The organism is Pseudomonas sp. PDM05, assembly GCF_014851685.1.
GTDB lineage: Bacteria > Pseudomonadota > Gammaproteobacteria > Pseudomonadales > Pseudomonadaceae > Aquipseudomonas.
The window spans coordinates 112,874-571,201 of record NZ_JACVAC010000002.1 but is presented as its reverse complement, the minus strand read 5'-3'; the positions used below and the strand labels follow the sequence as shown (position 1 = coordinate 571,201).

At 61.4% G+C, this 458,328-nt stretch carries 413 protein-coding genes, 7 tRNA genes, 1 other RNA gene, 5 pseudogenes and 1 riboswitch (1 of these 427 running past the window's edge); of the genes and pseudogenes, 232 read left to right on the top strand and 194 right to left on the bottom strand.

The window, feature by feature from the left end:
• Window positions 1–40 precede the first annotated feature (40 nt).
• Together acpA and IB241_RS07525 are read right to left on the bottom strand one after the other, a co-directional pair.
• Window positions 41–1,741: an acid phosphatase gene (acpA, locus tag IB241_RS07530; RefSeq protein WP_192297825.1), complete on the bottom strand. Its 1,701-nt coding sequence runs from the start codon at window positions 1,739–1,741 to the stop codon at window positions 41–43.
• Window positions 1,742–1,836: 95 nt separating this feature from the next.
• Complete coding sequence (locus IB241_RS07525; protein ID WP_192297824.1) at window positions 1,837–2,157, bottom strand: hypothetical protein; 321 nt, start codon at window positions 2,155–2,157, stop codon at window positions 1,837–1,839.
• 313 nt (window positions 2,158–2,470) lie between these two features.
• Here IB241_RS07525 and IB241_RS07520 point away from each other — a divergent pair, with 313 nt between their 5' ends.
• Entirely contained in the window at window positions 2,471–3,760 is a 1,290-nt protein-coding gene (locus tag IB241_RS07520; protein WP_192297823.1) for an MFS transporter, read from the top strand.
• A gap of 3 nt (window positions 3,761–3,763) precedes the next feature.
• On the opposite strand, the pseudogene IB241_RS07515 reads toward IB241_RS07520, so the two are convergent.
• A pseudogene (locus tag IB241_RS07515) lies at window positions 3,764–4,276 on the bottom strand (gluconate transporter); the annotation flags it as partial.
• Between the two features lie 94 nt (window positions 4,277–4,370).
• Between IB241_RS07515 and IB241_RS07510 the strand changes: the two are divergent.
• Genes IB241_RS07510 through IB241_RS07500 form a run of 3 tightly spaced genes read left to right on the top strand, consistent with a single transcriptional unit; the run spans window position 4,371 to window position 9,854 of the window.
• Window positions 4,371–5,582 (top strand): TolC family protein, encoded by a 1,212-nt coding sequence (locus IB241_RS07510; RefSeq protein WP_192297822.1) that lies wholly within the window; start codon window positions 4,371–4,373, stop codon window positions 5,580–5,582.
• 18 nt (window positions 5,583–5,600) lie between these two features.
• A complete protein-coding gene (locus tag IB241_RS07505) occupies window positions 5,601–6,707 on the top strand; it encodes an efflux RND transporter periplasmic adaptor subunit (RefSeq protein WP_192297821.1) in 1,107 nt (368 codons plus the stop codon).
• Between the two features lie 18 nt (window positions 6,708–6,725).
• Window positions 6,726–9,854, top strand: a complete 3,129-nt coding sequence (locus tag IB241_RS07500; protein WP_192297820.1) for a CusA/CzcA family heavy metal efflux RND transporter — start codon at window positions 6,726–6,728, stop codon at window positions 9,852–9,854.
• Between the two features lie 131 nt (window positions 9,855–9,985).
• Here the strand turns inward: IB241_RS07500 and IB241_RS07495 are convergent, their stop codons facing one another.
• The 3 genes from IB241_RS07495 to IB241_RS07485 all read right to left on the bottom strand — a co-directional run bounded on the left by IB241_RS07495 (window position 9,986) and on the right by IB241_RS07485 (window position 13,717).
• Entirely contained in the window at window positions 9,986–11,386 is a 1,401-nt protein-coding gene (locus IB241_RS07495; RefSeq protein WP_192297819.1) for a heavy metal sensor histidine kinase, read from the bottom strand.
• Window positions 11,383–12,057: a heavy metal response regulator transcription factor gene (locus IB241_RS07490; protein WP_192297818.1), complete on the bottom strand. Its 675-nt coding sequence runs from the start codon at window positions 12,055–12,057 to the stop codon at window positions 11,383–11,385. Before IB241_RS07490 ends, IB241_RS07495 begins: the two co-directional genes overlap by 4 nt.
• Before the next feature lie 340 nt (window positions 12,058–12,397).
• Window positions 12,398–13,717 (bottom strand): OprD family porin, encoded by a 1,320-nt coding sequence (locus IB241_RS07485; protein ID WP_192297817.1) that lies wholly within the window; start codon window positions 13,715–13,717, stop codon window positions 12,398–12,400.
• 224 nt (window positions 13,718–13,941) lie between these two features.
• On the opposite strand from IB241_RS07485, the gene IB241_RS07480 reads away from it, so the two are divergent.
• From IB241_RS07480 to IB241_RS07470, 4 genes and pseudogenes are all read left to right on the top strand, one after another.
• On the top strand, window positions 13,942–14,274 hold the full coding sequence (locus tag IB241_RS07480; protein ID WP_192297816.1) for a DUF2790 domain-containing protein: 333 nt from the start codon (window positions 13,942–13,944) through the stop codon (window positions 14,272–14,274).
• 63 nt (window positions 14,275–14,337) lie between these two features.
• A pseudogene (locus IB241_RS27910) lies at window positions 14,338–15,156 on the top strand (PAS domain-containing protein); the annotation flags it as partial.
• Between the two features lie 108 nt (window positions 15,157–15,264).
• Window positions 15,265–15,696, top strand: a complete 432-nt coding sequence (locus IB241_RS27905; protein ID WP_412547865.1) for a methyl-accepting chemotaxis protein — start codon at window positions 15,265–15,267, stop codon at window positions 15,694–15,696.
• A 60-nt stretch (window positions 15,697–15,756) separates the two neighbouring features.
• Window positions 15,757–16,332, top strand: a complete 576-nt coding sequence (locus tag IB241_RS07470; RefSeq protein WP_192297814.1) for a flavin reductase family protein — start codon at window positions 15,757–15,759, stop codon at window positions 16,330–16,332.
• A 3-nt stretch (window positions 16,333–16,335) separates the two neighbouring features.
• Here the strand turns inward: IB241_RS07470 and IB241_RS07465 are convergent, their stop codons facing one another.
• On the bottom strand, window positions 16,336–17,148 hold the full coding sequence (locus tag IB241_RS07465) for an AraC family transcriptional regulator (protein ID WP_192297813.1): 813 nt from the start codon (window positions 17,146–17,148) through the stop codon (window positions 16,336–16,338).
• 139 nt (window positions 17,149–17,287) lie between these two features.
• Here IB241_RS07465 and IB241_RS07460 point away from each other — a divergent pair, with 139 nt between their 5' ends.
• Together IB241_RS07460 and ddlA are read left to right on the top strand one after the other, a co-directional pair.
• Window positions 17,288–17,926, top strand: coding sequence for a LysE family transporter (locus IB241_RS07460; RefSeq protein WP_192297812.1), 639 nt, complete (start codon window positions 17,288–17,290; stop codon window positions 17,924–17,926).
• A gap of 44 nt (window positions 17,927–17,970) precedes the next feature.
• Window positions 17,971–19,065: a D-alanine--D-alanine ligase gene (gene ddlA, locus IB241_RS07455; RefSeq protein WP_192297811.1), complete on the top strand. Its 1,095-nt coding sequence runs from the start codon at window positions 17,971–17,973 to the stop codon at window positions 19,063–19,065.
• Here ddlA and IB241_RS07450 read toward each other — a convergent pair.
• From IB241_RS07450 to IB241_RS07430, 5 genes are all read right to left on the bottom strand, one after another.
• Window positions 19,055–19,786 carry a polyphenol oxidase family protein gene (locus IB241_RS07450; RefSeq protein WP_192297810.1) on the bottom strand — a complete coding sequence of 244 codons (732 nt, stop codon included), beginning with the start codon at window positions 19,784–19,786 and terminating at the stop codon, window positions 19,055–19,057. The two genes, ddlA and IB241_RS07450, sit on opposite strands and share 11 nt — an antisense overlap.
• A 25-nt stretch (window positions 19,787–19,811) precedes the next feature.
• Complete coding sequence (locus IB241_RS07445) at window positions 19,812–21,623, bottom strand: gamma-glutamyltransferase family protein (protein WP_412547862.1); 1,812 nt, start codon at window positions 21,621–21,623, stop codon at window positions 19,812–19,814.
• Window positions 21,624–21,677: 54 nt separating this feature from the next.
• Window positions 21,678–22,457, bottom strand: a complete 780-nt coding sequence (locus IB241_RS07440) for a PhzF family phenazine biosynthesis protein (protein ID WP_192297808.1) — start codon at window positions 22,455–22,457, stop codon at window positions 21,678–21,680.
• A gap of 153 nt (window positions 22,458–22,610) precedes the next feature.
• Window positions 22,611–22,687: transfer RNA gene (locus IB241_RS07435), tRNA-Met, on the bottom strand.
• 207 nt (window positions 22,688–22,894) lie between these two features.
• On the bottom strand, window positions 22,895–23,446 hold the full coding sequence (locus IB241_RS07430; RefSeq protein WP_192297807.1) for an RNA polymerase sigma factor: 552 nt from the start codon (window positions 23,444–23,446) through the stop codon (window positions 22,895–22,897).
• Between the two features lie 264 nt (window positions 23,447–23,710).
• Here IB241_RS07430 and sctW point away from each other — a divergent pair, with 264 nt between their 5' ends.
• From sctW to sctU, 11 genes are read left to right on the top strand one after another with little or no spacing between them, the layout of a single operon-like run.
• A complete protein-coding gene (gene sctW / locus IB241_RS07425) occupies window positions 23,711–24,763 on the top strand; it encodes a type III secretion system gatekeeper subunit SctW (RefSeq protein WP_192297844.1) in 1,053 nt (350 codons plus the stop codon).
• Window positions 24,760–26,853 carry a type III secretion system export apparatus subunit SctV gene (sctV, locus tag IB241_RS07420; RefSeq protein ID WP_192297806.1) on the top strand — a complete coding sequence of 698 codons (2,094 nt, stop codon included), beginning with the start codon at window positions 24,760–24,762 and terminating at the stop codon, window positions 26,851–26,853. The genes sctW and sctV overlap by 4 nt, the downstream gene beginning before the upstream one ends.
• A gap of 37 nt (window positions 26,854–26,890) precedes the next feature.
• Complete coding sequence (locus IB241_RS07415) at window positions 26,891–27,793, top strand: FHA domain-containing protein (RefSeq protein ID WP_192297805.1); 903 nt, start codon at window positions 26,891–26,893, stop codon at window positions 27,791–27,793.
• Window positions 27,790–29,148 (top strand): FliI/YscN family ATPase, encoded by a 1,359-nt coding sequence (locus IB241_RS07410; protein ID WP_192297804.1) that lies wholly within the window; start codon window positions 27,790–27,792, stop codon window positions 29,146–29,148. Before IB241_RS07415 ends, IB241_RS07410 begins: the two co-directional genes overlap by 4 nt.
• Window positions 29,135–29,563 (top strand): type III secretion system stalk subunit SctO, encoded by a 429-nt coding sequence (gene sctO, locus IB241_RS07405; RefSeq protein WP_192297803.1) that lies wholly within the window; start codon window positions 29,135–29,137, stop codon window positions 29,561–29,563. Before IB241_RS07410 ends, sctO begins: the two co-directional genes overlap by 14 nt.
• Entirely contained in the window at window positions 29,560–30,018 is a 459-nt protein-coding gene (locus IB241_RS07400; protein WP_192297802.1) for a type III secretion system HrpP C-terminal domain-containing protein, read from the top strand. The genes sctO and IB241_RS07400 overlap by 4 nt, the downstream gene beginning before the upstream one ends.
• Window positions 30,018–31,028 (top strand): FliM/FliN family flagellar motor switch protein, encoded by a 1,011-nt coding sequence (locus IB241_RS07395; protein ID WP_225595298.1) that lies wholly within the window; start codon window positions 30,018–30,020, stop codon window positions 31,026–31,028. The genes IB241_RS07400 and IB241_RS07395 overlap by 1 nt, the downstream gene beginning before the upstream one ends.
• Window positions 31,025–31,678: a type III secretion system export apparatus subunit SctR gene (gene sctR / locus IB241_RS07390; protein ID WP_192297800.1), complete on the top strand. Its 654-nt coding sequence runs from the start codon at window positions 31,025–31,027 to the stop codon at window positions 31,676–31,678. Before IB241_RS07395 ends, sctR begins: the two co-directional genes overlap by 4 nt.
• A 7-nt stretch (window positions 31,679–31,685) precedes the next feature.
• Window positions 31,686–31,949 carry a type III secretion system export apparatus subunit SctS gene (gene sctS / locus IB241_RS07385; RefSeq protein ID WP_192297799.1) on the top strand — a complete coding sequence of 88 codons (264 nt, stop codon included), beginning with the start codon at window positions 31,686–31,688 and terminating at the stop codon, window positions 31,947–31,949.
• A gap of 10 nt (window positions 31,950–31,959) precedes the next feature.
• Window positions 31,960–32,748 (top strand): type III secretion system export apparatus subunit SctT, encoded by a 789-nt coding sequence (gene sctT / locus IB241_RS07380; protein WP_192297798.1) that lies wholly within the window; start codon window positions 31,960–31,962, stop codon window positions 32,746–32,748.
• Window positions 32,745–33,842: a type III secretion system export apparatus subunit SctU gene (gene sctU, locus IB241_RS07375; protein WP_192297797.1), complete on the top strand. Its 1,098-nt coding sequence runs from the start codon at window positions 32,745–32,747 to the stop codon at window positions 33,840–33,842. Before sctT ends, sctU begins: the two co-directional genes overlap by 4 nt.
• 22 nt (window positions 33,843–33,864) lie before the next feature.
• On the opposite strand, the gene hrpT is transcribed toward sctU, so the two are convergent.
• From hrpT to IB241_RS07290, 17 genes are all read right to left on the bottom strand, one after another.
• On the bottom strand, window positions 33,865–34,068 hold the full coding sequence (gene hrpT, locus IB241_RS07370) for an HrpT family type III secretion system protein (RefSeq protein ID WP_192297796.1): 204 nt from the start codon (window positions 34,066–34,068) through the stop codon (window positions 33,865–33,867).
• The gene (gene sctC, locus IB241_RS07365; RefSeq protein ID WP_192297795.1) at window positions 34,065–36,200 is read right to left on the bottom strand and encodes a type III secretion system outer membrane ring subunit SctC; all 2,136 of its coding nucleotides are present in this window, start codon (window positions 36,198–36,200) and stop codon (window positions 34,065–34,067) included. The genes hrpT and sctC overlap by 4 nt, the downstream gene beginning before the upstream one ends.
• Window positions 36,201–36,312: 112 nt before the next feature.
• Window positions 36,313–36,549, bottom strand: a complete 237-nt coding sequence (locus IB241_RS07360) for a hypothetical protein (RefSeq protein WP_192297794.1) — start codon at window positions 36,547–36,549, stop codon at window positions 36,313–36,315.
• A 103-nt stretch (window positions 36,550–36,652) separates the two neighbouring features.
• Window positions 36,653–37,216, bottom strand: a complete 564-nt coding sequence (sctL, locus tag IB241_RS07355) for a type III secretion system stator protein SctL (protein WP_192297793.1) — start codon at window positions 37,214–37,216, stop codon at window positions 36,653–36,655.
• A 4-nt stretch (window positions 37,217–37,220) separates the two neighbouring features.
• A complete protein-coding gene (locus IB241_RS07350; protein ID WP_225595295.1) occupies window positions 37,221–37,817 on the bottom strand; it encodes a type III secretion protein in 597 nt (198 codons plus the stop codon).
• Complete coding sequence (gene sctJ, locus IB241_RS07345; RefSeq protein ID WP_192297792.1) at window positions 37,786–38,580, bottom strand: type III secretion system inner membrane ring lipoprotein SctJ; 795 nt, start codon at window positions 38,578–38,580, stop codon at window positions 37,786–37,788. The genes IB241_RS07350 and sctJ overlap by 32 nt, the downstream gene beginning before the upstream one ends.
• 7 nt (window positions 38,581–38,587) lie before the next feature.
• Complete coding sequence (locus tag IB241_RS07340; protein WP_192297791.1) at window positions 38,588–38,893, bottom strand: hypothetical protein; 306 nt, start codon at window positions 38,891–38,893, stop codon at window positions 38,588–38,590.
• A 129-nt stretch (window positions 38,894–39,022) separates the two neighbouring features.
• Complete coding sequence (locus IB241_RS07335; RefSeq protein ID WP_192297790.1) at window positions 39,023–39,256, bottom strand: hypothetical protein; 234 nt, start codon at window positions 39,254–39,256, stop codon at window positions 39,023–39,025.
• A 181-nt stretch (window positions 39,257–39,437) separates the two neighbouring features.
• The gene (locus IB241_RS07330; protein WP_192297789.1) at window positions 39,438–40,352 is read right to left on the bottom strand and encodes a sigma 54-interacting transcriptional regulator; all 915 of its coding nucleotides are present in this window, start codon (window positions 40,350–40,352) and stop codon (window positions 39,438–39,440) included.
• 271 nt (window positions 40,353–40,623) lie between these two features.
• Window positions 40,624–41,724: a redox-regulated ATPase YchF gene (gene ychF / locus IB241_RS07325; protein ID WP_192297788.1), complete on the bottom strand. Its 1,101-nt coding sequence runs from the start codon at window positions 41,722–41,724 to the stop codon at window positions 40,624–40,626.
• 23 nt (window positions 41,725–41,747) lie between these two features.
• Window positions 41,748–42,332, bottom strand: a complete 585-nt coding sequence (gene pth / locus IB241_RS07320) for an aminoacyl-tRNA hydrolase (RefSeq protein ID WP_017735148.1) — start codon at window positions 42,330–42,332, stop codon at window positions 41,748–41,750.
• A gap of 167 nt (window positions 42,333–42,499) precedes the next feature.
• Window positions 42,500–43,090 (bottom strand): 50S ribosomal protein L25/general stress protein Ctc, encoded by a 591-nt coding sequence (locus IB241_RS07315; RefSeq protein WP_192297787.1) that lies wholly within the window; start codon window positions 43,088–43,090, stop codon window positions 42,500–42,502.
• A 137-nt stretch (window positions 43,091–43,227) separates the two neighbouring features.
• Window positions 43,228–44,169: a ribose-phosphate pyrophosphokinase gene (locus IB241_RS07310; protein ID WP_003208392.1), complete on the bottom strand. Its 942-nt coding sequence runs from the start codon at window positions 44,167–44,169 to the stop codon at window positions 43,228–43,230.
• 46 nt (window positions 44,170–44,215) lie between these two features.
• Window positions 44,216–44,290, bottom strand: a tRNA-Gln gene (locus IB241_RS07305).
• 37 nt (window positions 44,291–44,327) lie between these two features.
• Window positions 44,328–45,131, bottom strand: a complete 804-nt coding sequence (gene ispE, locus IB241_RS07300) for a 4-(cytidine 5'-diphospho)-2-C-methyl-D-erythritol kinase (RefSeq protein ID WP_230412803.1) — start codon at window positions 45,129–45,131, stop codon at window positions 44,328–44,330.
• 49 nt (window positions 45,132–45,180) lie between these two features.
• Window positions 45,181–45,798, bottom strand: a complete 618-nt coding sequence (gene lolB / locus IB241_RS07295; RefSeq protein ID WP_192297785.1) for a lipoprotein insertase outer membrane protein LolB — start codon at window positions 45,796–45,798, stop codon at window positions 45,181–45,183.
• A gap of 4 nt (window positions 45,799–45,802) precedes the next feature.
• Window positions 45,803–47,527 (bottom strand): tetratricopeptide repeat protein, encoded by a 1,725-nt coding sequence (locus IB241_RS07290; protein ID WP_192297784.1) that lies wholly within the window; start codon window positions 47,525–47,527, stop codon window positions 45,803–45,805.
• 182 nt (window positions 47,528–47,709) lie between these two features.
• Between IB241_RS07290 and hemA the strand changes: the two genes are divergently transcribed.
• From hemA to IB241_RS07260, 6 genes are all read left to right on the top strand, one after another.
• Complete coding sequence (gene hemA / locus IB241_RS07285) at window positions 47,710–48,999, top strand: glutamyl-tRNA reductase (protein ID WP_192297783.1); 1,290 nt, start codon at window positions 47,710–47,712, stop codon at window positions 48,997–48,999.
• A complete protein-coding gene (prfA, locus tag IB241_RS07280) occupies window positions 48,996–50,078 on the top strand; it encodes a peptide chain release factor 1 (protein WP_192297782.1) in 1,083 nt (360 codons plus the stop codon). The genes hemA and prfA overlap by 4 nt, the downstream gene beginning before the upstream one ends.
• Window positions 50,079–50,909 carry a peptide chain release factor N(5)-glutamine methyltransferase gene (prmC, locus tag IB241_RS07275; RefSeq protein ID WP_192297781.1) on the top strand — a complete coding sequence of 277 codons (831 nt, stop codon included), beginning with the start codon at window positions 50,079–50,081 and terminating at the stop codon, window positions 50,907–50,909.
• Window positions 50,903–51,658, top strand: coding sequence for a molybdopterin-synthase adenylyltransferase MoeB (locus IB241_RS07270; protein ID WP_192297780.1), 756 nt, complete (start codon window positions 50,903–50,905; stop codon window positions 51,656–51,658). The genes prmC and IB241_RS07270 overlap by 7 nt, the downstream gene beginning before the upstream one ends.
• Window positions 51,651–52,445, top strand: a complete 795-nt coding sequence (gene murI, locus IB241_RS07265) for a glutamate racemase (RefSeq protein WP_192297779.1) — start codon at window positions 51,651–51,653, stop codon at window positions 52,443–52,445. Before IB241_RS07270 ends, murI begins: the two co-directional genes overlap by 8 nt.
• Window positions 52,446–52,557: 112 nt before the next feature.
• Window positions 52,558–53,076: an acyloxyacyl hydrolase gene (locus IB241_RS07260; RefSeq protein WP_192297778.1), complete on the top strand. Its 519-nt coding sequence runs from the start codon at window positions 52,558–52,560 to the stop codon at window positions 53,074–53,076.
• A gap of 147 nt (window positions 53,077–53,223) precedes the next feature.
• Here IB241_RS07260 and IB241_RS07255 read toward each other — a convergent pair whose 3' ends face one another.
• From IB241_RS07255 to IB241_RS07200, 12 genes are all read right to left on the bottom strand, one after another.
• A complete protein-coding gene (locus tag IB241_RS07255; protein ID WP_056859129.1) occupies window positions 53,224–53,529 on the bottom strand; it encodes a YkgJ family cysteine cluster protein in 306 nt (101 codons plus the stop codon).
• 54 nt (window positions 53,530–53,583) lie between these two features.
• A complete protein-coding gene (locus IB241_RS07250; RefSeq protein WP_192297777.1) occupies window positions 53,584–54,075 on the bottom strand; it encodes a DUF2878 domain-containing protein in 492 nt (163 codons plus the stop codon).
• Entirely contained in the window at window positions 54,068–55,339 is a 1,272-nt protein-coding gene (locus IB241_RS07245) for an SAM-dependent methyltransferase (protein WP_192297776.1), read from the bottom strand. The genes IB241_RS07250 and IB241_RS07245 overlap by 8 nt, the downstream gene beginning before the upstream one ends.
• Window positions 55,326–56,135, bottom strand: coding sequence for a DUF1365 domain-containing protein (locus IB241_RS07240; RefSeq protein WP_192297775.1), 810 nt, complete (start codon window positions 56,133–56,135; stop codon window positions 55,326–55,328). The genes IB241_RS07245 and IB241_RS07240 overlap by 14 nt, the downstream gene beginning before the upstream one ends.
• A complete protein-coding gene (locus tag IB241_RS07235) occupies window positions 56,132–57,379 on the bottom strand; it encodes an NAD(P)/FAD-dependent oxidoreductase (RefSeq protein WP_192297774.1) in 1,248 nt (415 codons plus the stop codon). Before IB241_RS07235 ends, IB241_RS07240 begins: the two co-directional genes overlap by 4 nt.
• A complete protein-coding gene (locus IB241_RS07230) occupies window positions 57,376–58,158 on the bottom strand; it encodes an SDR family NAD(P)-dependent oxidoreductase (protein WP_192297773.1) in 783 nt (260 codons plus the stop codon). The genes IB241_RS07235 and IB241_RS07230 overlap by 4 nt, the downstream gene beginning before the upstream one ends.
• Complete coding sequence (locus IB241_RS07225; protein ID WP_192297772.1) at window positions 58,155–58,580, bottom strand: nuclear transport factor 2 family protein; 426 nt, start codon at window positions 58,578–58,580, stop codon at window positions 58,155–58,157. The genes IB241_RS07230 and IB241_RS07225 overlap by 4 nt, the downstream gene beginning before the upstream one ends.
• Window positions 58,573–60,018: a deoxyribodipyrimidine photo-lyase gene (phrB, locus tag IB241_RS07220; RefSeq protein ID WP_192297771.1), complete on the bottom strand. Its 1,446-nt coding sequence runs from the start codon at window positions 60,016–60,018 to the stop codon at window positions 58,573–58,575. The genes IB241_RS07225 and phrB overlap by 8 nt, the downstream gene beginning before the upstream one ends.
• Window positions 60,019–60,936 (bottom strand): MerR family transcriptional regulator, encoded by a 918-nt coding sequence (locus tag IB241_RS07215; protein WP_192297770.1) that lies wholly within the window; start codon window positions 60,934–60,936, stop codon window positions 60,019–60,021.
• A gap of 3 nt (window positions 60,937–60,939) precedes the next feature.
• Window positions 60,940–61,899, bottom strand: a complete 960-nt coding sequence (locus tag IB241_RS07210) for a YbgA family protein (protein ID WP_192297769.1) — start codon at window positions 61,897–61,899, stop codon at window positions 60,940–60,942.
• Window positions 61,900–61,997: 98 nt separating this feature from the next.
• Window positions 61,998–62,213, bottom strand: a complete 216-nt coding sequence (locus tag IB241_RS07205; protein WP_192297768.1) for a TIGR02450 family Trp-rich protein — start codon at window positions 62,211–62,213, stop codon at window positions 61,998–62,000.
• Window positions 62,210–63,196 carry an NAD(P)/FAD-dependent oxidoreductase gene (locus IB241_RS07200; RefSeq protein WP_192297767.1) on the bottom strand — a complete coding sequence of 329 codons (987 nt, stop codon included), beginning with the start codon at window positions 63,194–63,196 and terminating at the stop codon, window positions 62,210–62,212. The genes IB241_RS07205 and IB241_RS07200 overlap by 4 nt, the downstream gene beginning before the upstream one ends.
• 199 nt (window positions 63,197–63,395) lie before the next feature.
• Here IB241_RS07200 and IB241_RS07195 point away from each other — a divergent pair, with 199 nt between their 5' ends.
• Both IB241_RS07195 and hemH read left to right on the top strand, forming a co-directional pair.
• Window positions 63,396–64,295, top strand: a complete 900-nt coding sequence (locus IB241_RS07195) for a TIGR01777 family oxidoreductase (RefSeq protein WP_192297766.1) — start codon at window positions 63,396–63,398, stop codon at window positions 64,293–64,295.
• Window positions 64,296–64,309: 14 nt separating this feature from the next.
• Window positions 64,310–65,335 (top strand): ferrochelatase, encoded by a 1,026-nt coding sequence (gene hemH, locus IB241_RS07190; RefSeq protein WP_192297765.1) that lies wholly within the window; start codon window positions 64,310–64,312, stop codon window positions 65,333–65,335.
• Between the two features lie 122 nt (window positions 65,336–65,457).
• Here the strand turns inward: hemH and IB241_RS07185 are convergent, their stop codons facing one another.
• Window positions 65,458–67,554 carry a TonB-dependent siderophore receptor gene (locus IB241_RS07185; protein ID WP_192297764.1) on the bottom strand — a complete coding sequence of 699 codons (2,097 nt, stop codon included), beginning with the start codon at window positions 67,552–67,554 and terminating at the stop codon, window positions 65,458–65,460.
• 112 nt (window positions 67,555–67,666) lie between these two features.
• Window positions 67,667–68,821, bottom strand: a complete 1,155-nt coding sequence (gene algW / locus IB241_RS07180; RefSeq protein WP_192297763.1) for a Do family serine endopeptidase AlgW — start codon at window positions 68,819–68,821, stop codon at window positions 67,667–67,669.
• Window positions 68,822–68,923: 102 nt separating this feature from the next.
• On the opposite strand from algW, the gene IB241_RS07175 reads away from it, so the two are divergent.
• The 3 genes from IB241_RS07175 to cysN all read left to right on the top strand — a co-directional run bounded on the left by IB241_RS07175 (window position 68,924) and on the right by cysN (window position 72,777).
• Window positions 68,924–69,682, top strand: a complete 759-nt coding sequence (locus tag IB241_RS07175; protein ID WP_192297762.1) for a Nif3-like dinuclear metal center hexameric protein — start codon at window positions 68,924–68,926, stop codon at window positions 69,680–69,682.
• Between the two features lie 265 nt (window positions 69,683–69,947).
• Window positions 69,948–70,865 carry a sulfate adenylyltransferase subunit CysD gene (gene cysD, locus IB241_RS07170; protein ID WP_017735179.1) on the top strand — a complete coding sequence of 306 codons (918 nt, stop codon included), beginning with the start codon at window positions 69,948–69,950 and terminating at the stop codon, window positions 70,863–70,865.
• A gap of 13 nt (window positions 70,866–70,878) precedes the next feature.
• The gene (gene cysN, locus IB241_RS07165; RefSeq protein WP_192297761.1) at window positions 70,879–72,777 is read left to right on the top strand and encodes a sulfate adenylyltransferase subunit CysN; all 1,899 of its coding nucleotides are present in this window, start codon (window positions 70,879–70,881) and stop codon (window positions 72,775–72,777) included.
• Window positions 72,778–72,953: 176 nt separating this feature from the next.
• Here cysN and IB241_RS07160 read toward each other — a convergent pair whose 3' ends face one another.
• The 3 genes from IB241_RS07160 to IB241_RS07150 form a co-directional block, all read right to left on the bottom strand.
• Window positions 72,954–73,853, bottom strand: coding sequence for an acyltransferase (locus tag IB241_RS07160; protein WP_192297760.1), 900 nt, complete (start codon window positions 73,851–73,853; stop codon window positions 72,954–72,956).
• The gene (gene pta, locus IB241_RS07155) at window positions 73,854–75,953 is read right to left on the bottom strand and encodes a phosphate acetyltransferase (RefSeq protein WP_192297759.1); all 2,100 of its coding nucleotides are present in this window, start codon (window positions 75,951–75,953) and stop codon (window positions 73,854–73,856) included. It abuts the gene before it with no gap.
• Between the two features lie 79 nt (window positions 75,954–76,032).
• Window positions 76,033–76,323: a DUF3565 domain-containing protein gene (locus IB241_RS07150; RefSeq protein ID WP_192297842.1), complete on the bottom strand. Its 291-nt coding sequence runs from the start codon at window positions 76,321–76,323 to the stop codon at window positions 76,033–76,035.
• Between IB241_RS07150 and IB241_RS07145 the strand changes: the two genes are divergently transcribed.
• Window positions 76,322–76,807, top strand: coding sequence for an FKBP-type peptidyl-prolyl cis-trans isomerase (locus IB241_RS07145; RefSeq protein WP_017737905.1), 486 nt, complete (start codon window positions 76,322–76,324; stop codon window positions 76,805–76,807). The genes IB241_RS07150 and IB241_RS07145 overlap by 2 nt on opposite strands.
• 315 nt (window positions 76,808–77,122) lie before the next feature.
• Here the strand turns inward: IB241_RS07145 and rpsT are convergent, their stop codons facing one another.
• Window positions 77,123–77,401, bottom strand: a complete 279-nt coding sequence (rpsT, locus tag IB241_RS07140; RefSeq protein WP_003171647.1) for a 30S ribosomal protein S20 — start codon at window positions 77,399–77,401, stop codon at window positions 77,123–77,125.
• 256 nt (window positions 77,402–77,657) lie between these two features.
• Here rpsT and murJ point away from each other — a divergent pair, with 256 nt between their 5' ends.
• From murJ to ispH, 6 genes are all read left to right on the top strand, one after another.
• Complete coding sequence (gene murJ, locus IB241_RS07135) at window positions 77,658–79,196, top strand: murein biosynthesis integral membrane protein MurJ (RefSeq protein WP_192297758.1); 1,539 nt, start codon at window positions 77,658–77,660, stop codon at window positions 79,194–79,196.
• Between the two features lie 119 nt (window positions 79,197–79,315).
• Entirely contained in the window at window positions 79,316–80,254 is a 939-nt protein-coding gene (ribF, locus tag IB241_RS07130; RefSeq protein WP_192297757.1) for a bifunctional riboflavin kinase/FAD synthetase, read from the top strand.
• Window positions 80,255–80,268: 14 nt separating this feature from the next.
• Window positions 80,269–83,100: an isoleucine--tRNA ligase gene (gene ileS / locus IB241_RS07125; RefSeq protein ID WP_192297756.1), complete on the top strand. Its 2,832-nt coding sequence runs from the start codon at window positions 80,269–80,271 to the stop codon at window positions 83,098–83,100.
• Window positions 83,093–83,602: a signal peptidase II gene (gene lspA, locus IB241_RS07120; RefSeq protein ID WP_192297755.1), complete on the top strand. Its 510-nt coding sequence runs from the start codon at window positions 83,093–83,095 to the stop codon at window positions 83,600–83,602. Before ileS ends, lspA begins: the two co-directional genes overlap by 8 nt.
• A 7-nt stretch (window positions 83,603–83,609) precedes the next feature.
• The gene (locus IB241_RS07115; protein ID WP_177325344.1) at window positions 83,610–84,047 is read left to right on the top strand and encodes an FKBP-type peptidyl-prolyl cis-trans isomerase; all 438 of its coding nucleotides are present in this window, start codon (window positions 83,610–83,612) and stop codon (window positions 84,045–84,047) included.
• Between the two features lie 179 nt (window positions 84,048–84,226).
• Window positions 84,227–85,174, top strand: coding sequence for a 4-hydroxy-3-methylbut-2-enyl diphosphate reductase (ispH, locus tag IB241_RS07110; RefSeq protein ID WP_192297754.1), 948 nt, complete (start codon window positions 84,227–84,229; stop codon window positions 85,172–85,174).
• On the opposite strand, the gene IB241_RS07105 is transcribed toward ispH, so the two are convergent.
• Window positions 85,128–85,709 carry a GspH/FimT family pseudopilin gene (locus tag IB241_RS07105; protein WP_192297753.1) on the bottom strand — a complete coding sequence of 194 codons (582 nt, stop codon included), beginning with the start codon at window positions 85,707–85,709 and terminating at the stop codon, window positions 85,128–85,130. The genes ispH and IB241_RS07105 overlap by 47 nt on opposite strands.
• Before the next feature lie 192 nt (window positions 85,710–85,901).
• Between IB241_RS07105 and pilV the strand changes: the two genes are divergently transcribed.
• The 5 genes from pilV (at window position 85,902) to thiO (ending at window position 89,198) form a co-directional block, all read left to right on the top strand.
• A complete protein-coding gene (gene pilV, locus IB241_RS07100; RefSeq protein WP_192297841.1) occupies window positions 85,902–86,375 on the top strand; it encodes a type IV pilus modification protein PilV in 474 nt (157 codons plus the stop codon).
• Window positions 86,372–87,073 (top strand): prepilin-type N-terminal cleavage/methylation domain-containing protein, encoded by a 702-nt coding sequence (locus tag IB241_RS07095; RefSeq protein ID WP_192297752.1) that lies wholly within the window; start codon window positions 86,372–86,374, stop codon window positions 87,071–87,073. The genes pilV and IB241_RS07095 overlap by 4 nt, the downstream gene beginning before the upstream one ends.
• Before the next feature lie 9 nt (window positions 87,074–87,082).
• Window positions 87,083–87,613 (top strand): PilX N-terminal domain-containing pilus assembly protein, encoded by a 531-nt coding sequence (locus IB241_RS07090; protein ID WP_192297751.1) that lies wholly within the window; start codon window positions 87,083–87,085, stop codon window positions 87,611–87,613.
• An 11-nt stretch (window positions 87,614–87,624) separates the two neighbouring features.
• Window positions 87,625–88,026, top strand: coding sequence for a type IV pilin protein (locus IB241_RS07085; protein WP_192297750.1), 402 nt, complete (start codon window positions 87,625–87,627; stop codon window positions 88,024–88,026).
• A 62-nt stretch (window positions 88,027–88,088) separates the two neighbouring features.
• Window positions 88,089–89,198, top strand: coding sequence for a glycine oxidase ThiO (gene thiO, locus IB241_RS07080; protein WP_192297749.1), 1,110 nt, complete (start codon window positions 88,089–88,091; stop codon window positions 89,196–89,198).
• Here the strand turns inward: thiO and IB241_RS07075 are convergent.
• Complete coding sequence (locus tag IB241_RS07075; RefSeq protein ID WP_192297748.1) at window positions 89,185–89,418, bottom strand: PP0621 family protein; 234 nt, start codon at window positions 89,416–89,418, stop codon at window positions 89,185–89,187. The genes thiO and IB241_RS07075 overlap by 14 nt on opposite strands.
• Before the next feature lie 126 nt (window positions 89,419–89,544).
• On the bottom strand, window positions 89,545–90,570 hold the full coding sequence (locus IB241_RS07070) for an outer membrane protein assembly factor BamD (protein ID WP_192297747.1): 1,026 nt from the start codon (window positions 90,568–90,570) through the stop codon (window positions 89,545–89,547).
• A 149-nt stretch (window positions 90,571–90,719) separates the two neighbouring features.
• On the opposite strand from IB241_RS07070, the gene rluD reads away from it, so the two are divergent.
• The 7 genes from rluD to IB241_RS07035 all read left to right on the top strand — a co-directional run bounded on the left by rluD (window position 90,720) and on the right by IB241_RS07035 (window position 95,816).
• Window positions 90,720–91,682, top strand: a complete 963-nt coding sequence (gene rluD, locus IB241_RS07065; RefSeq protein WP_005784662.1) for a 23S rRNA pseudouridine(1911/1915/1917) synthase RluD — start codon at window positions 90,720–90,722, stop codon at window positions 91,680–91,682.
• Window positions 91,679–92,404 (top strand): peptidoglycan editing factor PgeF, encoded by a 726-nt coding sequence (gene pgeF, locus IB241_RS07060; protein ID WP_192297746.1) that lies wholly within the window; start codon window positions 91,679–91,681, stop codon window positions 92,402–92,404. Before rluD ends, pgeF begins: the two co-directional genes overlap by 4 nt.
• A 130-nt stretch (window positions 92,405–92,534) precedes the next feature.
• On the top strand, window positions 92,535–95,099 hold the full coding sequence (clpB, locus tag IB241_RS07055; RefSeq protein WP_192297745.1) for an ATP-dependent chaperone ClpB: 2,565 nt from the start codon (window positions 92,535–92,537) through the stop codon (window positions 95,097–95,099).
• A 303-nt stretch (window positions 95,100–95,402) separates the two neighbouring features.
• Window positions 95,403–95,478 (top strand) — tRNA-Asn (locus IB241_RS07050).
• Between the two features lie 9 nt (window positions 95,479–95,487).
• Window positions 95,488–95,564: transfer RNA gene (locus IB241_RS07045), tRNA-Pro, on the top strand.
• Window positions 95,565–95,569: 5 nt separating this feature from the next.
• Window positions 95,570–95,645, top strand: a tRNA-Lys gene (locus IB241_RS07040).
• Window positions 95,646–95,739: 94 nt separating this feature from the next.
• Window positions 95,740–95,816 (top strand) — tRNA-Pro (locus tag IB241_RS07035).
• 192 nt (window positions 95,817–96,008) lie between these two features.
• Here IB241_RS07035 and IB241_RS07030 read toward each other — a convergent pair.
• The 3 genes from IB241_RS07030 to IB241_RS07020 are packed head-to-tail and all read right to left on the bottom strand — an operon-like array spanning window position 96,009 to window position 98,225.
• Window positions 96,009–97,307, bottom strand: a complete 1,299-nt coding sequence (locus IB241_RS07030) for an NAD(P)/FAD-dependent oxidoreductase (RefSeq protein ID WP_192297744.1) — start codon at window positions 97,305–97,307, stop codon at window positions 96,009–96,011.
• A gap of 60 nt (window positions 97,308–97,367) precedes the next feature.
• Window positions 97,368–97,541 (bottom strand): DUF3094 family protein, encoded by a 174-nt coding sequence (locus tag IB241_RS07025; RefSeq protein ID WP_064450648.1) that lies wholly within the window; start codon window positions 97,539–97,541, stop codon window positions 97,368–97,370.
• A gap of 54 nt (window positions 97,542–97,595) precedes the next feature.
• Window positions 97,596–98,225 carry a DUF1780 domain-containing protein gene (locus IB241_RS07020; RefSeq protein ID WP_003188431.1) on the bottom strand — a complete coding sequence of 210 codons (630 nt, stop codon included), beginning with the start codon at window positions 98,223–98,225 and terminating at the stop codon, window positions 97,596–97,598.
• Between the two features lie 99 nt (window positions 98,226–98,324).
• Between IB241_RS07020 and IB241_RS07015 the strand changes: the two genes are divergently transcribed.
• Window positions 98,325–99,014, top strand: coding sequence for an energy-coupling factor ABC transporter permease (locus IB241_RS07015; protein WP_192297840.1), 690 nt, complete (start codon window positions 98,325–98,327; stop codon window positions 99,012–99,014).
• A 65-nt stretch (window positions 99,015–99,079) separates the two neighbouring features.
• Complete coding sequence (locus IB241_RS07010; RefSeq protein WP_003171680.1) at window positions 99,080–99,295, top strand: hypothetical protein; 216 nt, start codon at window positions 99,080–99,082, stop codon at window positions 99,293–99,295.
• Here IB241_RS07010 and yacG read toward each other — a convergent pair.
• The 4 genes from yacG to IB241_RS06990 are packed head-to-tail and all read right to left on the bottom strand — an operon-like array spanning window position 99,292 to window position 102,180.
• Complete coding sequence (gene yacG / locus IB241_RS07005) at window positions 99,292–99,492, bottom strand: DNA gyrase inhibitor YacG (RefSeq protein WP_017737928.1); 201 nt, start codon at window positions 99,490–99,492, stop codon at window positions 99,292–99,294. The two genes, IB241_RS07010 and yacG, sit on opposite strands and share 4 nt — an antisense overlap.
• On the bottom strand, window positions 99,489–100,112 hold the full coding sequence (coaE, locus tag IB241_RS07000) for a dephospho-CoA kinase (RefSeq protein WP_192297743.1): 624 nt from the start codon (window positions 100,110–100,112) through the stop codon (window positions 99,489–99,491). The genes yacG and coaE overlap by 4 nt, the downstream gene beginning before the upstream one ends.
• Complete coding sequence (locus tag IB241_RS06995; RefSeq protein WP_192297742.1) at window positions 100,109–100,975, bottom strand: prepilin peptidase; 867 nt, start codon at window positions 100,973–100,975, stop codon at window positions 100,109–100,111. The genes coaE and IB241_RS06995 overlap by 4 nt, the downstream gene beginning before the upstream one ends.
• On the bottom strand, window positions 100,972–102,180 hold the full coding sequence (locus IB241_RS06990) for a type II secretion system F family protein (RefSeq protein ID WP_192297741.1): 1,209 nt from the start codon (window positions 102,178–102,180) through the stop codon (window positions 100,972–100,974). Before IB241_RS06990 ends, IB241_RS06995 begins: the two co-directional genes overlap by 4 nt.
• Before the next feature lie 202 nt (window positions 102,181–102,382).
• On the opposite strand from IB241_RS06990, the gene IB241_RS06985 reads away from it, so the two are divergent.
• The 4 genes from IB241_RS06985 (at window position 102,383) to IB241_RS06970 (ending at window position 104,790) form a co-directional block, all read left to right on the top strand.
• Window positions 102,383–102,796, top strand: a complete 414-nt coding sequence (locus IB241_RS06985; RefSeq protein WP_192297839.1) for a pilin — start codon at window positions 102,383–102,385, stop codon at window positions 102,794–102,796.
• Window positions 102,797–102,831: 35 nt separating this feature from the next.
• Window positions 102,832–104,235 (top strand): O-antigen ligase family protein, encoded by a 1,404-nt coding sequence (locus IB241_RS06980; protein ID WP_192297740.1) that lies wholly within the window; start codon window positions 102,832–102,834, stop codon window positions 104,233–104,235.
• 39 nt (window positions 104,236–104,274) lie between these two features.
• Window positions 104,275–104,347, top strand: a tRNA-Thr gene (locus tag IB241_RS06975).
• A 137-nt stretch (window positions 104,348–104,484) separates the two neighbouring features.
• Entirely contained in the window at window positions 104,485–104,790 is a 306-nt protein-coding gene (locus IB241_RS06970; protein ID WP_192297739.1) for a DUF6388 family protein, read from the top strand.
• A gap of 62 nt (window positions 104,791–104,852) precedes the next feature.
• Here IB241_RS06970 and nadC read toward each other — a convergent pair whose 3' ends face one another.
• The gene (gene nadC / locus IB241_RS06965; protein ID WP_192297738.1) at window positions 104,853–105,701 is read right to left on the bottom strand and encodes a carboxylating nicotinate-nucleotide diphosphorylase; all 849 of its coding nucleotides are present in this window, start codon (window positions 105,699–105,701) and stop codon (window positions 104,853–104,855) included.
• A gap of 234 nt (window positions 105,702–105,935) precedes the next feature.
• On the opposite strand from nadC, the gene IB241_RS06960 reads away from it, so the two are divergent.
• From IB241_RS06960 to IB241_RS06940, 6 genes and pseudogenes are all read left to right on the top strand, one after another.
• Window positions 105,936–108,098, top strand: a complete 2,163-nt coding sequence (locus IB241_RS06960; protein ID WP_192297737.1) for a DUF1631 domain-containing protein — start codon at window positions 105,936–105,938, stop codon at window positions 108,096–108,098.
• A 49-nt stretch (window positions 108,099–108,147) separates the two neighbouring features.
• Window positions 108,148–108,711, top strand: coding sequence for a 1,6-anhydro-N-acetylmuramyl-L-alanine amidase AmpD (ampD, locus tag IB241_RS06955; RefSeq protein WP_192297736.1), 564 nt, complete (start codon window positions 108,148–108,150; stop codon window positions 108,709–108,711).
• Window positions 108,708–109,544 carry a regulatory signaling modulator protein AmpE gene (gene ampE, locus IB241_RS06950; protein WP_192297735.1) on the top strand — a complete coding sequence of 279 codons (837 nt, stop codon included), beginning with the start codon at window positions 108,708–108,710 and terminating at the stop codon, window positions 109,542–109,544. Before ampD ends, ampE begins: the two co-directional genes overlap by 4 nt.
• Window positions 109,545–109,735: 191 nt before the next feature.
• A pseudogene (locus tag IB241_RS27900) lies at window positions 109,736–110,827 on the top strand (methyl-accepting chemotaxis protein); the annotation flags it as partial.
• On the top strand, window positions 110,804–111,733 hold the full coding sequence (locus tag IB241_RS27895; RefSeq protein WP_412547864.1) for a methyl-accepting chemotaxis protein: 930 nt from the start codon (window positions 110,804–110,806) through the stop codon (window positions 111,731–111,733). The pseudogene IB241_RS27900 and the gene IB241_RS27895, both read left to right, overlap by 24 nt.
• Before the next feature lie 127 nt (window positions 111,734–111,860).
• On the top strand, window positions 111,861–112,292 hold the full coding sequence (locus IB241_RS06940; protein WP_192297733.1) for a hypothetical protein: 432 nt from the start codon (window positions 111,861–111,863) through the stop codon (window positions 112,290–112,292).
• Here the strand turns inward: IB241_RS06940 and IB241_RS06935 are convergent.
• Together IB241_RS06935 and cra are read right to left on the bottom strand one after the other, a co-directional pair.
• On the bottom strand, window positions 112,239–113,015 hold the full coding sequence (locus tag IB241_RS06935) for a TatD family hydrolase (RefSeq protein ID WP_192297732.1): 777 nt from the start codon (window positions 113,013–113,015) through the stop codon (window positions 112,239–112,241). The genes IB241_RS06940 and IB241_RS06935 overlap by 54 nt on opposite strands.
• Window positions 113,016–113,017: 2 nt before the next feature.
• Window positions 113,018–114,013, bottom strand: a complete 996-nt coding sequence (gene cra / locus IB241_RS06930; protein WP_192297731.1) for a catabolite repressor/activator — start codon at window positions 114,011–114,013, stop codon at window positions 113,018–113,020.
• A 293-nt stretch (window positions 114,014–114,306) separates the two neighbouring features.
• Here cra and ptsP point away from each other — a divergent pair, with 293 nt between their 5' ends.
• The 4 genes from ptsP (at window position 114,307) to IB241_RS06910 (ending at window position 121,545) form a co-directional block, all read left to right on the top strand.
• Window positions 114,307–117,165, top strand: coding sequence for a phosphoenolpyruvate--protein phosphotransferase (ptsP, locus tag IB241_RS06925; protein WP_192297730.1), 2,859 nt, complete (start codon window positions 114,307–114,309; stop codon window positions 117,163–117,165).
• Entirely contained in the window at window positions 117,166–118,086 is a 921-nt protein-coding gene (pfkB, locus tag IB241_RS06920; protein ID WP_192297729.1) for a 1-phosphofructokinase, read from the top strand.
• Between the two features lie 11 nt (window positions 118,087–118,097).
• Window positions 118,098–119,810 (top strand): PTS fructose-like transporter subunit IIB, encoded by a 1,713-nt coding sequence (locus tag IB241_RS06915; protein ID WP_192297728.1) that lies wholly within the window; start codon window positions 118,098–118,100, stop codon window positions 119,808–119,810.
• Between the two features lie 193 nt (window positions 119,811–120,003).
• Window positions 120,004–121,545, top strand: coding sequence for an alkaline phosphatase D family protein (locus IB241_RS06910; protein WP_192297727.1), 1,542 nt, complete (start codon window positions 120,004–120,006; stop codon window positions 121,543–121,545).
• Window positions 121,546–121,680: 135 nt separating this feature from the next.
• On the opposite strand, the gene IB241_RS06905 is transcribed toward IB241_RS06910, so the two are convergent.
• Both IB241_RS06905 and IB241_RS06900 read right to left on the bottom strand, forming a co-directional pair.
• Window positions 121,681–124,206, bottom strand: coding sequence for a PepSY domain-containing protein (locus IB241_RS06905; RefSeq protein WP_192297726.1), 2,526 nt, complete (start codon window positions 124,204–124,206; stop codon window positions 121,681–121,683).
• 136 nt (window positions 124,207–124,342) lie between these two features.
• Window positions 124,343–126,643, bottom strand: a complete 2,301-nt coding sequence (locus IB241_RS06900; protein WP_192297725.1) for a TonB-dependent receptor — start codon at window positions 126,641–126,643, stop codon at window positions 124,343–124,345.
• Between the two features lie 205 nt (window positions 126,644–126,848).
• Here IB241_RS06900 and IB241_RS06895 point away from each other — a divergent pair, with 205 nt between their 5' ends.
• The 4 genes from IB241_RS06895 (at window position 126,849) to IB241_RS06880 (ending at window position 129,112) form a co-directional block, all read left to right on the top strand.
• A complete protein-coding gene (locus IB241_RS06895) occupies window positions 126,849–127,529 on the top strand; it encodes a Fe2+-dependent dioxygenase (protein ID WP_192297724.1) in 681 nt (226 codons plus the stop codon).
• A gap of 1 nt (window position 127,530) precedes the next feature.
• A complete protein-coding gene (locus IB241_RS06890) occupies window positions 127,531–128,283 on the top strand; it encodes a tetratricopeptide repeat protein (RefSeq protein ID WP_192297723.1) in 753 nt (250 codons plus the stop codon).
• 189 nt (window positions 128,284–128,472) lie between these two features.
• On the top strand, window positions 128,473–128,655 hold the full coding sequence (locus tag IB241_RS06885; RefSeq protein WP_192297838.1) for a type II toxin-antitoxin system HicA family toxin: 183 nt from the start codon (window positions 128,473–128,475) through the stop codon (window positions 128,653–128,655).
• 55 nt (window positions 128,656–128,710) lie between these two features.
• Window positions 128,711–129,112, top strand: a complete 402-nt coding sequence (locus IB241_RS06880; RefSeq protein WP_192297722.1) for a type II toxin-antitoxin system HicB family antitoxin — start codon at window positions 128,711–128,713, stop codon at window positions 129,110–129,112.
• A gap of 73 nt (window positions 129,113–129,185) precedes the next feature.
• On the opposite strand, the gene IB241_RS06875 is transcribed toward IB241_RS06880, so the two are convergent.
• From IB241_RS06875 to IB241_RS06855, 5 genes are all read right to left on the bottom strand, one after another.
• The gene (locus tag IB241_RS06875) at window positions 129,186–130,349 is read right to left on the bottom strand and encodes a type III PLP-dependent enzyme (RefSeq protein ID WP_016986476.1); all 1,164 of its coding nucleotides are present in this window, start codon (window positions 130,347–130,349) and stop codon (window positions 129,186–129,188) included.
• A gap of 490 nt (window positions 130,350–130,839) precedes the next feature.
• On the bottom strand, window positions 130,840–131,997 hold the full coding sequence (locus IB241_RS06870) for a betaine/proline/choline family ABC transporter ATP-binding protein (protein WP_192297721.1): 1,158 nt from the start codon (window positions 131,995–131,997) through the stop codon (window positions 130,840–130,842).
• Entirely contained in the window at window positions 131,994–132,647 is a 654-nt protein-coding gene (locus IB241_RS06865) for an ABC transporter permease (RefSeq protein WP_192297720.1), read from the bottom strand. Before IB241_RS06865 ends, IB241_RS06870 begins: the two co-directional genes overlap by 4 nt.
• 12 nt (window positions 132,648–132,659) lie before the next feature.
• Entirely contained in the window at window positions 132,660–133,553 is an 894-nt protein-coding gene (locus IB241_RS06860) for a glycine betaine ABC transporter substrate-binding protein (protein WP_192297719.1), read from the bottom strand.
• A gap of 20 nt (window positions 133,554–133,573) precedes the next feature.
• Window positions 133,574–134,290, bottom strand: a complete 717-nt coding sequence (locus IB241_RS06855) for an ABC transporter permease (protein ID WP_192297718.1) — start codon at window positions 134,288–134,290, stop codon at window positions 133,574–133,576.
• A 331-nt stretch (window positions 134,291–134,621) separates the two neighbouring features.
• Here IB241_RS06855 and IB241_RS06850 point away from each other — a divergent pair, with 331 nt between their 5' ends.
• From IB241_RS06850 to IB241_RS06840, 3 genes are all read left to right on the top strand, one after another.
• Window positions 134,622–136,205, top strand: a complete 1,584-nt coding sequence (locus tag IB241_RS06850) for a peptide chain release factor 3 (RefSeq protein WP_192297717.1) — start codon at window positions 134,622–134,624, stop codon at window positions 136,203–136,205.
• Between the two features lie 258 nt (window positions 136,206–136,463).
• Window positions 136,464–136,709, top strand: a complete 246-nt coding sequence (locus tag IB241_RS06845; RefSeq protein WP_192297716.1) for a hypothetical protein — start codon at window positions 136,464–136,466, stop codon at window positions 136,707–136,709.
• A 97-nt stretch (window positions 136,710–136,806) separates the two neighbouring features.
• Entirely contained in the window at window positions 136,807–137,052 is a 246-nt protein-coding gene (locus IB241_RS06840) for a hypothetical protein (protein ID WP_192297715.1), read from the top strand.
• A 114-nt stretch (window positions 137,053–137,166) separates the two neighbouring features.
• On the opposite strand, the gene IB241_RS06835 is transcribed toward IB241_RS06840, so the two are convergent.
• The 11 genes from IB241_RS06835 to IB241_RS06785 all read right to left on the bottom strand — a co-directional run bounded on the left by IB241_RS06835 (window position 137,167) and on the right by IB241_RS06785 (window position 154,116).
• Window positions 137,167–138,138: a peptide ABC transporter ATP-binding protein gene (locus IB241_RS06835; RefSeq protein WP_017138288.1), complete on the bottom strand. Its 972-nt coding sequence runs from the start codon at window positions 138,136–138,138 to the stop codon at window positions 137,167–137,169.
• On the bottom strand, window positions 138,138–139,106 hold the full coding sequence (locus IB241_RS06830; RefSeq protein WP_192297714.1) for an ABC transporter ATP-binding protein: 969 nt from the start codon (window positions 139,104–139,106) through the stop codon (window positions 138,138–138,140). Before IB241_RS06830 ends, IB241_RS06835 begins: the two co-directional genes overlap by 1 nt.
• A 10-nt stretch (window positions 139,107–139,116) precedes the next feature.
• Window positions 139,117–140,028: an ABC transporter permease subunit gene (locus tag IB241_RS06825; RefSeq protein WP_105520930.1), complete on the bottom strand. Its 912-nt coding sequence runs from the start codon at window positions 140,026–140,028 to the stop codon at window positions 139,117–139,119.
• 10 nt (window positions 140,029–140,038) lie between these two features.
• Entirely contained in the window at window positions 140,039–141,049 is a 1,011-nt protein-coding gene (locus IB241_RS06820) for an ABC transporter permease subunit (protein WP_003171721.1), read from the bottom strand.
• Window positions 141,050–141,125: 76 nt separating this feature from the next.
• A complete protein-coding gene (locus IB241_RS06815) occupies window positions 141,126–142,724 on the bottom strand; it encodes an ABC transporter substrate-binding protein (RefSeq protein ID WP_192297713.1) in 1,599 nt (532 codons plus the stop codon).
• A gap of 80 nt (window positions 142,725–142,804) precedes the next feature.
• Window positions 142,805–144,202 (bottom strand): OprD family outer membrane porin, encoded by a 1,398-nt coding sequence (locus IB241_RS06810; RefSeq protein ID WP_092240692.1) that lies wholly within the window; start codon window positions 144,200–144,202, stop codon window positions 142,805–142,807.
• Window positions 144,203–144,370: 168 nt separating this feature from the next.
• Window positions 144,371–145,915: an ABC transporter substrate-binding protein gene (locus tag IB241_RS06805; RefSeq protein ID WP_370694907.1), complete on the bottom strand. Its 1,545-nt coding sequence runs from the start codon at window positions 145,913–145,915 to the stop codon at window positions 144,371–144,373.
• A 363-nt stretch (window positions 145,916–146,278) separates the two neighbouring features.
• Entirely contained in the window at window positions 146,279–147,907 is a 1,629-nt protein-coding gene (locus tag IB241_RS06800; protein WP_192297711.1) for an ABC transporter substrate-binding protein, read from the bottom strand.
• A 258-nt stretch (window positions 147,908–148,165) separates the two neighbouring features.
• Window positions 148,166–149,767 carry an ABC transporter substrate-binding protein gene (locus tag IB241_RS06795; RefSeq protein ID WP_192297710.1) on the bottom strand — a complete coding sequence of 534 codons (1,602 nt, stop codon included), beginning with the start codon at window positions 149,765–149,767 and terminating at the stop codon, window positions 148,166–148,168.
• A 101-nt stretch (window positions 149,768–149,868) separates the two neighbouring features.
• A complete protein-coding gene (locus IB241_RS06790) occupies window positions 149,869–153,225 on the bottom strand; it encodes a dermonecrotic toxin domain-containing protein (protein WP_192297709.1) in 3,357 nt (1,118 codons plus the stop codon).
• Between the two features lie 180 nt (window positions 153,226–153,405).
• Entirely contained in the window at window positions 153,406–154,116 is a 711-nt protein-coding gene (locus IB241_RS06785; RefSeq protein WP_192297708.1) for an SIMPL domain-containing protein, read from the bottom strand.
• A gap of 204 nt (window positions 154,117–154,320) precedes the next feature.
• On the opposite strand from IB241_RS06785, the gene IB241_RS06780 reads away from it, so the two are divergent.
• The 3 genes from IB241_RS06780 (at window position 154,321) to IB241_RS06770 (ending at window position 157,960) form a co-directional block, all read left to right on the top strand.
• Window positions 154,321–155,583: an ATP-binding protein gene (locus tag IB241_RS06780; RefSeq protein ID WP_192297707.1), complete on the top strand. Its 1,263-nt coding sequence runs from the start codon at window positions 154,321–154,323 to the stop codon at window positions 155,581–155,583.
• The gene (locus IB241_RS06775) at window positions 155,576–156,136 is read left to right on the top strand and encodes a response regulator transcription factor (protein WP_003171731.1); all 561 of its coding nucleotides are present in this window, start codon (window positions 155,576–155,578) and stop codon (window positions 156,134–156,136) included. The genes IB241_RS06780 and IB241_RS06775 overlap by 8 nt, the downstream gene beginning before the upstream one ends.
• A 99-nt stretch (window positions 156,137–156,235) precedes the next feature.
• Window positions 156,236–157,960, top strand: coding sequence for an ABC transporter ATP-binding protein/permease (locus IB241_RS06770; RefSeq protein ID WP_192297706.1), 1,725 nt, complete (start codon window positions 156,236–156,238; stop codon window positions 157,958–157,960).
• Window positions 157,961–158,156: 196 nt separating this feature from the next.
• Here the strand turns inward: IB241_RS06770 and IB241_RS06765 are convergent, their stop codons facing one another.
• Window positions 158,157–158,594 (bottom strand): YhcB family protein, encoded by a 438-nt coding sequence (locus IB241_RS06765; RefSeq protein ID WP_032886236.1) that lies wholly within the window; start codon window positions 158,592–158,594, stop codon window positions 158,157–158,159.
• Between the two features lie 147 nt (window positions 158,595–158,741).
• Here IB241_RS06765 and IB241_RS06760 point away from each other — a divergent pair, with 147 nt between their 5' ends.
• From IB241_RS06760 to zapE, 3 genes are all read left to right on the top strand, one after another.
• Window positions 158,742–159,371 carry an alpha/beta hydrolase gene (locus tag IB241_RS06760; RefSeq protein WP_192297705.1) on the top strand — a complete coding sequence of 210 codons (630 nt, stop codon included), beginning with the start codon at window positions 158,742–158,744 and terminating at the stop codon, window positions 159,369–159,371.
• Window positions 159,372–159,395: 24 nt separating this feature from the next.
• Window positions 159,396–160,763, top strand: coding sequence for a tryptophan--tRNA ligase (locus tag IB241_RS06755; RefSeq protein WP_192297704.1), 1,368 nt, complete (start codon window positions 159,396–159,398; stop codon window positions 160,761–160,763).
• A 70-nt stretch (window positions 160,764–160,833) separates the two neighbouring features.
• Entirely contained in the window at window positions 160,834–161,928 is a 1,095-nt protein-coding gene (zapE, locus tag IB241_RS06750) for a cell division protein ZapE (protein WP_192297703.1), read from the top strand.
• A 130-nt stretch (window positions 161,929–162,058) separates the two neighbouring features.
• Here zapE and IB241_RS06745 read toward each other — a convergent pair whose 3' ends face one another.
• On the bottom strand, window positions 162,059–162,979 hold the full coding sequence (locus IB241_RS06745; protein WP_192297837.1) for a GlxA family transcriptional regulator: 921 nt from the start codon (window positions 162,977–162,979) through the stop codon (window positions 162,059–162,061).
• Between the two features lie 220 nt (window positions 162,980–163,199).
• Here IB241_RS06745 and IB241_RS06740 point away from each other — a divergent pair, with 220 nt between their 5' ends.
• Window positions 163,200–164,336, top strand: a complete 1,137-nt coding sequence (locus IB241_RS06740; RefSeq protein WP_192297702.1) for an acyl-CoA dehydrogenase family protein — start codon at window positions 163,200–163,202, stop codon at window positions 164,334–164,336.
• Window positions 164,337–164,446: 110 nt separating this feature from the next.
• Here IB241_RS06740 and IB241_RS06735 read toward each other — a convergent pair whose 3' ends face one another.
• Window positions 164,447–165,487 carry an NADP(H)-dependent aldo-keto reductase gene (locus IB241_RS06735; protein ID WP_192297701.1) on the bottom strand — a complete coding sequence of 347 codons (1,041 nt, stop codon included), beginning with the start codon at window positions 165,485–165,487 and terminating at the stop codon, window positions 164,447–164,449.
• Window positions 165,488–165,736: 249 nt separating this feature from the next.
• Here IB241_RS06735 and rplM point away from each other — a divergent pair, with 249 nt between their 5' ends.
• The 8 genes from rplM (at window position 165,737) to IB241_RS06695 (ending at window position 171,535) form a co-directional block, all read left to right on the top strand.
• Complete coding sequence (rplM, locus tag IB241_RS06730; protein WP_192297700.1) at window positions 165,737–166,165, top strand: 50S ribosomal protein L13; 429 nt, start codon at window positions 165,737–165,739, stop codon at window positions 166,163–166,165.
• Between the two features lie 14 nt (window positions 166,166–166,179).
• Window positions 166,180–166,572, top strand: coding sequence for a 30S ribosomal protein S9 (rpsI, locus tag IB241_RS06725; protein ID WP_002555064.1), 393 nt, complete (start codon window positions 166,180–166,182; stop codon window positions 166,570–166,572).
• 266 nt (window positions 166,573–166,838) lie between these two features.
• On the top strand, window positions 166,839–167,432 hold the full coding sequence (gene petA / locus IB241_RS06720) for a ubiquinol-cytochrome c reductase iron-sulfur subunit (protein ID WP_027604843.1): 594 nt from the start codon (window positions 166,839–166,841) through the stop codon (window positions 167,430–167,432).
• A complete protein-coding gene (locus tag IB241_RS06715; RefSeq protein WP_003171746.1) occupies window positions 167,432–168,643 on the top strand; it encodes a cytochrome b in 1,212 nt (403 codons plus the stop codon). The genes petA and IB241_RS06715 overlap by 1 nt, the downstream gene beginning before the upstream one ends.
• Window positions 168,643–169,425 (top strand): cytochrome c1, encoded by a 783-nt coding sequence (locus tag IB241_RS06710; protein ID WP_192297699.1) that lies wholly within the window; start codon window positions 168,643–168,645, stop codon window positions 169,423–169,425. Before IB241_RS06715 ends, IB241_RS06710 begins: the two co-directional genes overlap by 1 nt.
• A gap of 149 nt (window positions 169,426–169,574) precedes the next feature.
• Complete coding sequence (locus IB241_RS06705; RefSeq protein WP_192297698.1) at window positions 169,575–170,192, top strand: glutathione S-transferase N-terminal domain-containing protein; 618 nt, start codon at window positions 169,575–169,577, stop codon at window positions 170,190–170,192.
• A gap of 17 nt (window positions 170,193–170,209) precedes the next feature.
• A complete protein-coding gene (locus IB241_RS06700) occupies window positions 170,210–170,626 on the top strand; it encodes a ClpXP protease specificity-enhancing factor (RefSeq protein WP_192297697.1) in 417 nt (138 codons plus the stop codon).
• A gap of 159 nt (window positions 170,627–170,785) precedes the next feature.
• Window positions 170,786–171,535, top strand: a complete 750-nt coding sequence (locus tag IB241_RS06695) for a FadR/GntR family transcriptional regulator (protein ID WP_192297696.1) — start codon at window positions 170,786–170,788, stop codon at window positions 171,533–171,535.
• 164 nt (window positions 171,536–171,699) lie between these two features.
• On the opposite strand, the gene IB241_RS06690 is transcribed toward IB241_RS06695, so the two are convergent.
• Window positions 171,700–172,857, bottom strand: coding sequence for a phospholipase (locus IB241_RS06690; RefSeq protein ID WP_192297695.1), 1,158 nt, complete (start codon window positions 172,855–172,857; stop codon window positions 171,700–171,702).
• A 235-nt stretch (window positions 172,858–173,092) separates the two neighbouring features.
• Between IB241_RS06690 and kdgD the strand changes: the two genes are divergently transcribed.
• The 5 genes from kdgD (at window position 173,093) to IB241_RS06665 (ending at window position 179,684) form a co-directional block, all read left to right on the top strand.
• Complete coding sequence (kdgD, locus tag IB241_RS06685; protein WP_192297694.1) at window positions 173,093–174,004, top strand: 5-dehydro-4-deoxyglucarate dehydratase; 912 nt, start codon at window positions 173,093–173,095, stop codon at window positions 174,002–174,004.
• Window positions 174,005–174,058: 54 nt separating this feature from the next.
• Window positions 174,059–175,504 carry an aldehyde dehydrogenase family protein gene (locus IB241_RS06680; RefSeq protein WP_192297693.1) on the top strand — a complete coding sequence of 482 codons (1,446 nt, stop codon included), beginning with the start codon at window positions 174,059–174,061 and terminating at the stop codon, window positions 175,502–175,504.
• A gap of 183 nt (window positions 175,505–175,687) precedes the next feature.
• Window positions 175,688–177,052: an MFS transporter gene (locus IB241_RS06675; protein WP_192297692.1), complete on the top strand. Its 1,365-nt coding sequence runs from the start codon at window positions 175,688–175,690 to the stop codon at window positions 177,050–177,052.
• Between the two features lie 11 nt (window positions 177,053–177,063).
• Window positions 177,064–178,617, top strand: coding sequence for a galactarate dehydratase (garD, locus tag IB241_RS06670; protein ID WP_192297691.1), 1,554 nt, complete (start codon window positions 177,064–177,066; stop codon window positions 178,615–178,617).
• Window positions 178,618–178,742: 125 nt separating this feature from the next.
• Entirely contained in the window at window positions 178,743–179,684 is a 942-nt protein-coding gene (locus tag IB241_RS06665; protein ID WP_192297690.1) for an AEC family transporter, read from the top strand.
• Between the two features lie 105 nt (window positions 179,685–179,789).
• Here IB241_RS06665 and IB241_RS06660 read toward each other — a convergent pair whose 3' ends face one another.
• The 6 genes from IB241_RS06660 to gatC all read right to left on the bottom strand — a co-directional run bounded on the left by IB241_RS06660 (window position 179,790) and on the right by gatC (window position 185,017).
• On the bottom strand, window positions 179,790–180,173 hold the full coding sequence (locus tag IB241_RS06660) for a carboxymuconolactone decarboxylase family protein (RefSeq protein WP_124527480.1): 384 nt from the start codon (window positions 180,171–180,173) through the stop codon (window positions 179,790–179,792).
• Window positions 180,170–181,249 carry a calcium/sodium antiporter gene (locus IB241_RS06655; protein WP_192297836.1) on the bottom strand — a complete coding sequence of 360 codons (1,080 nt, stop codon included), beginning with the start codon at window positions 181,247–181,249 and terminating at the stop codon, window positions 180,170–180,172. Before IB241_RS06655 ends, IB241_RS06660 begins: the two co-directional genes overlap by 4 nt.
• 24 nt (window positions 181,250–181,273) lie before the next feature.
• The gene (locus IB241_RS06650) at window positions 181,274–181,645 is read right to left on the bottom strand and encodes a septal ring lytic transglycosylase RlpA family protein (protein ID WP_192297689.1); all 372 of its coding nucleotides are present in this window, start codon (window positions 181,643–181,645) and stop codon (window positions 181,274–181,276) included.
• A 160-nt stretch (window positions 181,646–181,805) separates the two neighbouring features.
• Complete coding sequence (gene gatB / locus IB241_RS06645) at window positions 181,806–183,251, bottom strand: Asp-tRNA(Asn)/Glu-tRNA(Gln) amidotransferase subunit GatB (protein WP_192297688.1); 1,446 nt, start codon at window positions 183,249–183,251, stop codon at window positions 181,806–181,808.
• 10 nt (window positions 183,252–183,261) lie between these two features.
• On the bottom strand, window positions 183,262–184,713 hold the full coding sequence (gene gatA / locus IB241_RS06640) for an Asp-tRNA(Asn)/Glu-tRNA(Gln) amidotransferase subunit GatA (protein ID WP_192297687.1): 1,452 nt from the start codon (window positions 184,711–184,713) through the stop codon (window positions 183,262–183,264).
• 16 nt (window positions 184,714–184,729) lie between these two features.
• On the bottom strand, window positions 184,730–185,017 hold the full coding sequence (gene gatC / locus IB241_RS06635; RefSeq protein WP_192297686.1) for an Asp-tRNA(Asn)/Glu-tRNA(Gln) amidotransferase subunit GatC: 288 nt from the start codon (window positions 185,015–185,017) through the stop codon (window positions 184,730–184,732).
• A 199-nt stretch (window positions 185,018–185,216) separates the two neighbouring features.
• On the opposite strand from gatC, the gene mreB reads away from it, so the two are divergent.
• The 8 genes from mreB (at window position 185,217) to tldD (ending at window position 196,419) form a co-directional block, all read left to right on the top strand.
• Window positions 185,217–186,254, top strand: coding sequence for a rod shape-determining protein MreB (gene mreB, locus IB241_RS06630; protein ID WP_002555108.1), 1,038 nt, complete (start codon window positions 185,217–185,219; stop codon window positions 186,252–186,254).
• 139 nt (window positions 186,255–186,393) lie between these two features.
• On the top strand, window positions 186,394–187,542 hold the full coding sequence (gene mreC / locus IB241_RS06625) for a rod shape-determining protein MreC (protein ID WP_192297835.1): 1,149 nt from the start codon (window positions 186,394–186,396) through the stop codon (window positions 187,540–187,542).
• Window positions 187,542–188,030, top strand: coding sequence for a rod shape-determining protein MreD (mreD, locus tag IB241_RS06620; RefSeq protein WP_192297685.1), 489 nt, complete (start codon window positions 187,542–187,544; stop codon window positions 188,028–188,030). The genes mreC and mreD overlap by 1 nt, the downstream gene beginning before the upstream one ends.
• 50 nt (window positions 188,031–188,080) lie before the next feature.
• On the top strand, window positions 188,081–188,677 hold the full coding sequence (locus IB241_RS06615) for a Maf family protein (protein ID WP_192297684.1): 597 nt from the start codon (window positions 188,081–188,083) through the stop codon (window positions 188,675–188,677).
• A gap of 70 nt (window positions 188,678–188,747) precedes the next feature.
• Window positions 188,748–190,205 (top strand): ribonuclease G, encoded by a 1,458-nt coding sequence (gene rng, locus IB241_RS06610; RefSeq protein ID WP_010213134.1) that lies wholly within the window; start codon window positions 188,748–188,750, stop codon window positions 190,203–190,205.
• 42 nt (window positions 190,206–190,247) lie between these two features.
• Window positions 190,248–194,063: a YhdP family protein gene (locus IB241_RS06605; protein ID WP_192297683.1), complete on the top strand. Its 3,816-nt coding sequence runs from the start codon at window positions 190,248–190,250 to the stop codon at window positions 194,061–194,063.
• Window positions 194,064–194,111: 48 nt separating this feature from the next.
• Entirely contained in the window at window positions 194,112–194,960 is an 849-nt protein-coding gene (locus IB241_RS06600) for a carbon-nitrogen hydrolase family protein (protein ID WP_192297682.1), read from the top strand.
• A gap of 16 nt (window positions 194,961–194,976) precedes the next feature.
• The gene (tldD, locus tag IB241_RS06595; protein WP_053131569.1) at window positions 194,977–196,419 is read left to right on the top strand and encodes a metalloprotease TldD; all 1,443 of its coding nucleotides are present in this window, start codon (window positions 194,977–194,979) and stop codon (window positions 196,417–196,419) included.
• Between the two features lie 47 nt (window positions 196,420–196,466).
• On the opposite strand, the gene yjgA is transcribed toward tldD, so the two are convergent.
• Window positions 196,467–196,988: a ribosome biogenesis factor YjgA gene (gene yjgA, locus IB241_RS06590; RefSeq protein WP_025856302.1), complete on the bottom strand. Its 522-nt coding sequence runs from the start codon at window positions 196,986–196,988 to the stop codon at window positions 196,467–196,469.
• Between the two features lie 108 nt (window positions 196,989–197,096).
• Here yjgA and pmbA point away from each other — a divergent pair, with 108 nt between their 5' ends.
• From pmbA to IB241_RS06560, 6 genes are all read left to right on the top strand, one after another.
• Window positions 197,097–198,443 carry a metalloprotease PmbA gene (pmbA, locus tag IB241_RS06585; protein WP_192297681.1) on the top strand — a complete coding sequence of 449 codons (1,347 nt, stop codon included), beginning with the start codon at window positions 197,097–197,099 and terminating at the stop codon, window positions 198,441–198,443.
• A 150-nt stretch (window positions 198,444–198,593) separates the two neighbouring features.
• On the top strand, window positions 198,594–198,989 hold the full coding sequence (locus tag IB241_RS06580) for a FagA protein (protein ID WP_192297680.1): 396 nt from the start codon (window positions 198,594–198,596) through the stop codon (window positions 198,987–198,989).
• Window positions 198,982–200,358 carry a class II fumarate hydratase gene (locus IB241_RS06575; protein WP_192297679.1) on the top strand — a complete coding sequence of 459 codons (1,377 nt, stop codon included), beginning with the start codon at window positions 198,982–198,984 and terminating at the stop codon, window positions 200,356–200,358. The genes IB241_RS06580 and IB241_RS06575 overlap by 8 nt, the downstream gene beginning before the upstream one ends.
• Before the next feature lie 27 nt (window positions 200,359–200,385).
• Window positions 200,386–200,829: a hypothetical protein gene (locus IB241_RS06570; protein WP_192297678.1), complete on the top strand. Its 444-nt coding sequence runs from the start codon at window positions 200,386–200,388 to the stop codon at window positions 200,827–200,829.
• Between the two features lies 1 nt (window position 200,830).
• A complete protein-coding gene (locus IB241_RS06565; RefSeq protein ID WP_192297677.1) occupies window positions 200,831–201,442 on the top strand; it encodes a superoxide dismutase in 612 nt (203 codons plus the stop codon).
• A 33-nt stretch (window positions 201,443–201,475) separates the two neighbouring features.
• On the top strand, window positions 201,476–202,369 hold the full coding sequence (locus IB241_RS06560) for a ZIP family metal transporter (RefSeq protein ID WP_192297676.1): 894 nt from the start codon (window positions 201,476–201,478) through the stop codon (window positions 202,367–202,369).
• A gap of 34 nt (window positions 202,370–202,403) precedes the next feature.
• On the opposite strand, the gene IB241_RS06555 is transcribed toward IB241_RS06560, so the two are convergent.
• The 10 genes from IB241_RS06555 to IB241_RS06510 all read right to left on the bottom strand — a co-directional run bounded on the left by IB241_RS06555 (window position 202,404) and on the right by IB241_RS06510 (window position 209,414).
• Window positions 202,404–202,676, bottom strand: a complete 273-nt coding sequence (locus IB241_RS06555) for an HPr family phosphocarrier protein (RefSeq protein WP_017738759.1) — start codon at window positions 202,674–202,676, stop codon at window positions 202,404–202,406.
• Window positions 202,677–202,692: 16 nt separating this feature from the next.
• Window positions 202,693–203,550, bottom strand: a complete 858-nt coding sequence (gene rapZ / locus IB241_RS06550) for an RNase adapter RapZ (RefSeq protein WP_192297675.1) — start codon at window positions 203,548–203,550, stop codon at window positions 202,693–202,695.
• Between the two features lie 2 nt (window positions 203,551–203,552).
• Entirely contained in the window at window positions 203,553–204,017 is a 465-nt protein-coding gene (gene ptsN / locus IB241_RS06545; protein ID WP_192297674.1) for a PTS IIA-like nitrogen regulatory protein PtsN, read from the bottom strand.
• A 12-nt stretch (window positions 204,018–204,029) separates the two neighbouring features.
• On the bottom strand, window positions 204,030–204,335 hold the full coding sequence (gene hpf, locus IB241_RS06540; protein WP_010170586.1) for a ribosome hibernation-promoting factor, HPF/YfiA family: 306 nt from the start codon (window positions 204,333–204,335) through the stop codon (window positions 204,030–204,032).
• 75 nt (window positions 204,336–204,410) lie between these two features.
• Window positions 204,411–205,904, bottom strand: a complete 1,494-nt coding sequence (locus tag IB241_RS06535) for an RNA polymerase factor sigma-54 (RefSeq protein ID WP_192297673.1) — start codon at window positions 205,902–205,904, stop codon at window positions 204,411–204,413.
• Between the two features lie 184 nt (window positions 205,905–206,088).
• The gene (gene lptB / locus IB241_RS06530) at window positions 206,089–206,814 is read right to left on the bottom strand and encodes an LPS export ABC transporter ATP-binding protein (RefSeq protein WP_192297672.1); all 726 of its coding nucleotides are present in this window, start codon (window positions 206,812–206,814) and stop codon (window positions 206,089–206,091) included.
• Window positions 206,814–207,347, bottom strand: coding sequence for a lipopolysaccharide transport periplasmic protein LptA (lptA, locus tag IB241_RS06525; RefSeq protein ID WP_192297671.1), 534 nt, complete (start codon window positions 207,345–207,347; stop codon window positions 206,814–206,816). Before lptA ends, lptB begins: the two co-directional genes overlap by 1 nt.
• On the bottom strand, window positions 207,334–207,906 hold the full coding sequence (gene lptC / locus IB241_RS06520; protein WP_192297670.1) for an LPS export ABC transporter periplasmic protein LptC: 573 nt from the start codon (window positions 207,904–207,906) through the stop codon (window positions 207,334–207,336). Before lptC ends, lptA begins: the two co-directional genes overlap by 14 nt.
• Window positions 207,907–207,914: 8 nt before the next feature.
• Window positions 207,915–208,439 carry a KdsC family phosphatase gene (locus IB241_RS06515; RefSeq protein ID WP_178922703.1) on the bottom strand — a complete coding sequence of 175 codons (525 nt, stop codon included), beginning with the start codon at window positions 208,437–208,439 and terminating at the stop codon, window positions 207,915–207,917.
• Complete coding sequence (locus tag IB241_RS06510; RefSeq protein ID WP_192297669.1) at window positions 208,440–209,414, bottom strand: KpsF/GutQ family sugar-phosphate isomerase; 975 nt, start codon at window positions 209,412–209,414, stop codon at window positions 208,440–208,442. It abuts the gene before it with no gap.
• A 298-nt stretch (window positions 209,415–209,712) separates the two neighbouring features.
• On the opposite strand from IB241_RS06510, the gene IB241_RS06505 reads away from it, so the two are divergent.
• From IB241_RS06505 to hisC, 10 genes are all read left to right on the top strand, one after another.
• Complete coding sequence (locus IB241_RS06505) at window positions 209,713–210,522, top strand: ATP-binding cassette domain-containing protein (RefSeq protein WP_017738751.1); 810 nt, start codon at window positions 209,713–209,715, stop codon at window positions 210,520–210,522.
• On the top strand, window positions 210,522–211,319 hold the full coding sequence (mlaE, locus tag IB241_RS06500) for a lipid asymmetry maintenance ABC transporter permease subunit MlaE (RefSeq protein WP_017738750.1): 798 nt from the start codon (window positions 210,522–210,524) through the stop codon (window positions 211,317–211,319). The genes IB241_RS06505 and mlaE overlap by 1 nt, the downstream gene beginning before the upstream one ends.
• Window positions 211,319–211,786 carry an outer membrane lipid asymmetry maintenance protein MlaD gene (gene mlaD, locus IB241_RS06495; RefSeq protein ID WP_017845975.1) on the top strand — a complete coding sequence of 156 codons (468 nt, stop codon included), beginning with the start codon at window positions 211,319–211,321 and terminating at the stop codon, window positions 211,784–211,786. Before mlaE ends, mlaD begins: the two co-directional genes overlap by 1 nt.
• 11 nt (window positions 211,787–211,797) lie before the next feature.
• Window positions 211,798–212,448: a phospholipid-binding protein MlaC gene (locus IB241_RS06490; RefSeq protein WP_192297668.1), complete on the top strand. Its 651-nt coding sequence runs from the start codon at window positions 211,798–211,800 to the stop codon at window positions 212,446–212,448.
• A complete protein-coding gene (locus IB241_RS06485) occupies window positions 212,445–212,750 on the top strand; it encodes a lipid asymmetry maintenance protein MlaB (RefSeq protein WP_192297667.1) in 306 nt (101 codons plus the stop codon). Before IB241_RS06490 ends, IB241_RS06485 begins: the two co-directional genes overlap by 4 nt.
• A gap of 114 nt (window positions 212,751–212,864) precedes the next feature.
• Window positions 212,865–213,104, top strand: coding sequence for a BolA family protein (locus IB241_RS06480; protein WP_003188597.1), 240 nt, complete (start codon window positions 212,865–212,867; stop codon window positions 213,102–213,104).
• Between the two features lie 23 nt (window positions 213,105–213,127).
• Window positions 213,128–214,393 carry a UDP-N-acetylglucosamine 1-carboxyvinyltransferase gene (murA, locus tag IB241_RS06475; RefSeq protein WP_192297666.1) on the top strand — a complete coding sequence of 422 codons (1,266 nt, stop codon included), beginning with the start codon at window positions 213,128–213,130 and terminating at the stop codon, window positions 214,391–214,393.
• A gap of 218 nt (window positions 214,394–214,611) precedes the next feature.
• Complete coding sequence (gene hisG / locus IB241_RS06470) at window positions 214,612–215,247, top strand: ATP phosphoribosyltransferase (RefSeq protein WP_010213102.1); 636 nt, start codon at window positions 214,612–214,614, stop codon at window positions 215,245–215,247.
• Between the two features lie 128 nt (window positions 215,248–215,375).
• Window positions 215,376–216,692, top strand: a complete 1,317-nt coding sequence (hisD, locus tag IB241_RS06465) for a histidinol dehydrogenase (RefSeq protein WP_192297665.1) — start codon at window positions 215,376–215,378, stop codon at window positions 216,690–216,692.
• A gap of 3 nt (window positions 216,693–216,695) precedes the next feature.
• Window positions 216,696–217,748: a histidinol-phosphate transaminase gene (gene hisC, locus IB241_RS06460; RefSeq protein WP_192297664.1), complete on the top strand. Its 1,053-nt coding sequence runs from the start codon at window positions 216,696–216,698 to the stop codon at window positions 217,746–217,748.
• Window positions 217,749–217,860: 112 nt separating this feature from the next.
• Here hisC and IB241_RS06455 read toward each other — a convergent pair whose 3' ends face one another.
• Together IB241_RS06455 and upp are read right to left on the bottom strand one after the other, a co-directional pair.
• On the bottom strand, window positions 217,861–219,135 hold the full coding sequence (locus IB241_RS06455; RefSeq protein WP_192297663.1) for a uracil-xanthine permease family protein: 1,275 nt from the start codon (window positions 219,133–219,135) through the stop codon (window positions 217,861–217,863).
• Window positions 219,136–219,137: 2 nt separating this feature from the next.
• Window positions 219,138–219,776, bottom strand: coding sequence for a uracil phosphoribosyltransferase (gene upp / locus IB241_RS06450; RefSeq protein ID WP_192297662.1), 639 nt, complete (start codon window positions 219,774–219,776; stop codon window positions 219,138–219,140).
• Window positions 219,777–219,940: 164 nt separating this feature from the next.
• On the opposite strand from upp, the gene IB241_RS06445 reads away from it, so the two are divergent.
• From IB241_RS06445 to IB241_RS06435, 3 genes are all read left to right on the top strand, one after another.
• A complete protein-coding gene (locus IB241_RS06445) occupies window positions 219,941–220,498 on the top strand; it encodes a hypoxanthine-guanine phosphoribosyltransferase (RefSeq protein WP_017738742.1) in 558 nt (185 codons plus the stop codon).
• Between the two features lie 63 nt (window positions 220,499–220,561).
• Window positions 220,562–221,047, top strand: coding sequence for a hypothetical protein (locus IB241_RS06440; protein WP_192297661.1), 486 nt, complete (start codon window positions 220,562–220,564; stop codon window positions 221,045–221,047).
• 193 nt (window positions 221,048–221,240) lie between these two features.
• A complete protein-coding gene (locus IB241_RS06435) occupies window positions 221,241–221,528 on the top strand; it encodes a PA4642 family protein (RefSeq protein WP_192297660.1) in 288 nt (95 codons plus the stop codon).
• A gap of 69 nt (window positions 221,529–221,597) precedes the next feature.
• On the opposite strand, the gene mqo is transcribed toward IB241_RS06435, so the two are convergent.
• From mqo to IB241_RS06420, 3 genes are all read right to left on the bottom strand, one after another.
• Entirely contained in the window at window positions 221,598–223,106 is a 1,509-nt protein-coding gene (gene mqo / locus IB241_RS06430) for a malate dehydrogenase (quinone) (protein ID WP_192297659.1), read from the bottom strand.
• On the bottom strand, window positions 223,107–223,283 hold the full coding sequence (locus IB241_RS06425) for a hypothetical protein (protein ID WP_192297847.1): 177 nt from the start codon (window positions 223,281–223,283) through the stop codon (window positions 223,107–223,109).
• A gap of 552 nt (window positions 223,284–223,835) precedes the next feature.
• The gene (locus IB241_RS06420; protein WP_192297658.1) at window positions 223,836–224,069 is read right to left on the bottom strand and encodes a hypothetical protein; all 234 of its coding nucleotides are present in this window, start codon (window positions 224,067–224,069) and stop codon (window positions 223,836–223,838) included.
• A 194-nt stretch (window positions 224,070–224,263) separates the two neighbouring features.
• Between IB241_RS06420 and IB241_RS06415 the strand changes: the two genes are divergently transcribed.
• Window positions 224,264–224,851 (top strand): YajG family lipoprotein, encoded by a 588-nt coding sequence (locus IB241_RS06415; RefSeq protein WP_192297657.1) that lies wholly within the window; start codon window positions 224,264–224,266, stop codon window positions 224,849–224,851.
• Window positions 224,852–224,905: 54 nt separating this feature from the next.
• Here IB241_RS06415 and IB241_RS06410 read toward each other — a convergent pair whose 3' ends face one another.
• Window positions 224,906–225,115 carry a hypothetical protein gene (locus IB241_RS06410; protein ID WP_192297656.1) on the bottom strand — a complete coding sequence of 70 codons (210 nt, stop codon included), beginning with the start codon at window positions 225,113–225,115 and terminating at the stop codon, window positions 224,906–224,908.
• A gap of 184 nt (window positions 225,116–225,299) precedes the next feature.
• Between IB241_RS06410 and IB241_RS06405 the strand changes: the two genes are divergently transcribed.
• The gene (locus tag IB241_RS06405) at window positions 225,300–225,557 is read left to right on the top strand and encodes a hypothetical protein (RefSeq protein ID WP_192297655.1); all 258 of its coding nucleotides are present in this window, start codon (window positions 225,300–225,302) and stop codon (window positions 225,555–225,557) included.
• Window positions 225,558–225,687: 130 nt separating this feature from the next.
• Here IB241_RS06405 and IB241_RS06400 read toward each other — a convergent pair whose 3' ends face one another.
• Window positions 225,688–226,851, bottom strand: a complete 1,164-nt coding sequence (locus tag IB241_RS06400) for a 1-acyl-sn-glycerol-3-phosphate acyltransferase (RefSeq protein WP_192297654.1) — start codon at window positions 226,849–226,851, stop codon at window positions 225,688–225,690.
• A 132-nt stretch (window positions 226,852–226,983) separates the two neighbouring features.
• On the opposite strand from IB241_RS06400, the gene IB241_RS06395 reads away from it, so the two are divergent.
• The 4 genes from IB241_RS06395 to IB241_RS06380 all read left to right on the top strand — a co-directional run bounded on the left by IB241_RS06395 (window position 226,984) and on the right by IB241_RS06380 (window position 229,018).
• Complete coding sequence (locus IB241_RS06395; protein WP_192297653.1) at window positions 226,984–227,163, top strand: CPXCG motif-containing cysteine-rich protein; 180 nt, start codon at window positions 226,984–226,986, stop codon at window positions 227,161–227,163.
• Window positions 227,164–227,174: 11 nt separating this feature from the next.
• Window positions 227,175–227,435, top strand: a complete 261-nt coding sequence (locus tag IB241_RS06390) for a putative signal transducing protein (RefSeq protein WP_192297652.1) — start codon at window positions 227,175–227,177, stop codon at window positions 227,433–227,435.
• Window positions 227,436–227,471: 36 nt separating this feature from the next.
• A complete protein-coding gene (locus IB241_RS06385; RefSeq protein ID WP_192297651.1) occupies window positions 227,472–228,092 on the top strand; it encodes an SOS response-associated peptidase in 621 nt (206 codons plus the stop codon).
• Between the two features lie 107 nt (window positions 228,093–228,199).
• Window positions 228,200–229,018 carry a M48 family metallopeptidase gene (locus IB241_RS06380; RefSeq protein WP_192297650.1) on the top strand — a complete coding sequence of 273 codons (819 nt, stop codon included), beginning with the start codon at window positions 228,200–228,202 and terminating at the stop codon, window positions 229,016–229,018.
• A gap of 154 nt (window positions 229,019–229,172) precedes the next feature.
• Here the strand turns inward: IB241_RS06380 and IB241_RS06375 are convergent, their stop codons facing one another.
• The 4 genes from IB241_RS06375 to IB241_RS06360 form a co-directional block, all read right to left on the bottom strand.
• A complete protein-coding gene (locus tag IB241_RS06375; RefSeq protein WP_192297649.1) occupies window positions 229,173–230,897 on the bottom strand; it encodes a M91 family zinc metallopeptidase in 1,725 nt (574 codons plus the stop codon).
• A 250-nt stretch (window positions 230,898–231,147) separates the two neighbouring features.
• Window positions 231,148–231,732 (bottom strand): TMEM165/GDT1 family protein, encoded by a 585-nt coding sequence (locus tag IB241_RS06370; RefSeq protein ID WP_016974259.1) that lies wholly within the window; start codon window positions 231,730–231,732, stop codon window positions 231,148–231,150.
• Window positions 231,733–231,821: 89 nt separating this feature from the next.
• Window positions 231,822–231,941, bottom strand: a riboswitch (yybP-ykoY riboswitch).
• Between the two features lie 51 nt (window positions 231,942–231,992).
• Window positions 231,993–232,991, bottom strand: coding sequence for a class I SAM-dependent methyltransferase (locus IB241_RS06365; protein WP_192297648.1), 999 nt, complete (start codon window positions 232,989–232,991; stop codon window positions 231,993–231,995).
• Window positions 232,992–233,021: 30 nt separating this feature from the next.
• Complete coding sequence (locus IB241_RS06360; protein WP_192297646.1) at window positions 233,022–233,987, bottom strand: 2-hydroxyacid dehydrogenase; 966 nt, start codon at window positions 233,985–233,987, stop codon at window positions 233,022–233,024.
• Window positions 233,988–234,073: 86 nt separating this feature from the next.
• Between IB241_RS06360 and IB241_RS06355 the strand changes: the two genes are divergently transcribed.
• From IB241_RS06355 to IB241_RS06325, 7 genes are all read left to right on the top strand, one after another.
• Window positions 234,074–234,706 carry a LysE family translocator gene (locus IB241_RS06355; RefSeq protein ID WP_192297644.1) on the top strand — a complete coding sequence of 211 codons (633 nt, stop codon included), beginning with the start codon at window positions 234,074–234,076 and terminating at the stop codon, window positions 234,704–234,706.
• 258 nt (window positions 234,707–234,964) lie between these two features.
• The gene (locus IB241_RS06350; protein ID WP_192297642.1) at window positions 234,965–236,647 is read left to right on the top strand and encodes a fatty acid--CoA ligase; all 1,683 of its coding nucleotides are present in this window, start codon (window positions 234,965–234,967) and stop codon (window positions 236,645–236,647) included.
• Between the two features lie 331 nt (window positions 236,648–236,978).
• Window positions 236,979–238,919, top strand: a complete 1,941-nt coding sequence (locus tag IB241_RS06345) for a DUF1302 domain-containing protein (protein ID WP_192297640.1) — start codon at window positions 236,979–236,981, stop codon at window positions 238,917–238,919.
• Window positions 238,920–238,947: 28 nt separating this feature from the next.
• Complete coding sequence (locus IB241_RS06340; protein ID WP_192297638.1) at window positions 238,948–240,312, top strand: DUF1329 domain-containing protein; 1,365 nt, start codon at window positions 238,948–238,950, stop codon at window positions 240,310–240,312.
• Between the two features lie 224 nt (window positions 240,313–240,536).
• On the top strand, window positions 240,537–243,266 hold the full coding sequence (locus tag IB241_RS06335; protein WP_192297636.1) for a LuxR C-terminal-related transcriptional regulator: 2,730 nt from the start codon (window positions 240,537–240,539) through the stop codon (window positions 243,264–243,266).
• 88 nt (window positions 243,267–243,354) lie between these two features.
• Entirely contained in the window at window positions 243,355–243,999 is a 645-nt protein-coding gene (locus tag IB241_RS06330) for an MBL fold metallo-hydrolase (protein ID WP_192297635.1), read from the top strand.
• 221 nt (window positions 244,000–244,220) lie between these two features.
• Entirely contained in the window at window positions 244,221–244,994 is a 774-nt protein-coding gene (locus tag IB241_RS06325) for an OmpA family protein (protein ID WP_192297633.1), read from the top strand.
• Window positions 244,995–245,064: 70 nt separating this feature from the next.
• On the opposite strand, the gene IB241_RS06320 is transcribed toward IB241_RS06325, so the two are convergent.
• From IB241_RS06320 to IB241_RS06305, 4 genes are all read right to left on the bottom strand, one after another.
• Window positions 245,065–245,646 (bottom strand): BON domain-containing protein, encoded by a 582-nt coding sequence (locus IB241_RS06320; protein WP_192297631.1) that lies wholly within the window; start codon window positions 245,644–245,646, stop codon window positions 245,065–245,067.
• The gene (locus tag IB241_RS06315) at window positions 245,643–246,236 is read right to left on the bottom strand and encodes a phosphoheptose isomerase (RefSeq protein WP_007904374.1); all 594 of its coding nucleotides are present in this window, start codon (window positions 246,234–246,236) and stop codon (window positions 245,643–245,645) included. Before IB241_RS06315 ends, IB241_RS06320 begins: the two co-directional genes overlap by 4 nt.
• Before the next feature lie 92 nt (window positions 246,237–246,328).
• Window positions 246,329–246,700, bottom strand: a complete 372-nt coding sequence (locus tag IB241_RS06310) for a YraN family protein (RefSeq protein ID WP_192297629.1) — start codon at window positions 246,698–246,700, stop codon at window positions 246,329–246,331.
• Complete coding sequence (locus tag IB241_RS06305; RefSeq protein WP_192297628.1) at window positions 246,700–248,511, bottom strand: penicillin-binding protein activator; 1,812 nt, start codon at window positions 248,509–248,511, stop codon at window positions 246,700–246,702. Before IB241_RS06305 ends, IB241_RS06310 begins: the two co-directional genes overlap by 1 nt.
• Window positions 248,512–248,687: 176 nt before the next feature.
• Here IB241_RS06305 and rsmI point away from each other — a divergent pair, with 176 nt between their 5' ends.
• The 18 genes from rsmI (at window position 248,688) to lpxC (ending at window position 268,198) form a co-directional block, all read left to right on the top strand.
• Complete coding sequence (gene rsmI, locus IB241_RS06300) at window positions 248,688–249,593, top strand: 16S rRNA (cytidine(1402)-2'-O)-methyltransferase (RefSeq protein ID WP_192297626.1); 906 nt, start codon at window positions 248,688–248,690, stop codon at window positions 249,591–249,593.
• Window positions 249,594–249,689: 96 nt separating this feature from the next.
• An RNA gene (gene rnpB, locus IB241_RS06295) (RNase P RNA component class A) lies at window positions 249,690–250,043 on the top strand.
• Between the two features lie 354 nt (window positions 250,044–250,397).
• On the top strand, window positions 250,398–250,853 hold the full coding sequence (gene mraZ, locus IB241_RS06290; RefSeq protein WP_003171868.1) for a division/cell wall cluster transcriptional repressor MraZ: 456 nt from the start codon (window positions 250,398–250,400) through the stop codon (window positions 250,851–250,853).
• Window positions 250,850–251,797 carry a 16S rRNA (cytosine(1402)-N(4))-methyltransferase RsmH gene (rsmH, locus tag IB241_RS06285; protein WP_370694884.1) on the top strand — a complete coding sequence of 316 codons (948 nt, stop codon included), beginning with the start codon at window positions 250,850–250,852 and terminating at the stop codon, window positions 251,795–251,797. The genes mraZ and rsmH overlap by 4 nt, the downstream gene beginning before the upstream one ends.
• Window positions 251,794–252,087 (top strand): cell division protein FtsL, encoded by a 294-nt coding sequence (gene ftsL / locus IB241_RS06280; protein WP_105520838.1) that lies wholly within the window; start codon window positions 251,794–251,796, stop codon window positions 252,085–252,087. Before rsmH ends, ftsL begins: the two co-directional genes overlap by 4 nt.
• Window positions 252,087–253,829, top strand: coding sequence for a peptidoglycan D,D-transpeptidase FtsI family protein (locus tag IB241_RS06275; protein ID WP_192297833.1), 1,743 nt, complete (start codon window positions 252,087–252,089; stop codon window positions 253,827–253,829). The genes ftsL and IB241_RS06275 overlap by 1 nt, the downstream gene beginning before the upstream one ends.
• The gene (locus IB241_RS06270; protein WP_192297624.1) at window positions 253,829–255,292 is read left to right on the top strand and encodes a UDP-N-acetylmuramoyl-L-alanyl-D-glutamate--2,6-diaminopimelate ligase; all 1,464 of its coding nucleotides are present in this window, start codon (window positions 253,829–253,831) and stop codon (window positions 255,290–255,292) included. The genes IB241_RS06275 and IB241_RS06270 overlap by 1 nt, the downstream gene beginning before the upstream one ends.
• Window positions 255,285–256,655 (top strand): UDP-N-acetylmuramoyl-tripeptide--D-alanyl-D-alanine ligase, encoded by a 1,371-nt coding sequence (locus tag IB241_RS06265; RefSeq protein WP_192297622.1) that lies wholly within the window; start codon window positions 255,285–255,287, stop codon window positions 256,653–256,655. The genes IB241_RS06270 and IB241_RS06265 overlap by 8 nt, the downstream gene beginning before the upstream one ends.
• A complete protein-coding gene (gene mraY, locus IB241_RS06260; protein WP_017738698.1) occupies window positions 256,655–257,737 on the top strand; it encodes a phospho-N-acetylmuramoyl-pentapeptide-transferase in 1,083 nt (360 codons plus the stop codon). The genes IB241_RS06265 and mraY overlap by 1 nt, the downstream gene beginning before the upstream one ends.
• A gap of 6 nt (window positions 257,738–257,743) precedes the next feature.
• Complete coding sequence (gene murD, locus IB241_RS06255; protein WP_192297620.1) at window positions 257,744–259,090, top strand: UDP-N-acetylmuramoyl-L-alanine--D-glutamate ligase; 1,347 nt, start codon at window positions 257,744–257,746, stop codon at window positions 259,088–259,090.
• Window positions 259,087–260,310, top strand: a complete 1,224-nt coding sequence (gene ftsW / locus IB241_RS06250; protein WP_370694885.1) for a putative lipid II flippase FtsW — start codon at window positions 259,087–259,089, stop codon at window positions 260,308–260,310. Before murD ends, ftsW begins: the two co-directional genes overlap by 4 nt.
• Window positions 260,300–261,370, top strand: coding sequence for an undecaprenyldiphospho-muramoylpentapeptide beta-N-acetylglucosaminyltransferase (gene murG, locus IB241_RS06245; RefSeq protein WP_192297618.1), 1,071 nt, complete (start codon window positions 260,300–260,302; stop codon window positions 261,368–261,370). Before ftsW ends, murG begins: the two co-directional genes overlap by 11 nt.
• Window positions 261,363–262,808, top strand: a complete 1,446-nt coding sequence (gene murC / locus IB241_RS06240; protein WP_192297616.1) for a UDP-N-acetylmuramate--L-alanine ligase — start codon at window positions 261,363–261,365, stop codon at window positions 262,806–262,808. The genes murG and murC overlap by 8 nt, the downstream gene beginning before the upstream one ends.
• A complete protein-coding gene (locus IB241_RS06235) occupies window positions 262,805–263,761 on the top strand; it encodes a D-alanine--D-alanine ligase (RefSeq protein WP_192297614.1) in 957 nt (318 codons plus the stop codon). The genes murC and IB241_RS06235 overlap by 4 nt, the downstream gene beginning before the upstream one ends.
• A 3-nt stretch (window positions 263,762–263,764) precedes the next feature.
• Window positions 263,765–264,634: a cell division protein FtsQ/DivIB gene (locus tag IB241_RS06230; protein WP_192297612.1), complete on the top strand. Its 870-nt coding sequence runs from the start codon at window positions 263,765–263,767 to the stop codon at window positions 264,632–264,634.
• A 15-nt stretch (window positions 264,635–264,649) separates the two neighbouring features.
• On the top strand, window positions 264,650–265,912 hold the full coding sequence (gene ftsA / locus IB241_RS06225) for a cell division protein FtsA (protein ID WP_110623104.1): 1,263 nt from the start codon (window positions 264,650–264,652) through the stop codon (window positions 265,910–265,912).
• Between the two features lie 65 nt (window positions 265,913–265,977).
• Window positions 265,978–267,174 (top strand): cell division protein FtsZ, encoded by a 1,197-nt coding sequence (gene ftsZ / locus IB241_RS06220; RefSeq protein ID WP_017738690.1) that lies wholly within the window; start codon window positions 265,978–265,980, stop codon window positions 267,172–267,174.
• A gap of 112 nt (window positions 267,175–267,286) precedes the next feature.
• Entirely contained in the window at window positions 267,287–268,198 is a 912-nt protein-coding gene (gene lpxC, locus IB241_RS06215) for a UDP-3-O-acyl-N-acetylglucosamine deacetylase (protein WP_016974965.1), read from the top strand.
• 185 nt (window positions 268,199–268,383) lie between these two features.
• On the opposite strand, the gene IB241_RS06210 is transcribed toward lpxC, so the two are convergent.
• The 6 genes from IB241_RS06210 to IB241_RS06185 form a co-directional block, all read right to left on the bottom strand.
• On the bottom strand, window positions 268,384–269,877 hold the full coding sequence (locus tag IB241_RS06210) for a sensor domain-containing diguanylate cyclase (protein WP_192297610.1): 1,494 nt from the start codon (window positions 269,875–269,877) through the stop codon (window positions 268,384–268,386).
• 86 nt (window positions 269,878–269,963) lie between these two features.
• Window positions 269,964–271,286: an OprD family porin gene (locus tag IB241_RS06205; RefSeq protein ID WP_192297608.1), complete on the bottom strand. Its 1,323-nt coding sequence runs from the start codon at window positions 271,284–271,286 to the stop codon at window positions 269,964–269,966.
• Window positions 271,287–271,675: 389 nt separating this feature from the next.
• Entirely contained in the window at window positions 271,676–273,040 is a 1,365-nt protein-coding gene (locus tag IB241_RS06200; RefSeq protein ID WP_192297606.1) for a heavy metal sensor histidine kinase, read from the bottom strand.
• Complete coding sequence (locus tag IB241_RS06195; RefSeq protein WP_192297604.1) at window positions 273,030–273,707, bottom strand: heavy metal response regulator transcription factor; 678 nt, start codon at window positions 273,705–273,707, stop codon at window positions 273,030–273,032. The genes IB241_RS06200 and IB241_RS06195 overlap by 11 nt, the downstream gene beginning before the upstream one ends.
• Before the next feature lie 31 nt (window positions 273,708–273,738).
• Window positions 273,739–276,834 (bottom strand): multidrug efflux RND transporter permease subunit, encoded by a 3,096-nt coding sequence (locus tag IB241_RS06190; RefSeq protein ID WP_192297603.1) that lies wholly within the window; start codon window positions 276,832–276,834, stop codon window positions 273,739–273,741.
• A complete protein-coding gene (locus tag IB241_RS06185; protein WP_192297601.1) occupies window positions 276,831–277,997 on the bottom strand; it encodes an efflux RND transporter periplasmic adaptor subunit in 1,167 nt (388 codons plus the stop codon). Before IB241_RS06185 ends, IB241_RS06190 begins: the two co-directional genes overlap by 4 nt.
• 213 nt (window positions 277,998–278,210) lie before the next feature.
• Between IB241_RS06185 and IB241_RS06180 the strand changes: the two genes are divergently transcribed.
• The 4 genes and pseudogenes from IB241_RS06180 (at window position 278,211) to IB241_RS06170 (ending at window position 281,078) form a co-directional block, all read left to right on the top strand.
• Window positions 278,211–278,444, top strand: coding sequence for a hypothetical protein (locus IB241_RS06180; protein WP_192297600.1), 234 nt, complete (start codon window positions 278,211–278,213; stop codon window positions 278,442–278,444).
• A gap of 162 nt (window positions 278,445–278,606) precedes the next feature.
• Complete coding sequence (locus tag IB241_RS06175; protein WP_318652587.1) at window positions 278,607–279,407, top strand: transporter substrate-binding domain-containing protein; 801 nt, start codon at window positions 278,607–278,609, stop codon at window positions 279,405–279,407.
• 96 nt (window positions 279,408–279,503) lie between these two features.
• Window positions 279,504–279,785 (top strand): annotated as a pseudogene (locus IB241_RS27890) (PAS domain-containing protein); the annotation flags it as partial.
• Window positions 279,786–280,004: 219 nt separating this feature from the next.
• Window positions 280,005–281,078 carry a methyl-accepting chemotaxis protein gene (locus tag IB241_RS06170; RefSeq protein ID WP_412547863.1) on the top strand — a complete coding sequence of 358 codons (1,074 nt, stop codon included), beginning with the start codon at window positions 280,005–280,007 and terminating at the stop codon, window positions 281,076–281,078.
• A 650-nt stretch (window positions 281,079–281,728) separates the two neighbouring features.
• On the opposite strand, the gene IB241_RS06165 is transcribed toward IB241_RS06170, so the two are convergent.
• The 6 genes from IB241_RS06165 to IB241_RS06140 form a co-directional block, all read right to left on the bottom strand.
• Entirely contained in the window at window positions 281,729–282,472 is a 744-nt protein-coding gene (locus IB241_RS06165) for a YkgJ family cysteine cluster protein (RefSeq protein WP_192297594.1), read from the bottom strand.
• 107 nt (window positions 282,473–282,579) lie between these two features.
• The gene (locus IB241_RS06160) at window positions 282,580–283,062 is read right to left on the bottom strand and encodes a GNAT family N-acetyltransferase (RefSeq protein ID WP_192297592.1); all 483 of its coding nucleotides are present in this window, start codon (window positions 283,060–283,062) and stop codon (window positions 282,580–282,582) included.
• Between the two features lie 3 nt (window positions 283,063–283,065).
• On the bottom strand, window positions 283,066–283,968 hold the full coding sequence (locus IB241_RS06155; protein ID WP_192297590.1) for a chemotaxis protein CheV: 903 nt from the start codon (window positions 283,966–283,968) through the stop codon (window positions 283,066–283,068).
• A gap of 149 nt (window positions 283,969–284,117) precedes the next feature.
• Window positions 284,118–285,092, bottom strand: a complete 975-nt coding sequence (locus tag IB241_RS06150) for a 2-hydroxyacid dehydrogenase (protein WP_192297587.1) — start codon at window positions 285,090–285,092, stop codon at window positions 284,118–284,120.
• 451 nt (window positions 285,093–285,543) lie between these two features.
• Window positions 285,544–286,512, bottom strand: a complete 969-nt coding sequence (locus tag IB241_RS06145; protein WP_192297585.1) for a LysR family transcriptional regulator — start codon at window positions 286,510–286,512, stop codon at window positions 285,544–285,546.
• Window positions 286,513–286,596: 84 nt separating this feature from the next.
• The gene (locus IB241_RS06140; protein ID WP_192297583.1) at window positions 286,597–288,678 is read right to left on the bottom strand and encodes a hypothetical protein; all 2,082 of its coding nucleotides are present in this window, start codon (window positions 288,676–288,678) and stop codon (window positions 286,597–286,599) included.
• Window positions 288,679–288,866: 188 nt separating this feature from the next.
• Between IB241_RS06140 and IB241_RS06135 the strand changes: the two genes are divergently transcribed.
• From IB241_RS06135 to IB241_RS06120, 4 genes are read left to right on the top strand one after another with little or no spacing between them, the layout of a single operon-like run.
• On the top strand, window positions 288,867–290,402 hold the full coding sequence (locus IB241_RS06135; RefSeq protein ID WP_192297581.1) for an efflux transporter outer membrane subunit: 1,536 nt from the start codon (window positions 288,867–288,869) through the stop codon (window positions 290,400–290,402).
• 10 nt (window positions 290,403–290,412) lie between these two features.
• Entirely contained in the window at window positions 290,413–292,590 is a 2,178-nt protein-coding gene (locus tag IB241_RS06130; RefSeq protein WP_192297579.1) for an FUSC family protein, read from the top strand.
• Window positions 292,580–292,780, top strand: a complete 201-nt coding sequence (locus IB241_RS06125) for a DUF1656 domain-containing protein (protein WP_017738673.1) — start codon at window positions 292,580–292,582, stop codon at window positions 292,778–292,780. Before IB241_RS06130 ends, IB241_RS06125 begins: the two co-directional genes overlap by 11 nt.
• A 10-nt stretch (window positions 292,781–292,790) precedes the next feature.
• On the top strand, window positions 292,791–293,651 hold the full coding sequence (locus IB241_RS06120) for an HlyD family secretion protein (protein WP_192297577.1): 861 nt from the start codon (window positions 292,791–292,793) through the stop codon (window positions 293,649–293,651).
• 490 nt (window positions 293,652–294,141) lie between these two features.
• Here IB241_RS06120 and IB241_RS06115 read toward each other — a convergent pair whose 3' ends face one another.
• The 3 genes from IB241_RS06115 to IB241_RS06105 form a co-directional block, all read right to left on the bottom strand.
• Window positions 294,142–294,489 (bottom strand): hypothetical protein, encoded by a 348-nt coding sequence (locus IB241_RS06115; protein WP_225595287.1) that lies wholly within the window; start codon window positions 294,487–294,489, stop codon window positions 294,142–294,144.
• Window positions 294,490–294,621: 132 nt separating this feature from the next.
• Window positions 294,622–295,023 (bottom strand): DUF4440 domain-containing protein, encoded by a 402-nt coding sequence (locus IB241_RS06110; RefSeq protein WP_192297575.1) that lies wholly within the window; start codon window positions 295,021–295,023, stop codon window positions 294,622–294,624.
• On the bottom strand, window positions 295,020–296,204 hold the full coding sequence (locus IB241_RS06105) for an MFS transporter (RefSeq protein ID WP_192297574.1): 1,185 nt from the start codon (window positions 296,202–296,204) through the stop codon (window positions 295,020–295,022). The genes IB241_RS06110 and IB241_RS06105 overlap by 4 nt, the downstream gene beginning before the upstream one ends.
• A gap of 110 nt (window positions 296,205–296,314) precedes the next feature.
• Between IB241_RS06105 and IB241_RS06100 the strand changes: the two genes are divergently transcribed.
• The gene (locus IB241_RS06100; RefSeq protein WP_192297572.1) at window positions 296,315–297,172 is read left to right on the top strand and encodes a LysR family transcriptional regulator; all 858 of its coding nucleotides are present in this window, start codon (window positions 296,315–296,317) and stop codon (window positions 297,170–297,172) included.
• Here IB241_RS06100 and IB241_RS06095 read toward each other — a convergent pair.
• The 15 genes from IB241_RS06095 to yaaA form a co-directional block, all read right to left on the bottom strand.
• Window positions 297,169–297,981, bottom strand: coding sequence for an SDR family oxidoreductase (locus tag IB241_RS06095; protein WP_192297570.1), 813 nt, complete (start codon window positions 297,979–297,981; stop codon window positions 297,169–297,171). The genes IB241_RS06100 and IB241_RS06095 overlap by 4 nt on opposite strands.
• A gap of 14 nt (window positions 297,982–297,995) precedes the next feature.
• Complete coding sequence (locus IB241_RS06090; protein WP_124527405.1) at window positions 297,996–298,460, bottom strand: multidrug transporter; 465 nt, start codon at window positions 298,458–298,460, stop codon at window positions 297,996–297,998.
• Window positions 298,461–298,737: 277 nt separating this feature from the next.
• Window positions 298,738–300,189, bottom strand: a complete 1,452-nt coding sequence (locus tag IB241_RS06085) for a mannose-1-phosphate guanylyltransferase/mannose-6-phosphate isomerase (RefSeq protein ID WP_192297569.1) — start codon at window positions 300,187–300,189, stop codon at window positions 298,738–298,740.
• 102 nt (window positions 300,190–300,291) lie between these two features.
• Window positions 300,292–300,945: an alginate O-acetyltransferase AlgF gene (locus IB241_RS06080; protein WP_192297567.1), complete on the bottom strand. Its 654-nt coding sequence runs from the start codon at window positions 300,943–300,945 to the stop codon at window positions 300,292–300,294.
• Between the two features lie 16 nt (window positions 300,946–300,961).
• Complete coding sequence (locus tag IB241_RS06075) at window positions 300,962–302,137, bottom strand: alginate O-acetyltransferase (RefSeq protein WP_192297565.1); 1,176 nt, start codon at window positions 302,135–302,137, stop codon at window positions 300,962–300,964.
• 10 nt (window positions 302,138–302,147) lie between these two features.
• Window positions 302,148–303,572, bottom strand: coding sequence for an MBOAT family O-acyltransferase (locus tag IB241_RS06070; RefSeq protein WP_192297563.1), 1,425 nt, complete (start codon window positions 303,570–303,572; stop codon window positions 302,148–302,150).
• 228 nt (window positions 303,573–303,800) lie between these two features.
• Window positions 303,801–304,910, bottom strand: coding sequence for a mannuronate-specific alginate lyase (locus IB241_RS06065; protein ID WP_192297561.1), 1,110 nt, complete (start codon window positions 304,908–304,910; stop codon window positions 303,801–303,803).
• A gap of 8 nt (window positions 304,911–304,918) precedes the next feature.
• On the bottom strand, window positions 304,919–306,367 hold the full coding sequence (locus IB241_RS06060) for an alginate O-acetyltransferase (RefSeq protein ID WP_192297559.1): 1,449 nt from the start codon (window positions 306,365–306,367) through the stop codon (window positions 304,919–304,921).
• Window positions 306,368–306,378: 11 nt separating this feature from the next.
• Window positions 306,379–307,953, bottom strand: a complete 1,575-nt coding sequence (gene algG, locus IB241_RS06055) for a mannuronan 5-epimerase AlgG (RefSeq protein ID WP_192297558.1) — start codon at window positions 307,951–307,953, stop codon at window positions 306,379–306,381.
• The gene (locus IB241_RS06050; RefSeq protein ID WP_192297556.1) at window positions 307,953–309,437 is read right to left on the bottom strand and encodes an alginate export family protein; all 1,485 of its coding nucleotides are present in this window, start codon (window positions 309,435–309,437) and stop codon (window positions 307,953–307,955) included. The genes algG and IB241_RS06050 overlap by 1 nt, the downstream gene beginning before the upstream one ends.
• The gene (gene algK, locus IB241_RS06045; RefSeq protein WP_225595286.1) at window positions 309,434–310,813 is read right to left on the bottom strand and encodes an alginate biosynthesis TPR repeat lipoprotein AlgK; all 1,380 of its coding nucleotides are present in this window, start codon (window positions 310,811–310,813) and stop codon (window positions 309,434–309,436) included. Before algK ends, IB241_RS06050 begins: the two co-directional genes overlap by 4 nt.
• A gap of 135 nt (window positions 310,814–310,948) precedes the next feature.
• Complete coding sequence (locus IB241_RS06040; protein WP_192297552.1) at window positions 310,949–312,115, bottom strand: alginate biosynthesis protein Alg44; 1,167 nt, start codon at window positions 312,113–312,115, stop codon at window positions 310,949–310,951.
• Between the two features lie 38 nt (window positions 312,116–312,153).
• Window positions 312,154–313,635, bottom strand: coding sequence for a mannuronan synthase (gene alg8 / locus IB241_RS06035; RefSeq protein ID WP_162232016.1), 1,482 nt, complete (start codon window positions 313,633–313,635; stop codon window positions 312,154–312,156).
• An 83-nt stretch (window positions 313,636–313,718) separates the two neighbouring features.
• Entirely contained in the window at window positions 313,719–315,035 is a 1,317-nt protein-coding gene (locus IB241_RS06030; RefSeq protein ID WP_192297551.1) for a nucleotide sugar dehydrogenase, read from the bottom strand.
• An 886-nt stretch (window positions 315,036–315,921) separates the two neighbouring features.
• Window positions 315,922–316,701, bottom strand: a complete 780-nt coding sequence (yaaA, locus tag IB241_RS06025; protein WP_192297549.1) for a peroxide stress protein YaaA — start codon at window positions 316,699–316,701, stop codon at window positions 315,922–315,924.
• A 119-nt stretch (window positions 316,702–316,820) separates the two neighbouring features.
• Between yaaA and IB241_RS06020 the strand changes: the two genes are divergently transcribed.
• The 5 genes from IB241_RS06020 to moaE all read left to right on the top strand — a co-directional run bounded on the left by IB241_RS06020 (window position 316,821) and on the right by moaE (window position 321,013).
• Window positions 316,821–317,945 (top strand): polysaccharide deacetylase family protein, encoded by a 1,125-nt coding sequence (locus IB241_RS06020; protein WP_192297547.1) that lies wholly within the window; start codon window positions 316,821–316,823, stop codon window positions 317,943–317,945.
• A gap of 339 nt (window positions 317,946–318,284) precedes the next feature.
• Entirely contained in the window at window positions 318,285–319,679 is a 1,395-nt protein-coding gene (locus tag IB241_RS06015; RefSeq protein WP_192297545.1) for a PhoH family protein, read from the top strand.
• Window positions 319,680–319,848: 169 nt separating this feature from the next.
• Window positions 319,849–320,322: a cyclic pyranopterin monophosphate synthase MoaC gene (moaC, locus tag IB241_RS06010; protein ID WP_192297543.1), complete on the top strand. Its 474-nt coding sequence runs from the start codon at window positions 319,849–319,851 to the stop codon at window positions 320,320–320,322.
• On the top strand, window positions 320,319–320,561 hold the full coding sequence (locus tag IB241_RS06005) for a MoaD/ThiS family protein (protein ID WP_192297542.1): 243 nt from the start codon (window positions 320,319–320,321) through the stop codon (window positions 320,559–320,561). The genes moaC and IB241_RS06005 overlap by 4 nt, the downstream gene beginning before the upstream one ends.
• A gap of 2 nt (window positions 320,562–320,563) precedes the next feature.
• Window positions 320,564–321,013, top strand: a complete 450-nt coding sequence (moaE, locus tag IB241_RS06000; RefSeq protein ID WP_192297540.1) for a molybdopterin synthase catalytic subunit MoaE — start codon at window positions 320,564–320,566, stop codon at window positions 321,011–321,013.
• Between the two features lie 131 nt (window positions 321,014–321,144).
• On the opposite strand, the gene rhlB is transcribed toward moaE, so the two are convergent.
• Complete coding sequence (rhlB, locus tag IB241_RS05995) at window positions 321,145–322,596, bottom strand: ATP-dependent RNA helicase RhlB (RefSeq protein WP_192297538.1); 1,452 nt, start codon at window positions 322,594–322,596, stop codon at window positions 321,145–321,147.
• A gap of 102 nt (window positions 322,597–322,698) precedes the next feature.
• Window positions 322,699–323,355, bottom strand: a complete 657-nt coding sequence (locus tag IB241_RS05990; protein WP_192297536.1) for an alpha/beta hydrolase — start codon at window positions 323,353–323,355, stop codon at window positions 322,699–322,701.
• A 345-nt stretch (window positions 323,356–323,700) separates the two neighbouring features.
• On the opposite strand from IB241_RS05990, the gene IB241_RS05985 reads away from it, so the two are divergent.
• The 5 genes from IB241_RS05985 (at window position 323,701) to IB241_RS05965 (ending at window position 329,333) form a co-directional block, all read left to right on the top strand.
• Window positions 323,701–324,732, top strand: coding sequence for an amino acid ABC transporter substrate-binding protein (locus IB241_RS05985; RefSeq protein WP_004371891.1), 1,032 nt, complete (start codon window positions 323,701–323,703; stop codon window positions 324,730–324,732).
• 72 nt (window positions 324,733–324,804) lie between these two features.
• A complete protein-coding gene (locus IB241_RS05980; RefSeq protein ID WP_192297534.1) occupies window positions 324,805–325,986 on the top strand; it encodes an amino acid ABC transporter permease in 1,182 nt (393 codons plus the stop codon).
• Window positions 325,987–325,996: 10 nt separating this feature from the next.
• Window positions 325,997–327,094 carry an amino acid ABC transporter permease gene (locus tag IB241_RS05975; protein ID WP_192297532.1) on the top strand — a complete coding sequence of 366 codons (1,098 nt, stop codon included), beginning with the start codon at window positions 325,997–325,999 and terminating at the stop codon, window positions 327,092–327,094.
• Window positions 327,095–327,105: 11 nt separating this feature from the next.
• On the top strand, window positions 327,106–327,870 hold the full coding sequence (locus tag IB241_RS05970; RefSeq protein WP_003171943.1) for an amino acid ABC transporter ATP-binding protein: 765 nt from the start codon (window positions 327,106–327,108) through the stop codon (window positions 327,868–327,870).
• 209 nt (window positions 327,871–328,079) lie between these two features.
• Window positions 328,080–329,333 (top strand): CynX/NimT family MFS transporter, encoded by a 1,254-nt coding sequence (locus tag IB241_RS05965; protein WP_192297530.1) that lies wholly within the window; start codon window positions 328,080–328,082, stop codon window positions 329,331–329,333.
• Here IB241_RS05965 and IB241_RS05960 read toward each other — a convergent pair whose 3' ends face one another.
• The 10 genes from IB241_RS05960 to IB241_RS05915 form a co-directional block, all read right to left on the bottom strand.
• Entirely contained in the window at window positions 329,334–329,984 is a 651-nt protein-coding gene (locus IB241_RS05960; protein WP_192297528.1) for a DUF1120 domain-containing protein, read from the bottom strand. It lies immediately after the preceding gene.
• Window positions 329,985–329,994: 10 nt separating this feature from the next.
• Entirely contained in the window at window positions 329,995–330,618 is a 624-nt protein-coding gene (locus tag IB241_RS05955; protein ID WP_192297526.1) for a DUF1120 domain-containing protein, read from the bottom strand.
• A gap of 9 nt (window positions 330,619–330,627) precedes the next feature.
• Entirely contained in the window at window positions 330,628–331,758 is a 1,131-nt protein-coding gene (locus IB241_RS05950; RefSeq protein ID WP_192297525.1) for a DUF1120 domain-containing protein, read from the bottom strand.
• 11 nt (window positions 331,759–331,769) lie between these two features.
• Complete coding sequence (locus tag IB241_RS05945) at window positions 331,770–334,217, bottom strand: fimbria/pilus outer membrane usher protein (RefSeq protein WP_192297523.1); 2,448 nt, start codon at window positions 334,215–334,217, stop codon at window positions 331,770–331,772.
• 93 nt (window positions 334,218–334,310) lie between these two features.
• Complete coding sequence (locus IB241_RS05940; protein ID WP_192297521.1) at window positions 334,311–335,048, bottom strand: fimbria/pilus chaperone family protein; 738 nt, start codon at window positions 335,046–335,048, stop codon at window positions 334,311–334,313.
• A gap of 2 nt (window positions 335,049–335,050) precedes the next feature.
• The gene (locus IB241_RS05935) at window positions 335,051–335,680 is read right to left on the bottom strand and encodes a DUF1120 domain-containing protein (protein WP_192297520.1); all 630 of its coding nucleotides are present in this window, start codon (window positions 335,678–335,680) and stop codon (window positions 335,051–335,053) included.
• Between the two features lie 88 nt (window positions 335,681–335,768).
• Complete coding sequence (locus tag IB241_RS05930; protein ID WP_192297518.1) at window positions 335,769–336,392, bottom strand: DUF1120 domain-containing protein; 624 nt, start codon at window positions 336,390–336,392, stop codon at window positions 335,769–335,771.
• A 38-nt stretch (window positions 336,393–336,430) separates the two neighbouring features.
• Window positions 336,431–337,054: a DUF1120 domain-containing protein gene (locus tag IB241_RS05925; protein WP_192297516.1), complete on the bottom strand. Its 624-nt coding sequence runs from the start codon at window positions 337,052–337,054 to the stop codon at window positions 336,431–336,433.
• Between the two features lie 39 nt (window positions 337,055–337,093).
• On the bottom strand, window positions 337,094–337,735 hold the full coding sequence (locus tag IB241_RS05920) for a DUF1120 domain-containing protein (RefSeq protein WP_192297514.1): 642 nt from the start codon (window positions 337,733–337,735) through the stop codon (window positions 337,094–337,096).
• 183 nt (window positions 337,736–337,918) lie between these two features.
• On the bottom strand, window positions 337,919–338,551 hold the full coding sequence (locus IB241_RS05915; protein ID WP_192297512.1) for a DUF1120 domain-containing protein: 633 nt from the start codon (window positions 338,549–338,551) through the stop codon (window positions 337,919–337,921).
• Between the two features lie 365 nt (window positions 338,552–338,916).
• Between IB241_RS05915 and IB241_RS05910 the strand changes: the two genes are divergently transcribed.
• The 7 genes from IB241_RS05910 (at window position 338,917) to dacB (ending at window position 346,728) form a co-directional block, all read left to right on the top strand.
• On the top strand, window positions 338,917–339,768 hold the full coding sequence (locus IB241_RS05910; protein WP_192297510.1) for a response regulator: 852 nt from the start codon (window positions 338,917–338,919) through the stop codon (window positions 339,766–339,768).
• Between the two features lie 197 nt (window positions 339,769–339,965).
• Window positions 339,966–340,601 carry a response regulator transcription factor gene (locus tag IB241_RS05905; RefSeq protein ID WP_192297508.1) on the top strand — a complete coding sequence of 212 codons (636 nt, stop codon included), beginning with the start codon at window positions 339,966–339,968 and terminating at the stop codon, window positions 340,599–340,601.
• Between the two features lie 212 nt (window positions 340,602–340,813).
• Window positions 340,814–341,284: a nuclear transport factor 2 family protein gene (locus tag IB241_RS05900; RefSeq protein WP_192297506.1), complete on the top strand. Its 471-nt coding sequence runs from the start codon at window positions 340,814–340,816 to the stop codon at window positions 341,282–341,284.
• Between the two features lie 37 nt (window positions 341,285–341,321).
• Window positions 341,322–341,597, top strand: coding sequence for a GIY-YIG nuclease family protein (locus IB241_RS05895; protein ID WP_192297505.1), 276 nt, complete (start codon window positions 341,322–341,324; stop codon window positions 341,595–341,597).
• A gap of 75 nt (window positions 341,598–341,672) precedes the next feature.
• The gene (locus IB241_RS05890; RefSeq protein WP_192297503.1) at window positions 341,673–342,608 is read left to right on the top strand and encodes a glutathione S-transferase family protein; all 936 of its coding nucleotides are present in this window, start codon (window positions 341,673–341,675) and stop codon (window positions 342,606–342,608) included.
• A 109-nt stretch (window positions 342,609–342,717) separates the two neighbouring features.
• Window positions 342,718–345,138: a TonB-dependent siderophore receptor gene (locus IB241_RS05885; protein WP_192297502.1), complete on the top strand. Its 2,421-nt coding sequence runs from the start codon at window positions 342,718–342,720 to the stop codon at window positions 345,136–345,138.
• Between the two features lie 159 nt (window positions 345,139–345,297).
• On the top strand, window positions 345,298–346,728 hold the full coding sequence (gene dacB / locus IB241_RS05880) for a D-alanyl-D-alanine carboxypeptidase/D-alanyl-D-alanine-endopeptidase (protein WP_192297500.1): 1,431 nt from the start codon (window positions 345,298–345,300) through the stop codon (window positions 346,726–346,728).
• Window position 346,729: 1 nt separating this feature from the next.
• Here the strand turns inward: dacB and IB241_RS05875 are convergent, their stop codons facing one another.
• A complete protein-coding gene (locus IB241_RS05875) occupies window positions 346,730–347,509 on the bottom strand; it encodes an IclR family transcriptional regulator (protein WP_192297498.1) in 780 nt (259 codons plus the stop codon).
• 120 nt (window positions 347,510–347,629) lie between these two features.
• On the opposite strand from IB241_RS05875, the gene hmgA reads away from it, so the two are divergent.
• The 4 genes from hmgA (at window position 347,630) to IB241_RS05855 (ending at window position 352,361) form a co-directional block, all read left to right on the top strand.
• Complete coding sequence (gene hmgA, locus IB241_RS05870; protein ID WP_192297497.1) at window positions 347,630–348,913, top strand: homogentisate 1,2-dioxygenase; 1,284 nt, start codon at window positions 347,630–347,632, stop codon at window positions 348,911–348,913.
• 3 nt (window positions 348,914–348,916) lie between these two features.
• Window positions 348,917–350,203, top strand: coding sequence for a fumarylacetoacetase (fahA, locus tag IB241_RS05865; RefSeq protein WP_192297495.1), 1,287 nt, complete (start codon window positions 348,917–348,919; stop codon window positions 350,201–350,203).
• 12 nt (window positions 350,204–350,215) lie between these two features.
• Window positions 350,216–350,851: a maleylacetoacetate isomerase gene (gene maiA / locus IB241_RS05860; RefSeq protein ID WP_192297493.1), complete on the top strand. Its 636-nt coding sequence runs from the start codon at window positions 350,216–350,218 to the stop codon at window positions 350,849–350,851.
• 139 nt (window positions 350,852–350,990) lie between these two features.
• Complete coding sequence (locus IB241_RS05855; RefSeq protein ID WP_192297491.1) at window positions 350,991–352,361, top strand: MFS transporter; 1,371 nt, start codon at window positions 350,991–350,993, stop codon at window positions 352,359–352,361.
• Window positions 352,362–352,388: 27 nt separating this feature from the next.
• Here IB241_RS05855 and IB241_RS05850 read toward each other — a convergent pair whose 3' ends face one another.
• Window positions 352,389–353,192, bottom strand: a complete 804-nt coding sequence (locus tag IB241_RS05850) for a SirB1 family protein (protein ID WP_192297489.1) — start codon at window positions 353,190–353,192, stop codon at window positions 352,389–352,391.
• Between the two features lie 187 nt (window positions 353,193–353,379).
• Here IB241_RS05850 and IB241_RS05845 point away from each other — a divergent pair, with 187 nt between their 5' ends.
• Window positions 353,380–354,399: a Glu/Leu/Phe/Val dehydrogenase family protein gene (locus IB241_RS05845; RefSeq protein ID WP_192297487.1), complete on the top strand. Its 1,020-nt coding sequence runs from the start codon at window positions 353,380–353,382 to the stop codon at window positions 354,397–354,399.
• Window positions 354,400–354,453: 54 nt separating this feature from the next.
• Here the strand turns inward: IB241_RS05845 and IB241_RS05840 are convergent, their stop codons facing one another.
• Entirely contained in the window at window positions 354,454–354,714 is a 261-nt protein-coding gene (locus IB241_RS05840; RefSeq protein WP_003188807.1) for a YebG family protein, read from the bottom strand.
• Between the two features lie 248 nt (window positions 354,715–354,962).
• On the opposite strand from IB241_RS05840, the gene IB241_RS05835 reads away from it, so the two are divergent.
• Window positions 354,963–355,451, top strand: coding sequence for a phosphate-starvation-inducible protein PsiE (locus tag IB241_RS05835; RefSeq protein ID WP_192297485.1), 489 nt, complete (start codon window positions 354,963–354,965; stop codon window positions 355,449–355,451).
• Here the strand turns inward: IB241_RS05835 and IB241_RS05830 are convergent.
• The 3 genes from IB241_RS05830 to IB241_RS05820 form a co-directional block, all read right to left on the bottom strand.
• Window positions 355,448–355,762 carry a DUF3509 domain-containing protein gene (locus IB241_RS05830; protein ID WP_192297484.1) on the bottom strand — a complete coding sequence of 105 codons (315 nt, stop codon included), beginning with the start codon at window positions 355,760–355,762 and terminating at the stop codon, window positions 355,448–355,450. The two genes, IB241_RS05835 and IB241_RS05830, sit on opposite strands and share 4 nt — an antisense overlap.
• A gap of 270 nt (window positions 355,763–356,032) precedes the next feature.
• Window positions 356,033–357,319 (bottom strand): serine/threonine transporter, encoded by a 1,287-nt coding sequence (locus IB241_RS05825; protein WP_192297482.1) that lies wholly within the window; start codon window positions 357,317–357,319, stop codon window positions 356,033–356,035.
• Between the two features lie 60 nt (window positions 357,320–357,379).
• Window positions 357,380–358,756: an L-serine ammonia-lyase gene (locus IB241_RS05820; protein WP_192297480.1), complete on the bottom strand. Its 1,377-nt coding sequence runs from the start codon at window positions 358,754–358,756 to the stop codon at window positions 357,380–357,382.
• Between the two features lie 136 nt (window positions 358,757–358,892).
• On the opposite strand from IB241_RS05820, the gene IB241_RS05815 reads away from it, so the two are divergent.
• Window positions 358,893–359,840, top strand: coding sequence for a LysR substrate-binding domain-containing protein (locus IB241_RS05815; protein WP_192297479.1), 948 nt, complete (start codon window positions 358,893–358,895; stop codon window positions 359,838–359,840).
• Between the two features lie 212 nt (window positions 359,841–360,052).
• Window positions 360,053–360,463: an HPF/RaiA family ribosome-associated protein gene (locus tag IB241_RS05810; RefSeq protein ID WP_012722380.1), complete on the top strand. Its 411-nt coding sequence runs from the start codon at window positions 360,053–360,055 to the stop codon at window positions 360,461–360,463.
• Window positions 360,464–360,524: 61 nt separating this feature from the next.
• On the opposite strand, the gene IB241_RS05805 is transcribed toward IB241_RS05810, so the two are convergent.
• The gene (locus IB241_RS05805) at window positions 360,525–362,036 is read right to left on the bottom strand and encodes an MFS transporter (protein ID WP_192297477.1); all 1,512 of its coding nucleotides are present in this window, start codon (window positions 362,034–362,036) and stop codon (window positions 360,525–360,527) included.
• A 106-nt stretch (window positions 362,037–362,142) separates the two neighbouring features.
• Between IB241_RS05805 and IB241_RS05800 the strand changes: the two genes are divergently transcribed.
• A complete protein-coding gene (locus IB241_RS05800) occupies window positions 362,143–363,015 on the top strand; it encodes a LysR family transcriptional regulator (protein WP_192297475.1) in 873 nt (290 codons plus the stop codon).
• Between the two features lie 11 nt (window positions 363,016–363,026).
• On the opposite strand, the gene fecA is transcribed toward IB241_RS05800, so the two are convergent.
• From fecA to IB241_RS05785, 3 genes are all read right to left on the bottom strand, one after another.
• On the bottom strand, window positions 363,027–365,363 hold the full coding sequence (gene fecA / locus IB241_RS05795; RefSeq protein ID WP_192297473.1) for a TonB-dependent Fe(3+) dicitrate receptor FecA: 2,337 nt from the start codon (window positions 365,361–365,363) through the stop codon (window positions 363,027–363,029).
• Between the two features lie 91 nt (window positions 365,364–365,454).
• On the bottom strand, window positions 365,455–366,396 hold the full coding sequence (locus tag IB241_RS05790; RefSeq protein ID WP_192297471.1) for a FecR domain-containing protein: 942 nt from the start codon (window positions 366,394–366,396) through the stop codon (window positions 365,455–365,457).
• The gene (locus IB241_RS05785; RefSeq protein ID WP_192297469.1) at window positions 366,393–366,881 is read right to left on the bottom strand and encodes a sigma-70 family RNA polymerase sigma factor; all 489 of its coding nucleotides are present in this window, start codon (window positions 366,879–366,881) and stop codon (window positions 366,393–366,395) included. The genes IB241_RS05790 and IB241_RS05785 overlap by 4 nt, the downstream gene beginning before the upstream one ends.
• 184 nt (window positions 366,882–367,065) lie before the next feature.
• Between IB241_RS05785 and IB241_RS05780 the strand changes: the two genes are divergently transcribed.
• Genes IB241_RS05780 through IB241_RS05760 form a run of 5 tightly spaced genes read left to right on the top strand, consistent with a single transcriptional unit; the run spans window position 367,066 to window position 370,828 of the window.
• Window positions 367,066–367,368, top strand: coding sequence for a DUF3649 domain-containing protein (locus tag IB241_RS05780; protein ID WP_192297467.1), 303 nt, complete (start codon window positions 367,066–367,068; stop codon window positions 367,366–367,368).
• Complete coding sequence (locus IB241_RS05775) at window positions 367,365–368,939, top strand: PepSY-associated TM helix domain-containing protein (protein ID WP_192297465.1); 1,575 nt, start codon at window positions 367,365–367,367, stop codon at window positions 368,937–368,939. The genes IB241_RS05780 and IB241_RS05775 overlap by 4 nt, the downstream gene beginning before the upstream one ends.
• On the top strand, window positions 368,940–369,266 hold the full coding sequence (locus IB241_RS05770) for a DUF3325 domain-containing protein (RefSeq protein WP_192297463.1): 327 nt from the start codon (window positions 368,940–368,942) through the stop codon (window positions 369,264–369,266). It begins immediately after the preceding gene.
• Between the two features lie 9 nt (window positions 369,267–369,275).
• The gene (locus tag IB241_RS05765; protein ID WP_192297461.1) at window positions 369,276–369,854 is read left to right on the top strand and encodes an RNA polymerase sigma factor; all 579 of its coding nucleotides are present in this window, start codon (window positions 369,276–369,278) and stop codon (window positions 369,852–369,854) included.
• Window positions 369,851–370,828: a FecR family protein gene (locus tag IB241_RS05760; RefSeq protein ID WP_192297459.1), complete on the top strand. Its 978-nt coding sequence runs from the start codon at window positions 369,851–369,853 to the stop codon at window positions 370,826–370,828. The genes IB241_RS05765 and IB241_RS05760 overlap by 4 nt, the downstream gene beginning before the upstream one ends.
• On the opposite strand, the gene IB241_RS05755 is transcribed toward IB241_RS05760, so the two are convergent.
• Together IB241_RS05755 and yejK are read right to left on the bottom strand one after the other, a co-directional pair.
• The gene (locus IB241_RS05755; RefSeq protein WP_192297457.1) at window positions 370,829–371,179 is read right to left on the bottom strand and encodes a glutaredoxin family protein; all 351 of its coding nucleotides are present in this window, start codon (window positions 371,177–371,179) and stop codon (window positions 370,829–370,831) included. It lies immediately after the preceding gene.
• A complete protein-coding gene (gene yejK / locus IB241_RS05750; protein ID WP_003171997.1) occupies window positions 371,179–372,183 on the bottom strand; it encodes a nucleoid-associated protein YejK in 1,005 nt (334 codons plus the stop codon). Before yejK ends, IB241_RS05755 begins: the two co-directional genes overlap by 1 nt.
• Before the next feature lie 395 nt (window positions 372,184–372,578).
• Here yejK and IB241_RS05745 point away from each other — a divergent pair, with 395 nt between their 5' ends.
• Window positions 372,579–372,860, top strand: a complete 282-nt coding sequence (locus tag IB241_RS05745; RefSeq protein WP_003188840.1) for an HU family DNA-binding protein — start codon at window positions 372,579–372,581, stop codon at window positions 372,858–372,860.
• A gap of 210 nt (window positions 372,861–373,070) precedes the next feature.
• Here the strand turns inward: IB241_RS05745 and rlmF are convergent, their stop codons facing one another.
• The 5 genes from rlmF to IB241_RS05720 form a co-directional block, all read right to left on the bottom strand.
• On the bottom strand, window positions 373,071–374,090 hold the full coding sequence (gene rlmF / locus IB241_RS05740) for a 23S rRNA (adenine(1618)-N(6))-methyltransferase RlmF (RefSeq protein ID WP_192297455.1): 1,020 nt from the start codon (window positions 374,088–374,090) through the stop codon (window positions 373,071–373,073).
• A 218-nt stretch (window positions 374,091–374,308) separates the two neighbouring features.
• The gene (locus IB241_RS05735; RefSeq protein ID WP_192297452.1) at window positions 374,309–377,155 is read right to left on the bottom strand and encodes a valine--tRNA ligase; all 2,847 of its coding nucleotides are present in this window, start codon (window positions 377,153–377,155) and stop codon (window positions 374,309–374,311) included.
• Between the two features lie 123 nt (window positions 377,156–377,278).
• The gene (locus tag IB241_RS05730; RefSeq protein WP_192297450.1) at window positions 377,279–377,659 is read right to left on the bottom strand and encodes a DNA polymerase III subunit chi; all 381 of its coding nucleotides are present in this window, start codon (window positions 377,657–377,659) and stop codon (window positions 377,279–377,281) included.
• Between the two features lie 7 nt (window positions 377,660–377,666).
• The gene (locus IB241_RS05725) at window positions 377,667–378,095 is read right to left on the bottom strand and encodes a DNA polymerase III subunit chi (protein WP_192297448.1); all 429 of its coding nucleotides are present in this window, start codon (window positions 378,093–378,095) and stop codon (window positions 377,667–377,669) included.
• A gap of 55 nt (window positions 378,096–378,150) precedes the next feature.
• Window positions 378,151–379,641, bottom strand: a complete 1,491-nt coding sequence (locus IB241_RS05720) for a leucyl aminopeptidase (protein WP_192297446.1) — start codon at window positions 379,639–379,641, stop codon at window positions 378,151–378,153.
• 282 nt (window positions 379,642–379,923) lie between these two features.
• Here IB241_RS05720 and lptF point away from each other — a divergent pair, with 282 nt between their 5' ends.
• The 10 genes from lptF (at window position 379,924) to tadA (ending at window position 390,458) form a co-directional block, all read left to right on the top strand.
• Complete coding sequence (gene lptF, locus IB241_RS05715; protein WP_192297445.1) at window positions 379,924–381,042, top strand: LPS export ABC transporter permease LptF; 1,119 nt, start codon at window positions 379,924–379,926, stop codon at window positions 381,040–381,042.
• Window positions 381,035–382,114 (top strand): LPS export ABC transporter permease LptG, encoded by a 1,080-nt coding sequence (gene lptG, locus IB241_RS05710; protein ID WP_192297443.1) that lies wholly within the window; start codon window positions 381,035–381,037, stop codon window positions 382,112–382,114. The genes lptF and lptG overlap by 8 nt, the downstream gene beginning before the upstream one ends.
• Before the next feature lie 151 nt (window positions 382,115–382,265).
• On the top strand, window positions 382,266–384,065 hold the full coding sequence (gene lepA / locus IB241_RS05705) for a translation elongation factor 4 (RefSeq protein ID WP_003210439.1): 1,800 nt from the start codon (window positions 382,266–382,268) through the stop codon (window positions 384,063–384,065).
• A 5-nt stretch (window positions 384,066–384,070) separates the two neighbouring features.
• The gene (gene lepB / locus IB241_RS05700; RefSeq protein WP_192297441.1) at window positions 384,071–384,922 is read left to right on the top strand and encodes a signal peptidase I; all 852 of its coding nucleotides are present in this window, start codon (window positions 384,071–384,073) and stop codon (window positions 384,920–384,922) included.
• Between the two features lie 148 nt (window positions 384,923–385,070).
• Window positions 385,071–385,760 (top strand): ribonuclease III, encoded by a 690-nt coding sequence (gene rnc / locus IB241_RS05695; protein WP_012722401.1) that lies wholly within the window; start codon window positions 385,071–385,073, stop codon window positions 385,758–385,760.
• A complete protein-coding gene (gene era / locus IB241_RS05690; protein WP_038851274.1) occupies window positions 385,753–386,655 on the top strand; it encodes a GTPase Era in 903 nt (300 codons plus the stop codon). The genes rnc and era overlap by 8 nt, the downstream gene beginning before the upstream one ends.
• A gap of 155 nt (window positions 386,656–386,810) precedes the next feature.
• Window positions 386,811–387,494 (top strand): DNA repair protein RecO, encoded by a 684-nt coding sequence (gene recO / locus IB241_RS05685; RefSeq protein WP_135287579.1) that lies wholly within the window; start codon window positions 386,811–386,813, stop codon window positions 387,492–387,494.
• A gap of 51 nt (window positions 387,495–387,545) precedes the next feature.
• Window positions 387,546–388,289, top strand: coding sequence for a pyridoxine 5'-phosphate synthase (pdxJ, locus tag IB241_RS05680; RefSeq protein ID WP_135287580.1), 744 nt, complete (start codon window positions 387,546–387,548; stop codon window positions 388,287–388,289).
• 295 nt (window positions 388,290–388,584) lie between these two features.
• Window positions 388,585–389,961, top strand: coding sequence for a multicopper oxidase family protein (locus IB241_RS05675; RefSeq protein ID WP_192297439.1), 1,377 nt, complete (start codon window positions 388,585–388,587; stop codon window positions 389,959–389,961).
• Entirely contained in the window at window positions 389,961–390,458 is a 498-nt protein-coding gene (tadA, locus tag IB241_RS05670; RefSeq protein WP_192297437.1) for a tRNA adenosine(34) deaminase TadA, read from the top strand. The genes IB241_RS05675 and tadA overlap by 1 nt, the downstream gene beginning before the upstream one ends.
• 141 nt (window positions 390,459–390,599) lie before the next feature.
• Here the strand turns inward: tadA and cmoB are convergent, their stop codons facing one another.
• Window positions 390,600–391,556: a tRNA 5-methoxyuridine(34)/uridine 5-oxyacetic acid(34) synthase CmoB gene (gene cmoB / locus IB241_RS05665; RefSeq protein WP_192297435.1), complete on the bottom strand. Its 957-nt coding sequence runs from the start codon at window positions 391,554–391,556 to the stop codon at window positions 390,600–390,602.
• On the bottom strand, window positions 391,553–392,296 hold the full coding sequence (cmoA, locus tag IB241_RS05660) for a carboxy-S-adenosyl-L-methionine synthase CmoA (RefSeq protein ID WP_192297433.1): 744 nt from the start codon (window positions 392,294–392,296) through the stop codon (window positions 391,553–391,555). Before cmoA ends, cmoB begins: the two co-directional genes overlap by 4 nt.
• A 176-nt stretch (window positions 392,297–392,472) precedes the next feature.
• Between cmoA and IB241_RS05655 the strand changes: the two genes are divergently transcribed.
• Window positions 392,473–392,838, top strand: a complete 366-nt coding sequence (locus IB241_RS05655; RefSeq protein ID WP_192297432.1) for a hypothetical protein — start codon at window positions 392,473–392,475, stop codon at window positions 392,836–392,838.
• On the opposite strand, the gene IB241_RS05650 is transcribed toward IB241_RS05655, so the two are convergent.
• From IB241_RS05650 to IB241_RS05635, 4 genes are all read right to left on the bottom strand, one after another.
• On the bottom strand, window positions 392,811–393,467 hold the full coding sequence (locus IB241_RS05650) for a lysoplasmalogenase (RefSeq protein ID WP_192297430.1): 657 nt from the start codon (window positions 393,465–393,467) through the stop codon (window positions 392,811–392,813). The two genes, IB241_RS05655 and IB241_RS05650, sit on opposite strands and share 28 nt — an antisense overlap.
• Window position 393,468: 1 nt before the next feature.
• On the bottom strand, window positions 393,469–393,858 hold the full coding sequence (locus tag IB241_RS05645; protein WP_192297429.1) for a protease inhibitor I42 family protein: 390 nt from the start codon (window positions 393,856–393,858) through the stop codon (window positions 393,469–393,471).
• 220 nt (window positions 393,859–394,078) lie between these two features.
• Entirely contained in the window at window positions 394,079–396,502 is a 2,424-nt protein-coding gene (gene lon / locus IB241_RS05640) for an endopeptidase La (RefSeq protein WP_192297427.1), read from the bottom strand.
• A 146-nt stretch (window positions 396,503–396,648) separates the two neighbouring features.
• The gene (locus tag IB241_RS05635; RefSeq protein WP_192297425.1) at window positions 396,649–397,638 is read right to left on the bottom strand and encodes a GntR family transcriptional regulator; all 990 of its coding nucleotides are present in this window, start codon (window positions 397,636–397,638) and stop codon (window positions 396,649–396,651) included.
• A 336-nt stretch (window positions 397,639–397,974) separates the two neighbouring features.
• Here IB241_RS05635 and IB241_RS05630 point away from each other — a divergent pair, with 336 nt between their 5' ends.
• From IB241_RS05630 to IB241_RS05570, 13 genes are all read left to right on the top strand, one after another.
• The gene (locus tag IB241_RS05630; protein WP_192297423.1) at window positions 397,975–399,297 is read left to right on the top strand and encodes an amidase; all 1,323 of its coding nucleotides are present in this window, start codon (window positions 397,975–397,977) and stop codon (window positions 399,295–399,297) included.
• A gap of 11 nt (window positions 399,298–399,308) precedes the next feature.
• Window positions 399,309–400,187, top strand: coding sequence for a polysaccharide deacetylase family protein (locus tag IB241_RS05625; RefSeq protein ID WP_003234086.1), 879 nt, complete (start codon window positions 399,309–399,311; stop codon window positions 400,185–400,187).
• An 18-nt stretch (window positions 400,188–400,205) separates the two neighbouring features.
• On the top strand, window positions 400,206–401,546 hold the full coding sequence (locus IB241_RS05620; RefSeq protein ID WP_192297421.1) for an MFS transporter: 1,341 nt from the start codon (window positions 400,206–400,208) through the stop codon (window positions 401,544–401,546).
• 10 nt (window positions 401,547–401,556) lie between these two features.
• Window positions 401,557–402,318, top strand: coding sequence for an SDR family NAD(P)-dependent oxidoreductase (locus tag IB241_RS05615; RefSeq protein ID WP_192297419.1), 762 nt, complete (start codon window positions 401,557–401,559; stop codon window positions 402,316–402,318).
• A gap of 137 nt (window positions 402,319–402,455) precedes the next feature.
• Entirely contained in the window at window positions 402,456–403,205 is a 750-nt protein-coding gene (locus IB241_RS05610; protein WP_192297417.1) for an SDR family NAD(P)-dependent oxidoreductase, read from the top strand.
• A gap of 13 nt (window positions 403,206–403,218) precedes the next feature.
• A complete protein-coding gene (locus IB241_RS05605) occupies window positions 403,219–403,512 on the top strand; it encodes a hypothetical protein (protein WP_192297415.1) in 294 nt (97 codons plus the stop codon).
• 29 nt (window positions 403,513–403,541) lie between these two features.
• Window positions 403,542–404,516 (top strand): CobW family GTP-binding protein, encoded by a 975-nt coding sequence (locus IB241_RS05600; RefSeq protein WP_192297413.1) that lies wholly within the window; start codon window positions 403,542–403,544, stop codon window positions 404,514–404,516.
• Window positions 404,513–405,688: an ABC transporter substrate-binding protein gene (locus IB241_RS05595; RefSeq protein WP_192297411.1), complete on the top strand. Its 1,176-nt coding sequence runs from the start codon at window positions 404,513–404,515 to the stop codon at window positions 405,686–405,688. Before IB241_RS05600 ends, IB241_RS05595 begins: the two co-directional genes overlap by 4 nt.
• Before the next feature lie 581 nt (window positions 405,689–406,269).
• Window positions 406,270–408,606, top strand: coding sequence for a putative bifunctional diguanylate cyclase/phosphodiesterase (locus tag IB241_RS05590; protein ID WP_192297409.1), 2,337 nt, complete (start codon window positions 406,270–406,272; stop codon window positions 408,604–408,606).
• A gap of 209 nt (window positions 408,607–408,815) precedes the next feature.
• Complete coding sequence (locus tag IB241_RS05585) at window positions 408,816–409,499, top strand: methylamine utilization protein (protein WP_192297407.1); 684 nt, start codon at window positions 408,816–408,818, stop codon at window positions 409,497–409,499.
• Complete coding sequence (locus IB241_RS05580) at window positions 409,483–411,831, top strand: EAL domain-containing protein (protein ID WP_192297405.1); 2,349 nt, start codon at window positions 409,483–409,485, stop codon at window positions 411,829–411,831. Before IB241_RS05585 ends, IB241_RS05580 begins: the two co-directional genes overlap by 17 nt.
• 5 nt (window positions 411,832–411,836) lie before the next feature.
• Window positions 411,837–412,700, top strand: coding sequence for a DUF3034 family protein (locus tag IB241_RS05575; protein WP_192297404.1), 864 nt, complete (start codon window positions 411,837–411,839; stop codon window positions 412,698–412,700).
• On the top strand, window positions 412,700–413,119 hold the full coding sequence (locus tag IB241_RS05570; RefSeq protein WP_192297402.1) for a group I truncated hemoglobin: 420 nt from the start codon (window positions 412,700–412,702) through the stop codon (window positions 413,117–413,119). The genes IB241_RS05575 and IB241_RS05570 overlap by 1 nt, the downstream gene beginning before the upstream one ends.
• 102 nt (window positions 413,120–413,221) lie before the next feature.
• Here the strand turns inward: IB241_RS05570 and IB241_RS05565 are convergent, their stop codons facing one another.
• Window positions 413,222–415,636, bottom strand: a complete 2,415-nt coding sequence (locus IB241_RS05565; protein ID WP_192297400.1) for a glucose/quinate/shikimate family membrane-bound PQQ-dependent dehydrogenase — start codon at window positions 415,634–415,636, stop codon at window positions 413,222–413,224.
• 438 nt (window positions 415,637–416,074) lie between these two features.
• Complete coding sequence (locus IB241_RS05560; RefSeq protein WP_192297398.1) at window positions 416,075–418,093, bottom strand: TonB-dependent receptor; 2,019 nt, start codon at window positions 418,091–418,093, stop codon at window positions 416,075–416,077.
• 149 nt (window positions 418,094–418,242) lie between these two features.
• On the opposite strand from IB241_RS05560, the gene IB241_RS05555 reads away from it, so the two are divergent.
• On the top strand, window positions 418,243–418,476 hold the full coding sequence (locus IB241_RS05555; protein WP_003188882.1) for a VF530 family DNA-binding protein: 234 nt from the start codon (window positions 418,243–418,245) through the stop codon (window positions 418,474–418,476).
• Window positions 418,477–418,480: 4 nt separating this feature from the next.
• Window positions 418,481–419,107, top strand: a complete 627-nt coding sequence (locus IB241_RS05550) for a Pr6Pr family membrane protein (protein ID WP_192297396.1) — start codon at window positions 418,481–418,483, stop codon at window positions 419,105–419,107.
• Window positions 419,108–419,151: 44 nt separating this feature from the next.
• On the opposite strand, the gene IB241_RS05545 is transcribed toward IB241_RS05550, so the two are convergent.
• From IB241_RS05545 to IB241_RS05535, 3 genes and pseudogenes are all read right to left on the bottom strand, one after another.
• Window positions 419,152–419,919, bottom strand: a complete 768-nt coding sequence (locus tag IB241_RS05545; RefSeq protein ID WP_192297394.1) for a siderophore-interacting protein — start codon at window positions 419,917–419,919, stop codon at window positions 419,152–419,154.
• Window positions 419,916–420,125: pseudogene (locus IB241_RS05540) on the bottom strand (PadR family transcriptional regulator); the annotation flags it as partial. The pseudogene IB241_RS05540 and the gene IB241_RS05545, both read right to left, overlap by 4 nt.
• Window positions 420,126–420,176: 51 nt before the next feature.
• Window positions 420,177–421,055 carry a LysR family transcriptional regulator gene (locus tag IB241_RS05535; protein ID WP_192297392.1) on the bottom strand — a complete coding sequence of 293 codons (879 nt, stop codon included), beginning with the start codon at window positions 421,053–421,055 and terminating at the stop codon, window positions 420,177–420,179.
• 131 nt (window positions 421,056–421,186) lie between these two features.
• On the opposite strand from IB241_RS05535, the gene IB241_RS05530 reads away from it, so the two are divergent.
• The 10 genes from IB241_RS05530 to IB241_RS05485 all read left to right on the top strand — a co-directional run bounded on the left by IB241_RS05530 (window position 421,187) and on the right by IB241_RS05485 (window position 437,561).
• Window positions 421,187–422,053 carry an alpha/beta hydrolase gene (locus IB241_RS05530; RefSeq protein WP_192297390.1) on the top strand — a complete coding sequence of 289 codons (867 nt, stop codon included), beginning with the start codon at window positions 421,187–421,189 and terminating at the stop codon, window positions 422,051–422,053.
• Between the two features lie 125 nt (window positions 422,054–422,178).
• A complete protein-coding gene (locus IB241_RS05525) occupies window positions 422,179–423,747 on the top strand; it encodes an ABC transporter substrate-binding protein (protein WP_192297388.1) in 1,569 nt (522 codons plus the stop codon).
• A gap of 11 nt (window positions 423,748–423,758) precedes the next feature.
• On the top strand, window positions 423,759–424,700 hold the full coding sequence (locus IB241_RS05520) for an ABC transporter permease (RefSeq protein ID WP_192297386.1): 942 nt from the start codon (window positions 423,759–423,761) through the stop codon (window positions 424,698–424,700).
• Complete coding sequence (locus IB241_RS05515) at window positions 424,697–425,566, top strand: ABC transporter permease (protein ID WP_192297384.1); 870 nt, start codon at window positions 424,697–424,699, stop codon at window positions 425,564–425,566. Before IB241_RS05520 ends, IB241_RS05515 begins: the two co-directional genes overlap by 4 nt.
• Before the next feature lie 2 nt (window positions 425,567–425,568).
• A complete protein-coding gene (locus IB241_RS05510) occupies window positions 425,569–427,200 on the top strand; it encodes an ABC transporter ATP-binding protein (RefSeq protein WP_192297383.1) in 1,632 nt (543 codons plus the stop codon).
• A 130-nt stretch (window positions 427,201–427,330) separates the two neighbouring features.
• Window positions 427,331–428,611 carry an OprD family porin gene (locus IB241_RS05505; RefSeq protein WP_192297381.1) on the top strand — a complete coding sequence of 427 codons (1,281 nt, stop codon included), beginning with the start codon at window positions 427,331–427,333 and terminating at the stop codon, window positions 428,609–428,611.
• Window positions 428,612–428,678: 67 nt separating this feature from the next.
• A complete protein-coding gene (locus IB241_RS05500; protein WP_192297379.1) occupies window positions 428,679–430,196 on the top strand; it encodes a serine hydrolase domain-containing protein in 1,518 nt (505 codons plus the stop codon).
• Complete coding sequence (locus IB241_RS05495; RefSeq protein ID WP_192297377.1) at window positions 430,193–431,518, top strand: aminotransferase class III-fold pyridoxal phosphate-dependent enzyme; 1,326 nt, start codon at window positions 430,193–430,195, stop codon at window positions 431,516–431,518. Before IB241_RS05500 ends, IB241_RS05495 begins: the two co-directional genes overlap by 4 nt.
• Window positions 431,519–431,532: 14 nt before the next feature.
• Complete coding sequence (locus IB241_RS05490; RefSeq protein WP_192297375.1) at window positions 431,533–432,951, top strand: aldehyde dehydrogenase family protein; 1,419 nt, start codon at window positions 431,533–431,535, stop codon at window positions 432,949–432,951.
• A 98-nt stretch (window positions 432,952–433,049) separates the two neighbouring features.
• The gene (locus IB241_RS05485; RefSeq protein ID WP_192297373.1) at window positions 433,050–437,561 is read left to right on the top strand and encodes a hypothetical protein; all 4,512 of its coding nucleotides are present in this window, start codon (window positions 433,050–433,052) and stop codon (window positions 437,559–437,561) included.
• Here the strand turns inward: IB241_RS05485 and IB241_RS05480 are convergent.
• A complete protein-coding gene (locus IB241_RS05480; RefSeq protein ID WP_192297371.1) occupies window positions 437,523–440,636 on the bottom strand; it encodes a transglycosylase domain-containing protein in 3,114 nt (1,037 codons plus the stop codon). The two genes, IB241_RS05485 and IB241_RS05480, sit on opposite strands and share 39 nt — an antisense overlap.
• A 290-nt stretch (window positions 440,637–440,926) precedes the next feature.
• On the opposite strand from IB241_RS05480, the gene IB241_RS05475 reads away from it, so the two are divergent.
• Window positions 440,927–442,345, top strand: coding sequence for an amino acid permease (locus tag IB241_RS05475; protein WP_192297369.1), 1,419 nt, complete (start codon window positions 440,927–440,929; stop codon window positions 442,343–442,345).
• A gap of 3 nt (window positions 442,346–442,348) precedes the next feature.
• Here IB241_RS05475 and IB241_RS05470 read toward each other — a convergent pair whose 3' ends face one another.
• From IB241_RS05470 to IB241_RS05450, 5 genes are all read right to left on the bottom strand, one after another.
• Complete coding sequence (locus IB241_RS05470; protein ID WP_192297367.1) at window positions 442,349–448,855, bottom strand: NEL-type E3 ubiquitin ligase domain-containing protein; 6,507 nt, start codon at window positions 448,853–448,855, stop codon at window positions 442,349–442,351.
• Window positions 448,856–448,920: 65 nt separating this feature from the next.
• On the bottom strand, window positions 448,921–450,045 hold the full coding sequence (locus IB241_RS05465) for an OpgC family protein (protein ID WP_192297365.1): 1,125 nt from the start codon (window positions 450,043–450,045) through the stop codon (window positions 448,921–448,923).
• A gap of 227 nt (window positions 450,046–450,272) precedes the next feature.
• Window positions 450,273–450,569: a cupin domain-containing protein gene (locus IB241_RS05460; RefSeq protein ID WP_192297363.1), complete on the bottom strand. Its 297-nt coding sequence runs from the start codon at window positions 450,567–450,569 to the stop codon at window positions 450,273–450,275.
• Between the two features lie 62 nt (window positions 450,570–450,631).
• Window positions 450,632–450,916 carry a putative quinol monooxygenase gene (locus tag IB241_RS05455; protein ID WP_192297362.1) on the bottom strand — a complete coding sequence of 95 codons (285 nt, stop codon included), beginning with the start codon at window positions 450,914–450,916 and terminating at the stop codon, window positions 450,632–450,634.
• 11 nt (window positions 450,917–450,927) lie between these two features.
• A complete protein-coding gene (locus tag IB241_RS05450) occupies window positions 450,928–452,547 on the bottom strand; it encodes an FMN-binding glutamate synthase family protein (protein ID WP_192297361.1) in 1,620 nt (539 codons plus the stop codon).
• Window positions 452,548–452,736: 189 nt separating this feature from the next.
• On the opposite strand from IB241_RS05450, the gene IB241_RS05445 reads away from it, so the two are divergent.
• A complete protein-coding gene (locus tag IB241_RS05445; RefSeq protein WP_192297359.1) occupies window positions 452,737–453,009 on the top strand; it encodes a type B 50S ribosomal protein L31 in 273 nt (90 codons plus the stop codon).
• A gap of 160 nt (window positions 453,010–453,169) precedes the next feature.
• Window positions 453,170–453,475 (top strand): HigA family addiction module antitoxin, encoded by a 306-nt coding sequence (locus IB241_RS05440; RefSeq protein ID WP_192297357.1) that lies wholly within the window; start codon window positions 453,170–453,172, stop codon window positions 453,473–453,475.
• Between the two features lie 51 nt (window positions 453,476–453,526).
• Here the strand turns inward: IB241_RS05440 and IB241_RS05435 are convergent, their stop codons facing one another.
• The 4 genes in view from IB241_RS05435 to IB241_RS05420 are tightly spaced (at most 56 nt apart) and all read right to left on the bottom strand, a layout consistent with a single transcriptional unit that may run on beyond the window.
• Entirely contained in the window at window positions 453,527–454,906 is a 1,380-nt protein-coding gene (locus IB241_RS05435) for an ATP-binding protein (protein ID WP_192297356.1), read from the bottom strand.
• Window positions 454,903–456,717 carry a DAHL domain-containing protein gene (locus IB241_RS05430; protein ID WP_192297354.1) on the bottom strand — a complete coding sequence of 605 codons (1,815 nt, stop codon included), beginning with the start codon at window positions 456,715–456,717 and terminating at the stop codon, window positions 454,903–454,905. The genes IB241_RS05435 and IB241_RS05430 overlap by 4 nt, the downstream gene beginning before the upstream one ends.
• The gene (locus IB241_RS05425; protein ID WP_225595308.1) at window positions 456,714–457,643 is read right to left on the bottom strand and encodes a cytochrome-c peroxidase; all 930 of its coding nucleotides are present in this window, start codon (window positions 457,641–457,643) and stop codon (window positions 456,714–456,716) included. The genes IB241_RS05430 and IB241_RS05425 overlap by 4 nt, the downstream gene beginning before the upstream one ends.
• 56 nt (window positions 457,644–457,699) lie before the next feature.
• On the bottom strand, window positions 457,700–458,328 hold the final stretch of the coding sequence (locus tag IB241_RS05420) for a putative bifunctional diguanylate cyclase/phosphodiesterase (protein WP_192297350.1). 1,246 nt of this gene lie beyond the right edge of the window; the window shows 629 of its 1,875 coding nt (coding positions 1,247–1,875); its start codon lies beyond the right edge, outside the window; the stop codon is at window positions 457,700–457,702.

Genomic DNA, 458,328 nt, shown 5'->3' with positions numbered 1-458,328 from the left:
GTGCTAAATCGCCGGGCATGTCGTTATTGGATAAGAAAACCTACAGGTTGAACTGCAAGGCGTTGCTCAAGTCACCCATGGGCTTCTGGCCGCGGGCGATCATGGCGTCATCACGCTGCTTGAGGCCATCGAGGGTTTCCAGCTGGAACACCCGGGTGATCAGGCGCAGGATCGACGCCGTGTCGTACACCGTGTGATCCACCGTGCCCTTGCGTGCAAACGGCGACACCACCAACGCCGGAATCCGCGTGCCAGGGCCCCAGCGGTCACCCTTGGGCGGCGCGACGTGGTCCCACCAGCCGCCGTTTTCATCGACGGTGACGACCACTACCATGTTTTTCCACTGCGGGCTCTCTTGCAGCACCTTCAAGGCGCGGGCGATATGGCGGTCGCCGGAGGCTATGTCGGCGTAACCGGCGTGCATGTTCAGGTTGCCCTGGGGTTTGTAGAAGGTCACGGCAGGCAGCTTGCCGGCCTGGGCGTCGGCGAAAAACCTGTTGGTGCTCGACTCATCGCCCAAACCGCCATCACGCAGGCGCTTGTCCCGTTCGGCACGGTTTTGCGGCCCTTGTTGCTTGAAGTAGTTGAACGGCTGGTGGTGATACTGGAAGTTCGGGATCTTGGGGATACCCCCCGAGTCCTTGAACTGGTCCAGCGTCGCCTGCCATGCACCGGCATACCAGGCCCAGTCGACGTTCTTTTTCGACAGCTTGTCGCCGATGTGTTCGTGGGTTTGCGGCACCAGCACGTTGGGCAGGTCGGCCTTGGCGTAGTCCGGGTTTTGCGGGTCGCGAATCCAGGTCGGCCAGTAGGGCGGGGCGAGGGTGTTGACCCCATAACCGTCCGGGGTCAGTGCGCTGGGGCCGAACTGCGGCGCGCCGGTCATGGCGCTGGCCGGGGACTTGTCCAGGGGCTTGAGGCGTGTGTCGGTGGGGTCATCGCTTTGCAGGGTGGCGATCTGTGCCTTGGCCACCGACTGCGCGGCGTTCGGGTAAAACGGCGCGGTGGCGCTGATCAGGTACTGGTGGTTGAGGAACGAGCCACCAAACGCGCCCTGGAAGAAGTTATCGCAGAGCACAAACTCCTTGGCCACGTCCCACAGGCGCAGGGAATAACGGCTCTGGGCGTAATACCCCATCACCAGCCCGCCGGAATCGCCCCAGGCGACAAAGTTGTCGTTCTTGCCGCCATTGATCTGCATCTGGTTCTGGTAGAACACGTGCCACAAGTCGCGGGTCACCAGGCCCAAGGGCAGGTCTTCAGCGTTCGGGCCCTTGAGGGCGAACGGCGCATTGGGCAGGCCCTGCTGGAATTGCACTTCGCTGGGGTACGTCACCCCGTCGACGCTTTGCGGGCCGACTTGCAACACGCCGCCCCAGACCGCAGGCAGGGTGGTCAGCAGGCTGCCGTCGCGGTCGCGTTGCTGCGCGTCGGCAGGCTTGAGCGCCGACAGCGGTTTCTCAACGCCGGGGAAATCTGCAAACAGGTTGTTGAAGCTGCGGTTCTCGGCGTAGATCACCACCACGGTTTTCACCTGGTCGTGCAAGGCCTTGTCCAGCTCCTGCGGTGTAAGTGGTCGCGCCGTCGGCTTGCCCGGGGCCTCGCTGGGATTGCCGCAGGCACTCAAGGTCGCGCCAACCCCCAGCACCGCCGCGCCCCCCAGGAAGCGCCGACGGCTGCTGTCTACTGGCGCTTGGGCGGTGGAATCGGGGGAGGGGCGGTCTTCGTGCTCATCACTCATTGCGGGAGTCCTTGCTGGCGAGATGTTGCAAGATATTTCGCAGGACGGTAGCAATGCAATGTGACGGAACGAAGACAGGGGGTTACGTCAGAAGGTCACAGCAGGCGCAGTGCCAGTTGGCTGCCGGCGCGCAAATACTCCACCTGGGCCGTCAGTGCATCCTTGACGATTGCCTCGCCGGTGTCGGTCAGCTTGGCTTTTTTGGCGTCGATGACACTGGTCTGCAATAGCTGCATCGTCACGTCCATCGCTTTCTGGAAGGCCGTCACGTTGTTGTGCAGGCCAAACTCCTTGATAACGGCCGCCATGCGGCGATCAGCATCGTCGCGCAGGGCCCTGTACTCGACGAACGAAACGTTGTCGTCCTTGTAAATATCGTTGATCAACTCTTCCAGTGATTTGGACAGGGGCGTCATCGGATTTTCCTTGGTGGTTCGTGAGAGGGAAGCCGAGTCAGGTTAATCAAAGGTGCTGGCGAAAGGAGTCAGGGGAGGGCATCGTCTGAAGTAGGACAACCCCACGCGTCTAATCAGAAAGGTGTTGCGTCACGCCGCAAGCCAGAAGCCCGCCATTTGAAGTGCGCTGCCAACCTTGCGACTGCGCCCATCGGCAAGGGAATGCAGTTATCTCCATCGATCCATGGGGAAAACAAATACATCTTGCGCGATTGCCATCATCCCGCCCAGCTCATAACCTGCACGCCATTTTGTTTGTCTGCCGAGCCTCACCATGACTGCCATCCTTTCCTCCCAGGCGCAGCGTTTTTCCCGCTCCGACTACAAAACCCTGGGCCTGGCCGCCCTGGGCGGCGCCTTGGAGATCTACGATTTCATCATCTTCGTATTCTTCGCGCTGACCCTCAGCCAACTGTTTTTCCCGCCAGAAATGCCCGAATGGCTGCGCCTGCTGCAAAGTTTCGGAATTTTCGTCACCGGCTACCTGGCGCGTCCGCTGGGCGGCATCTTGATGGCACATTTCGCCGACCACCTGGGACGCAAGCGCGTATTCAGCTTGAGCATCCTGATGATGGCGCTGCCGTGCCTGCTGATCGGGATCATGCCGACTTACGCGCAAATCGGTTATTTCGCACCGCTGATCCTGCTGTTTCTACGGGTGCTCCAAGGTGCCGCCGTGGGCGGCGAAGTGCCCAGTGCCTGGACCTTCGTCGCGGAACACGCGCCGCCCCATCACCGTGGCTACGCGTTGGGTTTCCTGCAAGCCGGGCTGACTTTCGGCTACCTGCTTGGGGCGCTGACCGCCACACTGCTGGCGCAAATATTCACGCCTGCCGAGATCCTCGACTACGCCTGGCGTTTCCCCTTCCTGCTCGGCGGCGTGTTCGGCGTGATCGGGGTGTGGCTGCGCCGCTGGCTCAGCGAAACCCCGGTGTTCCTCGAAATGCAGGCCCGCCGCCATGCCGCCGCCGAACTGCCGCTGCGTACCGTGCTGCGTGACCATCGCGCCGTGCTGCTGCCGGCGATGATCCTCACCTGCGTGCTCACCTCCGCCGTGGTCGTCCTCGTCGTCATCACCCCGACCATGATGCAGAAAACCTTCGGCATGAGTCCCAGCCATACCTTTGCATTGAGCGCGCTGGGCATCGTCTTCCTCAACATCGGCTGCGTCCTCGCCGGTCTGCTGGTGGACCGCATCGGTGCCTGGCGCGCAGTGCTGGTCTACAGCCTGCTGCTGCCAGTGGGCATTGCCGTGCTGTATGCCAGCCTGATCAACGGCGGCATCTGGCTCGGCGCGGCGTACGCCGTGGCGGGCTTGAGTTGCGGGGTGGTCGGCGCGGTGCCGTCGGTGATGGTCGGCTTGTTTCCGGCGCCGGTGCGGGTCTCGGGGATCTCCTTTACCTACAACATTGCCTACGCGCTGTGGGCAAGCACCACGCCGCTGCTGTTGATTGCACTGATGCCGACGAGCCCGTGGATTTGCGTGGGCTATTGCGTGGTGATGGGTGCGGTGGGCGTGGGGAGTGTGGCGCTGTTCGGTAAGCGCCACACCTTGGCGAGCTGAGGATCAGGTCAGAAAGTGCCAGAGCAGTAGCGTACCGATCAAACCGACAACGGACACAATCGTCTGCAACACCGACCACACCCAAATCGTCTGTTTCAACTGCAACCCGAAATACTCGCGCACCATCCAGAACCCGGCGTCGTTCACATGGCAAAAGAACACCGAGCCCGCGCCAATCGCCAGCGCTACCAGTGAGCTCTGTGTCGCCGCCAACCCCGCCATCATCGGCGCGAGAATGCCCGCCGTGGTGGTCGTGGCAACCGTCGCCGAGCCGGTGGCCTGACGCAACGCCACGGCGATCAGCCAGGCCAGCAGCAGGTACGGCATGTGCGCACCTTCGGCGACCTTGCTGATGGTCTGGCTCACGCCCGCATCCAGCAGGGTTTGCTTGAGGCCGCCGCCGGCGCCGATGGTCAGCAGCAATACGGCGATGGGCGCGAGGGCTTTGCGCAGGGTGTTCATGTGCCGTTTTGGTGCGACCTGCGACCCCCGCCCAAAGTGCCAGCCCAGAGCCATTGCTGTCGGATTTGTAATCTTGTCTCCACCGCCCTGATAAGTCGCGAGCGCTACATTCCAGCCGCTTGTACTTCATGGGCGTGGAACTCTCGTTATGCCAATTTCCGTTAAACATCTGCTGGGGGCGACGTTGTTGTGGGTGGCTGCCAATACGGCCCAAGCGCAAACCCTCACCCTCGATAGCGCCTTGCAGAATGCCTTCGCCAACCACCCTGACCTCGCCGCTGCTCAGTGGGACATCAACATCGCCGAGGGCGGCCGCCAGCAGGCCGCGCTGATACCCAACCCCGTGCTTTCCGTGGATGCCGAAGACACCCGCCGTGACACGCGCACCACCAGCGTCAAACTCAGCCAGACCCTGGAGTTGGGCGGCAAGCGCGGCGCGCGTATCGATGTGGCCACTCGCGCTCAGGACGCCACCGCACTGACCCTGGAACAGCGCCGCAACACCCTGCGCGCCGACGTGATCGACAGCTACTACGGCGCCCTGCGCGCCCAGGAGCGCCTTGACCTCGCGCAGCGCTCCCTGAAGCTGGCCGAACGTGGCCTGGTGGTCGCCAACGGTCGCGTGACGGCGGGCAAAACCTCGCCGGTGGAAGCCACCCGCGCCCAGGTGCAAGTGTCGCAAATCCGCCTTGAATTCAACCGTGCACAGATGGGCCTCAACGATGCCTATCGCCGCCTGGCCGCCAGCACTGGCAGCGCCGTCGTCGATTTCCAGGGCGTCGCCACGCAAAAACTGCCGTTGCCTCCCGCCGCCCAGTTGCTGGCGCGCCTTGAACAGACGGCCGAACTGCGCCTGGCCGAATTGCAGATCCTGCACAGCGAAGCCAGCGTCGGCCTGGAAAAAGCCCAGCGCATCCCCGACCTCGACGTGTCCATCGGCAGCCAATACGACGCTGGCGCGCGTGAGCGGGTCAACCTGGTCGGCCTGTCGATGCCGCTCCCGCTGTTCAACCGCAACCAGGGCAACGTGCTCGCCGCCAGTCGTCGCGCCGACCAGGCCCGCGACCTGCGCAACGCCACCGAACTGCGCCTGCGTACCGAAACCCGCCAGGCCCTGGACCTGTGGCAAACCGCCGATAGCGAAGTGCGCACGTTCAACCAGCAGATCCTGCCCGCCGCCCAAAGCGCGGTGGACAGCGCCACCCGTGGTTTCGAGATGGGCAAGTTCAACTTCCTCGATGTCCTCGACGCCCAGCGCACGCTGATTGCCGCTCGCACCCAATACCTCGCCGCCACCGCCCAGGCCACGGAGGCCTGGGTGCGCATCGAACGGATCTACGGCGACCTCACCCGTCTTTGATTTTTCCTGGAGCTTTCTATGAACCACAAACATGGCGTAGCGCTCGCCGTCGCCTTGAGCCTGCTGCTGTGCAGTGTTGCCAAGGCCGCTGAAGAAGAAGGCGAACTTGAACTCACCGAGCAGCAGATCCAGGCCGCCGGCATTCAACTGGCCCAGGCCCAACCGCGCTCGCTCAGCACGCTGCTGACCGTGCCGGCAGAGGTGCGTTTCGACGAGGACCGCACCTCGCACATCGTCCCGCGTACGGCGGGCGTGGTGGAGTCGGTGCAGGTCAACCTCGGCCAGTCGGTAAAAAAGGGTGAGCTGTTGGCAGTGATCGCCAGCCAGCAGATTTCCGACCTGCGCAGTGAACTGGCCGCCAGCCAACGCCGGGTCGAACTGGCCCGCACCACCTTTCAGCGTGAGCGTCAGTTGTGGCAGGACAAAATCTCTGCCGAACAGGACTACCTGCTGGCACGCCAAACCCTACAGGAAGCCGAAATCGCCCTGAACAACGCCCGTCAGAAGATGAGCGCCCTGAGTGGCAGCGCCGTACTCGTCGGAGGAAATCGCTACGAATTGCGCGCGCCATTTGCCGGTGTGGTGGTGGAAAAACACCTCGGCGTCGGCGAGGTGGTCAGCGAAACCAGCAACGCCTTCACCCTGTCGGACCTGTCCCAGGTGTGGGTCACCTTTGGTGTGTTTCCCAAAGACCTGAACAAGGTCCGCGTCGGCAAACCCGTCAAGGTCAGCTCCAGCGAAATGGGCACCGAAGTCCGTGGCACAGTGGCCTACGTCGGTAATCTGCTCGGCGAACAGACGCGCACCGCCACCGTTCGCGTCAGCGTGCCGAACCCCGACGATGCCTGGCGCCCCGGCTTGTTTGTCAGCGTGCAACTGGCCACCGAGAGCTTCCAGGCGCCGGTCAGCGTGCCCGAGGCGGCGATCCAGACCGTCGAGGACAAACCCTCGGTGTTCGAGCGCACCGAACACGGGTTCGTCACCCGCCATCTTGAACTAGGTGTCAGCGAAAACGGCTACGTCGAAGTGCGAAAAGGCCTGGAAGCCGGTGCGCAAGTGGCGACGGTTGGCAGCTTCATCCTCAAGTCCGAGCTGGGCAAGGGCTCCGCCGAGCACGCCCATTGATCCTGCGAGTGATTCCCCATGTTTGAGCGCCTTATCCAATTCGCCATCGAGCAGCGCATCATCGTGCTGTTGGCGGTGCTGTTGATGGCCGGTGTCGGTATCGCCAGCTATCAGAAGCTACCCATCGACGCAGTGCCTGACATCACCAACGTGCAGGTGCAGATCAATTCGGCGGCGGCGGGTTTCTCGCCGCTGGAGACCGAACAGCGCGTTACCTTTCCCATCGAAACCGCCATGGCCGGCCTGCCGGGGTTGCAGCAGACCCGTTCACTGTCGCGCTCCGGGTTGTCCCAGGTAACGGTGATTTTCAAGGACGGCACCGACTTGTTCTTCGCCCGCCAACTGGTCAACGAGCGCCTGCAAGTCGCCCGAGAACAATTGCCGGTTGGCATCGAGACTGCAATGGGGCCGATTTCCACAGGCCTTGGGGAAATTTTCCTATGGACCGTGGAGGCCAAGGACGGCGCACTCAAGGACGACGGCACGCCCTACACGCCAACCGACTTGCGCGTGATCCAGGACTGGATCATCAAGCCACAACTGCGCAACGTGCCGGGCGTGGCCGAGATCAACACCATCGGCGGCTTTGCCAAGGAATACCAGATCGCCCCCGACCCCAAGCGCCTGGCCGCCTACAGCTTGACCTTGAACGACCTGGTCACTGCGCTTGAGCGCAACAACGCCAACGTCGGCGCCGGTTACATCGAGCGCAGCGGCGAGCAACTGCTTATCCGCGCACCGGGGCAGGTGGCGTCGATCGACGACATTGCCAACATCGTCATCACCACGTCGGACGGTACGCCGATTCGTGTGCGAAACGTCGCTGAGGTCGACATCGGCCGTGAGATGCGTACCGGCGCCGCCACCGAAAATGGCCGTGAAGTGGTGTTGGGCACGGTGTTCATGTTGATTGGTGAAAACAGCCGCAGCGTGTCCCAGGCCGTGGCGGAAAAACTCGCACAGATCAACCGATCACTGCCCGAAGGCGTGGTGGCGGTCACGGTGTATGACCGCACCAACCTGGTCGAAAAAGCCATTGCCACCGTCAAGAAAAACCTCTTCGAAGGCGCGCTGCTGGTGGTCGCGGTGTTGTTCCTGTTTCTCGGCAATATCCGTGCGGCGCTGATCACCGCGATGGTGATCCCGCTGGCGATGCTGTTCACCTTTACCGGCATGTTCACCAACAAAGTCAGCGCCAACCTGATGAGCCTCGGTGCGCTGGACTTCGGCATCATCGTCGACGGCGCGGTGGTGATCGTCGAGAACGCGATCCGTCGCCTGGCCCATGCGCAGCAGCGTCACGGCCGCTTGTTGACCCGCAGCGAGCGCCTGCACGAAGTGTTCGCCGCCGCCAGGGAAGCACGGCGGGCGCTGATTTTCGGGCAACTGATCATCATGGTGGTGTACCTGCCGATCTTCGCCCTCACCGGCGTGGCTGGGAAAATGTTCCATCCCATGGCCTTCACCGTGGTGATCGCCTTGCTTGGCGCGATGATCCTGTCGGTGACGTTCGTGCCGGCGGCCATTGCGCTGTTTGTCACCGGCAAGGTCAAGGAAGAAGAAAACCTGGTGATGCGCACTGCACGTCGGGCCTATGCGCCGGTGTTGGAGGGGGTGATGGCGCGGCGGCCGCTGGTATTCGGCCTGGCGCTGCTGAGCATCCTCGGCTCCGGGGTGCTGGCCAGCCGCATGGGCAGCGAATTTATCCCCAGCCTCAGCGAAGGTGATTTTGCCCAGCAGGCCTTGCGCGTGCCCGGCACCAGCCTGACGCAATCGGTGCACATGCAGCAGCAACTGGAAACCACCTTGATGGCCCAGGTGCCGGAAATCGAGCGGGTGTTTGCCCGCACCGGCACCGCGGAAATTGCTTCCGACCCGATGCCGCCGAATATTTCCGACAGTTACGTGATGCTCAAGCCGAAGGACCAATGGCCAGACCCGAGCAAATCCCGTGAAACCCTGATTGCCGACATCCAGCGCGCCAGTGCGATTGTGCCGGGCAGCGCGTACGAACTTTCGCAACCGATCCAGCTGCGCTTCAACGAGCTGATTTCCGGAGTGCGCAGTGATGTGGCGGTGAAGGTGTTTGGGGATGATATGACGGTGCTCAACCAGACCGCCGACGCCATCGCCGATACGCTCAAGGGCCTTGATGGCGCTTCGGAAGTGAAGGTGGAACAGACCTCTGGCCTGCCGGTGCTGACCATCAATATCGACCGCGACAAGGCCGCACGTTTTGGCCTGAATGTCGGTGATGTCCAGGACACCATCGCTGTGGCCGTCGGAGGACGCCAGGCCGGAACCTTGTACGAAGGCGACCGGCGTTTCGCCATGGTCGTACGTTTGTCCGACGCGCTGCGCACTGATATTGACGGCTTGTCGCGACTGTTGATCCCGGTGCCCGCAAACGCATCCGGCCAGTTGGGCTTTATCGCCTTGTCCCAGGTGGCCAGCCTGGATCTGGTGCTCGGCCCCAACCAGATCAGTCGCGAAAACGGCAAGCGCCTGGTGATCGTCAGCGCCAACGTACGCGGGCGTGACATTGGCTCGTTCGTGGCCGCGGCCGAAGCGGCAATCTATGCCAAGGTCAAGGTGCCGGCGGGTTACTGGACCACCTGGGGCGGCCAGTTCGAGCAGTTGAAGGAAGCCTCCGAACGCTTGCGTATCGTGGTGCCGGTGGCGCTGCTGTTGGTGTTCGGGCTGTTGTTCATGATGTTCAACAACCTCAAGGACGGGCTGCTGGTGTTTACCGGGATTCCGTTCGCGCTGACGGGTGGGATCATGGCGCTATGGCTGCGGGATATTCCGCTGTCGATCTCGGCGGGGGTGGGCTTTATCGCGTTGTCCGGGGTGGCGGTGCTCAACGGGCTGGTGATGATTGCGTTCATCCGCAACCTGCGCGAGGAAGGGCGCTCGCTGTCGGTGGCGATCAACGAAGGTGCGTTGACCCGTTTGCGCCCGGTGTTGATGACGGCGCTGGTGGCGTCCCTCGGGTTTATCCCCATGGCGCTTGCCACTGGCACCGGCGCCGAAGTGCAACGGCCGCTGGCGACCGTGGTGATCGGCGGGATTATTTCCTCGACGTTGCTGACCTTGCTGGTGCTGCCGGCGTTGTACCAATGGGCACACCACAAAGAACAAGACTGACGTGTAGTGAGCGGGCTTGCCCCGCGCCGGGCGGCGAGGCCGCCCCAACTCCAGGCACCTCGGTCTCCCTGAAACATCGCGGCGGTCTTATTGGGGCGGCTTCGCCGCCCGGCGCGGGGCAAGCCCGCTCACTACTTAGGCTGGTCGCAGGGGAGGGGGAATATCAGGCGGAACGAGGTGATGCCACCCGGTGGGCTGCGTACTTCGGCCTGGCCCTGGTGCAGGGTCATGATCGAGCGCACGATGGCCAACCCCAGGCCGGTGCCGCCTTCGGTGCGGGCGCGGCTGTTGTCGGCGCGGTAGAAACGCTCGAACAGGTGCGGCAAATGCCGGGCGTCAATGCCCGCACCGGGGTTGCTGACGGACACGGACACCTGTTGCGCATACGTTTCCACCAGCAGGGCAATGTGCCCACCGCGTGGGCTGTGGCGGATCGCGTTGGACAGCAGGTTGGAGAGGGCGCGCTGGATCATCAGGCGATCACCCTGTACCTGGGCATCGCCGCTGAGGGTCAGGTTGAGCTGTTTGTCTTCGGCGCTCAGGGCAAACAATTCCATGACCCGACGGGCTTCATCGGTCAACGACACCGGCACAAACGAGGCACGCGCCGCCGGGTGGCTGACCTGGGCCAGGAACAGCATGTCGGACACGATGCGTGACAAACGCTCCAGCTCCTCGGTGCCGGATTCCAGCGCGGCCTTGTATTCCTCCGACGGCCGTTGGCGTGACAGTGTGACCTGGGCTTTGCCCATCAGGTTGGTCAGGGGCGCGCGCAGTTCGTGGGCCAGGTCGTCGGAGAATTGCGACAGTTGCTGCACGCCCGCGTCCAGGCGGTCGAGCATCACGTTGAAGCCCTGGGCCAGCTCGCGCAGTTCCTGGGGCAGGTTGTCCAGGGCCAGGCGATGGGTCAGGTCCTGGGTGGTGACTTGGGCGGCGACGTGGCTGAACTGCTTCAACGGTGCCAACCCGCGCTGCACCAGCCACCAGGCGCCCATGCCGATCAATAGCAACAGCAAGGGCAATGCCACCACCGTGGCGCGCAGGTAGGCGCTGAGCAGGGCCTGGTCGTCCATGCGGTCCAGGGACAGCAGCACGCGCACGCGTTCGCCACTGGCCAGGCGCATCAGGCTGGATGCGCTGAGCACCTGGTTGCCGTCGCTGTCTTCCCAGTTGAGGTAGCCGAGGGTTTCCCGGTGCGGGTAGTCGGTGAGCAGCGGCACCTGGGGCTTGGCACCGACGCTGAGCAGCACACGCTCGTCGGGCGCGGTGCCGACGATGCTCAGGTAGAAGTTATCGTGGCCGACGACCAAGTCCAACAGCGAGTGCGGGCGCGCGCGGATGTCGCGAGCGTCCAGGCCCTGGGCGAGGCTGTGCTGGATCTGTTCCATCTTGCTTTCCAGACCCTTGCGCGCTAGTTTTTCCAGCTCATGGGTCAGGGCCAGGTAAGCCAGGCTGGCCAGCAGCAGCACCAGGCCGGCACCCATCAGGCTGACCGTCAGGCCGAGGCGCATCGACAGGCTGCCGGTCTTCATGGGCGCGCTTCCAGCACGTAGCCGACGCCACGAATGGTGTGGATCAACTTGACCTCGCTCTGGTCATCCACCTTGGCGCGCAGGCGGCTGATGGAGACTTCCACCACATTGGTGTCGCAGTCGAAATTCATGTCCCACACCAGGGAAATAATCTGCGTGCGGGTCATCACTTCGCCGGTCTGGCGCATCAGTACCTGGAGCAGGGCGAACTCTTTGGTGGTCAGGTCGATCCTGCGGTTGCCGCGATAGGCGCGATGGCGGCGCGGGTCGAGTTCCAGGTCCGACACGCAGAACACTTCCGGCTGTGGGATATGTTCACTGCGTCGCAATAACGTACGCACCCGCGCGAGCAATTCGGGAAACTCGAAGGGTTTGACCAGGTAATCATCGGCCCCCATGTCCAGGCCCTTGATCTTGTCATCCAGGCGCCCACGGGCGGTGAGCATCATCACGCGCTGGCTGCCGTCGCGGCGCAGTTGTTCGAGTACTTCCCAGCCATCCTTGCCTGGCAGGTTGACGTCGAGAATCACCAGTTCATAGGCATGCTGCCGGGCCAGGTGCAGGCCGTCGATACCGTTGGCGGCGCAATCGACCACGTAGCCACTTTCAGTCAGGCCTTGCTGCAAATAAGCGGCGGTTTTTTGCTCGTCCTCAACCACAAGGATACGCATGGGGATTTACCTTTTTCGAAAAGAGAAGGGAGTCCATTTCCTTATGGAGGCTGTTGTTGGGGGAGTAGGAAAATTCTGAACCGTGAAGTGACTTCAGGGTCAACTGCGACGTTCTGTCGCAACTAAGTGAGCACGCAAAAAAAACGCCCCAATGGGGCGTTAAAAATCCATCTCTTTCCAAAGGAGCTACACAAAAGCTTCAGAGATGAATGTGCTCGGTGTTGCAAGTTGAAGCCAGTCTATAAAGTTCAACTTAACGAGAAGGTGAGGCCAATATTACAGTTTTGATAACTGGCTAGTTGTGAACAGATGTTAGTCAAGCGCGAACGAATGTAATGATTCAGAGAATCGCCAGCGGGTATTCGGCAATCAAGCGCACTTCTTCCAGGTCCGACTCGAATGCACTGGAACGCACCGTGGCTTGGCGCAAGCGCAGCGACAGGTCTTTCAAGTTGCCACTTTGCACCACATATTTGGCTTCGATGTCGCGCTCCCAGCGGCGCTGATCGGTCAGCGGGTCGCCTGCTGCATCGCGGCGCATGTACACCGTGTTGGCGTTGCTGTAGTCGGCGCCGGTGCCTTTGCCGTAGCGGGTCATGAACGACAGGCCGGGAATGCCGAACGGCTGCATGTCCAGGTCGTAGCGCACCATCCACGAACGCTCCTTGGGGGAGTTGAAGTCGCTGTATTGGATCGAGTTGTTGAGGAAGATCGAGTCCGACTGGCGCAGGTAATCGAAGTCGTCATCACCGTTGTTGCGCTGGTGCGACACGGCCACGCTGTGGGCGCCCATCTTCACGCCGAGCCTGGCGCTCCAGATGGTGTTGTCGAACTCACCCAGCCGTTTCTTGCCCTCATCCACCGCCTTGTAATAGTTGAAGTCGCCGAACAGCGAAACCTCATCGTTCAGCGGGTAGTTGGCGGCGCTGCCGAAGTAGTACTGGTCCCAGGCGTCCTTCAAGCGGCTGCTGTACAGGCTCAGGCTCAGGTGTTTGTTGAGTTGGTAATCACCGCCGAAATAGCCGATCCACGGTGAGTCGACCTTGCCCGCATAGAACGTCGCAAAGCCTTTGTCCATGCCGCTCTCGGTGGGTTGGCTCATACCGCTCAAACGTCCGCCTTGCAGGCTCAGGCCCTCCAGGCTGGTGTTTTGCGCGGTCACGCCACGAAAGCTTTCCGGCAACAGCCGCGAGTCGCCGTATGCCACCACCGGCGTGAGCGGGAACACGTCACCGGCCTTGATCACGGTGTCCAGCACGCGCAATTTTGCGGCGCCGCCGAATTTGCTGTAGTCGGACTCTGGATGGTTGCCGCTGTCCACCGGCAGCACGCCAAACGAGCCCTTGCCGCCGCTGCGGCCGGTGCCCGAGTCGAGCTTGAGGCCGTACATGGCAAACGCGTCCAGGCCAAAACCGAGCGTGCCCTGGGTAAAGCCGGATTCGAACTTGCCAATGAACCCCTGCGCCCAGGCTTCGGAGTAGCCATTGCCGGTAGGGCTGGACTGGCCCTTGCGGTCATCGCGGTTGAAGTAGAAATTGCGTGCCAGCACGTTCACGCTGCTGCCTTCGATAAAACCTTCGGGCTTGTCTTCCACGGCCACGGCGGCCAGGGGCAGCGCCGCAATCAATGAAAAGGGAAGGGTGTAGTAAGCACTGTGCATGTTGCGCTCCTCGGTATTGGCAGTGATCAGCTTCTTATAGAGGTGGGCGTTCTTATTGATTTGGCCCGGGCTGATAGTTGCAAATCACAGATAACAGCGAAGTGGCACGCACATTACAATTTTGGAATCTCACGGTTACCTAACAAATAAGTAATGTTCTGGTGAACGTCGCGTCAGGGTTCGCTCGTTACTCTGGGCACTCAACTTTGAACGAGGAACTTGTGATGAACTTTTATAAACTTGGCCTGGGTGTATTGGCGGCAGTCTTGTCGTTCGGTGCTTTGGCCGAAGGCGGCGGCGACCGGACCTTTGCCTTGATGATGGAGCGCAATGAAAAGGCCATGGCCGATTACGCCGCGCGCAATGGCAAGCCCGCGCCCGAGGTGCAGGTGTATCGCTACGGCATGCCACTGGATATTGCCAAGGTGGTCAGCGTGACGCCGCCGATCAGCGGCTGCCGCCCGGTGCCGTCGCGCATGACCTATGAAGACTCCAGCGGCAAGCTGACGACGCTTGAGTATCAAGTGATGGGCGCGTGCCGCAGCAATGGCGGCTGAGGGGAGCAAAAATATAGTTGGGCCCGGGGCTAAAGGCCTATTAAGAAAACGCCGGCAGGGCCGATGCAGGTCAGATCTTTCTCTCCCATTGACCATCGGTGCCCCATGTTCAACACCCGCCTGAAGCAGGAGCTGTCCGCTCTTCGCGAAGAACTGTCCAGCTTGGAGCAGGTCAAGGAGAGCCTGGAAAGCGAGATGCTGTGCCTGACGCTGGACGCCGAAGGCCGTATTGAATGGGCCAATAGCAACTTCCTGCAAGAGTTGGGTTACCAGAGCACGCAGTTGTTGGGGCGCCCTGTTGAAGAGCTGGTGCCGGCCCATGTGCGCCGGGACGAGTTCCAGCAGCGCTTCAACAACGCCCTGACGCGTGGCGAACACTACGCCGGCACCGTGCGCTTGATGCGCGGCAGTGGCGAGGAAGCCTGGCTGCGCTCGATCGTGCAACCGGTGCGCGGTTCGGACGGGCGCATCAAGCATTTTTCGATTTATTCCAGCGACCTCACGCGCACCATCGAGGCGTCGCGCGAGCATGAAAACCTGATTGCCGCGTTGGTGCGTTCCACGGCGGTGATCGAGTTCGACCTCAGTGGCCATGTGCTCACCGCGAATGATCGCTTCCTGGGCGGCATGGGTTACAGCCTGGCGCAGATCAAGGGCAAGCATCACCGCATGTTCTGCGAACCGGAGGAATACAACAGTGCCGAGTACCAGAACTTCTGGAAGCGCCTGAACAACGGTGAGTTTGTGGCAGCGCGCTTCAAGCGGATCGACAGCCATGGCCGCGTGGTGTGGCTGGAGGCGACCTACAACCCGGTGATGGACGCCACCGATCGCTTGTACAAAGTGGTCAAGTTCGCCACGGTGATCACCGATCAGGTCAACCGTGAGCAAGCGGTGTCCGACGCGGCCAACATCGCCTATGGCACCTCGCTGCATACCGATGAAAGCGCACAGCGTGGTACCAGGGTCGTGACCCAGGCAGTGGACGTGATGCGTGACCTGGCCACGCACATGCAACAGGCCGGCGAAGGCATCGAGGCGCTGAATGCCCAGTCCCAAGTGATCGGCAGTATCGTCAAGACCATCAGTGGCATTGCCGAGCAGACCAACCTGCTGGCGCTCAACGCGGCCATCGAAGCTGCGCGCGCCGGTGAGCAAGGCCGTGGGTTTGCGGTGGTGGCCGATGAAGTGCGGCAATTGGCGTCACGCACCAGCAAGGCCACCGAGGAAATCGTCGGGGTGGTCCGTCAGAACCAGGACATGGCCCGCGACGCGGTGGCGCTGATGACCGACGGTCGCCTGCAAGCCGAGCAAGGCCTGGCCCTGGCGGCTGAAGCGGGCACGGTGATCGTCGAGATCCAGGACGGCGCGCAGAAGGTCGTCAGTGCGGTAGGCCAGTTCGCCAACCAGCTGACCAACTGACCCGTCGGGTTCATGCTTGAGGTATCGTAGGTTTTTTCTCGTTTGAAGAGCCGACCTTTCATGAGCCCGACCCACCGTCGCCCCGTTCCGCTGTCCAAGGCCTACCGCTTGCTCAACCACGGGCCGACCGTGCTGGTCAGCGCGGCGCATAACGGCCAGCGCAACATCATGGCTGCCGCCTGGGCGATGCCGCTGGATTTCGAACCGCCGAAAGTCGCCGTGGTACTGGATAAGTCCACCTGGACCCGCCAGTTGCTGGAGGCCAGTGGCACCTTCGTGCTGCAAGTACCGTGCGTGGCCCAGGCCGATCTCGTACAGACCGTTGGTAACACGACTGGCACCGAGACAGACAAATTCGCCACCTACGGCCTACAGGTGTTCAGCGGTGAACATACCGAGGCGCCGTTGCTGGAAGGTTGTGTCGCCTGGCTGGAATGCCGCCTGCTGCCTGAACCGCACAACCAGGACACCTACGATTTGTTCCTTGGCGAAGTGGTTGCGGCGTATGCCGATACGCGGGTGTTCAGCGACGGCCACTGGCACTTCGACGGCCAGGATTCGTTGCGTACCTTGCATCACATTGCCGGCGGCAACTTCCTGAGCATCGGCGAACCGATTATCGGGCGCCAGCTTTAAGCCCTACCAGCGCCCGAGCATCTTCACCCAGCGCGACGGCGGCATGCCGTAGGTGCTGCGAAATTGCCGGGTCATATGGCTTTGGTCGGTGAACCCGGCAGTCATCGCCGCATTCACCAGCGATTGCCCCTGTGCCAGCAGGCTGCGTACCAGGTCCAGGCGGCGCATGGTCAGGTAACGGTAGGGGCTGGTGCCGAACAACAAGCGAAAATCTCGCGACAACGCCCAGCGGTCACGCCCGGCGTGCTCGGCCATTTCATCCAGGGTGATGCTGCGGCCCAGGGCGCTGTGGATGAATTCCCGCGCGCGTTCGGCGGCGACGTAGTCGAAGCTCTTGCGGCTGGTGATCACCCCGGACGCCTCGCTCAGGGCTTGCGCCAGGTCATACATCGCGTCCTGTTCCTGCAGTGGATCAATCGGGCAGTCCAGGCTTTGCAGCAGGACTTCGCTGGCGCGGAACAGGCGCGGGTCGGTGGTATGGCCAAAGGGAATGAATGGCAACGGCTTGCCGCCGAGGATCTGCTGGATCAGCGCCGGCTCCACGTAAATCATCCGGTACTTGAAGCCCTCCTCGCTGCTGGCGCGGCCGTCGTGGGTTTCGTCAGGATGAATCACCATGGTTGTGCCGGGCAGGCTGTGGGTCATGCAGCCGCGATAGTGAAAGCTCTGCACGCCGAACAACGTACGGCCGATGGCGTAAGTGTCATGGCGATGCGGGTCGAACGCGAAGCCGGCAAAGTACGCCTCGATACGGTCCATGCCGCTGGCGTGAGGGGCGCGGTGCATCCAGTCGAGAGGGGAAGTTGGATTGCCCATGGTGGCTTGTCACAAATTGAGGTGGAAACACGTTAACCGAGTCTGCGTTCCCTGTCTGCCGAGGTCTTGTACGATTGTGCAGGGTGACGGCGAGGTCTATGATCGCCGTTCGTACCCTGCGCTGATGGAGTTGCCTCCCATGGACGTTTTCAACCCCGCCTATGCGGCACCGCTGGTCTCACTGGCGCTGTTGTGGACCGTGGCCGTGGTGACACCAGGCCCCAACTTCTTCAATGCCGCGCAGTTGGCCGCCAGTTGCTCGCGCCGCCATGGCGTGGTGGCATCGGCCGGTGTGGCCACGGGCACCATCATGTGGGGGCTGGCTGGTGGCCTGGGGATCAAGTCGCTGTTTACCGCCGCACCGATGCTGTACCTGGCCTTCAAGATTATCGGCGGTTGCTACCTCATCTACCTTGGGCTGAAACTGTTCAAGCGCTCGGCGCCGACCATGGCGCAGAGCTTGCTGGCGGATGAGCCGCGGCGCTCGTTGTTCTGCGCGTGGCGCCTGGGTTTGCTGGGTAACCTGTCCAATCCCAAGGCCGCGCTGTTTGTCGCCACCATTTTCGCTTCCACCATGCCACCTTCGCCGTCGCCGATGCTGTTGACCCTGGCGGTGATGACCATGGCCACCTTGTCCTTCAGTTGGTATTCCTGCGTCGCTCTGGTGTTTTCCAGCCAGCGTATGGCCAACCTGTACAGCCGTTCGCGCAAGTGGCTGGACCGTTTTGCCGGCAGTTGCTACCTGTTGTTCGGCGCGCATCTGGTAGCGAATCGCTGACGGCCCGTGGTAAGAAGCCTTACTTTCAACCGTGAGGCCGAGTCATGAGCAAGCTGCGTGTAGGAATTATTTTTGGTGGGCGTTCGGCCGAGCACGAGGTCTCGCTGCAGTCGGCGCGCAATATCGTCGATGCCCTCGACCGCACGCGCTTCGAGCCGGTGCTGATCGGCATCGACAAGGCCGGTCACTGGCACCTCAACGACACCTCGAACTTCCTGATCAACGGGGAAGACCCAGCGCTGATCGCGCTCAACCAGTCCAACCGCGAGCTGGCGGTGGTGCCAGGCAAAGCCAGCCAACAACTGGTGGAAACCTCCGGCGGCGATCTGCTGGCTCATGTCGATGTGATATTCCCGATTGTCCACGGCAGCCTGGGTGAAGACGGCTGCCTGCAAGGCTTGCTGCGTATGGCCGACCTGCCTTTCGTCGGCTCCGACGTGCTCGGCTCGGCGGTGTGCATGGACAAGGACATCAGCAAACGCCTGCTGCGCGATGCCGGGATTGCCGTCACACCGTTCATCACCCTGACCCGGCGCAACGCGGCCCGCACAAGCTTTGACGCGGTCGTGAGCAAGCTCGGCCTGCCGATGTTCGTCAAGCCGGCCAACCAGGGCTCGTCGATCGGCGTGAGCAAAGTCGCTGACGAAGCCGAGTACCACGCCGCCGTTGAGCTGGCGTTGGGTTTTGATGAAAAAGTGTTGGTGGAGTCTGCGGTGCGGGGGCGCGAAATCGAATGCGCCGTGCTGGGCAACGACGATCCCATCGCCAGCGGTTGCGGTGAAATCGTGGTGAGCAGTGGTTTCTATTCCTACGACAGCAAATACATCGACGCCCAGGCCGCTCAGGTCGTAGTGCCGGCGGCGATCAGCGCCGAGGCCAGCGAACGCATTCGCCGCCTGGCCCTGGAGGCATTTGAAGTCTTGGGCTGCTCCGGCCTGGCGCGCGTCGACGTGTTCCTGACTGACGACGGCGAAGTGCTGATCAACGAAATCAACTCACTGCCCGGCTTCACCCGCATCAGCATGTACCCCAAGCTGTGGCAGGCGACGGGGATGAGTTACAGCGAGTTGGTGAGCCGGTTGATTGAGTTGGCGTTGGAGCGGCATGTGGGGCGCAGGGGGTTGAAGATCAGTCGCTGATCGCTCTACGAGCAATCCACGAATACAGTAGGGTCTTGGGCTCGTCCGGGTGGTGCGTCCTGCGCCGATAGCTGGCAAACGCTGGCGAGGTGCAGTAGGTGCACACCGCGCTGACTTCGATCTGCTCGCGCCGAATGCCCGCTGCTTGCAACAGCATCACGCCGTACCCGCTGAGGTCGAACCAGGCGCTGCCCGTTTGTTGCGCCTGGGGCGGCGCAATTTGCGCTGGCAGCAGCGGCGCAGGTTGCACAACGCTCCACGGCGCCGGAGCGTCCGACCACAGGTGTCCCTGATCAGCCTGGAGCTGCCCGATAAACCCTTCGCTCACTTCATAGCAGCACGGTTTGATCGACGGCCCGATTGCCACCAGCAACTGCTCGGCGGCAATCCCTTCCTCGGCAAAGCGCTGCACGGCATTGGCGATGATTCCCGCTTGCAGCCCCTTCCAGCCGCCATGTACCGCCGCCACTCTTGCGGCGTTTTTTGCGGCGATGAGAATCGGCAGGCAGTCGGCGGTGATCACCGCGATCGGTTGCCGCTCGCCGGTGAACACCCCGTCGGCCGGAACCGTGTTGCTCTGCTGATCCGCCTCCCACTCAATCACCGTTGCACTGTGCACCTGCTTGCAGATGAACACGTCATCCGGGCGCAGTGGGTCGTTGATCGTACAAAAACCGTGATCGACGCCGGGCAGGGCGCCGAGATTGTCTGCTTGCTGCATGGGGTGCTCTCCGTCGATTGAATGTTCAGTCGCCCAGGGCTTGGCCTTCACGCCGCGGGTCGGCGCCGCCGCTCAATGACACCTTGCCCTGGGCATCCCGCGTGCGCACGATGGCCTGGATGCCGCTGGTCATGTCGATTTCATTCAGCGTGTGATCTTTGTCCTTCAACGCCTGTTTCAACGCCGGGCTGAACAAGCCAGCTTCCAACTCGGTGGCGCCGTTGCGACTGCCGAAGTTGGGCAGGTTGATGGCGGCTTGTGGGTCGAGTTTCCAGTCGAGCATGGCCACCAGGGACTTGCTCACGTACTCGATGATCTGCGAGCCGCCCGGTGAACCCACCGCGGCCAGCAACTCGCCGCTGTTGCGGTCGAACACCAACGTCGGGGCCATCGCCGAGCGCGGGCGTTTGCCTGGTTCGACGCGGTTGGCGACTGGCTGGCCGTGTTCTTCGGGGATGAACGAGAAATCGGTCATCTGGTTGTTGAGCAAAAAACCCTGGACCATCAGGTGCGAACCGAATGCCGCCTCGACGGTGGTGGTCATCGACACGGCGCCGCCGCGGTCATCCACCGCCACCACTTGCGACGTGGAAATGCGCAATGGCGAGCGGTCCGGTGCGTACGCCACCTGGATGCCCGCAGGCTGGCCCGGCTTGGCGATGCCCATGCTGCGCTCACCGATCAGCGCGGCGCGCCTGGCCAGGTAGTCCGGGGCGACGAGACCGGCGACCGGCACGGGGACGAAATCCGCATCGGCCACGTACAGCCCGCGATCGGCGAAGGCCAGGCGGCCCGCTTCGGCGAGCAGGTGCACGGCTTCAGGCACAGGTTCCAGGCCAGCGGGGGAAGTGCTCTTCAGCGGTTTCATCGATGCGATTGCCAGTGGCGGGTCGCGGCTTTCCAGGGCTTGCAGCGTGCCCAGGATTTGCGCGATGGCAATCCCGCCCGACGACGGTGGCGGCATGCCGCAGACTCTCCACTGTTTGTAGTCGGTACACAGTGGCGTACGTTCCTTGGCGGAGTAGCCCTTGAGGTCAGCCTGGGACAGGCTTCCCGCGTTGCGATGGCCTTGCACCTTGCGGGCAATTTCAGCGGCAATCGGCCCGTGATACAACGCGTCTGGCCCTTCGTTGGCGATGCGTTTGAATACGGCGGCCAGCGCCGGATTTTTCAAGCGTGTGCCGGTGGCCTTTGGCGTGCCATCGGCATTCAAGAAGTAAGCCGCCATGTCGGGGGACTGGGGGATATAACGGTCGGCGGCAATCAGCGCGTGCAGGCGCGGGGAAATCGCGAAACCCTCTTCCGACAGGCGGATCGCCGGTTCGAACAGCGTGGCCCAGGGCAAATGCCCGCTGTCTTTGTGTGCCCGTTCCAGCGCACGCAGCACCCCCGGCGTGCCGACCGAACGCCCGCCGATCTGCGCCTCGGCAAACCCCATCGGCGTACCGTCGGGGCGCAGGAACAAACGCTCCCTCGCCCCGGCCGGTGCGGTTTCGCGGCCGTCGTAGGCGCGCACGTTCTTGCCATCCCGCAGCATGATGAACGCACCGCCGCCGATGCCCGACGACTGCGGTTCCACCAAGGTCAACACGGCTTGCATCGCAATCGCCGCATCAATTGCCGAACCGCCCTGGCGCAACATCTGGCGCCCGGCTTCGGCGGCCAGTGGGTTGGCGGCCGCTGCCATATGGCGCTCGGCATGGCGGGTGGCGAGGTCGGTACGGTAGCCCGAGCCCAGCTCCGGTGCCGGTGGTTGATCGGTGGCCGGGGTATGGCAGGCCGCCAGTGCGAGGCCTGCCACCATGACCGACAACTGCCGGCGGGAAATCGAAAGCACGCGTTGAACTCCGTTCATTTTGAGAATGATCTATTGTCCTTGGGGGAGTGCTTTTTACAGGTAAATCGTGCCTTGCAGGTAAAGCACTGCGCTGCCGGAGATGATCACGCGCTCGCCCTTGAGCTCGCAGCGCAACTGGCCACGGCGTGTGCCGCCTTGCTCGGCGGTCAACACCGACTTGCCCAGGCGTTCGGCCCAGAACGGCGTCAGCGATGTATGGGCGGAGCCGGTGACCGGGTCTTCATTGACGCCCACGTTCGGTCCGAACCAGCGCGAGATAAAGTCGAACCGTGCGCTTTTGGCGGTCACCGCGATGCCGCGTTTGGGCAAGCCCTTGAGGCTGGCGAAATCCGGGGTCAGTGCGGCGACCTGGGCTTCATCGTCCACCAGCACGATGTAGTCATCGGTGCTGAACACCTCGGCGTGTTCGATGCCTAGCGCGCTCAACATCCCTGCTGGAGGCTCGCACGGCTGGGGCTGCTTGGCCGGAAAGTCCATCGCCAGCTCGTCGCCGTTGCGCGTCACGCGAAGCTCGCCGCTGCGCGTGGCAAAGCGCAGCACCTCAGGTGCACTGGCCAGTTTGTGGATCAACACCCAGGCGGCGGCCAACGTGGCATGGCCGCACAGGTCCACTTCGACTTGCGGGGTAAACCAGCGCAACTCATAGACCTCGCCGCGCGGTACAAAAAACGCGGTCTCCGAGAGGTTGTTCTCGGCGGCGATGTTATGCAGTTGTTCGTTGGGCAGCCATTCGGTCAGTGGGCAGACCGCTGCGGGATTACCGCCGAAGACGTGGGAGCTGAACGCGTCGACTTGGTAGATATCCAGTTTCATCGGGGAGGCACTCCGTGTGGGGAGGTTGGACACTAGCAGTGGGCCAGGGGAGCGTCGCCGTACAGATGGTGGTTTTTTTTGTGCGCATGTGCGCTGCACTTTCTTGCAGGCATAAAAAAACGGCCTACCTTTCGGTAAGCCGTTTTTAGTACTTGGTGGCTACACAGGGACTTGAACCCCGGACCCCAGCATTATGAATGCTATGCTCTAACCAACTGAGCTATGTAGCCAAGTGGCGCGCATTATTCGCTCAGAACGCTAATGCGTCAAGTATTTATTTTGAATTTTTATCTGCGCTTTCAACTGTTTAAGCAAAATCGGCTGAAACGGCGACGAGTGGCGTGCCACTGTCGGTGTTCCCCCATGGGCTTTGCGTCGATTTTCCGGTGTGCGACTCGGTTGGGCAGATATCCCTGCTGCCCAACGCGGGGTCTGGCTTACCGGGGCATCGGGCTGTGGGTGACACGCTTGAGTTGTTCGCGGGCGCGCGACAGGCGTGAGCGTACTGTGCCGATCGGAATATCCAGCACGTCGGCGGTGTCCTGGTAGCTGCCGTCGGTTTCCAGTGACGCGTACAGCGTCTTGCGCATCTCGGCCGGCAGGTGGTCGATGGCGCTCAAGGTTTTCTCCAGGCGACGGTTGATCTCAAATTCCCAATCCAGGTTGTGATTGTCTTCGTGTCCATGCCAGAGCGCCTCGTCAAACTCGCAATGCACGGGCTTGGCGTACAGGCGCCTGAAGTGATTGCGGATCAGGTTTTGCGCAATGCCGCACATCCAGGTACTGAGGGTGGCGTTGCCGCTGAAACGCTCGCGGTTGCGCCAGGCTTCCAGGTAGGTCAGTTGCAGAATGTCGTCTGCATCTTCCGGGTTGAGCACACGCTTGTGAATGAAGCGCCGAAGTTTCTTTTGCTGGTCGTCTGTCAGTTGGAGCATGAATTGAGGCGAGCTGCCAACGAGGTGAGCCAGAGCTTCAATTGGGATATTCATGTTGTTTTTCCTCAGGGTAGACGCTGCCGAAATGGTTTCGACGAGAACCCCTTTAGCACTGGCTGTGCCAAACTAAAAAACTACATAAATATATGATTTATAAGGATATATATCTTTGTGCGAGGTGTGTTTGCGCAAGAGTTTGCAAATATCCTTGATGGTGTTGTGCAGGCTTTTTCAAAAAGCCTGCGTCGATGATTTTGATGGAACTGTTTGGAGACGGTTTGCCACATAGGGAAACACTCTTCCAATCCTGATCTGTTTATGAAAGTTGAATCGCCCAGCGATGTACAAAAAGTCCTGCAACAGGATCCGCCCAACGTCGATGCCGCCCAGGTGCAGACGAGGAGTCCGGGTGTCGATGAGCTTGCCTTCAATCAGGACCTGATGTTTAACAACGTGCCGAAGCGGCAGGCGGTGGGTGAGAGCGTTATGCCTATCGAGCAACTGGCGCAGCTTTACGACCAGTTGGGCCACCCGGCTCAGGCGAAGCTTGCCGCGATCACCCGCATGGTGCGGCACTATCTGATGCGCGAGCCAAGTATCGACACACTGCTGGAAATCACCGGCAACGATCCAGCGCGAACGTTTGTGGTGCTCCACCAGGTAATGGCCCAGGCGCAGGCCGCAAGGGACAAAGACGAGGCAAGGTTGGCCCAGGATGCCCTTGCCAGGCTCAATATTCGCTTTAAACGGGAAATCCAGGCCGGCCTGAACATCGCCATGACCTTGCAGGCCGCGGGTGCCGACCCGCAAGAACGCCAGGCGGTGCGCGACCTCTATTACGCCAGCGTGGTCACTCGTCAGTCCCTGGCGACGATGATGAAAGAGCTGTTGCGCGTGTACGGTGCCGAACGGTTTTCGCAAGGCCTGAAGGTCATGCGGGGCGCCTTGTCGGACGACATCGCGGCTCACGTGCCGTCGGTGCCTACCGCTTTGTTGCGCTCGTTGCTGCGGGGGCTGCAAAGCTGCTCACAGCTGAGCGGCGTGTTGTCCAACTGCGAGTCGTTGATCCGGCGCCTGAACCTTGAGCAGGATGCGGTGAGCCTGTTGCAGCGCCTGCTGGGCTATGCCGGTACGGGCGTTGCGGCCTCTGAAGTGCAGCGCCTGGCGGATGATCTGTTGGCCCCTGGCCGGCCTAGCCCGCTGGTCTCCCTCAATGCGCTGTACCCAGTGATTCAACAGATACCCCTGGGTATTTGGCTGGACGGCCAGACGCGCCGAGACGCGCTGCACAACTTTTTGTTGGTGATGGATGAGTGTGTCCGGGTCGAGCGGGGGCCTGGGGGGCCGGTTGCTCAGAGGAGGGGCCTGTGACTGCGCTGTCGAGCATCAATGGGCTGCTGCTCAAGGTTGCGCAGCGCGCCGAAGTGCTGGGCGCCGTGGTGGTCATGGCCATTGTGTTTATCTTTATCGTGCCACTGCCCACTTGGCTGGTGGACATCCTCATTGCGGTGAATATCTGCATCTCGTGCCTGTTGATCGTACTGGCCCTGTACCTGCCGGGGCCGTTGGCGTTTTCGTCGTTTCCGTCGATTTTGTTGCTGACCACCATGTTCCGCCTGGCGCTGTCGATTGCCACCACGCGCCTGATCCTGCTGGAACAGGATGCCGGTGAAATCGTCGAGGCCTTCGGTAATTTCGTGGTTGGGGGCAACCTGGCGGTGGGCATGGTGATCTTCCTGATCCTGACGCTGGTGAACTTTCTGGTAATTACCAAGGGCTCCGAGCGTGTGGCCGAGGTGTCGGCACGTTTCAGCCTGGACGCAATGCCCGGCAAGCAGATGTCCATCGACAGTGACCTGCGTGCCGGGCTGATCGACGGTACGCAGGCGCGGGACAAGCGCGAGCAGCTGTCTCGCGAAAGCCAATTGTTCGGCGCGATGGATGGCGCCATGAAATTCGTCAAAGGCGATGCCATTGCAGGCCTGATCATCGTAGTGGTCAACCTGCTGGGTGGTTTCTCGACCGGCATGTTCCAGCACGGCTTGAGCGCGGCAGAGTCCATCTCGCTGTACTCCGTGCTGACCATCGGTGACGGCCTGATTGCGCAGATCCCCGCGCTGCTGATTTCGCTCACGGCCGGCATGATCATCACCCGCGTAGCGCCGGATGGCCGCAAAGGGGTCAGTAACATGGGCGCCGAAATTGCCCGGCAAATGACCAGCGAGCCCAAGAGTTGGGTGATTGCCTCGGTTGGCATGCTTGCATTTGCGATCGTGCCTGGCATGCCGACCCTGGTCTTTATCCTGATCGCGCTAAAGACCGGCGGCCTGGGTTATTACCTGATGCGCCAGCGTCAGCGCGAGCAGGCGCCGCGAACCGAACCGCAGCAGCCGGTTCGCCCGGAAGAGAACGGCGATGAGGACGTGCGCGGCTTCGACCCGTCGCGGCCGTACTTGCTGCAGTTCAATCCGGTATTTTACGACACGCCTGAGATCCTGGACATCGTCAGGAAAGTCCGCCAGGCCAGGAATGCGCTGGTGGCCAATATCGGTCTGACATTGCCACCGTTCGACGCCGAGTTCAGCGACACGTTGGCAGTCGATGAGATGCGTTTTTGCGTGCATGAAGTTCCGGTGATGGTGGCGACCCTGAGCGACCGCATCGCTGTCGAGTATGCGGCGTTTGCACAGCCCCCTGAGCAGGGTGAGCGCGGACGCATCGAGCGCGACGAGCAGGATTGGCTGTGGCTCGCGCCGGATGACCCTTTGCTGGAAGATCCCGACCTCGAACGGTTCACTGCCCAGCAATTGATCGTCGAGCGCATGACGCGCGCGATGATGCTCAGCGGGCCGCGGTTCCTGGGCATTCAGGAGAGCAAGTCGATTCTCAGTTGGCTGGAGCAGAACCAGCCAGAACTGGTGCAGGAACTGCAACGCATCATGCCGCTTTCGCGGTTTTCGTCGGTACTGCAGCGCCTGGCCAGCGAAGGCGTTCCGCTGCGTGCCGTGCGGCTGATCGTCGAGTCATTGATCGATTACGGGCAGCATGAGCGTGAACCCGAGGCTTTGGCCGATTACGCGCGTATCGCCCTCAAATCGCAGATCTTTCACCAGTACAGCGAGGCCGATGGCCTGCATGCCTGGCTGCTGTCGCCGCAGACGGAAAATATCCTGCGCGAAGCGCTGCGCCAGACCCAGAGCGGTGTGTTCTTCGCCCTTGAAAACGATCACAGCACGGCGCTGGTCAACCTGCTCAACCAGGCATTCAGCGTACGCGCCAAAACCCGCAGCGTGATGCTGGTGGCTCAAGACCTGCGCAGTCCGCTGCGGACCTTGCTGATCGATGAATTCAACCATGTGCCGGTGCTGTCCTTTGCCGAGCTTGGCAGCACCTCCAAAGTCAAAGTGCTGGGGCGCTTTGACCTTGGGCAGGAAGAGTTGATGCGCGGAGCCGTGGCATGAACAGGCTGTTGCTACGGGCAGAGAGAGGCGCTCGATGATGTTCGAACTGCGTGTCCTGGACGGTTTGCATCAAGGGGCGGCACTGCCGTTGTTTGGTGAACAATGGAGCATCGGTGCTCACGCGGACGCCGATCTGGTACTCGATGACCCGGGGGTTGCCGAGCACCACGCACGGTTGCGGCTGACCGGTCAGAACTGGTCGGTGCAGGCCGAGGCGGGGTTGCTGCACGGGCACGATGGGCAGGTGCTGGCGCAGATCACGAGCCTTGCGCTGGGAGTGCCGTTTTCGGTGGGCTCCACTCGATTGTGTGTCAGCCTGGCTGATCAGCCCTGGCCTGGCGCGTCCTCTGCGGTGCCGGTTGAACCTGCGCCACTGCCGGTTGAACCGGCGCGGGGGCTGAAGTTATCCGCCATCTCAAACGTGCAGCAAAAGCGCTTGATCAGCCTGGCGCTGGTGGGGGCAGTCATCATTATGCTCGTGGGCCTGGTCTCCACGGGAGAGAAAGACGCTCAAGCCTCCTTGATGCCGCCCGCGGTGCAGAAGGACGAACTCGCTTCGCCGTTCGACGTGCGCAAGCAGTTGCTGAAGATGCTCAACGAGCGCGAACTGGGCCAGCGGGTCACCGTGCAAGTGATCAATGACCAGGTCGCGCTCAGCGGGGATGTGTCACAGGAGGACATGGACCTGGTGACGCGCATGCTCGATCGCTACGGCGAGATGTTCGACAGCAGCGTGCCCGTGATCAGCCGCGTGCGCCTGCACGATAACTCGTTGCCATTCAAGATTGTGCAGATCGTCGGCGGGTCGAACGGTCATGTGGTGCTGGAGGAGGGTAGCCGGCTGTTTGTCGGTGATGAAGTGGAAGGCCTGCGCCTGGTCTTGATCGATAACAACAAGGTGGTGTTCGATGGCGCGCAGCGTTACGAGGTGCGTTGGTGAGTGCGGATCTGCAAGCGCGGCTGGACGCCTGGCAGCAGCGCCAGGCACAAGCGCTGGCCGGCTTTGCGCCGGTGACGATGCGGGGTCGTATTCAACGCGTCAATGGCATGTTGCTGCAATGCCGGTTGCCCCATTCATGCATCGGCGACCTGTGCCAGGTGGAAAAAAAGGCCGGCGATTACATGCTGGCCGAAATCATCGGTTTCGATCAGCAGGATGCGGTGCTCAGTGCATTGGGCAACCTGGAAGGCGTGCGCGTGGGCGCCAGCGTGGAGCGCCTCGGGGTGTCGCATCGGGTGCAGGTCAGCGAGGCGTTGCTGGGCCAGGTGCTGGACGGCTTCGGACGCCCGATCGCAGGGGAAGGGCCGAGTGCTTTTGTCGAGTCCGATAGCCCGGACACCAGCGCCGTATTGTGCGAGGCACCGCTACCTACGGAGCGGCCGCGCATCAACCGGGCGCTGGCCACCGGCGTGCGCTCCATCGATGGCCTGTTGACCCTGGGCGAGGGGCAGCGCGTCGGCTTGTTCGCCGGGGCCGGTTGCGGCAAGACCACGCTGCTGGCCGAGATCGCGCGGAACGTGGAGTGCGATGTGATTGTGTTCGGCCTGATCGGCGAGCGGGGCCGGGAACTGCGCGAGTTCCTCGATCATGAACTGGATGAGCAGTTGCGCGCCAAGGCGGTGCTGGTGTGTGCCACTTCGGACCGCTCCAGCATGGAACGTGCCCGTGCGGCATTCACGGCGACGGCATTGGCCGAAGGTTTCCGCAGCAAGGGCCAGCGGGTGCTGTTGCTGATCGACTCGCTGACGCGTTTTGCCAGGGCCCAGCGTGAAATCGGCCTGGCCGCCGGCGAGCCGTTGGGCCGCGGCGGCTTGCCGCCTTCGGTCTACAGCCTGTTGCCGCGCCTGGTCGAGCGCGCCGGGCTGACAAACGAGGGCGTGATTACCGCGATCTATACGGTGCTGATCGAACAGGACTCGATGAGTGATCCGGTGGCAGACGAGGTTCGCTCGCTGCTTGATGGCCACATCGTGCTGTCGCGCAAACTCGCTGAGCGCGGGCACTACCCGGCGGTGGATGTGCTGGCCAGCCTTTCACGGATCTTGAGCAACGTCGCCGACCCCGAGGATATTCGCGCCGGCACGGCGTTGCGGCGCCTGTTGTCGGCGTATCAGCAGATCGAGTTGATGCTCAAGCTGGGAGAGTACCAGGCCGGCAGCGACATTCTCACCGACCTGGCGGTGGACAGTCGCCAGGCGGTCGACAGTTTTCTGCGCCAGGATCTGCGCGAACCCACACCGATGATGACCACGCTGGAACAACTTAAGGAGCTGACCGGCCATGTCCCTTTCTAACGGATTGCTGGGTGAGATCGAGACCCTGCGTCGCCTGCGTCGGCACCGGGCAGACCGTGCCGAGCGTGCCCTGAGTGAGGCAAAACGTGCCCAGCAGACTCTGCTTGTGCATATCCGCCAGGCCGAGGAACGTCTCGAGCAGACCCGGCAGGAGGAGGCTCAGCGAAGTGCCGAGCTGCTCGGCCGGCATCAGGGCCAGGTGCTGAGTTTTCAGGCGCTGAAATCCTGGGCCGTACAAGAGCAGGCCCTGAGCGCCAGCACCCGTCACGAGCAGGGGCAACTGTACGCGTTGCAGGGACAGCAGGAAGAAAAACAAATCCACGTCAGTGCCGCCCAGAAGCAGGTCACCGCGTGCCTGCGCCAGGTGGAAAAACTTCAGGAATTATCCAATTTGTTGGCTCAGGAGCCGATATGACCCAGGTTTCAAGCAAGCCATACGAACGTCCACGGCCGCGTGAATCGCGCGAGGACCGCGACCAGGCAATGGCTGGTGTGGTGCCTTGGGAGCAAGGACGGTTATTTGCCCAGTTGTTTGGTGATGACGCTGCGCACACAGGGTATGGCGCTGCCCGGTCGGGCACGGGGATGCCGGCCGCTGTCGCAATGATCGACGCGCTTGCCGAGCAACTGGCACCCCAGGTGTTGGGTGCGGCGCAATGGCCGTTGCAGGCGACGTTGTACATGCCGCGCCTGGGGCGGATCAACGCCAGCGTGCGGCGAGAGCAGAACGTCTGGGGCATTGAATTGGAGGCAGAGCATGAGGCGACGTCGCGCTGGCTCTGCGGCGTGCGGCAACAGTGCCAGGAGCGTATGGCGGGGGCACTGGGCTCGCCGGTCAGCCTGCATTTGCCTGATGCTCGCCCGGCGTGATGCTCTCGCGTCTGGTGCTGCCGCAGATCCCGGGGGACACCGTTGCCGCGCGACGCCGACTGGGGCGTGGCTTGAGCTTGCCATTCGAGGTGGCCGGAGCCCGTGGTGAGCTGCGGATGGAGCCTGGGCCTGCGCCCGTCAGTGCCCCATCGCTGTGTTTTGAAACGGTTTGCGGGGTACTGGCATTCGCCCAGCCGGGGCCGGTACTCAGCCTGCTGGGCGAGTGCCCGGTGACGTTGGCCCCGTCCGGCAATGACCCGGATTCGTGGTTCTGGGCCTTGTTCCAACATCACTTGAGCCCGCAGATCAGCAGGCTGCTGGGCGACGTTCGCTTGAGCGAGTCCGCCCGCCCTGAGGGCTTTGGCTGTCGTCTGGTGGTGACATTGGGAGCCTCCCGTGTGGATGCCTATATGTGGCTGACGCCACAGAGTTTCCTCTCGTTGTGCGCGGCCGGCCCCTGGCGGGGCATTGCGGCACCGCTGCCGGCAGCGTTTCAACTGGCGATCGCCGTGACCGTCGGACGTGTGCAACTGCCCTTTGCACAGGTGCGCGGCCTGCAGGCCGGCGATGTGCTGGTGTTCGAACAAGCATTTTTTCAAGCGCAGGGGCCCGGCCATCTGCAGGTCGGCAGGCAGCAACTGCGCGGTTGCATTGACGATGACGCCGGGCCGTTGCGGCTTACTGTTACTTCTATCGAGGACGTGGGTGTGGATGAGGACTTTGCAGTACCTGGCGTGGCCGGGCCTGAAGCGGATGAACCCGTGGTGGATGTATTTGGCCACGAGCCATTCGATGAGTTGAGCATGGCGTTGAATGTGCGTTGTGGAACGCTGAATCTCACCCTCGGCGAACTGCGCAACCTTGCGCCAGGTTCGGTGCTGGGCATCAGTGGTTTTGCACCGGGCATGGCCGGTCTCTACTACGGTGACAGAGCCATTGGCCTCGGGCAGTTGGTGGAGGTGGACGGGCGCCTCGGGTTGCAGATGTCTCGTGTGAATTTTTCCCGATGAGCTTGCAAGGAATCGATCCTCTCGTTCTGGCGCTGTTTCTGGGCGCGTTGTCATTGATGCCCATGCTGCTGATCGTGTGCACGGCGTTTCTCAAGATCGTGATCGTGCTGATGATTACCCGCAACGCCATCGGCGTGCAGCAGGTGCCGCCGAGCATGGCCATCAACGGCATCGCACTGGCGGCGACGCTGTTTATCATGGCGCCTGTCGGCTACCAGATAGCGGAGGTGGTCAAGGTTTCGCCGCTGGACCTCAGCAGTGTGCAAAGCATGCAGCAGACCGGCCGGGAGGCCATCCAACCGCTGCGTACATTCATGCTGCGCAATGTTAACCCGGATGTGCTGACCCATCTGCTGGAAAATACGGCGCGCCTGTGGCCTGCCGAAATGGCCCGGGAGGTCCAGCGTGAGGACCTGATCCTGCTGGTCCCGGCGTTTGTGTTGTCGCAGTTGCAGGCCGGGTTCGAGATCGGCTTTCTGATCTACATCCCGTTTATCGTGATCGACCTGATCGTCTCCAACCTGCTCTTGGCGCTGGGCATGCAGATGGTCTCGCCGATGACCATCTCCCTACCGCTCAAATTGCTCCTGTTCGTGCTGGTCTCCGGCTGGTCACGGTTGCTCGACAGCCTGTTCCTTTCCTATCTCTGAGTCGCTTATGGAACCTATCGTGCTGTTCAAGCAGGGCATGTTGCTGGTGGTGGTGTTGTCGGCGCCGCCGTTGATCGTGGCCGTGGTGGTAGGGGTGATGACCTCGCTGGTGCAGGCGCTGATGCAGGTTCAGGATCAGACGCTGCCCTTTGGCATCAAGCTGGTGGCGGTGGGGATCACGCTGATCCTTACCGGCCGCTGGATCGGTGTTGAGTTGATCCAGTTGATCAACCTGACCTTTGAAATGATCGGCCGTTCGGCCCTGAACTGAGGCCTGGCCTGTGCTGCCGTATGTGGAGTATCTACCGAGCCTGATCATCGCCATGGCGCGGATCTATCCGTGCGCCATATTGGTGGCGGCATTCTGTTTTCAACATATTCGCGGTATGCCCCGGCATGCCATCGTGATGGTGCTGGCCTTGCTGCCGGCACCGGGCATCCATGCGCTGTTGGCGGGTCAGGACTATTCGATGCTGATGCTTGGCGGGTTGGTCCTCAAGGAGGTCATCCTCGGGCTTGTGCTGGGGGTGTTGCTGTCGATGCCGTTCTGGATGTTCGAGTCGGTGGGGGCGTTGCTGGACAACCAGCGCGGCGCCCTGGCCGGTGGCCAGCTCAACCCGTCGCTGGGGCCGGACGCGACACCCTGCGGGCACATGTTCAAGCAACTGGCGATATTTCTGTTGATGGTCAGCGTCGGCTTGGGGGCACTGACCCAGGTGATCTGGGACAGTTACCGGATATGGCCGCCCACGGTCTGGTTCCCGTTGCCGTCGGCCAACGGGATGGGGGTGTTTGTGGATCTGCTCGGCGACACCTTCATGCACATGATGCTCTACGCCGCGCCCTTCATTGCGGTGCTGTTGTTGCTGGAATTCGGTATTGCGTTGCTGGGGGTTTACAGTCAGCAGTTGCAGGTGAGCACGCTGGCGCCGCCGCTCAAATGCCTCGCGGGGCTCGGCATTCTGCTGTTGTATTTTGCGTTGTTACAGGACTTGATTGTCGGTCGCATGGGCCTGCTCGGTGATCTCAAGCATTCACTGGCGCTGCTGTTCAAGGTCGGTTCAGCATGAGTGACTCAGGCGAAAAGAAGCACCCCGCGTCGGCCAAAAAACTGCGGGACCAGCGTAAGAAAGGCCAGGTCTCCCAAAGCCAGGATGTGGGCAAGTTGCTGGTGTTGACGGCCATCAGCGAGATCGCGCTGATGACGGCCGAGACCAGCATGCAACGTTTCCAGCAGTTGATAGTGCTGCCGATATCGCGCATGAACCAACCCTTTATGCGAGCACTGGAAGAAGTGTTGTTCGAGGGGCTGGCGCTGTTTTTTTCGTTCGCCCTGTTGATGGCCGGGGTGGCGATTGCGATGAAGCTGATCAGCAGTTGGATGCAAATCGGATTACTGTTTGCACCAGAGGTCCTGAAACTCGATTTCAAGCGCCTCAATCCGCTCAATCAACTCAAGCAGATGTTCTCCGCACAGTCGTTGATCAACCTGTTGTTGAGTATCGCCAAAGCGTTGCTGCTGGGCCTGGTGTTGTACGTGGTGATCATGCCGTCGCTGGGTGCATTGATTAACCTGGCCAATAGCGACCTGCAAAGTTACCTCCTCGCATTGATCACGTTGTTCCGCCACTTGCTGCACGCTTGTCTGGGGTTGCTGCTGGTGTTGGCGCTGATCGATTTTTCCATGCAAAAACACTTTTTTGCCAAGCGCATGCGCATGACCCAGGTGGAGGTACTCAAGGAATACAAGGACATGGAAGGCGACCCCCACGTGAAAGGGCAACGGCGCTCGCTCGCCTTCCAGTTGGCCCAGGAGGAGCCCAAGGTCAAGCTGCCCAAGCTGGAGGAGGCCGACATGCTGGTGGTCAACCCGACACACTTTGCCGTGGCCTTGTATTACCGCCCTGGAAAAACCCCGCTGCCTCTATTGGTGGACAAAGGCACGGACGCCGATGCTCGCCAGTTGATCGCGCGGGCGAAGGCCGCAGAGGTTCCGGTGATTCAGTGTGTCTGGCTGGCCCGCACCCTCTACCCCCAACAGCTGGGGGCCAGCATCCCTCGGGAAACCTTGCAGGCCGTAGCCATCATCTATCGCACGTTGCGTGAGCTGGATGATGAAGCCAAGCGTGAAACCCTCGAGCTGCCTGAGCTTGAACAGCGTTGAGCAGCAGGCAGCTCGGGGGCAGTCATCGCTCCAGCGACACCGTTTGATAGTCCGCACGTTCTCCCGCCGGGCCGGGTTCGGCGCGCATCTGCGGTGGCCACCAGATGATCAGCTTGTTCGGAGACGATTGCGGGCGAGAGCAGGAGTCGCCCTTGCAGGTTGGGGTGCAACCGGCGACAAGCAACACCGCGCCGATCAGGGAGGCGTATAACATTTTGTGCTTCATGGTTTGGCCTTCTGGGCTGGGCTGATCAATGAGGGGCGAGGTACACCGAGATGTTCATCCTTGACCACCGGGCGCATGGCGATAAACACCTCGGCTTCTTCACCCGGCTTGAGCCACGCACGTGGCCAGACGCTGACGGCCAGGGTGTGCGAATTGCTGCACTCCTTCTCATCGATGCGCACATTGCGGTTGAACGTGTTGCGCAGCACCACGACGGCCACGTTGTATTCCGGGCCGGCATACCACTGGCTGCGTTCGGTGTTTAGCTCAAGTAATTTTCGGGTATCGCACAAGGTGTTCAGGCTCAGTGGCATGGGGGCCGCCTTGAACGTCTTGGGCACTTCGCCACTGACCAGGCGCGCCATGGTGTTGATAATGTCGCTGCGCTTGATCACCGGCGCGTGAGGGGCCGTGCGCCTGGCCAGCGGCGCAAGGGCGGTCTGCAGTTCTGCCTGGTCGGCCTGCGGCAGGTAGCGCGACGGGTCGGACTGGTCGCCGATCACCCGTGGGGTCAGGATGAACAGGCGTTCACGCCGGTTGTTCTGCCGTTCGGTTGAGGAGAACAGCGCCTTGCCCAGCAGTGGAATATCCCCCAGCAGCGGGACCTTGTTTTGCTTGTCTGTGCTTTCGGTGACATGGAAGCCACCGACCACCAAGGAGCGTTTTTCCGCCATGACCGCCTGGGTGCTGACCTTGCCCTGGCTGGTATTGGGGTTGCCGTTCACGGGATTGGGCGCACCGAAATTACCGTCCTCGATATCGATCGCCAAATGCACTTGATGGCTGCCGCGGCTGGTGATGACCCGCGGTATGACACGAAAGCTGGTGCCAACGACGATCGGCATGATCGTTACGTTGTCGCGGCCGGGCGTGAGGTACTGGGTGCGGTTGAAGTCGATGACCGCAGGCTGGTTTTCCAGAGTCAGTACAGAAGGGTTGGAGACCATGGTTGCCAGCCCCTTGGCCTCCAGCGCGCGGATGTCGGCGTAGAAGCGATCGCGGTTTTCAATTGATAGCTGGGAAGTGGTGCCGGGTGCGAAATTCGTGAAGCCCGCGCTGAAGCGGCTGTTCTGGAAGCCCCAGTTGACCCCGAACTCACGCAGTTGCGTGCGCTCGATGTCGAGGATAATGGCATCGATTTCCACCAGCTTGCGTGCGACGTCGAGTTGGGTGATCAACTCGCGGTACATGACCTGGCGCTCGGGTAAGTCGTAGATCAGCACAGCGTTGTTGCGCACATCGGCTTCGACGCGGATGCGGCTGCTGCTCGCAGGAGCGCGTGGGGTCAGTGTCGCGCCCGTTTCCAGTTGCCCGGTGTTGGTGCCGAGCATCTGGCCTAGCAGCGGGTTTCCCAGGCGCGGAACATTCGGCACCAAAGGGGAGGGCTGGGTAGCCGCGGGACGTGAGTTCATGTCTGAGATAGCCGACGAGGGACGTGGCTCCAGCAGCCCTCGCAAAATGCTGGCCACCCCGGGGATTTTCAGCTTCTCTCCACGATAATCCACCAAACGATCCGCCGCGTTAGCGAACTTCAACGGGTAGCTCAACACATTTTGCTTCTCGTCCGGCGAGCGACGCTGGCTGCTGAATTGCTTGATCTGCTCGATGTACCGCCGCGGGCCGGAAACCAGTACGACGCCTTCCTCGGGCAACTCGCCCCAACCGAACCGGCTGTCGAGCAAGCCTATATCAGTCAGTGCCTGCTTGAGATCGGCGATGGTCTCGGAGGAAACCTCCAGTCGCGTCGACTCTTGCTGGTCCAAGGTGCTGATATAGAGCGTGTTGTTGTACAGATACCACTGGAAGCGGTGTTCCACGCCCAGCCTGTCGAGCATCGATTGTGGGGTGTTTGCGCGTATCTTGCCGTTGACGATGCCTTCCAGCAGGCCTTCGACTTGCAGTTGGGTACCAAAGGTCTGTGCGAAGTCTTCGAGTACCTCGCGCAGCGGTTTGTGCTCGGCCTCGTAGGCGTAGGCCGTGTTTTTCCATTCGGGAGGGATGGCAGCGAAGCTGCTGTGTGAAGCGCTCAGCAGCCAAGGCAGTACGATCAGACCGGGCCAACAGCGACGTTTTTGCGTGTGATTGGGCGAAACGTTGCGCAAGCAGTCAGGCTTGTCAGTCTTGTTATTCATGGGAAGTCTCTGAATTTGGCGGAAGCGGAGGTTGCGGGGAGGACGAGGACTGCAGCGTGTTGGTAGGGGGGGCCTCGATTCGCGAGTGCCCACGTCCTGTACTCAACCATACTCAGGGAATACCATCGAAGACGATTTTTCCCTGATCGGCCCGGTAGTTGGTCAGGGCCTGAGTGGTAGTCAGAAGCTGGTTCGCACTCATCTTTGTGTCCAGCGTCTGATTCAACAACGCCGCGAATGTTTCGCTATCCAGTTCCTCGTAGGGCGTTTTTCTCATCTGATCCATTTGTTTTGTGACGGTGTCCAGCTTTCGGTACTGCTGTTGGTGCTGCCGGTAATCAAAGTTCATAGGGGCATCCTCCAGTGACGTGCCCCTGTGTGTGGTTCAAATTTGGTAACGGTTCCAGGCGCCGATCATGCAGTGGCAATGTCCGGGCATTTCTGGATATTTCCTACTTGCGCGGCGGCTGCGGGTCCAGCAGAAACAAGCTCTCGACGGCGCGCTGCCATTCAACGTGGAAACTGCCTTCTTCAGTTTCCAGGATGAGTGTCTGGGGCGGGAGGGCGTCGTCCAGACGCAGGCTCCAGCGCACCTCGGTGTTGATATGCAGCCACTGCTCCACGTGTGCTTGATCGGCGGGATGGCAGGCCAGCGCGGCGTTGGGGCGGGGGATCAGTGGGTCCAGCAACTTGTTGAGCAAGGCACTGATGCGCTCAGCGGGAGGGGTCATCTCCAGCAAGCTGCTTAGCGCCTGTTGGGTGATGGTAGTGGCGAATCTTTCACACTGGTCGCCGATTGTCTGTCGTTCGGCTTCCCACCGCTGCAGTTGGTGGTTGGCACGCTGCCAGAACTCTTCGTGCGCCTGCTTGAGTATTTGCGCGCTCTGCTCTTGCGCCTGCTGCAGCAGCGTCTCGGCCTGCGCCTGGGCGTTGTCGAGCACATGTTCTGCGCGCTGGTTGTCGGCGAGCAGTTCCCTTGAGATCACGGGCTGTGACAGGCTGGCAGAAGACGTCAATAATTCAATCTTGCGTCGGCAGAGCATGATTGAGGTTCTCCGCGGGTAGGGTGACATTGTTGGCCAGGGCGCTGGCACGCCAGATCACGGCTTGCCAGACAGTGTCGAGCTTGCTGGCGGCTGGTATCTGAAGTGCGCTCTCGAGTAGTTGCACCCGCTGGCGGGAGAAGCTGAGCCGCAGGCGCTGCCAGATGGCAGGGTCAACCCAGCTACGCAGGTAATACAGAGGGTCGACGCTGGGTTTGTGGGACGCGGGGGGGAGCGCCATGGACAGACGCGCGCACCATTCGCGTTGATCCGTGCTCAAGGCGCTGTCGTGCTGTGGATGGTAAATGCCCTCGACCAGCGCCAGCATCAGTTCCCGTTGCGCGGTCGGTGCCAGCACCAAGTGCAACAGGGCTGGGGAGGGGTGAATCGGCAGGCACGGGGTAATGCCCAGTGCGACACCTATGCGTTCATGCCGGCTTCGGCACAGTGTCTTGGCGGCAGGTGAGTCCAAGTCGAAGGGCCACCAGTCCTGTTGCGAATGGCTCCAGGGAGATGTCCACCAGCGTGCCCATTGGTACAGCTCATTCATGGAGTGCGGTGCTTGGTGGGTCATTGACCTGTGCCATTTGCGGGCTTAGTTTTTTCCGAAGCCAGAATGCCAACCCTGCGGCCGATAGCGCCAACGCAATCAGCAGTGCTGCCAGCGCTGTCTGCCAAAACGTCAGATCTTTCTCGGGTACCAAGAAAGCCCCGAAATAGGTCAGGCGTTCCTGTTCGACATAGGCGGTTGCAGGTACGAAGGTGACGGTGAGCTTTTCTGGGTTGTCCACCGTGGTCGTCATGCCTGGGATGCTGCTGGCGACCATTCTGCGCACACGTGGTCTGATGTTGTCGGGGTCCAGGCGCGGGTCATGCTTGATAAAGACCGAGGCCGATGCAGGTTGAACGGGTTCGCCCGGGGCCACGCGTTCGGGTAACACGACATGCACCCTCGCGACGATGACCCCGTCGATGTTGGATAACGTGGCCTCCAGTTCCTGTGATAACGCGTAGATGTAACGGGCCCGTTCCTCCAGGGGGGTGGAGATGACACCCTCCTTGCGGAAAATCTCTCCCAGCGTGGAACGCGCGGTTCTGGGCAGCCCCGCGGCCTCCAGCGTGCGCACCGCGCGGGCGATGTCGCTGGTTTTCACCCGAACGACCACACCGTCCTTTTCCAATGTCTTTTGGGCGCGGATTTGTTTATCCGCCAGCTCGGCAATGACATCGTTGGCTTCCTGCTCGGACAGTTGGCGGTGAAGTTCGATGCGTTCACCACAGCCGGCAAGGAGGAGTGCCAGTGTTAACAGTAAACAAGTGATGAGACGGCTGCGCATAGGTTTCCTATTGCAGATTGGTGGTTTTTTCCACCATTGCAATACTGTGTTTGATGACTTTCACTGAAACTGACAGGAGTTCCTTGCTTTCAACCAACGCCAGGGGCACTTGCATTGCCTTTAGGGAGTGCTTGCCGCTGGCGAAGTCTTTCAACCCTCTGGATACCAGGTCTGACTTGCTCTTGAGGGCAGTGGATTGCTCCGCCAGATAGTGAGCGCCAATGGCCGGAGCCGAGGGCTTTGGACTGCTATCGCTCATCAACGCGGAGGCAAAAAAATGGCTGTCGAGCGTGGAGTCGGCAGGCGTTGTCATGTCGTTTCTTTGTACAAGCGTTTGAGGCTGTGAGACCCACTCGGTTTTCGAAAGCATTTGACACTCCAAGTGTATCGGTGGGGACTTGCCTCCTCCATCAATGAACTGAGGAGACAAGTCGTTTGATGCTTAACCCTTTGATTGGCCAATCTGCTGCATAAGTTTGTTGTTGAAGTCGACCTTCATGCCTTCTACGGTTTGGTAGTGGTTCTGCCCATTTTTCCGGCGCTGATTTTGTAGTTGAAGCGCCGTGAAGGTGTCGTTGTCTATCTCGCCGAATGCGCCGGTGATATCGTTTCCGCTTCCGTATCCGTTTGTGTAAATATTATTACTGTTGTATCCGGTAATAGTGTCAATAGCCATATTAATCACCTGATTTCAATATAGTCAGTGCCTAAATAATAGACATATAGCATGCCTAAAATCTTCAGAGCCTAGGCTCGTCAATTGAGTGGCAGAAGAGGTAGAAAACGTTCCAGAATTATATTTCTAAAGTATTTCTGAAGTGTTTCTAAAGATGTTTTCGTCGAGTTTAGGTGGATGCCTAGGTCAATATGTTCAAATGCTTCAAACGGTAATACAGCGTTCGCTTGGCAACGCCCAGTTCTGCGGCGACACGCTCCACGCAGTCCGCATGACGTTTCAACGACTCCTCGATCAATGACTTTTCGATTTGCTGCAGGCGCTCTTTCAACGGCATGAACCGAGCATCTTTTACCGGCGAATCGAGGGGCCGCATGCCCAACACAAAGCGTTTGGCTGCCGAACGTAATTCGCGGACATTACCCAGCCAGCGGTGGCAGAGCAATTGTTGGAGTAACGTATCGGTTGGTGTAGGCGCGGGGCAGTCGAAGTATTGCGCTTCTTGTCGCACCATATCCATAAACAGCGGAATGATTTGCTCTTGCCGGTTACGCAGTGGCACAAGGTTGATGCTCACGACATTCAGGCGAAAGTAAAGATCACGTCGAAAGGTGCCTTGTTCGACCATGTCATGCAGCGATTGCTGAGCGGACGCGATGACGCGCATGTCCACTGGGATGAACCGGGTCGACCCCAAGCGCTCGACACCGCGCGACTCCAAGACTCGAAGCAGTTTGGCCTGCAGGGGCAGCGGCATGCTGTCGATTTCATCCAGGTACAACGTACCCAGGTGTGCGGCTTCGATAAAGCCTGCCCTCGACTGCACTGCACCGGTATAGGCGCCACTATTGACCCCGAATAATTGGCCTTCGGCGAGAGTTTCCGGGATGGCTGCACAGTTAACGGCGACCAGGTTTCCACGGCGGCCAGACAAACGATGTACCCGTTGCGCCAAGGTATCTTTGCCGGTGCCGGTTTCTCCTAGTAATAGGATGTCTATATTAAGTGTTGCGGTCGTATTGAGGGTGCTTTCAATTTCCGAGCCTGCAATAAAGAGGGGATCTACTTCATTGTGCTTGTGAATAAAGACCGACATCGTAAAGAGGCTCCGCCAACGCTATTGCTTTATGGCTGGGCGAACGACCTGTTAGCCTCGCCAGCAGGTCGAAACTTATCAGGGTGGGAGGTAGGGTTGAAAGGGGTAAGCAGCTAAAGTGTTGTAGGATAAACGGAGGGCCTATGGTGGTTGTGTGGTTTTGATGCGAACTGTATATGTAAGATTAATCTTAAATTTGTTTATCTATGACAATCAGGTAGGTACAAAAAAGCCGATGCATTGCATCGGCTTTTTATCTGCAGCGTGAAACTTATACGTTGAAACGGAAGTGCATCACATCGCCATCTTTCACGATGTATTCCTTGCCTTCCAGGCGCCACTTACCCGCTTCCTTGGCGCCGGCCTCACCCTTGAACTGGATAAAGTCGTTGTAGGCGATTACTTCGGCACGGATAAAGCCTTTCTCGAAGTCGGTGTGGATCACGCCGGCGGCCTGTGGCGCGGTGGCGCCGACCTTGACGGTCCATGCACGGACTTCTTCGACACCGGCGGTGAAGTAGGTCTGCAGGTTGAGCATTTCGTAACCGGCGCGGATCACGCGGTTCAGGCCAGGCTCTTCCAGGCCCAGGGCCTCGAGGAACATGTCCTTCTCTTCGCCGTCATCCAGCTCGGCGATTTCGGCTTCGATCTTGTTGCACACCGGCACCACGATCGCGCCTTCTTCGTCGGCGATGGCCTTGACCACGTCGAGCAGCGGGTTGTTCTCGAAACCGTCTTCGGCGACGTTGGCGATGTACATCACCGGCTTGGTGGTCAGCAGGTGGAAGCCTTTGATCACGGCCTTCTCGTCGGCGCCCATGTTCTTCATCAGGCTGCGTGCCGGCTTGCCTTCGGTGAAGTGTGCGATCAGCTGTTCCAGCAGCGCTTTTTGAACCACGGCGTCTTTGTCGCCGCCCTTGGCGTTACGCGCGACCTTCTGCAATTGCTTCTCGCAGCTGTCGAGGTCGGCGAAGATCAGTTCCAGGTCGATGATCTCGATGTCGCGTTTCGGGTCGACGCTGTTGGAGACGTGAATCACGTTTTCGTCTTCAAAGCAGCGGACCACGTGGGCGATGGCATCGGTTTCACGGATGTTGGCCAGGAACTTGTTACCCAGGCCTTCACCTTTCGACGCGCCAGCCACCAGGCCCGCGATGTCGACGAATTCCATGGTGGTCGGCAGGATGCGCTTTGGATTGACGATGGCCGCGAGGGCGTCCAGGCGTGGGTCCGGCATCGGCACGATACCGCTGTTGGGTTCGATGGTGCAGAAGGGGAAGTTCTCCGCCGCAATACCGGACTTGGTCAGGGCGTTGAACAAGGTGGATTTGCCGACGTTGGGCAGGCCGACGATGCCGCAATTGAATCCCATGGTGTTTCCCCTCGGATAAAGAGTCAGGCCTTCTGGCTGTGCAGGTTTTTCATCGCGCGGTTCCATTCACCGGCGAAGATATCCGGCAGCACGCCGAGGGCAAAGTCGATGCTGGCATCGAGTTTTTCCTGTTCGGCGCGTGGCGCACGACCCAGGACGAAATTTGAAACCATACTGGCAACGCCTGGGTGGCCAATGCCGAGCCGCAGACGGTAGAAATTATTCTGATTGCCCAGCTGCGCGATGATGTCGCGCAGGCCATTGTGCCCGCCATGCCCACCGCCGAGCTTGAGCTTGGCAACACCGGGTGGCAGGTCCAGTTCGTCATGGGCCACCAGGATTTCTTCGGGTTTGATCCGGAAGAAGTTCGCAAGCGCCGCCACGGCTTGGCCGCTACGGTTCATGTAGGTGGTGGGAATCAGCAGACGAACATCCTGACCCTGGTGCGAGAAGCGCCCGGTCAGGCCAAAATACTTGCGATCGGCCACAAGGTTCACACCTTGCGCGTGGGCGATGCGCTCAACAAAAAGGGCCCCCGCGTTATGCCGGGTCTGTTCGTATTCGGCGCCTGGATTTCCCAGGCCAACGATCAGTTTAATGGCAGTCACGACAGGGGCCCTTCCTTTGGAGTTGTGGATAACATCGCCAAACCAAGGTGCGGCGAAAGTGGACAACAGTAGCTCATTTACTCAAGAGTAAACGTCGCGTTATCGCCCGCTTTCTCGCTACGTTTCGGTCCGCGATGTTTCCTCAAGCTCCGACGTTACAGAGTGATTTACTCTGCAGCGTCTGCTTCTGGAGCAACGCGTGGAGCGTGTACGTTTGCAACAGCTTTGTCATCACCGTGAGCCAGTGCAACAAACTCAACGCCTTTAGGGGCCTTGAGGTCGGACAGGTGGATGATGGCGCCAACTTCAGCGGTCGACAGGTCGACTTCGATGAACTCAGGCAGGTCTTTCGGCAGGCAGGTCACTTCGATTTCGTTCACAACGTGAGAAATCTCGCCGCCTTTCTTGACCGGAGCTTCTTCGCCGACGAAGTGCACAGGCACGACAGCGGTCAGTTTCTGGCCAGCTACGACGCGAACGAAGTCAGCGTGCATGATGAACTGCTTGGACGGGTGACGCTGCATCGCTTTAACGATGACGTTCTGCTTGGCGCCGTCGACGTTCAGCTCGATAACGTGGCTGTAGGCAGCTTCGTTTTCGAACAGCTTGGCGATTTCCTTGGCCAGGATGGTCACGGATTCAGCAGGCTTGTTACCACCGTATACAACGGCTGGGACGTTGGCGGCGTGACGCAGGCGGCGGCTCGCACCTTTCCCCAGGTCAGTACGCGCTTGAGCGTTCAGAGTAAAGTCAGTCATTTTGTATCTCCAAAATAGCCATCATCGAGTGGCGTTTGCGACCAGCGCCGTTCTCGATATGGGCAAAAAAGCCCCGCCCCGACAGAATGCCGGGGCGGGGCGCTTTTCGTCAGTGAAATGATCCGAAGGTATGACCCTTAACGGAACATCGCGCTGATCGATTCTTCATTGCTGATGCGGCGAACCGCTTCGGCAACTACCGGTGCAATATCCAGTTGGCGGATACGCGAACAGGCTTGAGCTGCAGCGGACAACGGGATGGTGTTGGTCACCACCAGTTCGTCCAGCATGGAGTTCTCGATGTTCTCGATCGCTCGGCCCGACAGCACAGGGTGTGTGCAGTAGGCGAAGACTTTTGCGGCACCGTGCTCTTTCAAGGCTTTCGCCGCGTGGCACAGGGTGCCGGCGGTGTCGACCATGTCATCAACCAGAATACAGGTACGCCCTTCGACATCACCGATGATATGCATCACTTCAGAGTGATTGGCTTTTTCACGGCGTTTGTCGATGATCCCGAGGTCCACGCCCAAGGATTTGGCAACAGCCCGTGCACGCACGACGCCACCAATGTCCGGGGATACGATCATCAGGTTTTCAAAGCGCTGGTCTTCGATGTCATCCACCAGGACTGGGGAGCCGTAGATGTTATCTACCGGAATATCGAAGAACCCCTGGATTTGGTCAGCGTGCAGGTCAACCGTGAGAACACGGTCGATACCTACCACGGTCAGCATGTCAGCGACGACTTTCGCGCTGATGGCCACACGTGCGGAGCGCGGACGGCGATCCTGACGGGCATAACCAAAGTAAGGGATTACAGCTGTGATTCGAGTCGCTGAGGAGCGGCGGAAGGCATCAGCCATCACGACGAGTTCCATCAGGTTATCGTTGGTCGGAGCGCAAGTCGGCTGAATAATGAAGACGTCTTTACCGCGGACGTTTTCATTGATCTCGGCTGTAATTTCACCGTCGGAGAACTTACCGACAGAGATGTCACCGAGAGGGATATGCAGCTGACGTACGACACGTCGAGCCAGATCGGGGTTGGCGTTCCCCGTAAAGACCATCATCTTGGACACGCGCAGTACCTAGAGGCTGAGGGTAACCTGGATGAGTATTAGAAAATGGCAGGGGCGGCTGGATTCGAACCAACGCATGGCAGGATCAAAACCTGCTGCCTTACCGCTTGGCGACGCCCCTGTATCTGTTGCAACGAGTGCCTAACACTCGGTTCCTTTTAGAGCAGACTTTGCAGCTTGCGATGCAACATCGAAACGTTGCTTCCTTTTGCTACAAACCCTGTAAGGGTCTCTGTAAGAAGGGCCGAGACTTTATCAGCTTCAGCTTTGTTTGGGAAGCCCCCAAACACACAACTTCCAGTTCCGGTTAATTTTGCTTCGGTAAAATTACCTAACAAATTCAAAGCGTTACGTACCTCTGGATAACGCCTTGCTACAACCGGTAAGCAGTCATTTCGACTGTTTCCCTTGGGAACGGGGCGCACTTTAATGGGAGAAGAGTTACGTGTCAACAACGGATCTGAAAAAATTTCTGCTGTACTTACAGATACTTGCGGCACAAGTACGACATACCACGGTTCTTCGGGCTCTACAGGGGTGAGTTTTTCCCCGACACCCTCAGCAAATGCGGCGTGTCCACGCACGAAAACCGGGACGTCCGCGCCCAGTGTAAGGCCCAGCGCCGCCAGGCGATCGTGGTCCCAGCCGAGTTGCCACAAGTGATTCAGACCCAGCAGTGTGGTGGCCGCATTCGAACTGCCGCCGCCGATACCACCGCCCATGGGCAAGATTTTATCGATCCAGATGTCGATGCCGAGCGAGCAGCCAGATTGTTCCTGAAGTTTTTTTGCGGCCTTCACGATCAGGTTGCTGTCGTGGGGCACGCCTTCGAATTCGGTATGCAGCTGGATCACGCCATCGTCGCGTACGGCGAACGTCATCTCATCGCCGTAGTCGAGAAATTGAAACAGCGTCTGCAACTCGTGGTAGCCGTCTTCACGACGACCCAGGATGTGCAGCATCAAATTGAGTTTTGCAGGGGAGGGCAGGGTCAAGCGTTCTACGGTCACGTTATTGTCCCAGTTTGCGTGGTTGCCAGTCCTTGATCACCAGCGTGACGTCAAGGTTGGTGCCATGCAGCTTGATTCGTTCAGGCAGCCAGTAACCGCTTTGCTGCACGTAGCTCAAATATTCGACTTGCCAGCCATCCTGCTCCAGGGTGGCCAGGCGGCTGTCACTGTTAAGGCTCAAGCGGCTTTTGCTCTCAGGCGCGGGCAAGCCGCGTACCCACCACACCAGATGCGACACTGGCAGCTTCCAGCCGATCTGTTCTTCCAGCAATGTTTCCGGCGATGTCGCTTCATAGCGGCCCTGATTGGCCACTTCCAGGCTGACTTGCCCCGGTCGGCCGGTCAGGCGTGCCGCGCCACGGCCCAATGGGCCGGACAGGCGGATGTCGTAGTAATCCTGGCGTTGCAGCCAGAACAACGTACCGCTCCCGGAATCTTTCGGCGCACGAACACCGACTTTCCCTTCGATCTGCCAGCCATCGATGCTGGCGAGCTGATCCTTGTGCTGTTGCCATTGCGCCGGGTTGCCCTGGCCCTCAACGGATTCGCGGGTGCCGACGCCCGCGCAACCGGCGAGCAGGGCGATAAGACTGAAGACTGCAACGTGGCGCAAGAACATAAGCTTAAAGGGTCTCGGATCCGGTCAGGCGTTTGATGGTGCCGCGCAGGATGGGGCTTTCGGGTTGTTCCTTGAGGAATTTTTCCCAGATCTGGCGCGCTTCGCGTTGTTTGCCATTGGCCCACAGGACTTCACCCAGGTGGGCGGCGACTTCCTGGTCGGGGAAGCGCTCCAGTGCCTGGCGCAGCAAGCGTTCGGCTTCATCCAGGTTGCCCAGGCGGTAATTCACCCATCCCAGGCTATCGAGCACGGCCGGGTCTTCCGGGTTGAGCTTGTGCGCTTGTTCGATCAGCGCCTTGGCTTCGTCGTAGCGCGTGGTCCGGTCGGACAAGGTGTAGCCCAGGGCGTTGAGGGCCATGGCGTTGTCCGGATCACGCTTGATGATCAGGCGCAGGTCTTTTTCCATCTGCGCCAGGTCGTTGCGCTTTTCCGCCTGCATGGCGCGGGTGTACAGCAGGTTCAGGTCGTCAGGGTATTGCAGCAACGCTTGTTGCAGCAGTTTCCAGGCGCGCTCGCCCTGGTTATTGGCCGACAGGGTTTCGGCCTGGATCAGGTACAGCTGGATCGCGTAGTCAGGCTCGGCATCACGCGCAGCCGCCAGGCGTTTTTCCGCCTCGTCGGTGCGACCGTTGCTCATCAATATGTCGGCCTGGCGCAGTTGCGCCGGCAGGTAATCGTTGCCAGGGCCGACCTGGGCATACTCAAGCAGGGCGGCCTGTGGGTCATTGTGCTCCTCGGCGATGCGGCCCAGGTTCAGGTGCGCCGAATCCACGTGGCTTTCGCGTTCGATCAGCTCTTGCAGGTAACCCTTGGCCTCATCCCAGGCCTTGGCTTCCAGGCACACCAGTGCGAGGGAATAGCGCAGTTCGTCGTCGTCCGGGTATTGCTGGACCAGGTTGGCGAACTGCACTTTGGCGTCTTCCATGCGGTCCTGTTCCACCAGCATGCGCGCGTAGGTCAGGCGCAGGCGCTTGTCGTCCGGGTACTTCTTGATGCTTTTTTCCAGCAGCGGAATCGCTTCCTTGCCGCGATTGAGGTTTTGCAGCAGGCGCGCACGCAGCAGGATCGGCGCGATCTCACCCTCTTCCGGTGGGTTCTGCTCCAGCAGTTTCAGCGCCGCATCGGCCTCGTCGTCTTGCTGCAACAGCAAGGCCTTGCCGAAAATCAGCTGACTGTTCTTGGGATGTTTTTGCAGCAGGCGGTCGAAGCTCTTCATCAGACCATTGCGCGTGTCCTGGTCGGTGTCGGCAGCCGACAGCGCAAGAAAGTCGAAATGGGTGTCGCCCTTGCCCTGCAAGACCTTCTCCATATAGACCATGGAGTCGTCGTAGCGCCCCGCACGCGCCAGTTGCACCGCCGCGGCGCGCTGCGCCTCGAGGTCGTCCGGCGCGTTTTTCGCCCAGATCAGCGAGGTATCCAGCGCAGCCTGATCGGCGCCCAGGTACTCGGCGATACGAAACGCCCGCTCGGAAATCCCCGGGTCCTGCGTATTGATGGCCTGCGTCACGTAGTTATCCAACGCAATGTCGAAACGATTGCGCTGGCCAGCCAGCTCCGCGCTCAGCAGGCTGAACACCGTTTCTTCACTGAATGAAGAATAAACCTTGGGCTTTTCAGGGGCGGGGGTGCTGTCTTCCACCGGCGGCGTACCGTCCGGCGACACGGGGGCCAAGGCCTGGCAGCCGCTGAGGAAGACAAAAGCAAGGAGCAACGCGGAGGATCTATTCATATAGGAAGAGGACGACTAACCTGCGGTCGGATCATCATGACACAAGCCTTCGGCCAAACATAACCGAGACTCAGTTGGCGTATTTATAGGTACAAGGTATAGGGACAATAGACGACGGTGGTTGTTCTGAATCTTTCGAAGTAGGACAATTGTCGGCTTCCCGACATCATCAGCGATATTGAATGGCCTTCCTCGCACTCGGTATTAACCACAAGACTGCCTCCGTAGACGTGCGCGAGCGCGTAGCGTTTACGCCAGAGCAGTTGGTTGAGGCCTTGCAACAGCTCTGCCGGCTCACCGACAGCCGCGAAGCTGCAATCCTTTCAACCTGCAATCGCAGCGAGCTTTATATAGAGCAGGAACATCTTTCCGCGGATGTGGTACTGCGCTGGCTGGCCGATTACCACCATTTAAGCCTCGATGAGCTGCGCGCGTGTGCTTATGTGCACGAAGAGGATGCGGCAGTTCGTCACATGATGCGTGTGGCGGCCGGTCTCGATTCGCTGGTGTTGGGCGAGCCGCAGATCCTTGGCCAGATGAAATCCGCCTACGCCGTGGCGCGTGAGGCTGGTACGGTGGGGCCGCTGTTGGGCCGCCTGTTCCAGGCCACGTTCAACTCGGCCAAGCAGGTGCGGACCGACACCGCCATCGGCGAAAACCCGGTGTCCGTGGCGTTTGCTGCCGTCAGTCTGGCCAAACAGATTTTCAGCGACTTGCAGCGCAGCCAGGCCCTGCTGATCGGCGCTGGCGAGACCATCACCCTGGTCGCCCGCCACCTGCACGACCTGGGCGTGAAACGCATTGTCGTCGCCAACCGCACCCTTGAGCGTGCGAGCATCCTCGCCGAGCAGTTCGGCGCCCATGCGGTGTTGCTGTCGGACATCCCGGCCGAGTTGGTGCGCAGCGATATTGTCATCAGCTCCACCGCCAGCCAGTTGCCGATCCTCGGCAAAGGCGCGGTCGAAAGCGCGCTGAAGCTGCGCAAGCACAAGCCGATCTTTATGGTGGACATCGCCGTTCCCCGGGACATCGAACCCGAAGTCGGCGAGTTGGACGACGTTTACCTCTATAGCGTCGACGATCTGCACGAAGTGGTCGCCGAGAACCTCAAGAGTCGCCAGGGTGCAGCCCAGGCGGCCGAAGAGATGGTCAGCGACGGCGCCGAAGATTTCATGGTGCGCTTGCGTGAACTGGCGGCAGTGGACGTGCTCAAGGCGTATCGTCAGCAGGGCGAACGCCTGCGCGACGAGGAACTGAGCAAGGCCCAGCGTTTGCTGGCCAACGGCAGCAACGCCGAAGAGGTGCTGATGCAACTGGCCCGTGGCCTGACCAACAAGCTGCTCCACGCCCCCAGCGTGCAGCTTAAAAAGTTGACTGCCGAAGGCCGCCTCGATGCGCTGGCCATGGCCCAAGAACTCTTTGCCCTCGGTGAGGGCGCGTCAGATAGCTCTTCGGATAAAAAACCGCAATGAAAGCGTCACTGCTCAATAAACTGGACGTGCTCCAGGACCGTTTCGAAGAACTGACCGCCTTGCTCGGCGATGGCGAAGTCATCTCCGATCAGACCAAGTTCCGTACCTATTCCAAGGAATACGCGGAAGTTGAGCCGATTGTGACCACCTATGGCCAGTGGCTGAAAACCCAGGCCGACCTCGAAGGCGCCCAGGCGCTGCTCAAGGACAGCGACCCGGACATGCGCGAAATGGCCGTGGAAGAAGTCCGCGAAGCCAAGGAAAAACTGGTCGCGCTCGAAGGCGATCTGCAACGCATGCTGCTGCCCAAAGACCCCAACGACGGGCGCAACGTGTTCCTCGAAATCCGTGCCGGCACCGGCGGCGACGAGGCGGCGATCTTCTCCGGCGACCTGTTCCGCATGTATTCGCGGTATGCCGAGCGACGCGGCTGGCGAGTCGAGATCCTCTCGGAGAATGAGGGGGAGCACGGCGGCTATAAAGAAGTCATCGCACGGGTTGAAGGCGATAACGTCTACGGCAAGCTCAAGTTCGAGTCTGGCGCACACCGGGTACAACGCGTGCCGGCCACCGAGTCCCAGGGCCGCATCCACACCTCGGCCTGCACCGTGGCCGTGTTGCCCGAGCCGGACGAGCAGGAAGCCATCGAGATCAACCCGGCCGACCTGCGCGTCGACACCTACCGCTCGTCGGGCGCCGGCGGCCAGCACGTCAACAAGACCGACTCGGCGATCCGCATTACCCACTTGCCGTCCGGCATTGTGGTGGAGTGTCAGGAAGAACGTTCCCAGCACAAGAACCGGGCGCGGGCCATGTCCTGGCTGTCGGCCAAGCTCAACGACCAGCAGACCAGCGCCGCTGCCAATGCGATTGCCAGCGAGCGCAAGTTGCTGGTGGGCTCGGGCGACCGCTCCGAACGCATCCGCACCTACAACTTTGCCCAGGGCCGGGTCACCGACCACCGGGTCAACCTCACGCTCTACTCCCTCGACGAGATCCTCGCCGGTGGCGTCGATGCGGTGATCGAGCCGTTGCTCGCCGAATACCAGGCCGACCAACTTGCAGCGATAGGTGACTAAATGACCATTATCGCCAGCCTGCTGCGCGCTGCCGACCTGCCCGACTCGCCCACCGCGCGCCTGGACGCCGAGTTATTGCTCGCCGCGGCCCTGGGCAAGTCGCGCAGCTACCTGCACACCTGGCCGGAGAAAATCGTCAGCAGCGAAGATGCGCTGACCTTTGCCGGCTACCTGCAACGCCGCCGCGGCGGTGAGCCGGTGGCCTACATCCTCGGCCAGCAAGGCTTCTGGAAGCTGGACCTGGAGGTCGCGCCCCACACGCTGATCCCGCGTCCGGACACCGAGTTACTGGTGGAAACCGCCCTGGAATTGTTGCCGGCCACGCCGACCCAGGTTCTCGACCTCGGCACCGGCAGCGGCGCGATTGCCCTGGCCCTGGCCAGCGAGCGCCCGGCCTGGACCGTCACCGCCGTCGACCGCGTGCTCGAAGCGGTGGCCCTGGCCGAGCGCAATCGCCAGCGCCTGCACCTGAATAACGTCACCGTGCTGAACAGCCACTGGTTCAGCGCCCTGCAAGGCCACACCTACGATCTGATCATCAGCAACCCGCCGTACATTGCCGACAACGACCCGCACCTGGTCGCCGGTGACGTGCGCTTCGAACCGGCCAGTGCGCTGGTGGCGGGCCGCGATGGCCTGGACGACTTGCGCCACATCATCAAGCAGGCACCCCAGCACCTGAATGCCGCTGGCTGGCTGCTGCTCGAACACGGTTACGACCAGGCTGGCGCCGTGCGTGACCTATTGCTGGGCGAAGGTTTTGACAACGTGCACAGCCGCATCGACCTTGGCGGCCACGAGCGCATTACCCTGGGACGCCGGCCGTGCTGACCGACCAGGAACTGCTGCGCTACAGCCGACAGATTCTGTTGCAGCATGTCGACATCGACGGCCAGTTGCGCCTGAAACACAGCCGCGCCCTGATCATCGGCCTGGGCGGGCTGGGCGCGCCGGTTGCGTTGTACCTGGCTGCTGCGGGGGTCGGTGAGTTGCACGTGGCGGACTTCGACAGCGTCGACCTGACCAACCTGCAACGCCAGATCATCCACGACACCGCCAGCGTCGGGCAGACCAAGGTCGATTCGGCCCTGCGTCGCCTGGGCGCGATCAATCCTGAAATCACGCTGGTCGCCCATCGCAGCGCGCTGGACGCCGATTCACTCGCCGCGGCGGTCGCGGCGGTGGATGTGGTCCTCGATTGCAGCGACAACTTCTCCACCCGCGAAGCGGTCAACGCCGCCTGCGTCGCCGCGACCAAGCCGTTGATCAGCGGCGCGGCGATTCGCCTGGAAGGGCAACTGTCGGTATTCGACCCGCGTCGCGCCGACAGCCCGTGCTACCACTGTTTATACGGGCACGGCAGCGACACCGAACTGACCTGCAGCGAAGCCGGCGTGGTCGGGCCGCTGGTGGGCCTGGTCGGCAGCCTGCAAGCGCTGGAAGCCTTGAAGCTGCTGGCCGGTTTCGGCGAGCCGCTGGTGGGCCGCTTGTTGCTGATCGATGCATTGAGCAGCCGTTTCCGCGAGTTGCGCGTCAAGCGCGACCCCGGTTGCAGCGTGTGCGGGACTCACCATGGTTAAGGACGCGCCGATCGGTGTGTTCGATTCCGGCGTCGGCGGGCTGTCGGTGCTGGAGGAAATCCAGCAACTGCTGCCCCACGAATCGCTGCTGTACGTGGCCGACTGCGGGCATATCCCTTACGGCGAGAAAAGCCCGGCCTTTATTCTTGAGCGCTCGCGGCAGGTTGCCGGGTTTCTGCGCGAGAAGGGGGCCAAGGCGTTTGTGATTGCCTGCAACACCGCGACCGTTGCGGCCGTTGCCGATTTACGCAAGGACTTCCCGGATTGGCCGTTGGTGGGCATGGAACCTGCCGTCAAGCCTGCGGCCGCCGCGACCCGCAGCGGTGTGGTCGGCGTGCTCGCCACCACGGGCACCCTGCAAAGCGCCAAGTTCGCGGCACTGCTTGATCGCTTCGCCACCGATGTCCGCGTGATTACTCAGCCGTGCCCGGGCCTGGTGGAACTGATCGAAACCGGCGACCTGAGCAGCCCGGCACTGCGCCAGTTGTTGCAGGGGTATATCGACCCGCTGCTCGGCGCCGGCTGCGACACCATCATCCTCGGCTGCACCCACTATCCCTTCCTCAAGCCGCTGCTGGCGCAGATGCTGCCCCCCAGCATCATCCTCATCGACACCGGCGCCGCCGTGGCCCGCCAGCTCAAGCGCTTGCTCGGCGAGCGCAACCTGCTGGCCGACGGCAAACCCGCGCCAGCGCAGTTCTGGACCAGCGGCGATGTGTCTCATCTAAGAAATATCCTACCAACACTATGGAAATATCCGGGCGTTGTGCGAAGCTTCGGTGCGTGAAAAATTCGTGAAATGCCCGCGTTAAAAGCTGGAACTTCCGTCTATTTGCCAGCTTCTATAGCGAGATAGCTTGTACAAAACCAAATAACTTCGTCGGGAAAGGATGTTTCTTATGAAGCGCTTGTTCTGTTTGGCCGCGATTGCGGCCGTCGTTGTAGGGCACACCGTTTCAGCCCAGGCCGCTGGCCTGGAATTGGGGGTGGGGAGCACCAGTGATTCGACACTGACCTATCGGCTGGGGCTGACGTCGCAGTGGGACAAAAGCTGGTGGCAGACCGATACCGGGCGCTTGACCGGCTACTGGAGCGGTGCCTACACCTACTGGGATGGTGACAAGCACGCCAGCGTCAGCAGCCTGTCGCTCTCGCCAGTGTTTGTGTATGAGTTTGCCGGTGAGAAGGTCAAGCCGTACATCGAGGCGGGGGTGGGCGTGGCGCTGTTCTCGCGCACACGGGTCGAGGACAACAATATTGGCCAGGCTTTTCAGTTCGAAGATCGGCTGGGATTCGGCCTGCGCTTTGCCGGTGGGCATGAGGTGGGGATTCGCGCCACGCACTATTCCAATGCCGGGCTGAGCAGCAACAACGATGGGGTCGAGAGCTATTCGTTGCACTACACCCTGCCGTTGTAGTTCTTCCAAACAGCGCAAATCAATGTGGGAGCGGGCTTGCTCGCGAATGCGGTGGATCACCGATACATGCATTGGCTGACCCACCGCATTCGCGAGCAAGCCCGCTCCCACACGAGGCCGCTCCCACATTTGGATCTCCATTCAGGTTCAGCGATAGGCCGTCGCAATCCCCTGCCGCTCTTCCAGGCACTCCGGCGCGCCCATCTCGAACTCCCGGCAGATCAAGGGCCGGCGCTCGTAGATCGTGCACATCATCGTGTCCCGGTCCAGCGCTGCGCACCAGCCGTCGTCGAGGCGCAGCATCACTTCGCCGCCCCAATCGTCCGTATCGATGTAGCGCTCCGGCACGCCGGTATCGGTGATCAGCATCACTTCCAACTGGCAGCAGCAGGCCGCGCACGTCGAGCAGGTGACGGCGGGTTCGGTGATTTGGGTGTGGGGGATGTTGGTCATAGGCGCGCAGTGTAAGGCAAGCCGATCAAGAGCGTGTGAATGCTCTGACAGACGTCAGTGTCCCAGCTCTCGGGCGACCCAATGCAAGACGGGGAACAATAGTCCCCAGAGCAGCGCCAGGCCAATCACGGTCGGTGCCGTGCCGTAGCCGAAACTCACCCCGGCCAATTGGCTGCCTGCGTAATAGGACAGCGGCCCACCCACGGCTCCCAGCAGGCTGGCCCGCCACCAGGGGCGTGCGCTCCAGGCCAGGCAATGGCGCAAGGTCGTCCCCAGCAGCGCCCACAACACCATCAGCCACAGCGGAATCAGCGGCCCCGGCAGGCTGAAATGAAACACGCCAAAGGAGCGCAACGAGGTGTCGATCAGCGTGCCGAGCAAGGTCACGGCGAGAATCACCTGGCCCTCGCGCGACCACGAACTTATCCACAGCAGGTGCACGGCCAGCGCCGCCACCGCCACCAGTAGCCACCGATTGTCGCCGCCCAGCACGCAGGCAAACCAGCCGCACTGGAACAGCACGGCATTCACCAGCGGTTTAAGCATCGAAGCGCCCGAGCAACGGCGGGTTGATCGCAGCGGGCTTGGCCAGCAGCAGTTGTGCGGTGCCGATCGTGCGCTCCATGAACCCCCCTTCGCAGTAGCACAAGTAGAATTCCCACAGCCGCAGGAAGTACTCATCGTAGCCCAGCTCCGCGAGGCGGCCATGGGCGCGGCGAAAGTTCTCATGCCACAGGCGCAGGGTTCGCGCGTAGTGCAGGCCGAAATCCTCCATGTGCATCAGGTTCAAGTCGGTATCGCGGCTGACGATCTCCAGCATCTTCTGTACACAGGGCAGGGCGCCGCCGGGGAAGATGTAACGCTGGATAAAGTCGACGCTGCGCTTGGCCTGTTCGTAGCGTTGGTCGCGGATGGTGATGGCTTGCAGCAACATCAGGCCGTCGCTCTTGAGCAGTTGCGCGCACTGTTTGAAGTAGGTCGGCAGGAAGCGATGGCCCACCGCTTCGATCATTTCAATGGAGACCAGCTTGTCGTACGCGCCGGTCAGGTCGCGGTAGTCCTGCAACAGCAGTGTCACCCGATCACCCAGGCCCAGTGCGGCGATGCGTTTTTCGGTGTAGGCAAACTGCTCTTTGGACAAGGTGGTGGTGGTGACCTTGCAGCCATAATGCTGCGCGGCATACAGCGCCATGCTGCCCCAGCCGGTGCCGATTTCCAGCAGGTGGTCGGTGGCCTTGAGCGCGAGTTTCTGGCAGATGCGCTCCAGCTTGTTCAATTGCGCCTGTTCCAGGCTGTCGTCGGGGCTCAGGAATTGCGCCGACGAGTACATCATGGTCGGGTCGAGGAATTCTTCGAACAGGTCATTGCCCAGGTCGTAGTGGGCGGCAATGTTTTTCTGCGAGCCCTTGCGTGTGTTGCGGTTGAGCCAGTGCAAGCCCTGGGTCAGTGGACGCGCCAGGCGTGCGAGGCCGCCTTCCATCGCATCGAGCACATCGAGGTTGCTGACCATCACGCGCACCACGGCAGTCAGGTCCGGGCTGCTCCAGTAACCATGGATAAATGCCTCACCCGCGCCGATGGAACCACTGGCCGCCACCAGGCCCCACACCGCCGGATCGAGGATGTGGATCTCCCCCAGCAGGTGCGCTTCCCGTGCGCCGAACACCTGGCGTTCGCCGTCCTCGATCACCACCAACTGGCCGTGGCGCAGTTGGCTCAATTGACGCAGCACGGCCTTGCGCAGCAGTGCGCTGGTCATGCCGTTGACGTTCAGACGGTGGGACTTGACCGATAAACTAGGGGTTTTCATGGCGGCGATCCTTGGTATACCCGACTGCAGTGCGAGAGGTGCCTTCGGCAGCCCTGTGGGAAAAAATCGGTGTGCGTTTGAGTAACAAGCGCAGGGCCTGCCAGTAAATCGCGAGGCAGGTCTTGGCGGTCATCCAGGGGAAGCGCCATAGGTAGCGATGCAGGCTGGCGCGGTTCAGTGCATGTTTTTCCAGGCTCAAGGTGGCGTCGAAGACTTTTTGCGTGCCCTGCCAATCGGCCATGTGCACGCCAAGCCTGGCGGCGGGCGGGCTGAAGCTCATGCGGTATTCCAGGTCGCGGGGCAGGAACGGCGACACATGAAACGCCTTGGCCACGGCGAAATGCTGATGTTCATCCGCGTCCAGCGCCTGGGCCGGCAGCACGTAGTGGTAACGCTCGCGCCAGGGCGTGTTGGTCACTTCACACAGGATCGCGGCCAATTGTCCGTCAGCCTCGAAGCAGTAGAAGAAACTCACCGGGTTAAAAGCCAGGCCCCAACTGCGGGCCTGGGTCAGTAGGCAGATAACGCCCTGGGGTGTACGCCCCAGAGCCTTGCCGACTTCATGGCGCACGGCATCGCTCAAGCTCATGCCGGTGCGCGTGAACTCACGCAGGTAGTCCTGCTGGCGAAAACCGAACGCGGCAAAACGGCTGCGCCCGGCCAAGGGCGAGAGCCCGAGCACCGTGTGTTCTTCGCTCAAATCCAGGTACAGCAAGCCGATGCGGTAGCGAAAGGCGTGGGCCTTGGGGGCAAACCGGCGATGGGCGATCCAGCCGCTGTACAGGGCGCTGTTCACAGGCTTTCCCCAAAGGCCTTGGCCACGCGCAGCGCGCTGACCACGCCATCTTCGTGAAAGCCGTTGGCCCAGTAGGCGCCGCAATAATAGGTGTTGCGCATGCCGAACAACTCTTGCCAGCGCGCTTGGGCGGCCACCGCCGCGAGGCTGTATTGCGGGTGCGCGTAGGTGTAGCGGGCGAGGATCTTCAGCGGGTTGATCATGGCCGTCTGGTTCAGGCTGACGCAAAAGGTGGTGGCGCTGTCGATGCCTTGCAGGATGTTCATGTCGTAGGTGACGGCGGCCTGGGTCTGCGCATCGCCGCTGAGCCGGTAGTTCCAGCTGGCCCAGGCGAGTTTGCGATCCGGCAGCAGACGGGTGTCGGTGTGCAGCACCACGTCGTTGTCGGCGTAGGGCAGGGCGCCGAGGATGTCGTGTTCGGCCTGGCTTGGGTCGGCCAGCAGCGCCAAGGCCTGGTCGCTGTGGCAGGCGAATACCACGCGGTCAAACGTCTCGCGGCCGGCGGCGCTGTGGATAACCACCCCGTCGGCGGTGCGCTCAACGTTATGCACAGGGCAGTCGAGGCGGATCTGTTCGCGAAAGCTGCGGGTCAGCGGTTCGATATAGCTGCTCGAACCACCCTCGATCACGCACCACTGCGGGCGATTGCTCACCGACAGCAAGCCGTGGTTCTTGAAGAAGCGCACAAAGAACTGCAACGGAAACCCGAGCATGTCCGCCAGGGACATCGACCAGATCGCCGCGCCCATCGGCACGATGTAGTGTCGGATAAACCGCTCGCCATAACCGCCGGCCTTGAGGTACTCACCCAGGGTCATCTCGGCGCTGATGCGCTGTTCTTGCAGGTCCAGCGGGGCCTCGCGGTTGAAGCGCAGGATGTCGCGCAACATGCCCCAGAACCCCGGCGACAAGATATTGCGCCGCTGGGCAAACAGGCTGTTGAGGTTGTTGCCGTTGTACTCGAAGCGCTGGCTCTCGTCGTGTACCGAAAAGCTCATCTCGGTGGGTTTGAACGTGACGCCGATCTGCCCCAGCAGTTGGATGAAATTGGGGTAGGTCCAGTCGTTGAACACGATGAAACCGGTGTCCACCGCATGGCTTTCACCGGCGACGCTGACGTTGACCGTATGGGTATGCCCGCCGATGCGGTCGCCCGCTTCGAACAGCGTGATGTCGTGGCGGCGGCTGAGCAGGTAGGCGCTGGTCAGCCCGGCGATGCCGCTGCCGATGATGGCGATTTTCACAGGCGATCCTTCTGCGGTAGCGGGCTGCGCAACATGCGCCTGCCGATGAACAACTGCACGCGCGCCGGCAGCTTCGACAGCGGCCAGAGGGTGGCGATAAACAGTGCCGGGAAGGCGATTTCCAGCGGACGTTTCGCAAGCTTTACGAAGATATGGCGCGCGGCCTTGCCGGCCGGCCAGCTCAGGGGCATGGGGAAATCATTGCGTTCGGTCAGCGGCGTGTCGACAAAGCCCGGGCTGATCACCGTGACGTCGATGTGTTCCGGCGACAGGCCGATGCGCAAGGATTCCAACAGGTAGCGCAAGCCGGCCTTGGACGCGCCATAGGCTTCGGCGCGCGGCATCGGCAGGTACGTCACGGCGCTCGCGACGCCCACCAGGTGCGGGCGGATTCCGGCGCGCAACAGCGGCAACGCGGCCTCGATGCAATAACTGCTGGCCAGCAGGTTGGTGCGTACCACCTGTTCGACAATCGCGGCGTCGAAGTGCTGGGCATCGATGTATTCACAGGTGCCGGCGTTGAGGATCACCGTGTCCAGCGCGCCCCAGGCAGCGCTGATCTGTGCGCCGATCTCACGCACGGCCTGGCTGTCGGTCAAGTCGCCGGGCACCAGCAGCACTTGCCCCGGATAGCGTTCGGCCAGGGTTTGCAGCGGGGCTGTGGTGCGCGAACTGAGCGCGACCTGGGCGCCGCTTTCCAACAGCTCGATCGCCAGCGCTGCGCCGATGCCACTGCTGGCGCCGGTCAGCCAGTAACGGCGGGGGGGTGTCTGGCTCATGCGATTCTCCTTTTCAGCCAGCGGACCACGCGGCCCAGCACGGGCAGGTGCTCGTAAAGCAGGGCGCCGGCGTCGAAATAGTCGCGATGGCGATACACCTTGCCGTCGCGCCACTGCAGGTGCGAGCAGCCTTCCACGCGGATCACCTTGCCGTTGGCCAGGCGCGGGTGGCAGAAGCTCATTTTCCAGCGCAGGTAGCCTTCGCCTTCAGCCACCTCGTCGAAGCTGTGAAAGTCGAAGCGCAACTGGCGCACGTTGCCGTACAGCTCGGCGAAGTAACGCCGTAGCGCGGGCAGGCCGTGGACTTCATGCAGCGGGTCGGCAAAGGCGATGTCCTGGCTGTAGAGGCTGTCGAGCAGGTGCAGGTTGTGCTTATCCAGCGTGGCAAAGGCCTGGGCGAAGCGGCGCAGGAAGTCACTCATGCTCGCCCCCGATCGCCGCGCGTGACGGCAGGCTGCGGAAGGCCGCCAGGGCGCGTTCGCGGGATTTTTTCAGGTCGACGATGGCCCTTGGGTAATCCGCCACGCCGAATAGGCCGCCGACCGCCTCGGGGTTATGCACTTCCTTTTTATTCAGCGCGGCCAACTCGGGCAGCCAGCGCTTGATGAACACGCCGTCGCCGTCGAATTTTTCCGACTGGCTCAGCGGGCTGAAGATGCGGAAATACGGCGCCGAGTCGGTGCCGGTCGACGAACTCCACTGCCAGCCGCCGTTGTTGGCGGCGAGGTCGCCGTCGATCAGGTGGCGCATAAAGAAGCGCTCGCCTTCACGCCAGTCGATCAGCAGGTTCTTGGTCAGGAACATCGCCACCACCATGCGCAGGCGGTTGTGCATCCAGCCGGTTTCGAGCAGTTGGCGCATGGCCGCGTCGATGATCGGCAGGCCGGTGCGCGCTTCTTGCCACGCCGCCAGGTCCTTGGGCGCATCGCGCCAGGCCACGGCTTCGGTCTCGGGACGGAACGCACGGTGACGGGACACCCGTGGGTAGCCGACGAGGATGTGTTTGTAGAACTCGCGCCAGAGCAGTTCGTTGATCCAGGTGATGGCGCCGATGTCGCCACTTTCGAATTCGCCCCGGTTGGTTTGCAGCGCGGCGTGCAGGCATTGGCGCGGTGACACCACGCCCGCCGCGAGGTACGCCGAAAGCTGGCTGGTACCGGGCTTGGCGGGGAAGTCGCGCTCGTCCTTGTAGTAGCTGATCTGTTGCTCGGCGAAGGCGTCCAGGCGCCGACGGGCTTCGTCTTCACCGGCGGGCCAGAGCGCGCGCAGGCTGTCGCTGGGGGGCTCGAAGCCGTCGACGGCCTGGGGGATCGGATCGCGTTTGATGGCGATTGGCGCCTGGGCTTTGGCTGTCGGCACCAGGCGCGGCAGGGCGCTGTGCAGGCGCGTATAGCAGACCTTGCGGAACTGGCTGAACACCTGGAAATACGTGCCGCTCTTGGTCAGCACACTGCCGGGTTGGAAGAACAGTTGGTCGAGGTAGCTGTGGAACGTCACGCCGTCGGCGTCCAGCGCCGTGGCCACGGCAGCGTCGCGGCGGCTCTCGTGGATGCCGTATTCCTCGTTGACGTGCACAGACGTCACCGACAGTTCGCGGCACAGTTCACTCAAGACGCCTGGCGCCTGGTCCCAGGTGGCGGCGTGGCGGATCAACAGGGGAATGTTCAGCTCCCCAAGGGCGTTGCTCAGTTCGCGCAGGTTGCGCAGCCAGAAATCCACCTTGCACGGTGCGTCATCGTGGGCCTGCCACTGCTCGGCGGTTATCAGGTACACGGCGGCGACCGGGCCACGCTGGCTCGCGGCGGCCAGGGCGGTGTTGTCGTGCAGGCGCAGGTCGGTGCGCAACCAGATCAAATGCATTTAAACGATTCCACGCTGGATCAGTAGCTGGTGGGCCGACAACGGGTCTTCGGCCACGCACAGTTGGGGGGTGTCAGTGCTTAATACGGCCAACTCGGCTTGGTGGATGCATACCGTTGGTCCGGCAATCAGCGTTGGGCAATCGACACCGCCCAGCAGTTTGCCGAGGGCCGGCACATGCAGCGCTTTACTCGAATACAGCAGCACGGCGCGCGGTTTCAGATGTTCCACCGCCAGCGCGAGTTCGCCGGCCGGCAGCGGCCAGTCGAAGACTTCCACCGGGCAGTCGGCGCTGCTGGCCAGCCAGGCGCTGAGCCATAAGTGCGGTTCCAGCGGCAGGTCCGAGTGGTTGACCAGCAGCAGCGGCGCGCCCTGGAGCTGACGGTTGTTGTGGTAGATGCGTGCGCCAAACTTGCTGCGCAGCCACGACAGGAAAAACACCCGCTCCATCTGCGCGCCGAACTGGCCTTGCCAGCGCAACTCCAGATCCTTGAGCAGGGGCAGCAAGAGTTGCTCGCACAGGGTGCGCGGCGGGTACAGCGCCATGGCCTGGTTGAAGGCATCGTCGACCCGACGCTCGGCCAATTCGCTGATCGCTTGCACCAGCGTCTGGCGCAAGGTGTGCCATTCATTTTCAACGACGTCGATGGCGGGTTGGGCGGAGTCGATCAAGGCTTTCACCTGGCCGACCGGCACGCCACGGTTGAGCCAGGTGAGGATGGTATGGATGCGTTGCACGTGTTCGGCGCTGAACAGTCGGTGGCCCTTGGGTGTGCGCTGGGGCACGATCAGCCCGTAGCGGCGTTCCCAGGCGCGCAGGGTCACGGCGTTGACTCCGGTCTGGCGCGCCACTTCGCGGATCGGCAGCCAGCCGTCTTCGACGGCTTGGGCGAGGTCTTCGGGTGGGGCAGCTTTCATGGGTTAGATCGCATTACGCAGGCTGAGGTTTTCCGGGTGCGGCTGCAGGTAGGCCTGCTGTGCGATGTAGCGGTCCGGATGTTGGCGAAAGTGATGCTTGAGCAGGGTCAGCGGCACTACCAGCGGCACGATGCCGTGGCGGTATTGGCCGATGACGGTTTGCATTTCCTGTTTGTCGTCGGCGCTGATCGCCTGCTTCAGATGCCCGCTGATGTGTTGCAGCACGTTGCTGTGGGTGCCACGGGTGGCGCACTGGCTCAGGCCGGTCATCAGGTCGCTGAAATAGCAGGCGGACAATTCTTCCAGTTGCGTGCTTTTGCCCATGCTGCCGAGCAAGTGGCCGAGGCGTTTGTAGTGCGCCGGGCTATGGGCCATCAGCAGGTATTTGTAGCGCGAGTGAAAGGCCAGCAGGCGGTGGCGGGTCAGGCCGTCGGCCAGCAGCTGTTGCCAGCTGGCGTAGACGAACACGCGGGTCAGGAAGTTTTCCCGCAGCACCGGGTCATTCAGCCGACCGTCTTCTTCCACTGGCAGGTTGGGATGGCGTGAGCAGAACGCCTGGGCGTAGATGCCGCGCCCACCGCCGTCCACCGGGGTGCCGTTGGCGCGGTAGACCTTGACCCGCTCCAGGCCGCACGACGGGGATTTCTGCATGAAGATGTAACCGCACAGGTCGGTGTGTTCCAGCGCCATCTGTTGGCCGTAGTCGTTCAGCGGCTGGGTGACGTTGAGTTCGCGGTGCACCGTGCCGACGGCTTGCGGATGGGCCGGGTCGCCCACCAGGCGGATCGGTTCACGGGGGATGCCCAGGCCGATGGCGACTTCGGGACACAGTGGCACGAAGTCGAAGTAGTCGGCGAGGGTCTGGCTGCACAGCAGGGATTGTTTATGCCCGCCGTTGAAGCGCACGTTTTCGCCGAGCAGACAGGCGCTGATGGCGATCTTGGGTTTGGTGGTGCTGGACATACGCGAACCCCGGCAAGATTCCTGTACAAGATAATATTCTTGTACAACTAAATCTCATCATAGGTTCGATGCTGTACAAGTCAAACTTTTTGTACAAGTTATTTCCAGCCGATCTTCCAGTCCTCGGCGTTTTGCAGGGTTTGCCACGCCAGGCGCTCGGCTCGGCGGGTCAGCACGGCTTGCAGTTCGATTTCCAGCACGGTGCCTTCCTCGTCGCGAAACAGCTCGGTGACGAGGAAGTGTTTTTCTTTGTGGCGAGGCTGGGCTGCTGTCCACTTCGACAGCAGCAACTTGGCGGGGTTGATGCGGTTCATTGCAGGTGCTCGATCAAGCGTCGCGCCGCTTCCTGGCCGCTGAGCCAGGCGCCTTCCACGCGGCCGGACAAGCACCAGTCACCGCACACATACAGGCCCAGGTCGGCGTCGGCCAGCACGCCGAACTCGTGGCTGCTCGACGGTCGTGCGTAGAGCCAGCGGTGCGCCAGGCTGAACGACGGCGCAGGCATGGCGCTGTGCAGCAGTTCGGCGAAGGCGCCGTGCAGGTGTTCGATCACCGCTTCCTTGGCCAGGTCCAGGTGCGCCCGGCTCCATGCGCTGGTGGCGTGCAGCACCCAGGTGTCCTGGCTGGCGTCACACCCTGGTTTGCTGCGGTTGCGCGCCAGCCAGTCAAGGGGGCTGTCTTGGACGAAGCAGCCTTCCATCGGTGTATCCAGGGGTTTGTCGAAAGCCAGGGCGATGGCCCAGGTCGGGTCCATCTTCACTCCGGCGGCGGCGCTGGCCAGTTTCGGCGCGGCGGCGAGCAGGGCGGTGGCCTGGGGCGCGGGTGTGGCGATGACCACGTGGCTGAACGGGCCGTGGCTGCCGCCGTCGGCATCCAGCAGGTTCCAGTGCTGTGTGCCCTGGAACACTTCGGTGATGCGGCAACCGAATTGCACCGGCAAGTCGTCGAGCAAGGCGCGGGTGATCGCGCTCATGCGCGGCGTGCCGACCCAGCGCACCTGTTCATCGGGGGAGGGTGTGAGTTGGCCGGACTTGAAGTTGTACAGCTGGGGTTTCCACTGCTCGGCCCAACCGTTGCTTTGCCAGCGTTGCACTTCGTTGACGAAGCGCCGGTCGCGGGCGGTGAAGTACTGCGCGCCCATGTCCAGTGAGCCGGCATCGCTGCGCTTGCTGGACATGCGGCCACCACTGCCGCGGCTTTTATCGAAGAGTTGTACAACGTGCCCCGCGTCTCGTAACGCTTGGGCGGCGGAGAGACCGGCAATGCCGGTGCCGATGATCGCGATGGGAACAGTCATGGGAGGCCTCGTTTTACCTTTGGGTACAGACTACGCCGACACCAATAGCTGTACAATATTGTTTTTTGGTATAAGTTTTGGCGTGCCTGTTCTTACGGCGTGGCCTATGGTTAACGTTGAGGCTACGCCCGATAGCAAATGATCCCTGCCTATAAAATAGACCAGTGATCGGCGGCGAACGTTACATGAGGAGTGTCCCATGCATATTTTGCTGACCGGCGGTACGGGTTTGATCGGCCGCCAACTCTGCCAACACTGGCTTGCCCAGGGCCATCGCCTGACCGTGTGGAGCCGTCACCCGGAACAGGTTGCCAAGGTCTGCGGCGCTCAGGTGTCGGGAGTCGGCCGCCTACAACAGGTTATCGGCCCGGTGGACGCGGTCATTAACCTCGCCGGTGCGCCCATCGCGGATCGCCCTTGGACCCACAAGCGCAAGACGTTGTTGTGGAACAGCCGGGTCGGCCTGACCGAAACCCTGCTGGCGTGGCTCGATGAGCTGACGCAAAAACCGGCGGTGCTGATCTCCGGTTCCGCCGTGGGCTGGTACGGCGACGGCGGCGAGCGTGAGTTGAGCGAAGCCAGCGGCCCGGTGCAGGACGATTTCCCCAGCCAACTGTGCATCGCCTGGGAAGAAACCGCGCAGCGCGCCGAAGCCCTGGGCATACGCGTGGTGTTGGTGCGCACGGGCCTGGTGCTGGCGGCCGAGGGCGGCTTTTTGTCGCGCCTGTTGCTGCCGTTCAAGCTGGCGCTGGGCGGGCCGATCGGCAATGGTCGGCAGTGGATGCCGTGGGTGCATATCAAGGATCAAATCGGCCTGATTGATTTTCTTCTGCACAACGCCGACGCCAGCGGTCCTTATAATGCGTGCGCGCCACACCCGGTGCGTAACCGCGAGTTCGCCAAGACCCTGGGCCAGGTGCTGCATCGCCCGGCGTTCATGCCGATGCCGGCTTTTGCGTTGAAGGTCGGTTTGGGCGAGTTGTCCGGGTTGCTGTTGGGCGGGCAGAAGGCCGTTCCGGAGCGGTTGCTGGCGGCCGGTTTCACTTTTCAGTTCACTGAGTTGCGCGCGGCCCTGGATGACTTGTCCAGCCGCCTCTAAAGATAGGATGTTGCATGACGGATCACGCGTTGTTACTGGTCAACCTGGGTTCACCGGCGTCCACCTCGGTGGCCGATGTGCGCAGCTACCTCAATCAGTTTTTGATGGATCCCTACGTGATCGACCTGCCGTGGCCGGTGCGGCGCTTGTTGGTGTCGCTGATCCTGATCAAGCGCCCCGAGCAGTCGGCCCACGCCTACGCTTCGATCTGGTGGGACGAAGGCTCGCCGCTGGTGGTGCTCAGCCGCCGCCTGCAACAACAAATGACTGCGCAATGGAGCCAAGGCCCGGTGGAATTGGCGATGCGCTACGGCGAGCCGTCGATTGAAAGCGTGCTGACCCGCCTCGCCGGCCAGGGCATCCGCAAGGTCACGCTGGCGCCGTTGTATCCGCAGTTTGCCGACAGCACCGTGACCACGGTAATCGAGGAAGCCAGGCGTGTGGTGCGCGACCACAAACTCGACGTGCAATTCTCGATTCTGCAACCGTTTTACGACCAGCCCGAATATCTCGACGCTCTGGTCGCCAGCGCGCGGCCGTACGTGGAGCAGGATTACGACCACCTGCTGCTGAGTTTCCATGGCTTGCCTGAGCGCCACCTGACCAAGCTCGACCCTACCGGCCAGCATTGCTTCAAGGATGCCGACTGTTGCAAGAACGCGTCGGCCGAGGTGCTCAAGACCTGCTATCGCGCGCAGTGCTTCAGCGTTGCCCGTGACTTTGCCGCACGCATGGGGTTGCCCGAAGACAAGTGGTCGGTGGCGTTCCAATCGCGCCTGGGCCGCGCCAAGTGGATCGAACCCTATACCGAAGCCCGCCTGGAAAGCCTGGCCCGGCAAGGCGTGAAGAAGCTGCTGGTGATGTGCCCGGCGTTCGTGGCCGACTGCATTGAGACGCTGGAGGAGATTGGTGATCGCGGCTCGGAGCAATTCCGCGAGGCTGGGGGCGAGGAGTTGGTGCTGGTGCCGTGCCTGAATGATGATCCGCAGTGGGCGAAGGCGTTGAATACCTTGTGTGAAAAAGCACCCGTTGAGCTGTAACTGAACCTGGCGCAGTCTAAATGTGGGAGCGGGCTTGCTCGCGAATGCGGTGGATCAGTCAAATAATAAGTGACTGACATACCGCATTCGCGAGCAAGCCCGCTCCCACAGTTTTTACCGCGTTACAGATTGAGGGTCAGGCTGACCGTGAGATTGCGCGGTTCACCCGGGTTGACCCAATAGTTGCTGTAAGACCGCTCGTAGTACTTCTCATCAAACAGGTTATTGAGGTTCAGTCCTACGGTGACATTCTCTGTGGCCTTGTAATGCGCCAACACATCCACCGTGTGATACGCCGGTAGCTCAAAGCCCGTGCCCGCCTCACCGGAACGATCCCCCACATAAGTAAACGCCGCCCCCAGGTCTGATCCACGCAAGGCGCCGTCCTGGAATTCATACACGCCCAACAGGCTGGCGCTGCGCTTGGCCACGCCAAGGATCCGGCTGCCGGCGGGAATGGCTGTGTCGCCTTTGGTGACTTGGGCATCGATGTAGGCAAAGGCCCCGATTACCCGTACGGCGTCCGTCACTTGCCCGGTCAGTTGCAGGTCAAAACCCTGGCTGCGCGCCTTTCCCATGGCGCGGTTGAGGTTGGTGGCCGGGTCGAGGGTGAGCACGTTTTCCTTCTCGATATGGAAGGCGGCGAGGGTGGTGCTGAGGCGGTCGTCGAACAGCTCGCTCTTGATCCCCACTTCGTAGCCCACGCCTTCTTCCGGCTTGAAGCCTTTGTTGTTGGCGTCCAGGCCGCTGTTGGGTTTGAACGAGGTGGAGGCGTTGGCGAACACGCCGACTTCTGGCGTGAGTTGGTAGAGCAGGCCGGCGCGCTGGGTAAGGGCGTCGTGGGTCTGCTTGCCCGGCGGCGCGTTGAGGGTGAAATCGTCAATGCGTTGCTCGAAATGCTCGAAACGTGCGCCGACCATGCCGCGCAGGCGCTCGGTGAAGACGATCTGGTCTTGCAGGTTCAGGGCGTGGCTTTTGGTCTGTTCGAAGAAGTCGGTGCCGCTGCGTGTGCCGTTGGGTTTTGTCTGGCCGTAGACCGGGTTGTAGAGGTCGATGGCGTAGGGGCTGCCGGCGATGGCGGTGACCCGTTCGTTCTTGCGGTAGTCCTCGTATTCGGTACCGACCAGCAGTTCGTGTTGCCAACTGCCGATGTCGAACAGGCCGCGCAGTTCCAGTTGGGTGATGCTGTCGTGCCAGCCCATGGAGCGTTCGCGGTAGCGGCGGTTGAGGGTGTGGCCATCGGCATTCAGTGCGCGGTTTTCCGAGGCGTCGCCCCACAGGCTGCCCTGTTTGTAATGGCTGGCCAGGCGCAGGCTCCAGGCGTCGTTGAGGTGATGTTCGAGGGCGGCCTGGATGCGATTGTTGTGGTTGTCGATGTCGCCGTCGTTGGGTTCGCCGAGGAAGGTTGAGCGAGATACGCCGGGGGCGACGACGATGCCGCGGTCGAAGGTGGAGCTGTGGCGCACGAATTCGCTTTCGACGAGCAGCGTGGTATCCGGGTCCAATTGCCAACTGAACGAAGGGGCGACGAATACGCGCTTGCTCTGCACGTGATCGCGGAAGCTGTGGTTGTCCTCCACCGCCAGGTTGACCCGTGACAGCACGTGGCCTTCGCTGTCCAGCGGCGTGTTGACGTCGAGGGCGGTGCGGTAGCGGTCCCAGCTGCCGGCGCTGGTTTGCAGGGTGGTGAAGGCTTCAGGCTGGGGCTTTTTGGTGACGATATTCACGGTGCCGCCGGGATCGCCGCGCCCGTACAGGCTGGCGGCGGGGCCCTTGAGCACTTCGATGCGTTCGATATTGGCCGTGTCCGGGGTGCTCGGGTAGCCACGGTTGGCGCTGAAGCCGTCCTGGTAGAACTCGGACGTGGTGAAGCCGCGCACGCTGTATTCGTAGAGCGTCAGGCCGCCGAAGTTGTTCTGCTTGGACACGCCGCCGGCAAATTCCAGGGCGCGCTCGACGTTGGTGCTGCCCAGGTCCTTGAGCACCGTGGCCGGAATCACGCTGATGGATTGTGGGATGTCGCGAAGGGCGGTGTCGGTTTTGGTCGCGCTGGCCGAACGGGTCGCTCGGTAGCCGTTGACCGGGCCTGTGGCGGACTCGTAAGCGTCGGTGGTGACGCTGATGGCATCGAGTTCCAGGGTGTTGTCTTCGGCGAAGGCGGGATCAAGCAATAGACCCAAGGCCAGGCCAGCCAGGGGGGCAATTCTTCGAGACGGCATGATAGAGCGTTCCAATGTCGATATTGAAACAATATAACATGCCTAATGAGAATGAATCGCTATGAATTATGGGCTTGCAGGTGCCCGCGAACAGGCACCTCGCCGAGGGCGTTTATTCCTCTTCTTTCACCGGCGCCGGTGGTGGACGCAGGCCGATTTCCGCTGAGAGCTTGATCTCCTTGCCGTTGCGCATCACCAGGATCGTCACCTTGTCGGTCGGTTTGATCCGCGCCACTTGGTTCATCGACTTGCGGCCATCGCCGGCCGGTTCGCCGTCGATGCTGAGGATCACGTCGCCCAGTTGCAGGCCGGCTTTCTGTGCCGGGCCGTCACGGAAGATCCCGGCGACCACGATGCCCGGCCGCCCGGTCAGGCCAAACGATTCGGCCAGGTCCTTGGTCAGCGGCTGTACTTCAATGCCCAGCCAGCCGCGGATCACCTGGCCGTGCTCGATGATCGACTTCATTACTTCCGTCGCCAGCTTCACCGGGATCGCAAAGCCGATGCCCTGGGAGCCGCCGGACTTGGAGAAAATCGCCGTGTTGATACCGGTCAGATTGCCATTGGCATCCACCAGCGCACCGCCGGAGTTGCCCGGGTTGATCGCCGCGTCGGTCTGGATGAAGTCCTCGTAGCTGTTCAGGCCCAACTGATTGCGCCCGGTGGCACTGATGATGCCCATGGTCACCGTTTGACCCACGCCGAACGGGTTGCCGATGGCCAGCGCTACGTCACCTACACGCAGGCCGTCGGAGCGGCCCAGGGTGATGGAGGGCAGGTTCTTGAGGTCGATCTTCAACACGGCGAGGTCGGTTTCCGGGTCGCTGCCGACCACGCGGGCCAGGGTTTCACGGCCGTCGCGCAGGGCCACCACGATCTGGTCGGCGCCGGTGGTCACATGGTTGTTGGTGAGGATGTAGCCCTCCGGGCTCATGATCACGCCGGAACCCAGGCTGGATTCCATGCGGCGTTGCTTGGGCCCGTTGTCGCCGAAATAGCGGCGAAACTGCGGGTCTTCAAACAACGGGTGCGACGGTTTGTTGATGACCTTGGTGGTGTACAGGTTGACCACCGCCGGCGCGGCGATGACGACCGCGTCCGCATAGGTCACCGGGCCTTGCACCACCGCGCTGGTTTGCGGTGCCTGTTGCATGTTCACATCCAGGCTGGGCAGGCCCACCCATTGGGGATAACGCTGAATGATCAGCATCGCGATCAGCACGCCAGCCAACAATGGCCATCCAAAAAAACGCAGTGCCTTGAGCATCAAGTAAGTCCTGACAGGTTGCAGGGGGCGGGAGAGCGCCCATAATGGCGCGCATTATACGAGGCTGTGAGTGCCTTCGAACGGGATATTTAGGAGTCTTTTATGGCCGTTGCCCTGAGCACATTAGTCGACGAAGCTGACCGCTACCTGAACAGCTCCAAAATTGCCGATTATTGCCCCAATGGCCTGCAAGTCGAGGGGCGCCCGCAGGTGATGCGCATCGTCAGCGGTGTGACCGCCAGCCAGGCCCTGCTGGACGCGGCCGTCGAGGCCGGGGCCGACCTGGTGCTGGTGCACCACGGTTATTTCTGGAAAGGCGAGAACCCCTGCATTACCGGCATGAAGCAGCGGCGCCTGAAAACCCTGCTCAAGCACGATATCAGTCTGCTGGCCTATCACCTGCCGCTGGACCTGCATCCCGATGTCGGCAACAACGTGCAACTTGCCCGGCAATTGGACATCACCGTCGAAGGCCCGCTGGACCCAAGCGACGCCAAGGTCGTCGGCCTGGTCGGCTCCCTCGCCGAACCGCTGTCGCCCCGCGACTTTGCCCGCCGCGTGCAGGAAGTCATGGGCCGTGAGCCGCTGCTGATCGAAGGCAGCGAAATGATCCGTCGCGTCGGTTGGTGCACGGGGGGTGGCCAGGGTTACATCGACCATGGGATTGCGGCCGGCGTGGACCTGTTCCTCAGTGGCGAAGCCTCCGAGCAGACCTTCCACAGTGCGCGGGAAAACGACATCAGCTTCATCGCCGCCGGCCATCACGCCACCGAGCGTTACGGTGTGCAGGCGTTGGGGGATTACCTGGCGCGTCGCTTTGCGCTGGAGCACCTGTTTATCGATTGCCCGAACCCGATCTGACAAATACCGCCGAACAAATGTGAGAGCTGGCTTGCCTGCGAAAGCATCACCGAGGTGCAACTGATACACCGAGGTGTCTGCATCGCAGGCAAGCCAGCTCCCACCTGTCCCGTGTTCGCAGTGGGTGATGAGCCAAACCTGGGGGCATATTCATATACCGTTTCGATCTAGCCGGCGCCCTGAATAGAAGAAGGTGCTGTGCTAGCATGCCCCGCTCGAACACGGCCCGCTGGCCGTCCACAAGATCGTTTTTCCGTGAGTAACCATGGTCGACAAACTGACGCATCTGAAACAGCTGGAGGCGGAAAGCATCCACATCATCCGCGAGGTCGCCGCCGAGTTCGATAACCCGGTGATGCTCTACTCGATCGGTAAAGACTCCGCCGTGATGCTGCATCTGGCACGCAAGGCATTCTTCCCGGGCAAGCTGCCGTTCCCGGTGATGCACGTCGACACCCAGTGGAAATTCCAGGAGATGTACAAGTTCCGCGACAAGATGGTCGAGGAGCTGGGCCTGGAGTTGATCACCCACGTCAACCCGGACGGCGTGGCGCAGGGCATCAACCCGTTCACCCACGGTAGCGCCAAGCACACCGACATCATGAAGACCGAGGGCCTCAAGCAAGCCCTGGACAAGCATGGTTTCGACGCCGCGTTCGGCGGTGCCCGTCGCGATGAAGAGAAATCCCGTGCCAAAGAGCGCGTGTACTCGTTCCGCGACAGCAAGCACCGCTGGGACCCGAAGAACCAGCGCCCCGAGCTGTGGAACGTCTACAACGGCAACGTCAACAAGGGTGAGTCGATCCGTGTGTTCCCGCTGTCCAACTGGACCGAGCTGGACATCTGGCAGTACATCTACCTGGAAGGCATCCCGATCGTGCCGCTGTACTTCGCCGCCGAGCGTGAAGTGATCGAGAAGAACGGTACGTTGATCATGATCGACGACGACCGCATCCTCGAGCACTTGTCCGACGAAGACAAAGCCCGAATCGTCAAAAAGAAAGTACGTTTCCGTACCCTTGGCTGCTACCCGTTGACGGGCGCGGTGGAGTCCGAAGCCGAGACGCTGACAGACATCATTCAGGAAATGCTCCTGACGCGAACTTCCGAGCGCCAGGGCCGTGTCATCGACCACGATGGCGCAGGCTCGATGGAAGACAAAAAACGTCAGGGTTATTTCTAAGGGGTTGTCACCAATGTCGCATCAATCTGATTTGATCAGCGAGGACATCCTCGCCTACCTGGGCCAGCACGAGCGCAAGGAAATGTTGCGCTTCCTGACCTGCGGCAACGTCGATGACGGCAAGAGCACCCTGATCGGGCGCCTGCTGCACGACTCCAAGATGATCTACGAAGATCACCTGGAAGCCATCACCCGCGATTCGAAGAAAGTCGGCACCACCGGCGACGACATCGACCTGGCGTTGCTGGTCGACGGCCTGCAGGCCGAGCGTGAGCAGGGCATCACCATCGATGTGGCCTACCGCTACTTCTCCACCGCCAAGCGCAAATTCATCATTGCCGACACCCCTGGCCATGAGCAGTACACCCGCAACATGGCCACTGGCGCGTCCACCTGTGACCTGGCGATCATCCTGATCGACGCCCGCTACGGCGTGCAGACCCAGACCCGTCGCCACAGCTATATCGCCTCGCTGCTGGGCATCAAGCACATCGTGATTGCCGTCAACAAGATGGACATCAATGGCTTTGACCAAAGCGTGTTCGAGTCGATCAAGGCCGATTACCTGAAGTTCGCCGAAGGTATCGCGTTCAAGCCGAGCACCATGGCGTTCGTGCCGATGTCGGCGCTCAAGGGCGACAACGTGGTGAACAAGAGCGAGCGTTCGCCTTGGTACACCGGGCAGTCGCTGATGGAGATCCTCGAGACCGTCGAGATCGCCAACGACCGCAACTACACCGACCTGCGTTTCCCGGTGCAGTACGTCAACCGTCCGAACCTGAATTTCCGCGGTTTCGCCGGCACCCTGGCCAGCGGCATCGTGCACAAGGGCGACGAAGTCGTGGTGCTGCCGTCGGGCAAGAGCAGCCGCGTCAAATCCATCGTCACCTTTGAAGGTGAACTGGAACACGCAGGCCCAGGCCAGGCCGTGACCCTGACCATGGAAGACGAGATCGACATCTCCCGTGGCGACCTGCTGGTGCATGCCGACAACGTGCCGCAAGTGACCGACGCCTTCGACGCCATGCTGGTGTGGATGGCCGAAGAACCGATGCTGCCGGGCAAGAAATACGACATCAAGCGCGCCACCAGCTACGTGCCGGGTTCCATCACCAGCATCGTGCACCGCGTGGACGTGAACACCCTGGCCGAAGGTCCGGCGAGTTCGCTGCAACTGAACGAGATTGGCCGGGTCAAGGTCAGCCTCGATGCCGCCATCGCCCTGGACGGTTACGACAGCAACCGCACCACCGGTGCGTTCATCGTCATCGACCGCCTGACCAACGGCACTGTGGCCGCGGGCATGATCATCGCGCCGCCAGTGAGCCACGGCAGTTCGGCGCAGCACGGCAAGCTGGCCCATGTAGCCACTGAAGAGCGCGCCCAGCGCTTTGGCCAGCAACCGGCGACCGTGCTGTTCAGCGGCCTGTCGGGTGCGGGCAAGAGCACCCTGGCCTATGCGGTTGAGCGCAAGCTGTTCGACATGGGCCGTGCAGTGTTTGTACTGGATGGCCAGAACCTGCGCCACGACCTGAACAAGGGGTTGCCGCAGGACCGTGCCGGTCGCACCGAGAACTGGCGTCGTGCCGCTCACGTGGCGCGTCAGTTCAACGAAGCCGGCCTGTTGACCCTGGCTGCGTTCGTTGCGCCGGATGCCGAAGGGCGTGAGGCGGCCAAGGCGTTGATCGGCGCCGACCGTTTGTTGACCGTCTATGTGCAAGCGTCGCCGCTGGCGTGCGCCGAGCGTGATCCGCAAGGCCTGTACGCTGCCGGTGGGGATAACATCCCGGGCGAATCTTTCCCGTACGACGTGCCGTTGAATGCCGATCTGGTGATCGACACCCAGGCGTTGTCGGTGGATGAGAGCGTCAAGCAAGTGCTGGAGTTGTTGCGTCAGCGCGGCGCGATCTAAAGATCGTCGCTACAAAAAAGCCCGCCACCGAGTCATCGGTGGCGGGCTTTTTGTGGAGGGCTTGAAAACAACTCGGTCAAATGTGGGAGCGGGCTTGCTCGCGAAAGCGGTGTGTCAGCCAGCACATCTGTTTCTGATACACCGCTTTCGCGAGCAAGCCCGCTCCCACATTTTGATCAGTGCTTGCCTGGGAATTGTGTGTGCAGTTTTTTTAGCAGTTGGTCTTTTTCTTCCCATAGCTGGTTGATCCAGCCCTGGAAGGCCGTCCGGTACTCCCCGTCCTGCTCATAATTCTTGCCAATGAACTCGGCCGGGATCTGCACCTCTTCAAACTGCACCACAACGTCCTGCACATTCCCGCACAGCAAATCCCAATAACCAGGGCGCCCGGCCGGGTAGTGAATGGTCACATTGACCAATGACTTCAACTGCTCCCCCATCGCATCCAGCACAAACGCAATGCCGCCGGCCTTGGGCTTGAGCAGATAGCGGAACGGCGATTTCTGCTGCGCATGCTTGCCCGGGGTAAACCGCGTGCCTTCAGCAAAGTTGAAAATACCCACCGGGTTGTCGCGAAACTTCGCACAGGTCTTGCGGGTGGTTTCCAGGTCCTTGCCTTTCTTTTCCGGGTGCTTCTCCAGGTATGCCTTGCTGTAGCGCTTCATGAACGGAAAGCCCAAGGCCCACCACGCCAGACCGATCACCGGGACCCAGATCAGCTCCTGCTTGAGGAAGAACTTCAGTGGGCGAATGCGCCGATTGAGCACGTACTGCAACACCATGATGTCGACCCAGCTCTGGTGATTGCTGGTCACCAAATACGAGTGCTGGTAGTCCAGGCCTTCCAGGCCGCTCAGGTGCCAGCGTGTGCGACGAACCAGATTCATCCAGCCTTTGTTGTTGGTGACCCAGGCTTCGTGGGTGTGGTTCATCAGCCATTCGCTGAAGCGCTTGGCGAACGGCAGCGCCTTGAACAGGGCCACGATAAACAGGAACGAACACAACAGAATGGTGTTCAGCGCCAACAACAGCGACGCGATCACCCCGCGCACGGCGGCAGGTAGGAAAGCCAGCATTTAAATATCCATAGGTCGGTTGGCGGCTTGGATCGCAGTCAGTGCGATGGTGTACACGATGTCGTCCACCTGGGCGCCACGTGGCAGGTCGTTGACCGGTTTGCGCAGGCCCTGGAGCATCGGCCCCAGGCTCACGCAGTCGGCGCTGCGTTGCACGGCCTTGTGGGTGGTGTTGCCGGTGTTGAGATCAGGGAACACGAACACCGTGGCCTTGCCGGCGACCTGGCTGTTGGGCGCCAATTGCCGCGCAACGTTTTCGTTGGCGGCGGCGTCGTACTGCAGCGGGCCGTCGATCAGCAGCGAGCTTTGCTGCTCGTGGGCGAGCAGGGTGGCTTCGCGGACTTTTTCGACTTCTTCACCGCTGGCCGAATCACCGCTGGAATAGCTGATCATCGCCACGCGCGGCGTAATCCCGAACGCGGCGGCCGAGTCGGCACTTTGCAGGGCGATTTCCGCCAGTTCCGCCGCACTCGGGTGCGGGTTCATCACGCAGTCGCCGTACACCAGCACCTGCTCGGGGAACAGCATGAAGAACACCGACGACACCAGGGTGCAGCCCGGCGCGGTCTTGATCAGTTGCAGGGCAGGGCGGATGGTGTTGGCGGTGGAGTGGATGACGCCGGAGACCAGGCCATCCACTTCATCCAGCGCGAGCATCATGGTGGCGATCACCACGGTGTCTTCCAGTTGCTGCTCGGCCATCGGCGCATTGAGGCTCTTGCTCTTGCGCAGGGCCACCATGGGTTCGACGTAGCGTTGGCGGATCAGGTCCGGGTCGAGGATCTCCAGGCCCTCGGGCAATTCGATGCCCTGGGCGCGGGCGACGGCTTCCACGTCCGCCGGTTTGGCCAGCAGCACGCAGCGCGCAATCCCGCGGGCCTGGCAAATCGCGGCGGCCTGCACGGTCAGCGGTTCGCTGCCTTCGGGCAGCACGATGCGCTTGTTGGCCGCCTGGGCGCGCTGGATCAGTTGGTAGCGGAACACCGCCGGCGACAGGCGCATCTCCCGTGGCGTGCCGCAGCGTTGGTGCAGCCAGCGCGCATCAAGGTGGCTGGCGACGAAATCGGTGATGATCTCCGCGCGTTCGCGGTCATCGATGGGGATTTCTTTGTTGAGGCTATTGAGCTGGTTGGCGGTGTCGTAGGAACCGGTGCTCACCGACAACACTGGCAGCCCGGCCTGGAATGCGCCACGGCACAGATCCATGATGCGCGGGTCGGGCAGGGTGTCGCTGGTCAGCAGCAGGCCGGCCAGGGGCACGCCGTTGATCGCGGCCAGGCTGACGGCGAGGATGATGTCGTCGCGGTCGCCGGGAGTCACCACCAGCACGCCGGGCTTGAGCAGTTCTACGGTGTTACGCATGGTGCGCGCGCAGATGATGATCTTGGTCATGCGCCGGCTTTCGTAGTCGCCGGCGTTGAGGATCTGTGCGCCCATCAGGTCGGCCACGTCGCGGGTGCGCGGGGCGTTGAGTTCCGGTTGGTAGGGAATGCAGCCGAGCAGGCGGAAGTCGCCGCTGCGCAGTAACGGTGAGTGTTCTTTCAGGCGGGCGGAGAAGGCTTCCATGCTTTCGTCGGTGCGCACCTTGTTGAGGATCACGCCGAGGACTTTCGGGTCTTTCGGGCCGCCGAACAGTTGGGCCTGCAATTCCACGCGGCCGGAAAGTTCGGTGAGCACTTCGTTTTCCGGGGCCGAGACCAGGATCACTTCGGCATCCAGGCTCTTGGCCAGGTGCAGGTTGACCCGCGCCGCATAGCTGGCGCTGCGGGTCGGCACCATGCCTTCGACGATCAGTACGTCCTTGCCGACTGCGGCCTGCTGGTAGAGGGTGATGATTTCTTCGAGCAACTCGTCGAGTTGGCCGTCGCCGAGCATGCGCTCGACATGGGCCAGGCCCAAGGGTTGTGGCGGTTTGAGGCCGTGGGTGCGTGCCACCAGTTCGGTGGAGCGCTCGGGGCCGGTGTCGCCGGGGTGCGGCTGGGCAATCGGCTTGAAGAACCCGACTTTCAGCCCGGCCCGCTCAAGGGTACGCACCAGCCCAAGGCTGATGGAGGTCAGACCCACACCAAAATCGGTGGGCGCGATAAAAAAAGTCTGCATGCGGATTCTCTGGAGGTGCATGGCTTGGGTGGCGCTCTATGGCTGAGCGTCTACCGCGAATCAGGTGCCAAGGTTATCGTTATTCGCGTGCTTGCGCACACCAGCCGCAGGCAAAGGGCTGGCCTATTTTTTCCAGGCGTTGCGCGGGGTCCAGGACCCAGGCGCGGGTTTGCCAGGGCGGCTGGTGGCGCAGGTGTTGGGTGTGGCCGCAGGAGAGCTCGGCGACCCAGTGTTGGTCGTCGTCCAGATGAAAACCGATGACCGTCGAGTCGCGTGTGCGACCCCGTCTGTCCGGGTTGTGTTCGCTTTCGGGCAAATCCTTGTTTAGACTTGTCCGTTCTTCATTCTTATGCAAAAGGTCTCGCCCCATGACGATCGCCGCTAACAAGGCTGTCTCCATCGACTATACCCTGACCAACGACGCTGGTGAGGTCATCGACAGCTCCGCCGGCGGCGCGCCGCTGGTCTACCTGCAAGGCGCAGGTAACATCATCCCAGGCCTGGAAAAGGCTCTGGAAGGCAAGAGCGTCGGTGACGAACTGACCGTTGCCGTAGAACCTGAAGATGCTTATGGCGAGTACTCGGCCGAACTGGTCAGCACCCTGAGCCGCAGCATGTTCGAAGGCGTTGACGAGCTGGAAGTGGGCATGCAGTTCCACGCTTCCGCGCCGGACGGCCAAATGCAGATCGTGACCATCCGTGATCTGGACGGCGACGACGTTACCGTTGACGGCAACCACCCGCTGGCTGGCCAGCGCCTGAACTTCCAAGTGAAGATCGTTGCCATCCGCGACGCTTCCCAGGAAGAAGTGGCTCACGGCCACGTCCACGGTGAAGGCGGTCACCAGCACTGATCGATGTATTGATCAGCTGCTAGCAAAACGCCCCGACCTGTTCGGGGCGTTTTTTTTGTGCCCGTATTTTGTGGCGGCCGGGCTTTTGTAGTGAGCGGGCTTGCCCCGCGCTGGGTGGCGAAGCCGCCCCAAATCCAATCACCTCGGTCTCTCTGAAACACCGCGGCGGACCGTTTGGGGCGGCTTCGCCACCCAGCGCGGGCAAGCCCGCTCACTACAAGTATTTTCAGGTGCAAACAAAAATGCCCCGGACCTTTCGGTACGGGGCATTTCTTAACTGTTGCGTAACCTGGGTTACGCGGCAGTTGTTACCACTTAGGCTGCTGCAGCGACGTTCAGAGCCTTGATGTGGCCATTCAGACGGCTCTTATGACGAGCGGCCTTGTTCTTGTGGATGATGCCTTTATCGGCCATACGGTCGATAACTGGCACAGCCAGAACGTAAGCTGCTTGAGCTTTTTCAGCGTCTTTGGTGTCGATGGCTTTAACTACATTCTTGATGTAGGTACGAACCATGGAACGCAGGCTGGCGTTGTGGCTGCGACGCTTCTCAGCCTGTTTTGCACGTTTTTTGGCGGAAGGTGTGTTGGCCACCGTCGAGCTCCTCGAAAGACTTTTTAGGAAATAGCAAACAAAATAGGCCGCGAATCATGCCGATGAGTTGATTGGTTGTCAAGGGCGGTTGATGCGAACTGCTGAGTGGTCGATCTGAAGAGGCGGGTGATTTATTTCCGGCGCTTGACCTGTAAACTCGCGAGCTTTGGCTCTGTGCTGTTTTGCAGGCGCGCAGTATCGCATAAGTAGGCGCGTTGTTCGCCTGCTGTTTATCTAATAGGCGCAAACTCTTTCAATGAACCTCCTCAAATCGTTGGCCGCCGTCAGCTCCATCACCATGATTTCCCGGGTTCTGGGCTTTGTGCGTGACACTCTGCTGGCCCGCATTTTTGGCGCAAGCATGGCCACGGATGCCTTCTTTATTGCCTTCAAACTGCCCAACCTGCTGCGGCGGATCTTCGCCGAGGGCGCATTTTCCCAGGCGTTCGTGCCGATCCTGGCCGAATACAAGACCCAACAAGGCGAGGAGGCGACCCGCACCTTCATTGCCTACGTCTCCGGTCTGCTGACCCTGGTGCTGATGCTGGTGACCATCCTTGGCATGCTCGCCGCGCCCTGGGTGATCTGGGCCACGGCCCCCGGTTTTGCCAACACCCCGGAAAAATTCACGCTGACCACCGACCTGTTGCGGGTGACCTTTCCTTATATATTGCTGATTTCCCTGTCATCGCTGGCCGGGGCAATCCTCAACACCTGGAACCGCTTCTCGGTGCCGGCGTTCGTGCCGACCCTGCTGAACGTCAGCATGATCATCTTCGCGCTGTTCCTGACGCCGTACTTCGATCCGCCGGTCATGGCCCTGGGCTGGGCCGTACTGGCCGGTGGCCTGGCGCAATTGCTCTACCAACTGCCGCACCTGAAAAAGATCGGCATGCTCGTACTGCCGCGTCTCAACCTCAAGGACACCGGCGTCTGGCGTGTGATGCGCAATATGTTGCCGGCGATCCTCGGCGTATCGGTCAGCCAGATTTCCCTGATCATCAACACCGCATTTGCTTCGCTGCTGGTCTCGGGGTCGGTGTCGTGGATGTACTACGCCGACCGTCTGATGGAATTGCCGTCCGGCGTGCTCGGCGTGGCCTTGGGCACTATCTTGCTGCCGACGCTGGCGCGCACCTATGCCAGCAAGGATCGTCAGGAATATTCACGTATCCTCGATTGGGGGCTGCGCCTGTGCTTTGTGCTGGTGCTGCCATGCTCCCTGGCGCTGGGCATCCTGGCCGAGCCGCTGACGGTGTCGCTGTTCCAGTACGGGCAGTTCGATGCCCATGACGCCCTGATGACCCAGCATGCGTTGATCGCCTACTCCGTCGGCCTGCTTGGCATCATCGTGATCAAGGTGCTGGCACCGGGCTTCTATGCCCAGCAGAACATTCGCACGCCGGTGAAGATCGCGATCTTCACGCTGATCGTCACGCAACTGCTCAACCTGGTGTTTATCGGCCCGTTGGCCCACGCCGGGCTGGCCCTGGCCATCAGTGCGGGGGCATGCATCAACGCCGGCCTGCTGTTTTATCAACTGCGCAAGCAGCAGATGTTCCAGCCGCAGCCGGGCTGGGGCATGTTTGCCCTGAAACTGCTGGTGGCGGTCGCGGCGATGTCGGCGGTATTGCTGGGCCTGATGCACTTCATGCCCGCCTGGGACCAGGGCCACATGCTGGAGCGCTTCATGCGCCTGGGTGTGCTGGTGGTCGCGGGGGTGGTGGTGTACTTCGGGATGTTGCTGTTGCAAGGCTTCCGCCTGCGGGATTTCAATCGCAAGTCGATCAGTTAGAGCGTTTGCGGCGATAAAACCATTGTTTTATCGATTCGATCCATTTGGCCTGTTCTGTTGCCTGTCGTCCGGGGCCGGGTGTGGTTATAATCGACCACTTTATGAGCAAGAAGCGCGTTATGCAGCTGGTTCGAGGTCTCCACAACCTGCGCCCCCGGCATCGGGGCTGCGTCGCCACTATTGGCAACTTTGACGGTGTTCACCGTGGCCACCAGGCTATCCTGGCCAGGCTGCGCGAGCGTGCGGTCGAGTTGGGCGTGCCCAGCTGCGTGGTGATTTTTGAGCCACAGCCGCGGGAATACTTTACTCCCGAGACCGCTCCGGCGCGTCTGGCGCGCCTGCGCGACAAACTGCAACTGCTGGCCGAAGAAGGCGTGGACCGCGTCCTCTGCCTGGCCTTCAACCAGCGTTTGCAGAGCCTCAGCGCCGCCGAGTTCGTCGACCGTATCCTGGTCGATGGCCTGGGCGTACAGCACCTGGAGGTCGGCGACGACTTCCGTTTTGGTTGCGACCGCGTCGGTGATTTCGATTTCCTGCAACACGCTGGCGTCAACCAGGGGTTTACCGTCGAAGCCGCGCAAACCGTCGAACTCGATGGCCTGCGCGTGAGCAGCACCCAGGTGCGTAACGCCCTGGCCGCTGCCGACTTCGCATTGGCCGAGCGTCTGCTCGGTCGCCCGTTCCGCATTGCCGGGCGGGTACTGCACGGCCAGAAGCTGGCGCGCCAACTGGGCACGCCAACTGCCAACGTGCAACTCAAGCGCCGTCGTGTGCCGCTCACCGGGGTATACCTGGTCAGTGTCGACATCGACGGCCAACCGTGGCCGGGAGTCGCCAACATAGGCGTCAGGCCCACGGTTGCAGGTGATGGCAAGGCCCACCTGGAAGTTCATCTTTTGGATTTTGCCGGTGATCTGTATGACCGGCGTTTGACGGTGGTTTTCCACCAGAAGCTGCGTGAAGAGCAGCGTTTCGCCTCCCTTGAGGCGTTGAAAACGGCGATCAATGCGGATGTCGCCGCCGCCCGTGCACTAGCCGCACCTAGCGCCCATCGCTAACCGAAGAGCCTTAAATGACCGACTATAAAGCCACGCTAAACCTTCCGGACACCGCCTTCCCAATGAAGGCCGGCCTGCCACAGCGCGAACCGCAGATCCTGCAGCGCTGGGACAGTATTGGCCTGTACGGAAAGTTGCGCGAGATTGGCAAGGATCGTCCGAAATTCGTCCTGCACGACGGCCCTCCTTATGCCAACGGCACGATTCACATCGGTCATGCGCTGAACAAGATTCTCAAGGACATGATCCTGCGCTCGAAAACCCTGTCGGGCTTCGACGCGCCGTACGTGCCGGGTTGGGACTGCCACGGCCTGCCGATCGAACACAAGGTCGAAGTGACCCACGGCAAGAACCTGGGCGCGGATAAAACCCGCGAACTGTGCCGTGCCTACGCCACCGAGCAGATCGAAGGGCAGAAGTCCGAATTCATCCGCCTGGGCGTGCTGGGCGAGTGGGACAACCCCTACAAGACCATGAACTTCAAGAACGAGGCCGGTGAAATCCGCGCCTTGGCCGAAATCGTCAAAGGCGGTTTCGTGTTCAAGGGCCTCAAGCCCGTGAACTGGTGCTTCGACTGCGGTTCGGCCCTGGCCGAAGCGGAAGTCGAGTACGAAGACAAGAAGTCCTCGACCATCGACGTGGCCTTCCCGATTGCCGACGACGCCAAGCTGGCCGAGGCCTTTGGCCTGGCATCGCTGGCCAAACCCGCCGCCATCGTGATCTGGACCACCACCCCGTGGACCATCCCTGCCAACCAGGCGTTGAACGTGCACCCGGAATTCACCTACGCCCTGGTGGACGTCGGTGATCGCCTGCTGGTACTGGCCGAGGAAATGGTTGAGGCCTGCCTGGCCCGTTACGAACTGCAGGGTTCGGTCATCGCGACCACCACCGGCACAGCGCTGGAACTGATCAATTTCCGTCACCCGTTCTACGACCGTCTGTCGCCGGTTTACCTGGCCGACTATGTTGAGCTGGGTTCGGGCACGGGCGTGGTTCACTGCTCGCCAGCCTACGGCGTAGACGACTTTGTGATCTGCAAGAAGTACGGCCTGGTCAACGATGACATCATCAACCCCGTGCAAAGCAACGGCGTCTACGCGACTTCGCTGGAGTTTTTCGGCGGCCAGTTCATCTTCAAGGCCGACCAGCCGATCATCGAGAAGCTGCGTGAAGTCGGTGCGCTGATGCAAACCGCGACCATCCAGCACAGCTACATGCACTGCTGGCGCCACAAGACCCCGCTGATCTACCGCGCCACCGCGCAGTGGTTCATCGGCATGGACAAAGAGCCGGCCAGCGGTGACACCCTGCGCAACCGCGCAATCAAAGCCATCGAAGACACCAAGTTTGTCCCGGCCTGGGGCCAGGCGCGCCTGCACTCGATGATCGCCAACCGCCCGGACTGGTGCATCTCCCGCCAGCGTAACTGGGGCGTGCCGATCCCGTTCTTCCTGAACAAGGAAAGCGGCGAACTGCACCCACGCACCGTCGAGCTGATGGAAATCGTTGCCCAGCGTGTTGAACAGGAAGGTATCGAAGCCTGGTTCAAGATGGACGCGGCCGAGCTGTTGGGCGACGAAGCGCCGCAGTACGACAAGATCAGTGACACCCTCGACGTGTGGTTCGACTCGGGTACCACTCACTGGCACGTCCTGCGCGGCTCGCACCCGATGGGTCACGAGACCGGCCCGCGTGCCGACCTGTACCTGGAAGGCTCGGACCAGCACCGTGGCTGGTTCCACTCGTCCCTGCTGACCGGTTGCGCCATCGACGACCACGCCCCGTACCGCGAACTGCTGACCCACGGCTTCACCGTCGACGAGACGGGTCGCAAGATGTCCAAGTCGCTGAAAAACGTGATCGAGCCGAAAAAGATCAATGACACCCTGGGCGCCGACATCATGCGTCTTTGGGTAGCGTCGACCGACTATTCGGGCGAAATCGCCGTGTCGGACCAGATCCTGGCCCGTAGCGCCGATGCCTACCGTCGCATCCGTAATACCGCACGCTTCCTGCTGTCGAACCTGACCGGCTTCAACCCGGCCACCGACATCCTGCCGGCCGAGGACATGCTCGCCCTGGACCGTTGGGCCGTGGACCGTACCCTGTTGCTGCAGCGCGAGTTGCAGGAAAGCTACGGTGAATACCGCTTCTGGAACGTGTACTCGAAGATCCACAACTTCTGCGTGCAGGAGCTGGGTGGTTTCTACCTCGACATCATCAAGGACCGCCAGTACACCACCGGCGCCAACAGCAAGGCGCGCCGCTCGGCGCAGACCGCGCTGTACCACATCAGCGAAGCACTGGTGCGCTGGATCGCGCCGATCCTGGCCTTCACCGCCGACGAACTGTGGGAATACCTGCCGGGCGAGCGTAACGAGTCCGTGATGCTCAACACCTGGTACGAAGGCCTGACCGAACTGCCGGCCGACTTCGAACTGGGCCGCGAGTACTGGGAAGGCGTGATGGCCGTCAAGGTCGCGGTGAACAAGGAGCTGGAAGTGCAGCGTGCGGCCAAGGCCGTCGGTGGCAACCTGCAAGCCGAAGTCACCCTGTTCGCCGAGGAAGGCTTGAGCGCCGACCTGGCCAAGCTGAGCAACGAACTGCGTTTCGTGCTGATCACCTCCACTGCGAGCCTGGCACCCTTCGCCCAGGCTCCAACGGATGCGGTCGCTACCGAAGTTCCAGGCCTGAAGCTCAAAGTGGTCAAGTCGGCCTTCGCCAAGTGCGCCCGTTGCTGGCACTGCCGTGAAGACGTCGGCGTGAACCCTGAGCATCCGGAGATCTGTGGTCGTTGCGTCGACAACATCTCGGGCGCTGGCGAGGTTCGCCACTATGCCTAACGCCAGTCGTTTCGGACGTCTGGGTTGGCTCGTACTGAGCGTGCTGGTCCTGGTCATCGACCAGGTCAGCAAGGCTCATTTCGAAGGCTCCTTGCAGATGTTCCAGCAGATCGTGGTCATCCCGGATTACTTCAGCTGGACCCTGGCCTACAACACCGGTGCTGCTTTCAGCTTCCTGGCTGATGGTGGCGGCTGGCAGCGCTGGCTGTTCGCCCTGATCGCCGTTGTGGTCAGTGCGGTGCTGGTGGTGTGGCTCAAGCGCCTGGGCCGCGATGACACCTGGCTGGCTGTCGCCCTGGCTCTGGTGCTGGGCGGCGCGCTGGGCAATCTTTACGACCGCATTGCCCTGGGCCATGTGATCGACTTCATTCTGGTGCATTGGCAGAACCGCTGGTATTTCCCGGCGTTCAACTTTGCCGACAGCGCCATCACCGTCGGTGCAATCATGCTGGCGTTGGACATGTTCAAAAGTAAGAAAACCGGAGAGACCGTCAATGACTGATCAGGTATTGGCTGAGCAACGCATCGGCCAGAACACGGAAGTCACCTTGCATTTCGCACTGCGCCTGGAGAATGGCGACACGGTCGACAGCACGTTCGACAAAGCCCCGGCCACCTTCAAGGTCGGCGACGGCAACCTGCTGCCGGGTTTCGAAGCGGCCCTGTTCGGCTTCAAGGCTGGCGACAAGCGCAACCTGCAGATCCTGCCGGAAAACGCCTTTGGCCAGCCCAACCCGCAAAACGTACAGATCATCCCGCGTTCGCAGTTCGAAGGCATGGACCTTTCGGAAGGCTTGCTGGTGATCTTCAATGACGCGGCGAACACCGAATTGCCTGGCGTGGTGAAAACCTTCGATGACACGCAAGTAACCATCGACTTCAACCACCCGTTGGCCGGTAAAACCTTGACCTTTGACGTTGAAATCATCGACGTTAAAGCGCTCTGATCAACGACACGGTTAAAAATGTGGGAGCGGGCTTGCTCGCGAATGCTGAGTGTCAGTCAACAGATGTATTTACTGACCCACCGCATTCGCGAGCAAGCCCGCTCCCACCTTTGATCTCTACTGTCAGGTGGGTTGGCGTCTAGCTTGAACCCAAGTGGCTGCAAGACACGAGGCACAGCATGCAAATCAAACTCGCCAACCCCCGTGGCTTCTGCGCCGGCGTGGACCGTGCGATCGAAATCGTCAACCGCGCCCTGGAAGTCTTCGGGCCGCCGATTTACGTGCGCCATGAAGTTGTCCACAACAAGTTCGTGGTCGAAGACCTGCGCGCACGCGGCGCCATCTTTGTCGAAGAGCTGGATCAGGTGCCGGACGACGTGATCGTCATCTTCAGCGCCCACGGTGTTTCCCAGGCAGTGCGTACCGAAGCGGCAGGCCGTGGCCTGAAAGTCTTCGATGCCACCTGCCCGCTGGTGACCAAGGTGCATATCGAAGTGGCGCGCTATAGCCGTGACGGCCGTGAGTGCATCCTGATCGGCCACGCCGGGCACCCGGAAGTCGAAGGCACCATGGGCCAGTACGATGCCAGCAATGGCGGCACCATCTACCTGGTGGAGGACGAAAAAGACGTCGCCAACCTGCAGGTGCGCAACCCCGAGCGCCTGGCATTCGTGACCCAGACGACCTTGTCCATGGACGACACCAGCCGGGTGATCGACGCCCTGCGCAGCCGCTTCCCGGCCATCGGTGGCCCGCGTAAAGATGACATCTGCTACGCCACGCAAAACCGCCAGGACGCGGTCAAGCAACTGGCCGACGAGTGCGATGTGGTCCTGGTGGTCGGCAGCCCCAACAGCTCCAACTCCAACCGCCTGCGGGAGTTGGCCGAACGCATGGCCACGCCGGCGTACCTGATCGACGGCGCAGAAGACATGCAGCGCAGCTGGTTCGATGGTGTCGAGCGTATCGGCATCACCGCCGGTGCCTCGGCTCCGGAAGTATTGGTGCGTGGTGTGATCCAGCAACTGCACGCATGGGGTGCCACTGGCGCCGATGAGTTGGCTGGTCGTGAAGAAAACATCACTTTCTCCATGCCCAAGGAGCTGCGGGTTCGCTCGCTGCTCTGAGCGCCAGGCTGCCGGAGTAGCTCCGGCACAGCGCCTGCTCGGCCCTGTCGCTGCGCAGGCTGATGCGCCCGCTGGGCGCCAGCACCACTTGGTAAAGGCTCTCCGCCTGGTCCGTGGTACATACGTGTACCGTCCCTGCCCGAAACCCTCCGCCTGAAAAGACCGGTTCGCCCAGCCCGCTGAAGCGGACTTGGTTCTTCACTGGCCCATTGCCGACCATCGGCACCTGTCCGCTGTCCTGGTGCTCCAGCAGCACCGGGTTGTCCTCGTCCAGGTGGCCGCGCCCGCTCAGATCCAATATCACCCGCCAGCCCCGGCTCCAATCATCGCCCAGCGCGTGAATCACCACCGCCCGGTTGTGTGCAATGGCCTCGGTGCGGGCAAAGCGCAGCCCTCCCACTAGCGACTGTGCTGCGCTGTGTCGTTGTTGCGATTGCAGAAGATGCTTGAAGCTGGGGACCGCCAGGTGCGCCAGGATGCCGCTCACGATCAGCGCGAGCAGCAATTCAATCAAGGTGAAACCTCGCTGTTTCATCGGTCATCCCTCCATGGATTTGGGTGCAGTGATAGGTATAGCGCCCAGTCCGTGGCGCTGGATGATGGCCTTTTTGTCCAAAGTATTTCCCTTTGTTCCGGCAGCGGCACGCGGTAAAAACCGCCGCTAGTCTTGGTTCGCACAGCAGAATTTGCCTGCTTTTTTTGGCCCTCGACACGGATGACGATGGTGATGCCCGCCTGCCCCAACAATGTTTTTTCCCATGCTTCACGTCGATGCCAAACCGGCACGACACTGATCGAAGTGCTGGTTGCGCTGTCGATCCTCACGATCGGTCTGCTGGGGGCGGCGCTTATCCAGCTCAATGCGCTCAAGTACACCGACAGCTCGAGGATGGCCAGCCAGGCGAGTTTTATCGCGTACGACATGCTTGACCGGATCCGCGCCAATTCCACCGCTGACTACACCTGGGGACGCGCCGAGCGCGCCCCGCTCAGCAGCCCTTCCTCCAGCGTGCGTGACCTGGACCTGCATGATTTCGAAGCCAATATCCGCGGCTTTGCCGGAGAGAGCGCCAAAGGCTCGGTGGTGGTCAGCGATGATCAAGTCACCGTCAGCATCACTTGGGACGACAGTCGGGGCACCCATACCCCGGGCGCCCGTGAAACATTCACGCTGACCAGCCGTATGGCGGGCGCGCAATGAAGCGTCATGTGCGAGGTTTTAGTCTGGTGGAACTGCTGCTGGCACTGGCCGTTGGTCTGGTGCTGGTGCTCGGGGCCAGCCAAGTCGCGGTCAGCGCTCGCATGACACACGCCAGCCAGCAGGCAGCCATGCTGCTGCAGGACGATGCGCGGTTTGTCCTGGGCAAGATGGTTCAGGATATTCGCCAGGCCGGCATGTTCGGCTGCCTGGCCACGGCGTTTATCGACAACGCCCCGCCGGCCTTTGATCGGCCAGTGGGCTGGAGCGCCGGTAGCGGGTCAACGGCGCTGATGTTGGTGACGGCTGATGTCGCTGGTGGCACGCCGGACTGGACGGTGCTTTCAGACTGCACCGCAAGCGCCCAGGCTTACGCTGCGCACGGACCGGCGCCTGCTCCCGGGCAGATTCGTTTTGCGATACGCCAACTCACCTACACATTCGAGGCGGGCCAGTTGAAGGTCAGTACGCCCACCGCACCGGCCAAGGCCGTGCTGGTGGATAACGTGCGCAATTTCGAGATCAGTTTTGGTTTGGCCGCCAAGCCGGAGTCGCCTGGTGTGGTGCGTTACGACACCAGCCCCGGGGACGAGTCGTTGATCCGCAGTGTGCGCATCCGGATGACGCTGCAAGACCCTTCCGGGCGGGTAAAGGATCAAACCTACAGCGTCGTCGCCGCGCTACGAAACCGTCTGGGGTAGGGCGCGAGCATGGAAATGACTCAACGTATTGGTGTACGGCAGGCGGGGATGGTCCTGCTGATCAGCCTGGTGTTTCTGCTGCTGTTGTCGCTGATCGGCCTGTCTTCGATGCAAGGCGCGGTGTCCCAGCAAAAGATGGCAGCCAGCCTCTGGCATCGCAATCAGTCGCTGCAAAGTGCCGAGAGTGGCCTGAGGTTGGGGGAGTCCAACGTGCAACGGGCGTTTGCCGCCTTGCCGGTGTGCCAGTCGGTTGCCACCTGTGCGCCCCCGGGTGAAGCGCTTCTATTGATTGGCGCTGGGGCGAACCCGGTTTCTGGCGTTGACTGGATCGCGCTCAAGGGCGGTTTCTACGGCATTCAGTCCCTTGGGGAAGCGGTGGGGCTGGCGCATTTGCCCCCGCAGGCTGTGGCCAATGTGTATCGGGTGACGGCTGTCGGGCTCAGCGGCCAATCACGCACGGTGCTGGAGAGCGTGTATGCGCGGCTTATGGAGGAGGGCGGCCCACGGTTTCGGCGGGTAGCGTGGCGGCAGGTTCAATAAGGAGTGGTGTGATGGGCAGGGATAGCCAGGGTTTTACGCTGATCGAATTACTGATCGCCGTGGCGATCATCGGGTTGCTGGCCGGGATCGTTTACCCCAGCTACACCGGCCATATAAAAAAGGTTTATCGCGCAGAAATCGTCGCCCTGCTGAACGAGCAGGCCCAGCATCTGGAACGTTTTTATACGAGCAACGGTACTTTTATTGACGCCAGCGGCATCAGTGCGGGCAATGATCGCTATAGAATCACCGCTGCATTGAACCCTCAGGATTTCCGCCTGGTGGCTACGCCAGCCGTCGACTCGGTGATGGCCGGCGACCCTTGCGGCGACTTCAGCCTGACCAGCACCGGCGCCCGGGCCAACCCTGGCGCAGCGCCGGACATGTCGCGCAAGCTGTGCTGGGGGCAGTGATGAGAGTGCTGGAAGATTGGGCGCCGGGTGCGCTTGTCCCTATTTATCGGCTGGATCAAATGATGGCTAAGCAACAGCAGGTGGTGGTTGTCGGTGGTGGCGTAATCGGCTTGTTGACGGCGTTCAACCTGGCCTCTCAGGGGCAGGCGGTGGTGCTGCTGGAGCGTGCGGGCGTGGGGCAGGAGTCGTCCTGGGCCGGCGGCGGTATTGTTTCGCCGTTGTACCCGTGGCGCTACAGCCCGGCGGTCACCGCGCTGGCCCATTGGTCGCAGGATTTTTATCCACAGTTGGCGCAGCGCCTGTTTGCTACGACTGGTGTTGACCCGGAGGTGCATACCACCGGCTTGTACTGGCTCGACCTGGATGATGAGGCCGAAGCGCTTGCCTGGGCTGCACGCGAAGGTCGTCCTTTGAGCAAGGTGGATGTCTGCGCCGCCCATGACGCGGTGCCGGTGCTGGGCAGCGGATATTCCCAGGCGGTGTTCATGGCCAACGTGGCCAACGTGCGCAATCCGCGGCTGGTCAAGTCGCTCAAGGCGGCGCTGTTGGCGCTGCCGGGCGTGACGCTCCATGAGCAGTGCGAAGTGAGCGGGTTTATTCGGGAGGGTGAGCGTGTGATCGGCGTGAACACACCGAGTGGCCCGGTCCTGGGTGATCAGGTGGTGCTGGCGGCGGGGGCGTGGAGCGGTGAGTTGCTCGGCACCCTGGGGCTGTCGCTGCCGGTAGAGCCGGTCAAGGGGCAGATGATTCTGTACAAATGCGCGTCGGACTTTTTGTCGTGCATGGTCCTGGCCAAGGGGCGTTATGCGATCCCTCGGCGTGATGGACATATCTTGATTGGCAGCACATTAGAGCATGAAGGTTTCGACAAGACGCCAACCGAAGCGGCACTGGAAAGCCTCAAGGCTTCAGCGGTGGAGTTGATCCCCGCGTTGGCCGACGCCGAGGTGGTGGGGCATTGGGCCGGCTTGCGTCCGGGGTCGCCGGAAGGCATTCCATATATTGGCCAGGTGCCGGGTTTCAACGGTTTGTGGCTCAACTGCGGGCATTATCGCAACGGCCTGGTGCTCGCTCCGGCGTCCTGCCAGTTGTTTGTGGATCTGCTGCTGGGACGTGCGCCGATCATCGACCCGGCGCCGTACGCTCCCGACGGTCGGATCAACGCTGGATAGACTTCGGCCCTTGCTCCAGATGCGCCTGGGTGCAGTACCACTCCTGGCGTGAGTTCAATGCGCGATCCTGCGGCAGGTGCACGCCGCAGTGGGCGCAGCGCACCATCAATGCCGCGTCGGGCTCGGCGGAGCGCTGCTGTTTGGCAGCCGGGCTTTTGAATTTACGCCAGAACCATACTGCGGCGGCAATGACGGCAATCCAGAACAGTAGACGAACCATGATGGGCAGCTTCTCGACAAGGAATGCGCCAGTTTAGCCAAGGACATGGCAGGCGCACAGCGCAATAATGCTTGCCCACAAAAAAGGGAGCCCCCAAGGGCTCCCTTTTTGCGTTGCGTCAACAGATCAGTCGAACACACCGAAGGTCATGTAGCTGAACCACGAGCGGTCCTGATTGTTGCCCAGGGCTTGCGGGGCTTCTTCTTCGATCACGTCGCCGTTCTCGTCGTGGGGCTTGAGCTCCGAAGGAATCGCTTCCTTGGCATCCTGGAACTGCTTCATCACGTCCTGGTTGGCGCGGGTTTCGCCCGGCGGCAGCGGTGGACGGGACTCGATCAGGCCCAGGGTGTACTTGCTCAGCCACGAGCGGTTGTCCGCTTCGGCGACCTGGGGTACGAACTGGCCGTCCTTCAGGCTTGGGTGATCCGGGTAGTTGAGCTTCAGGGTTTCCAGGCTGGTGGTGGCCAGAGCGTCCAGGTGCAGGCGCTGGTAAGCCTCGGTCATCACGGCCAGGCCGTCACCGACGGACGGGGTTTCCTGGAAGTTCTCCACGACATAGCGACCACGGTTGGCGGCAGCGACATAGGCCTGACGGGTCAGGTAGTAGTGGGCCACGTGGATCTCGTAGGACGCCAGCAGGTTGCGCAGGTAGATCATGCGCTGCTTGGCGTCCGGCGCGTAGCGGCTGTTCGGGTAGCGGCTGGTCAGCTGGGCGAACTCGTTGTAGGAGTCGCGGGCAGCGCCTGGGTCACGCTTGGTCATGTCCAGCGGCAGGAAGCGCGCCAGCAGGCCGACGTCCTGGTCAAACGAGGTCAAGCCCTTGAGGTAGTAGGCGTAGTCAACGTTCGGGTGCTGTGGGTGCAGGCGGATAAAACGCTCGGCGGCGGACTTGGCGGCTTCCGGCTCGGCGTTCTTGTAGTTGGCGTAGATCAACTCAAGCTGGGCCTGGTCGGCGTAGCGCCCGAACGGATAGCGCGACTCCAGTGCCTTCAGCTTCGCTGTGGCGCTGGTGTAGCTATTATTGTCCAAGTCTTTCTGAGCCAGTTGGTACAACTCGACTTCGCTCAGGTTTTCGTCGACGACTTCCTTTGTTGACGAGCAAGCAGCAGTCATGGCGAGGATGGCGATCAGCAGCAGGTGTTTCACTTGCATGGCGGCTTGCGTCCCTATGACGGCCGCTGTCTTGGGCGGGGCCGTCCTGTTATGATGAGCGCCCCGTTGAAAGCCTCGGGGCAAAAGACGCCGTATTTAACCACAAGCGCGCAGCCGAAACCAAAGGCTGTGCCACGCCTAGTCTGAGCATGTCCGATAAAATTGAACTTCGCGCAGAGGTGCCGTCCGAATTGGGCGGCCAACGCCTCGATCAAGTCGCCGCACAATTATTCGCTGAGCACTCGCGCTCGCGCCTTTCCGCCTGGATCAAAGACGGCCGCCTGACTGTGGATGGAGCGGTTATCCGCCCGCGAGACATAGTCCATGGCGGTGCGATTCTTGAGCTGACTGCCGAGCAGGAAGCCCAGGGAGAATGGGTCGCCCAGGACATCGAGCTGGACATCGTCTATGAAGACGACGACATCCTGGTCATCAACAAACCCGCAGGCCTGGTGGTTCACCCGGCAGCCGGGCACGCTGATGGCACTTTGCTCAATGCCCTGTTGCACCACGTGCCGGACATCATCAATGTCCCGCGCTGCGGCATCGTGCACCGTTTGGACAAAGACACCACCGGCTTGATGGTGGTGGCCAAGACCATTCAGGCGCAGACGCAGCTGGTCACACAACTGCAGAGCCGCAGCGTCAGCCGGATCTACGAGTGCATCGTGATCGGCGTCGTGGTGGCCGGTGGCAAGATCAACGCGCCGATCGGTCGTCACGGCCAGCAGCGCCAGCGTATGGCGGTGATGGAAGGCGGCAAGCAAGCCGTCAGCCACTACCGTGTGCTGGAGCGTTTCCGTTCCCACACCCACGTGCGGGTCAAGCTGGAAACCGGTCGTACCCACCAGATTCGTGTGCACATGGCCCACATCAACTTCCCGTTGGTCGGGGATCCGGCCTACGGCGGTCGCTTCCGCATTCCGCCAGCGGCGAGTCAGACCATGGTTGAGTCGCTGAAGTCGTTCCCGCGCCAGGCGCTGCATGCACGCTTCCTGGAACTGGATCATCCGACGAGCGGTAAGCGGATGAGCTGGGAATCGCCTCTACCAGACGATCTGGTCTGGTTGTTGTCGTTGCTCAAGCAGGATCGCGAGGCGTTTATCGGATGAGTGACTGGCTGATTCCTGACTGGCCCGCGCCGGCTCGGGTAAAGGCCTGCGTCACCACCCGTGCGGGCGGCGTCAGTCTGGCGCCGTTCGACAGCCTCAACCTGGGCGATCACGTCGAGGACAGCCTGGAGGCCGTCCTCGAGAATCGCCGCCGTCTGAGCGATGCGTTCGATGTCCGGCCGGCCTGGCTGCGTCAGGTTCATGGTGTGACCGTGGTCGAAGCCGACCCAGGCCGCACCGCTGAAGCCGATGGCAGTTGGACCAGCACCCCAGGTATCGCCTGCACGTCCATGACTGCCGATTGCCTGCCCGCGTTGTTCTGCAACCGTGCCGGTACTCGCGTCGCCGCAGCCCATGCCGGTTGGCGTGGCCTCGCGGCTGGCGTGCTGGAAGCCGCTTTTGAAAGCCTGGATGCCGAACCCGGCGAGGTTCTGGTCTGGCTCGGCCCGGCCATTGGTCCGCAAGCGTTTGAAGTCGGCCCGGAAGTGCGGGAAGCCTTCATGCAGCAATTGCCGGTCACCGCCGAAGCTTTCGTGCCCAGTCGCAACCCCGGCAAGTTCATGGCCGACATCTATAAGCTCGCGCGCCTGCGCCTTGCCGCACGCGGTGTAACTGCTGTTTATGGTGGCGGTTTCTGCACCGTGACCGATCCGCGCTTCTTTTCTTACCGCCGCAGTCCTCGCACTGGTCGGTTTGCCTCCCTTATCTGGCTTGCACGCTAGACTCTTCTGACCCAGGTCAACTGTCCGACGCTTGAAACTCCCAGAATCCACCCCATCTATAAGGGTATCTGGCAGGTTTCTTCATTCAGGATGTTTTATAGCTCCGGCCTGCTCAAAAGGAAGGTGACTAATGCGTATTGATCGTTTAACCAGCAAATTACAGTTGGCATTATCTGACTCTCAATCCCTGGCGGTGGGCCTCGACCATCCGGCCATTGAGCCTGCGCACTTGATGCAGGCGCTCCTGGAGCAGCAAGGTGGTTCTATCAAGCCCTTGCTGATGCAGGTGGGCTTCGACGTCAACAGCCTGCGCAAGGAGTTGAGCAAAGAGCTCGACCAATTGCCGAAAATCCAAAATCCGACCGGCGACGTGAATATGTCCCAGGACTTGGCGCGCCTGCTTAACCAAGCGGACCGCCTGGCCCAGCAAAAGGGCGACCAGTTCATCTCCAGCGAACTGGTGCTGCTCGCCGCCATGGACGAAAACAGCAAACTCGGCAAGTTGTTGCTGGGCCAGGGCGTGAGCAAGAAAGCCCTGGAAAACGCCATCAACAACCTGCGTGGCGGCGACGCGGTGAACGACCCCAATCATGAGGAGTCGCGCCAGGCCCTGGACAAATACACCGTCGACCTGACCAAGCGCGCCGAAGACGGCAAGCTTGACCCGGTGATCGGGCGTGACGATGAAATCCGTCGCACCATCCAGGTCCTGCAACGTCGCACCAAGAACAACCCGGTGCTGATCGGTGAGCCTGGCGTGGGTAAAACCGCGATTGCCGAAGGTCTGGCCCAGCGCATCATCAATGGTGAAGTGCCGGACGGCCTTAAAGGCAAGCGCCTGCTGTCCCTGGACATGGGGGCGTTGATCGCTGGCGCCAAGTTCCGTGGTGAGTTCGAAGAGCGCCTCAAATCCCTGCTGAATGAACTGTCGAAGCAGGAAGGGCAGATCATTCTGTTTATCGACGAACTGCACACCATGGTCGGCGCTGGTAAAGGCGAGGGCTCGATGGATGCGGGCAACATGCTCAAGCCAGCGTTGGCGCGGGGTGAGTTGCATTGTGTCGGTGCCACTACGCTCAACGAGTATCGCCAGTACATTGAAAAGGACGCGGCCCTTGAACGTCGCTTCCAGAAAGTGCTGGTGGAAGAGCCGAGCGAAGAAGACACCATCGCGATCCTGCGTGGCCTGAAAGAGCGTTATGAGGTCCACCACAAAGTGGCCATCACTGACGGCGCGATCATTGCGGCGGCGAAATTGAGCCATCGCTATATCACCGACCGGCAGTTGCCCGACAAGGCCATCGACTTGATCGACGAAGCGGCCAGCCGCATTCGCATGGAGATTGACTCCAAGCCGGAAGTGCTCGACCGTCTGGATCGGCGTCTGATTCAACTTAAAGTTGAATCCCAGGCCCTGAAGAAAGAAGAGGACGACGCGGCGAAGAAACGCCTGGAAAAACTCCAGGAAGAAATCGTCCGTCTGGAACGCGAGTATTCGGACCTGGAAGAAATCTGGACTTCGGAAAAAGCCGAAGTGCAGGGCTCTGCGCAGATCCAGCAGAAAATCGAGCAGTCCCGCCAGGAGCTGGAAGCAGCGCGCCGTAAAGGCGACCTGAACCGCATGGCCGAGTTGCAGTACGGGGTGATCCCGGACCTGGAACGCAGCCTGCAAATGGTCGACCAGCATGGCCACAGCGAGAACCAGTTGCTGCGCAGCAAGGTGACCGAGGAAGAAATTGCCGAAGTCGTCTCGAAGTGGACCGGCATTCCAGTGTCGAAAATGCTCGAAGGCGAGCGCGACAAGCTGCTGAAGATGGAAAGCCTGTTGCACCAGCGTGTGATTGGCCAGGAAGAAGCCGTGGTGGCTGTGTCCAACGCGGTACGGCGTTCGCGGGCCGGGTTGTCCGACCCGAACCGTCCGAGCGGCTCGTTCATGTTCCTCGGCCCAACCGGCGTGGGTAAGACCGAGTTGTGCAAGGCCTTGGCCGAGTTCCTCTTTGATACTGAAGAGGCCATGGTGCGGATCGATATGTCCGAATTCATGGAGAAACACTCGGTGGCTCGCTTGATCGGTGCGCCACCAGGCTATGTGGGCTACGAGGAAGGTGGCTACCTGACCGAAGCCGTGCGGCGTAAGCCTTACTCGGTGATCCTGCTGGACGAGGTCGAGAAGGCCCACCCGGACGTGTTCAACGTGTTGCTGCAGGTGTTGGAAGATGGCCGGCTGACGGACAGCCACGGACGTACCGTGGACTTCCGCAACACGGTGATCGTGATGACCTCCAACCTGGGCTCTGCGCAGATCCAGGAGTTGGTCGGAGATCGTGAAGGCCAGCGTGCTGCGGTGATGGATGCGCTGACCAGTCACTTCCGCCCGGAATTTATCAACCGGGTCGATGAAGTGGTGATCTTCGAGCCTCTGGCGCGGGATCAGATCGCTGGTATCACGGAGATCCAGCTGGGTCGTCTGCGCAGCCGCCTCGCCGAGCGCGAGCTGGACCTGGTGCTGAGCAGCGAGGCGTTGGACAAGTTGATCGCGGTTGGTTACGACCCGGTGTATGGCGCACGGCCTCTGAAACGTGCGATCCAGCGCTGGATCGAGAACCCGCTGGCGCAGCTGATCCTGTCGGGCAGCTTCATGCCTGGCACCAGCGTCGAAGCGACCGTGGAAAACGACGAAATCGTCTTCCACTAAGCCTCTACACTGGCGTAATAAAAGAAGGCCCCGCATCGCGGGGCCTTTTTTTTTCGATAGGGCGTTGAACTGTAAGGAAAAGGCTTGTAAAGTGCGCCCCGCAGCAACGTCAGCCCACGGGTTTCTTCTCCCCAAGAAGAAATCAGAAACAAGCGCAAATCATTGTCTTAAAAGCAATTTAAAGGGTTGACAGGGGTTTTTAAGATTGTAGAATAGCGCGCCTCAGACACGACAACGTAGCGATACGGAAGCGTCGAAGAGAAGGTTACACCGCAGTAGAAGTTGTACGTTGAAATATGTTGTTCCGTGATAGCTCAGTCGGTAGAGCAAATGACTGTTAATCATTGGGTCCCAGGTTCGAGTCCTGGTCACGGAGCCAATTTCAAATCGGGGTATAGCGCAGTCCGGTAGCGCGCCTGCTTTGGGAGCAGGATGTCGGGAGTTCGAATCCCCCTACCCCGACCATTTTTGGGTCGTTAGCTCAGTTGGTAGAGCAGTTGGCTTTTAACCAATTGGTCGTAGGTTCGAATCCCACACGACCCACCATTTTTGAAACCAGTTAACGCTGGAATCGAATCTTAAGATCAGAGGCCAAAAGCGCTGATCGAAGAAGGCGACTGAAAGGTCGCCTTTTTATTACCGGGGTATAGCGCAGTCCGGTAGCGCGCCTGCTTTGGGAGCAGGATGTCGGGAGTTCGAATCCCCCTACCCCGACCATATTAAAAATCCTCGTATCGAAAGATACGGGGATTTTTTTTGCCTGCAAAAACCTGAATTCACCGCAAAGCAAATGTGGGAGTGGGCTTGCTCGCGAAAGCGGTGTGTCAGTCAGTACATCTGGAACTGAACCACCGCATTCGCGAGCAAGCCCGCTCCCACATTTATCAGGTCACATTCCAGACCCGGTTGTTAATGCAATTTGAGGCGTGGCTCAGTCCCGCGGCCAATCCTGCTACCCAGCATCAACATCGCCGTGCGAAAGAAGCCATACAGCGCCATCTGGTGCATGCGGTACAGCGACACATAGAACATCCGCGCCAACCAGCCCTCCAGCATCACGCTGCCAGTGAGGTTGCCCATCAAGTTACCCACAGCGGAAAAACGCGACAGCGAAATCAGCGAGCCGTAGTCGGTGTACTTGTAGCTCGGCAGGGCCTTGCCTTCGATGCGCAATTTCAGCGACTTGGCCAGCAATGAAGCCTGCTGGTGAGCCGCCTGGGCCCGTGGCGGTACGTTGCGGTCGGTGCCCGGCTGCGGGCAGGCGGCGCAATCGCCAAAGGCGAAGATGTTCTCGTCACGGGTGGTTTGCAGCGTCGGCAGCACTTGCAGCTGGTTGATGCGGTTGGTTTCCAGGCCATCGATGTCCTTGAGGAAACCCGGTGCGCGAATCCCGGCGGCCCAGACTTTCAGGCTGGCAGGAATCACCTGGCCGCTGCTGGTAATCAGCGCGTCGGCGGTTACTTCGCTGACCGCCGAGTTTGTCAGCACGGTCACGCCGAGCTTCTCCAGGGTTTTATGCACAGGTCCACCGATGCGTTCCGGCAGGGCAGGCAACACCCGTGGGCCGGCTTCGATCAGGGTGATGTGCATATTTTCCGGCTTGATCCGGTCCAGGCCATAGGCCGCCAGTTCATGGGCTGCGTTATGCAGTTCGGCCGCCAGCTCGACGCCTGTGGCGCCGGCACCGACGATAGCCACGCTGATCTGCTCGACAGCATCAGTCTGCCCGGCATGCGCGCGCAGATAGTGGTTGAGCAATTGCTGGTGGAAACGCTCGGCCTGCTTGCGTGTGTCGAGGAACAGGCAGTGCTGCGCTGCGCCTTCGGTGCCGAAGTCGTTGGTGGTGCTGCCGACGGCGATTACCAGGCTGTCATAGTCCAGTACGCGCGCGGGCACCAGTTCGCGGCCTTCTTCATCGAGGGTGGCGGCCAGCTGGATTTTCTTCTGTTCACGATCAAGCCCGCTCATGCGGCCCAGCTGGAACTCGAAGTGGTTCCATTTGGCTTGGGCGACATAATTGAGTTCGTCCTCCGAAGAGTTCAGCGAGCCGGCGGCCACTTCGTGCAGCAGGGGCTTCCAGATGTGGGTCAGGTTGGTGTCCACCAGCGTGATGCTGGCGGTGCCGCGCTTGCCCAGAGTCTTACCCAGGCGGGTAGCCAACTCCAGGCCGCCGGCGCCGCCGCCGACGATAATAATACGATGGGTCATGGGGGTATCTCGCAAGGCTAAAAGAAATCGGAGCAGTTACCCCCGCGAGCGCCAGGCAGCTCATAGCGTCAGGTAACTCAAAAGGCGGCTCAACAGACCGAGGCCGATCACTGCAACCAGCACCACGCCGAGGAGCAGCCACGGCCGGAAAGGCTTGCGCTCGACTCGGTTCTGGGAAAGTTGCAGGTACTCTTCGACATGCTGTTGGTCATCGGGGTTCAGGCGGCTGGTCATAAAGGCCTCGTCAGGTAGACGTTGCAAAAGGGCGCCACGTTACAGTCCGGGGGCTCAGAGGCTGATGCCCACGTCGAACACTATGCTGCGGCCCAGGTTGTTGCGCAAGAAATCCGGCGCGTCGGGGTGAGCGAACAGCACCCGTGCAAACGTTGGCCCCACCAGCGACAGCGAGCGCCAGCCCTGGCGCAGGTATTCCGTCGGTGGTGGGAAGTGGCTGTTGAGGTCGAGCACTTCGCGCTTGAGGCTGGTGAAGGCGATGAGATCCAGCTCGCCCAGGTCCATGCCGCGTTCTTTATAGTTGTGCGCCTTTTTGCGCAGCGTCGGCGCCAGGCGCAACAGGAATTCATGGGCCGGGATCCGCCGCGGCTTGGCTTCACGGCGCACCAGTTGGCTGAGGGAGAACGCGCTGCGTCGGCGCAGCAACTCGTCGCGCCATTCGTCGTTCAGGCGCCGGCCTTCATCCAGTACAAAAAATACTTCGAAGCTGGCGTCGCGAAACAGCACGTCCGGCGGCTCTTGCCCGGCGGCGTGGAACTCTTCAACGCGGTAGGGCACATTCAAGCCTTGCAGCAGGCGCTGGCAGACCCAACGCTCACGCTCCCATTTGCGGGCATTGGACAAAAACGCGTTGGCTTGTTCGGCCGCTACCGTGAGCAGGCGCAAGTAATCTGAGTCATCCATGCTTGCAGCTTAGCGTTCAAATGATGACCGCAGGAAGTCCCGTTGCATAAGCTCGGTGTAGACTGCCTACTCGACCGTTATTCAAGCATGGGGGCCGCCGTGATCAGTGCTGCAGTGCTCGCACCACAAACCCTTGGCCTTGGCTGGCTGCTATTTGTGCCTGTGGTGGTGTGGGCGATTTTGCGTTCGCCGTGGGTCGAGCTGTTCGCCGACCGACGGCGCCAGCATTTGCTGTTCGGCACGGTGTTCGCACTGTTCATGCTCTGGTTGGTACGCAGGGATTTCGATACCGGCGTGTCTTACCATTTCATCGGCATGACCGCCGTGACCCTGCTGCTGGATTGGCCCCTGGCCATTGTCGGTGGCTTTGCCGCCCAGCTCGGCTTGATGCTGCTGGGGCGCCAGGATCTGGCCGCGCTTGGCGTCAACGGCCTGCTGCTGATCGTGTTGCCGGTGCTGGTCACTGAAGGCTGCGCGCTGCTGGTGGAGCGCGCACAGCCTCGCAACCCCTTTGTGTATATCTTCTGCTCCGGTTTTTTCGCCGCCGCCCTGTCAGCCTTGCTCTGTCTGCTGCTCGGGCTGGGCTTGCTGTGGTTCGACGGACGTTTTGCCATGCCGGAATGGCTGGAAGACTTTGTCGGTTACCTATGGCTGATCATCTTTCCCGAAGCCTTTATCAACGGCATGGTCATCAGCGCCCTGGTAGTGTTTTGCCCTGAATGGCTGGAGACCTTCAACCGTACCCGCTACCTCTCGGCGCCCTGGAATGACGACGATTCGCGGCGTTGACCCAGATCAAATCCTATCGGCACGCGCAGGCCCATGCTCTGCGAAATTTTCCAGGAGCACGAATCATGAGTGTGTATGAGTGGGCACGGCAGGAGTTGCGCAGAAGCCAGGACGCAGCGCAGGAAATCGGTTTTGACCCCGGCTTGACCCTGCGCGCCATGCTCAGCGCGGTGGTGCAGCAGAGCAAGGGCGTGCGCAGTTTTGAAGACCTGGCCGACGAGCTGCAATACCTTGCAGAAAACCTCGACGACCAGCAGGAATACGCCTTTATGCGGCCTTAGTGGCGCGGCGTCAGGTCTTCGGAAAACAGCTCGTCCTCGGCATCCGGCGCCACGGGAATCTTGTGTTCCTCAGCTGCCCAGGCGCCCAGGTCGATGAGTTTGCAACGGTCCGAGCAGAACGGCCGGTTGAGGTTGGTCGCTGTCCATTCCACGGGTGCGCCGCAGGTTGGGCAGTCGACGGTCAAGGGTTGGCTCATGATCGGCCTCCACGCAAAGTAAGGTAAAAGTGGTGCAGTCGCTCGACCTCGCTGTGCAGCCAGGCGAGGTCCTTGTCGTTGACCAGCACGTCATCGGCATGGCTCAGGCGCTCTTCGCGGCTCGATTGGGCCTTGAGGATCGCCTGCACCTGCTGCTCGCTGATGCCATCGCGCTGCAGGGTACGCTGAATCTGCAGCGATTGCGGCACGTCGATCACCAGGATGCGCTGGGTCATGCTGTGCTGGCCGGACTCGATCAGCAGCGGTGACACCAGGATCGCGTAAGGCGACTGCGCGTGCGCCAGGTGGCTGCGAATCTCTTCGCCAATCAACGGGTGCAGCAAGCCTTCCAGCCAGCGGCGCTCTTCGGGGATTTCAAAGATCAGCTTGCGTAACGCCGCGCGGTCCAGTTGGCCGTCAGGCTGCAGCACGCTTGCGCCAAAATGCTCGGCGATGCGTGCCAGTGCCGGCCGGCCAGGCTCGACGACCCAGCGGGCGGCGTGGTCGGCGTCCACCAGGTCGACACCCAGGTCGATAAAGTGTTGCGCCGCCGCGCTTTTGCCGCTGCCGATGCCGCCAGTGAGGCCAAGAATCCAGGGTGTTGCAACAGAAGTGGTCATCTGAAACCGACAGACTGCAAATAGAAGTCGGTTATTTGACCACCCCAGAGCAATGCAATCCAGCCGGCAATTGCCAGATAAGGACCGAACGGCATCGGAGTCGACGCTTCGGTCTTGCGCAGGCGCATCAGGATCAGCCCGACAAACACCCCCAGCAATGAAGACATCAGCAGGGTCATCGGCAGGATCTGCCAGCCGCCCCAGGCACCCAGCAGCGCCAGTAACTTGAAGTCTCCATGACCCATACCGTCCTTGCCGGTGGCGAGTTTGAACAGCCAGAACACTGTCCATAGGCTCATATAGCCGATCACTGCACCCCACAGCGCATCGGGCAGTGTCACCAGCAACTCGAAACTGTTGAGGACCAGCCCCAACCACATCAGCGGCAGTACCAGCACATCCGGCAGTAGTTGGTGGTCCGCATCGATCAGGCTCATGGCCAGCAGGCCCCAGGTCAGCAGCATCACCGCTGCCGCTGGCCAGCCAAAACCGAAGTGCCAGACAACCACGGCCGAAAGCAGCGCGCAGGTCAGTTCGGTGCAGGGGTAGCGTGCACTGATCGGCTCACGGCAATGAGCGCAGCGCCCCCTGAGGAGCAGGAAGCTCAACAGCGGGATATTTTCCCAGGGGCGAATCGGCTGACTGCAATGCGGGCAGCAGGAGTTGGGGTGCATCAGGTTGTAGGTCGGGCCGGGTGGCTCGGTCGGCAGGCCGAGGACTTCCTGGGCCTGGGCGCGCCATTCGCGTTCGAGCATTTTCGGCAGGCGCCACACCAGCACGTTGAGAAAGCTGCCGACGATCAGGCCCAGCACCAGCGCCATGCCGATAAAGGCCCAAGGGTGTTCGCTCAGCAGCAAGCTCAAAATGCCGACCCCAACTGGAAGACTGGCAGGTACATTGCGATCACCAGCGCACCGACAATCCCTCCCAGTATGACCATGATCAGCGGTTCCATCAGGCTGGTGAGGTGGTCGACCAGTGTGTCCACGTCAGCCTCATAGTGGTTTGCCACCTTTTCCAGCATGCGGTCCAACGTGCCGGACTCTTCGCCGATAACGGTCATCTGGATCGCCATGGCTGGAAACAGGCCGCTGGTGGTCATGGATTGATTCAACTGAATACCTGTGGATACATCGTCGCGCAGGCGCTCGATGGCTTGTCTGAATGGCCCATTGCCGACGGCGCAGGCGACCGAGTCCAATGCCTGCACCAGGGGGACGCCTGCACTGAACGTAGTCGAGAGTGTGCGAGCGTAGCGGGCGACGGCGGACTTTTTCAACAGTGTGCCTGCCAGGGGCGCTTTCAACAAACCGGCTTGCAGCCGGTGGCGAAACCCTGGGGATACACGATAGGCCCGGCGCAGCCCGGCCACTGCCGTGCCCAGGCCGAGTGCGAGCAGCCACCAGGCGTTGCGCAGGAATTCCGACAGGGCAATGACCACTTGGGTAAAACCGGGCAATTTGCCGCCGCTGCCGGCGAACAGGGTCTGGAACTGTGGCACGACGTGCACCAGCAGCAACGTGCTGACTACGCCGGCGACCACCAGCACAGCCACAGGGTAGGTCATGGCTTTTTTGATCCGCGCCTTGAGCTGCTGGGTTTTTTCCAGGTGCAGCGCCACGCGTTCCAACAGGGTTTCCAGGGCGCCTGCCTGCTCGCCCGCGGCAATCAGGTTGCAGTACAACGCATCGAAATGGCGCGGCTGTTTACGCAGTGCCGTGGCCAGGTTGCTGCCGCCGGCGATCTCCTGTTTCAAGCTTTTGACCAGCGCCTGCATGCGCCGGTTTTCGCAGCCCTCTGCGAGGATGTCGAGGGCTTGCAGCAGCGCAATTCCGGCTTTCAGCAGCGTCGCCAACTGTCGGGTGAAGAGGGCGATGTCGGCGGATTTGATCGGTGGGGCGAGGTCTGGAAAAACACGGGAGCGCTGGCGCACACGCTCGGGGCAGATGCCTTGTTGGCGCAGTTGCGCCTTGATCAGCGCAGGGTTGTGGCCGACGGTTTGCCCGGACACCCTGCGCCCTTTGCGGTTGATGCCTTCCCAGGCGTAGATCGTTGACGCGTTGTCCATGTCACTGTTCCGCATGCCGGTGGTGGAGAATTTATAGCGTAGTCAGGTGACGGATTCGGGCACGCGGGTGGTGCACGATAAAATGTCAGAATGTGCGTCTTGGATACGATTGGCCGCTCGCGGGTGAGTACACTGGCGCGGCTGCACACTACGGGGCGCAGGATGCGCCTTGTCATAGGTTCTATTCTGGAGAGTGAATGTGATGCGTCAGAAAGGCTTTACCCTGATCGAGTTGTTGATCGTCGTGGCAATCATTGGCATTTTGGCCACCATCGGCCTGCCGATGTACACCACGCACCAGGCCAAGGCCAAGTTCACGGCGGGGCTGGCGGAAATCACCGCGTTGAAAGCCGGTTACGAGGACATCTTCAATCAAGGCACCGTGCCGACCGTCCCCCTGATCGGTGGGACTAGCCCGACCGCCCACTGCAAGATCGATGTGGCGGGGGATGTGGCCACGGGCACTGGTTCCATCAGTTGCGAAATCCTCGACGCCCCGGCGCCGGTGCTGGGCAAGACCATCACGTTGACCCGTGATGCGACCAAGGGCTGGAAGTGTGTTACCAGCGCTGAAGCAAAATACGTTGCCAAGGGCTGTGGCGCCGACGGCGCCTAACGACCCAACCATCCACACGGACGTAGAGGTGGACGATGGCCTTTTCCATACGGCAGCGCGGTAACGTTTTCCTGGTGCTGGCGGTGTGCCTGCTGGTGCTGGGGATCTGTGTGCCGTTCGGCGGTCATGATCTTCAGCGCACGCTCCAGATTGCCCTGGCGCTGCTCGCGCTGCTGTATGGGTTGTCGGTCAACCACGGGCCGTGGCTGGATCGGCCCGCCGCCATAGGCCTGGCGCTGGTGATCGCGCTGGGGATGATTTCCTCGGGGCTGGCGCACCAACCGCTCTGGGCGTTCACCGAGGTGGCACTGTTTATCAGTTGCGGCCTGATTGCCGTGGCGTTTGCCGCGGTGCGCCGCGAGGGGGGGGAGCGCCTGGATCGTGTGCTGATCCTGATCGTGGTGCTGCTGTGCCTGGTCAAGTCGGCCCAGTACCTGTATGCCGGCATGCTGGCGTTTACCAGTGGCCAGCGCCTGCTGGACCCGGATCTGCTGCTGTCAGGCTTCTCCAACAAACGTTTCTACGGTCAATTTCAGACCTTCACGCTGCCGTTGCTGGCGCTTCCCTTGCTGTTGCCCACGCTCTCTCGCCCAGTGCGCGCTGCGGTGTTGGCGTTGCTGTGCGTATGGTGGTTGATCGCAATCAGCGGCGGTACGCGCGGTACTTGGCTGGGCCTGGGCACGGCAGGGGTGCTGCTGGCGGCGCTGGGGCCAGGAGGGCGGCGCTGGGTGGCCTGGCAACTGGCGGCGGCGGGCGGCGGGTTGCTGCTGTACTGGCTGCTGTTCACGGGGCTGGCGGGCTACTTGGGGATCGAGTTGTCCAGCGGTGCCGGCGATCGTCTCACCACGTCGCTGTCTGGGCGTGGGCCGATCTGGTGGCAGGCCTGGCATATGATCGTCGAGCGGCCTTGGCTGGGGTTCGGGCCGATGCAGTTTGCCGATATTCCCAACGTGATTGCGGCCCATCCCCATCAGGCGATTCTGCAATGGGCCAGCGAATGGGGTGTGCCATCAACCCTGGTTGTCATTGCGCTGGCCTGGCGTGGCGGTTGGGCCACGCTTGGCGTACTGCGTGAACGTGGGTTGTCGACCCAGCGTGTGGATTTGTTGCGTCTGTGCCTGTTCGCGGCCTTGGTCGCTGCGCTGGTGCAGTCGATGGTCGATGGGGTAATCGTGATGCCCATCTCGCAACTGTGGCTGGCACTGGTGGTGGGTTGGCTGCTGGCGCTGCATCCGCGAGTGCCGGGCGGTGCCGCGCTGCCGATGGTCGCGGGTGTATGGACGGTGCTGAGTGTCGTGGCCGTTGGTCTGCTGATATTTGTTGCTGCACGTGATGTACCGCACATCACGCAGGCGCAGCAGCGCTACATTGATGCGACCCATAACCACCTGCAGCCACGCTTCTGGGCCCAGGGGGTAATCGCGCTGCCACGTCCGTGAGTTGCCGGACACCCGATGCGGTGCTAGCTTTAGCCCACCGCCCGTGTAGCTCAGTTGGTAGAGCAGCGCACTCGTAACGCGAAGGTCGCAGGTTCGATTCCTGTCTCGGGCAAAAAGGCAGCACTGTTTTCAGATGATCCCAAGAATGGTTCTGAAGGCCAGACGAGCCGGTATTCACGCCCGCTCTTTTGTATCTGCGAGACCTTGATGACCCAGATGCATCCCCATTCCTCGATCTAAGAGAACGACATGACCACAACTGAAATGACCCAGGAAGTTCGGCACGCCAAAGCCCTCGACAAATACATCGAGGAGTCGCCGCAGCTTAAAGAAGAGATCAAGGATTTGAGCGCTGATGACCGGCGTGATCAGATCCAGTGGGCATTCGAGGATGAGGCCGAGAGCCAGGGCCTGCAGCCTTGGGAATTGACCCTCAAGTACACCTCGACACCGGAAGAGTTCGAAGAGGCACGCTTGGCATTGCACAAGGAGGCGGCCGAAGTGTTGGGCGTCGAATGGGAAGAATACTGCGAGATGAATAATCTGGTGGTCTGAGCCGAGCGTGTTGTGGCGAGGCGGCAAGCCTCCTCGCCACAACAGCAGGCTGGTGCCTGGCCTCAGATACTGAGGCGCATCGATAGATCCACCGCCTTCACGTCCTTGGTCATCGCGCCGATGGAGATGTAGTCCACACCGGTTTGCGCGATAGGCAGCAACGTACTTTCATTGATCCCGCCACTGGCCTCCAGCTTGGCCTTGCCGGCATTCAGACGAACGGCTTCACGCATATCGTCCAGGCTCAGTTCGTCGAGCATGATGATGTCGGCGCCTGCCGCCAGCGCTTCACGCAACTCTTCCAGGCTTTCCACTTCGATTTCCACCGGTTTGCCCGGGGCGATCTTGTGCGCGGCAGTAATGGCCTGGGCGATGCCACCACAGGCGGCGATATGGTTTTCCTTGATCAGGAACGCGTCATACAAACCGATGCGGTGGTTGTGGCAGCCGCCACAGGTGACTGCGTATTTCTGCGCCAGGCGCAGGCCAGGCAGGGTCTTGCGGGTGTCCAGCAGCTTGACCTGGGTGCTCGCGACAAAATCCGCCAGGAACCGGGCACGCGTCGCCACGCCTGACAGCAGTTGCAAGAAATTCAGTGCGCTGCGTTCGCCGCTGAGCAGCGAGCGTGCGGGGCCTTCGAGGTGGAACAGCGTCTGGTTGGGGCTGACACGCTCACCGTCGGCCACCTGCCAGTGCACCGCAACCCGTGGGTCCAGCTGGCGGAACACGGCATCTACCCAGGCTGTGCCGGCAATCACCGCCGCATCACGGGTAATGATGGTGGCCTTGGCCAGCCGCTCGGCCGGGATCAACTGCGCGGTGATGTCGCCGCTGCCGATGTCTTCGAGCAGCGCGCGGCGCACGTTGGCTTCGATTTCGGCGGTGAGGTCGGCAAGACGGAGATTCGGCATAACAGGCTCCACAAACAAAGTGTCCCGATTATAGGGGCAGTGTGCGCCCGAACCCAGAACCCACCGCTCAATTGCTGCCAAATGACAGAGTTCGCTGGCGCAACTGCCCCTCTTTGCAAGATAATCTCGCGCCTTGCAATTGGCGTCATAGCTTTGACGTCTTGGTGATGACTGGAATCGCGCAGCGCCCGCCCCATCATTCCCCAACAGACACCGCCGTATCAGGAGGCCAGGATGCACTATGACGGAAAGGTGGTGCCCATTAGCAAAGCACACACCACGCCATCGCCGCTCGCGCGCTTGCCGGTGGTGTTGCTGCAGGTTCGCGACAAGGCGGCGCAGCAGTTGCAGCAGGGCTTGCAGGAGTTGTTCGATAACGCCGACGACACCCTGTTCGAGATGGCCGACAAGGCGCGCAACAACCTCGATCACCACATTTTCTTTGAAGCCATGCGCGACCTGCGCCTCAAGCGCAAGAATTTCGAGCGTGTGTTCATGGAGCAGCTGTTCGCTGCCTTCGCCAACCTGGGCCTGGCCGGGCAGGGGGAGCGGCAGTTGGTGCCGGTGGTGTCCTACGACGCAGTGCCGGGCACGTCCAGCGATGAGTTGGAAAAAGCCGTGGCACTGGAGGCCATGCTGGGGCGGGTGCGACACCGCGACGGCCTGGCCCTGGGCCAACTGACGGCGCGCTTGAGCGCCTTGCTGGACAAGTGCCTGGATGAGCGCGAAAACCCGCTGGGGCCTGCGCTGTTATGTGAGTTCTTCCTGCGTGCGGGGCGCAGCCTTGGGGTGGAGATCCGCGTCAAGCTGATCATGCTCAAGCTGTTTGAAAAATACGTGCTCAGCGACGCCGACCAACTGTACGGCGAAGCCAACCGATTGCTGGTTGCCACCGGCGTATTGCCTGAGCTCAAGGCCGCACCGTCGCGGCGTCCCGGCGGGCGAACGGCCCGTGAGGGCTTGCGTGAAGACAGCGCACCGAACGCTGATCCGCCGCTCGATGAGAACGGCCAGCAAGCGTTTGCCGCCCTACAGGCATTGCTCAAGGCCGTGCGTGGCGGCGTGGCGCCCACCCTGGAAGCCAGCGCCGAACCACAACCGATCGCCACCCGCGACCTGTTGCGGCTGCTGTCCCATTTGCAGCAATACGTGCCTGCGTCAGAAACCGAAGATGATGTCGACCTGCGCAACCAGCTTGGGCAACTGCTGACCCGGGTCAGCGTCAAGAGTGGCAAGTCCCGGGTGGTGGAAGTTGCGGACGAAGACGTGATCAACCTGATCGCCATGTTGTTCGAGTTCATTCGCAAGGACTGCAATCTGCCGGACCCCTTCAAGGCGTTGATCGCGCGATTGCAGATCCCGCTGCTGAAAGTCGCGGTGCTGGATAAAAGCTTTTTCAGCCGCGCCAGCCATCCGGCGCGGCGGCTGCTCAATGAAATCGCCGCTGTTGCCCTGGGCTGGAGCCCTCGCGAAGATTATTCGCGGGACTACCTCTACCTGCGTATCGAGCAGGTAGTGCAGCGTCTGCTGAATGATTTTGTGGAAGACCCGGCGATTTTTTCCCAACTGCTCGTAGAGTTCACGGCGTTTACCGCCGATGAGCAACGTCGCAGCGAACTGGTCGAGCAACACACCCGCGATGCCGAAGACACGCGCGTACGCACCGACGCCGCCCGCCAGCGGGTGGCCGATGTGCTTAATCGTCGGCTGCTGGGCAAGACCTTGCCGCAAGCCGTGGTGCAATTCCTGCAACAGGCCTGGAGCCAGGTGCTGTTGCTGGCCAGCCTCAAGCATGGCGAGCAGTCGGTGCAGTGGCTGGCAGCGTTGCGCACCATGGACGATTTGATCTGGAGCGTGGGCCTGCAGGACGACACCGAGGCCGGGCGGCATCTGCTGGCGCGGCTGCCGGGATTGCTCAAGGCTCTGCGCGACGGCCTGACCAGCGCGGCGTTCGACCCGTTCAGCACCCGTGAATTCTTCATCCGCCTCCAAGCGTTGCACGTGCAGCCACTGGACGGCGTCGAAACCTTGAGCGTTGTGCGCGAGCCCTTTGTATTTAGTGCCGCGTTGCCCGACGCCGCCGAGGATTTGCCGAGTGACGATCCCGACCTGATCAACGCCTACCAGACGCGCATCGGTGACTGGATCGAGTTCCAGGACGGCGCGGACACCGTGCAGCGTTGCAAGCTGACGACGATCGTCGCGCCGGCCAATCGCTACGTGTTCATCAACCGCACCGGGCTCAAGGTGCTGGAGCAGCGTGTGGGGCAATTGGCGCTTGGATTCAAGCGTGGCACCTTGCGCAGGCTTGACGACGGGTTGCTGTTCGACCGGGCGCTGGCCTCGGTGCTGGGCCACCTGCGTCAACTCAATCGCGCCAAGGCATCGCAACCATAGGCTTGAACGCGGCATACTGGTCACACTTTGTCACGCTCAAGGACCCTGTATGCAGTTGGACCCCCTCAGCGGTTGGTGCAAGGGCATCCGTCATTGCCCTTCGCCCAACTTCAACGAGCGCCCTGCCGGCGAAATCTCGCTGTTGGTGGTGCATAACATCAGCCTGCCACCTGCGCAGTTTGCCACCGGCAAGGTGCAAGAGTTTTTCCAGAATCGCCTGGATGTCACGGAACATCCCTACTTTGAAGGGATTGCCGACCTACGGGTATCTGCGCATTTTCTGATTGAGCGCGACGGCGCGGTGACGCAGTTTGTCGCGTGCGTCGACCGGGCCTGGCATGCCGGTGTCTCGTCGTTCGAAGGGCGTGAGACGTGCAATGACTTTTCCCTTGGCATCGAGTTGGAGGGCACGGATGACTTGCCGTACACCGACGCCCAATATGCGTCGCTGATCGACCTGACCCGCCAATTGCTGGCAGCGTATCCAGGTATCACCCGCCAACGTATTTGTGGTCATAGCGATATAGCGCCGGGGCGCAAGACCGATCCCGGCCCGGCTTTTGATTGGACGCGCTTTCGCAGCGCCTTGCAGGATGGAGGACACGCACAATGAGTTTCCTGGTATTGGTGCTGGCGGTGTGGATCGAGAAGTTCTCGGCCCTTCGCCAACGATTGCAGCGTGATGGCGGCTGGCTGCGCGAGCTGGCCAGGCTGGAATCGAGCCCGCGCATGGGCAAACGGCCGTGGCTGATCCTGGCCGCGTTGGTGCTGTTGCCGGTGGCCTTGCTGGCATTGTTGCTGCTGGTGCTGGAACCAGTGGCCTACGGCCTGTTGGCGCTGCCGGTGCACTTGCTGGTGGTGATTTACAGCCTGGGGCGAGGCGATCTGTTGGCCGGGCTCGGGCCGTTTCGTGATGCCTGGCGGCGCGGTGATCTGCAAGCCGCCGAACACGTGGCCGAACGTGACCTGCAACTGGGCGCCGACAGTGGCGAGCAACTGCTTGAACGCGTGCAGGGCCACCTGCTGTGGCAGGCCTATCAGAGCTTTTTTGCGGTGATTTTCTGGTATTTCCTGCTGGGCCCGGTCGCCGCGTTGGCCTACCGCCTGTTGGCATTGGCCAACGAACACAGCAAGAACCCGCTGGTGGCCGAGCGCGCCGGGCAACTGCGTCATGCTTTTGACTGGTTGCCGGTGCGCTTGCTCGCGGCCAGCTTTGCCCTGGTGGGCAACTTCGTTGCCGTCAGCCGCGTGATGCTCCACGAACTACTGAGCTGGGACATCAGTGCCGCGCAACTGGTGGAAAAAGTCGGCCTGGTGGCCGCTGAGATCCCACCGCCGGTGGTGGGGGCCGACGGCATCAACAGCCTGGACCGCTTGTGGGAACTGCTGCTGCGCGCGGCGGTGCTGTGGTATGCCGGCTTCGCGATCTGGACCGTATTGCCATAAACCCTTGTGGGAGCCGGCTTGCTCCCACATTTGTTTTTGCCGCGCCAAACGCTCGTTAACCTTACGTTACAAAACTCCCTTTCAAATTGAGCTATACAGATGCTGGCGTTCTGCCGTCGCCCTGACCTCAATAAAAATAAAAGAAAGGGAGTTCACCCGTGAAGAGCTTGCTCTATCCCGCCGTTGCGCTGATGAATCGCTTGAGCTTCGGCATGAAGTTCAGCCTGATCAGCGTGCTGTTCCTGCTGCCTATGTTGGCCACCAACTATTATCTGGTGCGCGATTCCTGGCGCGAATTCCAGGGCACCCGCATCGAACTGCAAAGCCTGGATCTGCTCGGCAGCAGCCTGGCCCTGCGCCGCGACCTGGAAACCCTGAACAATCAGGTGCAAATCAACGCGACCCTTGGCCAATCCGGCAAGGCCGGTGACCTGGAGGGCAAGATCAGCGCGTTGGAGCAGAGTGTGCTGAGCCGCCTGCAAAGCCTCAACGCAATGACCACCGATCCCGAACAAATCGCCGCGTTTGACGGCAAGCGCGACGAGCTGATCGCGGCCTTCAAGGCCCAGCAACAGGAAACCTCGCTGCTGAGCAAAAGCGCGCTGATCGGCAAACTGCCCAACAAAGCGCAGATGCTCAGCCAGATCATCGCCAGCCAATCCGGCTTGAGCCGCGACCCCCAGGGCGATCTGCGCCAACTCAGCGAGCTGATCACCAGTGTCACCCCACAGGTCACCCAGACCCTGGGTGAAGGTCGGGCGATGGGGGCCTACTCCCTCGGCCAGGGCTTTCTCAATTCATCCTCGAGCACGCGCTTCGACGAACTGCTACAGCAGTTGGAAAAACTCCATGGCGAATACGCCTTGAAGCTGCAAGATGCCCTGGGCTCCAGCAAGGCCGCCCACGCCGCGCTCGACAGCCTGGCCACGGCCAGCAACGCCAGCCTCAAGCACGCCAGCGAGTTGTTTGAAGAACAGGTGGTGATGGCCGAAACCCTCGACGCGCCGTGGCAGGGCTTCTATGACAGCGTCAGCCAGTTGATGGCCCAGACCTACGAGCTGGATGAGGCGACCCTGACGTTCCTCGGGCACCAATTGGAGCAACGCCTGGCGCAAAACCGCACGCATATGGTGGTGCTGGTCGCGGCGCTGACGGCGGTGTTTTTACTGATCTTCTATTTATATGCGGGCTTCTACGCCTCCACCCGCACCACCCTGCGACGCCTCGGCGCGATGATGGACAAGGTGGCGGCTGGTGACATGACCGTCACCTTCGTTGCCCACAGCCGCGACGAACTCGGTGACCTCGGCCAGGTGTTCAACGCCACCGTGGCAAAAATCCATGACCTGATCGAGCGCGTCGGGCACACCGTCAGCCAGGTGGAGCACCAGGCCGGGCAAGTGGAAACGGTATCGGCCCAGAGCAACCAGGCGGTATCCGGCCAGCGTAGCCAGATCGAACAGGTGGCGACGGCGATGAACCAGATGTCGTCCACCGCCCAGGAAGTGGCGCGCAGTGCGGCGGCGGCGGTCAGCAGTGCCCATAGTGTCAACGATGAAACCGTCAGCGGCCGTGGCCTGGTGCAGTCCCAGCAGGGCAGCATCGCGCGCCTGGCCTCGGAGATCGACCAGTCGGTGCGGGTGATCAACCAACTGGCCACCGACAGCCAATCCATCAGCAGCGTGCTGGAAGTGATCAAAAGCATCGCCGAACAAACCAATCTGCTGGCGCTCAATGCCGCCATCGAGGCGGCGCGGGCCGGTGAACAGGGGCGCGGTTTTGCGGTGGTGGCCGATGAGGTACGCACCCTGGCGCGGCGCACCCAGCATTCCACCGAAGAAATCGAGCAGATGATCAGCCGCTTGCACAGCGGTGTCGCCGCTGCGGTGAAAGCCATGGGCAGCAGCCATGAAATGGCGAATGGCACCGTGGAGCAGTCGGAAAAAGTCCAGCAGGCGCTGGAAAATATCCTAGGCGCCGTAGGAATGATCGTTGATCAGAACCAGCAGATTGCCGCCGCCGTGGAGCAACAGACCGCCGTCGCCCATGACATCGACCAGAACATCGTCGAAATCAATCGCGCCGGTGAACACGCGGCCCAGGGCGCTTATCAGACCGAAACCGCGAGCCGGCAACTGTCGATGCAGGTGATCGAGCTGAAGCAGCTGATCGGGGCGTTTCGTGTGTAAGGTCTTGGTGTAGGGTTTTTCTTTTGGGCGTGTGGTGTATGTCCTAATTTGCCTGAGGCTCTTTCCGTGGTGTGTGAATGGGCGAAACTTCACCTCTCTCACATTCAGGTTTTGGGGACGCACGGCGATGACCACTGCAGTCGGCATCAAAGGGCACTGCGCCCATTGTGACATCACGTTTGAACTCAAGCCTTGGCAGTTGAATGCCATCGCCATCAAGGAACCCTTCGACTGTCCGTATTGCCAGCGGGTCTTGCACCTGAGCTGCCCACGGCAGTTGCGCAAGCTCAGGACGCTGGACCATTGGGCGCTGGTCCACCCGGGCATGATGGTGCTGACCTGCATGGTGCTGATCGTGGCACTGGTGGCGGAGTGGGTCGGGCTGGTCAGCGTGATCGGGCAGCTCAATGTTTCGCTGGTGGTGGTGTTGGTGCATGGCCTGGCATTGCGTTATGCGCGCTACCGGCAGCGGTTGACCCTTAGCCTGGAAGCGGTCAGCCCGGTGCTACCAATGGAACAACTCGCACGCATTGCGTGTGCTCGCCTCAGCCAGCAATAAGGGGCTGATGCCCATCCGCTCGGCCAGGGCGTGGCAAATCTGGGGTAGATGCTCCGGGCTGTTGCGCTGGCCCGGATACATCACGGGCGCCATGTCCGGGGCATCGGTCTCCAGCACCACGCTGTCCAGCGGCAACTGTGCCAGTACCTTATGCATGCGCAGCGCCTGGGGCCAGGTGGCCGCGCCGCCCAGGCCCAGTTTGAAGCCCAGCTTGATGTACTCGCGGGCTTCCTCCCGGCTGCCGGCGAAGGCATGGATGATGCCGCCCCGTGGCAGGCGGATGCGCTTGAGGGTGGCGATCACCGCGGCATGGCTGCGACGTACGTGCAAAAGCGCCGGCAGCTGGAAGTCCACCGCCAGCTTGAGCTGGGCTTCAAACAGGCTTTGCTGGCGCTCGCGATCCAGTTGTTCGAGGAAGTAATCCAGGCCGATCTCGCCCACCGCACACAGTTGCCGATGGCCGTGCAGGCGCGTGAGCCAATCGCCCAGTTCGGTCAGGTCGGCGGGGCGGTGGTCATCGAGATACACCGGATGCAGGCCAAAGGCTGCGAACAGGCCTTCATCCTCCAGCACCAGATCCCACAACCGCTGCCAATTCTGCTGATACACCCCCAGCACCACCATGCGCCGCACGCCAAGTGCACGGCTGTGGGCGAGGACGGCGCGGCGATCGTTGTCGAACTCCGCGAAGTCCAGGTGGGTGTGGGTGTCGATCAGCTCCACGCTCAAGCCTCGCGGATACGCTGCTTGAACGTACGGCCGATGGCGTGCACGCCCGGTTGGTACTGCTGCTCTTCAATCGCCGCCAGGGCCAGTTTCAGCGCGGTATCGGCGATCAATGGGTGTTGCTGGGCCATGGCGTTGACCGGCAGCGGCAGGAAGTCCAGCAGTTGCGTATCGCCAAAGGTGCCCAGGCGCAGCGGGCGCGACTTCAGCGGGAAGTCATGCAGCGCGTCAAACACACCTTGCAGCAGCACGTAGGAGGTTGTTACCAGCGCGTCAGGCAAATGCCCCAGGCGTTGCAGTAATTGCTCCATCAGTTGTCGGCCACAGTCACGACTGAACGACTCGCCGTGCTCGACGATCACCTCGCCGCTGAAACCCTGCAGCGCTTCACGGAAGCCGGCGGCCCGCTCCTGGCTGATGCTCAGTTCGGGCCGCGCACCGATCAATGCGATCTGCTTGGGCAGCGGTTGCAGCAGGCTGCCGGTCAGGTGCTGGCAGGCCCGGCGGTCGTCGCTGACTACCGAGCAGAACTGCGCAGTGTCCATCACCCGGTCGATGGCGATCACGGGTAGGCCCTTGGCTTGCAGTTCGCGGTAGCTGTCGTCGCCGGCTGGCAGGCAACTGGCGACAAACAGCGCATCGCAACGGCGGGCGCGAAACAGTTGCAGCAACTGGCGTTCGCTGTCGGCATCATCGTCGGAGCTGGCGATCAACAGTTGATAGCCACGCGCCCGTGCGCCTTGCTCCAGCAGCTTGGCGATGCGTGCGTAACTGGGGTTTTCCAGGTCGGGCAGGATAAAACCCAAGGTGCGCGTATGCCGACTGCGCAACCCGGCAGCCTGGGGGTTGGGCGTAAAGCCATGGGCGTCAACCACGGCCCGCACACGCTCGACGGTGGCGTTGCTGATCCGTTGTTGTTCGGCCTTGCCATTGATGACGTAGCTGGCGGTGGTCACGGACACACCGGCGAGACGTGCAATATCACTGAGTTTCAAACCGGGATTTCCTTGTTTTTTGGAGCGTGCCCCGACATTTTGTCCAATCGTAACCGATTACTGCACGCGACCAATGTCCAAGCTCAAGTGCCGAGTGGTTCTTCAAGGATGTTCAATTAACGCGTAATCTGCCATAAATTCTAGATTAAACGTTTCAGCAAGCGTATTTTTACGATCTTCGCTACTGAGTGGCTACTGCCAATTGACTACTCAGTCAGCTATTTTGAAGCGCTATTACCCTGTTTATTCAAAACAATACCTAGTGCGTCCATCGCACTAACTAGGAGAACGGCATGCTTGAGCTCACCCACGAGCAGATTTCCATGGGCCAGGTGGCTGTGGATAAATCTGCAGCCTTGCACCTGCTCGCTGAAAAACTGGTGGCCGACGGTCTGGTCGCCGAGGGTTATCTCAGTGGCTTGCAAGCCCGTGAAGCCCAAGGCTCGACCTTTCTCGGCCAAGGTATTGCGATCCCCCACGGCACCCCCGAAACCCGCGACCAGGTGTTCGCCACCGGCGTGCGCCTGCTGCAGTTCCCCGAAGGGGTGGATTGGGGCGACGGCCAGATCGTCTACCTGGCGATTGGCATCGCGGCCAAATCCGATGAACACCTGCGCCTGTTGCAACTGCTGACCCGGGCCCTCGGTGAGACCGACCTCGGCCAGGCACTGCGCCGTGCCGGTACGGCGCAAGCCTTGCTCAAACTGCTGCAAGGCGCGCCCCAGGAACTGGCGCTGGACGCCCAGATGATCAGCCTGGGCGTGTCCGCCGACGATTTTGAAGAGCTGGTATGGCGCGGTGCACGCCTGTTGCGCCAGGCCGATTGTGTGAGCAACGGTTTCGCCGCGGTGTTGCAGCAGGTCGATGCGCTGCCCCTGGGCGACGGCCTGTGGTGGCTGCACAGCGAGCAGACGGTCAAGCGTCCGGGCCTGGCGTTTGTCACCCCGGACAAACCGATGCGCTACCTCGGCCAGCCGCTCAACGGCCTGTTCTGCCTGGCCAGCCTCGGCGAAGCCCACCAAGCCTTGCTCGAGCGCCTGTGCGCCTTGCTGATCGAAGGTCGCGGCCAGGAGCTGGGCCGTGCCACCAGCAGCCGCGCCGTCCTCGAAGTCCTCGGCGGTGAACTGCCGCCAGACTGGCCCAACGCCCGCATCACCCTGGCCAACGCCCATGGCCTGCATGCCCGCCCGGCAAAGATCCTCGCGCAACTGGCGAAAAGTTTTGAAGGCGACATCCGCGTGCGCATCGTTGATGGCCCCGTCGGCGCGGTGTCGGTCAAAAGCCTGAGCAAACTGCTGAGCCTCGGTGCTCGTCGCGGCCAGGTGCTGGAATTTGTTGCCGAGCCGACGATTGCCGGCGATGCGCTGCCGGCGTTGCTGGCGGCGGTCGAAGCGGGCCTCGGCGAAGAGGTTGAGCCGCTGCCGACCGTGCGCGCGCCACTGGCTGCTGTCGAGGTCGAACCGGTGCTCAGTGCGCCGTCCAGCGGCAGTCAGATCCAGGCCATCGCCGCCGCGCCGGGCATTGCCATCGGCCCGGCGCATATCCAGGTTCAGCAGGTGTTCGACTACCCGCTGCGCGGCGAATCTTCGGCCATCGAGCGCCAGCGCCTGCAAGATGCCCTGGCCGATGTGCGTCGCGACATTCAAGGCTTGATCGAGCGCAGCCAATCCAAGGCCATCCGCGAGATTTTCATCACCCACCAGGAAATGCTCGACGACCCGGAACTCACCGATGAAGTCGACACCCGCCTCAAGCAGGGCGAAAGCGCCGAAGCGGCGTGGATGAGCGTGATCGAAGCCGCCGCCAAACAGCAGGAGTCGCTGCAGGACGCCTTGCTCGCCGAGCGCGCCGCCGACCTGCGTGACATCGGCCGCCGTGTGCTGGCGCAACTGTGCGGCGTCGAAACCGCCAGGGAGCCGAACGAGCCCTACATTCTGGTGATGGACGAAGTCGGCCCCTCCGACGTGGCGCGGCTTGATCCGGCGCGCGTCGCCGGCATCCTCACTGCCCGTGGCGGCGCGACCGCCCACAGCGCCATCGTCGCCCGCGCCCTGGGGATTCCGGCGCTGGTCGGCGCCGGTGCCGGCGTGTTGCTGCTGGCCGCCGGCACGCCGCTGCTGTTGGATGGCCAGCGTGGTCGCCTGCATGTGGACGCCGACGCCGCCACCCTGCAACGTGCCACCGTCGAGCGCGACACCCGCGAACAACGCCTGCAAGCCGCCGCCGCCCAGCGCCATGAACCGGCACTGACCCGCGACGGCCACGCCGTGGAAGTGTTCGCCAACATCGGCGAAAGCGCCGGTGTGGCCAGCGCGGTGGAGCAGGGCGCCGAAGGCATTGGCCTGCTGCGCACCGAATTGATCTTCATGGCTCACCCGCAAGCACCGGACGAAGCCACCCAGGAAGCCGAATACCGCCGCGTACTCGACGGCCTCGGCGGGCGTCCGCTGGTGGTACGCACCCTTGATGTGGGCGGCGACAAACCGTTGCCGTACTGGCCGATTGCCGAAGAAGAAAACCCTTTCCTCGGCGTGCGCGGCATTCGCCTGACCTTGCAACGTCCGCAGATCATGGAAGCGCAACTCCGGGCACTGTTGCGTTCGGCCGACAACCGTCCACTGCGCATCATGTTCCCCATGGTCGGCAGCGTCGACGAATGGCGCGCCGCCCGCGACATGACCGAGCGCCTGCGCCTGGAAATCCCGGTGGCCGACCTGCAACTGGGGATCATGATCGAAGTGCCGTCCGCCGCCTTGCTCGCGCCGGTGCTGGCCAAGGAAGTCGACTTCTTCAGCGTCGGCACCAATGACCTGACCCAATACACCCTGGCCATCGATCGCGGCCACCCGACCCTGTCGGCCCAGGCCGATGGCCTGCACCCGGCGGTGCTGCAACTGATCGACATCACCGTGCGTGCGGCCCATGCCCATGGCAAATGGGTCGGCGTGTGCGGCGAGCTGGCGGCGGACCCGTTGGCGGTGCCAGTGCTGATCGGCCTGGGGGTGGATGAGTTGAGCGTTTCGGCGCGCAGCATTGCCGAAGTGAAGGCGCGGGTGCGTGAATTCAGTCTGAGCGAGGCCCAGGGCCTGGCGCAAAAAGCGCTTGCGGTGGGTTCGCCCGCCGAAGTGCGTGCCCTTGTGGAGGCCGTGTAAATGGCAAGGATTCTGACCCTGACGCTGAACCCGGCGTTGGACCTGACGGTGCGCCTGGCGCGCCTGGAACCGGGCGAAGTCAATCGCAGTGACAACGTGCTGACCCACGCCGCTGGCAAGGGCGTGAATGTGGCGCAGGTGTTGGCCGACCTGGGGCATTCGGTGAGCGTGGGCGGTTTCCTCGGCGAGGCAAATCCCCAGGCATTCAACGCCCTGATCGCCCGCCGTGGTTTTAGTGATGCGTTTATCCGCGTGGCGGGTGAAACCCGCAGCAATATCAAGATCGCCGAACAGGACGGCCGGATCACTGACATCAACGCACCGGGGCCGTTTGTGGATGAGCGGGCGCAAAAGGAACTGCTCAAGATGGTCGAGATTATCGGCCCTGAATTCGATGCGGTGGTGGTCGCTGGCAGTTTGCCGCGCGGTGTCAGCCCACAGTGGTTTCACGGTTTGCTGGTAACCCTGAAAAACCTCGGTTTGAAAGTTGCCCTCGACACCAGCGGCGAAGCGTTGCGCGCCGGTTTGCAGGCGGGCCCGTGGTTGGTCAAACCCAACACCGAGGAACTGGCCGAGGCGCTGGGCAACGCCAGCGATGCCATCAGCCAATTGCATCGATTGGGCGTGGAACACGTGGTGGTGTCCGATGGTGCGGCCGGTGTGAACTGGTACCGCCCTGGCACCGCGCTGCATGCCACGCCGCCCAAGGTCACTGTCGCCAGTACCGTGGGCGCGGGCGACTCGCTGCTCGCCGGGATGCTCCACGGTTTGCTCAGTGGCGACACACCCGAGCAGACCCTGCGCCGCGCCACGGCGATTGCCGCGATGGCGGTGACACAGATCGGTTTTGGCATCAGCGATGACGCGCAGCTGGCGCGTCTCGAAAGCGGCGTCGATGTACGCGCGCTGACAGAACAATAAGAGGGTTTGTCATGAAGTTAGCCATTGTTACTGCCTGCCCCAACGGCATGGTCACCAGTGTGCTGTGCGCCCGCTTGTTGGACGCCGCCGCGCAACGCCAGGGCTGGAGCACCAGCGTCGAAGTGGTCGACGTGCAGCGCCCGGAACGCCAGTTGTCCCAGGCGATCATCGACGATGCCGAGTGGGTGCTGCTGGTCAGCAGCGCGCCGGTGGACATGCAACGGTTCGTCGGCAAGCGTGTGTTCCAGAGCACGCCGGCCCAGGCGCTGGCGGATGTCGAGGCGGTGTTGCGCCGGGGTGCCGAAGAAGCGGTGGTGTATGTCGCCGCCGAACAGGCCACGCCGAATGCGCCGCGCATCGTCGCGGTCACCGCGTGCCCAACCGGCGTGGCCCACACGTTCATGGCCGCCGAGGCCTTGCAGCAAACCGCCAAGCGCCTGGGTTATGACCTGCAGGTCGAGACCCAAGGCTCGGTGGGCGCCCGCACGCCGTTGAGCCCGGAGGCCATCGCCAATGCCGATGTGGTGTTGTTGGCCGCCGACATCGAAGTCGCCACCGAGCGCTTCGCCGGCAAGAAGATCTACCGTTGCGGCACCGGCATTGCCCTCAAGCAGTCCGAGTCGATTCTGAACAAGGCCCTGGCCGAAGGCGTGGTGGAAAGCAGCGCCAGCGCGACGGTTGCCAAGTCGGAAAAGACCGGGGTGTACAAGCACCTGCTCACCGGCGTGTCGTTCATGTTGCCGATGGTGGTGGCGGGCGGGTTGTTGATCGCGTTGTCGTTTGTGTTCGGTATCCACGCGTTTGAACAGGAAGGCACGCTGGCTGCCGCGCTGAAAACCGTCGGCGACCGCGCCTTCATGCTGATGGTGCCGTTGCTCGCGGGCTACATCGCCTACTCGATTGCCGACCGTCCCGGCATCGCCCCCGGCATGATCGGCGGCCTGCTGGCAGGCACCTTGGGCGCCGGTTTTATCGGCGGGATTTTCGCCGGTTTCCTCGCGGGGTATTGCGTCAAGCTGATCACCCGTGCGGTGAAATTGCCCCAGAGCCTGGAGGCGCTCAAGCCGATCCTGATCATCCCGCTGCTGGCGAGCCTGTTCACCGGCCTGGCGATGATCTACCTGGTCGGCCCACCCGTGGCGCGCATGCTGGTGGGCCTGACCGATTTTCTCAGCACCATGGGCACTACCAATGCGGTGCTGCTGGGCATCCTGCTCGGCGGCATGATGTGTGTCGACTTGGGGGGGCCGATCAACAAGGCGGCGTATGCGTTTTCCGTCGGCCTGCTGGCCGCCCACAGCGGTGCACCGATGGCCGCGACCATGGCTGCCGGCATGGTGCCGCCGATTGGCATGGGCATCGCTACGTTCCTGGCGCGGCGCAAGTTTGCCCAGACCGAACGCGAGGCAGGCAAGGCGGCGATGATCCTGGGCATGTGCTTTATCTCTGAAGGCGCGATCCCGTTTGCCGCCAAGGACCCGCTGCGCGTGATCCCGGCGAGCATGGCCGGTGGCGCGTTGACCGGCGCGTTGTCGATGTATTTCGGCTGCGTACTGGCGGCGCCCCACGGTGGGTTGTTTGTGTTGATCATCCCGAATGCGATGAACCATGCGTTGCTGTATTTGCTGGCGATTGTGGCGGGGAGTGTGTTGACTGGGTTGGTGTATGCGGTGATCAAGCGGCCGGAAGTGGTCGAGTTGTCGGTCGCACCTGTTAAAGCCTGACGCAGTCTAAAACGGTGGGAGCGGGCTTGCTCGCGAAGGCGGTGGGTCAGTCAAAGATGTTCTAACTGACCCACCGCCTTCGCGAGCAAGCCCGCTCCCACCGTTTGATCTTCATTGATCGCAAGGCCTGTGTCATATCCGCTTCATCCCTGCATGTTTAAGTTGTCCTTTTGATATTCAAGAGGGCACCTGCATGAGCCACTTCGATCTCGGCCGTCGCCGCGTGATGCAAGCCGTCGGCGCCGGGTTGTTGCTGCCGGGCCTGGCGCCGGCGGTGATCGCTTCGGTCAAGGACCGCCCGCAACTCACCGATGGCGTGCAGTCCGGCGACCTGCTTGGCGACCGGGCGATGATCTGGAGCCGCAGCGACCGCCCGGCACGGATGGTGGTGGAGTGGGACACCCGCAGCACGTTCGGCAACCCGCGCAAATCCATCTCGCCCCTGGCCGACCATCGCAGCGACTTTACCGCCCGCGTCGAACTCACCGGGCTGCCCGCCGACCAGGCGATCTTCTACCGCGTGCACTTCGAAGACGCCCAGACCGGTGTCGCCAGCGAACCCTGGTTCGGCCACCTGCGCAGCGTGCCGCAACAGCGGCGCGACATCCGTTTTGTATGGAGCGGCGATACCGTTGGCCAAGGCTTCGGCATCAACCCGGACATCGGCGGCATGCGCATCTATGAAGCCATGCGCCTGCGCCTGCCGGACTTCTTTATCCACAGCGGCGACACCATCTACGCCGACGGCCCGGTGCCCGCGCAGCTCGCGGTGGAGGGCGGACGCGTGTGGCGCAACATCACCAGCGAAGCCAAGAGCAAAGTCGCCGAGACCCTCGATGACTATCGCGGCAATTACCGCTACAACCTGCTGGATGAAAACGTGCGCCGCTTCAATGCCGAGGTGCCGCAGATCTGGCAGTGGGACGACCATGAGGTGGTGAACAACTGGTCGCCGAGCAAGCAGCTCGATGAGCGCTACCAGACCAAGGACATCAACACCTTGGTGAGCCGTGCCCGCCAGGCCTGGCTGGAATATTCGCCGATGCGCCGGCAGAGCGCCGACGGCGGCGGGCGGATTTATCGCAAGCTCGGCTACGGGCCGTTGCTGGATGTATTTGTGCTGGACATGCGCAGCTATCGCGGGCCCAACGATGACAACCTGGGCAGCGAAAAAGCCTTCATGGGCCGTGAGCAACTGGACTGGCTCAAGCGCGAACTCAAGGCGTCCACGGCGCAGTGGAAAGTCATCGCCGCCGACATGCCGATTGGCCTGGGCGTGCCGGATGGTGAGGTCAGCCCGGGCGTGCCGCGCTGGGAGGCGATCGCCAACAATGACCCCGGCGCACCGCAAGGGCGTGAGCTGGAGATCGCCGAGTTACTCGGTTTTTTAAGGGCGCAGAAGGTGCGCAACCATGTGTGGCTGACCGCCGATGTGCACTACTGCGCGGCGCATCACTACCACCCGGACCGGGCGGCGTTCCAGGATTTCGAACCGTTCTGGGAGTTTGTTGCGGGGCCGCTGAATGCTGGCAGCTTTGGGCCCAATCCGTTGGATAAAACCTTTGGGCCAGAAGTGGTGTTCGAGAAAGCACCACCGGCGCAGAACACCTCGCCGTTTGCGGGATTCCAGTTTTTTGGCGAGGTGCAGATTGATGGGCAGACGTCGGAGTTGACGGTGGTTTTGCGTGACTTGGATGGCGTGTCGGTATTCCAGCAAAAACTCCAACCTGTCTGACTTGGAATGCAGTCAAAACCTGTGGGAGCTGGCTTGCCTGCGATAGCGGTCTATCAGTAGCAGATATGCAAGCTGACTCACCGCTATCGCAGGCAAGCCAGCTCCCACATTTTGATCTTTAGTGTCTGGCAGAGGTCAGTACACGTCGCGACGGTAACGGCCCTGTTCGATCAACCGCTCCACGGCGTCACTGCCCAGAATATCCGCCAGCGCCTGATCCACCCCGGCCGCCATGCCCTGCAAACTGCCGCACACATAAATCGCCGCACCCTCGGCCAGCCACTTGCGCAGCACATCCGCCGATTCGCGCAGGCGGTCCTGCACGTAGATCTTTTCCGCTTGATCGCGGGAAAACGCCAGGTCCAGCAGCGCCAGATCCCCACTCGCCAGCCAGCCTTGCAGCTCGTCCTGGCAGAAGTAGTCGTGGGCGATGTTGCGCTCGCCGAACAGCAGCCAGTTGCGCTGCTGGCCGTCGGCAATGCGTGCCTTGAGCAGGCTGCGCAGGCCGGCGAGGCCGGTGCCGTTACCCAGCAGGATCAGCGGCACCGGCGCGTCGGGCAGGTGGAAGCCGCTGTTGCGGCGCAGGCGCAGGCTGATGGCTGAGCCGAGGGCGGCGTGTTCGGTGAGCCAGCCACTCGCCAAACCGAGGCTGCCGTCGGGGTGGCGTTCCTGGCGCACGATCAGCTCCAGCACGCCATCGCTGGCAATCGAAGCAATGGAGTATTCGCGCATGCCCAGGGGCACCAGCGCGTTGACCAGTGCCTGGGCGTGCAGGCCGACCAGATGGGCGCGATGGGTCGGCAGTTGGCGGGTGGCCAGGGCCTGATCGAGGGTGTGCGCGAGGTCGTCGATCAACACGCCGTCGCTGCCGCTCAGGCCGAGGCCTTCGAGGAAGTGTTCGATGGCCCACGGGCAATTGCGCGGCAGCACTTCCACCAGATCGCCTGCCTGCCAGGTCTGCGGCGATGGCGGGGTGAGGCCCAGCAGGTAGACGCTGGCGCCGATGCTGTCGCGGTTGAGCAGGGTGCGTTGGCTCAGGGTCCAGTTTTCGTACTGCGCCGTTGGCCAGGCGGTGGTGTGGGCGTGGCCGGTCAGTTCGCCGAGTTGCTGGTGCCAGTGGCGCAGGGCGGCGGTGTCGCCGCTGTCGACTTCAACCGGGGCGAACAGCGCGTTGCCGCCCTGATTGGTCAGCCAGAAATGCAGGCGCCGGGCGAACCCGCAGAAGTGTTCGTATTGCCGATCACCCAGGGCCAGCACCGAGTAGTTCAGGCCCTTGAGAGACAGGTCCTGGCCGAGCACGCTGCGCTCGAAACCACGGGCGCTGTCGGGCGCTTCACCGTCGCCGAAGGTGCTGACCACGAACAGCGCGTTTTCGGACTGACGCAGGTCGTCCTGGCTGACGCTGCCCAGGGGCTGCACCTTCACTGGCAGCCCGGCGGCCTGCAATTGGCCGGCGGTCTGCCAGGCCAGTTGCTCGGCGAACCCGCTCTGGCTGGCAAAGCCGATCAGCCATGCCGGGGCCTCGCTGCTGTTGGCGCCGAGGTCTTTGCGCGCATCACGCACCTGGCGTTTTTTGCGGCGACGGTCGAGGTACAGCAGCCAGCCGGTGATAAAGAACAACGGCATCAGCAGCGAGCTGACGGTGAGAATAATCCGCCCTGCCAGGCCGAAATAGCTGCCGGTATGCAGGGCGTAAACGCTGGTCAGCAGTTGGGAACCGAGGGTCTTGCTGGCGTAGCGGTCGTGGGATTTGACCTCGCCGCTGGCCGGGTCCAGGTTGATCTGGTTCAGCGCGCGGTCGTGGGGCGAGTCCTGCAGCAGGTAGTAGACAGTGGCCGGTTGCCCGGCAACGGCTGGCATGCGGATGTTGTAGGCGCTCAAGCCAGGACCGGCGCGACTGTAGATGCTGCTCCACAGCGCGTCGTAGTTGGCGATTGGCGCCGGGCCAGCGGGTGGTGGGCCGCGCTTGCGCATGCGTTCGTTCTGCGGCGCGTCGGAGAGCAGTTTGGTCAGGCCCTGGTTGTACCAGTCGTAGGACCAATACAGGCCGGTCAGCGCCGCCAGCAGGTAGGCCAGCAGGCACCACGTGCCAAATACCGAGTGCAGGTCCCAGTTGAAGCTGCGGCCCTTTTTGCGCCAGTCCAGCGTCAGCCATACCCGCCAGTTCGCCACTTGGCGCGGCCAGCGCAGGTACAGCCCGGACAGGCAGAAGAACACCAGGATCAGCGTGCACGCGCCGGTGATGTTGCGCCCGGTGTCGCCCATCACGAGGAAACGGTGAAATTGCAGCAGGAAGCCGAACACGTCCTGGCCGACGGCGTCGCCCATGTAGGCGCCGGTGTACGGATCGAAATAGCGCATCTGCCCGCGGCGCTCGCCCGGTGGCGGGGTGAAGAACACGCGTGCGGCATTGCCGCTATCGTTTTCCACCCAAAGCATGGAGACGGTCTTGCCTTCGGTGGCTTCGAGTTTGCGCACGAGTTCGGCGGGCGGCAGCACACCGGCTTCGCGTTTTTCCACGCTCAGTACCGTGGGGTTGAGCGCGCGCAGGATTTCATCCTGGAACGACACTGCAGCCCCGGTGATCCCCATCAAGGCCAGCACCAGCCCGGCGCTGATGCCGAAGAACCAGTGCAACTGGAACAGGGTTTTCTTCAACACGTCTGACCGCCTCGTCTATCTGGGTATGTAGGACACGGCGCGCATTATGCCGTGGCTTGTCGAGAAACATTCTGTTCAACACGCAAAAGCCCCACGCATCCGATGCGTGGGGCTTTGTGCTGCGTGAGGCTGTTGCTTAGAAGTGGAAGTTGGTGGACAGCAACGCCGTGCGCCCCGCCGCCTGGTTGGCGAAGTGCGAACCGTAGGCCTTGTCGTAGTAGGTCTTGTCGGTCAGGTTTTGCACGTTCAGTTGCAGGTCGACGTTCTTGGTCAGCTTGTAGCTGGCCATGGCGTCGTAGCGGGTGTAGGACGGTACGTAAACCGTGTTGCCCGCGTCGCCGTAAACATCGTCGACATAGAACGCACCGCCGCCGACGGTCAGTTTTGGGGTGATGGCGTAGGTGGTCCACAGGCTGAACGAGTTTTCCGGGGTGTTCGGCATCTGGTTGCCTTTGTTCGAACCCGCGGTGACGACGCCCTGACGGTTGCCGTTCTTGCCAGGATCAACCAGCTCGGCTTTCAGGTAGCTGTAGCCGGCGAACACTTGCCATTGCTCGGTGATCTTGCCGCTGGCTGTCAGCTCCAGGCCGTCGACGCGAGACTCACCGGCGGTTTGGTAGGTGTTGGAGTCCACCAGGATGCGGGTGTTTTTCTTCTCGGTACGGAACACCGCCGCCGACAGGGACAGGCGGTTGTGGAACAGGTCCCACTTGGTGCCCAGTTCGTAGTTGACGGTTTCTTCCGGCTTCATGTCGCTGGTGTTGATGCCGGTCGGAATCGCGTTGCTGTCGACGCCTTCACCGACCAGGCCGCCGGCCGGCGATGCCGAGGTGGCGTAGGAGGTGTAGATGCTGCCGTTTTCCAGCGGTTTCCAGACCAGGCCGGCCTGCCAGTTGAAGAATTGGCTGTCGTCCTTGACCTTGGTACGCCCGGTGGTGGCATTGGTGTTGGCTTCGGTGTCGAAGGTGTCGTAGCGCAGGCCAACGTTCAGCAGCCATTTCGGGTCTAGCTCGATGGTGTCGAACACGTAGGCGGCGCGGCTGGTGGCCTTGGTGTTGGTGCCCATGTAGTTGCGAGCGGTGGCGCCGGTCCAGGCGTCGTCCGGGTTCGGGTTGCCCAGGGAGGTGCAACTGCCGCCGCTGTTGCCGACCATGCCAGGCGTGCAACCGTTGGGCGTCGGGTTGGCGTTCGGCGTCACGGTGTAACCGCTGACGCGGGTTTCTTCACCCGTGAACTCCAGGCCGGTGGAGTAGCTGTGCTTGAAGCCCAGGGCCTGGAAGTTGCCGAACAGGTCGGTCTGGTTGGTGGTGGTCGTGGTGGTGGAGACGCGGGTGTTGGCACGACGCCATACGGTGCCGTATTTGTTGACGTTGAGCTTGCTGTCGTCCGGCTGGGTGAGGATGTAGTCCTGGCCGGTGCTGCCATGACGCAGGGTGTTTTTCAGCGTCATGCTGTCGCTCAGATCGTGCTCGATGGAGATCGTGCTGATGTCGGCGCGGGTCTTGCGGAAGTCGCGATCCTTGAGGCCATAGAAGTTGCTGCTGTCGCCGCCGTCGGTGGGTTTGTCATGGCCATGGGTGGTGGCGCTTGCCGAGCCATAACCGTACGGAATGCCCGAATCCGGCAGGTCGTTGCTTTCCATGTGGTAGTAGCTGAGGTTGACGCGGGTCGGGGTGCCCAGGCCAAAGGTCAGCGACGGGGCCACGCCCCAACGGTCGTAGTTGACCGCGTCGCGGCCGGCGACGTTTTGTTCGTGGCTCATCAGGTTCAGGCGGAACGCGGCGCTGTCGTCGAGGAACTGGCGGTTGACGTCAAGCACATAGCGGCGGGTCTGGTCGGAGCCGTAGGTGAAGCCGCCGTTGGTGAAGTCCCGCGCTTGTGGGGTCTTGCTGACCAGATTGAGGCTGCCACCGGCCGAACCGCGACCGCCGAACGAGGAGTTCGGGCCTTTGCTGACTTCAATCGACTCAATGTCGAAGATCTCACGGCTCTGGCCGCCGGTGTCGCGCACGCCGTCGAGGTAGGTGTCGCCCTGGGCGTCGAAGCCACGGATGAATGGACGGTCGCCCTGGGGGTTGCCGCCTTCACCCGCGCCGAAGGTGATGCCCGGTACGGTGCGCAAGGCATCTTGCAGCGAGGTGGCGCCGGTGTCCTTGAGGACTTGCTGTGGCACTACGGTGACCGAACGCGGGGTGTCTACCAGCGGCGCGGTGTACTTCTGCGACGAGGCTTTTTCGACCTGGTAGGAGGTTTGGTCCTGTTCTTCGCCGGTGATGCTGGTGGCGCCCAGGGAGATGGTGTTGCGCTCGCCTTTTTGTTCAGTGTCTTCGGCCGCTTGCGCCAATTGGGCGGCAGAGCTGGCGGTAAGCGCGACGCCGATGGCCGAAGCCAGCAGGCGCGGTGAACTGGCAGGTGTTTTTATTGAAGTGCGCGACATGACGTGTCCTTTCCCCAAGGATGTGAGGCGGCGGAATATAGGGTGAACACGACTTTCTATCAATTGCGATACATTGCTAATTGCACTGAATTTACATTCTTTACACTTTTTGCTTACGGTTTTTACGATCTCATCCGTCCACGGCGTTTTACAGGCTTGATAAGAATCAATACCATTGGCGCCTCTCTGCATTCAGGTACTGCCCATGTTGCTGCACATCCCCGGCCTGTTCTCTCGCGAGGAAGTGCAGCGCATTCGCCAAGCCCTGGAAAGCACCGATTGGGCCGACGGTAAAATCACCGCCGGGCACCAGTCCGCCAAGGCCAAGCACAACCTGCAATTGCCCGAAGGCCACCCGCTGGCCAAGGAAATCGGCGCGGCGATGCTTGAGCGCTTGTGGAAAAACCCGCTATTTATGTCAGCGGCGTTACCGCACAAGGTCTTCCCGCCGCTGTTCAACTGCTACACCGCCGGCGGCAGTTTCGATTTCCATATCGACAACGCCGTGCGCCAGGCCCGGGGGAGTTTTGAACGGGTGCGTACCGATTTGTCGTCCACCTTGTTCTTCAGCGACCCGGAGGAATACGACGGCGGCGAGCTGGAGATCCAGGACACCTTCGGCCTGCAACGGGTAAAACTGCCGGCCGGCGACATGGTGCTGTACCCCGGTTCCAGCCTGCACAAAGTCAACGCCGTGACCCGTGGCGCGCGCTACGCCTCGTTTTTCTGGACCCAAAGCCTGGTGCGCGAAGACAGCCAGCGCACCCTGCTGTTTGAAATGGACGGCGCGATCCAGCAATTGACCGCCGATGTGCCCGACCATCCGGCGCTGATCCAGCTCACCGGCACTTATCACAACCTGTTGCGCCGCTGGGTCGAGGTCTGACATGGGCTTCTTGCTGCGTCGCGAAGAAGTGCTCAACGTCGAACAACTGCAATCGATGCTCGACGATTCCCCGGTACGCGCCGCCCAGGCGATCCTGATGGCGGCGAAAGAAGGCGTGGTGGATGCCCAGGCGCTGCTCGGGCAAATCCTGCTGGAAGGCCGTGGCATTGCGCGGGATGAAGCGCTGGCGCTGTGTTGGTTCCGGATCGCGGCCCAGGGCGGGCACCTGATGGCGCGCAATATGGCCGGGCGGTGTCTGGAACATGGTTGGGGCTGCGCGGTGGATGAAGCGGCAGCTGCGCGGGAATACCGCAAGGGCGCCGAGGCCGGGCTGGATTGGGCCCAATACAACTACGCCAATCTGCTGGCGACCGGGCGCGGTGTTGCAGAGGATCAATCGCAAGCGCTGAGTTTTTATCGCCGGGCAGCTGAGCAAGGCCACGCCAAGTCGATGAACCTGCTGGGGCGTTATCTGGAAGACGGCCGCTTCTGCGCACAGGATCTGGAGGCTGCCGTGGATTGGTATCGCCGTTCAGCCGAAGGCGGAGATTTTCGCGGGCAGTTCAGCTACGCGGCGGTGCTGGCGGACAGCGGCCAGGTCGATGCGGCGCTGGAGTGGTTGCGCAAGGCATTGGCGGGGGGCAATTTGAAGTTTTTACGCACGGCGTGCAAGGCATTGGCTGCGGCGGATGATGCGCAGATTCGCGCAATGGCCGATGCATACGAGGCGCGTGCTACACAGCTGACTCTGTAAACACCGGCTGTGACGAGGCAGGCATAAAAACTGACATTAGTTTTCTGGTGAAAACGGTTCGCCCCTCGTCATCATCGCGTCACACAAGCCCGCTTGAAGGTTAAGCGGGCTTTTTCATTGGTGTGTTTCGTGTGTATAAAACCCATTGCCATCCAGTAGTGTGTAATGTACACACTGAAAGGGTGGGCGATGAAAAGTCGAGAGGTAATAGAACTGCTTGTTGCGGATGGTTGGTTTGAGGTGGCAGTCAAGGGCAGCCATCACCAGTTCAAGCATCCGGTGAAGCGGGGGCGAGTGACCGTTCCTCATCCCAAATCAGAGATTGCCAAAGGCACGCTGCACAGTATTTTTAAATCAGCAGGTATCAAGTGATGGCCTCGCTTGATGAATTGGATGGAGTCCCAGGGGCTCGTCCAAAGGAGGAACAATGAAGTTTCCAGTGGTGGTACATAAAGATGCCGACTCGGATTACAGCGTGACTGTCCCTGATGTGCCGGGGTGTTTCTCGGCCGGTGGGACCTTTTCCGAAGCGCTGGACAATGTCCGTGAGGCACTGGCGTTGCATCTTGAAGGGCTGGTCGCAGACCAGGAACCGTTGCCCCAAGCGCTGGAGGTGGACGCCCATTTGGATAACCCGGATTTTGCTGGTGGGGTTTGGGCGATAGTCGATTTTGATCTCACGCCTTATCTGGGCAAGTCCGTGCGTTTCAACGCGTCGTTACCGGAACACCTGTTACAACGCATCGATGAGCGTGTGCAAAAGGACCATCGCTACGCCTCGCGATCAGGCTTTTTGGCGACGGCGGCGTTGCGTGAGCTATCGGCTTAGCGGAAACAAAAAAGCCCATGACACGTCATGGGCTTTTTTCTTGCAGCTTGCGGCTAAAAACTAACCGCTGCTCTTAAACGTAGAAGGATTTCAGTGGCGGGAAGCCATTGAACTCAACCGCGCTGTAGCTGGTGGTGTACGCACCGGTCGACAACCAGTACAAACGATCACCGATCGCCAGGTTCAGCGGCAGGCCGTACTTGTAGTTTTCGTACATGATGTCGGCGCTGTCGCAGGTAGGACCGGCGATGACCACTTCTTCCATCTCGCCTTTCTTCTCGGTCCAGATCGGGAACTTGATGGCTTCGTCCATGGTTTCGATCAGGCCGGAGAACTTGCCCACATCCGTGTACACCCAACGCTCGACGGCGGTACGGGATTTACGTGCAACCAGGACCACTTCGCTGACCAGGATACCGGCGTTGGCGATCAGCGAACGGCCCGGCTCCAGGATGATTTCCGGCAGGTCGTCGCCGAAATCTTCCTTGAGGAAGCGGATGATTTCTTCGGCGTAGGTTTCCAGGCTGTTGGTGCGGGTGATGTAGTTGGCCGGGAAGCCGCCGCCCATGTTGATCAGCTTGAGGTGAATGCCGTCTTCTTCTTTCAGGCGCTCGAAGATCACTTTGACCTTGGCGATCGCGGCGTCCCACACGCTGATGTCGCGCTGTTGCGAGCCGACGTGGAACGAGATGCCGTAAGGCACCAGGCCCAGGTCACGGGCGAGGATCAGCAGGTCCATGGCCATGTCGGTCTGGCAGCCGAATTTGCGCGACAGAGGCCAGTCAGCCGTGGTCGAGCCTTCGGTGAGGATACGCACATACACTTTCGAGCCCGGCGCGGCCTTGGCGATGTTGCGCAGGTCGGCTTCGGAGTCGGTGGAGAACAGGCGCACGCCCTTCTCGTAGAAGTAGCGGATGTCCTTGGATTTCTTGATGGTGTTGCCGTAGCTGATACGGTCGGCGCTGACGCCACGGTCCATCACTTTATCCAGCTCGTAGATCGAGGCGATGTCGAAGCTCGAACCTTTCTCTTTGAGCAGGTCGATGATTTCGACGGCCGGGTTGGCCTTGACCGCGTAATAGACTTTGGCGAATTCGAAACCGGCGCGCAGGTCGTCGTAGGCCTGGCTGATCATTGCGGTGTCGATCACCACGAACGGGGTTTCTTGCTTGTCGGCGAACGCCTTCATTTTGTCAAATGTGGCGCGCGCGAAATAATCTTCGACCTGGATCGACATGCTGGGAACTCCTAAGGGCAAACTAGATTGATCAATGGGTGCAAATGAACGTCCTCCGTATCCCCACTTTGGTTCGCCTACTTCCCAAGGCATGTCGCCGAAAGCAAAAAGGCCATGGGATCTACCGCTTCCCTTGGCCTTGCTGTCTCGTCGTCAGTACTTGAGCCGGATGGATCGTTTCCAGCATGGACGTTCGGCGCGAACTTTAGGGCGTGAGGGGCTTGAGATCAACTAAAAATGTCGCGTTTTTGCACGCGTTCGTCGCGAGGACCCGTGCAGCTACTTATGTAACCGACAGGTGTGACGGAATGATGTTCCCCGGATGGGGCAAATTGGGGTGTTTCAGACCCAATAGAGATCCAATGTGGGAGCGGGCTTGCTCGCGAAAGCGGACTGTCAGTCGATAGATGTTTGACTGATACGCCGCTTTCGCGAGCAAGCCCGCTCCCACACAAGCCCGCTCCCACAGTTTTGACCGAGTGGTGTCAGGTCAAGCCAGTGCGGTTTCGGCAGGCGAAACGATACTGGTCTTGCCACCCCGGGACTTACCGGAACTCAAGTACTCGGCAATCGACTCCTGGGTCACTTCCCCAAGGAACACCCGCTCCGCATCCATCACCGGCAACCACGAGCGATTGAACTCGTACATGCGTGACAACAGGATGCGCAAATGTTCGTCATACGCCGCCGTGGCGTTGAACTCGCGCAGGTATTGGCCGCAAGTACCGCTCTGGCGGTGCAGGTCGCGACGTCGTACATACCCCAGTGCCTTGTTCTCGGCACAGGTCACCACCACGTAGCGGCGGTCGTGTTCGTCCATCAGCTCCAGCGCGTCGGCCACTGGGGTTTCCGGGCTCACCGACGGGGCGTTGTCCGCCGCGTCCTCGGCTTTGACCAGCAGCAGGCGCTTGAGAGTGCTGTCCTGGCCTACGAAGTTGCTGACAAATTCGTCGGCCGGGTGGGCGAGCAGGGTGTCCGGGTGGTCGATCTGCAACAGCTTGCCGGCGCGGAAGATGGCGATCTTGTCGCCCAGCTTGATGGCTTCGTCGATGTCGTGGCTGACCATGATCACGGTCTTGTTCAGCGCGCGCTGCATCTCGAAAAACTCGTTCTGGATCATCTCGCGGTTGATCGGGTCGACTGCGCCGAACGGCTCATCCATCAACAGCAACGGCGCATCGGCCGCCAGCGCACGGATCACGCCGATCCGCTGTTGCTGGCCGCCCGACAGTTCACGCGGGTAGCGGTGCAGGTACTGCTTGGGCTCCAGCTTGATCATGCTCATCAATTCGCGGGCGCGGTCGTGGCATTTCTGTTTGTCCCAGCCGAGCAGTTTCGGCACGACCACGATGTTTTCCTCGATGGTCATGTTGGGGAACAGGCCGATCTGCTGGATCACATAGCCGATGTTGCGACGCAGGGTCACTTCGTCGAGGTCGGTGGTGTCTTCGCCGTTGATCAGGATCTTGCCCGAGGTCGGCTTGATCAGGCGGTTGATCATTTTCAGCGTGGTGCTCTTGCCGCAACCCGAGGGGCCGAGGAATACGCAAATTTCGCCTTCGTTGACGGTCAGGCTTACATCGTTCACGGCGGTGACAGTCTTGCCGTTGCTTTGGAAGGTCTTGGACAGGTTTTGAAGTTCGATCATTTGAGCAATCCTTTTGGAGTCAGCGAGCGTTGCAGCCATTGCAGAAGCAGGTCGGCGAAGATGGCCAGGAGACTGACCAGCACGGCGCCGACGATCAGCATCGACATGTCGCTGCGGCTGATGGAAGCCAGAATAAGTACACCCAGGCCACCGGCGCCGATGGTGGCGGCGATGGTCATGACACCGATGTTCATCACCACGGCGGTGCGCACACCGGCGAGGATCACCGGCACGGCAATGGGCAACTCGACCATGCGCAGGCGCTGGCCGAAGGTCATGCCGATGCCTTTGGCGGCCTCGCGAATGCCCGGTTCCACGCCCGTCAGGGCCAGGTAGGTGTTACGCATGATCGGCAGCAGGGAATAGAGGAACACGGCGGTGATCGCCGGCATTGGCCCCAGGCCCTGGCCGAATTTGGAGTAGAACGGCAGCAGCAGGCCGAACAGGGCGATGGACGGCACGGTCAGCAGCACCGTGGCGCTGGCTTGCAAGGGGCCTGCGAGGCTCGGAAAGCGCGTCATCAGGATGCCCAGGGGCACACCGATCAGGATCGCGAGGATCACGGCGACGCCGACCAGGGTGATGTGCTGCCAGGTCAGATGCAGGACTTGGGCCCAATCAAGATGGGAAAAGGCGTTCAGGAATTCCATGTCTTCTCCTCTTTAGTTGAGCGGATGCTGGCGCAGGAAATCGGCGGCAACAGTGGACGGGCTTTCGTGGTCGACATCGACCCGCGCATTCAACTGGCGCATGGTTTCATCGTCGAACAGTGCAGCGAGCGGTTTGAGGTCGGCGGCCAGTTGCGGGTGGGCGTCGAGATAAACCTGACGTACCACGGGCGCTGCGGTGTAGTCCGGGAAGTAGTGCTTGTCGTCCTCCAGCAGCTTCAATTTGAACGCGTTGAGGCGACCGTCGGTGGTGTAGACCAAACCGGCAAACACCTGGCCGTTACGCAGCGCGGTGTAGACCAGGCCGGCGTCCATTTGCCGGGTGTTCTTGCGGGTCAGGTTCATGTCGTACAGCTTGACCATGCCGGCCAGGCCGTCGGAGCGGTTGGCGAACTCGGTGTCCAGGGCCACCAGGCGATGGGCCTGGTCGTCGGCCGCCACGGCTTGGGTGAGGTCGCTGATGCTGTTGATCTCGGGATGCTCGGCGGCCACTTTTTCTGGCAGTGCCAGGGCGTAGGTGTTGCTGAAGCGCGATGGGGAGAGCCAGACCAGGCCTTTTTTCGCGTCGAGCTCTTTCACTCGGGCGTAGGACTGTTCGCTGTCGAGCTTCTCGTCCACGTGGTTGTAGGCCACCAGCGACACGCCGGTGTATTCCCAGATCAGGTCCAGTTGCCCGCTTTCCTGGGCACTGCGCGCCAGGTTGCTGCCCAGGCCGCCGGTCACGCGGGTGTCGTAACCCTTGGTGCGCAGGTACTGGGAGGTGATTTCGGCAAGCAGGGTCTGTTCGGTGAACACCCGGGCGCCGATGCGGATGACCGGTTTTTCAGCGGCTTGCGCAATGCCGGCGAGCAGCAGGACGCAGCCTAATATCAAGCTAAGTTTTTTCATGTCGATTCCTTTGCCAAGCCTTAAGACGGACGCAAACCGCGTTCCAGCCAGAGGCGGCTGGCCATGGTCACCAGACCGTCAAGCAGCAATGCCAGCAACGCGGTGCACGCGGCGCCAAGCAGCAATTGCGGCTGATTGTTCAGGGCGATGCCAGGGAAGATCAGGCTGCCCAGGCTGTTGGCGCCAATCAGGAACGCCAGCGGTGCGGTACCGACGTTGATCGCCAGGGCCACGCGCACGCCGCCGATGATGATGGACACGGCGTTGGGCAACTCCACGCGAAACAGCACCTGGCGCGGGGTCATGCCGATGCCCGTGGCAGCTTCTTTCAGGGAACCCTGGACGTTTTTCAGGCCTTCGTAGGTGTTGCGCACGATGGGCAGGAGGGAGGCGAGGAACAGCGCGAAGATCGCCGGGCCGCTGCCGATACCGAGGACGCCGAGGGCGATCGCCAGGACGGCCAGGGGCGGGACGGTGTTGCCGATGTTGAAGATCTGCATGAAGCGTTCTGCGCGCCCGACCATGTTCGGTCGGCTGAGCAGGATGCCGGCGGGGATGCCCACAACAAGGGCGGCCAGCATGGAGACTAGAACGAGGATCAGGTGTGCTTGCAGGTAAAACAACAAATCGTCGCGGTACAGTTCGATCGTGTTGATGCCGATCCAGTGGACCAGCAGGGCCAGGAGCGCGACGACAACCGCACCTCCTATCAGCCCTTTGCCATAGCGAATAGCCACAGGCGGACTCCTTTTTTTCTTCTGTCGGCGAGCACATTCCTTCGTGGCATGCCATTCCTGGCTGTCGGCGAATGTGGTCGCGAAAAGCAGCTCGTCTATACCGGCAACGCGGTATCAATCCGAGCCATGAGCGCAGCCTCGTCAGGCTAACTTGCTGATTTATCAGCCCCTGTTCCGAGTGCGGTAGCAGGGGAGTGGACGTCTCGACCTTTTAAAAGGTTCCATACTTGGCAGCATTTAGCCACCCCCAATCGGGTGAACGGTGGTCCGGTGGCTGGGGTTTGCGCTATACTCGCCGCCCTTTTTTGACTCACCTGCCAGGCGATTTCCCATGACCCACCAGGCCGCCGAAGTCGCGAAACGCCGCACTTTCGCCATTATTTCCCACCCCGATGCCGGTAAAACCACCATCACCGAGAAGCTCTTGCTGATGGGCAAGGCAATCGCGGTGGCCGGCACGGTGAAATCCCGCAAATCCGACCGCCATGCCACCTCCGACTGGATGGAAATGGAAAAACAACGGGGTATTTCCATTACCACGTCGGTCATGCAGTTCCCGTATCGCGAGCACATGGTCAACCTGCTCGACACCCCGGGCCACGAAGACTTCTCCGAAGACACCTACCGCACCCTGACCGCCGTGGACTCGGCGCTGATGGTCCTCGACGGCGGTAAAGGCGTCGAGCCGCGCACCATCGCACTGATGGACGTGTGCCGTCTGCGTGACACGCCGATCGTGAGCTTCATCAACAAACTCGACCGCGACATCCGCGACCCGATCGAGCTGTTGGATGAAATCGAAGCCGTCCTGAAGATCAAGGCCGCGCCGATCACCTGGCCGATTGGCTGCTACCGCGACTTCAAGGGTGTGTACCACCTGGCCGACGACTACATCATTGTCTACACCGCCGGCCACGGTCACGAGCGCACCGAAACCAAGATCATCGAGAAACTCGACTCGGACGAAGCCCGCGCCCATCTGGGTGACGAGTACGACCGTTTTGTCGACCAGTTGGAGCTGGTGCAGGGCGCTTGCCACGAGTTCAACCAGCAGGAATTCCTCGACGGCCAGCTGACCCCGGTGTTCTTCGGTACGGCCCTGGGCAACTTCGGTGTCGACCACGTACTCGACGCGGTCGTCGACTGGGCACCGAAGCCGTTGGCCCGTGTGGCCAACGAGCGCACCGTGGAGCCTGTGGAAGAGAAGTTCACCGGCTTTGTGTTCAAGATCCAGGCGAACATGGACCCCAAGCACCGCGACCGCATCGCCTTTATGCGCATCTGCTCCGGCAAATACGAAAAAGGCATGAAAATGCGCCACGTGCGTACCGGCAAGGACGTGCGCATCGGCGACGCCCTGACGTTCTTCTCCTCCGAGCGTGAACAGCTCGAAGAAGCCTACGCCGGCGACATCATCGGCCTGCACAACCACGGCACCATCCAGATCGGCGACACCTTCACCGAAGGCGAAGCGCTGGGCTTCACCGGTATCCCGCACTTCGCCCCGGAACTGTTCCGTCGCGTACGCCTGCGCGACCCGCTCAAATCCAAGCAACTGCGCCAGGGCCTGCAGCAGCTCGCGGAAGAGGGCGCCACCCAGGTGTTCTTCCCGGAGCGCAGCAACGACATCATCCTTGGCGCCGTCGGTGTGCTGCAGTTCGATGTAGTGGCCAGCCGCTTGAAAGAGGAATACAAGGTTGAGTGCTCGTATGAGCCGATCACCGTGTACTCCGCGCGCTGGATCGATTGCAGCGATAAGAAGAAGTTGGAAGAGTTCTCCAACAAGGCCGTGGAAAACCTCGCGGTGGACGGCGGTGGGCACCTGACCTACCTGGCCCCGACCCGGGTCAACCTGGCGCTGATGGAAGAGCGCTGGCCGGATGTGAAATTCAGGGCGACGCGCGAGCACCATTAAGGGCTGAGCGGTAAAAAAAGGGTGAAGCTGTGATGGCTTCACCCTTTTTCATGCCCACACAAAACCAACGGTGGGAATGGGCTTGTGTGGGAGCGGGCTTGCTCGCGAATGCGGTGTGCCATTCACAGAATATGCTGGCTGATCCACCGTCTTCGCGAGCAAGCCCGCTCCCACAGTTTTGATCTTCACAAGGCTTGGGATTGGCGAGAACCGTACATCGGGTCTAGTTTCTACCCAACGATTGAGAAGGTGACCCCTGTGCCTAGTGTTAAACACGCCATCCCTCTGATATTGCTCGCCGGCCTGGCGCTACCCACCGCACACGCCCAGGCCGACGCCGGAACGCCCCAGTGGAAAGACACCGGCCCCGTCACCAAGCGCAAGCAACAAGAGGTCAACTCCGGCAGCTGGCAGCCCCAGGCCCAGCCCGCGCCCAAGGAAGACGCCGAAAACCCCTATAACGAAGGGGAAGACAGCGAAACCTACGATGACGGCGATACCTGACAGGCGATTGGCGTAAACCTCGGATCGCAACTAGCTTGAATCACAGCGCCAGTTGAACGCTGGCGCACGTGACTCACTGACTGGACGGAAATCGACCATGACTACCTTTCAACGTTTAGTGCTGCTGCTGAAAGTGCTGGTGCTGTTAACGCTGGGTACCACCACCGCATGGGCCAATACCGCGGTGCAAAGCCAGGCGCCCGGGTTTGTGGCGGCGAAGCACTTGCAGCTGGCCCAGAGCGAGTCGGAAGCCGGTGACAAAGGCCAAGGCGGCTCCGAGGATGATGACGACCAACAAGCCCCACCGGATGACGATGACAGCGAAGGCGACAGCGATACCTGAGTCGAGACGAAAAAAAGCCCCACCTGCCGGACTGATGCGCAATCCGACGGGTGGGGCGGTAGAACTCCTGTCATGCCCTGGGCTTAATCAGCCCAGGGCATTTTTGTTGCGATCTCACGCCACGAATTGCTCCGCGTAGTGGCAGGCCACCTGGCGGTTATCCAAGGCCCGTAGTTGCGGCTCCTCGCTGCTGCAGCGTGCGGTCGCGTACGGGCAACGCTTGTGGAACGCGCAGCCCGGCGGCGGGTTCAGCGGGTTGGGCAGTTCGCCGACGATCTTGATCTTCGGCTTGTTCGGGTCCGGGTGGATGGTCGGGGTGGCCGACAGCAGCGCTTGGGTGTAGGGGTGCAAGGGGCGCGCGTAGATGTCTTCCTTGGGGCCGACTTCCACCGGGCGGCCGAGGTACATCACCATCACGTCATCGGCAACGTGCTGCACCACCGCGAGGTTGTGGGAAATGAACACGTAGGCGGTGTTGAATTCCTGCTGCAGATCCATGAACAGGTTGAGCACCTGGGCCTGGATCGACACGTCCAGTGCGGAAGTCGGTTCATCCGCCACCAACACCTTCGGTTGCAGCATCATCGCCCGGGCCAGGGCGATGCGCTGGCGCTGGCCGCCAGAGAACATGTGCGGGTAGCGCTGATAGTGCTCAGGGCGCAGGCCCACTTGCTTCATCATCGCCTGCACTTTTTCGCGGCGTTCGGCGGCGGACAGGTTGGTGTTGATCAGCAGCGGCTCGCCCAGTTGATCGCCGACTTTCTGCCGTGGGTTCAACGACGCGTACGGGCTCTGGAATACCATCTGCACGTCTTTGCGCAATTGCTTGCGCTGGGCCTTGTCGGCGCCGGCGACTTCCTGGCCGGCGATTTTCAGCGAGCCTGAAGACGGTTCCTCAATCAGTGTGAGTGCACGGGCCAGGGTGGATTTGCCGCAACCCGACTCGCCCACCACGGCGAGGGTCTTGCCGGCTTCCAGCTCGAAGGACACGCCATTGAGTGCGCGCACCAACGCGTGGCCCTTGAACAGGCCACGGGACACTTCGTAGTGACGGGTAAGGTCGCGGGCGGTAAGAACGACGGCCATTACGCCACCTCCTGGTTCAAGGGGTAGAAGCAGCGCGCAAGGCTGTTGGTTTTCGGGTCCAGCCCAGGTCGCTGGGCCCGGCAGGCGTCCTGCACATACGGGCAGCGCGGCGACAGCAGGCAGCCCTGCGGACGGTCATAACGACCGGGCACGATACCCGGCAGCGTGGCCAGGCGCGTGGCACCGAGGCTGTGCTCGGGGATCGCCTTGAGCAGCGCTTCGCTGTACGGGTGCGCCGGGATGTCGAACAACTGCGGCACTTGGCCGACCTCTACAGCCTGGCCGGCGTACATCACGCACACGCGCTGGGCGGTTTCAGCCACCACCGCGAGGTCGTGGGTGATCAGCACCAGGCCCATGTTCTGCTCTTTCTGCAGGGCCAGTAGCAGCTCCATGATCTGTGCCTGGATCGTTACGTCCAGCGCCGTGGTCGGTTCGTCCGCGATCAGCAGTTTCGGCTCGCCGGCAATTGCCATGGCGATAGCCACACGCTGGCTCATACCGCCGGACAGTTGGTGCGGGTAGGCATCCATACGGCTGGCAGCGCCCGGGATTTCAACCTTTTCCAACAGCTCGATGGCACGCTTGCGCGCTTGCTTGCCGGACATTTTCAGGTGCAGGCGCAGCACTTCTTCGATCTGGAAACCCACGGTGTAGCTGGGGTTCAGCGCGGTCATCGGGTCCTGGAACACCATCGCCAGATCTTTGCCGACGATCTGGCGGCGTTGGCGGTTGCTCAGCTTGAGCATGTCCTTGCCGTCAAAGTTCAGGGCGTCGGCGGTGACGATGCCGGGGTGCTCGATCAGGCCCATCAGCGCCATCATGGTCACGGATTTACCCGAACCCGACTCGCCAACGATGGCCAGTACCTCGCCTTTATCGACGGAAATGTCGAGGCCATCGACCACCGGCACGGCGGTCTTGTCGCCGAAGCGCACATTGAGATTCTTGATTTCTAACAGTGACATGGGAATCTCCTCAGGCGGCGTTCTTGAGTTTCGGGTCCAGCGCATCGCGCAGGCCGTCGCCCATCAAGTTGATTGCCAGCACGCTGAGCAAAATGGTCAGGCCCGGCAGGCTTACCACCCACCAAGCGCGTTCGATGTAGTCACGGGCCGAAGCCAGCATGGTGCCCCACTCCGGGGTTGGCGGTTGTACGCCAAGGCCAAGGAAGCCCAGCGCCGCAGCGTCCAGGATCGCCGACGAGAAGCTCAAGGTGGCCTGCACGATCAGCGGCGCCATGCAGTTGGGCAGCACGGTGATGAACATCAGGCGTGGCAGCCCGGCGCCAGCGAGGCGCGCAGCGGTCACGTAGTCACGGTTGAGTTCGCCCATCACCGCGGCGCGGGTCAGACGCACATAGGACGGCAGCGAGACGATGGCGATGGCAATCACGGTGTTGATCAGGCCAGGGCCGAGGATCGCGACGATGGCCACGGCCAGCAGCAGCGACGGCAGGGCCAGCATGATGTCCATCAAGCGCATGATGGTCGGGCCGAGCAAGCGCGGGAAGAACCCGGCGAACAGGCCCAGCAGGATGCCCGGGATCAGCGACATCACCACCGACGACAGACCGATCAGCAACGACAGGCGTGAGCCCTGGATCAGGCGCGAGAGCAGGTCACGGCCGAGTTCGTCGGTGCCGAGCAGGAACTGGATCTGCCCGCCTTCCAGCCACGCCGGCGGGGTCAGCAGGAAGTCGCGGTATTGCTCGCTCGGGTTATGCGGCGCGACCCAGGGGGCAAAGATCGCGCAGAACACGATCAGCAACATGAACGCCAGGCCGGCAACCGCGCCTTTGTTCTTGGAAAAGGCTTGCCAGAATTCTTTGTACGGGGACGGATACAGCAGGCTTTGATCGACTGCTGACACGGGAGTAGGTGTGGTCATGGTCTTGATCTCAGCGCTGGTGACGGATGCGTGGGTTGGCGAAGCCGTAGAGGATGTCCACCACGAAGTTCACCAGGATCACCAGGCAGGCGATCAGCAGGATGCCGTTTTGCACCACCGGGTAGTCCCGTGCGCCAATGGCTTCGATCAGCCATTTGCCGATGCCGGGCCACGAGAAGATGGTTTCGGTCAGGACCGCACCGGCCAGCAGCGTGCCGACTTGCAGGCCGACCACGGTCAGTACCGGGATCAGCGCGTTGCGCAAGCCGTGGACGAATACCACGCGCGCCGGCGACAGGCCCTTGGCCTTGGCGGTGCGGATGTAGTCTTCACGCAGCACTTCGAGCATCGACGAACGGGTCATCCGCGCAATCACCGCCAGCGGAATGGTGCCAAGCACGATGGCTGGCAGGATCAGGTGGTGCAGCGCGTCCCAGAAAGCGTCCGGCTCGTCAGCCAGCAGGGTGTCGATCAGCATGAAGCCGGTGCGCGGCTCGATGTCGTAGAGCAGGTCGATCCGCCCGGACACCGGGGTCCAGCCCAGGCTCACCGAGAAGAACATGATCAGGATCAGGCCCCACCAGAAGATCGGCATCGAATAGCCCGCGAGGGAGATGCCCATCACCCCGTGGTCGAACAGCGATCCTCGCTTCAAGGCCGCGATCACCCCGGCCAACAGGCCCAGGATACCGGCGAACAGCAGGGCGGCCATGGACAGTTCCAGGGTCGCCGGGAAGAGGGCGGTGAATTCAGTCCACACGCTGGTGCGGGTCCGCAGGGATTCGCCGAGGTCGCCCTGGGCGAGCTTGCCAACGTAATCCAGGTATTGCGCATACAGCGGCTTGTTAAGGCCGAGGCGTTCCATTGCCTGTGCGTGCATCTCGGGGTCGACGCGCCGCTCGCCCATCATGACTTCGACGGGGTCGCCAGGGATCATGCGAATCAACGCAAACGTGAGCAACGTTATGCCGAAAAACGTGGGGATCAATAACCCCAGTCGGCGGGCAATAAAACTAAACATCTTGTCGTGTACCTCAATCAGCCGGTTAGGCAGGTCCGGCGCCGTCAATAGCGACGGCGCCGAGCGTTTTTCTTATTTACTTCACCTGGGTGGTGGCGAAGTTATTGGTCCCCAGAGGGCTTTGGGTGAAGCCTTCTACGTTCTTGCGCATGGCGGTGAACAGTTTCGGGTAAGCCATGGGAAGCCATGGTTGGTCCTTCTCGAAAACGTCCTGCGCTTGTTCATAGAGTGCAGCGCGCTGGCCGGGTTCAGCGGTGGCGCGGGCCTTGTCGATCAAGTCTTGAAATTCTTTGTTACACCAGCGTGCGTAGTTTTCGCCGTTTTTCGCAGCGTCGCAACTCAGGTTGGGTGTCAGGAAGTTGTCCGGGTCGCCGTTATCACCGACCCAGCCAGCCGAAACCATGTCGTGCTCGCCGTTTTTAGCACGCTTGAGCATTTCGCCCCATTCCATAACTTTGATATTCACTTTCAGGCCGATCTGCGCGAGATCTGCCTGCATGCGCTGGGCGCCGAGCATCGGGTTAGGGTTGGTCGGGCCACCGCCGTTTCGGGTGAACAGGGTGAATTCGGTGCCTTCCGGTACGCCGGCTTCCTTGAGCAGGGCGCGGGCCTTGTCCAGATCGCGGGGCGGGTTCTTCAGTTTTTCGCTGAAACCCAGCAAGGTCGGCGGATAGGGGCCGGTGCCTACCACCGCATTGCCTTTGCCGAACAGGGCTTCGGTATAGCCGGCCTTGTCGAACGCGATGTTGATCGCATGACGCACCCGCGCGTCGCTCATGTACTTGTGGGTGGTGTTCAGCGCGGTGTAACTGGTGGTCATCGCCGCCAGTTCATCGACTTTCAGGTTCGGGTCTTTCTTGATGCTTGGAATGTCATCCGGCTTGGGAAACAACGCGATCTGGCATTCGTTGGCCTTGAGTTTCTGCAGGCGCACGTTGTTGTCGGTGGTGACTGCCAGGATCAGCGGGTCTACCGCCGGTTTGCCTCGGAAGTAGTCGGGATTGGCCTTGAATCGAGCCTGGGCATCTTTCTGATAACGGTTGAAGACGAACGGGCCTGTGCCGATAGGCTTGGCGTTGAGGTCTTCAGTCTTGCCGGACTTGAGCAACTGGTCGGCGTATTCCTTCGAGTGGATCGAAGAGAATGCCATGCCCAGGTCGGCCAAAAACGGTGCTTCAGGACGGGTCAGGGTGAAGACAACGGTGTGATCGTCGAGCTTCTCGACACTCTTGAGCAGTTCCTTGAAGCCCATGCTTTCGAAATACGGGTAGCCCACGAGGGACTTTTTATGCCACGGATGATTCGGGTCCAGCTGGCGCTGGAAGCTCCAAAGCACGTCGTCGGCGTTCATGTTGCGCGTGGGTTTGAAGTAGTCGGTGGTGTGGAACTTGATGTCGTCACGCAGATGAAAGGTGTAGGTCAGGCCATCGGCGCTGATCTCGGGCAGGGCCTTGGCCAGCGCGGGGATCACTTCGGTGGTGCCGGGCTTGAAGTCCACCAGGCGGTTGAACATGGTTTCGGCGGCGGCGTCAGCGGTCACGGCCGTGGTGTACAGGACCGGGTCGAAACCTTCCGGGCTGGCTTCGGTGCAGACCACCAGCGGTTTGGCCGAAATGCCGACGGCCACGCTCAACAACGCGGCAGCCATGGCGGCTTGGAGTGGGAGCATTTTCATTCAGAGCCCTCTGCAATCGGTGGGACCAGACAAGCGTAGACGGCAGGCTCGTCCTGAGCCTGCCGTCTACCTGGCGCTATTTAAAGAATGTTGAACGGGATGGTGGTGACCAGGCGGAACTCTTTGATGTTGCCGTCAGCTTGTTGGGCGCTGGCTCGGTGAGTCACGTAGGTGCCACGGATCGTAGTGGCCTTGAGCGGGCCGCTCTGAATTGCGTAGGAAGTACCAACGCCGTATTCCTGGTGTTTCTCGCCGTCCATCAGGCGCAGGTCGCTACGCGATGCGCCGGCTTCGCCGTAGGCGGTGCCGTTGTAGTGAGTACCGTCGATGCCCCAGCCGCGAGCCGAGTACACGTTGAACTTCAGGCCTGGCACGCCGTATTCGGCCATGTTGATGGCATAGGCGATCTGGAAAGACTTCTCGTTCGGGCTGTTGAAGTCCGAAGTCAGGGAGTTTGCCAGGTAGATGCCGTTGGTTTCGTGCAGGTAGTCGAAGTACTCGTCACCGTTCACTTCCTGGTACGAGAAGGTCAGGCTGTGGGCCTGGTGGGTCAAGCCCAGGGACAACGAGTAAGTGTCGTTGTCGATGTTGCCCATCTTCTTGCTGCCGGTGTCGGTGGTCTTGTAGTAGTTCAGGCCGGTGGTCAGTGCCAGGGTTTGAGCATCACCCAGTTCGTGGGTTGCGCCGAAGTAGTACTGGTTCCAGAAGTCTTCGACGTTGGCGGCGAACACGCTGGTTTTCAGGCTCTTGAACGGCTGGTAGTTGAAGCCCAGGGTCTTGACCTTGTCGGTTTCCTGGCCATTGCCGTATTCGGAGCGGAATTTCGACAGGCTCTGCTCGGTACGCGGCGAAACGCGGTCGAAGATGCCGCCCTGGAACGACAGGTTGCTGAACTCTTCGCTGTTGAAGCTCACACCTTCAAAGCTCGAAGGCAGCGCACGGTTGCCGATGGTGTCGACGATACCGGTGCTGAAGTTCTGGCGACCGGCGGTCAAGGTGGTGTTGGAAACACGGAACTTGACGTTGGCCAGGCCCAGTTTGCTCCACTGACCTACAGCGTCGCCGCCGGAATCCGCCAGGGTACGGTTGGAACCGCCGGCGATATCTTTGCGGTCGCGGTCGAGGGCGATGAAGTTGTAGGCAGCGACTTCAGTGCTGACCCCGACAGTGCCTTGGGTGAAGCCCGAGGTGTAGTTGAGGATGGTGCCCTGGGCCCAGTTGATACGGCGCGAGATCGGCGTCTTCACGCCGTCTTTGCGATAGCTGAAGCGGTCGTTGCGAAACTTCATTTCGTTCGCATACCAGTTGCGAGTGGTACCGCCCAGGCTTTGACCATCGATAAAGCCTTTGGCCTCGCTTTGGGCGCTGGTGCCGGCCAGTGTGGTCGGCACGAAATCCTGGCTGGCGGGTTCCGCGTAGGCGGTCGCCGTGATGCTGCTGATGGCCAGGGCCAGAAGCGCTTTGCTGCTCAGTTTCATGTGTGAAGCTCCTTTGGTTCTCTTTTTTATGCCGGCCTTATCAGGTGAACCGGCTATTGGGTGTAACTCGTTCAAGCTGTTGCAAACGTTTGCCGTAGGAAATTTCCTGAAAATTGGCTGCACGTTTGCTGGAGAGCCAGTTTGGCTCTCCATCATCCGGTTATGTTTTTATGGGGTAATGCTGACGCCCGAGAACACGTTGCGGCCGAAGGGGCTCACTTGGAAACCTTCGACTTTGGCGCTTAATGGCTGGTTGACCGTCGAGTGGGCGACCGGCGTGATCGGCACCTGCGCTTTAAGCAGTTGCTGCGCCTGTTTGTACAGAACAGTCCGTTGTTCGCGGTCGGTCACGACCTTGGCTTGCTTGATCAGCTTGTCGTACGCCGGGTCACACCACATGGAGTAGTTGTTCCCGCCGATGGCGTCGCAGCTGTACAGGGTGCCCAGCCAGTTGTCCGGGTCACCGTTGTCGCCGGTCCAGCCGATCAGGCTCACATCGTGCTCACCGTTCTTGGTGCGCTTGATGTATTCGCCCCACTCGTAGCTGACGATCTTCACTTTCAGGCCGATCTTGGCCCAATCGTTCTGCAGCATTTCCGCCATCAGCTTGGCGTTGGGGTTGTAGGGGCGTTGCACCGGCATCGCCCACAGGGTGATTTCGGTGCCTTCCTTCACGCCGGCAGCCTTGAGCAGTTCCTTGGCTTTTTCCGGGTTGTAGGCGGCGTCCTTGATGCTGTCGTCGTAGGACCATTGCGTCGGCGGCATGGCGTTGACCGCCAGTTGCCCCGCGCCCTGGTACACGGCGTTCAGGATGCTCTGCTTGTTCACCGCCATGTCCAGCGCCTGGCGGACTTCGAGCTGGTCGAACGGCTTGTGGCGCACGTTATAGGCGATGTAGCCGAGGTTGAAGCCGGGCTTGGTGAGCAATTGCAGGTTCGGGTCGGCCTTGAGGGCGTCGACGTCGGCCGGGCGTGGGTGCAGGGTTACCTGGCATTCGCCGGCCTTGAGCTTTTGTACACGTACCGAGGCGTCAGTGTTGATGGCGAAAATCAGCTGGTCGAGCTTGACTTTGCTCGGGTCCCAGTACTGTTTGTTGGCCACATAGCGAATCTGCGAATCTTTCTGGTAACGCTGGAACACGAAGGGGCCGGTGCCGATCGGCTTCTGGTTGATGTCGCTGGGCTTGCCGGACTTGAGCAATTGTTCGGCATATTCGGCCGACAGGATCGCGGCGAAGCTCATGGCGATGTTCTGGATAAACGCGGCGTCGACCGTGTTCAGCGTCATCACCACGGTGTGCGGGCCGGTTTTCTCGACCTTGGCGATGTTCTTGTTCAGGCTCATCCCGTTGAAGTACGGAAACTCGGTGGGGTAGGCCTTGCGGAACGGTTGGTCGGGGTCAAGCATGCGGTTGAAGGTGAACAGCACGTCGTCGGCGTTGAAGTCGCGCGTCGGCTTGAACTCCTTGTTGCTGTGGAATTTCACCCCTTCACGCAGATGGAAGGTGTAGGTCAAACCGTCTTCGGAAATATCCCACTTGGTTGCCAGGCCCGGTACCACGTTGGTCGCGCCTTTTTCAAATTCGACCAGGCGGTTGTACAGCGGCTCGGCCGCGTCGTTGTCGGTGGCGGTGGTGTATTGCGCGGTGTCAAAGCCTGCGGGGCTGCCTTCAGAGCAGAACACCAGGCTCTTTTTCTCGGCGGCTTGGCCCATCGTGGCCACAGCCAGCAGGCTGGTGGCAAACAGTGCGGATAGAACGGTGGTATGGCGCATGACGATCCCGATCCTTGTTTGTAGTTGTCGTCAGCGTGCAATCACCCGGCCATTTACCGGCCGGGATGCATGGCTGACCCCACGCAGCAAGTGCCCATCAGATTGCAGCCTCTGCTGTCCTACGACGTTATGGGCCGTGGACTTCGCAGTAAATGCGCAAAATCTGACTGACTTCGTAGGTAACGTAGACAGGGATCGCAGTTTATTGCTGTAGGACGGCAACGAATGCGACTGTGGTCTGTTTCCTACTGTCATGGCGGATGCAATAACGGCGACGTTATGAAACGTCGCCGTTATTGATTTTTACTTGCCGCTTACGCTCACGCCGTAGAAGGAGTTCAAGCCAAACGGGCTGATCTTGAAGTCCTGCACGGTGTTGCGCATGGGTTGATACACCGTCGAGTGTGCGATAGGTGTCATCGGGACAGCATCTTTGAGGATGTGTTGCGCCTGCTTGTACAGCTCGGTGCGTTTGGCGACATCGGACGTAGCCTTGGCTTCTTTTACGATGCCGTCGAATTTCTTGTCGCACCATTTGGAGAAGTTGTTGCCGGACAGCGAATCGCAGCCGAACAGCACGTTCAGCCAGTTGTCCGGGTCACCATTGTCGCCGCTCCAGCCAATGATCATGGCCTGGTTCTCGCCGCCTTTGGAGCGCTTGATGTACTCGCCCCACTCGTAGCTGACGATGTTGACGTTCAGGCCGATTTTCTTCCAATCGTTCTGCAGCATCTCGGCCATCAGCTTGGCGTTCGGGTTGTACGGGCGCTGGACCGGCATGGCCCACAGGGTGATCTTGGTGCCGTCCTTGACGCCGGCTTCCTTGAGCAATTCCTTGGCTTTGTCAGGATCGTACTTCGCATCCTTGATCGTCGTGTCGTAGGACCACTGGGTTGGCGGCATGGCGTTGACAGCCAGTTGGCCGGCGCCCTGGTACACGGAGTCGATGATCTGTTGTTTGTTCACCGACATGTCCAGTGCCTGGCGTACACGCAGGTCGGACAGCGGGTTGGCGTCGGTCTGGCCCTTGAGCACCGGCATCACGTTGTAGGCGATGTAGCCCAGGTTGAAGCCAGCCTGGTGCGGCAGTTTCAGGTCCTTGTCTTCGCCCAGCGCCTTGAGGTCGGCCGGACGTGGGAACAGGGTGACCTGGCATTCGTTTTTCTTCAGCTTCTGGATACGCACCGACGGGTCGGTGGTGATGGCGAAGATCAGGTTGTCGATCTTCACGTCTTCAGGTTTCCAGTAGTCCTTGTTGCCGGTGTAACGGATGTTCGAGTCTTTCTGGTAGCTCTTGAACACGAACGGGCCAGTGCCGACCGGCTTCTGGTTGATGTCCTGCGGCGTGCCGTTTTTCAACAGCTGCGCGGCGTATTCGGCGGACTGGATCGAAGCGAAGCTCATGGCCAGGTTCTGGATGAAAGCCGCATCCACGGTGCCAAGGGAGAACTTGACGGTGTGGTCATCGACTTTCTCGATGTTCTTGATGTTGGTGTCCATCCCCATGTCCGTGAAGTACGGGAACTCGGTGGGGTAGGCCTTACGGAAAGGATCGTCTTTGTTGATCATCCGATTAAAGGTGAACAGTACGTCGTCAGCCGAAAATTCACGAGTTGGCTTGAAGTACGGGGTGGTGTGGAACTTGACGCCTTCGCGCAGGTGGAAGGTGTAGGTCAGGCCGTCCGGGGACACGTCCCAGCTGGTGGCCAGGCCAGGAACAACGGCGGTGCCGCCGCGCTCGAACTGGCTGAGGCGGTTGAACATGGTCTCTGCCGAAGCATCGAAGTCTGTTCCGGTGGTGTACTGGCCTGGGTCAAAACCGGCCGGGCTCCCTTCGGAGCAGAACACCAGGTTAGTCGCCGCTTGGGCGAAAGGGGCTGCGGCCATAAGGCCAGCGCTAACTAAAAGCGGAAGGACTGCGTGTTTAAGCATGTTGGCCTCATGATTTGTTGTCATTTTTGGTAGTGAGGGCGACCTCGTGAGTCGACCTGCGGATACTTATGCAGGGGCCATACCCATTGCAAGACGCAGAACCGATACGAGGTTAAAAGAGTGGTACGAACGTACAGGAATGTCGCAAATATGAAAGTTTGTACATAATTTCGTACATTTCGAGGGTTTTTTCGGTGCGCCAGGCGCACCAAAAAAGACCGGGCGAGGCGTCTGGCGCACCCGCTTGGGGCGTTGCTGTTACTTATCTAGACTGACGCCGTAGAACGGCGTGAGCCCAAACGGGCTGATCTTGAAGTCGCGCACTTCCTTGCGCAGGGGTTGGAAAACCGTCGAGTTCGCAATAGGTGTTATAGGTACTTGTTCTTTAAGTATTTTTTGCGCCTGTTGATACCACTTGATGCGCTGCTCGCGGTCACTGCTGACCTTGGCCTGCTGCACCAGCTTGTCGTAGGCCGGGTTACACCATTTGGCGTAGTTGCTGCCCTTCACTGCGGCACAACTGTAGAGCACGCCGAGCCAGTTATCCGGGTCGCCGTTGTCGCCGGTCCAGCCATAAATCATCGCGTCGTGTTCGCCGTTTTTGGCGCGCTTGATGTATTCGCCCCACTCATAGCTGACGATGTTGGCCTTGATGCCGACCTTGTCCCAATCCTGTTGGATCATTTGTGCCGACATACGCGCATTCGGGTTGGACGCGCGTTGGACCGTCATGGCCCACAGGTTGATGGTGGTGCCTGGCGCAATGCCTGCTTCTTTTAGTAGCGCCTTGGCTTTGGTGGGATCGTAGGGCGCGTCCTTGATATTCGGGTCATAAGACCACTGCGCCGGTGGCAGGGCGTTCTGCGCCAATTGCCCGGCGCTCTGGTACACGGCTTTGATAATCGCCGGCTTGTCGATGGCCATGTCCAGGGCCTGGCGCACCTTGAGTTGGTCCAGCGGCGGATGGGTCACGTTGTAGGCCAGAAAGCCCAGGTTGAAACCCGCCTGTTGCAGCACGCGCAGGTTGGGGTCCTGCTTCATCACTTCGATGTCGGACGGGCGTGGGTAGCCGCTGACCTGGCATTCGCCGGCCTTGAGCTTTTGCAGGCGCGAGGCGGCATCGGGGGTGATGGCGAACACCAGGTTGTCGAGTTTCACGTCCTCGGGTTTCCAATACTGTTTATTGGCCACGTAGCGAATCTGCGAGTCTTTCTGGTAGCGCTTGAACACGAACGGCCCGGTGCCCACGGGGTTCTTGTTGATGTCTTCGGCCTTGCCTTGTTTCAACAATTGCGCGGCATATTCGGCGGACTGCACCGAGGCGAAACTCATGGCCAGGTTCTGCACGAACGCGGCATCGACGTTGTTGAGGTTGAAGCGCACGCTGTGCTCGTCGAGTTTTTCGACGCTCTTGATCGTAGTGTTCAAGCCCATGTCGGTGAAATACGGCGACTCGGATGGGTAAGCCTTGCGGAACGGGCTGTCGCCATCGAGCAGGCGGTTGAAGGTGAACAGCACATCATCGGCGTTGAAGTCGCGGGTCGGGGTGAAGAAATCCGTGGTATGGAACTTGACGCCTTCGCGCAGGTGGAAGGTGTACGTCAGGCCGTCCTTGGACACCTCCCAGCGGGTCGCCAGGCCGGGTTCGACCTCGGTGCCGCCGCGCTTGAACTGGGTCAGGCGGTTGAACACGGTTTCGGCCGATGCGTCGAAATCGGTGCCGCTGGTGTACTGGCTGGGGTCGAAACCGGCGGGGCTGGCTTCGGAGCAGTAGACCAGGGTACTGGCGGCGTGGGCCATGGGCATGAAGGCCCATAGGCTGGCGGCGAGGAGGAGCGGTTTGAAGGTGATTCTTTCCATGGAGACCCCTGAGATGGCAGGCATAGATTCGCTGCCCAAACGAAAACGGCGGTCCCCGAGGTTACCGCCGTTCAGTAGGAGGTGATAGAGGAGGAGCGTTATCAATCTTGCGTAGGTTTAATCTCTATGCGAGTCGGCGAAGAGGGGTCCAAGACATAGCCGTTACTGTCCAGTTCATTGCTGCTACGCAGAGTGAGTGTTCTGGATGCTTTTACATTCAGATCAGTAAGGGGCTCTAGTTCACCATTCTCTTCATCTAGTTTGGTGATTATAAAATCGGACTTGGCCGTGACCGTGGTTGCATCGCTTGCCGGATCATAGTTGACGTAATAGTGCGGGTCACGTCCGCTTCCAAAAACGGTACCTTTGAATCGAGACGTTCTGAATTGATCCGGGGCCGCGCCAAGTGCCCATTGATTGGAAACTTCAGATATGCGTTTTCTCAGCTCGGGATCAGGAATGAGCTTCTCAATCGCTTCGATACTTTTTTGTTTGAGCTCATCTATTTCGGACGTGGATAGGATTCTGCCCTTTTTCAGTTCAAGTTCGTGTATTTGTTTACCGAGATCAATTTCCAGTTTGCTGCCACCGGGGGCTTGTATGGTGAACTTACTGCGGTGTAGATCTTTAATGAACTGTTCTGTGTATTCATTGGTGCCAAACACCGAAGTGTATTCGGTAGGCGGTGGAGTGGCTAATGCTGGATTTTCTTCAGATGTCCAGGAAATTTGCGGGATGACTTCACCGTCATCGCTCACGGCAATGCCGTAAACGTACTCGTTGTCATCAAGATTGAAGTAGCTGTCCAGTTTTTCGGAGCCCTTGATTTTTGTGCCATCGACTTCAAGGAACTGATCCGATAGTTTTGGCGGTGCCTTGGGTTCCGGGCTGGGTGTTGGCGAAGTTGTACGTTTCCACCATGTACCGCCATCGGCTGGAGCTCGCGCCCACTCGCCATTGCGGCCGGGTGTTATCACTATCAGACCCGCGCCATTATTGGGATCAATGATTTTGGCGAATGAGTTCCCCGTCCTGTAGCGACCTGATATTTCAAATACCTTACTTGTGCCTGTTTCATCGGTAAGGCGCACGTATTGATGCAGCACCCCGTCGCTGTCGCTCACTCGATAGACCCCCTTCGCGTCGGCGGTGGTGTTCTTTATCAGCGTTTCGCCTTCCGGAACAGCGTATTGAGCCAAGGGAATGAGCGATTTGGATCTGGCCGCAGGCCCCGCCTCAGGGGCGGGCACAACGGGCTTACCGTTGGATGGCCCCGGTTGTGGCTCTTCACTGGCATTGATGTCAGGTGGAGAGATCGGCTCTCCCGGAACTATTTCATTCTCGGGAGGCAGAGCAAAAGGGTCTTCGGGGACGGTGCTGGCGCCGGCCGAGAACAACACGTTCAGCACACCATCGAAGGCCTTGGACGCACCGTCCTTGCGTTCCGCCTCGGTGTCACCGGACGATGCCTTTTCTGTTCCCAGCGCCACCTCAGCCAAGCTAGTGATGACCGCGGCCGCCGCTACAGGTGCCGCGATGGGGGCAAGCTTGGCCAGCAAGCCTGCGGCCGCGGTAATGTCGTTCAGCCAGGTATCGCGGCTCACTTCGCTGTTGGATTTGATCACGATGTCTGCATCGCTGCTCATACGCTTCTTGCTGGCGGCAGTCAGTGTGGAAAACACATCGCCTTCGATCTGTGCATGGCTGGCATTGACGGCTGGCCCCTTCAGGCTTGCGTTTGCCATTTCGCTGAGCAGGGTGTCCAGACCTTTGGTTTTCCAACCTGAACGCACAAGCGCGAATCCTGGGATCAAGCCATCAAGAATGCTCTCGCTCACGCTGGGTTCATGGGTATGGTCTTGCCGAGATGCCAGCGGGAAATGAGCGGCCAAGGCCTCGCGTTTTTGAGGGTCAGCGGCTTGGTTTGTGACCCACTCGTTCAACTTGTCGAGCGAATCAAACCTCAGGAACGCCGGCACGGCTCCCGGTATGTAGAGGACTTGCCGGCCCCCGTCGTCCGCACTGAATCGCACAATATCGCTGGAGGTAATCCCGTGGATGTCGAGGGCGTACGCCTTCACGACGCCGTTGACCGGCGCCTTGGCCTTGAGCTGCTCAACGCTCAGCGGCGCGTTTTCATCGAGTGGCAGGTTGGACACGGCGCCCATGACCAAGCGGTAGTCGTCACGCGTAAATCGATGCTCGGGAGCCTGCACCGCTTGTTCCGCCGCGGGCTTGGCCTCGGCCGCCTTCAATTGCTTGCGGGCCTGGTAGGTGAACTCTCCTTTGATGGCTGCCGCGTAGTTGTCGGTATGCGTGCTCCAGAACTTGTCGATTTTCTCGTCCATCTGGACTTGGAAGTCGGTTTTCCAGCTTTCGTGCATGAGTTTGGACGGGGCCAAGGGGAATTCGTTATGGGCGCCGTATCCACCTGTCGCACCTGCACCGTATCCAACCGTGTAAATGCCGGCGTGGGTATCCAGTTCACCTGGAATTGCGTCATGTTCGGAGAAGTTTTTCAGCAGCGCATCGGGCAGGCGCAACGACGATTTTGGCTCATCGTTGATATGTTCGGCGCCCGAGGCGGTGGCTCCCTTCAGCGGGGTGTTGTAGTTGTCGAAGCGATTGAAATAGAGGGTGTCCGCGTCGACATGTTTGCCGGTCAACTTGAAAATGAGTGCCTCCGCCCACTTCTTGGCTTCTGCCCGTGTGTCAGGCAGGTTAGTGGCAACATCGACCGCCAGATGCTTGTACTCCAACGCTTGAGGCGCGCTGCTGTAGAACGTGGCTGCATTTTTTTTGTGCACTGCCAGGGCGTCCGCTGAGCGGTGACTGGCCGGGCGTGCTGGGTCGTCCGCCGGGATAGGGTCGAAGGCTTTTTGCTGCTCCAGATGCCTGATTTGGTCACTGGCCTGGGAACGGCTTGCAGGAAGGGGAATGCCCTGGAAGTTCGCCACCACTTTGGCGCTGACCTGCGTGTAGCCATCACCGAACCGCACGCGCAGGGCGCCTTTGTTTTCGGGGGCGATCACTTTTGCGGCGGCCAGCAACGGGCCAGAGACCTGGCCCCAGCCGGATGTGTCCGAGAGAGAAAAGGTTTTGGCCTTTGCGTCGACCCCGACGGTCAGCGTGCCCTTGAAGGGGTCGATTGAAAGCACGGCAGAGGGATCGATCTTCTGATCGCGCATCCAGCCTTGTACGACTGGGTGTTCCACTTGGGCCCGATACAGCTCCAGCCATTGGCCCAGCGTGCTCTGGGGCGGCACTTTGACCAGGCCGGCATCGTTGTGCAGCACCTTGCGTTGCACCGCCGCAATGTATGCGTTGAGCAGAGCGGTCTCGTGGGGCGACGCCGTTGTATCGGCGCCGGCCTGTGGCACCGGCGCTACGGGGGAGGGCGTGGGTAAATGGGTGGAATGTTGTTGGAGAGGCGCGGTGTAAATTGCGGAGATAGACATGAGCTGGGTTCTCGTGAGGTAGACAATATGCCTACGCAGCACTCCCTGTCGCTGCGGCACTCTCTGTGTCGGGAAAATCCTGTCGGGGATTCCAGAGAACATGCTGCGGCATATGACGACGCCCAAGAAAAAGGCGCAAACCTGTGAGGAATGCGCCGTTTTTACCGCCTGTTCGTGAAGTTATTGCAAGACTTCAATCACCCCGTCGGCAATCATGCCGACCTTGCTGGTGCCAGCTTCCACCTCCGGTGTTGGCGCCGAGTCCATCGCGGCCGCTTTCATCATCATTTCACCGCGTGCGTAGGGCTGCGGATAGCCGTTGGTGTTGAAGTTCAGGTTGACGATCTTGTAGCCCTTGCCACCCAACGCGTCGGTGGCCAGTTGCGCACGGGCCTTGAAGGCGGCGACGGCGTCCTTGAGCAATGAATCTTCGCTGGCCTTGCGCGTGGCATCGGCGATGGCGAAATCCATGCTGTCCATTTTCAGCGTGTTGAGCAGTTCGCCGGTGAGCTTGGACAGTGCCGGGAAGTCCGCGCTTTCCAGGCGCAGTTCGGCACGCTCGCGCCAGCCGGTGATCTTCTGGTTCTTGTTGTCGTAGATCGGGTAGCTGTTGCGGCTGCCCTGGCGCAGGGTCACGCCTTTGACTGCTCGCGCCTGGCCCAGAGCCTTGTTCATGGTGGTGGTGATTTCAGCGGCGAGCTTGGCCGGGTCGCTGTTCTGGGATTCGGTGTAGAGGGTCACGATCATCTTGTCGCGGGCAACTTCCTGGCTGACCTCGGCGCGCAGGGAAATCTGGTTGTAGTTCAGTGCGTCGGCGGCCAATGCAGGCACGCTGACCAGGGTGCCGACGCTGAGGGTGATGACGGCTGCGCTGCGAGTGAAACGAGACATGAGAGCTCCTTGGGATAGTCGTGTTCGATAGGACTGTAGACGGTGGCATCGGGTTCTTCGGGTTTACACATTCGCTACAAGTTGTGTGGGGCCGACGAACGGTCATTCGCCCGCCCTGCGGCAAAGAGCCACACGCGCCGTGCCAGCCGGCCGGCATCGTTTATACTCCTGCCGATCCGCCTGCAGCGCTCACCGGGAGAGCTCATGCTCGCCGCCGTAAAACTGACTTCCGCCACTCGCCAGAACCTCTGGCGCCTGACGTTCATCCGCACGCTGGTCCTGGCCGCACAGGCCGGCTCCGTTGGGCTTGCCTATTGGTTCGACCTGTTGCCACTGCCGTGGCTGCAACTGGGTGTGACCCTGGGTTTTTCCACCGTGCTGTGCGTGTTTACCGCGATCCGCCTGCGCACCACGTGGCCGGTGACCGAGTTGGAATATGCGCTGCAATTGGCTTGCGACCTGTTTATCCACAGTGTGTTGCTGTATTTCTCCGGCGGTTCCACCAATCCGTTCGTTTCGTATTACCTGGTGCCGTTGACCATCGCCGCCGTGACGTTGCCGTGGCGCTATTCGGTGGTGCTGTCGGGCATCGCCCTGACCCTCTACACCTTGTTGCTGGCGCGCTTCTATCCGCTGCAGACCTTTCCCATTGCCCGGGAAAACCTGCAGATCTACGGGATGTGGTTGAGTTTTGCCCTGTCCGCCGCGGTCATCACCTTTTTCGCTGCGCGCATGGCCGAAGAGTTGCGCCGCCAGGAACAGCTGCGCGCCATTCGGCGGGAAGAAGGCCTGCGCGATCAGCAACTGCTGGCCGTGGCCACCCAGGCCGCCGGTGCGGCGCATGAGTTGGGTACGCCGCTGGCGACCATGAGCGTACTGCTCAAGGAAATCATTCAAGACCACCACGACCCGGCCCTGCAGGAAGACCTCGGGGTGTTGCAGGAGCAGGTCAAGCAATGCAAGCAGACCTTGCAGCAACTGGTGCGCGCCGCCGAAGCCAATCGCCGCCTGGCGGTGGAGATGCAGGACGTGACCCAGTGGCTCGACGAAGCCTTGAACCGCTGGCACCTGATGCGCCCCGAAGCCAGTTACCGCTTCCACCTGCTTGGGCAAGGCACCGTCCCGCGCATGGCGCCGCCGCCCGACCTGACCCAGGCGTTGCTCAACCTGTTGAACAATGCCGCCGACGCCTGCCCCGAAGGCCTGGGCGTGCAGCTGGACTGGGATGCGGAACACGTGACCATCAATATTCGTGACCACGGCGCGGGCGTGCCGTTGGCCATTGCCGAGCAGATCGGCAAACCATTCTTTACCACCAAGGGCAAAGGCTTCGGCCTCGGCCTGTTTTTGAGCAAGGCCAGCGTGACCCGCGCGGGCGGCTCAGTGAAGCTCTATAGTCATGAGGAAGGTGGCACGCTCACCGAGCTGCGCCTGCCCCGTGTCGCACGAGGAGATATCGATGAGTGACGAGATCCAAGTCGAAGGCGAAGAACTGCCGCACCTGTTGCTGGTAGATGACGACGCCACCTTTACCCGCGTGATGGCACGCGCCATGAGCCGTCGCGGCTTTCGCGTGAGCACCGCCGGTTCCGCCGAAGAAGGCCTGACCATCGCCCAGGCCGACCTGCCGGACTACGCCGCGCTCGACCTGAAAATGGACGGCGATTCCGGCCTGGTGCTGTTGCCCAAGCTGCTGGAGCTTGACCCGGAAATGCGCGTGGTGATCCTCACCGGCTACTCCAGCATTGCCACCGCCGTCGAGGCAATCAAGCGCGGCGCGTGCAACTACCTGTGCAAACCGGCGGACGCCGACGACGTGCTGGCCGCCTTGCTTTCCGAGCATGCCGACCTCGACACCCTGGTGCCGGAAAACCCGATGTCGGTGGACCGCTTGCAGTGGGAACACATCCAGCGGGTGTTGACCGAGCACGAAGGCAACATCTCCGCCACTGCCCGCGCCCTGGGCATGCACCGTCGGACCTTGCAGCGCAAACTGCAAAAGCGTCCGGTACGCCGCTGAACGAAGTCTGAACAACCCGCTTCAGGCCGCACGGAGCCCTGAACCGATCGTCTATGATCGGTTCAAACGTCTGTTACATTTTCTTACAGAGCCTGAACGATGAATCAGAACGCTGAGTATTGCGCGGTCAATGACGCGGTGCGTGGGCAATTCCTGCGCCGAACCTGGGCGATGATCACGCCGTATTGGCGCAGTGAAGAGAAGGGCAAGGCGTGGCTGCTGCTGGCGGCGGTGATTGGCTTGTCGCTGTTCAGCGTGGCGATTTCGGTGTGGATCAACCACTGGTACAAGGATTTCTACAACGCCCTTGAACACAAGGACACCGCCGCGTTCTGGCAGTTGATCGGCTATTTCTGCGCGATTGCCGCCGTGGCGATCCTGGGGGCGGTGTACCGCCTGTACCTGACCCAGATGCTGACCATCCGCTGGCGGGCCTGGCTTACCGAAAAACACTTCGCCCGCTGGCTTGCCGACAAGAACTATTACCAGCTGGAGCAGGGCGGTTACACCGATAACCCGGACCAGCGGATTTCCGAAGACCTCAACAACTTCACCTCCAGTTCCTTGAGCCTGGGCCTGGGGTTGTTGCGCAATGTGGTCAGCCTGGTGTCGTTCTCGATCATCCTGTGGGGCGTGTCGGGCAGTATCGACGTGTTTGGCATCACCATCCCCGGCTACATGTTCTGGTGCGCGTTGTTGTACGCCGCCGTGGGCAGTTGGCTGACCCACCTGATCGGCCGTCGCTTGATCGGCTTGAACAACCAACAACAACGCTTTGAAGCGGACTTGCGTTTCTCCATGGTGCGGGTGCGTGAGAACGCTGAGAGCATCGCGCTGTATAACGGCGAGCCGAATGAAAAACAGCGCTTGAGCGCACGTTTCAGCAAGGTCTGGCAAAACTTCTGGGACATCATGAAAGTGTCCAAGCGCCTGACGTTTTTCACTGCCGGCTACAGCCAGATCGCGATCATCTTCCCGTTTATCGTCGCCGCGCCGCGTTACTTCGCCGGCAAGATCGAGTTGGGCGAGCTGATGCAAATCAACTCGGCGTTCGGCAACGTGCAAGAGAACTTCAGCTGGTTTATCAACGCGTACTCGGACCTGGCGTCGTGGCGTGCCACCAGTGATCGTCTGCTGAGCTTTCAACAGGCCATGAGTGACAACGAGCAGCGCCCGCCGGCGATCGATGTGCGTTCGGAAGGCGAGCGCCTGGTGGTGCAAGGGCTGCGGATGGACCTGGCCGATGGCCGCCACCTGCTGAGCGATGCCGACATGAATGTCGAGCCCGGCCAGCGTGTGATGCTCAGCGGGCGTTCCGGCAGCGGCAAAAGTACCTTGCTGCGTGCGATGGGGCATTTGTGGCCGGCGGGGCACGGCAGCATTCGCCTGCCGGCGGCGCGTTATCTGTTCCTGCCGCAAAAGCCTTATCTGCCGATTGGCACCTTGAAAGCCGTGCTGAGTTATCCACAGGACGACAGCGCTTACCCGGCGCAACGTTATGCACAGGTGCTGCAGACCTGCCGCTTGCCCCATCTGGTGGCGCGCCTGGACGAAGCCAAACACTGGCAGCGCATGCTTTCGCCGGGTGAGCAGCAGCGTTTGGCGTTTGCCCGCGCGCTATTGTTTGCGCCGCAGTGGCTGTACATGGACGAAGCGACCTCGGCCATGGATGAAGAGGATGAGGCGACGTTGTACCAGGCGTTGATCGATGAATTGCCGGGGTTGAGCATCGTCAGCGTGGGCCATCGCAGCAGCCTCAAGCGCTTCCATGGGCGGCATGTGCGGATTGAGGGTGGGTTGTTGCAGGAACAACAACCGGCTTGAGGCTGCACCCGGTCAAAAACTGTGGGAGCGGGCTTGCTCGCGAATGCGCTGGATCAGTCAACACATCCGTCACTGACACGCCGCATTCGCGAGCAAGCCCGCTCCCACATTGGGTCTCCATTGTTCTGTAAAATGAAGCCAACAAAAAGCCCGGCTGATCATCGATCAGCCGGGCTTTTTAGTGCTTGAAGAAAACTTACTTCTTCAAGCCGTAATGCTCATCCAGCATGCCTGGGGCGTTCGGCGTTTTTGGCGCGTAGTCCCGTGGTGGCTCCTGGTTTTCCCGTGGCGGGGTCAGGCGCTCCCGTGGGGTTTGCGGGGCATCGGAATGCAGCGCGGCCAGCAGACGCTGGCGGGTGATGTCGTCGAGGGCGAGGCGGTTGGCGCCGTCCGCGAGGTGATCCTGTACTTCCTGATAGCTCTGGGTGAGTTTCTTGACCAGATTTGCGGTGCTGTTGAAGTGGGTAACCACCTCGTTCTGATAACTGTCAAAACGTTCCTGAATGTCATCCAGCTGACGCTGCGTGCGGTTAGGCGCGGCATTCGGCAGCAGGCGAGCGACCAGGAATCCAATGGCGACACCGGCAACCAGGGCAAGAGTCGGCAACAACCAAACTAAGAGCGAGTGTTCCACGAGTCCTTCCTCTATAAACGGCTTTGCTTTACGTTAACGGCTCAAACCTGCGCTGTATACCGCGATTAACCTCGCAATGATGCCATGCACAGACTTTTAGCTAGACGAGTCGACCCTTTGAGAGGTCACGGAGTTCATCTCTTGCTCATGCGTGAAACCCCTGTTTTGATCGATGGCCCGGTAGGCCAATTGGAAGCCTTGTACCTGGATCACCCCGAGCCACGTGGCCTGGCGCTGATCTGCCACCCTAACCCGGTGCAGGGCGGGACCATGCTCAATAAAGTCGTATCGACCCTGCAACGCACCGCCCGCGATGCCGGTTTGATCACTTTGCGTTTCAACTATCGTGGCGTCGGCGCGAGCGCCGGCAGCCACGATATGAGCACCGGCGAAGTGGACGATGCCGAAGCGGCCGCCACCTGGCTGCGGGAAAAACATCCCGGTTTGCCGCTGACCCTGCTCGGTTTTTCCTTTGGCGGTTATGTCGCCGCCAGCCTTGGCGGGCGTCTGGAAGCCAAGGGCGAAAAACTCGCGCACCTGTTCATGGTCGCCGCGGCAGTGATGCGCCTGCGGGATACCGATGTGTTGCCACAGGGCTGCCCACTGACCCTGATCCAGCCGGAAACCGACGAAGTGGTCGATCCGCAGACCGTCTACGACTGGTCCGCCGCCTTGAATCGCCCCCATGAGCTGCTGAAAGTGGCAGAATGCGGGCACTTTTTTCATGGCAAGCTCACCGATCTCAAGGATCTGGTGCTGCCGCGCCTCTCGAATTGATAGCAGTCTGATAAGCGATTACCCATGACGACTCGTACCCGTATCCTCACCGGCATCACCACCACCGGCACGCCGCACCTGGGCAACTACGCCGGTGCGATCCGCCCGGCGATCCTCGCCAGCCAGGATGCCAATGCCGACTCCTTCTACTTCCTGGCCGACTACCACGCCTTGATCAAATGCGATGACCCGCAGCGCATCCAGCGCTCGCGCATGGAAATCGCCGCGACCTGGCTGGCCGGTGGCCTGGATGTGAACCGGGTGACCTTCTACCGCCAGTCCGACATCCCGGAAATCCCCGAGCTGACCTGGCTGCTCACCTGCGTTGCCGCCAAGGGCCTGCTCAACCGCGCCCACGCGTACAAGGCCTCGGTGGACAAGAACGTGGAAGCCGGCGAAGACCCGGATGCGGGCATCACCATGGGCCTGTACAGCTACCCGGTGCTGATGGCGGCGGACATCCTGATGTTCAACGCGCACAAGGTGCCGGTCGGCCGCGACCAGATCCAGCACGTGGAAATGGCCCGTGACATCGGCCAGCGCTTCAACCACCTGTTCGGCAAGGGCAAGGAGTTCTTCACCATGCCCGAGGCGCTGATCGAAGAAAGCGTCGCCACCTTGCCGGGCCTGGATGGCCGCAAGATGTCCAAGAGCTACGACAACACCATCCCGTTGTTCACCAGCGCCAAGGACATGAAGGACGCGATCTCGCGGATCGTCACGGACTCCCGTGCGCCGGGCGAGTCGAAAGATCCGAGCAAATCGCACCTGTTCACTCTGTATCAAGCGTTTGCCAGTAAGAACGAAGCAGAGGATATGCGTCTTAAACTGCTTGGTGGCTTAGGTTGGGGCGATGCGAAGAAGCTTCTGTTCATACTGCTTGATGATCAGTTGGGCGAAGCTCGCGAGCGCTATCATCAGTTGATGTCGCGTCCTTCAGATATGGAAGACTTGCTGTTGATTGGCGCTAAGAAAGCTCGTGCTGTCGCTGCTCCGTTTTTGGCTGAGCTGCGTGAAGCTGTAGGGCTGCGTTCGTTCGTCAATCAGTCGCAGGTAGTTAAAACAGTTAAGAAAAAAACTTCCAAAATCGCGCGGTTTGTCAGTTTCAAAGATAACGATGGATTTAAGTTCAGGTTTTTAGCTGAGGACGGGGAAGAACTGCTTATATCGAGGGCTTTTAAGGATGGCAAAGATGTTGGGATGGTTACCAAGGCGGTGATGCTTGAGAATCACGTCGACCTTAAGACCGACGTTCACCAGTTTCTCCTTTATGTGAATGGGGAGATCGTTGCAAAAAGCCCGAAATACCCAAGCCCCTATGAGTGCAAGGTAGCTCTCGAAAAGGCCAAACAATCAATCAATCGCCTGAAATTCACTGATAGTTTGAACTGACTGAAGATTGCCATTAATCAGGGCCGTCGTTACAGTGACGGCCCGTTTTTGTTGCCTTGCTAACGAAATTATGACGCCCCTAGAACGATACCAAGCTGATCTGAAACGCCCTGAATTCTTCCATGACGCAGCCCAGGAAACGGCGGTGCGTCATTTGCAGCGCCTGTACGACGATCTCGTCGCGGCCTCGCAAAGCAAGCCAGGGATGCTCGGCAAGCTGTTCGGCAAGAAAGACCGCACGCCAGTCAAAGGCCTGTATTTCTGGGGCGGCGTCGGCCGCGGCAAGACCTATCTGGTGGACACCTTCTTCGAAGCGCTGCCGTTCAAGGAAAAGGTCCGGACGCACTTCCACCGCTTCATGAAGCGCGTGCACGAAGAAATGAAGACCCTGCCGGGCGAGAAAAACCCGCTGACCATCATTGCCAAGCGCTTCTCCGACGAAGCGCGGGTGATCTGCTTCGATGAGTTCTTCGTCTCCGACATCACCGATGCCATGATCCTTGGCACCCTGATGGAAGAGTTGTTCAAGAACGGCGTGACCCTGGTCGCCACCTCGAACATCGTGCCCGACGGCCTTTACAAGGACGGCCTGCAACGCGCGCGCTTCCTGCCGGCCATCGCGCTGATCAAGCAGAACACCGAAATCGTCAACGTCGACAGTGGCGTCGACTACCGCCTGCGTCACCTTGAGCAAGCGGAACTGTTCCACTTTCCGCTCAACGAAGCGGCGCACGAAAGCCTGAAAAAGAGCTTTCGCGCCCTGACGCCGGAATGCACCCAGGCGGTGGAAAACGACAAGTTGATCATCGAAAACCGCGAAATCATCGCGTTGCGTACTTGCGATGACGTGGCGTGGTTCGACTTCCGCGCCCTGTGCGACGGCCCGCGCAGCCAGAACGACTACATCGAGCTGGGCAAGATCTTCCATGCGGTGATCTTGAGCGGTGTGGAGCAGATGAGCGTGACCACCGACGACATCGCGCGGCGGTTTATCAACATGGTCGATGAGTTCTACGACCGTAACGTGAAGCTGATCATCTCGGCGGAAGTCGAGTTGAAGGATCTGTACACCGGCGGTCGATTGACCTTTGAATTCCAGCGGACCCTGAGTCGCTTGCTGGAAATGCAATCCCACGAGTTCCTGGCGCGCGGCCATAAGCCCTGAGAACGCTATAGATCAAATGTGGGAGCGGGCTTGCTCGCGAACGCGGACTGTCAGTCACTGATGATGTTGACTGACCCACCGCATTCGCGAGCAAGCCCGCTCCCACATTTTTTACCGCGTTCAGCCTTGCCTATGCCGCCTGCTGGAACTGCTGGCGGTATTGGTTCGGCGACAGTTCCGTGTGCTGCCTGAACAACCGCGCAAAGAAGCTCGCATCGTCGTAACCCACCTCGTAACTGATGGTCTTGATGCTCTTGCGACTGCCTGACAGCAGTCCCTTGGCCGTCTCGATGCGCAGGCGTTGCAGATAGTGCAATGGTTTGTCGCCCGTCGCCGTCTGGAAGCGGCGCATGAAGTTGCGGATGCTCATGCCGTGTTCCCGGGCGACGTCTTCGAAGCGGAACTTGTCGGCGAAGTGCTCTTCGAGCCAGTGCTGGATCTGCAGGATGATCACGTCCTGGTGCAGCTTCTGCCCACCGAAACCGATACGTCCCGGCGAATAGTTGCGTTGCACTTCGTAGAGAATGTCGCGGGCTACGGCCTGGGCGATGTTGGCGCCGCAGAAGCGTTCGATCAGGTAGATGTAGAGGTCGCACGCCGAGGTGGTGCCGCCGGCGCAGTACAGGTTGTCGGCGTCGGTGAGGTGCTTGTCCTGGTTGAGTTGTACCCGTGGGAAGCGTTCGCTGAAGGCGTTGAAAAAGCGCCAATAGGTGGTTGCCTCCTTGCCATCGAGCAAGCCGGCTTCGGCCAGCCAGAACACCCCGGTGGCTTCGCCGCAGAGCACGGCGCCGCGTGCGTGTTGCGCGCGCAGCCACGGCAGCACTTGCGGGTAGCGGCTGCAGAGGGCGTCGAAGTCGTCCCAGAAGGCCGGGAGCACGATGATGTCGGCGTCTTCCAGGCCGCCATCCACCGGCATGATCACATCACTGAAGCTGCGCACCGACTGCCCGTCGGGGCTGACCAGGCGCGTTTCGAACGCCGGGATCAGGCCCAGGCCTTGTTGCTTGCCGTAACGCAGGCTGGCGAGGTGGAAGAAATCCTTGGCTTGCATGAGGGTTGAAGCGAATACCCGATCAATGGCCAAAATGCTGACGCGCCGCAAGGGCGTGGAGATTTGGTTAGACATAATTTCATTTATTCTTATAGGGGAAAGTGGTCACCAGACGGCTGGATCGTCTTATTTTTTGTCGCATGTGTCCAGTGTCCCGTGCTGCCTTAGCGGCATAGTCTCTGTGGGCTCGTCTTTGTCCGACAATCCTCGCAGGTGACCCATGATTCCCAGAACCTTGTACAGCCCGGAGCACGAACTCTTTCGCGAGAGCGTGCGCACCTTCCTCGAAAAAGACGCGGTGCCGTTCCATGGGCAATGGGAGAAGCAGGGCTATATCGACCGAGCCTTGTGGAGCAAGGCGGGGGAGGCGGGGATGTTGTGTTCTCACCTGCCGGAGGCATACGGCGGGTTGGGTGCGGACTTTCTGTACAGCGCGGTGGTGATCGAGGAGGTTGCCCGGCTGGGGCTGACCGGGATCGGTTTTTCCCTGCATTCGGACATTGTCGCGCCGTACATCCTGCATTACGGCAGCGAGGCGTTGAAGCACAAATACCTGCCCAAACTGATCTCCGGTGAGATGGTCACGGCGATTGCGATGACCGAGCCAGGTGCCGGTTCCGACCTGCAAGGGGTCAAGACCACCGCCGTGCTGGATGGCGATGAATATGTGATCAACGGTTCGAAGACCTTTATCACCAACGGCTATCTGGCTGAGTTGGTGATCGTGGTGGCCAAGACCGATCCCAAGGCGGGCGCCAAGGGCACCAGCCTGTTTCTGGTGGAGGCCGACACACCGGGCTTCGCCAAGGGCAAGCGCCTGGAGAAGGTCGGCATGAAGGCCCAGGACACCTCGGAGTTGTTCTTCCAGGACGTGCGCGTGCCCAGGGAGAACCTGCTGGGCCAGGCCGGTGCGGGGTTCGCGTATCTGATGCAGGAGTTGCCTCAGGAGCGTTTGACGGTGGCAATCGGCGCCGTGTCATCTGCCGAGGCGGCACTGCAATGGACCCTGGAATACACCCGCGAGCGCAAGGCGTTTGGCAAGGCAATTGCGGATTTTCAGAACACTCGCTTCAAGCTGGCGGAAATGGCCACCGAGATTCAGATCGGCCGCGTGTTTGTCGACAAGTGCATAGCGTTGCATCTGGAGGGCAAGCTGGACGTGCCGACTGCCGCAATGGCCAAGTATTGGGCCACCGACCTGCAATGCAAGGTGCTCGATGAGTGCGTGCAGTTGCACGGTGGCTACGGCTTCATGTGGGAATACCCGATTGCGCGGGCCTGGGCGGATGCGCGGGTGCAGCGGATTTATGCGGGGACCAATGAGATCATGAAGGAGATCATTGCGCGGGCGCTTTGAGTGATGTGGCGTGTTTGAGGGCCTCATCGCAGGCAAGCCAGCTCCCACATTTGGCGGTGTTCACTCGTCAAAATGTAGGAGCTTGCCTGTGATGGCGGTCTACAGATCAATCAAGGCGCAGGGTTCGGATGATCCTTCTGAATCGCCTCAATCCCCTCCAGCACCTCTTTGGACAGTTTCAGATCGGCACTGGCAATGTTGCTATCCAGTTGCTGAAGCGACGTGGCGCCAATGATGTTGCTGGTCACAAACGGCTGCTGCGTCACAAATGCCAACGCCATCTGCGCCGGGTCCAGACCATGTTCCCGGGCCAGCGCTACATAACGGCTGCACGCCGCTTCCGACTGCGGGTTGAAGTAGCGGCTGAAGCGGCTGTATTCGGTCAGCCGCGCCTTGGCCGGGCGTGCGCCATTTTCGTATTTGCCACTGAGCATGCCGAACGCCAGGGGCGAGTAGGCCAGCAGGCCGCATTGCTCGCGAATCGCGACTTCCGCCAGGCCCACTTCAAAGCTGCGGTTGAGCAGGTTGTAGGGGTTCTGGATCGATACCGCACGGCTCCAGCCACGGGCTTCGGCCAGGGCGAGGAATTTCATGGTGCCCCACGGGGTTTCGTTGGACAGGCCGATGTGGCGGATCTTGCCGGCCTTGACCTGTTCGTCCAGCGCTTCGAGGGTTTCCTCCAGCGGGGTGAGGTCGTCTTCGTCCTTGTGCTTGTAGCTCAGTTGGCCGAAGAAGTTGGTGCTGCGTTCCGGCCAGTGCAGTTGGTAGAGGTCGATCCAGTCGGTCTGCAAGCGCTTGAGGCTGGCGTCCAGGGCGGCGGCGATGTGCTTGCGGTTGTGGCGCAGGTGGCCGTCGCGGATGTAGTCGATGGTGTTGCCGGGGCCGGCGATCTTGCTGGCTAGGATCCAGTCGGCACGATCGCCACGGCTTTTGAAGTAATTACCGATGTAGCGCTCGGTGGTGGCATAGGTGTCGGCCTTGGGCGGCACCGGGTACATTTCCGCCGTGTCGAGGAAGTTGATCCCCGCGGCCTTGGCCCGTTCGATCTGGGCGAAGGCCTCTGCTTCGCTGTTCTGCTCGCCCCAGGTCATGGTGCCCAAGGCTATCGCGCTCACGTTCAGATCCGTACGGCCCAGCTGTCGATAATCCATCGGGTGCTCCTTCAGGGAAAACAATCATAAAAGCAGGTTGAATTTTTTTTCGCAATCTGCATAATTGCCCACCTCTTTCTGCAGTGGAAGTGATGCGCCGCCTGCCGAAGAATCTTGCCGTTGAACGGACGCGCCGACCCGAGCCCCCGATAGCGTCTGTATCCGGCTGCCTTTGACTTGTCAAAGTACGCACTATTCAGTAAGATCCGCCGTCTAAATTTACAGGGCGGCCCCTGAGGCTATTAAAGAATGTCTACTTATACTGCAAAACCGGAAACAGTTGAGCGCGACTGGTTTGTCGTCGATGCCGCTGGTCAGACTCTGGGTCGTCTGGCCACTGAAGTCGCTAGCCGTCTGCGTGGCAAGCACAAGCCTGAATACACCCCTCACGTTGATACCGGTGACTACATCGTAATCATCAACGCTGAGCAGGTACGTGTTACCGGCAACAAAGCTCAAGACAAAATGTACTACCGTCACTCCGGTTTCCCAGGTGGCATCAAGTCTTCGAACTTCGCAGGCCTGATCTCCAAGAAGCCTGAAGCCCCGATCGAAATCGCGGTAAAAGGCATGCTGCCCAAGGGCCCACTGGGTCGCGATATGTTTCGCAAGCTGAAAGTCTATGCGGGCGCTGTACACCCTCATGCTGCTCAGCAGCCCCAAGAACTGAAGTTTTAACGGAATAGTTCATTATGTCGGCGACTCAAAATTACGGCACTGGCCGTCGCAAAACCGCAACCGCACGCGTTTTCCTGCGTCCGGGCACTGGTAACATCTCGATCAACAACCGCTCCCTGGACAACTTCTTCGGCCGCGAAACTGCCCGCATGGTAGTTCGTCAGCCGCTGGAACTGACCGAGACCGTTGAAAAGTTCGACATCTACGTCACCGTTATCGGTGGCGGTGTAAGTGGTCAAGCTGGCGCAATCCGCCACGGTATCACTCGCGCTCTGATGCAGTACGACGAAACCCTGCGTGGCGCTCTGCGCAAAGCTGGCTTCGTGACTCGCGATGCTCGTGAAGTTGAACGTAAGAAAGTCGGTCTGCGTAAAGCGCGTAAGCGTCCGCAGTACTCGAAGCGTTAATTCGCTTTACGTTCCACAAAAGCGCCCAGCCTCCTTACGGAGCTGGGCGTTTTTTATTGCCTGCGATTTATGCACAAATTTGTGCGTGACAACTTGCCACATCCGTAGACCCCCTATACTACAGGGCCTGGAGGCTGAGCCCCGGGCAATTCCCTTGTCATACGTGGGGCTTTTCATTACCATTCGGCAAAATTTTTATAAGCAAAGATTCAACACTTAGTAGACGCCTGATTTAACAGGCCAAAAAGCTGATGGGAGAGGACTGAATGAGCAATGACGGCGTGAATGCAGGCCGGCGTCGCTTCTTGGTAGCAGCCACATCCGTGGTGGGTGCTGCAGGAGCGGTGGGGGCTGCGGTCCCGTTCGTGGGGTCATGGTTTCCCAGTGCCAAGGCGAAAGCCGCAGGTGCACCGGTGAAGGTGAATATCAGCAAGATCGAACCAGGTCAGCAGATGATTGCTGAGTGGCGCGGCCAGCCGGTCTTCATTGTTCGTCGTACTGAGGAAATCCTGGGCAATCTCAAGAAGATCGAAGGCCAGTTGTCTGACCCTAAATCCGAGAAGTCCGACCAACCCGCCTACGCCAAAAACGAAGCGCGTTCGATCAAGCCAGAGATTCTGCTGCTGGTCGGTCTTTGTACTCACCTTGGATGCTCGCCGACGTTCCGCCCGGAAGTCGCCCCGGTCGACCTGGGCAAAGACTGGGTTGGCGGTTATTTCTGCCCCTGCCACGGCTCGCACTACGACCTCGCCGGTCGCGTCTACAAGTCTCAGCCCGCGCCTTTGAACCTGCCCGTGCCTCCGCATACTTACGAAACTGACGACCTCATTGTCATTGGCCTCGATAAGGAGAACGCGTGATGAGCAAGTTCATGGATTGGGTGGATGCGCGCTTCCCCGCCACTAAAATGTGGGAAGACCATCTCAGCAAATATTACGCACCAAAGAACTTCAACTTCTTCTACTTCTTCGGTTCCCTGGCGCTGCTGGTGTTGGTCAACCAGATCGTCACCGGGGTCTGGCTGACGATGAGCTACACGCCGTCGGCTGAAGAAGCGTTCGCCTCCGTCGAATACATCATGCGTGACGTCGAGTACGGCTCGATCCTGCGCCTGCTGCACTCCACCGGCGCGTCGGCGTTCTTTATCGTCGTCTACCTGCACATGTTCCGCGGCTTGCTCTACGGCTCGTACCAGAAGCCTCGCGAACTGGTATGGGTGTTCGGCATGCTGATCTACCTGGCGCTGATGGCGGAAGCCTTCATGGGCTACCTGCTGCCTTGGGGCCAGATGTCGTACTGGGGCGCCCAGGTGATCATCTCGTTGTTTGGTGCGATCCCGGTGATCGGCAACGACCTGACCCAGTGGATCCGTGGTGACTACCTGATCTCGGGGATTACCCTGAACCGCTTCTTCGCCTTGCACGTGGTGGCCCTGCCGATCGTGATCCTGGGCCTGGTGGTGTTGCACATCCTGGCACTGCACGAAGTGGGTTCGAACAACCCGGACGGCGTGGACATCAAGAAGCACAAGGACGAGAACGGCATCCCGCTGGATGGCATTCCGTTCCACCCTTACTACACCGTGAAAGACATTGTCGGCGTAGTGGTGTTCTTGTTCGTGTTCTGCTCGATCGTGTTCTTCTTCCCGGAGATGGGCGGCTATTTCCTCGAGAAGCCTAACTTCGAACAGGCCAACGCCTTCAAGACCCCTGAGCACATTGCCCCGGTCTGGTACTTCACGCCGTTCTACGCAATTTTGCGTGCGATCCCCGACAAACTCATGGGCGTGATCGCCATGGGCGCGGCCATCGCGGTGCTGTTCGTGTTGCCTTGGCTCGACCGCAGCCCGGTCAAGTCCATGCGCTACAAGGGTTGGCTGAGCAAAATCTGGCTGTGGGTGTTCTGCATTGCCTTCGTGATCCTGGGTGTCCTCGGCGTGTTGGCGCCAACCCCTGAGCGTACGTTGCTGTCGCAGGTCTGCACCTTCCTGTATTTCGCCTACTTCATTCTGATGCCGTTCTATACCCGGCTAGAGAAGACCAAACCGGTTCCGGAAAGGGTGACTGGCTGATGAAAAAATTATTCGTTGCATTGATGCTTGCGGCCCTGCCGCTGCTGTCCTTCGCTGCCGAGCACGGTGGCCCTGAGCTGGAAAAGGTCGACATCGACGTGTCCGACAAGGCCGCCATGCAGGATGGTCTGCGCACCTTTACCAACTACTGCATGGGCTGCCACAGCGCCAAGTTCCAGCGTTACGAGCGTGTCGCCGATGACTTGGGTATCCCCCATGACGTGATGCTCAGTCACGCGGTGTTCAGCGGCGCCAAGATCGGCGACCACATGAGCATCGGCATGCAGCCGGCTGACGCCAAGACGTGGTTCGGTGCGGCACCGCCCGACCTGACCCTGGTCGCCCGTGTACGTGGCACCGATTGGCTCTACGGCTACCTCAAGTCGTTCTATGAAGACCCGTCGCGCCCATACGGCGTGAACAACAAAGTCTTCCCGAACGTCGGCATGCCGAACGTTCTGGTCGGCCTGCAGGGTCGCCAAGTGGTAGGATGCAAGCAGGTTCAGGTCGTTGAAAACGGCAAGAAGCAATATGACCCGTTGACTGGCACGCCTTTGACTCACGAAGCGTGCGATCAGCTGACCATCGTGCCCAAGACCGGAGCGCTGAATGAAGAGCAGTTCGACGAGAAAGTAAAAAACCTCGTGACCTTCCTGGCCTACTCGGCCAACCCGGTCAAACTGCAGCACCAGCGCATCGGTACGTATGTGTTGCTGTACCTGGCCTTCTTCTTCGTATTCGCCTATCTGCTCAAACGCGAATACTGGAAGGATGTGCATTGATCCAACCGTAAGCAATTGCTGTTAATCTTGCGCGCCCAGCGGCATCTCTGAATACGTAGCGACCCGGTTGAACAGGTTGTTACAGAGATGCTCTCTGGGCGCGCTCGTTTTTGAGCTTTCGATAATTTCAACAAGCGAGGAGGACCGCCATGGGCGTGACCAATCGGTTGGCCTGTTACTCCGACCCCGCCGACCACTATTCCCACCGAGTGCGTATCGTGCTCGCCGAGAAGGGTGTCAGCGCCGAGATCATCAGTGTGGAGGCGGGCCGTCATCCGCCGAAACTGATCGAAGTGAACCCGTACGGCAGCTTGCCCACCCTGGTCGATCGTGACCTGGCGTTGTGGGAGTCGACCGTAGTGATGGAATACCTGGATGAGCGTTACCCGCATCCGCCTTTACTGCCGGTGTATCCGGTGGCACGTGCCAACAGCCGCCTGCTGATCCATCGGATCCAGCGTGACTGGTGCGGGCTGGTGGACGTGATTCTGGATTCGCGCACAAAAGAAGCTGTTCGCACGCAAGCGCGTAAGGAATTGCGCGAAAGCCTGACCGGCGTTTCGCCGTTGTTCGCCGATAAACCTTTTTTCCTCAGTGAGGAACAAAGTTTGGTCGATTGCTGCCTATTACCGATACTCTGGCGTTTGCCGATTCTTGGTATTGAACTGCCGCGGCCGGCCAAGCCGCTGCTTGATTATATGGAGCGCCAGTTTGCGCGTGAGGCTTTCCAGGCGAGTCTGTCTGGTGTCGAACGCGACATGCGCTAAGGCTTAAGGAGCCGCTGATGAACTCCAGTCGACCCTACTTGGTCCGCGCGCTCTATGAGTGGATTGTGGACAACGATTGCACCCCGCACATGCTGGTCAATTCCGAATTTCCTGCGGTTCAGGTTCCGCAGGGTTTTGCCAGTGACGGACAGATTGTGCTGAACGTATCGCCCAGTGCCGTGCGCCACCTGCACATGGACAACGAGGCGGTGAGCTTCGAAGGGCGTTTCGGCGGTGTGCCGCATACGCTGTTCGTGCCGATTGGCGCCATCCTCGGCATCTATGCCCGGGAAAATGGCCAAGGCATGGTGTTTGATCTGGAGTCGCCTTTCGAGGATGACGAATCGATCGACAGCGAAGACGGCGATGATCTGCCACCGGATACCGAGCCACCGCGTCCAAGCGGTCGGCCGAGCTTGAAAGTGGTGAAGTAAACGGCTGCCGCCTTCGGGCCAGCCATGAAGGATGCCTCGGCCTGTGCCGGGGCATTTTTTTGCGCTCGGGATATAGATGAAAGTCGTGCCTGGACGGTGATCGTACAACCGCCATGGGCTATGATGCTCCCTCAAGCTCACCGAGAAAGATGATTCATCATGGAAAACGCCAACACCGCCCCGCGTCTCCCCCGCAAGCGCCGCAGCCTTGCCCAGGAATTGGTCACGGTGTTGTCCGAGCAGATCCGCGACGGCGAACTCAAGCGTGGCGACAAGCTGCCCACCGAGTCGGCGATCATGGAAGCCCATGGCGTCAGTCGCACCGTGGTGCGTGAAGCGATCTCGCGCTTGCAGGCCGCCGGACAAGTCGAAACCCGCCACGGGATTGGCACCTTTGTGCTGGATACCCCAAGCCCTAGCGGTTTCCGTATCGACCCGGCCACCGTCGTTACCCTGCGTGATGTGCTGGCGATCCTCGAGCTGCGGATCAGCCTGGAAGTCGAGTCTGCCGGCCTGGCCGCCCTGCGCCGCACCGACGAGCAACTGGCGACCATGCGCGCAGCCCTCGATGCCCTGAATGAAAGCGCGGCCCACGCCGGCGACGCGGTGGCCTCCGACTTCGCTTTCCATTTGGAAATTGCCCTGTCCACCGGCAACCGCTACTTCACCGACATCATGACCCATCTGGGCACCAGCATTATTCCGCGCACGCGGCTGAATTCGGCACGCCTGGCCCATGATGACCAGCAGCACTACATGGGGCGCCTGAGTCGTGAGCACGAAGAGATCTACGAGGCGATTGCCCGTAAGGATTCGGATGCGGCACGTGCGGCGATGCGCCTGCACCTGACCAACAGCCGTGAGCGACTGCGCCATGCCCACGAAGAGGCAGAAGCGCAGCGCGGTTAAAGCAGGCAACCGAGTTGTGCCGGGTGTAAAGCAATCCAAGTGTGGGAGCGGGCTTGCTCGCGAATGCGTCCTTTAAGTTAATGCATGTGCAGACTGACACACCGCCTTCGCGAGCAAGCCCGCTCCCACATTTTGATCTCCAGTGTCTCGGATGGCGTGTTTACTTAACTGGCCGGTTGGTTGGGCTTGTAGTCCTTGAGCAACAGATACGTACTCCACCCCCACCAATCATCCGTCCAGTGCTTGTCGTTCAGGTCATTCACGTCCTTGCGGCGCAGCACCTTGTCTCCCTCCATCTTGAACAGTGGCGAAAAGTTGTTCGCCGGGTTCTGTACGGCGTTCAAGTCGGGCACATACAACGGCGCCTTGAAATTGGCCGGGGAGGGCGCCACGCCGCTGATAAACGTTTCGAAGACTTCATCGGCTGAGGCCTGCACCGCACGTTTGACCTGCGTCCGATTGTCCGCATCGATGGCGTCGAAGTAGCGTTTGTCCCCATACGCGTGCCATTGATCCCCCAGCGCATTGCGCACTTTGAGCCCGAACTTGCTGTCTTCGTCGTGCATAAAGCGGCTGATCAGCGAACCCAGCTCACCCGGCGTGACCACGGCCGCCAGCTGTTTGCGTGGAACGCGCAAGTGCCCGGCGGAAAACAGGTCGGTCAAAAAGTGATCGGCAAAACTGTTCATGGCGTAGGCCAGTTCCAGTGCCTGGTCGGTACCGGTCTGATGCGCCACCACCGCCTGCTGCAAGGCCGCCGTGTGCCCTGCCAGATACGCCGACAACGCCCACTCGCCGAAGTGGTCGGCATTGTCGGCCGCCAGCTTCAAATAACGCCCCAATGGCACCAGGGCCGAAACCACGCTGCCGCCGCCGGTGATGCGGTTCCACTCTTCGGACAACGTATCACCGAGTGCGTCGTAGGCTTCATGGGCTTGCTTGCCGTCCCTGATCGCCTGGTTGACCGCATTGATCTCCTTTTGCATCACCGCGAGGATCTTGCCTGCTTCCTCTCGCGAGGCCGGCAATACCGCCAGCGAGTTAAACGCGGCCGTGAAGCGTTGCACGCGTTCGGCAGGGGAGGCGCCATCGCTGATGGGCTGGCCGGGGATGCCATAGAAATCACCGCCCAACGCAATCACCTGGCCGTAGGTCAGTGCCAGCCCGTTGGGCAGGTGCAACTGCACTTGTCGGGCTGGGATGGCCGCAGCGTCCTTAGCGAAACGCAACAGGGTATCGTCGCCGATGGCAGTGTGTTCACCGCCTTCGAAGCGCAGGACAGGAGGGTTTTTTACGGGTGCTGCGAGTTCAAGACCTGACATGTTAGCTCCTTGCTATGTCGTAGGAATCTTCCTTAATAACTGTATGCATATACAGTTGTTGCAAGCATAGAGGAATACTTTCCTACGTCAAGCGCAGATGCAGACCACTCACTCGTGGATCAACGTCGACGAATTGCAGTTGACGAATCTTTTTATAGTTGTACGATGACGTACGACATCATCAAAACCAACAACAACCTTTCGCCAGAAAGTCTTTGCCCAGGGTGTTCGAATAATGAATCCACAAGAACTGAAGTCCATCCTCTCCCACGGCCTGCTGTCTTTTCCCGTGACCGATTTCAACGCCCAGGGTGATTTCCACCAGGCGGGTTACATCAAACGTCTGGAATGGCTGGCCCCTTACGGCGCCACGGCGCTTTTCGCTGCCGGCGGCACCGGTGAGTTTTTTTCCCTCGCCGCCAGCGAATATTCCCAAGTGGTGAAGACCGCGGTTGATACCTGCGCCACCAGCGTGCCGATTCTTGCCGGTGTCGGCGGTTCGACCCGCCAGGCCATCGAGTACGCCCAAGAAGCCGAACGTCTCGGCGCCAAAGGCCTGTTGCTGCTGCCGCACTACCTCACCGAAGCCAGCCAGGACGGGGTTGCCGCCCACGTTGAAGCCGTGTGCAAATCGGTAAAAATCGGCGTGGTGGTGTACAACCGCAACGTCTGCCGCCTGACCGCACCACTGCTGGAACGCCTGGCCGAACGCTGCCCGAACCTGATCGGCTACAAAGACGGCCTGGGCGACATTGAGTTGATGGTCTCGATCCGCCGTCGCCTCGGTGATCGTTTCAGTTACCTCGGCGGCTTGCCGACTGCAGAGGTTTACGCCGCTGCCTACAAGGCTCTGGGCGTGCCGGTGTACTCCTCGGCGGTGTTCAACTTCATCCCGAAAACCGCGATGGACTTCTACCACGCGATTGCCAAGGACGATCACGCCACGGTCTCCAAGATCATCGACGACTTCTTCCTGCCTTACCTGGACATCCGTAACCGCAAGGCCGGGTATGCCGTGAGCATCGTCAAGGCCGGCGCCAGGATCGCCGGCTACGACGCAGGCCCGGTGCGCACCCCGCTGACCGACCTGTTGCCGGAAGAATATGAAGCCCTGGCCGCGCTGATCGACAAGCAAGGCGCGCAATAACTTATCTACAAGGCCGCTGAGAGATCAGCGGCCTTTTGCGTCAGGAGAAGATTTGTGTCCCAAGCCCAGCGTTTTGAAAACTACATCAACGGCCAATGGGTGGCCGGTGCCGACTATTGCGTCAACCTCAACCCGTCGGACTTGTCCGATGTGATTGGCGAATACGCCAAGGCCGATGTCAGCCAAGTCAACGCCGCCATCGATGCGGCACGGGCCGCCTTTCCGGCCTGGTCCACCTCGGGGATTCAGGCGCGCCACGATGCCCTGGATAAAGTCGGCAGTGAAATCCTCGCCCGCCGCGAAGAACTCGGCACGCTGCTGGCCCGTGAAGAGGGCAAGACCCTGCCCGAAGCCATTGGCGAGGTGACCCGTGCCGGCAACATCTTCAAATTCTTCGCCGGTGAATGCCTGCGTTTGTCCGGTGACTACGTGCCGTCGGTGCGCCCGGGCGTCAATGTTGAAGTGACCCGCGAAGCCCTCGGCGTAGTCGGCCTGATCACCCCGTGGAACTTCCCGATCGCCATCCCTGCGTGGAAAATCGCCCCGGCCCTGGCCTACGGCAACTGCGTAGTGATCAAGCCCGCTGAATTGGTGCCGGGTTGTGCCTGGGCCCTGGCGGACATCATCTCCCGCGCCGGTTTCCCCGCCGGCGTGTTCAACCTGGTGATGGGCAGCGGGCGTGTGGTCGGTGATGTATTGGTCAACAGCCCGAAAGTCGATGGCATCAGCTTTACCGGCTCCGTGGGTGTCGGACGCCAGATCGCGGTCAGTTGTGTGTCGCGCCAGGCCAAGGTGCAGTTGGAAATGGGCGGCAAGAATCCGCAGATCATTCTCGACGACGCTGACCTCAAGCAGGCCGTCGAGTTGGCGGTGCAAAGCGCGTTCTACTCCACCGGCCAACGCTGCACGGCCTCCAGTCGCCTGATCGTCACCGCCGGTATCCACGACCAGTTCGTCGCGGCCATGGCTGAACGCATGAAGTCGATCAAAGTCGGCCACGCCCTCAAAAGCGGGACCGACATCGGCCCGGTGGTTTCCCAGGCCCAGTTGGACCAGGACTTGAAGTACATCGACATCGGCCAAAGCGAAGGCGCGCGGCTGGTCAGCGGTGGCGGCCTGGTGACGTGCGACACCGAGGGTTACTTCCTCGCGCCGACGCTGTTTGCCGACAGCGAAGCCGCGATGCGCATCAGCCGTGAAGAGATTTTCGGCCCGGTGGCCAACGTGGTGCGCGTAGCCGATTACGAGGCGGCGCTGGCCATGGCCAACGACACCGAGTTCGGCCTGTCGGCGGGTATCGCCACCACCTCGCTCAAGTACGCCAACCACTTCAAGCGTCATTCCCAGGCCGGAATGGTGATGGTCAACCTGCCGACCGCCGGTGTGGACTATCACGTTCCATTCGGTGGCCGTAAGGGCTCATCCTATGGTTCGCGTGAGCAAGGTCGCTATGCGCAAGAGTTCTACACCGTCGTAAAAACCAGCTACATCGGTTCGTAACACGCACTACCTGTTGGCACCGGTTCCTGTGGGAGCTGGCTTGCCTGCGATAGCATCACCGGTGTGTGCCTGGCACACCCAGGTGCCTGTATCGCGGGCAAGCCCGGCTCCCACATAAAAGCGGTCCTCAGAGACAACCAGACCATTACCCGCAAAAAAAATAATTAGTGGGAGTACTTCTACATGCAAGCGACCAAGCCGACCCACGTCCGCTATTTGATATTGCTCATGCTTTTTCTGGTGACCACGATCAACTACGCCGACCGGGCCACCATCGCTATCGCAGGCTCCAGCCTGCAAAAAGACCTCGGCATCGACGCGGTCACCCTCGGTTACATCTTCTCTGCATTCGGTTGGGCCTACGTGGCCGGGCAAATTCCTGGCGGCTGGCTGCTGGACCGGTTCGGCTCGAAAAAAGTCTATGCCCTGAGCATCTTCACCTGGTCACTGTTCACTGTGCTGCAAGGCTATGTGGGTGAGTTCGGTGTCTCCACCGCCGTGGTCGCGCTGTTTATGCTGCGCTTTATGGTGGGCCTGGCCGAAGCGCCGTCGTTCCCCGGAAACGCCCGTATTGTGGCGGCGTGGTTTCCTACAGCGGAGCGCGGCACGGCCTCGGCGATTTTCAACTCGGCGCAGTATTTCGCCACGGTGTTGTTCGCGCCGTTGATGGGCTGGATCGTCTACAGCTTCGGTTGGCAGCACGTGTTTATCGTGATGGGGGTGATTGGCATCCTGTTCTCGCTGATCTGGCTGAAAGTTATCCACAGCCCGCGCCAGCATCCGCTGATCAACGAAGCCGAGTTCAATCACATCGCCGCCAATGGCGCGATGGTCGATATGGATCAGGACAAGGGCAAAGGTAAGAAAACCGACGGGCCGAAGTGGGATTACATTCGTCAGTTGCTGACCAATCGCATGATGCTCGGTGTGTACCTGGGCCAGTACTGCATCAACGGCATCACGTATTTCTTCCTGACCTGGTTCCCGGTGTACCTGGTGCAGGACCGTGGCATGACTATCCTCAAGGCCGGTTTCATCGCCTCGTTGCCGGCGATCTGCGGGTTTATCGGTGGTGTGCTGGGTGGGGTGATTTCCGACTACCTGCTGCGCAAGGGCCATTCCCTGACCTTCGCCCGCAAGGCGCCGATCATTGGTGGCCTGCTGATCTCCAGCAGCATCGTGGCGTGCAACTACGTGGATATTGAATGGATGGTGGTGGGCTTCATGGCGTTGGCCTTCTTTGGCAAAGGCGTTGGCGCACTGGGTTGGGCGGTGGTGTCCGACACCTCGCCGAAACAGATCGCCGGCCTTAGTGGCGGCTTGTTCAACACCTTCGGTAACCTCGCGTCGATCACCACGCCGATTGTCATCGGCTACATCATCAGCACCACTGGGTCGTTCAAATGGGCCCTGGTGTTTGTCGGCGCCAACGCGCTGGTGGCGGTGTTCAGTTACCTGGTCATCGTCGGCCCGATCAAGCGCGTAGTGCTCAAGGAGCCGCCGAGCAAGGGCCCTGAGCTGACCAATCTTTCCCAAGCGCATTCCTGAGGGGCGATGTAATGCAGTTGATTGAACATGCCGACTCGCCGCGCTCCATCCGTTTGCACGAGCGCGACAACGTGGTGATCGTGGTCAATGACCAGGGCGTACCGGCCGGGACCGAGTTCCCGGACGGCCTGGTGACCGTGGATTTCATCCCCCAGAGCCACAAGGTGACCCTGGAAGATATTCCCGAGGGCGGTCAGATTATTCGCTACGGCCAGACCATCGGTTACGCCTTGGCGCCGATTCCCCGTGGCAGTTGGGTCCAGGAAGATCAACTGCGCATGCCCACCGCGCCACCGTTGGACAGCCTGCCACTGTCCACCGAGGTGCCTGAAACCCAGGCACCGTTGGAGGGTTTCACCTTCGAAGGGTATCGCAACGCCGACGGCACCGTCGGTACGCGCAATATCCTCGGTATCACCACCACGGTGCAGTGCGTTACCGGGGTACTGGACCATGCGGTCAAGCGCATCAAGGACGAGTTGCTGCCCAAGTACCCCCATGTCGATGACGTGGTGGCGCTGACCCACAGTTACGGGTGTGGCGTGGCCATTACCGCGACGGATGCCTACATCCCGATCCGCACCGTGCGTAACCTGGCCCGCAACCCGAACCTGGGGGGCGAAGCCCTGGTGATCAGCCTGGGCTGTGAGAAATTGCAGGCCGGGCAGGTGATGCACGACAACGACAGCTCGGTCGATTTGAGCGAGCCGTGGTTGTATCGGCTCCAGGATTCCAGCCATGGCTTTACCGAAATGATCGAGCAGATCATGGCCCTGGCTGAGACGCGCTTGAAGAAACTCGATCAACGCCGCCGCGAAACCGTGCCAGCCTCGGAACTGATCCTGGGCATGCAGTGCGGTGGCAGCGATGCGTTTTCCGGGATCACCGCCAACCCGGCGCTGGGTTATGCCTCGGATTTGTTGCTGCGGGCCGGGGCGACGGTGATGTTTTCCGAAGTGACTGAAGTCCGCGATGCCATCTACCTGCTGACTTCGCGCGCCGAGAGCAAGGAAGTCGCCGAGGAACTGGTCCGGGAAATGGACTGGTACGACCGCTACCTGGCCAAGGGCGAGGCCGATCGCAGTGCCAATACCACGCCGGGCAACAAGAAGGGCGGGTTGTCGAATATTGTCGAAAAGTCCCTGGGTTCGATCGTCAAATCCGGCAGTAGCGCGATCAATGGCGTGCTGGGTCCGGGCGAGCGCTTCAAGGGCAAGGGCCTGATTTTTTGCGCGACGCCGGCCAGTGACTTTGTTTGCGGCACCTTGCAGTTGGCGGCGGGGATGAACCTGCATGTGTTCACCACAGGGCGTGGCACGCCTTACGGGCTGGCGATGGCGCCGGTGGTGAAGGTGTCGACGCGTACGGAGTTGGCACAGCGCTGGCCGGACCTGATCGATATCGACGCTGGGCGTATTGCAACTGGGCGGGCGAGCATCGAGGAGCTGGGTTGGGAGTTGTTTCACTTCTATCTGGACGTGGCCAGCGGCAAGAAGCAAACGTGGGCTGAGCATCACAAGCTGCATAACGACATCACCTTGTTCAACCCGGCACCCATTACCTGAGATCGCCGCGGATCTTGTGGGAGCTGGCAAGCCAGCTCCCACATATGATCAGCGTTGCCGGGACGAAGTGGGCTGCTTGGCTTATCATTAGCCACCTAACGACGCTCACCAAGGTTCTCCCCGGCATGCTGGCAATTTTCCTCACCACCCTGTCCATCACCGCGCCGGTGTTTGCCATGCTGTTTCTCGGTGTGCTGCTCAAGCGCATCGACTGGATCAATGACAACTTTATCCACACGGCGTCGTCCCTGGTGTTCAACGTCACCATGCCGGCGCTGCTGTTTCTTGGCATCCTGCATGCCGACCTGCACTCGGCACTCAAGCCGGGTTTGCTGATCTATTTTGCCGTCGCCACGCTGCTCAGCTTTGCCCTGGCCTGGGGCTGGGCGCTGTTTCGCTGCCCGCGTGAAGACCGCGGCATCTATACTCAGGGCGCCTTTCGCGGCAACAACGGGGTGATTGGCCTGGCGTTGGCGGCCAGCATGTACGGCGATTACGGCATCTCCCTCGGCGCGATCCTCGCCGCGCTGGTGATCCTGTTCTACAACACGCTGTCGACCATTGTGCTGGCGGTGTACAGCCCGGTGATCAAGTCCGACCCATGGAGCATCTGCAAGAGTGTGGTGGCCAACCCGTTGATCATCAGCGTGATCGTGGCCACGCCGTTCGCGGTGTTCCAGATTGGCCTGCCGGGCTGGTTGGAGTCTTCCGGCCGCTATCTGGCAGACATGACCTTGCCGCTGGCACTGATCTGCATCGGTGGCACCCTGTCGCTGGCGGCGCTGCGTAAAAGCGGGAGCATGGCCTTGAGCGCGAGCCTGGTGAAGATGATCGGGTTGCCGCTGGTGGCCACGCTGGGCGCCTGGCTGTTGGGTTTCCGGGGCCCGGAGTTGGGGATTCTGTTCCTGTATTTCGGCGCGCCGACGGCAGCGGCCAGTTTTGTGATGGCCAGGGCAGCAGAGGGCAATCACGAGCTGGCGGCGGCGATTATCGTGATCACTACGCTGATGGCGGCGGTGACCACGAATATCGGGATTTTCGTGTTGCAGGCGGGTGGGTGGATCTGAATTTTGTGGGGGGCATTCGCGAGCAAGCCCCACATTCGACCGCGTTCTCAGGTTGAAGCTCGGCCAACTGTGGGAGCGGGCTTGCCCGCGAATACTATCTAGCCGTCACTGCTGATCGGCCTGATACGCCTCAATCACTTCCTGCGCCGCCCTGAACGCATCGATCGCCGCCGGTACACCCGCATACACCGCGCAATGCAGCAGTGCCTCGCGAATCTCTTCCACCGTACAGCCATTGTTCAACGCGCCCCGTACGTGACCCTTGAGCTCCTGCGGGCACTTGAGCGCGGTGAGGGCGGCGAGGGTGATCAGGCTGCGGGTCTTCAGCGGCAAGCCTTCGCGATTCCACACACCGCCCCATGCATGTTCATTGACGAAATCCTGCAACGGTTGTGTGAATTCGGTGGCGTTGCCCAAGGCACGGTCGACGAACACGTCGCCCATGACCTGGCGACGCATTTCAACCCCGGACTTCTTCTGATCGGTCATTGCGATTCCCTCTTGTGTTGACGGCGCCAGGCTCGCAGCGTGCTGAACAACAGGAATGCCACCAGCACTGGCAGGACGTAATACAGCATCAGGTGTTCAAGCTTGGTGGCCAGCGGCATGCCAGTGGTGAACGACATCACATGCAGCCCATATGCCAGGTACAGGCCCAGCAGCACCAGGCCTTCGGCGCGGGTTACGCGGTAGCCGCTGTAGAACACCGGCAGGCACAGCGCCGCGGCGGCGAGCATCACCGGCAGGTCGAAATCCAAGGCATTGGGCGATACCGACAGCGGCGTGGGCGCCACCAGGGCGGTGAACCCCAGCACACCCAACAGGTTGAACAGGTTGCTGCCGATCACGTTGCCCACGGCGATTTCCCGCTGGCCGCGCAGGGCGGCGATCAGCGAGGTCGCCAGGCACGGCAGGGAGGTGCCGACGCCGATCAGCGTCAGGCCGATTATGCGCTCCGACAAGCCCAGGTCCGCCGCCACATCCACCGCCCCAGCGAGCAGCAGGTGGCCGGCAAGCAGCAGGATCAGCAGCCCGCCGACTATCAACAGCACGCTGCTCAGCCAGGGCGCGCGGGCCACGGTGTCCAGGGTGCGTGGGCGGCGAGAGTGGCGGGTCTGGTAGTGCAGCACGCCGAGGTAGGCGATCAGCGCGCTCAGCAACAACAGGCCATCGGCCGGTGTGAGTGCTTCATTGGCCGCCAGCGTGAACACCAGTAGCGCGGCGAGAATCATCACCGGGATGTCCAGGCGTACCAGCTGGCGCGAGACCCGCAGCGGGATGATCAGCGCCGACAGGCCCAGGGTGACGAGGATGTTGAAGATGCTGCTGCCGATCACGCTGCCCACCGCGATGTCGGTGTTGCCTGCCAGGGTGGCTTGCAGGCTGACGCTCATCTGCGGCGCGCTGCTGCCGAAGGCGACGATCGTCAGGCCAATGATCAGTGGCCGCACCTTGAGGCTGGCAGCCAGGCGCACCGCCGCGCGCACCAGGATTTCGGCGCCGGTGATCAGCAGCAGCAGGCCGCCGACTAGTTCGAGCAGGCTCCAGGGGGAGAGGGCTGTCAGTAATCCGAAAATGGCCAGGGCTCCTCAGTTGCCAAGGGCTTGTACCCGCACGCGTGCGGTACCGCTGCTGATCATGCCCAACTGCTCGGCGGCCTTGCGTGAAAGATCGATCAAGCGCCCACGGGTATGCGGGCCGCGATCATTGATGCGCACCACCACGGATTTGTCGTTGTTCAAGTTGGTGACCTTGACCTGGGTGCCGAACGGCAGTTGCCGGTGGGCGGCGGTCAGGGCGTTCTGGTTGAAGGGTTCACCGCTGGCGGTCTTTTTGCCGTGGTGCTTGGCGCCGTAATAGGAGGCGGTGCCGGTTTCGTCGTAGCCGTTGGGGTTGATGACGCCGCTGGCGCAGCCGGCCAACAGCGAGAACAGGGCCAGAAGGGCAAATAGACGCTGCATTTTCAAGGATACCCCCTTATCAAATGTGGGAGCGGGCTTGCTCGCGAAGGCGGTGTGTCAGCCAAGTATTCCTTCACTGATCAACCGCCTTCGCGAGCAAGCCCGCTCCTACAAAGTGTCCGAGTTGAGCATGGGATCTCACTCGGACCATTCGTCGCTATCAGCCTTCGAGCTTGCTTTTGAGCAATTCGTTCACCTGTTGCGGGTTGGCCTTGCCTTTGGAGGCTTTCATTGCCTGGCCCACAAAGAAGCCGAACATCTTGCCGCGCTTGGCTTCGTCTGCCGCACGGTACTGTTCGACCTGCTCGGCGTTGGCCGCGAGCATTTCGTCCAGCACGGCCGAGATCGCGCCGCTGTCGGTGACTTGCTTGAGGCCGCGGTTCTCGATGATCTCGTCGGCGCTGCCTTCACCGCTGGCCATGGCTTCGAACACGGTCTTGGCGATCTTGCCGGAGATGGTGTTGTCCTTGATGCGCAGCAGCATGCCGCCCAATTGCTCGGCAGTGACCGGGGCTTCGTCGATTTCCAGGCCCTGCTTGTTCAACAGGCTGCCCAGCTCGACCATCACCCAGTTGGCCGCCAGCTTGGCGTCACCGGCAATGCTCACGACTTTTTCGAAGTAGTTGGCTTGCTCACGGCTGGAGGCCAGCACGCTGGCATCGTAGACCGACAGGCCGAACTGCTCCTGGAAGCGCTCGCGTTTCTGCTGCGGCAATTCCGGCAGGGTGGCGCGTACGTCATTGAGGAACGCGTCCTCGATGACCACCGGCAACAGGTCCGGATCGGGGAAGTAACGGTAGTCGTTGGCTTCCTCCTTGCTGCGCATGGCGCGGGTTTCGTCTTTGTTCGGGTCGTACAGGCGGGTCTGCTGGATGACCTTGCCGCCGTCTTCTATCAGCTCGATCTGGCGGCGCACTTCACTGTTGATCGCTTTCTCGATGAAGCGGAACGAGTTGACGTTCTTGATCTCGCAGCGAGTGCCGAACTCGACCTGGCCTTTCGGGCGGATCGACACGTTGCAGTCACAACGCAGCGAACCTTCGGCCATGTTGCCGTCGCAGATGCCTAGGTAACGCACCAGTGCGTGGATGGTCTTGACGTAGGCCACGGCTTCCTTGGCGCTGCGCATGTCCGGTTCGGAAACGATCTCCAGCAGCGGCGTGCCGGCACGGTTCAGGTCGATGCCGGTGGCGCCCGGGAATTCTTCGTGCAGGCTCTTGCCGGCATCTTCTTCCAGGTGCGCACGGGTCACGCCGAGGCGCTTGATGGTGCCGTCTTCCAGAGGGATGTCCAGGTGGCCCTTGCCGACAATCGGCAGTTCCATCTGGCTGATCTGGTAGCCCTTGGGCAGGTCCGGGTAGAAGTAGTTCTTGCGCGCGAACACGTTGTGCTGGCCGATCTCGGCGTCAATCGCCAGGCCGAACATCACCGCCATGCGCACCGCTTCCTGGTTCAGCACCGGCAAGACACCGGGCATGCCCAGGTCGACCAGGCTGGCCTGGGTGTTGGGCTCGGAACCGAACGTGGTGGCGCTACCGGAGAAAATCTTCGATTGGGTGGCGAGCTGGGTATGAATCTCCAGCCCGATCACGACTTCCCATTGCATAGTGTTCTCCTCAGAAGCCGGTAGGGGTGCGGGTGTGCCAGTCTGTGTGCAACTGGTACTGGTGCGCCACATTGAGCAGGCGGCCTTCCTGGAAATACGGGGCGAGCAATTGCACGCCCACCGGCAGGCCATCGACGAAACCGGCAGGCATGGACAAGCCCGGCAGGCCCGCGAGGTTGGCGGTGATGGTGTACAAGTCTTCGAGGTACGCAGCCACCGGGTCGCCATTCTTGGCGCCGAGCTTCCAGGCCGGGTTCGGCGTGGTTGGGCCGAGGATCACGTCGACTTCATTAAAGGCAGCCATGAAGTCGTTCTTCACCAGGCGACGGATCTTTTGCGCCTTGAGATAGTACGCGTCGTAGTAGCCGGCCGACAGGGCGTAGGCACCGACCATGATGCGGCGTTGTACTTCGGCACCGAAGCCTTCGCCACGGGAGCGTTTGTACAGGTCGGTCAGGTCTTTCGGGTTTTCGCAGCGATAGCCGAAGCGCACGCCGTCGAAACGCGACAGGTTGGAAGAGGCTTCAGCCGGGGCGATCACATAGTAGGCAGGGATCGCGTGCTGATTGTTCGGCAGGCTGATTTCCTTGATCACCGCGCCGAGCTTTTCCAGCTCCTTGACGCTGTTGTGCACCAGTTCGGCGATGCGTGGGTCGAGACCGGCGCTGAAGTACTCCTTCGGCACGCCGATGCGCAGGCCCTTGATCGACGTGTTGAGGCTGGCGCTGTAGTCCGGCACTGGCTCATCGATGCTGGTGGAGTCCTGTTGATCGAACCCGGCCATGCCTTGTAACAAAATCGCGCAGTCTTCGGCGGTGCGTGCCAACGGGCCGCCCTGATCGAGGCTGGAGGCGTAGGCGATCATGCCCCAGCGGGAAACGCGACCATAGGTCGGCTTCAAGCCGGTGAGGTTGGTGAACGCCGCTGGCTGGCGGATCGAGCCGCCGGTGTCGGTGGCGGTGGCCGCCGGCAGGAAGCGCGCGGCAACGGCTGCAGCCGAACCGCCGGACGAGCCGCCGGGCACGTGCTCCAGGTTCCACGGGTTTTTCACCGCGCCGTAGTAGCTCGATTCGTTGGCCGAACCCATGGCGAATTCATCCATGTTGGTCTTGCCCAGGGTCACGGCCCCGGCGGCAGCCAGCTTGGACACCACGGTGGCGTCATAGGGCGCCTTGAAGTTGTCGAGCATCTTCGAGCCGCAGCTGGTGCGGATACCCTGGGTGCAGAACAAGTCCTTGTGGGCGATTGGAGCGCCCAGCAGTGCGCCATTCTCACCGTTGGCGCGACGTGCGTCGGCGGCCTTGGCCTGGCTCAGGGCCAGCTCTTCGGTGAGGCTGATGAAGCTGTTGACCTGCGGGTCCAGTGCGGCGATACGCGCCAGCAGGGTCCTGGTCAGCTCTTCGGAAGAAAACTTTTTGTCGGCGAGACCGCGGGCGATCTCGGCCAGAGTCATGTGATGCATGAAAGGCTCTTTCCCTTTAGTCGATGACTTTCGGAACCAGATACAGGCCGTTTTCGACCGCTGGTGCGATGGACTGGTAGGCCTCGCGATTATTACGTTCGGTCACGACGTCTGCGCGCAGGCGCTGGCTGGCTTCCAGTGGGTGAGCCAGGGGCTCGATGCCGTCGGTATTCACGGCCTGCATTTGGTCAACCAGCCCGAGAATGCTGTTCAGGGCTGCGGTGGTTTGTGGAATTTCGCTTTCAACCAGGTCCAGGTGGGCCAGGTGAGCGATTTTTTCCACGTCGGAGCGTTCAAGCGCCATGGGATTCTCCAGTGGAAAGGCGTCCGTGTGTTAGATTGTCGGAACACTACCGCATTTCTACGGTCATATGGCCGCGATTGTGGGGGTTGGTGCGTAGAAAGTCGGCCAATTTAGCACATTGGCGCCTTGCCCAAAATCCCTGTCGTTGTTAGAGTTTGCCGCACTTTTTTACCCACGCGTTGCCTAGGGTCCTTTCCCCATGTTCAAGAAACTGCGTGGCATGTTTTCCAGCGATCTTTCCATTGACCTGGGCACTGCCAACACCCTTATTTACGTGCGCGAGCGCGGTATCGTTCTGAATGAGCCATCGGTTGTGGCCATTCGGACCCATGGTAATCAGAAAAGTGTCGTTGCCGTCGGCACCGAGGCCAAGCGCATGCTCGGCCGTACACCAGGCAATATTGCCGCCATCCGTCCGATGAAAGACGGCGTGATCGCCGACTTCAGCGTCTGCGAGAAGATGCTGCAGTACTTCATCAACAAGGTTCACGAAAACAGTTTCCTGCAGCCCAGCCCGCGTGTGCTGATCTGCGTTCCGTGCAAGTCCACCCAGGTGGAGCGTCGTGCCATCCGTGAATCGGCCCTTGGTGCCGGTGCTCGCGAAGTCTTCCTGATCGAAGAGCCAATGGCCGCTGCGATCGGTGCCGGCCTGCCGGTTGAAGAAGCCCGCGGTTCGATGGTGGTGGATATCGGTGGTGGTACTACCGAAATCGCCCTGATCTCCCTGAACGGTGTGGTGTATGCCGAATCCGTCCGCGTCGGCGGCGACCGCTTCGATGAAGCGATCATCACTTATGTGCGCCGTAACTACGGCAGCCTGATCGGTGAATCCACCGCAGAGCGCATCAAGCAGGAAATCGGCACCGCCTACCCGGGCGGCGAAGTGCGCGAAGTCGATGTTCGCGGTCGCAACCTGGCCGAAGGTGTTCCACGTGCCTTCACCCTGAACTCCAATGAAGTGCTGGAAGCTCTGCAAGAGTCCCTGGCCACCATCGTTCAGGCTGTGAAGAGCGCCCTGGAGCAATCGCCGCCGGAACTGGCTTCCGACATCGCCGAGCGTGGCCTGGTGCTGACCGGCGGTGGCGCCTTGCTGCGCGACCTGGACAAGTTGCTGGCCCAGGAAACCGGCCTGCCGGTGATCGTTGCCGAAGACCCGCTGACCTGCGTTGCCCGTGGCGGTGGTCGTGCACTGGAAATGATGGATAAACACACCATGGACCTGCTCTCCAGCGAATAAGCTTCGTTGGTCGGTTCATGCGTCGCCAACAGGCAGCACTTTGCAGTGCTGCCTGTTGGCGTTTATCTTCTTCAACCTGCATCCAGGCCGGTTAGATGCCGTATGAGTAAAGAGAACATTTGCCTGGGAGGAGCGGCCTATTAAACCGCTTTTCGCCAAAGGCCCCTCATTGGGCGTGCGCTTGTTGGTGCTGGTCGTGCTTTCGGTCGCGCTGATGGTGGTCGATGCCCGTTTCGCACTGCTCAAGCCCGTGCGCAGCCAGATGTCGCTGGTGTTGATGCAGACTTACTGGATCACCGACCTGCCGCAACGGCTGTTCCAGGGCGTGGCCAGCCAATTTGGCAGCCGCACCGAGCTGGTCGCCGAGAACGAAAAACTCAAGACTGAAAACCTGCTGCTGCAGGGGCGCATGCAAAAGCTGGCGGCCCTCACCGAGCAGAACGTTCGGCTGCGCGAGTTGCTCAACTCTTCCGCGCTGGTCAACGAGAAGGTCGAAGTCGCCGAGTTGATCGGCATGGACCCCAACCCCTTCACCCATCGCATCATCATCAACAAAGGTGAGCGCGACGGTGTGGTCCTCGGTCAACCGGTGCTCGATGCCCGTGGCTTGATGGGCCAGGTGGTCGAGTTGATGCCCTACACCTCGCGCGTACTGTTGCTGACGGACACGACCCATAGCATTCCGGTGCAGGTCAACCGCAACGGCCTGCGTGCGATTGCCAGCGGCACCGGCAACCCGGAACGCCTGGAATTGCGTCATGTAGCCGATACCGCCGACATCAAGGAAGGCGACCTGTTGGTCAGCTCCGGCCTGGGTCAACGGTTCCCGGCGGGTTATCCGGTGGCGACGGTCAAGGAAGTGATCCACGACTCCGGCCAGCCATTCGCCATCGTCCGTGCCGTGCCGACTGCCGCCCTGAACCGCAGCCGCTATCTGCTGCTGGTGTTCAGCGACAACCGCACCCCGGAAGAACGCGCCAACGATGCCGCCCAAGCCCAGGAAGCCGAAGACAAGCAGAACGGCACCACGCCGATCGTCCCTGCGACGGTGCCCAAGCCTGCCGCTGCGCCATCGGCCACACCTGCGGCCGCTCCCGCTGCCGCCGCGCCGGTCGCGACGCCGGTCAAGCCAGCTGCGCACAACGCGCACGCGGTGAAGCCGGCGGCCACCAAACCACCTGCTTCGGCGCCCGCGACTGCCACGCCTGCGACCAAACCGCCTGCTGCAACGCCGGCTGCCCGTCCAGCGGCAACGGCTCCGGCAACCACGCGGCAGAGGGAGGAATAATGGCCGGTACTCATTCGCGCAATGGCTGGATCGTCTGGTTGACCTTCGCGGTCGGCTTGCTGCTCAGCGTTTCTCCGTTGCCGCAATTCATGGAAATCCTGCGTCCGCTCTGGCTGGCATTGCTGCTGGCCTTCTGGTCGCTGAACCTGCCGCACAAGATCGGCATGGTCACCGCGCTGTTCCTGGGCTTGGCGGAAGACGTGCTGTATGGCACCTTGCTGGGCCAGAACGCGCTGATCCTGACGCTGATTACGTTCCTGGTGCTGTCGTTGCAGCAGCGTTTGCGCATGTTTCCGATGTGGCAGCAGTGCCTGGTGATCCTGGTGATCTTCGGCCTGGCGCAGTTGGTGCAGCTATGGCTCAGTGCCCTGACGGGCAACCGCCAGCCGACGCTCGCGTTGGTATTGCCGGCGCTGGTCAGTGCGCTGCTGTGGCCCTGGATCAGTTTTGGCCTGCGTGGGTTACGTCGTCGCTATAAAATCAATTGAATGGATTGCGAGGCTCTGCCTGGTTATCGAGTCCTACAGGGAGAGTCTGCATGAATTCGCTTTATCTGGCCTCGGGCTCCCCGAGGCGACGTGAGTTGCTGACCCAGATCGGTGTGCCCTTCACCGTGGTCAGCGCCGCGATTGATGAAACTCCTCTTACCCACGAATCCGCCGTTTCCTACGTCGAGCGTCTGGCGCGCGGCAAGGCTGCGGCGGGTTTGGCTGCGCTTGAACACGCCTCGGGTGCCTGTGTGCTGGGTGCCGACACCGCTGTCATTGTCGACGGCCAGATCCTCGGCAAACCCGTGGATCAGGCCGATGCCCTGGCCATGTTGATGGCGCTGGCGGGGCGTGAACATGACGTGCTCACTGCCATTGCCGTGACCGATGGCCAGCGCTGCGAAACTGTTTGTGTAAGCAGTCGTGTACGTTTTCGCAGTATTTCTGTCGAGGAAGCTACAACCTACTGGCACAGTGGCGAACCCCAGGACAAGGCGGGCGGCTATGCTATTCAAGGGCTTGGATCGGTGTTTGTCGCCGGGCTCAATGGCAGTTATTCCGCCGTGGTAGGCCTGCCGGTGTGCGAAACCGCGCAACTGCTCGGTCAATTCGGCATACCCTGTTGGCAACACCTTACCGCGCGCTGAACGCCTAACCCCAGCGCCCAGCCCTAAGCGATCGGTCACTATTGTGAAAACGCCTGAACGAGACCTAGCCATGAGTGAAGAGATTCTGATCAATATCACGCCGATGGAATCACGCGTGGCGGTGGTAGAGAACGGTGTTCTGCAAGAAGTGCACGTCGAGCGTACCCAGAAGCGCGGGATCGTCGGCAATATCTATAAAGGCAAGGTGGTGCGTGTCTTGCCGGGCATGCAGGCGGCATTCGTCGACATCGGCCTGGACCGTGCAGCGTTTATCCACGCATCGGAAATCTCCCTGCGCGAAGGCCCGGCGGTAGAGAGCATCAGCGCGCTGGTGCACGAAGGGCAGAGCCTGGTGGTGCAAGTCACCAAGGACCCCATCGGCTCCAAAGGCGCGCGCCTGACCACGCAGCTATCGATTCCGTCGCGCTATCTGGTGTACATGCCGCGTACCGCCCACGTCGGCATCTCCCTGAAGATCGAAGATGAAGCCGAGCGCGAGCGCCTGAAGAAGGTGGTCAGCGACTGTGTGGCGGCCGAAGGCATCAAGGAAGCTGGCGGTTTCATCCTGCGTACCGCCGCCGAAGGTGCCGGTGCCGATGAAATCCTCATGGACATCCGTTACCTGCGGCGCCTGTGGGACCAGATCGGCGCACAGATCAAGACCATCGGCGCACCCAGTGTCATCTACGAAGACCTGGGCCTGGCCCTGCGTACCCTGCGCGATCTGGTCAGCCCCAAGATTGAGAAAATTCGCATCGACTCGCGGGAGACCTTCCAGCGCACCACGCAATTTGTTGCCGAGCTGATGCCGGAAATTGCCGATCGCCTGGAGCACTATCCTGGCGAGCGGCCGATCTTTGACCTGTATGGCGTTGAAGATGAAATCCAGAAAGCCCTGGAACGCAAAGTGCCACTGAAGTCCGGTGGCTATCTGGTGGTGGACCCTGCGGAGGCCATGACCACCATCGACGTCAACACTGGCGCGTTCGTGGGGCATCGCAATCTCGAAGAAACCATCTTCAAGACCAACCTCGAAGCGGCCACTGCGATTGCCCGTCAACTGCGCCTGCGCAACCTGGGCGGGATCATCATCATCGACTTCATCGACATGGAAGATGAAGAGCACCAGCGTCAGGTGCTGCGCACCCTCGAGAAGCAACTGGAGCGCGACCACGCCAAGACGAACATTATCGGCATCACCGAGCTGGGCCTGGTGCAGATGACCCGCAAGCGCACCCGCGAAAGCCTTGAGCAAGTGCTGTGCGAGCCGTGCAGCAGTTGCCAGGGGCGCGGTAAATTAAAGACTCCGGAAACCGTTTGCTACGAGATTTTCCGGGAAATCCTACGAGAGGCTCGGGCTTACCAGGCCGAAGGTTATAGAGTGCTCGCCAACCAGAAAGTGGTCGACCGTCTGTTGGACGAAGAGTCCGGCAACGTCGCCGAATTGGAGGGGTTTATCGGACGCACAATTCGTTTCCAGGTTGAAACCATGTATTCCCAGGAACAATACGACGTGGTGCTGCTCTGATCCCCATTCGCTTACTTTTGACTGTCTTGAGGGTCGCCTGACATGGAGCGTCTGACACGCTTTTTTGCCGCTTTGACCCGTTGGGGCCTGGGCCTTTGCGCGTTGCTGCTGGTACTGGCGGCGGTGTACGTGAGCCTGGGGCGCGAATTGACCCCGCTGGTGGCCGAATATCGCGCCGAAGTCGAGGCCAAGGCCCAGGCGGCGGTGGATATGCCGCTGCACATTGGCAGCCTTGAAGGCCGTTGGAGCGGCTTTGCGCCGATGCTGCTGGCCCACGACGTGATGCTGGGCGAGGGCAGCAGCGCCTTGCGCCTGGATCAGGTCGAAGTGGTGCCGGACATCTGGGCCAGCCTGATGGCGCGTGAAGTGCGCATCGCACATCTGGAAGTCAGTGGCCTGCAACTCAGCGTCAAGGAAGACAAGGACGGCCACTGGGCGCTGCAAGGCCTGCCGGTGCAGGATGACCAGCCGCTGGACCCACAGCAATTGCTCCAGCGTATGCAGATGGTCAAGCGTGTGTCACTGCTCGACAGCCAGGTGACCTTGCAACCCTTCGACCAGCCCCCGTTGACCCTGACATATGTCGGCCTGAGCTTGCACACCGGCATCACCCGCCAGCGCCTGGACGCGCGCCTGACCCTGCCTGATGGCCAGCCCCTGGCACTGAGCTTGCGCACGCGGATTCGTGCGAGCCAATGGCAAGACGCTGAAGCACAGGCCTACCTGAGCCTGCCCCAGAGCGACTGGGCCAAGTGGATTCCGGCCAAGCTGACGCAGCAATGGAAACTCACCCAATTCAAGGCCGGCGGCGAATTCTGGCTGACCTGGGCCAAGGGCACCGTGCAAAGCGCGGTGGTGCGCCTCAACTCGCCACAGATCAAGGGCAGCTACGCCGAGCGCAAGCCGGTGCACATTGAAAACCTGGCCCTCAACGCCTACCTGCAACGCAGTGATAGCGGTCTTACGGTGCTGTTCGACTCGCTGGCGATGAACCTGGGCGAGACCCGCTGGGAATCGCGCGTGCAATTGCAGCAAAGCCTGGCCACCGACAAGGACCAGGAGGTGTGGAAGCTTCAGGCGGACCGCCTGGACCTGACCCCCATCACACCGTTGCTCAATGCCCTGGCGCCGTTGCCCGAAGGTTTCGCCACGACCATCGAGCACCTGAAGGCGATTGGCTTGCTGCGCAATGTGCTGGTGGATTTCCGTCCTCAGGACACCACGGATCAAAAACTCAGTTTCGCCGCCAATCTCGAACGTGTGGGGTTTGACGCCTACTTCGGTGCCCCGGCTGCCCGTAACATTTCCGGCAGTATCAGCGGTGACCTTGGCCATGGCGAACTGCGCATGGACAGCAGGGACTTTTCCCTGCACCTGGATCCCATCTTTGCCAAACCCTGGCAGTACATCCAGGCCAATGCGCGCCTGACGTGGAAGCTGGATAAAGATGGCTTCACCCTGATCGCGCCGTATATCAAGGTGCTGGGCGAAGAGGGCAAAGTGGCTGCCGATTTCTTGATTCGCCTGAGTTTTGACCAAAGCCGCGAAGACTACATGGACCTGCGGGTCGGCATGGTCGATGGCGACGGGCGCTTCACCTCCAAATACCTGCCGGCGGTGTTGAGCCCGGCGCTGGATGAATGGCTGCGCACGGCGATTCTCAAAGGTGCGGTCGACGAGGGGTTCTTCCAATACCAGGGCTCGCTCAACCACGATGCGTTGCCCGCCTCGCGCAATATCAGCCTGTTCTTCAAGGTGCATGACGCCGAACTGGCGTTCCAGCCAGGCTGGCCGCATGTGAGCAAGGTCACGGGTGAAGTGTTCGTCGAAGAGAGCGGTGTGCGCATCCTGGCCAGCAAGGGGCAATTGCTCGACACCAAGGTCAACGACATCTACGTCAATATTCCCCATGCGCCGGCGGACAAGGACAGCCACCTGCTGCTCACCGGCGGTTTTGCCGGCGGCCTGGGGGATGGTCTGAAGATCCTTCAGGAAGCGCCGATCGGCACGGCTTCGACGTTTGCCGGCTGGAAGGGCGAGGGCGACCTGCAAGGCAGCCTGGATCTGGACATACCGCTGGCCAAGGGCGCCGAACCGAAAATCGTGGTGGACTTCAAGACCGACAAGTCCCGCCTGCAATTGGCCGAGCCCACCTTGGACCTGACCCAGCTCAAGGGGGATTTCCGCTTCGACAGCGCCAAGGGCCTCAGTGGCCAGAACATCACGGCCCAGGCGTTCGACCGGCCGATCAGCGCGCAGATTGTTGCCGGCGGCAAGCCGGGCAATATCAGTACGCGCGTGACGGCCAAAGGGCAGGTCACGGTCAAGCGGCTGACGGACTGGTTGAAAATCAGCCAGCCGTTGCCGGTGTCCGGCGATATTCCGTACCAGCTGCAACTGAACCTTGACGGTGCCGACAGTCAACTGATGGTCAGCTCCAACCTCAAGGGCGTGGCAGTGGATTTGCCAGCGCCCTTTGGCATGCCAGCCAGTCAGGGGCGTGACAGTGTATTCCGCATGACCTTGCAGGGTAACGAGCGCCGCTACTGGTTCGATTATGGCGAGCTGGCGAATTTCACCTTCGCGGCGCCGCCGGACAAGTTCAATGACGGCCGGGGCGAGTTGTTCCTCGGTGATGGCGATGCGCTGTTGCCGACAGTCAAAGGCCTGCGCATTCGCGGAGTCTTGTCGGAACTGGATCTCGACCCGTGGAAGAAGCTCGTGGACCGTTATGCGGGCAACGACCCGGGCGGCAGCGCCAAGCAATTGCTCAGCGGCGCCGACTTCAAGGTCGGCAAGCTGACCGGCTTTGGCACCCAGTTCGATCAGGTCAAATTGCAGTTGGACCGCAAACCCGCGGCGTGGGGCCTGCAGCTCGACAGCCAGCAGGCCAAGGGCACGGTGAACCTGCCGGACGCCAAGGGCGCGCCGATTGCGATCAACCTGCAGTATGTGAAACTGCCGGCCGTGGACCCGAGCGTACAGGCCGATGAAAACGCCCCGGACCCTTTGGCCGACATCGACCCCAAGGATATTCCCGCGCTCGACATTGCCATCGACCAGCTGTTCCAGGGGCCGGACTTGATCGGCGCGTGGTCGTTGAAGATCCGCCCGACGACCAAGGGTTTGGCCTTCACCAATCTGGACCTTGGCCTCAAGGGCATGCAGCTCAAGGGTGATGGCGGCTGGGAAGGCGCGCCGGGAAGCAGCGGCAGTTGGTACAAGGGGCGCCTGGACGGTAAGAATATCGGCGATGTACTCAAGGGCTGGGGTTATGCGCCGACCGTCACCAGCAAGGACTTCCATCTGGACGTGGACGGGCGCTGGCCGGGCTCGCCGGCCTATGTGGGGCCGAAACGTTTCTCCGGCAGCCTGGATGCATCCTTTCGCAGCGGTCAGTTCGTTGAAGTGGAAGGCGGCGCCCAGGCCCTGCGTGTGTTTGGCCTGCTCAACTTCAACTCCATCGGGCGCCGGTTGCGCCTGGACTTTTCCGACTTGCTCGGCAAGGGCTTGAGTTATGACCGGGTCAAAGGCCTGTTGGCTGCCAGTAACGGCGTGTTCGTTACCCGCGAACCGATCACCATGACCGGGCCGTCGACCAACCTTGAGCTTAACGGCACCCTGGATCTGGTGGCCGACCGTGTCGACGCCAAGTTGCTGGTGACATTGCCGGTCACCAACAACCTGCCGATTGCCGCGTTGATCGTGGGGGCTCCGGCGATTGGTGGGGCGTTGTTCCTGATCGACAAGCTGATCGGTGACCGCGTTTCGCGCTTCGCCAGCGTGCAATACAAAGTCGAGGGGCCGTGGAAGGATCCGAAAATCACCTTCGACAAGCCATTTGAAAAGCCAAACTGAGAGCCTGTGGAGTAGCATGGTCGCACGCCCATTACGGAGAGTCGGCCCATGTCCTTTGCGGTAATTCAAATGGTCAGCCAGAGCGATGTGCTGGCCAATCTTGCCCAGGCCCGGCGCCTGCTGGAGCAAGCGGCGGCAGGGGGGGCGAAGCTGGCGGTGCTGCCGGAAAACTTTGCCGCCATGGGCCGGCGTGATGTGGCCGATATCGGCCGGACCGAGGCATTGGGCGAAGGACCGATCCTGCCGTGGTTGAAACAGACCGCCCGTGACCTCACCTTATGGATAGTGGCTGGCACCTTGCCGTTGCCGCCCAGGGATCAGCCGTACGCCAAGTCCAACGCCTGTTCGCTGCTGGTCGATGACCAGGGCGAAATCGTTGCCCGATACGACAAGTTGCACCTGTTCGATGTGGACGTTGCCGACGCGCGTGGTCGTTATCGTGAATCCGACGACTATGCTTTCGGCAGCAACGTGGTGGTGGCGGACACGCCGGTGGGGCGATTGGGCCTGACGGTGTGTTACGACCTGCGCTTCCCCGAGCTGTACAGCGAGTTGCGTGCAGCAGGGGCTGAATTGATTACCGCGCCTTCGGCGTTTACCGCGGTGACCGGCGCGGCGCACTGGGACGTGCTGATTCGCGCACGCGCCATCGAAACCCAGTGTTACCTGCTGGCGGCCGCCCAGGGCGGCGTGCATCCGGGGCCGCGGGAAACCTACGGTCACGCAGCGATCGTTGACCCGTGGGGGCGGGTGCTGGCGCAACAGGATCAAGGCGAAGCGGTGTTGTTGGCCGAACGCGATAGCAGTGAACAAGCGTCGATACGGGCGCGCATGCCGGTGGTCAGCCACCGGCGTTTTTTCTCGCAGGGCGCACAGCGGCCTGCTTCGGAACGATGAATTTAAGGCCAAACCTATGAGCGAGTTGTTGTCCTCAGTCAGTGAACACCTCCTGGCACCTGGTGGCGTGACCATCGAAAGCTTGCAAACCGTGCTGGGCGATCTGGCCGGGCCGGGTATCGACGCGGCTGACCTGTATTTCCAGGGGCAGATCTCCGAGTCCTGGGCCCTTGAAGACGGCATCGTCAAGGAAGGCAGTTTCAACCTTGACCAAGGTGTAGGCGTGCGTGCGCAATCCGGAGAAAAAACCGGTTTTGCCTACAGCAACGCGATCACCCTGGAAGCCTTGGGCCTGGCAGCGCGTGCGGCGCGTTCGATCTCCCGTGCCGGGCAAAACGGTACGGTGCAGGCGTTCAGTACCCAGGACGTGGCGCAATTGTATGCGCCCGATAACCCCCTGGAAGTGATCAGCCGTGCGGAGAAGGTCGAGCTGCTCAAACGTGTCGACGCGGCTACCCGCGCCCTTGACCCGCGTATCCAGCAGGTCACCGTGAGCATGGCCGGTGTGTGGGAGCGCATCCTGGTGGCCTCCACCGATGGCGGCCTGGCGGCGGATGTACGGCCGCTGGTGCGCTTCAACGTCAGTGTGATCGTCGAGCAGAATGGCCGCCGGGAGCGCGGCGGGCATGGCGGTGGCGGGCGTACCGACTACCGTTATTTCCTCACTGATGACCGCGCCATGGGGTATGCCCGTGAAGCGCTGCGTCAGGCGCTGGTGAACCTGGAGGCCATTCCGGCCCCGGCCGGTACGTTGCCGGTGGTGTTGGGCTCGGGTTGGTCCGGCGTATTGCTGCACGAGGCCGTGGGCCATGGTCTGGAAGGTGACTTCAACCGCAAGGGCAGCTCGGCCTACAGCGGGCGCATGGGCGAGATGGTTGCGTCCAAGCTGTGCACCATTGTCGATGACGGCACCTTGGCCGGGCGCCGTGGCTCGTTGAGTGTCGACGATGAAGGCACTCCAACCGAATGCACCACGCTGATCGAAAACGGCGTGCTCAAGGGCTATATGCAAGACAAACTCAACGCTCGCCTGATGGGCGTGGCACGTACCGGCAACGGTCGTCGCGAGTCCTATGCGCACCTGCCGATGCCACGCATGACCAACACCTACATGCTCGGTGGCGAAAGCGACCCGGCGGAAATCATCGCCTCGGTAAAACGCGGAATCTACTGCGCCAACCTGGGTGGCGGCCAGGTGGACATCACCAGTGGCAAGTTCGTGTTCTCCACCAGCGAGGCGTACCTGATCGAAGACGGCAAGATCACCGCGCCGGTCAAAGGCGCAACGTTGATTGGCAACGGGCCGGAAGCCATGAGCAAGGTGTCGATGGTCGGTAACGACCTGTCGCTGGACAGCGGCGTGGGCACATGCGGCAAGGATGGGCAGTCGGTGCCGGTGGGTGTCGGCCAGCCAACGCTGAAAATTGATGCGATCACCGTGGGAGGCACGGGCTCGTAGGAAGAGTGGAGCTTCGGGTGGCGAAGATCGCCACCCGGGGAAGAGGATCAGCGCAGACCGCGTTGAGTCTCGTCCAGCTCACGGATGTACTTGAAGATTTTACGGCTGGTGGCCGGCGCCTTGTTATGCGCCAGCTCGTGTTGGGCCTGGCGGATCAGGGAGCGCAATTGCTGGCGGTCCGCGTCCGGGTAGTCCAGCACGAATTTCTCCAGCACGGCGTCGTCGCCCGAGATCAGGCGGTCACGCCAACGTTCCAGGTTATGGAAGCGTTCGTTGTACTGGCGAGTGGAGGCATCGGTTTGATCGAGCAAGGCCAGAATGGCGTCAGTGTCCTGATCGCGCATCAGCTTGCCGATAAACATGATGTGGCGTTTACGCGCGATATTCGCGGTGTGCTTGGGTGCGTCTGCAAGAGCCCGGCGCATTTCGTCGGTCAATGGCAGTTTTGCAATCAAGTCTTTCTTGAGCGTTGTAAGGCGCTCGCCCAGGTCAACCAGAGCATGCAGCTCACGTTTGACCTGGGTTTTGCTTTTCTCCCCATCGAGGGAGTCGTCGTAAGAATCAACCATGGTGGCAGTCCGCAAAGAAACGCCGCCATGATAACCAGTCGGGGGCCGCTTGTCCGGCCCGGTCGCTCGATGGCCTTAACCGAAAGCAGAATTTGAGTGGAGAAAACCATGAGTGCAGCCCAAAGCGTCGGCCCGCAAGCGTTACCGGCACTGCAGGAACAAGTCGAGCAGATCCTTGCCGAGGCCAAGCGCCAGGGGGCCAGTGCCTGTGAGGTGGCGGTGTCGCTGGAGCAGGGGCTGTCGACATCGGTACGCCAGCGGGAAGTGGAAACCGTTGAGTTCAACCGCGACCAGGGTTTTGGCATCACCTTGTACGTAGGGCAGCGTAAAGGTTCGGCCAGTACATCGGCGAGCGGCCCGGAGGCGATCCGCGAAACCGTCGCCGCCGCTTTGGCGATTGCCAAGCACACCTCCGAGGATGAAAGCTCGGGCCTGGCCGACAAAGCGCTGATGGCCAAGGACTTGAAAGACTTCGATCTGTTCCACGCCTGGGACATTACCCCAGAGCAGGCCATTGAACTGGCATTGACCTGCGAAGCCGCTGCGTTCGATGCAGATGCCCGCATCAAGAACGCCGATGGCACCACGTTGAGCACGCATCAGGGTTGTCGTGTCTACGGCAACAGCCATGGTTTTGTAGGGGGGTATGCCTCCACTCGCCATAGCCTGAGCTGCGTGATGATCGCTGAAGCCAACGGCCAGATGCAGCGTGATTACTGGTACGACGTAAGCCGCCAGGGCGAGTTGCTGGCGGACCCGGTCAGCATTGGCCAGCGCGCCGCACAACGTGCCGCCAGCCGCTTGGGCGCGCGACCGGTGCCAACTTGCGAAGTGCCGGTGTTGTTTTCGGCGGAGTTGGCCGGTGGTTTGTTCAGCAGTTTCCTCGGCGCGATTTCCGGCGGCAACCTGTACCGCAAGTCGTCGTTCCTTGAGGGCGCTATCGGGCAAAAGCTGTTCCCGGAGTGGTTGACCCTCGATGAGCGCCCGCACCTGATGCGTGCCATGGGAAGCTCGGCGTTCGACGGCGATGGCCTGGCGACCTATGCCAAACCGTTCGTCGAAAACGGCGAGTTGGTGTCCTATGTGCTGGGGACATACTCCGGCCGCAAGCTCGGCCTGCCGAGCACGGCCAACGCCGGTGGCGTGCACAACCTGTTCGTTACCCATGGCGATGAAGACCAGGCGGCGTTGCTGCGTCGCATGGGGCGTGGCCTGCTGGTGACTGAGTTGATGGGGCATGGCCTGAACATGGTGACCGGTGATTACTCCCGTGGTGCGGCGGGTTTCTGGGTGGAAAACGGCGAGATTCAGTTCGCGGTCCAGGAAGTGACCATCGCCGGCAACATGCGCGACATGTTCAAGCAAATCGTCGCGGTGGGTAACGACCTGGAACGGCGTAGCAACATTCACACAGGTTCGGTATTGATTGAGCGGATGACTGTCGCTGGCAGCTGACCCTCCCGACGCTTCAACAGAAAAGGCGCGCCATCATCACTGATGGCGCGCCTTTTTTGTGCTTGCGTGACAGGTGGATTGACTTGCGGCTCTTGTTTTGATTCTCAATATCATTTAATAATAAATATCATTACCGAATGAGTGTGGATCATGAGTTCTGTCCTGCATGAGGATCCTTACCTGGAGAGCTGGCGCTGGATGAGTCGTCAGATTCGCTGCGGCCTCAATCCCGACGAGCCGCGCCTGATCGAACATTACCTCAACGAGGGTCGATACCTGGCGTGCTGCACTGCGACCCATCCGTGGACGATCGCTGAAACCTCATTCCACCTGCTGCTCGACACCGCCGGCGATATTGCGCTGCCCTGGCATTGGCGCACGACATGCCTGGACCAGGCCTGGCGCCCCCTGCGCGACCTGGAAAAGCTTTCCCACTGCGCCTGCCGCCTCAAGCGCTGGCAGACCTTTGCCTGGCAATTGGCGACCTGCGAGTTGCTGCCTTCCCTTTCTGTGTCTGACCTTGTGCAAGGATCCTCCGATGAGTAACACCCGTATCGAACGCGACAGCATGGGCGAACTGCAAGTGCCGGCCGAGGCCTTGTATGGCGCACAAACCCAGCGCGCGGTGAACAACTTCCCGATCAGCCGTCAACGTATGCCCGCGCAATTCATTCGCGCGCTGATCCTTGCCAAGGCTGCCGCCGCCAAGGTCAACGTCGACCTCAAGCAAATCAGCGAAGGGCAGGGCAAGGCCATTGTCGATGCGGCCCAGGGCTTGCTCGAAGGCGATTTCATGCAGCACTTCCCGGTGGATGTTTTCCAGACCGGTTCCGGCACCAGCTCCAATATGAACGCCAACGAAGTGATTGCGACCCTCGCCACACGCTTGCTGGGCGAGGCGGTCAACCCCAATGACCACGTGAACTGCGGCCAAAGCAGCAATGACATCATTCCGACCACCATCCACGTCAGCGCCGCGTTGGTCTTGCATGAGCAAACCCTGCCGGCCCTGCTGCATCTGGTGCAGGTGATCGAACGCAAGGCCGAAGAAGTCCACCCGTTCATCAAGACCGGTCGCACCCACCTGATGGACGCCATGCCGGTGCGCATGAGCCAGGTACTCAATGGCTGGGCGCAGCAACTCAAGGCCAATATCGGCCATCTGCAGGACCTGCTGCCAAGCCTGCAGGCCCTGGCCCAGGGCGGCACTGCGGTCGGCACCGGGATCAACGCGCATCCGGAATTCGCCGCGCGTTTCAGCCAGCAACTGAGCAGGCTGACCGACGTCACATTCACGCCGGGCAAGAACCTGTTCGCACTGATCGGCTCCCAGGACACCGCTGTCGCTGTTTCCGGTCAGTTGAAAGCCACCGCGGTATCGCTGATGAAGATCGCCAATGATCTGCGCTGGATGAATTCCGGGCCGCTCGCCGGTCTCGGTGAAATCGAGCTTGAGGGCCTGCAGCCGGGCTCCTCGATCATGCCGGGCAAGGTCAATCCGGTAATTCCGGAAGCCACTGCCATGGTCGCGGCCCAAGTGATCGGCAATGACACGGTGATCACCGTCGCAGGCCAGTCCGGCAACTTCGAGCTGAACGTAATGCTGCCGATCATCGCCCAGAACCTGCTCAGCAGCCTCGAATTGCTGGCCAACTCCAGCCGTCTGCTGGCGGACAAGGCGATTGGCAGCTTCAAGGTCAACGAAGCCAAGCTCAAGGAAGCGTTGTCGCGTAACCCGATCCTGGTCACCGCGCTCAACCCGATCATCGGTTACCAGAAGGCTGCTGAAATCGCCAAGAAGGCTTATCAGCAGGGCCGTCCGGTGATTGATGTCGCCCTGGAGCACACCGACTTGCCCCGCAGCCAACTGGAAGTCCTGCTGGACCCGGAAAAGCTCACGGCCGGCGGCGTGTAATCACCGACACTGCTTTGGAGGCTCACCATGGAGCACTGGAAACGCACGATCGAACGGGCCAATCGCTGCTTTATGCAAGGCGAGTTGGTCGACGCTCGCGAGGCCTATTTGCAAGCCCTGGCCCTGGCCCAAGTGTTGTTCGAACGCTGGGCGGATGCCGACGAAGCGGTGGCGGCTTTTGTCATTTCCCATCACAACCTGGCGGACCTGCATCTGCGTCTGAACCAGCCGGAAGAAAGCGCGGAGTACCTCTGCGCCATTCACCAGCGCTTGTTGCATGCGATGCAGGACCCGCGCCTGACCCCGCAGTTACGCGAGGCGGCGCTACGCCAGAGCAGCAAGACCTACATTGAACTGTTGAATTTCATCAGCGATCACGGTGAGTACCCGCGTACCCATCGCCTGCTGGGCAGCACCGCGGCGCAACAGGATGCGTCGACTCGCAACAGTCCTTATTACGGAGCACATTGAGATGTCCTACACCTTGCCTGCCTTGCCTTACGCCTACGACGCCCTGGAGCCGCATATCGATGCGCAAACCATGGAGATTCACTACACCAAGCACCATCAGACCTACATCAATAACCTCAACGCTGCCGTCGAAGGCACCGAGTTCGCGGGCTGGCCGGTAGAGAAACTGGTGTCCAGTGTGCAGCAATTGCCGGAAACACTGCGCGCTGCGGTGATCAACCAAGGTGGCGGCCATGCCAACCACTCGTTGTTCTGGGCAGTGATGTCGCCACAAGGCGGAGGCAAGCCTGAGGGCGCGCTGGGCAAGGCTATCGACGAGCAAGTGGGCGGTTTCGAGAGCTTCAAGGAAGCCTTCACCAAAGCCGCACTGACCCGTTTCGGCAGCGGCTGGGCCTGGCTGAGCGTTACTCCACAAAAGACCCTGGTCGTCGAAAGCAGCGGTAATCAGGACAGCCCCCTGATGAATGGCAACACGCCAATCCTCGGCCTGGACGTGTGGGAGCATGCCTACTACCTGCGTTATCAGAACCGGCGTCCGGAATACATCAACGCGTTCTATAGCGTGATCAATTGGCCGGAAGTTGCCGCACGCTATCAGGCCGCCTTGGCCTGACATTCACCTCCATAACAAGATCTAAGGCCGACTATGGGCACTGAAACACTGGCGGTCAGCAGCGGGCGGATGTTTCGTTATGCGTTTGGCTCGCTGCTGCTATTGGCAGGGACTGCATTGCTGGTGGCCCATGGGCTGGACTGGCTGAACCTGGAGCCGCGAATCCTGCGCGCGCTGCAAGGCGGCGCGATCTGCGCACTGGGCACGGCACTCGGTGCGGTGCCGGTGCTGGTGATTCGGCGCATGCCGGTGGCGCTCAGTGACACCTTGCTGGGTTTTGGTGCCGGGGTCATGCTCGCGGCGACGGCATTTTCGCTGATCGTGCCGGGCATCGCCGCCGCCGAAGGCCTGGGGCTTTCGCCTTGGGGGGCCAGTGGCCTGATCAGCGTTGGCATCATGCTGGGGGCATTGGGGTTGTATCTGGTTGATCGCAAGGTCTCCGGTGCCAGCCCGGAAATGCTGGTAGGCACGCCCGATCACCCGGTGATCCCGCCGCGTATCTGGTTATTTGTGTTTGCCATCATTGCCCACAACATCCCCGAAGGCATGGCCGTGGGTGTTTCGGCGGGCGGCGCAATGCCCGATGCCGACAGCCTGGCCATGGGCATTGCCTTGCAGGATGTGCCCGAAGGCTTGGTGATTGCGTTGGTGTTGGCCGGGGCAGGGATGTCGCGGATCAAGGCGTTCCTGATCGGAGCTGCTTCAGGGTTGGTCGAGCCGGTGTTCGCGGTGCTCTGCGCCTGGTTGGTAAGCCTGGCTGAAGTGCTGTTGCCGCTTGGGCTGGCGCTCGCCGCGGGGGCCATGTTGTTGGTGGTGACTCACGAGGTCATCCCCGAGTCGCGGCGCAACGGTCACGAGATGCTCGCCAGCCTGGGGTTGTGCATCGGGTTTTGTTTGATGATGGTGATGGATACCGCATTGGGCTGAAGTCGTTGCGACTTCACGCCCGTCTTCAAGGGTGTCACTCACCCTCATCAAAGAAGTTGTTGATCAGCGCCACCAGGGCGTCCATGGCTTCCTGCTCCTGCTCGCCTTCCGTCTTCAAGTGAATTCGGGTGCCCTTGCCGGCGGCCAACATCATCATGGCCATAATGCTTTTGCCATCGACCATGGACTCTGGCGTACGCCCCGCGCGGATCTGGCAGGGGAACTGCCCGGCAACGCCGACGAACTTCGCGGAAGCCCGGGCATGCAGCCCCAGCTTGTTGATGATTTCAATTTCCAGAGCAGGCATCGCGGGGGTGTTCCTTTCAGCTAAGGTCGCGGTGGCGAACCTGGACGTTCTTGAGGGTTTTTTGCAGCAGTTGGCCCAGGCGTTCGGTCAGGTAGACCGAGCGGTGGTGGCCGCCGGTGCAGCCAATGGCAATGGTGACATACGCCCGATTGCTTGCAGCGAAGCGCGGCAGCCATTTGAGCAGGTAGCTGGAAATGTCCTGGAACATCTCCTCGACATCCGGTTGCGCCGCCAGGTATTCAGCCACGGGTTGGTCCAGCCCGGACTGGTCACGCAGTTCCGGTTTCCAATAAGGGTTGGGCAGGCAGCGCACATCGAACACCAGGTCGGCGTCCACCGGCATGCCGCGCTTGAAGCCAAACGACTCGACGAGGAATGCCGTACCCGGCTCGGGCTGGTTCAGCAGACGCAGCTTGATGGCATCACGCAACTGGTACAGGTTGAGCCCGGTGGTGTTGATCTTGAGGTCGGCGAGGTCAATGATCGGCCCCAGCAACTTGGTTTCGTCCTCGATGGCTTCTGCCAGGGAGCGATGGGGGCTGCTGAGGGGGTGGCGTCGACGGGTTTCAGAGAAGCGCTTTAGCAGGGTCTCTTCGTCGGCGTCCAGGTACAGCACATCGCAATGGATGTGCTTGGCGCGAACTTCCTCGAGCAGTTGCGGGAACCGCTCAAGGTGGCTGGGCAGGTTGCGGGCATCGATCGATACGGCCACCAGCGGTTGCGCCAGCTCGGTGTGGATCAACGCGCGTTCCGCGAGCTCTGGCAGCAGGCCGGCGGGCAGGTTGTCGATGCAGTAGAAACCACTGTCCTCAAGTACGTTGAGGGCGGTGCTTTTACCCGAGCCGGAACGGCCGCTGACGATGATCAAACGCATGATTACTGCCCGTTCTGTTCATCCAGGACTACCTGATACAGCGCCTCATTGCTGCTGGCACTGCGCAGTTTGTCGCGTACTTCCTTGCGGTCGAGCATGCTGGCGATCTGCCGGAGCAGTTCCAGGTGCGCATCGGTGGCGGCTTGCGGGACCAGCAGAACAAACAGCAGGTCGACCGGGGCGCCGTCGATGGCGTCGAAATCGATGGGAGCGTCCAGGTGCAGCAGGGCGCTGACAGGTGCCTCACAACTTTTGAGGCGGCAGTGGGGAATGGCGATGCCGTTGCCAAAACCGGTGGAGCCGAGTTTTTCACGGGCAATCAGAGCCTCGTAGATATCTTGCATCTCCAGATCAGGCACTTCGCGGCTGATCAGGTTGGCAATTTGCTCAAGGGCTTTCTTTTTACTGCCACCCGGCGCGTTCACGAGGGAACGGCCGGGGGTCAGGATGGTTTCAAGTCGAATCATGGGTGGGGAGTGTTAGCGGCCTGTGCCCTGGAGGAGGCTCTGCTGCTTTTCCTTATGCTTTTTGATTTGGCGATCCAGCTTGTCGGTCAGGTCGTCAATAGCGGCATACATATCTGAATGCTCGGCATTGGCGACTACTTCCCCGCCGGGTATACGCAAGGTGGCTTCGATTTTCTGCTTCAGCTTTTCGACAGTCATGATGACTTGCACGTTGGTGATCTTGTCGAAATGCCCCTCAATTCTTTTGAGTTTTTCGCCGATATAGGCGCGCAGCGGTTCGGTCACTTCCAGTTGGTGTCCACTGATGTTGACTTGCATACAGCTTCTCCTTCGTTGCCAGTGCATAAAGCGGTGGGCAGGAATACCCACCACTGGAACGCTATGGCCCGCCCGTCACATCAAACGCTTACGCTCGCTGGAAGGCGCGATCCCGAGGGACTCGCGGTACTTGGCGACGGTTCGACGGGCGACCTGAATGCCTTGTGCCTCCAGTAAACCAGCGATCTTACTGTCACTCAATGGCTTTTTCTGATTTTCCGCGGCAACCAGTTTTTTGATGATCGCGCGGATCGCCGTGGACGAGCATTCGCCGCCTTCGGAGGTGCTGACGTGACTGGAGAAAAAGTATTTCAGCTCATAAATACCCCGTGGGGTATGCATGAATTTCTGCGTGGTCACCCGTGAAATCGTCGATTCGTGCATGCCGACTGCTTCGGCGATGTCATGCAGCACCAACGGTTTCATCGCTTCGTCGCCATATTCCAGGAAGCCGCGCTGGTGCTCGACGATCTGGGTGGCGACTTTCATCAGGGTTTCGTTGCGGCTTTGCAGGCTCTTGATGAACCAGCGGGCCTCCTGCAACTGGTTGCGCATGAAGGTGTTGTCGGCGCTGGTATCGGCGCGGCGTACAAAGCCGGCGTATTGCGGGTTGACCCGCAGGCGTGGCACCGACTCCTGGTTCAACTCCACCAGCCAGCGTTCGTTGTCCTTGCGCACGATGACGTCAGGCACCACGTATTCGGCTTCGCTGGACTCGATCTGCGAGCCCGGGCGCGGATTGAGACTCTGTACCAGTTCGATGACCTGGCGCAGGTCGTCTTCCTTGAGTTTCATGCGGCGCATCAACTGGCTGTAGTCGCGGCTACCCAGCAGGTCGATGTAGTCGGTCACCAAGCGCTGGGCTTCAATGAGCCAAGGCGTCTTGGCAGGCAGTTGGCGCAATTGCAGCAACAGGCATTCGCTGAGGGTGCGGGCGCCGATGCCGGCGGGTTCGAACTGTTGGATGCGGTGCAGGACGGCTTCGATTTCGTCCAGTTCGATGTCCAGTTCCGGGTCGAACGCTTCGAGGATCTCCTCAAGCGTCTCGTCCAGGTAGCCCTGGTTGTTGATGCAGTCGATCAGGGTCACGGCGATCAGGCGATCGGTGTCCGACATCGGCGCGAGGTTCAATTGCCACAACAGATGGCTCTGCAGGCTTTCGCCGGCGGAGGTGCGGGTGGTGAAGTCCCACTCATCATCGTCGTTGCTGGGCAGGCTGCTGGCGCTGGTCTGGTAGACGTCTTCCCAGGCGGTGTCCACGGGAAGTTCGTTGGGAATGCGTTCGTTCCATTCACCTTCTTCCAGGTTATCCACCGTTGGGGCGGTTTCCTGATAGGAAGGTTCCTGTACGTCGGAATTGGGTTTTTGCTCGATGTTGTCGGCCAGCGGGTCTGCGTTATCGAAGTCGTCGCCTTCTTCCTGGCGTTCGAGCATCGGGTTGGACTCCAGGGCCTCCTGGATTTCCTGTTGCAGGTCCAGGGTCGACAATTGGAGCAGGCGGATGGCCTGTTGCAGCTGCGGTGTCATCGTCAGCTGCTGGCCCATTCTCAGGACTAGCGATGGTTTCATGGCAGGGGCTTAACACCTTATTCGCCGGCGCAATGCGCCATCCACGACAGGGCGCGTGAGCGCCAAACATAAGCAAATTATATGCCTGATGTCGGGGGCTTTGCCTAGAGCACGGTAACAATAAAAATCCGGAGGTTTTCATTGACTCCCGCGCATCTTGGCAGCGGCCGTGACACCACGGTGTTTACAGGCGGAACTCGTGACCCAGGTAGACTTCCTTCACCAATTCGTTGGCCAGGATCGTGGCGGCGTCGCCTTCGGCAATCAGTTGGCCATCGTTGACGATATATGCGGTTTCGCAGATGTCGAGGGTTTCACGCACGTTGTGGTCGGTGATCAATACACCGATGCCCTTGGCTTTCAGGTGGTGGATGATCTGTTTGATGTCGCCGACCGAGATCGGGTCGACGCCGGCAAACGGTTCGTCCAGCAGGATGAATTTCGGCGCAGTGGCCAGGGCACGGGCGATTTCCACACGACGACGCTCGCCGCCGGACAGGCTCATGCCGAGGTTGTCGCGAATGTGGTTGATGTGGAATTCCTGCAGCAGGCTTTCCAGCTCCTTGCGACGGCCATCACGGTCGAGTTCCTTGCGGGTCTCGAGGATCGCCATGATGTTGTCGGCCACCGACAGTTTGCGGAAGATCGACGCTTCTTGCGGAAGATAGCCGATACCGGCCCGTGCACGACCGTGCATTGGCTGGTGGCTGACATCCAGGTCGTCGATCAGGACGCGACCCTGATCCGCCTGGACCAGGCCGACGATCATGTAGAAGCAGGTGGTCTTGCCGGCGCCGTTGGGGCCGAGCAAGCCGACGATCTGGCCGCTGTCGATCGACAGGCTGACGTCGCGCACGACCTGGCGGCTTTTATAGGCCTTGGCCAGATGCTGGGCTTTCAGGGTTGCCATTACTCGGCCTTCTTCTTCGGCTGGATAACCATGTCGATACGCGGACGTGGCGCAGTCACCTTGGCACCATTGGCGCGGCCGGCGTTGGCGATCTGTTTCACGGTGTCATAGGTGATTTTCTCACCTTCCGTGGAGTTGCCGTCCGGGCTGAGGACCTTGGCCTGGTCGATCAGGACAATACGGTTCTGCTGGGCGTGATACTGGATGGTCTTGCCGTAGCCCTTCATCGGGCCGCTGTCGGTCGGCGACTGCTTCTGCTCGAAGTAAGCCAGGTTGCCCACCGAAGTCACCACGTCAATGTCGCCATTGGCGGTACGCGTCAAGGTCACCGTGTTGCCGGTGATCTTCATCGAGCCCTGGGTGATGATCACGCCGCCGGTGTAGGTGGCGACGCCTTGCTTGTCGTCCAGTTGCGCATCGTCAGCCGAAATGTGGATCGGTTGCTGGCTATCGTTCGGCAGAGCCCAGGCGCTCACGCTTCCCAGTGCTGCGCCCAGACTGAGCAAAATAGGGAGAGTTTTAACGAGCCTCATACTGTCCTCTTACGTTCGATAGCAGGTGTATCCTGCTTTCTTTCAAATACGCTTTCATTCCCTTGCCAGTCGATACCCCGCCAGCGCCGTCGATTCTAACGTCTTGCTCGGTCTGCGCATATTGCTTCTGCGGGAATACGGTCATACGACTGCTGGTAATCACGGTGTCACGGTTTTTATCGTCGGTACGCGCGACGCGCACCGAGTCGATCAGTTCCACTTCGGTGCCGTCCGGGTTGACCTCGCCACGCTTGCTGGTGACATGCCACGGAAACTCGGTGCCACGGTAGATGTTCATGTCCGGGTTGGTCAGCAGGGTGACTTCGGTGGCCTTCAAGTGCTCGACCTTGTCCGACGTCATCTCATACTGCACCTTGCCGTCGGGCAGGAACTGGATGCTGTAGGCATTGGTGGCGTAATAGTCGATAGCCCCTTCGTCAACCTGCGCAACAGGCTGGTCGAGAAAGCGCTCCGGGCTGATATTCCAGTAGCCCACCGCCAGGAACAGCGCGGCGATGACCCCGAATAACAGGAAGTTGCGAATCTTTTTGCTCAGCATAAAACGCTCTATAGGTAGGCGGCGTGGGCCGCTTCAAGGCTGCCTTGGGCGCGCAGGATCAGCTCGCAGAACTCGCGGGCGGCACCTTCGCCGCCGCGGGCGGTGGTGATGCCATGGGCGTGTTCGCGAACAAAGGCTGCCGCATTGGCGACGGCCATGCCCAGGCCGACTCGACGGATCACCGGCAAGTCAGGCAGGTCATCGCCCAAATAGGCGACCTGCTCATAGCTTAGGTTGAGTTGGCCAAGAAGCTCGTCCAAGACCACCAGTTTATCCTCGCGGCCCTGATACAGGTGAGGAATCCCCAGGTTTTGTGCGCGGCGTTCCACAACCGGGGTTTTTCTGCCGCTGATGATCGCCGTTTGCACGCCCGCTGCCATCAGCATCTTGATGCCTTGGCCGTCGAGGGTGTTGAAGGTCTTGAATTCGCTGCCGTCTTCGAGGAAATACAGGCGGCCATCGGTCAGCACGCCGTCTACGTCGAAAATCGCCAGTTTGATGTTCTTGCCGCGTTGCAACAGGTCGCCTGTCATTTACATCACTCCCGCACGCAGCAAGTCGTGCATGTTCAGGGCGCCAATCGGGTGGTCTTGATGATCGACCACCACCAGCGCGCCGATCTTGTGGTCTTCCATGATTTTCAAGGCTTCAGCTGCCAGCATCTCGGGGCGAGCGGTCTTGCCGTGGGGCGTCATCACAGCATCTATGGTCGCGGTATGGATGTCGATGGTGCGGTCCAGGGTGCGACGCAAGTCGCCGTCGGTGAATACCCCGGCCAGTTTGCCGTCGGCTTCCAGGATCACCGTCATGCCCAGGCCCTTGCGGGTCATTTCCATCAGCGCGTCCTTCAGCAGCGTGCCGCGCTGGACGTGGGGCAATTCATCGCCCGAGTGCATGACGTTTTCCACTTTCAACAGCAGGCGACGGCCCAGGGCGCCCCCTGGGTGTGAGAACGCGAAGTCTTCGGCGGTAAACCCGCGCGCTTCCAGCAACGCCACGGCCAGCGCATCACCCATGACCAGGGCGGCGGTCGTGGAGGAGGTCGGCGCCAGGTTCAGTGGGCAGGCCTCGTGGGCCACATGCACGTTGAGGTTTACTTCGGCGGCCTTGGCCAATGTCGATTCGGGGTTGCCGGTGATGCTGATCATCTTGATGCCCAGGCGCTTGATCAGCGGCAGCAGCGTCACGATTTCGTTGGTGGTGCCGGAGTTGGACAGTGCCAGGATGATGTCATCCTTGGTAATCATGCCCATGTCGCCGTGGCTGGCTTCGGCCGGGTGCACAAAAAATGCGGTGGTCCCGGTGCTGGCCAGAGTGGCGGCAATCTTGTTGCCGACGTGGCCGGATTTGCCCATGCCGACGACAACAACGCGGCCCTTGCTGGCCAGAATCATCTCGCATGCGCGTACGAAATCTGCGTCGATATGCGCCAACAAGCCTTCTACGGCTTCAAGCTCGAGGCGGATGGTGCGTTGTGCGGATTGAATAAGGTCGCTGGATTGGCTCATGTCTGAAATCGTATAGCCTGACGAAAAGTCGGCGATTATAGCGGTAATGAGCAATTCCCTCACGCAAGTTCGTCAGGGTTTGTTCGTGATGCGGGTGAGATTCATCTTAAGCAACGGTTTTTCCCTGTCTTCAGTCTGAACAAGCACAGTTCCGGCCTTGGGCGCGTTGTACCAGCAGTGATATAGTTCGCCGCCAGTTCGGTCCGCCCAGCCCATGTGGCTAACTATTGCACGAGCGTTGCAAACGTTTGGCGCAAACGTGGTGTCTGAGTGAAAGGCTGCATCCCAAGGAGTTTAGATGAGTGCCGATAACGCCTACGCGGTCGAGCTGAAGGGTCTTACCTTCAAGCGCGGGACGCGCAGCATCTTCAATAACGTCGATATTCGCATTCCACGCGGCAAGGTCACGGGCATCATGGGGCCTTCCGGTTGCGGCAAGACCACCCTGTTGCGCCTGATGGGCATGCAATTGCGCCCGACTGCCGGCGAAGTGTGGGTCAACGGCCAGAACCTGCCGACGTTGTCGCGCAGCGACCTGTTCGACGCGCGCAAGCACATGGGCGTGTTGTTCCAGAGCGGCGCACTGTTTACCGATCTTGACGTTTTCGAGAACGTCGCCTTCCCGCTGCGGGTCCATACCCAACTGTCCGACGAGATGATTCGCGACATCGTGTTGCTGAAACTGCAGGCCGTAGGGCTGCGCGGTGCCATCGACCTGATGCCCGACGAGCTGTCGGGTGGCATGAAACGTCGTGTCGCCCTGGCGCGGGCTATCGCCCTCGATCCGCAGATCCTCATGTACGACGAGCCTTTTGTCGGCCAGGACCCTATCGCCATGGGCGTGCTGGTGCGGTTGATCCGCCTGCTCAACGACGCGCTGGGCATTACCAGCATCGTGGTTTCCCATGACCTTGCAGAAACCGCGAGCATCGCCGATTACCTCTATGTCGTCGGCGATGGCCAAGTGTTGGGGCAGGGTACGCCTGAAGAGTTGATGAACGCCGACAACCCGCGCATTCGCCAATTCATGACCGGCGATCCCGACGGCCCGGTGCCATTTCATTTTCCGGCAGCGGACTACCGCTCGGATCTTCTGGGGAAGCGTTGATGCGCAAGACTTCACTTATCGAGAAGGTTCGCCTTTTCGGTCGCTCGGGCATCGACATCATCGAAGTGCTCGGCCGTTCGACGATTTTCCTGTTCCATGCCCTGTTGGGGCGCGGCGGCATTGGCGGCGGTTTTGGTCTGTTGATCAAGCAGTTGCATGCGGTGGGCGTGATGTCGCTGGTGATCATCGTGGTCTCCGGCGTGTTCATCGGCATGGTGCTGGCGCTGCAAGGCTTCAATATTCTCTCCAGCTACGGTTCGGAGCAGGCCGTAGGGCAGATGGTTGCCCTGACACTGTTGCGTGAACTGGGGCCGGTGGTGACTGCGTTGTTGTTCGCCGGGCGCGCAGGTTCTGCGCTGACTGCCGAGATTGGCAACATGAAGTCCACCGAGCAGTTGTCCAGCCTGGAAATGATCGGCGTGGACCCGCTCAAGTACATTGTTGCCCCGCGTCTGTGGGCCGGCTTCATTTCCCTGCCACTGCTGGCGATGATCTTCAGCGTGGTGGGTATCTGGGGCGGTTCATGGGTGGCGGTGGACTGGCTGGGGGTCTACGACGGCTCCTACTGGGCCAACATGCAAAACAGCGTGACCTTCAGCGGTGACGTGCTCAACGGGATCATAAAGAGCATCGTCTTCGCCTTTGTAGTGACCTGGATCGCCGTATTCCAAGGCTACGACTGTGAGCCCACTTCAGAAGGGATCAGTCGTGCCACCACCAAGACCGTTGTGTACGCCTCGCTGGCGGTACTGGGCCTTGACTTCATTTTGACCGCCTTGATGTTTGGAGATTTCTGATGCAAAACCGCACTGTGGAAATCGGTGTCGGCCTTTTCTTGCTGGCTGGCATCCTGGCTTTACTGTTGCTGGCGCTGCGAGTCAGCGGCCTGTCGGCCAGCCCCACCGCCGATACTTATAAACTTTACGCGTACTTCGACAATATCGCCGGTTTGACTGTCAGAGCTAAAGTGACCATGGCCGGTGTAACCATCGGCAAGGTCACGGCAATCGATCTGGATCGCGACAGCTTCACCGGTCGAGTGACGATGCAGTTGGACAAGAAGGTAGATAATCTGCCGACCGACTCCACTGCATCTATCCTCACTGCGGGTCTGCTGGGCGAGAAGTACATCGGTATCAGCGTGGGTGGGGAAACAGCCCTGCTCAAGGATGGCTCGACCATCCACGACACGCAGTCGTCACTGGTACTTGAGGACCTGATCGGTAAATTCCTGCTCAATACGGTCAATAAAGACGCCAAATGAGGAATCTGTTCATGATCTCTACCTTGCGACGTGGCCTGCTGGTGCTGCTTGCAGCGTTGCCGTTGATGGCCAACGCGGCAGGTTCTGCCCACGAACTGGTGCAAGACACGACCAACAAGATGTTGGCCGACCTGAAGGCGAACAAAGAGCAGTACAAGCAAGACCCGACCAGGTTCTATGACGCGCTGAACACCATTGTCGGCCCGGTGGTCGATGCCGAAGGTATTTCCCGCAGCATCATGACGGTCAAGTATTCGCGCAAGGCTACCCCGGCGCAGATGCAGACGTTTCAGGAGAACTTCAAGAAAGGCCTGTTCCAGTTCTATGGCAACGCGTTGCTGGAGTACAACAACCAGGGCATTACCGTCGATCCCGCCAAGGATGAGTCCGGTGACCGCGCCAGCGTTGGCATGACCGTCAAGGGTTCCAACGGTGCCGTCTACCCGGTGCAGTACACCCTGGAGAAGATCAACGGCGAGTGGAAACTGCGCAACGTGATCATCAACGGCATCAACATCGGCAAGCTGTTCCGTGATCAGTTCGCCGATGCCATGCAGCGCAATGGCAATGACCTGGACAAAACCATCAATGGTTGGGCCGGTGAAGTCGCCAAGGCCAAGGAAGAAACCGACAAGCAAGCTGCCGGGAAGCCTGCGCAATGACCGAATCGGCCGTTCGTCTCGGCGATGCCGGCGAGTTGTTCATCAGCGGCGTACTGGACTATCGCTCCGGGCCGGGCCTGCGCAAGCAGGGTCAGGCACTGATCAACAGCAGTAGCGCGCCTGCGTTGGTGGTGGATTGCTCGCAGGTGACCAAGTCCAGCAGCGTGGGTTTGTCCTTGCTGCTGTGCTTCATGCGCGATGCCGAGGCAGCCAACAAAACGGTCAGCATCCGCGCCATGCCTGAAGACATGCGCGAAATTGCCGAGGTTTCGGGTTTGACCGAGCTGTTGGCACATCCTTAATACACACTATTAGAGAAGCCCCCCGTCAGAGTCCTGCTATGCGGGGTTCGCAGGCGCGGGGCTTTTTTGTATGATGTGCGACCCGTGCGCACTGGGCGCCGATAGAGGTTGAGCATGCAGGCCCTAGAAGTTAAGAGCTTTCTTGAAGGAAAGCTGCCGGAAACGACCGTAGAAGTTGAAGGCGAAGGCTGCAACTTCCAGCTGAACGTGATTAGCGATGAACTGGCGGCACTGAGCCCGGTCAAGCGTCAGCAGCAGATCTATGCCCATTTGAACCCGTGGATCACCGATGGCAGCATCCATGCGGTCACTATGAAATTTTTCAGCCGCGCGGCCTGGGCCGAGCGCACCTGAGCCCCCAAGGCGTCGAGATTCTTATGGATAAATTGATTATTACCGGCGGTGCCCGCCTTGATGGCGAGATTCGCATCTCCGGTGCAAAAAACTCCGCCTTGCCGATCCTGGCAGCGACCCTGCTGTGTGATGGCCCGGTCACCGTGGCCAACCTGCCGCACTTGCACGACATCACCACCATGATCGAGCTGTTCGGTCGCATGGGCATCGAGCCTGTGATCGACGAAAAGCTGTCGGTCGAAATTGACCCGCGCACCATCAAGACCCTGATCGCCCCGTACGAATTGGTGAAAACCATGCGTGCATCGATCCTGGTGCTGGGCCCGATGGTTGCCCGTTTCGGCGAGGCCGAAGTGGCCCTGCCTGGCGGTTGCGCCATCGGCTCGCGTCCGGTGGACCTGCACATCCGTGGCCTTGAAGCCATGGGCGCAACCATCGACGTCGAAGGTGGCTACATCAAGGCCAAGGCGCCGGAAGGCGGTCTGCGTGGCGCCAGCTTCTTCTTTGATACCGTCAGCGTGACCGGTACCGAGAACATCATGATGGCCGCTGCCCTGGCCAACGGCCGCAGCGTCCTGCAGAACGCTGCGCGCGAGCCGGAAGTGGTCGACCTGGCCAACTTCCTGAACGCCATGGGCGCCAAGGTTTCCGGTGCTGGCACCGACACCATCACCATTGACGGTGTGGCGCGCCTGCACACGGCGACCTACAAGGTCATGCCCGACCGTATCGAAACCGGCACCTACCTGGTTGCCGCTGCCGTCACTGGCGGCCGCGTCAAGGTCAAGGACACCGATCCGACCATCCTGGAAGCGGTCCTCGAAAAACTGCGCGAAGCGGGTGCGGACATCACCACCGGCGAAGACTGGATCGAGCTGAACATGCACGGCAAGCGGCCTAAAGCCGTCAACGTGCGTACCGCTCCGTACCCGGCGTTCCCGACCGACATGCAGGCTCAGTTCATTTCCCTGAACGCGATTGCCGAAGGCACCGGTGCCGTGATCGAGACCATCTTCGAAAACCGTTTCATGCACGTGTACGAACTGCACCGCATGGGCGCGAAGATCCAGGTTGAAGGCAACACCGCCATCGTCACCGGTATCGACAAGCTCAAGGGCGCGCCAGTGATGGCCACCGACCTGCGTGCGTCGGCCAGCCTGGTGATTTCGGCACTGTGCGCCGACGGCGACACCCTGATCGACCGCATCTACCATATCGACCGTGGCTACGAGTGCATCGAAGAAAAACTGCAGATGCTCGGCGCGAAAATCCGCCGCGTACCGGGCTAGTCCCAAACGCTAGTGTAGTGAGCGGGCTTGCCCCGCGCTGGAGGGCGCAGCGCTCCCAAGATTTTTAGGGCTGCTTCGCAACCCAGTGCGGGGCAGGCCCGCTCACTACAGAAGCTTGCTGTGAATTTGTTTCAAATCGAGGCTGTCATGGCCTCGATCTGTGTCCGGCGCCGTTTGCGACCGGACCGCAATAGCCTGATGAAGGACTGACGTTTCCCATGTTGACCATCGCACTGTCCAAGGGCCGCATCCTTGACGACACTTTGCCGCTTCTGGCTGAAGCGGGCATCGTGCCGACCGAGAATCCGGACAAGAGCCGCAAGCTGATCATCCCCACGACCCAGGACGACGTTCGCCTGTTGATCGTGCGGGCTACCGACGTGCCGACCTACGTTGAACATGGCGCGGCCGACCTGGGCGTCGCCGGTAAGGACGTGCTGATGGAATACGGCGGCCAGGGCCTGTACGAGCCCCTGGACCTGCGCATCGCCCTGTGCAAGCTGATGACCGCCGGCCGTGTCGGTGACGTCGAGCCCAAAGGCCGTCTGCGTGTGGCGACCAAGTTCGTCAACGTCGCCAAGCGCTACTACGCCGAGCAAGGCCGCCAGGTCGACATCATCAAGCTCTACGGCTCCATGGAGCTGGCTCCGCTGATTGGCCTGGCCGACAAGATCATCGATGTGGTCGACACCGGTAATACCCTGCGTGCCAACGGTCTTGAACCACAAGAATTCATTGCCGACATCAGCTCTCGCCTGATCGTCAACAAAGCATCGATGAAGATGCAGCACGCCCGTATCCAGGCGTTGATCGACACCCTGCGCAAGGCAGTGGAGTCGCGACACCGCGGTTGACCTACCCGCGTAGCTGAAAGGCTGCGCCCGTCTATCCGCCTCATAGCCAGAATTCTCAGGTGCCCAAGCGGAAACGACTGCTAGTTTAGGGCGCCTGAGTTTTTGCCAATTCTATTGAGGCCCTCGCTATGACCACGTCCACTGCAATTGCCCGACTCAACGCTGCCGACCCGGATTTCGCCCATCATCTGGATCATCTGCTGAGCTGGGAAAGTGTGTCCGACGAGTCGGTCAACGGGCGAGTACTCGACATCATCAAGGCCGTGCGCGAGCGCGGTGATGCGGCGCTGGTGGATTTCACCCGCCAGTTCGACGGCCTCGATGTGGCGTCGATGTCCGACCTGATCCTGCCCCGCGAACGCCTGGAGCTGGCCCTGACGCGCATCACCGCCGCGCAGCGTGAAGCGCTGGAAGTGGCGGCGACGCGGGTGCGCAGCTACCACGAAAAGCAGAAGCAGGATTCGTGGAGCTACACCGAGGCCGACGGCACCGTGCTGGGCCAGAAGGTCACGCCGCTGGACCGTGCCGGCCTGTACGTGCCGGGCGGCAAGGCGTCGTACCCGTCGTCGGTGTTGATGAATGCGATTCCGGCCAAGGTTGCCGGCGTGACCGAAGTGGTCATGGTCGTACCGACCCCGCGCGGCGAAATCAATGAACTGGTACTGGCCGCCGCGTGCATCGCCGGTGTCGACCGCGTGTTCACCATCGGCGGCGCCCAGGCTGTTGCGGCCCTGGCCTATGGCACCGAAAGCGTGCCGAAGGTCGACAAGGTGGTCGGCCCCGGCAACATCTACGTTGCCACTGCCAAGCGCCACGTGTTTGGCCAGGTCGGCATCGATATGATTGCAGGCCCGTCGGAAATCCTCGTGGTGTGTGACGGCCAGACCGACCCGGACTGGATCGCCATGGACCTGTTCTCCCAGGCCGAGCACGACGAAGACGCCCAGGCGATCCTGGTCAGCCCGGATGCCGAGTTCCTCGACAAGGTTGCCGCCAGCATCGACAAGCTGCTGCCGACCATGGACCGCGCCGAGATCATCGAGAAGTCGATCAATGGCCGTGGTGCACTGATCCTGGTACGCGACATGGAGCAGGCCATCGAAGTGGCCAACCGTATCGCGCCGGAGCACCTGGAGCTGTCTGTGGCCGACCCACAGGCCTGGCTGCCATCGATTCGCCACGCCGGTGCGATCTTCATGGGCCGCCACACCAGCGAAGCCCTGGGCGACTACTGCGCGGGCCCGAACCACGTGTTGCCGACGTCCGGCACCGCACGCTTTTCGTCGCCGCTGGGGGTTTATGACTTCCAGAAGCGTTCGTCGATCATTTTCTGCTCGCCACAAGGCGCGTCCGAGCTGGGCAAGACCGCCTCGGTGCTGGCCCGTGGTGAATCGCTGAGCGCACACGCACGTAGCGCCGAATATCGCATCGTCAAGGGAGAGTGAGGCATGAGCAAATTCTGGAGCCCCTTCGTCAAGGACCTCGTGCCTTACGTGCCGGGTGAACAACCGAAGCTGACCAAACTGGTCAAGCTCAACACCAACGAAAACCCCTACGGGCCATCGCCCAAGGCGTTGGCGGCAATGCAGGCCGAGTTGAACGACAACCTGCGCCTGTACCCGGACCCCAACAGCGACCTGCTCAAGCAGGCGGTGGCCAAGTACTACGGCGTGGATGCCGGCAAGGTATTTCTCGGCAACGGTTCCGATGAAGTCCTCGCGCACATCTTCCACGGCCTGTTCCAACACGACTTGCCGCTGCTGTTCCCGGACATCAGCTACAGCTTCTATCCGGTTTACTGCGGCCTGTATGGCATCACGTTCGAACCGGTGCCGCTGGACGAGCAGTTCCAGATCCGTGTGGCGGACTACGCCAGGCCCAACGGCGGGATTATCTTCCCCAACCCCAACGCGCCGACGGGCTGCGTGCTCGCGCTGGATGCGGTGGAGCAGATCGTCAAGGCCAGCCCGGATTCGGTGGTGGTGGTTGACGAGGCCTACATCGACTTCGGCGGTGAAAGCGCCATCAGCCTGGTGGATCGCTATCCGAACCTGCTGGTGACCCAGACCCTGTCCAAATCGCGCTCACTGGCCGGTTTGCGCGTGGGCCTGGCCGTGGGCCACCCGGACCTGATCGAGGCGCTGGAGCGGGTCAAGAACAGCTTCAACTCGTATCCCCTGGATCGCCTGGCGATTGTCGGCGCAGCGGCGGCGTTTGAAGACCGTGAGTACTTCGAGAAAACCTGCCAGTTGGTGATCGACAGCCGCAACACCGTCGTCGCGCAGCTGGAAGGTAAAGGCTTTGAAGTATTGCCGTCGGCGGCCAACTTCATCTTTGCCCGTCACCCCAAGCACGACGCTGCCGGCCTGGCGGCCAAGTTGCGTGAGCAGGGTGTGATCGTGCGGCACTTCAAGCAGGAGCGGATTGCCCAGTTCCTGCGGATCAGCATCGGTACGCCGGAGCAGAACCAGGCGTTGATCGATGGGCTAGGCGAGCTTTAATTCTCGGTTGGCTTGACGGGCCCCATCGCGGGCAAGCCCGCTCCCACATTGGAATGCAGTTCCCTGTGGTAGCGGGCTTGCCCACGATGAGGTCATCAGCGACACCGCACGGTTAAAGCAATGGCTCATCCGGCTTCTTGTTCTTCCAGCCATCATTGCCCGGTAGCAGCAGGTTCAAGCCAATCGCTACCACCGCACACAGGGCGATGCCCTTCAGGCCGAAATCGTCCGGGCCGGTGCCGGTGCCGACCAGCACACCGCCAATCCCGAACACCAACGTCACCGAGACGATCACCAGGTTGCGCGCTTCGCCCAGGTCGATCTTGTGGCGGATCAACGTGTTCATCCCCACCGCTGCAATCGAACCGAACAGCAGGCACAGAATCCCGCCCATTACCGGCACCGGGATGCTTTGCAGCAGTGCGCCGAACTTGCCGATAAACGCCAGGCTGATGGCAAACACCGCCGCCCAGGTCATGATTTTCGGGTTGTAGTTCTTGGTCAGCATCACCGCGCCAGTCACTTCGGCGTAGGTGGTGTTCGGTGGGCCGCCAAACAGGCCGGCGGCGGTGGTGGCGATGCCGTCACCCAGCAGGGTGCGATGCAGACCGGGCTTCTTCAGGTAGTCGCGACCGGTCACGCTGCCCACCGCAATCACGCCGCCGATATGCTCGATCGCCGGGGCCAGGGCCACCGGGACGATGAACAGGATCGCCTGCCAGTTGAACTCCGGTGCGGTGAAGTGGGGCAGGGCGAACCAGGGGGCCGCGGCGATCTTCGCCGTGTCGACCACGCCAAAGTAGAACGACATGGCAAAGCCCACCAGCACGCCGGAAATGATCGGCACCAGGCGGAAGATGCCTTTGCCGAACACCGCCACGATCAGCGTGGTCAGCAGCGCCGGCATCGAGATCATCATCGCCGTCTGGTAGTGGATCAACTCGGCGCCATCGCCGGATTTACCCATCGCCATGTTCGCCGCAATCGGCGCCATAGCCAGGCCGATGGAGATAATCACCGGCCCGATCACGACTGGAGGCAGCAGACGGTCAATAAACCCGGTGCCCTTGATCTTCACGGCCAGGCCAAGGAAGGTGTAGACGAAACCGGCCGCCATCACGCCGCCCATGGTCGCTGCGAGGCCGAACTGGCCCTTGGCGAGAATGATCGGTGTGATAAACGCAAAGCTAGACGCCAGGAAGACCGGCACCTGCCGCCCTGTGACCACCTGGAACAACAAGGTGCCCAGGCCTGCGGTAAACAGTGCAACGTTTGGATCAAGACCTGTGATCAGCGGCATCAACACCAGCGCGCCAAATGCCACGAAGAGCATTTGTGCGCCAGACAGGATCTGGCGCCAAAGCGGGTCGTTGAATTCATCCTGCATGCTCACGCGTCCTTCTGCTTGGTGCCGAAGATCTTGTCGCCGGCGTCGCCCAGGCCCGGGATGATGTAGCCGTGTTCGTTCAGGCGCTCGTCGATGGACGCGGTGTAGATCTGCACGTCCGGGTGGGCCTTCTCGACCGCGGCGATACCTTCCGGCGCGGCGACCAGCACCATGGCGCGGATGTCTTTGCAGCCGGCTTTTTTCAGCAGGTCGATGGTGGCGACCATGGAGCTGCCGGTGGCGAGCATCGGGTCGATGATCATCGCCAGGCGCTCGTCGATTTCCGGGACGAGTTTTTCCAGGTAGGTGTGCGCCTCCAGCGTTTCTTCATTGCGGGCGACGCCCACGGCGCTGACCTTGGCGCCCGGGATCAGGCTGAGCACACCTTCGAGCATGCCGATACCGGCGCGCAGGATCGGGACGACGGTGATTTTTTTACCGGCGATTTTCTCGACCTGGACAGGACCGGCCCAACCAGGAATCTCGTAGCTCTCCAGGGGCAAATCCTTGGTGGCTTCGTAAGTGAGCAGCGCTCCGACTTCCTGAGCAAGCTCACGGAAATTCTTCGTGCTAATGTCGGCGCGGCGCATAAGGCCGAGTTTGTGTCGGATCAGCGGGTGGCGGATCTCGCGAGTGGGCATGGGAAAGGCTCCGGCGGCGGGCAAAAAAACCGGCCTAGATTAATCTATCCGAGGGTGTTGTCCTATAGACATCTAGTACGTTAGTCCATTAGCGCTTGATCGGAGCGCACGAGAAGCGTACCTTCGCCCGCTTTTCTTGCCACAGCACCCCCTTGGAGAGCGCCATGTCCGCTGATCTCGAGCATATCCGTCAAATCATGCGCGAGGCTGACTGCCTGTACACCGAAGCGCAAGTCGAAGAGGCGATCGCCAAGGTCGGCGCGCACATCAGCCGCGAAATGGCCGACACCAACCCGGTGGTTTTCTGTGTGATGAACGGCGGCCTGATCTTTGCCGGCAAATTGCTCACCCACCTGCAATTCCCGCTGGAAGCGTCCTACCTGCACGCCACCCGTTATCGCAATGAAACCAGCGGCGGCGATCTGTTCTGGAAAGCCAAGCCGGAAGTCTCGTTCATCGACCGTGACGTGCTGATCATCGACGACATCCTCGACGAAGGTCACACCCTGGGCGCGATCATCGACTTCTGCAAACACGCAGGCGCGCGCAAAGTGCATACCGCCGTGCTGATCGACAAAGATCACGACCGCAAGGCCCGCCCAGAACTGAAAGCCGATTTCGTCGGCCTGCCATGCGTTGACCGCTACATCTTCGGTTACGGCATGGACTACAAGGGCTACTGGCGCAATGCCAATGGCATCTATGCCGTCAAAGGCATGTAAACGCGCTGCATCAGGTGCAGGGCCGGCATGCTAGAGTGCCTGGCCCTGCGTCTGGAGCTTTCCATGAGCCTGTTGATTCGCACCTGCGCCGTCCTGGCGCTGACCCTCAGCCTGCCCCTGGCTGCCGCCCCTGCACCGATGCATAGCCAATTCCTGCCGCCGGACGACCTGAGCCTGCGTGCCGGAACTCCCGACCAGCAGCAGTTGCTGCAAGTCACCGAGTACGCGGTGGTGGTGGGTAACCAGCGTCAGTCCACTCAGCAACCGATCCCGGTGACTTCGCCGCTGATGATCCGCCTCAAGGGCAAGTCCCTGAACAAAGGCGCGACCATCAATCAGGTGGTGCTCAATTTCGACGCTGAAAGCAAAAGCCTGAAAAAACCTGCGTATGACGACAAGAGCAAGACGTTGACCTTGTCGTATCCGGTGGCCCAATACCGCGTGATCGTCGACCTGCTGCGTAATGACACCTTGTATGTGCAATTCCTCAGTTACGCCAACGGCCACATCTGGGCGGACTTACACACCGGTGCCGTTCGTACCAAATAGCCAGAACACTGAGGATCCAAATGTGGGAGCGGGCTTGCTCGCGAAAGCGGTGGGTCAGTCGATAAATGCTTCAACTGATATACCGCTTTCGCGAGCAAGCCCGCTCCCACATTGGACCTCCAGCGCTTTCGAAGGCGGCGTCTCGCAGGTAGACTTCCAGTCCCGTGTAAATGTCTGCAGGCTGGAGTCGGTAATGCGTAAAGATAAGAAACAGGTGATTGGTGACGAGATCGGTGATGATCAGATCAAGTTGTTCCTGGACTTCGAGCCAGTCGACGCGACTTCCCCGTCCCTGCACAAACTGATCAAGGCTTACCGTGGCCTGCGCATCGACGACTTCGAGCGTTTCCTGGGTTTCTTCAAGGAAGCCGGCCTGGACCTCGATGGCAAGGACGAACATGGCCAGACCTTTGTCGACCTGGTCAAGGATCAGCGCAACGCCGATGAGTACATCGAACTGATCGAAAAAGCCCGCGGCTGATTTTCCGAGACATACAAAAACGCCCCGTCCTCATGCAGAGGGCGGGGCGTTTTTTATGGCTTCAAGGCCTCAAGCGTAGCTCTCGGTCTCGGCGGCAGGCTCCACCAGCTCCAGGCTGATGTTGTTCTGCGTGTTGATCTTGCGATACAGCTCGGCATCGGTCTCCAGGACTTTTTCCCGCGCGGGGAATATTTCCTGAAGCTTGGCAGCCCATTCACCGGCAGCTTTGCCGGGGAAGCATTTTTCGATCAGTTCCAGCATGATCGAAACGGTCACCGAAGCACCCGGGGATGCGCCCAGCAGTGCGGCCAGCGAGCCGTCCTTGGCCGCGACCAGCTCGGTGCCGAATTGCAGCACGCCGCCTTTCTTCGGGTCTTTCTTGATGATCTGTACCCGTTGGCCGGCCACTTCCAGGCGCCAGTCTTCGGCTTTCGCTTCAGGGTAGAAGCGACGCAGGGATTCCAGGCGCTGTTCCATGGACTGGCGCACTTCGCTGACCAGGTACTTGGTCAGGTCCATGTTGTCGCGGGCCACGGCCAGCATCGGGCCGATGTTGCCGGCGCGGATCGACAGTGGCAGGTCGAGGAACGAACCGTGCTTGAGGAACTTGGTGGTGAAGCCGGCGTAGGGCCCGAACAGCAGGGACTTCTTGCCATCGACCACACGGGTGTCCAGGTGTGGCACGGACATCGGCGGCGAACCCACGGCAGCCTGGCTGTAGACCTTGGCCTGGTGGTGCTTGACCACTTCCGGGTTGTCGCAACGCAGCCACTGGCCGCTGACCGGGAAACCGCCAAAGCCTTTGCTTTCTTCGATCCCCGAGGCTTGCAGCAGCGGCAGGGCCGCGCCACCGGCGCCGAGGAAGACGAACTTGGCGTCGACTTCACGGCTGTTGCCGCTGTTGACGTCCTTGATGCTCACGGTCCAGCCAGCGCCATTGCGCTTGAGGCCGGTGACGCGCTTGCAGTACTTGACCTGGGCATCCGGCGAGCTGGTCAGGTGACCCAGCAGCTGGTTGGTCAGGGCGCCGAAGTTGACGTCGGTGCCGTTGAGTACGCGGGTGGCGGCGATTTTTTCGTCGAGCGGGCGGCCCGGCATCATCAGCGGCATCCACTCGGCCATCTCGGCGCGGTCTTCGGTGTAGTGCATGTCCGAAAATGCGTGATGGCGGCTGAGGGAGTCAAAGCGCTTCTTGAGGAACTCCACGCCTTTTTCGCCCTGTACGAAGCTCAGGTGTGGCACCGGGCTGATAAAGGACTTGGACGAGCCAAAGGTGCCCTTTTTGGTCAGGTACGCCCAGAACTGCTTCGACACCTCGAACTGGGTGTTGATGTGCACGGCTTTCTTGATGTCGATGGAGCCATCGGCGGCCTGCGGCGTGTAGTTCAGCTCACACAGCCCGGCGTGACCGGTGCCGGCGTTGTTCCACGGGTTGGAACTTTCCGCGGCACCCGAATCCATCAGCTCAACGACTTCCAGCTTGAGGCCGGGGTCGAGCTCTTTAAGCAGTACGGCCAGGGTGGCACTCATGATGCCGGCCCCTACCAGTACTACGTCGACTGCTTCGTTATGCGCCATTTAACGCGTCTCCAAAATCTGCAGCACCAAATTGACGGCATGGCTGCCAGGAGTGACGGGGCGGTTCACGTGTTGCCCCAGGATACTCATGGCCAGGATCGCCATGTCCGTTTCGCAATTCTTTGCAACTTCAGCACACGCTTCCTGCCGGGCCAATCCGCCTATGAACGCATTCATGGCCGCCTGTGGCAATTCGACTTATGGTCAAAGCGTGTGATTCGTGCAACCAATCCGTAGCGGACAGGCTCAAGCTCCGGTTTTTGAGGAGGGCTCGGTCCTGTGTGGTTGGGCTGTTAAAGACGCTGATAGTGCTTGTACACACGCCAAACTATTCATTTGCTCGCCACACTCTTGTGAAGTTGTGAAAACCCGTTTTTTTCACGCTCTTTTGAAGACGTGAACCTCAAAAAAGGGCTGCCTCAGCCTGGCACCTGGCCCGGATTGCTTGCCGACAGGCGGCAAAAACGGGCAAACAACTCAAGTGGCCGAGCGCAATGGCAGCTCTGGCAGATTCGATATAAAGAGGGGGTGGTTTGCAACGAAAGCAGCAAGCACGCCAGCTCTATTCGATCTGTGTGGGCGGCTCTCTGTGGGCGATTGGGGGGTTAATACCGAGGCATTAACGATGTTGCGGGGCCCGATCAGGAGACGTCCTTATAATCGGGGGGAGATTGTAGCGAAGAACGCCAAGGAAATGGGCGTGTTTTATGACTTTTATTAGGTGTTCGGTCAGGCGGCCAACGGCTGGTGCCGGGGCGACTGCGCCGCACGCGGGCTGACGCGGGCCCGGGCTGGCAGCGGGCGGTGCATCCAGCTCAGGCGGATCTCGTCGATTTCCACCCAGCCATTGCCCACCGGCGGCTGGTCGCACTCCTTGAATGCCTGGCAGCGGCCTTGTGCATCGAGCAGGGCAAACTGGCGAAGGGCGGGCTTGCGCACGAACAATGACCAGAGAAAATTCATGGTGATCAACCTCCTGGGATTGAGGCCAAGCTTGCCTGCGGGGGATGACGAGCGGATGTATCGGCTGTGACATATCGGTGACAGCGAACCGCCGCCGCCCTTGCGGGTCTCAGGTTGTAACTGATGCTAGTTCCGGGCAGTGGCGCACCGCTATACTGCCGGCCTGTCGGTACTTGATTTCTGGAGAGAAGCGCATGTTGCAACGCCTGTTGTTCGGTTTGATCACTGTGACCAGCTTGACCCTGGTTGGCTGCGCCAACAGCCCGCAACAACTCAGCCCGCAACCGAAGCTCACCACGCAGCTGGCGCCAGTGGGCCACGGCCAGCCGGTGTCGGTGCGTGTGGTGGACGGCCGTCCGTCGCCAACCCTGGGGTCCCGCGGTGGCTTGTACCCGGAGACTGCGCTGATTTCGGTCACCGGCCAGGACGTGCTGCCCAAGCTGCAAGCCCAGGCTGAAGCGGCCGTGCGCCTGCTAGGCTTCACGCCGAGCCCCAACGCGCCGGGCGCCCCGCAACTGACCATCACCCTGGCCGAGCTGAAATATCAGTCGCCCAAGGAAGGCCTGTACGTGACCGAAGCCTCCATCGGCGCGACGTTCAAGTCCGACGTCACCGCCGGCACCCGTCGCTACAGCGGCCGCTACGGCGCATCGTTGAACCAGCGTTTCGGTATGTCGCCGAACCAGGAAACCAACACCAAGCTGGTCAGCGACGTGTTGAGCGATGCCTTGACCCGCCTGTTCAAGGACCCAAGCATCGGTTCGTTGCTCAGTTCGCAATAACCGATCCAAAAAACCGGGCCCAGTGATGGGCCCGGTTTTTTTACGCCTTGAGTTTCACGCGGCGGTGTCGATACAGAAGTCCAGCAGGCTCACGCCGGTCAACAAGTCCGCTTCCGGCAAGTCCGCATGCTGGTGCCCGCCGAGGGCGCAATACACCAGCCAATGACGATCCTGAACGTTGAATGCCAGGCCGCCGATCAGCGCCTCTTGTTCATCGCTTTGGGTGATCAGATACAGCCGATCCTGGTTGTTTGCGTGCAGCATGACAAGCTCCCGAACGTTCGAAGGGCAACAGAGTGGCTTGTTAAGGTGACGTTCAGGTGACGCTGTAAATTACTGGCTACATTAGCCGTCCATGCTGGGAATGAAACATGAGTGGCGCAAGATGCCACTGCGTCCGGATAGGTATCCGAACTGATACCCAGGCACTGTTTTCCCGAGGTTTGCGATGGCGCTGCCCGCTCTATTGATCAATGTTGTTGCCTTGGCGGTGGCGCTCCCGGGTTCGGCGCTGCTGGCCATTACCCGCCTGCGCGAGCAACGCGCCATGGCCGACCTGACCGCACAAGGCGAAGATCGCGCTATCGACCAGCCGATGTTGTTTTTGGATGTACGCACCGAACGGGCGCATCGAGTGGCTTACCGCATAGGGTTCGCCTGCCTGGGCGTGGCGCTGGCTATTTCCTGGCTCAGCACCCACCTCTAAAACACACTACAAAACAAATGTGGGAGCGGGCTTGCTCGCGAATGCGGTGGGTCAGTAACAAATCTAGTGACTGACACTTCGCTTTCGCGAGCAAGCCCGCTCCCACACAAGCCCGCTCCCACATTTTCGTCTAGAGCGGGATGCCAGCCTTGACCCGGTACTGGTTGCGCACCGGCGTGGCGTACTGCACCACCAGGAACGGCCGATGTTCAGCCGGGCATTCGTGCAAGCGTCGCTCCCACTCGGCCTTCGCCTTCGCCAGCTCATCGGCCGGGAATACCTCGGCGGCCGTCGGCACCTGCAACTGCGGATCAGCCTCGCTCCACTGCGCGTACGCCAGGTAGTGCACCGGGAACAACCGATAACCGCCGAGAATCTGCCGGTCCATTTCCATGGCCAGCACCTTGGTGTCTTCGAACCGCTCGGTGATCGGCGGCGCGAAGTTCACGTGCACCCGGCCCTTGTAGCCGGTGATGCCCAGGGCAATGCTCACGTCATCTTCGCCCGGTGCCTTGCTGTAGGTGCCGGTGGTGGCGCGGATGTACAGCTCGCGGGCCTTGGCTGAATCGCACGGGTCGTATTCGTAGCTGATGGACACCGGCGTCAGGTTCAGCGACTGGATCACCTCGGCAAACGGCTCATCCTTGCGGCTGACATGGAACATCTTGAGGATCGCCGACTCGGTGCGATCATCCCCGTCCTTGGCACGGCCCTCGGCCTGGGCGATCCAGATCGACTCGCCGTCATTGCGGATCGAATGGTTGATGTAGGCCGACAGCAGGTTGAACGCCGCCATCTTCTCCTTTCGCCCACTGATCGAGCGGTGCACGATAAAGCTCTTGTTCAGGCGCATCAGGTCGCTGACAAACGGCTTTTGCAGCAGGTTGTCGCCGATGGCGATACGTGGCGTCGGCAGGCCGGCGTGGTATACGGCGTAGTTGACGAAGGCCGGGTCCATCACGATGTCGCGATGGTTGGCGAGGAACAGGTAGGCGGTGCCGGACTTGAGCTGCTCGACGCCGGTGTAGGTCACGCCGTCGGTCGCGCGGTCGATGGTATGGTCGACGTAGTACTCGACTTTGTCTTGCAGCGTGGCCACGGTGGTGACGCCGGCAAATTCACGGCGCAGCTTGCGGGCGATCATCGGCTTGAGCAGCCAGCCCAGGGCGCCGGCAAAGCGCGGGAAACGGAAGTGGGTCAGGATGTCCAGAAAGGCCTTGTCACTGAACAGCCGGTCCAGCACTGCCGGGACTTCGCTGTCGTTGTAAGGTCGGATGGTATCGAATTGGCCCATCATGCTCTCTTGTTAGAAACGGCTAGGGTAAGTAGAGGAAATACCAGGGTACGGTCCGGGTAATGGGCCCGGCCGAAAATAACCCTGTAAATAGACCGGCGATTATACGCACAAGTCACCTTGGAGGCCGCGATGGAAGAAGAGTCGTACGAATGTCCTTATTGTGGGGAGCTGGTCACGGCACTGCTGGACCTGTCCGGGGGCGATCAGGAATATATAGAAGACTGCCCGGTGTGCTGCCGGCCGATCATTTTTGACCTGCAAGTGCACGGCGGCGAATGGATGCTGAACGTGCGCGGTGAAAACGAATAACAGGTGGGTCCATGCAGCGAATCTACGAGCCGGAAAACCTGATGGAAGGCGAGTTGTTGCAACAGATGCTCGCCAGCGAGGGCATCGAGGCGCATCTGGTCGGTCGGCATTTGCTCGGCGGCACGGGCGAGCTGCCGATCTTCGGCCTGCTGGGCCTGGAAGTGGATAACGACCAGGCCGCCAATGCCCGTGCGCTGATCACCGCCTATATCGGTGCGCAGCCCGTGGCGGGCGATGAACCCGACAGCTTCCCCGACGTGTTGGTCTGTTAGGCTGTCGGTCGGTTTACCCAAGAGTCGTGTTGCCCCATGTGTGGACGTTATGCCCTGTTTCGCTGGAATCCCTCCTTTGCTGCCTTGCCGGGCTTTCCGGCCGATCAGCAGGCCCAGTGGAACATTTCTCCGAATGACTCGGTGCTGATCCAGCGCGCCGACGCCGGCCAGCGCACCCTGGCCCGTGCCCGTTGGGGGTTGACGCCGCCGTGGCTGACTGACCTTTCGCGTACCCCCGCCCACGCCCGCGCCGAGACCCTTGCCGAACAGCCGATGTTTCGCGAGGCATTTCGCCAGCGCCGCTGCCTGCTGCCGGCCAATGGGTTCTACGAATGGCGCGGAACCCAACGCAAGCGCCCGTACTGGCTGACGCCGGGGGAGGGCTCTACGCTGTTTTTTGCGGCGATCTGGGAAGCGTACCCTGTGCAGGAGCAGGTGTGGCTGAGCACGGCAGTGGTCACCCAGGCCGCGCAAAGCCAGCGACGGCCGTTGATTCTGGATGCGGCAGGGCAGGAGGCGTGGCTCAATCCAGAGACGCCCTTGCACACGCTTCAGGCGTTGCTGGCCAGCGAGCCTGGCGCGTTGCGTGAGCGTGTGTTGGCCAATATGGTCAATGATCCGAAGCTGAACGGGCCGGAGTGTTTGACGCCCGGTTGAGCGGCATGTGAGATGTATCTGAAATTATCCGGCTACACGTCTGTTGTATCTGGCGCCAATACAAATGACCGCCTACGATACGCGCCATGTTTTCAGGGAGAGTGTTCATGAAGAAATCATTGGCAATAAACGTACTGGCAGCGGCGCTGTTGCTGGCTGGTTGCCAGTCGGTCAACACCACCAGCGGCGGCGCCGTCGGGGTTGAGCGCAAGCAATACATGTTCAGCATGCTGTCGAGTCAGGAAGTCGACCAGATGTATGCCCAGTCCTACCAGCAGACTTTGGGTGAAGCCAGCAGCAAGGGCCAGTTGGACAAGACCAGCACCAACGCCAAGCGCGTGCAGGCCATCGCCAACCGCTTGATCGCCCAGGCACCGACTTTCCGCCCCGATGCGGCGCAGTGGAAGTGGGAAGTGAACCTGATCAAGAGCGACGAGATGAACGCCAACTGCGGGCCTGGCGGCAAGATCTTTGTGTACAGCGCTTTGATCGACAACCTCAAGTTGACCGATGACGAACTGGCGGCGGTGATGGGTCATGAAATTGCCCACGCCTTGCGCGAGCACGGCCGCGAAGCCATGTCCAAGGCGTATGGCATCGAGATGGCGAAGCAGGGCGCAGGCGCGTTGTTCGGCCTGGGCCAGGACAGCCTGGCATTGGCCGATACCGTGGCCAACTACGGCATGACTTTGCCCAACAGCCGAGCCAATGAAAACGAGGCAGACTTGATCGGCCTGGAGCTGTCGGCTCGCGCCGGTTACAACCCAAATGCGGCGATCACGCTGTGGAACAAAATGGCCAAGGCTTCGGAAGGTGCGCCACCGGAGTTCATGAGCACTCACCCGGCGTCGGACAGCCGAATCGCCTCGTTGCAAGCGGCGATTCCAAAAGTGATGCCGTTGTATCAGCAGGCCAAGAAATCCTGATCTCCCAGTTCCTATAGCCCCCCAAATGTTGTGGGGGGCACCCCGTTAGCAAGGTGTCAGTTAATGAAGAAGGTACTGACACACTGCTATTGGGGGGCTCTGAAAAAGCGCCATCGTCTTTTGCGCCAGGCCATTTGTATGGTGCCTTGATGAGCTAGTCTCCGTATATTTGCCGCAGCGGCAACCCAAGCTCGTTGAGGAGCGCGTTTTCGTTGTAAGGCCAGGGATTGGTGTTGGTGGGCGGCGTTCGGGGATTGCGGTCAAAGTCAAAAATGCTCCATGCAGGGAGTCCTACCGCCTGGCGCTCATAATTCGACTCCCATTTAAAATCACGGCCATTCCAGACTATCGTTGACCCCGGCAGAATCGTGCCCTGCCCCCCGTTGACCGCATGGGAAAGTTCATGTTGAAGAATAACCAGTGGAGGCCGCTGGTGCCCGGGAGCAATGAATGTTCGGTCATACTCAACCGCTGGGTTTTGCGCCGGAATGCCTGCAACACCGTTTTTTATTACGCCAGGCGTGCGCGCCAAACCCTGTTCCTGCGGGGTCATGCGACGCCCGCCCGGGTCGTCGTAATAATAGAAACTACCTGATACGCCTTCTTTCAGGGTCACAGGTGCATTTAGCGAATCTATGATTTTCAGGGTTTCCTGCCCGGCCCGAGTGCTTCTCAGGGACTCCAGGTCATCATTTACGCGCTGAGTGAACGAAGGGCTACCCTTGATGTTAATGCCGCGCGCGCCGGCATCAGGGGAAGGTATTGTGTGCTCAAAGGACGACGACGGGTGGACGTAACTAAGGTCGTCGGCTCCGTCCCCAATGACATGATCATTTTGGGAGTTTGTCTGCACCCAGTCGTTACCTTTGCCTGGAATAATAGTGCTGCGGTCACCAGCGAAGATGTAGTCATCTCCGCGCCCTCCAAACAACACGTTATGACCCTTCCCACCATAAATTACGTCCCTGCCGTCTCCCCCGTCCACGTAGTTGATTTTCGTGTTCGGCCCTCCACCCGCACGTATTTCGTCACTGCCAGGCCCACCGTAAATCGTTGCATGTCCTGAGCCACCATTGATGAAATCATTGCCATCACCGCCTTCAGCGTAGCCTTCGCCACTTCCCAGATTGATGTTGTCGTTCCCGGGCCCTCCGAAGATTTTGGTCCTTCCAGATCCGGCGTACGCAGCATCATCGCCCCTTCCAAGGTCGATGTTGGCGTTATGATGGAGTCTTTGATCAATAACGACGGAATCGTTCCCATCGCCAGTATTGACATCAATGGTCTGTTGATTCTGCGTGTTCGCCCAAAAAGGAATCTCGTAAGACTGCCCGTTTACCTGCGCAACAACTCCGCCATTTTGCCCCCCGGAAACATAAACCGAATCATTTCCCTGGCCGGTTTCAATCGACAGCGTCTCGTGGAGTTTCTTTTCGCCCGGCGGAATCCCGGCGCTGTATTCAATGCGAACATTGCCGTCATAGAATCCGTTACTCAGGTCAACCTGGGTCGGCGCAGACGATGATTGAGGGCTGCCGTATTGAATAGATCCTGAGCGGCCTTGGCCCTGATAGGGCGTTTGTTCTGGGGTGGGGTCGGGCTGATAGCTGGAACCGCCGCCGCCACTTTGCCGAGAGTGACTGGGCATACCTCCCGCGCCGCTCTGGGGAATCGAGCTGACGCCGATCGAGCGCTGCTCCGATGTGGATGGTTCAGAGTTGTTGTACGTAAATGGCACATTCGCCATGTAAGGCGCAGCGTTCGCCGCTTGATAGGCAGGGTCGCTCGCACGGTTATAGGCGGCTTGCTCTTTATCATCCTCGCTTGATTTTGTTCGTTGCGCGGCGTTGGACGAAGAAACTGAAGATGACGTGTCCATCGGTACCTCTCATTGCATAGAAAGGGTCATGACACGTTTGTGGTATCCAGATCTGAATTGTTCCTTCAGATAATTCCGCAAAGGCTCGCGCACTGGCTTACCCCTGTGTGTATTGCCCAAAGACGCGCCGTGGAGAATCCTGCCCTGACCCACCGGCCAGGGCGCAAACAGCGCGCCGTTGCAGGTTATGAACTGAACGAGTTTGCGCAGAAAGCCTGAAGCCCTCCCTCATTGGACTGGTGTTGGAGTCTTAGATCCAGCCGCTGCTCTGCATGGCCTTGTACACCGCAACCACCGCCAGTACAAAAAACGCCGTAGCCGCCAATCGCCGAATCAAGGTCAGCGGCAGCTTCTCCGCCGCAAAATTTCCCGCCAGAACCACCGGCACGTTGGCAATCAGCATGCCCAGCGTCGTACCGATAATCACCAGCCACAACTCGGGATACTGTGCCGCCAGCATCACTGTGGCGATCTGGGTCTTGTCACCGATTTCAGCGAGGAAGAATGCGATCAGCGTGGTCAGGAACGGCCCGAACTTGCGGGTGGTGCTGGCTTCGTCGTCATCGAGTTTGTCCGGCACCAGGGTCCACAGCGCGGTGGCGCAGAAGCTCGCTGCGAGGATCCAGTGCAGCACCGCATCCGAGAAGAAGCTGCCAAACCACGCCCCCACGGCACCGGCGGCCGCATGGTTGGCCAGGGTCGCGGCGACGATGCCGGCGATGATCGGCCAGGGTTTGCGAAAGCGTGCGGCAAGGATGAGCGCGAGCAGTTGCGTCTTGTCGCCGATTTCGGCCAAGGCAACGATTGCGGTAGGAACGAGTAATGAATCCAGCATCAGGTAGGTTTCCAGGGGCGGGTCGACACGGCTATGACACGTACAGCCTTCCCGCCCCGGGTAAGGTGTGCGTGTCATAGGTCTTGTCAAACCCTGGTCCGTCTGTGCGGACACCTGGGTCGCATACGCCATGGCCTGTTGACCAAGTATGTTGACGTATGCCGGACGAGCATGGCGCTCGTGGGAGACTACTCCCCTAGGACGGAGCGGATTCTGCCTAGGCAGAATCCATTCGGCAAGCCTTCTTTTTCAAACGCCCGTCAGCCGCGCTTGGCGCGATAGATGCGGAAGCCATTGCCTTCGGCCTTGATTGCGCACACGCCCAGATGCTCTTCGATCAGTGGTTGGTACTTCAGGAAACTGTTGGCGACCAAGCGCAGTTCGCCGCCTTTTGCCAGGTGTTTCGCCGCTTTTCGCAGCAGGTTTTCCGTGGCGAAGTAATCGGTGTGTACACCGACATGAAACGGCGGATTGCTCAGAATCGTGTTCAAACCCATCGGCGCAGCGTCGATTCCGTCGCCCGTCAGCACCTCGGCTTCCAGACCGTTGGCAGCCAGGGTCAAGCGACTGCTGGCCGCAGCGAACGCATCGACATCAAGCATCGTCACCGCGTTGTGCGGGTAGCGACGCTTGACCGCAGCACCGAGCACGCCCGCGCCACAACCGAAATCCAGGAGGTGACCGCTCGGCAGTTTATCCAGATGCTCCAGCAGCAGTTCCGTACCGCGATCCAGGCGACCGTGGCTGAATACCCCCGGCAAACTCACGACCTTCAGCGGCCCTTCAGCCAGTGGCACTTCGAAAACCTGAGCCAGGCTTTCCAGTTCGATCGCTTGCGGTGCGTTTGTCACGGTGACTTGCCACAGCTGGCAGTGCCGCGCGTTATCCAGCTTGCGTGGTTTGCCAAAGGGGGTCATCTGCTTGGCGGCGCTTTCGACGCCGGCTTTTTTTTCCCCCACCAGGAACAGCTCCGCAGCGGGCAGACGAGCGGCCACGGCATTGAGCAGATAGTCGGTGAGATCCTTGGATTTGGGCAGGAAGATCACCGCCGCATCAAATGCCCGCTCGGGCACATTCACGCCGAACTGGCTGCGCTCGGGGAAACGTGCGTCGAGCGCCGCCTGGTCGCCGGCGTGCCAGCACCAGCCGTGGGCGTTGGGCAGGCGGCCCAGCAGATCATCGGCAGGCAAGCCGACGAGCAGCACGTTGCCGTGAAAAAGTTCGGCCTGACGAAGCAGTACTTCACTGCGCGGATCCATGGTCTGCTCCTTGAAAAGGGGCGCAGTTTATCAACTCACAACCCGCAGCGGGGCACCGCTGAAAAAGCCCCGGGCGTTTTCCGCCAGTTGGCCGACGATGCGCTGGCGTGCTTCGCGACTGCCCCAGGCATTGTGGGGCGTGACGATCAGTCGAGGGATGTCGCCGGCCAGCAGCGGATTGCCGTTGACCGGCGGCTCTACACTCAGCACATCGGTCGCCGCGCCGCCCAGATGGCCATTGCGCAGCGCATCGGCCAGGGCCTGTTCATTGATCAAGCCACCGCGCGCAGTGTTGACGATAAAGGCGCCGGGCTTGAGCAGCGCCAGTTCGCGGGCGCCGATAAAGTCGCGGGTGTGTTCGTTCAGCGGGCAGTGCAAGGTCAGGGCGTCGACCTGCATCAGCAATTCGTCCAGCGGCACGCGGTCGGCGCGGGCAGGGCGCCCGGGAATCGCGCCGAGCAGCACGCGCATGCCAAACGCTTCGGCCAGGCGCGCGACGGCGCTGCCCAATTCACCGTGGCCAAGCAGGCCGAGGGTTTTGCCTTCCAGCTCGACAATCGGGTGATCCAGCAGGCAGAACTGCTTGGCTTGCTGCCATTTGCCGGCGCTGACATCCCGCTGGTAATCGTTCAAGCGCGTCGCCAGGTTGAGCAACAGCATGATCGTGTGCTGTGCCACCGACGGCGTGCCGTAGCCCTGGCAATTGCTCACGGTGATGCCATGGGCGCGGGCGGCTTCGAGGTCGATGTTGTTGGTGCCGGTGGCCGACACCAGGATCAACTTGAGCTCGGGGCAAGCGGCCAAGGTTTCGGTGTTGAGCGCAATCTTGTTACTGATCGCCACTTGGGCGCCTTGCAGGCGTTCGATCACGTTCTGCGGCGTGGTCTGCTCGAACAGCTGCAGTTCGCTGAAGCTGTTTCGCAGCTCGCTGAGGTCGAGGTCTCCCAAATCCAGTGAGGGATGATCGAGGAAGACGGCGCGGCGATTGTTCGTCATCAACTGTACCTTTTGCGACAGGGTTCGAAGGCGTAATCTCCCGAGCCTATCAGATGAAATAATCAGTTACTTGAATTGGAGTGAGCATGTACGTCGCCGAGTTTTTGACCGTGGCACTGATTCACTTGTTGGCAGTGGCCAGCCCCGGCCCGGATTTCGCCGTGGTGGTACGGGAAAGTGTTACCCACGGCCGCCGCGCCGGGACCTGGACTGCGCTGGGCGTCGGCTCGGCGATTTTCCTGCACGTGGGCTACTCGCTACTCGGCATTGGCTTGATCGTGTCCCAGTCCATCGTGTTGTTCAACGCCCTGAAGTGGGCGGCGGCGGCCTACCTGTTGTACATCGGCTTCAAAGCCCTGCGCGCACAGCCGGCCAAGCCTGCGGCCGAGGGAGAATTGCACGCTGAAGTCGGCGAACGCACCGCGCGCGGGGCGTTCACTGCCGGCTTCGTGACCAATGGCCTGAACCCCAAGGCGACGTTGTTCTTCCTGTCACTGTTCACCGTAGTGATCAACCCGCACACGCCGTTGGCGATCCAGGCGGGTTATGGCTTGTACCTGGCAGTGGCCACGGCGGTGTGGTTCTGCCTGGTGGCCATGCTGTTTAGCCAACAGCGCGTGCGTGCAGGGTTTGCGCGGATGGGGCACTGGTTTGATCGGACGATGGGGGCGGTGTTGATTGCCATTGGGGTGAAGTTGGCGTTCACCAGCATGAAGTAAAACTTGAGCGGACGCATTTCAAGTGTGGGAGGGGCAGGCTCCCGATAGCATTGGGTCAGCCGGCTTATTTGTCGCTGACCCGCCGCAATCGGGGGTAAGCCCCCTCCCACGTTGAATCGGTGTGAAGTTGCATTGATGGCTCGGAGCCAGCACCTATAGGTTCCTGCAAATCATTCCTTTGGCTGATTTGGCTGAAACATAAGCGCTCTACAGTGCAGAACTTCCAGCCAAGACCGTGCAGTCATAAAAGGGATTCCTATGTTGCAGACCCGTGTTATCCCCCCCGCCGAAGGCGCCTACCAATATCCGCTGTTGATCAAGCGCCTGTTGATGTCCGGGACCCGTTACGAGAAAACCCGGGAAATCGTTTACCGTGACAAGTTGCGCTACACCTATCCGACCTTGATCGAGCGCGTCGCGCGCCTGGCCAATGTGTTGACCGAAGCCGGGGTAAAGGCCGGTGACACCGTGGCGGTGATGGACTGGGACAGCCATCGCTACCTGGAGTGCATGTTTGCCATCCCGATGATTGGCGCGGTGATCCACACCATCAACGTGCGTCTGTCGCCGGAACAGATTCTCTACACCATGAATCACGCCGAGGACCGCTTTGTGCTGGTCAACAGTGAATTCGTGGGGCTTTACCAAGCCATCGCCGGGCAATTGACGACGGTCGACAAGACCTTGCTGCTCACCGACGGTGAATCGAAAACCGCCGAGCTGCCAGACCTCGTGGGCGAGTACGAAACCCTGTTGGCCGCCGCCAGCCCGAAATACGACTTCCAGGATTTCGACGAAAATTCCGTCGCGACCACCTTCTACACCACCGGCACCACCGGCAACCCCAAGGGCGTGTACTTCACCCATCGCCAACTGGTGCTGCACACCATCGGTGTGGCGACCATCATGGGCAGCGTCGACAGCGTGCGCCTGTTGGGCACCAACGATGTGTACATGCCGATCACGCCGATGTTCCACGTTCATGCGTGGGGCCTGCCGTATGTGGCGACCATGCTGGGCCTCAAGCAGGTCTATCCCGGCCGCTACGATCCGGAGTTCCTGGTGGAGTTGTGGCGCAAGGAGAAAGTCACTTTTTCCCATTGCGTACCAACCATCCTGCAAATGCTGCTCAACGCCAAGGCTGCACAGGGCGTGGATTTTGGCGGCTGGAAAATCGTCATCGGCGGTAGCGCGCTCAACCGTACGCTGTACGAAGCTGCCAAGGCTCGTGGGATTCAACTGACGGCGGCGTACGGCATGTCCGAGACCGGGCCGTTGGTATCGTGTGCCCACCTCAACGAAGAACTGATGGCCGGCAGCGAGGACGAACGCACCACCTACCGCATCAAGGCCGGCGTGCCCGGGCCGTTGGTGGACGCGGCGATCATCGACAGCGAAGGCAACTTCCTGCCTGCCGACGGCGAGTCCCAAGGCGAGCTGGTGCTGCGTGCGCCATGGCTGACCGAAGGCTATTACAACGAGCCGCAGAAGGGCGCCGAGCTGTGGGAAGGCGGCTGGATGCACACCGGTGACGTGGCCACGCTGGATGCGTTTGGGGTGATCGATATTCGTGATCGCATCAAGGACGTGATCAAGACCGGCGGCGAATGGGTCTCCTCCCTGGCCCTCGAAGATCTGGTCAGCCGTCACCCGGCGGTACGCGAAGTAGCGGTGGTGGGCATCGCCGATCCGCAGTGGGGTGAGCGTCCGTTTGCCTTGCTGGTGGTGCGTGATGGCCATGTGATTGGGGCCCGTGAGCTCAAGGAGCACCTCAAGCCGTTCGTGGAGTTGGGCCATCTGAGCAAGTGGGCGATTCCGAGTCAGATCGCCGTTGTTACGGAAATTCCCAAGACCAGCGTCGGCAAGCTCGACAAGAAACGTATCCGCATCGACATCATTGAATGGCAGGCCAACAACAGCACGTTCCTGTCCACCCTCTGACGCCCCTCGCCGTGCCCGCCCGGGCACGGCAATGCTCTATCTTGCGCCTCTACTTGTGATTTGCCGATTTTCAGCCATCCTTGCCGCGTCGGCCTTCGCCGACATGGCGAAAGGGTCGTGGCAGACGGGTCGGTGATGCAAATCACACTTTAGAGGGATCAAGCACTACCCCCTGCTGGCTATAGTCCCTTCCAGAGTTTTTCAAGGATGTTCCGCTTTGGGCCATGGGGGCTCAGTTGCCGAGCGGCATTGGAATCGTTGTATTCCGGCCGTTACACGCATCACAGAATGAACTCTCTGCCATAACAATAATGCACATGGAGTAGCGTCGATGACCTCAGTAAACCAGTTCTGGCGCCGGGCAAGACTGCCCCTGGCCGTCAGTCTCGCCTCTACGCTCGCCGGGCCCGCATTCGGCGTCAGTTTCAATATCGGTGAAGTCGAAGGGAGTTTTGACTCGTCTCTTTCCGTGGGGGCCAGTTGGTCGACGGAAAAGGCCAACAAGAACTTGATCGGTTCCAACAACGGTGGGCACGGTCTCTCGCAGACCTCTGACGATGGGCACCTGAACTTCAAGCGTGGTGAGACGTTCTCGAAGATCTTCAAGGGCATCCATGACCTGGAACTGAAGTACGGCGATACCGGTGTGTTCGTGCGTGGCAAGTACTGGTACGACTTTGAACTCAAGGATGAAAGTCGTCCGTTCAAGGACATCAGCGACAGCAATCGCAAAGAGGGCGCCAAATCCTCCGGCGCGCAGATCCTCGACGCCTTCATCTACCACAACTACAACATTGCCGATTTGCCGGGCTCGGTGCGTTTCGGCAAGCAGGTGGTCAGCTGGGGTGAAAGTACCTTCATTGGGGGTGGTATCAACTCCATCAACCCGATCGACGTGTCTGCGTTCCGTCGTCCGGGCGCCGAGATCAAGGAAGGCCTGATCCCGGTCAACATGTTTTATCTGTCGCAAAGCGTAACGGACAACCTGTCCGTAGATGGTTTCTACCAGTTGGAGTGGGACCAGACCGTTGTCGACAACTGCGGGACATTCTTCTCGCAGCCAGATGTGATCGCCGACGGTTGCGACAATAACCTTGCGGTACTGCGAACCCGTCAAGGCTTGTCCAACGCCTTGCCGGCGCCGTTCCGGAATGCGGCGTTCGGTGCGCTGGCGGCCCAGGGTGTGAACTTCGGCTCGCCGGATGAGGGCGCCATTGTTCGCCGTGGTCCTGACCGTGATGCGCGCGACAGCGGCCAGTTTGGTTTCGCCGCCCACTACATGTTCGAGCCGCTGGATACCGAGTTCGGCGCTTACTTCATGAACTACCACAGCCGGGCACCAATCTTCAGCGGACGAGGGGCGGCGGCGAGCAAGTACAGCCCTGCGAACCTGGTTGGGTCATTGATGGGCCAAGGGTTGACCTTGGGACAAGCCAGCGCGATCGCGCCATCGCTGTTGCCGTTCGTGGTTGCCGGCAACTCGAGTTACTACGTCGAATACCCTGAGGACATCCGCCTGTACGGCCTCAGCTTCTCTACGACGTTGCCTACCGGCACCGCGTGGAGTGGTGAAATCAGCTACCGTCCGAATGCACCGGTGCAGTTGAACACTACGGATATTCTGTATTCCGGGCTGACGCCTTTGGCCGCGGTCAACCCGGCAGCGGCCAACTACTCGGTGCTGCAAGGCAAGGCGGACCAGGACCAACCTGGCTATCGCCGTAAGGAAATCACCCAGCTGCAAACCACGTTCACTCACTTTTTCGATCAGGTGATGGGGGCTGAGCGACTGACGGTTGTCGGTGAAGTTGGCTTCACTCACGTCGGTGGCCTGGAAAAAAACTCCAAGGCCCGTTACGGCCGCGATCCTAGCTACGGCCCTGGCCCACTGCCAAATGGTACGTGCCAGACCTTGAACGCTGGCACCCTGACTGGCGCAGCGCAGAACAACCTGTCGCGCTACTGCGAAAACGACGGCTTCACCACCGCCAACTCCTGGGGTTATCGCGCCCGCGCCATCTGGGATTACAACAGCGTCTTTGCAGGGATCAACCTCAAGCCTAGCGTCGCCTGGTCCCATGATGTGAGCGGCTATTCCCCTGGCCCAGGTGGCAACTTCGAAGAAGGCCGCAAGGCCGTCAGCCTTGGCCTGGACGCGGAATACCAGAACACCTACACCGCAGGCCTGTCGTACACCAACTTCTTTGATGGCAAGTACACCACGGTGGACGACCGGGATTTTGTTGCGCTCAGCTTCGGCATGAACTTCTAAGCGACCGTATTTCAGGAAGAACCAGAACATGAAAATAACTAAAAGTCTGTTGCACGTGGGTGTGCTTGGGCTGTCGATCCTGGCGAGCAACGTCATGGCGGCAGTCTCGGCGGATGAAGCCGCCAAGCTGGGCACGAGCCTGACCCCGATGGGCGCCGAAATGGCCGGTAACGCGGCGGGCACCATTCCCAAGTGGTCGCCATTGCCGACCAACGCCGGCGCTGTAGATGCCCGTGGTTTCCTGGCCAACCCTTACGCCAGTGAGCAACCGCAATTCACCATCACCGCGCAGAACGTCGAACAGTACAAAGACAAGCTGGCACCGGGCCAATACGCAATGTTCAAGCGTTACCCGGACAGCTTCAATATGCCGGTCTACCCGACCCACCGCGGTGCCACGGTGCCAGCTGAGGTGTTCGCCTCCATCAAGAAGAACGCCACCACCACCAACCTGGTGTCTGGCGGCAACGGCCTGGAGAACTTCGAAACCGCCGTGCCGTTCCCGATCCCGAAAAGCGGTGTGGAAGTGATCTGGAACCACATCACCCGCTATCGTGGTGGCAGTGTGACGCGCCTGGTCACCCAGGCCACACCGCAAACCAACGGTTCGTTCAGCCTGGTGTACTTCAAGGACCAGTTCGTTTTCCGCGACAAGATGAAGGACTTCGACCCGAAAAACCCGGGCAACGTGCTGTTCTACTTCAAGCAGGAAGTGACTGCCCCGGCACGTCTGGCCGGTGGTGTGCTGCTGGTGCATGAAACCCTGGACCAGGTGAAGGAACCGCGTTCGGCGTGGGTCTACAACGCCGGCCAGCGCCGTGTGCGCCGGGCGCCGCAAGTGTCCTATGACGGCCCGGGTACTGCTGCCGATGGCCTGCGTACCTCAGACAACCTCGACATGTACAACGGTGCACCGGACCGCTACGACTGGAAGCTGGAAGGCAAGAAGGAAATCTACATCGCCTCCAACAGCTACAAGCTCGACGATCCGAAGCTCAAGTACGCCGACATCATCAAGGCCGGCCACATCAACCAGGACTTGGCCCGCTATGAGCTGCGCCGCGTCTGGCACGTGGTCGCGACCTTGAAGGAAGGCCAGCGCCACATCTACGCCAAGCGTGACTTCTTCATTGACGAAGATACCTGGCAAGCGGCGGTGATTGATCACTACGACGGTCGCGGCCAACTGTGGCGCGTCGCCGAGGCCCACGCCGAGAACTACTACGACAAGCAAGTGCCGTGGTATGCCGTGGAAACCCTCTACGACCTGCAGTCGGGTCGCTACCTGGCGCTGGGTATGAAGAACGAAGAGAAGCAGGCGTATAACTTCGGCTTCACCGCTACTACCAGCGACTTCACCCCGGCGGCGTTGCGTCAGGACGGTGTTCGCTAAGCCCTAGCGATTGCCCATGTGGGAGGGGGCTTACCCCCGATGGCGGCAGGCCAGTCAATTCATCGGTTGACTGACCCGCCTCTATCGGGAGCAAGCCCCCTCTCACATTTTTTGTCTCAGTTCTTTTTCAGGCAAATGTTGCAAAGATCTACAATCCCGCCGCTTTTACCGCTAGTCTGCGGACATCTGCAATGCCGACAACAGCCTTCTACAAGAGCCCGGCGATGACTGATCTGTCCCGAATCCAAGGGCCTGCCAGTGCGGTAATCCCGACCCTGGAAGGTCGCTTCTACAGGCCACCCCTGCCTGACGGCTACGTGCTGCGACCGCGGCTGTGCGAACGGCTGACTGCCGGGCTGGACGGGCGACTGTTGCTGGTCAGCGCACCCGCCGGGTTTGGCAAGAGTTCGTTGGCAGTGGAGTTCTGCCAGAGCCTGCCGGCCCACTGGCAAAGCCTGTGGCTGGGCTTGAGCCCACGGGACAGCGACCCCGGACGTTTCCTCGAGCGCCTGCTCGACGGTTTGCAGCAGTACTTCCCGCAACTCGGCGCCCAATCCCTGGGGCTGCTGAAAATGCGCCAGCGTCACCAACCCTTTGCGTTTGAAGAATGGCTGGACGGCTTGCTCGACGAACTGACGGTGCATCTATCCACCCGCGCACCGCTATTGCTGGTACTGGATGACTACCATTTGGCCCAGGGGCCGGTGCTCGACCGTTGCCTGCAGTTTTTCCTCAACCATTTGCCTGATGGCTTGGTGGTATTGGTCACCAGTCGCCAGCGCCCGGACTGGCATCTGGCGCGTCTGCGCCTGTCACGGCACCTGCTGGAACTGCATGAGCAAGACCTGCGCCTGACCCATGCCGAGTCCCTTGCCGTACTGGATCGTCATAGCAGCTCATTGCGCGGTGAAGCTCTCGACAACCTGATCCGCCGCAGTGAGGGGTGGGTCGCCGGCCTGCGCTTCTGGTTGCTGGCCGCTTCCGAAGCGGGCAATGAAGGCGCGTTGCCGCAAAACCTGCATGGCGGCGAAGGGCTGATCCGCGATTATTTGCTGGAGGAGGTGATCGACTGCCTGCCGGCCGATGTGCAGGCCTTCTTGTTTGACACCGCCCCCATGGAACGTTTTTGCAGCGAGCTGTGCGACGCCGTACGCGAAGCCCACGACAGCGCGGAGAACCTGCGTTACCTGCAAGCCCATCAAGTGTTCCTGGTGCCACTGGATGATCAGGGCCACTGGTATCGCTACCACCATTTGTTCTCCGATTTGTTGCGGTCCCGGCGCGAAAGCAGCAACGTCTTGCCGACGGCCAGCCTGCACCTGCGCGCGTGCCGCTGGTTCAATGCCCAGGGTTTGATCGATGAAGCGGTGGAGCAGGCGTTGCGCGCCGGCCATCTGGATGTGGCCGCCAATCTGGTGCAGAACCTTTCGGAGGAGCAACTGCTGGCCGAGCAAAATGTCGGCATGTTGCTGCGCTGGAAGATGGACTTGCCGGATAGCCTGCTGATCAGCACGCCACGCCTGATCGTGCTGTATAGCTGGGCCCTGGGCCTGGCCTGCCAATTGGATGCCGCGGAGGAATTATCCGGCTACCTCAGCCGCTTTCTGCCGGCGCCTTCCGCCACCGCGCAAAAGTCGATGCTGGCCCAGTGGTTGGCGCTCAGTGGCGTCATCGCGCGCGGGCGGGGCAATCGTGAATTGACCCAGCGCTATTGCAGTGAAGCGTTGGAAAGTCTGCCGCAGCGACGCTACGGCCAGCGCTTGATGTGCCTGTCGACACTCTCCAACCTGGCCATCGTCGACGCCGATTTGTGGCGTGCCCGTGGCTTGAACCGTGAGTCCCTGGAGTTGGCGCAACGTGTCGGCAACCCGCTATTTGAAGCCTTGGCCCACTATGACCGCGCACGCGTCCTACAGGCCCGGGGCGAGATTCTGCGTTCGTTGGATGAAGTGCGTCAGGGCCTGCAACGCTTGCATGGCTTGGCGCCCGAGCGGTTGTACGCAGTGCGTGCGCGCCTGTCGCTCTATGAGGGCTACCTGTTGTTGGTGCGCTACCAGCCCGATGCGGGGATTGACCGTTTGCGCGCAGGGCTGGTGGAGGCTCGCGCCTGCCGCGATATAAGCGTGTTGATCGGGCACTGCGTGATCGCCAGCTTTGAGGGGCGGCGCAATGATTTCTCCAAGGCGTTTGCCGAACTGGCCGAGGCCGAGCGCTTGATGCATATCTGGGACGTGCCGCCGATTTACTACCTGGCGATGATCACCCTGATCAAGTGCGAACTCTGGCTGGCCCAGGGCCGCACCGACCTGGCGGATGCGTGGTTGAACCGCTTGGGGCAAACCTACAATGGCGAGCACGCCGCGGCCGCACCGGAATTTCATCCACACCTGCCGCAACATATCGGCCTGCAGCAGGCCGCGCTGGAGGCCACGCGTCATCAACCCGCTGCCGCTCTGCAACGTCTCGAAGAACTGGCGCAGCAAGCCCGGAACAGCGGACGCCAGATGATTGCGCTGATGGCCCTGACCCAGTTGGCGCAATTGCTACTGGACGGTGGTCACGAAGCCAAGGCCCGTGTGGTTGTGGCCCAGGCCCTGGAGGCGGGCGCAGGTGGCGCGCTGCAGCCGTTCCAGCGCTTACTGGAAAACCACCCCGATTGGATGCGCGAACAGTTGGGCCAGGACGCCCATGGCTTGCTGAACCAGAGCCTGCTGGCGCTGTTGCCGGCGATTGTGGTGGTGGAGGCCGCACCCCTGCAGGAAACCCTCAGTGCACGGGAGCTGGCGGTGCTGCAACTGATCGCCGAAGGCTGCTCGAACCAGGAGATCAGCAATCGGCTGTTTATCTCGTTGCACACGGTCAAGACCCACGCGAGCCATATCAACAGCAAGCTGGGGGTGGAGCGCCGCACGCAGGCGGTGGCGCGGGCGCAGGAGTTGCGATTGATTGGTTAGCGAGTGACCGCCAGTCTGTTTTAATAGTGCAATTGTTCTGGCGATATTCGCCCGAAAGCGACATTCCGTTTGCACTAGAGGACCGCCCATGGACACCGCCAAGCCGACACTCATCCGCGAAACCTTTCCCGTCGGCCCCCTGCAATGCAACTGCACCATCATCGGCGATCCCATCAGCAAGAAAGCCATCGTGGTCGATCCGGGCGGCAACCATGAGTTGATCCTCGCGCGCCTGGATGCGCTGGGTCTCAAGGTGGTGAGCATCATCCACACCCATGCTCACCTTGATCACTTCCTGGCGTCCGGCCAGTTGAAGGAGAAGACCGGTGCCACCTTGCACCTGCACAAGGAAGATCAGTTCCTGTGGGACAACCTTGAGATGCAGTGTCAGATGTTTCGCGTGCCCTACACTCCAGTGCCGGCTCCGGATCGCTGGCTGGAACATGACGAAGAGTTGGCCTGCGGTTGCGGTGTGGCGTTGCATACGCCAGGGCACACGCCGGGTTCGATGAGCTTCTGGTTTGCCGATGCCAAGTTGCTGATTGCCGGCGATACGCTGTTTCGGCGTGGCGTGGGACGTACGGACTTGTGGGGTGGGGACCAGGCGACCATCGTGCGCTCGATCAAGCAGCGCCTGTATACCCTGGATGAGGGCGCAACGGTGGTGGCAGGGCACGGGCCGGATACCCGGCTGGGGGATGAGATGCGGGAGAACCCGTTTGTACGGGCTTAGGAGGGGCGGGCTGTTCTATAACCGATAACCGTTGTAGCAAAAACTCAGGTCGCGTTCAGCGTAGGTCTGCTACGGTTTCTATAGCAGTCTTGGTTCCGAATCTTTTGTTACTGGTCGGCGCGCGGCCACGGAATTTTTGCTGTTTGTCGCGTTCCAAACTCGGCACAGGTCCATTGCCAATGTCCTTTGCACCATAGAATGCAAAAGTAGGAGCCTCCTTCATGTTCACTTCGCGTCGTCTGCTTGTTGTCGCCACCGTCGTAGCCCTGTTGTCGGGCTGCGCTACGCCTAACCCTTACGACGGCAGCAGCCAAGGACAGGCCAGCAATGATTCCGGCGGTATGAGCAAGACCGCCAAGTACGGTGGCCTGGGTGCCCTGGCCGGTGCATTGGCCGGTGCGGCCATCGACCACAACAACCGCGGCAAGGGTGCGCTGATCGGTGCGGTGGTTGCCGGTGCCGGTGCTGCGGGCTATGGCTACTACGCCGACCAGCAAGAGAAGAAGCTGCGCGAAAGCATGGCCAATACCGGGGTCGAAGTGCAGCGCCAGGGTGACCAGATCAAGCTGATCATGCCGGGCAACATTACATTCGCCACCAACTCGGACGCGATCTCCAGCAGCTTCTACCAGCCGCTGAACAACCTGGCCAACTCCCTCAAGCAGTTCAATCAGAATACCATCCAGATCGTCGGCTACACCGACAGCACCGGCAGCCGCCAGTTGAATATGGACCTGTCCCAGCGTCGTGCGCAGAGCGTGGCCAACTACCTGACTTCCCAGGGTGTGAGTTCGGCCAACCTGAGTGTACGTGGCGCCGGTCCGGATAACCCGATTGCCAGCAACGCCGATGTCAACGGCCGTGCCCAGAACCGTCGAGTAGAGGTCAACCTTGGCCCGATCCCAGGTCAGCAATATGGCCAGCCGGGCGCCCAGCAACAAGCGCCACAACAGAACAACCAGTTCCAGGGCAACCCGTACTCGCAGTACCAGTAACACACAGGACCACAAAAAAGGGCGCCGTGCAGTCAATGCACGGCGCCCTTTTTTGTGGCTGACGGTTGGATCAGTCGATGTATTCGAACACTTTCACGATCTTCTGCACACCGGACACACCCTGCACCAGGTTGGCTGCACGGGTGGCTTCGGCCTGGGTCAGCAGGCCCATCAGGTAGACGATGCCGTTGTCGGTGACGACCTTGATGCGCGAGCCAGGAATCGCGTTATCGGTCAGCATCTGTGCCTTGATCTTGGTGGTCAGCAGCGCGTCATTGCTGATGGCCAGCAGGGTGATCGGGTCCATGACCTGCAGTTCGTTGTGCACCTTCTTCACGCGCTGCACCGCTGAGGCGGCCTGTTCAGCCTGGGCCTTGAGGTCGGCACGCGGAGTCTGGCCGGCCAGCAGGACCACACCGTTGAAGCTGGTGACGACGATGCGCGACGCACCGTTGCCCAGGTCGGTAGCGGCCTTGGCAACGTTGACCTCAACCTTGGTTTCGATCAACGAGTCGTCGATCTTGCTACCGAAGGTGCGGGTGCCCTTGTCATCCTGGATCGGGGTGTCACGTGTTGCAGTGATTGCCGTGCTGCAGCCGCTGATAGCGATGCACAGCGTGATGGCCAATAGGCTGAGGCGGTTAACGGTCATTCTTCACTCCCAAACAATTGGCTGTCGATCAGATCGCATAGGCAGTGGATCGCCAGCAGGTGGACTTCCTGGATACGTGCGGTGACATTGGCTGGAACGCGGATCTCCACGTCCTCCGGCAACAATAGCGAAGCCATGCCGCCGCCATCGCGCCCGGTCAATGCTACGACAATCATTTCGCGATCATGTGCGGCCTGGATCGCTTGAATAATGTTTGCCGAGTTGCCGCTGGTGGAAATCGCCAGCAGCACATCGCCAGGTTGGCCCAGGGCGCGGATCTGCTTGGAGAAGATTTCGTTGTAGCTGTAGTCGTTGGCAATCGAGGTGATTGTCGACGAATCGGTGGTCAGGGCGATGGCCGGCAAGCTCGGACGCTCGCGTTCGAAGCGGTTGAGCAGTTCGGACGAGAAATGCTGGGCATCGCCGGCCGAACCGCCGTTGCCGCACGAAAGCATTTTGCCCTCGTTGAGCAACGCGTTGACCATGACCTGACTGGCTTGCTCGATGTGCGGTGCAAGTACGTCCATCGCCTGTTGCTTGGTGTCGATGCTGGCCTGGAAAAGCTGGCGAATTCGGGATTGCATGTCCATCTGTGTGACCTTAAGTAGCGCGGCTGTTTGGCACAGGAATGTGCAGCCCGCAAAGCAAAGAGCAAAAGTGTGTGGTGAAGATGTCCGGCGAATCAGCTGTCGAAGGCATCTTTGAGCCAGTTCAGATCAGCCTGACCAGACGGTGTGCATTCAATGGCAACCACATCGAAACGGCAGGGGGCGTCGGCCCAGCGATGCTCTTTCTGCAGGAAAAACTGCGCGGCGAGTATCAGCTTCTGACGCTTGCGCCCGTCGATACTGGCGAGCGCGCCACCCCATTGTGCGTGTTTTCTGTAGCGGACTTCGACGAATACTACTGTATCGCCGTCAAGCATGACCAGATCAAGCTCACCGCGTTTACACAACCAGTTCTGCGCCAGAAGGCGCAGACCCTGCTGTTGCAAGTGTTTCAGAGCTTGCAGTTCGGCGTCCTTGCCGCTTTGTGCGCTGGACCGCTTGGGCATCAGCGCGGGGTGTCGGGCAGGCGCTGGATGTCGCCGCCAACAAACTTGGCCCATGGCATCTGGCGATCAACACGCTGGCTGGCACTGATGCCCAGGTTGCCAGAGAGACCGTCAATACGAGTGTCCGGCAGTGCCTTGAGTTGGCCCAGGCGTGGCGCCAGGCGGTAGGCGTCAACGCCCATCGCGTACAGACGGCCCAGGCTACCATTGGCTTGCGGCCACTGCGCAGCCACCTGATTGCGCAGCGGGTCGGTGCTGTTGAGCAACCAAGGGGTTTCGCAGAACATCACGTTGGTCATGTCCAGGTACTGGTTCTTGTCACCGCTGGCGCTGAATACGTGGGAGGTCGCATACACCGGTACATCACCGGCGTACTGGAAGTTCAGGGTCGGCTTGATCTGCTGGGCCAACTGCGGGGGCACGGCCAGGAAGATGAACTCGATGTCCTGACGGCGCGAAGGTTGCGCCGCTACGTCAGTGCCGACCGTGTTTTGCAGGCTCTTGGCGCGGCCTTCGCTTTTGCGCAGTTGGAACAGGTCGGCGATTTGCTGGGCGAGGGCGACCGGCTGGTCGACGTATTCCACGCCGACAACGGTACCGCCGTTGGCTTCCCAATCCTGGCGGAAGGCCTTGTAGACACGCTCACCCCATTCACCACGCGGCACCATGGCGGCCGCACGATGCAAGCCGTCAGCGCGAGCACGACGCGAGACTTCACGGGCTTCATCTTCAGCGGCCAGGCCGAACTGGAACAGTTGCGCCGGGTTCTGGTCGGCCTCGCTGTAGTTCAGTGCCAGCGTGGTGATCGGCAGTTGCGGGCGTGCGCTCAGCTGTTTGACCAGCGGTTTTTCCAGCGGGCCGACCACCAGTTGCACGCCGGCAGCCTGGGCCTTGGCGTAGAAGTCGTCGATGGAGGTCAGGCGCGAGCTGTCAAAGAACTCGATGACCGGCGGCTTCTGCCCGGCCTGCTGAGCCTGGTAGTGCGCCGCCATGAAACCTTCACGCAGCGCTTTGCCGACGGAGGCCAGCGGGCCTTCCTGCGGCAGCAACAGGGCGATCTTGTTCAGGGGCTGGCTGGCCAGTTCCTTGAGCTTGGTCAGTGGCAACGGCAGTTGTACGGCTGCCGGGTGGCTTGGGTTCTGCGCGCGCCAGGTGTCGATGGCGGCTTGTTGTTGCTCCAGGGTGCCGGCGCCTTTGACCGCTTGGGCCAGGGTGATCCAGCCGTCGAGCGTTGGGTTGCCGCTGGCTTGCAGTTGGTCTGCAGGCACTGCGGCAATCAAGGTCCAGATGGCTTCGTGGTTGTTTTTGGCTGCATCACCGCTGAGCAGTGGGGCCATGGCCACGCGTTCGCGGGCGGCGGCCAGCGTCTGGCCATCGGCTTCATAGGCGCGGGCGTGCACGCTGCCGGTGCGCAGCTGTTGTTCGGGCGGCAGGTCCTTCAGGTTTTGCAGGCTTGGGTGGCTCAGGGCGGTCAACGCCGCCTTGGGCTGGTTGCGCGCCATGGCCAGTTCGGCAGCCAGGGTGCTGGCAAATACTTGCGCGGCTGGTTTCAGGACGTCCAGGGGCACCTGCGCAAGAATCTGCGACGAGCGGCCTGGATTGTTTTGGTGGTAAGCCATGTCTGCCGCACTCAGGCGCAGCAAAGCGGCCTTTTCTGGCGTCTTGGCGGAGGTGGCCTGTTCGAGCAGTTGCTCGATACTGGCGTCCGGGGTCCGTGGGAGGTCGCCAAGGCTGGACGAGGGCGAGCTGGCGCAAGCGGCCAACAGGGCAGCGAGGCAGAGGGCGGAGAGCAGCCGCAGGCAAGCGATCATGTAAGTGTTCCTGATACCGATCAAATTAGCGTGGAATTGTACCCAAGCACTGGCCCAGGCGCGATGTTACTGGCGTGAAACCGTCGAATTAGGTCGTGCAAATGTTGCTGGTGGCCATCATTGGCTGAAAAGGCATCGGCCGTGATGGCATATTTTCAAGGCGTCTACGCGTTACAATGCGGCTTTTGCCAACCATCGAGGTGTGCGTTTTGACTGCTCCAGGTCCTTTGAATTCCACTGCTGGCTCGCTTTTTGTGGTGGCGACGCCCATTGGCAACCTGGACGACATCAGCGCTCGGGCGCTGAAAGTGTTGCGCGAGGTCAAATTGATCGCGGCGGAAGATACGCGGCACTCCCAGCGCTTGATGCAGCATTTTGGTATCAGCACGCCATTAGCGGCCTGTCACGAACACAACGAGCGGGAAGAAGGCAGCCGCTTTATCGTGCGCTTGCTGGCCGGTGATGACGTGGCGCTGATCTCCGACGCGGGCACGCCGCTGATTTCCGACCCTGGCTACCATCTGGTGCGTCAGGCGCGGGCCGCTGGTATCAATGTAGTGCCTGTTCCGGGGGCCTGCGCGCTGATTGCAGCATTGTCGGCTGCAGGCCTGCCGTCGGACCGCTTTATTTTTGAAGGTTTCCTGCCGGCCAAGGCCGTGGGGCGGCGTGCGCGCCTGCAAGCGTTGAAGGAAGAGCCGCGTACGCTGATCTTCTATGAGGCCCCTCACCGCATTCTTGAATGTTTGCAGGATATGGAATTGGTGTTCGGCGGCGAGCGCCTAGCACTGCTGGCCCGCGAGCTGACCAAGACCTTCGAAACCCTCAAGGGCCTGCCGCTGGAAGAGCTGCGCGCATTTGTCGAAGGCGACAGCAACCAGCAGCGCGGCGAGTGTGTGGTGCTCGTGGCGGGCTGGACGGCGCCGGAGAGTGAAGATGCGGTAAACAGTGAGGCCATGCGCATTCTCGACCTGCTGCTCAAGGAAATGCCCCTCAAGCGTGCGGCAGCGTTGGCGGCGGAAATTACCGGCGTGCGCAAGAATGTGTTGTATCAAGTTGCGCTGGATAAACAGAAAGCCGAATAGTTCCGGGGCTAAAGCTGTATTCCGTCTGAACGTGATGGCAATTCTGAACTTTTATTACTTGTCCTAAGTCCGCCGTGCCGTTAACCTGCGCGGCGGAGAGTCGATTGGACAGTCGCTGCCCTCTATGAAAATTAGGGGGGGGAGGAAAGTCCGGGCTCCATAGGGCGAAGTGCCAGGTAATGCCTGGGAGGCGTGAGCCTACGGAAAGTGCCACAGAAAATAACCGCCTAAGCGCTTCGGTGCCGGTAAGGGTGAAAAGGTGCGGTAAGAGCGCACCGCACGACTGGCAACAGTTCGTGGCTAGGTAAACCCCACTTGGAGCAAGACCAAATAGGGTCCCAAGGCGTGGCCCGCGCTGGGACCGGGTAGGTTGCTAAAGATGTCCAGTGATGGCCATCGTAGACGAATGACTGTTCAAGACAGAACCCGGCTTACAGATCGACTCTCCACCTTTTTCCTTCTGTCCGAATCTCGTGCAGAAAACCGGTAGTAACGCAAGAATCCCTCCCTGCCGAATCATTGGCAGATGCATCTTCGTAATACCAAAAAAATCTTACTCTTAATAAATCACTTTAACTTTGAGCGATAGCTCTTTGAGCTGTTTGTGCTTGCTGGGTCAAAAACTTCGCCAAACTCTCGTTTCTCCTCCTTTTACGCTCCTAAATCTCCGTTCTGTAAGGCTTTTCCTTTAATCCGCGCCTTGACGGTGTGGTGGGCGCATTCCTATAGTGTGCGCAAGTGGCGGAAAGTGGCACAAAGTGGGTTTTTTGAACGTAAAACGCTAAAATTTGGAGAAACGCATCTGTGTTTCGCGGAGCTAACGCTATCAGTCTCGATGCAAAAGGCCGTCTCGCCATGCCGAGCCGGTATCGTGACGAGCTCATTTCGCGAAGTTCCGGACAGTTGATCATCACGATCGATGCCGTTGACCCTTGTTTATGTGTTTACCCCCTCGATGAGTGGGAGTTGATTGAAACCAAATTGCGCGCTCTTCCTTCATTGCGTGAAGAAAACCGTCGCCTGCAGCGTTTGCTGATTGGTAATGCCGTCGACCTCGAGCTCGACGGCAGTGGTCGCTTCCTGGTGCCGCCGCGTTTGCGCGAGTACGCCAAGCTGGATAAGCGCGCAATGCTGGTCGGCCAGCTGAACAAGTTCCAATTGTGGGACGAAGATGCCTGGGATGCTGTTTCTGCAGCTGACCTGGCTGCTATTCAACAACCGGGCGCCATGCCTGATGAACTGCGTGATTTGATCTTGTGACTATTGATAGCGGCTTTAACCACATTACCGTACTGCTTGACGAAGCCGTTGAGGCTCTCGCCGTGCGCGCGGATGGTTGCTATCTGGATGGCACGTTCGGCAGGGGCGGGCATAGCCGCTTGATACTCAGTCAGCTTGGGTCCGACGGAAAGCTCCTCGGATTCGACAAGGACCCCCAAGCGATTGCCACCGGGCAAGCGCTAGCGGCCGAAGACGGCCGCTTTGTCGTTGTGCAGCGCAGCTTTGCCGAGCTGGGTGCCGAAGTCGCCGAGCGCGGCATGGCGGGCAAAGTGGCCGGGGTTTTGCTCGACCTGGGCGTGTCCTCGCCACAGCTCGATGATCCCGAGCGCGGCTTCAGTTTCATGAACGACGGCCCGCTCGACATGCGCATGGACCCTACCCGGGGCATCAGCGCGGCCGAGTTCATCGCCACCGCTTCCCACGAAGAAATCACCCGTGTATTCAAGGAATACGGCGAAGAGCGCTTCGCCGGCCGCATGGCCCGTGCCGTGGTCGAGCGCCGCGAAATCCAGCCGTTCGAGCGCACCGCCGACCTGGCTGAAGTGCTGAAAGTCGCCAACCCGGCGTGGGAGAAGGGCAAGAACCCGGCCACCCGTGCGTTCCAGGGCCTGCGCATTCACGTCAACAACGAATTGGGTGATCTGGAAGCGGGCCTCGAAGCCGCGCTGGATGCCTTGGAAGTGGGCGGTCGCCTGGTGGTGATCAGCTTCCACTCCCTGGAAGACCGCATCGTCAAATTGTTCATGCGCCGTCTGGTCAAGGGTGAGTCCGACAACCTGCCGCGCAACCTGCCGGTACGTTTCGAAGCCTTTGTGCCGAAAATCAAGATCCATGGCAAAGCGCAATTCGCTTCCGAAGCCGAACTGAAGGCCAACCCACGTTCGCGCAGCGCCGTCATGCGTGTCGCGGAGAAGCTGCGTTGAGCAAGCTTTTCGCCAAGCCCCTCCCGGGCGGCAGCTTCTTCATGATGCTGTTGTACGTCGGCGTGCTGGTGTCCGCGATTGCGGTGTCCTACAGCGCCCACTTCAACCGTCAATTGCTCAACACCCTGTACGGGGAGTTGAGTGTGCGTGACAAGGCGCAGGCCGAGTGGGGGCGACTGATCTTGGAGCAAAGCACCTGGACGGCCCACAGCCGTATCGAAGTGCTGGCCACTGAACAGCTGAAAATGCACATCCCCGGCGCGGCCGAAGTCCGCATGGTGGCGCCATGATGAAGCTCGAAGGCGCACTCTACCCCTGGCGCTTCCGCCTGATGCTCGGCTTGCTGGCATTGATGGTGGGCGCGATCGCCTGGCGGATCATCGACCTGCAAGTGATCGATCGTGACTTCCTGATCGGCCAGGGCGATGCCCGCAGCCTGCGACATATCCCGATCCCTGCGCACCGCGGCCTGATCACTGACCGTAACGGCGAGCCCCTGGCCGTCAGTACGCCGGTGACCACCCTGTGGGCCAACGCCAAGGAGCTGCAAACCGCCAAGGAAAAGTGGCCGCAGCTTGCCGCCGCCTTGGGCCAGGACCCGAAGGCCCTCTCCGAGCGCCTCGAAGCCCAGGCCAACAAAGAGTTCATCTACCTTGTTCGCGGCCTGACCCCCGAGCAAGGCCAGCAAGTGCTCGACCTCAAGGTTCCCGGTGTCTACGGCATCGAGGAGTTCCGGCGTTTCTACCCGGCCGGTGAAACCACCGCCCACATGGTTGGCTTTACCGACATCGATGACCACGGCCGCGAAGGCGTGGAGTTGGCCTACGATGAATGGCTGGCCGGGGTTCCCGGCAAACGACAAGTCATCAAGGATCGGCGCGGCAGACTGATCAAGGATGTCCAGGTCACCAAAAACGCCAAGGCCGGTAAGCCCTTGGCGTTGTCGATTGACCTGCGTCTGCAGTATCTGGCCAACCGCGAGCTGCGTAACGCGATCATCGAGAACGGCGCCAAGGCTGGCAGCCTGGTGATCATGGACGTGAAGACCGGCGAGATCCTCGCCATGGTCAACCAGCCGACCTACAACCCGAACAACCGTCGCAACCTGCAACCGGCGATGATGCGCAACCGCGCCATGATCGACGTGTTCGAGCCGGGTTCGACCATGAAAGCCATCTCCATGAGTGCCGCCCTCGAAACCGGGCGCTGGAAGCCCAGCGACAAGGTCGAGGTCTATCCGGGCACCTTGCAGTTGGGCAAATACACCATCCGTGACGTGTCCCGTACCGAAGGCCCGGTGCTGGATCTGACAGGTATCCTGATCAACTCCAGTAACGTGGGCATGAGTAAGGTCGCCTTCGATATTGGCGGCGAAACCATCTACCACCTGGCGCAGAAGATCGGCCTGGGTCAACCCACCGGCCTCGACTTCCCGGGCGAGCGCGTAGGCAACCTGCCGAACTATCGCGACTGGAAGAAAGCCGAGACCGCCACGCTCTCCTACGGCTACGGTCTGTCGGTGACCGCGATCCAGCTGGCCCACGCCTTCTCGGTATTGGCCAACAATGGTCGCATGGTTCCACTGAGCCTGATCCACGTCGACGAAGCGCCGAAAGCCACCCAGGTGATCCCGGAAAACGTCGCCAAGACCATGCAGGGCATGTTGCAACAAGTGATCGAAGCACCGCGCGGCGTATTCCGTGCCCAGGTGCCGGCGTACCACGTGGGCGGCAAGTCCGGTACTGCGCGTAAAACCTCGGTGGGCACCAAGGGCTACGCCGAGAACTCCTACCGTTCGCTGTTCGCCGGCTTCGGCCCGATGAGCGATCCACGCTACGCCATCGTCGTAGTGATCGACGAACCGAGTAAAGCCGGCTACTTCGGTGGCCTGGTATCGGCGCCGGTGTTCAGCAAAGTGATGTCCGGCACCCTGCGCCTGATGAACATCACCCCGGACAACCTGCCGCCGACCCAACAAGCGAACGCCGGACCACCGGCCGCTGCTGTAAAAGCCAATGGAGGGCGCGGCTGATGTCTCTTAGCCTGAACAAGATTTTTGCCCACGCCGGTCGTGATCTGCTGATCCGCGAGTTGAGCCTGGACAGCCGCAATGTGCGCGCCGGGGACCTGTTCCTGGCGGTGCCGGGCGGCAAGTTCGATGGTCGCGAGCACATCGCCGATGCCTTGCAGCGCGGTGCGGCGGCCGTGGCCTATGAAGTGGAAGGCGCCACTGTGCTGCCGATCACCGACGTGCCGTTGATTCCGGTCAAGGGCCTGGCCAAACAGCTGTCGGACATCGCCGGGCGCTTCTATGGCGAGCCGAGCCGTCACCTCAACCTGGTGGGCGTCACCGGCACCAACGGCAAGACCAGCGTGACCCAGCTTGTGGCCCAGGCGCTTGACCTGCTCGGCCAGCACTGTGGCATCGTCGGCACCCTCGGCACCGGTTTTTATGGTGCGCTGCAAAGCGGCCTGCATACCACGCCGAACCCGATTGCCGTGCAAGCGACCCTGGCCGACTTGAAAAAGGCCGGCGCCAAGGCCGTTGCCATGGAAGTTTCGTCCCACGGCCTGGACCAGGGCCGCGTGACCGCGCTGGCATTTGACGTGGCGGTGATGACCAACCTGTCCCGTGATCACCTCGACTACCACGGCACCATGGAGGCGTACGCCGCCGCCAAGGCCAAGCTGTTTGCCTGGAATGAATTGAAGTGCCGGGTGGTGAACCTGGACGACGCGTTCGGTCGCCAACTGGCAGCAGAAGACCGCGAGTCTCGGCTGATCAGCTACAGCCTGGAAGATTCCAGTGCGTACCTGTATTGCCGTGAAGCCCAATTCAATGACGAAGGCGTGCGCGCCACTTTGGTCACGCCCCAGGGCGAGCATCATTTGCGCAGCACCTTGCTCGGCCGTTTCAACCTGAGCAACGTCCTCGCCGCCGTCGGTGCTTTGCTCGGCCTGGACTACGCCCTGGATGAAATCCTGCGGGTGCTGCCCAAGCTGGAAGGCCCGGCCGGTCGCATGCAGCGTTTGGGTGGCGGTTCGCAGCCGCTGGTGGTGGTTGATTACGCCCACACTCCGGATGCCCTGGAAAAAGTCCTGGTAGCCCTGCGTCCCCACGCCAAGGGCAAGTTGCTGTGCCTGTTCGGCTGCGGTGGCGATCGTGATCGCGGCAAACGTCCATTGATGGCCGAGATCGTCGAGCGTCTGGCCGATGGCGTGCTTGTCACTGACGACAACCCACGCAGCGAAGATCCGAGCCAGATTTTCGATGACATCCGCGTCGGTTTCAAAGACGCGTCCAAGGTCACCTTCGTTGCCGGCCGCGGCGCCGCCATCGCCCAATTGATCGCTGGCGCCAGTGCTGACGACGTGGTGGTGCTGGCCGGTAAAGGTCATGAGGACTACCAGGAAATCAACGGCGAACGCCATGCCTTCTCCGATCTGGTCGAGGCCGATCACGCCTTGACCGCCTGGGAGGTTGCCCATGCTTGAAGCGATGAAATTCAGCGAACTGACCCAGGCCCTGTCGGCCCGTATGCTGTCGGGCGATTGCAGCTTCAACGGTGTCAGCATCGACAGTCGTAACATCAAGCCGGGACAGCTGTTTGTCGCCTTGGCCGGCCCGCGTTTCGATGGTCACGACTACCTGAATGACGTCGCCGCCAAAGGCGCGGTGGGGGCCTTGGTGCAGCGCGAAGTGGCGGATTCCACCTTGCCGCAATTGCTGGTCGCCGATACCCGTCTGGCCCTCGGCCAGTTGGGCGCGCTGAACCGTGCCGCCTTCAACAAACCCGTTGCAGCCATCACCGGCTCCAGCGGCAAGACCACGGTCAAGGAACTGCTCGCCGGTGTCCTGCGCACACGCGGGCCGGTGCTCGCCACCCGTGGCAACCTGAACAATGATTTCGGCGCTCCGCTGACCCTGCTCGAACTGGCCCCGGAACACACGGCGGCAGTGATTGAGCTGGGCGCGTCGCGCATCGGTGAAATCGCCTACACCGTGGCGCTGACCAAGCCCCACGTGGCGATCATCAACAACGCCGGTACCGCTCACGTCGGTGAGTTCGGCGGCCCGGAAAAAATCGTCGAAGCCAAGGGCGAAATCCTTGAAGGCCTCGATGCCGCGGGCACTGCGGTATTGAATCTGGACGACAAGGCGTTCGAGACCTGGCGTGTACGCGCCGCCGGTCGCAAGGTCCTGACGTTTGCCGTGCACAACGCAGCGGCAGACTTCCACGCTTCCAACATCAGCGTCGACGCCCGTGGCTGCCCGTCCTTCACCTTGCACACGCCACAAGGCAGCGAGCAGGTGCAGTTGAATCTGCTGGGCAACCACAACGTCGCCAACGCCTTGGCTGCCGCTGCTGCCGCCCACGCCCTGGGTGTGTCGCTGTTCGGGATCGTCACCGGCCTGGGCGCGGTGCAGCCGGTCAAGGGCCGCACCGTGGCGCAGTTGGCCACCAACGGCATGCGCGTGATCGATGACACCTACAACGCCAACCCGTCCTCCATCAACGCCGCTGTCGACCTGCTGAAGGGCTTTGCCGGGCGCAAGGTCCTGGTGCTCGGCGACATTGGCGAGCTGGGCGATTGGGCTGAACAAGGCCACCGCGAAGTCGGTGCCTATGCCGCTGGCAAAGTCGATGCTTTGTACGCCGTGGGGACGAACATGGCCCACGCCGTGGCCGCCTTTGGCTCCGGTGCGCGACACTTCGCGACCCAGGCCGAGCTGATCCAGGCGCTGGCTACGGCTGAACAAGACAAACAAACCACTATTTTGATCAAGGGATCGCGCAGCGCGGTGATGGAAAACGTCGTCGCGGCCTTGTGTGGCTCAAGTACGGAGAAACATTAATGCTGCTGCTGCTGGCTGAGTATCTGCAACAGTTCCACAAAGGCTTCGCGGTCTTCCAGTACCTGACCCTGCGCGGGATTCTGGGTGTGCTGACTGCGCTGTCTCTGTCGCTGTTCCTGGGACCGTGGATGATCCGCACCCTGCAGAACCTGCAAATTGGTCAATCGGTTCGTAATGACGGCCCGCAGTCGCACCTGTCCAAGTCCGGCACCCCGACCATGGGCGGTGCGCTGATCCTGTCGTCCATCGGCATCAGCACCTTGCTCTGGGCTGACCTGCACAACCGCTACGTGTGGACGGTGTTGCTGGTGACCCTGTTGTTCGGCGCCATTGGCTGGGTCGATGACTACCGCAAAGTGATCGAGAAAAACTCCAAGGGGCTGCCAAGCCGCTGGAAGTATTTCTGGCAGTCGGTGTTCGGTCTGGGCGCAGCGATCTTCCTGTTCATGACCGCGCCAAGTGCGGTGGAAACCACCCTGATCATCCCGATGCTCAAGGACGCCAGCATTCCACTGGGCGTTGGCTTCGTGGTGCTGACCTATTTCGTGATCGTCGGCTCCAGCAACGCGGTGAACCTCACCGATGGCCTCGACGGCCTGGCGATCATGCCGACGGTGATGGTGGGCGGCGCGCTTGGCATCTTCTGCTACCTGTCGGGTAACGTGAAATTCGCTGAATACCTGTTGATCCCGTATGTACCGGGCGCGGGCGAGCTGATCGTGTTCTGCGGCGCGCTGATCGGTGCAGGCCTGGGCTTCCTGTGGTTCAACACCTACCCCGCACAGGTCTTCATGGGCGACGTCGGCGCACTGGCGTTGGGCGCGGCCCTGGGCACCATCGCGGTGATCGTGCGTCAGGAAATCGTGCTGTTCATCATGGGCGGTGTGTTCGTGATGGAAACCCTGTCGGTGGTCATCCAGGTGGCGTCCTTCAAATTGACCGGGCGCCGCGTGTTCCGCATGGCGCCGATCCACCACCACTTTGAACTCAAGGGCTGGCCCGAGCCGCGCGTGATCGTCCGTTTCTGGATCATCACCGTGATTCTCGTGTTGGTCGGCCTTGCCACCCTGAAACTGAGGTAGAAACGAGTGTCCCTGATCGCTTCAGACCACTTCCGCATCGTTGTCGGCCTCGGCAAGAGCGGCATGTCCCTGGTTCGCTTCCTGGCGAACCGGGGCACGTCGTTTGCCGTGGCCGATACGCGGGAAAATCCACCGGAGCTGGTCACGCTGCGCCGTGACTACCCGCACGTGGAAGTGCGTTGTGGCGAGCTGGATGTCGAGTTTCTGTGCCGTGCCGACGAGCTCTACGTGAGCCCCGGCCTGGCCCTGGCGACACCCGCCCTGCAAGCTGCTGCGGCCCGTGGCGTGAAGCTGTCCGGTGACATCGACCTGTTCGCGCGTAACGCAAAGGCACCGATCGTGGCCATCAGCGGTTCCAATGCGAAAAGCACCGTGACCACCCTGGTCGGCGAGATGGCGGCTGCGGCCGGCAAGCGCGTGGCGGTGGGCGGCAACCTCGGTGTGCCGGCGCTGGACCTGCTCAGTGACGACGTCGAGCTGTACGTGATGGAGCTGTCGAGCTTCCAACTGGAAACCACCCACGACCTCGGCGCCGAAGTGGCCACCGTGTTGAACGTGAGCGAGGACCACATGGACCGCTACAGCGGCCTGCCGGCGTATCACCTGGCCAAGCACCGGATCTTCCGTGGTGCGCGGCAAGTGGTGGTCAACCGCCAGGATGCCCTGAGCCGTCCGTTGATGGGCGAGGGCCTGCCCTGCTGGACCTTCGGCCTGAGCACACCCGACTTCAAGGCCTTCGGCATCCGTGAAGAGAACGGCGAGAAATACCTGGCCTTCGAATTCCAGAACCTGATGCCGGTGCGCGAGCTGAAAATCCGTGGCGCCCATAACCAGTCCAATGCCCTGGCGGCGTTGGCGCTGGGGCATGCCGTCGGCCTGCCGTTTGACGCCATGCTCTCGGCGCTGCGCAGCTTTGGCGGCCTTGAGCATCGCTGCCAGTGGGTGCGCGACCTTGATGGCGTCAGCTATTACAACGATTCCAAGGCCACCAACGTGGGTGCAGCCCTGGCAGCCATCGAAGGCCTTGGCGCCGATATCGACGGCAAGCTGGTGTTGATCGCCGGTGGCGACGGCAAGGGTGCCGACTTCAAGGACCTTAAAGGCCCGGTGGCTGAGCATTGCCGCGCCGTGGTGCTGATGGGCCGCGATTCCGATCTGATCGCCGCCGCCCTCGGTGACGCGGTGCCGCAAGTGCGCGCCACGTCCCTGGACGACGCTATCGCCCGTTGCAAGGCCCTGGCCCAGTCCGGCGATGCGGTGCTGCTGTCGCCAGCCTGCGCCAGTTTCGACATGTTCAAGAACTACGAAGAGCGCGGCCAGCTGTTCGCCCGCGCCGTGGAGGCTTTGGTATGAGCCTCGGTCTGAGAAACATCATCAAGCCGTACCCGTCGCCGATCATCACCGGGCGCGGTATCGACCTTGATTTCCCGATGCTCGCCGGTTGCCTCGCACTGCTGGGCCTGGGCCTGGTGATGATTACCTCGGCATCGTCCGAAGTGGCCGCCGTGCAGTCGGGTAACACCCTGTACATGATGATCCGTCACCTGGTGTACCTGCTGCTCGGCCTCGGCGCCTGCATCGTCACCATGATGATTCCCATCGCCACCTGGCAGCGCCTGGGTTGGCTGATGCTGATCGGCGCGTTTGGCTTGCTGATCATGGTGATCCTGCCCGGCATCGGCCGCGAGGTGAACGGTTCGATGCGCTGGATCGGCTTCGGTGCGTTCAACGTGCAGCCGTCGGAAATCGCCAAGGTGTTCGTGGTGATCTACCTGGCCGGCTACCTGGTGCGTCGCCAGAAAGAAGTGCGCGAAAGCTGGATGGGCTTCTTCAAGCCGTTCATCGTGCTGCTGCCCATGGCCGGCCTGTTGCTGATGGAGCCCGACTTCGGCGCCACCGTCGTGATGATGGGGGCAGCGGCGGCAATGCTGTTCCTTGGCGGTGTTGGCCTGTTCCGCTTCACCTTGATGGTGGTACTGGCCGTCGCGGCCGTGACCGTCCTGGTGCAGGCGCAACCCTACCGGATGGCCCGTCTGATTACCTTTACCGACCCCTGGTCCGACCAGTTCGGTTCCGGCTACCAGTTGACCCAGGCGCTGATCGCCTTTGGTCGCGGCGAGTGGCTGGGCGTGGGCCTGGGCAACAGCGTGCAGAAGCAATTCTACCTGCCGGAAGCCCACACCGACTTCGTGTTCTCGGTACTGGCCGAAGAGCTCGGTGTGGTGGGTTCGCTATGCACCGTCGCGCTGTTCGTGTTCGTGTGTGTACGCGGCATGTACATCGGCCTGTGGGCCGAGAAGGCCAAACAGTATTTCGCCGCCTATGTGGCGTACGGCTTGTCGTTCCTGTGGATCGGCCAGTTCCTGATCAATATCGGTGTGAACGTCGGCCTGTTGCCGACCAAGGGCCTGACCTTGCCGTTCCTCAGTTATGGCGGCAGTTCGTTGGTGATCTGCTGCGCGTGCCTGGGCTTGTTACTGCGCATCGAGTGGGAGAGTCGAACCCACCTGGGCAGCGAAGAGATGGAATTCAGCGAAAGCGACTTTGCCGAGGAGCCGACCCATGGGCGCTAACGTGCTGATCATGGCGGGCGGCACCGGGGGCCATGTGTTCCCGGCCCTGGCCTGTGCGCGGGAATTCCAGAACCGTGGCTACACCGTGCACTGGCTGGGTACACCGCGCGGTATCGAAAACGAATTGGTGCCGAATGCCGGCTTGCCGCTGCACCTGATTAACGTCACCGGCCTGCGTGGCAAGAGCAAGTTGTCCCTGCTCAAGGCGCCGTTCGTGTTGCTCAAGGCGGTGTGGCAGGCGCGCAAGGTGATCCGCGAAGTGCAGCCGGTGTGCGTACTCGGCTTCGGTGGTTACGTGACCGGCCCGGGAGGCGTTGCCGCCAGACTCGCCGGTGTGCCGGTGATCGTGCACGAGCAGAACGCCGTCGCCGGTACGGCCAACCGCCTGTTGGTGCCGTTGGCTGCGCGGGTGTGCGAGGCCTTCCCGAAAACCTTCGGTGCATCGGACAAGCTGCGCACGACCGGTAACCCGGTACGCACCGAGCTGTTTATGAGCATCGCCCGTGACGCGTTGGTGGGGCGCAAGGCGCACCTGCTGATCATGGGCGGAAGCCTGGGCTCCGAGCCTTTGAACAAACTGCTGCCGGAAGCACTGGCGCAACTCCCTGTGGAATTGCGTCCAGAGGTCTTTCATCAGGCCGGCAAGAACCATGGTGAAGTCACTGCTGCGCGTTATCGCGAAGCCGGTGTAGAGGCGAACGTACAGCCTTTCATCAAAGACATGGCCCAAGCCTATGGCTGGGCCGACCTGGTGGTCTGCCGCTCCGGTGCGCTGACCGTCAGTGAACTGGCCGCCGCCGGTCTGCCGTCCTTGCTGGTGCCTTTGCCCCATGCGATCGACGATCACCAGACCCGCAACGCCGAATATTTGGCCGGGGAGGGCGCTGCCTTCCTGCTGCCGCAAAGAACGACTGGCGCCGCCGATTTGGCCGCACGCCTGACCGAGGTTTTGATGCAACCGGAACGACTCAACAGCATGGCGAGCACCGCAAGCCGCCTGGCCAAACCTGACGCAACCCGCACCGTGGTCGATATCTGCCTGGAGGTGGCCCATGGTTGAGAATCAGAAAGCCATGCCACAACCCGAGATGCGCCGCATCCGTCGCATCCACTTCGTTGGTATCGGCGGCGTGGGCATGTGCGGCATTGCCGAAGTGTTGCTGAACCTGGGCTACCAGGTGTCCGGCTCGGACTTGAAAGAGTCGCCGGTCACCGAACGCCTGAAAAGCTTCGGCGCGCAGATCTTTATCGGCCACCGTGCCGAGAACGCCGCCGACGCCGATGTGCTGGTGGTATCCAGCGCCGTGAACACCTCCAACCCGGAAGTTGCCACTGCCCTTGAGCGCCGTATTCCGGTGGTGCCACGTGCCGAGATGCTGGCCGAGCTGATGCGCTACCGCCACGGCATTGCCGTCGCCGGTACCCATGGCAAAACCACCACCACCAGCCTGATCGCCTCGGTGTTCGCCGCCGGTGGCCTGGACCCGACCTTCGTGATCGGTGGCCGCCTGAATGCAGCCGGTACCAATGCACAACTGGGCACCAGCCGTTACCTGATCGCCGAAGCTGATGAAAGCGATGCAAGCTTCTTGCACCTGCAACCGTTGGTGGCCGTGGTCACCAACATCGACGCCGACCACATGGCGACCTATGACGGTGACTTCAACAAGTTGAAGAAAACCTTCGTCGAGTTCCTGCACAACCTGCCGTTCTACGGTTTGGCGGTGGTGTGCCTGGATGATCCGGTGGTGCGTGAGATTCTGCCGCAGGTCAAGCGTCCGACCGTGACCTACGGCTTCAGCGAAGACGCCGACGTGCGTGCGATCAATGTGCGCCAGGAAGGCATGCAAACCTTCTTCACCGTGTTGCGTCCGGATCGCGAGCCGTTGGACGTGTCGGTGAACATGCCCGGCAACCACAACGTATTGAACTCCTTGGCGACCATCTGCATCGCCAGCGACGAGGGCGTCAGCGATGAAGCCATCGTCGCCGGCCTGTCGGGTTTTGCCGGCGTGGGCCGTCGCTTCCAGGTCTACGGCCAACTGCCGGTAGAGGGTGGCGACGTAATGCTGGTGGACGACTACGGTCACCACCCGACCGAAGTCGCAGCCGTGATCAAGGCCGTACGCGGTGGCTGGCCCGAGCGCCGTCTGGTGATGGTGTACCAGCCGCACCGCTACAGCCGTACCCGCGACCTCTACGATGATTTCGTCAATGTATTGGCCGATGCCAACGTACTGTTGCTGATGGAGGTGTACCCGGCCGGTGAAGAACCAATCCCGGGCGCGGACAGCCGCAAGCTGTGCAACAGCATCCGCCAGCGTGGCCAGTTGGACCCGATCTACATCGAGCGTGGTGTGGACCTGGCGCCAATCGTCAAGCCGTTGCTGCGTGCTGGCGACATTTTGCTCTGCCAAGGCGCCGGTGACATTGGTGGCCTTGCCCCGAAACTGCTGGCAAGCCCGCTGTTTGCCGTTGCACAGGGGAAGTCGAAATGACCACGAATTACGACGCCCTGTTTTCCACCATCGCCCCGGCCGACTTCGGTCGCGTCGCGGTATTGTTCGGCGGCAAAAGCGCTGAGCGCGAAGTGTCGCTCAAGTCCGGCAACGCCGTGCTCGAAGCCCTGCAAAGCGCTGGCGTGAACGCGTTCGGCATCGACGTGGGCGACGACTTCTTCGCCCGCTTGCAGGCCGAGAAGATCGACCGCGCCTTCATCATCCTCCACGGTCGTGGCGGTGAAGACGGCAGCATGCAGGGCCTGCTGGAGTGCGCCGGCATCCCTTACACCGGTAGTGGCATCCTCGCGTCCGCGCTGGCCATGGACAAGTTGCGCACCAAGCAGGTGTGGCACAGCCTGGGGATTCCCACCCCGCGTCACAGCGTTCTGTGCAGCGAAGACGATTGTATTTCTGCGGCCAAGGAACTGGGCCTGCCTTTGATCGTCAAACCTGCCCATGAAGGCTCCAGTATCGGCATGGCCAAAGTGAACTCGGCCGCCGAATTGATCGACGCATGGAAAGCGGCAAGTACCTACGATTCGCAAGTGTTGGTGGAACAGTGGATCCAGGGTCCCGAGTACACCATCGCCACCCTGCGTGGCCAGGTATTGCCGCCTATCGCATTGGGCACGCCCCACACCTTTTACGACTACGACGCCAAGTATGTGGCCTCCGATACCCAGTACCGGATCCCGTGCGGCCTCGACGCAGCCAAGGAACAGGAATTGATGGACCTCACGGCGAAAGCCTGTGAGGCGTTGGGTATCGCCGGTTGGGCGCGGGCAGACGTGATGCAGGATGACCAAGGGAATTTCTGGTTCCTTGAAGTCAACACCGCACCCGGTATGACCGACCACAGCCTGGTGCCAATGGCCGCTCGCGCAGCGGGCCTGGATTTCCAGCAGTTGGTGCTGGCGATCCTGGCCGCCAGCGTTGAGCCCCGAGGCTAAGACATGAAAGGCGCATCGCTTCGTCATCAGCCCCCACAAGCACCGAGCCGCAAGCCGGTGCCACGGGGTGCCAGCCGGATGGTGGCCAAAGAGCCGATGTCGGCGCGCCTGCCGAAAGCCAATTTTGGTTTCCTCAAGGCGCTGTACTGGCCGGTGTTGCTGGTGGTGCTGGGCTTCGGAACCTACGAAGGCGCGCAGCGTCTGTTGCCGTATGCCGACCGCCCGATCACCAAGATCAGCGTGCAGGGCGACTTGAGCTACATCAGCCAGCAAGCAGTGCAGCAGCGCATCGGCCCGTACCTGGCGGCGAGCTTCTTCACCATCGACCTGGCGGGGATGCGCGGGGAGCTGGAGCAGATGCCGTGGATCGCCCACGCCGAAGTCCGCCGCGTGTGGCCGGACCAGGTAACGATCCGCCTGGAAGAACAACTGCCCGTGGCCCGTTGGGGTGACGAAGCGCTGTTGAACAACCAGGGCCAGGCGTTCACCCCGCGTGAGCTGGCGAACTATGAGCACCTGCCGCAGCTGTTCGGGCCGCAGCGGGCGCAACAACAAGTGATGCAGCAGTACCAGGCCTTGAGCCAGATGCTGCGGCCACTGGGCTTCTCCATTGCACGCCTGGAACTGCGTGAACGGGGCAGCTGGTTTTTGACGACCGGCGCCGGCAGTTCCGGCCCGGGCATCCAGTTGTTGCTGGGACGCGACCGCTTGGTGGAAAAGATGCGCCGCTTTATTGCCATCTATGACAAGACCTTGAAAGAACAGATTACGAACATTGCGAGCGTCGACCTGCGTTACGCCAACGGCCTTGCCGTCGGCTGGCGTGAACCGGCTGCGCCCACGGCAGCGCAACCCGCTGTCGCGAAGAATTAAGAAGAGGCAGGACCCATGGCAAACGTGCAAAGCGGCAAAATGATCGTCGGTCTCGATATCGGCACCTCCAAGGTGGTGGCGCTGGTCGGCGAGGTCGGGGAAGACGGCGTGATCGAGATCGTCGGTATTGGCACGCATCCGTCCCGGGGCCTGAAGAAGGGCGTGGTGGTGAACATCGAGTCCACCGTGCAATCGATCCAGCGCGCCATCGAAGAAGCGCAGCTGATGGCCGGTTGCCGGATCCACTCGGCGTTTGTCGGCGTGGCTGGAAATCACATCCGCAGCCTGAACTCCCACGGCATCGTGGCGATCCGCGACCGTGAAGTCAGCTCTGCCGACCTTGAACGCGTGCTCGACGCTGCACAGGCCGTGGCGATCCCGGCTGACCAGCGCGTGCTGCACACGCTGCCGCAGGACTACGTGATCGACAACCAGGAAGGCGTGCGTGAGCCCCTGGGCATGTCGGGCGTGCGCCTGGAAGCCAAGGTCCACGTAGTGACCTGCGCGGTCAACGCCGCACAGAACATTGAAAAATGCGTGCGCCGTTGTGGCCTGGAAATCGACGACATCATTCTGGAGCAACTGGCTTCGGCCTACTCCGTGCTGACCGACGACGAAAAAGAACTGGGCGTGTGCCTGGTGGACATCGGCGGCGGCACCACCGACATCGCGATCTTCACCGAGGGTGCGATCCGTCACACCGCGGTGATCCCGATTGCCGGTGATCAGGTGACCAACGACATCGCCATGGCGCTGCGTACACCGACCCAGTACGCCGAAGAAATCAAGATCCGCTACGCCTGCGCCCTGGCCAAACTGGCTGGTGCCGGCGAGACCATCAAGGTGCCAAGCGTGGGCGACCGTCCACCGCGCGAACTGTCGCGCCAGGCCCTGGCCGAAGTGGTCGAGCCACGCTACGACGAGCTGTTCACCCTGATCCAGGCTGAACTGCGCCGCAGCGGCTACGAAGATCTGATCCCGGCCGGCATCGTGCTCACCGGTGGCACCTCGAAGATGGAAGGCGCGGTCGAACTGGCCGAGGAAATCTTCCACATGCCGGTGCGCCTGGGCGTGCCCCATGGCGTGAAGGGCCTGGGCGACGTGGTGCGCAACCCGATTTATTCCACTGGCGTGGGCTTGCTGTTGTACGGCCTGCAAAAGCAGACCGACGGCATTTCCCTGTCGGGCCCGAGCATCCGTGACAGCTATCGCAGTGACGATGAAGCCAAGGCGCCGTTGTTCGAGCGCTTGCAGGCTTGGGTAAAAGGCAATTTTTAAAGATTTACCGCAACACCGCAGTAAGCAGTAGGCGAAAAAACTAGAGAACTGAAAGGAGAGGGAACATGTTCGAACTCGTAGACAACATCCCCGCAAGCCCGGTCATCAAAGTGATCGGTGTCGGCGGTGGCGGCGGCAACGCTGTCAACCACATGGTCAAGAGCAACATTGAAGGCGTTGAATTCATCTGCGCCAACACTGATGCCCAGGCGCTGAAAAGCATCGGCGCGCGGACCATCCTGCAATTGGGCACTGCTGTGACCAAGGGCCTCGGCGCTGGCGCCAATCCGGAAGTCGGCCGTCAAGCCGCCCTGGAAGACCGCGAGCGTATTGCCGAAGTGCTGCAAGGCACCAACATGGTGTTCATCACCACCGGCATGGGCGGCGGTACCGGTACCGGTGCTGCACCGATCATTGCCGAAGTGGCCAAGGAAATGGGGATTCTGACGGTTGCAGTCGTGACCCGTCCGTTCCCGTTCGAAGGTCGCAAGCGCATGCAGATCGCCGACGAAGGCATCCGTCTGCTGTCTGAAAGCGTTGACTCGTTGATCACCATCCCCAACGAGAAACTGCTGACCATCCTGGGCAAGGACGCGAGCCTGCTGTCCGCTTTCGCCAAGGCTGACGATGTACTGGCCGGTGCCGTTCGCGGTATCTCCGACATCATCAAGCGCCCAGGCATGATCAACGTCGACTTTGCCGACGTACGCACCGTGATGAGCGAAATGGGCATGGCGATGATGGGCACTGGCTGCGCCAGCGGTCCGAACCGTGCACGTGAAGCCACCGAAGCGGCCATCCGCAACCCGTTGCTGGAAGACGTGAACCTGCAGGGCGCACGCGGCATCCTGGTGAACATCACTGCCGGTCCTGACCTGTCCCTGGGTGAGTACTCCGACGTGGGTAGCATCATTGAAGCCTTCGCTTCCGAGCACGCCATGGTCAAGGTCGGTACCGTTATCGATCCGGACATGCGCGACGAACTGCACGTGACCGTGGTTGCTACCGGCCTGGGTGCCAAGATCGAGAAGCCTGTAAAGGTCATCGACAACACCCTGCACACCAGCCAGGTAAGCCAGGCGGCTGCCGCTCCAGCGCCTTCGCGCCAGGAACTGCCGTCGGTGAACTACCGCGACCTGGACCGTCCGACCGTGATGCGCAACCAGGCTCAGGCCGGTGCTGCGGCGTCCCGTAGCCCGAATCCGCAAGATGATCTGGACTACCTGGACATCCCGGCATTCCTGCGTCGTCAGGCCGATTAATGGAATGTATCAGGGCTATGAAGGTGATTGGTGTTCAGCAAAGGTCTGGTCTGCTATTATCGCCAGCCTTTGTTGATACCAGTTCGCAATTTGCGCTGAAGCGGTCCAAGCCATGATTAAACAACGCACCCTGAAGAATATTATTCGTGCCACAGGTGTAGGTCTGCACTCCGGGGAGAAGGTATACCTGACCCTCAAGCCTGCACCTGTCGACACCGGCATCGTGTTTGTGCGTGCCGACCTGGACCCTGTCGTGCATATTCCTGCTCGCGCGGAAAACGTTGGCGAAACCACCATGTCGACCACATTGGTCAACGGTGACGTCAAAGTGGACACGGTGGAGCACTTGCTCTCGGCCATGGCTGGCCTGGGCATCGATAACGCCTACGTCGAGCTCTCCGCGTCCGAAGTCCCGATCATGGATGGCAGCGCTGGACCTTTCGTATTCCTGATCCAATCTGCCGGCCTGGAAGAACAGGACGCAGCGAAGAAGTTCATTCGCATTCTGCGGGAAGTGACAGTAGAAGACGGCGACAAGCGCGCCACCTTCGTCCCGTTCGAAGGCTTTAAAGTGAGCTTTGAGATCGATTTCGATCACCCGGTATTCCGTGACCGCACCCAAAGTGCAAGCGTGGATTTTTCCAGCACTTCGTTCGTAAAAGAAGTCAGCCGCGCCCGTACCTTTGGTTTCATGAGTGACATCGAGTACCTGCGCAAGCACAACCTTGCACTCGGCGGCAGCGTTGAAAACGCCATCGTGGTCGACGCGGATGGTGTACTGAACGAAGACGGCCTTCGCTACGAAGACGAATTCGTGAAGCACAAGATCCTCGATGCAATCGGTGACCTCTACCTGCTGGGCAATAGCCTGATAGGCGAGTTCAAAGGCTTCAAGTCGGGCCACGCCCTTAACAACCAGCTGCTGCGCAAGTTGATTGAGCAGACAGACGCTTGGGAAGTCGTGACCTTCGAAGATGCCAGCACCGCACCGATCTCTTACATGCGTCCCGTTGCGGCGGTGTAAGTAACAACTCTCTTTCTTTAGTTTTGAAAGGCTACCTTCGGGTGGCCTTTTTTTTATGCCTGCCGTTCAGGCTTATGAAGATCAAAAATGTAGGAGCGGGCTTACCCGCGAACGCGATATGTCAGCTACACATCCGCTGCCTGACACTGCGCTTTGCCAGGCAAGCCAGCTCCTACATTGACATGTCAGAGGGTCGCGGCGACCACTGTGCGGTTGCGCCCCGTGTGCTTGGCCTCATACAACGCCTGATCCGCACTCAACAACAGCGCCTCCAGCGACAGCCGACTGCGCTTGTCCCACGTGCTCAAGCCAATACTCACCGTGATTGGCCGCTCGTCCCCTGCCACCCGTGGCAAGTTCTCGACGCTGCTGCGGATATGCTCGGCGATGACCTGGGCGCCGTTGGCATCGGTATGTGGCAATACCACCGCAAACTCTTCGCCACCATAGCGTGCCGCCAGGTCGGCAGGGCGGCGGATATTGGTGCCGATCACTTGGGCGACGTTACGCAACGCCTCATCGCCGCCGTGGTGGCCGTGGCGATCGTTGAAGGCCTTGAAGTGGTCGACGTCGATCATCAGCAAGGTCAACGGCTCGGTGGAGCGCTGTGCGCGGTCCCATTCCAGGCGCAGACGTTCGTCGAGGATGCGGCGATTGGCCAGGCCGGTCAGGGCGTCGGTGGCTGCCAGTTCTGACAGCACCCGCTCGGTGCGATAGCGGCGGCGCAATTCCCGGCGCAGCATCCAGGTCAGCCACAGCAAGCCGATGCAGAGCACGCCGGTGGCACCGGAAGTCAGCAGCGCGGCGCGTTCCCAGGGGGCGAACACATCCTCGCTGGACAGCGCCACTACCACGATCAGCGGCAACTCGCCGACGGTGGTGAAGGTATACAAACGTTCGGTGCCGCTGATGGTGGAAATCGCCCGGAAGCTACCTTCGCCTTCGCGCAGCATGCGTTTGAAGTTGGGGCGATCACTCAGGTCCTTGTCGATCATGTCGCGTTCCAGCAACGGTTGCTGGGCCAGGAGGATGCCCTGGGTGTTCAGCAGGTTGACGGTGCTGCCATTGCCGATGGTCAGGCGATTGAACAACTGATCGAAATACGCCAGGCGCATGGTGGCCACTGCGACGCCGGCGAACTCGCCGCTGGGGCCTGAGACTCGGCGACTGAATGCGATTCGCCATACTTGATCGCAGGCGCAATGGATTTTGAAGGGGCGGCTGATAAACAGTCCGGCCTGCGCATTGTCTTTATGCGCCTGGAAATAGTCCCGGTCAGCAAAATTGCGCGGCGTCGGCCACAGTGTCGAGGAGTCGGCAGTCACATCTCCGTTGGCGTCCAGCAACAGCACTTCGCCTTTGAAGGGGGCCGCGATGGATTGATCAAACTGCACCATATGTCTGACGTCCGGGGGCACTTTCGCCAGGTCCGTGCGCGTGGTGGCGGCAATCAGTCCCTGCAGTGTCAGGTCGTATAGCTCGACATTACGCAGTACATCGGCATTGATCAGTTGCGTGATGTTGGTGGTCGCGCGCTGGGCTGCCTGCAAGGTGCTGGCGTGTTCACGGATCAACAGCGCCGCGACAATCACCATGATCAGGACAACAGTCAGGCCACTGCCCAGAATCAGAAAAAGCTCTGGGCGTGCAGGCAGGGTACGGCCACGGTCTTGGCTCATCGTGCAGACTTCAGCGGTTGGAATGCTGGCAGTTTAGTTCTACGCGAAGAAAATTAAATGGCTGGTAAAAAAGAAAGATCCCCGGATCAGAACACGTTGATCGGATAGTCGACGATCACGCGGTATTCATCCACGTCATTGTCCACCGCCGAGTAGCCGTTGCTGCCGCGGTTGGTCGCCCATTGCAGGCGCACGGCCAAGTCTTTGGCCTTGCCGCCCTGCACCACGTATTTCAGGTCGATGTCCCGTTCCCAGTGCTTGGCGTCCTTGCCCTCGGCGCTGTACCAGCGGCTGTAGCCACGGCTTTGCGGGTCGACGCTGGTCAGGTCGGTCTTGCCGCTGATGTAGGACACTGCCGACGTCAGGCCAGGCATGCCAAGGCCGCTGAAGTCGTAGGCGTACTTGAGTTTCCACGAGCGTTCGTTCGGGCCATTGAAGTCCGAGTATTGCTGGGAGTTGTCCAGGTACACGCTGTCGCCCTGGGCGATGTAGTCGAACGGCGTGTTGCCGTTGACCCGCTGGTACGCGGCAGTGACGCTGTGATGGCCCACGCCCACGCTGAAATGCAGGCTGTAGGTGTTGTTGTCGATGTTGCCAAGCAGCGATTGCCCGGTGTCCTGAGTGTGGTAGTAGTGCAGGCCGGGATTGAGGCTGACCAGGTCGTTCAGCGCGTAGGTGTAGTCCAGGTCGTAGTAGTACTGGTTCCACACATCCTTCAGTTCGGAGGCGTAGAGGTTGCTGGTCAGCCCGGGCATGCCGCTGAACGAGACACCGGCCCAGTTCATGTGCTGTGCATCGGTGTGGCTCGGCAGGGCGCCGTAGCTGGTGCCGATGCGCTGGTGGCCGCTCTGGTTATAGAGCTTGGTGAAACTGGCCTGGCCACCTTCGAACAGCCAACCGTCGAGGCTGTGGTTGGCCAGGGTCACGCCACGGAAGGTCTGCGGCAGCATGCGCGTCATGCCGCCGGCGATCACCGGGTTGTTGAGGAACAGGTCGCCGGCCTTCAATTCTGTGTCCAGCGCGCGCATTTTCAAGGTGCCGCCCGCCGTGGAGAACGACCCCGGCGCCTTGCCGTTGCCGCTGCCGTACGGAAGGATGCTGGAACCGTCTGTGCCGCCACCACCGTCGAGTTTGAGGCCGAGCATGGCGTGGGCGTCCAGGCCGAAGCCAACGGTGCCCTGGGTGTAGCCGGATTCGAAAGTGCCGAGAAAGCCCTGGCCCCACTCCTTGCTGTCATCGGTGTGAATGTCGCGCCGGTCGCGGTTCATGTAGTAGTTGCGGGTGTTGACGCTGAGGTGGGAGCCTTCGACGAAGCCGTCGGCGGGGGGGCTGCCTGCCGCTTGGGTCGGCGGGGCGATCGTTGCTGTAATCGCGAGGAATAACGGGGTGAACGTCAGCGAGTTCTTCACCGGGGGAGCTCCTTTGGATCAATCGAGAACGGCCATGTCGTGGGGTGTTTCTGGCCTTTTTTACGGCAAAAAAAAGCCGCTGAAGTCAGCGGCTTTTAAACAGATTCCCAGTTTAGAGCCCTGGAAATAAGTCGAGGGAAATTCGGGTAAGCGCAAACTGCTTTTGCCGTCACACTCATCGATGCGTCAAATTAACGCAGGCGAGCGGTACGATACAGAGTGTAACAAGATAATGACTGTTGCCCAAATCGCAACAGTGTGGTGGGCGGGGTTGCGTCCTCAGCGCGGGTGGTGCAGCCGGCCCAAATGGTACGCCTCGGTGTTTCAGGGCGACCGCGGTGCTTGGATTGAGGGCGGCTTCGTCCCCCGGCGCGGGACAAGCCCGCTCACTACAAGGGCAGGGTGATGCCGAAGGTGTTGCCGTTGGCGTCGCTTCGTACAAAGACGTCGCCGCCGTGCATCAGTGCAATCGCCTTGACGATGGCCAGCCCCAGGCCATGATTGGCGCCACTGTTGCTGCGCGAGGCGTCCACCCGGTAGAAGCGCTCGAACAAGCGTGGCAAGTGCTCGCTGGCAATCACCTCGCCGGGGTTGGTCACGCCGATTGCCACTTGATCCGCCTGGACCTCGATCTTCACGTCGATGACCTGCCCTGGCGCGGTGTGTTGCACGGCGTTGCTCAGCAGGTTGATCAGTGCGCGGCGCAGGTGGGCTTTTTCGATGTGGACCGTGGCATCGCCGCTGACCCGCACGCTGACCTGGGCGTCTTCGAGGATGAAATCCAGATAGTCGAGAGTGGTTGCCACTTCATCGGCCAGGGCGCTTTCGATCAGCTTGGTGGCCTTGCTGCCCTGGTCGGCGCTGGCGAGGAAGAGCATGTCGTTGATGATCGAACGCAGGCGTTCCAATTCTTCGAGGTTCGATTGCAGCACTTCGAAGTAGTGTTCCGCCGAACGCCCGCGCGTCAGGGCGACCTGGGTCTGGCCGATCAGGTTGGTCAGCGGTGAGCGCAACTCGTGGGCGACGTCGGCGTTGAACGATTCCAGGCGCGAGTAGGCGTGTTCCACGCGGTCGAGGGTGGAGTTAAACGAGTTGACGAACTGGCTCAGCTCCGGCGGCAGCGGCGACAACCGCAGGCGCCCGGATAATTTCGGTGGCGCAAGTTTCTGCGCCTCATCCGACAGCTTGCCCAGCGGCTTGAGCCCGATGCGCGATACCCAAAAGCCCAGCAACGCGGCGAGGACCACGCCGGCAAACGCCAGGCTGATCAGCGCCACCAGCAAATGGTGCTGGGTCGCGTGAAAATTCTGCGTGTCGATGGCGATCATGAAGCGCAGCGGCGGGCGCTGATCCTTGGCCGGGAACTGGCTCACCAGGGCCTTGAACGGATGCTGGTGGCCCGGCAGATGCAAATCGCGCTTGCCGGTGTGCCCGTTGGCAAAGGCACGGATCTGTGGGTCGGGGTTGCCGTATTCGTAGGATGGGTCGCCGCTCACTACCCAGAAGTGGATACGTTTGTCCTCTTCACTGAGCAGCTTGAGCTTGGCGGTGATTTTTGCCCAATGTTCGGGCGTGCCAAAGCGACCCACCGACGATTCAAGCACGCTGTAGCGCGCGTCCAACTCGGCTTCGGGCAACAAGCCCAGGCTGCGGTCCACCTGCTGGTACAGCGCGCCGCCGATCAACACGAAGATCAGCAGCGCCACCAGGGTGAACATGCCGCTCAGGCGCAGGGCGATGGAATTAGCCGACACTGCGGCTCTCCAGCACATAACCCATGCCACGAATGGTGTGCAGCAGTTTTTCTTCAAACGGTCCGTCGAGCTTGGCGCGCAGGCGTTTGATCGCGACCTCCACCACGTTGGCGTCACTGTCGAAGTTGATGTCCCAGACCATCTCTGCAATCGCGGTCTTGGACAGGATCTCGCCCTGGCGACGCGCCAGCACACTGAGCAGCGAGAACTCCTTGGCGGTCAGGTCCAGGCGCTGGCCGTTGCGACTGGCCTTGCGGCTGATCAGGTCGATCCACAGGTCGGCGACGGTCACCTGCACCGGCTCATGCCCGCCGCTGCGGCGGGTCAGGGCTTGCAGGCGCGCCACCAGTTCAAGGAACGAAAACGGCTTGCCCAGGTAATCATCCGCGCCTTCACGCAGGCCGCGAATGCGGTCTTCCACGCGCTCGCGGGCAGTGAGCATGATCACCGGCGTCTGTTTGCGTGCGCGCAAGGCCCGCAGCACGCCGAAACCGTCCAGGCCTGGCAGCATCACATCCAGCACGATGATCGCGTAGTCGTTCTCCAGCGCCAGGTGCAAACCCTCGACGCCTTCGCGAGCCACGTCGACGGTGTAGCCTTGTTCCGTCAGGCCGCGGTGCAGGTAGTCCGCGGTTTTTTCTTCATCTTCAATAATCAGGACGCGCATGAGCCTTTCGTTCCAGGACGGGGCCTAGGCCTTAATGTGTGGTCACCGGCGCAAGCGCTGGTTTGGGCCTGTGGAAAAACTTCTCGAGGTACAAGTATATGACCGGCGTGGTGAACAGCGTCAGCGCCTGGCTGACCAGCAGGCCGCCGACCACCGAGATGCCCAGCGGCTGGCGCAGTTCGGCACCGGCGCCGTAGCCGAGCATCAACGGCAGGGCGCCGAGCAGGGCGGCCAGGGAGGTCATGATGATCGGACGGAACCGGGTGATACAGGCTTCGAAGATCGCATCATGGGCTGACAAGCCGCGTGTACGTTGCGCCTCCAGGGCGAAGTCGATCAGCAGGATGCCATTCTTCTTGACGATGCCGATCAACAGCACCAGGCCGATCAGCGCCATGATCGAAAAGTCCTGCCCCAGCAGCCACAGCATCACCAGTGCCCCGAGGCCCGCCGAGGGCAGGGTCGAGATGATGGTCAGCGGATGCACAAAGCTCTCATACAGCACGCCGAGAATGATGTAGACCGCCACCAGTGCGGCGAGGATCAGCCAGGGTTGGCTGGCCAGGGAACTCTGGAACGCCTGGGCCGCACCCTGGAAGTTGCCGATGATCGAGGCCGGCATGCCGATCTCGTTTTTCGCCTGGTCGAGCAGGATCACCGCATCACCCAGCGCCACGCCGGGCGCCAGGTTGAACGACAGGTTGGCGGCCGGGAACATGCCGTCATGGCTGATGGACAGCGGCCCGACCGTGGGCGCGTCAACCGTGGCCAGCGCCGACAGCGGCACCATTTCATTGGTCAGCGGCGAGCGCAGGTAGAAGTAATTCAGGCTTTCGGCCTTGCCGCGCTGTTGGGTGTCGAGTTCCAGCACCACTTGGTACTGGTTGATTTCGGTCTGGAACTCATTGACCTGGCGCTGGCCGAACGCGTCGTACAGCGCCTGGTCGACGTCGGTGGCCGTGAGGCCGAAGCGTGCGGCGGCGCGGCGATCGATGGTGATGTGGGTGATGCTGCCGCCCAGTTGCAGGTCATTGGAGATGTCGCGAAATTGTGGGATCGCGCGCAGTTTTTCGGTGAGCCGCTGGGTCCAGGTGTTCAGCAGCGCACCGTCGTTGCTCTTGAGCACGTATTGATACTGGCTGCGGCTGGGGCCGGAACTGAGGTTGATGTCTTGCCCGGCGCGCAGGTACAGGACGATCCCTGGCACCTTGGCCAGCTTGGGCCGGATACGGTCGATAAACTGGCTGGCGGACACGTCGCGGTCGCCGCGATCCACCAGGGAAATCCAGAAGCGTCCGTTGGCGATGGTCTGGTTGCTGCCGGTCACGCCGACAGAGTGGGAAAACGCGCGCACGGCCGGGTCGGCCTGCATGATTTCGGCCAGTGCCTTGTGCTTGGCGACCATGTCCGGGTAGGACACATCCGCCGCTGCCTCGCTTGTGCCGAGGATGAAACCGGTGTCTTGCACCGGGAAGAAACCCTTGGGGATAAATACGTAGCCGACCACGGCCAGGCCCAGGGTCAGCAGGAAGATACCGGCCATGGTGCGTTGATGGGCCAGGGCGCGACGCAGGTATTTTTCGTATCCGGCCAGCAGCCGCTCGCCAAAGCCGGGGTTGTCATGGCCGCGGTGGCTCGGCGCTTTCATGAACAGCGCCGCGAGGGTCGGGGCCAGTGTCAGCGATACCACCACGGAGATCAGGATGGTGGACGTAGCAGTCAAGGCAAACTCCTTGAACAGCCGGCCGACCACGCCGCCCATGAACAGCAGCGGAATAAACGCCGCCACCAGCGACACACTGATGGACACCACGGTAAAGCCGATTTCACTGGCGCCCTTGATCGCCGCCTCGCGTTTGTCCAGCCCGGTTTCGAGGTGGCGATGGATGTTCTCCACCACCACGATCGCATCGTCCACCACAAACCCCACGGCCACCACGATCGCCACCAGGGTCAGGTTGTTCAGGCTGAAACCCATCACGTACATCAGGGCAAAACTGGCGATCAACGACACGCCCAGCACGCTCGACACAATCAGGGTGGCCGACCACTGGCGCAGGAAAATCGCCATCACCCCGACCACCAGCAACACGGCGATCAGCAGGGTCATTTCCACTTCATGCAACGACGCACGGATGGTGGTGGTGCGGTCCATCAGCACGCTGACCTGCACCGCGGCAGGCAACATCGCTTCCAGGCGCGGCAGTTCGGCCTGGATACGCTCGACGGTCTCGACAATGTTGGCGCCGGGTTGGCGGGTGATCACCAGGTTGACGCCGGGGGTGTCCCCTGCCCAGGCCTGGACGTAGGCGTTTTCCGAACCGTTGACCACTTTGGCGACATCGCGCAGTTGCACGGGTGCGCCGTTCTTGTAGGAAATGATCAGGTCACCGTATTCCTCCGGGTGAAACAACTGGTCGTTGGTCGCCAGGGTCGACACGCTGTGCTTGCCGTACAGCGCTCCCTTGGCCAGGTTCAGGCTCGATTGCTGGATGGCCAGGCGTACGTCGGCCAAGGTCAGGCCGATGGCGGCGAGCCGGTCGGGCGAGGCCTGCACACGGATCGCCGGGCGTTGCTGGCCGGTGATGTTGATCTGGCCGACACCGTCGATCTGGCTGATTTGCCGGGCAAGCAGGGTCTCCACCAAGTCGCTCAGTTCGGTGCCGGGCATGTCATGGGAACTGACACTGAGGATCAGCACCGGGCTGTCCGCCGGGTTGACCTTGCGCCAGGTTGGCAGGCTCGGCATGTCGCCGGGCAGTTTGCCGGCGGCGGTGTTGATCGCCGCCTGCACTTCCTGCGCCGCAGTGTCGATGCTTTTGTCGAGGGTGAACTGCAGGGTCAGCAGGCTTGAGCCCAAGGCGCTGCTGGAGGTCATCTGGGTCATGCCGGGGATGGCGCTGAATTGCACCTCCAGCGGCGTGGCCACCGACGAGGCCATGGTGTCGGGGCTCGCGCCGGGTAATTGGGCGCTGACCTGGATCGTCGGAAACTCCGCTTCCGGCAGTGGGGCGATGGGTAATTTGGGGAAGGCAATCAGCCCAAGCAGCACCAGGGCAAAGGTCAGCAACAGGGTGGCGACCGGGCGGTCGATGCACCAGGCCGAAACCGAGCCCCGCGACGTCATGGCTGCACCTGGGCGTCAGCGGTCTGGATCACTTGGGGCGGCTCCTTGAGGATCTCGACCTGGGCGCCGGCCTTGAGCCGCGATTGGCCATCGCTGACCAACACGTCGCCGGCCTGGATGCCCTTGAGGATATTGCGCTCGCTGTCCTGATACACCACCTGCACCGGCACGGTCTCGACCTTGTCGCCTTTGACACGGTACACGAAATGCGAGTCCAGGCCACGCTGCACCACGGTCGGGGGGACGGCGAGGGCATTGCGGTCGAGGGCAGTCTGGATCTTGATCGTCACCAACTGGCCGGGCCACAGCTTCTGCGCGGTGTTGGCGAACTCGGCCTTGGCGCGCAGGGTGCCGGTGGTGCTGTTGATCTGGTTGTCGATCAAGCTCAGGCGGCCCTGGCCCAGCAGGTCACTGTCCCGGCCTTCGGTATCGGCGCCCTGGTAAGCGTCGACCTTGGCAGGGTGGTCGGCGGCAATCAGCCCCTGCAGGGTCGGCAGCATTTGCTGCGGCAGGGAGAACTCGACGGCAATCGGATCGATCTGCGTCACCGAGAACAAGCCTTGGGTGTCGCTCATGCGCAGGAAGTTGCCTTCGTCCACCGTGCGAATCCCCACGCGACCTGTGACCGGCGAGCGAATCTGGGTGTAGGAAAGCTGTACCTGGGCCGCGTCAATGGCCGCCTGGTTGCCTTGCACTGTGGCTTTCAGTTGGTTGACCAGCGCCTGTTGCTGGTCGTAGGTCTGCCGGGAGATGCCGTCGTCGACGCTCAGTTCCTTGTAGCGCTTGAGGTTGACCAGGGCGACTTGCAGTTGCGCCTGGCTCTGTCCCAGCTGGGCCCTGGCCTGGTCGAGACTGGCGCGGATCGAGCGGTCGTCGAGGCTCGCCAGCAGGTCCCCGGCCTTGACCAGTTGTCCTTCCTTGACCAGCAGCCGGGTGAGGATGCCGTCGATTTGCGGGCGGATCACCACGCTGTGCAACGACAGCACCGAACCGATGCCACTGACGTAGCGCGGCAGGTCCTGTTCCACCACGTGGATGACGCGTACCGGCACGGCGGTCGAAGCCACCAATTTGGTCTTGGCTGGCCGTGTGAAGACCCATGCCGCAATGGCCACTACCACGAGGACGCCAACGATCAAGGCGGTTTTGCGTTGAATGTGCATGCTGTCAGGTGCCGGGACGAGAGGTGGAAAAAGGATGGGTATTTATAGCTTGTGAACCCGGTCAGCAAGGTGACCGCTTTCTGACGGCGCTGTCAGTTACATGCTGACCATTCGTACGACAGTGGTAAAAGATCACGGGCCCGCAGGTATACTGCGCGCCAGTGTGGCCTGCAAGCCGGCCCCGCATCATTATCTGCATGCCCCGGAGCTTTCATGAATTCCCCGACACAATCCCCTGTTGAAGCGGCCGACCTCGTCGATTCGGCCAACGCCGAAGGCGTTGAAAAAGCCGAGATTCCGGCGTTCAAGTTTCCCTTCAAACCGGGTGAGCTGGCCGGGGCGAAGAATGCCGCCCAACCTTGGTATAAAAACGGTGCCAAGAACGGTCACACCAAATCGCCTGGCATGGCGCCACCGGGCACCCGTCGCTCCATGGGTAAACGCTGAGAGTAGAGGGTCACAAGCTGTAGTGGTAAATGCCTACAGCCTCAGTCGATATTTCTGCTTGTAGGCACAGGTCCTTTTTTTGAAAGCTCTCGCGACACCTGCACGGCCTCTTCACGGGGTTGGATGAGGATGAAGCTGGTTTTTCTAGAAAAGGACGTCCCTGTGGCCCTGACACACCTGCGTGTTTCCCTCGCCCTATTGATGTTGTCCGGGGGCTTCACTATCGCAATAGCCGATGACCTGCCACGGCGCGAAATCCGCTTCGCCGTCGCCGCGCAGTTTCCGCCGTTCCAAAGCCGTGATCAGCACGGCCGCCTGGTGGGTTTGAACATCGAGTTGGGCAATGCGTTGTGTGAGCAGCTCAACGCACGTTGCATCTGGGTCGATCAGATCCTCGTCGAGAGCTTCGCAGCCCTTGAAGCCCGGCAATTCGACGCGATCATGGGCATGGCGCCGACCGCTCAGCGGCGCAAGCGGGTAAATTTCACCGATGATCTCTATCCCTTTACCACCCGCCTGGTAGCGCGCAAAACCTCGGGCTTGCTGCCGAACCGGCGCTCGCTCAAAGGCAAGCGCGTCGGGGTCTTGCTGAGGAGCAATCGCGAAGCCTTCGCCCTGTCGAAATGGGCGCCGGCGGGCGTCATCATCAAGAGTTTCTGGCTCAATGAAGAGCTCGTGCGCAGCCTGGTGGCTGGCGATATAGATGCAACCTTGCAAGGCCCCATAGAGATCCGCGAGCTGCTGCTCGACACGGCAGACGGCCAGGATTTCGATTTCCTCGGCCCTGCCATCTCGGCGCAATCATTGGGTGACGGTGTGGCGATTGCACTGCGCAAGCCTGATACGGCGCTGCGCAATGAGCTGAATCGGGCCCTTGAGCAGTTGATGCACAACGGCGAATACCAGCGGATCACCCAGCCCTATCAGCTGGACGTCCCCCGGCACGCCGTGATGGCAAACTAATTGCGCGGAACATGAGCTGGATCAGTATTTGCCCCCTTGGTGCGCTTAGAGTCGACGGCCCTGCCGACTCTTCAACCATTACGAGCGCGCTTATCCATGAAGATCAACCTGCCGGTCACCGGTCGAAATGTGGACTTTGCCCCTGACGCGAATATCCTCTCGACCACCGACTTGACCAGTGTGATTACCTACGCCAACAAGGACTTTATCGACGTCAGTGGTTACAGCCGTGAGGAGTTGCTCGGCGCGCCGCACCATCTGTTGCGTCACCCGGACATGCCGGCCGCGGCGTTTGCGCACATGTGGCAAACCTTGAAGGCGGGACGCTCATGGATGGGCATGGTGAAAAACCGCTGCAAGAACGGCGATCACTATTGGGTCAGCGCCTATGCCTCGCCGGTCACGCGTGATGGCGTGACGGTGGAGTATCAGTCGGTGCGCACCAAGCCGGATGCGCGCCGCGTCGCAGCGGCGGAACGTGCCTACGCCCAATTGCGCGCGGGTAAGCGGCCGCTGCTGCCCACGTTCGGCATGGGCCTGAAGTTATCGTTGTGGGTGGTCGGCACCGGCGGCCTGACCTGGGCGTTGGGACTGGGCCTGGCGGACTACGCGCTGGTTTGGCAACTGCTGGCGCTGGTGCTCGGTGGCGCTGTGGGCGCGGCGGGGGTCAACGCGATCCTGCGGCCCCTGGCGCAATTGAATCAACGCGCGCGTGCAATCGCCGACAACCCCTTGAGCCAGGCGATCTACACCGGACGCACGGATGAGTGCGGGACGATCGAATTTGCCCTGCACATGCTCGAAGCCCAAGTGGGCGCAGTGGTCGGGCGCATCGGTGATGCATCGTGGCGCTTGTCCGGGCATGCCGCGCAGTTGGTCGAGCAGTTGGACAGCAGTCATGCCAGCAGCCTCGGCCAGCAGACCCAGACCGATCAGGTGGCGGCGGCGATCCACCAGATGACCGCCAGTGTGGCCGCGGTGGCCAACCATGCGGTCGCGGCGTCCAAGGCGGCCGACCAGGCCGGCAACGAAACCCGTGAAGGCCATCTGCGGGTGGATGAAAGCCGCGATGCGGTGTTGCGCCTGTCCCAGGAACTGACCCGCGCCACTGAGGTGATCCACCAACTGGAAAGTCACAGCGGTGAAATCAGCAGCGTGCTGGAGGTGATCCGCACCATTGCCGAACAAACCAACCTGCTGGCACTGAATGCCGCCATCGAAGCGGCGCGGGCCGGCGAGCAGGGCCGTGGTTTTGCCGTGGTTGCCGATGAAGTACGCGGCCTGGCGCAACGCACCCAGCAATCGACCAACGAAATCCAGCGCATGATCAGCACCCTGCAAGGCGGCGCGCGGGACGCGGTGCAGGCCATGGCGCAGAGCAGCGAACATGTCGACGCCAGCGTCGTGCAGGCACAACGGGCGGCGGCCGCGTTGGATGGCATCAGCCAGCGCGTGAGCCAGATCACCGGCATGAGCCAGCAGATCGCGGCGGCGGTGGAGGAGCAAAGTGCGGTGAGCGAAGACATCAATCGCAATATTGTCGGTATTCGCAATGCAGGGGAGGCCACCGTCTGCGCGGGGCAGCGCAGCCAGCGCAGTTCCGGGGATGTGGCAGCGTTGGCGGAGGACTTGCGGCAGTTGGCGCGGGAGTTCTGGGGCAAGCGACATTAGTGGGATCTGGAGTGAATGTGCCACCGCCTTCGCAGCCTCGCTAAAGCTCGACATCTCCCACAGGGGATGGGCAGTGCCTGGGGATCTGCAGCCGAGCACTGAAAGACCAGCAACACCGATCACCTGTGGGAGCGGGCTTGCCCGCGAAAGCGGTGGTTCAGCCAACACCTCTATCAACAGTGCCACCGCCTTCGCAGCCTCGCTAGGGCTCGACAGCTCCCACAGGGGATGGGCAGTGTCTGGGCGATCTCCAGCCGAGCACTGACAGCCCGCCAACACCGATCACCTGTGGGAGCGGGCTTGCCCGCGAAAGCGGCGGTTCAGCCAACACCTCTATCAACAGTGCCACCGCCTTCGCAGCCTCGCTAGGGCTCGACAGCTCCCACAGGGGATGGGCAGTGCCTGGGGATCTGCAGCCGAGCACTGAAAGACCAGCAACACCGATCACCTGTGGGAGCGGGCTTGCCCGCGAAAGCGGCGGTTCAGCCAACACCTCTATCAACAGTGCCACCGCCTTCGCAGCCTCGCTAGGGCTCGACAGCTCCCACAGGGGATGGGCAGTGTCTGGGCGATCTCCCGCCGAGCACTGAAAGACCAGCAACACCAATCACCTGTGGGAGCGGGCTTGCCCGCGAAGTGGCCGGTACTGCCTACGCCGCCCTCAACGAAATAAACGCATAGTTGGCCGGCACCTCGGTAGCAATCTGCGCCCCCGCATCCAACAGTTGCTCGGCAATGTCCATCCCGGACACATGAAACACCCACTCATTGGCCACGGCCGGCCGTTGCGTCGCCAATTCAAGCGCCTGGGCAAACGCGCCCATGTCCGGCAGGTACGCGGTAAACCCATCGCCCTTGAGCGCCGTGGTGCGCAGGCCGAGCAAGGCGCACACGGCTTCTTTGGTCTGGACGTCATCGCGGTCGGCCTGGCGCGAGCGCTGGATCAAGGCGGCCAACTGCGGGTCCGCCAGTTCGCCACCGACGATCAGCGCCGGGCCCTGTTCCCAGGATTCCGGTGGGCAGTCCTTGGCCGCGGGGTTCAACGGGATGTGCGGGTTGATCTCCATCGGATAGATCCGACACACCAACGGCCGCCGCTCATAGATGCGGCACAGGTTGTCTGCGTCAAGATTCCGGCAACGCCCGGCGTTGTAGGCGGCAAAGGTGATGGCCAGCAACGCCTCGGTGTTGCCGCAGGGCACCACCACCGAACGGCGTTCGGCATGCTCGCGTTGCTGGGCGGGCAAGCCCAGGCCGCTGGCGAGAAAACCTTCCACCAGCACGATGACCTGGCCGCCGTCCGCCGCCCACATGCGGGCTTCGTCGAGGGTCAGGGGGACGTGGTGGTCGCTGCAGCATTTGCCGCAACCGACGCAGGAAAAATGAGTGTTCATGGCAGATCTGTCACCAGGCTAGGTCAGAGGGCACACTTGAGCGGTGACGGGTTTTACCTCTGTCCACCGCTCAGCCTGTCTGGAAGCAAGTTGTGCGCCAGTGCCTGTCAGTCTGCTGCGACGACATCGCGTAGGACGAATCTCATTTCAGCGCTTTCATAGAGCTTGCGTGCGCGCAGGTTGCTCTCCAGCACCTTGAGATCCACGTAGGGTTCGCCGCGTTGCTTGAACACCTGGAAGCAGTGCAGTAACAACGCACGGCCCAGTCCCTGGCCCTGGGCGCAGGGGTGTATGGCGAGATTCTTGATAAACGCGCTGGTCCAGCATTGCGCCACGCCGAGAATACCGTCGGCGTTGCTGGCTACCAGGCACAGCGTCGGGTCGAATTCGGCGTCGGTGACAAACTGGTGTCGCCATTCATCCAGGCCGGGTACGCGGCCACCGCCCTGGTCCTGGGTCATGCGCAACACTGCATGAATCGCCGGGGCCAGCGCGTCGCGGTAGTGATCCAACTGCGTACCCGCCGGCCATTGCGGCGCGGGCAGGCTGGCGGTGAGGTCGCGGCGCAGCAGCTGGAAATACTCGCTCACCGCTTACAGGCCTTTTTGCGCCACAGTCTGGGCGGCGATCACCAGGCACTTGGTCAGTTCCGGCGAAGAAAACTTGGTCAGCACCGAATCGGCCCCGGCCAGGCGGGCTTTTTCGCTGTTCATCGCGCTGTCCAGGGAGGTGTGCAACAGCACGTAGAGGTCTTTGAAATCCGGGGTTTCGCGCAGGGTGCGGGTGAGGGCGTAACCGTCCATTTCGGACATCTCGATGTCCGATACCACCACATTGATCTGCTCGGCCGTGCCTTGCAGCTCCAGCAGCACATCGATGGCCTCCTTGGCACTGCGCGCGGTGTGACAGGTCAGGCCGAGGTTACGCAGGGTGTGTACCGATTGCTGCAGGGCGACCTGGCTGTCATCCACCACCAAGATGCGGGCGTTGCCCAGCACTTCGGCTTCTTCCATGGTCAGGTCGGTCGGCGCTGCTTCAACCGGCGCCGGGGCGATGCCGTGGATGACTTTTTCAATATCCAGCACTTGTACCAAGCCGCCTTCGACCTGGGTGACCCCGGTGATAAACGCGCGGTTGCCGCCGGAGCCGTAGGGCGGCGGACGGATATCGGTGGTCAGGCAGTGCACGATCTTGCTCACCGCCTGTACATGCAGGCCCTGCTTGGAACGGCTGACGTCAGTGACGATCAGGCAGCCGCCGTCCGGGTCTTGCAGGGGCATTTCGCCGAGGGCGCGGCTCAGGTCGATCACCGACAGCGAGGCTCCGCGCAGGATGGCGATGCCTTTGACGTGGGGGTGGGACTCCGGCAGCTTGGTCAGCGGCGGGCAGGGAATGATTTCGCTGACTTTCAGCAGGTTGATCGCCATCAGCTTGCCGCTACGTAAGGTAAAGAGCAGAAGCGAGAGTGAGTCTGCGCGGGCTTTGGTGGTGGACATAAAAACCTTCTGAGGATCAGGGATGACGATCTATACCGAGTTATCGACTTGAGAACGCCAGGCTTTAACCGGGTTTTGTATCGGGCGGCTTTCTGGGGGAGCAGGCAAGCCAACTCTCCCTGGAAGCACCCGCCCACCGTAGTGAGAGGTCAGCCTTTCCACACTTGCGGGTTCACCAGATCCTGCGGACGCTGGCCCAGTAGGGCACTGCGCAAGTTTTCCAACGCACGATTGGCCATGGCTTCGCGGGTTTCATCTGTCGCCGAGCCGATATGCGGCAAGGTCACTGCATTGCTCAGCTGGAACAGCGGCGATTGCGCCAGGGGCTCCTGCTCATACACATCCAGCCCCGCCCCACGAATCCGCTGGGTTTGCAGCGCTTCGATCAGTGCCGGTTCATCCACCACCGGGCCACGGGAGATGTTGATCAGGATCGCGCTGGATTTCATCAAGCCCAGCTCGCGGGTGCTGATCAGGTGACGGGTCTTGTCGCTCAACGGCACCACCAGGCAGACGAAATCCGCTTCGGCCAGCAACTGGTCAAGGCTGCGCAACTGTGCACCCAGCGTTTGTTCCAGCTCGGTCTTGCGGCTGTTGCCGCTGTACAGGATCGGCATGTTGAACCCCAGGTGCCCGCGACGGGCCACGGCCGCGCCGATATTGCCCATGCCGACGATGCCCAGGGTCTTGCCGTGCACATCGCAACCGAACAACGCTGCGCCGACGCTGGCTTTCCACTGACCGGCCTTGGTCCAGGCGTCCAGCTCGGCGACGCGGCGCGCACTGCTCATCAGCAGGGCGAAGGCCAGGTCGGCGGTGCTTTCGGTGAGCACGTCAGGGGTGTTGGTGAGCATGATCCCGCGTTCATTGAAGTAGGGCACATCGTAGTTGTCGTAGCCCACCGAGACGCTGGAGACCACTTCCAGCTTGCCGGCGCCTTCGAGCTGCGCGCGGCCCAGCTTGCGACCCACGCCGATCAAACCGTGGGCGTGGGGCAGGGCTTCGTTGAACTGCGCGTTGATGTCACCCAGTTTGGGATTGGGCGCGATCACCTCGAAATCCTGTTGCAGGCGTTCGATCATTGGCGGGGTGATACGGCTGAAGGCGAGGACGGTCTTTTTCATTGCAGGCGGGCTCATCGACTACGGAAGAATGCCAAGCAAGCTAACATTCCTCGTCTGTGTTGTCAGGACACCACTCAATCAACGTGTACACCGTTCAACCTGTGGGAGCGGGCTTGCCCGCGAATGCGGTGGATCAGCCAGCAAGTCTGTATCTGACACACCGCCTTCGCGGGCAAGCCCGCTCCCACATTTGATTTCTGCGGTTCGAACTACCTCAGTTCGCCAAACGAGCGCCGCCCAACCCCCCACCCGAACCAGGGTGCCATTACGCAAACCCTCGATGGCCGCGTACACCGGCAGCAGGCCGACGCCCATGCAACGTGTACACCGTTCAACCTGTGGGAGCGGGCTTGCCCGCGAATGCGGTGGATCAGCCAGCAAATCTGTATCTGACACACCGCCTTCGCGGGCAAGCCCGCTCCCACTTTTGATTTCTGCGGTTCGAACTACCTCAGTTCGCCAAACGAGCGCCGCCCAAACCCCCACTCAACTCATACGCCGCCAACTCCGCCTGATGTGCCGCCAGGATTTCCGGCAACGACCCGCGCAGGTATTCCACCCAGGTCTTGATCTTCGCATCCAGGTACTGGCGCGACGGGTAGATGGCGTACAGGTTCAGCTCCTGGGAGCGGTAGGTCGGCATCACCCGAACCAGGGTGCCATTACGCAAACCCTCGATGGCCGCGTACACCGGCAGCAGGCCGACGCCCATGCCGCTGGTGATCGCGGTCTTCATCGCGTCGGCCGAGTTGACCAGGAACGGCGAGGTGTTGATCGCCACGCTTTCCTGGCCTTCGGGGCCGTTGAAGGTCCATTTGTCCAGCTGGATCACCGGGCTGACCAGGCGCAGGCAGGCGTGGTTGAGCAAATCATGGGGGCGTTGCGCGCAACCCTTGGCCTTGACGTAATCCGGCGAGGCACAGGCGATGCTGTAGGTGATGCCCAGGCGTTGGGACACGAAGCCCGAGTCCGGCAGCTCGCTGGCCAGCACGATGGACACGTCGTAACCCTCGTCGAGCAGGTCCGGCACGCGGTTGGCCAGGGTCAGGTCAAAGGTCACGTCCGGGTGGGTGCGGCGGTAGCGGGCGATTGCGTCGATGACGAAATGCTGGCCGATGCCGGTCATGGTGTGCACTTTCAATTGCCCGGCGGGGCGTGCGTGGGCGTCGCTGGCTTCGGCCTCGGCTTCTTCGACGTAGGCGAGGATCTGTTCGCAGCGCAGCAAATAGCGTTTGCCGGCTTCGGTCAGGGCGATGCGGCGGGTGGTGCGGTTGAGCAAGCGGGTTTGCAGATGGGCCTCAAGGTTCGAGACCGCGCGCGAAACGTTGGCCGTAGTGGTGTCCAGTTGCGCGGCGGCGGCGGTGAAGCTGCCAGCTTCGGCCACGCAACTGAACGCGCGCATGTTTTGCAAAGTGTCCATGGGGGGTTCTCAGGGGCGATGGCAAATTGTGACATGAAGTTGCGCGCAGGTGTGCATCCACTGGGTGCCGCCCGCCCCCAAGGCTCAGCGCAAGGTCCAGGCTGTGCTGACCCGTGCCTCATAGTGCGGCAGGTAGTCGAGCAGCATTTGCACCAGCGCTTCTTGCGCCAGGGCACGGTTTTCCTGGGTTGGCGTGCCTGAGGCAGTGGCCGTCAGCAACCTCAGGCTTTCAACGGCCTGGCGCAGAGCCGGGCTGATGCGTGCCAGCTCATCAAGTTCGGCGCCGAGCACGCTGCCGGTTTTTTGTTGGCCGATGCTGTCGAGCAACGTCTGGAACGCTTCGGCGTGCTGCTTCACGTACTGGTCCCAGGCGGGTCGCTCCGGCAGCAGGCGACGGGCGATGGGCAATACCTGGTCCAGCGAGTCGCTGCCCAATTGCTCGCTGCGCAATTGTTGCCGGGTGCGCAGGGACTGCAGATCGAACCCGGTGTAGTGGTTGACCACTGGCGGTAGCCGCAGGTCGTTAGCCTTGCTCAGCGTGTGGCGCGTGAGCAACACCACGGGTTGCCCGTGTTTGATTTTGACCAGCACCTGGGTGACCGCTCGTTTGGCCGGATCGAGCAGTGAGGCGCTGATCGACTGGACCAGTTGCTCCCAGTCAAACGTCTGCTGGCCAATGGCGCTAAGCCCGTTGCGCAAGGTTGTCTTGAGCACCTGGGCGCCTTGGAGCGGGGCGATGTCGATGCTCAGGTAATCGCCGCTCAAGTGCGGGTCGTCGAGTTTTCGATGGCTGACTTCGATGCTCACACCTTTGCCGCCTTCGTCCTGGGCCGACGCCGTGGCGCTTACCGATCCGCTCAACACCTGGGCATGGCTCGCCAGTGTGTAGACCTTCACGGCATCCGGTCGGAGCAGTGCGCGGTGCTGCTGGATCACATCGAGTATCTGTCGGTCCAGGCCGGGGTCGACTGGCGCTTGAAGCTTCAGCCGCACGTAGCGCTCGAGCAATGCCTGGGCTTGCTGGGTGTGGTGCGCAGGCGTGGAAAGCTTTTGCATGAAGTGCCGGCTGCCCGACGCGGCCAGGCGCTTCATATCGTCGAGCAACCGCTCTGGCGTGTCGCCGTCGGGCGGCAACGGGGTCAGCTTGCGTGCGGCCATCGTCGCTGAGGTGTCGTACAGGCCGAGAATATCCAGTGCCTTGTGCGGGTAGGTGCGCCGCAGTGTCAGGTCCATTGCGCTGTTGAGCTTGAGGAAGCTGAAGACATCGACGGCGACGTCGCTGCGTGCACTGATGATGAAGCCTTTTTCCGTCTTGAGCGGCCCGGGAGTGTCGTACAGGCATGGCAGTTCGATGTCGGCCAAGCCGTTTTCGGCCAGTGCCTGCCTGACACCCGGCTGGCTCAGCGCCGAATAATCCCGCTGCCTTTGCAGCGTGCTGCCGGGAACGTCGGCGTAGTGCGCCAGGCTCGCGTACTCCTTGGAGGAAAAATAGCCAAGGCTGAGCTGGCTGCGCGACTGGCTCTGGCCCAGGTTCAGCGCAATGGATTTCAGCTTGCCCTGCAGGGCAATGACCCGCGAGCGCTCGACGCGCTGGTCACGGGTGATTTCCAGGTGTGAGTCGTTCGTCAGGCAAGGGCCTGCACTGAGCTGCCGGGAGGGTTCCAGCATGAAGTCATACCCGAGATGGTAGTGGCTCGAACGTTTGTCCCCGGCGCTGACATCGGCAAGCGAGCGCAGTCTGGCGGGGGCCTGGTGCGTATGCCGGGCTTCGCCGACGGCCGCGCGAAATTGCCATTTGAGCGCACGGCACAAGCTGTAGTCAGCCTCAATCTGTGGGTTGCCGCGGCTACGGTGGCGTTCAAGCAGGTGTTCGGCCTGTTTGAAAAAGGCGTAGAAGCCTGGGAGTTCGTCGGCCGAGACTTCCAGCTGCGGTTCGCTGTGGGTCAGCGTCTGGTGCAGTGCCCTGATCGGTTGTAGCTCCTGGGAACTGCCTGCGTAGGACTGCAGCTTTTCCAGCAGTGTGTCTGCGATCCAACGCACATCGCGTTGCACCGGCAGCATCCCCGGACGCAACGGCTCAGGGCGCAGATGTAACTGCCTGCGCAAGCCTTCGGCGGTGTCGTGTGCCGGCGGCAGTGGGGTAAACGTGCTGAGGGCTGAAAGCATGGGCGGCTCCAAGCGTGCTTAGGTGCCTCATTCTGTTGCTCGCTTGCCCCCTACGATGTAGGTCAAATGCCCGGATTATCGCTAGAACGGTAACAAAGATTCACAGGAATACCCGCTTATCGTCCTCCAGGCCGCCGCCTAGAATTGCGCTACCTACCCCGCAACACCACCTCAGGAATACGCTTGCCGTGCCGCGTCGCATCAGCAGAGAGCCGAAGACTCTCATTAACAGAGGGCTGAAGGCTCTCAGTGTTTGCGCCTTATCGTTAGCAATCAGCGGCTGCATCGGAACCGGAGGAATCGCCCCCCAAGGCCAGGCTCTCAGCGCCAATACCCTGGCCACCGACGAAGCGATCCAGAGTGCCATCCGGGATGCCCATTGGCCCGCCAGCCAGTGGTGGCAGGCCTATGGCGACCCGCAACTGAACCGTTGGGTCGAACTCGCCACGCAAAACAGCCCAAGCCTGGCCATGGCCGCCGCCCGTGTGCGTGAAGCGCGCGCCATGGCCGGGATTGCCGAGTCGGCCGAGTCGCTGCAGATCAACGGCAACACCAGCCTCAAGCGCCATAACTGGCCGAAAGACCAGTTCTACGGCCCTGGCGAGCTGAGCGGCGCCAACACCTGGGACAACAACGCGTCCCTGGGCCTGAGCTACGCCCTCGACTTGTGGGGCCGCGAAAGCAATACCACCGAGCGCGCCGTCGACCTGGCGCACATGAGCGCCGCCGAGGAGCGTCAGGCCAGGCTCGAATTGCAGAACAACGTGGTGCGCGCCTATATCCAGTTGTCGTTGCATTACGCCAACCGCGACATCGTTGCCGCGACATTGGCCCAGCAACAGCAGATCCTCGACCTGGCCAACAAACGCCTGGACGCCGGGATCGGCACGCACTTGGATGTCAGCCAGGCCGAAACCCCGTTGCCGGAAACCCATCGCCAACTGGACGCCCTGGACGAAGAAATCGCCCTGAGTCGCAACCAGATCGCGGCACTGGCCGGCAAAGGGCCGGGGGAGGGCGCGCAATTGCAGCGTCCGAGCCTGGCGTTGGCCGCGCCGCTGAAACTGCCATCAAGCCTGCCCGCTCAATTGCTCGGCCAGCGCCCGGACGTGGTTGCCAGCCGCTGGCAGGTCGCGGCCCAGGCCCGTGGCATCGATGTGGCTCACGCCGGGTTCTATCCCAACGTCGACCTGGTCGGCAGCCTTGGCTACATGGCCACCGGCGGCGGCATGCTGGAGTTTCTGGCCGGCAAGAAATTCAACTACAACGTGGGGCCGGCGATCACCTTGCCGATCTTCGACGGCGGGCGATTGCGCGCCGAACTGGGCGAAGCCAGTGCCGGGTATGACGTGGCCGTGGCCAAGTACAACCAGACCCTGGTCAATGCGCTCAAGGGCATCAGTGACCAGTTGATCCGCCGCGAATCCATGGACAAGCAATCGGCCTTCGCTGCGCAATCGGTGGCTTCGGCGCAGAAAACCTACGACATCGCGATGATCGCCTATCAGCGCGGCCTCACCGATTACCTCAATGTGCTCAACGCGCAGACGTTGTTGTTCCACCAGCAGCAAATCGAGCAACAGGTCCAGGCCGCGCGCCTGAGCGCCCATGCCGAACTGGTCACCGCCCTGGGCGGCGGTCTGGGTGCTGGCGACGACGTACCACCAGACGCCAAGACCCTTCCGAGCAAGACCCCGGCGGCACTCGCCGTGTTTGATCACTGAGTAGGATTTGATGACTCCCTTGCCTGCACCGCTGCGCTGGCTGCACTCCCTTGAGTGGCGCCGCGGTTTTTTCGACTGGGCGCGCAGCGACGGCGTGACCTGGGTGTATATCTTCAAGGTGCTGATCGCCGCGTTTCTCACGCTGTGGCTGGCCATGCGCCTGGAACTGCCGCAACCGCGCACCGCGATGATCACCGTATTTATCGTGATGCAACCGCAAAGCGGCCAGGTGTTCGCCAAGAGTTTCTACCGCTTCCTCGGCACCCTGGCGGGGTCGGCGGTGATGGTGTTGTTGATCGCCTTGTTCGCGCAGAACACCGAACTGTTCCTCGGCGCATTGGCGATCTGGGTCGGCGTGTGCACGGCTGGGGCGACCCGCAACCGTAACTTTCGCGCCTATGGTTTTGTCCTTGCGGGCTACACCGCGGCGATGGTCGGCTTGCCCGCCCTGGCCCATCCAGACGGCGCCTTCATGGCGGCGGTGTGGCGCGTGCTGGAAATCTCCCTGGGGATTTTGTGCTCCACCCTGGTCAGCGCCGCGATCCTGCCGCAAACCTCCAGCGCCGCCATGCGCAACGCGCTTTACCAGCGTTTCGGCGTGTTCGCGCTGTTCGTCACTGACGGCCTGCGCGGGCGCAGCCAGCGCGAAGGGTTCGAGGCCAGCAACGTGCGCTTTATCGCCGAAGCCGTGGGCCTGGAAGGGCTGCGCAGTCTCACGGTGTTTGAAGACCCGCACATGCGCAGGCGCAACGGGCGGCTCAGTCGCCTGAACAGCGAATTCATGAGCATCACCACGCGCTTCAACGCCTTGCACCAGTTGCTCGAACGGCTGCGCACCGATGCGGCCGATCATGTGGTGGCGGCCATCAAGCCGGGCCTGCATGACCTGGCCGAACTGCTCGACGGCTTCTCCGGGCGCGCCCTCACCAGCCCCGACGCCGCGCGCCTGGTGGTGCAACTCAGCGCCTACAAGGACGGCCTGCCCGCCAAGGTGCGCAGCCTGCGCGCAACTTTCCAGGAGGGTGACCCCACCGACGCCGAGCAACTGGATTTCCACACCGCCTACGAGCTGCTGTACCGCTTCGTCGACGACCTGCACAACTACGCGCAAACCCACGCCTCCCTGGCCGACCACAGCCACGCCCGCGAAGACTGGGACGAACCCTACACGCCGAAAACCAACTGGCTGGCCTGCGCCGCCTCGGGGATCCGGGCGTCATTCATCCTCATCGTGCTCGGCAGCTATTGGGTGGCCACCGCCTGGCCCAGCGGCGCGACCATGACCCTGATCGCCGCCGCCACCGTCGGCCTGTCCGCCGCCACACCGAACCCCAAGCGCATGGCATTCCAGATGGCCTGCGGCACCTTGATCGGCGCGCTGGTGGGCTTTGTCGAAATGTTCTTCGTGTTCCCCTGGATCGACGGCTTCCCGCTGTTGTGCGTGATGCTAGCGCCGGTGATCATCCTTGGCGCGTTCCTCGCTTCGCGGCCGCAATACGCCGGGGTGGGCGTGGGGCTGCTGATCTTCTTCAGCACCGGCTCGGTGCCGGACAACCTCACGGTCTACAACCCCTACACCTTTATCAACGACTACATCGCCATGATCATCGGCATGTTGGTGTGTGCCGCCGCCGGGGCGATCATCCTGCCGCCCAACAGCCGCTGGTTGTGGCGCCGCCTGGAGCAGGACCTGCGCGAGCAGGTGGTGTATGCGATCAGCGGCAAGCTCAAGGGCCTGGCGTCGAGTTTTGAAAGCCGCACCCGTGATTTGCTGCACCAGGCCTACGGCCTCGCCGTCGGCCAGCCGCAAGTGCAGCGCGACCTGTTGCGCTGGATGTTCGTGGTGCTGGAAGTCGGCCACGCGATCATCGAGTTGCGCAAGGAACAGGCGATTTTGCCGGTGCATCCGGCGTACGCCGAATCCCAACCGTGGCGCCAGGCGATCCGCGTGATGGGGCGCTCGCTGGTGCGGCTGTTCCTGCAACCCAGCGCGAGCAACCTGGAGCGCGGCCTGATTGCCGTCGACCACGCGATCAGCCGTGTGCAGGCCACCGACGAACCCTTCGCCCCGCACTTCGACACCTCGGCCCTGCGCCGGGTGAAAAGCTACCTGCACTTTATCCGCACCTCGCTGCTCGACCCGCAATCGCCCCTCGCTGCCCTTAAAGGAGCTGCGCATGCCCCGTGAAATCGCGTTCCACGGCATCTACATGCCGACCATGACCCTGATGTTCCTGATTGCAGCCGTGTTGGCCTGGGCCCTGGATCGCTTCCTGGCCGGCTTCGACCTGTACCGGTTTTTCTGGCACCCGGCGCTGCTGCGCCTGAGCCTGTTCGTTTGCCTGTTCGGCGCCCTGGCGCTGACCGTCTACCGTTGAGAATGCCCCGATGAAAAAGTTTTTCAGCCTGCTCGCCACCTTGCTGGTACTGGCTCTGGCAATCTGGATTGGCCGTACATTGTGGGTGCACTACATGCAAACCCCGTGGACCCGCGACGGCCGTGTGCGCGCCGACATCATCAACGTCGCCGCCGACGTCACCGGCGAAGTCGTCGACGTGCCGGTGCGTGACAACCAGTTGGTGAAAAAAGGCGACCTGCTGATGCAGATCGACCCCGAGCACTACCGCATCGCCGTCAAGCAGGCGCAGTCCCTCGTCGCTTCGCGCAAAGCCACCTGGGAAATGCGCAAGGTCAACGCCCACCGCCGCGCCGACCTCGACGCCCTGGTGATCTCCAAGGAAAACCGCGACGACGCCAGCAACATCGCCGACTCGGCCCTGGCCGACTACCAGCACGCGCTGGCGCAACTGGAAGCGGCCGAGCTGAACCTCAAGCGCACCCAGGTGCTGGCGGCGGTGGACGGCTACGTCACCAACCTCAACGTGCATCGCGGCGACTACGCGCGCATCGGCGAGGCCAAGATGGCCGTGGTGGATATGAATTCCTTCTGGGTGTACGGCTTCTTTGAAGAAACCAAGTTGCCCCATGTGAAGGTCGGCGATAAAGCCGATATGCAATTGATGAGCGGCGAGACCTTGAAGGGCCATGTGGAAAGCATCTCGCGGGGCATCTACGACCGCGACAACCCCGAGAGCCGTGAGCTGGTGGCCGATGTGAACCCGACCTTCAACTGGGTGCGGTTGGCCCAGCGGGTGCCGGTGCGGATTCATATCGATGAAGTGCCGGAAGGCGTGCTGTTGGCGGCCGGTATTACCTGCACCGTTATCGTGAACCAAACACCGAACTGAGTGTGGGAGCAGCGCCCTCGCCACACTGAGTCAGTCATTTCAGTGAATGAGCGACTTGGCGGCTCTGGTTTTGCGTCGGCGCTTGACCCGCAGCATGCTGACGAAGCGGCGGTGGTTTCTTGTATGGAGCATCAGTAGACAAGCCAGGGATTGGAACAGAGGGAATACTGCAAACAGAGTCACGGGGTGGTTCCCAAGATAGTCCGCCGAAATCAAAGCGTTCAAGACGGCGACGCATACGAGTAATGGCGGCCCTAGTCGAAACCCAACTGCTACCAGGGCTAACCCAATGCACATTGTCAGTAGCAATACCAAGCTGGCCACCAACGCGTATTCGCTGGGGAGATAATTTATTCGTGCGTAATACGTCAGACTATGTGAAAGGTTTCCTGATATGGCGACCATATTCATGGACACCGCAGTTCCCACAGTGAATGCGAAACGTTGGATGTAACGACGCAACGTTCGTGGCGCTCGCACGGGATCGATGTTATTGCTCATGGCTGCCGAACTCCTCGTAGATGGCAATGACGACGTGGTTGAGATTTCCTGAAATGCCGCTGCCCGTTACCGCAAACGCGGCACCCACCTGATCGGCTAATTGAATGAAAATATCCCGACGTATTTGGGCATTACTGAAGCGTTTGGGGAGTTTTCCGGCCAACTGCATTAACCGGATCATTTCGCGAGGACGGCGAATGTTCTGCAGGCGCAGAACCTCATTTGTCAGCTTTGCGCGTTCCTGGCGACTCATGCGTCTCAAAATGTCCTTCAGATCGCGGCCCGTTGTGGTGGTGTGTGCGGTCGGCACGCCGCTTTGCAGGAAATCCCTGGGCATCCTTTCACCTGTGGGTAGACAGAGGTGGAAGAGCGTGGGGGTTGTTTCCTTGGAATGATGTCAGGCGGTTCGCTGTTTCTTGTAGTACCTGGCCCGACTAGCCAGGCATAAAGCTAAAAAAGTGGGAGCGCATCAGGCCTTGATGAAGGTTTCGTGCAGGTGGCGCCACAGCAGCGCGCCGCTGGCCTGTTTCTCGAACACCACCGTGGCGCGACGATCGGTCTGCGTGCCGCTGTCATCCACTTGATGCTCGCGGTAAGTCACCGTTGCACCGCGTGCATGCCGGTCGATCCCGGCCATCTCACTCAAGGTGATCTTCAACCCCGGGCGCATCCCGCCCAGGCGTGTGAACAACGCATTGACCCCGGCCGCATTGACGCGCGTGCCGGTGGCGGGGGCGACCATGCTGAACTCCGGGGAGAAGCGCGCAAGCAGGTTCTGCAAGGTGCCCTGCGGTGCGACGCCAGCAAACCACTGTTCGATCTCGACGTGGGTCTGGATCACTTCTTCAAAAAAATCGCTGTAGTCAATCATTGGTCAGCCTCGCTGGCAGGGTGAAGCAGTGTCCGTACCCTGGCGGTATCCAGGCGCAGCACCGCAAAAGCAGGTAGCAGTGTCAGAGCTGCCGCCATCGTGAAGGTTATGCTGAAGGAATCCAAGGCCGACAACAGCGCACTGAGCGCCGCTGCCCCCAGGCAAAAGCTCATTTGCCGATTGATATTCCACAAGGCGCTGGCGTGGCCCATGCGTTCGGCAGGAATGTCGAGAAACGCCAGGGTTTGCGCGGTGCTGCTGCACAGGCTGCCGCCCAGGCCCATCAAGCAGTAGGCCGCGATGATCAGGGTCGGTTCGTTCAGCAACATAATGCCGACGCATTGCAGTGCCATGCCCGTCAGCAGTAAAGGCTTCGGCCCCCAGCGGTTGAACAGTGTTTTGCCAAGGTAGATCGCCACTGCCGACGCCAGCGCCCACGGCAGCATGAGTGCGCCGGTGCGGGTTGCGTCGTAACCCAGGCCGCGTAGATAAAGGACGGCAATCAGGCTGGTGCCAATGAAGACGCCAGGGATGAACAGGTAAACCAGCATCGCCACGCGCAGCATCGGGCTGCGGACTTGTTTGAAAATGCCGCCCACTTCCAGTCTCGGGCGTGGGTTCGTGGGCTCATCGGGTGTTATCCACAGCAGCGCCAGCAACAGTGTGATCAAGGCCAGTGGCAGGTTGGCGTAGAAGATCCAGCGCCAGGACATGCTGTCGACGATCAAGCCGCCCAAGGCGGGGGACAACGCTGGCACCAGCAGCGCCACGGACATCACCCGCGCCGTCAACTGGCTGCGCTCATTTGCCGGAAAATACCGGTACGCCATGGCCTGCCCAACGGGAATCAGCAAGCCGCCGCCCAGCCCTTGCAGCGCACGCCAGCCGATCAACGTGTCAATGGAAGCCGCCTGGCCAACCATCACCGATGCGCCCGCAAACAACAGCAGGCTGGCGGCGATCAACGTGCGCTCGCCCAGCATTGCCGCCAGCCACACACTCAATGGAATGATCAGCGTGAGACCGAGCAGGTACGCATTGCTGATCCACGCCAATTGCGTGACCGAGGCGTGCAGGTCGCGGGCGATGTCCGGGTAGGCGACGGTGGCGACAAACATGTTCACCAGGTCCAGGGCAAAGCCCAGCAAAAAGATCCAGGCGACTTTCGAGCGGTAGGTCATGAGCGCGATCCTGCGAATGAAGCGGGCAGGGTAGGCCGGGCATTGCAGTTGGGCTACGTCGGTTTGCCTGTTAGTTTGTCAAAAATATTTTGACAAAGGAGGCCTGGCCCATGGTCAGCCTGGACCGATTCGACACCTTCAAGGCCGTGGTCGAGGCCGGCTCGCTCACGGCTGCGGCCGACCTGCTGGGCCAGACCCGCGCCGTGGTCAGCTTCAATCTCAAGCGCCTGGAAGCGGAGCTGGGCGTGACTCTGCTGACCCGTAACACTCGCCAACTGGCATTGACCGATGCCGGCGAACGCTTCTACCTGCGCTGTACCCGCATGCTTGAAGAAGCGCGGTTGGCGGTCGAAGAAGCGCGTTCGGAGCACGCCCAACTCAAGGGCACATTGCGCATCACCACCACGGTGGAATACGCCCTGGCCGTGGTTGCCCCTGCCGTGGAGGCCTTTCGGCGTCTACACCCGGACCTGAACATTCACTTGTCCACGTCCTCGACCCATGCCGATCTGATTTCCGAGCGTTTTGACGTGGCGATCCGGTTGGGGCGCCTGCCGGATTCCAATCACCGTGCGGTGCAGTTGTCGACGTTCGAGGTATTCGCCGTGGCGGCACCGGTGTTTGCCGGGGCTGCCACCCTGGATGAACTGGAGCAGTTGCCCCGCCTGGGCCATGGACGGCTGACGGGATTGACGGTAACCGACCCGGCAGGCACCGAACGTCTCTACCGCGTCGGTCAAACGACATTGGTGGCCGACAGTGCAGCTGTGCTCCAGGCGTTCGCTGTGCACGGCCACGGTGTAGCCGTGCTGCCACAGTGGCTGGTGAATGACGATCTGGAAACGGGGCGCTTGGTGCGCCTGTTACCGGACCATCGCTTCGACCCCCAGGGGGTTTATGCGATGTATCCGGACACCCGGCATTTACCCTTGAAGGTGCGGGCGTTCATCGATTTCTTGAAGGGTTAGAGCGCGCCATCCAGCCCAAACCGTTTCTTCAACACCTTGTCCAGCAGCCCCTTGGGCAACAGCGCCGCCATCAACGGCAGCGCCCGGCTGCCATTGCCCGCGCGCAGCAGGCGTGGCGGCGTGGCTTGTTGTACGCCCTTGAGCACCTGGGCGGCAAACCGGTTGGCCGGGGTGGGGTTGTCCTGCGAGGCCTGTGAGCGCGCGCGAATGCCGTCGCGCAACGGCCACCAGGGCGATTTCTCGCTGATCAACAGCTCGGCCTGGGCGCCGGCGTTTTTCGCGAAGCTCGTATCGATGGCCCCCGGTTGCACTTCCATCACGCGAATGCCAAACGGCGCCAGCTCCATGCGCAGGGCATCGCTCAAGGCATGCACGGCGGCTTTGGATGCGCAGTAGGCACCGGCAAACGGCGTGACCAGCACCCCGGAAACACTGCCGATATTCACCACCAGGCCTTTACTGCGGCGCAGTGCCGGGAACAGCGCCTGGGTCACGCCGACGATGGAGAACACGTTGGTCTCGAACTGGCGCTGCATCGCCTCGGTGCCGCCGTCGAGCAGCGGACCCATGGCGCCGTAACCGGCGTTGTTGACCAGTACGTCCAGCTCGCCCAGCTGTTCAGCCAGGTGCTGCAAGGCGGCGCTGTCGTTGACGTCCAGTTGTACCGCGTTGAAGCCGGCGGCGGCTAAACCGGCGACATCGTCCGGGCGACGGGCGCTGGCCCACACGCTGTAGCCGGCGGCTTTGAACGCGTCAGCCAGGGCGCGGCCGATACCGCTGGAACAGCCGGTGATGAGTACGTTGGGCATGGATCAATCCTTTGTCAGTCCGAGAAGCTGCCTTGCAGGTGCTCGGCACGAAATTCCAGGGTTTGCGGGCGATAGCCGGGGCGCAGCGGTGGGGCGGGCAGGCAATCGTCCCAGGTGGCGCCAGCCTGCAACTCGCCGGGGCCGCGGTAGCGCGGGGCGGCGTAGACGTTGTCGGCCAGGTTGACGGTGTCGCCCGGCGCATAGGCGGCGACGCGCCAGCGCAGTTCGGTGAGAGGCACGTCGTTGCCATTGTTGAGGACCAGTTTCAGCGGGCGGTCGGCGGGGCATTCCTCGGGCGCGTAGGTGATGCGCAGTTCCAGGCGCGCCAGTTGCGAGGCTTCGCGGTTGTCCAGCCAGACCACCCAGATGGCGACGAAACCCAGGCCGACCGCGGCCGCGAGGGATACCGGCAAGGCCTTGGCAGGGTAGCGCAGTAGCAGGATCAGCCAGGTGATGATCAGGAGAACGCCGAAGAACATGGAGACCACCTCGAATGGGGAACGAGCATCCTAACTTAAGCGTAGGTGGGTTTGGGCGGCTTGAGAGATAGGTTGATGCGGCTGACGCCTTCGCGAGCAAGCCCGCTCCCACATTTTGACCGCGTATAACCTTTGGAATGCAATCAACCTGTGGGAGCGGGCTTGCTCGCGAAGAGGCCCTCACAGTCACCCCCAAACCCACAGAAAAAGCCCCCGCCCAACCGGCTGCGGATAGGGGACGCAGTCGGCTGGACGGGGGCTTCTTTTTACGACTGTTTTACTGCGCGATAGTTTTCACCGACACGCCACGCTCAACCGGCGTCGAACGCCCGTAAATATCTTCAAAGCGCTCGATGTCATCCTCGCCCAGGTAGCTACCCGATTGCACTTCAATGATCTCCAACGGGATCTTGCCCGGGTTGCGCAGGCGGTGCACCGAGGCAATCGGGATGTAAGTGGACTGGTTCTCGCACAGCAGGAATACGTTCTCGTCGCAGGTCACTTCGGCCGTGCCGCTGACCACGATCCAGTGCTCGGCGCGGTGGTGGTGCATTTGCAGCGACAGGCACGCACCCGGTTTGACCGAGATGTGCTTGACCTGGAAGCGCCCGCCCATGTCCACCGAGTCGTAGGAGCCCCATGGGCGGTAGACCTCGCAGTGGTTCTGGGTCTCGCTGCGCCCTTGTTCGTTGAGGGTGTTGACCATCTGCTTGACGCCCTGGACCTTGTCCTTGTGGGCAATCATCATCGCGTCCTTGGTTTCCACCACCACGATGTTTTCCAGGCCGATTACCGACACCAGCTTGCCGTTGCCGTGGATCATGCAGTTCTTGCTGTCCTGGATCACCACGTCGCCCTTGGTCACGTTGCCGTTGGCGTCTTTATCGTTGACCGCCCACAGCGAGGCCCAGCAACCCACGTCGCTCCAACCGGCACTCAGCGGCACCACGCAGGCGCGCTGGGTTTTTTCCATCACGGCGTAGTCGATGGAATTGTCCGGGCAGCAGGCGAAGGTGGCTTCGTCGAAGGACACGGTGTCGGCGTCCTGTTCGCTGCGCTCAAGGGTCAGCAGGCAGGTGTCGTAGATGTCCGGGTCGTGCTTTTTCAGCTCTTCGAGGAAGCGGCTGGCGCGGAACAGGAACATGCCGCTGTTCCAGAAATAACCGCCGCTTTTGACGAACTCGACCGCGCGTTTTTCATTGGGTTTTTCCACGAACTGCTCGACGCGGCTCACGCCTTCGGGCAGCAGAGAATCAGCGGTGGACTTGATGTAGCCGTAGCCGGTCTCCGGACGGGTCGCCGGTACGCCGAACAGCACCATCTCGCCGCGTTCTGCTGCCACGGTGGCCAGGGCCAGCGCACGTTGCAGGGCTTTCTGATCGTCGATCACGTGGTCGGCGGGCAGCACCAGCATCAGCTCGTCGCGGCCTTCGTTGACCAGCATCATCGCGGTCAGGGCCACGGCCGGCGCGGTGTTGCGGCCGAACGGTTCCATCAGGATGCGCTGGCAGTCCAGCTTGCGGTTGCTCAGTTGCTCGTTGACGATGAAGCGGTGGTCCTTGTTGCAGACCACAATCGGTGTGTCCATGCCTTCGAACACCAGGCGTTCCAGGGTTTGCTGGAACAGCGTGTGCTCGCCCGTCAGCGCCAGGAATTGTTTCGGGAACTGTTTACGCGACAGCGGCCAAAGACGTGAGCCGCTACCACCGGAGAGGATTACTGGGATCATGGGTGTTTCTCCTGAAAAATAGTTGGAAGCTGCAAGCTTTAAGCTGCAAGTGAAACGCTCTTCACTTGCCGCTTGAAGCTTGTCGCTAAATTGCTCGCGCGATCAGCGGGTCGACACCGGGCGTTTCACCCAGACTGGCGACAGGCTCGAACCGGAGCCGGTCACGTACAGCACCGCCGCTTCACCACGTTCCAACGCAACCGGCTTCACATCACCGACTTTTTTGTCACCGTCATACAACGCCAGGCTTACTTTCACCGGGTTGATTTCACGCTCGCCACGGCCCTTGGCCGCCACCGACTTGACTACATCGGTCTTGCCGTCGGCGGTTTTCAGGGTCAGGGCCTTGTCGCTGAGGTTCTGCACACGTACCAGGGATTTCTGCTTGTTCTTGAACGGCGGCTCTTCGATCAATTGCGGTTGGCCGCTGCCGTTGTTGACCAGGGTGTAGTAGTGGTCGGCGGCAAGTTTGACCGGCACGGTCTGGCTGCCGACCTTGGCGCTGTAGTCACCGCCGGGCATGAAGCTGAAGTCGCTGCTGGCCAGGGGCGCAACGTCGCTGAGGTTGGTGCTGCCAACCGTTGCGCTGACTTCCTGGTTGGAGGCGTTGAATACGCGCACAAAGCTGGAGCCTTTCGGTGCGACGGGGCCGTACAACGCGGCATCACCGGCGAAGGCCGACATCGACGCGATGCTCATGCCAGCGGCGAGGGCCAGGGTCTTGGCGAGACGACGAGGAGTTGTAGTGAAAGTCATGTGAGTTACCTCTCTTTCAGTTTTGCGCCCGGTCGGGCGTCTCGGATTTTTCAAGGGTGTTCAAAGCCATGTTTTGTTGGCGCGAACCGGCTTGTTTAAGCTGCGCAACCCAGGACGGGTCGGCATCACCGATTTCGTTGTTCACGGGCAGATAACGTTCAGGAAACTCCCAGATCAGCACTTGTGGCGGGCTGTTCTTGAAGTCATCGCTTTTCAGGTAGCTGAGCATCGGCAAGATCGGGCCGTGGCCGTCTTCCGAATAGTTGATGACGTCGCTGTGCAGGGCTTGCTTGAGCGCACCGACGAAGTTCCAGTTGGGGTTGGCGCTGTAGCTGGTGCCGACCAGCGCCACCGGGGTTTCGCTGTTGCTGAACAGCGCATCGTCGCCCCCGGCTTCGGCCAGATGGGTCACGCGTTTTTGCAGCGGTTCTTTCGGTGGCATCAGGTTTTCGAACAGCGGGTCCAGGGGCAGGAACAGACGCAGGTCGCCTTTATGCGGTGCGGTGCTCTCGGCCTCGGTGACAAAACGCTGCGGCTCGCCGCTCAGCGGGGTTTTCTCGGCAATGGTCTTGGCCAGTTGCTTGGCGGCGATTTCCGCACCGTCCGGCGTCCAGTGGGTATCGGTACGCAAGAACACTTGCGTGCCGCTCAGCTTGGCCTGTTGCAGTGGGCCAAGCAGGTCAGGTGCCGGGATCTTGTCGGCCGCCACACGGGCGTGGAAGTCCTGATACAGGTTGGCGTGGATGCTTGCCGGCTTCACGTCGCCGACGTGCTCCGGGTACAAGCGCACCTTGGCCGGGACAATCGCCATGACCAACTGCACGCCTTGGGCCTTGAGCTTCTGGCGCACGCCTTCGACCAGCGCGTAGTTGCCTTGCAGGTTCTGGTCTTCGTTGACGATGGGGTTGAACTCCTCGTCGCTGTACAACCAGTGGTCGCGGCCCAGCACCACGCCAGGGCGGCCTTCGTTGAACAGCTTGTAGTCCAGCGCCGCCCAGAGGTTGGTGCCCAGGCGCTTGATCGGGAACTCGTCGTCGTAGTGGGTCTCTACGGCCTTGGTCCAGCGACCGTTAAGCACGGTGGCATCGGCGTTGGTGCTAAAGCCCAGGAAACTGCGCATCGACCACAGCCCCAGCACCAACAGCATGGCCAGGAACACGGTGATGTAGAGCACGCGTAATGAACGGGTCATGTCGGCTCCCTCAGAATTGGAAGTAAAGGAACGGCGAGAAACTCTGCGCCGACAGTTTCAGGATCGATGCCGCGAACAGCAGCAGCACACAGGCCCGCATGGCGTAGCCGGGCACGCTGCGCGCCGGGTTTGGCGTCGCGGGATGGTCACGGTAGAAATCGCGCAGGCCAAAGAACGCCAACGTGGCATACGCCACCACCAGGGTTGCCACTTGCAGGCCGGTGAGGCTGGCGCGGTTGAGTTCCGACAGCGACCACTCGTTGAAACTGAACATTGCGCCATACATGCGGCCGGCAACGTGCAGGTTCTCGGCGCGGAAGATCACCCAGCCCACGACGACCAGCAGGAAGGTGAAGGCCCAACGTACCGGGTTGAAGCTGCGCGGCGACGTGTTGAGGCCGATGGCTTTTTCAATCGCCAGCCACATGCCGTGCCACGCACCCCACACGATGTAAGTGATGTTCGCGCCGTGCCACAGGCCACCGAGCAGCATGGTCAGGAACAGGTTGCGGTAAGTGGTCAGCGTACCTTTACGGTTGCCGCCCAGGGTGATGTAGAGGTAGTCACGCAGCCAGGTGGACAGGCTGATGTGCCAGCGCCGCCAGAACTCGGTGATCGACTGGCTGATGTACGGCTGCTTGAAGTTTTCCATGAAGCGGAAACCCATCATCAAGCCCAGGCCGATGGCCATGTCGCTGTAGCCGGAGAAGTCGAAGTACAGCTGCGCGGTGTAGGCCAGCGCGCCGAGCCAGGCATCGCCGGTGGTGGGGTTTTGCAGGGCGAAGCAATGGTCGGCCACCACCGCCAGGGTGTCGGCGATGAACACCTTCTTGATGAAACCCTGCATGAACCGCGTGCAGCCCTCGGAGAATTTGTCGAGGGTGTGGGTGCGATTGTTGAACTGGTCGGCCAGGTCGCGAAAGCGCAGCACGGGGCCGGCGATCAAGTGCGGGAAGATCGCCACGAACGCCGCAAAGTCGATGAGGTTGCGGGTTGCCGGGGTATCGCCGCGGTACACGTCGATGATGTAGCTGATGGACTCGAAGATGTAGAACGAGATCCCGATCGGCAACAGCACGTGGGTCAGGATAAACGGCTCCAGGCCCGCCGACTTCATCATCACATTGATGCTGTCGACACCGAAGTTGGCGTACTTGAAGTAGCCGAGGATGCACAGGTCGACGGCCACGCCGAGCAGCAACCAGCGCTGGGCCGGCTTGGTGCGCACGCCGGCGGCACCGACCTTGAGGCCGATCCAGTAGTTCCACAGCGTCACGGCGGCGAACAGCGCCAGGAAGTCCACTCGCCACCAGGCGTAGAACACATAGCTGGCAATCAGCAGCAGCAGGTTGCGATAGCGTTGCCCGCTCAAGTAGTACAAGCCGAGAAAGATCGGCAAGAACAGAAACAGGAACACATTGGACGAGAAAACCATCCCGATCTCTCCATGTTTAACCAACAGTCAAGGGCCGCAGCCCCCCCAAACCCCCCCACGAAAATTCGGGGGAGGGCCGTACAACATTCCAACTGTCGAAACCGGTTCAACTGTGGGAGCGGGCTTGCTCGCGAATGCGGTGGTTCAGTTACAGATGTGTCGACTGACACACCGCATTCGCGAGCAAGCCCGCTCCCACATGGGGACCCTGTTCCTTCAGTTAGTTATTCAGGAACCTTTGTTGCCTTTTTCATGCGCCGGGTCGTAGACCTTGGTCAGGTCACCCCCCAGGCGGAATGTCTTGAATGGCTGCATGCCGTGCTTGCGCTCGATCACATCGGGGGCGCAGGTGTAGAGGTTGCAGAACGGCTCAAGCCAGGCATATTTCATGTCTTGCTTGAGGTCCTTCATGTCCTGCTGCTTGCCGTTCTTCTGCTCGAAGATGTCCGGGTCTTTCACCCCGGCCAGGACTTTTTCACCCAGGCGCTTGAGCGCGCTGTTGTTTTCCTGGCGCAGATCGACACCGTTGACCAACGCAAAACTGGCGATCATCGACAGCGGCGGCAGGGCGTAGTTGTGGTACGACAGGGCTCGTTGCTGGCGCTTCAATTCATTCGGCAAAAAGCCCTGGTCGTCGACCTGGTTCACGCCGACCTTGTATTCCTTCACTGCCCAATCAAACAGGTCGCGACGGTTGGTGGCGATGGACGTCGCCATCACCGACCAGGCGGCCCAGTAGGAGTGGTTGTTGGTTTTTTCCAGCGGCAGGTTGTCCCAGTCGCTGACCACTTGATCGGCAAGCTTGTTGAACCAGGCTTCGATCAGTTGGGATTCCTGCTGGTGATTGGCCAACGGGTGCGAGTCGGAGAACTTCAGGCGTACGTAGGCCGAGGCCATGCTGCCCAGTGCCCATTTGCGCATGGACTTGCCGGTGTGGTTGAAGTCCTTGGACATCAATGCATCGGCCTTGGCCCACGACACCAGCCAGTTCAGGGTGCATTCGAGCTGTTCGGGGCGACCGTCACGCATGAACTGCATCACGCGCTTGCTGGTGTCTTTTTCCAGCTTGGTGATGTCGGCAGTGCTGTCACGGAAGGCTTTTTCCGACTGCACGTTCAGGGTGGAACGGGCTTTGTCCGAGCCTTCGTACTTGCTGCGAAACTGCAACGGCCCGGTGTACGGCGCCGGCATGGTGTCGCAGTTTTCCTTGAAGTCGCCGGTCTTGAACGCCTCGATCGGTGCGAAGTAGCCCTGGGGCGGACGCAGGGGCGCGGCGGCGTTGACCGAGCCTGCAAACATCGCCAGGCCGAGTAACGTAGGGATCAATAACTTCTGCATAGGTAACCTCATTGCCCGAGGGAGGCGGTCTTCTGACCGCCGCTTGGGAATACGTTGCGTGTGCAAATTTTCGCTTCAACCTTCTGCGCGGCCTGGCCCGCCTCGGGGCCTTGCACTTCCACGGCCAGCAGGTTCTGCGCGGCCCAGTCTTCATCGGTGCGCAGTTCAAAGGCGAAACGCCCGTCTGTATCGGATGTGTCGGGTTTCTCGATCTTGATGTCCTCGTGGCGCCCGTTCATGTACCAGAGGGTGGCTTGCAGGGTTTTCACCGACGGGTCGGCAAAGCGGATATCAACCTGGTGATTGGCGTTACGCAGGTCTTTGTTCGAACTGTTGACCATCAATTCGTTCTTGCCGGGCTTCAACGACGTGCTGGCGCTCATCTGTGCCGGCTTGCCTTCGCAGCCGTTGTCGAGCAGCGACATCATCTGGCGGTAGATGGTCTCCTGGTCCAGGCGGTACAGCGGCGAGAACTCCCAGATGAGGATTTTCGGCGGGCTCTTCTGGAATTCATCGCTGCCCAGGTACTGGATCATCGAACCTTCCAGGCCGCCGCCAGGGAAGGCGACGTTGAGAATGTCGGCACCGATTTCCTGCTCCAGGAAGCCGGCGAAGTTGTAGTTCTTGCCGCTGTGGCTGGTGCCCACCAGGGTGATCTGCGGGTTGCCCGAATCGCCGAACAGGTCGCCGTCGCCCGCTTCGCCCTTGGGCTCGGTGGTGAACTGGTCCATGTACTGGACTGCGTAGCTGGTGCCGCACAGTTGCCCGGCCATGTTGTGCAAGGTGCCGGTCTTGCCCATACGCCCGGAGCGGGTGGTTTCGAATTCGCGCTTGGGAATGTCGGCGAACTCAGGCATCGCGCGCACTTTGGCGCCAACGATTTTCGCCGTGCGCTGAGCGCCGTATGGCGTCCAGTGTTGGTCGCCGCGGAAGTAGAAATCGTGGGCCGGCAGCTCATCCGGCAGCTGCTCATTGGTCAATGGCGACAGGTCCGGCACCACATAACCCATCTTGGCGAAACGGCCGAGCATGGTCTTGTAGTTGCTCAGGGCCTTGTCGAAGTCGAACTTGGCTTTCTCTTCGGGGTTGAGCTTGTTGCGGTTCACCAGGCCACGGGTCGGCTGGTAGACCACCACCAGTTCCACGCCCTTGGCCTTGAACGCATCGTGCAGTTGCTGCATGCGTTTGTAGCCGGCGGGGCTGGTGTCGAATTCGGTGCGCAGGTCTTCCTGGGTGCGGAACAACCAGTCGCCCTGGGCTTGTACCAGGGTGGTGAAGTTCTGCTGGTAACGGGTGGTGTAGTTCTTCGCGTCATGCGCCGCCGGGCACAGGCTGCAGCACGGTTCGGCAGTGAATTTCGGTGCCTGTACGTCGTCGGCGCGCACGCCCTGGCTGGCCGCGAGCAGGCCGAGGGTCAGACCCGAGAGGCTCAGCAGTTTGATCATGTGTGGGTGCATAAGGGTCATCCTCAGTCCTGCATTTCGGTCTGGCGTTCGACAGGGTCGATCAGCACGGCTTTCTGCTGGCGTACCAGCAGGTCGAGAATCTCTTCCTGGCGATCACCCAGCACACCGTTGAAGCTGATGCCGCTGGATTTGGTCGGCGCCAGCATCGATACGCGGTAGAGCTCCACGCTCAACGGCGAGTCGATGGACAGCGGCCCGCTGCCGTTGCCCGCCAGTTCGCCACCCACCACGATCAGCGAGACTTTCGCGTCAAACGGGTCGAGGGCGATGTCGCGGTCGGTGTCGGTCAGATCCTTGATGTGGCCGTACAGGCCGGTGAGACCGTTGGCCATCGAGGTGTTTTCGTACAGCTTGATATTTACGCTGTTGCGCACACGGATGCCGTGGCGACGGTTGGCGATCACCTTGTTGCCCCACAGCAGGTTGTCGCCGCTCTCATAGAGGGTGATGCCGTCGGTGTGGTTGCGGTAGATCTCGTTGTCGGCGATCAGGTTGTTCACGCTGTTACGGTCGATCACCAGGCCCGAGAGCTTGTTGTCGTAGCTGCGGTTGTTGAAGATGAAGCTGTCGTTCACTTCCCGGGAAATGATGATGCCGTGCTTCTTCTTGGTGCCGTAGACGGTGTTGTCCGCGATGATCAGGCCGTGGGAACGGTCGTGGGGGTCAATGCCGTAGACGATGTTGTCTTTGTAGGTATTGCCCTTGACCACGAAACCGGTGGTCTCGTAGCAGTAGAAGCCGTACCACATGTCCGAGAACTCGGAGTCGATGATCCAGCCGGTCGGCTCCGCACGCTTGAGCACCTTGGCCATGTTCGGCGTGTACTGGGAGATACTCACCCCGTACGACTTACTGTTGGCATAGCCGAAACTGGCCATCTTGGTGTTGGCGACGTAGGTCTCGGTGCCGCCCCAGGCCAGCAGGAACGGGCGGAACTCCTTGGGCGACTTGAACAGCGCCGGGCCGTTGGCCTTTTCGCTCCAGCCGGTGATCCTGGTGTCACGCACAAACAACTGGCCGTCGTTGATCAGGAACGAACCGGCTTCCTGGGACAGGCGCAACTCCTGGGTCTTGCCGTCGATGTCGAGGATGCCCTTGCGCCCGACCACAATCGGCAGCTTGGCGAGGAACACCCCGGGCGACGTTTCGCTGAAGTACTGCTTGGGCACCTTGCCCAGCAGGTCCTTGAGGTTCATGTAGCCATCGTCGACAAAGATCGCCTGGGGAATGCCGTGCTGGCGCACCACCCATTCGGCCATCTTGTTGTCACCGCCGATAAAGTCCTTGAGGGCGTCTTCCTGCATCATGCGGCGCAGGCTGATCTTGCCCGGCTTGCTGCGCACGATCTTGCTTTCCATCGCGGCGGCGGTGTAGCCCGACAGGTCAGGCAGGGCGGGCTTGGCCATTTCCAGCGGCGCGGTCGGCGGGCTGGAAATAGTGTAGGTCTTGGCTTGTTGCAGCCCTTTGGCGATGGTCGGCGCCTTGACCTGCTGCGCGGTATCCGCGAAAGCAGTGGCGTTCGCCATCAGCATCGCGGCAACCAGCAAACGGTGAGGTTTCATAGCGCAGGCTCCCATCAGAATTTCCACACCACATCGACAAATGCGCGGTGCATGTAGGAATCGACTCCGCTGCCATAGGCATCACCCGGCTTGAATACGCCAGCACGGAACCGCACCAGCGCCGACGGCTCGTCGATGGACTGGCTGAGCCCGGCTGGCAACAGGCCTTTCTTGAAGTACTTGGTGACCACCAGGTCCATTTCCTGACCCAGGTCTTTCTTGCCATCGGCCAGCGGCAGCGAGGTGCTGGCGATAATGTCGCCGGCGGCGTCGGTGGTGTTGTCCACGGCTGCAATGCCATTGCTGGTGACCGGCTTGTTGCCGTCCACGCGCCAGAACTTGTGGTACACCAGGCTGGCGTCGTAGTCCTCGCGCAGTTGCCAGGACCCGAACAGGCTCATGGACTGCATGTTGTTCATCTCGCCGCGAAACGCTTCGCCGAAGCGATGCACGCGGGACTGGGTGCCGGTCCAGTTCGAACGGTTGCTTTGCAGGCCGTTCTGCTCGTACTCGGCGCTGGCGCGGGAGTAGGCCGCACCGACTTGCCACTGCGGGTCGAGGCGCAGGCGCACGCCGATGTCGGTGGCCCAGCCGCTCAGGTTGTCGCTGCGCTTGGCTTGGTCGGGGCTCGAACCGTCGGCTTTCAAGGCGTTGACCTTGTCGCGGTCGCCGCGCATGCCGGTGATGCTGGCCCAATAGTTGACGGTGTTGGTGTTGCGCCAGTTGTAGGCGTCGCTATTGGCCTCGATGCCGAGCCAGGTCAGGTCGCCGTTTTCACGCTTGTCCAGGGAGTCGGTAGCGACGCCCTGTTCCGGGTAGTCGAGCTTGCCGTTGTCATGGGTGTGATGGCCGCGCAGGCCGATCCACTGGCCGGGGGTCCACTGGTAGGCGGCGTCGGCGTAGAGGTGCTGGCGGTCTTTGTCGACCGGGGCGAGTTCCTTGAGGTCGGTGCGGTATTCGCTGAAGCGTTCGGCGACGCCGACATTGGCCTTGAGCAGGGTGGTGTCGAAGGTCCAGTTCAGGGCTTCGATGTTGGTGTCGCGCCATTGGCCGTCGTCATTGCGCAGGCGCTGACGACCGAGCTTGAGGATCTCGCCGGGGTAGGGCGTGAAGCCGCTGTAGCCGACCCAGAACTCGCGCAATGCCAGGAAGTTTTTCTTGGTCTTGCGGTCGTCGTTGCTGGTTTGCTGGTTCTCGTCATCGGAGGACTGTTGCAGGGTGTCGGTCTCGATGATGTCGCTGGAAGCCACGGCCTGGCCCATGGCGTAGGCGCTCCAGGCGCCGCTTTCGCCGTAGATCCACGGGCGTACGTCGAGGCCGATGCCGTTGACGTCGCCGCCTTTTTGCGTGCCCAGGTCACGGTCGTCTTCGGACTGGCCGGTGATTTTCACTTCCAGGCCGAAGTTCTTCGCTTCGGTCAGCGCGGCCAGGGTCGGGCACGACCACAGCAGGGCGAAAGTCAGGCCGATACCGGCCTTGACGAATGGGTTGAGCTTCATAGGGATTCCTCGCCGTCGTCTTCTTCCAGGGCGTGCAGTTGCAACGTGCTCTGGGCCAGGGTGCCGCGGGCGGCCAGTTCCTGTTGCACCAGGCGTTGGCCTTGGGCGCGTTGCTCCGGTGTCAGCGGGGCTTCGAGCTGGGTGGCCAGGTCATTGGCTTGCGGGGTGTCCTGGGCTTTGGCCAATTGGCTGAAGACGTAGGCGTTCAATGGGTCGGGCTTGGTGCCCTTGCCTTGGGAAAACAGTTGGGCGATGGCGAAGTCGGCACTGTTCTGGCCGTTGCGCGCAGCGGTCAGCAGGTGGTCCAGGGCTTTTTGCGAGTAGACCTGGCCGAGGTAGCCACGGCGGTAGATCTGGCCGAGGTAGTAGTCGGCGGCGACTTCCTTGCCCTGGGCTTTCTGGAAGTGTGCTTCGGCCGCCTTGGCATCGGCCGGTACCCACTTGCCGTCGTAGTAGAGCTTGCCCAGCAACAGCTCGGCGCGCGGCTGGTCGGCGGCGCGGCCGTTGTCCAGGTATTTCATCATCTGGTCGACGTCGCCCAGTTCGGGGAAGTCGTAGAGCAATTGCGCCAGGCTGACCCAGGATGCCGGGTAGCCAGGGGCGATTTTTTCCAGCAGGGCCTGGGCGGTTTTTGCGTCCGGGGTGCCAATGCTGGCATCGCCGAGCACACGGGCGACGCTGTCGACGCGCTGGGCGGTGACGCTGCCACGGCTGTAGCCGGCTTCCATTTGCTTGAGCAGTTCAGCCTGTTTTTCCGGCGCGGCTTGTTTCTGGTAGACCGTGGCCAGCTCGACGTAGCAGATGTCGGTGCTATTCAGCGCGGCTTTGCAGATGCGTTCCACGTCGTCCAGATGCTGGTCGTAAGTGCCTTGGGTGCGATACAGCAGCACCTGGGCCAGACCGGCTTCCGGGTAACCGGCGGCCTGCCATTGGCTGATCTGCTGCTGGGCATTCACGTTGGGAAAGCTGTGCGGGTATTGCAGGTACAGCATCGCCAGCGGGATCAGGGTGTTGCCTTCGCCATTGGCAAAGGCTTTTTTCAGCAGGCCTTCGGCTTCGTGATGTTCGGCTTCGGTGCTGCCGGGCTTGGCCACCAGCAGGCGACCGAGGCGGGCCTGGGCGCGGGGCGAGGTGTCCGCTGCCGCACGGTAGGTGGCTTCGGCCTGTTTGATTTGCGCCGGATCGCGAGTGCCGACCTGGATGTCGGCCAGGCCCACCTGGGCCTCGCTGTAACCCAGGTCTGCCAGTTGCTGGTAATTCTGCTGCGCGGTGACGGTGTCGCCACGCTTGAGCGCTTCATTGGCCAGGCGTTGGTCGGGCAGGCCGGCGCAACCGGCGAGGCTCACCGCAAGTGTCAAGGTGCACAGAGAACCCATGTGGGAGCGGGCTTGCTCGCGAAGGGGCCTTGTCAGTTGATACATGTGCTGGCTGACACACTGCTTTCGCGAGCAAGCCCGCTCCCACAGGGACCGCGGTGTTTGTATTGGAGTCATCACAGGCATGTCCTCTGCTTACAGACCGTTGGCCATGGCTTTGTCGATCAGCCAGTTCAGCGAAGGGCCGCGGTCGCTGGTCACTTCCACCGGGCGGCCGGCGTAGGTGCTGTCCAGCGGAGCGTCGGGCTTGATCTGCACGCGGATATCGGAGGACAGGTCGGCGCTGTTCAGGCTGGTGCTGCTGACGATGGTGCCGGTGCGGGTCTGTTCTTCGTCGGCGACCTGGAAGCTCACCGGCGTACCTGGACGCACGTCGGCGAACTGGCGATAGGTGAAGCGTGCTTCCACATTGGCCTGGCTGCCGCGAGGCACCAGTTGGAAGATCACGTCGCCTTTGTTGGCGTACTGGCCGTCAGCGACCATTTGCTGGGCGACCACGCAGTCGCACGGCGAGGTCAGGGTGCCGGTCATTTGCTTGCCGAACAGTTCTTCAACCTTGGCCGGTTGCAGTTGGTCTTCGTCCAGGTGGCCCTTGAGCACATCCAGCATGCTGGTGCTGAACGTCGCCAGTGGCGCGCCCTTGGCGGCGACCGCGTCACCTTTGAGCAGGCTTTGCACGGTGCCGTCGCGGGGCATGGTCACGTTCATGCCGGGCACGCTGACCAGGCCGGCCTGGGCGTGGCTGACGAAGTACATGCCGTATACCGACTTGAACACGAAACCAAACGCGGCGAGGCCGACGATGAAGATGCCCGCGCTGAATACCACGGCGCGCAGGCGACCGAACGCGGTCATGCCGCTGCCGCTGTCCTTGACCTTGCGCGCCTTGGTGAAGTTATCGCGTTGCAGGGTCGCCAGCACGTCGCCCATGGTCACGATGTCACCGGACAGGTGCGAGGTGATCAGATGGCGCAGGGTGGAAATATCCTGGGCGTCGAGGTTCTGGAACTGGCAACCGGTGCGGCCGGTCTGGCGGTCGTAGGAGCGGATCTGCAGTTCCACGTCCATGGCCAGGCCGAGGTTATCGATGACGAATTGCAGGCGGCCCTTGTGCACTTCGCCGACGGTCAACGGCTGGGTGGCGGTGAACGCCAGGCCGCCGGCGGACAGGTCGATCACCCGTGCTTCGGTCTGGGTACGGTCGGTGTTGAAGAAGCGCAGCTTGGCCGGAATTTTTACCCGGGCATGTTGGCGCTGGGCTTCGGATTCGTGGACAACATTGGCATTTACTTGGCTGTTCATCAGGGCAATTTCCTAGAGTTAATTCAGGCTTGGCAGGGTCAGACCATCATCAGCAACACGGCGACGAAAATGCTGCCGGCGGAGAAGGTCATGGTCCGAGACGACCAGGTGTTGAACCAACGTTGAAAGCTGGCCAAATCGCGGGTCAGTTTGGTGTCCTGGCGGGTCCAGGACTGTTGATCAAGGCGGAAGAACACGTAGATCTTCACCAGCGCGCCCATGATCTGGTTGTAATAGAGAATCACCGGGTACGCCGGGCCGATCGTGTGGCCGGAGCACGACAGCAGCAGGGTGAGAATCAGGCGCGTGATGCCGATCCACAGCAGGTACGCAAGGATGAAGGCGCCGCCGTATTTGAAGGTGGCGATGATTGCCACGGTCAGGCCGAGCAGGGAGGTCCACATCGACACGCGCTGATCGAACAGCACCACGCTGGTGAACAGGCCCAGGCGTCGCACACCCAGGCCGAGGGCGCGGGAGTTCTGGCGCAGGTTGTTGCCGTACCAGCGGAACATCAGCTTGCGGCTGGCCTTGATAAAGCTCTTTTCCGGCGGGTGTTCCACGGTGTTGATCGCGGCGTCCGGCACGTAGAAGGTGTCGTAGCCCAGGCGCATCAGGCTGAACCAGCTGGACTTGTCGTCGCCGGTGAGGAACTTGAAGCGGCCCAGGCGCCAGTGCTGCAGCGAGTCGCTTTCGACGTCGGCGATGAAGCCCGGGTCGGTCACCACGCTGGCGCGGAACACCGACATACGCCCGGTCATGGTCAGCACGCGCTTGGACAGGGCCATGGAGCACATGTTGATGTGGCGCTGGGCGAAGCGCAGCTTGTGCCACTCGCTCATGATGTAGCCGCCGCGCACTTCGCAGAATTCGTTGGTGGTCAGGCCGCCGACGTTGCCGAACAACTGGAACCACGGCACGGTCTTGCGCACGACACCTTCGGCCAGCACGGTGTCGCCATCGATCACGGCGACCACGGCGCGGTCATCCGGCAGGTGGCGGGAGATCGCCCGGAAGCCGAAGGCCAGGCCGTCGCGCTTGCCGGTACCGGCGATGCGCACGAAGTCGAGCTTCACGTGGTCCGGCGGGTTCATGCGTTCCCACAGGCTTTTCACCAGCAGCTCATCGGACATTTCTACCAGCGAGCAGACCACGGTGGTGGGGAAGCCGCATTCGATGGCTTCGCGGATCACCGAGCTGTAGACCTGCGCGGTGGTCAGCGCGTCGATACGGAAACTGGTGACCATCAGGAACACGTGGGACGGGTCGGCGGCCTTGCCCAGCTTGCGCACTTTGCGGCGCAGGTGCGGGTAGACCACGTACAAAAACAGCATGCCGCGAAAGAAATGCGTAGCACCCATCGAGTAGCGCCAGATGCCGACGGCGCCAATCAGGAAAATAAAATTCTTCGACTCCGAGTCGAACGTACTCGCCGGCAACAGCAGGGCGAGTCCCATCAGCAGGCTGAGAAAGAACAGCCAGCCGGCAGATTGCAGTAGGACGTGTTTTAACTTGGACATAAGCATCTTCCGAAGGTGAAGGAGGTTTCAGGCGGCGAGCGCTGGGGATGGAAACGCGCGCCGCCTGAAACTTGCCGTTGCTGTTACCAGCAGATGCCTTCGGTGCGGCCTGTGGTGCAGGTCGCATTTTTCATGAAGCCCACCAGGTCAATCACTTGCTTGCCGTGCGGTGCGTTCTGCGCCAGGGCGCGGAATTTTTCGTCACGGTTGCCGAGGATGATCACGTCGGAGTTGTTGATCACGTCATCGAAGTCCGAGTTGAGCAGGGACGACACGTGGGGGATCTTGCCTTCGATGTAGTCCTTGTTCGCACCGTGCACACGGGCGTACTCGACGTTGCTGTCGTAGATGCTCAGGTCGTAACCCTTGCCGATCAGCATTTCCGCCAGTTCTACCAGGGGGCTTTCACGCAGGTCGTCGGTACCGGCCTTGAAGCTCAGGCCCAGCAGCGCGACTTTGCGCTTGTCGTGGCCGGCAACGATGTCGAAGGCGTTCTGTACCTGGGATTCGTTGCTGCGCATCAGCGAGTTGAGCAGCGGCGCTTCCACGTCCAGGGAGCTGGCGCGGTAGGTGAGGGCACGTACGTCTTTTGGCAGGCACGAACCGCCGAAGGCGAAGCCTGGGCGCATGTAGTACTGGGACAGGTTGAGAGTCTTGTCCTGGCAGACCACTTCCATCACTTCGCGGCCATCGACGCCGACGGCCTTGGCGATGTTGCCGATCTCGTTGGCGAAGGTGACTTTGGTGGCGTGCCACACGTTGCAGGTGTACTTGATCATCTCGGCAACGGCGATGTCCTTGCGGATGATCGGCGCGTCGAGTTCTTCGTACAGCGACTGCAGGACATCGCCGGAGGCTTTGTCGAACTCGCCGATGACAGTCATCGGTGGCAGGTCGTAGTCGGCGATGGCGGTGGATTCACGCAGGAACTCCGGGTTGACCGCGACGCCGAAGTCGACGCCGGCTTTTTTGCCGGAGCAGTCTTCGAGGATCGGGATCACTACGTTCGCCACGGTGCCTGGCAACACGGTGCTGCGCACCACGACGGTGTGGCGGGTGGTCTTGTCGCGCAGGACAAAACCGATTTCGCGGCACACGGCTTCGATGTAGTCCAGTTCCAGGTCGCCGTTTTTCTTGCTTGGCGTACCGACGCAGATCATCGACAGGTCGGTATCGCGGATGGCGTCGGCGAAGTTGGTGGTGCCGCGCAGTCGGCCGGTTTGAATACCCTGGCTCAACAGTTCGCCCAGGCCCGGTTCAACGATGGGCGATTTGCCAGCGTTGATCAGGTCAATCTTGTCCTTGGAGATGTCTACGCCGACCACTTCGTGGCCACGGGCAGACAGGCAACCGGCACAGACTGCGCCGACGTAACCGAGACCAAATATGCTGATGCGCATCGCATTTACCTCTTTAATAATCATGCCAATAATTGGCCGGAGTTCATGTTTGCAAGCGTCACTGATGCCACGGAAGTTGGGCGAATAGACGCCGACTTACCGCGTACGGGCATGTTAATTAGTGAGTGACTAACTATTGCACTCAAGTTGTGCGCAACTTGGCCTTGTTATTGGGGCTTGCCCTCAAATGCAGCCGGCCTTCCTTGGGGGAAGGGTCCGACGCCAGTGCCGCAGGACCTTGATACAGGCCATAAGCCTTTAACTATCAAAGCCTTGGGTGTCATCACTGACACATTTGGGTAAGCGCTGCCTTGGCCTATAGGGGTTAGCAATTAATCCTTATCGCTGCCCTCAACTCATATCAGTTGATGATGTGACCCGTGAGTCAAAGTTGATGGGGCAACTTCGCTACTTCCTTGGATCGCCATGTAAGTCATCTCTTACAGAAACAGAGAATTTCGTTACCGGTGGTATGAGCCGTGGGTTTTGATGAAGTTCCAGCCCGCTCATCCTGTTTCCTGAAATTTCTTGAAATATGAGAAGAGATGGCACTAGTACTATATTGATAGCACTTGCTATTTGGGCCAATAGTTATAGGGAGTTGGTACGCGGGGATAGTTTTGTGCCACTAGTGTTTGAAAAAAGTGGTGCCACTACGAAAAAAAATGACGAATGTCGAGTGAAAGAATTGTTAGGAGTACGTCAAAATGTTTTTTGACGCCAAAAAAATGGCGATTCTAGATTTGAAATGCGATCAAAACTGTGGGAGCGGGCTTGCTCGCGAATGCGGTGGGTCAGATAAGAATTTATCGACTGACACGCCGTATTCGCGAGCAAGCCCGCTCCCACATTTGGATCTCATTGTCTGAAGCACACGGGTTTGGCTTTATTCCGGTGCGTGATCGCGCAGGAACACCAGCTTGTCCGGCTTGGACTGCTCGGCATTGAAGCGATAACCCTGCACATCAAACTCCTTGAGCCTGGCCGGGTCGTTGATGCGCTCTTCAATCACAAAGCGGCTCATCATGCCCCGGGCCTTCTTGGCGTAGAAGCTGATGATCTTGTACTGGCCGTTCTTGAAGTCCTTGAACTCGGTGTTGATGATCCGCGCATTCAGGGCCGTGCGCTTGACCGCCGAGAAGTACTCGTTGGACGCCAGGTTCAGCAGCACGTCGTCACCTTGCTCGGTCAGGGCTTCGTTCAGCCATTCGCTGATGCGCGTGCCCCAGAAGGCGTAGAGATCCTTGCCACGGGCGTTGGCCAGTTTGGTGCCCATCTCCAGGCGGTACGGCATCATCAGGTCCAGGGGGCGCAGCAGGCCGTAGAGGCCCGAGAGCATGCGCAAGTGGTCCTGGGCGTAGCTGAAGTCGGCATCGCTGAAGGTCTCGGCGTTGAGGCCGGTGTACACATCACCCTTGAAGGCCAATAGCGCCTGCTTGGCGTTGGCGGGGGTGAAGGCGGGATTCCAGCTGCCGAAGCGCGCCGCGTTGAGGCCGCCGATCTTGTCGGACACGTGCATCAGTTCGCTGATCTGTGCCGGGCTCATTTCGCGCAGTTGCTCGATCAGCTCCTGGGAGTGATCCAGGTACTGCGGCTGGGTAAAGCGCTGGGTGGCGGGCGCGGTCTCGAAATCGAGGGTCTTGGCGGGTGAAATCACCGTCAGCATGAAGTCGTCTCCTTAAATCGTGCCGCGATTCTAGGGGCTGGGGCGTTTTGACTCCACCTATGATGGCGATAGGCATGATCCGCTATGATGGGCGGTAACTCTGCAAAGGAAGACCCTGCGTGCGAATAGCGCTTTTATTGTCGGCCTGCCTGCTCTGCCTGAACGCCCAGGCCGCGCCGGTGGATGTGGCCAGCCTGGACCGTGGCACCTGGCCCGAAAAGCTCAGCAGCCCGGCGCTGTTCGATGTGGCCTCGCGTGCGGAAATCCTCATGTTTGCCCATGGCCTGCTGGCCAGCGAAGCCCTGGACGAAGCGGCGCTCAAGCAGCGCCTGGGCTTGAAGATCATCAACCTGGCCGCCATCGACGACTTGCGTCGCCAGCTCTGGCAGCGCCTGTTGGAGAACTACCTGGTCGCCCAGAAAAGCTGCGAAGAGGACGCCTCGTTTTGTTACTTGGTAGAGAACATGGACGATCTGCGCGAGCAGGCGGGCAAGCTCGAGGTCAGTGAAAACTCCTTCTATATAGGCTGGGCGAACCCCAGCCACGTTTTCCACGAACGCTACCTGGACGAGCTGCTGCGCAAGGCTGCGCTGTTCCCGCAGATCAGCAGTGAAGTTGCGCGGTTTGGCGATCACGAGCGTAATGGCGATGAATTCAACGACCGCCTGTTCCTGCTGACCTTCGACGGCGGCCCCGCGCCCGTCAGCGGTAATACCGACTGGCTTACCGACTACCTGCGCAAGCAGAAGCTCAACGCCACCTTCTTTGTCCTTGGCAGCAGCCTGCAAACCCGCGTGGAGCGCAGTTCTGCCAGTGATGTGCAGACGTTGTACCAGGGCCAGTGCGTGGGCACCCAGGGTTGGCAGTATCGGTCCCACAGCCACTGGGTCGACTGGCAAAGCTCGATCACCCGCAGCGCGTCGCTGGCGCAGAACCTGATGCCGGAAAACTATGTGCCGCTGTTCCGCCCGCCCTACGGCCAGCGCCGCGCCGACAGTCAGGGTTTTTTCCAGTCCCAGGGTTTGCAGGTGGCGTTGTGGGACATTGATTCCCAGGACGAACCGGGCAAGCTCAAGGCCGAAGAGTCGGCGCAACGGGTGCTGACGCTGATGCTGTTGTGGCGCAAAGGTGTGATCGTGTTTCACGACACTCAGGACAAGGCGCGGGTTGCGTTACCCCTGCTGATGCAGGCGACGGCACAGAGTGGCCTGGGTTGGCAGGACTGCCGCGAGGCGTTTCGCTGAAGAGCCCGGCCCTGTTGGGCGCGGGGCGTTTTTGGGGTGATTTTGTGCGGCAAATCGTTGCAGGTTGACTTCCGACTTTAACGGGGTGCATGGCACTCGGCTAGTGCTATTCGTCATCCTGAAAAATAAACTTCAAAAAAACGTCAAAGTGCTTTTTTCTGTCACAGGTTTTGCGGTATTACGAAGTCAGATCGCCGAAACCTGCAGCACAGGTGGCGTCTTTCAAGACTCCTCATGTGGGCATGCACTTGACGTCCCTCAGGTGCATTCGGTGGTCGAATCGAGGCGCAGCACCGCTTAGGTATTGCGTCGACTGGCTCCCACAAAAGGTGACCGAGTATGGATGATCACGGACGCACCCCTTCTTCCGACCAGCCAATCCTTTATGTGCTTGATACCAACGTATTGATCCACGATCCAAACGCACTGCTCAACTTTGAAGAACACCACGTCGCCATCCCGATGATCGTGCTTGAGGAACTCGACAAACTCAAAAGCGGGCACCACAGCGTTGCGGCCGAATGCCGCCAGGCCATTCGCCTGATCGACAAGACCTTGGGCGAGGCCTCTCCTGAGGACGTTGAAGTCGGCGTGCCGATCCAGCGCGGCAAGAGCGGGCCCAAGGGCTTGCTGTCGATCCTGATGAGCAAGGGCCGCGAACCCAACAGCCTGCTGCCGGAAAACCTCAACGACAACAAGATCATCAACCAATTGATCGACCTGCACGCGCGTGACAAGGACCTGCGCGTGGTGCTGGTGACCAAAGACATCAACATGCGCCTCAAGGCCCGTGCGTGTGGGATCGCGGCCGAGGACTACAGCACCGACCAACTGGTCGACGACGTATCGATGCTGTCCCGTGGTTATCACATGATGACCGGTTCGTTCTGGGACCGCGTCAGCAAGGTCGAAACCCGCCAGGACCATGGCCGCACCTGGCACCAGGTGCAACTGATCGACAACCTGCCGGCCGTGCATATCAATGAATTCATCGTCGACGAACAGGGCTTTGTGGGCTGGATCAAAGAGATCCAGGTCGACAAGCTGCTGATTCTCGACCTGCATCAGGAACCCCTGTTGCACCAGGAAGCCTGGGGCCTGAAACCGCGTGACATCTACCAGAGCCTGGCGCTGTACGCGCTGCTCGACCCGGACATCCACCTGGTCAACCTGACGGGCGCCGCCGGTTCCGGCAAAACCATTCTCGCCCTGGCCGCCGCCATCGAGCAGACCATGGTGACCAAGCGCTATCGCCGCATCATCGCCACCCGCAGCGTGCAGGGTCTGGATCAGGAAATCGGTTTCCTGCCGGGCACCGAAGCGGAAAAAATGGAGCCGTGGCTGGGGGCGATCACCGACAACCTCGAAGCCTTGCACATGGATGACGAAAACACCCATGGCAGCGTCGACTACATCCTCAGCAAAGTGCCGTTGCAGTTCAAATCCCTCAACTACATCCGGGGTCGCAGCTTCCAGCAAAGCCTGATCTTGATCGATGAATGCCAGAACCTCACGCCGCACCAGATGAAAACCATCATCACCCGTGCCGGCGCCGGTTCCAAAGTGGTGTGCCTGGGCAACCTGGCACAGATCGACACTCCTTACCTGTCCGCGACCAGCTCCGGGCTGACGTATCTGACGGAACGCTTCAAGGACTTCCCGAACGGCGTGCATATTGCGCTGCAAGGGGTTCCACGCTCGATTCTGGCTGAATACGCCGAATCTCACCTATAACCGCGGTCAAAAATGTGGGAGCGGGCTTGCTCGCGAATACGGACTGTCAGTCGCCGGATGTATTGACTGACACACCGCATTCGCGAGCAAGCCCGCTCCCACACAAGCTCTCTCCACATATTGATCAGTGTTGGGTTTACAATCGCTGCTCCTGATCAGGAGTATCCCTGTGCTGACTCATCTCGATTCCCAAGGTCGCGCCCACATGGTCGACGTCACCGACAAGTCCGTGACGTTCCGTGAAGCGGTGGCCGAAGCCCGGGTGCGCATGCTGCCCGAGACCCTGCAAATGATTGTCGACGGCGCCCATCCCAAGGGCGACGTGTTTGCCGTGGCCCGCATCGCCGGGATCCAGGCGGCGAAAAAAACCAGTGATCTGATCCCGCTGTGCCACCCGTTGATGTTGACGGGCGTCAAGGTCGAACTAAGCGCCGACGGCGCAGACTCGGTGCACATCCTGGCGCGCTGCAAACTCTCCGGCCAGACCGGCGTGGAGATGGAAGCCCTCACCGCCGCCAGCGTCGCGGCCCTGACCATCTACGACATGTGCAAGGCCGTGGACCGTGGCATGACCATCGAAAGCATTCGCCTGCTGGAAAAGCTGGGCGGCAAGAGCGGGCATTTCAAGGCGGACCTGGCATGAGCATCAACGTATTGTTTTTTGCGCGTTACAGCGAAGTGATTGGCTTGGACTCGCTGGAAATGGAAGGCGAGTTCGCCACTGTCGACGCGGTGCGTTTGGCGTTGGCCGCCGATCCAGGTTTTGACGTGCTCAACGAAACCAGCCTGATGTGTGCGCGCAACGAGGAACTGTGTGGCCTCGACGAGCCGTTGAAGGCTGGCGATGAGGTTGCGTTCTTTCCGCCGGTGACCGGAGGCTGAGCATGGCCATTCGAGTGCAGGTCCAGGCGTTCGATCCGGGCGCCGAGGTCAACGCCATGCATGCGGCCAACGTGGGCGTAGGTGCGGTGGTGAGTTTTGTCGGCTACGTGCGCGACTTCAACGACGGTCTGGAGGTGGCGGGGATGTTCCTGGAGCACTACCCCGGCATGACCGAGAAAGCTCTGGCCAAGATCGCCGTCGAGGCCGAACAGCGCTGGCCGCTGCTCAAGCTGGAGGTGTTGCATCGCGTAGGCACCTTGGAGCCGGGTGAGCCGATTGTGTTCGTGGCGGCCGCGAGTGCCCATCGTCAGGCTGCGTTTGAGGCGTGTGCGTTTGTGATGGATTACTTGAAGACGCGGGCGCCGTTCTGGAAGAAGGAAAATACCAGTGAGGGGCCGCGTTGGGTGGAAGGGCGCAGTAGCGATCACGCCGCCGCGGACCGCTGGAAATAGCGGGTCGAACACAAAACCCAATGTGGGAGCGGGCTTGCTCGCGAATGCGGAGTGTCAGTCGATACATGCATGACTGATACACCGCATTCGCGAGCAAGCCCGCTCCCACATTTTTTTACCGCATTTCAGCTTTAAGCAGGGCGTTTGCGTTCTACCGGGCGCAGCAAGTGCGTCGGCGGCGTCTCACAACTGATCTTGCGCCCCAGCAACGTCTCGATCGACGGCAACTGGTACGAATCATCTTCCCCGGCAAAGCTGATCGACACACCCGCAGCCCCCGCACGGCCAGTACGACCAATACGGTGCACATAGTCATCCGGCACTTCCGGCAGGGTGAAGTTGATCACGTGGCTGATGCCATCAATGTGAATCCCACGGCCGGCCACGTCGGTGGCCACCAGCACGCGGATCTTGCCTTCGCGGAAACCTTCCAGGGTCTTGATGCGCTTGTGCTGCGGCACGTCACCGGACAGTTGCGCGGCGTTGACACCATCCCGCACCAGGCGCTCTTCGATGCGGCGCACTTCGTCCTTGCGGTTGGCGAACACCATTACGCGCTCCCACCCGTTGTCGTTGACCAGGTTGTAGAGCAGCTTGTACTTGTCGGCACCGGCCACGGCGTAGATGTGTTGCTCGACGTTTTCGCTGGCGACGTTTTCCGCTTCGATCTCGACGATGGACGGCTCGGTGGTCCACTGCTTGGCGAGGTTCATCACGTCTTCGGTAAAGGTCGCGGAGAACAGCAGGGTCTGGCGCTCGGATTTCGGCGGGGTCTGGCGAATGATCTGGCGTACTTGCGGGATAAAGCCCATGTCGAGCATGCGGTCGGCTTCGTCCAGCACCATCACTTCGACCATGTCCAGGTGCACGTCGCCGCGCTGGTTGAAGTCCAGCAGGCGGCCGGGGGTGGCAACCAGGATGTCGCAGTGACGGGCTTCGAGGTGCTTGAGCTGCTTGTCGAAGTCCATGCCACCGACGAACGTCATGACGTTGAGACCGGTGTACTTGGTCAGGTCGGCGGCGTCCTTGGCGATCTGCACCACCAGCTCGCGGGTCGGGGCGATGATCAGCGCGCGCGGTTCACCCATGTAGCGCTCTTTCGGCGGCGGCGTCTGCAGCAGCTGGGTGATGATCGAGATCAGGAACGCGGCGGTCTTGCCGGTGCCGGTCTGGGCGCGGCCGATGGCGTCTTTGCCCGCCAGGGTGAAGCCCAGCACCTGTGCCTGGATCGGCGTGCAGTACGGGAAACCCAGGTCCTGGATGGCGTGCATCAGTTCCGGGGCGAGTTTGAAGTCGTGGAAGCGGGTCTTGCCTTCCTGGGGTTCGACGACGAAGTCTTCGAGTTTCCAGGGAATGACCGGCGGCTTGGGCGCGCGTTCGCGGCGAGGCTTGGGGGCCGGTGCCGCTTCTTTAGCCGGTTCAGGCGTGGTCACCGTAGGCGTCGTCGGCTGGGCGACAGGCGCAGGCCGCTCTGGCTGTTTACCGTCATTGCGGCTGCCGGCAGTCGGGACAGGAGCACTGGGAACAGGCGCGAGCGGCTCGGCCTCGCTTTTGCCGAACATCTTCTTGAGTGCTTCGAGCACGGTGATCTCATTAATTGGTTAAGGAATGTACGCCGGCCAGTGTAATGCAAGAAACGGGCGCGGCGTAGTGCGTCTGTCATACGGCTACATAAACGCCGGGTTTCAACCCAGGCGGGCGGTCAGCCAGGTGCCGATGTCACGGATCTCTTCGGGTAACACTTCGTGGCCCATTGGGTATTCCTGCCATGTCACGGTGACACCACGGGTCTTCAAATGCTCGTAGGCGCTACGCCCCATGGCGTTCTGTACCACGTCGTCGTAGTGGCCGTGCAGGCACAGGGCTGGAATACGTTGCTGGCTGGCGGACAATTCCAGCTCGTCGCTGAAGGTCGGCGCATACGTGGAGAGGGCGATCACACCACCCAAGGCTCCCTGCCATTTGGTAAACGCGGTGTGGAAAACCACTGCGCCGCCCTGGGAAAAACCGGCGAGGAAAATCCGCGAGGCGTCTATTCCGCTGCTTTTTTGCTCCTTGATCAAATCGGTGACCATCCGGGCCGACTCTTCCAGTTCTTCCAGGCTGATCGAACGGGCCGGGCTCATGGCCTTGATGTCGTACCAACTGGGCATCTCGTAGCCACCGTTGATGGTGACAGGGCGGGTCGGCGCCTGGGGCAAAACGAAACGGGTGGTCGGCAGGTTTTCTTGCAGTGCTTCGGCCACCGGCAGGAAGTCGTAGCGATCGGCACCCAGGCCATGCAACCAGATTACGCAGGCGTCTGCGGGCTTGGCGGGCTGAAGAATCAAGGGGTCGGTCATGTCTGCTCCATATATGTGCGCGCGCTCCGATTGGGTGCGACGGAACGGTGCGCGACAGGTTGATCTGTTAAGAGAATGTCGCAAGGTTGAATCTTTTTCTATTGACCTTGGGCTGAAACGACTCAGCGAGCAGTCTGGTACGGCGCTTGCTACGGAGAAACCGATGTCAGGTCTCTCCCCTGGCGGTAACACTATCAGTGACAACCGCCTCTGGGATAGCAACTGGACTTACAGCGACAGCCTCATGCCGTTTGACCCCAAAAAAAGCCAACACGGGTCGATGTCGCCTCAAAAGGGTGCGGTGGGGTTCGAGCTCCGACACAACAAGAGCAACTGGAGGTTTGAATGAAGGTATTGAAATCCACCCTGGCCATCGTGACTGCGGCGGCCGTATTGGGTGTCAGTGGTTTCGCCCAAGCCGGCGCCACCCTGGATGCCGTGCAGAAGAAAGGCTTTGTGCAATGTGGCGTGAGTGACGGCCTGCCGGGTTTCTCGGTGCCGGATGCCAGCGGCAAGATCCTCGGGATCGACGCTGACGTGTGCCGTGCTGTTGCCGCTGCCGTGTTCGGCGATGCGACCAAGGTCAAATTCAGCCAGTTGAACGCCAAGGAGCGTTTCACCGCGCTTCAGTCCGGCGAAGTCGACATCCTGTCCCGCAACACCACCATGACCAGCTCCCGTGACGCCGGTATGGGCCTGAAATTCCCGGGCTTCATCACCTACTACGATGGCATCGGCTTCCTGGTAAACAACAAGCTGGGCGTGAAGAGCGCCAAGGAACTGGACGGTGCAACCATCTGCATCCAGGCCGGTACCACCACCGAGCTGAACGTTTCCGACTACTTCCGTGGCAACGGCCTGAAATACACCCCGATCACCTTCGACACCTCCGATGAAAGCGCCAAGTCGCTGGAATCCGGGCGTTGCGACGTGCTGACCTCGGACAAGTCCCAACTGTTCGCCCAGCGCAGCAAGCTGGCCTCGCCGAAGGACTACGTGGTTCTGCCGGAAACCATTTCCAAAGAACCGCTGGGCCCGGTCGTGCGTAACGGCGACGACGAGTGGCTGGCCATCGTGCGCTGGGTTGGCTACGCCATGCTCAACGCTGAAGAAGCCGGTATCACTTCGAAAAACGTTGAAGCTGAAGCCAAGTCCACCAAGAACCCGGACGTCGCGCGTCTGCTCGGTGCTGACGGCGAATACGGCAAAGACCTGAAAGTGAAGAAAGACTGGGTTGTACAGATCGTCAAGCAGGTCGGTAACTACGGTGAAGTGTTCGAGCGCAACCTGGGCAAGAGCACCCCGCTGGAAATCGACCGTGGCCTGAACGCGCTGTGGAACAACGGCGGCATTCAATACGCACCACCTGTGCGCTGATCGCTGATGGTTCTGTCACCCGGTGGGCCAACCGCCGGGTGATGTTCTGTTCCATTATTTCCGGGGCACTTCATGCAAAATCAAATCGGCGCACCAAAGCAGAAGCTCAGCTTCAGCGATCCCAAAGTGCGTGCGTGGCTCTTCCAGATCATCACGATTGTGGCGGTGGTCTCGCTGGGCTGGTACCTCTTCAACAATACCCAGACCAACCTTCAGCACCGGGGCATTACCTCGGGTTTCGACTTTCTTGAACGCAGTGCCGGCTTCGGCATCGCGCAGCACTTGATCGATTACACCGAATCGGACAGCTATGCCCGGGTCTTTGTGATCGGCCTGCTCAACACCCTGCTGGTCACCGTGATCGGCGTGATCCTGGCGACCCTGCTCGGTTTCATCATCGGCGTGGCGCGTCTGTCGCCGAACTGGATGATCAACAAGCTGGCGACCGTGTATGTGGAAGTGTTCCGCAACATCCCGCCACTGCTGCAAATCCTGTTCTGGTACTTCGCGGTGTTCCTGACCATGCCGGGGCCGCGCAACAGTCATAACTTCGGCGATACCTTCTTTGTCAGCAGCCGTGGCCTGAATATGCCGGCAGCGATTGCCGCCGACGGTTTCTGGCCGTTTGTGGTGAGCATCGTGGTTGCCATCGTGGCCATCGTGCTGATGACGCGTTGGGCCAACAAGCGCTTTGAAGCGACCGGCGAACCGTTCCACAAATTCTGGGCGGGCCTGGCGCTGTTCATCGTGATCCCGGCGTTGTGCGCGTTGATCTTCGGTGCGCCGCTGCACTGGGAAATGCCGAAGTTGCAGGGCTTCAACTTTGTCGGCGGCTGGGTCCTGATTCCCGAACTGCTGGCGTTGACCCTGGCGCTGACTGTCTACACCGCGGCGTTTATCGCCGAGATCGTGCGTTCGGGCATCAAGTCCGTCAGCCACGGCCAGACCGAAGCCGCGCGCTCCCTGGGCCTGCGCCCCGGGCCGACGCTGCGCAAAGTCATCATCCCGCAGGCCCTGCGGGTGATCATTCCGCCGCTGACCAGCCAATACCTGAACCTGGCGAAGAACTCGTCGCTGGCCGCCGGTATCGGTTACCCGGAAATGGTCTCGCTGTTTGCCGGCACGGTGCTCAACCAGACCGGCCAGGCCATCGAAGTCATTGCCATCACCATGAGCGTGTACCTGGCGATCAGCATCAGCATTTCCCTGCTGATGAACTGGTACAACAAGCGCATTGCGCTGATCGAGCGGTGAGGAAACCTGCATGAGTACGCATACTTTCAAACCTGATATGCCGCCGCCGAGCAAAGTCTTCGGCCCGGTGGCATGGATGCGCGCCAATCTGTTTTCCAGTTGGCTCAACACCCTGCTGACGTTGCTGGCGTTCTACCTGGTCTACCTGGTGGTGCCGCCGATCCTGCACTGGGCAATCCTCGATGCCAACTGGGTTGGCACCACCCGTGCCGATTGCACCAAGGAAGGCGCGTGCTGGGTGTTCATCCAGCAGCGCTTCGGGCAGTTCATGTACGGCTACTACCCCGGCGACCTGCGCTGGCGCGTGGACCTGACCGTGTGGCTGGCCATCGTCGGCGTGGCGCCGTTGTTCATCTCGCGTTTTGCGCGCAAGGCGGTCTACGGCCTGGGCTTCCTGGTGCTGTACCCGATCATTGCCTACTTCCTGTTGCACGGTGGCATCTTCGGCCTGACCAACGTGGCGACCAGCCAATGGGGCGGCCTGATGCTGACCCTGGTGATCGCCACCGTCGGTATCGCCGGCGCGTTGCCGCTGGGGATTGTGCTGGCGCTGGGGCGGCGTTCGAACATGCCGGCGATTCGTGTGGTCTGCGTGACCTTCATCGAATTCTGGCGCGGCGTGCCGTTGATCACCGTGCTGTTCATGTCTTCGGTGATGCTGCCGTTGTTCCTGCCTGAAGGCATGGGCATCGACAAACTGCTGCGGGCGTTGATCGGCGTGATCCTGTTCCAGTCGGCCTACGTGGCCGAAGTGGTGCGCGGTGGCTTGCAGGCGATTCCCAAGGGCCAATACGAAGCGGCCGCGGCGATGGGCCTGGGGTACTGGCGCAGCATGGGCCTGGTGATTCTGCCGCAAGCCCTGAAGCTGGTGATTCCCGGCATCGTCAATACGTTTATCGCGCTGTTCAAGGACACTAGCCTGGTGATCATCATCGGCCTGTTCGACCTGCTCAACAGCGTCAAGCAAGCCGCCGCCGACCCGAAATGGTTGGGCATGGCGACCGAAGGCTACGTGTTCGCAGCCCTGGTGTTCTGGATTTTCTGTTTTGGTATGTCGCGCTATTCCATTCATTTGGAACACAAGCTCGACACAGGCCACAAGCGTTAGGAGTTGATGTTATGAGCGAAGCGATCAAACAGCCTGTGAGCCCTGAAGGCATTATTCAGATGCAGGGCGTCAACAAGTGGTACGGCCAGTTCCACGTGTTGAAAGACATCAACCTCAACGTCAAGCAGGGCGAGCGTATCGTGCTGTGCGGCCCGTCGGGTTCGGGCAAGTCCACCACCATCCGCTGCCTCAACCGTCTGGAAGAACACCAGCAAGGCCGCATCGTGGTCGATGGCGTGGAACTGACCAACGACCTCAAGCAGATCGAAGCGATCCGCCGTGAAGTCGGCATGGTGTTCCAGCACTTCAACCTGTTCCCGCACCTGACCATCCTGCAGAACTGCACGCTGGCGCCGATGTGGGTGCGCAAGATGCCCAAGCGCAAGGCCGAAGAAATTGCCATGCACTACCTGGAGCGCGTGCGCATCCCGGAGCAGGCCCACAAGTTCCCGGGCCAGCTGTCTGGCGGCCAGCAACAGCGCGTGGCGATTGCCCGTGCGTTGTGCATGAAACCGAAAATCATGCTGTTCGATGAGCCGACTTCGGCACTCGACCCGGAAATGGTGAAAGAGGTGCTGGACACCATGATCGGCCTGGCCGAAGACGGCATGACCATGTTGTGCGTAACCCACGAAATGGGCTTTGCACGCACCGTGGCCAACCGCGTGATCTTCATGGACAAGGGCGAGATCGTCGAACAGGCGGCGCCGAATGACTTCTTCGACAACCCGCAGAACGACCGGACCAAGCTGTTCTTGAGCCAGATCCTGCATTGATCGATGCTTGAACAAATAAACCCGGCCCGGCGCCGGGTTTATTTTTGCCTGCGGGTTGTCAGGAGGCTTGAGCCGCCAGCAGCGCAATCCTCTTCATATCGTTGATAAGAGCGCTAGTGCGTTGCTCTTGTAGGTGCGTCCGAATAGGCTGTGGGACTTTTCAATAGGTGATCAGGGCAAGCGCCCATCCCTCTGCCGGCAGTTGCTCAATGAACCCTGAACCCAAGCTTGAAGAACTGTTGATCGACGCCGAAGCCGACGACGAAGTGGTGCAACACAGCGCGCCGGTAGTGAGCCGCCCATGGCTGTTGCTGCTGGGCCTGGTGTTGGTGGCGCTGAACCTGCGCCCGGCGCTGTCGAGCATGGCGCCGCTGCTCAGCGAGGTTTCGGCAAGCCTCGGCTTGTCGGCGGCCAGGGCCGGTCTGCTGACCACCTTGCCGGTGTTGTGCCTGGGCTTGTTTGCGCCGATGGCACCGATCCTGGCCCGTCGCTTTGGCGCCGAGCGCGTGGTGCTGGGGATTTTGCTGACACTGGCCGCCGGCATCCTGCTGCGCAGTTCATTCGGCGAAGTCGGGCTGTTCGCCGGTAGCCTGATGGCCGGTGCCAGCATCGGCATTATCGGCGTGTTGCTGCCCGGTATCGTCAAGCGTGATTTCGCCAGACAGGCCGGGGCCATGACCGGCGTCTACACCATGGCGCTGTGCCTGGGTGCCGCGCTGGCGGCCGGCGCCGCGGTGCCGCTCAGCCAGCACTTTGGCGACAGCTGGAACATCGGTTTGGGTTTCTGGCTGCTGCCGGCGCTGGTGGCAGCGTTGGTCTGGTTGCCGCAGGTCGGGCACAAGCCTGGCGCCCATCAGGTGGCGTACCGCGTCAAGGGGTTGCTGCGCGACCCGCTGGCCTGGCAAGTGACCTTGTACATGGGCCTGCAATCGTCCCTGGCCTACATCGTGTTTGGCTGGTTGCCGTCGATTCTGATCGGCCGTGGCCTGAGTGCCACCGAGGCCGGGTTGGCGCTGTCGGGTTCGATCATCGTGCAATTGATCAGCTCCCTCGCCGCGCCGTGGCTGGCCACGCGTGGCAAGGACCAGCGCCTGGCAATCGTGGTGGTGATGGTCCTGACCCTTGGCGGCCTGTTCGGCTGTCTGTATGCGCCGCTTGACGGCCTGTGGGGCTGGGCGATCCTGTTGGGCCTGGGCCAGGGCGGCACGTTCAGCCTGGCGCTGACCCTGATCGTGCTGCGCTCACGGGACTCCCATGTGGCGGCCAACCTGTCGAGCATGGCCCAGGGGTTCGGTTACACCCTGGCGTCCATGGGGCCGCTGGCGGTGGGCGTGTTGCATGACTGGACCGGCGGCTGGGGCGCCACGGGTTGGGTATTTGCCGTGATCGGCGTGGGCGCGATCGTCACCGGGTGCGGTGCCGGCCGCGCGCTGTACGTCGGGGTAACCAGCGAGAAGGTCTGATTACAGGTAAACCACCTCCAGCGTCGCGGAGCCGTCCATGGGCGTCTCCACACTCAGTTCAAGGTTCTGCTTGGCGTTGATCACTGCCTCCAGGGTCAGGGTGCTTGTCAGGTTCTGGATCGCCGAGGGCCCTGCGGTGCTGCCCGCCACATCGGTAAAGCCCAGCAAGCTGCGCGAACCGACGTCGATGGGATTGAGGTTGGACGTGCGCCACGCCAGGCCGCCGGTGGTGGACTCAGTGCCATAGGCCACGGGCAACGCGTCGGCCACGGTCTGCCTGGGGTCGAACTTCACCGAATACACGCCAATTTTGTTGCCTGCGCTGTCCAGCCCCAGGCCGTAGTAGATCTCGCTGTTGACGTGGGCGCTGCCGTCGCGGTTATCGCGCATGCGCAGGGCGTAGCGGCCTGGGGCATTGCAACTGACGGTCAAGGTCAGTGACTTGAGCGGCAGCCGCGTCCCCGTGGCCTGATTGAGGTCTTGTTGGGAGATCTTGCCGAAGTCGATCAGCCCGCCACCGGACAATACGGGGGTACACGCCATGGGCGTGATCAGGCCACCGACGGTCAGTTCGACGGTGGACGCGGCCTGGGCTGCTCCGATGCTGGCCAACCATGCACAGGTCGCCAGAGGGATCAGTAACGTTTTCATGATCGGTCTCCTACAAATAGTTCATGGACAGGGTGACGGAACCGTCGATGGGGATTTCTTCGGTCAACGGCAGCGTGTTACTCGGGGCGATGGTCGGGGAGATCAGTACAGCGGCCGTGAGTTGTTTCACCGGAGCCGGCACCATTGGGTTTCTGTTAAGGGAGAACGAGGACAGAAAGTAATGCGACAACATACTCGTCGGCGCCCAGGTGGATGGGCCGCTGGAGCCGATGGGGTACATACCGACGCCATCAGCCACGATCGAGCCGAGGTTCAGATGCATGTAGCCAAGCGCTACGCTCTCGTTGGCCATCCCCAGGCCGAATCGCGTCGTCCCCACTGCACCCGCGGAATCGAGGCGGTTGTCCCTGGGCTTCAGCGCCAGCAACGTCAATGCCTCGCAGGTGATCGACAGTTGCAGGGTGTGCTCAGCCAACTTGGTGGGCTGATCGACATTCAGGTCTTTGGCGGCAATCTTGCCCAAGTCATATATCCCGCCGTTGGACAGGCTGGGCTCACAGGCGCTAGGGGTGATCAGGCCGCTGACACTCAGGTCGACGCTGGAGGCCGCGTGGGCCGGCGCCATGGTGGCCAGTCCTAGCGTGGTGATCAGGGTCATCAGAAAGGGTTTCATGGGGTGCTCCTATAGGTAGGTGATTTCGAGGGTGCCCGAACCATCGAGCCGTACCTCATTGCCCAAATCCAGCGAGCCCAGAGGCGCAATGATCGCTTCGAGGTTCAGCGTGGCGTTGAGGTTTTGAATGGCGGTGGGGCCACCCGTGCTGCCGGACGTGGCGCTGAAACCCAGGTAGCGATTGGCGCTGACCGCCGCGATGCGGCTGCTGGCACTGCTCCAGGGCAGGCCCGCGGTGGCGGAGTCGGTGCTGAACACCTGGGAGAAGCTGTCGGCGATGATGTGTGTCGGATCGAACAGCAACCGATAGCGGCCGATCTTCTGTTGGCGGGCGTCCAGGCCGAGCCCGTATACCGATTGGTCGCCCGTGCCGGTTGCCGAGCCCTGGCGGTTGTCCTGCATGCGGACGGCGAAGGCGGTGGGCGCATCGCAGGTCACGCTGAGTGACAGCGGGCGTGGCGCCAGGGGCGTTTCCTTGTCGATATTCAGATCGCTGACCGAGAGCTTGCCCAGTTCCACATGCCCACCATTGGACAGCGTGGGCGTGCAGGCCGCCGGCGCAAAGCGTGCTTGCAGGCGCAGTTCCCGTGAGCGACCGGCAGCGAGGGCGTCAAACAGCCCTGCGGTGTCCCAGGTAACCGCATCGCGTACGCGCGTGGCGCTTTCATCGGCCCAGGCGCTGGCGTCGATCTGCAATGACAGGTTGTGCCCGGTGACTGCGACACCGCCGCGTATCGGCACGAGTCCATGGCCCGGTTGCCAGGCCAGTTGAGTGCCGACAATCGCCGGCGCTTGCCCCTGGCCCGCGATCAGTCCGAGCTCCACGGGTTGGCTGTCAAGCAGCGCTTCGCTGACGCGCAGGCCGTAGCTGCCGCGCTCGGTAAACCGAAAACGCTCGGTGTCCGCGCCCAGGCTGCGATAAAACAGGCTCATGTCGGTGGGCTGCGGGCAGTTCAGCGTCAGGCTGATCCGCCGCTCCCCCAGCAACCGTTCGGTGGCGGCCAGCAACGGAACGGCGCGGTTCATCAGGCCAAAGTCCAGCTGTGCCTGGCTGAGGTTCAACTGGCACTCCTGCGCGGCCCAGGCCTGGGAGCCCAACAGCAGCAAGCTCAAGGGATACAGCGCGTGTTTCAGACCCATGGTCAACGTCCTCATGGCTGATGGCACCGGGCTGGTGCGGTTTCGAAGTACACCTCGGGGTCGGCGTCTTCCGGCAGGGCAAAATCCAGGCGACAACGTGGCTGCCCCGGCGCCTTGACCCACAGGGCGCGCGGGTCGAGCACGTCGGGCAGGAACACTTGGCTGCCTTCCTGCACCAAGGTCACGAATTCACCCTCGGCGGTGCTGACAGTTGCACCGCGTGGCAGCGGCTGGCCGCTATCGGTCGTGACGTTCAACAGCGCACGGCGGGTGAGCGCCACGCCGAATTGCACCTTGTCCACCGCCCCGCGCCCGGCGGAAATCACCGCCAGGCCGTTGTGGATGTCGGCATTGCGCGGCAATGAACGGGTCTGCACTTCCACCGGGCTGCGGCCATAGGCGCTCAGTTGCGGCACCACCGCCTGGCCTTGCCAGTCGGTCCAGACCGGGCCGCTTGGGGTGCTGACTTTGATCCCGGCCATTTCCCCCACGGACATCACCGCAAAGGTGTCGCGCACCGGGTAGGGCGAAAACGTCACGCCGTCGCCGTGCAGTACCACGCCGCCGCGGGCGCCACCTTGATAGCTGGAATGCTCGTCGTCGCTGCGGGTGTAGTTGAAATCCAGCTGGCTGTACCACGGCAGGGCCGACACGCCGAATGACGACTCCACCTCGCGGTCGCGGCTGTCGCGTTCCACGCCGACCCGGTAGCTGAGTTGATCGTTGAGTTGCTCGCTCAAGCCGGCGCCCAGGCGATGCTCACTGCCGGTCTTGCGGGCCCAGGTGCGGGCGCGGCGGTTTTCACCGAAGGGCAGGCTGATGTTCAGGTAGAGGCTGTTGTCGTTCTGCTGACGACCACCGACCTGCCATTCGGCGCTGGCCGAGACCGATACCCGACCAAAGCTGGTGCCCCAGGCTGCCAATGCGCGGCTGCTGCTTTCGCCGTTGTAGGACGCCGTACGCGAGACGCCTGCACTGAACGCCCCCAGGGCCGGGTGCGCCCAGGACGCGGTGAGGCTTTGCTGGTCGCGATAACGTGAACGTTGCTGGTCGCGGCTGTTGCCGACGTAGGTGGAGTCTTCCAGGTCGCGATAGCCCTGGGAGCGCCAGGACCCTGCGCCGGTGACCGACCAACTGGCGCTCAACCGCTGGGACCAGGACAGGTCGGTCTGCACCCCGCGATCACGCCCCTCGCGGCTGGCTTCGGCACCCTGTGCGGAGAATTGCAGTTGGCTGTCCTGCCAGGGCAGCCACCCCAGGTTGAAGCCCGCCGCCCGATAAGCATCCGCCACCAGCGCCCCACCGCCCACACTGAGCTGTGGATGTACGGCACCGCTCCAGCCGGCACTGACTACCCAGGGCTCCTTGCCTTGGCTTTCGCCGATCTGCCGCACGCGCCCGGCGGCCACCGAATAACCCGGCGCCGGCAGGCCCAGGCCAAGCATGGCGGCAGGGACGGTAAAGCGGCGCTCTTCGCCGGTGGTTTCCTTGACGGTGACTTCCACGTCGGAGCGACCGTTCAAGCGGCGCACATCGGTCAGGGCGAACGGCCCCGCCGGCACCACGCTGGAGTGGATCAGCGCGCCGTTCTGGCGCACCTCCACCTGCGCCGGGCTGTTGGCGATGCCGGTGATGGTCGCGCCCTGGTTCTGGTCTTGCAGCGCGGTTTCGGTCAGCACTTGCGCGCCAGTGATCTGTGTACCGGCCAGGACCGGGTTGTAAAGGCTGATCTGCCCGGCCTGCAACACCGCCTGTTGCGCGGCGAAGGTACGCTGGGCGTAGGCGTCCAGGTGGGTGGTGCGCGAGCGGCTGTCTTGCCAGGTCTTGACCTGGCGGCTGCGCACGATCCAGTCGCCGGCATTGAAGCCCACTTCGGTGTTGGCCGAGCCGAAGCGGCTGGTGGTATCGCCGAACTCGTTGTAGAGCCCGGTCAGGTCGTAGTTGAGCAGGCCGGCGAAACCACCGGTCTGGTAGCCGGTAATGTCCTGCCGGGCCGGGCGCAGGGCCTCGGTCGGCACCACCAGGGCCAGGCTCAGGCTGGCGGGGTCCTGCTCGATCACGGTTTGCGGGTAGCGCTCGGTGAATCGGTGGCAGGTTGCAGCGTCGTTGTTTTCGGGCTCCTGCAAGTTACCCGCATCCAGCAGGGCCTGGTTGAAACAGAGCGCTGCGTCGCGGTCGAAGGTCACATCCACCCGGCCCCGGCGCTGGCCGTTGACGCTCAGGTTCACGGCATGCCGGCCAGCCGCGAAGCGTGGAGCTTGCAGCAGCAGGTTGGCCAGATCCGGGTCGATGCCGCGTCGGGACAGCGTCTGGGGGTCGAAGGAACCGGCGATCAGGGTGTCCGCCAGCGGTGCCTCGGACGGCAGGGTGCCGCCCAGGGCCAGCGCCAGCCCCGCCACTAGTGTGTGTGCGCGGCGCGGTGAAACGCCGGGCACGGCTCCGCCGTAGCGGTCAGTCATTGCTGTGCTCACAAGGTCATACTCAACTGTGGATGGCCCGCCGACTCTGCGGTTCAGTCAGGCCTTCTGGTGGCGTTGGCAGGCCACTCTTTTTTATAGGGAGATCGGTGCTTCGTAGGGCGCTACCGCAAAGCCATAGACCGTGGCCGGTTGCAGCTGAATGCGACTGGCGCCAGTGCTGCTGGCCGTCATCTTCAGGGTTTCGCCCGGCAGCACATAAGTACGCGGCAGCAACGCCGAACCGTTTCCGGGCAGCAGCCGCAGTTCCTGGGCCAGGCGCACCACGTAGGGCGTGGGGTTGCTCACGCTCAATTGGTCGTGGCTCAAGCGCCACTCAAGCCCGGTCCAGGGGGTGCGATTGGGCGCCAGGCCCTTGGGGTGCAGGATCACGGGTAGGTTCTGGCGTACCGTCACGCCGACGCGCGCATGCCCGGCCTGCGCTGCCGAACGGCCTTGGGGCATGCCCTCGAAGATCACCCGCTTGAGGCGTTGGGTGGCCAAGGGTTCAGGCGCCTGCAGAATGAAACGAATGAGCTGGCTTTTGCCTGGCTCGACCCGGGCCAGGGGAGGAGTCACGAACAGCAAGGTCGCCTTGTCTTCGGGAATGTCTTCCAGGGTCACATGCAACAGGGCCAACTTGTCATCGGTATTGGTCACGGTGACCGAGGCTTCGCCGTCGGCTTCGTTGACGATCACCACCGAGGTGTCGGGCACCATGCCATCGGCGAGAACAAGCGCGGGGCCGGCGAGCGACAAGGCGAGTGCGCCGAGGTAGACCCCGGCGTAGCGCACACAGACAAAGGCGCGGGTTAGAAGGGGCAGGGACGTCATGGCTACAAATACCTCAGGTCAAGCACGATAGAACCGTCCAGCGGCACTTCCTGCTTCAGGGTCAGGTAGGCGGCCGCATTGATGGACGTGTTGATTTGCAGGGTGGCGGTGAGCAGGCGGTGGGGCTCCGGCACCAGGGTGCCCGGGTGGGCAAAACCCATGAAGTTGTCCGGGTAGGCGTTGGTTTCCGGGAACCAGGTCAGCCCCTGGTTGCTGGAGGCCAGCACCAATGCACGCTGGCCGTCGCCCATCACTTCGCGAAACGCCAGGGAGACCGTACCCAGTCGCTCGGAAGGGACATGCACGTTATTCCCCAGGCCATAGTAAAAACCGGGGCCCAGGGAGGAGTCGGCGCGATTGTCCAGGCCCACCAGTACGTACAGCACCGGTTCGTTACAGCTCACCGTCAAGTCCAGGGACTGGGTGGGCAACGCACTGAATTCGAACTGGTTGAGCGTGCGTGCCGGGACCATGCCGTGGTCGACGATGCCGTTGGCAGACAATGTGGCGTTGCAGGCGCTGGGGGTGATCAGGCCCGTGATGTTCAGCTCGACACTGGATGCAGCCAGGGCCGAAGGCCCGCTACCCAGCAGGAAAAGCATGGAGAGAAGGCGTGGAAGGGTGTGCTTCATGGAAGAGGTTCACCGGTTGCCTGTTTCATCGTTTCAATGCGAGACGGCGCCAGGCGGGGTGCCTGACGCCACACGCTTCAAGGTGTGCTTACAAGTAGCGCACGGTTACGGTGACCGAGCCGTCAATGGCGGCTTCGTTGGTCAGCGTCAATTGACTGGATGGGGCGATTTTGGGGCTGACAATCAGGTCCGAAGTCAGCACCTGCACAGGGATTGGCGCGTCGACCGTGGCGTCGGCCACCGACACCAGGTTGGCAGGTGTCAGATTGCGTTCGCTGAGCCAGGTGACCCCGCCATCGGCAGAGGCGATCGGACGGCCAGCCACGCCATCGGCGACGGGCGCGTTCAAGCTCAGGTTCATGGCGCCGAGCTTTTCCGTACCGTTGATCAGGCCCAGGCCGAACTCCGCGGTGTTGCCACCGTAGTTCGAGCCGGCGCGGTTGTCGTTGGCGTCCAGCGCCATCAGCGTCGCAGCATCGCAGGTGACGGTGAGCTGCACGGTTTGCTCGTCGAGTGGGGTCACCTGGTCGATGTTCAGGTCTTTGGCCGAAATCTTGCCGTAGTCGACTGAACCGCTGTTGGACAGGGCGGGGGTGCAGGCACTTGGGGTGATCAGGCCCTTGACGGTCAAGTCGACGCTGGACGCGGCGAAGGCACTGGTGCTGCCAGCGAACAGAAGGACGGCGGTTAGGGATTTGAACGCGGTGTTCATGGTTGAGCTCCTGAGTAGAGGTTAAGGGAAAGCGAGGGTTACCAATATTTGAGTTGCAGCGTGGCCTGGCCGTCGATCGGCACCTCGTCGAGCAAGGTCAGGTCGGTGGCGGGCACGATCATGGTGAAGGCGCGCAGGCGAGCGCTCAGCTCTTGCAAGGCGATTGGTGTGTAGGGATCGCTTGGCGTCGCAAACGACGTCAAGCCGGCGTGCCCCAGGTATGAAGAGGGATACCAGGTGGCACCGCCGTCTCGGGAGAGGATGGCTTGCACCGGCTGGCTGTCGGCCACCGGGTCAAATAGGCCGAGCGCCACGCTGCCGAGTTTCTGGTCATCGTTGATGATGCCCAGCCCATGATGCGCCGGGTTGATTGCCGAGCTGCCGGCGCGGTTGTCCAAGGTGGTCAGGGTGAAGAATGTCGCCCCCTCGCACTGCACGTGCAGGCGCATTTCGCCGGTTTGCAGACTGGTGGGCTTGTCCAGTTCCAGGTCCCTGGCGGTCAATTTGCCGTGATCGACTACGCCGCCGTCGGACAGGCTGGGTGTGCACGACGCCGGGGTGATGATCCCGGTGACGCTCAGGTCCGTATTGCTGGCGGCGATGGCGCCGGGTGTGCAGGCCGCCAGCAGGAGCGCGAGGGCGGCGGAGGGGGTTTTATCCATGGGCACAAGTCCTTGTGGGTGGGCGTTTGGGGACGGTGGTCAGAGGTACAGCAGGTCCAGCGAGGCACTGCCATCCAACGGCACTTCCTCGGTCAGGGTCAGGGTCCTGGCTGGCGCGATGTCGGTGGAGATGCGCAGGTCGACGGTGATGTTGCGCAGGGCGGCCGGAAAGTGAGGCCCGCTGCCGGGGATGTCAGTGAAGGCATTCAAGGCGCTGTGCGACATGTAGCTGCCCGAGGGGTTCATCAACCAGCTTTGGCCGTTGTTGAAGGAAAACAGCGGGTACAGCACAACGTCCGAAACAGGGTTGAGCACGTCAATGCCGTAGCTGCCCAACTTTTCGGTGCCGTTGATCAAGCCCAGGCCGTAGGCCCAGTTCAAGGCGGAGTAGTGGGCTGTACCAAAGCGGTTGTCCTTGCCGTTCAGCGCAAACAGGGTTGGGGCCTCACAGTTCACGCTCAGTTGCAGGTTGGCAGGCGGGAGTTCGGTGGAGCTGTTCATGGACAACTCCTTGGCCGCGATCTTGCCGTAATCGACCGTACCGTCCTGGGTCAGTGTGGGGACGCAGGCACTGGGTGTAATGCTGCCCTTGAGTGTCAGGTCCACGCCGCTGGCGGCCAGCACGCAAGGTGTAAGGCCAAGCAGGGTGGCGGCCAACAGGGTTGTGGATAAGGCTTTCATTAATGGAACTCCTTTGGAACAAGGCTCGGGCAGGGCGCTGACAGGAACCCAACATTTATTCTTGTGAGGGGGGACCCCATCGCGCCGTCATTGCCTGAGCGTCGGCGACTGTAGCGCCGCACTTGGGTGGCTGAAATGCAACTAATACGAAAGCGCTCTGCGCGGCTGAATGCCGAGCGGGCGTTAGAGGTAGCGCACTTCCAGGGTGGCCGAGCCGTCGATGGTTTGTTCGTCGGTCAGGGTCAAGTCTCGGCTGGCGGAGATGTAGGTCTCGACAACCAGGTCACTGGTCAGCTCCTTGGCGGCCTGGGGCGTCCAGACACCGCCCGAATTGCTGCCGAACGCCGCCAACCCCGTGCGATTCCAGGTGTTGGGGTATTCCCGCTCCTGCCAAGTGACACCGTCGTCCGCCGACAGGAGGGCGGTGACCCTGGTGGAGTCGGCAACGGCATCGCGCAATGCAAGCCTAAAGGCCCCCAGTTTCTCGGCGGCGTCGGTCAGGCCCAGGCCATAACCGTCCGGGGTAATGGCGGTGCCGGGGCGGTTGTCCGTGCCCTGCAGGGCAAACAGCACGGGGGCCTCGCAATTCACGCTGAGTTGCAGGGTGATCGCCGGCAGTTCGGTTTCCATGTCTTCAGTCAGGTCTTTGGCCGCCAGCTTGCCCAAATCGATGGAACCGCCCTGGCTCAGGGTTGGCGTGCAGGCGCTGGGGGTGATGAGGCCTGTTACGTTCAGGTCGACGCTGCTGGCCGCCAAAACCGAGGCGGTACTGGCCAGCAAGGCAGTGGCGACCAGGGGGTAGAAGAGAGGTTTCATGTGAAGTGAGCTCCGTGTCGTACAGGAATAGGGGGAGCTCGGGCCGTGCGTTGATGGGGGCGTGGCAGTACTCGCCCCCCTGCGCCTTCGATGGCCAGAGCGGCGGCGAATTTAGCGCCGGCTCTGGCCAGGAAACATGCAACTTTTACGAGAACGCGATCAGGGCAGGATTTTTTTGAAACGTCACGCCGTGTATGCAGGGAAAGCTGCAATGTCGTAGTTGTTGTATCGCCATCAATCATTCGTTCGGATATTTTTTTTGCGGGTAAATCACGTCAATTCATTACTTTGAATGGTGATACAGGTCCTTGCGCGAAAAAATCGAGTGAGGTCGACCGTCAGGTCGGCACCCGTCAGCCACATGCATGGCCGGCGCGCTGATCGTTTTGCGCGAGGTAGCTATGCAGCACACCAGTGCCGGTCGTGGTCCAGGCAACGCCATGTCTCCGCCGCCACATTGGCAAGCAATCCGGGTGTTGCTGGCAGACGACCACAGTGCCTACCGTTTGTTGATCGGCTCATTTCTGCAAGTGTTGGGAGTGGCTCACGAAACGGTCGAAAATGGGCAGCAAGCCCTTGAGGCGCTGGCAACGCGCCCCTTTCACCTGGTTATCAGCGACTGCCGCATGCCGGTAATGGACGGCTATGCCATGACCCTTGAACTGCGCCAGCGCGAAAGTGAAGCGTGTGCGGCGCGTATTCCCGTGATTGCCTTGACCGCCTGCCTGGACATCGCACAGATCCAGCGCTGTGTGGCGTGCGGCATGGACGACTGGATGCTCAAGCCCATCACGCTGGGGCAACTGCGAGACATGCTGTTGTACTGGTTGCCTGCCCCTGAAACGTATCGGCAGCAGGGCAGGCGAGCGGCCAACTTGTCACGCCTGCACGGCAGGTATCCAACGCGGGCGAGCCTGATTGCCACCTTCGGTTTCTGGGAAGTTGTCGAACCCCTGCTGTTTTGCCTGATTCAAGAAGCCCACGACGATCTGGCGGCACTGGATAGTGCACGAAACGCTTTCGATGCAGCCCTGACCACCCACCATTTGCATCGGCTGGTCGGTGGTGTGGCATTTTTAGGCGATACCGGCCTTGAGCAGCGGGCGATGCATCTGATCGAGCGGGTACGACGCACGGGTGTTGCGGCGAACAGGTCGTTGCTTGAGCGTTTCAATGGGGACATCGAGCGCTACCTGCTGTATTTGGCTGATTTGTGATTTTTTACATAGATATGTAAGACTTTTAATTATTGTTTGTAGGGTGTTTCTGTAAGTTAATTCTTTTTATTTTGTAGGCGTAAGTTGGTGCCGTGTGAACAAGGGTTAGGACCCGCAACTTGTACGAGATCGCCTGTTGTTGTGTAAGTCTTGTCGATGTATTTTGAAATACTCAAATTGCCATCATGGAAAGAACGATGCTTCGGATAATTATTGCCGACGATCACCCGATTGTTCGTGTTGGGCAGAAAGTGGTGATCGAGGCCAGTGGTCTGTGCAAAGTTGTCGGTGAGGCCAATGGTCCTGACCAACTGTTGGCGTTGGTGGCGAGTACGCCGTGCGAGGTGATTGTTACCGATTTCGCTATGCCGGGTGACCAGCAGGCCGACGGCTTTGGCTTGCTGGGTTTGTTGCAGCGCCAATACCCGACGTTGCCAGTGATTCTGGTGACCATGTTTGCCAACGTTGCCACCCTGAGGGCGGCGTTCAGCCATGGTGCCCGGGCGATTGTGGCCAAGAGCGCTTCGGCGAGGGAGTTGCCGTTGGCCTTGAAGGCGGTCATCAATGGGCGCACCTTCGTCAGTGAATGCCTGCGTGCCCAAATGGACCTGGCCGGCAGCGCGAAAAACGACCAGCCTCCGCAATTGTCCGGCAAAGAACGGGAGGTGGTGCGAATGCTGGCCAGTGGCATGACTGTCAGCCAGATTGCTGCACAGGTGAATCGCAGTATCTCCACGATCAGTAAACAGAAAAGTACGGCGATGTTGCGACTGTGCATCTCCACTGATGTGGACTTATATGCCTATGCACGGGAAAGTGGCATGGTGCCCTGACTGTTAATGAACGACTTGCATACTTAAGTCGAACATAAACGTTCTGCGCCCTCGGTTGTATTACTTGCACTCACGCTTGACGGTTCATTGTTGTGAGTTGCAACGCCATGGCCGTCGCGGTACAGCCCGTATTTTCCTGGCGAATAGCCATGGCTTTCCAGCGTCCCGCGGATTATCGTTCTGCACCCCTGACGTTCCCGCGGAGCCTGCCCATGAGTGATGCCCACACCGCCCTGATCACCCGTTTCTACCAGGCATTCCAGCGCCTGGACGCCGAAGCCATGGCCGCCTGCTACACCGATGATGTGGTGTTCAGCGACCCAGCCTTTGGCGAACTGCGTGGGCGCGATGCCGGCGATATGTGGCGCATGCTCACCACCCGCGCCAAAGACTTCTCGCTGACCTTCGACAACGTGCGCAGCGATGACCGCAGCGGCGGCGCGCATTGGGTCGCCACCTATTTGTTCAGCGCCACCGGCAACACCGTGGTCAACGACATCCAGGCGCGCTTTGTGTTTCGCGACGGCAAGATCTGCGAACACCACGACAGTTTCGACCTGTGGCGCTGGTCGCGTCAGGCACTGGGCACCAAAGGCCTGTTGCTCGGCTGGACGCCGCTGGTGAAAAACGCCGTGCGTACCCAGGCATTGCGTGGTTTGAAGGCATTCCAGGCCAGTCGTTGATAAGCTTGGCGCTCTTCCGGTTTTGCTGAACTGACCTGTGACTGATCCTTCTGAACCCAAACCCTGGTTTGTCTACCTGGTTCGCGCCGCGAATGGCTCGCTGTATTGCGGCATCAGCAATGACCCGGTACGCCGTTTTGCCATGCACCAGAGCGGCAAGGGCGCGCGGTTTTTCCTGTCCAGCCCGGCCGTGGCGCTGGTGTACACCGAAAGGTGCGCAAACAAAGGCGAGGCACTGCGCCAGGAGAGGCTGATCAAGAAATTGAAGAAGAGCGCCAAGGAGTGCCTTGCGGCGAGCGCTCCATTGATTTGACTGATGGGTTCCCATCGCCCCCCTGCGCATTTTTGCAGGCTAAGCTAGGCGTTCACTTCTCGAGCGGAGCCCGGTATGTCTGAGCTGATCCTGCACCACTACCCGCAATCCCCCTTCGCTGAAAAAGCCCGCCTGCTGCTGGGCTTCAAGGGCCTGTCGTGGCACTCGGTGCTGATTCCGCCGGTGATGCCCAAGCCGGACCTCACCGCGCTCACCGGGGGCTATCGCAAGACGCCGGTGCTGCAAGTGGGGGCCGATATCTACTGCGACACCGCCCTGATCGCCCGTCGCCTGGAGCAGGAAAAAGCCGCCCCGGCGCTGTTCCCCCAAGGCCAGGAAATCATCACCCAGGGCTTTGCCGCCTGGGCGGACTCGGTGGTGTTTTCCCATGCCGTGGCGCTGGTGTTCCAACCGCAATCCCTGGCAGTGAAATTTGCCAAGGTACCGCCAGAGATGCTCCAGGTGCTGGTGGCCGACCGCGGCAAGTTGTTCAGCGGCGGCACCGCAGCCCGGGTGCAGTTGGACCAGGCCCTGCACCAATGGCCGGCGATTGCCGGGCGCATCGAGCAGCAGTTGCAGCACCAGGCGGGGGATTTCCTGTTTGGCGAGCCGTCGATTGCCGACATCGCCCTGGCCCACCCGTTGTGGTTCCTCAAAGGCTCGTCGGTGACGGCGCCGTTGGTGGACGCCTATCCGGCCATGGCCGCCTGGCTGGAGCGGGTGCTGAGCTTCGAACACGGCACGGCCACCCAGATGAGTGCCGCCCAAGCCCTGGAGATTGCGCATAACGCGACCCCAGCCGCGCTGCCGGATGAGCAGTTCGATGACTTGAACGGCTTCAAGGCTGGTCAGCAGGTGGCTATCAGTGCCACCGACTATGGCACCGACCCGGTCGTCGGTGAGCTGCTTTTCGCTGGCCGCGAAGAACTGATCCTACGCCGCACCGATGAACGCGCTGGCACCGTGCATGTGCATTTCCCACGCCTGGGTTTCCGCATCCAGGCGCAATAACTGAAAATATTTTGCAAAAGATGTGAGGTAAACCTGCGGCCCATCCGTGTAGTGCTTGAAACTGCGATCAATTCGCATTAACAGCGTTTTCTACACGGGTTCTCACAGCATGAAGTCGACGGCGGGCGGTTTGGTTAAACAATGGCTGGGAGCCTCGGTATTGGCAGTCTCGGGGTTGGCCTTGCTGCCCCTGTGCGTGGCGCAGGCGCAAGAGCAACAAAGCACCCAGTTCACCTTTGCCCTGGCAGCCAAGCCGCTGCCGCAGGCGCTGAGCGATTTCAGCCGGGTCACCGGGATCAGTGTGATCTACACGGATGAAGCGCCCTACGGCCTCAGCGCCCCAGCGGTCAGCGGGCAGATGAGCGCGACCCAGGCCCTGCAACGCCTGCTCGGCCACTCCGGTTTCACCTTCCGCCAGATCGACGCCCGCACCCTGGCCCTGGAACCCGCGCCGACCGAAGGCGCAGTCAACCTGGGCGCCACCACCATCAGCGGTGTCGGCCAGCAGACCCAGGACAGCACCAGCTACCAGCCGCCGCCCACCAGCTCGGTGATGCGCTCGCGCGGCCTGCTGCTGGAAACCCCGCAAACCGTCAACGTCGTGCCCGCCCAAGTGCTGCGCGACCAGACCCCGCGCAACCTGGATGACGCCCTGGGCAATATCAGCGGCATCACCCAGGCCAACACCCTTGCCAGCACCCAGGACGCCGTGATGTTGCGCGGCTTTGGCGACAACCGTAACGGCTCGATCATGCGCGACGGCATGCCGGTGGTGCAGGGCCGTGCGCTGAACGCCACCGCCGAGCGCGTCGAAGTGCTCAAGGGCCCGGCGTCGTTGCTGTACGGCATCCAGGACCCGGGCGGCGTGGTCAACATCGTCAGCAAAAAGCCGGAACTGGTGCAATCCACCGCCCTGACGGTGCGCGGCTCCACCTTCGGCGATGGCAAGAACGGCAGCGGCGGCAGCCTCGACACCACCGGCCCGATTGGCGACAGCGGCCTGGCCTATCGGCTGATCGTCGACCATGAAGACGAAGACTACTGGCGCAACTTCGGCACCCACCGCGAGACGCTGGTGGCGCCGTCCCTGGCCTGGTACGGCGACAACACCAAATTGCTGTTCGCCTACGAGCACCGCGAGTTTCTCTCGCCGTTCGACCGCGGCACCGCCATCGACAAGTCCAACCACCCGCTGGACATCCCGTCCACCCGCCGGCTGGACGAGCCCTTCAACAACATGGAAGGCCGTTCCGACCTGTACCGCTTTGAAGCCGACCACGACCTGAACGACGACTGGAAGGCCCACTTCGGCTACAGCTGGAACCGCGAAACCTACGACGCCAGCCAGGTACGCGTCAGCGCCGTGGCTACCAACGGCGCACTGACGCGCAGGATGGACGGCACCAAAGGCGCGATCACCACCGACCGCTTCACCACCGCCAGCCTCGAAGGCAAGGTCAATGTGTTTGGCCTGCAGAACGACCTGGTGTTCGGCATGGACGACGAGTATCGCAAGGTCTACCGCGCCGACCTGATCCGCCAGAATTCGCGCAGCTCGTTCAACTACTACAACCCGGTCTACGGCAATGAAGTCGCGGGCACTAACGTCAGCGCCGCCGACAGCGCCCAGACCGACCTGCTGCGCAGCGACTCGCTGTTCTTCCAGGACGCGATCCACCTCACCGACCAGTGGATCTTCGTCGCCGGTGCGCGCTACCAGATGTACGACCAGTACGCCGGCAAAGGCGTGCCGTTCAAGGCCAACACCAACGGCAATGGCCAGGCCTGGGTGCCGCGTGCGGGCCTGGTGTATCGCTACACCGATGAGTTGTCGTTCTATGGCAGCTACACCGAGTCGTTCAAGCCCAACTCCACCATCGCCGCCCTGGCCGATGGCAGCACCTTGACCGGCGACCTGACGCCAGAGCGATCCAAGTCGTGGGAGCTGGGGGCCAAGCTCGACATTCCTGGGCGCATCACCGCCAGTGCGGCGCTGTTCAATATCGACAAGCGCAACGTGCTGGTGTCGTCGGAAGTGGCGGGAAGCACCATCTATAGCCTGGCTGGCCAGGTGCGCTCCCGTGGCCTGGAACTGGACGCCAGCGGCCAGTTGACCGACCAATGGAGCCTGATCGGCAGCTACGCCTATACCGACGCCAGGGACACCAAGGACAAAGATCCGACCCTGGAAGGCAACCGCCTGCAAAACGTCGCCAAGCACACCGGCTCGCTGTCGGTGGCCTACGACTTCGGCAGCATTTTCGGTGGCGACCAGTTGCGCGTGGGCACAGGTGCACGCTACGTCGGCGAGCGCGCAGGTGACGCGGCCAACGACTTCACCTTGCCGGGCTACACCGTGGCGGATGCGTTTGCCACCTACGACACCAAGATCGACGGGCAGAAGGTCAAGTTCCAGCTCAACGTGAAGAACCTGTTCGACCGCACCTACTACAGCTCGGCGGCCAGCCGCCTGTTTGTGTCGATTGGTGATGCGCGGCAGGTGTCGGTGTCCAGCACGTTGGCTTTCTAGACCCGGCCCCTGTGGCAAAGGCGCTTTGCGCAGCAGTCCTCGTCTTTCCAAGTAAAGAGCGGCGGCCGCTGCGCGACCTGACGGCAGCAGGCTCCCTCGCCACAAGGGAAGCGAGCTGGTAGCGTGGCCGCACTGATTTTTCGCGGAAACACCTCACTGATGCCATTTGGAAAGTTGATCTACACCAGCGCACTTCTGTTGTTACTCAGCGGTTGCGCCAGCGTTTCGCAAACCACTTCCCTCGACCAACTCCTGGCCGACCCGGCGCTGCACGGCGCCACGGTGTCGCTGACGGTGCGTGATGCCCGCAGTGGCAACATGCTCTATCAGCACAACCCGCGCACACGGCTGGTGCCGGCCTCCAACCTCAAGTTGTTGACCACGGCGGCGGCGATGGATGTGCTGGGCCCGCAATACCGTTTTGCCACGCAACTGTTGAGCAATGGCACCCGGCAGGGCGAGCGCCTGAGCGGCAATCTCTACCTGCGCGGCCTGGGCGACCCGACCCTGCAGTGGGCCGACTATCAGGCCCTGGCCGCGCAATTGGCCAGCCAGGGCATCCGCCAGGTGCAGGGCGACCTGGTGTTCGACGACAGCTGGTTTGATGCCGAGCGCTTGGGGGTCGACTGGTCCCACGATGACGAAAGCACCTACTACGGCGCGCAGATTTCGGCGCTGACCGTGTCACCCAATGCTGACTTTGATGCAGGCACCGTGCTGGTCACGGCCAAGGCGCCGGTGCGGGTCGGCCAGCCGGTGGGCGTGGAGATTTTCCCTCCCACCGACTACCTGCAACTGAGCAATCGCGCGGTCAGCGGGCCAGGCAACAGCTATGGCATCAACCGTCGCCACGGCACCAACCTGCTGCAGCTCAGCGGTGCGCTGGCGCCGGGTAAACAGAGCAAGCAACTGCTCAGTGTCTGGGAACCGACGCAATTGGTCGCCAACCTGTTCGAGCAGGCCCTGGCGCAGCAGGGCATCAGTGTGGTCGGGCGTCGCGTGATCGGTGGTGCAACCCCGGCCACGGCGAGCGTGCTGGCCGAGCATCAGTCCGCGCCTTTGCAGGCGCTGATCACGCCGTTGCTCAAGCTGTCGAACAACAACATGTCCGAAGCCTTGCTCAAGGCCATGGGGCGCAAGACCGCGAATGCCGGGACTGCGGCGGCAGGCGTGGCGGCGGTGGCGGGTTTCATGCAGCGCCAGGGGCTGGATACGACGATGTTGAGGCAAGTGGACGGCTCTGGCCTGTCGCGGCTGAACCTGGTGTCTTCGCAAACCCTCACCGACCTGTTGCTGGTCGCGAGCAAACAACCGTGGTTCGACGCCTGGTACAACGCGCTGCCGATTGCCGGCAACCGCGAGCGCATGACCGGCGGCAGCCTGCGCTGGCGCCTGCGCAAGACCCCGGCGGCAGATAACCTGCACGCCAAGACCGGCTCCATGGCCGGCGTCTCTTCGTTGGGTGGCTACATCACCGACGCCCACGGGCGCCGCCTGGTGTTCTCGATGATCAGCAATAATTACCTGGCCAGCGGCGCGCAGGTGAAGGCCCTGGAAAACCGCGTCGCGCTGACCTTGGCCAACTGGTGACTCAGGGCTGATAGCCCATGCGCCAACTCACGGCCCGGGTCGCGGCCAGCAAGTGCTGCGCCGCCGGGCCGTCTTCATCGGCGTGGAACAGCGAGGTGGGACCGACCACGGTCATCACCGCCGCCACTTGCCCGACGGCGTTGAACACCGGCGCCGACAGTGCATCCACACCCGGCATCAGCAAGCCATGCACAAAGTGCAGGCCACGGGCGCGGATCTGCTCGCACGTGGTCGCGTAGGCCTGATCGTCGGCCAGGGCGTGGGCGATACCGGCCTGGATCTCCCGTTCACGCAACTCCACGGTTTCCCGCGAGGGCAGGAAGGCGCTGAAGACCAATCCGGTGGACGAACTGAGCAGCGGCAACACTGAGCCCAGTTGCGTCACCACCGTCACCGCACGCACCGCCGGTTCGATATGCACCACGGTCGCGCCCTGGTTGCCCCATACCGCCAGGAAGCAGGTTTCATTCAGCTCATCGCGCAGTTCCGCCAGGGGCAGGGCGCCGACTTTCAACACGTCCATGCTGCCCAGCGCCGCCAGGCCCACGCGCAACGCTTCGCGGCCGAGACCGTAATGGTTGGTGGCGGTGTTCTGTTCGGCAAACCCCGAGGCGATCAACGCCTGAAGATAACGATGCACCTTGCTGGCCGGCATTTGCACATGTTCGGCCAGGCGCGACAGCGACGTGGCCGGCGACAGTTCGGCCAGGGCCTTGAGGATGTCGGTGCCCACTTCGGCCGAGCGGACTTTCTGTTTGCCTGTGTCGCGGGGCTTTTCCATGGGGGAGCGGGAATCCGAGAGATGAATGGGCGTCTTTATAGCTTGACGGTCGATAGTGATCAAATTACGTTATGCGTAACTGGATTACGATAAAAACAACTTCCGTACAGAGGATGATCCATGAACCTCGAATACCTCTCGGGCTTCGGCAATGAATTCGCCAGCGAAGCCCTGCCCGGCGCATTGCCGGTCGGCCAGAACTCCCCGCAAAAAGCGCCCTACGGGCTGTACACCGAACTCTTCTCCGGTACGGCCTTCACTATGGTGCGCAGCGAAGCCCGGCGTACCTGGCTGTACCGCATCCAGCCGTCGGCCAATCACCCGGCGTTCGTCAAGTTGGAGCGCCAGCTCGCCGGCGGACCGCTGGGCGCGGTGACGCCAAACCGGTTGCGTTGGAACCCGTTGGATATTCCCGCTGAACCGACGGACTTTATCGACGGCCTTGTCGGCATGGTCGCCAACTCCGGGTCGGAAAAACCCGCAGGCATCAGCATTTACAACTATTGCGCCAACCGCTCGATGGAACGGGTGTTCTTCAATGCCGATGGCGAACTGCTGATCGTCCCCGAGCAGGGCCGCCTGCGCATTGCCACCGAACTGGGCGTGCTGGACGTTGAGCCGCTGGAGATCGCCGTACTGCCACGCGGCCTGAAATTCCGCGTCGAACTGCTGGATGCCCAAGCCCGCGGCTACGCCGCCGAGAACCATGGCGCACCCCTGCGTCTGCCGGACCTGGGCCCCATCGGCAGCAATGGCCTGGCCAACCCGCGTGACTTCCTCACGCCCGTCGCGCATTACGAGAACCTGCAGCAACCGACCACCCTGGTGCAGAAATTCCTCGGCGAACTGTGGGGCTGTGAGCTCGACCACTCGCCGCTCAATGTGGTCGCCTGGCACGGCAACAATGTGCCGTACAAATACGACCTGCGCCGTTTCAACACCATCGGCACCGTCAGCTTCGATCACCCCGACCCGTCGATCTTCACCGTGCTGACCTCGCCCACCAGCGTGCACGGCCTGGCCAACCTCGACTTCGTGATCTTCCCGCCGCGCTGGATGGTGGCCGAGAACACCTTCCGGCCGCCGTGGTTCCATCGCAACCTGATGAACGAATACATGGGCCTGATCCAGGGGGCCTACGACGCCAAGGCCGAAGGCTTCCTGCCCGGCGGCGCGTCACTGCACAGCTGCATGAGCGCCCACGGCCCGGACGGCGAAACCTGCACCAAGGCGATCAACGTCGAGCTGGCGCCGCACAAGATCGATAACACCATGGCCTTCATGTTCGAGACCAGCCAAGTGCTGCGCCCGACCCAATTCGCCCTGGACTGCCCGCAACTGCAACCCTCTTATGACGCGTGCTGGGCCTCGCTGCCCGTCACCTTCAACCCGAACCGGAGATAACCCATGACTCAGCCCACCACGACCCGCAGCTGGGTAGCCTCCGCCAACGGTCACGCCGATTTCCCATTGCAAAACCTGCCCCTGGGCATCTTCAGCCACAACGGCTCGGCGCCGCGCAGTGGCGTGGCGATTGGCGATGCGATCCTGGACCTGCACGCGGCCATCGACGCGTTCGAAGGCGAAGCCCGGCGTGCCGTCGAAGCCACGGCCGGTGGCCAGTTGAACGACTTTTTCGCACTGGGTCGCGGCGCGCGCGTGGCCCTGCGCGAGCGCCTGCTGGAACTGCTCGCCGAAGGCAGCCCGCTGCAAGCGCGAGAGGCCCAGGTGCTGCATCGCGCCGCCGATTGCCAGATGCACCTGCCAGCGAAAATCAGCGATTACACCGACTTCTACGTCGGCATCGAACACGCGCAGAACGTTGGCAAACTGTTCCGTCCGGATAACCCATTGCTGCCCAACTACAAGTACGTGCCGATTGGCTACCACGGTCGCGCCTCGACCGTTCGCCCCTCCGGTACGGACGTGCGCCGCCCCAAAGGCCAGACGCTGCCGGCCGGCCAGACCGAACCGAGCTTCGGCCCCTGTGCACGCCTGGACTACGAGCTGGAGCTGGGCATCTGGATCGGCCAGGGCAATGCCATGGGCGACTCGATTGCGATTGGCGACGCGGCCGAGCATATCGCCGGTTTCTGCCTGCTCAACGACTGGTCGGCGCGGGACATCCAGGCCTGGGAATACCAGCCGCTGGGGCCATTCCTGTCGAAAAGCTTCATCACTACCGTCTCGCCGTGGGTCGTCACCGCCGAAGCCCTGGCGCCGTTCCGCAAGGCACAACCGGCGCGGCCTGAAGGCGACCCGCAACCGCTGCCGTACCTGCTGGATAAACGCGACCAGGCGGCGGGTGCGCTGGACATCGAACTGGAAGTGCTGCTGACCACCGCCGCCATGCGCGAGCAGAACCTGCCGGCCCAGCGCCTGGCCCTGAGCAACAGCTTGCATATGTACTGGACCGTCGCCCAGTTGGTGGCGCATCACAGCGTCAACGGTTGCCAATTGCAGCCCGGTGACCTGTTTGGTTCGGGCACCTTGTCCGGGCCGCAGGAAGGCCAGTTTGGCAGCCTGCTGGAAATGACCGAGGGCGGTAAAAAGGTGGTCGAGTTGCCTTCCGGCGAAGTGCGCAAGTTTCTTGAAGACGGTGACGAAATCATCCTGCGCGCCCGCTGCAACCGCGAAGGGTTTGCCTCCATCGGCTTCGGCGAGTGCCGTGGCACGGTGGTCGCCGCACGTTAAGAGGGCAGGGCGATGGAACTCTATACCTACTACCGCTCCACCGCGTCGTACCGGGTGCGCATCGCCCTGGCGCTCAAGGGCCTGGATTTTCGTGCGGTGCCGGTCAACCTGCTGGTGCCGGCCGGTGGCGCGAACCGCCAGCCCGAGTACCTGGCGATCAACCCGCAGGGCCGCGTGCCTGCCCTGCGCACCGATGACGGCGAGCTGTTGATCCAGTCACCGGCGATCATCGAGTACCTCGACGAACGTTATCCACAGGCGCCGCTGCTTTCCAAAGACCTGGCAACCCGCGCCCACGAACGCGCGGTGGCGTCGATCATTGGCTGCGATATTCATCCGTTGCACAACTCCAGCACCCAGAACCTGCTGCGCCAGTGGGGGCATGACGAAGCGCAACTGCTGGAATGGATCGGCCATTGGATCAGCCAGGGCCTGGGCGCGGTGGAACAGTTGATTGGCGACACAGGGTTTTGCTTTGGGGAGCAGCCAGGCATGGCGGATGCGTTTCTGATTCCGCAGCTGTATGCGGCGGAGCGCTTCAAGGTGCCGTTGGCGGCGTATCCGCGTATCGGCCGGGTGGCGGCGTTGGCGGCGCAGCATCCGGCCTTTATTCAGGCGCACCCCGCCAATCAACCTGACACCCCCTAAATACAAATGTGGCAGCTGGCTTGCCTGCGATAGCGGAGCACCCGTGCCAGATGAGTTGCCTGACACGCCGCCATCGCAGGCAAGCCAGCTCCCACAGTTTGATCAGCGTCATCCGTATAAAAATAATAGGTACCTTGCGATGCACAATCAGATTGCCAGCTTTCGCGCGGCACTCGACGCCCGTCCGGTGTCGCGCTATCAGTGGTTGATTCTTCTGTTGCTGGCGCTGTTGCTGGTGACCGATGGTTACGACGCCCAGGTCCTGGGTTACGTGGTGCCAGCGCTGGCCAAGGATTGGGGGCTGGAAAAAGCGGCCTTCGGCCCGGTGTTCAGCGCCAACCTGTTGGGGCTGACGTTGGGCTCGCTGCTGGTTACGCCGCTGGCGGACCGCTTTGGCGTGCGCCGCATCCTGCTCGGCTGCGTGCTGATCTACGCCAGCCTCACGCTGCTGATGGTGTTCGCCCACTCACTGACCAGCTTGATGGCGGCACGCTTTATCTGCGGCATCGGCATGGGCGGCGCCATGCCGAGCGCCATGGCGTTGATGTCGGACTACTCGCCACCGCGCCTGCGCACCTTGATGGTGACGTTGGCTGCGTGCGGCTTTTCGTTCGGCGGTGCGGCGGGTGGGTTTGTGGCCGCCGGGTTTATCGACGGCTTCGGCTGGCAGGCGGTGTTTCTTGCCGGTGGCGTGACGCCGTTGCTGCTGTTCCCGTTCCTCGTGTGGTTGCTGCCGGAGTCGCTGCCGCGCTTGCTGCGGGATGCGCCGCCGTATGCGCGTTTGCACGATGTCAGCACGCACATGGTGCCCGGCTGGCAAGCGCCGCTGGCGGCTGCGGCAGACAGCCCGCAGGCGCAGGGCGGCCAACTGACGGTAGTGGAGCTGTTCCGCAACGGCTATGCGCGCCCGACGCTGCTGATCTGGGCAACGTTTTTTGTCAGCCTGATCCTGTTGTATTTCATGATCAGCTGGCTGCCGTCGCTGCTGCTGGAAAGTGGGCTGGCCCTCAAGCAAGCCAACCTGGTGACCTCGATGTTCCTGTTTGCCGGCACCCTTGGCGCCATCGGCATGGCCTGGTTCGCCGACCGCCTGAAAAGCAAAGTGCGCCTGTTGTCCGGGGTATTGGCGGCGGCCGCGCTGTGCACGATCCTGCTGGGCTTGAATCACGACAATCCGCGCTACCTGGTGGCGTGCGTGTTTGCCGCCGGGTTCTGCATTATCGGCGGGCAACTGACGCTTAATGCTTTCGCCAGCAACTTCTACCCGGCCCACGTGCGCGCCACCGGCACGGGGTGGGCGTTGGGTGTGGGTCGGTTTGGCTCGATCCTGGGGCCGCTGTTCGGCAGCCTGTTGCTGGCGATGCATATCCCGGTGCAGCAGATTTTCTTCTTCTGTGCGATTCCGGCGGTGATGGCGGCGCTCTTGATCATCCAAGTGAGATCACCGGGCTCAAGTGGGCCTGTGAGTCCATTGCATGGCGACATTCTAAAAGCGCCGGCCAATCGCTGATGCGCCGCAGCTTCCACAATTTGATGCTCAGTGCACCACTGAGTTAGGCGGCAAATGGCCCAATCGCTCGGTCAAGCGCAGGCGTTGGATCGGGTCCTCACTGAGCATCAACGCGTGCTCCAGATCAAAACGCTCGGCGTTCGGGCAATCCAGGCGCTGATACAAACTGGCCCGCGCCAGGTAATCGGCGGCGCTGGCATTGCCCAGTTCCAGTACACGTTCGGCATCCACCAGGGCGGCCAGCGGCGCGTCATTGGCCAGGTGCAGTTGGCGCAGGTTGCGTGACAGACGTTGCAGGATCGAACGTGGGTCGGCGCTGTGCAGGTGGTCGGCCTGCAACTTGAGGTTGGGGCCGTATTGGCGTTGCAGCAGTTCGCGGCAATCGTTGGGGTACAGGCGCCGGCCGCCGCAGGGGTCCAGCAGGTGATCGGCGCCGGGTACCCGCAGCAGGAAGTGTCCGGGGAAATTCACGCCGACCATCGGGATGTGCAGACGTCGCGCCAGCTCCAGCGCGATCAACCCCATGGCCAGCGGCTGCCCGCGTTTGCGTTGCAAGACTTTGTCCAGCAAGGCCGCGGCGGGGCGTAGCGGGGTGAAGTCGTCCTGGGCGAAGCCCAGGTCGTTCAGGCGGCGCAGCAGCGGCTGGCCCAGTTCATCCGCCGGCAGCATGGGCATGCCTACGCTGACTTGCTGTTGCAGCAACGTCAGCTCTTGCAGGATCACCAACGGCTGCACCGTGGAGTCGTGCTCGGCGGCAATCCACAGCGCCGCTTCAAACAGCGCAGGGGGGGAGCGTTCCAGGCAGGCGAAAAAGGCTTTGCGGGGATTCATTGCATTCTCCGGCGGATGTCCCCGTTTTAGCCTTGCTGGGAATTTTCGTCCAGTGGCTTGAGATATATCCCACTTGCTTATGTCGCGCGACCTACAAAAACGGGCGGCTTATTCCAGCGTATTCCGGCAGTTTTCCACCGCAAGCCTATACTTGGGCCACTACCAGAAGTGATTCGGGAGCTTGACGATGTTTGCTCTCATGCACAGCACCCGCCTTGAATCGCTGCACTTGAGCGTCGACCCGGTTACCGGGCTGAAGGCGGTCATCGCCATCCACAACAGCCGTCTCGGGCCCGCCCTGGGTGGCTGTCGCTACCTCTCCTACCCCGACGACGAAAGTGCCGTGGCGGATGCCGCGCGCCTGGCCCAGGGCATGAGCTACAAGGCCGCCCTGGCTGGCTTGCCGGTGGGCGGCGGCACGGCGGTGATTGTCCGCCCAGTGCACGTGGAAAGCCGCGCCGCGTTGTTCGAAGCCTTTGGCCGCTGCCTCGAAAAACTCGACGGGCGCTTCATCACCGCCATCGACAGTGGCACCTCGGTGGCCGACATGGACTGCATCGCCCAGCACACCCGTTTCGTCACCAGCACCACGGCGGCGGGCGACCCTTCGTCCCATACTGCCATGGGCGTATTCACCGGTATCCGCGCCACCGCCATGGCGCGCCTGGGCAGTGACAACCTCGAAGGCCTGCGCGTGGCCGTGCAGGGCCTGGGCAACGTCGGTTACGCGCTGGCCGAGCAACTGCACGCCGCGGGTGCCGAGCTGCTGGTGAGCGACATCGACCATGGCAAGGTGCAGTTGGCCATGGAGCAATTGGGCGCGCACCCCATCGCCAACGATGCATTGCTCAGCACCCCCTGCGACATCCTGGCCCCCTGCGGCCTGGGCGCCGTATTCAACCGCCAGAGCGTCGGCCAACTGCGCTGCGCCGCCGTCGCCGGTTCCGCCAGCGCGCAACTGACCCACCTGGACAACGCCGATCAGCTGGAAGCACGGGGCATCCTCTACGCCCCCGACTACGTGATCAACTCCGGCGGCTTGATCTACGTCGCGCTCAAGCACCGCGGCGCCGAACTGCCCACCATCACCGCGCACCTGTCGAACATTGGCACCCGCCTGACGGAAATCTACGCCCACGCCCAAGCCGAAAAACGCTCCCCCGCCAGGGTGGCGGACGAACTGGCCGAACGCCTGCTGTACCGCTAGCCAGATATTAAAAAGGCCCTGAATCAATGATTCAGGGCCTGTTCAATTCGGGCTTTATTCTGCCGCGGGGTTCAGCAACTCGGACAGTGCATCCGGTTGGCTCTTGAACGCCTTGGCAAACACATCGCGGTTCTTCGCCATGTAGATCCCGGCTTCCTCAACCTGCTGCTCGCTCAACGACGGCACGGCTTTTTGCAGCACTTCTGCGAGCAACTCAGCGAGTTCAAGCATCTTGTCATGACGGTCAGCTTCGGCTTTATCCATGAACAAACGCTCCAGATCTCGGCTGCTGCGGTATACCACTTCGACGGCCATTCACCACCTCACATGCCTTCACGATAGTTGTCTTTTGCGACTACTGTATTTATATACAGCGAAAAGGGTAAGCCAAACCGTGGGGTTTGGGTAGCAGTTTTTTAATGTAGCCCGTAAATACAGGTTGAGCGTGCCTCATGTCACCCCGCCATCATCTTATACACGCCGCTGGCCTTTTTTCTGCATGCAGAACAACCGTCACGTCCAACCCGCATTATCCGGTCGAACCGACCTAAGGAAGCATCATCGTGAAAATCAACTGGGCCGAAAGGCTGCGCCAGAACGTGCATGGGCTGGCGGAATCCCTGGGTAATCTGTTTGTGGAGTCGTTCCACTACCTGGCGTTGTTCGCCATTGGTGCGGTGACGGCCTGGGCGGCGGTGATGGAATTTCTGGGGATGCTGGAGAACGGGCATATCAAGATCGATGACATCTTGCTGCTGTTCATCTACCTGGAATTGGGCGCGATGGTCGGGATTTACTTCAAGACCAACCACATGCCCGTGCGCTTCCTGATCTACGTGGCGATCACCGCGCTGACACGCCTTCTGATCTCCAACGTGTCCCACCACAACCCGCCTGACGTAGGCATCATCTACCTGTGCGGTGGGATTCTGCTGTTGGCCTTCTCGATTCTGGTGGTGCGCTACGCCTCGTCGGCGTTCCCTTCGGTGAAAGTCGAAGGGCCGCGGCGCAAGGGCGAGGCGAGCCTGGAGACCGAGAAGGGTGAGCTTTAAAGCCCGACGCTGAAGGGCAGGGCGCGGCTGGGTGGTCGCTGCAACAGTTTGTGATCGCCATCCGTCATCACCGCCAGGATCTCCATGGCGCTGTGGCCCTGCTCGATGGCGATGCCGAATTGGATGCTTTGCACCAGGCGTTTGAGGCGCTGTGGATCGTTGCGTTGTTCGGCGCTGATCATGCGCTTGGCCACCACGCCCGACTCATTCGAGAGGGTGAGCATGATGCTGCCATCCAGCCGCTGGATGCTGAGGTTGACGCGGTATTCGGGGGTGAAGGTGTCGGTGATGATCTGAAAAGGATTGTCCATGGTGCGTACCGCCTGATAAGAACATGCAGTCATTGACGACCGGTGTCGGGATTAGTTCGCATCTCCTGACCACCGGCCATTTCCCTTGTGATCTGTACAGCAAGCGCCGTGCCGTACAGCGATCCCCCTGGCAATGAGACCCCCATGTGGGAGCGGGGTTGCTCGCGAATGCGGTGGATCAACCAGGTATTCATTGGCTGGTCCACCACATTCGCGAGCAAGTCCGCTCCCACATTGAGTCAGTGTTGTTCTTCAGGTGTGTGCGTTGTTTCAGGGCAGTACCGAGAAAACGATCGCAGACAGCGCAATCAGGCCGAGTACGACCACAAACACATTCGACACCTGGCCCGAATACTGGCGCAGCGATGGCACGCGGCGAATCGCATACATCGGCATCAGGAACAGCAGGCACGCGATGATCGGCCCGCCCATGGTTTCGATCATGCCCAGGATGCTCGGGTTGAAGGTGGCCACGGCCCAGCAGGTCAGCACCATGAACAGCGCGGTGCTGCGTTCCAGCCATTTGGCCGACATCGAACGGTTACGCCCGCGCAGCGATTTGACGATCAAACCTTGAAAACCTTCGCTGGCGCCGATGTAGTGGCCGAGGAACGATTTGGTGATGGCCACCAGCGCGATCAACGGCGCGGCATAGGCGATCACCGGGGTCTGGAAGTGGTTGGCCAGGTACGACAGGATCGAGATGTTCTGCGCCTTGGCGGCCGCCAGGTCGGCCGGCGACAGGGCCAGCACGCAGCTGAAGCAGAAGAACATCACCGTCAGCACCATCATGCCGTGGGCGGTGGCGAGGATGCCGCTGCTTTTGCGCTCGGCCTGCGGGCCATACACGCGTTTCTGGTCGACGGCGAACGCGGAGATGATCGGCGAGTGGTTGAAGGAAAACACCATCACCGGAATTGCCAGCCACAGGGTCTTGAAGAACAGCGGTAGGGGCATGCCCTCACTGGCTGAGGCGAAGAATGCGCCGTTCCAGTTGGGGATCAGGCTGAATGCCAGCAACAACAGGGCGGCGACGAACGGATACACCAGCACGCTCATGGCCTTGACGATCACGCCCTGGCCGCAACGCACAATCGCCATCAGGCCGAGGATCAGCACCAGCGACAGGATCGCCCGGGGCGGCGGGGCGATGTGCAGTTGGTGTTCCATAAAACTGCTCAGCGTGTTGGTCAGCGCCACGCTGTACACCAGCAGGATCGGGAAGATCGCAAAGAAATACAGCAAGGTGATCAGTTTGCCCGCGCCGACGCCGAAGTGTTCTTCGACCACTTCGGTGATGTCGCCGGATTTGCCCGACAGCACAAAGCGCGTCAGCCCACGGTGGGCGAAGAAAGTCATCGGGAAAGCCAGCAGCGCCAGCACGATCAGCGGCCAGAAGCCGCCCACGCCGGCGTTGATCGGCAGGAACAGCGTGCCGGCACCGATGGCGGTGCCGTAGAGGCCGAGCATCCAGGTGGTGTCGTGTTTGGTCCAGCCTTTGCTCACGGTTGTTTCAATTACAGGATTTTCGGCAGCAGGTGTACGTACATCGGTCATCGTTATTGCCTCGTTATTATTTTTGCGCGGGCTCACGTTGGGACGGTCAGGGAATGCTCCTCAGCATTCCACCCAGCTCACGGCCAGGCCGCCCCGTGAAGTTTCTTTGTATTTGTCATGCATATCGGCGCCGGTATCGCGCATGGTGCGGATCACCCGGTCGAGGGAGATGAAGTGTTTGCCGTCGCCGCGCAGGGCCATCTGCGTGGCGTTGATCGCCTTGACGGCGGCAATCGCATTGCGCTCGATGCACGGCACTTGGACCAGCCCGCCGACGGGGTCGCAGGTCAGGCCAAGGTTGTGTTCCAGGCCGATCTCGGCAGCGTTTTCCAGCTGTTCGGGCGTGGCGCCGAGGACATCGGCCAAGCCGGCCGCGGCCATGGCGCAGGCTGAACCGACTTCGCCCTGGCAGCCGACTTCGGCGCCGGAGATCGAGGCGTTTTTCTTGCACAAAATGCCGACAGCGGCGGCCGCCAGGAAGAAATTCACCACGTCGTCGTCGGACGCATCGGCATTGAACTTCATGTAGTAATGCAGCACCGCCGGGATAATCCCCGCCGCGCCATTGGTCGGCGCGGTGACCATGCGCCCGCCGGCGGCGTTTTCTTCGTTGACGGCGAGGGCGAACAGGTTGACCCATTCCATCGCCGACAAGGTCGACGTGATCACATTCGGTTTGCCGATTTCCAACAGGCTGCGGTGCAATTTCGCCGCTCGGCGCGGAACATCCAGGCCGCCAGGCAAGATGCCTTCATCGCGCAGGCCTTGTTCCACGCATTCGCGCATCACCGACCAGATATGCAGCAGGCCGCTGCGGATCTGCTCATCGCTGCGCCATGCGCGTTCGTTGGCCATCATCAGCTCGGAAACCCGCAGGCCGTGCTTGTTGCACAGCGCCAGCAGTTCGACGGCGCTGGAAAAGTCGTAGGGCAATTGCACATCGCTGGTCGGCGCAATGCCCGATTCGGCCTCAGCCGCTTCGATAATGAAACCGCCGCCCACCGAGTAGTAGGTTTGTTCGCTCAACAGGCCGTTGTCGCCATAGGCGTGCAGGGACATGGCGTTGGGATGGTAGGGCAGGCTTTCGTCCAGCAGCAGGAGATCACTTTGCCAGTTGAAGGCAATTTCCTGTTGGCCTGCGAGCAGCAGTCGACCGGACTCGCGCAGGTGCTGGATACGTGCATTGATCGACGTGGGATCGACGCGATCGGGCCACTCGCCCATCAAGCCCATCACACAGGCGCGGTCGGTGGCATGGCCGATACCTGTGGCGGACAGTGAGCCGTACAGGCGCACTTCGACGCGGCGGGTGTCGCTCAGCAGATGGTGGTCGAGCAGTGCCTGGGCGAAGGTCGCCGCCGCACGCATCGGACCAACGGTGTGGGAGCTGGACGGGCCGATGCCCACCTTGAATAGATCAAAAACACTGATAGCCATGCTAAAGCCTTACAAGCAATGGAAGATAATCGCTGCCATTTTTTGTCGGCCGAGCGGAGTTGGCGCGATACTGAGCCTCTGGATCGGCACTGACCAACGAATTATCCTAAGACACCCTTTAGCAGGACTAAACCCTATGACCCGTCCTCTCCATGGCCAGACTTATGTCTGGCTACACGTGTTTTCCTGCGCGGCACGACACTTGTCGTTCACCCGTTGCGCCGAAGAACTGCACATCACACCGGGGGCGGTGAGCCAGCAGATTCGCCAGCTGGAGGAGCGTTTGGGGTTTCGGCTGTTCCATCGCCGTGCACGCGGGGTAGAGCTCAGCGCCGAGGGGCAACGGCTGGCGGCGACGGTGGGGGAGGCCTACGGCAGCATCGATGCGGAATTGCAGCGGCTGGACGCAGGAATGATCAGCGGCACTTTGCGCCTGCGGTCGATCCCGTCGTTCCTGGGCAAATGGCTGACCCCGCGTCTGCCGCGCTTGCAGCAACGGTTCCCGGACATTCAGCTGCGCATGGTCGCCGAAGACAGCAGCATCGCCTTGCATGAGGGCGACTTCGACCTGGCTATCGACCTGAACGACGGCAGCTACCCCGGCCTGTTATCCACAGCCCTGCTGGATGAGCAGATTTTCCCGGTGTGCGCGCCAAGCCTGCTGCGCGGGCGTCCGCCGTTGCATGGCCCGGCCGACCTGGTGCATTTCCCGCTGCTGCACGACATCACCGCCTGGCGTGGGAGTTATGAATACGCCGAGTGGGAGTTTTACCTGAATGCCATCGGTTATCACGAAGCCGATGTGCGCCGCGGCCACACGTTCAACCGCAACCACCTGACCATCGAAGCCGCCATCGCCGGCATGGGCGTGGCCATCGCACGCCGCACCTTGCTCAACGATGAGCTGGAACGCGGCACCTTGATCGTGCCGTTCGGCCTGGCGGTGCCCAACCATAAACGTTACGTGCTGCTGTATGCGCCGGGCGCGCTGAACCATCCGGGCGTGCGGGCGGTGCATGACTGGCTGGTGGAGGAGGCAGGGATTTTTCGCGGATTGCACCCGTTGGGCGAGGGGCAATTGTGAGGGGCGCAGGGTGGAATAAGTTGTAACTAACTCCCCACCCTAACAGCGTTTTTGCTTGTAGTCAGGGTTAATTTGTAATGTGGGATTTATCTTTGCAAAGGGGTTGAATTGTTTCGCTGACTGCTCAATTGTGTAGTCAGGAGGTCATGGTTTCACCGCATCGGTGTTGCAGTTGTGACCTCCCGCGAGCTAGCTGAAATAAGGGAAGAACTATGCAAATCCAAGTCAATAGCGATAACCATATTGAAAGCAGCATCCGACTGGAGGAGTGGGTACGTACTACCATTGAGAGCACGCTCGAACGATACGAAGAAGACCTGACCCGCGTTGAGGTCTACCTGCGCGATGAGAACGGCGACAAGCCCGGTCCCCATGATTTGAGCTGCCGTCTGGAAGCACGGCCAAAGGGTCATCAGCCGCTCTCGGTACTGCACAAGGCCGATACCCTGGAACAGGCGATCGACGGTGCGGCGACCAAGCTGGACCACGCGTTGGAACATCTGTTTGGCCGACTGCAAGGCAAGCCACGCGCTGCCGGTAAAAGTTTGTCGGATACCAAAGTCAATGAAGATGAGCTTGAACAGGAGTTTCTGGAAAAAGAACGTGCCGTATTTAACAGCTGATAGCTGACAGTTCTTTCATCCCCCCCATAAAACGGGCCTGCAAATGCAGGCCCGTTTTCGTTTACCCCAGACGTCGGAAAAAATACCGGCTCAACACTGCCAGCCCGGCGGCGCCCGCCCCCGCGAAGAGCATCGCCCAGCCAGCGCCGTGACGCAGCGCCGCCTGGGCGTCGGTGGCCGCAAGTACGCTTGAGGCGGTGAGCTTGCCCGCTGCAATATTCTGGCTGATGGCCGGCCACTGCGTCAGCGTACTGGCGGGCAAGAGTGCGGCCAGTTGATCGCTGATCCCCAGTAGCAACACCAACCCCATCAACGCAATGTTGAGCGCCAGGGTAATCAACCGCGCACTGAGGTCGATGCCCGAGGCCATTCCCGCGCGGTCTGCCGACACGGAGCCGGTGGTGGTGTTGGTGGTCGGCGAGTTGGTCAGCGCCAGGCCCACGCCGGCCATCACGCAACTGATCAGCACCAGCACGACGCTTGGTCGTGCGGCAAGGTTGACGGCGGCCATGCTCAAGAAGCCTACGCCCATCAGGCCCAGCCCCAGGGGGATGATGCGTTCGGCGCCGTAGCGCAGGGCCAGGCGTTCGGCCAGTGGCGGCACCAGCAAGGTCGGCAAGGTGTAGGCGAGCAGGGCGCCGCCGGTGGTCAGGGTGTCGTAGCCCAGGCCAGCCTGGAAGTAGAGCGGCAGGTAAATCATGAACGGCCAGAAGCTGAAGTTCATGCCGATGGAACCCATCAGCGCACCGTTGAAGCGGCGGATGCGAAACACCGAGAAATCAAACATCGGGTGGGCGCTGCGCCTCTCGATAAATATGAACAGCATCAGGCCGACCAACGCCAAGCCCGCCCAACCGAGCATGGCCGGTGTGCCGAAACCGTATTCGCTGCCTTGGGTGATGAAGTACACCAGCGAAAACACCGACAGCGTCAGGGTCAACATGCCGGCGATATCGAGGCGGTTTCCGGCCGGGTCGCGGGATTCTTGCACGCTGATGTGCAGCAATCCCAGCGTCAGCAAGGTCAGCGGCACGTGTACGAGAAACACCCAGCGCCAGTCCGCCACCGCCAGGATCAGCGCCCCGACCATCGGCCCGAAGCCCAACCCCACACCCGCGATCACGCCCCATACCGCAAAGGCCCGTGCCCGCGCCGCCGGTTCGCGGAACTGGTGCGACAGAATCGCGAACTGACAGATCATCATCGCCCCAGCGCCCACACCCTGTACGAAACGTGCCGCGATCAGCGTGGAGGCGTCGTCAGCCAGGCCACACGCCAGCGAGGCCAGGCCAAACAGCCACAGGCACAGCACCAACATGCGCCGCCGACCAAAGCGATCGGCCAGGGTACCGGCTGCCATCAACACGCTGGTGCAGGCCAGGGTGTAGGCGTTCATGATCCATTGGGCGTCCTGGAAGCCGGTGCCCAATTGTTGTTCGAGGGTGGGCAGGATGATCGGCACGCTGGAAATCTCCAGGCCGAACATCAGGGCCACCAGGCAGACGGCGGTTAAAGCTAGGCCGTTCCTGGCGGAGTGGGTTGGTTGAGTGGCCGATAACGTGGCGGCGGGCATGGAATTCTCCTGGGAAGGGTGAAGTGACGCTATTTTCAGGGGAATTCAGTTCTTTATTCGTGATAATTTTTCCGCCAATACGGGAATCAAGAGCGACAATTCAAGCATGTCTACCCCACGTTTTGATGGCGTTGAGCTCTTTCTGCAAGTGGTGGAAAGCGGCAACCTGACCGAGGCGGCCGAACGCCTGAACCTCACGCGCTCGGCCGTCGGCAAAGGTCTGGCGCGGCTGGAAGCCCGCTTGGGCACACGCTTGCTGCAGCGTTCTACCCGGCGTCAGCATCTGACCGAGGATGGGCAGGCGTACTACGAGCATTGCCTACGCGCAGTGGCGGAACTGGAGGCGGCCGAATCGGTGCTGGAAAGCGGGCGCCAGCAGCCGCGCGGACGCTTGAGGGCAAGCGTGCCACTGGCGTTCGGGCATCACTATGCGGCGCCTGCGTTGTGGGGGCTGATGGATGTTTACCCGGAGTTGGAGATTGAGATCAGTTTTGCCGACCGCATGATCGATCTGGTGCAGGAAGGCTTTGACCTCGCCGTGCGGATCGGCCCGCTGCCCGACACCGACCGCCTGAGTGCGCGCCGGCTGGGTGAACAATCGGTAGGCCTGGCGGCGTCACCGGCGTACCTGCAGCGCGTAGGACGAATTGAATCTATCGATGATCTGACAGGCCATCGCGGCATCGCCTACAGAACCAACACCCCGCATCGTTCGAGAGTGGTTTCGCCGTTGGTGCTGGACGACCTCCAGGCCGTGGCCGATGCCGCCATCGCGGGCGTTGGCCTGGCCTGGTTGCCGAGTTGGTTGATCGCGCATTACGTACTGCGCGGGAGGCTGGAGGCGGTGTTGCCGGGCTACCGTGAACAGCCTTCGCCGATCCACGTGATTTGGCCGACCGCACCGCATATGCCGGCCAAGACCCGGTGCGCCATCGACGCGCTGGTCGCGGCGACGCCGAGCTGCCTGGCGGGCAGTTAAAGTGGCGAGGGTTAGAATGCGATGGAAGTCTGCACGTACACCGTGCGCGGTTCACCGACGTACTTGCCCTTGTTGTTGTCGTCGAACGAGCGGGTGAAATACTGCTTGTTGAAGATGTTTTTCACACCGACCGCGACGTTCAAGTCTGACAGTTGCGGGCCAAAGTCGTACGCGGCACGGCTGCTGAACAGCATGTAGCCAGGGATACGTCCGGTATTGCCTTCAGCATTTTCCTGCTCGGTATTGGCGTTGTCGGCGAACTGGCTGCTCTGGTAGCTGCTGTCCACATTGAGTTTCCAGCGACCTTCGGTGTAACCCACGCCCAGGGTGCCTTTGTGCTTGGACGAGAAGGGGACGCGGTTGCCTTTGTTCGGGCCGTCTTCGCGGATGGTCGCGTCGACGTAGGCGTAGCTGGCGTACACATCAAAACCGGCCAGCGCCGGGCTCAAACCGTCGAGGGCATAGTTGATGCTGGATTCGATGCCCTGGTGGCGGGTTTCGCCGCGTGCAATCACCGAGTCATCGGTCTGGTTGCTTTCGTACTGGTTGTCGAAGTTGATCAGGAACGCGCCGAGTTCCGCACGCAAGGTACCGTCGTCGTAGCGCGTGCCGATTTCCCAGGTGCGGGCTTTTTCCGGTTTGACTTCGCCTTTGGGCACGCGCTTGGCCATCTGGCTGTACTGCACGCTGCCGAACGAGCCTTCGGTGTTGGCGTAGAGGTTCCAGCTGTCGGTCAGGTGATAGAGCACGTTCAACGCTGGCAGCGCGGTGTTGTAGCTGCCTTTGTTGTAGAGGTTGTTGATGTGGTCGACCTGCCGGGACTTGATCATTTCGTAGCGCACGCCCGGGGTGATGGTCCACTTGCCAATATCAATCCGGTCGTCGATGAAGAACGCGTTGGCTTCGGTACTGCCACGGGTGTCGCGGTCGTTCTTGCTGCTGGTGGTCGGAATTTGCTGGTTGGCCGCAATCGGCGTGGTGTAGCGCATCTCGTGGCCGGCTTCGTTGATATAGCGATAGCCCACGCCGACTTCGTGGCTGGTGTTGCCGAGGTCGAAGCCTTGGGCGAAGCGGGTTTCCAGGCCGCGCACCCAGTATTCGCGGGGCGACAGGGACAGGAAGCGGGTCTGGTCCAGGTAGCCGTTGCGCAGGGTGGTGGTGAAGAAGGTGTTCACGGTGAATTCGCGGCGGTCTTCCTGGTAGCGGTAACCGGCGTTGAACATCGTACGGCGCCCCCAGAATTTGTCGTAGGGACGGGTCGACTGATACGGGTCGGCCTTGTAGTCCTTGACGTTCAAGCCACCGGGCATATCCGCCTGGCCTTCGTAGTACTGCGCCATGGCGTTGAAGCTGTTGGCCTCGTCGAGCTGGTATTTGCCCTTGAGGATCAGGTCATCGATGTGCGTGTTGCTGTTTTCACGCCAGTCGCCGCCACGGGTGCCGGAGTACAGGAGCGCGCCGCCCAGGCCGTTGTCGGCGGTGCCGCCGGCCAGCAGGTTGGCGGTGGTCTTGAAACCGTCATGGCTCGAAGACGGGCTGGTTTCGGTCTGGAAACCGCCTTTGACAGTCGGTGTGTCCGGGATTGCGCGGGTCACAAAGTTGACCACCCCGCCGACGTTCTGCGGGCCGTAGCGCACGGCGCCGCCGCCGCGGACCACGTCCACCGCGTCCATGTTGCCCATGCTGATCGGCGCGAATGACAGTTGCGGTTGGCCATACGGTGCGAAAGGCACCGGGATGCCGTCCATCAGCACCGTGGAGCGCGACGCCAGGCGCGGGTTGAGGCCGCGAATGCCGAAGTTCAGCGCCATGTCGTGGCTGCCGGTGCCATTGTTTTGCGGGGCGTTGACGCCGGGGATGCGGTTGAGCACATCGCGGGCCTGGGTGGCGCCCTGGCGTTCGAATTCATCGCGGCGGATCACGTCACGGGCGCCGGGATGTTCGAAGACATTGGTTTGCGCCGCATCGCCGAGCCAGTCGCCGACCACGCTGGAGGTGCCCAGTTCGAGGGTTGCCGGTGCACTGGCCGACTGCAGGCTGTAGGCATTGTCGCCCTCGGCGCGGGCTTGCAGGCCGGTGCCTTCGAGCAATTTTTGCAGGCCCTCGGCGGCGCTGTAGTTGCCGCTCAAACCACGGCTCTGCATGCCGGCCGTGACCTCGGAACCGAAGGAAATCAGCACGCCGGCCTCGCGACCGAATTGATTCAACGCGGCCTCCAGCGACGTTGGTGCGATGTGGTAAGGCTTGGCGTCGGCGGCCATTGCAGCAGGCAGTACGGTCAGGCTCAGGCTGGCGCCGAGTAGGAGTTGGCCCAAGGTGCGGGCAAGAAGCGTCGGTTGCTGGGGCATGAAGTGCGGTCCTGAGAAGGAAGGATCAAGGTGGCTTTCCTTCTCTGTCACGCCAGGTGTGGAAAACGGCTCACAACAATTGCAGATAATTTCAGGCTCGCGCCTCGACGGTCACCCAGTAGCGGGTAAAGCGCCGCACCTTGACCGGCAGGCTGACGGTCAACAGGTCGAGAATGCGTTCACTGTCGTCCAGCGGGTAGCTGCCGGAGATCAGCAGGTTGGCGACCTGGGGGGCGCAATTGAGTTGGCCACGGCGATAACGGCTGAGTTCGCCGAGGAAATCTTCCAGGCGCATGTGGGCCGCGACCAGCATGCCATCGGCCCACGCGCCGCTGTTGGCGTCGGTGGCACGCGGGGTGTCCCAGCCTTTGCGGGTGAAGTTGACCTGGTGCGCGGTGTCGACCGTCAGCGGTAGGCCGCTGTAGGTATTGGGCATCACGTCGACGTGGCCGTCGAGGACCGCCAGTTGGGTGTGGTCGTTGAACTGGCGCACATTCAGGCGCGCCGCCTGGCTGCTGAGCAGGCCCTGGCCGGTCAGCACGTTGAGCGGTCTGTTGCCTTTGGCGCCGGTCAGCAGGATCTCGCCTTCGAGCAGGCGGATCAGCCGCTGCTGGCCATCGAAATGCACATCCACCGCGCTGCCGGTATTGAGCTGCAACTGGCTGCCGTCGGCCAGTTGCACCTTGCGCCGTTGACCGACGGGGCTGCGGTAGTCGGCCGTGAGCGGCGGCAGGATATGTTGCTGGCGCAGGCTCCAGGCGGCGGCCGAACCAGCGCCGAGGATCAGCAGCAGCTTGAGGGCCTGGCGGCGGCTAGTGGAGGTTGGCGCGTTCAACGCCGCATGGGCCAGGGGCGATGGCATGCCACGCAGGCGCTGGTTGACGCGTTGCATATGGTCCCAGGCGCGCTGGTGTTCACTGTGGGCATTCAGCCATTGCTGCCAGGCCGCTTGTTGGCGCGGGTTGAGGGCGCCTTGCTGCATTTCCATCAGCCAATGCACGGCCTGTTCGGCAACTTGGGTCGAGAAATTCATAGGGCAAAGTAGCAGCGCATGGCGGCTTTATTCAGGTGGCGTTTGACGGTGGCGATGGAGATGCCCAGCTCTGCGCCGATTTGCGCGTAGGTCAGGCCATCGAGTTGGGCCAGCAGGAAGGCGCGTTTGACTGGCGTGGGCAAACCGTCGAGCAACTGGTCCAGCTCGACCAGGGTTTGCAGGATGATTGCGCGTTCTTCTTCCGACGGTGCCACGTGTTCCGGCAACTGGGCCAGGGCGTCGAGGTAGGCGCGCTCCAGGTCCTGGCGGCGGTAGAAATTGCACAGCACGCGCTTGGCCACGGTGGTGAGGAAGGCGCGGGGTTCGATCAATGTTGGCGTTTCACGGGCGCTGAGCACGCGGATGAAGGTGTCTTGCGCCAGGTCGGCGGCACTTTCCGGGCAGCCGAGCTTGCGTCGCAACCAGCCGGTGAGCCAGTGGTGATGGTCGGTGTACAAAACTTCGACGGTGTTGGACGGCTGCAACGCGATCACCCTTCGCTACGAGCATGCGGGCATTCGGCATGCTTTAGAGAACAAGAATTGTTCGCATTGTAGGTGGGCCGCTACGGTTCGGCAATCCGCCAGTACCGGCGTTTCATCCGTTCTTTTTTGCTTATGAGAATATTTATCATTAATATTGCGTACTGATGAACCTGGCGTCTCCCGCATGAAAAGCAAAACCTCACTTGCGCTACCCTACCGTCTGGCCGTCACATCGCGGGTGCTCGCGGCTGTCGTCGGCGGCTACCTGATGGCCTCCCTGGCCGCCATCTGCCTGGCACTGTGGATGCCCACGTCCCGCGCCGACGCGGTGATCACCGGGATGATGAGTTCGTTTGTGTTCTATCTGCTGGCGGTGCTCTGGTGCTTTGCATGCCGCACGGCCTGGCGCGCCTGGTTTGGCGTGATGTTGCCGAGTGCGGCGTTTGCCACCCTGGCGGGTGTGGGGTTGTGGATGGCGCGTCCATGAAAGAGGGCTTTCGCCAGGCCATGGCCTGGTTGCACACCTGGAGCGGGCTGATCTTTGGCTGGCTGCTGTTTGCGATTTTCCTGACGGGCACCTTGTCGTATTTCAAGGACGAGATCAGCCACTGGATGCAGCCCGAAGTGCAGGCTTATCCACTGGACAACGCGCGCAGCCTGGGCGTCGCGCAAACCTATTTGCAGCAGGTGGCGCCAACGGCCGCGCGCTGGTTTATCAACCTGCCGGATGACCGCGACCCCGCCTTGACGGTGATGTGGCAAGACAAACTCGACCCTGGCCGTCGCGGCAATTTCATCCAGAAAACCCTCGACCCGGTTACCGGCCAAGATGTGCAGGCCCGCGAAAGCATGGGCGGCGAGTTCTTCTATCGTTTCCATTTCCAGCTGCAAATGCCCCATCCCTGGGGCCGCTGGCTGTCCACCATCGCTGCGATGGTGATGTTTGTCGCGCTGATCACCGGGATCATCACCCACAAGAAAATCTTCAAGGACTTCTTCACCTTCCGCCCGCGCAAAGGCCAGCGTTCCTGGCTCGACGGGCATAACGCGGTCGGTGTGCTGGTGCTGCCGTTCCACCTGATGATCACCTACAGCAGCCTGGTGATTTTCATGAGCATGGTGATGCCGGCGCCGATCCTTGCCTCCTATGCGGGCGATACCCGCGCCTTTTTCAACGACGTGTTCCCCGCCACCAACAACGCGCCGGCGCAGGGGCAACCGGGCAAATTGCTGCCGCTGTTGCCGATGTACCAACAGGCGCGGGCGCAATGGGACGGTGGCCATGTGGGGCGTCTGGGGGTGAACAACCCCAGCGACGTGAACGCTTCGGTCAATGTGTTTCGGGCCAGTTCCGACAACGTGGTGCATGAGTTCGACAGCATCGTGTCGTTCAGCGGCACCAGCGGCGAACTGCTGCGCACCAGTGCCGGGCAATCGCTGCCGGCGATCATCGGCGGCAGTTTCTACGGCCTGCACATGGGCCAGTTCGCCGGGCCGGTGTTGCGTTGGTTGTACTTTATCTGCGGGCTGGCGGGCACGGCGATGATCGGCACCGGGCTGGTGATCTGGCTGGGCAAGCGCCAGCTCAAGCACGCCAAGAGCGGCGTGATGCCGTTTGAACTGCGCCTGGTGGAGGTGCTCAACATCGCCAGCATGTCCGGGTTGATGATCGCCATTGCGGCGTTCTTCTGGGCCAACCGCCTGCTGCCGGTGGGCTTTGCCGAGCGCTCTGCCTGGGAAGTACAGACCTTCTTCATGGCCTGGGGTGTGAGCCTGCTGCACGCGGTCCTGCGCCGTGGCCGCCAGGGCTGGGTTGAACAACTGAGTGTCGGCGCGCTGATGTTTGTCGCGATCCCGATGCTCAATGCGCTGACCACTTCGCACCACCTGGGCGTGTCGCTGGCGACGGGTGATTGGGCCATGGCCGGTTTCGACCTGACGTGCCTGGCCAGCGGCGTATTCCTCGCCTGGGCCGCGTGGAAGATGCAGCACCGTGCTGCGTCCCAGACCAGGGCCGAGCGGGCGCATTCGTTGACCCTCAAGCAGGAGGCGAACTGAATGCTGCTCGCTCTCTTGATGTGCTACGCCGGGTTCACCGCGCTGTGCCTGTCCACCGACCGTCACCATGGCGAATTGCTGCACAGCAAGCCGTCGCCCCAACGGCGCGTGGGGTTGCGGGCGGCGGGCTGGTTGCTGCTGGCACTGTCGATCTGGCCGGCCGTGGCGCTCGGTGGTTGGAGCCGGGGCCTGGTGGAGTGGTGCGCGGTGTTGATGCTCAGTGCGCTGTTGCTGGTGCTGTTGTTGCCGTATCGGCCACGGTTGGCCTTGATCCTGGCGGGCGTCGGCCTGCTGGCCAGCCCCGTCGCGGCCTTCGCCATCCTCTGAGCCACGCCCATGATGATCAGCACCCCACCGGAGTCCCAAGACAGCCAGCGCGCTGAATCAGCAGGCGGGCGTGCGCATTTCCTGCAGGTGTTTCTCTCGCAGCGTTCACAGATGGAAGCCTTGGTCAGTCGTCGTGTCGGTTGCCGTGCCACGGCTGCCGACCTGGTGCAGGATTTATTCCTACGCTTCTGGCGCCGCCCGTTGGTGCAGGTCGAGGAACTCAGCACCTACCTGCTGCGCTGCGCTGGCAACATCGCCATTGACCACCTGCGCAGCGAAAGCGCGCGGGTGCGCAGCAGCGAAGGCTGGCTGCCCGAGCAACAGGATAATCAGGGTTGCGAACCCCAAGCGGCCTTGGAGGCGGGCAATGATCTGCGCCATGTCGAAGCTGCCCTGCGCAGCTTGCCGGAGCGCACGCGGCAGATTTTCCTGCTCAACCGCATTCATGGCCGCAAGTACGCGGAAATCGCCAAGGCCATGGGTCTGTCCCAAAGTGCCGTGGAAAAACATATGATGCGTGCCCTCGAAGCCTGCAAAGCCAGCCTTCGCGAGCCATCACCCCCACGCACGCCAGGGACAGCACCGTGAACCGCACCCCCACGCCCGACCAGGAACACGCCGCGCTGGCCTGGCTGAGCCTGCTGCACGACCAGCCGAGCAGCGGCGACCAGGCCACGTTCAGCCAATGGTTGCGTGCCGATCCGGCCCACATCGAGGCGTACTCCCAGGCCCAGGTACTGTGGGAATTGAGTGAAGTGCCTGCGCGAAAATTGGCGGACGAGGATGCATTGGCCTTGCAGGGTTACCTCAAGGCGATGCACACCTCGAAGCGCTCGCGGGTTGTACGCGGGGCCGGCGCCTTGGCGATGGCCGCGTGCCTGCTGCTGATGGTGTCCATGGGCGCAGGCTGGCAGCCGTCGCGCTGGGTCGATGACTTTGGCGCCGACTATGTGACGGCGCCAGGCGAAGTCAAAACCGTCACCCTGGCGGATAAATCCCAAGTCACCCTCGATGCCGACAGCGCGATTGCCGTGGATTTCAGCCATGGCGAACGGCACATCCAGTTGCGTCGTGGTGCGGGGTTTTTCAGCGTGACCCACACTGGCGAGTCCTTTGTGGTGGAGGCGGGCAGCGGTGAAGCGCGGGTGCTCGGTACGCAATTCGAAGTGCGCCTGCAACCGGCGGGGGCGCAGGTGACGGTGTTATCGGGGCGGGTAGGGGTGACGCCGTCCAGGCACGGCCAACAGCAAGTCCTTACAGCCGGCCAGCAAGTGGCCTACACGCAAGGTGTGGCCGATGCCACGCACCCGGTGGACAGCGAATCGCGCCTGGCCTGGCGCGACGGCTGGCTCAACTACTACAAGGCGCCGCTGGCCGATGTGGTCAAGGATCTGGAGCGCTACTACCCGGGCCGTATCCTGTTGCTCAACGATGAGATGGGCAGCAAGCGCGTCAGCGGCAGTTTCCCGAGCAAGGATCCCCAGGCGGTGTTGAATGCGTTGCAGGCCGTGCTCGGGTTCGAGCAGCGCAACCTGCTGGGTCGCGTGATCGTGGTGCGCTGATTATTTCAGCGCCGCCATGATCTTCTCCGGGCTGAACTCACGGATCAGCGTGCCGTTGACGTCTACAAACGGAATCCCACCGCCGCCCAGCGCCTCGTAGGCCTTGCGCGCCTGGGCGTCCTTTTCGATGTCGAACGCCTGGTAGGGCAGGCCTTTCTGGTCCAGGAAGCGGCGGATCTGCTTGCAGTAGCCGCACCATTCGGTGGAATAGAGCACCACCCGCGCCGAGGCCCGGGTTTGTTCCGGCGCCACCTGGGACGGATTGAACACCCGCTCGATCTTGCCCCAGTTCTGGAACACCACCACCACCAGCAATACCAGCAGGACTTTCTTGAACACCCCGCCGAGCATCAGTTGCGGCGCTTGAGCTGGTCGGTCAGTTGGGTCGGCAAACCCTTGATGATCAGCGTGCCAGCCGCCTCGTCGTACTCGATCTTGTCGCCCAGCAAGTGCGCTTCAAAACTGATCGACAAGCCTTCGGCGCGGCCGGTAAAGCGGCGGAACTGGTTGAGGGTGCGCTTATCCGCCGGAATTTCCGGCGACAGGCCATAGTCCTTGTTGCGGATATGGTCGTAGAACGCCTTAGGCCGATCTTCATCGATCAAGCCCGAGAGTTCTTCCAGGCCCATCGGCTCGCCGAGCTTGGCCTGGCTGCTGGCGTAGTCCACCAGGGTCTTGGTTTTTTCGCGGGCGGATTCGTCCGGCAGGTCTTCGCTTTCGACGAAGTCACTGAATGCCTTGAGCAGGGTGCGGGTTTCGCCCGGGCCGTCGACGCCTTCCTGGCAGCCGATAAAGTCGCGGAAGTACTCCGAGACCTTCTTGCCGTTCTTGCCCTTGATAAACGAGATGTACTGCTTGGACTGCTTGTTGTTCTGCCACTCGGAAACGTTGATACGCGCCGCCAGGTGCAACTGGCCGAGGTCCAGGTGACGCGACGGGGTCACGTCCAGCTCGTCGGTCACCGCCACGCCTTCGCTGTGGTGCAGCAGAGCGATGGCCAGGTAATCGGTCATGCCTTGTTGGTAGTGGGCAAATAGCACGTGGCCGCCAGTGGAGAGGTTGGACTCTTCCATCAGCTTTTGCAGGTGCTCGACGGCGGTGCGGCTAAAGGTGGTGAAATCCTGGCCACCGTCGAAATACTCCTTCAACCAGCCACTGAACGGGTGCGCGCCGGACTCGGCATGGAAGAAACCCCAGGCCTTGCCTTGTTTGGCGTTATAGCTCTCGTTGAGGTCGGCAAGCATGTTCTCGATGGCGGCCGATTCGGACAGCTCCGAATCGCGGGCGTGGAGAACTGCGGGCGTGCCGTCGGGTTTTTTGTCGATCAGGTGGACGATGCAATGACGGATCGGCATGGGCTTCTCGGCTGGTTGAAGGGGAGCGGTTGGCCTCCCCGAAAAGTCGCCCAGTGTACCGCACCCATTGGTCAAGACGCGCTTTCAAGGCGGTTTTGCCGCTCTCCGACATGGCATATGCCATTTTTTCACGGTTTAGAGCGATAAAGCTGACCAAATGGGTAGGTAGAAGCGGATATTTCCCCGTCTCTGTGCTAGTTTTGCCCCGTCTTACGCCAAGTCTCGGCGTTAAGCGTGCATTCAGCATCTGTCAGGTCGAACCAATCCCCGTTTCAAGCATCTATAACCCCGATCTTCGCGGTTATAGCCTGGGGTGCCAGACCTAGACGGTCGGGCTCGACGGCTGACACTGCACTCTGCAATCCATATGAATTTGATAGGGAAGGAACACCACAATGGCTATTACTAAAGACCAACTGATCGCTGACCTGGCTGAAGCAGTAGACGCACCGAAAACCACCGTGCGCGCTCTGCTGGACCAACTGAGCCAAGTTGTTGCTGACCAGCTGGAAAACGGCGGCGAAATCACTCTGCCAGGCGTTGGCAAACTGAAAGTGACCGAGCGTCCTGCCCGTACTGGCCGTAACCCTTCGACTGGCGCTGCCATCGAAATCGCTGCCAAGAAAGTTATCAAGCTGGTTGTGGCCAAAGGCCTGACCGACGCTGTTAACAAGTAAGACGCAGCAAAAAAAACCGTGCTCCGGAGCGATCCGGGCACGGTTTTTTGTTGCCTGCGATTTGTAGAGGCCCTGTAGTGAGCGGGCTTGCCCCGCGCTGGGGGGCGAAGCCGCCCTAAAACGGTCCGCCGCGGTGTGTCAGGAAAACCGAGGTGACGGGATTTGGGGCGGCTTCGCCCCCCAGCGCGGGTGCAAGCCCGCTCACTACAGTTAGTCGCGGGCCCAGCGCTGGCGCCAGATCTGCTGCTCGTTCTTGGTCTGGAAGGTCCAGGCCACAAAGCGGCTTTGTTTTTGCCCCTGGGACATCTCCACTACCTGGCTTTCCAGCACGCCGGCTTTTTTCAGCGCGGTCTCGATGGCAGGCAGGTTCGACGCCTTTGACACCAGGGTGCTGAACCACAACACCTTGTGGGCAAAATGCGCACTCTCGGCGATCAACTGCGTCACAAAACGCGCTTCGCCGCCTTCACACCACAATTCAGCCGATTGGCCACCGAAGTTCAGTACCGGCAACTTGCGCTTGGGATCGGCCTTGCCCAAGGCGCGCCATTTACGCTCGCTGCCCTTGGTGGCTTCGTCCATGGACGCGTGGAACGGCGGGTTGCACATGGTCAGGTCAAAACGCTCACCCGGCTCCAGCAAGCCCAGCAGGATCTGCTTGGGGTTGGGTTGCTGGCGCAGCTGGATGACCTTGCTCAGGTCGTTGGACTGCACGATGGCCTTGGCGGCGGCCACGGCGGTAGGGTCGACCTCCGAGCCGAGGAAGGTCCAGCGGTACTCCATGTAGCCAATCAGCGGGTAGACGCAGTTGGCGCCCATGCCGATGTCCAGCACCTTGATGATCGAGCCGCGCGGGACCTTGCCGTCGTTGTTGCTGGCCAACAGGTCAGCGAGGAAGTGCACGTAGTCCGCACGCCCCGGCACCGGCGGGCACAGGTAATCGGCCGGGATGTCCCAATGCTGGATGCCATAGAAGGATTTGAGCAGCGCCCGGTTGAACACCCGCACCGCATCCGGGCTGGCGAAGTCGATGCTCTCTTTGCCATACGGATTGATGATCACGAATTTCGCCAGTTCCGGCGTGGTCTTGATCAGCGCCGGGAAGTCGTAACGGCCTGTGTGGCGGTTGCGCGGGTGCAGGGTAGCCTCTTTGCGCGGCGCGACGGGCTTGGCCGTGGCGGCGGTTTTAGGCTTCTTGCGTGCAGGCTTGGGTGTGCTGGGGGCGGTCATGATGATTCTGGTGTTGGCTCAAAGTGACGGGCATTGTCACACATTCTCAGGGTGAACTCGGTTAAATGTGGGAGCGGGCTTGCTCGCGAATGCGGTACCTCAGAAACAGATGCAGTGCCTGACACACTGCATTCGCGAGCAAGCCCGCTCCCACATCGATTGGGTTTTCAGGCCAAAAAAAAGAGGCCCGAAGGCCTCTTTTCTACAGGGAATCCACCTTACAGGCTGGAAATCCGCGCATGTTGCTCCGCCAGCTTGCCCAGGGCCTGTTCAGCCTCGGCCAACTTGGCGCGTTCTTTGTCGATCACTTCGGCCGGTGCCTTGTCGACGAACGCCGCGTTGGACAGCTTGCCGCCCACACGCTGCACTTCGCCTTGCAGGCGCGCAATTTCCTTGTCGAGTCGAGCCAGTTCCGCGCCCTTGTCGATCAGGCCAGCCATCGGCACCAGCACTTCCATCTCGCCGACCAGTGCGGTGGCGGACAGCGGCGCTTCGGCGTCGGTAGCCAATACCGTAATCGACTCCAGCTTCGCCAGCTTCTTGAGCAGCGCATCGTTTTCGGCGAGACGACGCTGGTCTTCGGCACTGGCGTTCTTCACAAACACCGCCAATGGCTTGCCCGGCCCGATGTTCATCTCGGCGCGGATGTTGCGCGTGCCAAGCATCAGGGTCTTGAGCCATTCGATATCGCTTTCGGCCGCCTCATCGATGCGCGCTTCGTTGGCCACCGGCCAAGGTTGCAGCATGATGGTCTTGCCTTCGATACCGGCCAGCGGCGCGAGGCGCTGCCAGATTTCTTCGGTGATGAACGGCATGAACGGATGCGCCAGGCGCAGGGCCACTTCCAGCACGCGCACCAGGGTGCGACGGGTGCCACGCTGACGTTCGATCGGCGCGTTTTCGTCCCACAGCACAGGCTTGGACAGTTCCAGGTACCAGTCGCAGTACTGGTTCCAGATGAACTCGTACAAGGCTTGTGCGGCCAGGTCGAAACGGAACTGGTCGAGTTGGCGGGTCACTTCGGCTTCGGTGCGCTGCAATTGCGAGATGATCCAGCGATCCGCCAGGGACAGTTCGACGGCTTCGCCGTTCTGGCCGCAGTCTTCGCCTTTGTCCAGCACGTAGCGCGCGGCGTTCCAGATCTTGTTGCAGAAGTTGCGATAGCCTTCGACGCGGCCCATGTCGAACTTGATGTCGCGACCGGTGGACGCCAGCGAGCAGAAGGTGAAGCGCAGGGCGTCGGTGCCATAGCTGGCGATGCCGTCGGCGAACTCGTCGCGGGTCTGCTTCTCGATCTTCTTCGCCAGTTTCGGCTGCATCAGGCCCGAGGTACGTTTTTTTACCAGGGTTTCCAGGTCGATGCCGTCGATGATGTCCAACGGGTCCAGGACGTTGCCCTTGGACTTGGACATCTTCTGGCCCTGGCCGTCACGCACCAGGCCGTGCACGTACACGGTCTTGAACGGAACCTGCGGCGTGCCGTCCTCGTTCTTCACCAGGTGCATGGTCAGCATGATCATCCGGGCGACCCAGAAGAAAATGATGTCGAAGCCGGTGACCAGCACGTCGGTGGAGTGGAATTTCTTCAGGAATTCGGTCTGTTGCGGCCAGCCCAGGGTGGAGAACGTCCACAGGCCCGAGCTGAACCAGGTGTCCAGTACGTCGTTGTCCTGTTGCAGCGCAACGTCGGCACCGAGGTTGTGCTTGGCACGCACTTCGGCTTCGTCGCGGCCTACATAGACCTTGCCCGACTCGTCGTACCAGGCCGGAATACGGTGGCCCCACCACAGTTGACGGCTGATGCACCAATCCTGGATGTCGCGCATCCACGAGAAGTACATGTTTTCGTACTGTTTCGGCACGAACTGGATGCGGCCATCTTCCACGGCAGCAATCGCAGGCTCGGCCAACGGCTTGGTAGACACGTACCACTGGTCGGTCAGCCACGGCTCGATGATGGTGCCGGAGCGGTCGCCCTTCGGCACTTTCAGGCCGTGGTCGTCAACGCTGACCAGCAGGCCGGCAGCGTCGAAGGCGGCAACGATCTGCTTGCGCGCTTCGAAACGGTCGAGACCGGCGTATTCGGCCGGGATCTTGCCGTCGATGCTGTCGTTCAACGTGCCATCCAGGTTGAACACCTGGCAGGCCGGCAATACGGCGGCGTTTTTGTCGAAGATGTTCAGCAGCGGCAGGTTATGGCGCTTGCCGACTTCGTAGTCGTTGAAATCGTGGGCCGGGGTGATTTTCACACAGCCGGTGCCGAATTCCGGGTCGCAGTAGTCGTCCGCGATGATCGGAATGCGGCGGCCAACCAGCGGCAGCTCGACGAACTTGCCGATCAGTGCCTGGTAGCGCTCATCGTTCGGGTTAACGGCCACGGCGGCGTCGCCGAGCATGGTTTCCGGACGGGTGGTGGCGACGATCAGGTAGTCGTTGCCCTCAGCGGTCTTGGCACCGTCGGCCAGGGGGTACTTGAGGTTCCACAGGAAGCCTTTTTCGTCGTGGTTTTCCACTTCGAGGTCGGAAATCGCCGTGTGCAGCTTGGTGTCCCAGTTGACCAGGCGTTTGCCACGGTAGATCAGGCCGTCTTCATGCAGGCGCACAAAGGCTTCTTTCACGGCTTCCGACAGGCCGTCGTCCATGGTGAAGCGCTCGCGGCTCCAGTCTACGGACGAGCCGAGGCGACGGATCTGACGGCTGATGTTGCCGCCGGACTGGTCTTTCCATTCCCAGACTTTTTCCAGGAATTTCTCGCGACCCAGGTCGTGACGGCTCTGGCCGGTGGCTTCGAGTTGGCGTTCCACCAGCATCTGCGTGGCGATACCGGCGTGGTCGGTGCCCGGCTGCCACAGGGTGTCGCGACCCTGCATGCGGCGGAAACGGATCAACGCATCCATGATCGCATTGTTGAAGCCATGGCCCATGTGCAGGCTGCCAGTGACGTTCGGTGGCGGGATCATGATGGTGTAGGAATCGCCCGCGCCTTGCGGGGCGAAATAATTCTCGGATTCCCAGGTGTTGTACCAGGAAGTTTCGATAGCGTGCGGCTGGTAGGTCTTATCCATGCGCGGCGGGACCCTAGTTGGCATTTATTCAGGAAAGCCGGCAAGTATAGCGGGGGGGAGCAGCTGCAAGCTACAAGCTATCAGCTGCAAGTGGAGCGGGGAGCTTTTACTTGTGGCTTGTAGCTAGTTACTTGTCGCTGCAGCGAGCAACCGCTCCATCCGCGCATCCAGCCGACGCTTGATCTCGGTTTCGATATGCGGGGCGAAGTCGTCGATGACGTCTTGCATGATCAGTTGCGCGGCGGCACGCAGTTCGTTGTCCAGGTGCAGCAGCAGGGCGTCCTGGCCTTTTTCGGCGGGGGCGGGCTCGACAGCAGCGGCAACCGGCTCCGGCGCAGCGGGCTTGGCGCCGACCATATCGAACAACAGCGGGATCTGTACCTCTGCATCGACCGAGTCGGTCAGCAGTGGCGGTTGCAGGCCGTCGTCACCGAGCAACTGGCGGATCGACTCCAGGTCGTCCAGCAGGTGGTCGTCTTTTTTTACCGAGTTGGGAGTGTCCATCATTTACTCAAAGTCGTTGTAGCCGGTGATCCTGCAAAGGATAGCCCTGTTCGCGATAGAAACGGAAACTCTCCCGCGCCGCCTGACGAATAGCCGGGTCTTCCACCACCACCTCTGCCACGCGGGCAAACGCCTTGGCGAACGGCGGCACTTTCAGGTCCAGGTTGACCAGCAGGTCATGGTGATCGCCGCAGTTGTCGCCCAAGCCCAGGACCACCAGGCTTTCGGGTTCTGACTCGGCGGGGCCGTGGGGCACGAAGCTTTCGCCCTTGAAACGCCACAGGCGGGCATCCAGCTCGTCGCGTTGGGCCGCATCGCTGCAATGCAGGTAGATGCGGTGACCCATGCGCCAGGCTTTTTCAGTGAGTTTGCAGGCAAAGTCCAGGCGCGCGAGCGGGTCGGCGCTGGGCAATATATAGAAGTCGACTTGGGTCATTGTGGTTCCTGGAACCCAGGGCGGTTGTGTAAAAGCCGCCCTGGCGTTCTCATTTTCAGGCTTTTGCGCGATCCAGCAGGTACTGGGTCAGCAATGGAACCGGGCGGCCAGTGGCGCCCTTGTCCTTGCCGCCGCTGGTCCAGGCCGTGCCGGCGATGTCCAGGTGCGCCCAGTTGAAGTTCTTGGCAAAGCGCGACAGGAAGCAGGCTGCGGTAATGGTGCCGGCTTTCGGGCCGCCGATGTTGGCGATGTCGGCGAACGGGCTGTCCAGCTGTTCCTGGTACTCATCGAACAGCGGCAGTTGCCAGGCGCGGTCGTCGGCGGCCTTGCCGGCGCTGAGCAGTTGTTCGATCAACTCGTCGTTGTTGCCCAACAGGCCCGAGGTGTGGGAGCCCAGAGCGACGATGCACGCGCCGGTCAGGGTGGCGATGTCGATCACGGCTTGCGGCTTGAAGCGCTCGGCGTAGGTCAGGGCATCGCATAGCACCAGGCGGCCTTCGGCGTCGGTGTTGAGGATCTCGACGGTCTGGCCGCTCATGGTGGTGACGATGTCGCCCGGACGCGCCGCGCCGCCACTTGGCATGTTCTCGGCACAGGCCAGGATGCACACCAGGTTGATCGGCAGCTTGAGCTCCAGCACCGCACGCAGGGTGCCGAACACGCTGGCGGCGCCGCCCATGTCGTACTTCATTTCATCCATGCCGGCGCCTGGCTTGAGGCTGATGCCGCCGGTGTCGAAGGTGATGCCTTTGCCGACCAGGGCGTAAGGTTTGTCGGCCTTTTTGCCGCCGTTGTATTGCATCACGATCAGGCGTGGCGGCTGGTCGCTGCCCTGGCCCACGGCATAGAACGAGCCCATGCCCAGTTCCTTGATCTTCTTCTCATCCAGGACTTCGACTTTCAGGCCCTTGAATTCCTTGCCCAGCGCCTTGGCCTGTTCGCCGAGGAAGGTTGGGTGGCAGATGTTCGGCGGCAGGTTGCCCAGGTCGCGGGTGAACGACATGCCGTTGGCGATTGCGGTGGCGTGGGTCACGGCGCGCTGCACTTCAGCCTGGGCGGCCTTGATGGTCAGCAGGGTGATCTTCTTCAGGGCGCGGGGTTCGGCCTTGGTGCTCTTGAACTGGTCGAAGATATAGCCGCCGTCCACCAGGCTTTCGGCCAGCAGGCGGGTCTTGCCGTAGCTGTCGCGGCCCTTGACCACCACTTCATCCAGCGCCAGCGTGGCATCACCGCCGCCCAGGCCTTTGAGGGTGGTGAGGATGCCGCTGATGATCTTGCGGAACGGACGGTCGCCCAGCTCGGCGTCCTTGCCCACGCCCACCAGCAATACGCGGTCGGCTTTCAGGTTTGGCAGGCTTTGCAGCAGCAGGCTCTGGCCGACTTTGCCCGCCAGGTCGCCGCGCTTGAGGATCGCGCTGATGGCGCCGCCGCTCAGTTCGTCGACTTGCTTGGCAGCGACGCCGAGCTTGCGGCCTTCGCCGATGGCGACCACGAGGGTGGCGGTTTTCAACGTTTCGGGGCTAACGCTTTTTACAACCAATTCCATTTTCGGGTCCCTTATAAAGGTCAAAGAGCCGGGCGTCTGTACGCCGGCTTTAAAGCTTGGCGGCTGTATAAACCGCCCGCGACAAAGGCCGCAGTTTGAACCTCGGCGGCGGAGCCTGACAACCCTTGGTGTAAGCTTTGTCCACTTGGTTGAGCATGCTCCGTGACAGGCGCGGCCAATCACAGGATAATGCGCCATCTTTTTAGCCGGCCTGTGCAAACGGGTCGACTGGTATGCTTGCTTGTTTGGCCGCCTTAGCCTGACAACCCTGGAGTGTCTGGTTTGATCGTCTTCCGTTATCTGTCCCGCGAAGTCCTGTTGACCCTGAGTGCCGTGAGCGCGGTGTTGCTGGTCATCATCATGAGTGGTCGTTTCGTCAAATACCTCGCCCAGGCCGCCTCTGGCGCGCTGGATCCGGGCTCGCTGTTCCTGATCATGGGCTTTCGCCTGCCGGGGTTCCTGCAACTGATCCTGCCGCTGGGCCTGTTTCTCGGGATCCTGCTGGCGTACGGTCGCCTGTACCTCGAAAGTGAAATGACCGTGCTTTCGGCCACCGGCATGAGCCAGCAACGCCTGCTGGGCATGACCATGATCCCGGCCGCCGGTGTTGCGCTGATCGTCGCCTGGCTGAGCCTGAGCCTGGCCCCCCAGGGCGCCATGCAGTTCCAGCTGGTGCTGAACAAGCAGGACGCGATGACCGAGTTCGACACCCTCGAACCGGGCCGCTTCCAGGCACTCAGCGACGGCACCCGCGTGACCTACACCGAAACCATGACCGAAAACCGTGCCAATCTCGGCGGCGTATTCATCTCCGAGAAGCGCCTGGGCCAGGACAAGAAAGACCGCGGTATTTCCGTGCTGGTGGCCGACTCAGGCCGCCAGGAAGTGCGCCCCGATGGCAGCCGCTACCTGATCCTGGAAAACGGCTATCGCTATGACGGCAGCCCCGGCATGGCCGATTACCGTGCGATCAAGTACGACACCTACGGCGTGCTGCTGGCCCGTCCGGACGTCAGCGACGAAGTCACCGATCGTGACGCCATCCCCACCACGGAACTGCTCGGCAGCAAGGAACTGCGTTCCATTGCCGAGCTGCAATGGCGCATCTCCCTGCCGCTGCTGGTGTTTATCGTGACCTTGATGGCAGTGCCGCTGTCACGCGTCAACCCGCGCCAGGGCCGATTCCTCAAGCTGTTGCCGGCGATCCTGCTGTACATGGCGTACCTGACCATCCTGATTTCCGCCCGTGGTTCCCTGGAGAAGGGCAAGCTGTCGCCGACCCTGGGCCTGTGGTGGGTGCATGGGATCTTCCTGGTGATCGGCCTGGGGCTGCTCTACTGGGAACCTATCCGTCTGAAAATGTTGAGCCGTCGTGGCCAGAAGGAGTTGGCTCGTGGCTAAGCTCGATCGCTACATTGGTAGCAGCGTACTGATCGCCATCCTGGCGGTATTGGGCATCATCCTTGGGTTGGCGTCGTTGTTCGCCTTTATCGATGAAGTCGGCAACGTCAGCGACACCTATACCGTATGGGACGTGATGAGCTACGTGGCCCTCACCGCGCCGCGCCGCCTCTACGACATGATGCCGATGGCCGCGCTGATCGGTTGCCTGATCGGCCTGGGCAGCCTGGCCAGCAACAGCGAACTGACCATCATGCGTGCCGCCGGTGTGTCCATCGGTCGTATTGTCTGGGCGGTGATGAAGCCGATGCTGCTGCTGATGCTGTGCAGCGTGCTGATCGGTGAATACGTTGCGCCACCGGCCGAAACCACGGCCCAGGCCAACCGCGCCCTGGCCCAGGGGTCGGGCGACGCACAAAGCTCCAAGCATGGCCTGTGGCACCGCCAGGGTGACGAGTTCATCCACATCAACGCCGTGCAGCCCGGCGGCCTGTTGATTGGTGTGACACGTTATACCTTTGACAAGGAACGCCATCTGCTGATGTCGAGCTTTGCCAAGCGCGCGCAGTACAACGCCGAGAAATGGCAGCTGAGCGATGTCACCACCACGCATTTCCGCAATGTAGGGCAAGGTACCAAGGCCAGTACTGAAGTGATCAACGTGCCGGCCGAGGAGTGGGACATCGCCCTCAAGCCGGAACTGCTCAATACCGTAGTGATGATCCCCGAAAGCCTGCCGATCTCCGGGCTTTGGGGTTACATCCATTACTTGAAGGACCAGGGCCTGAACAACGGTCGCTACTGGCTGGCATTCTGGGTCAAGGTGCTGCAGCCGGTGGTCACTGCCGCGCTGGTGTTGATGGCGATCTCGTTCATCTTCGGCCCGCTGCGCTCCGTGACCCTTGGCCAGCGCGTCTTTACCGGCGTGCTGGTGGGCTTTACCTTCCGCATCGCCCAGGACCTGCTCGGCCCTTCGAGCCTGGTGTTCGGCTTCTCGCCGCTGTTTGCGGTGCTGGTGCCCACTGGTATCTGCGCCCTGGCCGGGTTCTGGCTATTGCGCCGGGCCGGTTGATAGAGCGCTTATGATCAAAACGTGCCCCGGTCGAGAGATCGGGGCATTTTTGTTCTGGTCAGCAAAGATGACGTCTGGCCTGAGCATCAGGTACAATTCCCGGCTATTTTTCAGCGGGCAATCTGCCTGCAGCCTTTTTGAGTGTTGATCCGTGAGTGATTTGAGTCATATCCGCAATTTCTCCATCATCGCCCACATTGACCATGGCAAGTCGACGCTGGCCGACCGGTTCATCCAAATGTGCGGTGGCCTTGCCGAGCGTGAAATGGAAGCCCAGGTCCTGGACTCCATGGACCTCGAGCGTGAACGCGGCATCACCATCAAGGCCCATAGCGTTACCCTGTACTACACCGCAAAAGACGGTATCAAGTACCAGCTGAACTTCATTGACACCCCCGGCCACGTTGACTTCACCTACGAAGTCAGCCGCTCGCTGGCCGCCTGCGAAGGCGCCTTGCTGGTGGTGGACGCCGGCCAGGGCGTTGAAGCCCAGTCCGTCGCCAACTGCTACACCGCGATCGAGCAAGGCCTGGAAGTGATGCCGGTGCTGAACAAGATCGACCTGCCACAGGCCGATCCGGACCGCGTCAAGGAAGAAATCGAAAAGATCATCGGCATTGACGCCACCGACGCCGTCGAGTGCAGCGCCAAGACCGGCCTGGGCGTCGACGAAGTGCTCGAGCGCCTGGTCAAGACCATTCCCGCGCCGACCGGCAACTACGAAGATCCGCTGCAAGCGTTGATCATCGACTCCTGGTTCGACAACTACCTGGGCGTTGTGTCCCTGGTCCGCGTGCGCCACGGCCGCGTGAAGAAGGGCGACAAGATCCTGGTCAAATCCACCGGCAAGATCCACCTGGTGGACAGCGTTGGTGTGTTCAACCCCAAGCACACGGCGACCACCGATCTGAAAGCCGGTGAAGTAGGCTTCATCATTGCCGGTATCAAGGACATTCACGGGGCCCCGGTGGGTGACACCCTGACCTTGAGCTCGACGCCGGACGTTGACGTGCTGCCCGGCTTCAAGCGCATCCAGCCGCAGGTTTACGCCGGCCTGTTCCCGGTCAGCTCCGATGACTTCGAAGACTTCCGCGAAGCCCTGCAAAAGCTGACCCTCAACGACTCGTCGTTGCAGTACACCCCGGAAAGCTCCGACGCCCTGGGCTTCGGCTTCCGTTGCGGGTTCCTGGGCATGCTGCACATGGAGATCATCCAGGAGCGCCTGGAGCGTGAATACGACCTGGACCTGATCACCACCGCGCCAACGGTTATTTTTGAGCTGGCGCTGAAAACCGGTGAAACGATTTACGTCGACAACCCGTCCAAGCTCCCAGACCTGTCTTCCATCGAAGACATGCGCGAGCCGATTGTGCGCGCCAATATCCTGGTGCCGCAGGAACACCTGGGCAACGTCATCACCCTGTGTATCGAAAAACGTGGCGTGCAGCACGACATGCTGTTCCTCGGTACCCAGGTCCAAGTGACCTATGATTTGCCGATGAACGAAGTGGTCCTGGACTTCTTCGACCGTCTCAAATCCACCAGTCGCGGCTATGCTTCGCTGGATTACCATTTCGATCGTTATCAATCGGCTAATCTGGTGAAACTGGATGTGCTGATCAACGGCGATAAGGTCGATGCCCTGGCACTCATCGTGCACAAGGACAACGCGCACTACAAAGGTCGCCAGTTGACCGAGAAGATGAAAGAACTGATTCCGCGCCAGATGTTCGACGTCGCGATCCAGGCCGCCATTGGCGGGCAGATCATTGCGCGGACCTCCGTCAAGGCTCTCAGAAAGAACGTACTGGCCAAATGCTACGGCGGTGACGTAAGCCGTAAGCGCAAGCTGCTTGAGAAGCAAAAGGCCGGTAAAAAACGCATGAAGCAAGTGGGCAACGTGGAAATTCCACAAGAAGCCTTCCTTGCGGTGCTCAGGTTGGATAGTTAGGTCCTATGTCACTAAATTTCCCGCTGTTGCTGGTCATCGCCGTTGCCGTCTGTGGTCTTCTGGCATTGCTCGATCTGGTGTTCTTCGCCCCGCGTCGGCGGGCGGCTATCGCATCCTATCAGGGCAGCGTCAGCCAGCCCGATGCGGTGGTGGTCGAGAAGCTGAACAAAGAGCCTTTGCTGGTTGAATACGGCAAGTCGTTCTTCCCGGTACTGTTCATCGTGCTGGTGCTGCGCTCGTTCCTGGTGGAGCCGTTCCAGATCCCTTCGGGGTCGATGAAGCCTACCCTGGATGTTGGCGACTTCATCCTGGTGAACAAGTTTGCCTACGGCATCCGCCTGCCGGTGATCGACAAGAAGGTCATTGAAGTCGGCGACCCGCAGCGCGGCGATGTGATGGTGTTCCGCTTCCCGAGCGACCCGAACGTCAACTACATCAAGCGTGTGATCGGCCTGCCGGGCGACGTGATCCGCTACACCGGCGACAAGCGCCTGTTCATCAACGGTGAGTCGGTGGCTGAAAAGCTGATCGGCTCCGAGCCGAACTCCCTGGGCAGCGCCGAGCTGTACCAGGAGAAACTCGGCGCGGTGGAGCACCAGATCCGCAAGGAAATGTCGCGCTACCGCCAGCCTGATGGCGAGTGGAAAGTGCCGGCCGGGCACTACTTCATGATGGGCGACAACCGTGACAACTCCAATGACAGCCGTTATTGGAACGATCCCAACATTCCCAAGGACATGCTGGGCATGGTTCCCGACGAGAACATCGTCGGCAAGGCCTTCGCGGTCTGGATGAGCTGGCCGGAGTCCAAACTCAGCCACCTGCCGAACTTCTCGCGAGTCGGGCTGATCAAGTAATACAGGCGGCGCTGTGAACACAGCGCCGAATGCTTTTCTGGGGCTTGGACAAATGTCCGGCCTCATGCAGCACCAACCAGGATTTGAATTTGAACACTGCGTCAATCGTCGATGGCCGCCGGTGCCACCACACAGATATGGGTAAACCGTGACCGTTTCTCTAGCACGTCTCGAGCGCCAGCTCGGCTACACCTTCAAGGACCAGGAATTGATGGTCCTTGCTCTCACACACCGCAGCTTTGCAGGGCGTAACAACGAACGCCTGGAATTCCTCGGTGATGCCATCCTCAATTTCGTCGCCGGTGAAGCGCTGTTCGAGCGTTTCCCCCAAGCCCGTGAAGGCCAGTTGTCGCGCCTGCGTGCACGCCTGGTGAAGGGCGAGACCCTGGCCGTGCTGGCCCGCGGTTTCGGCCTGGGCGAGTACCTGCGCCTGGGCTCCGGCGAGTTGAAGAGCGGCGGTTTCCGCCGTGAGTCGATCCTGGCCGACGCTCTAGAAGCGCTGATCGGCGCGATCTATCTCGACGCCGGCATGGAGGCGGCCAAGGAGCGCGTCACCGCCTGGCTGACCTCCGAGATCGAGAGCCTGACGCTGGTCGACACCAACAAAGATCCCAAGACCCGCCTGCAGGAATTCCTGCAATCGCGCGGTTGCGAACTGCCACGCTATGAAGTGGTGGACATCCAGGGTGAGCCCCATTGCCGCGTGTTCTTCGTGGAGTGTGAAATCACCTTACTGAACGAAAAAAGCCGAGGTCAGGGTGTGAGCCGTCGTATTGCCGAACAGGTAGCGGCCGCTGCAGCACTGATTGCCCTGGGCGTGGAGAATGGCCATGACTGATTCAACCGCAACACGCTGTGGCTATGTTGCCATCGTCGGCCGCCCGAACGTGGGCAAGTCCACGCTGCTGAACCATATCCTCGGCCAGAAGCTCGCGATCACCTCGCGCAAGCCGCAGACCACCCGCCACAACATGCTGGGCATCAAGACCGAAGGCACCGTGCAAGCGGTCTACGTCGATACCCCGGGCATGCACAAAGGCGGCGAGAAAGCCCTCAACCGCTACATGAACAAGACCGCTTCGGCAGCGTTGAAAGACGTCGACGTGGTGATCTTCGTGGTTGACCGCACCAAGTGGACCGACGAAGACCAGATGGTCCTCGAACGTGTGCAGTACGTCACCGGCCCGTTGATCGTCGCGCTGAACAAGACCGACCGCATTGAAGACAAAGCCGAGCTGATGCCGCACCTGAGCTGGTTGCAGGAACAACTGCCGAATGCCCAGATCATCCCGATCTCGGCCCAGCACGGTCACAACCTGGAAGCCCTGGAGCGCGTGATCGCCGAGCATCTGCCGGAGAACGAGCACTTCTTCCCGGAAGACCAGATCACCGACCGCAGCAGCCGCTTCCTGGCCGCCGAGCTGGTGCGCGAGAAAATCATGCGCCAGATGGGCGCCGAACTGCCGTACCAGATCACCGTCGAAATCGAAGAGTTCAAGCAGCAGGGCAAGACCTTGCACATCCATGCGCTGATTCTCGTCGAGCGTGATGGCCAGAAGAAAATCATCATTGGCGACAAGGGCGAGCGCATCAAGCGCATCGGTACCGAAGCGCGCAAGGACATGGAATTGCTGTTCGATTCCAAGATCATGCTCAACCTGTGGGTGAAGGTGAAAGGCGGCTGGTCCGACGACGAACGCGCACTGCGCTCCCTGGGCTACGGCGACCTGTAAGAACACCGCAGGACTAAAAATGTGGGAGCGGGCTTGCTCGCGAATGCGGTGGATCAGTCACTGATAAGTCGACTGGCACACCGCATTCGCGAGCAAGCCCGCTCCCACATTCGGTTTGTGTAGTTTTCAACAATGCATTCCAGCAGTGAGACCCCATGTCCCAACCCCTCAGCCAACCCGCCTACGTCCTGCACAGCCGCGCCTACCGCGAGACCAGCGCCCTGGTGGACTTCCTCACGCCCCAGGGCCGCTTGCGCGCCGTCTTGCGCAGTGCACGGGGCAAGGCCGGTACGCAGGCACGGCCGTTTGTGGCCCTGGACGTGGAATTTCGCGGCAAGGGCGAGCTGAAAAACGTCGGCCGCCTGGAAAGCGTCGGCACCTCCGCCTGGCTCAATGGCGAAGCCCTCTTCAGCGGCCTCTACCTCAATGAACTGCTGATCCGCCTCTTGCCCGCCGAAGACCCGCACCCAGCCGTCTTCGATCACTACGCTGCGACCCTGCTCGCCCTCGCCGAAGGCCGCCCCCTGGAGCCTTTGCTGCGTGCGTTCGAATGGCGCCTGCTCGACGACCTCGGCTACGGCTTCGAACTGGCCAACGACCTGCACGGCGAGCCCATCGCCGCCGACGGCATGTACCGCCTGCAAGTCGACGCCGGCCTGGAGCGCGTCTACCTGCTGCAACCCGGCCTGTTCCAGGGCACCGAGTTGCTGGCCATGAGCGAAGCCGACTGGAGCGCCCCCGGTGCGTTGTCCGCCGCCAAGCGTCTGATGCGCCAAGCGTTGGCCGTGCATCTGGGCGGCCGGCCGCTGGTCAGTCGCGAGTTGTTTCGAAAGCCCTGACAACCCCGTGTATGCTGTGCGGCGTTTCTTTCCCTTTTCAGGAGCGCTTCCGTGACCACCAGCAATCGCATTCTTCTTGGCGTCAACATCGACCACGTCGCCACCCTGCGCCAGGCCCGGGGCACCCGTTACCCTGACCCGGTCAAGGCTGCGCTGGACGCCGAAGAAGCGGGCGCCGACGGCATCACCGTGCACCTGCGCGAAGACCGTCGCCATATCCAGGAGCGCGACGTGTTGCTGCTCAAGGACGTGCTGCAAACCCGCATGAACTTTGAAATGGGCGTCACCGAAGAAATGATGGCGTTCGCCGAACGCATCCGCCCGGCGCACATTTGCCTGGTCCCGGAAACGCGCCAGGAACTCACCACCGAAGGCGGCCTCGACGTTGCCGGCCAGGAGGCACGGATCAAGGCGGCGGTGGATCGTCTGTCGCAGATCGGCAGCGAAGTCTCGCTGTTCATCGATGCCGACGAGCGCCAGATCGAAGCCTCGCGCCGCGTCGGTGCGCCGGCCATCGAGCTGCACACCGGCCGTTATGCCGATGCCACCACGCCGACCGAAGTGGCTGACGAACTGCAACGCATCATCGACGGTGTTGCCGTCGGCCTGCGCGAAGGTTTGATCGTCAATGCCGGCCACGGCCTGCACTACCACAACGTCGAAGCCGTGGCGGCGATCAAGGGTATCAACGAGCTGAACATCGGCCATGCGCTGGTGGCGCATGCGCTGTTTGTCGGCTTCAAAGGCGCCGTGGCCGAGATGAAAGCCCTGATCCTGGCTGCCGCCAAGGCCTGAACCAACACAGTCTAAAAACCACTGAAGATCAAAAAAATGTGGGAGCGGGCTTGCTCGCGAATGCGGTCTGTCAGTTGATACATCTGTGGCTGACCCACCGCTTTCGCGAGCAAGCCCGCTCCCACACAAGCCCGCTCCCACAGTTGATCTTTGGTGTGTCTAGAGCGGTGTTCATCCAGCGAAACCCTTTGAATTCGGCCATGCGGCAATGCGAAGCCTTACTGTTTAGCCGATGCAGGTGTATCGTATCTGCCCTTTGCAGGCCCTGTGCCCGCGGCCGATACGTGAGGTTGTTGTGTCCCGATCCTTTTCCCGTCGACAAATCCTGGGTGGTCTCGCAGGCCTGGCCGTAGTGGGCGTCGGTGCGGGTGGCGCCTACCGCTACTGGCTGGGAAAGGTCGCCGAGGCCGAAGCGGGCCACGATTACGAGCTGATCGCCGCGCCGTTGGACGTGGAACTGGTGCCGGGCCACAAGACCGAGGCCTGGGCGTTCGGCCCGTCGGCGCCGGGCACCGAGTTGCGCGTACGCCAGGGCGAATGGCTGCGGGTGCGCTTTATCAACCACCTGCCGGTCGCCACCACCATTCATTGGCACGGCATCCGCCTGCCGCTGGAAATGGACGGTGTGCCCTACGTCTCCCAGTTGCCGGTCTTGCCTGGTGAGTACTTCGACTACAAATTCCGTGTGCCCGACGCCGGCAGCTACTGGTATCACCCCCATGTGAACAGCAGCGAAGAACTCGGCCGTGGCCTGGTCGGCCCGCTGATCATTGAAGAGCGCGAGCCCACCGGGTTCAAACACGAACGCACCTTGAGCCTGAAAAGCTGGCACGTGGACGAAGAGGGCGCCTTCGTCGCTTTCAGCGTACCCCGTGAGGCCGCGCGTGGCGGTACTGCCGGGCGATTATCGACGATCAACGGCGTGTCCCAGGCGGTGATCGACTTGCCCGCTGGGCAGATCACCCGCGTGCGCTTGCTCAACCTCGACAACACCCTGACTTATCGCATCAACATCCCTGACGTCGAAGCGCAGATCTACGCGCTGGACGGCAACCCCATCGAGCCGCGCCCGCTGGGCAAGGAATACTGGCTGGGCCCGGGCATGCGCATCTGCCTGGCGATCAAGGCACCGCCGGCCGGCGAAGAGTTGTCGATCCGCAACGGCCCGGTGCGCCTGGGCACGTTCCGCTCGGTCGCCAACAGCGATGCGCCGACGGACTGGCCAGCGGCATTGCCCGCCAACCCGATTGCCGAGCCGGACCTGGCCAACGCCGAGAAGCTCAACTTCAATTTCGAGTGGGTCGGCACCGTTTCCGTCGACGATGGTCGGCCGCCCAGCCTGTGGCAAATCAACGGCCAGGCCTGGGACATTACTGACAAGACCTGCGCCGACCGGCCCATCGCCAAGCTGGAGAAGGGCAAGAGCTACATCTTCGAATTGAAGAACATGACCCAGTACCAGCACCCGATCCACCTGCACGGCATGAGCTTCAAGGTGATCGCCTCGAACCGCCACAAGGTGATCCCGTACTTCACCGACACTTACCTGTTGGGCAAGAACGAACGCGCCCGCGTGGCGCTGGTGGCAGATAACCCGGGGGTATGGATGTTCCATTGCCACGTGATCGATCACATGGAAACCGGCCTGATGGCCGCCATCGAGGTGGCGTGATGCGCCAGTTCCGCCCCACCGCGATCATCGACCGCAGCCGCGACCAGGACTTCATGCGCGAAGCCCTGGCCCTCGCTGCCCAGGGCGCAGCCTTGGGTGAAGTGCCGGTAGGCGCGGTGCTGGTCCAGGACGGCGAAATCATCGGCCGTGGCTTCAATTGCCCGATCAGCGGCAACGACCCCAGCGCCCACGCCGAAATGGTCGCTATCCGCAATGCCGCGCAGGCCATCAGCAATTATCGGCTGGTGGGCAGCACGCTGTATGTGACGTTGGAACCGTGCAGCATGTGCGCCGGTTTGATCGTGCATTCGCGGGTGGCGCGGGTGGTGTACGGCGCGCTGGAGCCGAAGGCGGGGATTGTGCAGAGCCAGGGGCAGTTTTTTACCCAGGGGTTTCTCAATCACAAAGTGCTGTTTGAAGGTGGGGTGTTGGCCGAGGAGTGCGGCACGGTCTTGAGCGAATTCTTCAAGGCCCGCCGCGCCAAGCCCCCGCTCTAAAGAACACTGCAGATCAAATGTGGGAGCGGGCTTGCTCGCGAAAGCGGTGGGTCAGTCACAATCGATTTATCTGAACCACCGCATTCGCGAGCAAGCCCGCTCCCACATTTTGATCTTTGTTTCTTCAGGGATACGTCACCGCTACTTCTTGGCGATGATCACCGCCCGCATCGGCGCCGGCAGCCCTTCGATGGTCTTGCTGTGATCTTCAGGATCAAGGAAGTCCCTCAGCGACTGATACTTCATCCACTCCGTCCCCCGCTGTTCCTCCACCGTGGTCACGCTCACGTCCACACAGCGCACATCACTGAACCCGGCGCGCCGCAGCCACAGCATCAGCGCCGGTACCGAGGGCAGGAACCACACGTTGCGCATCTGCGCGTAGCGGTCTTCCGGCACCAGTACTTGTTGCTGATCGCCTTCCACCACCAGGGTTTCCAGGACCAGTTCGCCGCCCTTGACCAGGGTGTCTTTCAGTGCCAGCAGATGCTCGATCGGCGAACGCCGGTGATAGAACACGCCCATGGAAAACACCGTGTCGAAGCCTTCCAGGTTCGCCGGCAGGTCTTCGAACGGGAACGGCAGGTGCCAGGCTTTCGGTTCCGACAGGTAACGTTGCACCGCCTGGAACTGGCAGAAAAACAGCCAGTTCGGGTCGACGCCAATCACACTGTCCGCCCCGGCGCCGAGCATGCGCCACATGTAGTAGCCATTGCCGCAGCCCACATCAAGGATTCGCTTGCCCTTGAGGTTCAAATGCGGGGCCACCCGCGACCACTTCCAGTCCGAACGCCATTCGGTGTCCACATGCACGCCGAACAGGTTGAACGGGCCTTTGCGCCACGGGCTCAGGCCCATCAACGCGGTGCGCATTTGTGCGCGGGTTTCGTCGTCGCAATCGGTGTCGAGGGTCAGGCCATTGAGCAAGTCCACCTCGCTTGGCTGGATCTTTGGCAAGACGTCCAACGCACTCTGCCAACGCTCCAGGTCGCCATGACCCTTTTCCATCTTGCTATCGAGTTGCGCTTGCAGGCCCTGGGCCCACACAGCCAGGGGAGTGCCGACCAGATGGCGGGCGAGGGGGGACAGATCAATCATGGCAAGGCAATCAACGAGGCAAAGTTAAGACACTGGAACCACGGCACGACTTTCGAGAAACCAGCCGCCAGCAGGCGTTCGCGGTGTTCTTCGAGGCTGTCGGGCTTCATGACGTTTTCGATGGCGCTGCGCTTCTGGGCGATTTCCAGTTCGCTGTAGCCGTTGGCGCGTTTGAACGCGATATGCAGGTCGGTGAGCAGTTCATGTTCTTCAACATCGTTGAAGCGCAGCTTTTCCGACAGGATCAGCGCCCCACCCGGCAGCAGCGACTGGCGTATGCGCGAGAGCAGCGCCAGGCGTTCTTCGGGGGCGATGAACTGCAGGGTGAAGTTCAGCGCCACCACCGAGGCCGGTTGAAATTGCAGCGCGAGAATATCGCCTTCGACCACCTCGACCGGCAGCAACTCCTGGAACATCGAGTCCTGGCCATTGAGGTACTCGCGGCAACGCTCGACCATCGCCGCCGAGTTATCCACCGCGATCACCCGGCAGCCGTCGGTACGCACATGCCGGCGCAGGGCCTGGGTCACCGCGCCGAGGGATGAACCGAGGTCGTAGAGCACGCTATTGGGCTGGGCAAACTGCGCCGCGAGCACGCCGAGGTTTTCGACGATGGTCGGGTAACCCGGCACCGAGCGCTTGATCATGTCCGGGAACACCCGCACCACATCCTCGTTAAAGGCGAAGTCCGGCACCTGGGTCAGGGGCTGGGCGAATAGGCGATCGGGTTGTTTGCTCACGGTTGTTCCGGCATTGATGGGGGGAAGGCCGGCATTTTAGCCAAGTTGACAGCGGGATGCATGGTTGATCGGACCGTTAGTCAGGCAAGGCGGGCGACCTGTTAATTCTGACAGTAGACGGCTTATTTGCGAGGGCCTAAGTTCGGGGGAGTCTGATATTCCCTGAGGATGCAATCATGAGCCTGAAACTGACCGTCACTGACAAGAAGTTGAAAGCGCTGCTGGCGAAGATCAACAAGGACAAGAAAATCGACGTCACTGAATTTCTCGATCTGAGAAAACAGGCGGATGACGAAATTGCCAAAAGCGCGTTGCTGCCCGTACGCGACAACCTGCGGATTATTTCCAATGCCGCCGACATCTTGTCCGATGCCATGAAGATCCTGTACCTGGAATTGCGTCGCCTCGACTACGGCGTGCCCGACAAGGACCCTGTCAAGAACGCCAAGAAAGACGCGGAAAAGGCCGCGCTTAAAAAGGCCGTCGAATTTCAGTTGACCTATGCCATCGAAAGTTATCGGTTCACGCTCGACAAGTTGTGAGGTACTCGGTCGAACGCCGACGCGGTGATCCCCCACTGGCCCAGCCAGTACGAGACGATCAACACATACGGCGCCGCCTCAAACGCCACCACAAAGCGGTTGATGCCGATCAGCGTGTCGGAAAACACAAACGACACCGCGCCCGCCGCTGCCAGTAACGCCGAGCGCTTGGGCACGTCGCTGCCCAGGCGTGCCAACGCTCGCCAGAGCATGGCGCTGATCACCGTTGCGTAAACCACCACGGGGATCAGCAAGTCGCCGAGGCCATGTGAGATCAGGATGCTCAGCAGCACAGCCCCCACGCCCAGGGCCAATACCAACGGCAACAGCGCCAAGCGGCGGCAGTCGCTCAAATACGCTTTGAGATACGCCAGGTGCGCGAACAAAAACGCGCCGAGGCCGAAGATAAACAAGTCGCCCGGCCACGCGAGCAGCACATCGCCCACCAGGGAGAAAATCAGCCCCAGGCTGATCCAGCGTCGATAGTCGGTGGGCGGCGCATCATGCAGCCAGCCCAGCAGCGCCAGTACCGGCAGCGGCTTGACCAGCAGGCACAACAACGTCGCGTGGGTGCTCAGGCCGTAGATAAAGGTGCCGGCGCCCATCAACGCAAGAATCAGCCATGGCATATCAGTTCACCGTGATGGCGCAGTCGAAGGTCTCGGCGGGTTCGGCTTCGGGTTCCCAGGGTTGCTGGGAGGTCAGGCGCAAACGCCCCTGGCCGGCGGCGAAGGCCTGGAAGCGCCAGGTGGACTGGCCGCCGCCGCCGATCACGCCGGATTCGCGGCTGCTGTAGACCTCAGGGCTCAACGCGCGCAGAACACCGCCGGCGGAATCCTGGATGGCCCAGCGATAGCCGGTGGTGGGGTTGCTCGGCAGGGTCAGGATCAGGTTCTGCCCGGTCTTGAGCTGCAGCGGGCATGCGCTCTGGTTGTCCACGCTGACGTTTTGCTTGGGAGTACTGGCGCAGGCGGCCAGCAGGGCAAGGCTCAAGGGGAGAAGCAGGCGGGCAGCAGTCATGAAGCCTCCGTTGATTGACGACGAAGGGCGAGCATAACCGAAGATGAGACAAGGTGTGACAAGGCGAAAGTGACATAAACCATTGTAGTGAGCGGGCTTGCCCCGCGCCGGGTGGCGAAGCCGCCCCAACCAGGGCGCCGCGGTGTTCCCGCAAGACCGAGGTGCCTGGGTTTGGGGCGGCTTCGCCACCCGGCGCGGGGCAAGCCCGCTCACTACCGTGTTATTGGAAGAGTACTTTGGCGACGTCAGCGAAGCGCTTGGCGAAGTGCACCGTCATGCCTTCCTTGAGGTACTCCGGCAACTCCTCAAAGCTGCCACGGTTCGGCTCCGGCAAAATCAGCTCATGAATCTTCTGGCGCCGCGCCGCAATCACCTTCTCACGCACGCCGCCAATCGGCAGTACGTGCCCGGTCAACGTCAGCTCGCCGGTCATGGCCACGCCTTTTTTCGGCGGCTGGTTGCGCGCCAGCGACAGCAATGCACTGGCCATGGTCACGCCCGCACTCGGGCCGTCTTTCGGCGTGGCACCTTCGGGTACGTGCAAGTGCACGAAGGCTTCGTCGAAGAATTTCGGGTCGCCGCCAAACGACTTCAGATTCGAACTGATGTAGCTGTAGGCGATTTCTGCGGATTCTTTCATCACTTCACCCAACTGCCCGGTGAGCTTGAAGCCGCGATTGAGCGTATGGATGCGCGTCGCCTCGATCGGCAATGTGGCGCCGCCCATGCTGGTCCAGGCCAGGCCGGTGATCACCCCGGTGCCGGACAGTACCTGCTCATTGCGGAACACCGGTATCCCCAGGGAGCGTTCCAGGTCCTTGGTGCCGATCTTGATCACCGAGTCCGGCTCATCCAGCAGCTTGACCACCGCCTTGCGCACCAGTTTGCCCAGCTGTTTCTCCAGCTGGCGCACCCCGGCTTCGCGGGCGTAACCGTCGATCAAGGCGCGCAGGGCGCCGTCGCTGATGGTCAGGCTGTTTTTCGCCACGCCGGCTTTTTCCAGCTGCTTGGGCCACAGGTGGCGCTTGGCGATGGCGACCTTTTCTTCGGTGATATAGCCCGACAGGCGAATCACTTCCATGCGGTCCAGCAGCGGGCCGGGGATCGAGTCGAGGGTGTTGGCGGTGCACACGAACAGCACTTTGGACAGGTCCAGGCGCAGGTCCAGGTAGTGGTCGAGGAATTCGATGTTCTGTTCCGGGTCGAGCGTTTCCAGCAAGGCCGACGCCGGGTCGCCCTGGAAGCTCTGGCCCATCTTGTCGATCTCGTCGAGCATGATCACCGGGTTCATCACCTCCACATCCTTGAGTGCCTGCACCAGCTTGCCGGGCAGGGCGCCGATGTAGGTGCGGCGGTGGCCCTTGATCTCGGCTTCGTCGCGCATGCCGCCGACGCTGAAGCGGTAGAACGGCCGCCCCAGGGATTCGGCGATGGATTTACCCACGCTGGTCTTGCCCACACCCGGCGGGCCTACCAACAGCACGATGGAGCCGGCGACTTCACCTTTATAGGCACCCACCGCGAGGAATTCGAGGATGCGGCTCTTGATGTCATCCAGGCCGGCATGGTGTTTGTCCAGCACCTTGCGTGCGTGTTTCAGGTCGAGCTTGTCCTTGCCGTATACGCCCCACGGCACCGCAGTGGCCCAGTCCAGGTAGTTGCGCGTGACCGCGTATTCCGGCGAGCCGGTTTCCAGGATCGACAGTTTGTTCAGTTCTTCGTCGATGCGTTTCTGCGCCTGGGGTGGCAGCACCTTGCCTTCCAGGCGTTGCTCGAATTGTTCGACGTCGGCGCTGCGATCGTCCTTGGTCAAACCCAGCTCCTGCTGGATGACCTTGAGTTGTTCCTTGAGGAAAAACTCGCGCTGGTGCTCACCGATATTACGGTTCACCTCGGCGGAAATTTCCTTTTGCAGGCGTGCGACTTCCACCTCTTTGCGCAGCATCGGCAACACTTTCTCCATGCGCTTGAGCATGGGCACGCAGTCCAGCACTTCCTGCAACTCGTTACCGGTGGCCGAGGTCAGCGCGGCGGCGAAGTCGGTAAGCGGTGACGGGTCGTTGGGGCTGAAGCGGTTGAGGTAGTTCTTCAACTCTTCGCTGTACAGCGGGTTGAGCGGCAGCAGTTCCTTGATCGCATTGATCAGCGCCATGCCGTAGGCCTTGACCTCGTCGGTCGGCTCGGACGGCTGGTGCGGGTACTCCACTTCCACCAGGTACGGCGGACGATGGTGCTTGAGCCAGGTCTTGATGCGCACACGGGTCAGGCCCTGGGCGACAAATTGCAGCTTGCCGTTCTCACGGCTGGCGTGGTGCACCTTCACCAGGGTGCCGTACAGCGGCAGGCTGGAGGTGTCGAAATGGCGCGGGTCTTCCGGCGGCGTGTCCATGAAGAACAGGGCGAGGTTGTGGTGGTCGGATTTGCTCACCAACTCCAGCGTCTCGGCCCACGGCTCTTCGTTGACAATCACCGGCAGCACTTGCGCCGGGAAGAACGGGCGGTTGTGGATCGGGATGATATAGACCTTGTCCGGCAGGTTCTGCCCAGGCAGCGCCAGGCCGGTGTTGGACGAAGGGGATTGCGCGTTTTCGGGGTCGGCGTAGTCGTTTAGATCGTATTCGGGGAATTCTTGCTGGTCGCTCATGGGGCACCTGCGTCAGGAAGTATGCAGGTTAGATGGGGCGGGGTTGCGGTGGTTTCAATGGTGGGGGCGAGATAGCAACATATTGCACAGTATTTCTGCCCTGTGGGAGCAGGCAAGCCAGCTCCCACATTTTAAATTGCGTTTAGTCAGCTGATTTTGTGCAGGTAGGAGGGCAGGGGTTGCTCTGGTAGCACCGACAACACCTTGAGGCGCTGCAACATCCGCTGCCTGGCGCGCTGAAGATGCTCGCGCAGGTTGAGCGCCGCCGCATCAAACGCGCCATGCAACAACAACTCCAGAATCAACCGATGTTCGGCCAACATCGCCGGGTCCGCGCCGATGCCCAGCAACCGGTAAAAAATCCGGCTGATGATCATCGGGCTCTGCCCCTGGCGGATCAGTGCGGCGATCTTGCGGTTCTGCAAGCCGGCCAGGCAGCGTTGATGCAGATCCTCTTCGATCTGTTCGATGGCTTGCAGGCTGCATTGCGGGCTTTCCTGCGCTTCCAGCACCCGCTGCAACATCGCTTCCAGTGTCTCGCGATCCAGCCCCGGTGCGCTTTGACGCAAGGCTTCGGGCTCCAGGCAGGCGCGCAGTTCGTAGTCTTCGGTGACTTCCCGCGCGGTCAACGGCCCGGCCAGCCACTGGGAGTAGGGCTCTTTTTCCACCAGGCCACGGTCGCGCAAACGCATCAGTGCCTCACGTACCACCGCACGGCTGACACCGTAATGGTCAGCCGCGGCTTGTTCGTCCAGGCGGTAATGGCCGAAGGCGATGCAGGTGGACAACGCCGCGCCGATTTCCTCGACGATGCGTTCGCCCAGCGGCCGCGTGTCCACCAGCTCATCTTCACCGTTCAGGCCCAGGTGCGCATGGCTCAAGGGCAGACGCAACGGCTCCAGCGCCAGGCCCTCGGGGTTGATCAGATAACCCCGGCCGTTGAAGCGGCAGATCAAGCCTTCGTCATGCAGCAGGTCCAATGCCTTGCGCACCGGCACGCGGCTGGTGCCGAACAGTTCGGCCAGCGGCGCTTCCAGTAACACCAGGCCATGGCGAGCCGTGCCGTTGACGATCGCGTCACGCAACACCTGGTGAATCATCGCGTAACGGGAGGCCGAGGCGGACGCTGCTTTCATTGCTTTCCCTGGGGCATGTAGGACGGTGGCCGGGGATTCTCTCATAACTTGCGCCTGTCACCCTGCGCCACGGCGATGGCACTTTTTTGGGGCCTTGAATGTAGGGATGTTACTTTTCTGCACCAAAATGTACTTATTCATAAAAGATACATTATTTCATTGAAGGCGCTATTCGGCGTTCCCGCAAGATTTTTTTCCGCCAAGCGAAAGCATCTATCCCGCAGCTCTGGGCGAAATTCCCTACTTGCACGATGCGTCCCGCATGCAGACTGGCACGAAAGCTGCCTTTGTAAAATGTACATTTTATTAATATGTACGTTTTTGGAGGTCATCTTGATGTCAGACGCCACGTCCATGGCCGAGGATTTCGCCAGCGGTCGCAACGACCCGGTGCAGGTGCTCGAGCAAGCACTGATGCACGCGAACATGGCCCCCAGCGTATTTATCTCGGTGAGCGCCGAGCGTGCCCGGCGTGAAGCCCAAGCCTCTGCCGCACGGTGGCGGGCCGGTCAGCCATTGAGCGTGTTCGACGGCGTGCCATTGGCCTGGAAAGACCTGTTCGACGTGGCCGGCAGCGTCACCACCGCCGGTGCCGCCTACCGGCGCAACGCTCCCGCCGCCGCGCTTGATGCGCCCTGTGTCGGCCTGTTGTGCCGCGCCGGGATGGTCAGCGTGGGCAAGACCAACCTCAGCGAACTGGCCTATTCCGGGCTGGGCCTCAACCCGCATTTCGGCACGCCGCACAACCCGAGCAGCAGCGATCAAGCCCGCATTCCCGGCGGTTCGTCATCGGGTTCGGCGGTCGCCGTCGCGGCCGGGATCGTGCCGATTGCCATGGGCACCGACACCGCCGGTTCGATCCGCATTCCCGCCGCGTTGAATGGCCTGGTGGGCTACCGCAGCAGCAGCCGACGCTACAGTCGCGACGGCGTATTCCCGTTGTCCCGCACCCTCGACAGCCTCGGGCCACTGACCCGCAGCGTGCGCGATGCGCTGGCCATCGACGATCTGCTCCACGGCCGCCGCCAGACCCACAGTGCCCGCAGCCTCAAGGGCCTGCGCCTGGTGCTGGCGCAACAGGACGCCGAACCCGCGGTGCGCAACAACCTGCTGCACGCCGTGCAGCGACTCAAAGCCGCCGGTGCGCTGATCGAAGAACGTGAATGCCAGGCGTTCCAGGCCACCTTGCAGCTGATCCGGGATCACGGCTGGCTGGGCGCCTTCGAAGCCTTCGCCCTGCACGAAGCGCTGCTCGACAGCCCCGACGCCGCGCACCTCGACCCCCGCGTACGGCGCCGCCTCGAAGCTGCCCGCGGCTTGCCCGCCAGCCAATTGCTGCACCTGACCGAAGCCCGCCGTCGCCTGCAACAGCAACTGGCCGACGACCTCGACGGCGCCCTCCTGATCACCCCGACCGTCGCCCACGTCGCGCCGCCCCTGGCACCGCTGGAAGCCGACGACGACCTGTTCATCCAAACCAACCTCGCCACCCTGCGCCTGACCATGCCCGGCAGTTTCCTGGACATGCCCGGCGTGACCCTGCCCAGCGGCCGCGATGCCCTGGGCCTGCCCACCGGGCTGCTGCTCAGCGCCCCGACGGGGGAAGACGCGCGCCTGTTGCGCGCGGCGTTGTCCGTCGAATCCGTACTGACTATTTAAGGAGACACACCATGGCTAAAGACATCCTTTGTGCATTTGGCGTCGACGTTGACGCCGTCGCCGGCTGGCTCGGTTCCTACGGCGGTGAAGACTCGCCGGACGACATTTCCCGTGGCCTGTTCGCCGGTGAAATCGGCGCGCCACGCCTGCTCAAGCTGTTCGAACGCTACGGCCTGCGCACCACCTGGTTTATCCCTGGCCACTCGATGGAAACCTTCCCCGAGCAGATGAAGGCCGTGGCCGACGCCGGCCACGAAATCGGCGTGCACGGCTACAGCCACGAAAACCCCATCGCCATGACTGCCGAGCAGGAAGAAATCGTCCTCGATAAATCCATCGAATTGATCACCCAAGTCACCGGCAAACGCCCCACTGGCTACGTCGCCCCGTGGTGGGAATTCAGCAAGGTCACCAACGAGCTGCTGCTGAAAAAAGGCATCAAGTACGACCACAGCCTGATGCACAACGACTTCCATCCCTACTACGTGCGCAAGGGCGACAGCTGGACCAAGATCGACTACAGCCAGCACCCCGACACCTGGATGAAGCCCCTGGTGCGCGGCGAGGAAACCGACCTGGTGGAGATCCCGGCCAACTGGTACCTCGACGACCTGCCGCCGATGATGTTCATCAAGAAAGCCCCCAACAGCCACGGCTTCGTCAACCCGCGTCACCTCGAAGAAATGTGGCGCGACCAGTTCGACTGGGTCTACCGCGAACACGAACACGCGGTGTTCACCATGACCATCCACCCCGACGTGTCCGGCCGCCCGCAAGTGCTGCTGATGCTCGAGCGCCTGATCGAACACATCCAGAGCCATGCCGGCGTGCGCTTCGTCACCTTTGACGAAATCGCCGACGACTTCATCCGCCGCCAACCCCGTACCTGACCCCCAGAGGCGCGACCCATGTCCATCTATAACAAGCTTGACCTGACTGGCTGGAAACCCCGGCAACTGACCTCCAAGGAAGTGCGCTTCGCGACCTGGATCGCGTTTTTCGCCTGGGTGTTTGCGGTGTATGACTTCATCCTCTTCGGCACCTTGCTGCCGGAAATCGGCCGACACTTCGGCTGGGGGGAAGTGGAGCAAGCGCAAATCGCGACCTGGGTCGCGGTGGGCACGGCGGTGGTGGCGTTTGCTATTGGGCCGGTGGTCGACAAGTTGGGCCGGCGCAAAGGCATTATCTTTACCGTGGCGGGTTCCGCGCTGTGTTCGGCGCTGACTGCGATCGGTGGTGCGTGGGGCAAGTCGCCGCTGATACTGATCCGTTCGTTGGGCGGCCTGGGCTATGCCGAGGAAACCGTCAACGCCACCTACCTGAGCGAGCTGTACGGCGCCTCGGAAGATCCGCGCCTGACCAAGCGCCGTGGCTTTATCTACAGCCTGGTGCAAGGCGGCTGGCCGGTCGGTGCGTTGATCGCCGCCGGTTTGACCGCACTGTTGCTGCCGATCATCGGCTGGCAGGGTTGCTTCATCTTTGCCGCGATCCCGGCCATCGTCATCGCGATCATGGCGCGCAAGCTCAAGGAGAGCCCGCAGTTCCAGATCCACGAACGCATCAACCAACTGCGCAAAAGCGGCGCGGTGACTGAAGCGCAAAACGTCGCCGTCACCTACGGCGTGGACTACGACGAACACAGCAAGGCCGGCCTCAAGGCCGCGTTCCGTGGCCCGGCCCGTCGTGCCACCCTGGTGATCGGTGCCGCGCTGTTGCTCAACTGGGCCGCGATCCAGGTGTTCAGCGTGCTGGGTACGTCGGTGATTGTCAGCGTGCACCACATCTCGTTCGAAAACTCGCTGATCATCCTCGTGCTCTCGAACCTGGTGGGTTACTGCGGTTACCTCAGCCACGGTTGGATGGGCGACAAGATCGGCCGTCGCAACGTCATCGGCCTGGGCTGGATGCTCGGCGGGCTGTCGTTCGCCGGCATGCTGTTCGGCCCGAGCAACATGGCGATGGTGGTCGGGCTGTACAGCCTGGGCCTGTTCTTCCTGATCGGCCCGTACTCGGCGGCACTGTTTTTTATCAGCGAGAGTTTCCCCACCAGCATCCGCGCCACCGGCGGCGCGATCATCCATGCCATGGGCCCGATTGGTGCCGTGGTCGCAGGTTTCGGCGCGACCCAAGTGCTGGCCGCCGGCAGCGACTGGCAGACCGCCGCGCTGTGGTTCGGTGCGGTGCCGTGCTTCCTGTCCGGCGTGTTGATGTTTGCCGCGCGCCATGTGCGCCCGGAAACCGTTCAGTAAGGAGTTTTTGATGAACCGTAAAGTTGCCTTGATTACCGGTGCCGCCAGCGGCATCGGCCAAGCCCTCGCCGTGGCCTATGCGCGGGTCGGTGTGGCGGTGGTCGGCGGGTATTACCCGGCCGATCCCCATGACCCGCAAACCACCGTAGCCCTGGTGCAACAAGCCGGCGGCGAGTGCCTGATGTTGCCGCTGGACGTGGGCGATACCGCCTCGGTCGACGCTCTGGCCGCGCAAGCCGTGGAGCACTTCGGTCGCCTCGATTACGCGGTGGCCAACGCGGGTTTGCTGCGCCGCGCACCGCTGCTGGAAATGACCGATGCGCTGTGGGACGAGATGCTCAATGTCGACCTGACGGGGGTGATGCGCACTTTCCGCGCCGCAGTCCGGCACATGGGCGAAGGCGGTGCGCTGGTGGCGATTTCGTCGATTGCCGGTGGCGTGTACGGCTGGCAGGAACACAGCCATTACGCCGCAGCCAAGGCCGGCGTGCCGGGGCTGTGCCGCTCGCTGGCGGTGGAGTTGGCAGCCCAGGGCATTCGTTGCAATGCGGTGATTCCGGGGTTGATCGAGACGCCGCAGTCGCTGGACGCGAAGAACTCCCTGGGGCCCGAAGGCCTGGCGAAAGCCGCGCGGGCGATCCCGCTGGGGCGGGTAGGGCGGGCGGATGAAGTGGCGTCGCTGGTGCAGTTTTTGACCAGTGAGGCGTCGAGCTACCTGACCGGGCAAAGCATCATTATCGACGGCGGCCTCACCGTACGCTGGCCAGACTGAATGTACTGGGTCCAAATGTGGGAGCGGGCTTGCTCGCGAAAGCGGTGGTTCAGATAAATCAACTGTGACTGACACACCGCATTCGCGAGCAAGCCCGCTCCCACATGGGATCTGTGTGAGCTTAAGGGGACTTGTATATGCAGCAACTCATTAACCGCCGCGCCGTGATCACCGGCGCCGGCAGCGGCATCGGTGCTGCCATCGCCCGCGCCTATGCCGCCGAAGGCGCACGCCTGGTGCTGGCCGACCGCAACGCGCCGAGCCTCGCCGAAACCGCGATCACCTGCCGCAACCTCGGCGCCGAAGTGGTCGAATGCCTGGCCGACGTCGGCACCGTCGAAGGTGCCCAGGCCAGTGTCGACAAGTGCGTCGAACAGTTTGGCGGCATCGACATCCTGGTCAACAACGCCGGCATGCTCACCCAGGCGCGTTGTGTCGACCTGACCATCGAGATGTGGAACGACATGCTGTGGGTCGACCTTACCAGCGTGTTTGTCGCCAGCCAGCGTGCCTTGCCGCACATGCTCGCGCAGCGTTGGGGGCGGATCATCAACGTCGCCTCGCAACTGGGCATCAAGGGCGGTGCCGAGCTGACCCACTATGCGGCCGCCAAGGCCGGGGTGATCGGCTTTACCAAGTCCCTGGCGCTGGAAGTGGCCAAGGACAACGTGCTGGTCAACGCCATCGCCCCTGGCCCGATTGAAACGCCGCTGGTGGGCGGCATCAGCGACGACTGGAAACGCGCCAAGGCCAAGGAACTGCCCCTGGGCCGCTTCGGCCTGGCCGACGAAGTCGCGCCCACCGCGGTGCTGCTGGCCAGCGAGCCGGGCGGCAACCTGTTTGTCGGCCAGACCCTCGGCCCGAACTCCGGCGACGTCATGCCATGAGCGAGGTGTAGCCATGTGCGGACTCTGCGGGCTGCTCGGCGAAGACCTGCACTGGAGCGACCCCCTGGGCGACGAGTTGCCCAGGCGCCGCGAGCGCCTGCGCCGGATCGCGGCGATCAACCAGGTGCTGGCGGTGTTCCGGCTCAAGGTCGAAGACTTCCAGGGCGCCTCGTACCTGTTGCTCGGCGCCACGGGCAAGCAGGAATTGGCCAGCGGCCTGGATCAACTGTGGCAGGCCGCCGAAACCATGCTCGGGCGTGCGCTGGACCCGCTCGATCCAAAATTGCTCGACCACCTTGAACACTAAACCCGCCCGCTGTGGCGAGGGAAACGACCATGAGTATCGCGCTGAACGTCATCACCGGTTTCCTCGGCAGCGGCAAGACCACCTTGCTCAAGCGCCTGCTGCAAGGTGAAAGCCTTGGCGACACCGCGCTGCTGATCAATGAATTCGGCGATGTCGGCATCGACCATCTGCTGGTCGAAGCAGTCGCGCCGGACACGGTGCTGCTGCCCAGCGGCTGCGTGTGCTGTTCGATTCGCGGCGAGTTGAAAGACGCGCTGCTGGGCCTGCTGCAACGCCGCGAACGTGGTGAAATCCCGGCGTTCAAGCGGGTGATCCTGGAGACCACCGGCCTGGCCGATCCGGCGCCGATCCTGGCCACTTTGAACAATGACGTGCAACTGCGCGGGCGTTTTCATATCGGTCTGGTGATCACCTTGGTCGACGCCAGCCACGCCGCGCTGCAAGAGCGCCTGCACCCGGAATGGCTGGCCCAGGTCGCGGCGGCGGATCGCTTGCTGCTGAGCAAGACCGATGTGGCCGGCGACAGTGGCCCACTGCGCGCGCACTTGCAGGCGCTGAATGCCGGCACGCCCATCCTCAACACCCACGAGATCCACAGCGGCGACCAATTGCTGCTCGGAGAAGGCCTGCGCAGTGCCGAGCCCGCCGTGGAGGTTGGCCGCTGGCAACTGCACCAACCCGTCAGCGCCACCCACGGCGCCGCGCAGGTGTGCTGCCTGACCTTCGAGCAGCCGTTGGACTGGGTTGGTTTCGGGGTGTGGCTGTCGATGCTGTTAAGATGCCATGGCGAACGAATCCTCCGGGTCAAAGGACTGCTCAACGTGAACGCCAGCCACGCCCCCATCGTCATTCATGGCGTGCAGCACTGCCTGCATGCCCCGGTGCATTTGCCTGCCTGGCCGGGCGACGACCGCCAGTCGCGTCTGGTGTTTATCCTGCGCGGCCTCGACCCGGCGCTGCTGCGCCGTTCCTTTGAAGTGTTCTCGCGGCGGTTCGCCCAATGATCACCTTGCGGGTGCTCGGCACCTCCGTGACCTTGCTGGAATGCCTGCGTGTGCGCGCCGAGCAGGAACTGGGCATTCGCCTGGTCTATCAGGTGCACGACGTCGAACAGGCCCAGCGCATCGCGGTGATGCAGCCCGACAGCTACGACCTGTACGACCAGTGGTTCCATAACGTCGACTTCGTGTGGCCGGCGCGGGCGATCCAGCCCATCGACACGCGGCGCATCGCGCTGTGGCACGAAATCAACGACCTGCCCAAGCGCGGCCGGCTGTCGCCGGATGACCGCCTCGGTAGCGGCAGCGTGCCCAGTGAGCGCCTGTTCGTGCAGCACGACGGCAGCCTCGGCAGCACCGTCACCGAACGCATCAGCATGCTGCCCCTGACCCACAACGCCGACAGTTTCGCCTACCGCCCCGAACGGCTGCCCGAAGGCTTTTGCCACCGCAACGAAAGCTGGGGCTGGCTGCTCGACCCGGCCTGGAGCGCACGCACCGCGCTGCAAAGCGACGCGGCCATCGGCGCACTGGACGCGGCATTGGCGGTGCAGGGCGCGGGTCTGGCGCAGTTCAAGGACATCGGCAACATGAGCATCGAAGAGATCGACGTGCTCGCCACTATCCTGGTGCGCAAACAGAAGGAAGGCCACTTCGCCGCGTTCTGGTCGGACGACGAAGAGGCTGCCCAACTGATGCTCAGCCCAAGTATCGACATCCAGAGCCTATGGTCACCGACCCTGATGCGCCTGCACCGCGCCGGGGTGAAATACCGCCTGGCGGTACCGCGCGAGGGCTATCGCGCCTGGTTCGGCGGCCTGTCGTTGTCACGGCATGCCCGGGGCCCGGTGCTGGACGCGGCTTACGCCTACCTCAATTGGTGGCTGTCCGGCTGGCCCGGCGCAGTGATGGCGCGCCAGGGTTATTACATCGGCAACCCGGCCCGCAGTCGCGATCACCTGAGCAGCGCCGAGTGGGATTACTGGTACGCCGGCCAACCGGCCCGGGAAGAATTGCTCGGCAGCGATGGCCTGCCGCTGATCGACATCGGTGAAGTGCGCGATGGCGGTTCCTACGAGCAGCGCATGGGGCATATCGCGGTGTGGAACTCGGTGATGGACGAGCACAACTACTTGGTACGGCGCTGGGGCGACTTCATGCGCGCCCGCACTACGTGACCTCATGCGCGCGCGCCCCTGTAGTGAGCGGGCTTGCCCGCGCCGGGTGACGAAGCCGCCCTAAACCCTGGCACCTCGGTCTTCCTGAAACACCGCGGCGGACTATTTGGGGCGGCTGCGCCGCCCAGCGCGGGGCAAGCCCGCTCACTACTTGGTACGGCGCTGGGGCGACTTCATGCGCGCCCGCACTACGTGACCCCATGCGCTCCCGCCCCTGTAGTGAGCGGGCTTGCCCGCGCTGGGTGGCGAAGCCGCCCTAAACCCTGACACCTCGATCTTGCTGAAACACCGCGGCGGACTATTTGGGGCGGCTGCGCCGCCCAGCGCGGGCAAGCCCGCTCACTACAAGGTGTCGAACGCGGGGGAGGTGGACGTTCGGTCAAGCCAGTGTCGCCAATAAATTGGCAGTGATTTTCCCTGTTCTATTGGGTGTACATATCCCAGGTCCCAGCTAACCTGCTTAAACCGAATATCCAATTGAAATGGATGTTTTTTTGACGCCAGGTCAGCAGTTGCCAGGGATGCGTATGACACAGGGACGTAGTGGCAGAAAGACAAAGTTGCTGCCAGAGGGCACTGCAATGAGGTGGCGCCATACGTTCCAGACCCGTATCGCCGGGGTGCTCGCGTTATTGCTGTTGGTGGTCGTCGCCGCCACTTACTTTGCCGTCAAGGCCGCAACTACCCGGGCCGTCGAGAACCAGGCCGAGGTCCAGCTGGAAACCGGCAGCCAGGTGTTCGAGCGCCTGCTCGACCTGCGCGGTCGCCGCCTGCAATACGGCCTGGACTGGCTGACCGCCGACGAACCTTTCAAGCAAGCCGTGACCGAAGGCAACACCGCAGCCATCCTGGCCGCGTTGTACCGGCACGGCACCGGTATCGGTTCCAGCGAAGTGTTTGTATTGGGCCTGGACGGTAAGGTCACGGTCAGCACCTTGCCGCTGTTCACCCCTGGCATGCTGTTCCCCCAGGACGCAGCCTTGCGCCATGCGCGGCGCAGCGGTCTGCAAATGTTGATCGTGGCCATGGACGGGCATCCCTACCTGCTGGTGCAAAAGGACGTCTTGAACCCGCAGCCGGTGGCGCGTGTCGTCATGGGCTTTGCGATGGACGCCCAGTTCGCCAACGAACTGCGTTCCATGAGCAACCTGGAAGTGTCGTTCCTCGCCAGGCAGGACGGTCGCACCGGCCCGTTGTTCAGCACTCAGCCCGACACGGTCCGCGCCGATATTCTCGCCACGCTGCGCCGGGCGCCGGCCACCTCCGAGGCCTACATCGAACGCTTCCACGGCCAGCGCATGCTCAGTCAGGTGCTGTCGCTGGCCAATACCGGCGAGAGCGATGAGGTGCGGGTGCTGCTGCAGAGCCCACTGGACCACGCCCTGGAATCCTTTGCGCCGCTGGACCGGCAGTTCCTCGGGATAGCCCTGGCGGTGCTGGTGGTGTCGCTGGCCGGCGCGTTGTTCTTGGCGCGGCGGGTATCGCGCCCGCTGAATGCGTTGGTGGAGGCCGCTGACCGTATCGGTGCCGGCGATTACCGCACCCCGGTGCGTGTGCGCAGCCACGATGAATTCGGCCTGTTGGCCCGGGCGTTCAACGCCATGCAAAGCGGCATCGCCGTGCGCGAGCGGCAACTGGCGCACAACGCCCTGCATGACTCACTGACCGGCCTGCCCAACCGTGCGCTGGCGATGGAGCGCCTGGGCAGCGCGATCAGTGCGCGTCGGCCGGTGGTGTTGCTGTATGTGGGGATCGAAAACTACCGCCTGATCAACGAGGGTTTCGGCGCCCAGGGCGTCGAGGAAATGCTCCGCGAAGCCAGCCGTTGCCTGTCCATGAGCCTGCTCGCCAGCGACACTGCCGCACGTATCGCTGGCAGTGAATTCCTGGTGCTGCTGGAAAACACCGAGATCGACCGCGCCGTCGCCCGCGCCGACCGCCTCTACGCGCTGCTCACCGAACCCCAGCGCATCGGCCATGACGAAGTACGCCACGAGGTCAGTATCGGCATCGCCGCCTACCCCGGCGACGGCCAGCAGGTGGAAGAGTTGATCAGCCGCGCCGCGATTGCCCGGCACGACGCGGCCACCTTGCCCGGGCATTTGCAGATCTATCAGCAGCATCGCGAGTTGGCCCACCAGCGCCAGATCACCTTGATCCGCGACCTGCGCCGTGCGGTGGTCGAAGGCGAACTGTTCCTGTGCTACCAGCCCAAGCTCGACCTCAGCCAGGGCTATGTGCGCCAGGCCGAAGCCTTGCTGCGCTGGCAGCATCCGACCCTGGGCCAGGTGTCGCCGGCCGAATTCATTCCCCTGGCCGAGCGCACCGGCAGCATGGCCAGCCTGACCCTGTGGGTGATCGAAGAAGCAATCCGCCAGATTGCCGAGTGGGGGCAGCGCGGGCTGCATATCCAACTGTCGGTGAATATTTCGGTGGATGACCTGGCCGATGATGACCTGGCGATTCGTGTCACCGCGTTGCTGATGCAATACGCGGTGGCGGCCGAGCAACTGATCTTCGAGATCACCGAAAGCGCGATCATGCACAACCCGCAACAGGCACTGAACGTGTTGGAGCAACTGCGCGGTTGCGGCATCAGTCTGTCGGTGGACGACTACGGCACCGGCTATTCGTCCCTCGCGCAATTGCAGCGCTTGCCGGTGCAGGAGTTGAAGATCGACCAGTCCTTTGTGCGCAACCTCGACAGCACCAGCGGCGACGGGGTGATCGTGCGTTCCACCATCGAGATGAGCCACAACCTGGGACTCAAGGTGGTGGCCGAAGGCGTGGAGTTTGCGCCGAGCCTGAAGCTGCTCAAGCAGTGGAAGTGCGACACCGCCCAGGGTTACCTGATCAGCCGGCCATTGAATGCCATGGCGTTCGAGATGTGGATGCGCCGCGAGCGGGTGCCGCTCTAGAAAACCCCGTTTGCAGCGGCTACAGATTTTTCGTGCTGCGCCGATGACCTCTACATGTCCTGACCGATTGCATAGTTTTTTGCCGACCGGCGGTCAAGCTTTGTGCTGAAACAATGATGGCAATTGGCCTTGTTTGCGGCATCATCTGCGCCATAACCCTCGTATGTGCCAAGGCAGGCCGCTTTTTTTCACTGCCGTGCGGACCCTTGATGAACCGGATTTTCCTGCAGTTTTCCCTGGCGGCCGTATTGTTGTCCGCCCACACCGACGCCGGTGCCGCGACACTGGACGTACAGGTGCGACAGGCCGATCAGACGCCGGTCAGCGATGCCGTGATCACCTTGCAAGGTCCGGTCGGTGCGCCCGTTGGCACGCTCAAGGCCGATATGGATCAACGCGGCCAGAAGTTCGCGCCCCATGTGCTGGCGGTGCACACCGGCACCCAGGTGCGCTTCCCCAACAGCGACAACATCCGCCATCAGGTCTATTCGTTCTCCGCGGCCAAGCGCTTTGAACTGCGCCTGTACGAAGGCACGCCCACCGAACCGTTGCTGTTCGACAAGCCCGGGGTGGTGGTGCTCGGCTGCAATATCCACGATTGGATGCTCGGCTACATCTATGTCACCGACGACCCCCGCTTCGGCGTCAGCGATGCCCAGGGCCGCGTGCGCCTGGACAACCTGCCGGCCGGTGCCTACCACGTCACCCTGTGGCACCCGCAATTGCTCGACATGCAGCCGCAGGACGGCGGCACCCTGAGCCTGCCTGCCACGGGCCTGAGCCACGCCGTGCAACTCAAGCTTGAACCACCGTCGGCCGACCTGCCGCCAGCGCCCACACCGACTGCGTTTGGCGATGCCTTCAATCGAGCCGCCCATGAAACTGCGCAGTAGCTTCCAGGCGCGTGTCGCCAGTGTGCTGATCCTGCTGTTGCTGGTGGTGGTCGGTGCGCTGTATTTCAGCGTCAAGGCCGCGACCAGCGAGGCGGTGCGCGGCCAGGCCAAGGCGCAATTGGAAGTCGGTGCGCGGGTCTTCGAACGCTTGCTCGACGTGCGCGGCCGGCGCCTGGCCGACGGTGTGCAATTGCTGGCGTCCGACTTCGGTTTTCGCGATGCGGTGGCCAGTGGCGATTCGGCCACCATGCGCTCGGTACTGTTCAACCACGGCAAGCGCATCAACGCCAGCGACATGATCCTGTTGGGCATGGACGGCAAAGTCCTCGCCAGCACCCTCGACGAGGTGCCCGAAGGCTCGACCTTTCGTTATGACCAGGCGCTGCGCGACGCGCGGCGCAATCGCCAGACCATGCTGATGGTGCCGCTGCAAGGCATGCCGCACCTGCTGGTGGAAGCGCCGGTGCTGGCGCCGCTGCCGATTGCGCGGGTGGTGATGGGCCTGCGCATGGACAGCGCGTTCGCCGAAGAGCTGCGCTCGTTGAGCAACCTGGAAGTGTCGTTCCTGAGCCTCGACCGCCAGCAGCCGGGCGAGTTGGTCAGCACCCAGCCCCAGGTGCTGCGCGACAGTATCGTCAACCTGATGCTGGCGCAGGGTACGCATCACGGTGTGGCCACCACCGAACACCTGGAACACAGTTTTCTCAGCCAGTCGCTGGTGTTGGCCAGCGACGCCGACGGCCAGGTCCTGGCCCTGTTGCAGAGCCCCTTGGATGCGGCGATGCAGGCGTTTGCGCCGCTCGACGAAAAAATCCTCGGGATTGCCTTGATCGCGTTGATTGCCTCGTTGATCGGTGCCTTGCTGCTGGCACGCGGTGTCTCGCGCCCGGTGCAGGCCCTGGCGCTCGCCGCCGAACGCATCGGCCAGGGCGATTACCAGACGCCCGTGGTGCTGGCGCGCAGTGATGAACTGGGGCGCTTGGCCAGCGTGTTCAACTCGATGCAAAGCGGCATCGCCGAGCGCGAGCTGCAACTGGCGCACAACGCCTTGCATGATCGCCTCACCGGCTTGCCCAACCGCGCATTGGCCATGGAACGCCTGGGCAATGCCATTGCCACGCACCGGCCGATGGCGCTGATCTACCTGGGCATCGACAACCTGCGCGCTGCCAGCGAAACCGCCGGGCCTGAGGCAGTCGACCAGTTGTTGCAGGACGTGAGCCGCAGCCTGCAAGGCGCGTTGCGCCCCGGCGATACCCTGGCGCATTTGACCGCCGACGAATTCCTGCTGCTGCTCGAAGGCGCCGGCAGCGACGAAGCGGTGGGCCTGGCCGACAAGCTGCAACAGTTGCTGCTGCGCCCACGGCGCATCAACGGCCACGACCTGGCGCTGGATTGCCGCCTTGGTATTGCGGCCTACCCGGACGATGGTGAAAGCGCCGACACCTTGCTCGAACGTGCGGCGATTGCGATGAAGGACGCCGCGCAAATGCCCGGCCGCCTGCAGATCTACGAACACGGTCGCGACCTTGTGCACCGTCGCCAGGTCACCCTGATCCGCGACCTGCGCCACGCGCCCAGCCAGGGCCAGTTGCTCTTGCACTACCAACCCAAACTCGACATCCGCCAAGGCCACGTACGCCAGGCCGAAGCCTTGTTGCGCTGGCAGCATCCGCAGTTCGGCATGGTTTCGCCGGCGGAATTCATCCCCTTGGCCGAACGCTCGGGCAGCATCCAGTTGCTGACCCATTGGGTGATCGAAGAGGGCATCCGCCAACTGTGTGAATGGAACCGGCGCGGCCTGTCCCTGCAACTGTCGCTGAACATCTCGGCGGATGATCTGCTCGGTGATGACCTGGCCCATCGCGTCTCGGCGCTGCTGCGCCGTTATGGCTTGCCGGCCGAACAACTGCTGTTCGAGATCACCGAAAGCGCGGTGATGCGCGAGCCGGAAAAAGCCCTGAAAGTCCTGCACCTGCTGCGCGACTGTGGCATCAGCCTGTCGGTGGATGACTTCGGCACCGGCTATTCGTCGCTGGCGCACCTCAAGCGCCTGCCGGTGCAAGAGTTGAAGATCGACCAATCCTTTGTGCGCAACCTTGATGAAACCAGTGAAGACGCGGTGATCGTGCGTTCCACCATCGAGATGAGCCACAACCTGGGCCTCAAGGTCGTCGCCGAGGGCGTCGAGTACGCCCATAGCCTACGCTTGCTGGAGCGCTGGCAATGCGACACGGCCCAGGGTTACCTGATCAGCCGGCCGTTGAGTGCCGATGCTTTCGAAGCCTGGGTGGCGTTGCCCCTCAGTGCGCAAACTTCCCTGGTTCATTGAGTGACATGCGCGTGCGTTGTTCCGTTCTGATCGGCTGCCTCGGCGCCCTGACCCTGCAAACTGCGCTGGCCGACAACGGCCGCCTGATTGCCACCGGCGGCGCCAGCAGCATTGAAGGCACGGCGGGCGGCGGGATCACGCCGTGGGCGGTGCTGGCCGGTTACGGCGAACAGCACGAGTGGGGCGCCACGGCGTTCGCCACCACGGTCAACCTGCCGGACTACCGGCTCGACGTGGCCGGGCTGGCGCTGGCCTATGACAACCGTGTCGAGCTGTCTTTCGCCCGCCAGCGTTTCGACCTGGGCACCCTGGTGCACAAGCTGGACCTGCCCGAAGACCACCTCGGCCAGGACGTACTGGGCCTCAAGGTGCGGCTGTTTGGCGATGTGATCTACGACAACCTGCCCCAGGTGTCCCTGGGCCTGGAATACAAGCACCAGACTAACTTCGACATTCCCAACCTGGTCGGTGCCAAGCGCGACAGCGACGTCGAAGGCTACCTGGCCGCCAGCCGTTTGTTCATGGGTGCAGCCTTTGGCTACAACGTGCTGGTCAACGGCAGCCTGCGCTACAGCCGCGCCAATGAAACCGGCTTGCTCGGTTTTGGCGGCGACCGCCGTGACAGCCGCAGCCTGCTCAAGGAAGGCTCGGTGGCGCTGCTGTTCAACCCGCGCTGGGCGGTGGGTGTGGAATACCGCGAAAAGCCTGACAACCTGTCGTTTGCCGGTGAAAGCGACTGGGCGGATGTGTTTGTCGGCTACTTCCCGAACAAGCATGTGTCGTTTGTATTGGCCTACGCACGCCTCGGCGAAATCGCCACGCTGGATAACCAGAACGGCACTTATCTGTCTGTGCAAGGGAGTTTTTGATGCGCTGGCTACCGCTATGCCTGGTCCTGCTGCTCGGCGCCTGTGCCCAGCAACCGCCGAAGGATGACAGCCTGTACCGTGACCTTGGCGCCATGCCCGGCATCACGCGGATCGTCGAGGGCATGCTGCTCAACATCGCCCGTGATGAGCGCATCGTCGAGCGCTTCCGGCGGATCGACATCCAGCGTTTGCGTAATAAGCTGATCGAGCAGTTTTGCGCAGAGGCGGGCGGGCCGTGCGTGTATACCGGGGACAGCATGGCGGAGAGTCACAAGGGGCAGAATGTGAGCCGCAGTGACTTCAATGCGTTGGTCGAGGATTTGATCGCAGCGATGGACAAGCAAGGGATTTCGGTGCCGGTGCAGAATCGCCTGATAGCGCGGTTGGCGCCCATGCGCGGCGAAGTGATCGAGCACTGAGCTTGCACACACGCCCGTTCCCACAGTTGGTTTTGTGTCAATGAACATGAAAAAAGGCGGCGACCCTCAACAGGTCGCCGCCTTTTTTACTGCCGGTAAAGCTTAATCCGGCAGTTTGAACGCCATCACATAGTCACCCTGCTTGGTACCCAGGGAACCATGACCGCCCGCCACGACCAGCACGTACTGCTTGCCGTCCTTGCCGGTGTAGGTCATCGGAGTGGTTTGCGCGCCTGCTGGCAGGCGGCCTTCCCACAGTTGCTTGCCGTTTTTCACGTCATAGGCACGCAGGTACTGGTCCAGGGTGCCGCTGAGGAACGCGACGCCACCGGCGGTGGTGAACGTCCCGCCCAGGCTTGGCACGCCCATGGTCAGCGGGATTGGTACCGGCGCGCTGTCACGCACGGTGCCGTTCTTGTGCATCCAGATGGTTTTGTGGGTGGTCAGGTCGACCGCAGCCACATAACCCCAGGCCGGCGCCTGGCACGGCAGGCCCAGTGGCGACAGCAGCGCTTCGAGGATCACGCCGTACGGCGCGCCTTTGTTCGGCTGCACGCCTTCGGTTTCGCTGACGCGCGGGCCTTGCTTGGCGATGTCGGCGGCCGGGATCAGCTTGGACTTGAACGCCATGTAGCTTGGGTTGACGAAGGCCAGTTGGCGTACCGGGTCGACAGAAATGCCACCCCAGTCGAACACGCCGAAGTTACCTGGGTAAACGATCGAACCCTGCAGCGATGGCGGAGTGAACGGACCGTCGTAGCGCATGGATTTGAAATCAATCCGGCACAGCAGTTGGTCGAACGGGGTCACGCCCCACATGTCGCGCTCTTTCAACGGCGGCGGCATGAAGTTCAGGTCGGACTTGGGTTGGGTCGGCGAGGTGCGATCACCGGCCACTGCGCCTTGCGGTACAGGGACTTCGTTGATCGGCACCACAGGTTGGCCGGTCGCACGGTCCAGCACGTAGATGCTGCCTTGCTTGGTCGACGCCATCACCGCTTGCTTGACGCCGTCAGCGGTCTTGATGTCGACGAGCGAAGGTTGGCCGCCCACGTCCATGTCCCACAGGTCATGGTGCGTGAACTGGAAGTGCCATTTCACGTGACCGCTGTCGATGTCCAGGGCGGTCAGGCCGGCGCTGTATTTTTCCGATTCATCGGTACGGTCGCCGCCGTATTGGTCGGGCATCTGGTTGCCCATCGGCAGGTAGAGCAGGCCGAGTTTTTCATCCACCGAGAACATGGACCACATGTTCGGCGAGTTACGGGTGTAGGTCTTGCCTTCGGCCAACGGGGTGGTGTCGTCCGGGTTGCCGCTGTCCCAGTTCCACACCAGCTTGCCGGTATGCACGTCGAACGCACGGATCACGCCGCTGGGTTCGTCGGTGGAGACGTTGTCGGTGACGTGACCGCCGATCACCACCAGGTTTTTGGTCACGGCCGGTGGCGAAGTGGAGTAGTAACCGCCGGGGGCGAAGCCACCGATGTTGGCGCGCAGGTCGACCTGGCCTTTGTCACCGAAGTCTTCGCACATCTTGCCGGTGTCGGCGTTGAGCGCGATCAGACGGGTGTCGGCGGTCGGCACGAAGATGCGTTTCGGGCAGGCATTCGGCGCGGCGGCCGGGCTGGCGCTGCCGGTCGGGCTCTGTTCGGAGGCGTAGACGGCGTCATCGTGATACGACACGCCACGGCAGGTCATGTGGGCCCAGCCTTTGAAGTTCTCGGCGCCCATGCTGCTGATCTTCGGATCGAAGCGCCAGATTTCCTTGCCGGTGTCCGGATCCAGGGCAATCACTTGGCTGTGTGGGGTGCACACGTAGAGCATGCCGTTGACTTTCAGCGGGGTGTTTTCCGCGGTGGTCTCGCCTGGATCGTTCGGGCCAGGCAGGTCGCCGGTGCGGTAGGTCCACGCCGGGACCAGCTTGCTGACGTTCTGCGGGGTGATCTGCGCCAGCGGCGAGTAACGGTCACCAAAGGCCGAGCGGCCGTAGGAATTCCAGTCGCCATCGGGCTGGGGCGGTGCGGTGTTGGTCATGCCAGGCACGGCGTCGCGGTCCAGCTGGCCTTTGACCAGTTCACCCGGGTTGGTGAATTGGCTGGCCAGGGCAGTAGCACCCGCCAGCACCACGGCCACGCTCAGCGCGCCGGTGCCCAGTGGCGCCGGTTGGCCGTTCAGCAGCGGGCGACGGACCCACGGCAGCAGCATGACGATGCCCAAGGCAAACAGCAGTGCCAGGCGCGGCACCAATTGCCACCAGTCCAGGCCGACTTCCCACAGGGCCCATACGGTGCTGGCGAACAGCACCAGTGCGTACAGGCCCAGCGCGGCGCGGCGGTTGGCCAGCAGCAGGATGCCGGTCAGGCCGACGCCGATACCGGCCAGCAAGTAGTACAGCGACCCGCCGAGCATGCTCAGCTTGACGCCGCCGGCCAGCAAGGCCAGGCCCATGATCAGCAGCAAGACGCCTAGCAGCTTGGGCAGCAAGCGGCTCGGACTTGAAGCACCATCAGTGCTCATAGTGTGTTTCTCCGTTACGTTGGAATTATGTAACCCCGTGCTTCACTGTAGATGACGATTCAGCGCGGGCTTGGTTCAGCGATAGTCGGTTTTTCTGTGGATAAGCATGGTTATCCACAGGCGGGCGATTTATTCCCAGGCGCAGGGGGGTGTAAGACAGCGCTGTCTTTACGAGCAGGAGGCTTCGGCAAGATGGGGTCGACCGGGGAAATGAAACGTTTCAGGTTGTTGCCGGGAAGGATAAAGGGAGTTGTCTTGGAGAGAAAGGGCGAATCGCGATATGCATCATTTCTGAATTGGTAACAGTGACGAATCGTCGCTGCAAAACCAATGTGGGAGCGGGCTTGCTCGCGAATGCGGTGTGTCAGTCAATGCAGCTGTGACTGATCCACCGCATTCGCGAGCAAGCCCGCTCCCACAGGGGATCTACGGTGTCGCTTAGAACGTCGTACGAACGCCGAACTGCACGCTGCGCCCCGGCGCCGGCGCGATGTCCCGCAGGATCGAGCTGGCATAGCGCACGGTCTGGTTGGTGAGGTTTTCACCGTTCACAAACGCCAGCCACTCGCTGCCACCGACATTGAAGCGGTAACCCGCGCTCGCGCCCAGGGTGGTGTAGCCATCGGTGCCGCTTTCGTTGTCCGGCACACGGCCCTGGCCGGCGGCGTGTTCCACGTCGATGCGCGCTTGCCAACGCTCCAGTTCCCACAGCAAGCCGCTGTTCAAGCGCAGCGGGGCGATGCGTGGCAAGGCTTCGCCGGTGTCGAGGTTGGTGGCGCGGGTGTAGTCGCCCGACAGCTCCAGTGCGAACTTGCCGTAGGCGCCTTCGCCGAGTTTCCAGTGATCCTGGGCCTCAAAGCCTGCGAAACGGGCGCGTACGCCGGAGTATTTGTACTCGGGGATGCCATCCGCGTCTTCTTCGCCTTCATCGTTCAGCGTACGACCACTGCCCAATAAGCCGATGTAATTGGAGAAGTGGCTGTAGAACACGCCGAAGCTGCCCTTGTGGGTGCCATTGTCAAAACGCAGGGCCAGGTCGCTGGATACGGCTTTCTCTTTCTTCAGGTTGGCGTCGCCCAACTCGTAGGTGCCGGTGGCGACGTGGGCGCCGTTGGCGTACAGCTCGTAGAAGGTCGGGGCGCGCTCGGTGTAGCCCAGGGTCGCGGCCAGCGACCAGATCGGCGTGAGGGTATAGACCGCGCCCGAGGACAGGCTGCCGGCGGTGAAATCATTGGATTTGTCGGCGCCGGCAAAGCGGGCGTTGCCCTTGGCGTCCGGGTCGACGCTGGTGTGTTCCAGGCGCCCGCCGAGGCTGAGCTTGAGGCGTTCGGTGGCCTGCATCTCTTCGAGGATAAACAGCGCGCCGGCATTGGTATCGGTCTGCGGTACGAAGGCTTCTTCACCCAGGGCCGAAAATTCGTTGCGCGTCACTTGGGCACCGACCACGCCGTTGAACGGGCCGATCGGTTGGTGACGGGCTTCGACGCGGGCTTCATAACCCTTGTTCTTGAAGACCGTGCCGGTTTCGCCGCCTTCGATCTCGCGGTGTTCGTAATCGGTGTAGCCCGCGTCGACTTTGACCGAGGTAAACGGCCCTTGCAGGTTACGGATTTCGGAGGCGAAGGCGTAGTGATCCTGCTTCATGCGGATACGCACGTCCTGCTCGGCGGGGGAGCCGTAGTTAGCGTCGTAATTGCTGTAGGACAGCCCGGCGTAACCGTCGTCCCAGGTGTAGGAACCGCCTACGGCGCCGCCGTCCTGGCGCCCGTCGCTGTTGCCCAGGCGCCCGTTTTTGCCGGGGCCATCGTCGGTCTCGGGTGCATGGCGGCTGCGGGCCTGGCCCGGGATCTTGAGGTCGTTGAATTCCCGTGCGTTGGCATCCAGGTGCAAGGCGAACGTGCCGTTGCCGGCTTCCAGCTTGCCCGCGCTGCTGCGGGTGGTGTCGGCGCCGCCGTAGCGCAATTCACCGGCACCGTGGATGCCTTCGATGGCTTCGGTGGGAATGCGGTTGTCGAAGGTATTCACCACGCCGCCGATGGCGCTGCCGCCGTACAGCAAGGCCGCCGGGCCGCGCACGATTTCAATGCGGTCGACATTGATCGGGTCCAGCGGCACCGCGTGGTCGTAGGACAACGACGACGCATCCAGTGCGCCGACGCCGTTGCGCAGGATGCGGATACGGTCGCCGTCCTGGCCACGGATGATCGGCCGGCTGGCACCTGGGCCGAAGTATGAGGACGACACGCCTGGCTGCTTGTTGAGGGTTTCGCCGAGGCTGCCTTTTTGTTGCAGGGTCAGGTCATCGCCTTCCAGCACGGTGGTCGGCGAAGCGAGTTGCTCGCTGCCCAGCGGGTTGCCGGTGATGACTTGGGGTTGCAGCTCAAGGGCCTGGGCTTGGGAGCAGATCAACAGGGCGGCGGCAAGCGGGGTCAAGCGCCACAGAGAAGAGAGGGACATCGGACATTCCTTGGCAAAACGGCGAAAAGATTTGATAACTATCGTTACAATATAACATCTCTTTTTCGCTGGGAACGGGAACTTTTTATAACTGGCAGGTGCAGTGCTAAGGTGTGCACCTTCGTGAGCACTTTTTTCATAGGCCTGGCATGACCGCGACAAGCAACGACCCCCTCCACGGTGTGACCCTGCAACACGTCCTCACCACCCTGGTGGAACACTACGAATGGTCCGGCCTGGCCGAACGCATTGATATTCGCTGCTTCAAGAGTGATCCGAGCATCAAGTCGAGCCTGACCTTCCTGCGCAAGACCCCATGGGCGCGGGAAAAAGTCGAAGGGTTGTACGTCAAGCTGATGCGCACCAAACGCCCGTTGGATTGAGCCGGTGAAGCGCTTTGTGGCCGCGGCGGCGCTGGCCGGCTGGGCGGGGCTGGCAATCCAGCAATACCTGATCTTCTATTCGCGCTGGTCCAGCGGCGCCAGCCTGTTGGGCGGGTTGATCAACTTCTTCAGTTTCTTCACGGTGCTGACCAACACCTTGGCGGTGGTGGTGTTGAGCTATGCGCTGGTCAGGCGCGATTCGGCGGCGAAGCGGTTTTTCCTCGCGCCAGGGATCAGCAGTGGCATCGCCGTGAGCATCGTCGTGGTGGGCCTGGCGTACAGCCTTCTGCTGCGGTACCTGTGGCAGCCGGAAGGCTTTCAATGGGTTGCCGACGAGTTGCTGCACGATGTGATGCCGGTGCTGTTTTGCATCTATTGGTGGCGCTGTGTGCCCAAGGGCTCGTTGCGGCTCAAGCACATCGGCGCATGGGTGATTTACCCCTTGATCTACTTTGGTTATGTGCTGCTGCGTGGGCATTTGCTTGGGCAGTATCAGTACCCGTTCATCGATGTGGACACGCTCGGTTATCCACAAGTATTTGTGAATGCCGGAGGGATACTGGCGGGGTTTGTTGCGGTTGCGTTGGCGGTGGTCGGGCTGGACAAGCTGCTGAAATCCCCCCGTACCTGAAGCGGGCAAAGCTCCAACTGTGGGAGCTTTGCCCGAGTCCGGTCTTAGTCTTCTTCGCTGCCTTCGGCACGCCAGTAGCCGACGGCCTTGAGGAATTCCTCGTTGACCTTGTGCGTATCCAACAACACGCGCCGCACCTGGCGCGACAGTTTGGTTTCCGTCGCCACGAAGCTGTACAGCGAACCACTCGGCAGCGTCAGCTTGCGCACGGTTTGCACCAGGTCATCCTGGCCACGAATCACCCAGATCACCTCTACATCGGCCGCGCTGTTCAGCGTCTGCTTTTCCGCCGCATCGGCAATCTCAATCACCGCCAGCACCGTGCGCCCGGCCGGCAATTCGTCCAGGCGTCGCGCAATCGCGGGCAGGGCGGTTTCGTCGCCGATCAGCAGATAGCTGTCGAAGATGTCCGGCACGATCATCGAGCCCCGTGGCCCGCCGATGTACAGGTATTGGCCGACCTGCGCCTGATCGGCCCAGGTCGAAGCGGGGCCGTCGCCGTGCAGCACGAAGTCGATGTCCAACTCGCCCAGGCTCAGGTCGAAACGGCGCGGCGTGTAGTCGCGCATGGCCGGTTGCGGGCCGTCGCCCTTGATGTTGAAACTCGGGCTCTCCAGCGCGGCCTGTTCGGCGGCGTTCTGTGGGAACAACAGCTTGATATGGTCGTCGCTGCCCAGGCTGACAAACCCTGCCAGCTCAGGCCCGCCCAGGGTGATGCGGCGCATGCGCGGGGTGATGTCGACCACCCGCAGCACCTGCAGGCGACGGCGTTTGATTTCGTGGCTAACGCGGTGGATTACTTGAGTCTTCATGGGTCTTTCCCGTCGGCAATGGTTTGAGCGGTGCGATTGAGCAGCGCTGCGACACGAACGATTTTTTGCGGGCTCCAGCGCCACTGCAGGCTCGCTAGAGAAGAGACGACCGGCGTCGGTGATTGTGTAGCGTTTTTTTCCAGGAACGTCAGCGTCGGGTCGATCATGCCGGGGGGGTAGGCGCCGTCGATCTGGCGAATCAGGTTATCACGGACTTTTCCAATGGTCGGCACTGATGAACTGCGCCAAGGGCAGGATTACTTTGCCACTGCCGACATCAGCAACTTGCGAATTTCCCCGGTAATTGCACTTTTGGTGCCTTGCTCCAAGATCCCCACTCGGCGCACCGCCAAGTCTCCCGGCAATGGCAGTACCCGCAGGCTTGGGTCTTTGTGCCAGTCGAAATTTTTCAGCAGCGGCACGATGGCCACTCCGACTTGCTGGCGTACCAGGTCGGCGATGCCGATGATGGAGTTCAGTTCGAGGATTTCCAACGGTTCGACCGATTCACTCTTGATGATCGACTGCACTTTGCGGCCTACGGCAGTGGAACGGTCATAGCGAATGAACGGCTGGGTCCTGAGCAATTCCACTGCGTCGTTGATGCCGGCGGTTTGCGCAGCATTGGCGAGCATGACGATGGGCTCGTTGTAGAGCAGGGTCCAGCTCAATCCATCGAAGTTCTGCCGTGCCGTCTCGATCAGTAAGGCCGCGTCAAGCTTGGCGGCGTGTACCAGATTGACCACTTCGTCGGAGCGGGCGGTCATCAGGTTGACCGATATGCGAGGGTGCAGCTTTTTCAGTTGCACCAGGCAATTGGCGAGCAGGCCCATGCCGGAAGTAATGCCGCCGATGGACACTTCACCCTCCATGGCCATGCCATCGGGGGCCTCGGCAATCATTTGCTCGTAGTCCGCCAACAGGCGCTTGGCCTTGGGCAGCAACAACACGCCATCGCGGCTCAGCTTGATCTGCCGCTGGCTACGGTCGAACAGTGGTCGGCGCATCTCTTCTTCGAGGGCTCGCATTTGCTGGCCGACAGCGGCGTTGGTAAGGGCCACACGGTCGGCGGCGGCGGCAAAACTGCCGTATTCGGCGACGGCGATAAACGTCTTGAAGAAACGAATGTTGCTCATGGAGAGGCCCGTGCTCATGGATGCGATTGCATCGTAAAGGTTTTGTTTACCCTGGATAAAGTTAAATTAGTTTTTCTTTTTATAGCACTCTGCCAATACTCAAGTCCGAACTGACTCGGCGAACTTTCCAAATGAGCAATCCAGATATCAGCCCTGAATACGCAGCATTGCGTGCGGCAAAAAACGTGTATCACCTCGGTGCAACCACGGTGTACTCCCACCATGAGGACAGCCGGTTTGCCTACACCCTCTACGTGCCTGAAGCCATCGAGGACACCACCCGGCCGGTAGATCTGGTGGTCTCGCTGCACGGCTCCACCCGTGCGATGGAGGTTTACCGCAATGGCTTCGCGGAGTTTGGCCGCTGGAACGATTGTGTGATCCTGTCGCCGCTGTTCCCGGTCGGTGTGCTGGGCGACGGCAATGGTGATGGCTACAAGCAGATGGTCGAGGGCGATATCCGTTACGACCAAGTACTACTCGACATGATCGCCAGTGTTGGCAAACGCTACGGTCGCAGCTTCGATACCTTTGCACTGTTCGGCTATTCCGGTGGTGGGCAATTCACCCATCGCTTCTGCTATCTGCACCCCGAAAAACTCTGGGCGGCGTCCATCGGCGCGCCCGGTTCGGTGACCCTGCTCGATGCCGATCAGGACTGGTGGGTCGGTGTGCGGGACTTTGCCACGCGCTTTGGCAAACCGTTGAACCTGCCAGCCTTGCAGCGATTGCCCGTGCATATGGTGGTGGGGGATTCAGACCTCGAAACCTGGGAAATCACCCACCGTGAAGGCGGCAAACACTTCATGGCCGGGGCCAACGCTGCCGGGCGTACGCGACCGGAACGCCTGGCTACCTTGAAGGCCAGCTTCGAGGCCGCCGGTGTGCAGGTGCACTTTGACCTGCTGCCCAACGTCGCGCACCAGGGCATCAAGGCGATGCCGGCTGCCCAGGATTTTTTCGCCAAGGTGTTGCGCCACAAGCGCAGCCTGGGCTGATACACCGCAGGTGATGCACTCAGAACAGACCGTATAAAAATAACCAAGGATTCACTCATTCTGATGCCGGTCCTGCCTTGGCTCCCGCCACTGACCGGAACATTCCTTCAAGGAGTCTTTCTCCCGTGAATAGTTACGTAAAGACGGCATTGGCCGTCGTAATGTCGGCGTGCACCTTTTCCATAGCCGTTGCACAGGACAAGGTCATCAGCGTTGGGCTCAACGGTGATATCCGTAGCACCGACCCAGGCGTCAACCGCGATGACAACACCGACGCGGTGATGATGCATATCGTCGAAGGGTTGGTGGCGTACCGTGAAGACACCAGCATCGCCCCGATGCTGGCGAGCGCGGTTGACGTTTCGGCGGATGGCCTGCGCTACACCTTTACCCTGCGTGACGGCGTGCACTTCCACAACGGCCAGCTATTGACGGCCAAGGATGTGCAATGGACTTGGCAGCGCTACCTGGCCCCCAAGACTCAGTGGCGTTGCCTGGCAGAGTTCGATGGGCGCGGTGCGGCCAAGATCGTTGATATCGCCAGCCCCGACCCGAAGACCGTGGTATTCACCCTGGATCAGGCCAATGGCTTGTTCCTGGCTGCCATGGCGCGCCCGGATTGTGCGGGCAGCGGCATCCTGCATCCAGACTCCCTGGCCGCGGATGGCAGTTGGCGCGCACCGATTGGCACAGGGCCGTTCACGCTGGGCAGATGGCAGAAGGGCCAATACGTCGAACTGGATCGCTTCAAGCAATACACCCCGCGTGCCGAAGACAAGGCGGACGGTTACACCGGCAACAAGCAGGCGTTTGTCGACACCGTGCGGTTCGAGGTCATCCCCGATTCGGCCTCGGCCAAGGCGGCGCTGCTGTCGGGTGGCGTGGACCTGCTGCCCGACGTGACCGCAATGGATGCCGCGCAACTCAAGCAGGTCAAGAACCTGCAGATCCAGGTCAGCCCGATCATGACCATCAGCGGGCTGTTGTTCCAGACTCGCGACCCGTTGCTCAAGGACGTGCGCATCCGCCGTGCAGTGGCATTGTCCCTGGATTACGCGCAGATGGTTGCGGCGTTGTCCGATGGTTTGTCGGTGGTCAACAATTCAATCATTCCCACGGCGAGTCCGTACTACGACGCCACCGCACACAAGGGTTATACCTATAACCTCGACGAGGCCCGGCGCCTGTTGAAGGAAGCCGGCTACGGCGGTGAAAAGATCCGAATGCTGGTCAACAAGCGCTATCCGCAGATGTTTGACATGGGTTTGCTCAGCCAGGCCATGACCCAAGCGGCAGGGTTGAACATCGAGATGGAAACCCTGGAGTGGGGCACGCAGTTGGAGCGTTACCAGACGGGTAGCTACCAGATGATGTCGTTCTCCTATTCGGGACGTTTCGATGCGGCGCAAAGCTACGAATCGGTGATCGGCGACAAGGACAAGGAGCCGCGCAAGGTCTGGGACAACCCCGAAGCCCTGGCCATATTGCGCGAGGCCCAGCGTGAAGTTGACCCAGCCAAACGCCGGTCATTGTTCGACAGGCTGCACACGCTGATGCTCAAGGATGTGCCCATGGTGGTTATCTACAACGGCACTGCCATCGGCGCCATGGGCAAACGCGTCGAAGGGTATCGTTCCTGGCCTGTTGCCAAGCCGCGCCTGTGGGGCGTGACGCTGCTCGACACTTCCAAGTAAGGCGTAGCGCTATGTTTCGATTCATATTGCATAGGCTCGGCATGGCGGTGCCGACCCTGTTGCTGATCTCGGTGATTGTGTTTGCCTTGATCCGTCTGATCCCCGGCGACCCGGCGCTACTGATGCTGGGCGACATGGCCGACCCGCAAAGTCTTGCCGATATGCGCAGCAGCCTGGGGCTTGATCACTCGGTGGTGACCCAGTACCTGATCTGGATTAAATCGGTACTCAGTGGCGACCTCGGTGTATCCATCAGCAGCCGCCAGCCGGTGCTGGAGTTGCTGCTCGAGCGCTTCAGCGTGAGTGCGACCGTGGTGCTGGTGGCGGTATTGCTGGCGACTGTGCTCGCAGTCCCGGTGGGCTTGCTCGCCGCCTGGAAGCAAAACAGTGCGATGGACCTGGGCCTGGTGGCCACGGCAACGTTGTTGCTGTCGGTACCCAGCTTCTGGTTGGGGTTGTTGCTGCTGTATGTCTTCGGCATTCAATTGGGCTGGTTGCCGGTGATCGGGTACGTCGGCTTTGCCACTGACCCGATGAAAGCGCTGACCTATGTGGTGCTGCCGATCGTCACCCTGACGCTGGTGGAATTCGGGGCCATTGCCCGGATGGCACGGGCCAGCACCATTGAGGTGCTGCGCCTGGAGTACATCGCCCATGCCAGGGCCAAGGGGTTGTCGGAAGGTGCGGTGCTGTGCAGGCACGCCTTGCGCAACGCGTTTGCGCCGACCTGGACCCTGATTGGCCTGATCCTTGGCAACTTGCTCGGCGGCATTGCGGTGCTGGAAACGGTGTTCACCCTGCCAGGTATCGGCCGGTTGATGGTCGATGCGATTTTCTCCCGCGACTACCCGGTGTTGCAGGGTTGCCTGCTGCTGGTCACCTGTATCTACGTGTTGGTCAACCTGCTGGTGGATCTGCTGTATCCGCTGTTCGATCCAAGGGTGAAGCTATGAACCTCAAGACTCCTGCCTTGCCCCCCGTGGCGGCGATCACGCCTCGGCGGCGCCGGCGTTACCCGCCGCTGAACGCCCTGATCGGCGGCAGCCTGCTCGCGGCACTGGTGTTGCTGGCATTGCTCGGCGTGGTGTGGACACCTTACGACCCGCTCAAATTGGACCTGCTCTCACGCCTGCACGCACCGAGCGCCTTGCATTGGCTGGGCACCGACGAATTTGGCCGCGATGTGTTCAGCCGGCTGATCATTGGTGCGCGTACCAGCCTGTGGATCAGCCTGCTCTCGGTCAGCGTGGCGGTGATCTGCGGCACGCTGATCGGCATGCTCGCCGGTTACCTGCGCGGCTGGACCGACCGGCTGCTGATGATGCTCAACGATGCGTTGCTGGCGTTCCCCGGCATCCTTATGGCCCTGGGCATCATGGCCATTGTCGGCGCCAGCCAGTACGGCATCGTGCTCGCCCTGGGTATCGCCTACACCCCTTCGGTGGTGCGGGTGGTACGTGGCAGCGTGCTGTCGCTGCGTGAGTTGGAGTTCATCGAGGCTTCGCGGGTGATCGGCAACTCCGAGCTGTACACCATGTTCCGTCACATCACCCCCAACTGTCTGGCGCCGCTGTGTGTGTTGGCCACCAGCATGTTTGGCTGGGCGTTGCTCTCGGAGAGTGCGCTGAGTTTCCTCGGCCTTGGGGTTCCACCGCCGGCCGCGACCTGGGGCAGCATGCTCTCGGCGAGCCGCACTTATATCTCGACGGCGCCTTGGCTGGGGATCTTCCCGGGCATCTTTATCAGCCTGACGCTGCTGGCTATCAATCTGTTCGGCGATGCCTTGCGTGATCGTCTCGACCCGCGCATGAGGAAATGAGCATGAGCGTTCCAGTGCCTTTACTGGCCGTTGAAAATCTACAGATTCGCGTCGGCGTGGACGGTCCGCTGGCCGTTGATGACTTCAGCTTCACCATGGCCCCCGGCGAAATCGTCGCACTGGTGGGCGAGTCGGGCAGCGGCAAGACCATGGCCGCGCGAGCTGCCATTGGCTTGCTGCCAGCACCGATGCAGGTGTGCGGTGGGCGCATCATCTTCCAGGGGCAGGCGCTGGACAGCAGCAATGCCAAGGCCATGCGTGAAGTGCGGGGGGCACGCATCGGCATGGTGTTCCAGGAACCGATGGTCTCGCTCAACCCCGCGCTGACCATCGGCCGGCAGATGAGCGAGGCACTCAAACTGCATACCACGCTGGATGCGGCGACGATCCATGAGCGCTGCATCGCCATGCTGCAACGCATCGGCATCAAGGACGCCGAAAAGTGCCTGGCATCCTATCCGCACCAGTTCTCCGGTGGCATGCGTCAACGGATCATGCTGGCCTCGGTGATGCTGCTGCGCCCGGCACTGCTGATTGCCGACGAACCCACCACGGCCCTGGATTGCCTGGCGCAACTGGACGTGATCGAGTTGATGCTGGAACTGACCCGCGAGCAGGGCACCGCGATTCTGTTTATCAGTCACGACCTGTCCCTGGTAGCGCGTTACGCCCATAAAGTCGTGGTGATGCGCTCGGGCAAGGCAGTAGAGCAGGGCCGTATCGAAGACATCCTCTTTGCCCCCAAGGCCGAATACACCCGGCAACTGCTCGAAGCGCTGCCACGGCGCGGGGAACTGGTGCCAGTGCCGGCGGCCGACAGCGCGTTGTTGCAGGTCCGCGATGTGTGTATCGAACACCCGGGGCCGCGCAGTTTCTGGGGGCGCAGCGTGCCCAAGCGCGTGGTGCACTCGGTGAACCTGAGTATCGCGCCGGGCGAGACCCTGGCCCTGGTGGGTGGCAGCGGTTCGGGCAAGACCACCCTCGGGCGCGCGGTCGTCGGGTTGGTCAACCCGTGTGCCGGGGCGATCCTGTTCCAGGGAGTGGACATCCTCAAAGCCGCCAACCGGGCACATCGCCTGCAATGCCAGATGATCTTCCAGGACCCGTATTCGTCCCTCGACCCGCGCATGACCGTCGGGCAGATCCTCGCCGAACCGCTGCGCCATGAACCAGCCCTGACGGCCGCGCAAAAGCGTCAGCGGGTCACCGACACCCTGGTTGACGTGGGCTTGCCCGAACAGTTTCGCGAGCGCTTCGCCCATCAACTCTCCGGTGGCCAGCGCCAGCGCGTGGCGATTGGCCGGGCGTTGGTGCGCCGGCCCAAACTGGTGATTGCCGACGAGCCGATCTCGGCACTGGACATGACCATCCAGAAGCAGATCCTCGAACTGTTCGAGCGCTTGCAGCGCCAATACGGCTTTGCCTGCCTGTTCATTTCCCACGATCTCTCGGCGGTGGAGCGCATCGCCCACCGTGTAGCGGTGATGAACCAGGGCGAAGTGGTCGAAATGGGCCCGCGTGACACGATTTTCGACGCCCCACAACACCCTTACACCCGTCGGCTACTCGCCGCGGCCAGCCCCTTGGAGAAACGTGCGGACGGCAGTTACCGCCTCCGTGCCAGTGTGATTTAGGTACTGCTGCACCCCAGGCCACGGCATTGAACCCCAACCCTTCGCAAATCGACGATTTGCGAAGCGGGCGAAGCCATGGCTGAAGAAAACAAAAACAACCCCATTCAACCTGTCTGCCAGGAACCTACACATGAATAACCGCATCAACAAAGTTGTCGCCAGTGCCAGCGTCATGGGCGCCGGTTTCATGCCCTTGTTTGCCCAGGCCGACTTCGTCGCCGACAGCAAAGCGGCGCTGGAGTTGAAGAACTACTACTTCAACCGCGACTACCGCGAGTCCAGCGGGCAGAACAAGCGAGCCGAGTGGGCGCAGGGTTTTATCCTCAAGCTCGAGTCGGGCTTTACCGACGGTACCGTGGGCTTTGGCCTGGACGCTGTGGGTATGTTGGGCATCAAGCTCGATTCCAGCCCTGACAACTCCGGTACCGGGCTGCTGGCACGCTCCAGCACGGCCGAGCCAGGCTCCCCCAGCTACGCCCGCCGAGCCCATGACAACTACTCAAAGCTGGGCCTCACCGGCAAGGCGCGCCTGGGCAAAAGCGAGTTGCGCGTGGGTTACATGGTGCCTGACCTGCCGACGCTGCAGCCGAACCTGAGCCGCCTGTTCCCGCAGAGCTTCAGCGGTACTGCACTGACCTCCAAGGACATCGACAAGCTGACACTGACCGCCGGCCAACTGGACCAGGTCAAGCAGCGCGACTCAACCCATTACGAAGATATGGGGCTTACCAGCCAGTACGGCGCTTACAAAAGCAGCGCGAAAAGCGATGAATTTCGCTACGCCGGTGGCGAGTATGCACTCACGCCAACGACCGTCGTGACCTACCAGTTCGCGCAACTGGAAAGCCTGTACCAACAGCATTACCTGGGCTTGAAAAACAGCTTCAAGTGGGGCCCGGGCACGTTCAAGACCGATGTCCGCTACTTCAGCGCCAGTGAAGACGCTGCGGCCCTGGCCGGCAAGGTGGATAACCGGGCGTTGAGCACGCGCATCGGCTATGGCCTCTACGGCCACAACCTCAGCGGCGGCTACCAGGAACAGTACGGTTCGACGCCGTTCACCTATGTGGACGGTACCAACACCTACCTGTTCACCGAATATCAACTGGCCAACTTCTCCCAGACCGGCGAGCGCGTGTGGCATGCCCGCTATGACTATGACTTCGCCTCGCTGGGCATTCCGGGCCTGCTGTTCTCGACGCGGTATGCCAAGGGCGACAACGCCAAGGTCATTGGCTTTAACGGCGAAGGACGCGAATGGGAGAGGGACGTGAGCCTCGGCTATGTGGTGCAGAGCGGCACGTTCAAGGATGTCTCGCTGCGTTGGCAGAACGCCAGCGCCACGAGCAACTTCGCCCGTGACACCAACGAAAACAGAGTGATCCTGGGCTACACCGTGGCGCTCTGGTAGCGGGAATGGCGTGCAACAGGCACAGCCTGTTGCACGCCCAAGCAGTGGACATGAGGGGATAGATCAGATGACGAGTTTGCCGTTGCGGCGGGCACCGCCCAGTCAACAACGCGTATCGGCGCGTGGCGTAAGTGATTTCATCGAAGCGGTGAACGCTGCGGACCTGGAGTTGCACAGCTTCATGCTGTACCGCGATGGCGCGGTGGTAGCTGAAGCGTTTTGGGCGCCTTATTGCGCCACACGCCTGCACGTCCAGCATTCGGCGACCAAAAGCTGGGTGTCCATGGCCGTCGGGCTGCTGGTGGATGACGGCGCGCTGTCGTTGGACGCCAAGGTGGTGGATTTTTTTGCCGCCGATTGCCCGGCATCCATCAGCGCCAACCTGGCGGCCATGACCGTGCGGGATTTGCTGACAATGCGCACCGGCCATCGCCAGGGCATCTCGGGTGGCGCCTGGCGTGGGCGCAGTGACAGTTGGGTGCGGTTGTTCCTCAACGAGCCGGTCGAAGACCCGCCAGGGCACCGGTTTATCTATAGCAGTGCGTCGAGCTTCATGCTCTCGGCGATTGTCAGCGTGGTCAGCGGCCAGACGGCGTTCGAGCTGTGCAACGCACGTATTTTCCAACCCATGGGCATGGGCCCCATCGAGTGGGACCTGGCACCTGGCGGTTTCAACACCGGGGGCAATGGCCTCAGTTGCCGCACCGAAGACTTGCTCAAGTTCGGCGTATTGCACTTGCAGCACGGCCATTGGCAGGGGCAGCAATTGTTGTCCCGGGAATGGGTGGCCCAAGCGACCCGTGGGCACGTCGATGATGTATGGATGGGCGCCTTCGATGGCAAACGCTACCTGAGCCGCGACGAGTCCAGCGACGCCTCTGTCACGCGCCGCGAAGGCTACGGCTTCCAGTGGTGGATGACCCTGCACGGTGGGTATTACGCCTCCGGCGTGTTTGGCCAGCAGTGCATTGTGTTACCTCGCCATAACACGGTGATTGCGTTTACCGCGGGGCTTGCCCTGGGCGAGCGGCGCTTGCACAGCTTGCTCTGGGAGCATCTTTTGCCCGCGCTGGACGTACCCAGCGAAGGCTCGTTGGATGCCGGGCTGGCGGCGCTGCTGGCGCGTCAACAGCGGCCGGTCATGTCTGGCGCCGCGAGCTCGCCGCGCCAGGCTCAATTCAGCGGTACGTTCGTCATGCAGGCCAACGAAGACCAGGTCAGCCAAGTGCGCCTGGAGTTCGGGCCCGAGCATTGTGACTTTTACCTCACCGACCCCCGTGGCACCCATTGCATCCGTGCCGGGCTGAGCGCCGGCATCGAAACCCAGACCAGCATGACCGGCCACTATCTGCATCACCAATACCAGCCGCAACTCACCCCGGTGGTGGCGCAGGCGCGCTGGACCGAAGACGGGGTGTTGAGCATGACCTGGCAGTTTGTCGAGACGGCGTTTTGTGATCGGGTCACCTGCCGTCTCGAACACGGCACCTTGTACGTGGACCGCAGCGTCAACGTAAACGCAGGCCCATTGCAGCGCCCGACGCTGACCGGCCATCCAACCATCGCTTTGCAGGAGTCGCCATGACCGATCTTTCCAACCCTTCAGTTTCCGCGCGGGGCGCGTTCTGGGCGCCATTTACGCCGATGCGCCAGTTCCAGCAACAACCGATGATGTTCGCCAGCGCCGAGGGTATGCACTACACCACCACCGATGGGCGCCGCGTACTCGACGCAATGGCGGGGCTATGGTGCGTGAATGCCGGGCATGGCCAGCCGAAAATCGTCGAAGCCATTCGCGAAGCGGCGGGGCGCCTGGACTTTGTCTCGTCGTTCAAGATGAGCCACCCCCAGGCCCTGGAAATGGCCGAGCGATTGATCGACGTCAGCCCCGCTGGTATGGAGCAGGTGTTCTTCACCAACTCCGGCTCTGAAGCGGTGGATACCGCGCTGAAGATCGCGCGGGCGTATCACCAGGCGCGTGGTGATTGCCGCCGTACCAAGTTTATCGGGCGTGCCAAGGGCTACCATGGCATGGGCTTCGGTGGGCTGTCGGTATCCGGTATCGGCCGCCAGAAACGTGACTTTGGCCCACTGCTGGGGGAGGTCTCGCACCTGCCATTGCCGTATGACGCGGGCATGCGTTTCAGCGTCGGGCAGCCGCAGCAGGGCGCCAGTTACGCTGATGCGCTGACACAACTGCTGGACATCCAGGACCCGAGCACCGTGGCCGCGGTGATTGTCGAGCCGGTGACCGGCTCCGGTGGGGTTTATCCGCCGCCCCAAGGCTACCTGCAACGCTTGCGCGAGATTTGCACACGGCACGGCGTGCTGTTGATTTTCGACGAGGTCATCACGGGCTTTGGCCGCGTCGGCGCTCCCTTTGCCGCGCAAGCCTTCGGCGTACTGCCGGACCTGATCACCACCGCCAAGGGCCTGACCAACGGCGCCGTGCCCATGGGCGGCGTGCTGGTCAGTGGCGCGGTGTATGAAGCGTTCATGGCCGGGCCGCAGAATGTCATCGAACTGATGCACGGCTACACCTATTCAGCCCATCCACTGGCGTGTGCGGCCGGGTTGGCCACCCTCGAGGTGCATCGTGAACTGGGCATCAACCAGCACGTCAGCGCGGTGAGTGGGCTGTGGCAGTCCACCGCACTCGCGCTGCAGGGCATCGGCCCGGTGCTGGACGTACGCGCGATCGGTTTGCTCTGCGCGGTCGAACTCGAGCCGCGCCCTGGTTTCCCCGGTGCGCGTGGCAGCGAGGTTGCGCAGTGGTGCTTCGACAACGGCGTGCTGGTACGCGGCTCGGGCGACACCATTGTGATTTCGCCGCCGCTGGTGATCAGCCCGCAGGAGATCGCCCAGGTGTTCGACACCCTGGCCAGTGCCCTGAAACACGTCGCCTGAAGGGAGTCCAAGGTATGTCGGATCTGTTTGAGTTCTACATTGACGGTGCCTGGGTCAAGCCTCACGGCACGGCCATTGAGCCCGTGGTAAATCCGTCCACCGAGCAGGTGGTTGCGCGCATCAGCCTTGGCGACAGCCACGATGTGGACCGCGCAGTCGGCGCGGCCAGGCAAGCGTTTGCCGGGTTCGCAGCAAGTTCGCTTGAGGCGCGTGTCGACCTGCTGCAACGCATTATCCAGGCCTACAAACTCCACAGCGAAGCGCTGGTCGAAGCGGTTCACCTGGAAATGGGCGCGCCGCTGTCCCTGGCCCGCAGTGCGCATGTGCCGGCCGGCCTGGGCCATCTGGTGCAGGCGCTGGAAGTGCTACGCGATTATCGCTTCGAACGCCGCGTGGGCCAGACGCTAGTGGTGCGTGAGCCTATCGGCGTGTGCGCCCTGATCACCCCCTGGAACTGGCCACTCAATCAACTCACCTGCAAGCTCGCACCCGCCCTGGCGGTGGGCTGCACCGTCGTACTCAAGCCAAGTGAGTGTGCGCCGTTGTCGGCCCATATCGTCGCGCAAATCCTGCATGAGGCCGGGGTGCCGAAGGGGGTGTTCAACCTGGTCAACGGTAGTGGGCCGGTGGTTGGCGCTGCGCTGGCCAGCCATGCCGAGGTGGATATGGTGTCGTTTACCGGCTCGACCCGCGCCGGCATCGCAGTGGCCAAGGCGGCGGCCGATACCGTCAAGCGTGTGTCCCAGGAGCTGGGCGGCAAATCCGCGAATATTCTGCTCGACGACGCCTATCTGCCTAGCGCGGTGCGTCACGGGTTACAGGCGTGCATCCGTAACAGTGGCCAGTCGTGCAATGCGCCGACGCGCCTGCTAGTACCGCGCGCGCAGCAACAGGCCGTGATTGATATCGTCCAGGAAGTGCTGGCGCAGGTGTGTTTCGACGACAGCCAGCCGACCTGCGCCATCGGCCCTGTGGCGAACGCCCTGCAATTTGAGCGGGTTCAGGCCATGATCGTTGAGGCCATCGGCGAGGGTTCGCGATTGATCGCCGGAGGGCTGGGACGACCACGGGGGATTGAACGCGGGTACTACGTGCAACCTACGGTATTTGCCGACGTCACCCCGGACATGCTCGTGGCGCGTGAAGAAATCTTCGGCCCGGTCCTGGCGATCATGCCGTACGACAGCGAAGCCGAGGCGATTGCCATCGCGAACGACAGCCCTTATGGCTTGTCAGGTTACGTCACTTCGACCAGCCTCGAACGCAGCCGCAGGGTTGCGCGGCAACTGCGCACCGGCATGGTCCATCTCAATGGCGCCCGGGCCGACCAGGCCGCGCCGTTTGGCGGCTACAAGCAGTCGGGTAATGGCCGGGAATGGGGTGAGTGGGGGTTTGAAGAATACCTGGAGAGCAAGTCGTTGTTTGGGTATTAACGGCTTGAGCGACAGGCGACGGGGCGGTATTTGTGTAGTGCGAGTCGCAGTGCGAGCGCGAGTAGGGTCTGGCGTTCACCCTCGATAGAGAAACCCCGATGACTCTCACTTCGACACCCCCGGCGGCCATGCGCCAGGTGCATATCGAACAGGTGCTGAACCTGTTCGACGACCCTCCCTCGTTGACAACCGTCGCCGCAGACTGTGCCCAGGCCTACCTGGACCAGTACTGCGCGGGACGCAATTATTCTGCGCGTTTGATTTACCTGGCCACACCCGACGGCCCGTATCGTTCCTTGCCCGACTTGGTGATGGCGCGTCTGGCAGCCGCGCGGCCCACGTTGTTGGCCGAGGGCTACCAGCATGTGGTGCAGCGAGTCCGGGAAACCTATGCGCCGGGCGGCCCAAGCCTGGCGGAGCTGGAAGGCCTGATCAACCGCTGCGGGGCGCGCCTGCTGGGGTTTTTTTCACGGCGTCTGCAGGCGTGGTGGAACGAGCCGCTGCCGTTGCACATGACGCGTTGGGGCTACCTGGCCGATGAGTTGCTGGCGTTGCTCTACGACTCGCCCCCGCCGCCGGGCATGAGCGCGGAGTGCTTCGCCCGGGTCTTTCCCAGGTCGGCGTTGCATGGCCGCCGCCCCAATCGGGAGTGGTCGGCCCATGGCCCGGCACTGAGGGTACAAACGCTGCACCTGCGCCGCGGGGCGTCGGTGCAGATGCTGGCGCTGCTCCTGCTGCAAACCGCCACGCAGACGTTCTTGTTCAGCCCGGCCTGCGGTGTGCAGCGCCTGGACACTCCGGACAGCCTGCCAGCGCTGTTGCCGGCCTACGCCAGCCCATTGCTTGCAGGCGCGGGCGGGCAATGGTTCGCCGTCGAGGTGCAGGGCGATCCCTTTGACGCGCTGGCGGCCAGTTACCTGGCGTTGCAGTTGCAAGAGATTGCGTTGCTTGACCCCCTGGTGCCGCGCTCCGTCGAGGATTATCAGGCGCTACTGGGCATGATCACCGACAGCCGCCGCTGGTTTGTAGCGGCCCTCAGTCCGCGTCAGCAGACGTTGCGCGAGCAACTGCCGCTGTGGCTGGTCCATGCCACGCCCGATCAGTGCATCGCCTACGCGCAATTGCTGCAAGCATTGGTGCTCGCCCGCCAGCACAGCGGTGCGCGGCATTTTCTCGACGGTATCCCCTCGTTGCAGGGCTATGCCAACGAGCGCTTGCAAGCCTGTTTGCGAAAGGACGCACGCGCCGCGGCGCTGAGCCCCGCCGATATTCGCTTGACCTTTGAGCGGGTGATTGCCGCCGCAGTGCCGGTGCCGGGAGGTTTTATCGCCGGGCAGGTGGAGCGCTTCCACGTCAGCCTGACGGAGTGGGCCCTCGAGAACCTGGTGGGCTTTGCCCACACCGTCAAAGCGATTCGCCTCAAGGGCGAGCCTGCGCCCGCCTGGTTGAGCTATGAGCTGCTCCAGCGTTGCGTGACCGAGGCCGACATCGGACAGCGGTATCCGGCACTGCTCAAACAACAATTGATTGGTAACCCCAATCGACGTCAATTGTTCAGCCTGCAATTGCGCGTGCAGCTGCCGATGCAGGCCCTGGAATGGCAAATCAAGGGTGAGCATGGGCTGACCCAGGCAGGTTTTCGGCGCTTGCGGGCTGCGCTGCAACCCAGTGCGACGTCCGACGCATTCTGGCCCTTGGCGTTCAAGGCCGTCGCCGGGGCGACGGCGGATGAAGTGGCCAATATGTTCATCATTGGCCCTCGGCAAGGCGAGGTCGGCCCCCACTTGCTCTATCGGCCTTTGTTCGAGCCGCCGCTACAGGAGTTCCCATCGCTGAAGGCCTTGTTCGAGGCGATCCGGCAACCCGGCGCGCTGCAAGACAGCGTGCTGACCTGGCTGGCGCCCCAGCGTCAGGCGGTCTATGCCAATGGTGGGTTTGACGAACCGCGCACTCAGCATTTTCTGCAGGGCGATGAGTTCACGCGTTATGAACAACCGGCACCGGCACAGCTGAGCAAGTCAGTGCTTGTCGGCGACCCCACTGATCACCTGTTTACGGCCATGGCTCAAGCCTTGGCAAGCCTGGCTGAGCGTCAGACGGTGTCGAACGCCGAACAGCGCTGGGCCAGCCTCAAGCAGGTCGGCTGGTTGTTGTTCGGCACCCTGCAACCCCTGCTCACCGGGCCGCTGATGCTGGTGGGGTGGCTGGTGCAGTTGGTCGACAGCACCCGGCAGGACATCGTCGCCTTGCAGGGCACCGACGAGCAGGCCAAAAATGCCGCACTGGTCGATCTACTGGCCAACCTGATGGTGGTCGTGGCGCACCAGGCCACACCCCATGACGCGCGGCGCCACCTGGAGGTAGAGCACCCGGTATTTGCGCCGTTGGCCCTCGCGGAACCGCCGCCCCTGCCGCCTGTACGGATCGCGCCCCCTGCGCAGTTCCTCGCGCCGTCGGGCTGGGCCAATGCCCGCGACACCCTCACGCCAGAGATGTGGGCACGCCTGCAACGGTTCAGCCTGCACAGCTTTGCAGCGCCCTGGCCCGTGGCCTTGGAAGGCGCTGAAACCAGCGGGCCCTGGCAAGGACTGGTGCGCGACACACAGCGCACCCCACCGCGTTGGCTGGCATTGGTGCAAGGGCATAAATTCCGCGTGCGCATGGAACATGGACGCGTACGGGTGATCAGTGCGGATGGCATGCACCGGGGGCCGTGGCTCAAAGCCGTGGGGCAAGGGCGCTGGGAGGTTGACCTGCAATTGCGCCTGCTCGGTGGCGCGGGAGATGGCGCTATCGAGCCTGTCGACAACCGCCAGGTCCTTGAAAACCAATACCGTCAGGCCACACAGAAACGCGCTCGCGCCCAGAGCGCCATGGAACTCGCCCGCACGTTGGCCAACAAGCCCGCCGATGAAGTCACCGAGCAACAGCGCACTCAGGCCCAGGCCCGCTACTTCAAGGCCTTGGAAGAGAAACTGGAGCTTTGCCAGGACGAGTTGCAACTGCTCAGGCGCCTGCGCGACCAGGGGCCACGGCCGCGCTACGAAGAGGAACTGAGCCAGATACTGGAGTCGATCATTCTGACGATACAGTTGTTGGATGCCGACAGCCGCACACGCATGCATCTGCGCAACCTGCAATTGCGACCATTGCTGGAGGCCGGCGACGAACAGACCCATGCCGAACTGAACCAGGGCTTGCGTGAGCTGGCAGTCATCCACGACAACGTGATTCGTTGGCGCATCCTGGAACAGCGCTACCTCGACGAGCTTCGCCAAGTGCCCCGACTCGGCCGCGACAAGGCCCGGGCGCTGGCAGAGTTGATGCCGGTGCGCCCGTCGGTCCTCGACCTGCAGTCCTTGCAGCTCACCACGCTATGGGGCCTGGCCATCGACGTGCCGGGCCTGCCCTTCGAAGATGATCTTTTCGAGAACATGAGCACCACAGTCGACCGTGCCCGCTGGGCCAGCCGCTCCCTGGCCGAGTTGTCGCAGGTGCACAGCAGCGAGGCTGAACGCGTTGAATTGCTCGACAGCATCGACCATGTGTTTGCGCAGACCGATGATCGCATTGAGTTCTGGCGTGCCATGGAACCGGACAGGTTCAACCTCGCGTACCTGCAGCAGCTTCAAGGGTTGTTGGCCACCCTGCACCGTAACGTGGAACAACAACTGGCGGGGTTGCTGCAGCCGCAGGCGCAAGAGGTGTTCAAAGCCCCACCTGACACCTCGGGGAAACGGCGCAACAAGATCATCCGCACCCGCAATCATGACCTGTATGTAGCGCGTATGAGCCCAGAACCCACAGGCGTAGATACCGCTCAGATGCTGGATGCGGCCGGCAGCGTCATCGGTTCATTCACCGAGGCCGAGGACGGCGTCTGGGACCTGGAAAACGTCACGCCACCCGCGCGGCCCGATCCCGAACTCAATAGCCTGTTGAAAAAGGCCAACCTGTTGCTGGGAGAAACCGATAAAGCCATCGCCCATGTTGAAGCGATGGTCGACAAGGCCAATGACGCGGCATCCCTGCAAGAACTACTGGACGCTCAGGCCCGCAGCCGTTTGTGGGCGGCCGAGGCCATTGGCCGAAAACTGCGCGGCCTGGACAACGCGCGGCTGGCGGCGGTGCAGCAGGCCAATGCGCGGACGGCCGAGGCGAGCTTGCGGGCAGCGGTGGCAAAGCTTGAAGCGGCAGGGCTGAGCGCACGCGTGCGCGCCACACGCAATAAAACGCTGACCCAAACCGACGTGGCTTTTTTGCATAGCCACAACGAAGTGCGCGTTCATCGCCAAGGCGCCCGGGTAAAGCTCAAGGGCGATGATTTTTTGCAGGTGTATGCCGTGAATGATGTCCACACCGGCAAGCCGTTGTGCTTCGCGCATTTTCACTACGGGCGCAGTGAAGGCCCGGACGATCACTTCACCGCTGCTCACCTCAAGAGTCCGGAACAGGAACGCCTGGGCCGCCAGGCACAGGCCGCAGTCGAAGCCCAGGCCTTCGCGCGCATGCGCACCGGGCAGACCGGGCGAGTGCAGCAAACCCTCGAGATCCGGCGTGCGCAGATCGGGCTAGCCTTGGCTCGCCAGTTGTTTTTCAGCGTCGACTGAGGGCGCGCACCGGGTATGGCCGTCAGGTTGCAGATACGGCAACAGGATCGGCGCCATGCCCTTGAGTACCTGCACCGGCAACGCCGACGTGAAGGTGAAGTGCTCGGCGGACTGGCCGGGCACAAACGCGGTCAGCGTGCCGAAGTGGTGCTCGCCCAGGTAGAACACAAAGGTCGCGGTGCGGTTGATGGATTTGGAACTGAGGATGCGCCCACCGGCACCAATCGCCTCGATACGGTTGTCGCCGGTGCCGGTCTTGCCGCCCATGGCCAGCGGCGTGCCGTCGGCCAGCTTGAAACTGCCGGCGACGCGCTTGGCGGTGCCGGCGTCCACCACCTGGGACAAGGCGCCGCGCAACGCCCTGGCCACTTCCACCGGGATCACCTGCTTGCCGGGCGCCGGGTCGTTGACCACCTGGGTTTCGTACGGTGTCCCGGCGGCGAAGTGCAACGTGTCGATGCGTAGCACTCTGGGACGCACGCCGTCATTGAGGATGATGCCCATCAGTTCCGCCAACGCCGCCGGGCGGTCGCCGGAGCTGCCGATGGCGGTGGCCAGCGACGGCACCAGGTGGTCGAAGGGATACCCCACGGCTTTCCAGCGCTGATGAATATCCAGGAACGCCTCGATCTCCAGCATGGTGCGGATGCGGCTGTCCCGCGCACTTTGGTGGCGGCTCTTGAACAGCCAACTGTAGACCTCCTGGCGTTCGAACTGGCTGGCCTTGACGGCGTCGCTGAAGGTTGCGTCGGGATGGTTGAGCAGGTAGCCCAACAACCACAGGTCCAGCGGATGGACCTTGGCGATATAGCCTTGGTCGGGCAGGTCGTAGGCGCCGGGGCCGTAGTCTTGGTAGAGCTTTTCCAGGCGTTCGTCGGTGAGTTTGAGCGGGCTCTGGACGCCCGACATATGTGAGCGCACGAACAGGTTGAAGCTCGCCTGGCTGGCGTTGGGCAGCAGGTAGCGATGCACGGCAGCCAGGCGGATCGGCGTGGGGTGCAGGCTGTCGAGGAAGGTGTCGAGGCGCGCCTGGGTGTCCTTCTTCTGATACTTCTTCCAGAACTTGAGCAGGAAGGTGGTGCCTTCGCGGTCGGCGAAACCGGCGAGGTATTCCTGGCGGCGCGGGTCGTTGTCGTCCTTGAGCAGTTCGGCGCTGTTGTTCTCGCCGGAGTAGGTGACGTAACGCACCACATCGCGCATCAGGCGAATGAACGGCAGGTTGATCGACTCGCGCAGGGCGTCGCGCAGGGTCGGGTTGCGGCCGTTGTCCTGGCTGCGGAAGTTATGGAAGGTGTGCAGGCCGCCGCCAGTGAAGAAACGCTCGCCGGGGTTGGCCGAGTAAGTGCGGTCGAGGGCGGCGTCGAGCATCCGGGCGAGGGATTTGTCCGGCGCCTGGATCAGGTAGTCGACGGCCCAGCGGCTCAGGCGGTCCTGTTCATCCACATTGGCTTTTTTCAGCTCGGCCGGGGCCTGGGCCGCGTATTTGGCGTGCAACTCGCTGATGATTTGCAGGTAGGTGGTGAGCACCCGCAGCTTGGCAGTGGAACCCAGCTCCAGCTTGCTGCCTTCGTTGATGTCGAAGGGTTGGTCGGTGTTGTCGGTTTGTACGCGCACCCGCGAGCCGTCCGGGGTCAGTTCGAACAAGGTGAAGCTGTAGCGCACCTGGGCGGTGCTGGTGGCGGTCAGCAAGCGCTCGCCGAGCAGACCGATCTGGCGTGCGTATTCGGGGTCGGCGAGGTGCTTGAGGTAGCCGCTGACCTGGCCCTGCAATTGCGCTTGCAGGGTGCTGGTGGCCGAGAGGTCCAGGCGGTCCAGGTCGTACAGCGGCCGGTCGAGCAGGGCGGCGAGGCGGCTGCGCGCCACGCTGATGCCCTTGTCTGTTTCGATCGGTTGTACCGTGGGTTGTTGCACCCAGTCGCGGTAGCTGACCTTGCTTGCCAGTGCCGCCTGGAGCAGCGCCGGTTCGATCACGCCGCTCTGGGCCAGCAGGCGCAGGTGGCTGTCGGTGAGTTGCGCCAGTTCGTCACGGCCCTTGGTCAAGTAATGAGATGGCCGACGCTGGGCGATGATCAATGACAGCACCTCGCGCAGCGCCAGGCCTTGCTCGGCATTCACCGGGCCCCACAGCGCCTGGTTGACCTGGTTGAAGTCGGCGCCGTACCACACCCGCAAACCCTCGGCCATGCCGTGCACTTCACCGTGCCCCGGCACCGCCGACAGCGGCACGCTGTTGAGGTAGTCGCGCAGGATGTTCTGCCGCGCCGCCAGGGTCTCGGGGCCATCGTGGTAGGCGCGTACGGCGGCGGAAAACATCTGCCGCAGTTTTTCGCCGCCGGACACCGTCAGGCCATCCGGCGAGTGGCGGTATTTTTCCAGTTGGGTCGCCAATGTACTGCCGCCGGCACTTTGGCCTGGCAGGTGCAGCAGCTTGGCGACCTGCGACCACGCGGCCTTGGCGAAACGCGGCCAGTCCACGGCGGGGTTGGCCAGGGGTTGGGCGGGGTCGAGCAGGTCACGGTTTTCGATAAACAGCAGGCTGTTGGTCACCAGCGGTGGGATCGCGGCAAAGCTGGCGTAGAGCTGCTGCGGGTAGTTGTAGGTGTACAGCGGCGCGCCGCGACAGTCGGTGATCGACAGCCCTGCCTGGATTTTTTCCGCGTAGGGCACGAACAGGCCCTTGGCGCTGTAGTCCATCAACGCCGGGGAAAAACGCGACTGCGCCTGGATCACGTAGCCGCGCTTGAGCAGGCGCGGCAGGAAGGTGTCGAGGTCGCTGTAGCCCAGGCGCCGGTCGAATGGCCCGGCACCCGGGTAGTCGATGGCATCGCTGGCGCCGGGCTCGACCTGATAGGTGAGGTTGCGCGCCAGGCGGCTGAGTTCCTGGGCTTGCAGGCGCGAGGTACGCATCTCCTTGGTGGCGGCCACGCCCAGGGCAATCAAGCCCATCAGTACGATCAGCCAGAACAAACGCCAAGCGTAGCGCGGCCTGGGTCTGGTTTTTGATGAAGGCGCTGGGTCCGAACTGCCGTGTACTTTCGCAGCCTTGGTCGAGTCGGTTTGCCACAGTGCGCCCATAGTCGATTGATCCTGCACGCAGATTGATCGGACTTGCTGGAAGCTTAGTCGCTGGGGGCTTGTTGTGAGGGAATTGTGCTTTGTTTGTCGGAAGTTTCTGTGCGAGCGCTGCGACGTTTGGTCGCTGCGGGTAGGTTAGATGCTCCTGTAAAGTTACATTTTTGCGGGTTCTTTAACTAAATTGAGCGGTTTTTATAGTGAAAGACCCTAACCCTGGCTTTTTATACTGCACGCCCCGCTGCGATCGCTCCACGGCGGGCACTCCAATAACAAGATGAGGTTGTACCCCTATGCCCGTCGGCAACCCACTGCCCCATGGCGAGACCGCTCAAGGCGGCCCGCTCAAACGCGAACTCGGTGAACGACACATTCGCCTGATGGCCCTCGGTGCCTGCATCGGCGTCGGCCTGTTCCTCGGCTCGGCCAAGGCCATTGAAATGGCCGGCCCGGCGATCATGCTGTCGTACATCATCGGCGGCCTGGCGATCCTGGTGATCATGCGCGCCCTCGGCGAGATGGCCGTGCACAACCCCGTCGCCGGCTCGTTCAGCCGTTACGCGCAAGATTATCTCGGCCCGCTGGCGGGCTTTCTCACGGGTTGGAACTACTGGTTCCTGTGGCTGGTGACCTGCGTTGCCGAGATCACCGCCGTGGCGGTGTACATGGGCGTGTGGTTCCCTGACACGCCACGCTGGATCTGGGCCCTGGCCGCCTTGATCAGCATGGGCACGATCAACCTGATCGCCGTGAAGGCGTTCGGTGAATTCGAGTTCTGGTTCGCCCTGATCAAGATCGTCACGATCATCGCCATGGTGATCGGCGGTGTTGGCATCATCGCCTTCGGCTTTGGCAACGACGGCGTGGCGCTGGGCATTTCCAACCTGTGGGCCCACGGCGGCTTTATGCCCAACGGCGTGCAGGGCGTGCTGATGTCCCTGCAAATGGTGATGTTCGCCTACCTGGGCGTAGAGATGATCGGCCTCACCGCCGGCGAAGCCCGCAACCCGCAGAAGACGATTCCCAGCGCCATCGGCTCGGTGTTCTGGCGCATCCTGCTGTTCTACGTCGGTGCATTGTTCGTGATCCTGTCGATCTACCCGTGGAATGAAATCGGCACCCAGGGCAGCCCGTTCGTGATGACGTTCGAGCGGTTGGGCATCAAGACCGCGGCGGGCATCATCAACTTTGTGGTGATCACCGCCGCGCTGTCCTCCTGCAACGGCGGTATCTTCAGTACCGGGCGCATGCTCTACAGCCTGGCGCAGAACGGCCAGGCCCCGGCCACGTTCGGCACGACTTCCAGCAACGGTGTGCCGCGCAAGGCCTTGCTGTTGTCGATCTTTGCCTTGCTGCTGGGCGTGTTGCTCAACTACCTGGTGCCGGACCAGGTGTTCGTGTGGGTGACCTCCATCGCCACCTTCGGCGCGATCTGGACCTGGCTGATGATCCTGCTGGCCCAGCTCAAGTTCCGCAAAAGCCTGAGCCCGGCCGAACAGGCAGGGCTCAAGTACCGCATGTGGCTGTACCCGGTCAGTTCGTACCTGGCCCTGGCTTTCCTGGTACTGGTGGTGGGCCTGATGGCGTACTTCCCGGATACCCGCGTGGCGCTGTACGTGGGGCCGGCGTTTCTGGTGTTGCTGACCGTGCTGTTCTACGTGTTCAAGTTGCAGCCGGTCGCCAACGTCCAAGCCGCCCCGCGCTCGGCGTAAGCTTCAGTGCGCCTCTTGTGCCAGTTGCGCCGCTTCGGTCAACTGGCGCACCAGGCGATTGCGCTCGGCAATTTCCAGCTCCACCAGGGATTGGCGTCGTTCCAGGTACGCGTCCGAACGCCGGTCGCTGATCTCCTGGTTCAGCGCATTGAGCTGGTGGCGCACCACATTGTCGATGGTCGAGAAGGGCTCCGGGTAGCTGCGGGCCAGGTACTCGATCCAGAAGTCCTCCATCAATAACGACTCCTGCGCCGCCTGGGTCCGGCCGAGTGCCTCCAGGGTTTGCCGGGCCTGGATCACGTCGTCTTCGCTCACCCATTCTTCGACCGCGTAGAGCATCTCTTCACGTCTGATCGGCAGGTCGAACGCATCGCGCAACTTGAGCCGGTAGTAGAGCTTGATCTCGGCATCGTCCGGGTCCACTCCCGCTGCACGCAGGCGCTCGATATGCGCCTCGGCCAACTGGTCCACCCGACGCAGGTAGAACAGGCTCCTGGCCAGGCCCAGCAATTGGCGGTCGGCCTGCTCACTGCCGGCCTGGCTGCGTGCCTGGTGCACCTGGTGCTCAATTTCCATATTGATAAACGCCAGTATGGCGCCGTCGCCGCAGGTGCCGGCCACGTAGGTATTGAGAAATACCCGGTTGCGCAGATCGGTGGATTGGCCCATGGCGTCGAGCAGGTTCCACACACGGCGGGTGAGTGCTTGCTGGGTGGCCTGGTTGCGCCGGTAGGCATACGACTGCGTGAGGTCCCGCAGGACCCGGAAGGTGTCGTCGGGGTTGGCATCTTCATGCTGGCGCAACTGTTGCCACAGGGTTTGACGTTGCGCGTGTTGGGCGCTGGGCACGCCGGTCAGCCATCGGTTGACGTCAATGGCCTGCGCCTGTTGATGCAGGACGCCCGGCAGCGCGCCACCCAGTACGATGCCGGTGCGGTTGCGGTAGTTGCGTAGCCTGTCGAGCGTGGCATCGCTCAATGGATTGTCATGCAGGATGGTGTTGCGGTTGGTGGGGCCCATGCGCACATCGGAAAACACCGCGTCGGGAATAGTGGTGATGCGGTTTTCCTGAAGCAGCAGGCTACGCAGGCTGCTGCGGCTCTCGGCACCGATGGGCCACTGGTCGATGTTGGTCTGGCGCAGAGACAGCACCCGCAGGCGGGTCATCCGGCTGACATCGGGCGTCAGGCCCAGGGGGTTGCCATCCAGGAACAGCCCGTCCAGGCGTGTGAGCCCGGCCAGCTGCTGGCGCGACTCAACCGTCAGTTCAATCATGTTGTCGCTCAGATCCAACTGTTGCAGTTGGGTCATCTGGGCGAGTGCGGGGGGCAGCTCACCGAGCAGGCAATCGAGTTTCAGGTGGGTAAGGCCGGTGAACTTGCTGAGGAATGCGTTCCCGATGGTGGGGAGCATGTCACCGTCGATCCTGAGGTATTCAATGTGTTCGAATGCGCGGTTGCTCAGGATGAAGGCCGGGTCGGGCAGGTCGTTGCCGTCCAGGCGCAACACCAGTTGGTGGGTGTCGAAAAGGCCTGATTCATTTTCATAGGCCGAGCGGGTTTCCCTGCGCCAGGCGCGCAATATCCGTTCGGCCAGGCTGCGGCGTACGCCATAGTTCCAACCCAGCGGATCGGTCTCGGGGTCGTCGATGGCCTGGGGCGTTTCGATCCAGCGGTTGAGCTCGAACTCCAGGGTCTGGTACTCGGCCTTGCGCCGCTCCAGCTCAATCAGCGCCGCCGGTTCGCTCATGCCCAGGCCGTCAATCAATTCGTTGGCCGCCGCCGTGCTGAAGCTGGGGTAGAGCTCCTTGACCTTGCTGACCAGGTCCACCGGCTGGCGGCCGCTGAAAGGCCAGAGGCTGCGCAGGGAAAACGGGTAGGCCAGGAATGTGCTGTGCACCGGCATCGGCGGTTGCAACCACGGCGGGATATGCGCCAGGCCCAGCAGCGATTTGATTGCCACGCGCTGGCCCAGGGCCAAGTCGGCGATGCGTTCGCGCAGCGGCGCTGTGTCACCGCTGTCGTCCAGGCCCAGGTTGCTGCGTTCTGTATCGGTCAGCAGCGAGGCCACGCTATTGATCAGGCCACTGCTGTCGCTGGGGTCGTTGAGCAGTTGTCCCTCGCGGCCATAGGCCTGGTAGGTGCCATCGATCTTGACCAGCGTGCGGCGGTCGACAGCGCTGGCATGCCCGCCACTGCCTAGCAACGGGCCGGAGAGGCTGGCTTGGCGTACGTCCACGCGCAGGCTCAGGGGCCAGCCGGGCAAATCCTTGAGCACGTGCAGGATGATCCTGTCACTGTCGGGGTTGGCCAGGGTGTCCAGGAACAGGCCTTCGTACGCCCGGTTAAGGCGCATATCGTCGGCGGTGAGCCGCGCCTGTTCCGCCAGGCGCAGGCCGACCTGGTCCTGCTGTTGCAAGCGCTTGAGTTCCTTGGGCGTGGCTTGTTCGAGTATCGCGGTGATCGCGCTGGTAGGCAGGTGCGGGAAGTGGGCGTGCAGGCGCCGTTCGATCAGTGTCGTGGCATGCTCGCTCTGGGCGTAGAGGATGTCGAACAATTGCGCGCGTTCACGCCACGCGTGGTCGGCGATGCGTTTGGACAGCTTGAACAGACGCTCCTCCTGGGTGGCGGGCAAGGTACCCAGCAGCGCACGGCTGACGTCATCGTTCAGCGCAATGTTTTTCAGCGGTTCCAGACCACGGCTTTCGGCTTCGGTGAGGCGGATGGCCTTGGCTTCGGGTGCGCTTCTGGCCGGATAGCGACGGATCACCTGACCCTGCTCATCCACGATCTGCAGTGCATGGCTGGCGGGCCACGCCGGTAAGCTGGTGACCAGCAGCAGTTGCAGGGACGGCCGCGCATTGCGGGTGGCCGAGTAGACGGTCATGGCATTGATGAACTGCAGGATTTCCCGCTCGATGCGAAACCGCTTGCTGGTGTCTTGCAGCAACGGTGGCGGCGGCAGGCCGGCGCTGTGCACTTCGCGCAAGGCCCGCGCCGGGGTGTCGGTGACGCGCATGATCCGCGCAGCGGTGGCCTGGTCGACATGAAAGTTGCTCGGCCCCAGGCGGTAGAACAGACGGTGGTCATCCCATGTCATCGGGTTTTCATTCGACAATCGCCAGGCGCCCCGGCGGTTGTGCTCCAGACGGGGGGTATCGACCCCGACTTTTTCCGGATGCTTGAGCCGCCATTTGCGCAGGCGTTTGTCGAAAAAAATCGGGTACAGCGAGCCATAGAGCGGCAGCAGTTGCTGGCCTTCCCATTCGTAGATGCCTTCAGCGTCGGGCTTGAGGTCATGGGGCAGCACGACGCGTTGTTCGTATTGGCCCAGGGACTGATCCAGCAGGCTGACCTGGCCTCCAGGGCTGCGCTGGGCGCTCATGAGATCACCGAGGGTTTTGCGCAGGCCCTGGGCATCACTGGCGCTCTTCATCCCCAGTTGCAGGCGTTCACCCGGTTGCAGCACCGAGGCGACGGCCAGGTAGAAACTGTCGACCCCGGGCGTCACCGGAATCGGCCCGGCGTTGCGCATGTCGTAGGCCTCGTAGCGGCCCTGGCCGTAGTGCAACAGCTCGACAGTGGTGTCGTCGGGCCCGCTTGAAACGTAGCGATTGGACGGTGTGCCGCGGCTCATGTCGGTGACCACGAAGTGGCGCTCGAAGGTATTGAGCAACAGGCTCGCGGTGAACTCGCGGGCCCATTGGTCGGTGTCGGGGTTGAAGGCACGGCGATGGTAGAGGCCGTCTATCACGGCGTCGATACGCAGGGCGGTGCGATGGTGTTCAAGGTGTTCCCGCACCGAGGCGGGCAGGCTTGCATCGTGCAGGAATTGCGCTTGCTCGCGGCTGCTCAAGGGCGTGATCAGCAGTAACTGTTGCAGGTTGGCCGAGGTCAGGGGTGGGTAGAGCCGGCGCAGTTTTTTCAGCACGGGGGTCACTTCCACCAAGGACGGAGCGACCTTGATCGGCAAGAATTGCCGTGCGCTTTCATCGGCGGCCAACTCAGCGCGGGCATAGCCGTCATAGCGCGTCATGGCCTCGAAAAGCGCCATGCGGTGTGCCTGCGCCAGTTGGCTGATTTGCAGGCGCACCCGGGCAATGCGCTGGGCCAGCGTCAGGTGCGGGCTGCCTTCTTTGCCCAAGTGTGAATGGGCCGGTTGTTGGGTGAGGATCAGTTCGAACAGTTGCTCGCGGGTGGGCACGCTGGTCACGGGGTCCGCCAGCAGGCCGTAGGTGCCATCATCGCGGCGCATCAGGTCGATGGTGTGGGAAAGCCCGTTGTCGTTGGCGGCATAGCTTTCGAGCAGGGTGCCTTGCCGGTCGTGCACGTTGATGCTGACGTCGGCAGGCCAGCCAGGCGCCTGGGTCAACAGGCTCAATACGGCAGCGTCGGCATGGGGCGGCATGTGGCCGCGACGGTGGAAGTCCTTGATCAACTGCTCGATGATCTGGTCGGCCTGCAGGCGCCTTACGCCTTCGGTGAGGTTGATCGGTGCGGGCTGGCCGCTCCATACGCTATCGAGGGTTGCGCGGTCGGTGGCGGTGCTGCGCAGCATTATTTCCATGTCGACCCGGGGTACGGCGGTGGAGCCGTTGGGCAGCATGCGCTCGGCCAGTTGGATGTCCGAGAGGGTATGGGCGTTGTGCAGGTCCAGGGTCCAGGCCTGTTGCGCGGGGTTGAACAGAATCGGTGGGGCAAACTGCCTGTCGTTTTCCTGCTTGAGCACGAAGCGCATCAGCTTGGCGTCGTAACTGACCTCCACCACACGGCGCTGGCCGTTTTGTTGCAGCCAGGCGTACTGCTTGCCGTGGACCTGGAAGACGCCTTGGGGGTTGGCGACCTGGCCGTCGAGCAGGTGCTGGTCGAGAATTGCGTAGGGGCCGATGTCCGGCTTCCAGAGCACATGCGTACCGTCGGCCTTGAGCATTTTTCTCGGGTTACCCAGCCGGTGCAGCAAACTCTCGATACGCTGGCGATGCACGCGGCCGGCGGTGGTGATCAACAGGCCATTGATGGCCAGGTCGGCGGTGTCGGCCAGGGCCGACGCGAATTCATTGGCTTCCCCCCTCGCGGCTTCGTTGATCCCCACGATCACGCTGTAGGCCAGGCTGCCGAACACTGCCACCTGCATGACCCGGTTCAGGCCCGTTACACCGCCGGGCACGGGGGTGAGCAACAGTTCGAGGACTTCCTGGGCGATGGCGGCCGCGCCGTCGATCAAGGCCTGCAGGTCGCGTTCCGAGCGACGGGTGGCGAGGGTCGACAGGTTGGCTTGATAGCGTTGCACTTCGCGGTATGTGCAGGCCTGTACCAGGGTTTCTTCGCGGCCATGTTTGGGGTCCGGTGTAAAGCGCAGGCTATCGAGGGTGTGCGGTGGGAACAGACAGTGAAACGTGTCGTACAGGAACCCGGCGGTCGGGCTCAGGCCCACGGGGCGTGATGCCTCCTTGAGCAATTGCTTGAACCCGTGCATTTCGGTCATCGGCAGTTGCCGGGCGAACCAGCCCAGGTCGCCCTGGGCGTGGCTGTCCTTGAGCTGTTGCAGGAAGTCATCCGCCGCCTGGCGGGTATCGGTGTGGTAGCGCAGGGCACCGCCGGGGCGGAACGGGAAATACGACAGCACCGCGCGACTGCCCACATGAATCACCAGCAGGGGCACCGGGACGGTTTGCCCTGACGGTACGAAGGGGACGGCGGGCAACACGGTGATGCCGGTGCTCATGCCCAGGGTGTCGAATTTCAATGCCGGGCCGCTACCGTCGATGGCGGCGCTCAGGCTGTCATAGTGCTCGCGGGTCACGCCGGTGATGGCGCGATTGCGATAGGCCTCCAGGGCTTCGAAACGCAGGCAGGCCTTGGTGCTGGCCTGGAGCGTGGCGTACAGATCGCCGCCGGGGCCCAGTGCGCGTTGCAGGCGCTGCGCCAACTGGCCGCCGAAGTCCAGTTCACGGGCAATCGTGATGAACTCGCTGACGCTCAGCTTCAGGCCTGCGGCGCCGCTGAGGTAGGACGCGTCGACAAAACTGTGCCCTGATGCCTGATGCTCAGCGGTGGCGAAGTCAAAATTGAGGCAGGCCGCATCCCACAGCGACAGCGTGGAGACGTGGGCGCGGTATTTCCATTCATCGTAGGCACGGCGAAAGCGACGCTGGCGTGACAGCGGCTGGCTGGACCTGGGTTCCCACGGTAGCGGTGGTTGCAGCTCTTGCAGGTAGCGGGTGTGCAGGTGGATGGCTTGCGGGTCCAGGCCGCCGAGCCTGCTGCTCAGTTGGGCCAGCCCTTGGGTCTTGAAGGCCTGGATGATCGCGGTGTTTTCGCGGTCCACCGCTTTGAGGGCCTGGTGGGCTTCGCGTTGCAGCCTGACGTAGTCGCGCTGTTGCGCCAGCGTCAGGCTGCCCATCGTTCGCGCCAGGGTTTCGCGGATCAGCTCCAGAGCCTGTTGGCGAGCCCAGGATTCGCTGGATTGCAGGTTGCCCGACAAGCCGTTGAGCAGTTGGTGGGTAGGCATGGGCCATTTCCTTTCACGGGTTGAGTGGAAGGCAAATGGAAGCACCCACCTATGGGTGCCGGGCGCTAGCTATGTAGCGCGACTTTGCGTTGATCCAGGCGCTTGTTGAATTCCAACCACGCGGCCAGCCCCGCCATCAGCAACGCGCCGACGATGGCCGTGGCCAGTTGCACGGCCAGCGCATCGTTGGCCATGGCGTTGACCATGTCCGCCAAGGGCGCCAGCACCACCCCCAGGCAAAACACTTCCAGGGAGTAGCGGCCCATGCGGCAGACCTCGCCCGCCAGGCGGTTTTGCGTCCAGCCTGCGCCGGGCAGCAGCTTGGCCGTGACGTAGGCCAACGCCAGAAAGTGCACCAGGCGCAGCGGCGACAGATCGGTCTTGCTGATGGGGTAGAGCAGGTCACTCAGGCGCGACGGCATCCACGCATCGTGCACCTCGGGCCAGCGCCACGACAGGGTGAGTATCCCCGCGAGCAATACGTAGAGCGCCGCGCTGACAAACAGCGGCTGACGCAACAGTGGGCGCGTCTCGACGGGTCTTGGTCGCTGGCTGTGTATCGCCGCCGCGCCACCGAGCACAAACAACAGTTGCCAGGTGACCGGGTTGAAGTACCAAACGCCATCGGCAATCGCCCGCAGGTTCCAGCCCATCCACGGCGCCAGCAGGTAGATCGTCAGCGATACGGCGACCACCACGGAGGGCTTGCGCACCAGCATCGGCAACACCAGCGGCAGGCCGGCCAGCAGCACGATGTACAACGGCAACGGGTCCATGAGGTTGGGCTTGAAGCGCAGCAGCAGTTCATCGGTGAGGGCTTGTTGCGGGTGCGTGACGAAGTGCGTCAGGCCCATCTCCGAGACCAGGTCGCGGGTTTCCACATGGCTGTTGGCGAAGAACACGATGCCCATCAACAGGGCCAGCAGGAAGATATGCACCACGTACAGCACCCACGCCCGGCGCAGGATCTTCAGGCAAGCCATCCAGTAGCCGTCGCGCTGCATGATCTTGCCGTAGGCGAGCACGGCGGCAAAACCGGCGAGGAATACAAACACTTCTGCGGCATCGCTGAAGCCGAAGTTGCGCAGGGTGATCTGGCCGAGAGGATTGTGGGGGACGTGATCCCAGAAAATGAAGATCAACGCCAGGCCCCGAAAGAAATCGATGCGCGGGTCGCGTCCGTTAGACATGGCTACGGGCTCTTGAACAATAGGTTTAATAAGGACAGGTGGACGTGGGCAACGTCATGCGCCGCACGTCGGGCGGGCAGGTTGGCGGTATTTGTAAGCAATTGCAAAGGTCGGGTATTACTGAATGTCTCAATATTGCCGTACGTCGCGGGCTTGAGTACGCCGGTGGCGGCTATTGATGAGGAGCTTCAAACGCCGCCAGAGGTGATTGGACAGTAGGGACTGAGCTACAGGTCAATAATCACCAGCGTACCGTGGCTTCCTTCCAGCACCCCATGAGCGACATAGGCGTCCACCAGGTACATCTGGCCTGGCCCGACCTCGACTTCCTCGCCGGCAATCGCCAGTCGCAAGCAGCCATCGATCACCAGCAACCCTTCGTTGTAGTCGTGAGTCTCTTGCTCATACGCCTGCTGATCCATGCGCAAGACCTTGATCCGCGCCGGGCCGACCTGGCCCAGGCGCGTGGATTTCCAAGGGGCGGGCAGTTGTTCCGCGATGGCAGAAAAGTCCAGTAACGGCATGTGAATCTCCTTGTTTCAACGATGCCGTCGGTGGTCCGGTTCAGCAGGGGGCAGGTGTGGGTTTAAAACGCATCCATCAACAACACTCGGCACGGCTTGGCCTGATACGCATTGATCTGTGGCACCAGCCGGGTGAAGTGTTCGGTCTGGCAATGGATGTCGAGCGCGGCCTGGTCAGGCCATTGCTCGATAAAGACAAAGTGCCCGGGGTCTTTTTGATCGATGAACAGATCGTAGGCGATGCACAGCGGTTCCTGACGGGTTTTTTCCACCAGTTCGGCGTACCACCCACGGACTGTTTCCACGTGTTCGGGTTTGATGAAATCTTCGGCGATGACTTTCAACACAATGTGCGTCCTCAGGCGGCAACCACTTCATGGGGTTCAAAACTGTCCGCCCGCGCCATCTGCCACATGCGCGAATAGAACTCGCCGTTCACTTCGCCAGTGAGCAGTTCGCCGGGCTTGAGGAACACATGCAGTTGCGAGAACAGCTTGATCTCGGTCGCCGACATGCGTCGCACGAGGTGCTTGGCCGACAGTTGCGACGGATGATCGAGGCCCGCGGCGGCGAGCATTTCGGCCAGCGCCTTGAGGGTGTTGCGGTGGAAGTTGAACACGCGCTGGGCCTTGTCCGGCACTACCAGTGCGCGTTGGCGCAGCGGGTCTTGCGTGGCGACACCGGTCGGGCATTTGTTGGTGTGGCACGACTGCGACTGGATGCAGCCGATGGCAAACATAAAGCCGCGTGCCGAGTTGGCCCAGTCGGCGCCGATGGCCAGGACGCTGGCGATGTCGAACGCGCTGACGATCTTGCCGCTGGCGCCGAGCTTGATCTTGTCGCGCAGGTTCAGGCCCACCAGGGTGTTGTGCACAAACAGCAGGCCTTCACGCAGCGGCACGCCGATGTGGTCGGTGAACTCCACCGGCGCGGCGCCGGTGCCGCCTTCCTTGCCGTCGACCACGATAAAGTCCGGGAGGATGCCGGTTTCGAGCATGGCCTTGGCAATGCCCATGAATTCCCACGGGTGGCCCAGGCAGAACTTGAAGCCCACCGGCTTGCCGCCGGACAGTTCACGCAGTTGGGCGATGAACCGCATCAATTCGATAGGCGTGGAAAACGCACTGTGGCGCGACGGCGAGATGCAGTCTTCGCCCATCTGGATGCCGCGGGTCTCGGCGATTTCCTGGGTGACCTTATGCTTGGGCAGGATGCCACCGTGGCCGGGTTTGGCGCCCTGGCTCATCTTGATTTCGATCATGCGCACTTGCGGGTTCTGCGCCTGCACGGCGAAGCGTTCCGGGTCGAAGCGGCCATCGCTGGTGCGGCAGCCGAAGTAGCCGCTGCCCAGTTCCCAGGTCAGGTCGCCGCCGTTTTCGCGGTGATAGGGGCTGATGCTGCCTTCGCCGGTGTCGTGGGCGAAGTTGCCGAGCTTGGCGCCTTGATTCAACGCGCGGATTGCGTTGGCGCTCAATGAACCAAAACTCATCGCCGAGATATTGAACACCGACGCCGAATACGGCTGCGTGCATTGCGGCCCCCCGACCATCACGCGAAACGCGCTGGGGTCGCTCAGCGGCGCAGGGCGCATGGAGTGGCCGATAAATTCGAAGCCCGACTGGTACACGTCGATCAGGGTGCCGAAGGGTTTGTCAGCGGTTTCGTTCTTGGCGCGCGAGTACACCAGTGAACGCTGGGCCCGGGAGAAGGGCAGGGCGTCGCTGTCGGATTCGAGCAGGTATTGGCGGATTTCCGGGCGGATGGCTTCGACCAGATAACGGATATTGCCCAGGATCGGATAATTGCGGCGCACCGCGTGGGGGCTTTGCAGCAGGTCGAAAATGCCGATCAGGCTGAGGACGCCGGTGACCACGGTGATGGGCCACAGCCATTCATGCTGGATAAACGGGAGGCTGGCGAGGGTAAAAATGACGCACACGGCAAAGAAGGCGTAACGGCTTAGCAAGGACAGGCTCATACGGTTCCCTTGGTTCGGACTCTAAGGTCGATCCGCCATTCTGCGCCCGTAACGAAACCCCAGACAACCTATGGGTTTATTCTGCATAGAAGTGGCAGGCCTATTCTTATTGCAATCGGTTCTCGTTTGGCTGCATGATTTGCGTTACTGTATAACACTTGAAATGCACCCAGACGCCCCGGAGGCCCCATGAAAGCTGGAATCCACCCCGACTACCGCACTGTACTGTTCCACGACACGGCCGCCGACGTGTTCTTCCTGATCGGCTCCACCGCCGACAGCGACCGCACCCACAAACACAGCGACGGCAACACCTACCCCTACATCCCGCTGGACGTGTCCAGCGCCTCGCACCCGATCTACACCGGTCAACAACGCAAGACCCAGGCTGAAGGCCGGATCGCCGGGTTCAACAAGCGTTTTGCGGCGTTTGGGTCGAGTGCGAAAAAAGTCGAGGCGTGAGGGATATAACTCTTTGCGTGAAGGCCGCGCCTGTTTCAGGAGCGGCTTTTTTTGCTTTCGGTGTTGACCGTTCGTCGCGAGGTCTTAGGGTCGCTTTAACTGCCGGTTGAATATCTTGAATACCCAACGTTGAAATTGTGGATTACCACTGAGGTGCATCATGTTTAAAAATGGCATGCGTCCCGTACACCCTGGAGAAATTCTCAAGGAGGAGTATTTGGAGCCGCTGGGCCTTACCGCCGCCGCCCTTGCCAGGGCGTTGCACGTTTCCGCGCCCACGGTGAATGACATCGTTTTGAAGCGTCGCAGCATCAGCGCGGATGTTGCGCTGCGCTTGGCGGCTGCATTGGAAACCTCTGCGCAATTCTGGCTGAATTTGCAGACGGCCTATGATCTGCGCACCGCGGAAATTGCTACGGGCGATCAAATCTTCAAAGAAGTCGAGAAAGTCGCGCATTGCGCTTGATCGTGTAGCAGCGCCTATTTAAACCCGGTGAAAAGCCGGGTTTTTAATGCCCTACGCCGCCGTCTGCCGAATCGGTATCACCACCCGAAATTTCGTCCCCTTACCCGGCTCGCTGCTGACAGAAATATCGCCACCATGTTTCTTGACGATGCCGTACGACAGCGACAAACCCAAGCCCGTGCCTTCGCCCACTGGTTTGGTGGTAAAGAACGGATCGAAGATTTTCTGCACCGTCTCCGGGGCAATCCCACAGCCGTTGTCGGCCACTTCCAGCCAGACGTTTTCGCCTTCCACGCCATTGCTGATGGTGATGGTGCCGCGTTCCGGGCCCATGGCCTGTGCCGCGTTGACCACCAGGTTCATCACCACTTGATTGAGCTGCGAAGCCAGGCATTCGATTTCCGGCAGGGGTGAGTATTGCTTCACCACGTCGGCCTTGTACTTGAGTTCGCTGGCGACGATGTTCAGCGTGGAGTCGATGCCTTGTTGCAGGTTGGCCCACTGCCAGGTCTGGTCGGTGTCCACCCGTGAGAAGTTCTTCAGGTCCTTGACGATCTGTACCACGCGCCCGATACCGTCCTTGGATTCGCGGATCAGGATCGGAATGTCTTCCCGCAGAAAATCCAGTTCCAGGGTCTTGGCCAGTGCCATGAGCTGGTCGCGCTGCTCGCCGGCGGGCAGCAGCGCTTCGGCCTGGCGATAGGCATCCAGCATCTGTTGCAGTTGCTCGAAGTAGCCGTCGAGGGTGCTGAGGTTGGAGGAGATAAACCCCACCGGGTTATTGATTTCATGGGCCACACCCGCCGCCAGTTGGCCCAGGGAAGCGAGTTTTTCCGACTGCACCAACTGGCTTTCCAGGTGTTTGCGTTCTTCGATTTCCACTTGCAGCGCCTGCGTGCGCTGCTCCACCAAGAGCTCCAGGTGCGAGGTTTGCAGGGCGGCGCGGCGGGCCATGTCCCACTTGTTGGAGAGGGTGTTGGCCATCTGCTGCACTTCGATGTTGTCGAAGGGTTTCTTCAGGATCAGCAAGCGATCATGGGCGTGCAGACGTTCCAGCAGTTCTTCCCAGGAGTAGTCGGAGTACGCGGTACACACCACCACTTGCAGGTCGGGGGCGACTTTCCACAGTTCCTCGATGGTCTTGGCGCCGTCCCAGCCCTGGGGCATGCGCATGTCGACAAAGGCCATGGCGTAGGGGCGCTGCTCGGCCATGGCCGTGGTCAGCAACCCCAGGCCTTCTTCGCCGCTGTACGCCGAGTGCAGCTCGAATGCCTGGGCCTGGGGTTTTTCCGGGCCGCCAAACAGGGCGGACTCCATGGCGTCCAGCGCCTGGTTCGACTCGGTGATGGGCATCAGGATCTTGCGGAAGTCGTCATGAATCGACGGCGTGTCATCGATCAACAGGATGCGCCGGTTGGGCGGTTGGTTCATTCGGGGTGTCCGGCCAGGGTTAGGGGAATCGTCAAGGTAAATACCGCGCCGAGGCCAGGCCCGTCGCTGTGGGCGCTGAGCTGGCCTTTCATCTCTACGGCCGCCAGGGCGCAGCTATGCAGGCCGAAGCCGTGGCCTTCCTTGCGGGTAGTAAAGCCGTGGGTGAAGATCCGCGCCATGTTTTCCGGCGGGATGCCTTCACCGTCGTCCTTCACGCTGATCTGCAGGTTGCCGTCGCCCAGCGGCTGCACGCTGAGGGTCATCTGCCGCGGGCGGTTGGAGAGGTTGCTCATGGCGTATTTGGCGTTGCTGATCAGGTTGACCATGATCAGCAGCAAGCGGTGTTTGTCCGCGAGAATCTCCGGCACCGGGGCAAAGTCCTTGACCACCGTGACATGGTGCCGGCTCAGGGCACCGGCGTTCATGCGCAGGGCGTCGTCCATCAAGGCGCTGATGTGCACCGGCTCCAGCAGGGCGGATGCGCCGGCATAGGATTGCTGGGTGGAGACGATGTCCTTGATGTGGTCGACGCTTTTGCTCAGTTGCGCCAGTTCTTCGGCCATGCCGTGTTGCTCCTGGGCGATGGCCTCCACCAACTGGTTCAGGTAGCCGGGCAGCAGCTTGCCCTTTTCATCCTGGGTGAGAAAGGTGCCCAGGTCTGCCTGGTGTTCGTTGATCAACTGCATCGCCTTGCCCAGGCCCAGCGCCTTGCTGCTGCGCAGTTTGCGCGTGACCAGGTCGGCGGAGATGTTCACGCTGTTGAGCACGTTGCCGACGTTGTGCAGCACGTTGGTCGCGATCTCGGCCATACCGGCCTGGCGCGCGCTGTCGAGCAGTTCGGTTTGCGCATCCTTGAGCTGCTGGGTGCGCCTTTCCACCCGTTGTTCCAGGGTTTCGTTCGCCGCCTGCAAGGCGCGGTTGACCCGGTTGATCTCGGCAAAGCTGCGCAGCAGGCGCACGGCCAGGTAGAGCAGCACCACCACCAGCAAGGTCGAGAAGATCAGCAGGTAGCGGTGGTATTGGTGGTCGATGAGGTCGGCGGCTTGCTGGTCCTGATTGAGGTGGGTGGTCAGGTCATCCAGGCGCTCGGCCACGGGCACGGTAGCGATCCGTTCGAGCAGGTTGTTGACCACAGGTTGCTCGCGCAGGATCAGCGAGATGTGATTGCTGAGAATTTCGACCGGTGCCTGGAACTCCGTGGGCAGGCGTTCCTTGTTGACCTCCAGTTTGCCCAGGCCCACCAGAATATCGGCGGCCCGATCATCGCTGGTGACCTGGGCGAACTCCAGGCTGCTGAGCAACAGGTCATAGGTGTCGGTTGCCACGCTTTGCAGTTGCAGGCGGTCTTGATCGTCATAGCGATTGAACTGGGCCTGGATGTCATCTTCGGCAGTCGGCAAAAACGCCAGGGAATTACGCAGCACTGCGTTGTGCGACTTGAACTGGTCCACCAGCCGGGCTTTTTCCTGGATAGCGGCCTGGTATGCCTCTTTGGTGGCTTGCCAGCGCGTCAGGTCTTCGGGCTGGTGGTAGGTGTCGCGATCGTTCAGGTTGGCCCACAAGCGGGTCATGTCGGTGAGCGGCGTGACCAGCGGGTCGTAGTTGTGGGTGATGGCGATCCGAGCCTTGAGCACTTCGCTGTCCCATTGCGCGTTGAGTTGCTGGAGCTGGCGGATCAGGTCGCGTGACTCGGTGTAGTTGGCGGTCTGGTCGCGGGTCGACTTGAGGTACAGAAACACCAGCGTCGAAGCCAGGAACAGCGTGACCAGGGTCAACAGCACCTGGCTGGTACGGCGCGAAGACAGAGTCATAGAGGTTTGCCCGCCCAGTCGCCGGTAAGGGTCTTGAGAAACTGGACAATCAGGTCCTTGTCTTCCTGGGTCGGGTTACGCCCCAACTGGTACTTGAACATCACGTCCACCGCGTTCTCCAGGGTCTTGGCCGAAGCGTCGTGGAAGTACGGCGCGGTGATCGCGACGTTGCGCAGGCTCGGCACCTTGAACACGTGCCGGTCTTCTTCGTCCTTGGTCAGCAGGTAGCGTCCCAGGTCCGCTTCGACCGGGTTGCCGCGCGCCTTGAAGTAGTCGCCCATCACGCCGAATTTCTGGAACATGTTGCCGCCGATGTTCACGCCCTGGTGGCAGGCGATGCAACCGTAATCCTTGAAGCGCTGGTAGCCGTATTTTTCCTGCAGGGTCAGGATCTCGGTGTTGCCCAGCAGGTACTGGTCAAAGCGCGAGTTGGGCGTGAGCAGCGTGCGTTCGTAGGTGGCCAGGGCGTTTTGCACATTGGCGGCGGTGACACCATCGGGGTACGCCTGGCTGAAGGCTTTTTGGTAGAGGGGCAGGTCGGTGAGGTTCTGCACCACGGTTTTCCAGTCGCTGCCCATTTCCACCGGGCTGATGACCACCTGTTCGACCTGCGCTTCCAGCGTGTCCACCCGGCCATTCCAGAACTGCTTGAAGTTCAGGCTGGCGTTGAACACGGACGGGGTATTGATCTGCACCGGCTTGCCATCAAAGCCCAGGGAGAAGGGTTTGTCGTCGCCCCCGCCGATTTCCAGGCGGTGGCAGCTGGCGCAGGACAGCGTGTTGTTGACCGACAGGCGCGTTTCGTTGAACAGACGGCGACCCAGCTCGACTTTGGCCGGGTCCAGCGCCGGCACCGCAGGCAACGGCTTGAGCGCTTCGTCCAGCGGCGCGGCCGCCAGCGGCAGGCTCACCCACAGCAGGAGCATGAGACGGTAGGTTGGGGCTTGGCTCAAGCGAGCACTCCTTGCAAGCATAGGGCTGTTTATTGGTTGGGCATCAGCGTTGCGGAACCCACTTGCAACATCTGGGTGAAATCCTTCGATGACACGGCCTTGCTGAACAGGAATCCCTGACCTTCCTCGCAGTGCTGATTACGCAGGAAGGTCAGTTGCTCGAAGGTTTCCACCCCTTCGGCAATGATGTTCAGGTCCAGGCTCTTGCCCATGCCGATGATAGCGCTGATCAACTGCGCGTCCTGGCTGTTTGTACCCATGCCGCGCACAAAGGATTGGTCGATTTTCAACACATCGATGGGAAAGCGCCGCAGGTAACTCAGGCTGGAGTAACCGGTGCCGAAATCATCCAGGGCCAGGCGCACGCCCATGACCTTGATGGATTCCAGCTGGGTGACGGTTTCCTCGACGTTCTGCATCAACACGCTTTCGGTGATTTCCAGCTCCAGCTGTGCGGGTGGCAGGCCGGTCTGCTTGAGGATGGCGGCCAGGTTGTCGACAAAGTCGCGCTGGCGCAGGTCAATCGCCGAGACATTCACCGAGATGGTCAACGGCGCCAGGCCCATCGCCCGCCAGGCTTGTGTCTGTTCACAGGCTTGCTGCAACACCCAGAGGGTCACGCGCACGATCAGGCCGCTGTCTTCGGCCACCGGAATGA

Excerpts from the sequence above, each read along its gene's own strand:
- IB241_RS05905 (WP_192297508.1), top strand. The coding sequence starts at position 339,966 with ATGCTTCGGATAATTATTGCCGACGATCACCCGATTGTTCGTGTTGGG.
- murA (WP_192297666.1), top strand. The coding sequence starts at position 213,128 with ATGGATAAATTGATTATTACCGGCGGTGCCCGCCTTGATGGCGAGATT.
- IB241_RS06865 (WP_192297720.1), bottom strand. The coding sequence starts at position 132,647 with ATGGAATTCCTGAACGCCTTTTCCCATCTTGATTGGGCCCAAGTCCTG.
- hemH (WP_192297765.1), top strand. The coding sequence starts at position 64,310 with ATGACGGATCACGCGTTGTTACTGGTCAACCTGGGTTCACCGGCGTCC.
- pgeF (WP_192297746.1), top strand. The coding sequence starts at position 91,679 with ATGAGTGACTGGCTGATTCCTGACTGGCCCGCGCCGGCTCGGGTAAAG.
- IB241_RS06125 (WP_017738673.1), top strand. The coding sequence starts at position 292,580 with ATGCCCCGTGAAATCGCGTTCCACGGCATCTACATGCCGACCATGACC.
- IB241_RS06665 (WP_192297690.1), top strand. The coding sequence starts at position 178,743 with ATGCTGGCAATTTTCCTCACCACCCTGTCCATCACCGCGCCGGTGTTT.
- hemA (WP_192297783.1), top strand. The coding sequence starts at position 47,710 with ATGGCCTTCCTCGCACTCGGTATTAACCACAAGACTGCCTCCGTAGAC.
- IB241_RS05810 (WP_012722380.1), top strand. The coding sequence starts at position 360,053 with ATGCAAATCCAAGTCAATAGCGATAACCATATTGAAAGCAGCATCCGA.
- pilV (WP_192297841.1), top strand. The coding sequence starts at position 85,902 with ATGCCCGCCTGCCCCAACAATGTTTTTTCCCATGCTTCACGTCGATGC.
- prfA (WP_192297782.1), top strand. The coding sequence starts at position 48,996 with ATGAAAGCGTCACTGCTCAATAAACTGGACGTGCTCCAGGACCGTTTC.
- IB241_RS05850 (WP_192297489.1), bottom strand. The coding sequence starts at position 353,192 with ATGAATCCCCGCAAAGCCTTTTTCGCCTGCCTGGAACGCTCCCCCCCT.
- IB241_RS05425 (WP_225595308.1), bottom strand. The coding sequence starts at position 457,643 with ATGCTCCTGCTGTGGGTGAGCCTGCCGCTGGCGGCCGCGCCGCTGGAC.
- IB241_RS06455 (WP_192297663.1), bottom strand. The coding sequence starts at position 219,135 with ATGCAGGATGAATTCAACGACCCGCTTTGGCGCCAGATCCTGTCTGGC.
- IB241_RS05720 (WP_192297446.1), bottom strand. The coding sequence starts at position 379,641 with ATGGAATTGGTTGTAAAAAGCGTTAGCCCCGAAACGTTGAAAACCGCC.
- IB241_RS06900 (WP_192297725.1), bottom strand. The coding sequence starts at position 126,643 with ATGTCGCGCACTTCAATAAAAACACCTGCCAGTTCACCGCGCCTGCTG.
- IB241_RS06565 (WP_192297677.1), top strand. The coding sequence starts at position 200,831 with ATGTCCTACACCTTGCCTGCCTTGCCTTACGCCTACGACGCCCTGGAG.
- IB241_RS06770 (WP_192297706.1), top strand. The coding sequence starts at position 156,236 with ATGAATCAGAACGCTGAGTATTGCGCGGTCAATGACGCGGTGCGTGGG.
- IB241_RS05515 (WP_192297384.1), top strand. The coding sequence starts at position 424,697 with ATGAACCTCAAGACTCCTGCCTTGCCCCCCGTGGCGGCGATCACGCCT.
- IB241_RS05580 (WP_192297405.1), top strand. The coding sequence starts at position 409,483 with ATGAAACTGCGCAGTAGCTTCCAGGCGCGTGTCGCCAGTGTGCTGATC.
- IB241_RS05470 (WP_192297367.1), bottom strand. The coding sequence starts at position 448,855 with ATGCCTACCCACCAACTGCTCAACGGCTTGTCGGGCAACCTGCAATCC.
- sctC (WP_192297795.1), bottom strand. The coding sequence starts at position 36,200 with ATGAATAACAAGACTGACAAGCCTGACTGCTTGCGCAACGTTTCGCCC.
- IB241_RS05630 (WP_192297423.1), top strand. The coding sequence starts at position 397,975 with ATGTCAGACGCCACGTCCATGGCCGAGGATTTCGCCAGCGGTCGCAAC.
- IB241_RS05950 (WP_192297525.1), bottom strand. The coding sequence starts at position 331,758 with ATGGGTCTGAAACACGCGCTGTATCCCTTGAGCTTGCTGCTGTTGGGC.
- IB241_RS07230 (WP_192297773.1), bottom strand. The coding sequence starts at position 58,158 with ATGAGCCAGACACCCCCCCGCCGTTACTGGCTGACCGGCGCCAGCAGT.
- IB241_RS07245 (WP_192297776.1), bottom strand. The coding sequence starts at position 55,339 with ATGAAAACCCCTAGTTTATCGGTCAAGTCCCACCGTCTGAACGTCAAC.
- IB241_RS06385 (WP_192297651.1), top strand. The coding sequence starts at position 227,472 with ATGTGTGGACGTTATGCCCTGTTTCGCTGGAATCCCTCCTTTGCTGCC.
- fahA (WP_192297495.1), top strand. The coding sequence starts at position 348,917 with ATGACTCAGCCCACCACGACCCGCAGCTGGGTAGCCTCCGCCAACGGT.
- phrB (WP_192297771.1), bottom strand. The coding sequence starts at position 60,018 with ATGCATTTGATCTGGTTGCGCACCGACCTGCGCCTGCACGACAACACC.
- yaaA (WP_192297549.1), bottom strand. The coding sequence starts at position 316,701 with ATGCTGACGGTGATTTCACCCGCCAAGACCCTCGATTTCGAGACCGCG.
- IB241_RS06850 (WP_192297717.1), top strand. The coding sequence starts at position 134,622 with ATGACCCACCAGGCCGCCGAAGTCGCGAAACGCCGCACTTTCGCCATT.
- petA (WP_027604843.1), top strand. The coding sequence starts at position 166,839 with ATGAGCAATGACGGCGTGAATGCAGGCCGGCGTCGCTTCTTGGTAGCA.
- hmgA (WP_192297497.1), top strand. The coding sequence starts at position 347,630 with ATGAACCTCGAATACCTCTCGGGCTTCGGCAATGAATTCGCCAGCGAA.
- IB241_RS06235 (WP_192297614.1), top strand. The coding sequence starts at position 262,805 with ATGACCACGAATTACGACGCCCTGTTTTCCACCATCGCCCCGGCCGAC.
- IB241_RS06375 (WP_192297649.1), bottom strand. The coding sequence starts at position 230,897 with ATGGACACGTCATCTTCAGTTTCTTCGTCCAACGCCGCGCAACGAACA.
- IB241_RS06870 (WP_192297721.1), bottom strand. The coding sequence starts at position 131,997 with ATGATCGAACTTCAAAACCTGTCCAAGACCTTCCAAAGCAACGGCAAG.
- IB241_RS06120 (WP_192297577.1), top strand. The coding sequence starts at position 292,791 with ATGAAAAAGTTTTTCAGCCTGCTCGCCACCTTGCTGGTACTGGCTCTG.
- ftsW (WP_370694885.1), top strand. The coding sequence starts at position 259,087 with ATGAGCCTCGGTCTGAGAAACATCATCAAGCCGTACCCGTCGCCGATC.
- maiA (WP_192297493.1), top strand. The coding sequence starts at position 350,216 with ATGGAACTCTATACCTACTACCGCTCCACCGCGTCGTACCGGGTGCGC.
- IB241_RS07020 (WP_003188431.1), bottom strand. The coding sequence starts at position 98,225 with ATGGATGACTCAGATTACTTGCGCCTGCTCACGGTAGCGGCCGAACAA.
- IB241_RS06615 (WP_192297684.1), top strand. The coding sequence starts at position 188,081 with ATGAATTCGCTTTATCTGGCCTCGGGCTCCCCGAGGCGACGTGAGTTG.
- IB241_RS07400 (WP_192297802.1), top strand. The coding sequence starts at position 29,560 with ATGACCCAGGTTTCAAGCAAGCCATACGAACGTCCACGGCCGCGTGAA.
- IB241_RS05545 (WP_192297394.1), bottom strand. The coding sequence starts at position 419,919 with ATGAAGACTCAAGTAATCCACCGCGTTAGCCACGAAATCAAACGCCGT.
- IB241_RS06555 (WP_017738759.1), bottom strand. The coding sequence starts at position 202,676 with ATGCCTGCTCTGGAAATTGAAATCATCAACAAGCTGGGGCTGCATGCC.
- IB241_RS07440 (WP_192297808.1), bottom strand. The coding sequence starts at position 22,457 with ATGAAACTGGATATCTACCAAGTCGACGCGTTCAGCTCCCACGTCTTC.
- ptsP (WP_192297730.1), top strand. The coding sequence starts at position 114,307 with ATGCTTGAGCTCACCCACGAGCAGATTTCCATGGGCCAGGTGGCTGTG.
- IB241_RS05475 (WP_192297369.1), top strand. The coding sequence starts at position 440,927 with ATGCCCGTCGGCAACCCACTGCCCCATGGCGAGACCGCTCAAGGCGGC.
- IB241_RS07260 (WP_192297778.1), top strand. The coding sequence starts at position 52,558 with ATGAAGCGCTTGTTCTGTTTGGCCGCGATTGCGGCCGTCGTTGTAGGG.
- IB241_RS05635 (WP_192297425.1), bottom strand. The coding sequence starts at position 397,638 with ATGAAAGCAGCGTCCGCCTCGGCCTCCCGTTACGCGATGATTCACCAG.
- IB241_RS05930 (WP_192297518.1), bottom strand. The coding sequence starts at position 336,392 with ATGAACACCGCGTTCAAATCCCTAACCGCCGTCCTTCTGTTCGCTGGC.
- hisC (WP_192297664.1), top strand. The coding sequence starts at position 216,696 with ATGAGCAAATTCTGGAGCCCCTTCGTCAAGGACCTCGTGCCTTACGTG.
- IB241_RS06895 (WP_192297724.1), top strand. The coding sequence starts at position 126,849 with ATGTTGCTGCACATCCCCGGCCTGTTCTCTCGCGAGGAAGTGCAGCGC.
- lptB (WP_192297672.1), bottom strand. The coding sequence starts at position 206,814 with ATGGCAACCCTGAAAGCCCAGCATCTGGCCAAGGCCTATAAAAGCCGC.
- IB241_RS05925 (WP_192297516.1), bottom strand. The coding sequence starts at position 337,054 with ATGGATAAAACCCCCTCCGCCGCCCTCGCGCTCCTGCTGGCGGCCTGC.
- IB241_RS07340 (WP_192297791.1), bottom strand. The coding sequence starts at position 38,893 with ATGACAACGCCTGCCGACTCCACGCTCGACAGCCATTTTTTTGCCTCC.
- IB241_RS06960 (WP_192297737.1), top strand. The coding sequence starts at position 105,936 with ATGCACTATGACGGAAAGGTGGTGCCCATTAGCAAAGCACACACCACG.
- prmC (WP_192297781.1), top strand. The coding sequence starts at position 50,079 with ATGACCATTATCGCCAGCCTGCTGCGCGCTGCCGACCTGCCCGACTCG.
- IB241_RS07470 (WP_192297814.1), top strand. The coding sequence starts at position 15,757 with ATGAGCCCGACCCACCGTCGCCCCGTTCCGCTGTCCAAGGCCTACCGC.
- IB241_RS05790 (WP_192297471.1), bottom strand. The coding sequence starts at position 366,396 with ATGAATTTCTCGACCCAAGTTGCCGAACAGGCCGTGCATTGGCTGATG.
- IB241_RS07290 (WP_192297784.1), bottom strand. The coding sequence starts at position 47,527 with ATGAATAGATCCTCCGCGTTGCTCCTTGCTTTTGTCTTCCTCAGCGGC.
- IB241_RS06330 (WP_192297635.1), top strand. The coding sequence starts at position 243,355 with ATGGACACCGCCAAGCCGACACTCATCCGCGAAACCTTTCCCGTCGGC.
- IB241_RS05520 (WP_192297386.1), top strand. The coding sequence starts at position 423,759 with ATGTTTCGATTCATATTGCATAGGCTCGGCATGGCGGTGCCGACCCTG.
- IB241_RS05820 (WP_192297480.1), bottom strand. The coding sequence starts at position 358,756 with ATGGCTATCAGTGTTTTTGATCTATTCAAGGTGGGCATCGGCCCGTCC.
- upp (WP_192297662.1), bottom strand. The coding sequence starts at position 219,776 with ATGCCCACTCGCGAGATCCGCCACCCGCTGATCCGACACAAACTCGGC.
- IB241_RS06715 (WP_003171746.1), top strand. The coding sequence starts at position 167,432 with ATGAGCAAGTTCATGGATTGGGTGGATGCGCGCTTCCCCGCCACTAAA.
- IB241_RS06335 (WP_192297636.1), top strand. The coding sequence starts at position 240,537 with ATGACTGATCTGTCCCGAATCCAAGGGCCTGCCAGTGCGGTAATCCCG.
- IB241_RS05755 (WP_192297457.1), bottom strand. The coding sequence starts at position 371,179 with ATGCTCGGCGGGGTGTTCAAGAAAGTCCTGCTGGTATTGCTGGTGGTG.
- IB241_RS06320 (WP_192297631.1), bottom strand. The coding sequence starts at position 245,646 with ATGACCGTTAACCGCCTCAGCCTATTGGCCATCACGCTGTGCATCGCT.
- IB241_RS05940 (WP_192297521.1), bottom strand. The coding sequence starts at position 335,048 with ATGACGTCCCTGCCCCTTCTAACCCGCGCCTTTGTCTGTGTGCGCTAC.
- IB241_RS06350 (WP_192297642.1), top strand. The coding sequence starts at position 234,965 with ATGTTGCAGACCCGTGTTATCCCCCCCGCCGAAGGCGCCTACCAATAT.
- IB241_RS06820 (WP_003171721.1), bottom strand. The coding sequence starts at position 141,049 with ATGTTTAGTTTTATTGCCCGCCGACTGGGGTTATTGATCCCCACGTTT.
- IB241_RS05945 (WP_192297523.1), bottom strand. The coding sequence starts at position 334,217 with ATGACTGACCGCTACGGCGGAGCCGTGCCCGGCGTTTCACCGCGCCGC.
- IB241_RS07030 (WP_192297744.1), bottom strand. The coding sequence starts at position 97,307 with ATGACCCATCGTATTATTATCGTCGGCGGCGGCGCCGGCGGCCTGGAG.
- IB241_RS07500 (WP_192297820.1), top strand. The coding sequence starts at position 6,726 with ATGTTTGAGCGCCTTATCCAATTCGCCATCGAGCAGCGCATCATCGTG.
- IB241_RS07010 (WP_003171680.1), top strand. The coding sequence starts at position 99,080 with ATGAGTGTGTATGAGTGGGCACGGCAGGAGTTGCGCAGAAGCCAGGAC.
- IB241_RS07225 (WP_192297772.1), bottom strand. The coding sequence starts at position 58,580 with ATGAGTGACTTCCTGCGCCGCTTCGCCCAGGCCTTTGCCACGCTGGAT.
- yacG (WP_017737928.1), bottom strand. The coding sequence starts at position 99,492 with ATGAGCCAACCCTTGACCGTCGACTGCCCAACCTGCGGCGCACCCGTG.
- mlaE (WP_017738750.1), top strand. The coding sequence starts at position 210,522 with ATGCGCAAGACTTCACTTATCGAGAAGGTTCGCCTTTTCGGTCGCTCG.
- IB241_RS05495 (WP_192297377.1), top strand. The coding sequence starts at position 430,193 with ATGACCGATCTTTCCAACCCTTCAGTTTCCGCGCGGGGCGCGTTCTGG.
- rng (WP_010213134.1), top strand. The coding sequence starts at position 188,748 with ATGAGTGAAGAGATTCTGATCAATATCACGCCGATGGAATCACGCGTG.
- IB241_RS05620 (WP_192297421.1), top strand. The coding sequence starts at position 400,206 with ATGTCCATCTATAACAAGCTTGACCTGACTGGCTGGAAACCCCGGCAA.
- coaE (WP_192297743.1), bottom strand. The coding sequence starts at position 100,112 with ATGACCACTTCTGTTGCAACACCCTGGATTCTTGGCCTCACTGGCGGC.
- IB241_RS07525 (WP_192297824.1), bottom strand. The coding sequence starts at position 2,157 with ATGACGCCCCTGTCCAAATCACTGGAAGAGTTGATCAACGATATTTAC.
- IB241_RS06485 (WP_192297667.1), top strand. The coding sequence starts at position 212,445 with ATGACCGAATCGGCCGTTCGTCTCGGCGATGCCGGCGAGTTGTTCATC.
- gatA (WP_192297687.1), bottom strand. The coding sequence starts at position 184,713 with ATGCATCACATGACTCTGGCCGAGATCGCCCGCGGTCTCGCCGACAAA.
- IB241_RS05645 (WP_192297429.1), bottom strand. The coding sequence starts at position 393,858 with ATGACTGCTGCCCGCCTGCTTCTCCCCTTGAGCCTTGCCCTGCTGGCC.
- cysD (WP_017735179.1), top strand. The coding sequence starts at position 69,948 with ATGGTCGACAAACTGACGCATCTGAAACAGCTGGAGGCGGAAAGCATC.
- pfkB (WP_192297729.1), top strand. The coding sequence starts at position 117,166 with ATGGCAAGGATTCTGACCCTGACGCTGAACCCGGCGTTGGACCTGACG.
- IB241_RS05560 (WP_192297398.1), bottom strand. The coding sequence starts at position 418,093 with ATGTCCCTCTCTTCTCTGTGGCGCTTGACCCCGCTTGCCGCCGCCCTG.
- pta (WP_192297759.1), bottom strand. The coding sequence starts at position 75,953 with ATGCAGACTTTTTTTATCGCGCCCACCGATTTTGGTGTGGGTCTGACC.
- IB241_RS06070 (WP_192297563.1), bottom strand. The coding sequence starts at position 303,572 with ATGGTTTTCTCGTCCAATGTGTTCCTGTTTCTGTTCTTGCCGATCTTT.
- IB241_RS06970 (WP_192297739.1), top strand. The coding sequence starts at position 104,485 with ATGACCACAACTGAAATGACCCAGGAAGTTCGGCACGCCAAAGCCCTC.
- IB241_RS07360 (WP_192297794.1), bottom strand. The coding sequence starts at position 36,549 with ATGAACTTTGATTACCGGCAGCACCAACAGCAGTACCGAAAGCTGGAC.
- algK (WP_225595286.1), bottom strand. The coding sequence starts at position 310,813 with ATGGGTTCTCTGTGCACCTTGACACTTGCGGTGAGCCTCGCCGGTTGC.
- IB241_RS05510 (WP_192297383.1), top strand. The coding sequence starts at position 425,569 with ATGAGCGTTCCAGTGCCTTTACTGGCCGTTGAAAATCTACAGATTCGC.
- IB241_RS06360 (WP_192297646.1), bottom strand. The coding sequence starts at position 233,987 with ATGACGAACAATCGCCGCGCCGTCTTCCTCGATCATCCCTCACTGGAT.
- IB241_RS07395 (WP_225595298.1), top strand. The coding sequence starts at position 30,018 with ATGCTCTCGCGTCTGGTGCTGCCGCAGATCCCGGGGGACACCGTTGCC.
- IB241_RS07210 (WP_192297769.1), bottom strand. The coding sequence starts at position 61,899 with ATGTCCAGCACCACCAAACCCAAGATCGCCATCAGCGCCTGTCTGCTC.
- ribF (WP_192297757.1), top strand. The coding sequence starts at position 79,316 with ATGCAGCTGGTTCGAGGTCTCCACAACCTGCGCCCCCGGCATCGGGGC.
- IB241_RS05500 (WP_192297379.1), top strand. The coding sequence starts at position 428,679 with ATGACGAGTTTGCCGTTGCGGCGGGCACCGCCCAGTCAACAACGCGTA.
- IB241_RS06380 (WP_192297650.1), top strand. The coding sequence starts at position 228,200 with ATGAAGAAATCATTGGCAATAAACGTACTGGCAGCGGCGCTGTTGCTG.
- IB241_RS06065 (WP_192297561.1), bottom strand. The coding sequence starts at position 304,910 with ATGCAGAAGTTATTGATCCCTACGTTACTCGGCCTGGCGATGTTTGCA.
- IB241_RS06675 (WP_192297692.1), top strand. The coding sequence starts at position 175,688 with ATGCAAGCGACCAAGCCGACCCACGTCCGCTATTTGATATTGCTCATG.
- IB241_RS06755 (WP_192297704.1), top strand. The coding sequence starts at position 159,396 with ATGACGACTCGTACCCGTATCCTCACCGGCATCACCACCACCGGCACG.
- IB241_RS07090 (WP_192297751.1), top strand. The coding sequence starts at position 87,083 with ATGGAAATGACTCAACGTATTGGTGTACGGCAGGCGGGGATGGTCCTG.
- IB241_RS06270 (WP_192297624.1), top strand. The coding sequence starts at position 253,829 with ATGTCTCTTAGCCTGAACAAGATTTTTGCCCACGCCGGTCGTGATCTG.
- yejK (WP_003171997.1), bottom strand. The coding sequence starts at position 372,183 with ATGCCGATCCGTCATTGCATCGTCCACCTGATCGACAAAAAACCCGAC.
- IB241_RS06890 (WP_192297723.1), top strand. The coding sequence starts at position 127,531 with ATGGGCTTCTTGCTGCGTCGCGAAGAAGTGCTCAACGTCGAACAACTG.
- IB241_RS07505 (WP_192297821.1), top strand. The coding sequence starts at position 5,601 with ATGAACCACAAACATGGCGTAGCGCTCGCCGTCGCCTTGAGCCTGCTG.
- IB241_RS07195 (WP_192297766.1), top strand. The coding sequence starts at position 63,396 with ATGCATATTTTGCTGACCGGCGGTACGGGTTTGATCGGCCGCCAACTC.
- IB241_RS06510 (WP_192297669.1), bottom strand. The coding sequence starts at position 209,414 with ATGAGCCAATCCAGCGACCTTATTCAATCCGCACAACGCACCATCCGC.
- IB241_RS06580 (WP_192297680.1), top strand. The coding sequence starts at position 198,594 with ATGAGTTCTGTCCTGCATGAGGATCCTTACCTGGAGAGCTGGCGCTGG.
- IB241_RS06405 (WP_192297655.1), top strand. The coding sequence starts at position 225,300 with ATGGCGCTGCCCGCTCTATTGATCAATGTTGTTGCCTTGGCGGTGGCG.
- IB241_RS05575 (WP_192297404.1), top strand. The coding sequence starts at position 411,837 with ATGCGCGTGCGTTGTTCCGTTCTGATCGGCTGCCTCGGCGCCCTGACC.
- IB241_RS05585 (WP_192297407.1), top strand. The coding sequence starts at position 408,816 with ATGAACCGGATTTTCCTGCAGTTTTCCCTGGCGGCCGTATTGTTGTCC.
- cysN (WP_192297761.1), top strand. The coding sequence starts at position 70,879 with ATGTCGCATCAATCTGATTTGATCAGCGAGGACATCCTCGCCTACCTG.
- IB241_RS05855 (WP_192297491.1), top strand. The coding sequence starts at position 350,991 with ATGCACAATCAGATTGCCAGCTTTCGCGCGGCACTCGACGCCCGTCCG.
- hpf (WP_010170586.1), bottom strand. The coding sequence starts at position 204,335 with ATGCAAGTCAACATCAGTGGACACCAACTGGAAGTGACCGAACCGCTG.
- cmoB (WP_192297435.1), bottom strand. The coding sequence starts at position 391,556 with ATGATTGATCTGTCCCCCCTCGCCCGCCATCTGGTCGGCACTCCCCTG.
- murJ (WP_192297758.1), top strand. The coding sequence starts at position 77,658 with ATGAACCTCCTCAAATCGTTGGCCGCCGTCAGCTCCATCACCATGATT.
- IB241_RS05600 (WP_192297413.1), top strand. The coding sequence starts at position 403,542 with ATGAGTATCGCGCTGAACGTCATCACCGGTTTCCTCGGCAGCGGCAAG.
- IB241_RS05965 (WP_192297530.1), top strand. The coding sequence starts at position 328,080 with ATGAACCCTGAACCCAAGCTTGAAGAACTGTTGATCGACGCCGAAGCC.
- lspA (WP_192297755.1), top strand. The coding sequence starts at position 83,093 with ATGCCTAACGCCAGTCGTTTCGGACGTCTGGGTTGGCTCGTACTGAGC.
- IB241_RS06490 (WP_192297668.1), top strand. The coding sequence starts at position 211,798 with ATGATCTCTACCTTGCGACGTGGCCTGCTGGTGCTGCTTGCAGCGTTG.
- IB241_RS05920 (WP_192297514.1), bottom strand. The coding sequence starts at position 337,735 with ATGAAAGCCTTATCCACAACCCTGTTGGCCGCCACCCTGCTTGGCCTT.
- IB241_RS07095 (WP_192297752.1), top strand. The coding sequence starts at position 86,372 with ATGAAGCGTCATGTGCGAGGTTTTAGTCTGGTGGAACTGCTGCTGGCA.
- IB241_RS06395 (WP_192297653.1), top strand. The coding sequence starts at position 226,984 with ATGGAAGAAGAGTCGTACGAATGTCCTTATTGTGGGGAGCTGGTCACG.
- IB241_RS27895 (WP_412547864.1), top strand. The coding sequence starts at position 110,804 with ATGACCGTCACCTTCGTTGCCCACAGCCGCGACGAACTCGGTGACCTC.
- IB241_RS05770 (WP_192297463.1), top strand. The coding sequence starts at position 368,940 with ATGCTGCTCGCTCTCTTGATGTGCTACGCCGGGTTCACCGCGCTGTGC.
- ampD (WP_192297736.1), top strand. The coding sequence starts at position 108,148 with ATGCAGTTGGACCCCCTCAGCGGTTGGTGCAAGGGCATCCGTCATTGC.
- IB241_RS05730 (WP_192297450.1), bottom strand. The coding sequence starts at position 377,659 with ATGGACACTCCCAACTCGGTAAAAAAAGACGACCACCTGCTGGACGAC.
- ftsZ (WP_017738690.1), top strand. The coding sequence starts at position 265,978 with ATGTTCGAACTCGTAGACAACATCCCCGCAAGCCCGGTCATCAAAGTG.
- tadA (WP_192297437.1), top strand. The coding sequence starts at position 389,961 with ATGCGCCAGTTCCGCCCCACCGCGATCATCGACCGCAGCCGCGACCAG.
- IB241_RS06325 (WP_192297633.1), top strand. The coding sequence starts at position 244,221 with ATGTTCACTTCGCGTCGTCTGCTTGTTGTCGCCACCGTCGTAGCCCTG.
- IB241_RS07075 (WP_192297748.1), bottom strand. The coding sequence starts at position 89,418 with ATGGTTCGTCTACTGTTCTGGATTGCCGTCATTGCCGCCGCAGTATGG.
- IB241_RS06740 (WP_192297702.1), top strand. The coding sequence starts at position 163,200 with ATGATTCCCAGAACCTTGTACAGCCCGGAGCACGAACTCTTTCGCGAG.
- IB241_RS07330 (WP_192297789.1), bottom strand. The coding sequence starts at position 40,352 with ATGTCGGTCTTTATTCACAAGCACAATGAAGTAGATCCCCTCTTTATT.
- IB241_RS06825 (WP_105520930.1), bottom strand. The coding sequence starts at position 140,028 with ATGACCACACCTACTCCCGTGTCAGCAGTCGATCAAAGCCTGCTGTAT.
- pmbA (WP_192297681.1), top strand. The coding sequence starts at position 197,097 with ATGAGTGCAGCCCAAAGCGTCGGCCCGCAAGCGTTACCGGCACTGCAG.
- IB241_RS05605 (WP_192297415.1), top strand. The coding sequence starts at position 403,219 with ATGTGCGGACTCTGCGGGCTGCTCGGCGAAGACCTGCACTGGAGCGAC.
- IB241_RS06735 (WP_192297701.1), bottom strand. The coding sequence starts at position 165,487 with ATGGATTATCGACAGCTGGGCCGTACGGATCTGAACGTGAGCGCGATA.
- ispH (WP_192297754.1), top strand. The coding sequence starts at position 84,227 with ATGCAAATCAAACTCGCCAACCCCCGTGGCTTCTGCGCCGGCGTGGAC.
- IB241_RS05480 (WP_192297371.1), bottom strand. The coding sequence starts at position 440,636 with ATGGGCGCACTGTGGCAAACCGACTCGACCAAGGCTGCGAAAGTACAC.
- IB241_RS06130 (WP_192297579.1), top strand. The coding sequence starts at position 290,413 with ATGACTCCCTTGCCTGCACCGCTGCGCTGGCTGCACTCCCTTGAGTGG.
- IB241_RS06100 (WP_192297572.1), top strand. The coding sequence starts at position 296,315 with ATGGTCAGCCTGGACCGATTCGACACCTTCAAGGCCGTGGTCGAGGCC.
- IB241_RS06180 (WP_192297600.1), top strand. The coding sequence starts at position 278,211 with ATGAATTCCCCGACACAATCCCCTGTTGAAGCGGCCGACCTCGTCGAT.
- IB241_RS06810 (WP_092240692.1), bottom strand. The coding sequence starts at position 144,202 with ATGAAACTGAGCAGCAAAGCGCTTCTGGCCCTGGCCATCAGCAGCATC.
- IB241_RS05725 (WP_192297448.1), bottom strand. The coding sequence starts at position 378,095 with ATGACCCAAGTCGACTTCTATATATTGCCCAGCGCCGACCCGCTCGCG.
- IB241_RS05980 (WP_192297534.1), top strand. The coding sequence starts at position 324,805 with ATGCAAAATCAAATCGGCGCACCAAAGCAGAAGCTCAGCTTCAGCGAT.
- IB241_RS06115 (WP_225595287.1), bottom strand. The coding sequence starts at position 294,489 with ATGCCCAGGGATTTCCTGCAAAGCGGCGTGCCGACCGCACACACCACC.
- IB241_RS07335 (WP_192297790.1), bottom strand. The coding sequence starts at position 39,256 with ATGGCTATTGACACTATTACCGGATACAACAGTAATAATATTTACACA.
- IB241_RS07415 (WP_192297805.1), top strand. The coding sequence starts at position 26,891 with ATGTTCGAACTGCGTGTCCTGGACGGTTTGCATCAAGGGGCGGCACTG.
- IB241_RS05915 (WP_192297512.1), bottom strand. The coding sequence starts at position 338,551 with ATGAAACCTCTCTTCTACCCCCTGGTCGCCACTGCCTTGCTGGCCAGT.
- IB241_RS07105 (WP_192297753.1), bottom strand. The coding sequence starts at position 85,709 with ATGAAACAGCGAGGTTTCACCTTGATTGAATTGCTGCTCGCGCTGATC.
- IB241_RS07315 (WP_192297787.1), bottom strand. The coding sequence starts at position 43,090 with ATGACTGACTTTACTCTGAACGCTCAAGCGCGTACTGACCTGGGGAAA.
- IB241_RS06560 (WP_192297676.1), top strand. The coding sequence starts at position 201,476 with ATGGGCACTGAAACACTGGCGGTCAGCAGCGGGCGGATGTTTCGTTAT.
- sctR (WP_192297800.1), top strand. The coding sequence starts at position 31,025 with ATGAGCTTGCAAGGAATCGATCCTCTCGTTCTGGCGCTGTTTCTGGGC.
- IB241_RS06705 (WP_192297698.1), top strand. The coding sequence starts at position 169,575 with ATGGGCGTGACCAATCGGTTGGCCTGTTACTCCGACCCCGCCGACCAC.
- IB241_RS05435 (WP_192297356.1), bottom strand. The coding sequence starts at position 454,906 with ATGAACCAACCGCCCAACCGGCGCATCCTGTTGATCGATGACACGCCG.
- IB241_RS05885 (WP_192297502.1), top strand. The coding sequence starts at position 342,718 with ATGAAGTCGACGGCGGGCGGTTTGGTTAAACAATGGCTGGGAGCCTCG.
- IB241_RS06780 (WP_192297707.1), top strand. The coding sequence starts at position 154,321 with ATGCTCGCCGCCGTAAAACTGACTTCCGCCACTCGCCAGAACCTCTGG.
- IB241_RS06880 (WP_192297722.1), top strand. The coding sequence starts at position 128,711 with ATGAAGTTTCCAGTGGTGGTACATAAAGATGCCGACTCGGATTACAGC.
- IB241_RS07175 (WP_192297762.1), top strand. The coding sequence starts at position 68,924 with ATGGCCGTTGCCCTGAGCACATTAGTCGACGAAGCTGACCGCTACCTG.
- IB241_RS06980 (WP_192297740.1), top strand. The coding sequence starts at position 102,832 with ATGGCCTTTTCCATACGGCAGCGCGGTAACGTTTTCCTGGTGCTGGCG.
- IB241_RS06060 (WP_192297559.1), bottom strand. The coding sequence starts at position 306,367 with ATGCACCCACACATGATCAAACTGCTGAGCCTCTCGGGTCTGACCCTC.
- ddlA (WP_192297811.1), top strand. The coding sequence starts at position 17,971 with ATGAGCAAGCTGCGTGTAGGAATTATTTTTGGTGGGCGTTCGGCCGAG.
- rpsI (WP_002555064.1), top strand. The coding sequence starts at position 166,180 with ATGTCGGCGACTCAAAATTACGGCACTGGCCGTCGCAAAACCGCAACC.
- IB241_RS07510 (WP_192297822.1), top strand. The coding sequence starts at position 4,371 with ATGCCAATTTCCGTTAAACATCTGCTGGGGGCGACGTTGTTGTGGGTG.
- IB241_RS06315 (WP_007904374.1), bottom strand. The coding sequence starts at position 246,236 with ATGGACATGCAATCCCGAATTCGCCAGCTTTTCCAGGCCAGCATCGAC.
- murG (WP_192297618.1), top strand. The coding sequence starts at position 260,300 with ATGGGCGCTAACGTGCTGATCATGGCGGGCGGCACCGGGGGCCATGTG.
- IB241_RS06830 (WP_192297714.1), bottom strand. The coding sequence starts at position 139,106 with ATGTCACTGTTAGAAATCAAGAATCTCAATGTGCGCTTCGGCGACAAG.
- IB241_RS06745 (WP_192297837.1), bottom strand. The coding sequence starts at position 162,979 with ATGCAAGCCAAGGATTTCTTCCACCTCGCCAGCCTGCGTTACGGCAAG.
- mraY (WP_017738698.1), top strand. The coding sequence starts at position 256,655 with ATGCTGCTGCTGCTGGCTGAGTATCTGCAACAGTTCCACAAAGGCTTC.
- ychF (WP_192297788.1), bottom strand. The coding sequence starts at position 41,724 with ATGGGATTCAATTGCGGCATCGTCGGCCTGCCCAACGTCGGCAAATCC.
- IB241_RS06390 (WP_192297652.1), top strand. The coding sequence starts at position 227,175 with ATGCAGCGAATCTACGAGCCGGAAAACCTGATGGAAGGCGAGTTGTTG.
- IB241_RS05985 (WP_004371891.1), top strand. The coding sequence starts at position 323,701 with ATGAAGGTATTGAAATCCACCCTGGCCATCGTGACTGCGGCGGCCGTA.
- IB241_RS07185 (WP_192297764.1), bottom strand. The coding sequence starts at position 67,554 with ATGCCGTCTCGAAGAATTGCCCCCCTGGCTGGCCTGGCCTTGGGTCTA.
- dacB (WP_192297500.1), top strand. The coding sequence starts at position 345,298 with ATGCCATTTGGAAAGTTGATCTACACCAGCGCACTTCTGTTGTTACTC.
- sctJ (WP_192297792.1), bottom strand. The coding sequence starts at position 38,580 with ATGCGCAGCCGTCTCATCACTTGTTTACTGTTAACACTGGCACTCCTC.
- IB241_RS06015 (WP_192297545.1), top strand. The coding sequence starts at position 318,285 with ATGGATGATCACGGACGCACCCCTTCTTCCGACCAGCCAATCCTTTAT.
- IB241_RS05890 (WP_192297503.1), top strand. The coding sequence starts at position 341,673 with ATGTCTGAGCTGATCCTGCACCACTACCCGCAATCCCCCTTCGCTGAA.
- IB241_RS06505 (WP_017738751.1), top strand. The coding sequence starts at position 209,713 with ATGAGTGCCGATAACGCCTACGCGGTCGAGCTGAAGGGTCTTACCTTC.
- IB241_RS05875 (WP_192297498.1), bottom strand. The coding sequence starts at position 347,509 with ATGGAAAAGCCCCGCGACACAGGCAAACAGAAAGTCCGCTCGGCCGAA.
- era (WP_038851274.1), top strand. The coding sequence starts at position 385,753 with ATGACTGATTCAACCGCAACACGCTGTGGCTATGTTGCCATCGTCGGC.
- murI (WP_192297779.1), top strand. The coding sequence starts at position 51,651 with ATGGTTAAGGACGCGCCGATCGGTGTGTTCGATTCCGGCGTCGGCGGG.
- lptA (WP_192297671.1), bottom strand. The coding sequence starts at position 207,347 with ATGAGGCTCGTTAAAACTCTCCCTATTTTGCTCAGTCTGGGCGCAGCA.
- IB241_RS06570 (WP_192297678.1), top strand. The coding sequence starts at position 200,386 with ATGGAGCACTGGAAACGCACGATCGAACGGGCCAATCGCTGCTTTATG.
- IB241_RS07070 (WP_192297747.1), bottom strand. The coding sequence starts at position 90,570 with ATGCAAGTGAAACACCTGCTGCTGATCGCCATCCTCGCCATGACTGCT.
- IB241_RS06985 (WP_192297839.1), top strand. The coding sequence starts at position 102,383 with ATGCGTCAGAAAGGCTTTACCCTGATCGAGTTGTTGATCGTCGTGGCA.
- ispE (WP_230412803.1), bottom strand. The coding sequence starts at position 45,131 with ATGCTGCACATCCTGGGTCGTCGTGAAGACGGCTACCACGAGTTGCAG.
- IB241_RS05955 (WP_192297526.1), bottom strand. The coding sequence starts at position 330,618 with ATGAAACCCTTTCTGATGACCCTGATCACCACGCTAGGACTGGCCACC.
- IB241_RS06775 (WP_003171731.1), top strand. The coding sequence starts at position 155,576 with ATGAGTGACGAGATCCAAGTCGAAGGCGAAGAACTGCCGCACCTGTTG.
- IB241_RS05650 (WP_192297430.1), bottom strand. The coding sequence starts at position 393,467 with ATGCCATGGCTGATTCTTGCGTTGATGGGCGCCGGCACCTTTATCTAC.
- IB241_RS06145 (WP_192297585.1), bottom strand. The coding sequence starts at position 286,512 with ATGGACACTTTGCAAAACATGCGCGCGTTCAGTTGCGTGGCCGAAGCT.
- mqo (WP_192297659.1), bottom strand. The coding sequence starts at position 223,106 with ATGGCGCATAACGAAGCAGTCGACGTAGTACTGGTAGGGGCCGGCATC.
- IB241_RS05990 (WP_192297536.1), bottom strand. The coding sequence starts at position 323,355 with ATGACCGACCCCTTGATTCTTCAGCCCGCCAAGCCCGCAGACGCCTGC.
- IB241_RS06165 (WP_192297594.1), bottom strand. The coding sequence starts at position 282,472 with ATGAACACTCATTTTTCCTGCGTCGGTTGCGGCAAATGCTGCAGCGAC.
- IB241_RS06420 (WP_192297658.1), bottom strand. The coding sequence starts at position 224,069 with ATGAATTTTCTCTGGTCATTGTTCGTGCGCAAGCCCGCCCTTCGCCAG.
- IB241_RS06800 (WP_192297711.1), bottom strand. The coding sequence starts at position 147,907 with ATGCTTAAACACGCAGTCCTTCCGCTTTTAGTTAGCGCTGGCCTTATG.
- IB241_RS06190 (WP_192297603.1), bottom strand. The coding sequence starts at position 276,834 with ATGACGTCGCGGGGCTCGGTTTCGGCCTGGTGCATCGACCGCCCGGTC.
- IB241_RS06910 (WP_192297727.1), top strand. The coding sequence starts at position 120,004 with ATGAGCCACTTCGATCTCGGCCGTCGCCGCGTGATGCAAGCCGTCGGC.
- yjgA (WP_025856302.1), bottom strand. The coding sequence starts at position 196,988 with ATGGTTGATTCTTACGACGACTCCCTCGATGGGGAGAAAAGCAAAACC.
- IB241_RS05490 (WP_192297375.1), top strand. The coding sequence starts at position 431,533 with ATGTCGGATCTGTTTGAGTTCTACATTGACGGTGCCTGGGTCAAGCCT.
- IB241_RS05465 (WP_192297365.1), bottom strand. The coding sequence starts at position 450,045 with ATGTCTAACGGACGCGACCCGCGCATCGATTTCTTTCGGGGCCTGGCG.
- IB241_RS07485 (WP_192297817.1), bottom strand. The coding sequence starts at position 13,717 with ATGCACAGTGCTTACTACACCCTTCCCTTTTCATTGATTGCGGCGCTG.
- IB241_RS05735 (WP_192297452.1), bottom strand. The coding sequence starts at position 377,155 with ATGGATAAGACCTACCAGCCGCACGCTATCGAAACTTCCTGGTACAAC.
- mreD (WP_192297685.1), top strand. The coding sequence starts at position 187,542 with ATGGCCGGTACTCATTCGCGCAATGGCTGGATCGTCTGGTTGACCTTC.
- lepB (WP_192297441.1), top strand. The coding sequence starts at position 384,071 with ATGTCACTAAATTTCCCGCTGTTGCTGGTCATCGCCGTTGCCGTCTGT.
- IB241_RS06480 (WP_003188597.1), top strand. The coding sequence starts at position 212,865 with ATGCAGGCCCTAGAAGTTAAGAGCTTTCTTGAAGGAAAGCTGCCGGAA.
- alg8 (WP_162232016.1), bottom strand. The coding sequence starts at position 313,635 with ATGTCCAAGTTAAAACACGTCCTACTGCAATCTGCCGGCTGGCTGTTC.
- IB241_RS06080 (WP_192297567.1), bottom strand. The coding sequence starts at position 300,945 with ATGACTTTCACTACAACTCCTCGTCGTCTCGCCAAGACCCTGGCCCTC.
- thiO (WP_192297749.1), top strand. The coding sequence starts at position 88,089 with ATGGCTAAGCAACAGCAGGTGGTGGTTGTCGGTGGTGGCGTAATCGGC.
- IB241_RS06345 (WP_192297640.1), top strand. The coding sequence starts at position 236,979 with ATGACCTCAGTAAACCAGTTCTGGCGCCGGGCAAGACTGCCCCTGGCC.
- IB241_RS06030 (WP_192297551.1), bottom strand. The coding sequence starts at position 315,035 with ATGCGCATCAGCATATTTGGTCTCGGTTACGTCGGCGCAGTCTGTGCC.
- IB241_RS05485 (WP_192297373.1), top strand. The coding sequence starts at position 433,050 with ATGACTCTCACTTCGACACCCCCGGCGGCCATGCGCCAGGTGCATATC.
- IB241_RS05900 (WP_192297506.1), top strand. The coding sequence starts at position 340,814 with ATGAGTGATGCCCACACCGCCCTGATCACCCGTTTCTACCAGGCATTC.
- IB241_RS06840 (WP_192297715.1), top strand. The coding sequence starts at position 136,807 with ATGACTACCTTTCAACGTTTAGTGCTGCTGCTGAAAGTGCTGGTGCTG.
- IB241_RS06785 (WP_192297708.1), bottom strand. The coding sequence starts at position 154,116 with ATGTCTCGTTTCACTCGCAGCGCAGCCGTCATCACCCTCAGCGTCGGC.
- IB241_RS05840 (WP_003188807.1), bottom strand. The coding sequence starts at position 354,714 with ATGGCCGTCGAAGTGGTATACCGCAGCAGCCGAGATCTGGAGCGTTTG.
- IB241_RS06600 (WP_192297682.1), top strand. The coding sequence starts at position 194,112 with ATGTCCTTTGCGGTAATTCAAATGGTCAGCCAGAGCGATGTGCTGGCC.
- IB241_RS05655 (WP_192297432.1), top strand. The coding sequence starts at position 392,473 with ATGAGCCTGAAACTGACCGTCACTGACAAGAAGTTGAAAGCGCTGCTG.
- IB241_RS05745 (WP_003188840.1), top strand. The coding sequence starts at position 372,579 with ATGGCTATTACTAAAGACCAACTGATCGCTGACCTGGCTGAAGCAGTA.
- recO (WP_135287579.1), top strand. The coding sequence starts at position 386,811 with ATGTCCCAACCCCTCAGCCAACCCGCCTACGTCCTGCACAGCCGCGCC.
- IB241_RS06695 (WP_192297696.1), top strand. The coding sequence starts at position 170,786 with ATGGAAAACGCCAACACCGCCCCGCGTCTCCCCCGCAAGCGCCGCAGC.
- IB241_RS05765 (WP_192297461.1), top strand. The coding sequence starts at position 369,276 with ATGATGATCAGCACCCCACCGGAGTCCCAAGACAGCCAGCGCGCTGAA.
- IB241_RS06085 (WP_192297569.1), bottom strand. The coding sequence starts at position 300,189 with ATGATCCCAGTAATCCTCTCCGGTGGTAGCGGCTCACGTCTTTGGCCG.
- algG (WP_192297558.1), bottom strand. The coding sequence starts at position 307,953 with ATGGGAGCCTGCGCTATGAAACCTCACCGTTTGCTGGTTGCCGCGATG.
- ptsN (WP_192297674.1), bottom strand. The coding sequence starts at position 204,017 with ATGATTCGACTTGAAACCATCCTGACCCCCGGCCGTTCCCTCGTGAAC.
- IB241_RS06710 (WP_192297699.1), top strand. The coding sequence starts at position 168,643 with ATGAAAAAATTATTCGTTGCATTGATGCTTGCGGCCCTGCCGCTGCTG.
- IB241_RS05845 (WP_192297487.1), top strand. The coding sequence starts at position 353,380 with ATGTTTGCTCTCATGCACAGCACCCGCCTTGAATCGCTGCACTTGAGC.
- IB241_RS06090 (WP_124527405.1), bottom strand. The coding sequence starts at position 298,460 with ATGTTCTTCGGCGTTCTCCTGATCATCACCTGGCTGATCCTGCTACTG.
- IB241_RS06150 (WP_192297587.1), bottom strand. The coding sequence starts at position 285,092 with ATGAAAAAGACCGTCCTCGCCTTCAGCCGTATCACCCCGCCAATGATC.
- IB241_RS05830 (WP_192297484.1), bottom strand. The coding sequence starts at position 355,762 with ATGGACAATCCTTTTCAGATCATCACCGACACCTTCACCCCCGAATAC.
- IB241_RS06305 (WP_192297628.1), bottom strand. The coding sequence starts at position 248,511 with ATGATCGCTTGCCTGCGGCTGCTCTCCGCCCTCTGCCTCGCTGCCCTG.
- lolB (WP_192297785.1), bottom strand. The coding sequence starts at position 45,798 with ATGTTCTTGCGCCACGTTGCAGTCTTCAGTCTTATCGCCCTGCTCGCC.
- zapE (WP_192297703.1), top strand. The coding sequence starts at position 160,834 with ATGACGCCCCTAGAACGATACCAAGCTGATCTGAAACGCCCTGAATTC.
- IB241_RS06370 (WP_016974259.1), bottom strand. The coding sequence starts at position 231,732 with ATGCTGGATTCATTACTCGTTCCTACCGCAATCGTTGCCTTGGCCGAA.
- IB241_RS05775 (WP_192297465.1), top strand. The coding sequence starts at position 367,365 with ATGAAAGAGGGCTTTCGCCAGGCCATGGCCTGGTTGCACACCTGGAGC.
- IB241_RS06835 (WP_017138288.1), bottom strand. The coding sequence starts at position 138,138 with ATGGCCGTCGTTCTTACCGCCCGCGACCTTACCCGTCACTACGAAGTG.
- IB241_RS06265 (WP_192297622.1), top strand. The coding sequence starts at position 255,285 with ATGCTTGAAGCGATGAAATTCAGCGAACTGACCCAGGCCCTGTCGGCC.
- lpxC (WP_016974965.1), top strand. The coding sequence starts at position 267,287 with ATGATTAAACAACGCACCCTGAAGAATATTATTCGTGCCACAGGTGTA.
- IB241_RS05610 (WP_192297417.1), top strand. The coding sequence starts at position 402,456 with ATGCAGCAACTCATTAACCGCCGCGCCGTGATCACCGGCGCCGGCAGC.
- IB241_RS07490 (WP_192297818.1), bottom strand. The coding sequence starts at position 12,057 with ATGCGTATCCTTGTGGTTGAGGACGAGCAAAAAACCGCCGCTTATTTG.
- IB241_RS06275 (WP_192297833.1), top strand. The coding sequence starts at position 252,087 with ATGAAGCTCGAAGGCGCACTCTACCCCTGGCGCTTCCGCCTGATGCTC.
- IB241_RS06365 (WP_192297648.1), bottom strand. The coding sequence starts at position 232,991 with ATGGATCCGCGCAGTGAAGTACTGCTTCGTCAGGCCGAACTTTTTCAC.
- IB241_RS06805 (WP_370694907.1), bottom strand. The coding sequence starts at position 145,915 with ATGGGCCAAGCCGCCGAGAAAAAGAGCCTGGTGTTCTGCTCTGAAGGC.
- IB241_RS07450 (WP_192297810.1), bottom strand. The coding sequence starts at position 19,786 with ATGCAGCAAGCAGACAATCTCGGCGCCCTGCCCGGCGTCGATCACGGT.
- lptC (WP_192297670.1), bottom strand. The coding sequence starts at position 207,906 with ATGCTGAGCAAAAAGATTCGCAACTTCCTGTTATTCGGGGTCATCGCC.
- IB241_RS06050 (WP_192297556.1), bottom strand. The coding sequence starts at position 309,437 with ATGAAGCTCAACCCATTCGTCAAGGCCGGTATCGGCCTGACTTTCGCC.
- IB241_RS06210 (WP_192297610.1), bottom strand. The coding sequence starts at position 269,877 with ATGAGCCAAGACCGTGGCCGTACCCTGCCTGCACGCCCAGAGCTTTTT.
- IB241_RS05625 (WP_003234086.1), top strand. The coding sequence starts at position 399,309 with ATGGCTAAAGACATCCTTTGTGCATTTGGCGTCGACGTTGACGCCGTC.
- IB241_RS06440 (WP_192297661.1), top strand. The coding sequence starts at position 220,562 with ATGAGCCTGTTGATTCGCACCTGCGCCGTCCTGGCGCTGACCCTCAGC.
- IB241_RS07465 (WP_192297813.1), bottom strand. The coding sequence starts at position 17,148 with ATGGGCAATCCAACTTCCCCTCTCGACTGGATGCACCGCGCCCCTCAC.
- IB241_RS05530 (WP_192297390.1), top strand. The coding sequence starts at position 421,187 with ATGAGCAATCCAGATATCAGCCCTGAATACGCAGCATTGCGTGCGGCA.
- hisG (WP_010213102.1), top strand. The coding sequence starts at position 214,612 with ATGTTGACCATCGCACTGTCCAAGGGCCGCATCCTTGACGACACTTTG.
- rlmF (WP_192297455.1), bottom strand. The coding sequence starts at position 374,090 with ATGACCGCCCCCAGCACACCCAAGCCTGCACGCAAGAAGCCTAAAACC.
- IB241_RS05450 (WP_192297361.1), bottom strand. The coding sequence starts at position 452,547 with ATGAGCCTGTCCTTGCTAAGCCGTTACGCCTTCTTTGCCGTGTGCGTC.
- IB241_RS06105 (WP_192297574.1), bottom strand. The coding sequence starts at position 296,204 with ATGACCTACCGCTCGAAAGTCGCCTGGATCTTTTTGCTGGGCTTTGCC.
- IB241_RS06355 (WP_192297644.1), top strand. The coding sequence starts at position 234,074 with ATGTACGTCGCCGAGTTTTTGACCGTGGCACTGATTCACTTGTTGGCA.
- IB241_RS06650 (WP_192297689.1), bottom strand. The coding sequence starts at position 181,645 with ATGCAGCGTCTATTTGCCCTTCTGGCCCTGTTCTCGCTGTTGGCCGGC.
- sctO (WP_192297803.1), top strand. The coding sequence starts at position 29,135 with ATGTCCCTTTCTAACGGATTGCTGGGTGAGATCGAGACCCTGCGTCGC.
- sctS (WP_192297799.1), top strand. The coding sequence starts at position 31,686 with ATGGAACCTATCGTGCTGTTCAAGCAGGGCATGTTGCTGGTGGTGGTG.
- gatB (WP_192297688.1), bottom strand. The coding sequence starts at position 183,251 with ATGCAATGGGAAGTCGTGATCGGGCTGGAGATTCATACCCAGCTCGCC.
- IB241_RS06410 (WP_192297656.1), bottom strand. The coding sequence starts at position 225,115 with ATGCTGCACGCAAACAACCAGGATCGGCTGTATCTGATCACCCAAAGC.
- IB241_RS06690 (WP_192297695.1), bottom strand. The coding sequence starts at position 172,857 with ATGTCAGGTCTTGAACTCGCAGCACCCGTAAAAAACCCTCCTGTCCTG.
- kdgD (WP_192297694.1), top strand. The coding sequence starts at position 173,093 with ATGAATCCACAAGAACTGAAGTCCATCCTCTCCCACGGCCTGCTGTCT.
- IB241_RS07200 (WP_192297767.1), bottom strand. The coding sequence starts at position 63,196 with ATGACTGTTCCCATCGCGATCATCGGCACCGGCATTGCCGGTCTCTCC.
- moaE (WP_192297540.1), top strand. The coding sequence starts at position 320,564 with ATGGCCATTCGAGTGCAGGTCCAGGCGTTCGATCCGGGCGCCGAGGTC.
- murC (WP_192297616.1), top strand. The coding sequence starts at position 261,363 with ATGGTTGAGAATCAGAAAGCCATGCCACAACCCGAGATGCGCCGCATC.
- IB241_RS07025 (WP_064450648.1), bottom strand. The coding sequence starts at position 97,541 with ATGACCAGCCGCCTGAACCCCGATGACCAACAGCATGTCGAAGAGTAC.
- IB241_RS06875 (WP_016986476.1), bottom strand. The coding sequence starts at position 130,349 with ATGTCGATCCAGGTCGAAGATTATTTCGCGCGCGCCACATTTGACAAA.
- algW (WP_192297763.1), bottom strand. The coding sequence starts at position 68,821 with ATGCTCAAGGCACTGCGTTTTTTTGGATGGCCATTGTTGGCTGGCGTG.
- ftsA (WP_110623104.1), top strand. The coding sequence starts at position 264,650 with ATGGCAAACGTGCAAAGCGGCAAAATGATCGTCGGTCTCGATATCGGC.
- IB241_RS06760 (WP_192297705.1), top strand. The coding sequence starts at position 158,742 with ATGCGTGAAACCCCTGTTTTGATCGATGGCCCGGTAGGCCAATTGGAA.
- ampE (WP_192297735.1), top strand. The coding sequence starts at position 108,708 with ATGAGTTTCCTGGTATTGGTGCTGGCGGTGTGGATCGAGAAGTTCTCG.
- IB241_RS05445 (WP_192297359.1), top strand. The coding sequence starts at position 452,737 with ATGAAAGCTGGAATCCACCCCGACTACCGCACTGTACTGTTCCACGAC.
- IB241_RS05780 (WP_192297467.1), top strand. The coding sequence starts at position 367,066 with ATGAAAAGCAAAACCTCACTTGCGCTACCCTACCGTCTGGCCGTCACA.
- IB241_RS05565 (WP_192297400.1), bottom strand. The coding sequence starts at position 415,636 with ATGAGCACTGATGGTGCTTCAAGTCCGAGCCGCTTGCTGCCCAAGCTG.
- IB241_RS07350 (WP_225595295.1), bottom strand. The coding sequence starts at position 37,817 with ATGACCCACCAAGCACCGCACTCCATGAATGAGCTGTACCAATGGGCA.
- IB241_RS06230 (WP_192297612.1), top strand. The coding sequence starts at position 263,765 with ATGAAAGGCGCATCGCTTCGTCATCAGCCCCCACAAGCACCGAGCCGC.
- acpA (WP_192297825.1), bottom strand. The coding sequence starts at position 1,741 with ATGAGTGATGAGCACGAAGACCGCCCCTCCCCCGATTCCACCGCCCAA.
- sctW (WP_192297844.1), top strand. The coding sequence starts at position 23,711 with ATGAAAGTTGAATCGCCCAGCGATGTACAAAAAGTCCTGCAACAGGAT.
- IB241_RS07255 (WP_056859129.1), bottom strand. The coding sequence starts at position 53,529 with ATGACCAACATCCCCCACACCCAAATCACCGAACCCGCCGTCACCTGC.
- IB241_RS06940 (WP_192297733.1), top strand. The coding sequence starts at position 111,861 with ATGACCACTGCAGTCGGCATCAAAGGGCACTGCGCCCATTGTGACATC.
- IB241_RS06400 (WP_192297654.1), bottom strand. The coding sequence starts at position 226,851 with ATGGGCCAATTCGATACCATCCGACCTTACAACGACAGCGAAGTCCCG.
- IB241_RS07150 (WP_192297842.1), bottom strand. The coding sequence starts at position 76,323 with ATGGGGCGAGACCTTTTGCATAAGAATGAAGAACGGACAAGTCTAAAC.
- ileS (WP_192297756.1), top strand. The coding sequence starts at position 80,269 with ATGACCGACTATAAAGCCACGCTAAACCTTCCGGACACCGCCTTCCCA.
- IB241_RS06535 (WP_192297673.1), bottom strand. The coding sequence starts at position 205,904 with ATGAAACCATCGCTAGTCCTGAGAATGGGCCAGCAGCTGACGATGACA.
- IB241_RS07250 (WP_192297777.1), bottom strand. The coding sequence starts at position 54,075 with ATGCTTAAACCGCTGGTGAATGCCGTGCTGTTCCAGTGCGGCTGGTTT.
- IB241_RS06425 (WP_192297847.1), bottom strand. The coding sequence starts at position 223,283 with ATGAATGCGTTCATAGGCGGATTGGCCCGGCAGGAAGCGTGTGCTGAA.
- IB241_RS06005 (WP_192297542.1), top strand. The coding sequence starts at position 320,319 with ATGAGCATCAACGTATTGTTTTTTGCGCGTTACAGCGAAGTGATTGGC.
- IB241_RS05935 (WP_192297520.1), bottom strand. The coding sequence starts at position 335,680 with ATGAAGCACACCCTTCCACGCCTTCTCTCCATGCTTTTCCTGCTGGGT.
- IB241_RS05555 (WP_003188882.1), top strand. The coding sequence starts at position 418,243 with ATGACCGCGACAAGCAACGACCCCCTCCACGGTGTGACCCTGCAACAC.
- mreB (WP_002555108.1), top strand. The coding sequence starts at position 185,217 with ATGTTCAAGAAACTGCGTGGCATGTTTTCCAGCGATCTTTCCATTGAC.
- gatC (WP_192297686.1), bottom strand. The coding sequence starts at position 185,017 with ATGGCGCTTGAACGCTCCGACGTGGAAAAAATCGCTCACCTGGCCCAC.
- IB241_RS07430 (WP_192297807.1), bottom strand. The coding sequence starts at position 23,446 with ATGAATATCCCAATTGAAGCTCTGGCTCACCTCGTTGGCAGCTCGCCT.
- IB241_RS06340 (WP_192297638.1), top strand. The coding sequence starts at position 238,948 with ATGAAAATAACTAAAAGTCTGTTGCACGTGGGTGTGCTTGGGCTGTCG.
- mlaD (WP_017845975.1), top strand. The coding sequence starts at position 211,319 with ATGCAAAACCGCACTGTGGAAATCGGTGTCGGCCTTTTCTTGCTGGCT.
- IB241_RS07160 (WP_192297760.1), bottom strand. The coding sequence starts at position 73,853 with ATGCTGGCTTTCCTACCTGCCGCCGTGCGCGGGGTGATCGCGTCGCTG.
- IB241_RS05800 (WP_192297475.1), top strand. The coding sequence starts at position 362,143 with ATGTCTACCCCACGTTTTGATGGCGTTGAGCTCTTTCTGCAAGTGGTG.
- IB241_RS06660 (WP_124527480.1), bottom strand. The coding sequence starts at position 180,173 with ATGACCGATCAGAAGAAGTCCGGGGTTGAAATGCGTCGCCAGGTCATG.
- IB241_RS06815 (WP_192297713.1), bottom strand. The coding sequence starts at position 142,724 with ATGAAAATGCTCCCACTCCAAGCCGCCATGGCTGCCGCGTTGTTGAGC.
- rsmI (WP_192297626.1), top strand. The coding sequence starts at position 248,688 with ATGCGGCTTTTGCCAACCATCGAGGTGTGCGTTTTGACTGCTCCAGGT.
- hisD (WP_192297665.1), top strand. The coding sequence starts at position 215,376 with ATGACCACGTCCACTGCAATTGCCCGACTCAACGCTGCCGACCCGGAT.
- nadC (WP_192297738.1), bottom strand. The coding sequence starts at position 105,701 with ATGCCGAATCTCCGTCTTGCCGACCTCACCGCCGAAATCGAAGCCAAC.
- fecA (WP_192297473.1), bottom strand. The coding sequence starts at position 365,363 with ATGCCCCAGCAACCGACGCTTCTTGCCCGCACCTTGGGCCAACTCCTA.
- hrpT (WP_192297796.1), bottom strand. The coding sequence starts at position 34,068 with ATGAAGCACAAAATGTTATACGCCTCCCTGATCGGCGCGGTGTTGCTT.
- IB241_RS06795 (WP_192297710.1), bottom strand. The coding sequence starts at position 149,767 with ATGGAAAGAATCACCTTCAAACCGCTCCTCCTCGCCGCCAGCCTATGG.
- rplM (WP_192297700.1), top strand. The coding sequence starts at position 165,737 with ATGTCTACTTATACTGCAAAACCGGAAACAGTTGAGCGCGACTGGTTT.
- IB241_RS05505 (WP_192297381.1), top strand. The coding sequence starts at position 427,331 with ATGAATAACCGCATCAACAAAGTTGTCGCCAGTGCCAGCGTCATGGGC.
- IB241_RS06310 (WP_192297629.1), bottom strand. The coding sequence starts at position 246,700 with ATGCCCAAGCGGTCCAGCGCACAAAGCGGCAAGGACGCCGAACTGCAA.
- IB241_RS05595 (WP_192297411.1), top strand. The coding sequence starts at position 404,513 with ATGATCACCTTGCGGGTGCTCGGCACCTCCGTGACCTTGCTGGAATGC.
- IB241_RS07480 (WP_192297816.1), top strand. The coding sequence starts at position 13,942 with ATGAACTTTTATAAACTTGGCCTGGGTGTATTGGCGGCAGTCTTGTCG.
- IB241_RS06990 (WP_192297741.1), bottom strand. The coding sequence starts at position 102,180 with ATGGACAACGCGTCAACGATCTACGCCTGGGAAGGCATCAACCGCAAA.
- IB241_RS05430 (WP_192297354.1), bottom strand. The coding sequence starts at position 456,717 with ATGACTCTGTCTTCGCGCCGTACCAGCCAGGTGCTGTTGACCCTGGTC.
- tldD (WP_053131569.1), top strand. The coding sequence starts at position 194,977 with ATGAGCGAGTTGTTGTCCTCAGTCAGTGAACACCTCCTGGCACCTGGT.
- IB241_RS05440 (WP_192297357.1), top strand. The coding sequence starts at position 453,170 with ATGTTTAAAAATGGCATGCGTCCCGTACACCCTGGAGAAATTCTCAAG.
- lon (WP_192297427.1), bottom strand. The coding sequence starts at position 396,502 with ATGAGCGACCAGCAAGAATTCCCCGAATACGATCTAAACGACTACGCC.
- IB241_RS06185 (WP_192297601.1), bottom strand. The coding sequence starts at position 277,997 with ATGCACATTCAACGCAAAACCGCCTTGATCGTTGGCGTCCTCGTGGTA.
- IB241_RS06860 (WP_192297719.1), bottom strand. The coding sequence starts at position 133,553 with ATGAAAAAACTTAGCTTGATATTAGGCTGCGTCCTGCTGCTCGCCGGC.
- rapZ (WP_192297675.1), bottom strand. The coding sequence starts at position 203,550 with ATGCGTTTGATCATCGTCAGCGGCCGTTCCGGCTCGGGTAAAAGCACC.
- IB241_RS06075 (WP_192297565.1), bottom strand. The coding sequence starts at position 302,137 with ATGACCCGTTCATTACGCGTGCTCTACATCACCGTGTTCCTGGCCATG.
- IB241_RS07520 (WP_192297823.1), top strand. The coding sequence starts at position 2,471 with ATGACTGCCATCCTTTCCTCCCAGGCGCAGCGTTTTTCCCGCTCCGAC.
- IB241_RS05590 (WP_192297409.1), top strand. The coding sequence starts at position 406,270 with ATGAGGTGGCGCCATACGTTCCAGACCCGTATCGCCGGGGTGCTCGCG.
- IB241_RS07085 (WP_192297750.1), top strand. The coding sequence starts at position 87,625 with ATGGGCAGGGATAGCCAGGGTTTTACGCTGATCGAATTACTGATCGCC.
- IB241_RS27905 (WP_412547865.1), top strand. The coding sequence starts at position 15,265 with ATGCGTGACCTGGCCACGCACATGCAACAGGCCGGCGAAGGCATCGAG.
- IB241_RS06110 (WP_192297575.1), bottom strand. The coding sequence starts at position 295,023 with ATGATTGACTACAGCGATTTTTTTGAAGAAGTGATCCAGACCCACGTC.
- IB241_RS07495 (WP_192297819.1), bottom strand. The coding sequence starts at position 11,386 with ATGAAGACCGGCAGCCTGTCGATGCGCCTCGGCCTGACGGTCAGCCTG.
- IB241_RS06140 (WP_192297583.1), bottom strand. The coding sequence starts at position 288,678 with ATGCTTTCAGCCCTCAGCACGTTTACCCCACTGCCGCCGGCACACGAC.
- IB241_RS05615 (WP_192297419.1), top strand. The coding sequence starts at position 401,557 with ATGAACCGTAAAGTTGCCTTGATTACCGGTGCCGCCAGCGGCATCGGC.
- sctU (WP_192297797.1), top strand. The coding sequence starts at position 32,745 with ATGAGTGACTCAGGCGAAAAGAAGCACCCCGCGTCGGCCAAAAAACTG.
- IB241_RS06435 (WP_192297660.1), top strand. The coding sequence starts at position 221,241 with ATGCGTAAAGATAAGAAACAGGTGATTGGTGACGAGATCGGTGATGAT.
- IB241_RS06790 (WP_192297709.1), bottom strand. The coding sequence starts at position 153,225 with ATGTCTATCTCCGCAATTTACACCGCGCCTCTCCAACAACATTCCACC.
- IB241_RS05535 (WP_192297392.1), bottom strand. The coding sequence starts at position 421,055 with ATGAGCAACATTCGTTTCTTCAAGACGTTTATCGCCGTCGCCGAATAC.
- IB241_RS05825 (WP_192297482.1), bottom strand. The coding sequence starts at position 357,319 with ATGACCGATGTACGTACACCTGCTGCCGAAAATCCTGTAATTGAAACA.
- IB241_RS06605 (WP_192297683.1), top strand. The coding sequence starts at position 190,248 with ATGGAGCGTCTGACACGCTTTTTTGCCGCTTTGACCCGTTGGGGCCTG.
- IB241_RS06155 (WP_192297590.1), bottom strand. The coding sequence starts at position 283,968 with ATGTCCACCACCAAAGCCCGCGCAGACTCACTCTCGCTTCTGCTCTTT.
- IB241_RS05805 (WP_192297477.1), bottom strand. The coding sequence starts at position 362,036 with ATGCCCGCCGCCACGTTATCGGCCACTCAACCAACCCACTCCGCCAGG.
- IB241_RS05570 (WP_192297402.1), top strand. The coding sequence starts at position 412,700 with ATGCGCTGGCTACCGCTATGCCTGGTCCTGCTGCTCGGCGCCTGTGCC.
- IB241_RS06415 (WP_192297657.1), top strand. The coding sequence starts at position 224,264 with ATGTTGCAACGCCTGTTGTTCGGTTTGATCACTGTGACCAGCTTGACC.
- IB241_RS05970 (WP_003171943.1), top strand. The coding sequence starts at position 327,106 with ATGAGCGAAGCGATCAAACAGCCTGTGAGCCCTGAAGGCATTATTCAG.
- IB241_RS05975 (WP_192297532.1), top strand. The coding sequence starts at position 325,997 with ATGAGTACGCATACTTTCAAACCTGATATGCCGCCGCCGAGCAAAGTC.
- IB241_RS06095 (WP_192297570.1), bottom strand. The coding sequence starts at position 297,981 with ATGCCCAACGTACTCATCACCGGCTGTTCCAGCGGTATCGGCCGCGCC.
- clpB (WP_192297745.1), top strand. The coding sequence starts at position 92,535 with ATGCGTATTGATCGTTTAACCAGCAAATTACAGTTGGCATTATCTGAC.
- IB241_RS06915 (WP_192297728.1), top strand. The coding sequence starts at position 118,098 with ATGAAGTTAGCCATTGTTACTGCCTGCCCCAACGGCATGGTCACCAGT.
- IB241_RS05815 (WP_192297479.1), top strand. The coding sequence starts at position 358,893 with ATGACCCGTCCTCTCCATGGCCAGACTTATGTCTGGCTACACGTGTTT.
- IB241_RS05460 (WP_192297363.1), bottom strand. The coding sequence starts at position 450,569 with ATGCCGTTACTGGACTTTTCTGCCATCGCGGAACAACTGCCCGCCCCT.
- IB241_RS06445 (WP_017738742.1), top strand. The coding sequence starts at position 219,941 with ATGTCCGCTGATCTCGAGCATATCCGTCAAATCATGCGCGAGGCTGAC.
- IB241_RS05960 (WP_192297528.1), bottom strand. The coding sequence starts at position 329,984 with ATGAAAACGTTACTGATCCCTCTGGCGACCTGTGCATGGTTGGCCAGC.
- IB241_RS06515 (WP_178922703.1), bottom strand. The coding sequence starts at position 208,439 with ATGACAGGCGACCTGTTGCAACGCGGCAAGAACATCAAACTGGCGATT.
- IB241_RS06885 (WP_192297838.1), top strand. The coding sequence starts at position 128,473 with ATGAAAAGTCGAGAGGTAATAGAACTGCTTGTTGCGGATGGTTGGTTT.
- IB241_RS07215 (WP_192297770.1), bottom strand. The coding sequence starts at position 60,936 with ATGAAAGCTGCCCCACCCGAAGACCTCGCCCAAGCCGTCGAAGACGGC.
- IB241_RS07145 (WP_017737905.1), top strand. The coding sequence starts at position 76,322 with ATGACGATCGCCGCTAACAAGGCTGTCTCCATCGACTATACCCTGACC.
- garD (WP_192297691.1), top strand. The coding sequence starts at position 177,064 with ATGCAGTTGATTGAACATGCCGACTCGCCGCGCTCCATCCGTTTGCAC.
- IB241_RS06575 (WP_192297679.1), top strand. The coding sequence starts at position 198,982 with ATGAGTAACACCCGTATCGAACGCGACAGCATGGGCGAACTGCAAGTG.
- IB241_RS07205 (WP_192297768.1), bottom strand. The coding sequence starts at position 62,213 with ATGAACCGCATCAACCCCGCCAAGTTGCTGCTGTCGAAGTGGACAGCA.
- IB241_RS06195 (WP_192297604.1), bottom strand. The coding sequence starts at position 273,707 with ATGCGCGTCCTGATTATTGAAGATGAAGAAAAAACCGCGGACTACCTG.
- IB241_RS06700 (WP_192297697.1), top strand. The coding sequence starts at position 170,210 with ATGAACTCCAGTCGACCCTACTTGGTCCGCGCGCTCTATGAGTGGATT.
- IB241_RS07460 (WP_192297812.1), top strand. The coding sequence starts at position 17,288 with ATGGACGTTTTCAACCCCGCCTATGCGGCACCGCTGGTCTCACTGGCG.
- rluD (WP_005784662.1), top strand. The coding sequence starts at position 90,720 with ATGTCCGATAAAATTGAACTTCGCGCAGAGGTGCCGTCCGAATTGGGC.
- IB241_RS06040 (WP_192297552.1), bottom strand. The coding sequence starts at position 312,115 with ATGAACAGCCAAGTAAATGCCAATGTTGTCCACGAATCCGAAGCCCAG.
- IB241_RS05910 (WP_192297510.1), top strand. The coding sequence starts at position 338,917 with ATGGCCGGCGCGCTGATCGTTTTGCGCGAGGTAGCTATGCAGCACACC.